The organism is Alteromonas sp. 76-1, assembly GCF_900654235.1.
Classification (GTDB): Bacteria; Pseudomonadota; Gammaproteobacteria; order Enterobacterales; family Alteromonadaceae; genus Alteromonas; species Alteromonas naphthalenivorans.
In genome coordinates, this window is record NZ_LR136958.1 from 1,153,429 (window position 1) to 1,614,801 (window position 461,373).

The 461,373-nt window shown below is 43.6% G+C and carries 398 protein-coding genes, 18 tRNA genes, 1 other RNA gene and 1 riboswitch (2 of these 418 cut by a window edge); of the genes, 267 read left to right on the forward strand and 150 right to left on the reverse strand.

Annotated elements, in window-relative coordinates; genetic code table 11:
- Positions 1 to 6,175: the 5' portion of a BapA/Bap/LapF family large adhesin gene (locus ALT761_RS04765; RefSeq protein WP_129736975.1), read on the reverse strand. Its footprint begins 12,431 nt before the window's first position; the window shows 6,175 of its 18,606 coding nt (coding positions 1-6,175); the start codon lies at positions 6,173 to 6,175; the stop codon falls past the left edge of the window.
- 251 nt (positions 6,176 to 6,426) lie between these two features.
- On the opposite strand from ALT761_RS04765, the gene ALT761_RS04770 reads away from it, so the two are divergent.
- Genes ALT761_RS04770 through ALT761_RS04785 form a run of 4 tightly spaced genes read left to right on the forward strand, consistent with a single transcriptional unit; the run spans position 6,427 to position 12,490 of the window.
- Positions 6,427 to 8,349, forward strand: coding sequence for a TolC family outer membrane protein (locus ALT761_RS04770; RefSeq protein ID WP_232043535.1), 1,923 nt, complete (start codon positions 6,427 to 6,429; stop codon positions 8,347 to 8,349).
- A gap of 23 nt (positions 8,350 to 8,372) precedes the next feature.
- Positions 8,373 to 10,514, forward strand: a complete 2,142-nt coding sequence (locus ALT761_RS04775) for a type I secretion system permease/ATPase (protein ID WP_129736977.1) — start codon at positions 8,373 to 8,375, stop codon at positions 10,512 to 10,514.
- Between the two features lie 11 nt (positions 10,515 to 10,525).
- Positions 10,526 to 11,890 (forward strand): HlyD family type I secretion periplasmic adaptor subunit, encoded by a 1,365-nt coding sequence (locus ALT761_RS04780; RefSeq protein WP_129736980.1) that lies wholly within the window; start codon positions 10,526 to 10,528, stop codon positions 11,888 to 11,890.
- Positions 11,891 to 12,490, forward strand: coding sequence for a response regulator transcription factor (locus ALT761_RS04785; RefSeq protein WP_129736982.1), 600 nt, complete (start codon positions 11,891 to 11,893; stop codon positions 12,488 to 12,490).
- Here ALT761_RS04785 and ALT761_RS04790 read toward each other — a convergent pair.
- The 3 genes from ALT761_RS04790 to ALT761_RS04800 form a co-directional block, all read right to left on the reverse strand.
- Positions 12,465 to 14,402, reverse strand: coding sequence for a bifunctional diguanylate cyclase/phosphodiesterase (locus ALT761_RS04790; RefSeq protein WP_129736984.1), 1,938 nt, complete (start codon positions 14,400 to 14,402; stop codon positions 12,465 to 12,467). The two genes, ALT761_RS04785 and ALT761_RS04790, sit on opposite strands and share 26 nt — an antisense overlap.
- 7 nt (positions 14,403 to 14,409) lie before the next feature.
- A complete protein-coding gene (locus ALT761_RS04795; protein ID WP_232043536.1) occupies positions 14,410 to 15,024 on the reverse strand; it encodes a transglutaminase-like cysteine peptidase in 615 nt (204 codons plus the stop codon).
- Positions 15,025 to 15,236: 212 nt separating this feature from the next.
- Entirely contained in the window at positions 15,237 to 16,466 is a 1,230-nt protein-coding gene (locus tag ALT761_RS04800) for a flagellar assembly protein T N-terminal domain-containing protein (RefSeq protein WP_129736988.1), read from the reverse strand.
- A gap of 253 nt (positions 16,467 to 16,719) precedes the next feature.
- On the opposite strand from ALT761_RS04800, the gene ALT761_RS04805 reads away from it, so the two are divergent.
- On the forward strand, positions 16,720 to 17,172 hold the full coding sequence (locus ALT761_RS04805) for an LPP20 family lipoprotein (RefSeq protein WP_372339276.1): 453 nt from the start codon (positions 16,720 to 16,722) through the stop codon (positions 17,170 to 17,172).
- A gap of 97 nt (positions 17,173 to 17,269) precedes the next feature.
- Here ALT761_RS04805 and flgN read toward each other — a convergent pair whose 3' ends face one another.
- The 3 genes from flgN to flgA form a co-directional block, all read right to left on the reverse strand.
- The gene (gene flgN / locus ALT761_RS04810) at positions 17,270 to 17,698 is read right to left on the reverse strand and encodes a flagellar export chaperone FlgN (protein WP_041452575.1); all 429 of its coding nucleotides are present in this window, start codon (positions 17,696 to 17,698) and stop codon (positions 17,270 to 17,272) included.
- Between the two features lie 10 nt (positions 17,699 to 17,708).
- Positions 17,709 to 18,041 (reverse strand): flagellar biosynthesis anti-sigma factor FlgM, encoded by a 333-nt coding sequence (gene flgM, locus ALT761_RS04815; protein WP_129736992.1) that lies wholly within the window; start codon positions 18,039 to 18,041, stop codon positions 17,709 to 17,711.
- A 103-nt stretch (positions 18,042 to 18,144) separates the two neighbouring features.
- On the reverse strand, positions 18,145 to 18,867 hold the full coding sequence (flgA, locus tag ALT761_RS04820; RefSeq protein WP_129736994.1) for a flagellar basal body P-ring formation chaperone FlgA: 723 nt from the start codon (positions 18,865 to 18,867) through the stop codon (positions 18,145 to 18,147).
- Between the two features lie 208 nt (positions 18,868 to 19,075).
- Between flgA and ALT761_RS04825 the strand changes: the two genes are divergently transcribed.
- From ALT761_RS04825 to flgL, 13 genes are all read left to right on the forward strand, one after another.
- Complete coding sequence (locus ALT761_RS04825) at positions 19,076 to 20,005, forward strand: chemotaxis protein CheV (RefSeq protein ID WP_129736996.1); 930 nt, start codon at positions 19,076 to 19,078, stop codon at positions 20,003 to 20,005.
- Between the two features lie 14 nt (positions 20,006 to 20,019).
- Complete coding sequence (locus tag ALT761_RS04830) at positions 20,020 to 20,850, forward strand: CheR family methyltransferase (RefSeq protein ID WP_129736998.1); 831 nt, start codon at positions 20,020 to 20,022, stop codon at positions 20,848 to 20,850.
- Positions 20,851 to 21,028: 178 nt separating this feature from the next.
- Positions 21,029 to 21,460 carry a flagellar basal body rod protein FlgB gene (gene flgB, locus ALT761_RS04835; protein ID WP_013785150.1) on the forward strand — a complete coding sequence of 144 codons (432 nt, stop codon included), beginning with the start codon at positions 21,029 to 21,031 and terminating at the stop codon, positions 21,458 to 21,460.
- A 2-nt stretch (positions 21,461 to 21,462) separates the two neighbouring features.
- Positions 21,463 to 21,885, forward strand: coding sequence for a flagellar basal body rod protein FlgC (gene flgC / locus ALT761_RS04840; RefSeq protein WP_013785149.1), 423 nt, complete (start codon positions 21,463 to 21,465; stop codon positions 21,883 to 21,885).
- Positions 21,886 to 21,916: 31 nt separating this feature from the next.
- Positions 21,917 to 22,606 carry a flagellar hook assembly protein FlgD gene (gene flgD / locus ALT761_RS04845; RefSeq protein ID WP_013785148.1) on the forward strand — a complete coding sequence of 230 codons (690 nt, stop codon included), beginning with the start codon at positions 21,917 to 21,919 and terminating at the stop codon, positions 22,604 to 22,606.
- Between the two features lie 14 nt (positions 22,607 to 22,620).
- The gene (flgE, locus tag ALT761_RS04850) at positions 22,621 to 23,997 is read left to right on the forward strand and encodes a flagellar hook protein FlgE (RefSeq protein ID WP_129737000.1); all 1,377 of its coding nucleotides are present in this window, start codon (positions 22,621 to 22,623) and stop codon (positions 23,995 to 23,997) included.
- Positions 23,998 to 24,124: 127 nt separating this feature from the next.
- The gene (locus ALT761_RS04855) at positions 24,125 to 24,868 is read left to right on the forward strand and encodes a flagellar basal body rod protein FlgF (protein WP_057793372.1); all 744 of its coding nucleotides are present in this window, start codon (positions 24,125 to 24,127) and stop codon (positions 24,866 to 24,868) included.
- A gap of 48 nt (positions 24,869 to 24,916) precedes the next feature.
- Positions 24,917 to 25,705 carry a flagellar basal-body rod protein FlgG gene (gene flgG / locus ALT761_RS04860; RefSeq protein WP_013785145.1) on the forward strand — a complete coding sequence of 263 codons (789 nt, stop codon included), beginning with the start codon at positions 24,917 to 24,919 and terminating at the stop codon, positions 25,703 to 25,705.
- A gap of 11 nt (positions 25,706 to 25,716) precedes the next feature.
- Entirely contained in the window at positions 25,717 to 26,397 is a 681-nt protein-coding gene (flgH, locus tag ALT761_RS04865) for a flagellar basal body L-ring protein FlgH (protein WP_129737002.1), read from the forward strand.
- A gap of 20 nt (positions 26,398 to 26,417) precedes the next feature.
- Positions 26,418 to 27,530, forward strand: coding sequence for a flagellar basal body P-ring protein FlgI (locus ALT761_RS04870; protein ID WP_129737004.1), 1,113 nt, complete (start codon positions 26,418 to 26,420; stop codon positions 27,528 to 27,530).
- Entirely contained in the window at positions 27,530 to 28,480 is a 951-nt protein-coding gene (flgJ, locus tag ALT761_RS04875) for a flagellar assembly peptidoglycan hydrolase FlgJ (protein ID WP_129737006.1), read from the forward strand. Before ALT761_RS04870 ends, flgJ begins: the two co-directional genes overlap by 1 nt.
- 17 nt (positions 28,481 to 28,497) lie before the next feature.
- Complete coding sequence (gene flgK, locus ALT761_RS04880) at positions 28,498 to 30,627, forward strand: flagellar hook-associated protein FlgK (protein ID WP_129737008.1); 2,130 nt, start codon at positions 28,498 to 28,500, stop codon at positions 30,625 to 30,627.
- A 6-nt stretch (positions 30,628 to 30,633) separates the two neighbouring features.
- Positions 30,634 to 31,857 (forward strand): flagellar hook-associated protein FlgL, encoded by a 1,224-nt coding sequence (gene flgL, locus ALT761_RS04885; RefSeq protein ID WP_126872010.1) that lies wholly within the window; start codon positions 30,634 to 30,636, stop codon positions 31,855 to 31,857.
- Here flgL and ALT761_RS04890 read toward each other — a convergent pair.
- Positions 31,834 to 32,820: a hypothetical protein gene (locus ALT761_RS04890; RefSeq protein WP_129737010.1), complete on the reverse strand. Its 987-nt coding sequence runs from the start codon at positions 32,818 to 32,820 to the stop codon at positions 31,834 to 31,836. The genes flgL and ALT761_RS04890 overlap by 24 nt on opposite strands.
- A 227-nt stretch (positions 32,821 to 33,047) precedes the next feature.
- Here ALT761_RS04890 and ALT761_RS04895 point away from each other — a divergent pair, with 227 nt between their 5' ends.
- The 22 genes from ALT761_RS04895 to ALT761_RS05000 all read left to right on the forward strand — a co-directional run bounded on the left by ALT761_RS04895 (position 33,048) and on the right by ALT761_RS05000 (position 56,455).
- Positions 33,048 to 33,899 carry a flagellin N-terminal helical domain-containing protein gene (locus ALT761_RS04895; RefSeq protein ID WP_129737012.1) on the forward strand — a complete coding sequence of 284 codons (852 nt, stop codon included), beginning with the start codon at positions 33,048 to 33,050 and terminating at the stop codon, positions 33,897 to 33,899.
- Positions 33,900 to 34,559: 660 nt separating this feature from the next.
- A complete protein-coding gene (locus ALT761_RS04900; protein ID WP_013785137.1) occupies positions 34,560 to 35,411 on the forward strand; it encodes a flagellin N-terminal helical domain-containing protein in 852 nt (283 codons plus the stop codon).
- Between the two features lie 722 nt (positions 35,412 to 36,133).
- A complete protein-coding gene (locus ALT761_RS04905; protein ID WP_126872006.1) occupies positions 36,134 to 36,973 on the forward strand; it encodes a flagellin N-terminal helical domain-containing protein in 840 nt (279 codons plus the stop codon).
- Between the two features lie 89 nt (positions 36,974 to 37,062).
- The gene (locus ALT761_RS04910; protein ID WP_129737014.1) at positions 37,063 to 37,551 is read left to right on the forward strand and encodes a flagellar protein FlaG; all 489 of its coding nucleotides are present in this window, start codon (positions 37,063 to 37,065) and stop codon (positions 37,549 to 37,551) included.
- Positions 37,552 to 37,575: 24 nt separating this feature from the next.
- Positions 37,576 to 39,009, forward strand: coding sequence for a flagellar filament capping protein FliD (gene fliD / locus ALT761_RS04915; protein ID WP_013785133.1), 1,434 nt, complete (start codon positions 37,576 to 37,578; stop codon positions 39,007 to 39,009).
- An 18-nt stretch (positions 39,010 to 39,027) separates the two neighbouring features.
- Positions 39,028 to 39,456: a flagellar export chaperone FliS gene (gene fliS / locus ALT761_RS04920; protein ID WP_013785132.1), complete on the forward strand. Its 429-nt coding sequence runs from the start codon at positions 39,028 to 39,030 to the stop codon at positions 39,454 to 39,456.
- Positions 39,453 to 39,767, forward strand: coding sequence for a hypothetical protein (locus tag ALT761_RS04925; RefSeq protein WP_129737016.1), 315 nt, complete (start codon positions 39,453 to 39,455; stop codon positions 39,765 to 39,767). The genes fliS and ALT761_RS04925 overlap by 4 nt, the downstream gene beginning before the upstream one ends.
- Before the next feature lie 2 nt (positions 39,768 to 39,769).
- The gene (locus ALT761_RS04930; RefSeq protein WP_129737018.1) at positions 39,770 to 43,141 is read left to right on the forward strand and encodes a motility associated factor glycosyltransferase family protein; all 3,372 of its coding nucleotides are present in this window, start codon (positions 39,770 to 39,772) and stop codon (positions 43,139 to 43,141) included.
- A 75-nt stretch (positions 43,142 to 43,216) separates the two neighbouring features.
- Positions 43,217 to 44,194: an NAD-dependent 4,6-dehydratase LegB gene (locus ALT761_RS04935; RefSeq protein WP_129737020.1), complete on the forward strand. Its 978-nt coding sequence runs from the start codon at positions 43,217 to 43,219 to the stop codon at positions 44,192 to 44,194.
- 8 nt (positions 44,195 to 44,202) lie between these two features.
- Positions 44,203 to 45,342, forward strand: a complete 1,140-nt coding sequence (locus ALT761_RS04940; protein WP_129737022.1) for a LegC family aminotransferase — start codon at positions 44,203 to 44,205, stop codon at positions 45,340 to 45,342.
- Between the two features lie 3 nt (positions 45,343 to 45,345).
- Complete coding sequence (locus tag ALT761_RS04945; protein ID WP_129737023.1) at positions 45,346 to 46,068, forward strand: WbqC family protein; 723 nt, start codon at positions 45,346 to 45,348, stop codon at positions 46,066 to 46,068.
- Positions 46,058 to 46,708, forward strand: a complete 651-nt coding sequence (locus ALT761_RS04950; RefSeq protein ID WP_129737025.1) for a class I SAM-dependent methyltransferase — start codon at positions 46,058 to 46,060, stop codon at positions 46,706 to 46,708. Before ALT761_RS04945 ends, ALT761_RS04950 begins: the two co-directional genes overlap by 11 nt.
- Complete coding sequence (gene neuC / locus ALT761_RS04955; protein WP_129737027.1) at positions 46,698 to 47,888, forward strand: UDP-N-acetylglucosamine 2-epimerase; 1,191 nt, start codon at positions 46,698 to 46,700, stop codon at positions 47,886 to 47,888. Before ALT761_RS04950 ends, neuC begins: the two co-directional genes overlap by 11 nt.
- A 26-nt stretch (positions 47,889 to 47,914) precedes the next feature.
- Entirely contained in the window at positions 47,915 to 49,246 is a 1,332-nt protein-coding gene (locus tag ALT761_RS04960) for an NAD(P)-binding protein (RefSeq protein ID WP_129737029.1), read from the forward strand.
- The gene (locus ALT761_RS04965; RefSeq protein ID WP_172602851.1) at positions 49,243 to 50,271 is read left to right on the forward strand and encodes a DegT/DnrJ/EryC1/StrS family aminotransferase; all 1,029 of its coding nucleotides are present in this window, start codon (positions 49,243 to 49,245) and stop codon (positions 50,269 to 50,271) included. Before ALT761_RS04960 ends, ALT761_RS04965 begins: the two co-directional genes overlap by 4 nt.
- Positions 50,271 to 50,942 carry a PIG-L deacetylase family protein gene (locus ALT761_RS04970; RefSeq protein ID WP_197724987.1) on the forward strand — a complete coding sequence of 224 codons (672 nt, stop codon included), beginning with the start codon at positions 50,271 to 50,273 and terminating at the stop codon, positions 50,940 to 50,942. Before ALT761_RS04965 ends, ALT761_RS04970 begins: the two co-directional genes overlap by 1 nt.
- The gene (locus tag ALT761_RS04975; RefSeq protein WP_129737035.1) at positions 50,942 to 51,910 is read left to right on the forward strand and encodes a sulfotransferase domain-containing protein; all 969 of its coding nucleotides are present in this window, start codon (positions 50,942 to 50,944) and stop codon (positions 51,908 to 51,910) included. The genes ALT761_RS04970 and ALT761_RS04975 overlap by 1 nt, the downstream gene beginning before the upstream one ends.
- Entirely contained in the window at positions 51,903 to 52,997 is a 1,095-nt protein-coding gene (gene neuB / locus ALT761_RS04980) for an N-acetylneuraminate synthase (RefSeq protein ID WP_129737037.1), read from the forward strand. The genes ALT761_RS04975 and neuB overlap by 8 nt, the downstream gene beginning before the upstream one ends.
- Positions 52,976 to 53,611, forward strand: a complete 636-nt coding sequence (locus ALT761_RS04985; protein ID WP_129737039.1) for an acetyltransferase — start codon at positions 52,976 to 52,978, stop codon at positions 53,609 to 53,611. Before neuB ends, ALT761_RS04985 begins: the two co-directional genes overlap by 22 nt.
- A 15-nt stretch (positions 53,612 to 53,626) precedes the next feature.
- Positions 53,627 to 54,694 (forward strand): nucleotidyltransferase family protein, encoded by a 1,068-nt coding sequence (locus ALT761_RS04990; protein WP_129737041.1) that lies wholly within the window; start codon positions 53,627 to 53,629, stop codon positions 54,692 to 54,694.
- Positions 54,684 to 55,391: an acylneuraminate cytidylyltransferase family protein gene (locus tag ALT761_RS04995; RefSeq protein ID WP_129737043.1), complete on the forward strand. Its 708-nt coding sequence runs from the start codon at positions 54,684 to 54,686 to the stop codon at positions 55,389 to 55,391. The genes ALT761_RS04990 and ALT761_RS04995 overlap by 11 nt, the downstream gene beginning before the upstream one ends.
- 8 nt (positions 55,392 to 55,399) lie before the next feature.
- A complete protein-coding gene (locus ALT761_RS05000; RefSeq protein WP_129737045.1) occupies positions 55,400 to 56,455 on the forward strand; it encodes a hypothetical protein in 1,056 nt (351 codons plus the stop codon).
- A 20-nt stretch (positions 56,456 to 56,475) separates the two neighbouring features.
- Here the strand turns inward: ALT761_RS05000 and ALT761_RS05005 are convergent, their stop codons facing one another.
- From ALT761_RS05005 to pseB, 10 genes are all read right to left on the reverse strand, one after another.
- Positions 56,476 to 57,972 carry a CDP-glycerol glycerophosphotransferase family protein gene (locus ALT761_RS05005; protein ID WP_129737047.1) on the reverse strand — a complete coding sequence of 499 codons (1,497 nt, stop codon included), beginning with the start codon at positions 57,970 to 57,972 and terminating at the stop codon, positions 56,476 to 56,478.
- Between the two features lie 134 nt (positions 57,973 to 58,106).
- A complete protein-coding gene (locus tag ALT761_RS05010) occupies positions 58,107 to 58,844 on the reverse strand; it encodes an SDR family NAD(P)-dependent oxidoreductase (RefSeq protein ID WP_129737049.1) in 738 nt (245 codons plus the stop codon).
- A gap of 4 nt (positions 58,845 to 58,848) precedes the next feature.
- Positions 58,849 to 60,180 (reverse strand): ANL family adenylate-forming protein, encoded by a 1,332-nt coding sequence (locus tag ALT761_RS05015; protein ID WP_129737051.1) that lies wholly within the window; start codon positions 60,178 to 60,180, stop codon positions 58,849 to 58,851.
- A gap of 4 nt (positions 60,181 to 60,184) precedes the next feature.
- On the reverse strand, positions 60,185 to 60,454 hold the full coding sequence (locus tag ALT761_RS05020; RefSeq protein WP_129737053.1) for an acyl carrier protein: 270 nt from the start codon (positions 60,452 to 60,454) through the stop codon (positions 60,185 to 60,187).
- A gap of 23 nt (positions 60,455 to 60,477) precedes the next feature.
- Entirely contained in the window at positions 60,478 to 61,134 is a 657-nt protein-coding gene (gene pseH / locus ALT761_RS05025; protein ID WP_129737055.1) for a UDP-4-amino-4,6-dideoxy-N-acetyl-beta-L-altrosamine N-acetyltransferase, read from the reverse strand.
- A 4-nt stretch (positions 61,135 to 61,138) separates the two neighbouring features.
- Positions 61,139 to 62,188 (reverse strand): pseudaminic acid synthase, encoded by a 1,050-nt coding sequence (pseI, locus tag ALT761_RS05030; protein WP_129737057.1) that lies wholly within the window; start codon positions 62,186 to 62,188, stop codon positions 61,139 to 61,141.
- A gap of 1 nt (position 62,189) precedes the next feature.
- The gene (gene pseG / locus ALT761_RS05035) at positions 62,190 to 63,326 is read right to left on the reverse strand and encodes a UDP-2,4-diacetamido-2,4,6-trideoxy-beta-L-altropyranose hydrolase (RefSeq protein WP_129737059.1); all 1,137 of its coding nucleotides are present in this window, start codon (positions 63,324 to 63,326) and stop codon (positions 62,190 to 62,192) included.
- Positions 63,320 to 64,021 (reverse strand): pseudaminic acid cytidylyltransferase, encoded by a 702-nt coding sequence (pseF, locus tag ALT761_RS05040; RefSeq protein ID WP_129737061.1) that lies wholly within the window; start codon positions 64,019 to 64,021, stop codon positions 63,320 to 63,322. Before pseF ends, pseG begins: the two co-directional genes overlap by 7 nt.
- Before the next feature lie 63 nt (positions 64,022 to 64,084).
- Positions 64,085 to 65,275: a UDP-4-amino-4,6-dideoxy-N-acetyl-beta-L-altrosamine transaminase gene (gene pseC, locus ALT761_RS05045; RefSeq protein WP_129737063.1), complete on the reverse strand. Its 1,191-nt coding sequence runs from the start codon at positions 65,273 to 65,275 to the stop codon at positions 64,085 to 64,087.
- A complete protein-coding gene (pseB, locus tag ALT761_RS05050) occupies positions 65,272 to 66,273 on the reverse strand; it encodes a UDP-N-acetylglucosamine 4,6-dehydratase (inverting) (protein WP_013785112.1) in 1,002 nt (333 codons plus the stop codon). The genes pseC and pseB overlap by 4 nt, the downstream gene beginning before the upstream one ends.
- Before the next feature lie 248 nt (positions 66,274 to 66,521).
- On the opposite strand from pseB, the gene ALT761_RS05055 reads away from it, so the two are divergent.
- The 35 genes from ALT761_RS05055 (at position 66,522) to ALT761_RS05225 (ending at position 103,876) form a co-directional block, all read left to right on the forward strand.
- Positions 66,522 to 67,322 carry a flagellin gene (locus ALT761_RS05055; RefSeq protein WP_013785111.1) on the forward strand — a complete coding sequence of 267 codons (801 nt, stop codon included), beginning with the start codon at positions 66,522 to 66,524 and terminating at the stop codon, positions 67,320 to 67,322.
- Positions 67,323 to 67,477: 155 nt separating this feature from the next.
- Positions 67,478 to 68,929, forward strand: a complete 1,452-nt coding sequence (locus tag ALT761_RS05060; protein ID WP_013785110.1) for a sigma-54 dependent transcriptional regulator — start codon at positions 67,478 to 67,480, stop codon at positions 68,927 to 68,929.
- 132 nt (positions 68,930 to 69,061) lie between these two features.
- On the forward strand, positions 69,062 to 70,225 hold the full coding sequence (locus tag ALT761_RS05065) for a sensor histidine kinase (protein ID WP_129737065.1): 1,164 nt from the start codon (positions 69,062 to 69,064) through the stop codon (positions 70,223 to 70,225).
- Between the two features lie 18 nt (positions 70,226 to 70,243).
- A complete protein-coding gene (locus ALT761_RS05070; RefSeq protein WP_129737067.1) occupies positions 70,244 to 71,584 on the forward strand; it encodes a sigma-54-dependent transcriptional regulator in 1,341 nt (446 codons plus the stop codon).
- A 435-nt stretch (positions 71,585 to 72,019) separates the two neighbouring features.
- Positions 72,020 to 72,349 (forward strand): flagellar hook-basal body complex protein FliE, encoded by a 330-nt coding sequence (gene fliE, locus ALT761_RS05075; RefSeq protein WP_129737069.1) that lies wholly within the window; start codon positions 72,020 to 72,022, stop codon positions 72,347 to 72,349.
- Positions 72,350 to 72,361: 12 nt separating this feature from the next.
- Positions 72,362 to 74,056, forward strand: coding sequence for a flagellar basal-body MS-ring/collar protein FliF (fliF, locus tag ALT761_RS05080; RefSeq protein ID WP_013785106.1), 1,695 nt, complete (start codon positions 72,362 to 72,364; stop codon positions 74,054 to 74,056).
- A 13-nt stretch (positions 74,057 to 74,069) separates the two neighbouring features.
- Positions 74,070 to 75,110 (forward strand): flagellar motor switch protein FliG, encoded by a 1,041-nt coding sequence (gene fliG, locus ALT761_RS05085; RefSeq protein WP_013785105.1) that lies wholly within the window; start codon positions 74,070 to 74,072, stop codon positions 75,108 to 75,110.
- Positions 75,111 to 75,197: 87 nt separating this feature from the next.
- A complete protein-coding gene (fliH, locus tag ALT761_RS05090) occupies positions 75,198 to 75,983 on the forward strand; it encodes a flagellar assembly protein FliH (RefSeq protein WP_129737071.1) in 786 nt (261 codons plus the stop codon).
- Positions 75,976 to 77,310 (forward strand): flagellar protein export ATPase FliI, encoded by a 1,335-nt coding sequence (gene fliI / locus ALT761_RS05095; protein WP_013785103.1) that lies wholly within the window; start codon positions 75,976 to 75,978, stop codon positions 77,308 to 77,310. Before fliH ends, fliI begins: the two co-directional genes overlap by 8 nt.
- 6 nt (positions 77,311 to 77,316) lie before the next feature.
- A complete protein-coding gene (gene fliJ, locus ALT761_RS05100) occupies positions 77,317 to 77,763 on the forward strand; it encodes a flagellar export protein FliJ (RefSeq protein ID WP_013785102.1) in 447 nt (148 codons plus the stop codon).
- 268 nt (positions 77,764 to 78,031) lie between these two features.
- Positions 78,032 to 80,335: a flagellar hook-length control protein FliK gene (locus tag ALT761_RS05105; protein WP_129737073.1), complete on the forward strand. Its 2,304-nt coding sequence runs from the start codon at positions 78,032 to 78,034 to the stop codon at positions 80,333 to 80,335.
- 150 nt (positions 80,336 to 80,485) lie between these two features.
- Positions 80,486 to 81,022 carry a flagellar basal body-associated protein FliL gene (fliL, locus tag ALT761_RS05110; protein ID WP_013785100.1) on the forward strand — a complete coding sequence of 179 codons (537 nt, stop codon included), beginning with the start codon at positions 80,486 to 80,488 and terminating at the stop codon, positions 81,020 to 81,022.
- A gap of 13 nt (positions 81,023 to 81,035) precedes the next feature.
- Positions 81,036 to 82,094 carry a flagellar motor switch protein FliM gene (fliM, locus tag ALT761_RS05115; protein ID WP_013785099.1) on the forward strand — a complete coding sequence of 353 codons (1,059 nt, stop codon included), beginning with the start codon at positions 81,036 to 81,038 and terminating at the stop codon, positions 82,092 to 82,094.
- Positions 82,095 to 82,111: 17 nt separating this feature from the next.
- On the forward strand, positions 82,112 to 82,513 hold the full coding sequence (fliN, locus tag ALT761_RS05120; RefSeq protein WP_013785098.1) for a flagellar motor switch protein FliN: 402 nt from the start codon (positions 82,112 to 82,114) through the stop codon (positions 82,511 to 82,513).
- A gap of 28 nt (positions 82,514 to 82,541) precedes the next feature.
- Positions 82,542 to 82,961, forward strand: a complete 420-nt coding sequence (fliO, locus tag ALT761_RS05125) for a flagellar biosynthetic protein FliO (RefSeq protein ID WP_013785097.1) — start codon at positions 82,542 to 82,544, stop codon at positions 82,959 to 82,961.
- The gene (gene fliP / locus ALT761_RS05130; protein ID WP_013785096.1) at positions 82,954 to 83,712 is read left to right on the forward strand and encodes a flagellar type III secretion system pore protein FliP; all 759 of its coding nucleotides are present in this window, start codon (positions 82,954 to 82,956) and stop codon (positions 83,710 to 83,712) included. Before fliO ends, fliP begins: the two co-directional genes overlap by 8 nt.
- An 8-nt stretch (positions 83,713 to 83,720) precedes the next feature.
- Positions 83,721 to 83,990 carry a flagellar biosynthesis protein FliQ gene (gene fliQ, locus ALT761_RS05135; protein WP_013785095.1) on the forward strand — a complete coding sequence of 90 codons (270 nt, stop codon included), beginning with the start codon at positions 83,721 to 83,723 and terminating at the stop codon, positions 83,988 to 83,990.
- Between the two features lies 1 nt (position 83,991).
- Positions 83,992 to 84,771: a flagellar biosynthetic protein FliR gene (gene fliR / locus ALT761_RS05140; RefSeq protein WP_126871972.1), complete on the forward strand. Its 780-nt coding sequence runs from the start codon at positions 83,992 to 83,994 to the stop codon at positions 84,769 to 84,771.
- An 18-nt stretch (positions 84,772 to 84,789) separates the two neighbouring features.
- Positions 84,790 to 85,920, forward strand: a complete 1,131-nt coding sequence (flhB, locus tag ALT761_RS05145; RefSeq protein WP_013785093.1) for a flagellar biosynthesis protein FlhB — start codon at positions 84,790 to 84,792, stop codon at positions 85,918 to 85,920.
- Between the two features lie 210 nt (positions 85,921 to 86,130).
- On the forward strand, positions 86,131 to 88,230 hold the full coding sequence (gene flhA, locus ALT761_RS05150; protein WP_129737075.1) for a flagellar biosynthesis protein FlhA: 2,100 nt from the start codon (positions 86,131 to 86,133) through the stop codon (positions 88,228 to 88,230).
- Between the two features lie 29 nt (positions 88,231 to 88,259).
- On the forward strand, positions 88,260 to 89,651 hold the full coding sequence (gene flhF / locus ALT761_RS05155; RefSeq protein WP_129737077.1) for a flagellar biosynthesis protein FlhF: 1,392 nt from the start codon (positions 88,260 to 88,262) through the stop codon (positions 89,649 to 89,651).
- Complete coding sequence (locus ALT761_RS05160) at positions 89,648 to 90,514, forward strand: MinD/ParA family protein (protein WP_129737079.1); 867 nt, start codon at positions 89,648 to 89,650, stop codon at positions 90,512 to 90,514. Before flhF ends, ALT761_RS05160 begins: the two co-directional genes overlap by 4 nt.
- Complete coding sequence (locus tag ALT761_RS05165; RefSeq protein ID WP_013785089.1) at positions 90,511 to 91,242, forward strand: RNA polymerase sigma factor FliA; 732 nt, start codon at positions 90,511 to 90,513, stop codon at positions 91,240 to 91,242. Before ALT761_RS05160 ends, ALT761_RS05165 begins: the two co-directional genes overlap by 4 nt.
- Before the next feature lie 36 nt (positions 91,243 to 91,278).
- Positions 91,279 to 91,662 (forward strand): chemotaxis response regulator CheY, encoded by a 384-nt coding sequence (cheY, locus tag ALT761_RS05170; RefSeq protein WP_013785088.1) that lies wholly within the window; start codon positions 91,279 to 91,281, stop codon positions 91,660 to 91,662.
- Between the two features lie 34 nt (positions 91,663 to 91,696).
- Positions 91,697 to 92,461, forward strand: coding sequence for a protein phosphatase CheZ (locus tag ALT761_RS05175; protein WP_013785087.1), 765 nt, complete (start codon positions 91,697 to 91,699; stop codon positions 92,459 to 92,461).
- A gap of 12 nt (positions 92,462 to 92,473) precedes the next feature.
- Entirely contained in the window at positions 92,474 to 94,693 is a 2,220-nt protein-coding gene (locus ALT761_RS05180; protein ID WP_129737081.1) for a chemotaxis protein CheA, read from the forward strand.
- Between the two features lie 30 nt (positions 94,694 to 94,723).
- Positions 94,724 to 95,854, forward strand: a complete 1,131-nt coding sequence (locus ALT761_RS05185) for a protein-glutamate methylesterase/protein-glutamine glutaminase (protein ID WP_129737083.1) — start codon at positions 94,724 to 94,726, stop codon at positions 95,852 to 95,854.
- Between the two features lie 71 nt (positions 95,855 to 95,925).
- Positions 95,926 to 96,690, forward strand: a complete 765-nt coding sequence (locus ALT761_RS05190) for a ParA family protein (protein ID WP_129737085.1) — start codon at positions 95,926 to 95,928, stop codon at positions 96,688 to 96,690.
- A 6-nt stretch (positions 96,691 to 96,696) separates the two neighbouring features.
- Complete coding sequence (locus ALT761_RS05195; RefSeq protein WP_129737087.1) at positions 96,697 to 97,548, forward strand: chemotaxis protein CheW; 852 nt, start codon at positions 96,697 to 96,699, stop codon at positions 97,546 to 97,548.
- The gene (locus ALT761_RS05200; protein WP_013785082.1) at positions 97,523 to 98,014 is read left to right on the forward strand and encodes a chemotaxis protein CheW; all 492 of its coding nucleotides are present in this window, start codon (positions 97,523 to 97,525) and stop codon (positions 98,012 to 98,014) included. Before ALT761_RS05195 ends, ALT761_RS05200 begins: the two co-directional genes overlap by 26 nt.
- Positions 98,015 to 98,103: 89 nt before the next feature.
- Positions 98,104 to 98,544 carry a DUF2802 domain-containing protein gene (locus ALT761_RS05205; RefSeq protein ID WP_129737089.1) on the forward strand — a complete coding sequence of 147 codons (441 nt, stop codon included), beginning with the start codon at positions 98,104 to 98,106 and terminating at the stop codon, positions 98,542 to 98,544.
- A 100-nt stretch (positions 98,545 to 98,644) separates the two neighbouring features.
- A complete protein-coding gene (gene metA, locus ALT761_RS05210) occupies positions 98,645 to 99,583 on the forward strand; it encodes a homoserine O-acetyltransferase MetA (RefSeq protein WP_013785080.1) in 939 nt (312 codons plus the stop codon).
- A gap of 3 nt (positions 99,584 to 99,586) precedes the next feature.
- Positions 99,587 to 100,654 (forward strand): homocysteine S-methyltransferase family protein, encoded by a 1,068-nt coding sequence (locus tag ALT761_RS05215; RefSeq protein WP_129737091.1) that lies wholly within the window; start codon positions 99,587 to 99,589, stop codon positions 100,652 to 100,654.
- Between the two features lie 8 nt (positions 100,655 to 100,662).
- Entirely contained in the window at positions 100,663 to 103,287 is a 2,625-nt protein-coding gene (gene metH / locus ALT761_RS05220) for a methionine synthase (protein ID WP_129737093.1), read from the forward strand.
- The gene (locus tag ALT761_RS05225) at positions 103,280 to 103,876 is read left to right on the forward strand and encodes a DUF938 domain-containing protein (RefSeq protein ID WP_129737095.1); all 597 of its coding nucleotides are present in this window, start codon (positions 103,280 to 103,282) and stop codon (positions 103,874 to 103,876) included. Before metH ends, ALT761_RS05225 begins: the two co-directional genes overlap by 8 nt.
- A gap of 145 nt (positions 103,877 to 104,021) precedes the next feature.
- Here the strand turns inward: ALT761_RS05225 and ALT761_RS05230 are convergent, their stop codons facing one another.
- Positions 104,022 to 104,915 carry a LysR family transcriptional regulator gene (locus ALT761_RS05230; protein WP_129737097.1) on the reverse strand — a complete coding sequence of 298 codons (894 nt, stop codon included), beginning with the start codon at positions 104,913 to 104,915 and terminating at the stop codon, positions 104,022 to 104,024.
- A gap of 101 nt (positions 104,916 to 105,016) precedes the next feature.
- On the reverse strand, positions 105,017 to 105,961 hold the full coding sequence (locus ALT761_RS05235; RefSeq protein WP_129737099.1) for a hydrogen peroxide-inducible genes activator: 945 nt from the start codon (positions 105,959 to 105,961) through the stop codon (positions 105,017 to 105,019).
- Between the two features lie 143 nt (positions 105,962 to 106,104).
- Here ALT761_RS05235 and ALT761_RS05240 point away from each other — a divergent pair, with 143 nt between their 5' ends.
- The 4 genes from ALT761_RS05240 (at position 106,105) to betI (ending at position 111,681) form a co-directional block, all read left to right on the forward strand.
- A complete protein-coding gene (locus ALT761_RS05240; RefSeq protein WP_129737101.1) occupies positions 106,105 to 106,752 on the forward strand; it encodes a carbonic anhydrase in 648 nt (215 codons plus the stop codon).
- Between the two features lie 35 nt (positions 106,753 to 106,787).
- Entirely contained in the window at positions 106,788 to 108,425 is a 1,638-nt protein-coding gene (locus tag ALT761_RS05245) for a SulP family inorganic anion transporter (RefSeq protein ID WP_129737103.1), read from the forward strand.
- Positions 108,426 to 108,610: 185 nt separating this feature from the next.
- On the forward strand, positions 108,611 to 111,025 hold the full coding sequence (locus tag ALT761_RS05250) for a TonB-dependent receptor domain-containing protein (protein WP_129737105.1): 2,415 nt from the start codon (positions 108,611 to 108,613) through the stop codon (positions 111,023 to 111,025).
- 74 nt (positions 111,026 to 111,099) lie between these two features.
- On the forward strand, positions 111,100 to 111,681 hold the full coding sequence (gene betI, locus ALT761_RS05255) for a transcriptional regulator BetI (protein WP_232043538.1): 582 nt from the start codon (positions 111,100 to 111,102) through the stop codon (positions 111,679 to 111,681).
- Between the two features lie 121 nt (positions 111,682 to 111,802).
- Here the strand turns inward: betI and ALT761_RS05260 are convergent, their stop codons facing one another.
- Complete coding sequence (locus ALT761_RS05260) at positions 111,803 to 113,881, reverse strand: M13 family metallopeptidase (RefSeq protein ID WP_129737106.1); 2,079 nt, start codon at positions 113,879 to 113,881, stop codon at positions 111,803 to 111,805.
- Positions 113,878 to 115,152 (reverse strand): GNAT family N-acetyltransferase, encoded by a 1,275-nt coding sequence (locus tag ALT761_RS05265; RefSeq protein ID WP_129737108.1) that lies wholly within the window; start codon positions 115,150 to 115,152, stop codon positions 113,878 to 113,880. The genes ALT761_RS05260 and ALT761_RS05265 overlap by 4 nt, the downstream gene beginning before the upstream one ends.
- Positions 115,153 to 115,256: 104 nt before the next feature.
- Here ALT761_RS05265 and ALT761_RS05270 point away from each other — a divergent pair, with 104 nt between their 5' ends.
- The 9 genes from ALT761_RS05270 (at position 115,257) to ALT761_RS05310 (ending at position 123,162) form a co-directional block, all read left to right on the forward strand.
- A complete protein-coding gene (locus tag ALT761_RS05270) occupies positions 115,257 to 115,706 on the forward strand; it encodes a regulatory protein RecX (RefSeq protein ID WP_129737110.1) in 450 nt (149 codons plus the stop codon).
- 243 nt (positions 115,707 to 115,949) lie between these two features.
- On the forward strand, positions 115,950 to 118,547 hold the full coding sequence (gene alaS, locus ALT761_RS05275) for an alanine--tRNA ligase (RefSeq protein WP_129737112.1): 2,598 nt from the start codon (positions 115,950 to 115,952) through the stop codon (positions 118,545 to 118,547).
- Between the two features lie 133 nt (positions 118,548 to 118,680).
- Entirely contained in the window at positions 118,681 to 118,872 is a 192-nt protein-coding gene (csrA, locus tag ALT761_RS05280; protein WP_013785064.1) for a carbon storage regulator CsrA, read from the forward strand.
- A gap of 282 nt (positions 118,873 to 119,154) precedes the next feature.
- Positions 119,155 to 119,245: transfer RNA gene (locus ALT761_RS05285), tRNA-Ser, on the forward strand.
- A gap of 41 nt (positions 119,246 to 119,286) precedes the next feature.
- Positions 119,287 to 119,363 (forward strand) — tRNA-Arg (locus tag ALT761_RS05290).
- A 54-nt stretch (positions 119,364 to 119,417) separates the two neighbouring features.
- Positions 119,418 to 119,494, forward strand: a tRNA-Arg gene (locus tag ALT761_RS05295).
- Between the two features lie 445 nt (positions 119,495 to 119,939).
- Positions 119,940 to 120,200 carry an OadG family protein gene (locus ALT761_RS05300; RefSeq protein ID WP_041452987.1) on the forward strand — a complete coding sequence of 87 codons (261 nt, stop codon included), beginning with the start codon at positions 119,940 to 119,942 and terminating at the stop codon, positions 120,198 to 120,200.
- Between the two features lie 25 nt (positions 120,201 to 120,225).
- The gene (gene oadA, locus ALT761_RS05305; RefSeq protein WP_129737114.1) at positions 120,226 to 122,028 is read left to right on the forward strand and encodes a sodium-extruding oxaloacetate decarboxylase subunit alpha; all 1,803 of its coding nucleotides are present in this window, start codon (positions 120,226 to 120,228) and stop codon (positions 122,026 to 122,028) included.
- A 3-nt stretch (positions 122,029 to 122,031) separates the two neighbouring features.
- Complete coding sequence (locus ALT761_RS05310) at positions 122,032 to 123,162, forward strand: sodium ion-translocating decarboxylase subunit beta (RefSeq protein ID WP_013785060.1); 1,131 nt, start codon at positions 122,032 to 122,034, stop codon at positions 123,160 to 123,162.
- A gap of 188 nt (positions 123,163 to 123,350) precedes the next feature.
- Here ALT761_RS05310 and ALT761_RS05315 read toward each other — a convergent pair whose 3' ends face one another.
- From ALT761_RS05315 to pspF, 6 genes are read right to left on the reverse strand one after another with little or no spacing between them, the layout of a single operon-like run.
- On the reverse strand, positions 123,351 to 124,157 hold the full coding sequence (locus tag ALT761_RS05315; protein ID WP_129737116.1) for an ATP-binding cassette domain-containing protein: 807 nt from the start codon (positions 124,155 to 124,157) through the stop codon (positions 123,351 to 123,353).
- Positions 124,154 to 125,149 (reverse strand): peptide ABC transporter ATP-binding protein, encoded by a 996-nt coding sequence (locus ALT761_RS05320; protein WP_126871955.1) that lies wholly within the window; start codon positions 125,147 to 125,149, stop codon positions 124,154 to 124,156. Before ALT761_RS05320 ends, ALT761_RS05315 begins: the two co-directional genes overlap by 4 nt.
- Position 125,150: 1 nt before the next feature.
- A complete protein-coding gene (locus ALT761_RS05325) occupies positions 125,151 to 126,044 on the reverse strand; it encodes an ABC transporter permease subunit (RefSeq protein ID WP_013785057.1) in 894 nt (297 codons plus the stop codon).
- The gene (locus tag ALT761_RS05330) at positions 126,031 to 127,062 is read right to left on the reverse strand and encodes an ABC transporter permease (protein WP_013785056.1); all 1,032 of its coding nucleotides are present in this window, start codon (positions 127,060 to 127,062) and stop codon (positions 126,031 to 126,033) included. The genes ALT761_RS05325 and ALT761_RS05330 overlap by 14 nt, the downstream gene beginning before the upstream one ends.
- The gene (locus ALT761_RS05335; RefSeq protein WP_129737118.1) at positions 127,059 to 128,681 is read right to left on the reverse strand and encodes an ABC transporter substrate-binding protein; all 1,623 of its coding nucleotides are present in this window, start codon (positions 128,679 to 128,681) and stop codon (positions 127,059 to 127,061) included. Before ALT761_RS05335 ends, ALT761_RS05330 begins: the two co-directional genes overlap by 4 nt.
- A 4-nt stretch (positions 128,682 to 128,685) precedes the next feature.
- Positions 128,686 to 129,828 (reverse strand): phage shock protein operon transcriptional activator, encoded by a 1,143-nt coding sequence (gene pspF / locus ALT761_RS05340; RefSeq protein ID WP_013785054.1) that lies wholly within the window; start codon positions 129,826 to 129,828, stop codon positions 128,686 to 128,688.
- Between the two features lie 199 nt (positions 129,829 to 130,027).
- Here pspF and pspA point away from each other — a divergent pair, with 199 nt between their 5' ends.
- The 7 genes from pspA to maiA all read left to right on the forward strand — a co-directional run bounded on the left by pspA (position 130,028) and on the right by maiA (position 136,226).
- Positions 130,028 to 130,711, forward strand: coding sequence for a phage shock protein PspA (gene pspA / locus ALT761_RS05345; protein ID WP_129737120.1), 684 nt, complete (start codon positions 130,028 to 130,030; stop codon positions 130,709 to 130,711).
- Between the two features lie 85 nt (positions 130,712 to 130,796).
- Positions 130,797 to 131,036, forward strand: coding sequence for an envelope stress response membrane protein PspB (gene pspB / locus ALT761_RS05350; RefSeq protein ID WP_013785052.1), 240 nt, complete (start codon positions 130,797 to 130,799; stop codon positions 131,034 to 131,036).
- Positions 131,033 to 131,485, forward strand: coding sequence for an envelope stress response membrane protein PspC (gene pspC, locus ALT761_RS05355; protein ID WP_129737122.1), 453 nt, complete (start codon positions 131,033 to 131,035; stop codon positions 131,483 to 131,485). Before pspB ends, pspC begins: the two co-directional genes overlap by 4 nt.
- Before the next feature lie 221 nt (positions 131,486 to 131,706).
- Entirely contained in the window at positions 131,707 to 132,510 is an 804-nt protein-coding gene (phhA, locus tag ALT761_RS05360; RefSeq protein WP_129740567.1) for a phenylalanine 4-monooxygenase, read from the forward strand.
- A gap of 179 nt (positions 132,511 to 132,689) precedes the next feature.
- The gene (gene tyrR, locus ALT761_RS05365; protein ID WP_129737124.1) at positions 132,690 to 134,246 is read left to right on the forward strand and encodes a transcriptional regulator TyrR; all 1,557 of its coding nucleotides are present in this window, start codon (positions 132,690 to 132,692) and stop codon (positions 134,244 to 134,246) included.
- 207 nt (positions 134,247 to 134,453) lie between these two features.
- Positions 134,454 to 135,464, forward strand: coding sequence for a fumarylacetoacetate hydrolase family protein (locus tag ALT761_RS05370; protein WP_129737126.1), 1,011 nt, complete (start codon positions 134,454 to 134,456; stop codon positions 135,462 to 135,464).
- Between the two features lie 105 nt (positions 135,465 to 135,569).
- A complete protein-coding gene (maiA, locus tag ALT761_RS05375; RefSeq protein WP_129737128.1) occupies positions 135,570 to 136,226 on the forward strand; it encodes a maleylacetoacetate isomerase in 657 nt (218 codons plus the stop codon).
- A gap of 55 nt (positions 136,227 to 136,281) precedes the next feature.
- Here maiA and ALT761_RS05380 read toward each other — a convergent pair whose 3' ends face one another.
- Entirely contained in the window at positions 136,282 to 136,749 is a 468-nt protein-coding gene (locus tag ALT761_RS05380; RefSeq protein ID WP_013785046.1) for an Lrp/AsnC family transcriptional regulator, read from the reverse strand.
- Between the two features lie 194 nt (positions 136,750 to 136,943).
- Between ALT761_RS05380 and ALT761_RS05385 the strand changes: the two genes are divergently transcribed.
- Both ALT761_RS05385 and ffs read left to right on the forward strand, forming a co-directional pair.
- Positions 136,944 to 138,002 (forward strand): Glu/Leu/Phe/Val dehydrogenase dimerization domain-containing protein, encoded by a 1,059-nt coding sequence (locus ALT761_RS05385; RefSeq protein ID WP_126871948.1) that lies wholly within the window; start codon positions 136,944 to 136,946, stop codon positions 138,000 to 138,002.
- Positions 138,003 to 138,087: 85 nt separating this feature from the next.
- An RNA gene (gene ffs, locus ALT761_RS05390) (signal recognition particle sRNA small type) lies at positions 138,088 to 138,184 on the forward strand.
- 54 nt (positions 138,185 to 138,238) lie between these two features.
- On the opposite strand, the gene ALT761_RS05395 is transcribed toward ffs, so the two are convergent.
- Positions 138,239 to 138,526, reverse strand: a complete 288-nt coding sequence (locus ALT761_RS05395) for a late competence development ComFB family protein (protein ID WP_129737130.1) — start codon at positions 138,524 to 138,526, stop codon at positions 138,239 to 138,241.
- Between the two features lie 158 nt (positions 138,527 to 138,684).
- On the opposite strand from ALT761_RS05395, the gene ALT761_RS05400 reads away from it, so the two are divergent.
- The 12 genes from ALT761_RS05400 (at position 138,685) to ALT761_RS05455 (ending at position 154,977) form a co-directional block, all read left to right on the forward strand.
- A complete protein-coding gene (locus tag ALT761_RS05400; RefSeq protein ID WP_129737132.1) occupies positions 138,685 to 139,773 on the forward strand; it encodes a tryptophan 2,3-dioxygenase family protein in 1,089 nt (362 codons plus the stop codon).
- A 296-nt stretch (positions 139,774 to 140,069) separates the two neighbouring features.
- Positions 140,070 to 143,015 (forward strand): TonB-dependent receptor, encoded by a 2,946-nt coding sequence (locus ALT761_RS05405; RefSeq protein ID WP_129737134.1) that lies wholly within the window; start codon positions 140,070 to 140,072, stop codon positions 143,013 to 143,015.
- Positions 143,016 to 143,321: 306 nt separating this feature from the next.
- Positions 143,322 to 146,219, forward strand: a complete 2,898-nt coding sequence (locus ALT761_RS05410; protein ID WP_129737136.1) for a TonB-dependent receptor domain-containing protein — start codon at positions 143,322 to 143,324, stop codon at positions 146,217 to 146,219.
- 94 nt (positions 146,220 to 146,313) lie between these two features.
- Positions 146,314 to 147,234, forward strand: a complete 921-nt coding sequence (locus ALT761_RS05415; protein WP_129737138.1) for a hypothetical protein — start codon at positions 146,314 to 146,316, stop codon at positions 147,232 to 147,234.
- Positions 147,231 to 149,024, forward strand: a complete 1,794-nt coding sequence (locus ALT761_RS05420; protein ID WP_129737140.1) for a putative 2OG-Fe(II) oxygenase — start codon at positions 147,231 to 147,233, stop codon at positions 149,022 to 149,024. The genes ALT761_RS05415 and ALT761_RS05420 overlap by 4 nt, the downstream gene beginning before the upstream one ends.
- A gap of 6 nt (positions 149,025 to 149,030) precedes the next feature.
- Positions 149,031 to 149,717 carry a 2OG-Fe(II) oxygenase family protein gene (locus ALT761_RS05425; protein ID WP_129737142.1) on the forward strand — a complete coding sequence of 229 codons (687 nt, stop codon included), beginning with the start codon at positions 149,031 to 149,033 and terminating at the stop codon, positions 149,715 to 149,717.
- Between the two features lie 316 nt (positions 149,718 to 150,033).
- Positions 150,034 to 150,795, forward strand: a complete 762-nt coding sequence (locus ALT761_RS05430; RefSeq protein ID WP_129737144.1) for a DUF3450 domain-containing protein — start codon at positions 150,034 to 150,036, stop codon at positions 150,793 to 150,795.
- Between the two features lie 6 nt (positions 150,796 to 150,801).
- Entirely contained in the window at positions 150,802 to 152,160 is a 1,359-nt protein-coding gene (locus tag ALT761_RS05435; protein WP_057793199.1) for a MotA/TolQ/ExbB proton channel family protein, read from the forward strand.
- 1 nt (position 152,161) lies between these two features.
- Positions 152,162 to 152,686, forward strand: a complete 525-nt coding sequence (locus tag ALT761_RS05440) for a MotA/TolQ/ExbB proton channel family protein (RefSeq protein ID WP_057793197.1) — start codon at positions 152,162 to 152,164, stop codon at positions 152,684 to 152,686.
- Between the two features lie 11 nt (positions 152,687 to 152,697).
- Positions 152,698 to 153,096 (forward strand): ExbD/TolR family protein, encoded by a 399-nt coding sequence (locus tag ALT761_RS05445; protein ID WP_013785032.1) that lies wholly within the window; start codon positions 152,698 to 152,700, stop codon positions 153,094 to 153,096.
- Between the two features lies 1 nt (position 153,097).
- Positions 153,098 to 153,709 (forward strand): energy transducer TonB, encoded by a 612-nt coding sequence (locus tag ALT761_RS05450; RefSeq protein ID WP_013785031.1) that lies wholly within the window; start codon positions 153,098 to 153,100, stop codon positions 153,707 to 153,709.
- A gap of 2 nt (positions 153,710 to 153,711) precedes the next feature.
- Entirely contained in the window at positions 153,712 to 154,977 is a 1,266-nt protein-coding gene (locus tag ALT761_RS05455; protein ID WP_129737146.1) for a tetratricopeptide repeat protein, read from the forward strand.
- An 87-nt stretch (positions 154,978 to 155,064) separates the two neighbouring features.
- On the opposite strand, the gene ALT761_RS05460 is transcribed toward ALT761_RS05455, so the two are convergent.
- The gene (locus tag ALT761_RS05460) at positions 155,065 to 157,443 is read right to left on the reverse strand and encodes a GNAT family N-acetyltransferase (RefSeq protein WP_129737148.1); all 2,379 of its coding nucleotides are present in this window, start codon (positions 157,441 to 157,443) and stop codon (positions 155,065 to 155,067) included.
- Positions 157,444 to 157,511: 68 nt separating this feature from the next.
- Here ALT761_RS05460 and ALT761_RS05465 point away from each other — a divergent pair, with 68 nt between their 5' ends.
- From ALT761_RS05465 to ALT761_RS05510, 10 genes are all read left to right on the forward strand, one after another.
- Positions 157,512 to 157,940 (forward strand): acyl-CoA thioesterase, encoded by a 429-nt coding sequence (locus tag ALT761_RS05465; RefSeq protein ID WP_013785028.1) that lies wholly within the window; start codon positions 157,512 to 157,514, stop codon positions 157,938 to 157,940.
- 113 nt (positions 157,941 to 158,053) lie between these two features.
- A riboswitch (TPP riboswitch) is annotated at positions 158,054 to 158,163 on the forward strand.
- Between the two features lie 54 nt (positions 158,164 to 158,217).
- Entirely contained in the window at positions 158,218 to 160,317 is a 2,100-nt protein-coding gene (locus ALT761_RS05470; RefSeq protein ID WP_129737150.1) for a TonB-dependent receptor, read from the forward strand.
- A gap of 9 nt (positions 160,318 to 160,326) precedes the next feature.
- Positions 160,327 to 160,605, forward strand: a complete 279-nt coding sequence (locus ALT761_RS05475) for a hypothetical protein (RefSeq protein WP_129737152.1) — start codon at positions 160,327 to 160,329, stop codon at positions 160,603 to 160,605.
- Complete coding sequence (gene pnuC, locus ALT761_RS05480) at positions 160,602 to 161,246, forward strand: nicotinamide riboside transporter PnuC (protein ID WP_129737154.1); 645 nt, start codon at positions 160,602 to 160,604, stop codon at positions 161,244 to 161,246. Before ALT761_RS05475 ends, pnuC begins: the two co-directional genes overlap by 4 nt.
- Positions 161,203 to 161,994, forward strand: coding sequence for a phosphotransferase (locus tag ALT761_RS05485; protein ID WP_129737156.1), 792 nt, complete (start codon positions 161,203 to 161,205; stop codon positions 161,992 to 161,994). The genes pnuC and ALT761_RS05485 overlap by 44 nt, the downstream gene beginning before the upstream one ends.
- Positions 161,995 to 162,109: 115 nt before the next feature.
- Positions 162,110 to 162,186 (forward strand) — tRNA-Trp (locus tag ALT761_RS05490).
- Between the two features lie 181 nt (positions 162,187 to 162,367).
- Complete coding sequence (locus ALT761_RS05495) at positions 162,368 to 163,027, forward strand: hypothetical protein (RefSeq protein WP_129737158.1); 660 nt, start codon at positions 162,368 to 162,370, stop codon at positions 163,025 to 163,027.
- Positions 163,028 to 163,050: 23 nt separating this feature from the next.
- Positions 163,051 to 163,500: a ribosomal protein S18-alanine N-acetyltransferase gene (gene rimI, locus ALT761_RS05500; RefSeq protein ID WP_129737160.1), complete on the forward strand. Its 450-nt coding sequence runs from the start codon at positions 163,051 to 163,053 to the stop codon at positions 163,498 to 163,500.
- Positions 163,501 to 163,665: 165 nt separating this feature from the next.
- Positions 163,666 to 163,965 carry a 2OG-Fe(II) oxygenase gene (locus tag ALT761_RS05505; RefSeq protein ID WP_129737162.1) on the forward strand — a complete coding sequence of 100 codons (300 nt, stop codon included), beginning with the start codon at positions 163,666 to 163,668 and terminating at the stop codon, positions 163,963 to 163,965.
- A gap of 173 nt (positions 163,966 to 164,138) precedes the next feature.
- Positions 164,139 to 165,074, forward strand: coding sequence for a DMT family transporter (locus ALT761_RS05510; protein WP_129737164.1), 936 nt, complete (start codon positions 164,139 to 164,141; stop codon positions 165,072 to 165,074).
- A 62-nt stretch (positions 165,075 to 165,136) separates the two neighbouring features.
- On the opposite strand, the gene ALT761_RS05515 is transcribed toward ALT761_RS05510, so the two are convergent.
- Positions 165,137 to 166,024: a LysR family transcriptional regulator gene (locus ALT761_RS05515; protein ID WP_129737166.1), complete on the reverse strand. Its 888-nt coding sequence runs from the start codon at positions 166,022 to 166,024 to the stop codon at positions 165,137 to 165,139.
- Positions 166,025 to 166,660: 636 nt separating this feature from the next.
- Here ALT761_RS05515 and ALT761_RS05520 point away from each other — a divergent pair.
- From ALT761_RS05520 to argS, 4 genes are all read left to right on the forward strand, one after another.
- Complete coding sequence (locus ALT761_RS05520) at positions 166,661 to 167,500, forward strand: type IV toxin-antitoxin system AbiEi family antitoxin (RefSeq protein WP_129737168.1); 840 nt, start codon at positions 166,661 to 166,663, stop codon at positions 167,498 to 167,500.
- 2 nt (positions 167,501 to 167,502) lie between these two features.
- A complete protein-coding gene (locus ALT761_RS05525; RefSeq protein ID WP_232043540.1) occupies positions 167,503 to 168,114 on the forward strand; it encodes a nucleotidyl transferase AbiEii/AbiGii toxin family protein in 612 nt (203 codons plus the stop codon).
- Between the two features lie 280 nt (positions 168,115 to 168,394).
- Positions 168,395 to 169,984, forward strand: a complete 1,590-nt coding sequence (gene prfC / locus ALT761_RS05530) for a peptide chain release factor 3 (RefSeq protein ID WP_129737170.1) — start codon at positions 168,395 to 168,397, stop codon at positions 169,982 to 169,984.
- 14 nt (positions 169,985 to 169,998) lie between these two features.
- Positions 169,999 to 171,729: an arginine--tRNA ligase gene (gene argS / locus ALT761_RS05535; protein ID WP_129737172.1), complete on the forward strand. Its 1,731-nt coding sequence runs from the start codon at positions 169,999 to 170,001 to the stop codon at positions 171,727 to 171,729.
- Between the two features lie 105 nt (positions 171,730 to 171,834).
- Here the strand turns inward: argS and ALT761_RS05540 are convergent, their stop codons facing one another.
- A complete protein-coding gene (locus ALT761_RS05540; RefSeq protein WP_172602852.1) occupies positions 171,835 to 175,023 on the reverse strand; it encodes an EAL domain-containing protein in 3,189 nt (1,062 codons plus the stop codon).
- A gap of 366 nt (positions 175,024 to 175,389) precedes the next feature.
- On the opposite strand from ALT761_RS05540, the gene ALT761_RS05545 reads away from it, so the two are divergent.
- On the forward strand, positions 175,390 to 175,971 hold the full coding sequence (locus tag ALT761_RS05545; RefSeq protein WP_129737176.1) for an NADPH-dependent FMN reductase: 582 nt from the start codon (positions 175,390 to 175,392) through the stop codon (positions 175,969 to 175,971).
- 91 nt (positions 175,972 to 176,062) lie between these two features.
- On the opposite strand, the gene ALT761_RS05550 is transcribed toward ALT761_RS05545, so the two are convergent.
- Complete coding sequence (locus ALT761_RS05550) at positions 176,063 to 176,971, reverse strand: LysR family transcriptional regulator (RefSeq protein WP_129737178.1); 909 nt, start codon at positions 176,969 to 176,971, stop codon at positions 176,063 to 176,065.
- Positions 176,972 to 177,067: 96 nt separating this feature from the next.
- Between ALT761_RS05550 and ALT761_RS05555 the strand changes: the two genes are divergently transcribed.
- The 6 genes from ALT761_RS05555 to lysS all read left to right on the forward strand — a co-directional run bounded on the left by ALT761_RS05555 (position 177,068) and on the right by lysS (position 183,050).
- Complete coding sequence (locus ALT761_RS05555; protein ID WP_129737180.1) at positions 177,068 to 178,276, forward strand: TauD/TfdA family dioxygenase; 1,209 nt, start codon at positions 177,068 to 177,070, stop codon at positions 178,274 to 178,276.
- 3 nt (positions 178,277 to 178,279) lie between these two features.
- Positions 178,280 to 178,900 (forward strand): HD domain-containing protein, encoded by a 621-nt coding sequence (locus ALT761_RS05560; RefSeq protein WP_172602853.1) that lies wholly within the window; start codon positions 178,280 to 178,282, stop codon positions 178,898 to 178,900.
- A gap of 127 nt (positions 178,901 to 179,027) precedes the next feature.
- Positions 179,028 to 179,654: a DUF6515 family protein gene (locus tag ALT761_RS05565; protein WP_129737184.1), complete on the forward strand. Its 627-nt coding sequence runs from the start codon at positions 179,028 to 179,030 to the stop codon at positions 179,652 to 179,654.
- Between the two features lie 94 nt (positions 179,655 to 179,748).
- Positions 179,749 to 180,186, forward strand: coding sequence for a DUF2177 family protein (locus ALT761_RS05570; RefSeq protein WP_129737185.1), 438 nt, complete (start codon positions 179,749 to 179,751; stop codon positions 180,184 to 180,186).
- A 183-nt stretch (positions 180,187 to 180,369) separates the two neighbouring features.
- Positions 180,370 to 181,468 (forward strand): peptide chain release factor 2 gene (gene prfB / locus ALT761_RS05575; RefSeq protein WP_126871927.1). Its coding sequence is split into 2 segments (ribosomal slippage): positions 180,370 to 180,444 and positions 180,446 to 181,468, totalling 1,098 coding nucleotides; the frame shifts between segments, so codons are not numbered across the junction.
- Positions 181,469 to 181,493: 25 nt separating this feature from the next.
- Positions 181,494 to 183,050 carry a lysine--tRNA ligase gene (gene lysS / locus ALT761_RS05580; RefSeq protein WP_129737187.1) on the forward strand — a complete coding sequence of 519 codons (1,557 nt, stop codon included), beginning with the start codon at positions 181,494 to 181,496 and terminating at the stop codon, positions 183,048 to 183,050.
- A gap of 69 nt (positions 183,051 to 183,119) precedes the next feature.
- On the opposite strand, the gene ALT761_RS05585 is transcribed toward lysS, so the two are convergent.
- The 3 genes from ALT761_RS05585 to ALT761_RS05595 are packed head-to-tail and all read right to left on the reverse strand — an operon-like array spanning position 183,120 to position 185,656.
- A complete protein-coding gene (locus ALT761_RS05585; protein WP_129737189.1) occupies positions 183,120 to 184,256 on the reverse strand; it encodes a ketopantoate reductase family protein in 1,137 nt (378 codons plus the stop codon).
- Positions 184,257 to 184,261: 5 nt separating this feature from the next.
- Positions 184,262 to 185,098, reverse strand: a complete 837-nt coding sequence (locus tag ALT761_RS05590) for a pseudouridine synthase (protein WP_129737191.1) — start codon at positions 185,096 to 185,098, stop codon at positions 184,262 to 184,264.
- Complete coding sequence (locus ALT761_RS05595) at positions 185,099 to 185,656, reverse strand: Hpt domain-containing protein (protein ID WP_129737193.1); 558 nt, start codon at positions 185,654 to 185,656, stop codon at positions 185,099 to 185,101. It lies immediately after the preceding gene.
- A gap of 230 nt (positions 185,657 to 185,886) precedes the next feature.
- On the opposite strand from ALT761_RS05595, the gene ALT761_RS05600 reads away from it, so the two are divergent.
- From ALT761_RS05600 to ALT761_RS05650, 11 genes are all read left to right on the forward strand, one after another.
- Positions 185,887 to 188,724: a M16 family metallopeptidase gene (locus ALT761_RS05600; RefSeq protein ID WP_129737195.1), complete on the forward strand. Its 2,838-nt coding sequence runs from the start codon at positions 185,887 to 185,889 to the stop codon at positions 188,722 to 188,724.
- 91 nt (positions 188,725 to 188,815) lie between these two features.
- Positions 188,816 to 190,417 (forward strand): glutamate--cysteine ligase, encoded by a 1,602-nt coding sequence (gene gshA / locus ALT761_RS05605; RefSeq protein ID WP_129737197.1) that lies wholly within the window; start codon positions 188,816 to 188,818, stop codon positions 190,415 to 190,417.
- 83 nt (positions 190,418 to 190,500) lie between these two features.
- Positions 190,501 to 191,139, forward strand: a complete 639-nt coding sequence (locus tag ALT761_RS05610; protein WP_013784996.1) for a transglycosylase SLT domain-containing protein — start codon at positions 190,501 to 190,503, stop codon at positions 191,137 to 191,139.
- Positions 191,140 to 191,403: 264 nt separating this feature from the next.
- The gene (locus ALT761_RS05615; protein ID WP_232043541.1) at positions 191,404 to 192,351 is read left to right on the forward strand and encodes a transposase; all 948 of its coding nucleotides are present in this window, start codon (positions 191,404 to 191,406) and stop codon (positions 192,349 to 192,351) included.
- A gap of 368 nt (positions 192,352 to 192,719) precedes the next feature.
- Positions 192,720 to 193,976: an efflux RND transporter periplasmic adaptor subunit gene (locus ALT761_RS05620; RefSeq protein ID WP_129737199.1), complete on the forward strand. Its 1,257-nt coding sequence runs from the start codon at positions 192,720 to 192,722 to the stop codon at positions 193,974 to 193,976.
- Positions 193,977 to 193,994: 18 nt separating this feature from the next.
- Complete coding sequence (locus ALT761_RS05625; RefSeq protein ID WP_129737201.1) at positions 193,995 to 194,729, forward strand: ABC transporter ATP-binding protein; 735 nt, start codon at positions 193,995 to 193,997, stop codon at positions 194,727 to 194,729.
- Position 194,730: 1 nt separating this feature from the next.
- Positions 194,731 to 196,044 carry an ABC transporter permease gene (locus ALT761_RS05630; protein WP_129737203.1) on the forward strand — a complete coding sequence of 438 codons (1,314 nt, stop codon included), beginning with the start codon at positions 194,731 to 194,733 and terminating at the stop codon, positions 196,042 to 196,044.
- A gap of 10 nt (positions 196,045 to 196,054) precedes the next feature.
- Complete coding sequence (locus tag ALT761_RS05635; protein ID WP_129737205.1) at positions 196,055 to 197,263, forward strand: ABC transporter permease; 1,209 nt, start codon at positions 196,055 to 196,057, stop codon at positions 197,261 to 197,263.
- A 22-nt stretch (positions 197,264 to 197,285) separates the two neighbouring features.
- On the forward strand, positions 197,286 to 198,629 hold the full coding sequence (locus ALT761_RS05640; protein WP_129737207.1) for a sigma-54-dependent transcriptional regulator: 1,344 nt from the start codon (positions 197,286 to 197,288) through the stop codon (positions 198,627 to 198,629).
- Positions 198,626 to 199,999, forward strand: coding sequence for a sensor histidine kinase (locus tag ALT761_RS05645; RefSeq protein ID WP_129737209.1), 1,374 nt, complete (start codon positions 198,626 to 198,628; stop codon positions 199,997 to 199,999). The genes ALT761_RS05640 and ALT761_RS05645 overlap by 4 nt, the downstream gene beginning before the upstream one ends.
- Before the next feature lie 275 nt (positions 200,000 to 200,274).
- Positions 200,275 to 200,400: a DUF3149 domain-containing protein gene (locus tag ALT761_RS05650; protein ID WP_013784987.1), complete on the forward strand. Its 126-nt coding sequence runs from the start codon at positions 200,275 to 200,277 to the stop codon at positions 200,398 to 200,400.
- 83 nt (positions 200,401 to 200,483) lie between these two features.
- Here ALT761_RS05650 and smrB read toward each other — a convergent pair whose 3' ends face one another.
- Positions 200,484 to 201,077, reverse strand: coding sequence for an endonuclease SmrB (smrB, locus tag ALT761_RS05655; protein WP_129737211.1), 594 nt, complete (start codon positions 201,075 to 201,077; stop codon positions 200,484 to 200,486).
- Positions 201,078 to 201,165: 88 nt separating this feature from the next.
- Here smrB and prmB point away from each other — a divergent pair, with 88 nt between their 5' ends.
- The 4 genes from prmB to ALT761_RS05675 all read left to right on the forward strand — a co-directional run bounded on the left by prmB (position 201,166) and on the right by ALT761_RS05675 (position 205,192).
- Complete coding sequence (gene prmB, locus ALT761_RS05660) at positions 201,166 to 202,101, forward strand: 50S ribosomal protein L3 N(5)-glutamine methyltransferase (protein WP_129737213.1); 936 nt, start codon at positions 201,166 to 201,168, stop codon at positions 202,099 to 202,101.
- Between the two features lie 9 nt (positions 202,102 to 202,110).
- Positions 202,111 to 203,229 carry a chorismate synthase gene (aroC, locus tag ALT761_RS05665; protein WP_129737215.1) on the forward strand — a complete coding sequence of 373 codons (1,119 nt, stop codon included), beginning with the start codon at positions 202,111 to 202,113 and terminating at the stop codon, positions 203,227 to 203,229.
- Between the two features lie 114 nt (positions 203,230 to 203,343).
- A complete protein-coding gene (locus ALT761_RS05670) occupies positions 203,344 to 204,519 on the forward strand; it encodes an MFS transporter (RefSeq protein WP_129737217.1) in 1,176 nt (391 codons plus the stop codon).
- 211 nt (positions 204,520 to 204,730) lie between these two features.
- Entirely contained in the window at positions 204,731 to 205,192 is a 462-nt protein-coding gene (locus ALT761_RS05675; protein ID WP_129737219.1) for a hypothetical protein, read from the forward strand.
- Between the two features lie 101 nt (positions 205,193 to 205,293).
- Here ALT761_RS05675 and ALT761_RS05680 read toward each other — a convergent pair whose 3' ends face one another.
- The 4 genes from ALT761_RS05680 to sodB form a co-directional block, all read right to left on the reverse strand.
- Positions 205,294 to 206,808, reverse strand: coding sequence for a SpoVR family protein (locus tag ALT761_RS05680; protein WP_129737221.1), 1,515 nt, complete (start codon positions 206,806 to 206,808; stop codon positions 205,294 to 205,296).
- Positions 206,809 to 206,811: 3 nt separating this feature from the next.
- Entirely contained in the window at positions 206,812 to 208,098 is a 1,287-nt protein-coding gene (locus ALT761_RS05685; RefSeq protein ID WP_129740569.1) for a YeaH/YhbH family protein, read from the reverse strand.
- A 43-nt stretch (positions 208,099 to 208,141) separates the two neighbouring features.
- The gene (locus tag ALT761_RS05690; RefSeq protein ID WP_129737223.1) at positions 208,142 to 210,064 is read right to left on the reverse strand and encodes a PrkA family serine protein kinase; all 1,923 of its coding nucleotides are present in this window, start codon (positions 210,062 to 210,064) and stop codon (positions 208,142 to 208,144) included.
- Positions 210,065 to 210,318: 254 nt separating this feature from the next.
- Entirely contained in the window at positions 210,319 to 210,900 is a 582-nt protein-coding gene (gene sodB, locus ALT761_RS05695; RefSeq protein WP_129737225.1) for a superoxide dismutase [Fe], read from the reverse strand.
- Positions 210,901 to 211,410: 510 nt separating this feature from the next.
- On the opposite strand from sodB, the gene ALT761_RS05700 reads away from it, so the two are divergent.
- From ALT761_RS05700 to ALT761_RS05720, 5 genes are all read left to right on the forward strand, one after another.
- Entirely contained in the window at positions 211,411 to 211,761 is a 351-nt protein-coding gene (locus tag ALT761_RS05700; protein WP_129737227.1) for a Grx4 family monothiol glutaredoxin, read from the forward strand.
- Positions 211,762 to 212,054: 293 nt separating this feature from the next.
- Positions 212,055 to 214,616: a TonB-dependent receptor plug domain-containing protein gene (locus tag ALT761_RS05705; protein ID WP_129737229.1), complete on the forward strand. Its 2,562-nt coding sequence runs from the start codon at positions 212,055 to 212,057 to the stop codon at positions 214,614 to 214,616.
- 146 nt (positions 214,617 to 214,762) lie between these two features.
- The gene (locus tag ALT761_RS05710; RefSeq protein ID WP_129737231.1) at positions 214,763 to 215,323 is read left to right on the forward strand and encodes an RNA polymerase sigma factor; all 561 of its coding nucleotides are present in this window, start codon (positions 214,763 to 214,765) and stop codon (positions 215,321 to 215,323) included.
- 1 nt (position 215,324) lies between these two features.
- Complete coding sequence (locus tag ALT761_RS05715; RefSeq protein WP_129737233.1) at positions 215,325 to 216,392, forward strand: FecR domain-containing protein; 1,068 nt, start codon at positions 215,325 to 215,327, stop codon at positions 216,390 to 216,392.
- Positions 216,393 to 216,789: 397 nt separating this feature from the next.
- On the forward strand, positions 216,790 to 219,648 hold the full coding sequence (locus ALT761_RS05720) for a TonB-dependent receptor (RefSeq protein ID WP_232043581.1): 2,859 nt from the start codon (positions 216,790 to 216,792) through the stop codon (positions 219,646 to 219,648).
- Positions 219,649 to 219,730: 82 nt separating this feature from the next.
- Here the strand turns inward: ALT761_RS05720 and ALT761_RS05725 are convergent, their stop codons facing one another.
- Positions 219,731 to 219,925, reverse strand: coding sequence for a bacterioferritin-associated ferredoxin (locus tag ALT761_RS05725; RefSeq protein ID WP_013784972.1), 195 nt, complete (start codon positions 219,923 to 219,925; stop codon positions 219,731 to 219,733).
- A gap of 251 nt (positions 219,926 to 220,176) precedes the next feature.
- On the opposite strand from ALT761_RS05725, the gene ALT761_RS05730 reads away from it, so the two are divergent.
- Entirely contained in the window at positions 220,177 to 220,782 is a 606-nt protein-coding gene (locus tag ALT761_RS05730) for a peroxiredoxin (RefSeq protein WP_013784971.1), read from the forward strand.
- A gap of 173 nt (positions 220,783 to 220,955) precedes the next feature.
- On the opposite strand, the gene rnt is transcribed toward ALT761_RS05730, so the two are convergent.
- Positions 220,956 to 221,612: a ribonuclease T gene (gene rnt, locus ALT761_RS05735; protein ID WP_129737237.1), complete on the reverse strand. Its 657-nt coding sequence runs from the start codon at positions 221,610 to 221,612 to the stop codon at positions 220,956 to 220,958.
- 319 nt (positions 221,613 to 221,931) lie between these two features.
- On the opposite strand from rnt, the gene ALT761_RS05740 reads away from it, so the two are divergent.
- Positions 221,932 to 222,738, forward strand: a complete 807-nt coding sequence (locus ALT761_RS05740; protein WP_049791830.1) for a flagellar protein MotY — start codon at positions 221,932 to 221,934, stop codon at positions 222,736 to 222,738.
- 71 nt (positions 222,739 to 222,809) lie between these two features.
- Here the strand turns inward: ALT761_RS05740 and glpQ are convergent, their stop codons facing one another.
- A complete protein-coding gene (gene glpQ, locus ALT761_RS05745) occupies positions 222,810 to 223,832 on the reverse strand; it encodes a glycerophosphodiester phosphodiesterase (protein WP_129737239.1) in 1,023 nt (340 codons plus the stop codon).
- A 51-nt stretch (positions 223,833 to 223,883) separates the two neighbouring features.
- Positions 223,884 to 224,270 carry a lactoylglutathione lyase gene (gloA, locus tag ALT761_RS05750; RefSeq protein WP_129737241.1) on the reverse strand — a complete coding sequence of 129 codons (387 nt, stop codon included), beginning with the start codon at positions 224,268 to 224,270 and terminating at the stop codon, positions 223,884 to 223,886.
- Positions 224,271 to 224,822: 552 nt separating this feature from the next.
- Here gloA and cspE point away from each other — a divergent pair.
- The 4 genes from cspE to ALT761_RS05770 all read left to right on the forward strand — a co-directional run bounded on the left by cspE (position 224,823) and on the right by ALT761_RS05770 (position 229,000).
- The gene (cspE, locus tag ALT761_RS05755) at positions 224,823 to 225,035 is read left to right on the forward strand and encodes a transcription antiterminator/RNA stability regulator CspE (RefSeq protein ID WP_013784966.1); all 213 of its coding nucleotides are present in this window, start codon (positions 224,823 to 224,825) and stop codon (positions 225,033 to 225,035) included.
- A 166-nt stretch (positions 225,036 to 225,201) separates the two neighbouring features.
- Entirely contained in the window at positions 225,202 to 225,390 is a 189-nt protein-coding gene (locus ALT761_RS05760; RefSeq protein WP_129737243.1) for a hypothetical protein, read from the forward strand.
- A 185-nt stretch (positions 225,391 to 225,575) separates the two neighbouring features.
- The gene (locus tag ALT761_RS05765) at positions 225,576 to 227,288 is read left to right on the forward strand and encodes a sensor domain-containing diguanylate cyclase (RefSeq protein ID WP_129737245.1); all 1,713 of its coding nucleotides are present in this window, start codon (positions 225,576 to 225,578) and stop codon (positions 227,286 to 227,288) included.
- Positions 227,289 to 227,803: 515 nt separating this feature from the next.
- A complete protein-coding gene (locus ALT761_RS05770; protein ID WP_232043542.1) occupies positions 227,804 to 229,000 on the forward strand; it encodes an alpha/beta hydrolase-fold protein in 1,197 nt (398 codons plus the stop codon).
- A gap of 138 nt (positions 229,001 to 229,138) precedes the next feature.
- Here the strand turns inward: ALT761_RS05770 and ALT761_RS05775 are convergent, their stop codons facing one another.
- Positions 229,139 to 230,506 (reverse strand): M20/M25/M40 family metallo-hydrolase, encoded by a 1,368-nt coding sequence (locus tag ALT761_RS05775; RefSeq protein WP_442858143.1) that lies wholly within the window; start codon positions 230,504 to 230,506, stop codon positions 229,139 to 229,141.
- A gap of 358 nt (positions 230,507 to 230,864) precedes the next feature.
- Here ALT761_RS05775 and ALT761_RS05780 point away from each other — a divergent pair, with 358 nt between their 5' ends.
- The gene (locus tag ALT761_RS05780) at positions 230,865 to 232,943 is read left to right on the forward strand and encodes a S9 family peptidase (protein WP_129737249.1); all 2,079 of its coding nucleotides are present in this window, start codon (positions 230,865 to 230,867) and stop codon (positions 232,941 to 232,943) included.
- 126 nt (positions 232,944 to 233,069) lie between these two features.
- On the opposite strand, the gene ALT761_RS05785 is transcribed toward ALT761_RS05780, so the two are convergent.
- From ALT761_RS05785 to ALT761_RS05830, 10 genes are all read right to left on the reverse strand, one after another.
- Entirely contained in the window at positions 233,070 to 233,963 is an 894-nt protein-coding gene (locus ALT761_RS05785; protein WP_129737251.1) for an alpha/beta fold hydrolase, read from the reverse strand.
- Positions 233,964 to 234,250: 287 nt separating this feature from the next.
- Positions 234,251 to 234,892: an endonuclease III gene (gene nth, locus ALT761_RS05790; RefSeq protein WP_129737253.1), complete on the reverse strand. Its 642-nt coding sequence runs from the start codon at positions 234,890 to 234,892 to the stop codon at positions 234,251 to 234,253.
- A 104-nt stretch (positions 234,893 to 234,996) separates the two neighbouring features.
- Positions 234,997 to 235,689, reverse strand: coding sequence for an electron transport complex subunit E (locus ALT761_RS05795; RefSeq protein WP_129737255.1), 693 nt, complete (start codon positions 235,687 to 235,689; stop codon positions 234,997 to 234,999).
- Positions 235,686 to 236,354, reverse strand: a complete 669-nt coding sequence (gene rsxG, locus ALT761_RS05800; protein ID WP_129737257.1) for an electron transport complex subunit RsxG — start codon at positions 236,352 to 236,354, stop codon at positions 235,686 to 235,688. The genes ALT761_RS05795 and rsxG overlap by 4 nt, the downstream gene beginning before the upstream one ends.
- Entirely contained in the window at positions 236,355 to 237,443 is a 1,089-nt protein-coding gene (gene rsxD / locus ALT761_RS05805; protein WP_129737259.1) for an electron transport complex subunit RsxD, read from the reverse strand.
- Positions 237,440 to 240,040, reverse strand: a complete 2,601-nt coding sequence (gene rsxC, locus ALT761_RS05810) for an electron transport complex subunit RsxC (protein WP_129737261.1) — start codon at positions 240,038 to 240,040, stop codon at positions 237,440 to 237,442. The genes rsxD and rsxC overlap by 4 nt, the downstream gene beginning before the upstream one ends.
- A 3-nt stretch (positions 240,041 to 240,043) precedes the next feature.
- The gene (gene rsxB / locus ALT761_RS05815) at positions 240,044 to 240,613 is read right to left on the reverse strand and encodes an electron transport complex subunit RsxB (RefSeq protein ID WP_129737263.1); all 570 of its coding nucleotides are present in this window, start codon (positions 240,611 to 240,613) and stop codon (positions 240,044 to 240,046) included.
- The gene (rsxA, locus tag ALT761_RS05820; protein ID WP_013784953.1) at positions 240,613 to 241,194 is read right to left on the reverse strand and encodes an electron transport complex subunit RsxA; all 582 of its coding nucleotides are present in this window, start codon (positions 241,192 to 241,194) and stop codon (positions 240,613 to 240,615) included. The genes rsxB and rsxA overlap by 1 nt, the downstream gene beginning before the upstream one ends.
- Positions 241,195 to 241,407: 213 nt before the next feature.
- A tRNA-Asn gene (locus ALT761_RS05825) sits at positions 241,408 to 241,484 on the reverse strand.
- Between the two features lie 28 nt (positions 241,485 to 241,512).
- A tRNA-Asn gene (locus ALT761_RS05830) sits at positions 241,513 to 241,589 on the reverse strand.
- A 1,173-nt stretch (positions 241,590 to 242,762) separates the two neighbouring features.
- Between ALT761_RS05830 and ALT761_RS05835 the strand changes: the two genes are divergently transcribed.
- The 5 genes from ALT761_RS05835 (at position 242,763) to ALT761_RS05855 (ending at position 248,032) form a co-directional block, all read left to right on the forward strand.
- Positions 242,763 to 244,052: an MATE family efflux transporter gene (locus ALT761_RS05835; RefSeq protein WP_129740571.1), complete on the forward strand. Its 1,290-nt coding sequence runs from the start codon at positions 242,763 to 242,765 to the stop codon at positions 244,050 to 244,052.
- A gap of 28 nt (positions 244,053 to 244,080) precedes the next feature.
- Positions 244,081 to 246,096 carry an excinuclease ABC subunit UvrB gene (uvrB, locus tag ALT761_RS05840; protein ID WP_013784951.1) on the forward strand — a complete coding sequence of 672 codons (2,016 nt, stop codon included), beginning with the start codon at positions 244,081 to 244,083 and terminating at the stop codon, positions 246,094 to 246,096.
- Positions 246,097 to 246,265: 169 nt separating this feature from the next.
- A complete protein-coding gene (locus ALT761_RS05845; RefSeq protein WP_129737265.1) occupies positions 246,266 to 247,192 on the forward strand; it encodes a LysR family transcriptional regulator in 927 nt (308 codons plus the stop codon).
- A gap of 97 nt (positions 247,193 to 247,289) precedes the next feature.
- Entirely contained in the window at positions 247,290 to 247,628 is a 339-nt protein-coding gene (locus ALT761_RS05850; protein ID WP_172602855.1) for a hypothetical protein, read from the forward strand.
- The gene (locus ALT761_RS05855; protein WP_129737267.1) at positions 247,625 to 248,032 is read left to right on the forward strand and encodes a hypothetical protein; all 408 of its coding nucleotides are present in this window, start codon (positions 247,625 to 247,627) and stop codon (positions 248,030 to 248,032) included. Before ALT761_RS05850 ends, ALT761_RS05855 begins: the two co-directional genes overlap by 4 nt.
- Before the next feature lie 16 nt (positions 248,033 to 248,048).
- Here ALT761_RS05855 and queC read toward each other — a convergent pair whose 3' ends face one another.
- Positions 248,049 to 248,705: a 7-cyano-7-deazaguanine synthase QueC gene (gene queC, locus ALT761_RS05860; protein WP_013784947.1), complete on the reverse strand. Its 657-nt coding sequence runs from the start codon at positions 248,703 to 248,705 to the stop codon at positions 248,049 to 248,051.
- A gap of 117 nt (positions 248,706 to 248,822) precedes the next feature.
- Between queC and queE the strand changes: the two genes are divergently transcribed.
- Complete coding sequence (queE, locus tag ALT761_RS05865; protein WP_129740573.1) at positions 248,823 to 249,473, forward strand: 7-carboxy-7-deazaguanine synthase QueE; 651 nt, start codon at positions 248,823 to 248,825, stop codon at positions 249,471 to 249,473.
- A 31-nt stretch (positions 249,474 to 249,504) separates the two neighbouring features.
- A complete protein-coding gene (locus tag ALT761_RS05870; protein ID WP_129737269.1) occupies positions 249,505 to 250,365 on the forward strand; it encodes an amino acid ABC transporter substrate-binding protein in 861 nt (286 codons plus the stop codon).
- Positions 250,366 to 250,510: 145 nt separating this feature from the next.
- On the opposite strand, the gene asnB is transcribed toward ALT761_RS05870, so the two are convergent.
- Entirely contained in the window at positions 250,511 to 252,184 is a 1,674-nt protein-coding gene (gene asnB / locus ALT761_RS05875; RefSeq protein WP_129737271.1) for an asparagine synthase B, read from the reverse strand.
- A gap of 391 nt (positions 252,185 to 252,575) precedes the next feature.
- On the opposite strand from asnB, the gene ALT761_RS05880 reads away from it, so the two are divergent.
- On the forward strand, positions 252,576 to 253,358 hold the full coding sequence (locus ALT761_RS05880) for an RMD1 family protein (RefSeq protein ID WP_013784943.1): 783 nt from the start codon (positions 252,576 to 252,578) through the stop codon (positions 253,356 to 253,358).
- 95 nt (positions 253,359 to 253,453) lie between these two features.
- Here ALT761_RS05880 and ALT761_RS05885 read toward each other — a convergent pair whose 3' ends face one another.
- Positions 253,454 to 255,136, reverse strand: coding sequence for a M28 family metallopeptidase (locus ALT761_RS05885; RefSeq protein ID WP_129737273.1), 1,683 nt, complete (start codon positions 255,134 to 255,136; stop codon positions 253,454 to 253,456).
- 69 nt (positions 255,137 to 255,205) lie between these two features.
- Between ALT761_RS05885 and ALT761_RS05890 the strand changes: the two genes are divergently transcribed.
- Positions 255,206 to 256,111, forward strand: coding sequence for a DUF3025 domain-containing protein (locus ALT761_RS05890; RefSeq protein WP_129737275.1), 906 nt, complete (start codon positions 255,206 to 255,208; stop codon positions 256,109 to 256,111).
- A gap of 57 nt (positions 256,112 to 256,168) precedes the next feature.
- Here the strand turns inward: ALT761_RS05890 and ALT761_RS05895 are convergent, their stop codons facing one another.
- The 17 genes from ALT761_RS05895 to ALT761_RS05975 all read right to left on the reverse strand — a co-directional run bounded on the left by ALT761_RS05895 (position 256,169) and on the right by ALT761_RS05975 (position 277,546).
- Positions 256,169 to 256,870 carry a YIP1 family protein gene (locus ALT761_RS05895; RefSeq protein WP_129737277.1) on the reverse strand — a complete coding sequence of 234 codons (702 nt, stop codon included), beginning with the start codon at positions 256,868 to 256,870 and terminating at the stop codon, positions 256,169 to 256,171.
- Between the two features lie 269 nt (positions 256,871 to 257,139).
- On the reverse strand, positions 257,140 to 258,870 hold the full coding sequence (locus tag ALT761_RS05900; protein WP_129737279.1) for an SLC13 family permease: 1,731 nt from the start codon (positions 258,868 to 258,870) through the stop codon (positions 257,140 to 257,142).
- Between the two features lie 19 nt (positions 258,871 to 258,889).
- Positions 258,890 to 260,305, reverse strand: a complete 1,416-nt coding sequence (gene cysN, locus ALT761_RS05905) for a sulfate adenylyltransferase subunit CysN (RefSeq protein WP_129737281.1) — start codon at positions 260,303 to 260,305, stop codon at positions 258,890 to 258,892.
- Between the two features lies 1 nt (position 260,306).
- A complete protein-coding gene (gene cysQ / locus ALT761_RS05910) occupies positions 260,307 to 261,107 on the reverse strand; it encodes a 3'(2'),5'-bisphosphate nucleotidase CysQ (RefSeq protein WP_372339250.1) in 801 nt (266 codons plus the stop codon).
- A complete protein-coding gene (cysC, locus tag ALT761_RS05915) occupies positions 261,107 to 261,703 on the reverse strand; it encodes an adenylyl-sulfate kinase (RefSeq protein WP_057793062.1) in 597 nt (198 codons plus the stop codon). The genes cysQ and cysC overlap by 1 nt, the downstream gene beginning before the upstream one ends.
- Positions 261,703 to 262,617: a sulfate adenylyltransferase subunit CysD gene (gene cysD / locus ALT761_RS05920; RefSeq protein ID WP_013784935.1), complete on the reverse strand. Its 915-nt coding sequence runs from the start codon at positions 262,615 to 262,617 to the stop codon at positions 261,703 to 261,705. The genes cysC and cysD overlap by 1 nt, the downstream gene beginning before the upstream one ends.
- Before the next feature lie 287 nt (positions 262,618 to 262,904).
- The gene (putP, locus tag ALT761_RS05925) at positions 262,905 to 264,413 is read right to left on the reverse strand and encodes a sodium/proline symporter PutP (RefSeq protein WP_129737283.1); all 1,509 of its coding nucleotides are present in this window, start codon (positions 264,411 to 264,413) and stop codon (positions 262,905 to 262,907) included.
- 150 nt (positions 264,414 to 264,563) lie between these two features.
- Positions 264,564 to 266,372: a GGDEF domain-containing protein gene (locus tag ALT761_RS05930; protein WP_172602856.1), complete on the reverse strand. Its 1,809-nt coding sequence runs from the start codon at positions 266,370 to 266,372 to the stop codon at positions 264,564 to 264,566.
- Positions 266,373 to 266,814: 442 nt separating this feature from the next.
- The gene (locus ALT761_RS05935) at positions 266,815 to 267,519 is read right to left on the reverse strand and encodes a DUF3379 family protein (RefSeq protein ID WP_129737287.1); all 705 of its coding nucleotides are present in this window, start codon (positions 267,517 to 267,519) and stop codon (positions 266,815 to 266,817) included.
- A complete protein-coding gene (locus ALT761_RS05940; protein ID WP_129737289.1) occupies positions 267,512 to 268,069 on the reverse strand; it encodes a sigma-70 family RNA polymerase sigma factor in 558 nt (185 codons plus the stop codon). The genes ALT761_RS05935 and ALT761_RS05940 overlap by 8 nt, the downstream gene beginning before the upstream one ends.
- 172 nt (positions 268,070 to 268,241) lie before the next feature.
- Positions 268,242 to 270,092 carry a DUF885 domain-containing protein gene (locus tag ALT761_RS05945; protein WP_129737291.1) on the reverse strand — a complete coding sequence of 617 codons (1,851 nt, stop codon included), beginning with the start codon at positions 270,090 to 270,092 and terminating at the stop codon, positions 268,242 to 268,244.
- A gap of 153 nt (positions 270,093 to 270,245) precedes the next feature.
- Positions 270,246 to 272,027, reverse strand: a complete 1,782-nt coding sequence (locus tag ALT761_RS05950) for a BatD family protein (RefSeq protein ID WP_129737293.1) — start codon at positions 272,025 to 272,027, stop codon at positions 270,246 to 270,248.
- Positions 272,028 to 274,025, reverse strand: a complete 1,998-nt coding sequence (locus ALT761_RS05955; protein WP_129737295.1) for a vWA domain-containing protein — start codon at positions 274,023 to 274,025, stop codon at positions 272,028 to 272,030. It lies immediately after the preceding gene.
- Positions 274,025 to 275,059: a vWA domain-containing protein gene (locus tag ALT761_RS05960; protein ID WP_129737297.1), complete on the reverse strand. Its 1,035-nt coding sequence runs from the start codon at positions 275,057 to 275,059 to the stop codon at positions 274,025 to 274,027. The genes ALT761_RS05955 and ALT761_RS05960 overlap by 1 nt, the downstream gene beginning before the upstream one ends.
- Positions 275,052 to 275,624, reverse strand: coding sequence for a DUF4381 domain-containing protein (locus tag ALT761_RS05965; protein WP_129737299.1), 573 nt, complete (start codon positions 275,622 to 275,624; stop codon positions 275,052 to 275,054). Before ALT761_RS05965 ends, ALT761_RS05960 begins: the two co-directional genes overlap by 8 nt.
- Positions 275,624 to 276,586 (reverse strand): DUF58 domain-containing protein, encoded by a 963-nt coding sequence (locus ALT761_RS05970; protein WP_129737301.1) that lies wholly within the window; start codon positions 276,584 to 276,586, stop codon positions 275,624 to 275,626. Before ALT761_RS05970 ends, ALT761_RS05965 begins: the two co-directional genes overlap by 1 nt.
- A gap of 3 nt (positions 276,587 to 276,589) precedes the next feature.
- The gene (locus ALT761_RS05975; RefSeq protein ID WP_057793039.1) at positions 276,590 to 277,546 is read right to left on the reverse strand and encodes an AAA family ATPase; all 957 of its coding nucleotides are present in this window, start codon (positions 277,544 to 277,546) and stop codon (positions 276,590 to 276,592) included.
- A gap of 305 nt (positions 277,547 to 277,851) precedes the next feature.
- Between ALT761_RS05975 and fadI the strand changes: the two genes are divergently transcribed.
- The 3 genes from fadI to ALT761_RS05990 all read left to right on the forward strand — a co-directional run bounded on the left by fadI (position 277,852) and on the right by ALT761_RS05990 (position 281,715).
- The gene (gene fadI, locus ALT761_RS05980) at positions 277,852 to 279,162 is read left to right on the forward strand and encodes an acetyl-CoA C-acyltransferase FadI (RefSeq protein ID WP_013784923.1); all 1,311 of its coding nucleotides are present in this window, start codon (positions 277,852 to 277,854) and stop codon (positions 279,160 to 279,162) included.
- Positions 279,163 to 279,181: 19 nt separating this feature from the next.
- Complete coding sequence (gene fadJ / locus ALT761_RS05985) at positions 279,182 to 281,320, forward strand: fatty acid oxidation complex subunit alpha FadJ (protein ID WP_129737303.1); 2,139 nt, start codon at positions 279,182 to 279,184, stop codon at positions 281,318 to 281,320.
- A gap of 197 nt (positions 281,321 to 281,517) precedes the next feature.
- Positions 281,518 to 281,715 (forward strand): hypothetical protein, encoded by a 198-nt coding sequence (locus ALT761_RS05990; protein WP_129737305.1) that lies wholly within the window; start codon positions 281,518 to 281,520, stop codon positions 281,713 to 281,715.
- A gap of 179 nt (positions 281,716 to 281,894) precedes the next feature.
- On the opposite strand, the gene ALT761_RS20585 is transcribed toward ALT761_RS05990, so the two are convergent.
- From ALT761_RS20585 to ALT761_RS06000, 3 genes are all read right to left on the reverse strand, one after another.
- Entirely contained in the window at positions 281,895 to 282,059 is a 165-nt protein-coding gene (locus tag ALT761_RS20585) for a hypothetical protein (RefSeq protein ID WP_172602857.1), read from the reverse strand.
- 192 nt (positions 282,060 to 282,251) lie between these two features.
- Positions 282,252 to 286,805 (reverse strand): EAL domain-containing protein, encoded by a 4,554-nt coding sequence (locus ALT761_RS05995; RefSeq protein ID WP_129737307.1) that lies wholly within the window; start codon positions 286,803 to 286,805, stop codon positions 282,252 to 282,254.
- 156 nt (positions 286,806 to 286,961) lie between these two features.
- Positions 286,962 to 289,709 (reverse strand): insulinase family protein, encoded by a 2,748-nt coding sequence (locus ALT761_RS06000; protein ID WP_129737309.1) that lies wholly within the window; start codon positions 289,707 to 289,709, stop codon positions 286,962 to 286,964.
- Between the two features lie 170 nt (positions 289,710 to 289,879).
- Between ALT761_RS06000 and sixA the strand changes: the two genes are divergently transcribed.
- Together sixA and ALT761_RS06010 are read left to right on the forward strand one after the other, a co-directional pair.
- Positions 289,880 to 290,392 (forward strand): phosphohistidine phosphatase SixA, encoded by a 513-nt coding sequence (gene sixA, locus ALT761_RS06005; protein WP_232043543.1) that lies wholly within the window; start codon positions 289,880 to 289,882, stop codon positions 290,390 to 290,392.
- A 164-nt stretch (positions 290,393 to 290,556) separates the two neighbouring features.
- Entirely contained in the window at positions 290,557 to 290,745 is a 189-nt protein-coding gene (locus ALT761_RS06010; protein ID WP_013784916.1) for a hypothetical protein, read from the forward strand.
- Here the strand turns inward: ALT761_RS06010 and ALT761_RS06015 are convergent.
- Together ALT761_RS06015 and ALT761_RS06020 are read right to left on the reverse strand one after the other, a co-directional pair.
- Positions 290,742 to 292,034: an HlyC/CorC family transporter gene (locus tag ALT761_RS06015; protein WP_013784915.1), complete on the reverse strand. Its 1,293-nt coding sequence runs from the start codon at positions 292,032 to 292,034 to the stop codon at positions 290,742 to 290,744. The genes ALT761_RS06010 and ALT761_RS06015 overlap by 4 nt on opposite strands.
- Positions 292,035 to 292,162: 128 nt before the next feature.
- Positions 292,163 to 292,954: a cytochrome C assembly family protein gene (locus ALT761_RS06020; RefSeq protein WP_129737313.1), complete on the reverse strand. Its 792-nt coding sequence runs from the start codon at positions 292,952 to 292,954 to the stop codon at positions 292,163 to 292,165.
- Between the two features lie 322 nt (positions 292,955 to 293,276).
- On the opposite strand from ALT761_RS06020, the gene ffh reads away from it, so the two are divergent.
- The 7 genes from ffh to ALT761_RS06055 all read left to right on the forward strand — a co-directional run bounded on the left by ffh (position 293,277) and on the right by ALT761_RS06055 (position 304,242).
- The gene (ffh, locus tag ALT761_RS06025) at positions 293,277 to 294,707 is read left to right on the forward strand and encodes a signal recognition particle protein (RefSeq protein WP_126871887.1); all 1,431 of its coding nucleotides are present in this window, start codon (positions 293,277 to 293,279) and stop codon (positions 294,705 to 294,707) included.
- 163 nt (positions 294,708 to 294,870) lie between these two features.
- Positions 294,871 to 296,931 carry a YncE family protein gene (locus ALT761_RS06030; RefSeq protein ID WP_129737315.1) on the forward strand — a complete coding sequence of 687 codons (2,061 nt, stop codon included), beginning with the start codon at positions 294,871 to 294,873 and terminating at the stop codon, positions 296,929 to 296,931.
- A 284-nt stretch (positions 296,932 to 297,215) separates the two neighbouring features.
- A complete protein-coding gene (locus tag ALT761_RS06035; protein WP_129737317.1) occupies positions 297,216 to 297,626 on the forward strand; it encodes a hypothetical protein in 411 nt (136 codons plus the stop codon).
- Between the two features lie 334 nt (positions 297,627 to 297,960).
- Entirely contained in the window at positions 297,961 to 301,713 is a 3,753-nt protein-coding gene (locus ALT761_RS06040; RefSeq protein WP_129737319.1) for an ATP-binding protein, read from the forward strand.
- On the forward strand, positions 301,710 to 302,345 hold the full coding sequence (locus tag ALT761_RS06045; protein ID WP_126871883.1) for a condensin complex protein MksE: 636 nt from the start codon (positions 301,710 to 301,712) through the stop codon (positions 302,343 to 302,345). Before ALT761_RS06040 ends, ALT761_RS06045 begins: the two co-directional genes overlap by 4 nt.
- The gene (locus ALT761_RS06050) at positions 302,342 to 303,562 is read left to right on the forward strand and encodes a phosphoenolpyruvate carboxylase (protein WP_129737321.1); all 1,221 of its coding nucleotides are present in this window, start codon (positions 302,342 to 302,344) and stop codon (positions 303,560 to 303,562) included. Before ALT761_RS06045 ends, ALT761_RS06050 begins: the two co-directional genes overlap by 4 nt.
- A 260-nt stretch (positions 303,563 to 303,822) precedes the next feature.
- Positions 303,823 to 304,242 (forward strand): TerB family tellurite resistance protein, encoded by a 420-nt coding sequence (locus ALT761_RS06055; RefSeq protein ID WP_129737323.1) that lies wholly within the window; start codon positions 303,823 to 303,825, stop codon positions 304,240 to 304,242.
- 232 nt (positions 304,243 to 304,474) lie between these two features.
- Here the strand turns inward: ALT761_RS06055 and nhaD are convergent, their stop codons facing one another.
- The 5 genes from nhaD to ALT761_RS06080 all read right to left on the reverse strand — a co-directional run bounded on the left by nhaD (position 304,475) and on the right by ALT761_RS06080 (position 313,801).
- A complete protein-coding gene (nhaD, locus tag ALT761_RS06060; RefSeq protein WP_129737325.1) occupies positions 304,475 to 305,719 on the reverse strand; it encodes a sodium:proton antiporter NhaD in 1,245 nt (414 codons plus the stop codon).
- A 321-nt stretch (positions 305,720 to 306,040) separates the two neighbouring features.
- The gene (locus tag ALT761_RS06065) at positions 306,041 to 309,160 is read right to left on the reverse strand and encodes an efflux RND transporter permease subunit (RefSeq protein ID WP_126871879.1); all 3,120 of its coding nucleotides are present in this window, start codon (positions 309,158 to 309,160) and stop codon (positions 306,041 to 306,043) included.
- On the reverse strand, positions 309,153 to 310,199 hold the full coding sequence (locus tag ALT761_RS06070; RefSeq protein WP_442858144.1) for an efflux RND transporter periplasmic adaptor subunit: 1,047 nt from the start codon (positions 310,197 to 310,199) through the stop codon (positions 309,153 to 309,155). The genes ALT761_RS06065 and ALT761_RS06070 overlap by 8 nt, the downstream gene beginning before the upstream one ends.
- A 131-nt stretch (positions 310,200 to 310,330) precedes the next feature.
- Complete coding sequence (locus tag ALT761_RS06075) at positions 310,331 to 312,091, reverse strand: ABC transporter transmembrane domain-containing protein (RefSeq protein ID WP_129737327.1); 1,761 nt, start codon at positions 312,089 to 312,091, stop codon at positions 310,331 to 310,333.
- Positions 312,092 to 312,523: 432 nt separating this feature from the next.
- On the reverse strand, positions 312,524 to 313,801 hold the full coding sequence (locus ALT761_RS06080; protein ID WP_129737329.1) for an O-acetylhomoserine aminocarboxypropyltransferase/cysteine synthase family protein: 1,278 nt from the start codon (positions 313,799 to 313,801) through the stop codon (positions 312,524 to 312,526).
- Between the two features lie 195 nt (positions 313,802 to 313,996).
- Between ALT761_RS06080 and ALT761_RS06085 the strand changes: the two genes are divergently transcribed.
- The 8 genes from ALT761_RS06085 to ALT761_RS06120 all read left to right on the forward strand — a co-directional run bounded on the left by ALT761_RS06085 (position 313,997) and on the right by ALT761_RS06120 (position 319,711).
- Positions 313,997 to 314,653 carry a DsbA family protein gene (locus tag ALT761_RS06085; protein WP_129740576.1) on the forward strand — a complete coding sequence of 219 codons (657 nt, stop codon included), beginning with the start codon at positions 313,997 to 313,999 and terminating at the stop codon, positions 314,651 to 314,653.
- Positions 314,654 to 314,742: 89 nt separating this feature from the next.
- A complete protein-coding gene (locus tag ALT761_RS06090) occupies positions 314,743 to 316,050 on the forward strand; it encodes a M20/M25/M40 family metallo-hydrolase (protein ID WP_172602931.1) in 1,308 nt (435 codons plus the stop codon).
- A 201-nt stretch (positions 316,051 to 316,251) separates the two neighbouring features.
- Positions 316,252 to 316,503: a 30S ribosomal protein S16 gene (rpsP, locus tag ALT761_RS06095; RefSeq protein ID WP_013784900.1), complete on the forward strand. Its 252-nt coding sequence runs from the start codon at positions 316,252 to 316,254 to the stop codon at positions 316,501 to 316,503.
- Between the two features lie 24 nt (positions 316,504 to 316,527).
- A complete protein-coding gene (rimM, locus tag ALT761_RS06100; RefSeq protein ID WP_013784899.1) occupies positions 316,528 to 317,049 on the forward strand; it encodes a ribosome maturation factor RimM in 522 nt (173 codons plus the stop codon).
- A complete protein-coding gene (trmD, locus tag ALT761_RS06105; protein ID WP_082819710.1) occupies positions 317,050 to 317,811 on the forward strand; it encodes a tRNA (guanosine(37)-N1)-methyltransferase TrmD in 762 nt (253 codons plus the stop codon). It abuts the gene before it with no gap.
- 18 nt (positions 317,812 to 317,829) lie between these two features.
- On the forward strand, positions 317,830 to 318,189 hold the full coding sequence (gene rplS, locus ALT761_RS06110) for a 50S ribosomal protein L19 (protein ID WP_013784897.1): 360 nt from the start codon (positions 317,830 to 317,832) through the stop codon (positions 318,187 to 318,189).
- Positions 318,190 to 318,455: 266 nt separating this feature from the next.
- Positions 318,456 to 318,809 carry a hypothetical protein gene (locus ALT761_RS06115; RefSeq protein ID WP_129737331.1) on the forward strand — a complete coding sequence of 118 codons (354 nt, stop codon included), beginning with the start codon at positions 318,456 to 318,458 and terminating at the stop codon, positions 318,807 to 318,809.
- A 38-nt stretch (positions 318,810 to 318,847) separates the two neighbouring features.
- Entirely contained in the window at positions 318,848 to 319,711 is an 864-nt protein-coding gene (locus ALT761_RS06120; protein WP_232043545.1) for an alpha/beta hydrolase, read from the forward strand.
- A gap of 9 nt (positions 319,712 to 319,720) precedes the next feature.
- Here ALT761_RS06120 and ALT761_RS06125 read toward each other — a convergent pair whose 3' ends face one another.
- On the reverse strand, positions 319,721 to 320,389 hold the full coding sequence (locus ALT761_RS06125; RefSeq protein WP_129737335.1) for an alpha/beta hydrolase: 669 nt from the start codon (positions 320,387 to 320,389) through the stop codon (positions 319,721 to 319,723).
- 117 nt (positions 320,390 to 320,506) lie between these two features.
- Between ALT761_RS06125 and ALT761_RS06130 the strand changes: the two genes are divergently transcribed.
- The 4 genes from ALT761_RS06130 to ALT761_RS06145 all read left to right on the forward strand — a co-directional run bounded on the left by ALT761_RS06130 (position 320,507) and on the right by ALT761_RS06145 (position 326,182).
- Positions 320,507 to 321,136 carry a trimeric intracellular cation channel family protein gene (locus ALT761_RS06130; RefSeq protein WP_126871873.1) on the forward strand — a complete coding sequence of 210 codons (630 nt, stop codon included), beginning with the start codon at positions 320,507 to 320,509 and terminating at the stop codon, positions 321,134 to 321,136.
- 248 nt (positions 321,137 to 321,384) lie between these two features.
- A complete protein-coding gene (locus tag ALT761_RS06135) occupies positions 321,385 to 322,476 on the forward strand; it encodes a 3-deoxy-7-phosphoheptulonate synthase (protein WP_129737336.1) in 1,092 nt (363 codons plus the stop codon).
- 43 nt (positions 322,477 to 322,519) lie between these two features.
- Positions 322,520 to 323,665 carry a bifunctional chorismate mutase/prephenate dehydrogenase gene (gene tyrA, locus ALT761_RS06140; protein WP_129737338.1) on the forward strand — a complete coding sequence of 382 codons (1,146 nt, stop codon included), beginning with the start codon at positions 322,520 to 322,522 and terminating at the stop codon, positions 323,663 to 323,665.
- A 192-nt stretch (positions 323,666 to 323,857) separates the two neighbouring features.
- Complete coding sequence (locus ALT761_RS06145; protein ID WP_129737340.1) at positions 323,858 to 326,182, forward strand: methyl-accepting chemotaxis protein; 2,325 nt, start codon at positions 323,858 to 323,860, stop codon at positions 326,180 to 326,182.
- Positions 326,183 to 326,269: 87 nt separating this feature from the next.
- On the opposite strand, the gene pheA is transcribed toward ALT761_RS06145, so the two are convergent.
- The 3 genes from pheA to yciH form a co-directional block, all read right to left on the reverse strand.
- Positions 326,270 to 327,451: a prephenate dehydratase gene (gene pheA, locus ALT761_RS06150; protein ID WP_126871871.1), complete on the reverse strand. Its 1,182-nt coding sequence runs from the start codon at positions 327,449 to 327,451 to the stop codon at positions 326,270 to 326,272.
- 333 nt (positions 327,452 to 327,784) lie between these two features.
- Positions 327,785 to 328,585: a response regulator gene (locus ALT761_RS06155; protein WP_129737342.1), complete on the reverse strand. Its 801-nt coding sequence runs from the start codon at positions 328,583 to 328,585 to the stop codon at positions 327,785 to 327,787.
- A gap of 42 nt (positions 328,586 to 328,627) precedes the next feature.
- Positions 328,628 to 328,960 (reverse strand): stress response translation initiation inhibitor YciH, encoded by a 333-nt coding sequence (gene yciH / locus ALT761_RS06160; protein WP_126871869.1) that lies wholly within the window; start codon positions 328,958 to 328,960, stop codon positions 328,628 to 328,630.
- 179 nt (positions 328,961 to 329,139) lie between these two features.
- Here yciH and ALT761_RS06165 point away from each other — a divergent pair, with 179 nt between their 5' ends.
- The 8 genes from ALT761_RS06165 (at position 329,140) to ALT761_RS06200 (ending at position 337,968) form a co-directional block, all read left to right on the forward strand.
- A complete protein-coding gene (locus ALT761_RS06165) occupies positions 329,140 to 329,445 on the forward strand; it encodes an STAS domain-containing protein (protein ID WP_126871868.1) in 306 nt (101 codons plus the stop codon).
- A gap of 37 nt (positions 329,446 to 329,482) precedes the next feature.
- A complete protein-coding gene (locus ALT761_RS06170; RefSeq protein ID WP_129737344.1) occupies positions 329,483 to 331,135 on the forward strand; it encodes a fused response regulator/phosphatase in 1,653 nt (550 codons plus the stop codon).
- Between the two features lie 99 nt (positions 331,136 to 331,234).
- Positions 331,235 to 331,675 (forward strand): tellurite resistance TerB family protein, encoded by a 441-nt coding sequence (locus ALT761_RS06175; RefSeq protein ID WP_129737346.1) that lies wholly within the window; start codon positions 331,235 to 331,237, stop codon positions 331,673 to 331,675.
- 196 nt (positions 331,676 to 331,871) lie between these two features.
- On the forward strand, positions 331,872 to 333,956 hold the full coding sequence (locus ALT761_RS06180; protein ID WP_129737348.1) for an EAL domain-containing protein: 2,085 nt from the start codon (positions 331,872 to 331,874) through the stop codon (positions 333,954 to 333,956).
- Positions 333,957 to 334,256: 300 nt separating this feature from the next.
- Positions 334,257 to 334,538 carry an EF-hand domain-containing protein gene (locus ALT761_RS06185; RefSeq protein WP_232043546.1) on the forward strand — a complete coding sequence of 94 codons (282 nt, stop codon included), beginning with the start codon at positions 334,257 to 334,259 and terminating at the stop codon, positions 334,536 to 334,538.
- A gap of 103 nt (positions 334,539 to 334,641) precedes the next feature.
- Entirely contained in the window at positions 334,642 to 336,039 is a 1,398-nt protein-coding gene (locus tag ALT761_RS06190; RefSeq protein WP_126871864.1) for a sensor histidine kinase, read from the forward strand.
- A gap of 1 nt (position 336,040) precedes the next feature.
- The gene (locus ALT761_RS06195) at positions 336,041 to 336,625 is read left to right on the forward strand and encodes a hypothetical protein (RefSeq protein ID WP_126871863.1); all 585 of its coding nucleotides are present in this window, start codon (positions 336,041 to 336,043) and stop codon (positions 336,623 to 336,625) included.
- Positions 336,626 to 336,627: 2 nt separating this feature from the next.
- Positions 336,628 to 337,968 carry a sigma 54-interacting transcriptional regulator gene (locus ALT761_RS06200; RefSeq protein ID WP_057792972.1) on the forward strand — a complete coding sequence of 447 codons (1,341 nt, stop codon included), beginning with the start codon at positions 336,628 to 336,630 and terminating at the stop codon, positions 337,966 to 337,968.
- Between the two features lie 114 nt (positions 337,969 to 338,082).
- Here the strand turns inward: ALT761_RS06200 and ALT761_RS06205 are convergent, their stop codons facing one another.
- Together ALT761_RS06205 and ALT761_RS06210 are read right to left on the reverse strand one after the other, a co-directional pair.
- The gene (locus ALT761_RS06205; protein ID WP_129737350.1) at positions 338,083 to 338,571 is read right to left on the reverse strand and encodes a GAF domain-containing protein; all 489 of its coding nucleotides are present in this window, start codon (positions 338,569 to 338,571) and stop codon (positions 338,083 to 338,085) included.
- Positions 338,572 to 338,745: 174 nt separating this feature from the next.
- On the reverse strand, positions 338,746 to 339,681 hold the full coding sequence (locus tag ALT761_RS06210; protein ID WP_232043547.1) for a DUF72 domain-containing protein: 936 nt from the start codon (positions 339,679 to 339,681) through the stop codon (positions 338,746 to 338,748).
- A gap of 162 nt (positions 339,682 to 339,843) precedes the next feature.
- Here ALT761_RS06210 and aspS point away from each other — a divergent pair, with 162 nt between their 5' ends.
- The 18 genes from aspS to ALT761_RS06300 all read left to right on the forward strand — a co-directional run bounded on the left by aspS (position 339,844) and on the right by ALT761_RS06300 (position 352,943).
- Positions 339,844 to 341,604, forward strand: coding sequence for an aspartate--tRNA ligase (aspS, locus tag ALT761_RS06215; RefSeq protein ID WP_129737352.1), 1,761 nt, complete (start codon positions 339,844 to 339,846; stop codon positions 341,602 to 341,604).
- Between the two features lie 3 nt (positions 341,605 to 341,607).
- Entirely contained in the window at positions 341,608 to 342,048 is a 441-nt protein-coding gene (nudB, locus tag ALT761_RS06220) for a dihydroneopterin triphosphate diphosphatase (RefSeq protein WP_013784877.1), read from the forward strand.
- Entirely contained in the window at positions 342,048 to 342,566 is a 519-nt protein-coding gene (gene ruvC, locus ALT761_RS06225; RefSeq protein WP_129737354.1) for a crossover junction endodeoxyribonuclease RuvC, read from the forward strand. Before nudB ends, ruvC begins: the two co-directional genes overlap by 1 nt.
- A gap of 117 nt (positions 342,567 to 342,683) precedes the next feature.
- Positions 342,684 to 343,304, forward strand: a complete 621-nt coding sequence (gene ruvA, locus ALT761_RS06230) for a Holliday junction branch migration protein RuvA (RefSeq protein WP_129737356.1) — start codon at positions 342,684 to 342,686, stop codon at positions 343,302 to 343,304.
- A gap of 107 nt (positions 343,305 to 343,411) precedes the next feature.
- Entirely contained in the window at positions 343,412 to 344,416 is a 1,005-nt protein-coding gene (ruvB, locus tag ALT761_RS06235) for a Holliday junction branch migration DNA helicase RuvB (RefSeq protein WP_013784874.1), read from the forward strand.
- A 457-nt stretch (positions 344,417 to 344,873) separates the two neighbouring features.
- Positions 344,874 to 345,272: a tol-pal system-associated acyl-CoA thioesterase gene (gene ybgC, locus ALT761_RS06240; protein ID WP_013784873.1), complete on the forward strand. Its 399-nt coding sequence runs from the start codon at positions 344,874 to 344,876 to the stop codon at positions 345,270 to 345,272.
- The gene (gene tolQ, locus ALT761_RS06245; protein WP_013784872.1) at positions 345,262 to 345,954 is read left to right on the forward strand and encodes a protein TolQ; all 693 of its coding nucleotides are present in this window, start codon (positions 345,262 to 345,264) and stop codon (positions 345,952 to 345,954) included. Before ybgC ends, tolQ begins: the two co-directional genes overlap by 11 nt.
- Before the next feature lie 48 nt (positions 345,955 to 346,002).
- Entirely contained in the window at positions 346,003 to 346,428 is a 426-nt protein-coding gene (gene tolR, locus ALT761_RS06250) for a protein TolR (RefSeq protein ID WP_126871860.1), read from the forward strand.
- 8 nt (positions 346,429 to 346,436) lie between these two features.
- Complete coding sequence (gene tolA / locus ALT761_RS06255; RefSeq protein ID WP_129737358.1) at positions 346,437 to 347,216, forward strand: cell envelope integrity protein TolA; 780 nt, start codon at positions 346,437 to 346,439, stop codon at positions 347,214 to 347,216.
- Between the two features lie 4 nt (positions 347,217 to 347,220).
- Positions 347,221 to 348,576, forward strand: coding sequence for a Tol-Pal system beta propeller repeat protein TolB (gene tolB, locus ALT761_RS06260; protein ID WP_013784869.1), 1,356 nt, complete (start codon positions 347,221 to 347,223; stop codon positions 348,574 to 348,576).
- 40 nt (positions 348,577 to 348,616) lie between these two features.
- On the forward strand, positions 348,617 to 349,183 hold the full coding sequence (gene pal, locus ALT761_RS06265) for a peptidoglycan-associated lipoprotein Pal (RefSeq protein ID WP_126871858.1): 567 nt from the start codon (positions 348,617 to 348,619) through the stop codon (positions 349,181 to 349,183).
- Positions 349,183 to 349,971, forward strand: a complete 789-nt coding sequence (gene ybgF, locus ALT761_RS06270; RefSeq protein ID WP_129737360.1) for a tol-pal system protein YbgF — start codon at positions 349,183 to 349,185, stop codon at positions 349,969 to 349,971. Before pal ends, ybgF begins: the two co-directional genes overlap by 1 nt.
- 335 nt (positions 349,972 to 350,306) lie before the next feature.
- A tRNA-Lys gene (locus ALT761_RS06275) sits at positions 350,307 to 350,382 on the forward strand.
- Between the two features lie 24 nt (positions 350,383 to 350,406).
- Positions 350,407 to 350,482: transfer RNA gene (locus ALT761_RS06280), tRNA-Lys, on the forward strand.
- A 95-nt stretch (positions 350,483 to 350,577) separates the two neighbouring features.
- Positions 350,578 to 350,653: transfer RNA gene (locus ALT761_RS06285), tRNA-Lys, on the forward strand.
- 350 nt (positions 350,654 to 351,003) lie between these two features.
- On the forward strand, positions 351,004 to 352,059 hold the full coding sequence (gene nadA, locus ALT761_RS06290; protein WP_129737362.1) for a quinolinate synthase NadA: 1,056 nt from the start codon (positions 351,004 to 351,006) through the stop codon (positions 352,057 to 352,059).
- A 160-nt stretch (positions 352,060 to 352,219) separates the two neighbouring features.
- A tRNA-Ser gene (locus ALT761_RS06295) sits at positions 352,220 to 352,309 on the forward strand.
- A 253-nt stretch (positions 352,310 to 352,562) separates the two neighbouring features.
- The gene (locus ALT761_RS06300) at positions 352,563 to 352,943 is read left to right on the forward strand and encodes a glutathione S-transferase N-terminal domain-containing protein (protein WP_013784864.1); all 381 of its coding nucleotides are present in this window, start codon (positions 352,563 to 352,565) and stop codon (positions 352,941 to 352,943) included.
- A 78-nt stretch (positions 352,944 to 353,021) separates the two neighbouring features.
- Here ALT761_RS06300 and ALT761_RS06305 read toward each other — a convergent pair whose 3' ends face one another.
- Positions 353,022 to 354,725, reverse strand: coding sequence for a protein adenylyltransferase SelO family protein (locus ALT761_RS06305; RefSeq protein WP_129737364.1), 1,704 nt, complete (start codon positions 354,723 to 354,725; stop codon positions 353,022 to 353,024).
- 336 nt (positions 354,726 to 355,061) lie between these two features.
- Between ALT761_RS06305 and ALT761_RS06310 the strand changes: the two genes are divergently transcribed.
- Positions 355,062 to 356,549: a GGDEF domain-containing protein gene (locus tag ALT761_RS06310; protein ID WP_129737366.1), complete on the forward strand. Its 1,488-nt coding sequence runs from the start codon at positions 355,062 to 355,064 to the stop codon at positions 356,547 to 356,549.
- 112 nt (positions 356,550 to 356,661) lie between these two features.
- Positions 356,662 to 357,018 carry a HopJ type III effector protein gene (locus ALT761_RS06315; protein ID WP_129737368.1) on the forward strand — a complete coding sequence of 119 codons (357 nt, stop codon included), beginning with the start codon at positions 356,662 to 356,664 and terminating at the stop codon, positions 357,016 to 357,018.
- Between the two features lie 4 nt (positions 357,019 to 357,022).
- Here the strand turns inward: ALT761_RS06315 and map are convergent, their stop codons facing one another.
- On the reverse strand, positions 357,023 to 357,793 hold the full coding sequence (gene map, locus ALT761_RS06320; RefSeq protein WP_129737370.1) for a type I methionyl aminopeptidase: 771 nt from the start codon (positions 357,791 to 357,793) through the stop codon (positions 357,023 to 357,025).
- Entirely contained in the window at positions 357,786 to 357,992 is a 207-nt protein-coding gene (locus ALT761_RS06325; RefSeq protein ID WP_013784859.1) for a ParD-like family protein, read from the reverse strand. The genes map and ALT761_RS06325 overlap by 8 nt, the downstream gene beginning before the upstream one ends.
- Before the next feature lie 174 nt (positions 357,993 to 358,166).
- Between ALT761_RS06325 and ALT761_RS06330 the strand changes: the two genes are divergently transcribed.
- On the forward strand, positions 358,167 to 359,174 hold the full coding sequence (locus tag ALT761_RS06330; protein ID WP_129737372.1) for a helix-turn-helix transcriptional regulator: 1,008 nt from the start codon (positions 358,167 to 358,169) through the stop codon (positions 359,172 to 359,174).
- A 53-nt stretch (positions 359,175 to 359,227) separates the two neighbouring features.
- On the opposite strand, the gene ALT761_RS06335 is transcribed toward ALT761_RS06330, so the two are convergent.
- From ALT761_RS06335 to ALT761_RS06355, 5 genes are all read right to left on the reverse strand, one after another.
- Positions 359,228 to 360,343: a cell division protein FtsZ gene (locus ALT761_RS06335; protein WP_129737374.1), complete on the reverse strand. Its 1,116-nt coding sequence runs from the start codon at positions 360,341 to 360,343 to the stop codon at positions 359,228 to 359,230.
- Positions 360,344 to 360,470: 127 nt separating this feature from the next.
- Positions 360,471 to 361,148 carry a hypothetical protein gene (locus tag ALT761_RS06340; protein WP_129737376.1) on the reverse strand — a complete coding sequence of 226 codons (678 nt, stop codon included), beginning with the start codon at positions 361,146 to 361,148 and terminating at the stop codon, positions 360,471 to 360,473.
- Between the two features lie 116 nt (positions 361,149 to 361,264).
- Positions 361,265 to 361,981 (reverse strand): HupE/UreJ family protein, encoded by a 717-nt coding sequence (locus ALT761_RS06345; protein ID WP_129737378.1) that lies wholly within the window; start codon positions 361,979 to 361,981, stop codon positions 361,265 to 361,267.
- A 120-nt stretch (positions 361,982 to 362,101) separates the two neighbouring features.
- Positions 362,102 to 362,620: a DUF6644 family protein gene (locus tag ALT761_RS06350; RefSeq protein ID WP_129737380.1), complete on the reverse strand. Its 519-nt coding sequence runs from the start codon at positions 362,618 to 362,620 to the stop codon at positions 362,102 to 362,104.
- Between the two features lie 11 nt (positions 362,621 to 362,631).
- Positions 362,632 to 364,416, reverse strand: a complete 1,785-nt coding sequence (locus ALT761_RS06355) for a DUF6152 family protein (protein ID WP_129737381.1) — start codon at positions 364,414 to 364,416, stop codon at positions 362,632 to 362,634.
- A gap of 340 nt (positions 364,417 to 364,756) precedes the next feature.
- Here ALT761_RS06355 and ALT761_RS06360 point away from each other — a divergent pair, with 340 nt between their 5' ends.
- Positions 364,757 to 365,533 carry a CmcJ/NvfI family oxidoreductase gene (locus ALT761_RS06360; RefSeq protein WP_129737383.1) on the forward strand — a complete coding sequence of 259 codons (777 nt, stop codon included), beginning with the start codon at positions 364,757 to 364,759 and terminating at the stop codon, positions 365,531 to 365,533.
- A 68-nt stretch (positions 365,534 to 365,601) separates the two neighbouring features.
- Here ALT761_RS06360 and ALT761_RS06365 read toward each other — a convergent pair whose 3' ends face one another.
- Positions 365,602 to 368,046, reverse strand: a complete 2,445-nt coding sequence (locus ALT761_RS06365; protein ID WP_232043548.1) for a hybrid sensor histidine kinase/response regulator — start codon at positions 368,044 to 368,046, stop codon at positions 365,602 to 365,604.
- A gap of 502 nt (positions 368,047 to 368,548) precedes the next feature.
- Here ALT761_RS06365 and glpT point away from each other — a divergent pair.
- Complete coding sequence (gene glpT, locus ALT761_RS06370; RefSeq protein ID WP_126873976.1) at positions 368,549 to 369,907, forward strand: glycerol-3-phosphate transporter; 1,359 nt, start codon at positions 368,549 to 368,551, stop codon at positions 369,905 to 369,907.
- Positions 369,908 to 369,977: 70 nt separating this feature from the next.
- Positions 369,978 to 371,033, forward strand: coding sequence for a 2-dehydropantoate 2-reductase (locus ALT761_RS06375; RefSeq protein WP_129737387.1), 1,056 nt, complete (start codon positions 369,978 to 369,980; stop codon positions 371,031 to 371,033).
- Between the two features lie 10 nt (positions 371,034 to 371,043).
- Here the strand turns inward: ALT761_RS06375 and ALT761_RS06380 are convergent, their stop codons facing one another.
- Genes ALT761_RS06380 through ALT761_RS06390 form a run of 3 tightly spaced genes read right to left on the reverse strand, consistent with a single transcriptional unit; the run spans position 371,044 to position 373,711 of the window.
- Entirely contained in the window at positions 371,044 to 371,889 is an 846-nt protein-coding gene (locus ALT761_RS06380; RefSeq protein WP_129737389.1) for a DUF6279 family lipoprotein, read from the reverse strand.
- A gap of 49 nt (positions 371,890 to 371,938) precedes the next feature.
- Positions 371,939 to 373,480: a hypothetical protein gene (locus ALT761_RS06385; protein WP_129737391.1), complete on the reverse strand. Its 1,542-nt coding sequence runs from the start codon at positions 373,478 to 373,480 to the stop codon at positions 371,939 to 371,941.
- A gap of 12 nt (positions 373,481 to 373,492) precedes the next feature.
- On the reverse strand, positions 373,493 to 373,711 hold the full coding sequence (locus tag ALT761_RS06390; RefSeq protein WP_129737393.1) for a hypothetical protein: 219 nt from the start codon (positions 373,709 to 373,711) through the stop codon (positions 373,493 to 373,495).
- 124 nt (positions 373,712 to 373,835) lie between these two features.
- Here ALT761_RS06390 and ALT761_RS06395 point away from each other — a divergent pair, with 124 nt between their 5' ends.
- Positions 373,836 to 374,192 carry a VOC family protein gene (locus tag ALT761_RS06395; RefSeq protein WP_129737395.1) on the forward strand — a complete coding sequence of 119 codons (357 nt, stop codon included), beginning with the start codon at positions 373,836 to 373,838 and terminating at the stop codon, positions 374,190 to 374,192.
- Positions 374,193 to 374,361: 169 nt separating this feature from the next.
- Here ALT761_RS06395 and asd read toward each other — a convergent pair whose 3' ends face one another.
- On the reverse strand, positions 374,362 to 375,486 hold the full coding sequence (gene asd / locus ALT761_RS06400; RefSeq protein WP_129737397.1) for an aspartate-semialdehyde dehydrogenase: 1,125 nt from the start codon (positions 375,484 to 375,486) through the stop codon (positions 374,362 to 374,364).
- A gap of 346 nt (positions 375,487 to 375,832) precedes the next feature.
- On the opposite strand from asd, the gene ALT761_RS06405 reads away from it, so the two are divergent.
- The 3 genes from ALT761_RS06405 (at position 375,833) to ALT761_RS06415 (ending at position 379,915) form a co-directional block, all read left to right on the forward strand.
- Positions 375,833 to 376,639 (forward strand): SDR family NAD(P)-dependent oxidoreductase, encoded by an 807-nt coding sequence (locus ALT761_RS06405; RefSeq protein WP_129737399.1) that lies wholly within the window; start codon positions 375,833 to 375,835, stop codon positions 376,637 to 376,639.
- Between the two features lie 322 nt (positions 376,640 to 376,961).
- The gene (locus ALT761_RS06410) at positions 376,962 to 379,031 is read left to right on the forward strand and encodes a catalase (protein ID WP_129737401.1); all 2,070 of its coding nucleotides are present in this window, start codon (positions 376,962 to 376,964) and stop codon (positions 379,029 to 379,031) included.
- Between the two features lie 323 nt (positions 379,032 to 379,354).
- On the forward strand, positions 379,355 to 379,915 hold the full coding sequence (locus ALT761_RS06415; RefSeq protein ID WP_013784841.1) for a cytochrome b: 561 nt from the start codon (positions 379,355 to 379,357) through the stop codon (positions 379,913 to 379,915).
- Positions 379,916 to 380,003: 88 nt separating this feature from the next.
- Here ALT761_RS06415 and ALT761_RS06420 read toward each other — a convergent pair whose 3' ends face one another.
- Entirely contained in the window at positions 380,004 to 380,918 is a 915-nt protein-coding gene (locus ALT761_RS06420) for a LysR family transcriptional regulator (protein WP_129737403.1), read from the reverse strand.
- 109 nt (positions 380,919 to 381,027) lie between these two features.
- On the opposite strand from ALT761_RS06420, the gene ALT761_RS06425 reads away from it, so the two are divergent.
- From ALT761_RS06425 to ALT761_RS06435, 3 genes are all read left to right on the forward strand, one after another.
- Positions 381,028 to 382,023: a zinc-dependent alcohol dehydrogenase family protein gene (locus tag ALT761_RS06425; protein WP_129737405.1), complete on the forward strand. Its 996-nt coding sequence runs from the start codon at positions 381,028 to 381,030 to the stop codon at positions 382,021 to 382,023.
- 333 nt (positions 382,024 to 382,356) lie between these two features.
- Positions 382,357 to 383,367, forward strand: coding sequence for a zinc-dependent alcohol dehydrogenase family protein (locus tag ALT761_RS06430; RefSeq protein ID WP_129737407.1), 1,011 nt, complete (start codon positions 382,357 to 382,359; stop codon positions 383,365 to 383,367).
- A 97-nt stretch (positions 383,368 to 383,464) separates the two neighbouring features.
- Positions 383,465 to 383,887 (forward strand): CBS domain-containing protein, encoded by a 423-nt coding sequence (locus ALT761_RS06435; RefSeq protein WP_129737409.1) that lies wholly within the window; start codon positions 383,465 to 383,467, stop codon positions 383,885 to 383,887.
- 111 nt (positions 383,888 to 383,998) lie between these two features.
- Here ALT761_RS06435 and ALT761_RS06440 read toward each other — a convergent pair whose 3' ends face one another.
- Together ALT761_RS06440 and ALT761_RS06445 are read right to left on the reverse strand one after the other, a co-directional pair.
- Positions 383,999 to 387,043: an efflux RND transporter permease subunit gene (locus ALT761_RS06440; RefSeq protein WP_129737411.1), complete on the reverse strand. Its 3,045-nt coding sequence runs from the start codon at positions 387,041 to 387,043 to the stop codon at positions 383,999 to 384,001.
- A gap of 3 nt (positions 387,044 to 387,046) precedes the next feature.
- On the reverse strand, positions 387,047 to 388,120 hold the full coding sequence (locus tag ALT761_RS06445; RefSeq protein ID WP_129737413.1) for an efflux RND transporter periplasmic adaptor subunit: 1,074 nt from the start codon (positions 388,118 to 388,120) through the stop codon (positions 387,047 to 387,049).
- Positions 388,121 to 388,276: 156 nt separating this feature from the next.
- Between ALT761_RS06445 and ALT761_RS06450 the strand changes: the two genes are divergently transcribed.
- Entirely contained in the window at positions 388,277 to 388,894 is a 618-nt protein-coding gene (locus tag ALT761_RS06450) for a TetR/AcrR family transcriptional regulator (RefSeq protein WP_129737415.1), read from the forward strand.
- Between the two features lie 133 nt (positions 388,895 to 389,027).
- On the opposite strand, the gene ALT761_RS06455 is transcribed toward ALT761_RS06450, so the two are convergent.
- From ALT761_RS06455 to ALT761_RS06480, 6 genes are all read right to left on the reverse strand, one after another.
- Positions 389,028 to 392,183 carry an efflux RND transporter permease subunit gene (locus ALT761_RS06455; protein ID WP_129737417.1) on the reverse strand — a complete coding sequence of 1,052 codons (3,156 nt, stop codon included), beginning with the start codon at positions 392,181 to 392,183 and terminating at the stop codon, positions 389,028 to 389,030.
- A 10-nt stretch (positions 392,184 to 392,193) separates the two neighbouring features.
- Entirely contained in the window at positions 392,194 to 393,348 is a 1,155-nt protein-coding gene (locus ALT761_RS06460) for an efflux RND transporter periplasmic adaptor subunit (RefSeq protein WP_129737419.1), read from the reverse strand.
- Positions 393,349 to 393,514: 166 nt separating this feature from the next.
- A complete protein-coding gene (locus ALT761_RS06465; RefSeq protein ID WP_129737421.1) occupies positions 393,515 to 394,624 on the reverse strand; it encodes a GGDEF domain-containing protein in 1,110 nt (369 codons plus the stop codon).
- Positions 394,625 to 394,632: 8 nt separating this feature from the next.
- Complete coding sequence (locus ALT761_RS06470; RefSeq protein ID WP_172602858.1) at positions 394,633 to 395,250, reverse strand: PqiC family protein; 618 nt, start codon at positions 395,248 to 395,250, stop codon at positions 394,633 to 394,635.
- A gap of 160 nt (positions 395,251 to 395,410) precedes the next feature.
- Positions 395,411 to 397,045 carry an intermembrane transport protein PqiB gene (gene pqiB, locus ALT761_RS06475; protein WP_129737425.1) on the reverse strand — a complete coding sequence of 545 codons (1,635 nt, stop codon included), beginning with the start codon at positions 397,043 to 397,045 and terminating at the stop codon, positions 395,411 to 395,413.
- Positions 397,042 to 398,037, reverse strand: coding sequence for a paraquat-inducible protein A (locus tag ALT761_RS06480; RefSeq protein WP_232043550.1), 996 nt, complete (start codon positions 398,035 to 398,037; stop codon positions 397,042 to 397,044). Before ALT761_RS06480 ends, pqiB begins: the two co-directional genes overlap by 4 nt.
- 349 nt (positions 398,038 to 398,386) lie before the next feature.
- Between ALT761_RS06480 and ALT761_RS06485 the strand changes: the two genes are divergently transcribed.
- Entirely contained in the window at positions 398,387 to 399,517 is a 1,131-nt protein-coding gene (locus tag ALT761_RS06485) for a hypothetical protein (RefSeq protein ID WP_129737428.1), read from the forward strand.
- Between the two features lie 99 nt (positions 399,518 to 399,616).
- Here ALT761_RS06485 and asnS read toward each other — a convergent pair whose 3' ends face one another.
- Positions 399,617 to 401,014, reverse strand: a complete 1,398-nt coding sequence (gene asnS / locus ALT761_RS06490; RefSeq protein WP_129737430.1) for an asparagine--tRNA ligase — start codon at positions 401,012 to 401,014, stop codon at positions 399,617 to 399,619.
- A 292-nt stretch (positions 401,015 to 401,306) separates the two neighbouring features.
- Between asnS and ALT761_RS06495 the strand changes: the two genes are divergently transcribed.
- Entirely contained in the window at positions 401,307 to 401,702 is a 396-nt protein-coding gene (locus ALT761_RS06495; protein WP_013784825.1) for a hypothetical protein, read from the forward strand.
- On the opposite strand, the gene ALT761_RS06500 is transcribed toward ALT761_RS06495, so the two are convergent.
- Positions 401,695 to 402,663 carry a calcium/sodium antiporter gene (locus ALT761_RS06500; RefSeq protein ID WP_013784824.1) on the reverse strand — a complete coding sequence of 323 codons (969 nt, stop codon included), beginning with the start codon at positions 402,661 to 402,663 and terminating at the stop codon, positions 401,695 to 401,697. The genes ALT761_RS06495 and ALT761_RS06500 overlap by 8 nt on opposite strands.
- Positions 402,664 to 403,003: 340 nt before the next feature.
- On the opposite strand from ALT761_RS06500, the gene ALT761_RS06505 reads away from it, so the two are divergent.
- Positions 403,004 to 404,503, forward strand: a complete 1,500-nt coding sequence (locus ALT761_RS06505) for a RimK family protein (RefSeq protein ID WP_129737432.1) — start codon at positions 403,004 to 403,006, stop codon at positions 404,501 to 404,503.
- Between the two features lie 2 nt (positions 404,504 to 404,505).
- The gene (locus tag ALT761_RS06510) at positions 404,506 to 405,696 is read left to right on the forward strand and encodes a GNAT family N-acetyltransferase/peptidase C39 family protein (protein WP_129737434.1); all 1,191 of its coding nucleotides are present in this window, start codon (positions 404,506 to 404,508) and stop codon (positions 405,694 to 405,696) included.
- 235 nt (positions 405,697 to 405,931) lie between these two features.
- On the opposite strand, the gene ALT761_RS06515 is transcribed toward ALT761_RS06510, so the two are convergent.
- From ALT761_RS06515 to bioA, 3 genes are all read right to left on the reverse strand, one after another.
- A complete protein-coding gene (locus ALT761_RS06515) occupies positions 405,932 to 406,213 on the reverse strand; it encodes a hypothetical protein (protein ID WP_129737436.1) in 282 nt (93 codons plus the stop codon).
- Positions 406,214 to 406,386: 173 nt separating this feature from the next.
- On the reverse strand, positions 406,387 to 406,908 hold the full coding sequence (locus tag ALT761_RS06520; RefSeq protein WP_129737438.1) for a DUF2937 family protein: 522 nt from the start codon (positions 406,906 to 406,908) through the stop codon (positions 406,387 to 406,389).
- A 119-nt stretch (positions 406,909 to 407,027) separates the two neighbouring features.
- The gene (bioA, locus tag ALT761_RS06525) at positions 407,028 to 408,305 is read right to left on the reverse strand and encodes an adenosylmethionine--8-amino-7-oxononanoate transaminase (protein WP_129737440.1); all 1,278 of its coding nucleotides are present in this window, start codon (positions 408,303 to 408,305) and stop codon (positions 407,028 to 407,030) included.
- A gap of 98 nt (positions 408,306 to 408,403) precedes the next feature.
- Here bioA and bioB point away from each other — a divergent pair, with 98 nt between their 5' ends.
- From bioB to bioD, 4 genes are read left to right on the forward strand one after another with little or no spacing between them, the layout of a single operon-like run.
- A complete protein-coding gene (gene bioB / locus ALT761_RS06530) occupies positions 408,404 to 409,522 on the forward strand; it encodes a biotin synthase BioB (RefSeq protein ID WP_013784818.1) in 1,119 nt (372 codons plus the stop codon).
- Complete coding sequence (locus ALT761_RS06535) at positions 409,522 to 410,907, forward strand: aminotransferase class I/II-fold pyridoxal phosphate-dependent enzyme (RefSeq protein ID WP_129737442.1); 1,386 nt, start codon at positions 409,522 to 409,524, stop codon at positions 410,905 to 410,907. The genes bioB and ALT761_RS06535 overlap by 1 nt, the downstream gene beginning before the upstream one ends.
- Positions 410,904 to 411,803 (forward strand): methyltransferase domain-containing protein, encoded by a 900-nt coding sequence (locus ALT761_RS06540; protein ID WP_129737444.1) that lies wholly within the window; start codon positions 410,904 to 410,906, stop codon positions 411,801 to 411,803. Before ALT761_RS06535 ends, ALT761_RS06540 begins: the two co-directional genes overlap by 4 nt.
- Entirely contained in the window at positions 411,800 to 412,471 is a 672-nt protein-coding gene (gene bioD / locus ALT761_RS06545; protein ID WP_129737446.1) for a dethiobiotin synthase, read from the forward strand. Before ALT761_RS06540 ends, bioD begins: the two co-directional genes overlap by 4 nt.
- On the opposite strand, the gene pepE is transcribed toward bioD, so the two are convergent.
- Positions 412,442 to 413,164: a dipeptidase PepE gene (gene pepE / locus ALT761_RS06550; protein ID WP_129737448.1), complete on the reverse strand. Its 723-nt coding sequence runs from the start codon at positions 413,162 to 413,164 to the stop codon at positions 412,442 to 412,444. The genes bioD and pepE overlap by 30 nt on opposite strands.
- Positions 413,165 to 413,258: 94 nt before the next feature.
- Here pepE and ALT761_RS06555 point away from each other — a divergent pair, with 94 nt between their 5' ends.
- From ALT761_RS06555 to ALT761_RS06570, 4 genes are all read left to right on the forward strand, one after another.
- The gene (locus ALT761_RS06555; RefSeq protein WP_129737450.1) at positions 413,259 to 413,726 is read left to right on the forward strand and encodes a low molecular weight protein-tyrosine-phosphatase; all 468 of its coding nucleotides are present in this window, start codon (positions 413,259 to 413,261) and stop codon (positions 413,724 to 413,726) included.
- Positions 413,727 to 413,728: 2 nt separating this feature from the next.
- A complete protein-coding gene (locus ALT761_RS06560) occupies positions 413,729 to 414,697 on the forward strand; it encodes a FecCD family ABC transporter permease (protein WP_129737452.1) in 969 nt (322 codons plus the stop codon).
- Positions 414,694 to 415,467 carry an ATP-binding cassette domain-containing protein gene (locus ALT761_RS06565; protein ID WP_129737454.1) on the forward strand — a complete coding sequence of 258 codons (774 nt, stop codon included), beginning with the start codon at positions 414,694 to 414,696 and terminating at the stop codon, positions 415,465 to 415,467. Before ALT761_RS06560 ends, ALT761_RS06565 begins: the two co-directional genes overlap by 4 nt.
- Before the next feature lie 100 nt (positions 415,468 to 415,567).
- Entirely contained in the window at positions 415,568 to 416,911 is a 1,344-nt protein-coding gene (locus ALT761_RS06570) for a class II 3-deoxy-7-phosphoheptulonate synthase (RefSeq protein WP_013784810.1), read from the forward strand.
- Between the two features lie 99 nt (positions 416,912 to 417,010).
- Here the strand turns inward: ALT761_RS06570 and ALT761_RS06575 are convergent, their stop codons facing one another.
- The 3 genes from ALT761_RS06575 to ALT761_RS06585 all read right to left on the reverse strand — a co-directional run bounded on the left by ALT761_RS06575 (position 417,011) and on the right by ALT761_RS06585 (position 419,412).
- Complete coding sequence (locus ALT761_RS06575) at positions 417,011 to 417,334, reverse strand: hypothetical protein (RefSeq protein ID WP_129737456.1); 324 nt, start codon at positions 417,332 to 417,334, stop codon at positions 417,011 to 417,013.
- Positions 417,335 to 417,336: 2 nt separating this feature from the next.
- Positions 417,337 to 417,552 carry a DUF3820 family protein gene (locus tag ALT761_RS06580; protein ID WP_129737458.1) on the reverse strand — a complete coding sequence of 72 codons (216 nt, stop codon included), beginning with the start codon at positions 417,550 to 417,552 and terminating at the stop codon, positions 417,337 to 417,339.
- Positions 417,553 to 417,618: 66 nt separating this feature from the next.
- Complete coding sequence (locus tag ALT761_RS06585; protein ID WP_129737460.1) at positions 417,619 to 419,412, reverse strand: ABCB family ABC transporter ATP-binding protein/permease; 1,794 nt, start codon at positions 419,410 to 419,412, stop codon at positions 417,619 to 417,621.
- Positions 419,413 to 419,712: 300 nt separating this feature from the next.
- On the opposite strand from ALT761_RS06585, the gene moaA reads away from it, so the two are divergent.
- Together moaA and ALT761_RS06595 are read left to right on the forward strand one after the other, a co-directional pair.
- Entirely contained in the window at positions 419,713 to 420,681 is a 969-nt protein-coding gene (gene moaA, locus ALT761_RS06590) for a GTP 3',8-cyclase MoaA (RefSeq protein WP_129737462.1), read from the forward strand.
- Positions 420,682 to 420,764: 83 nt separating this feature from the next.
- Positions 420,765 to 421,292 carry a GNAT family N-acetyltransferase gene (locus ALT761_RS06595; protein WP_129737464.1) on the forward strand — a complete coding sequence of 176 codons (528 nt, stop codon included), beginning with the start codon at positions 420,765 to 420,767 and terminating at the stop codon, positions 421,290 to 421,292.
- On the opposite strand, the gene ALT761_RS06600 is transcribed toward ALT761_RS06595, so the two are convergent.
- From ALT761_RS06600 to ALT761_RS06615, 4 genes are all read right to left on the reverse strand, one after another.
- Positions 421,280 to 422,905 (reverse strand): response regulator, encoded by a 1,626-nt coding sequence (locus ALT761_RS06600; RefSeq protein ID WP_129737466.1) that lies wholly within the window; start codon positions 422,903 to 422,905, stop codon positions 421,280 to 421,282. The genes ALT761_RS06595 and ALT761_RS06600 overlap by 13 nt on opposite strands.
- A 413-nt stretch (positions 422,906 to 423,318) precedes the next feature.
- Positions 423,319 to 423,394: transfer RNA gene (locus ALT761_RS06605), tRNA-Val, on the reverse strand.
- 25 nt (positions 423,395 to 423,419) lie between these two features.
- A tRNA-Val gene (locus tag ALT761_RS06610) sits at positions 423,420 to 423,495 on the reverse strand.
- A gap of 25 nt (positions 423,496 to 423,520) precedes the next feature.
- Positions 423,521 to 423,596 (reverse strand) — tRNA-Val (locus ALT761_RS06615).
- Between the two features lie 313 nt (positions 423,597 to 423,909).
- On the opposite strand from ALT761_RS06615, the gene gltX reads away from it, so the two are divergent.
- The 10 genes from gltX to ALT761_RS06665 all read left to right on the forward strand — a co-directional run bounded on the left by gltX (position 423,910) and on the right by ALT761_RS06665 (position 429,284).
- The gene (gene gltX, locus ALT761_RS06620; protein WP_129737468.1) at positions 423,910 to 425,319 is read left to right on the forward strand and encodes a glutamate--tRNA ligase; all 1,410 of its coding nucleotides are present in this window, start codon (positions 423,910 to 423,912) and stop codon (positions 425,317 to 425,319) included.
- An 85-nt stretch (positions 425,320 to 425,404) separates the two neighbouring features.
- Positions 425,405 to 425,480: transfer RNA gene (locus ALT761_RS06625), tRNA-Ala, on the forward strand.
- A 148-nt stretch (positions 425,481 to 425,628) separates the two neighbouring features.
- A tRNA-Glu gene (locus ALT761_RS06630) sits at positions 425,629 to 425,704 on the forward strand.
- Positions 425,705 to 425,930: 226 nt separating this feature from the next.
- A tRNA-Glu gene (locus tag ALT761_RS06635) sits at positions 425,931 to 426,006 on the forward strand.
- Positions 426,007 to 426,172: 166 nt separating this feature from the next.
- Positions 426,173 to 426,248 (forward strand) — tRNA-Glu (locus tag ALT761_RS06640).
- Between the two features lie 166 nt (positions 426,249 to 426,414).
- Positions 426,415 to 426,490: transfer RNA gene (locus ALT761_RS06645), tRNA-Glu, on the forward strand.
- Between the two features lie 128 nt (positions 426,491 to 426,618).
- Positions 426,619 to 427,557 (forward strand): M14 family metallopeptidase, encoded by a 939-nt coding sequence (locus ALT761_RS06650; RefSeq protein WP_129737470.1) that lies wholly within the window; start codon positions 426,619 to 426,621, stop codon positions 427,555 to 427,557.
- A gap of 67 nt (positions 427,558 to 427,624) precedes the next feature.
- Positions 427,625 to 427,858, forward strand: coding sequence for a hypothetical protein (locus tag ALT761_RS06655; RefSeq protein WP_129737472.1), 234 nt, complete (start codon positions 427,625 to 427,627; stop codon positions 427,856 to 427,858).
- On the forward strand, positions 427,855 to 428,040 hold the full coding sequence (locus ALT761_RS06660) for a DUF1289 domain-containing protein (protein ID WP_129737474.1): 186 nt from the start codon (positions 427,855 to 427,857) through the stop codon (positions 428,038 to 428,040). The genes ALT761_RS06655 and ALT761_RS06660 overlap by 4 nt, the downstream gene beginning before the upstream one ends.
- A gap of 305 nt (positions 428,041 to 428,345) precedes the next feature.
- Positions 428,346 to 429,284 carry a tRNA-dihydrouridine synthase gene (locus ALT761_RS06665; protein ID WP_129737476.1) on the forward strand — a complete coding sequence of 313 codons (939 nt, stop codon included), beginning with the start codon at positions 428,346 to 428,348 and terminating at the stop codon, positions 429,282 to 429,284.
- A 64-nt stretch (positions 429,285 to 429,348) separates the two neighbouring features.
- Here ALT761_RS06665 and ALT761_RS06670 read toward each other — a convergent pair whose 3' ends face one another.
- The 3 genes from ALT761_RS06670 to ALT761_RS06680 form a co-directional block, all read right to left on the reverse strand.
- Positions 429,349 to 430,329 (reverse strand): transposase, encoded by a 981-nt coding sequence (locus ALT761_RS06670; RefSeq protein ID WP_129737478.1) that lies wholly within the window; start codon positions 430,327 to 430,329, stop codon positions 429,349 to 429,351.
- Positions 430,330 to 430,408: 79 nt separating this feature from the next.
- The gene (locus ALT761_RS06675) at positions 430,409 to 430,594 is read right to left on the reverse strand and encodes a hypothetical protein (protein WP_013784798.1); all 186 of its coding nucleotides are present in this window, start codon (positions 430,592 to 430,594) and stop codon (positions 430,409 to 430,411) included.
- Between the two features lie 68 nt (positions 430,595 to 430,662).
- The gene (locus ALT761_RS06680) at positions 430,663 to 431,319 is read right to left on the reverse strand and encodes an arylesterase (protein WP_013784797.1); all 657 of its coding nucleotides are present in this window, start codon (positions 431,317 to 431,319) and stop codon (positions 430,663 to 430,665) included.
- A 17-nt stretch (positions 431,320 to 431,336) separates the two neighbouring features.
- Here ALT761_RS06680 and ALT761_RS06685 point away from each other — a divergent pair, with 17 nt between their 5' ends.
- Both ALT761_RS06685 and ALT761_RS06690 read left to right on the forward strand, forming a co-directional pair.
- Positions 431,337 to 432,035: an ABC transporter ATP-binding protein gene (locus ALT761_RS06685; RefSeq protein ID WP_129737481.1), complete on the forward strand. Its 699-nt coding sequence runs from the start codon at positions 431,337 to 431,339 to the stop codon at positions 432,033 to 432,035.
- 15 nt (positions 432,036 to 432,050) lie between these two features.
- Positions 432,051 to 434,573: an ABC transporter permease gene (locus tag ALT761_RS06690; protein WP_129737483.1), complete on the forward strand. Its 2,523-nt coding sequence runs from the start codon at positions 432,051 to 432,053 to the stop codon at positions 434,571 to 434,573.
- Between the two features lie 252 nt (positions 434,574 to 434,825).
- Here ALT761_RS06690 and ALT761_RS06695 read toward each other — a convergent pair whose 3' ends face one another.
- Complete coding sequence (locus tag ALT761_RS06695; protein ID WP_129737485.1) at positions 434,826 to 435,722, reverse strand: TIGR01777 family oxidoreductase; 897 nt, start codon at positions 435,720 to 435,722, stop codon at positions 434,826 to 434,828.
- A gap of 58 nt (positions 435,723 to 435,780) precedes the next feature.
- Entirely contained in the window at positions 435,781 to 436,149 is a 369-nt protein-coding gene (folX, locus tag ALT761_RS06700) for a dihydroneopterin triphosphate 2'-epimerase (RefSeq protein WP_013784793.1), read from the reverse strand.
- 74 nt (positions 436,150 to 436,223) lie between these two features.
- Here folX and ALT761_RS06705 point away from each other — a divergent pair, with 74 nt between their 5' ends.
- Positions 436,224 to 437,267: an AI-2E family transporter gene (locus tag ALT761_RS06705; protein ID WP_129737487.1), complete on the forward strand. Its 1,044-nt coding sequence runs from the start codon at positions 436,224 to 436,226 to the stop codon at positions 437,265 to 437,267.
- Here the strand turns inward: ALT761_RS06705 and ALT761_RS06710 are convergent.
- Genes ALT761_RS06710 through ALT761_RS06720 form a run of 3 tightly spaced genes read right to left on the reverse strand, consistent with a single transcriptional unit; the run spans position 437,264 to position 439,537 of the window.
- Complete coding sequence (locus ALT761_RS06710) at positions 437,264 to 438,589, reverse strand: ATP-binding protein (protein ID WP_129737489.1); 1,326 nt, start codon at positions 438,587 to 438,589, stop codon at positions 437,264 to 437,266. The two genes, ALT761_RS06705 and ALT761_RS06710, sit on opposite strands and share 4 nt — an antisense overlap.
- Positions 438,586 to 439,260 carry a response regulator transcription factor gene (locus ALT761_RS06715; protein WP_129737491.1) on the reverse strand — a complete coding sequence of 225 codons (675 nt, stop codon included), beginning with the start codon at positions 439,258 to 439,260 and terminating at the stop codon, positions 438,586 to 438,588. The genes ALT761_RS06710 and ALT761_RS06715 overlap by 4 nt, the downstream gene beginning before the upstream one ends.
- 1 nt (position 439,261) lies before the next feature.
- Entirely contained in the window at positions 439,262 to 439,537 is a 276-nt protein-coding gene (locus tag ALT761_RS06720) for a PepSY domain-containing protein (protein ID WP_013784789.1), read from the reverse strand.
- Positions 439,538 to 440,096: 559 nt separating this feature from the next.
- Between ALT761_RS06720 and ALT761_RS06725 the strand changes: the two genes are divergently transcribed.
- Positions 440,097 to 440,561: a pyridoxamine 5'-phosphate oxidase family protein gene (locus tag ALT761_RS06725; RefSeq protein ID WP_013784788.1), complete on the forward strand. Its 465-nt coding sequence runs from the start codon at positions 440,097 to 440,099 to the stop codon at positions 440,559 to 440,561.
- A 128-nt stretch (positions 440,562 to 440,689) separates the two neighbouring features.
- Positions 440,690 to 440,914 (forward strand): pyridoxamine 5'-phosphate oxidase family protein, encoded by a 225-nt coding sequence (locus ALT761_RS06730; RefSeq protein ID WP_232043551.1) that lies wholly within the window; start codon positions 440,690 to 440,692, stop codon positions 440,912 to 440,914.
- Positions 440,915 to 441,157: 243 nt separating this feature from the next.
- Here the strand turns inward: ALT761_RS06730 and ALT761_RS06735 are convergent, their stop codons facing one another.
- Genes ALT761_RS06735 through ALT761_RS06765 form a run of 7 tightly spaced genes read right to left on the reverse strand, consistent with a single transcriptional unit; the run spans position 441,158 to position 448,164 of the window.
- A complete protein-coding gene (locus ALT761_RS06735) occupies positions 441,158 to 441,457 on the reverse strand; it encodes a YciI family protein (protein WP_129737493.1) in 300 nt (99 codons plus the stop codon).
- Between the two features lie 11 nt (positions 441,458 to 441,468).
- A complete protein-coding gene (gene trpA / locus ALT761_RS06740) occupies positions 441,469 to 442,278 on the reverse strand; it encodes a tryptophan synthase subunit alpha (protein WP_129737495.1) in 810 nt (269 codons plus the stop codon).
- Positions 442,278 to 443,459: a tryptophan synthase subunit beta gene (trpB, locus tag ALT761_RS06745; RefSeq protein WP_129737497.1), complete on the reverse strand. Its 1,182-nt coding sequence runs from the start codon at positions 443,457 to 443,459 to the stop codon at positions 442,278 to 442,280. The genes trpA and trpB overlap by 1 nt, the downstream gene beginning before the upstream one ends.
- Positions 443,460 to 443,474: 15 nt before the next feature.
- Positions 443,475 to 444,872 (reverse strand): bifunctional indole-3-glycerol-phosphate synthase TrpC/phosphoribosylanthranilate isomerase TrpF, encoded by a 1,398-nt coding sequence (trpCF, locus tag ALT761_RS06750; protein WP_129737499.1) that lies wholly within the window; start codon positions 444,870 to 444,872, stop codon positions 443,475 to 443,477.
- A complete protein-coding gene (gene trpD, locus ALT761_RS06755) occupies positions 444,865 to 445,896 on the reverse strand; it encodes an anthranilate phosphoribosyltransferase (protein ID WP_129737501.1) in 1,032 nt (343 codons plus the stop codon). Before trpD ends, trpCF begins: the two co-directional genes overlap by 8 nt.
- A gap of 4 nt (positions 445,897 to 445,900) precedes the next feature.
- On the reverse strand, positions 445,901 to 446,530 hold the full coding sequence (locus ALT761_RS06760; protein ID WP_372339248.1) for an aminodeoxychorismate/anthranilate synthase component II: 630 nt from the start codon (positions 446,528 to 446,530) through the stop codon (positions 445,901 to 445,903).
- Positions 446,527 to 448,164 (reverse strand): anthranilate synthase component 1, encoded by a 1,638-nt coding sequence (locus ALT761_RS06765; RefSeq protein WP_129737503.1) that lies wholly within the window; start codon positions 448,162 to 448,164, stop codon positions 446,527 to 446,529. The genes ALT761_RS06760 and ALT761_RS06765 overlap by 4 nt, the downstream gene beginning before the upstream one ends.
- Positions 448,165 to 448,448: 284 nt before the next feature.
- Here ALT761_RS06765 and ALT761_RS06770 point away from each other — a divergent pair, with 284 nt between their 5' ends.
- The 5 genes from ALT761_RS06770 to rluB all read left to right on the forward strand — a co-directional run bounded on the left by ALT761_RS06770 (position 448,449) and on the right by rluB (position 452,394).
- The gene (locus tag ALT761_RS06770; protein WP_129737505.1) at positions 448,449 to 449,333 is read left to right on the forward strand and encodes a PHP domain-containing protein; all 885 of its coding nucleotides are present in this window, start codon (positions 448,449 to 448,451) and stop codon (positions 449,331 to 449,333) included.
- A gap of 82 nt (positions 449,334 to 449,415) precedes the next feature.
- Positions 449,416 to 450,036, forward strand: coding sequence for an L-threonylcarbamoyladenylate synthase (locus ALT761_RS06775; protein ID WP_062086778.1), 621 nt, complete (start codon positions 449,416 to 449,418; stop codon positions 450,034 to 450,036).
- Between the two features lie 9 nt (positions 450,037 to 450,045).
- Positions 450,046 to 450,858 carry a segregation and condensation protein A gene (locus ALT761_RS06780; protein ID WP_129737507.1) on the forward strand — a complete coding sequence of 271 codons (813 nt, stop codon included), beginning with the start codon at positions 450,046 to 450,048 and terminating at the stop codon, positions 450,856 to 450,858.
- Positions 450,859 to 450,860: 2 nt separating this feature from the next.
- Positions 450,861 to 451,505 carry an SMC-Scp complex subunit ScpB gene (gene scpB / locus ALT761_RS06785; protein WP_129737509.1) on the forward strand — a complete coding sequence of 215 codons (645 nt, stop codon included), beginning with the start codon at positions 450,861 to 450,863 and terminating at the stop codon, positions 451,503 to 451,505.
- Positions 451,498 to 452,394, forward strand: a complete 897-nt coding sequence (gene rluB / locus ALT761_RS06790) for a 23S rRNA pseudouridine(2605) synthase RluB (RefSeq protein ID WP_129737511.1) — start codon at positions 451,498 to 451,500, stop codon at positions 452,392 to 452,394. The genes scpB and rluB overlap by 8 nt, the downstream gene beginning before the upstream one ends.
- Positions 452,395 to 452,507: 113 nt before the next feature.
- Here rluB and ALT761_RS06795 read toward each other — a convergent pair whose 3' ends face one another.
- Complete coding sequence (locus ALT761_RS06795) at positions 452,508 to 453,275, reverse strand: hypothetical protein (RefSeq protein WP_129737513.1); 768 nt, start codon at positions 453,273 to 453,275, stop codon at positions 452,508 to 452,510.
- Between the two features lie 224 nt (positions 453,276 to 453,499).
- Here ALT761_RS06795 and dkgB point away from each other — a divergent pair, with 224 nt between their 5' ends.
- The gene (dkgB, locus tag ALT761_RS06800) at positions 453,500 to 454,303 is read left to right on the forward strand and encodes a 2,5-didehydrogluconate reductase DkgB (protein ID WP_129737515.1); all 804 of its coding nucleotides are present in this window, start codon (positions 453,500 to 453,502) and stop codon (positions 454,301 to 454,303) included.
- Between the two features lie 58 nt (positions 454,304 to 454,361).
- Here the strand turns inward: dkgB and ALT761_RS06805 are convergent, their stop codons facing one another.
- Together ALT761_RS06805 and ALT761_RS06810 are read right to left on the reverse strand one after the other, a co-directional pair.
- Positions 454,362 to 454,925: a sugar O-acetyltransferase gene (locus tag ALT761_RS06805; protein WP_129737517.1), complete on the reverse strand. Its 564-nt coding sequence runs from the start codon at positions 454,923 to 454,925 to the stop codon at positions 454,362 to 454,364.
- A gap of 31 nt (positions 454,926 to 454,956) precedes the next feature.
- On the reverse strand, positions 454,957 to 455,628 hold the full coding sequence (locus tag ALT761_RS06810) for a DUF4097 family beta strand repeat-containing protein (RefSeq protein ID WP_129737519.1): 672 nt from the start codon (positions 455,626 to 455,628) through the stop codon (positions 454,957 to 454,959).
- Positions 455,629 to 456,156: 528 nt separating this feature from the next.
- On the opposite strand from ALT761_RS06810, the gene arsC reads away from it, so the two are divergent.
- Both arsC and ALT761_RS06820 read left to right on the forward strand, forming a co-directional pair.
- Positions 456,157 to 456,573 (forward strand): arsenate reductase (glutaredoxin), encoded by a 417-nt coding sequence (gene arsC, locus ALT761_RS06815; protein WP_129737521.1) that lies wholly within the window; start codon positions 456,157 to 456,159, stop codon positions 456,571 to 456,573.
- Between the two features lie 3 nt (positions 456,574 to 456,576).
- A complete protein-coding gene (locus ALT761_RS06820) occupies positions 456,577 to 457,872 on the forward strand; it encodes a DUF445 domain-containing protein (protein ID WP_129737523.1) in 1,296 nt (431 codons plus the stop codon).
- A gap of 83 nt (positions 457,873 to 457,955) precedes the next feature.
- Here the strand turns inward: ALT761_RS06820 and tmpT are convergent, their stop codons facing one another.
- The 4 genes from tmpT to nadK all read right to left on the reverse strand — a co-directional run.
- On the reverse strand, positions 457,956 to 458,600 hold the full coding sequence (tmpT, locus tag ALT761_RS06825) for a thiopurine S-methyltransferase (protein ID WP_129737525.1): 645 nt from the start codon (positions 458,598 to 458,600) through the stop codon (positions 457,956 to 457,958).
- A gap of 150 nt (positions 458,601 to 458,750) precedes the next feature.
- Complete coding sequence (locus ALT761_RS06830) at positions 458,751 to 459,107, reverse strand: outer membrane protein assembly factor BamE (protein ID WP_057792766.1); 357 nt, start codon at positions 459,105 to 459,107, stop codon at positions 458,751 to 458,753.
- A gap of 119 nt (positions 459,108 to 459,226) precedes the next feature.
- Positions 459,227 to 460,912: a DNA repair protein RecN gene (gene recN / locus ALT761_RS06835; protein WP_129737527.1), complete on the reverse strand. Its 1,686-nt coding sequence runs from the start codon at positions 460,910 to 460,912 to the stop codon at positions 459,227 to 459,229.
- Positions 460,913 to 461,008: 96 nt separating this feature from the next.
- Positions 461,009 to 461,373, reverse strand: the 3' portion of a protein-coding gene (nadK, locus tag ALT761_RS06840) for an NAD(+) kinase (protein WP_013784764.1). Its footprint extends 511 nt past the window's final position; 365 of the gene's 876 nt are visible here — the last part of the coding sequence; the start codon falls outside the window, past its right edge; the stop codon is at positions 461,009 to 461,011.

The window sequence follows — 461,373 nt, forward strand, 5'->3', positions numbered from 1 at the left end:
TTGTGTCATTACCTGAGTTTAACGGATTAACGTTGACAACAGGCACTTGCGTATCAATGTTTCCATTTGCCTCGTTTGCCGTTGCGGTGTTGCCTTGCGCATCGCTTACTGTTGCCGTAACGGTAAAGTCGCCTTCAGCTAAGGCTGCAGGCACATCGGCGCTAAATGTTCCGTCTGCTTGTACTGCGGCTTGGAAACTTTGCGAGTCACCAGTGGCGTCAACTACCGTAATAGTGACAAGAGTGCCAGGGGCTACATCGGTAGTACCTGAGATAGTAGGGGTTACGTCGCTGGTAGAGACTTGCGTGTCAAGCGCTAGCAGCGGCGCTTGGCTGTCTACATCGCCTGTTGTATTGGCATTTGCGGTATTGCCTGCACTGTCAGTTGCACTGGCGGTAACAGTAAAGTCGCCGTCAGCTACTGCGTTTGGCACATCTACACTAAAGCTACCATTTGCATCGACCAAGGCATTGACAGTTTGTGTATTTCCAGCGCTATCAGTCACGACAAGCGTGACTGTGCTTCCTCCTGGAAGGTCAGTGGTGCCTGAAAGCGTAGGGGTGGTGTCACCCGTGCTTCCCGGGTTTTCAAGGGTTAGCGCTGGCGCAGTAGTATCAATGGTGCCGCCATTATCGGTCACCGTTGTGGTATTGCCATCACTGTCAGTTGCGCTGGCGGTAACTGTGTAAGCGCCATCAGCGAGTGGGGTGTTTACATCTGCATTGAAGGTGCCGCCGGCGCCTACTGTCGCGGTAATAGTTTGCGTGTTACCTGCGCTATCCGTTACGGTTAACGTTACCGTACTACCTTCAGGTAAGCTGCTGGAACCAGAAATAGTGGGCGAGCTGTCATTCGTCTCGCCTTGTCCATCTAGCACTAATGTAGGTGAATTGGTGTTAATGTTACCGGTTGCGTTATCTGAAGCTTCATTGCCTGCTTCGTCCTCAGCCGTGGCAGTAACAGTAAAGTCTCCATCAGCCAGCTCTTGTGGTACGTCGACAGAGAAGTTGCCGTTTGCATCGACCAAGGTATTGATAGTTTGCGTGTTACCTGCGCTATCGACTACCGTAAGCGAAACAACACTTCCTTCCGGTAGATCGGTGCTGCCCGATAAAGTCGGTGTGGTATCGTTGCTAGACCCCACTGGGTTTAGAGAAAGGGATGGTGCTGTTGTATCGATAATGCCGCCGTTCTCTGTCACGCTAGCAGTATTGCCATTCTCATCGACAGCGGTTGCTGTGACGGTGTAGTTACTTTCTGCCAATGCGCTAGGTACTTCAGCGCTAAAGGCTCCGTTTTCATCAACAAGGGTTTCAATGGTTTGCTGATTACCTAAGCTATCAGTAACGACCAGTGTAACCGTACTACCTTGTGGTAAATCAGCCGTGCCACTAATTAATGGCGTGGTATCGTTGCCAATGTCTTGTGGATCAAGCGATAGCGTTGGTGCTGCGGTATCAATATTGCCCTGTGTTGACGCAGAGTCTTGATTACCCGCATCGTCAGTGACTGTTGCGGTGATGGTAAAGTTGCCGTCGGCAAGCTCTGCTGGTACATCGACTGAGAAGGTCCCATCGTTTTCGACTACAGCGATAAAGGTTTGCGTATTTCCTGCACTGTCTGTAACTGTGATTGATACGTTGCTACCAGGTGCCTGATCTGTGTTACCAGAAATGGTTGGCGTAGCATCATTAGTGCTGCCTTGAGCATCTAAGTTAACTAGGGGGGACGTAATATCAATATTACCGCCGGTTTCCGTTGTTGTTGCCGAATTGCCATTTGCATCGGTTGCCGTAGCAGTAACGCTATATTCACCTTCCGCTAACGGGTTGGGCACATCAACACTGAAGTTACCCGAACCGTCGACAGTAGCCGTAAATGTTTGTGTATTGCCAAGCGCGTCAGTAACACTCATTGTTACAGTGCTGCCAGTGGGCAAATCGGTAGTACCCGAAATGGTAGGAGTGGTGTCGTTGTCATCCCCTAGTGGGTCAAGCGTTAAGGTTGGCGAATTGGTATCCACACTGCCTGTTTGTGCCGTTGAAGCACTATTTCCCGCTGCATCGGTTGCTGTTGCTTCAACTGTATAGTCGCCGTCAGCGAGCTCAGCAGGAACATCTGCACTAAATTCGCCGTTAGCGTCTACTGTGGCGGGAAAGGTTTGGCTGTTTCCTGCACTGTCAGTAACGGTAAGTGTAACTGTGCTGCCCGCTTCTAAATTCGTTGAACCGCTAATCGAAGGTGTCGTGTCGTTACTTGTACCAAGTTGCTCGAGTGCAATCGTAGGTGCTTGGGTATCGATGTTACCGCCATCTTCAGTAACGATAGTCGTATTGCCTGCATCGTCTGTAGCACTGGCTTCTACGGTATACTCACCCTCAGTAAGCGGTGTTTGCACGTCGACGTTGAAATTGCCGTCATCATTAACGATTGCATCGATGGTTTGTGTGTTGCCCGCACTGTCGGTAACCACAATAGTTACCGTTGAACCAGGCGGTAAATCGGTAGTACCAGAAATCGTTGGCGTGGTGTCGCTGCCGTCAGTTTGTGGGTCTAGAGAAAGCGCTGGTGCGGTAGTGTCTATATTGCCACTGTTGTCGACAGCGTAAGTTGTATTACCCGCTGCATCAGTTGCTTCGACAGAGACCTCATAGTTGCCCTCTGCTAGCGCTTCATCCACATCGGCGCTGAAACTTCCATTTTCATTAACAACGGCGGTGACGGTCTGCGTATTACCCTGACTATCGGTGACGGTAATAACGACTTCGCTGCCAGCTGGTAAATCTGTATTACCCGAGATAGTAGGTGTTGTGTCGTTAGCATCAGATTGCGGATCGATATTCACAACCGGTGGGGTGGTATCAAGTACAGTGGTGGCCGTGGCAGTTGAGCTATTACCACTTTCGTCTGCCACCGTCACTTCAATGTCGTATTCACCCTCTTCAGCGCCTGGAGGAAAGGCTACATTGAAGTTGCCATTCTCATCTGTTGTACTTGTTATTGTCTGGCTGTTGCCGTCGCTATCGGTGATAACAACCACTACCTCTGAGTTAGGTGCGTCTGATGAGCCCCCGATGCCCTCACTACCGTTGGTAGGAGAACCGGTTTCAATAACGACATTCGGGCCTTGGGTGTTGATAACCGCATCGATAGACGTTGAAGAGGTATTGGCCGCTACATCAGATACAGTAGCGGTTACAGTAAAGTCACCGTTTGCGAGTGCTTGCGGAACTTCAGCACTAAAGCTACCGTCTTCTTGCACAATTGCATTAATGGTTTGCGTAGTGCCGTCTGAGTGTACGATATCTAGCGTTACCACCGCACCTGGTTCTGCATCAGTGTCGCCATTTATCACTGGCGTGTCATCATTCGTTGAACCAATGGGTTCAAGGCTGATCACCGGCGCTGTGGTGTCTATTTCACCCGTTACTGTGGTGGTAGAATTATTACCTGCTGGTGTCGTAACAGTAACGTCAACCGTGTACTCACCTTCGCTAAGCTCCGCTGGTATATCTTCGCTGAATGTGCCGTCTGCGCCTACAGTGGTAACTATTGTTTGTTCGTTACCCTCGCTATCTGTAACAACAATGACCACTTCACTGCCAGGAGGCGCATCAGTCTCACCAGACACGTTGGGCGTTGTGTCGTTCGTTGGCGCAGGTTGGTTCACGGTCGTCGAAGGACTCGTAGAATCGTAATCGCCGCTTGCTGTTGCCTGCGCTGTGTTACCCGCACCATCGGTTACCTCGGCAGTCACGCTGTATGTACCCTCAGCCACCGCATTTGGAACTTCAACAGTAAAAGTTCCATCGGCTAGTACGGTGGTAGAGAAGGTTTGAGTAACGCCTGCACTATCTGTAACGCTAAGTGTGATTGTGCTTCCTGGCACCGCATCGGTTAAACCAGAAAGGGTGGGTGTAGTATCGCCATTTATTCCAGGATCGTTCAATGAGACAGTTGGCGCCGTCACGTCGATAGCGCCTTGTGCTTCGACACTAGCCGTATTTCCTGCTTCATCTGTTACGCTGGCGTTAACCGTAAATTCACCTTCAGCTAATTCAGCCGGTACGTCTGCGCTGTAAGTGCCGTCTGCTTGAACAATAGCAGTCACGGTTTGCGTATTGCCCGCGCTATCGGTAATGGTTAACGTAACCGTGCTGCCTGGCGCAGCATCAGTAGTACCTGAAAGCGTAGGCGTGGTGTCATTGTCAGTGCCTTGTGCATCTAACGAAATTACCGGTGCGGTAGTATCAATTTCACCAATATTGGCATCGGTGGCAGTATTGCCTGCCGCATCGGTAACGCTGGCCTCAACGGAATATTCACCTTCCGCTAATGCAACAGGCACATCTACAGAGAAAGTGCCGCCAACTTGCACGGTGGTGGTAAGCGTCTGTACGTTACCTGCACTGTCAGTCACCGTTAGCGTCACGGTCGAACCCGGCGCGGCATCAGTAGTACCTGAAAGCGTAGGCGTGGTGTCGTTGTCAGTGCCTTGTGCATCTAACGTAATATCGGGGGGAGTCGTATCAATTTCACCGGTATTGGCATCGGTGGCAGTATTGCCTGCGGCATCGGTAACGCTGGCCTCAACGGAATATTCACCTTCCGCTAATGCAACAGGCACATCTACAGAGAAAGTGCCGTCAGCTTGCACGGTGGTGGTAAGCGTTTGTACGTTACCCGCACTGTCTGTCACCGTTAGGGTCACGGTCGAGCCCGGCGCGGCATCAGTAGTACCTGAAAGCGTAGGCGTGGTGTCGTTGTCAGTGCCTTGTGCATCTAACGAAATTACCGGTGCGGTAGTATCAATTTCACCAGTATTGGCATCGGTGGCAGTATTGCCTGCGGCATCGGTAACGCTGGCCTCAACGGAATATTCACCTTCCGCTAATGCAACAGGCACATCTACAGAGAAAGTGCCGTCAGCTTGCACGGTGGTGGTAAGCGTTTGTACGTTACCTGCACTGTCAGTCACCGTTAGCGTCACGGTCGAACCCGGCGCAGCATCAGTAGTACCTGAAAGCGTAGGCGTGGTGTCATTGTCAGTGCCTTGTGCATCTAACGAAATTACCGGTGCGGTAGTATCAATTTCACCAATATTGGCATCGGTGGCAGTATTGCCTGCCGCATCGGTAACGCTGGCCTCAACGGAATATTCACCTTCCGCTAATGCAATAGGCACATCTACAGAGAAAGTGCCGTCAGCTTGCACGGTGGTGGTAAGCGTTTGTACGTTACCTGCACTGTCAGTCACCGTTAGCGTCACGGTCGAACCCGGCGCAGCATCAGTAGTACCTGAAAGCGTAGGCGTGGTGTCATTGTCAGTGCCTTGTGCATCTAACGTAATATCGGGGGGAGTCGTATCAATTTCACCAATATTGGCATCGGTGGCAGTATTGCCTGCCGCATCGGTAACGCTGGCCTCAACGGAATATTCACCTTCTGCTAATGCAACAGGTACATCTACAGAGAAAGTGCCGTCAGCTTGCACGGTGGTGGTAAGCGTTTGTACGTTACCCGCACTGTCTGTCACCGTTAGGGTCACGGTAGAGCCCGGCGTTGCGTCAGTGGTACCGGATATCGTCGGGGTAGAATCGTTATTAAGAGGAACAGCGTTGAGTGTAATGGTAATATCTGTGGCTTCGTCACCGCCGTTACTAAACTGTTCTGACGTTATCCCTTCGTTACCGTTGGCACCTTGCTCAAATTCAAAAGCGACAGGGTCTACAGTTTCATTGATCCTGTCTACTCGAACAAAGTTACTTCCTCCTGCACCGCCACCACCATCTAAACCAGCAGCGGTTGCTTCTAACGACTCCAAAATATCGTCATCGCCAGCAAGTACGTCTAAAAAATCTTGGTCGAGATCTTGGCTATCTCCAGTTTGATCAAGCAGGGCGTTAAGACCTTCAAGGCTTTCGTCAAAAGCGGCGAATTCGTCATCGCTGTCGACATCTGTAAAGTCTAATTGAAAGGGAAAGGTAACTGTCTGCCCAGCGGGCAATTCTCTCACAATGCCGTCTATACTGACACGCACTGAATTGCCATCGGGTATTATAAGGCTGTCGCCCTCAGATAAAACAGTATTTTCACTTACAGCGTATTGCTTGCCTGTTTCAGACCGCTCTACCAATACTTCACCGTTAACGTCGACAACAATTACATCGGCCATTTTAAACCCTTTTTATCAATCACTGAATTTCTATACCTTAAGCCTAGCAGTGAAAATAAAATTGGTTACCGGACCGTGGTACAGGTAGTGGTATACCTTCGTCGAATCTCTAGGTACTTCCCCCTAATTTATTAATTTTAAGACAGAATTAGACTTTTGTTGGTTGGCAGAAGTTTCAATTAACTACTAGGCTAAAGTCACGTTGAGATAATTTTTATATCTGACTTTGTTAATGTATGAGTGATGTAGGTATGAAGAAAATACAAATTTTTTGGCTACTTGGGCTAGTAACATTTTCCTTGTCGGCGCAAGAACCTTCGTCCGGAATGGGCAGTGCTTCTTTAGAGCAATATGTAAGTAAATCTATTAATTCAAACCCTGAAATTCAGGCAAGTTGGCGGCAACTTCAAATCGCCATGAAAGATGTCGATATTGCTAAATCCGGTTATCGACCTTCTATTGATGTTCTAGCTTCTAGTGCGTATACCGAGAGAAATTATGGGTTAGATCAAGACTACGCAGGCCACACCGCTGAAATTAGATTAACGCAATTACTTTACGATGGCTTTTTCACCTCTAGCGAAGTGAGTAGGTTCAAACAAGCTCAAGTGGTTCGTTACTATGAATTGATGGGCGAGATAGAACAAAAGTCACTTGAAACCTCATTAGCTTATATGGATGTTCAACTTTATCGCGAGTTACTTTCATTGGCAGAAAAAAATCTAATTACGCATGTGGATGTTTTCAAACAAATCGAAGAAAGTGTAATAGCAGGTGTTGGCCGAAGAGCGGACTTAGAACAAATTAGTGGTCGTCTTTCGCTGTCAGAGTCCAATGTATTAACTGAGCTTTCTAACCTTCATGATGTCACCGCGAGATTTTTAAGGCTTATAGGGGAGAAACCTGCAGAAGCATTAGCCGAGGTGTCACTTTCTGAGGCTATGCCTGCGTCAGTAGCAATGGATTTAGAATCCATATTGTTAGCGGCATACGAAACTAATCCGTCTTTCAATGCAACAATTTATAATATAGACGCACAACGTTTTGCAATTGATAGCGCAAGAAGTCGGTACCAACCTCAAATTAACTTTACAGCAAGTTACGGCGCGCAAACGCGAGACGAAGCGGCGTTAAATAACACTATTTCTGAAGCGAGCGTGGGGGTTAACTTTTCGTACAATATTTATAACGGTGGTGCAGACCGGGCTGCAATTAGACAAGCGCTATCACAGGTAGATTTAGCAAAAGACTTAAGAGATAAAGCCTGTATTGATATGCGCCAAACTATTCAAATTGCGCGGAACGATATTCAAAATATTAGCGAGCAGCTACCTTCGTTAAATGCACACAGGTTGTCTTCCGACAGAGTTAAGTCAGCGTATATGGATCAGTTCACCATTGGCGAACGTTCACTTCTAGATTTGCTCGATTCAGAAAATGAGTATTACGAGTCGAGCAGAGCTTATGTACAAGCCACCTATACATTAGAAAAAGCGAGGGCTCGGCTACTAGCTGCGTCGGGCATTCTGGTTAAAGCGTTGGGTGTGAGTAGAAATGGTGTAGCCAGCGTAAGTGAATTAGCAGAAAAAGAGCTTCGTTACGATCCCAATCACGTGTGCCCAGCTACCCGAACATCGTTAGATGATGAGCGCAATATCTTAAAGCGAGATTCAGATTCAGATGGCATAGTCGATCTATGGGACGATTGCGTTAATTCTGCACCTAATGCCATGGTTGATGATTTTGGATGTGAAGCTAGTGCACCTGAACCTCAAGCTATGAATACCCCAGCAAGCGCTGCCGATTTCACCTTAGATGATGCACAAGTTTTAGCATCTTTTAGTATCAACATATCATTCGCATCAAATTCATCCAAAATTTCGTCTGAATACACCTCGTCACTTGCTCAAGTTATTGATGCACTTGAACAGTATGACAATGCGGGCGTTATTATTCACGGACATGCCTCGTTAGATGGAGATGCGGCATATAACCAACGCCTTTCAGAACGGCGAGCGAGTGAAGTTGCCGCCTTACTGATTGAGTCCGCTGACATAGATAGCCGACGTATTACCTCTGTAGGCTATGGCGAAACACGACCTTTGGTTGATGAAGAATCACTAGCCGCAAATGCAAAAAATCGTCGAATTGAAGCCACGATAATTCAGCTTTAATTCGCAAAGGACGTGGAGGGGTAATGGTTCAGGGAGAAAAAGGCGCGCTGTCTTACTTAGAAAATCAAGGAGGCGTGCTGTTAGATTGCTTGATGATTATTTGTCGAGCACACAATATTTCGGTTTCTAGGGTAAGCTTACTCAGTGGTTTGCCTCTAGATAATGGTGAGTTATCTCCTACGGGCTTTGAGCGCGCCGCCCAACGTGCTGGTTTAGCAAGTCGCACCGCAAAAAGAGACATAGAGCAGATTAATGCTGCTTTGCTTCCCGCCGTGTTAATTATGGAAGGCAGGCAAGCCTGCGTTTTACACGAATTAAACGATGATAGTGCGAAAGTGTCCTACCCAGAATTAGACACCGCAGTGGTATCGGTAGAACGTGAAAAAATCGCCTCCCTGTTTACCGGCTATGTAATTTTCGCTCGCCCTGTTTCCCAACCTGAAATTCAATCTGGCAAGGTGGAAAAGAGCGCAGTCGGTCACTGGCTTTGGTCATCAGTAAAATCTGCGTATGACTTGTATCGTGATGTTCTACTGGCATCAATATTCATTAGCCTGTTATCGATAGCGCTCCCGTTATTTGTAATGAATGTTTATGACCGCGTAGTGCCCAATGCAGCAATGGAAACCTTGTGGGCGTTAGCCATTGGCGTCCTTTTAGTATTAGCGGCAGATTTTCTCTTGCGCGTGCTGCGGCAATATTTTGTTGAGCTCGCTGCTAGTCGCTTAGATGTCACTATGTCTGCGAAAATTATGGAAAAAGTACTTTCAATCGATTTAACTAACAAGCCAGCTAAAAGTGGTGCGTTTATAAATAGTCTACAATCCTTCGAGAGTATACGTCACTTCTTTGGCTCACTGACCTTAGTCGCGTTGGTCGATTTGCCTTTTGGTTTACTGTTTGTGTTTATCATAGCCATGATAGATATCTATCTCATCATTCCTATTTTATTGGGTACAGTCATTCTTTTTCTTTATGCCCTAAAAGCGCAGCGCATTATGCGTTCATTATCTGAAGAGTCTATGGAAATTAGTGCCAAAAAAAGCTCGTTAATTACCGAAAGTGTTACTGCCCTTGAAGACTTAAAAGCATTTGGATATCAAAGCCGAACGCAAAGTGCATGGGAAAAGCAAACCATTTTCTTAGCAAAAGTGAATGCTAAATTACGATTGGTTTCTATGTCGGTTAATAACTCCGCACTATGGATTCAGCAGTCAGTTGGTGTAGTAATAATCCTCACCGGTGTGTACCTGATTATTAAAGGTGAAATTACTCAGGGCGGGCTGATAGCGGCATATTTACTATCGAGTCGGGCTATGGGGCCTGTATCCCAAGCTGCAGCTTTACTCGCTCAGTATCATCAAGCAGAAACTGCGAAAAATGCGCTCGACGATATCATGTCACTGCCATCAGAAGGAGGTGACAATAAGCAGGTTAAAAACGCCAGCCAGTTAAGCGGAAACCTTGATGTTAAGCAGCTTTGTTTTCGCTACCCCGATGAAAATGTCTTAGCACTTAAAGATATTAACTTTTCAATTAAGCAAGGTGAGCACGTTGCCATTCTGGGGAAAAATGGCTGTGGTAAATCTACATTAAATCGTTTACTGATGGGGTTCTATAAAGCCGAATCGGGCCAAGTGTTACTTGATGAAATTGACATGAAGCAATACGAACCTGTCCTTCTAAGGCAAAACATAGGCTATGTGCCCCAAGATGTAAATCTTTTCTCCGGCACGCTAAAGGAGAATATTTCACCTGCCCATAAAGATGTAGATGACGAGAGGCTATGGGAAATCGCTAAGCAATGTGGCCTATCGAAAGTCGTTAATAGCCACGGAAACGGTTTTGAACAGCAAGTTGGGGAAGGAGGGAAGCAATTGTCAGGTGGGCAACGTCAATCTGTTTCACTGGCCCGTGCGCTAATTTATAACCCCGCTATATTTATTATGGACGAACCTACCTCCGCCATGGATTCAGCGAATGAGGCCATGATGAAAGAAACGATTCGAGAAGCGATTAAAGGGAAAACATTTATCCTCAATACCCATCGTACTACGTTGCTGGATTTAGTCGACAGAGTCATTGTTATCGAAAACGGAAAAATAATTGCTGATGGTAAAAAAGAGGACGTTCTACCTCAGTTTAAGCCGGTACCCGCTAAGTGAAGGACGGCACAGTGAAGATTAAAAGTGACGACAAAAATAGTATTTTACATAAGCTAGTTAGAGGTTGGCTAGCGCCCCCCTCGGGGCAAGATTGGGTACTTGAAGCTGAATGGGCTAGAATCATGCAAACGCCGGCAAAAGCCAAACGGCTTTTATACAGCGTAGCAGTAGTCTTACTCATATTGCTAATTTGGGCGTATTTTGCAGAGATAGACGAGGTTGCTAAAGGGGAAGGGAAAGTGATCCCATCGCAACAGCTGCAAATCCTCCAATCATATGATGGAGGTATTGTTCAGGATATATTGGTTAATGAAGGCCAACAGGTACAAAAAGGCGATGTATTGCTTCGTGTCGATCCTACGCGCTACATTTCAAGTTTAGAAGAAAATACAACACAGTTTGCGGCCCTTGCCGCCAAAGCGCAGCGTCTTTCAGCGTTAACGCATAATACTCGCTTAACTTTCTCGCCCGATTTAGTTGAACAAGCCCCTAAAATTGTTGAAAACGAAAGAAAGCTTTTTGAATCAAATCTTGCTGAATTAAATGAAGTAGCAGCAGGCTCTAATAGTCGAATACAGCAACGCAAGCAAGATGTTGAACAAGAAAGAGCTAACCTTTATCAATACAAGAGTGTGCTTTCGTTAACCGAAAAGGAATTAGGCGTTACCAAACCCCTATTAGCTTCTGGTGCGGTGTCTGAAATAGAAATTTTACGGTTAGAGCGACAAATTGTAGAGCTTGAAGGTAATATAGCCATGTCACAAGTGGCTATCGAACGAGGTCTTTCCACCATTGAAGAAGAGATAATTAGTAAAGAAGAAAGTAGGCTAAAACTTATCAATCGGTGGAATCAAGAATTAACCGATGCGGTGGGTGAAATGGCAACCCTTCAGCAGTCGCAAACAACGTTAGAAGATGTAGTCTCGCAAGCTGAACTCAGGTCACCAATTAATGGCACGGTTCAGCGTCTACTGATTAACACCGTTGGTGGGGTAATTACACCAGGAAGTGCAGTTATCGAGCTCATCCCCCAAGACGACCAGCTTATTGTTGAAGCGAAGGTTTCCCCTAAAGATATTGCGTTTATTCGAGGGGGGCAAAAAGCCATCTTAAAATTTAGTGCTTATGACTTCACTATATATGGTGGTATGGATGCTGAAGTAAAGCATATAAGCGCAGATGCTATTACCAATGAAAAAGATGAGACTTACTTCTTAGTCCGTCTGGAAACCAAGAGAACCATTGCTGACGCACCGCTGGATATCATGCCGGGAATGATTGTTCAGGTAGATATCTTGACTGGCAAAAAAACGGTGTTGAATTACATTCTGTCTCCACTTTTCACCGTTACTTCGGCTGCACTCAGGGAGCGATAGATGAAGCATTACATTATAAATACATCTCAAAAGCCCCTTGATGTTGACGCAATAGATTGGGTTGAGTTTTCTGATATTGAAAATATACGTTGCGGGAAAGAAGACAGTATTTGGGTATCGACATTTCATAAAAATTGGCGTGAAAATATTATTGCCGCAAGCGGGAAGTGTCGAAATGTTGTTTTATTGACATATCATTACGATAGGGCGGAAATGCAAACGGCATTACTGTTGGGCGCAAGGGGGTATTGTCACGTTTTAAGCCAACAATCCCTTTTAGAGTCGGTTAGTCGCGTGCTAAAAGAAGGCGGAATTTGGGTACCCAATGAGCTTTATGTGAATACAACGTCAGCCGTTGCGACCACGTTGAGCTTAAAAGTAAAAGTACCTCAAATTGCGACATTGACGACGCGGGAAAAAGATGTGCTAACAGGAATTTTAGAGGGGTTGAGTAACAAAGGGATCGCGAGAAACCTTAAGCTTACAGAAAGAACAATTAAAGAGCATGTAGGCTCGCTATTAAAGAAGCTCAACGCCAAAGACAGAATTGGGTTGTTACTGTCACTTGGCGAGTTTAGTCATTTAAAAGATGCTCTATAACTTCAATATGCGATACCACGCCATCAACACCTAATTCGACAAACAGCTCTTTAGTGTTATTTGTCTTCACACCGTCAGCATAAACGTAAATGCCAAAAGTATGGGCGAGTGAACAGAAGCCTCTAATAAAGGCATGATTGGCAGGGTTGTGATCTATATCCGCCATAAAGGCAGAATCGATTACCACATAATCAAGCCCAAGTTCTTGCACATTCATTAATTGAGAGAAAGATTCGCCAACCCGCTTTAATCCAATGCCGCATCCTTTAGCTTTCAGCGTGGAACAAAATAAATCGAACTCGTCAGGGAAACGAGCCGCCGTAGATTCCCTTACTTCGAAGTTAAGTTGTGAGGCAATATTCTCATTCATTTTCACTTGAAAATACAGCTGCGCTAAAATTTCTTGATCAAGCAGAAACTGCTCAGAGCATAGAAAGGCAAACTTTGCCTTAGTGCCAGTTTTGATTATATAAGAGAATAAATGGCTGATGGTAGCAAGCTCTAAAGCAGGCAATAAGCCCAAATATCTTGCCCAGTGGGTATAGTAGCCACTTTTTCTTAACTCATTATCTATTTCAATACCCGCCCAGCTTTGATAGTGAACTAGCTCTCTATCAGCATCTAATACCGGAAAGTTAAACGTCTCTACTGCCTGATTTGCAATCCCTTCGCTGAGTAGCTTCTTCCAACGGTTTTCTTCAACTAAAGAAATAGACGAATCTAATTTATTTTCTATATAAGGGTCGCTAAGCTTTCTCTCTATCGCCTCATCAAGCAGCGTATCAAGACGCATGAGTGCTGAGGATACATCATCTTCAGGGCGCAGCCTCACCACAGACTGATACAATTTCGGATCGCCCTTTTCAGACAGTTCCGATAAACAGGCACCATGAATTGCCTCAGCAATTGTCACAATGTCATGGGTTTCCGTTAGCAGTATGGCAATCTCATTCTTCTGCATTCGAGCTACTCTACTATCGGTGTAGTGATGATGGTGTTGGGCTAGGCAAACATTCACACTATCGGCAAACTGCAAAAGCCGCATTCTTCTGTTTTCAGGCCCTGAGCGAAGAAATGCTTCTCGGCCTCCAACGACTCTCAGAAGAAATATACAATTCACACCTTCGGTATCTCTAAATGCCAGCTGGCCTTTAAGAATAGAGATAAAGTAATCGCGGTTTGCTAATTCGGATTCAACGTCAAACTGAGTTTTATGTCGCAATAGATCAAGGCGTGTATTTTCCTCTTCCATAATTCGTTGTGAATTGCTTGCTAGAAAGTTCATCGCTTTCACCACGCGTTTTAGTTCTAGGGTTCGTGGTTCATTTACTTGAATAAACTGCATTTGCCCAAAGGACTCAGCCTGCTCAACTACTTGATCGAGAGGGCGCATAATAAGGCGTAAAAACCACGCACCAATAAGGCCAGCCACCGTGCCCACAAGAGACAACCCAAGAATTAATCGCAGTGTGGCTTTCCACATAGAGGCAACAGCAAAGCTGGTATCAGTTTGAACATAAACGACACCGTACTGTCCCCATCCTTCTGAAACTTGAGCCACGCCTGGTTCAACGTTAGGACTAAATAAAGAAGCAAACCAAGCCGGTGTTTGTTCATCTAACTGTGTGGCAAGAGTATGGCTTGAGATGATGTCACCATCGGGTTTCAGGAGTGTTATAGATGCATAGTGCCCAACATCGAACTGGGACATGATAAATAAATCTAACGTATCAGCGTCTTTTTCCAAACCACTCAGTGTAAGTGCCAACATATTAGCGTTATCTAGGTTTTTGGAATAAAGCTGCTCTTCTACATAGCCCTTTGTAGTTGCACCGTGAATGGATACGCTTCCCATGATAGCAACAAGGACAACGGCTATGATGGCAAGCCACAACTCTCTTGTTATTGACATAGACCCCTCAAGATTGTCTTTTTATTCCCTCACGTTTCATGCGCTCAATAACGTTGCGCCACCGAGATAGTCTACTGGTAGAAGTGGAAACCTGCTTTGTTTTGCCCGGCGACCAAATGCCAGCGTCATTAAAGCTAAATACAGGCACGAGGTCGGTTCGTTTCGAACCAAGCATTATTTCAGAAACAAGACTGTCTAAGACCAAGGGATCTGAAGACGGAGTTTCGTAATACCCTAATACCATATGCGCTTGCGTTACGCGGCTTCTACCAATCTTAGCTTTCACATAAATTAAGCGAAGTTTTGTACTATCAATGCCTAAGTGTAGCAGAGCTACATATTTTGCAATGGCGTAATCTTCACAATCTCCACGGGAATGGCCAATAAGCTCGGCAGGGGTGGCCCAGTAGTCTTTTTGTTTGAAAACAATGTCATCGGTGGCATATTGGATATGCTCGTCAAAGAAGCGGTTAACACCCTCTAACTGAGCGGATACTGAAAGATTGTGTAGCTGACTTAGTTTTTCTTCTAACTCTTTGACATTTAAGGCTTTATCATCCCCGAATCGCGCTTTTACTTCCATTTCTAATACGGGGAACTCTATAGACAGATGATCCTTCATTTGCTGTCCTGTCAACATAAGGGCTAAAACTACAAAGCAGTTTGACGCAAATATCGAAAGGGTCATGATTTATTTTTAATTATTTATTATACGAAAGTATAAGCACCCTACAGGCGGCGCTCCTGCATTTATATATAGTTATTCATACTTCAGTATAGGTATAGCATGGAGAATATGTGAAACCAAGTTTGTGTAGAAGAGAATTATCATCGTTATCGTTTGATAACGAAATCACTCTCTTGAATATTCGCAACAATGCCACTGTCTTTGTGAATCAACCTTGCCGTATTGCCATAGGCATTTTCAACAACAAATGCACCAGGGTAAATATGGTACTGCAAATAGGCCTTACCGTGCCGGTCGATAATTTCGCTGGTTTGATACACAAAAAGTTCATCACCGTTCTTGATGCCATTATCACGGCCCAATGATACTGAAATATGTGAACCCGCCACATTAAGCACTCTGCCAGTCATGGGCTGACAAGCAATAGTCTCATTAATATCAGCGGTTAACTGCTGCATCTGCTTTTTAATTGCATTGCCGTATTCTGTCCGCCAAAAGGTCGACGAAAATTCGTCTACATCGGTAAATCTATCAAAAGGCCACTCGGCTTCAGTAACATAATCTTGCTGCAGTAGCAGGCCGCTATTTATACCGTCAAAAACTTTAATGCTTAGCGAAAAGTAACGGGTGGCTTTTTCTTCTTTCCAGAATGCAAAAGAAGAAGGACGTTGTCTTTCAACACTCACGTCACTAATGCTGCCAATTAAAACAAACTGTGCATTTGATTGTTGTGACAACGCACGCACATTTTCTTCAAGCCCATTCACTCCCCATCGTGTGGTGTGTGGAGCAATATAAGCTAAATTTAAATTCTGGGCCTGTGCCGACATTTCGGTAGCCAGCTTTCTTGTTACTGCCTCTGAAAAGTTAGGGATCTTTCCTTCAACCAAATGATTGCGGTTTTCTACCATGAAGTAACTGGTGGCAATATTTTTATCATATTCTACTGCGGTACATTGTTTTGCCGCAGGAAAGATATCTGCCCTGACGCTGACGGTAACATAGTCGCTATGCCATATTTCATCGGTGAGCTCGAGATGATCCACTTCACCTGAACTACTAATGGTAATGTCTTCACGTTCAAGTAACCCATTCGTGAGTTGCTGAACACTGTTTATCGAGGCACCTGCGAATAACAATGCCTGTTTTAAAGCTTCTTCTGTGGCGTCTCTACGCGCTTTTTCTTTATTGCCATTCACAATAACTGCTTGGCCTTTGGCTTCATACCAAGCGGCATGGCTTTGCCCTGTTGACCCTATTGCAAGGCAAAACAGCGCCATAAAAAAGGCGGCATTGGCGTATCTAGCTAAATATCTTCTTTTTACAGAAGACATGCTAACTAAAAGTATTTTAGCGAATGTTTGTATGCCAAGCACAGTCTTGTCCTTTTGTTGTAGTGCAATAAGCGGGAGCGGGCACTACATCAGTTAATTTAGGTCAGTATTCTTTTGTATCAGCTTCGTTGTCAGCTTTATTTTAATTTTTGCTCTAACCCATATAAGCGAAATAGATGCCAATGTTTCAAATTTAAAATTTAGGCGTAAAGATTGCTTATCCAATAATAGAAAAATTGAGAATGAGGTTTCTCTAATGGTGTTTTTTAAAAAATTGATTCGTAGCCGAGCATGGATGACGGCGGCTTTATTGGCTGTATTGACAGGTTTATCTGGGTGCAGTTTATTTGTAGACAAGCATGTGGAGTGGGAGACGGTTGAGCCGGACAGTTACCCTGTACTAAGTGCCGTCGGATATGCTCCTATTATGTCGCAGCGGGGGGAAAGCGAAACGGTCAAAACCTTAATGGCCATTAAAGCGTCAAAACTAGAGGCTTATAGAGAACTTGCAGAACAGGTGTACGGACAACGTATTGAAGGTAATCAATCACTGTCTAGCCTTGTGGTGGATAATGAAACCTTGCGGGCTTCTGTAGAGGGCGTTATTCGAGGAGCTAGGGTAATAAAAAGTTACCCGGTGGGTGAAGATACCTACGCCACCGAACTTGAACTAGATATGCACCGCGTGTACGACATTTATTTGACAACAGCGAAACCACAGAGAATTAAAGACATTAAGTACTATTAAGTATTTCAATGTATGACTAAATAGCACCCACAAAAAAAGCGCGTTTTAAACGCGCTGTTTTTGTTTTTACTTGAGCTTTTGGTGACGAGTGCATTGCTTAAGCGCTAATACCTGAACCTAAGCGGCCCGCATTTGGCTTGCCTTTCTTATCGTAGGTTAACGATTCTTTAGCGCGAACTTCTAACATCAGATTCCGTAAGTGTGTGAGGCGAAGCTGTCCTTGCTCTACGGCTTTCTGATTAATTTGGGTTTTATACTTACAGTCTTCTAACAGACTTTTCGCTTTATCCATCAACCCTTGTTCATCTGCACTAATCGTTTCTTCTGTAGTTTGGCGGTATAACGCCTCGACTTTTTGGTCGGTAGACTGAATAGACTCTAGCAATTCAGACTTATCTGATAACAGGCTCATTAAGGTTTCTGCATCTCGTGAGCTAATCAAATGTAATTCTTTTTCCAGCATCAAGCACAGGCTCTCTAAGTTAGAGACCTGTTGTGATAACGCTGAATAAAGATGACTAGTCATAAAAACCTAATTACTTTTGGCCAAAAATCTCACCCTCAAGCTTAGCGATTTTATTCGCTAACACTTCAGGATTAACTTTATATTCACCACTTGATATCGCCTTTTTAAGACGATCAACTTTTTCCTGATTCACAGGCGCTTCAGATCCTTTCTTCTGAACTTGATTCAACTGCTGTGCAGACTGAGTCAAGGATACTGAATCTTGTCGTGGTGCTTGAGCAACAGATGCATTGTTCGACGTCGCTTGTTGCTGTTGCGACTGCTGCGTCTGATTCTGTTGCGAAATTTTTGTATTATCAACGGGTGTTTTGGGTAACCCATTGTTTACATTGTTAATTGCCATAATATTTCTCCACTACCTTTTCGCCTCTGTATAAGTTATCGGCACGAGCCTTCTTTTCTTTAGGCTTTTATACGACGAAAACGTAGTTTTTTAGCACGCTGAACTACAAGTGTACCACGACTTCTTGAGCGCTGGCGACTTCGGCTATGACGGGCTTTTGGCTACTGGCATTAAGCACCTTTATGGTATCGCCAATAACACCATCTTGTTGTGCTATTCCAGACGTTTTAACCGCCATTCCACCCAATGATGCGCGAATGGTAATTCTATCGCCTTTGCACACAAAGCATAGCATATTTGATTGCACTGCTTGGCCATCAACAATCCGACGTTTCATTCGAGCCCCAATTAATGCATCCACATCAGTAAATGCGCTATAACGAAGACGTTTTATATCTACCGATGCCAGCGTAAGATTAGACGCAGAAAGCACGGTGCCAGGGCTAACCGCGCCAGAAGTAACCACAATTTCTTTCGTTCTCGTTACTTGGGCACTGGTAAATAAGTACCAATCATTATTGGTGCAACTTACACGTACAGAAATATAAGATTGGTTTAGAGATTCATCCGACGCGTGAAATTGAAATCCCGTTGGGCACTGAGGAATATTAATTCTTTCGTCTACTTCAGCAATGCTCACCGCAATATCGGTGTTTTCATCGTGTATACTCAGGGTCGACAGCAAGTATTCTTCTGCGCCCTTATTCACTACATCGTGCATCGTTTCAGCGTAACTATTAGGCGCTAAAGCAACGGCCACTATAACAGTGAAAAGTGGCAGACGAACTCCTGTAAGCCAAGATTTTACATTTTTTAAATTTTTCATAGTCACTTTTCGTGTTCACTTACTGAGTTATTGTCTATGCTTATAAGACAAATTAGGTTGAGACAATAACTTGCGTACGTCCGTGATTAAGTTGTACATGCAGCGAAACCGTCATTTTTCTGTCGTTTGACCTGCATACATTTAGTGATATTGTCTATTCTCTTTAGTGAAGGCAATGATCATGCCCAGTATTAAAAAGAGGTGAGATATGTCGGGAATTTTAGACTCGGTTAACCAACGAACCCAATTAGTTGGTCAAAACCGTCTTGAGTTATTGTTGTTCAGGCTTAACGGTCGTCAACGCTTTGGTATAAACGTGTTTAAAGTACGTGAAGTGCTCCAGTGTCCACCACTGACTTCAATGCCGAAGTTGAACTCGCTAGTTCGCGGAATAGCACATATTCGTGGGCAAACTATTTCTGTCATCGATTTAAGTATGGCAACTGGCGGCAAGCGTATTGAAGATTTATCAAACGCCTTTATCGTTATTGCTGAATACAATCGTTCTGTTCAAGGGTTTTTAGTGGGTGCTGTTGAGCGCATTATTAACACCAACTGGGATGCCATTATGCCGCCTCCCCAAGGGACAGGCCGAGCAAGTTACTTAACCGCTGTTACTGAAGTAGAAAACGAATTAATTGAAATTCTCGACGTAGAAAAAATCCTCAATGAAATTTCACCGCTAAATGCAGAAGTAAGCGCCGATGTTGCGGAAGGGCTAACTACGGAAGGTAAGGAAGATAAAATTATCTTCATTGCTGATGATTCAGCGGTAGCAAGAAACCAGGTTAAAAAAGCGCTAACCTCGCTCGGATTAGAAATTGAGCTGGCAAAAAATGGTTTAGAAGCGTTAAACCGTTTAAAGGAAATCGCTGAAGAATATGGTGATATTACTAAGCGGATAGGGGTATTAGTTTCCGATATAGAAATGCCAGAGATGGACGGATACACCCTTACGGCGGAAATTAAAAATACACCTGAACTTCAAAAGCTCCATGTTGTGCTTCACACTTCTTTAAGTGGCGTATTCAATCAAGCCATGGTTCAAAAAGTGGGAGCGGATGACTTTATTGCGAAATTTCACCCCGATGAACTAGCAACAGCAGTTCAGAAGTGGTTAATGACGGATTGTGAATAACGGAGCGGTAGGGGTTGGATAATAAAAATGTGTCGCCGGCAAGCTATGAAAAGTTTCGGCACTTCCTCGAGAAACAATGTGGAATAGTACTCGGGGAAAACAAGCAATACCTTGTAAGAAGCAGGCTTGCGTCGTTGTTATATAAGCATGACTATGACAATACTGATGCGCTTATTGATGTAGTAGTAAAAGGTTACGATCGTAACCTTTTACAAAGCGTCATTGATGCGATGACCACAAACGAAACGTTGTGGTTTAGAGATACTTATCCATTTGAGTTACTACAACGCGATTTACTTCCTCAACTCGCAACAAAAAATCAAAAGCTTAGAATTTGGAGCGCAGCTTGTTCGTCTGGACAAGAGCCTTATTCTATTGCTATGTCAATATTAGAGTTCCAAAAACAGCGACCAGGCTTGCTTAGGCAAGGGGTTGAAATTGTCGCTACCGACCTTTCTTCTGAAATGCTAAACAAGTGTAGCCAAGGGTTATACGATGAACTTTCGCTTGCTAGAGGGTTATCGCCACAACGTAGGGCTATGTTTTTCCAACCTCATGAAAGTGGGCAGATGCAGGTTAAGCCAGAAGTGCGCAACATGGTTTCATTCAGAAGTTTGAATTTGTTAACTTCCTATGCAGCACTTGGCCGCTTCGACATCGTTTTTTGCCGCAATGTGCTGATTTATTTTTCGGCAGATGTGAAACAAAAGATACTGCAACAAATTGCCGGACAGCTGCAACCTGCCGGTGTCCTTTTCCTTGGCGCGTCTGAATCTATCAGTGCGGCAAGCGATACGTATGCCATGATTAAATGTAATCCTGGCTTGTACTATCAAAAGAAATAAATACCTAACGTACTGAATTTAGTTAAATATTTAAAATTCCCTCTATTTCTTTTCTCATTTTTATACAGTGCCAATCTTCAGGTTGGCATCTGCCTTGCTAGTAAAATCCTATAACAGATAATTCGTCATTATTTACTGATGGCGTATTTCCGGAATTTCGCAGCTAGGAGTTTTCAATATGGCCATAAATCTCGACAAGTTAGTCGGGTTTCATCAGTCGGCGTTAGCAATACGCACCGACAGGATGGAAGTCATCTCTGGAAACCTAGCGAACGCCAATACCCCTGGTTATAAGGCGAAAGACATCGACTTTAATAAAGCGATGGAGTCAGCCATGAGCGCCCAAGATGGGCAGCACAAATTGGGCGGTGGAAGCTTAGTAAGAACACACGATAAACACATAGGTGGCGATGTATCGTCGGTTGCATCAAATTTTGAAATGCAATACCGCATACCCACTCAACCGGATACCGGAGACGGCAATACGGTGGAAGTACAGGCAGAACGTAACCGCTTTTTAGATAACGGTTTACGTTACCAAGCCACACTTGAGTTTATTAACGGTAAAGTTAAAGGTATGAAAAAAGCCCTTAGTTCTGGAGGCCAGTAATCATGAGCTTATTTAATGTGATGTCAATTTCCAGTACCGGTATGGAAGCTGAAAATGTTCGTTTAAACACCACCGCTAGTAACATTGCTAACGCGAATTCGGTAAGCAGTAGTTATGACGAAACGTATCGTGCAAGACACCCAGTGTTTGCCGCTGAGTTGCAGCGAGCTATGGGCGATCAAAGCAAGGGTGTGGGTGTTGAAGTTAAGGGAATTGTAGAAAGCGATGCGCCATTGCAAGTTGAGTATGCCCCGCATAACCCAATGGCTGACGAAGAGGGTTATATCTATAAGCCAAACGTCAACATCGTTGAAGAAATGGCAAATATGATGTCGGCGTCAAAAGCCTATGAAACCAACGTTCAGGTTGCTGATACCACCAAACGGATATTCCGTCGGGTATTGCAACTAGGACAAGGGCAATAAGTTGCCGCATAGGTAATGTGAGGAAAATACTGTGACCACAATTAACAACACCACTGGCCTGAACAACGAACTCTACTGGCAAGAAGAGACGGTTCCGGTTGTCGATGGAACAGAGCAACAGCTTTCGCAAGAAGACTTTTTTGCCATGTTAACCGAGCAATTAGCGAATCAGGATCCTACTAAACCCGTAGATAACGATCAGATGGTAGCGCAAATGACATCATTCACTATGGCTGATGGTATTTCTCAGTTGAATGATAAGTTCGAGTCATTCGCCGCCTCGATGACATCTAACCAAGCATTGCAAGCATCTAGCTTGATTGGTCAGAACGTGTTGGTACAGGGCAACGTAGGGCACATGTCTAGCGACGCTGCAGGCGTATCGGGTGTTGTGGTCAATGAGCAGAGCGTACAAAACATGACTATCACTGTTGAAAATCAATACGGTGAAGTGATTAAGACTATTGATGCTGGCACACAAGCTGCTGGCAACATTCAATTTGAATGGGATGGCAAGGACACCCAAGGCAACGATATGCCAGCGGGTGACTACGTAATCAGTGCTACAGGCGAATTAAACGGTGAAGGCGTTCAATTGAATACTGCCATTAATCGTCATGTAGGAAGTGTTAGTTTGGCCGGCAGTGGTCAGGGCGTAATTTTAAATTTAGATGGCGAAGTCAGCATTAGTCTTGATGACGTTATTCAAATCGGCAGTTAGCAGGAGAAAGAAGCATGTCTTTTAATATTGCACTAAGTGGCGTAGCTGCCGCACAAAAAGATTTAGATGTAACCGCGAATAACATCGCAAACGTAAATACTGTTGGCTTTAAAGAGTCTCGCGCTGAATTCGGCGACGTGTACGCCACATCACTATTGGCTGGAAGTAAAACCAAAGTGGGCGACGGTGTTTTGACACAAGATGTGGCCCAGCAGTTTTCGCAAGGTAGCTTGCAGTTCACCAATACTGCACTTGATTTGGCGATTACTGGGAATGGTTTCTTTGCCACCGTGCCTGATGAAACCTCACGAGACTTCTCGTTTACCCGTGCCGGTCAATTCAAGTTAGATGACGACAACTACGTGGTTAACAGTAACGGCGACTTACTTTTAGGTTTCCCTGTTAATTCAGACTCTACCAGTTCATCGGTTGCATTGAGTACTACAGAGCCAGTGCAAATTCCAGATTCATCAGGTTCTCCAGCACAAACCTCAGAAGTTGATATTCGTATGAACTTACCTGCTGGTGATCAGGGATTAGATCCAGCCGCATTTGATCCACAAGATCCACTTACCTACAATGCGGCAACCTCGGTAACGGTTTATGACTCACTAGGCGACAGCCACGTGATGACTTACTATTTTGTTAAAGATGTGGCGGCAGACAATGAATGGTATGTGGCGACAGCGGTAGACGATCAACTTACTGATTTAGTGAACTCTACCGGTACTGATTCCGACCCCACTACAGCGGTAAACTCGCTAGGTACTAACACGGGTAACGGCGTTACAGCAGCTAAGCTTGTGTTTTCTCAAGGTGGTGACTTTATTGGTATTGAATCACCGGATGGCATTCAAACTACCGATTACAAATTAAAGACTGAAGCGCTTGGTTCTGCATTATCAAACGGTGCGGATGCGACTCAACAAATAGGGATCGATTTTAACTTAGACCCTTCAAATGCTACTACGGTTGAACCTACGCAATACGCATCGGCATTCGAAGTGACGTCATTAGAGCAAGATGGTTTGCCTGTTGGTCGTTTGACGGGTATTGATATTGGCCCAGACGGCTTGGTTCGAGCGACGTTCTCAAACGGTACGTCAGAACCTATCGTGCGTGTGGCCTTAGTGAGATTTGCTAATGAGCAGGGCTTAACGCAGCAAAGCAGCACTGAGTGGAAAGAAAGTATCCTATCTGGTGAAGCATTGGCGGGTGAAGCGACTACGGGGACTTTCGGTGAAATAAACTCATCAGCCCTTGAACAAGCTAACGTTAACCTAACCACTGAGCTTATCGATATGATTATTGCACAGCGGAACTTCCAGGCTAACTCTCGAGCACTCGAAGTGAATAACTCGCTTAACCAGACTATCCTGAACATCCGATAAACATTGATGTTTAACTAGCAAAAACCGCAACTTTAGTTGCGGTTTTTTTGTATCCACTTCTATTTGTGCATGTTGGCACTGGGATTGCAAAACCTGTATATGGTTTAACCAGAGTCAAAAGTCAGTCATGGACAAACTTCTCTACATTGCTGCCAGTGGTGCATCTCAAGACCTTTTAGGTACTGGGCTTCGTGCCAATAACTTGGCTAACGCGCAAACAACTGGGTTTAGAGCTCAGTTAGAACAGGCAAGGTCAATGCCTGCCTACGGCGAAGGTTTGCCGTCTCGCGTTTTTTCAATGACCGAAAGTCCGTCAAACAACTATGAATCAGGTCCTATGATTCAAACGGGTCGTGATTTAGACGTTGCGATACAAGGCGATGGCTGGTTTGCCGTTCAAGATGACAATGGGCAAGAAGCCTATTCTCGTGACGGTAACTTTAAGCTTGGTGACGACGGTATTTTGACAGATGTGCACAATCGCCCCGTTTTAGGCGATAACGGTCCAATTTTCCTCCCTGTACCACTAGATAATTTAGATATCGGTATGGACGGCACGTTGTCAATGAGACAGCTAGGCGCGCCAGAAAATGTGATTGAAGATGTTGGCCGGCTGAAATTGGTTAAGCCGAACTATGCCGATATGGAACGAGGCACTGATGGTTTATTTAGAATGGAAGACGGTACGGTAGCCCCAGCAAGTGCTGGTGTGAAAGTAATGTCTGGCATGTTGGAAGGCTCGAACGTGAATGCCGTTGACGAAATGGTCAACATGATAAGCCTTCAGCGCCACTATGAGCTTCAAGTGAAGATGATGAAGCAAGCTGACGAGCTAGATTCTCGCGGCAACCAGTTACTACGCATTCTATAAAATAGTTAACAATTTCGTTATACGAACTTTAAAGGTTAGGAGGTCGCCATGCACCCAGCATTGTGGATAAGTAAAACAGGTCTTGATGCCGCACAAACAGATGTCGCGGTGGTATCGAACAACCTGGCTAACGCATCAACGGTAGGCTTTAAAAAAGACAGAGCAATTTTTGAAGACTTGCTTTATCAAAACATAAACCAACCTGGTGGCCGCTCATCAGCTGATACCGAACTACCTTCGGGCCTTATGTTAGGTTCTGGTTCAAAGGTAGTATCAACGCAAAAAGCACATACCCAAGGTAACTTGCTGACCACGGATAACGCATTGGACATGTCTATTCAAGGGCGGGGTTATTTTGAAATATTACAGCCAGACGGCACCATTGCTTATTCTAGAAACGGCCAGTTTTCAATGAACGACCAAGGTCAAATAGTGACCTCCGGCGCTGGCTTTCTATTACAACCTGAGGTGGCTATTCCAGAGGACGCGCAGCAAATTACCATTTCACAAGACGGTGAAATTAGCGTGTCAATTCGTGGTCAAGCCGAGCCGCAAGTGCTTGGGCAAATGAACCTATCAGACTTCATTAACCCAACTGGTCTGCAGCCTATTGGACAGAACCTTTACGTTGAAACCGCATCAAGTGGCGCGCCTATTCAAGGTGTGCCAGGCCTTCAAGGTATAGGCACTATTGCACAGGGTACGTTAGAAACCTCTAACGTGAATGTGACCGAAGAGCTGGTTAATTTGATTGAAAGTCAGCGTTTGTACGAGATGAACTCGAAAGTGATTTCATCGGTGGATCAGATGCTTGGACAAGTCATTCAGCAACTTTAGTGAGTAATGTTATGCGAATTCTCGGACTCTTTCTTTCAGTGACAATATTGGCAGGTTGTGCAAGCACTAACCAGCCACCGGTTCAAGCAAACGATCCATCGTTTGCCCCAGTGGTACCTGATTATCCTCGCGAGAAGATTGTAGAAGATGGTTCGCTGTTCCGCTCTTATATGGCCAATAGCTTATATTCAGATATGACGGCTAGACGGGTTGGCGACATTATTACTATCACGTTAAGTGAAAATACCAACGCGAGTAAATCAGCTGGTACATCGACATCAAAAGACACCACGGTAGATTTAGACACGATCACCGGATTAGGTGGGCAAGCATTAAATATTGGCGGCCAATCTGTTCAGCTTGGCGTAAGTTCGTCAAACGACTTTGCAGGTGATGCGGCAACAAACCAAAGTAACAGTTTATCGGGAAATATCTCGGTTACGGTAGTGGAAGTGCTACCCAATGACAATTTAGTTATTCGCGGCGAAAAGTGGCTCACTCTAAACCATGGCGATGAATACATTCGTTTAACGGGCATCATTCGCTTATCTGACATTAGTCCCGAAAATGAAGTGTTATCGACAAAGATAGCTAATGCCAGAATTCAATACAGCGGTACGGGTTCCTTTGCTAGTGCGCAGGAAAAAGGCTGGCTTACGAAGTTTTTCACATCATCATGGTGGCCGCTTTAAGCGGGGCTAGGAGAATTATTATGCGTTTGTTTTCAGTACTACTTATCGCATTAACACTGGTGCTATCTGGCAATGTTAATGCACAACGCATCAAAGACTTGGCAAGTATCCAAGGGGTGAGAAGCAACCAGTTAGTAGGCTATGGCTTAGTGGTCGGTTTACCTGGTACTGGTGAACAAAGTCCTTTCACCGAGCAAAGCTTTCGTACCATGCTAAGTAACTTTGGTATCAGCTTAGATTCCAACACTAAACCCAAGATCAAAAACGTGGCAGCGGTAGCTGTTCACGCAGAATTGCCTGCTTTTACTAAGCCAGGGCAGACCATTGATATTACCGTGTCGTCAGTAGGGGAAGCGAGTAGCTTGCAAGGCGGCACGCTTTTACAAACATTCCTTCGCGGTGTAGATGGCAAAGTGTATGCAGTAGCGCAAGGTAGCTTGGTAGTAAGTGGCTTTGGTGCACAAGGCGGCGATGGTTCACGAATTGTGGTTAATACACCCACTGTAGGCCGTATTCCCAACGGCGCTATGGTAGAGCAAACCGTACCAAGCGGTTTCGCTAATGGCGATTCATTAACTCTGAACTTGCATTACCCTGACTTTTCAACTGCAAAAGCGTTAGCTGATGTGATTAACGAGCGATTAGGTGCACAGCCAGAAAAAGGTTATTCCATCGCTACGCCGATTGATGCCGCGTCAGTGCGTGTATCAGCGCCAAGAGATGTTGGTCAGCGAGTGGGCTTTTTGGCCACACTCGAAAATTTTGAATTCACGCCAGCCGATGCGCCTGCGCGAGTTGTCATCAATAGCCGTACCGGTACGATTGTAATTGGTCGAGACGTGCGTTTACTACCTGCCGCTATTACCCATGGCGGGTTAACAGTGACAATTTCAGAAAATCAACAAGTTACCCAGCCCAATGCGTTTGCAGATGGTGAAACGGTGGTGACAACACAGTCGATTGTTGATGTGGATTTATCAGACAGTCGCATGTTTTCGTTTGAACCCGGAGTCACACTGGATCAGCTAGTGCGAGCCGTTAATGAAGTGGGTGCTGCACCAGGTGATTTAATGGCGATTTTAGAAGCATTAAGGCAGGCCGGTGCGCTACATGGTGAATTGGTGATCATCTAATGGAAGCATTCAGCTCAAAAAATCAGCTCGATATGGCACGCAATGTTCACGATCTTGGCAGTATTAATAAAATGCGCGAGGCCATTGCTTCGGGTGATGAAAGTGTATTGCAAGAAGCGGCAGAGCAGTTCGAAGCCATATTTGTGCAAATGATGCTGAAGTCCATGCGTAAAGCACAAGACGCGCTTGCCGATGAAGATAGCCCGTTTAATTCCCAGCAAGTTAAGTTTTATCGGGACATGCACGACCAACAGCTAGCAACCGATTTAACGGCAGGTGGCGGTATGGGGTTGGCTGACATTATCGTTAAACAAATGGGCCAATCTGAAGACAGTTATTTACCTGCTAGCGTAATTCGCAGTGACGGTAACTTGAATTCGCTGAACCGCGACCGTGTTATCGCTACAGAGCAAGCGCAAGAAACTGTGCTGGCTTCTGAATCTAAAGGTGTGCAATCGGCCACGAAAGACAGCATGTTCGATAGCCCCGAAGACTTTGTTGAAACGTTACGTCCCTATGCTGAACAAGTGGCTGAAAAGTACGGTATGGATGCAAAAGCGATTATTGCACAGGCCGCGGTTGAAACAGGGTGGGGCAAGTTTGTTATTCACAATAGCGACGGTGAAAGTTCGCATAATCTTTTCGGAATTAAAGCGAATTCGCAGTGGGACGGCAAGCAAGCGGTAGTCGATACCCTTGAATTCAATAGCGGCATTCCACAAAAGCAAAAAGCGGCATTTCGCTCCTATGCTTCATTAGAAGAGGCAGTTGATGACTATGGGCGCTTTATTGTCACACAGCCTCGTTATCAGCAAGCGGTGGAACAAGCCTCAGATGCACACAGTTATACGCGAGAACTACAAAGCGCTGGATATGCTACGGATCCTAACTACGCCAGTAAAATTATGGCGGTTTACCACAGCGATAGGCTTAACGGCTTAATGCCGTAAGAAGAGGGGTTTAATATATGAGCGCAGTTGATTTATTTTCCCTAGCCACCAGTGGTGTAAACGCCAGTAGTAAGCTTTTACAAACTACCAGTAATAATATTGCCAATGTAAATACGCCTGGGTACGTACGTGAACGCACCGAGCTGGTTAACAGTGATGTATTCGGTGTTGAAATCGGAAATACAGAGCGAATTATAAATGTATTTGCGCAAAACCAGCTTCGCCGCGATATAACTTCGGTAGGTGAGCTAGAGGCTTTTTCTTCCAAAACGTCAGCGATTGATACCCTTTTAGCCAGTGAGGCGAACTCTCTATCTAAAGGCATTAGTGACTATTTTGCGGCGGTACAAACTGCCTCAGACGACCCTACAAACTTAGCGTCTCGTGAACAGGTATTAGGAAAATCAGAGTCGCTGTATCAACGTATGAAAACCCTGTCAGATTACATGGTGGAAAAGGAAGAAGAGTTTAACCTTGAAGTCACGTCTTTGGTGAACAGAACCAATAGCTTGATTAGCTCTATTGGCGAACTCAACAAAAACATCGTGATTGCCAAAGGAAACAACACTAGCGACGAACCCAGCGCATTAATGAATAAACGAGATGCCGCCGTTGAAGAGCTTGCCTCTATTATGGCTATCGATGTGAAAGACAGTCAAAGTCAAAACGGTGCGATTACCGTGAATTTGACCACTGGCGAATCACTCATATTAGAAAACGGCGCGTTTAATTTATTCGAAATAAGTACCAGTGCAGATTCAACCAGCAAAGAACTTAAGTTAGAAACAGATTTTGGTTCTCAAACGAAAAACGATACTACCATCCGTATTGTTGAAAGTGACTTAGGGGGCAGCCTCGGCGGATTATTTCGTTACAGAAATGAAGTGCTAGGCACGGCTATGCGCGACGTAGGCCAGCTTTCTGTTACCTTTGCCGACGCAGTAAATACCCAAAACAAGTTGGGGATGGATTTAGACGGTCAACTAGGCGGCAATATCTTCGACATTCCTACTTTTAGGGGCTTAGAAACTCAAGATACCAGCGGAGACTATCAGGTCGTTGGGCAGCTTGTTGCTGGCAAGGGCGCTGAACTCACTGATGCCGATTATCAAATTGAAGTGACTGCGGTATCTGCAGGGGTTCCTAGCGAAATAGAAATTACTTTTTTAAATCCTGATGGAACACCGCAAAAAGACGGATCTGGAAATGATATTGTTTATTCAAACTACACCGTCGCTAGTGGCTTCAATGAATTACCAGGTGGTATTGAAGTAGAATTTGGCGGTACCTCCACCTATGCGGTTGGCGATGAATTCTTGATGCAACCGACTAAAACGATTGCATCATCCATTGAGCTAGCCACAAACAGACCTGAAGATCTCGCGTTTGCGGCGCCCGTAAGAGCTCAAGCAGATGCCACGAATTTAGGTAGCGCCAATGTAAGTGGGGTATCGATTACCAACACGGAAGTTGGCGGTGGTACCGAACAATCTGCATTTGATGGTGCAGGTGGAATACATGATTTAGCCAGCTCGCCAAGTGGTACATTTGGCGCGCCAGCTCAAATCGTCTTCACCGCAGAAGATAGCTATCAAGTGTTAGATGGAGAGACACCGCCAAATGTCATTACCAATGTGACGGGCGCAACGAATTTAAGCAACTTATTAGCACAGGCAGAAAGTAGTGGCAGTAGCCCAGCTTGGCCTGCAGCATTTTCATCACTAGATGACTACCCAGGTTACGACATCAGTTTAGATGGTGTACCTAAAGCAGGTGATAGTTTTACTATTAGTTACAACACTGATGGTTTCAACGACAACAGTAATGCACTTGAGATCGCAGCGTTGCAGAACGAGAATCTCGTGCAAGTGAGCAGTGAATCAACCAACCAGCAACGTACTTTTCAAGATGCCTATGCATCTATGGTCGGGCGGATTGGTGAAGACGCAGCCATGGCTGACATTTCGTTAACTTCAGCAGAGGCAATGAAAACCCAATCAGAAAATTGGTTTGAGTCAGTATCTGGAGTAAGTCTAGATGAAGAGGCGGCAAACCTGGTTAAGTTTCAGCAGTCTTATTCTGCCGCAGCACGAATTTTAAGCACAGCGCAAGAGTTGTTCGACACCATTCTAAGTGCGGCGAGGTAACAGATTATGCGTATATCGACGAGTCAAGTTTACGACCAAAGCATTCGCTCCATTATGGAAAACCAAGAAAATTTGGTTAAAACGCAAGAGCAGTTAGCGACGGGTAAGCGGATCATTACGCCGGCAGACGATCCTGTGGGCGCTGCAAAAGTACTGCGCTTGACCGAAGAGCTTGATGGGCTGACGCAATTCCAACGAAATAATGATTTGGTAACAGGCTCTTTAGAACAGCAAGAAGCAGTGCTAACGAATATTACCAATTCAATTAACCGTGCTAGAACATTGGTCGTTCAAGCAGGCTCGGGTATTCTTGACGACCCTGATAAACGCGCTATCGGGGCTGAGTTAGAACAAATTAAGTTGGAAATCTTCGACTTAATGAATACGCAAGACGCCGATGGCAATTATATGTATGCAGGTTATCAATCTGCGAACCAAGCCTTTACCTACAACCCCGCATCATCAGGAAATGCCATTACATTTTCAGGTGATGCAGGTGTAAGTTTTATTCAGTTATCGTCTAGCTCAAAGATACAATCTACCAGCAACGGTTATGAAGTTTTTGAGAACGTACTATCTCGTTTTGATTTCTCAGTAACCGGCAGTACAGTAGCCGATTTACAAAACACGGTGGTAAAAGAACAAGGTACGTTTGATACCTTTTTCAATAAGAATTATGACCCAGTGACCAGTGCTAATAATGACTATCAAGTGGAGTTTTTAGCATCGGGAGAAGCACAGTTAACTAATACAGGCACAGGCGCAGTTGTGGGAACGGTTGGCTATACTTCCGGTAGCCCATTTACTATCAAAGGTATGCAGTTTGAAGCGAGTGCTGCCGTTGGCGATACCATTAATTTTTCTTTGGATGCGCCTGAGAAAAAGAGTATGGCTCAATCGCTTCATGAAATTCAAACCATACTTATGGATAGCACCATTGATGATAGTGCGCTGCAAGAAGCCATTGCCGACTCATTAGTTGGGTTAGATAATGGGTTAGAAAAAATATCTTTAGAACGCGCCTCTATAGGTAGCCGCCTAAATATCGCTGAATCTACTTACGAAAGTAACCTTGATATGGAAATTGCGGCAAAGGCATCCCGTTCATCAATTCAAGATGTTGATTATGCAGAGGCCTCTACGGAGTTTGCCAAACAAGAAACGGCACTCAATGCGGCATTAGCTACTTTCCCACAAGTGTCTAATTTATCCTTGTTTAACTTCATTTAATAGGCCATTCATCCCTGACAATGTGGCAAGATATACTCTGGTTTTGTTATCGATATGATCTGAGTAATAAGAGACATACAGCGTGTCGTCTTGCCATACTAACCCCGGATAACTATTGTCTCCTTTACTCGGTAAGGTCATCAGAAGTTTCAGCGAATAATCGGTTGATGAAAGTAACCAAATTGCCGTTGTCAGACTTTTACCATCCCAGTTTCTACCTGCTACCACATACGTATTTTCGGTAAGTGATAACATAACCGGCCCTCCAACGTACTGTTTCAAATCGTGCCATTTCCAATTGGTATAGGGCGGAGATGAGAAACCTAGTTTGGCGCTGAAACTATCAGCATCTCGGCGTACAATCGCCGTTGCTTTATCAGTATCGTCAAACAATATATGACTTTCATTTGGGTAGCCAAATGTGTGCTTCTCAAAAGAAATAGCGCCTTTCTTTTGAAGGTAAAGTTGTTTGCGTGGGTTGCCTACATACAAATCAATTCTTTGACTTTTGCGGTTATAGGCAAAACCATAAGCCTTATCCTTGTTCCATGTTATGCGCCAAAGCCACCAACCGGAATGCCCAAAAAAGTGAGGTGTTGACCAAGAATCTCCCGTGGTAGAAAAGTAACTCACCATTTTAGTGGTTACCGCACCCGTATTTGCGTCTTTGTGCTTAGCATAGGCAGTGATGATTAACTTTCGACCATCAAAACAAAATTTTGGATCGCGTAAATCCCAAGAGGGTAGTGCCAGTCGCTGGTAAGTTTTTGCCCCCGAATCAACATTCACTTTGCAGACAATTACAACGCCATCTGGGCTTATATGGTTTAAGGCTCGTCGATAGCAGCACAGTAGTGATTTACGACTATTGTCGAAGGGATTTTCGATTAAATCAGTGAATGCGCAGTGCTCACCTTCCGATGAAATTCGCTCAACCGCGTTAATCTTCAAATTTATATTCACGCTAATACCCTTTTAAAATCCGACTGTTATGTAATCGTAAACGGCAATTTTATACCGCACTACGGCAATTTTTGTAAATAATTCTAAAGGGAACTGCTGTTATGTCGATACAAACACTGAGAGAGCCAGTTCATCATTACCCCTCAGGTATTGGTGACTATTAAAATTGTAATAGCCGGATCCCCGGCAGCCAGCTCACGCTGGACTGAGAGTGTAGGAGAGACTTTATGTCTATGTTCGTCAATACCAATGTTTCCTCATTGAATGCTCAGCGTCAATTATTTGATGTAAGCAATTCTTTGGGTACGTCTTTTGAGCGTCTGTCTTCGGGTTTCCGTATAAACAGTGCTGCAGATGACGCCGCAGGTCTACAAATCACCGACCGAATGACTTCACAAGTTCAAGGTCTTAACCAAGCGGTACGTAACGCTAACGATGCGATCTCACTATCGCAAACTGCTGAAGGTGCGTTGTCTGAAACGACGACTTCTCTTCAACGTATTCGTACACTAGCAATTCAATCACAGAATGGTATCAACAGCTCTGCTGACCGTGTAGCACTTCAAAAAGAAGTATCTGCATTAAGAACTGAAATATCGCGTATTTCAACAACGACTCAGTTCGCTGGTGTAAATATATTGTCAGGTGACTTCTCTGCCAAGTTCTTGGTAGGTGCAAACGCTGGTCAAACGATTTCTGTAAACCTCTCTACTACTCCGTTGTCAAACGCTGGTGTAAATGGTTTTAGTGCGACAGGTTTAGGAATTACTGGTGGCACTAATAACGTACTTACCAGCGAAAACGCATCAAGTATGCTAGCTAGTGTAGATACGGCTATTTCAGCGGTAGGTGGCCTTCGTGCTGACCTAGGTGCGCTTCAAAACCGTTTCCAGTCTACTATTCGTAACTTAAGTAACATCTCTGAAAATGTATCTGCTGCACGTTCGCAAATTAAAGATACTGATTTTGCCACAGAGACTGCTAACTTGACCCGTAACCAGATTCTACAGCAGGCGAGCACTACCGTGTTGTCTCAGGCGAATCAGCGTCCACAGGCGGCACTACAGCTTCTAGGTTAATACGCTAGTTGATAATAGTGAGAGAATGGGGCCAGGAGGTAGTGAACCTTTAACCTCAGTTGTTCCACAGTGATTTAAATTCAAAAAGGCCGATTTTTTAATCGGCCTTTTTTTATTTCTGTGATTTAAGCTATTGAACTAAATAGTTTTTTCAAAAAGATCAAAAAAACCTAAAGTAAATGGCTAACCGGTACGATAACTATAACAAAGGGAAGGTAAACATTACTTCCTCTCTTTAAGGCCTATAACGAATAATAAAAGTAATACGTTTGTGGTGTTTTAAGGAGTGTTAATTGACTGCTAGGTTTTAGTTATTGTCAGGAGATCAATGGCTTAAAATCATAAAAATTATTTTCATAAAGTTCTAAAGGAAATGGTGAGGTAAGTCGATAAAGAGTTAAGTTTGCTGATTGGGCTGCTGACTGGCGAGAATGAAGCCAGGAGGTAGTGAGAGGTTTGAGGTCTGGAACAACAAACCCGACAGTCAGCAAAAGAGAAGTTTCCTTCTCTGTGTAACAAGCTTTACCGGGAGTGACCCGCTAAAGCGTCAGAATAAAATCCTGACAATTATGTGAAGCACAAGCTATGCCAAAATATTTAATTAACTCGCGCAAATAATAAAATCAATAGCGCAAAACTTAAACTGTTAGGAGACCTCTCATGAGTCTATTTGTAAATACTAATGTGTCATCGCTTAATGCGCAGCGCCAGTTGTTTTCAACAGGCAATAACTTAGATACTGCATTTGAACGTTTATCATCTGGTTTTAGAATTAACAGCGCCGCTGATGATGCTGCAGGTCTGCAAATTACTGACCGTATGACCTCGCAAGTTCAAGGCCTAAACCAAGCGGTACGTAATGCAAACGATGCGATTTCATTATCGCAAACTGCTGAAGGCGCAATGCAAGAAACAACGACTGCCTTACAACGAATTCGTACCCTTGCTATTCAATCGCAAAATGGTATTAACTCTTCTGCGGATAGATTAGCACTTCAAAAAGAAGTGTCAGCGCTTCGTACTGAAATTTCACGTATTGCTACCACAACCCAGTTCGCTGGCGTAGATGTACTCACTGGCGCATTTTCAGCTCGCTTCTTAGTAGGCGCAAATGCGGGACAAACAATTTCTGTTAACTTGTCGACACAAGCATTGGGCCGCGCAGGCATTAATGGTTTCAGTGCAACAGGCTTAGGAATTGTTGGTGGGAATAATGATGTATTAACAGAAACGAATGCATCAGCGCTACTTGGTTCAGTGGATAATGCGATATCTGCAATAGGTGGTCTTCGCGCAGACTTGGGTGCACTTCAAAACCGCTTCCAGTCAACAATCAGAAACTTAAGTAATATTTCTGAGAACGTATCAGCGGCAAGATCACGAATTAAAGATACAGATTTTGCCACCGAAACGGCAGAGTTGAGCCGTAACCAGATTCTTCAACAAGCAAGTACCACTATTCTTGCCCAGGCAAACCAACGTCCACAAGCGGCATTGTCACTACTGGGGTAAGAAGTAAATAAGGCGTTTTAATTGGGAAGGAGTTGAGAGGCCATCCCCTAATGAAGGAATGGCGGCCATTTAAGGCCGCCCCCTTTGAGAAAGCGCCGACTAACAGGACTGAGAGTGTAGAAGTGTTGGTTGAGAGGCCAGTTTATCCTACTAAAACCCTGCCAGCCGACTGAAACAGTATTTGCTCAATCTCCTAACGTGAGCAGATTGGCCGAGATTTAATGTCTCGGCCTTTTTTTTATTCTAAGCCGAAACACCCTGCCAAACTGAAATCATTAACTTGAGCAAAATTAATGATTCACAAATACAAATGCACCTTCCATGCCAAGTGTATTCATTTAATGTGTCAAACCTACGAATCATTGTTAAACCTAACGATGCCGCATTACCTTCAAAATAAATGTTGTCAGCCAAAATGTGAATCGATTTATCACTAATTGATTAGCATCTGTGTCTATTTAATGGCTAAAAAGACAAAAAAAAACAAAAATAAAAAGATAATTAATTTTTATAAATCAACAGCTTAAATATTCTTTGAATTTATTTGAAAAAAAAAGCAAAAAAAAACTAAAGAAGCTAAAGACTTGGCCGATACCTATTGTTGAGGGGTAATGTAATTTACTTTGCAAGAGGAAGTTAGTCGGGAGTAGTGACCCAGCTAATTTGAACTGGAAGGGTTTGATGATAGCACAGGCATCATTGAATCCCTAGGAGGTAATCTAATGTCTTTATTTGTAAATACTAATGTGTCATCAATTAACGCTCAACGTCAGCTTTTTGACGTAAGTGATAAATTGAACACGTCATTTGAGAGATTGTCATCTGGGTTTCGTATCAACAGTGCGGCAGATGATGCTGCTGGTCTTCAAATTTCTGACCGTCTAACGTCTCAAGTTGAAGGTTTGAACCAAGCTGTTCGTAACGCTAACGATGCTATCTCATTATCACAGACTGCAGAAGGTGCGCTAAGCGAAGTAACGTCTAGTTTACAGCGTATTCGTCAATTAGCAGTTCAATCACAAAATGGAATTAACTCTTCAGCTGACCGCTTAGCACTTCAAAAAGAAGTGTCGGCGCTTAGAACTGAAATTTCACGTATTGCGACCGATACGCAGTTCGGAAGTGTAAATTTATTGGATGGAAATTTTTCTGCATCTTTCTTAGTGGGTGCAAACGCGGGCCAAACTATCTCTGTTAATTTATCAAGCGGTAATTTAGGTTCTATCAATGGATTTAGTGCGACTGGATTGGGCATTACTACTAACAGTGTTGCCACAGCTGATGGTGCGTCTTCGCTTCTATCTGACGTAGACGCTGCAATATCAGGTATTGGGGCGGTTCGAGCTGACCTGGGTGCGCTTCAAAACCGTTTCCAATCAACTATTCGTAACCTAAGCAATATCAGTGAGAACTTGTCATCTGCACGTTCTCAGATTCGTGATACAGATTTTGCATCTGAAACTGCAGATCTGACACGTAATCAGATTATTCAGCAGGCATCTATTTCTGTACTAAGTCAAGCAAACCAGCGCCCTCAAACTGCGCTATCTTTGCTTGGATAAGCTATAATTTAATACCTTAGTTGGAATGTAACGGGTGCTTGCTTACTTGCAAGGGCCCGTTTTGTCGTTTCAAAAGGGGGGTGAAATAAGTGGAAATTGTAAATAATCAAACTGGTCAGGCTTTTGCATTAGCTTCTGAGTCAGCACCTGTGTCTAAAGTAGCACCAAACGAGAGCTCAGCGAAAGCGAGCAACGACAGCGAAAACAATAGTGCTGGCCAACAGCAAGCGAACAGTAGTCAAACCAATTCTGCACTAAAAAATGATGTATCTAGTGTACAAAATTTGCCTCAAGGTTCTAATCCTTCAGCCGATAAAGTGTCTGGAGAAGAGAATCAAGCTTCGCTAGAGAATGCAGTTCAAGAAGTAGAATCATTCTTGCAAACGCAAAATAGGAATTTGGCGTTTTCTATTGATGACGAAACTAAGCGCTCGGTTGTTACGGTAAAAGATTCTGAGTCTGGTGATGTAATAAGACAAATACCCTCTGAAGAAGTATTAGCGCTTGCTGAACGTATTCAAGATTTGCAGCAAGACGTTGGCGACAGTGTAGGGGTATTTATTAACAATCGCGTCTAGCAACCGTGTTTAACGAGGTAAAGTATGACAATTCAATCATTAGGGGTAGGTTCAGGTTTAGCACTTGACGACCTAGTTCAACAGCTTCTTACCGCTGAACGTCAGCCGAAAGAAGATCGGTTGAATGCAAAAGAAGAACAGATTGAAGCGGAAATCTCAGGCTTAGGTCAGATCAAATCCAAATTTTCTGATTTTAAAGATGCGGTTGATGATCTACGAAGCGATAACGACATTAACGGTCGTGAACCGACGATTACTAATCCTTCTGAAGACGATGATGTACTGTCTGCAGAAGCATCTAATTCGGCCCTTCGTGGTTCGTACGATATTGTGGTTGAGCAATTAGCCCAAGGCAGCCGAATTACTACCGACGATGGTGCGTTTACCGCCAGTTCTGATCCCGTTTTAACGTCGGGAACAGGCTCACTTACTTTTGATGTAGGCGGAAGCGACAGCTTCACGATTGATATTACAGCTGGTACCTCATTAACCGCGCTTAGAGAAAAAATTAATAACGCAGATGATAACTTCGGTGTAACTGCCAACATTATCGATACCGGCACAGCTGCCGGCCCTCGTTTAGTATTTAGTTCTAGCGAAACGGGTACAGGCAACGATTTGGTGATTACTAATGATAATGGTAACGCGGAGTTAGATAGGCTTTCCACCACTGGTGGTGCAGGTAGCATCGACCCTGCGAACATCGAATCTGCACAAAATGCGATTGCCTATATAGACGGTATCGCGGTTGAAAGTGAATCGAATGAGTTTGAAAATACGATTCAAAACGTGTCTTTTGAAGTTAACGAAATTTCGCCCAAAGACGCTGTTGGCGATTTCCTTTCTACAAAATTAGAGATTGGTTACGACAAAGAAGGCCTCGATAAAAAAATTCGTGATTTCGTAGAAAACTACAATAGTTTGATTGATGAAATAGGCCTGCTAACAAAATACGGTGAGTCGGAATTAGAAGATGATGGCGCGTTGGCGGGAGATTCGTTATTGCGCGGAATACAATCAGGCTTGGCCAGTATAGTCGGTGACAGTAACAGCGCATCTGCATTGGGTGGATTGTTCCAGTTAGGCATAGAATTTGATGACGATGGTAAACTAGAAATTGGTACCACCGACTATGGATTGGGGTCAGGCGAAGATCGTCTTGCTGATGCTCTTGAAGATAATTTTGATGAAATAGCATCGCTATTTACTGATGACGATGAAGGTGTTGCGGTACGGCTTTATGAATTTGCTAACCAATATACCTCGTACAGCGGGTTGATTAGTTTGCGTGAACGGTCAGCCAAAGACGATAGAGATGATTTGTACGACGAGCGAGAGACCTTGGAACTGAGAATGCTTAGTTATGAAGAAATTCTTCGTGATAAGTATTTAAATTTAGACCAAACTGTTGCTCAGCTAAACCAGACTAGTTCGGCATTACTTGCTTCACTAGGCTAAGAAGTTTTCGGAGATTTTATGGCACTTAAAGGCATTAACGCTTACCGCAAAGGTAACCTAAAACAAGATATAGCGTCTGCGGATCCGCACAAGCTTACACTTATGCTGCTTCAAGGCGCGTTGGATCGTATCGCCTACGCCAAAGGTGCAATGGAAAGAAAAGATCTTATCACCAAAGCAGATTTTATCTCTAAGACAAGTGCTATCCTCATGCATTTACGAGATACGTTAGACCTTGAAATTGGCGGTGAAGTAGCGCAGAACATGTTTAATTTATATGACTACATGATTCAGCGTTTAAATGATGCACATGTAAATAACGACTTGAAGTTACTGGATGAAGTGTCTAGCCTATTAACACCTATTCGAGACGCGTGGGTGCAAATTCCTGAAACTGCAAAGCAAGAGGCCTTTGAAGCTCAGCGTCAAAATCGTCAAGCTATGTGAACCAGGTTATTTTTAATCACGAACTCACCCCTTTATTCTTACAGGTAGTTAATGAAAAATTAGCTGCCTGTTTGGTGCCTTCTGACGTCCCACTCCCTACTGAAAATTTTAGATCTTTGGTTCAATTGCGCGACCGTGTCATACGGCGGGCGCTGAAGCAAATGGACTCAGATGTAGAAAAGGCATTCGCTGCAAAAGAGTTAGAGATAAATAATAAATTGGAGAAACTGGCGCGTGGTTTGCTAGATAGCGCTAAAGACGAAGCCGTTCAATATTCTCGTGGACGGGCAGCATTAAAGAAATATAAATAATCATGCTAAACAAAATTCAGTTTCACATTGATGAAAACGAACAAAGGCAGCAACAAATTGAAATGGAGGCTGCTAAATTAATTCAGCGCCGTCATCATGATGGCATTGAGGCCTTCAAACGTAATATTCCTACTCTCCTGCCTTCTTTAATGTCTAACCGCTCACGTTCGGCAACAGTGTTTTGTAATAAGCTGGGTCATATCAATATAATCGATTATCTCACCGGTAACGTTCTTTATGGATTAAATCCAGAACAGGAAAGCAAAAAGCACATAGATAATGCGCTTTCACGTGCGCCGATTATTGATATTTCAGTCGAAAAAGCAAATTTGCAAAGTGCAGAGTTGTTAGTCGTGCTGGGGCTGGGACTCGGCTATTATTTGCCTGAATTAATAGAACAAAAAAAATACAAATATATCGTCATTTATGAGCCCAATGAGGATTATTTCGCTTCATCTGTATCTGCTATTGATTGGAAGTCTATATTACGAAAAGCCAATGAAGCTGACATTGCTCTATTTCTACAAATTAATAAAGATGCGAGTGAATTATATAGCAACATAGAGGAGCTCAATCAAAATTTTTCTGTTCGCGGAATGGTAATTTATAAACATTTAAATAGCCCTTCATTTGATAGTGTAGAACGTTTTCTCAGATCCAATCTTTGGCAAGATATGGCAAGCTGGGTTCCTGCACATTCTTTAAAGTCATCGCTAGTTAATTATGTCCCGCCATGGACATTGCATGTTGAAAGTGGAAGTTGGAGCGAGCAAAACCTAGATCATTGTAAAAAAGAAAAAAACTTAGCAGCGCTCGCAAAGTACTTCCCAAACTTACATAAAGAGTTTTCAAATTATAGCCCTCAATTTTGGATGCCTGTAGCAAATACAACAGGTGAAACAAATCTTTGTTACGAATCTACCGGTGCTCTTTTCTACGATGATTCACCCAGTCAGGGAGGAAAAGATAGCTTTTCGCTTTTTGAACAACACCCAAATAAAGATGGCTTAATACTTGGCTACAAAGGAATAAAACTTCGCAATTATCTTCATTATAGATTGGTGTCTGAATGCGAATCTATAATGAGTGGCTTAGATGAAGTAAAAGGCGCGTTACCAGAAAAAGTTCGCTCATTAATCTTCTTCGGGTTAGGTGCGGGTTATTCACTGAATGAGTTAATAGAGAGTCATAGTGTAGATAAGCTGTTCATTTGCGAACCAAATAAAGATTTTTTCTATGCGTCACTATTCACCGTAAACTGGGATGAAATTCTTCATTGCTTTGACGACGGTGATAAGCGGTTATATTTGAATGTGGGAGATGATGGTACCAACCTAACTGACGATTTATTGGTGCAATTTCAATCGGTAGGCCCATACGTACTAGCCAACACATATTTTTATCAAGGGTACTATAACGAAAGGTTAGTGGCGGCAATCTCTCAAATGAGAGAGCAGCTTCAAGTAATTATTGCGATGGGAGATTACTTTGATAATGCAAAGTATGGCCTTGCTCACACACGCGTCGCCATTGAGAAAGACACCCCTTTTTTATTAGATAATGCAAGTTCACTACTATCTGCACATGTGAAAGAAGTGCCTATTTTTATAGTCGGTAATGGTCCTTCTTTGGATGATTTAATTGATGTATTAAAAAGTGAAAAAGACAATGTGGTAATAATTTCTTGCGGTACCGCTTTACAGTCGCTTCATCGCAACGGAATTACGCCTGATTTTCATGCTGAAATTGAGATGAACCGAGCGACTCATGACTGGGCCACTCGAATTCAAGATAATGAATATTTGAAGAAAATTCGATTACTAAGCTGCAACGGTATCCATCCCGATACCATGCAACTCTATGGTAATACTCTGCTTGCCTTCAAACAAGGTGAAGCTTCAACGGTGGCATGTGCTGAGCTTCATAATCATAAAAAGTTTGCGCATCTAAGTCACGCTTACCCTACTGTTTCAAACTTCGTTGTAGACTTAATTACTACGTTAGGGTTTCAGCAAATATATTTGTTCGGCATTGATTTAGGATTTAAAGACCCTAACTATCATCACTCAAAAATGTCAGGGTACTATCAAGATAATGGAAAAGAACTGTACGATTATGCAAGTCGCAACAACACGACAATCTTGGTTCCTGGAAATCTACGACCTTGGGTAAATTCGAAATTTGAATTCAAAGTGTCTAAATCTGTCATTGAACAATCTCTCGTTAGTACCAAGTCTAGTGTCTATAATTTAAGTGATGGGGCCAAGATTAATGGAGCCATAGGGCTTAACAGCGATGACGTTTTAGTACTATCAACTGCAGAGTTAAAAAAAGAGTTACTAAATACGATAAGTCACTCAGCATTTGCTCCTGTAAATAAGAAAGAATTTAACCAAGAATTGAGCACGAGGTTTGAAGACGATTCTCTGTCAGAGGAGTTGTTATCTCTTTTGCACTTGCTGAAAAGAGAGTTAAAAACCCGAGAAGATATCGACCAAGTCATTTCACTGCAAAGAGATTTGCTAGTATCGTCTTTATTTAGAAAGAAATCGTTGTTGTTTTTTTTACTTAACGGGACACTTAATTATATTAATAGTGTGTTGAGCAAACTTCTCAATATCGGTGATGATGATTTACTGATGGAAGTTGGAAAAACCATAATAGAAACGTGGATACGTTACGTTGAAGACATCATGTCCGTCATGGAGAATGATGAAATAGGTCTCGATGGTTCTGGTAGTTTTTATGGTTTACGCAGAAACATTTATTTGAAGACGCTATCTGAAAGTCAATCAATCAAAATCAATATCTCACCAAGCTCGAAATTGTACGCTTTGGAAAAATGGTGTGAGATACAAAATATAAAAATAAACGATATTCATAGCCCTGAAGGTAAACGAATTGAGTTTGGTTTTCCCACTGATGAGTTAGACGAAGAAGCAATATACATCGTTGATTCGCTATCCAGTTTGGCTATAGGTATGAGAGGGTGTTACAAAGCTCTGCTTAGCTTAGCGTGCGTTAAACCGGATGTGAGTTTTAGTATTGTTCCCCCCGAGTTTGATCAAGTCCACCATTGCGCCAATGCTTTATATTCTACTATTGAAGATTGTATCGTCATTCCGAAACTTATTGTTTATCAGAATAGTAAGATTGACGGTTTAAATACGGTAACAAAAGCGCTACAGCATTATACTGTATATGAAACGCAAGACTTTCTGTTGCTAACCAGTAAACTACTCAGCGAAGAAGCATTGATTTTAGCGTTCGGAGACAGGCTATCGTATCGTCCGAGGCTTACAGAAGAGTTACTTATCGTTCGTATCAAAACTGAGAAAGAGTTTTTAAGCGTTAGCGCTCTGAAGCGTCAATAAGTAAGATAAGATTATAATAATTAGATAAGTTGTTTTTAGACATGTTATCGCCTGATAAATGGAATGGTTAATGTTATGAAGGTATTGGTTACAGGGGCTGATGGTTTTATTGGGTCACACCTTACAGAACTTTTGTTATCTAAAGGTTGTAAAGTAAGGGCCTTGTGCCAATACAATTCATTTAATTCTCAAGGTTGGCTAGAAGGTAAAGAAAACCAAGATAATCTCGAAATTGTCTTTGGCGATGTAAGAGATCCGCACTTCTGCGACACCATTTGTGACTCTATCGATATCGTATTTCATTTAGCTGCGCTTATTGCGATACCTTACTCTTATAGCGCTCCAAATAGTTATGTTGATACGAATGTAACAGGCACGCTGAATATGTGCCAAGCTGCAAAACGTCATGGTATAAAGCGCTTCATACAAACCTCTACCAGTGAAGTGTACGGAACAGCACAATATGTTCCGATTGATGAAGATCACCCGCTTCAAGCGCAATCACCTTACAGTGCCTCTAAAATAGGGGCTGATGCCATTGCGACTAGTTATTTTAGTGCTTTTGATCTACCGGTAATTATTGCTCGTCCTTTCAATACTTACGGACCTAGGCAATCAGCGCGGGCAGTGATCCCTACCATTATTGGTCAAATTGCTTCTGGGGTTGATAGGATTAAGTTAGGAGATGTCAGTCCTACACGTGATTTCAATTACGTTTTAGACACATGTGAAGGATTTTGGCAACTTAGTCAGTGTGAAGCGGCGGTAGGTGAGGTAGTTAATATAAGTACGAATTACGAAATCTCCGTTGAAGCTACCTTAAATAAAATACGTGACATCATGAGCAGCTCGGTTGTGTTTGAAATTGACCAAGCTCGACTAAGACCTAAAACCTCAGAAGTCTTTAGGTTATGGGGTGATAATACGAAGTTAAAGAACCTGACGGGTTTTGTACCTTCAACATCAATTGATGAGGGATTAGCTCAAACCATATCTTGGTTTTCGAACCCCCATAATCTGTCTCAATATAAAACTGACCGGTATAACAAGTAAAAATTGCTATGCACAATACCCTTATTCATTTCATAAGAGATGTTTTCGACACTAACGATATCATTCCGCTTCATGCTCCTTTTTTCGGTGGCAATGAGAAGAGTAATATTACGGATACAATAGATTCAACTTTCGTTTCAAGTGTTGGTGCATACGTTGATGCTTTCGAAAGTGAGCTCGCTGGTTTTTGCCATGCCCCTTATAGCGTTGCAGTTGTAAATGGCACTGCTGCACTTCAAACTGCACTTTATTTAGCTGGTGTTCGAGCAAATGATATTGTTATTACACAATCCCTCACTTTTGTCGCAACATGCAACGCTATACATTGGTTGGGCGGAGAAGCTGCGTTTGTGGATGTCAGTATGGAAACGCTGGGCATGTGCCCCAATTCGCTTTTAGCATTTTTAAGTAGTCATTGTGATGTTGTAAATGGGCAATGCATATGCAAGAAAACTGAACAAGTTGTGAAAGCAGTAGTGCCAATGCATACCTTCGGGCACCCTGCTGAAATAGATGCATTGGCTAAAATATGTGATACATGGGGTATTGCACTAGTAGAAGATTCGGCAGAAAGTTTAGGTTCTACATTCAAAGGCAAGTCTCTGGGTACATTTGGCCAATATGGTGCCTTGAGCTTCAATGGTAATAAAATTATAACCACAGGAGGCGGCGGTGCCATTTTGTGTAAAAGTGAAACTGCATATAAAAAGATAAAGCATTTCACGACTACCGCCAAAGTCCCACATAGATTTGAATTTTTTCATGATGAAGTTGCATGCAATTTTCGAATGCCAAATTTGAATGCCGCTTTGGGATGCGCCCAACTCACGCAATTAGATAAATTTATAACAAATAAACGTGAATTAGCGTCAGTTTATGAAGAATTTTTTTCTGAACAGCCTTATACCTTTGTGAAGGAGCCTGAAGGCTGTGTATCCAACTATTGGTTAAATGCCATTATCTGCAAAGACGAAAAACAAAGAAACTCATTACTGTCATCGAGCAACGATGCTGGCATCATGCTTCGCCCCGTATGGACTCCGATGCATCTTCTTCCTATGTACGCTAAGTCTATTCGTGCTCCCTTAGATAATACTGAGTGGTTGGCTAAACGATTAGTGAACTTGCCTAGTTCAGTGAGGGGGTAGTTTGTGGAGAGCTTATCGCTTAGCAATACTGTTCTTGCCATGCACCAAAGTCAGTACCTGCCTTGGGCTCCTTATTTTAGGAAGATGGCTTTAGCGGATACTTTCGTCTTGATGGATAGTGTGCAGTACCAAAAAAACGGTGTGCAAAATAGAAATCAAATCAATTCCTCCAACGGCCCGCTATGGCTTACTGTGCCAGTATCTGGAAGCCTAAAAGACACCATTGATCAAAAGCAGCCAGTAAACAATAAGTGGAAAAAAAAGCATATACAAAGTATTCGAAGTAGCTATGGGAAAGCGCCTTTTTTTAAGCGCTACTTTGATGATATTGCACAGTGTATTAACGATACAGAAGGAAGCTTGCACACCATTAACTTTGCGCTAATTAATTATTTTCGTTCTATTTTCTTAATAAAAAATAAACTAGTGCTACTTTCTGAGTTGAATGTGAACAGCAAGAAAAACCAACTGGTAATAGATACTTGTCTGCGAACTCAATGTGCTATCTATTTGTCTGGTGTGGGCGCAAAAGCGTATTTGAATGATGACGATTTCCGAAGAAAAAGCCTCACTCTTCGCTTCTTAAATAATGAATTTGATACCTACCATCAAATACATAAAGAGAAAGCATCAGGTTTATCAATTCTAGACTGGCTAATGCAAGACGACATTGAGTCGATAATAGAGTATCTACATAAACCCGGAGAGTACCATTATGAGTCATAATGTGAATGAATCTGTGTGGGATAAACTTTACCAGCAAAAGCTATCTTTACTTAAATACCCTGACAGTACGTTCGTTACATTACTGAATAGGTACACCAGCGTGGAGGCAAATCCAACCGTACTGGATTATGGCTTTGGTGGTGGGGCAAATATGCGGGTTATGCTAAGGCGTGGTCATCAAGTAACGGGAATAGAGATCTCAGATGCGGTGATAGAAATTAACCAGCAAATATTAAAGGATGAGTCTCTTAAAGCCGAACTGTTAAATGTTAATTCAGACGTATTACCTTTTGAAGATAACAGTTTCTCACTTATCAATGCTTGGCATGTTTTAGGTTACAACACGATGAGTTCTCTAGAAAAGCGAATTCAAGAATTCAAACGCGTATTAAAGCCCGGTGGTAAAATGTTAGGCACAGTACCAGCTTATGGCGACGTTTCTCATCGTAGCGCTGTCCCCATTAGCGAATATGAGTTTGAATCGCAAATCTCCAGTCAAAAAGGGGCTAGAATTCTCTGCTTCCCTTGCGAGAATAGTGTTAAAAATAGCGTAGGTGAGTCGATTGACATTGGGCTAATGCAAAGCCCTTTGCTTGGCGAGTCCTATTCACGTCATTGGGTTTTTCACTATGAAAAATGAGTTCTTGGGTTTACTCGAAGAGAGCCGCCATTGCATTTCTGTGATGGCTGTCACTGGGATTCGTAGTGAGTATGACCTTATGTACCCGCTACTAAACGAAATGCATAACTCTGATAATTTTGATGTGTCTGTGGTTGTTACGGGCGCCCATCTTACACCGCTTCATAATTACTCAGTAAAAGAAATTGAACAAGATGGATTCACTATTTGTTCCCGCATTGAAACCACCATAGAACAAGACGATACAACAAATAGAGTCTTATCATGTGCACTACTGATGAAAGGGCTAGGAGAGGCCGTTGAAGAGCATTCTCCAGATCTACTTTTAGTTTTAGGTGATCGTGAAGAACCTCTGGTTGCTGCTATGGTTGGAAACTATATGAACGTGCCCATTGTTCACCTCGCAGGGGGAGATAGCACTAACCCCGAAGGGGGGAACGTTGATGAGCAATCAAGGCATGCAACAACAAAGTTAAGTCATCTTCATTTAACGATGACCTCTTCTCATAGCGAGAGAATTTTAAAGTTGGGTGAAGAGCCTTGGCGGGTACACACTGTAGGAAGCGGCGGTGTCGATAGGTTGCGTTTAACACCTCACCTGTCTCGTGATGCATTAAGAAAAGCTACAGCACTACATACTGAGTCTCCCTATGCTGTGTTTATCCATCACCCATTAAATGGTGATTTTGCTATTGCCAAATTAGAAATTAGCGCCGGTGTTAAAAAAGCGACCGAAGCTGGACTACAGGTGATTATGGGTGTCCCTAATTCGGACCCTGGCTCTGTTGAAATCGTGAAGTTTATAAATGGACTCGAAGGTGTTCAGGTATACAAAAACCTTTCAAGAGATGCATTCATAAATTTACTCCGACATGCTGACTTATTAATGGGTAATTCATCGCTTGCGTTTCATGAAGCAGATTATCTAGGCCTGCCTGCTATCAATATAGGTGAGCGACAGCGTGGTAGAGAGCATTCAGGTAACGTTATATTTTGTGAAAGTAACGAAGATGCTGTTGGTAAAGCGGTACAAACCGCGTTGTATGATGAAACATTCCGAGACCAATTAAATCCGAATCAAAGCTTATACGGTGATGGATTGATGGCCTCTCGTGTATTGAAGATTTTAATGGAGCTGCCGATAAAGAAACAAGTGTTTGCCAAACAAATTACCTTTTAATTGAGAATTTCTAGTCGAGAATAATAATGTCTACAATTGCAATTGTAGGGGGCGGTATCGGTGGTATCGTTGCTGCATTTACGTTAAAAAAAGCGCACCCTAAACATGATGTCGTCGTTATTGAAGCTAGCCCTAATCTTGGTGGTTTGCTTGGCGTCTCTCATCAAATAGGCGGTTTAAGCTTTGACATTGGAACCCACATTCCCGCTGAAACCATGATTGATGAATTAGATGAATGGTTGTTTGGCGCACTATATGAAGATGATGTTTGGCAAAAAATTACGCGGATTAGCGGGGGAAATTATTACGATGGTCAATTAGACGAAAACCATCATAATATATTAAGTCGTTCTACCTATGATGACCTCGATGACAACGTGAAACTTCCCGAAAAAGAGATTAATTGTGTAGATGATTATCTTTTCAGATTCGGCAAGTACCTTACTAACAATGTTTTCTTACCAAGCTTGGCAAAGTTTATTCCATGCGACGCAGAAAAGCTTGAACCAGAAGTTCAGCGATACTTTGCTTTAGATCGTTTATCCCAACATAGTGGCAGTACTTCCCCAAATACTCGTCTTGAAAATTCGCGAATACATCCTCAAGGAAAAAAAATACCTACCGCGTTCTACACCTCAAATGGTAAAGGCGTAAGTGATTGGATAGCGCATTTAAAAGTACAGTTAGAACAACTAGGGGTTAAATTTCTTCATGGGAAGAAGACCGTTGGGTTTGAGGTAGATAATCATAAAATTGAAAAGTTAAATTTCGACGATAGCTCAACTTTTACCTGTAATCAGGTGATTTGGTCTGCGCCTATTGAAACATTACTTCCTTTAGTCTCACAGCAAAGTAGTGAAAATTTTTCCAAATACTATCAACGTACTAAAATTAAGCTTTTTCATTTTGTGTTTGATATTCCTTATTTAACGTTGTGTCATTACGTAAATTGCTTTGATACCCACGTTGATCCCTATCGTGTCACTTTGTATGAGAATTTCTCGGGAAGGAACGATAAACAAAAATCATACAGATGTACCGTTGAAGTTATTGGCGAGCGTGCACAAAACCCTAATCTTGATGAAGCTGAAATTTTTCGCCAACTTGTAGAGATGGGAATAGTGTCAGCAGATACGAAAGTAATGAGTAGCCATGAAACTCAGGTGCTTAACGGTTTCCCAATCAAACATCTAGGCGCTTTATCTAACGCGCGCGAATTGTGTAGTGAAGTCACAGATATGTTTAAAAACATACATCTGGTGGGTTCGGCTGAGCCGAGTACTTTTTTCTCAAATGATGTCATGATTAGAACATTTACTTCATTACAAGCCAAACTGGAAGAAGGGAAAATAACGTGATCCCGCATAATGTCATCGACTTTTCTCATTCTGACAAGCGTGCGTTGCATGAAGTTGTCGACAGTGAGTTTTATACGATGGGTAAAGCAGTGTCTTTTTTCGAAGAAGCTTGTGCTCAGTATTTTGACAGACCCCATGCGCTAGCCGTATCTTCCGGATCAATGGCCTTGCGTTTAGCATTAATAGCGTCGGGTGTTAAATATGGTGATAACGTAATCGTACCAGCCTATTCCTGCAGCGCTATTTGCAATACCGTATTATCCCTTGGCGCGAACGTACTTCCTTGTGAAATAGAAGCCAATACTTGCAATATTGATGCTTCTCATGCCGCCTCTTTAGCTAATACCCACGACGTCGACGTTGTCATTGCCGTTAACACATTTGGGATCCCTGCCAATATTTCTGAATTAAGAGCCAACGGGTTAATTGTTATAGAAGATTGTTCACATGGCTTTGCGATTAATGATAACAATAGTCCTGCTATTAGAGGTGATATAGCGATTCAGTCATTTTATGCCACTAAGCTGTTTGGTGCTGCAGAGATGGGCGTATTGTTGCTTAATGACGAAGAGGTTTACGAGCAACTAAAGGCGCGCAGGGTAGGGTACTCTGAGGAGCCTGACGGGTTTTGCCTAAATATTAAGCCTGATGAATTTAATGCAGCATTAGCGTTAAGTAAGATAAATGTTGCTAACGAGCTATTAAAAAGCCGAAAGCGGTTAGCTAGTCGTTACCTCTGTAATAATTATCTGGCAACACATTGTGTGGGAAAACTTGGAAATAGGGTGTGGTATCGTTACGTAGTAGCAGTAAATAACGCAGATGAATTGATATTATCACTAGGATCTCAAGTGGAAATGGTGAAACCGGTAACAAATTGGGTTAACGATCTGTCGATATACCCCAACGCACAATCGGCTTTCAATAAAAACGTTTCCATCCCTTTATATCCTTCTTTATCTAGCGCATCGCAAGACGTTGTTATTAATTTAATGCAAAAACAGTTCGATAGAGGCATGTGTTAATGAACAAAAAAGTGGTGGTTTTCGCTCCTCACCCTGATGATGAAAGTTTAGGGTGTGGCGGTACACTCTTAAAGCACAAATCATTAGGGCATGAGGTGCACTGGTGTATTTTTACTGACATGAGTGCCAGCGATGCCTATACACAGGAACAAAAAAAGCAGAGGGTGAATACCGTAGAACAGGTTGCAAAGTTGTATGGATTTGACTCTGTTATTAACTTAGGCTTTCAGCCTGCTGGCCTAGACAATGTTCCGATGGGGCAGTTACTTAATGCGTTAAAAGATACGCTAGAGTCTATTAAGCCAGATACTTTATATTTACCCTATGCGTTTGATGTTCATAGTGATCATAAAGTCGTGTACCAAGCCATTATTTCAGTAACGAAAACATTCAGAGCGCCTTACGTTTCATCAATAATCTGTTATGAAACACTATCTGAAACCGATTACGGACTGAGCCCGTTAAATACGCAGTTTCAACCCAATATGTATGTAGATACGTCTGAGTACATCGAGCAAAAGCACCAAATTTTAAAATGTTATGAATCTGAGATGCAAACTCATCCTTTTCCCCGAAGCTTTAAGGCTGTAGAAGCGCTTGAGGTATTAAGAGGTTCACAAGCGTTTGTCGATGCAGCAGAAGCATTTGTAATCCTACGGCAGCGCTGGTAATGCTAAATATCGACGACGTTGAGTTATTCATCCACGTGGGGTATCCGAAAACAGCTACAACGTGGATGCAAACTCACGTGTATGAAGAGGTACCATCTTTATTACAGATAGGGAATAAATATAAATTGAGTGATTGGGGGCTGCATTTAGTGGCTGCGCATGATTTAGATTTTGATCCCCAATTGGTTGTACAACGTGTTTTAAAAATTGTTGCCCAATCGAAACAGAGAAAAGTGGTTATTTCATGGGAGCACTTACTTGGCGATTCCGCTTTCAATTCCGATGGATTAGTGAGAATTGCAAATCGCTTAAAGCAATGCTTCCCAAACGCGAAAGTTATTTTCTATATTAGAGAGCAGTTATCACTTATTAAGTCGCTTTACGCCCAATATGTTCAAGAAGGTGGAACTTGGAAACTAGAAGATTTTTTGTCGTTAGATTACCCCTATCGTGTTGGGTTTAATTTAGTTTATCTGGATTATTTTAAGGTAGCCTCGTTATATTGTGAGCTGTTTGGTCACAGCAACGTTTATATTCAGACTTATGAGCGGCTAAAGCAGGCTCCAGAAAATGAAATTGAGAGGTTATTTCAATGGATGCAAATAGCATCGGACAGGCCTTTTTCTGCGATATCTACTGAACATAAAAATGTGAGTTTATCTCGCCAAACACTCGGATTTTTACGACTTTTAAATTACATCATTCCAAGCCGATTTAATTCATTAGGTTCTAAGCGGTTCACTCGACAACCACGTTCAAGGTTTTATATTCGAAAATACCTTCAAGAGTATATTGACCCCTATATTATCAGGCGTATTTTTACCTCCTCTACTATACACATAGATAGTGAGACCCAGCGAGGAATACATACGCAATTTGCAAAATCGAATATGTTAATGCAAAGCCATTTTAATTTACCACTTGCACAGCAGGGTTACCTTTTACACGAAGAGAATATTAATGACTAAAACAGGAAAAACGTATGTAATTGCTGAAGCAGGGGTTAATCATAATGGTGATATTGCACTGGCAAAGCAGTTAATTGATGTGGCAGTAGAAGCAAAAGCTGATGCAGTCAAATTTCAAACATTTGATGCGAGTGCCTTGGTAACTAAAGCAACGCCCAAAGCCAAGTACCAAGTTAAAAATACAGGGCTTGATGACGGTCAACACGCCATGTTAGCCAAACTTGAACTTTCCAATGAAGCGCATTTAGAACTATTTAAATACTGTAAACAAAAAGAAATAGCTTTTATGTCAACGGCCTTCGACGTGCAAAGCCTAGCATTTCTTTCGCAGTTTGATATGCCATTTATTAAAATACCTTCAGGTGAGATACGTAACGCACTGCTATTGTGGCACGCCGCAAGAGTGGGAAAACCATTAATAATATCTTCTGGAATGGCGACGCTAGGTGACATTGATTTTGCGCTAGCGTTTATTCAATACAGCCGAAGTAATACGACTCCACCTTCATCTGAACAAGAAATTATGCAATATCGTGCAACAGCATTAAATGCAGGTGAAAAGCTTAACGATGTCACTTTACTGCACTGTACAAGTGAATACCCAACTCCGTTACATCAAGCAAATTTGAATAGTATGGCTCAGCTTGCGGCAACATTTGATATTGACGTGGGGTTTAGTGATCATACTCTTTCTGTTGTCACCCCCTCTGCAGCAGTGGCCTTAGGCGCAGTCTGTATCGAAAAGCACTTTACATTGTCGCGCGAAATGGAAGGGCCTGATCACTTGTGCTCACTAGAGCCCAAAGAGCTCTGCGACATGATTTCAATGATAAGAGATACTGAGATGTCATTGGGGCGCACGGTTAAATTTCCTCAGCCTAACGAATTTGAAACACAAAAAATAGCCAGACAGAGAATAGTTGCTAAGCATGAAATTGGTGAAGGCGCTTTATTCACTGAAGAAAATCTTACCACTGCTAGAAGTCCAATAGGTATTTGTGCCAGTGAGTATTGGCGCTTTATTGGACAGACTGCGTCTCGAAACTATATTGCGATGGAACCGGTATGTCAGTTCAAAAGCCAATAGCTCTTATTGGAGCCGGTGGGCATGCTGGAGTATTGCTTGATATACTTTTACAGCAGAATTTCACCTGTGTTGCTGTCGTAGATAAAACGCCCAACGAAACGCTATGGAATGGATTTCCATTGATCAGTGAAAGGGATTTTTTATCCCGTTTTTCACCCAACGATGTAGATTTAGTTTTGGGCTTGGGTAGCTTGCCGAATAACCACTCTCGAAAATCGCTTTATGCATTTTTCAAAAAGTCTGGATTCAACTTCAAAACTCTCATCCACCCATTTTCCAGTGTTTCGCCCTCGGCGAGCCTTGGTGAAGGGACCCAAGTAATGGCCGGAGCAATAGTTCAAGCAAATGTTGTATGTGCCGATAACGTTATTATTAATACTCGAGCAAGTGTTGATCATGACGTTCATGTGTCTGCACACAGTCATATTGCCCCTAGTGCAACATTATGTGGTCAAGTGAAGGTAGGCGAACATGTGTATGTCGGCGCTTCTTCTACTTTAATTCAAGGTGTAAGCATTGGCCACGATTCGGTCATTGCCGCAGGTGCGGTAGTGGTCAATGATATTCAGCCTTTTTCGTGTGTAAAAGGGTGCCCTGCTAAACCTGATGAGTAACACGGCGGTGATGAGATGAATAAGAAATTTGATTGGAGAGATTTGTTAGTCCAGCCTAGTATATCGCTGGTGGATGCAGTCAAAAAGTTAGACCACGGTGCGAAACGTATCCTCGTTGTGGTAGATGAAAACAATGTCCTACTAGGAACGTTAACCGATGGTGATATTCGTCGAGCATTAATCAAGCAGATAGATCTCAACTCTCCTGTGTCAAATGTAATGAATACAAAACCACGTTTCGCAACAAAAGCGTGGAGCCGGTTAAGGCTGTTGTCTTTCATGGAAAGGACCGACCTACTTCAACTGCCTATTGTTGATGAAGAGCAGCATGTAGTTGGCATCTCCTTTCTTTATGAGCTATTAAAAAAACCTCGTATCGATAACCCTGTCTGCCTTATGGCAGGAGGCTTTGGTACCAGGCTCAAGCCGCTGACCGATACCTGCCCCAAACCTATGTTAAATGTAGGTGATAAACCTATATTAGAAATTATTTTAGAGCGTTTTGTCGAAGCAGGTTTTTGGAAATTTTATATTTCCACTCATTACATGGCTGATACTATTAAGGATTATTTTGGTGATGGCCATGAACGGGATATTCAGATTAGTTATATCGATGAAAAAGAGCCTCTGGGCACAGGCGGCGCCTTATCTTTATTGCCAGAAGAAGAAATCAATTTACCGCTCATATTAATGAACGGTGATCTACTCACTAATTTAGATTTTCTATCGCTATTAGCACACCACGAAACCTCTGAAGCAAGTATGACGATGTGCTTAAGAGGATATGAGCAGCAAGTGCCTTTTGGTGTGGTAAACACTAACAATGGCGCTGTAACTAATATTGTCGAGAAACCTACAAATCAGTATTTAGTTAACGCGGGAATATACGTAATTGAGCCTACTGTTATTAGTGCGCTTGATAAAGGGGTGAGAATAGATGTACCCACTATAGTCACCCAATTAATTGAGACTGATTCACAAGTCACTTATTACGAAATAAGTGAAGACTGGCTAGACATTGGCCGTCTAGGTGACTTTAAAAAGGCGCAACAGTTTGTGATGGAAGCTTTCAGTGAGTTGTAAACCATGTTATCTAGCCGTTATTCCTGCAAGAGCTGGGAGTAAGCGATTACCCGGTAAAAACCATCGCATTATTAACGGAAAACCACTAATTGCATGGACAATAGAGTCTGCCATCGCAGCTGATGTCGACTTAGATATAGTTGTTACTACTGATGATGCAAACGTTAGGAACGTAGTTCAGCAATATAATGAAAATGTAGCTTTAATCGACAGGCCATCAGTATTAGCATCAGATTCTGCCAGTTCAATGGATGTATTGTTTCATGCAATTGCAGAAGCAAGGTTATTTAACAAATCCTATCAAGGTGTGATTTTACTGCAACCTACTTCCCCTTTACGGACAAAAGAAGATATTGAGGGTGCTTTTCGTTTATTTGAAGAAAAAAATGCGACCGCAGTTGTGTCGGTAACTGAATGTGAACACTCTCCACTTTGGTCGAATACGTTAAATGATAATAAGAGCATGAGTGCGTTCATACGAGATGATGTCATTGGTGCTCGAAGCCAAGATTTACCTTCGTATTTTCGCTTAAATGGCGCAATTTATATTGCTAGCATGTCGACTATCGACACTGAAAAAACGTTTTTCAATATCCCAGATAGTTATGCTTATGTCATGGATCGTTCTCATTCGGTTGATATCGACGAAAAACTTGATTTTGAGTTTGCTGAATTTTTATTTAGTAAACGCGTTTAGGATAATTCATGCGCACACTTTTTATCGTCGATACACCGTCACAAGTCTACAACATCATAGATGCTATCGCGGTTTATAGGATAGATAATTACGATGTGATAATAAACGACTGCAATCGTGCCGATACTTATCAACAGCTACAAGCCAGGTTGGTAGAACTTAATCCAACACAGCTTTTCGAAGTGCCCCGCGTTGAAGGTAAAATATCCGATCGCATAGAAGCCTATGGCAAGTTTATTAAAACCTTTATCCAAACAGGCTACAAGAACGTTTTTTTCAGTGCAATACGCCAGCAATGGCAACGCGATATAGTCTGTACTTTACAAGCAGAAAATACGGTTCTCATGGATGATGGCAACGCCACCGTTATATTTTATGAATACCTGTTTACGCATCGAAAGTTTTTCGATTTTCCCTATGATTCTGATGATGATAGGCGACAATTAGCGCTTCAAACTAGGAAGAAGTTAGGCATTGAGACAAAAGAGTTACCCAGCCTGTCACTATTTACTATGTTTAATTTGGCATCGCTTCCGTGGCTTTCTGTTGTTAAAAACCCGCTTTTGCACCTTCAAAGAACCCATAAAAAACTAAATCAAAATCAGGCTTTCATTTTAGGCGTCGGCGCCGTTACTGTCGGTTACATTACACTTGAGAAATACGTAGCATTGATAGCCAGAACTGCAGAAGAATTTCCTGGGAAGTCGATAATCTATGTGCCTCATCGGATCGAAAGTGACTTACTGTTGAGTAAGATTGAAGCATTGGGGATTGCTGTCAAGCGCTTCAATAAGCCAATAGAAAATGAACTGGCAGAGAGGGAAGAGGTGCCTGCGACTATAGTGAGTTATCATACGACCGCTCTCTTTACGTGTGCTCGGATGTTTCCCCATATAGATGTTGTGTGCGTTCAACCATTAATGACCACGTGGGAAGACGCTGCCGACTCACACGTTTGGAATTTTACTGCGTGTAATAACCTTCAAGGGTTGGAGACAGTGTATAAATATATTGATAAAGAACCAAGTATTAGAACTATTAAGCTTGCTGATTCAATCAGGTAACAATGAGCAATAATTGTTCCTCATTCTCGTACATAAGAAGAGATTAAAAAGGCAGATTGTTGAGTTTTAATGTTAAACTTTTTCTTAAGGCTTTTTTGTTCAGGTAATGTAAACGGACCATGCACGCTGAGGCACAGAAGCATACTGTTCACGTCTTCTACCACTTCCCCCGCAATAAAATCACTGTCACTAACCAAGGTGTTACCACGTAATTTCAGATAATCCTGCTTGTCATATTGAAAATAAATAATTGGTTTGTCTGCTAATAAAAAATCATACGCGATTGATGAATAGTCAGTAATTAAGGTTTCTGCATCTGCCAGCCAAGGATATATATTCTTTCCACTGGGGTATAAATAAAGGTGAGGATGCGAAGGCAGGGCTTGCACATTTTCACTATCAGGCAGCGCCATGGCATCGCCAAATTGCCTTGAAATAAAAGGGTGAAATTTTAAAACAAAAGAGCGTTTATTTTTTTCGCACCATTCGTTTATCTTATCTAAATCTAATGGGTAATCGTTATCTCCCCAATCGCGGTAAGTGGGGGCATAAACAATAATACTGCCTGTGGTATTTTGAATATGCGTCAATGTGCTAAGCGGCTCGGCGTTGATCCAGTCTCGTTCTTGAGGTAATTGACCAAAAACGTCATTTCGAGGGTAGCCGTAATCTAAATAGCGTTTGGCCCTAAAAATAGTGGGAAAGATGTGTTCGTTAAACCATGATGAACTAGATATGAAAGCATCATCACAAATGTCGGGGTAATGAATATTTCCGCTCAGCGCTTTATAAGGTAACCCGTGCCATAGCTGTATGACAGGAATAAACCTTCTTAAAAGGGTGAAGGTATTGCCGGTGAACTCATGGTCTACCACCATTTTTTTAGCCCGCACCATGTGCCATAGCCCCTGAAGCGAAAACAAGCGTAATAGATGGTTGTCGGCATCCAGCATGGTTAAATCTTGCTTGATGTCTCTGCCTATCAACCAAGGTTCATCAGGGTGTTGTCTGCGGTGTTGTCGGTATGCTAACAGCATGTTGGTATCGAAAAATTGTTCCGCGTAGTACACATAGCCCCGTTGAGGAACCATGCTTCTCAATACCTTGATGATGAATGAGAATAAGGTAAACCGTAATGATTTAAATTTCTCGCTTATAGGCGTTTTGTACGGTCGAATTGTCGAGCGAAGGTTAGTGCCACCCTTTGGGGATGAGTTTAGAGCTTGAGTTGTGGCGACGCTCTCGCTTTCAACCGAGGTATAAAGCTGATTTGGGCTAAACCCTCTTGCTATGAGCCCTTTGGCGACACTGTGTGTGTAAGGGCCGCTACAAATAATAACCATGGCATCAAGTTTTGATTGAGCGTGCGAGTTTATAATTCCATCGGCGTGCTTTAAATTGTCAGCAAGCCCGCAGACATTGTACCCTTGGGCCGTTAGTGCACTCGCAAGCGCCCTTCCTGCTGGGTTGGCTGGCGCTACGTATACTGGTTGTGAGGTATTAATATTACTCTGCATAGTAATGCGTTCTCGTTAAGCTCTCGCCAATGCGTGTCTAATCCGTATCTAGTGCGTGGCTAGGTTTTATTATTTATAAATAATAAAACGTACTCATGACGTTGACTGCCAAAGTAAAAGTTAACGCCAAATATTCAAGCAGTGCTGCCAGCATCAACAGTTATGGTTGTACCCGTAATTGATTTTGCGCTATCACTTAATAAATATAAGACCGCCCCCGCCGCATCTTCAGGCGTGGCAAGTGTGCCAAGGGGGCTACGTCGTTTCACCGCTTCAAGTTTGTCGCCAGTAAGGCTATCTGTCATGTCTGTTTGCATGTAGCCAGGGGCTACGCAATTCACCGTTATACCGGCTTTGCCGACTTCCCGAGCAAGGGAACGGGTAAATCCTTCAAGCGCCGCTTTACTGGCGGCGTAAACGCTTAAACCATTAAATCCCGTATTGGCAATAATCGAGGAAATATTGATAATTCGACCCGTGCGGTTAAGTAACATGGCACGAGACAAATATTTGGTCAGTAAAATGGGCGCTTGAACATTCACATTCAGCAGAGTGTTTATCTCGCTATTATGCATGGTGGCCAATACACCATCGAAACCTACGGCGGCATTGTTAATAAGCGCGTAAGGTCTACCGTGTATTTTCACTATTGATTTAGTCAGTTCGTGAAGTGATTCAAGGTTCCCTAAATCAAACGGAATATGTGTAACATCATTGCTGCTACACAATGCGTCAAGGGCGGCACTACTTGCCCGTGAAATTGCCACTACTTGGTAGTTATCGACTGCCAGCAGTTGGCATATTGCAAGGCCTAACCCGCGACTCGCGCCGGTCACAATCACTAGTTTCTTATTTGAAGTTGGCTGCTGCATATATTTACTCTGTAGACGCTTGCTGTGATCTGCCTATCTTGCCTGTGGCGTTGATGGCTATGCTATCAGTAACGTTAATTTTTGTAGGTATTTCGAATCGGTCAAGATGCTTTTTACAATGCAGCAATAACGCAATTGCGGGCTTGGTCTCAGTGTCTTTACTAGCACAAAGCACAACATCGGCCACAACGAGTTGCCCCATGATACTGCTTTGCTTCGCATAGACTCGAGCTTGTGACACTAATGGCGATTGTAATAGCACTTGTTCTACATGTTCAGGGTGCACTTTTTGCCCGCCGACGTTAATCGCGCCATTTGCTCTGCCTTTAAAGTAAACACGATTGTCTTCAATCATCACTACATCATTTGTGTTTACATAGCCTTGTGAATCGACCTCTACGATGGTGCTATTAACTTTGGCTAATTCAGTGTTTTTCGCTGCAACAGTTTTAATCCAAAGCACATTTTCGCTATCCACTTTCAAGCTATTACCATTTACGCCCGCGGTTAGCCATTGTTTTGGAAAACCAGGCTGGCTGTCGGTAACCGCAAATCCCACACCGGCTTCGGTAGAAGCATAGACATGCATAATTTTAGCGTTCGGAAATTGGCTTGCTAGTTGGGCTAACAAAGGGGCATCGGTAATTTCTCCTCCAAGGGTTATCTTATCGATAGTGAAGGGAGGCTGACTATTTGAAAAAGCACCGCTTAATAAAAATTGACGCCAAAGGGTGGGAGTGGCGGAAATCGCATTTACTTTTTCACGTTTAATAATATCTAATTTTTCTGCGGTGTCGGTGGCAGTACAGTCTACTAACGTGGCGCCATTGAGCAGGCTTTGAAGTAATACCTGTAGGCCCGCATAGCGAAAAGGTTGATAGCATAATGCCCAGCGGGTGTGTTGATGCTGCTGACCCTGTTTAATAGCGCGGCATAAACTTGCGCTGGTATGCGCAATCCATTTTGGTGTTCCGGTCGTGCCAGATGTTGCCAAGTGCCACACCGTTGCAGCAGATTTTTTTTGTGTGCTGACTGTCGTGTTCGTGCTGCTTTCATGAGTGTGTGCAAGCGCTGTTTCAGGTTGTAGATAAAGATTTTCCACCATGCTTTCATACGCAAGCAAGTGGGCTACAAAGGTGGTTAGGTCTTTAAAAGAAAGTTCCGCGTGGCAAGGCAAATTTCCCTTAGCGCGTAATACTTTGGCTTTGGCAATTAGGGTTTCGTAAGTTGTGTATTGAATCGCTTGAGCGTTATCATTAATACTAATCTCAGCCCTTGTATTGTGAACAAGGGCAATACCTGTAAATTTTGAAACCTGCTCGAGCAGCGACAACACCCTGTTAGCCCTTTAATGCACTTGCATAAAGCGTGGTGAACTCTCCAAAAGTACGAGGGTATACGGCTAGTTGCATCTCGCTGAAAGGGTCTATACCTAAGTCTTCTTCAAGCTGCGCCACTAACATGGCAAACCCCAGAGAATCTAAACCGCTTTGAAGCAGTACGGTTTCATCATTAATGGTGTCGATGAGCGTACAATCTGCAATGACAGCTACATTGGACATAGTATCTAAAATAGTTTGTGCTAACTCAGTTTTGTTTAAATCGCTCATTAGTCTCGTTCATTTTTGATGGTTTAAGATTTAGCAAAATGTATATGCTGTGCGGCTGCGCCAATTTGTTTTGGTAGCATTGAAAGCACTTTTTCCCGTTTTAAAAGCCACTGCTTTTGATGGTATAAAAAGCGCTTTACCGTAACAATAGTGCCGTCTGTTTTTTCTTCTGTTCGATCTTCAAGTGCATCGTATTGAAACAACTTGTGCATTTTGAGCACTGATTGGTTGGACGACAGCACCTCAGCATACAATGTCGCTGCATTTTTACCGATAAATGCGTAATCAAGTGCGGCAATTTCCAATAACAACCCCGACCCCGGCCACACATTGTCCTCACCGATATAACATCCCCATTCCAAGCAGGGTGTTGTCAGTTCAAGACGGTTCTCAATAGCGTCAACTAGGGTGAAATTTAATACGCCAATAGGGCGCTCGTTTTGCAAAAACACAAAGAACTGCTTCTTTGAATCATTTTTAAGTGTTTCAAACCAGCTAAGGTGCTGTTGCCAGCTTATCTCATTGGTCGAATGCATGTTTGCGCGTATATGCGGTAAATTACGCCACCTAAGCACCGTTTCAAGGAGTGTGTCGTTTAAAGGTATAAATTTGCTATTAGGTGACATTTTAGCTTTTGTGCTAGTTGTTTTCGCTTTAGCTGCTGCTGGAATCTGTGTCATGGGATTAAATAAGATCCCAGCTCATAGGGGTGCCTTTTGTTACATCGCGTTTGACAGGCTTTCCTAACAACATGGGCAAGTTTTTCACAGGTAAACCAAGGCCAGGTCTAATTGAGCGCAAGTTTGTTGGCGTTAAAATATCACCCGCCTTCAAATCGTTAGCGATATAAAGCGAACGCCTGTGTACCCGTGAATTAATCTCGGCCTCGGTACAGCCATAATTGACTTCGCCCACTGCAATACGTGCGCGCTGACTTTCTTCTACTAGTTGTTTAAATTCTTTAGGTTCTAAAGAAAATGCTGCGTCCACGCCGCCTGCATTTCTATCTATAACGAAATGTTTTTCAATCACACTCGCACCGAGTGCGGCAGCGGCAATAGCTACTCCTATGCCTGTAGTGTGATCAGATAATCCCACATGGCATCCAAACATGGCTTTTAAATGGGGTAAGGTCAGTAAGTTAGCGTTTACTGGGTCGGCAGGGTATTGGCTAGTGCATTTAAGTAGCACGTAATTTTCACAGCCGTTGTCACGTAACACATCAACCGCTTCTGAAATTTCTGTCAAACTTGCCATACCGGTAGAGACAATAACGGGTTTGCCCGTTTTAGCCACGGCAGCAATAAGCGCGTGGTCGGTATTTTCAAATGAGGCTATTTTATAACAAGGTACTTCTAGGCTTTCTAAAAAAGCGACTGAAGTGAGATCGAATGGCGTGCTAAACGCAACCATGCCTTTTGCTTTAGCGCGTTCAAAAATAGCGTTATGCCACTCCCACGGTGTAAAGGCTTTTTCATACAACTGATATAAAGACGAACCGTGCCACAGGCTACTCTCATCATCAATATAGAACTCGCCAGTAGCAATATCTAATGTCATGGTATCAGCAGTGTAAGTCTGTAACTTTAACGCATGAACACCAGCCTCGGCGGCAGCGTCTACCATGGCCAATGCAACATCAAGGTCTTGGTTATGGTTACCGGATAATTCTGCAATAATAAAAGGGGGCTGAGTGTCACCAATAGTATGATGACCAATTGAAAATGTATCCACGTTAGCCTTCCTCTCTTAATATTTTTCTGTTTAACACTGTATTGCCTTTTATCTTGTTCATCTGCGCGACTATGACGTCAACCACTGCAACAGCGCCGCCATCTTTTGGAACGAGCTTAGAGGCGATTTGAGACATGTGTTGCCGAGCCGTTGCATCATTTAATAACGCAAAGGCAGAATGCGCAATGGCGTCCTGCGTAACTGTTTCGCTTTCACCAAGCCAGTTGCAGGCTCCCAATTCTGACAGATATTGTGTTGTCGCGACTTGGTTGGCGGCAAGTGTTATAACAATGCTAGGCAGAGCCGAAACACAGCGCTCCCAATGCATACTACCACCCGCGCCAATCATTATTGTCGCGTGCTGCATAAGCACTGCCATTTTTGTGGTATCTACGTGCAATGTCATAGTAGGAAACTGCGCCACCTTGGTAACAATTTGGGCATAATCCACATGTTGGCTACCAATTACGACATCAACGTCAAAAAGTGTAGCGTCCAGCTTACTTATCGCTGATAAGGTTTTATCGGTTACATTCTCGGGATCTGTACCCCCAAAGCAAACTAGAATACGTTTTCTTTTTTCTTTCTCGTTGGTTTCAAGTGCGATGTTGGGTATGTGGTTTGGGTTTCCTTTTGCGGTTCTTTTAGGGGAAGCCGCGTAGAACTCTTCTCGTAACAACGCGAAATGTGGCCCCAAAAGCGTGATGCAATCTTTCGGAACAAGACCTTCATATCGTGAAGTGCTATTTGGCAGCAAGTTACCATCTAAAAGCAGATCGCAGTGGTGTTTTCTATTGGCAAGATCATCAATCACCATCACACCCGAAACCTTCTTGTATAAACGTGATTCGTAGCGCGCATCCAAGCTATAGTGGTCGATAATAATCAGGTCAGTTTCAGGCGACATTACCGCTAATGTATTCGCCGCGTGTTGCGCCGGGTCGTTGTCTATGTCATCAATAACATGCACATTGTACCCAGAAGCTTCTATCTTGGATGAAAGCGCAGCCCCGCTGCTACTGATAATAAATTCGCAATACGCATCGTTACGCAGTGCTTGTGCTAAGGTAAGGCAACGCATAACGTGGCCAGCACCAATAGCGATGGAAGCATCAACGCGAAAAGCGACTTTTAGCATTCACCCATCTCTTTAAGTACTTTGTACAACACTTCTGCACGCTTCCAATCTTCGGGTGTATCGATATCTTGAACAAGGTGTGATGGGAGTTTAATCATGCGAGATTGAGGAGAAAATACCCGCTTCGTTTTATCTAGCCATGTGGTGGCATTAGCAACGTATAGCTGCCCAGCATCATGAAAGGTGTCAGGTAAATCTTGTGACCGCTTGCCAATCGTTTCAGGGTTAAATGGCATTACTTCACCATATTCAGATTGCAATAGTGCTCGTTGAATAGGAAAAGAGAATTGATTTACCGTAAAGACAAACTCAGCACTGTCTTGCTGAAGCCGATGTACAGCGTCATCAATTAGCGAGCCACTTAAAAAAGGTGCAGTAGCATACAAGCACGCACAAACATTAACATCCCACCCCAGAGCGACTAACGATTCAAGCGCACTGCGAATTACCGGCGTAGTACCTGTCTTGTCGTCTGCCAGTGATACCTCTCTTAAGAAAGGCACTTCTGCGCCATATTGAATGGCAATATCGGCAATTTCCCTATCGTCAGTGGACACCACGACTTTATCGATAGCAATACTGCTAAGTGCGGCCTCTATTGAATAGGCAATAATAGGCTTACCCCGAAATAACTTAATATTCTTTCGAGGAATGCGCTTACTTCCGCCTCGGGCTGGAATAATGGCTATATTCATGAGTAACGTGCTCTATACCTTTGCTTTCATTACGACTTCATTATTTTGTACTCGCGACGCTTTTTAAGCGACGAGTAAGCGTGCTTCTTTTACTTTATCGGCCACAAGTGAAATTTGTGAAGGCGTAAGATCTGGAAATAGTGGAAGGGTAACTGCTTGTGTGTAGTAGGTTTCGGCATTCGGGCAATAACCCTTTTTGAAGCCCAAAGCTTGATAGTAAGGTTGAAGATAAATTGGAATATAATGAACATGCCCTACAATACCTTGTTCGCGCAAGAACGTTATAACCTGGCGATGCTGATTATCATCAATGCCAATGAACCGAACCACATAGAGGTGATAACTGCTATAGCTGTTTTCATCGACGACTAACGGTGCTATCTCGACTTGGCTATCGGCCAGCAACTCGTGCATTTCAGAAAATAGCTGGTTGTAGCGCTTAGCATGTTGATTACGCTTCTCTACAAACTGGGGCAGTTTTGTAAGTTGGCTTAAACCTAGTGCCGCTTCTACATCGTTCATACGGTAGTTGAAGCCTAACGAGTGCTGCTGATAATACCAAGGACCGTGGGAAGGTTCGGTTAACAAAGCCACATCGGCAGATACACCATGACTTCGTTGCAGCGCCATTTGGTTGTACAGTTCTTCGTTATTGGTAAGCGCCATACCACCTTCCATCGTGGTAATAATTTTGACGGGGTGAAAACTAAAAATACAAATATCTGAAAACTCGCAGCTACCTACGTTTTTGTCGTTGTAACGCGCGCCTACCGCATGTGAGGCATCTTCGATTATTCGAAATTGATACCGTGTTGCAAGTTTCGCAAGTTCAGCCATGTCGCAGGACTGCCCTGCAAAATGAACGGGTATCAAAACTTTAGGTAGCGTGTTGTCGCGTTCTGCCGCTTCAAGTTTTTCAGCAAGAGCCCGCATGCACATATTGCCGGTGGAGAAATCAATATCAACGAAATCCACATCTGCGCCACAGTAAAGGGCGCAGTTTGCTGATGCCACAAAAGAGTTTGGTGATGTCCATACACAATCACCTAAACCCACATTGAGTGCCAAGCAGGCAAGGTGTAATGCGGAAGTGGCGCTGTTGGTTGCTACAGCATGATTGGCATTGCAATAACTGGCCATTGCTTGTTCGAATTTAGGTACAGCGGGGCCCTGTGTAAGCCAATCCGATTTTAGGGCTGACACTACTGCCTCAATATCATCGTCATCTAAATGCTGACGACCATAAGGGATCATGCCTCAGACTCCTCGTTAAACTGAATTATTTCATCAACAGTTAAAAATGAAGGGTTTGTATCTGATATATATTCGAAACCTTCCGCTACTGGCTTACCTTTTTCATCAAGGGCATTGCTAGTAAAATTATTGCTGCGGTGAAAGAATTTAATGGCCGGCGCAATCACGAAATGATCGTCAAATTCGTAAGTGTGAAATGCCATATCGCCGGGGCACATCATTTCGTGTAGCTTTTCACCTGGTCGTATACCAATAATCTTTATAGGTAAGTTAGGTGCCATCGCCTTTGCTAATTCGGTAATGCGAATAGAGGGGATTTTAGGAACAAAAATCTCTCCGCCCAGCATACGCGCAAAGTTTTTCAATACAAAATCTACGCCTTGCTGAAGCGTGATCCAGAATCGCGTCATATCTTGATGCGTAATAGGTATATGGTCGTTACCTTCATCAATTAACTTATTGAAAAAAGGCACCACTGAGCCTCTAGATCCCACAACGTTACCGTAGCGTACCACTGAGAATCGAGGTTTCTTACCGCCAACCATATTATTAGCAGCTACAAATAATTTATCTGAAGCGAGTTTTGTTGCACCGTATAGATTGACAGGGTTAGCCGCTTTGTCAGTGGATAATGCAATGACTTTACTCACACCGTTATCGATGGCGGCGTTAATCACATTTTCAGCGCCATCTATATTGGTGCGTATACACTCGGTTGGGTTGTACTCTGCAGCAGGCACTTGCTTCATAGCAGCGGCATGAATAACATAATCAACACCTTGCATAGCACGGGTTAACCGGTCTTTATCACGAACATCACCAATGAAATATCGCATACAAGAGGCGTTAAATTTCTGCTGCATTTCGTATTGCTTGAGTTCATCACGAGAGTAGATGATTAAGCGCTTAGGTTTGTAACGAGACAACAAGGTTTCTGTATATTTGTGTCCAAAAGACCCAGTACCACCTGTTATCAGTATTGATTTACCGTCGAACATGTCTCGCTCGCTATTTTTATCATTATGAAAATAAATATATCATGTGTCGGCGCGAATGCCATAAACCATTAGTTTTTAACAGTTCCTATTCGCTATATTTCGCTTTTAAATACAAATTTAGCACGCCAATCTATATATGAGTATGCCAATGTATACTTATTAATGATGAAGTGGGGTACTTGAGTTTCGTAAAATGCTGTATAATTACTGAACTAATTACCGCAATTATCACTTAACCGGAGGTTAATATGTTGAAAGTTGATTCTGACATAGGCAGTTCGCTTCTTCAGCAAGTACAAGAAAAGCAAAATACGCTTTTGGAAAAACTTGCGTCCGGCAAAGAAATTAATAGCGCTTCAGACGGCGCAGCGGCCCAACAAATTATTGACCGTTTAACCTCTGAGGTTGAAGGCAATCGTCAGGCTGTTAATAACGTTTATGATGGCATTTCGTTAGCCCAAGTCGCTGAAGGCGGGTTAAGTAACATCAATGATGATGTTAACCGTATACGTGAACTTACCATTCAGTCAGGTAATGGCGTTTTAAGCGACGGCGACCGTCAAGCACTGCAATCTGAAATATCACAGCTTCAAGAGAACATCAGCTTTACCATTGAACAAACCAATTTTGCAGGTAAACCCTTGTTGTCAGACAATGGCGCGCTAAGTTTTCAAGTTGGGGCGAATGGTGGCAATTCAGTTGATGTTAAAACCCAAGATATTGGCAGCCAACTATCAGATGTTCTTTCTATCGATTTAACCTCTGGTAGTAGTGTTGATGATGCGTTAAGTGCTACCGACGAAGCGATTGAAATTTTGGGTGGCGCACGTGGGGATTTGGGCGCTACGCAAAATAGTTTGGCTAGTACTGCTCGAAATTTAACCCAATCCAATGTGAACACCGCAGAAGCACGTAGTCGAATTCAAGATTTAGATTACGCTCAAGCAAGCTCTCAACAAGCGGCAAATGATGTGCAAGGACAAGCGGCTTTAACGGTTCAAGCCCAAGCGAATCAGCAGCAAGGGCAGGTTTTGGCGTTGCTCAGTTAAACATTAAATTTGAGTGAGTTATTCGAAAGAAGCAGGGAATCCTGCTTTTTTTATTGCTACATTTCCGAAAACACCAGTTGCGCTGCGATCTTTTGTCGTTACAATTTACAAATGCGCTAAACTGTAAATAATAACAAAGCGTTCTCGGGGATTTGATGAAGGATATTTTGCTGGTTAGTGATAGCCAGGAACTAATTCATAGCTTAGAAACCATAGTCACCTTTTTGGGAGAGTCGTGTCAGTCACGAGGGCTTTCTGACTGTGAAAGTTACCTGAAAGAAAAGGGCGCAGATGCGGTACTTATTGAGTACGCGTCACCGTCAGTGGTGAATTCACTGGTTGCTCGTTTTCCACACATACCATTCGTTGCCATTTTACATTCAAATGGCGAAGTGGCCGCGTCGTGCAATTTAGTCAGCGTGATCACCTTACCGCTTACTTACCCAGTACTTACGCAATCAATTCACCGATGCCAAGAATACAGCCGCAGAAAGCCGGGTAAGACCCGCGCTGGTGGGTCTAAAACTCGCCTGTTTAGAAGTTTGGTTGGTAAAAGCGACGAAATTCAGATTGTGCGTAGGTTGGTAGAGCAAGTGGCTCCAACAGAGGCAACAGTGCTAATTTTGGGGGAGTCTGGTACAGGTAAGGAAGTGGTGGCACGTAATGTACATTTCTTGTCAGAACGTAAAGATGGCCCCTTTATTCCTGTTAACTGCGGTGCTATTCCCGGCGAGCTTCTTGAAAGTGAATTGTTTGGTCACGAAAAAGGCGCGTTTACTGGAGCTATAAGTGCTCGAAAAGGCCGTTTTGAATTAGCCGAGGGTGGAACATTATTTCTAGATGAAATTGGCGACATGCCGTTGCAGATGCAAGTCAAACTGCTGCGGGTACTGCAAGAGCGTATTTACGAGCGAGTAGGTGGTAGCAAGCCCCAACAATGCAATGTTCGTATTATTGCGGCTACCCATCGTCATCTAGAAACTATGATCAAAGAAGATAAGTTTCGTGAAGATCTCTACTACCGCTTAAATGTGTTCCCTATTGATAGCCCTGCATTACGTCAACGCAAAGACGACATCCCGTTACTGCTGCAAGAACTCAACAGCCGTATTCAAGGGGATGGTGTAGATAGTGTGAGGTTCACTGAACGCGCAATAGAATCGTTAATGGAACATAATTGGGCGGGTAATGTTCGTGAACTCTCAAATTTAGTTGAGCGCCTGAGTATACTTTATCCCGGTCAAATCGTTGATGTGGCCGACCTTCCAGAGAAATACCAGTACGGTGAAATTCAAGCGTACGAACCAGATTACCCCGAAGAGTTGCTAGAGCGAGACGCGTTTAATGCGCTTTTCGCAGAATCAGCTTCGCAAGACCCGTACGATGAACCAGAAGAAGAGTCTGGCTTGCCGGTTTCTTCCTCACTTCCTGAAGAAGGGGTTAATCTAAAAGAGTATCTTTCTGAGCTTGAGATCACCCTCATTCGCCAAGCATTAGAACAACAAGAGTGGGTCGTTGCTCGCGCTGCAGATAAGCTCGGAATGCGTAGAACTACCCTTGTTGAGAAAATGCGTAAGTACGATATTCAGCGTATGGAAGAAGTTTAACGTCAATTACCTGACGTTAAACTTCTGCCTTAAATTATCGTAACTATCTGATAAATATCATCTAAAAAACTGGCATGCCTTCTGCTATATAAAATCATATACACAAACCGTCTTTAAATTGACGAGAGCCATATGATTTTTGATAGCACACACGACAGCAGTACTTCATCTTCTGAACAATTCACTTCATCTTATGATGTGCCTAGTGTCGAGCATGCGCTTGAAGCTGCAACACCGTCGTATGTGAGTGAAGCAGAAGTCAGTTCACTTCGTCGCCAAGCTAGTCGTTTGGAGAACTTGCTTCAGGTCATGCCAGCTGGCGTCATCGTTATTGACGGCAAAGGGGTTGTGCGTCAAGCCAATGACTTAGCTAAGGCATTGCTGGGTGAGCCGTTAGAAGAACAAATATGGCGTAGCATCATTGCTCGCTCATTTAACCCTCGTGCAGACGATGGTCATGAAGTGTCATTGGTAGATGGTCGTCGCGTTAAACTTTCTATAACGCCACTTGAAGACGAGCCAGGGCAGCTGATTGTTATTACCGATTTGACGGAGACACGTCGGCTTCAAGCCAGTGTCAGCCATATGCAGCGTTTATCTTCGTTAGGCAAAATGGTGGCATCCCTTGCGCATCAGATTCGCACGCCTTTATCCGCCGCTATGCTTTATGCCTCTAATTTAACGCGAAAAGATTTACCCCAGCATGCATCTGAGCAATTTGCTCGAAAGATGACAGACAGACTGAAAGAGTTAGAAAGCCAAGTTAATGACATGCTGTTGTTCGCCAAATCTGGTGAACAACAAGTTGTGAATACCTTGTCGCTTGCCAGCTTGCGAGAAGCCATTGAGCCGAATGCGCAAACCATCACTGCGCAGCAAGCACAAAAAATTGCTTTTCATGGCTTCGATTCAACGGATGCACTTATCACTGGGAATCTCACCGCGTTGCAAGGTGCTCTGCTGAACCTTATTCAAAATGCGAGTCAAGTTACGCCTAAGGGCTACACGGTTTCAGTTAATGCAGTAGTGCAAGAAGATAGGGTGCTACTTTGCGTTAATGATAAGGGACCAGGTGTACCCAATACCCTAATCAATAAAATATTCGAGCCGTTCTTTACCACCAAAACTCATGGTACAGGGCTGGGGTTAGCCGTGGTGAAATCGGTAGCTAAAGCACATAACGGTTCGCTTAGCGTGGTAAATCTTAATGAAGGAGGTGCTTGCTTTACGCTTGCATTGCCTTGTAACACTCAGGCTATCGGGCAACACAATAAGCCTCACTCAAATGTCGCTTAATTGCTAGGAGAATTAGAAATGTCTAAAACAACTATTCTTATCGTGGAAGACGATGCTGGGTTACGCGAAGCGTTGTACGACACCTTATTACTAGGCGATTACGATGTTGTAGATGCCGACTGTGCCGAGGCTGCATTAATGGTATTAGCGGGTCGAAAGATAGATCTTGTGGTGAGTGATATTCAAATGGGTGAGATGAGCGGCCTTACTTTGTTGAAAAGCATTAAGGCTAAATACCCACAACTGCCTGTCTTGTTAATGACAGCGTATGCCACCATTGATGATGCCGTGCAGGCCATGCGAGATGGTGCTACTGATTATCTGTCTAAGCCATTCGCCCCTGAAGTGCTACTTAATCTTGTTGGGCGCTATGCACCTGCTCAAAAAGTAGAATCTTGCACGCCTATTGTGGCTGACCCTTCTAGTTTAAAACTACTCGAATTATCAAGAAAAGTGGCGAAGTCAGAAGCGACCGTGATGGTGCTTGGGCCAAGTGGTTCAGGTAAGGAAGTACTTTCTCGCTATATACACGATCAGTCTACTCGCGCCGATGCGCCTTTTGTGGCAATTAACTGCGCCGCTATTCCTGAAAACATGCTTGAGGCTACCTTGTTCGGGTATGAAAAAGGCGCGTTTACCGGCGCTATTCAGGCCTGTCCGGGTAAGTTTGAACAAGCCCAAGGCGGAACACTGCTATTAGATGAAATTACCGAAATGGATTTAGCGCTTCAGGCGAAACTACTTCGTGTTATTCAAGAGCGTGAAGTAGAGCGACTCGGTGGGCGCAAAACGATTAAACTAGATGTACGGGTTATTGCCACCAGTAACCGCGATTTACGTAAAGCGGTAGAACTAGGAAACTTCCGAGAAGATTTGTATTACCGCTTAAATGTTTTTCCTATCACATGGCGGCCACTTGCTGAGCGTCCAGGTGATATTGTACCGCTAGCTGAACATCTGATTAATCGTCACACTAGCGTACAAGGCTTAGGCAATGTTCGTCTCAGTGCCGCGGCACGAAATAAATTGGCGCAATATACTTGGCCAGGTAACGTGCGAGAGCTTGAAAATGTTATTCAGCGGGCTCTTATACTGTGTGATGATGGCAGTATAGAGTCTGGTGACTTAATGATTGATATGGCGGTGCATGACGAGATGGCAGTAAAGCAGGACGAGCCAGAAGATAATAGTCGTTTAGGCTCAGAGCTTCGCCAGCAAGAACATCAAATCATCCTTGATACACTTACCCTGTGTAACGGTAAGCGTAAAGATGTGGCAGAAAAACTTGGTATCAGCCCTCGAACCTTACGTTATAAGTTAGCTAGAATGCGTGAAGATGGGATTGAATTACCCGCTTAACATATCAAACTAGCTTGGTAATTAAGAGGGGCTTTTATTCTTTATTTTAGCCCCTTATTTTTAACGTGTTATCTGCTGTGCTGTACTATTCGTTGGCTTGGCTTAGCTTAGCTTGGCCTTGTATCTGGTTGTGCGTCACGGTAATACACGAAGTGTTTTGCGCTGCTCCTCGCTATTTTACATTACGCATTTACACCACTTTACGGCCATTCACTTTCTTGACGCTATTTCCCCCTCTCTGTCATAAAATTGGCTACTTCTTTACAAATCTGCATAACTCATTGCTTTAAAAGGGGTTTTAGGTAAATTTTAAAGTTGGCTTGCCACTTGCTAGTAGTCTTATAGTTATAACTAGTTGTCTTATAGTTAAGTATTAGTCATCAGAGCGCATTGTCGTTAAACGGCAATTCCCCACCGATATTCGAAGGAGTGGTTATGGACGTTAAAGCCAATAGTTTGTACCAAGAAATGCAAAGCATGATTGGGCAAACTCGTATGCCTGCAAACGATCTTCAACCATCAAACGAGATTAACCCCTCGGCCAACGAGTTCTCTACCATGCTTAAACAAGCGGTAGATGGGGTTAATGGCATGCAATTAGAATCTAAAGATTTACAGCAGCGGTTTGAAATGGGTGATAAGTCATTGAGCCTTGCCGAAGTTATGCTAACCAAAGAGAAAGCAGGCATAGCCTTTGAGGCCACAGTGCAAGTACGTAACAAGGTACTTGAAGCATATAAAACCATTATGAACATGCCGGTGTAGTTGGAGTAAGTCATGGCTGAAGCAACAGGCACAAATTTAACCGTTAACGACCCTTCCATGGGGAGCGATAACGAGCCTGAGAATAAATCAGGATTCATGGATACCCTAGGCAGTGCAGACATGATGCGCCAAATGGCGTTAGTGGTAGTGCTTGTTATTTGTGTCGCAATTGCAGTCTTTATACTAATTTGGGCGCAAGAGCCTGATTTTCGTCCGTTAGCAAAAATGGAAACCCAAGAGCTTATCGAAACCTTGGATTACATGGACGCCAATCAAATAGAATATCGTTTAGAGGGAAATACGGTTTACGTTCGAAGTGACGAATTTCAAACTATACGCTTGGGCATGACACGTCAGGGCTTAACCGGTTCTTCTGATGCTGGTACCGATATCATCATGCAGGACATGGGATTCGGAGTAAGTCAGCGGGTAGAGATGGAACGCTTGAAACATGCCCGTGAACAACAAATAGCCGCCACTATTGAAGATATTTCCAGTATACAAAAAGCACGCGTTCTATTGGCCATGCCAAAAGAAAATGTGTTTGCTCGCCGAGAGAAAAAAGCCTCGGCTACGGTAGTACTTACCGCTAAGCGCGGCAAAGTGATTGCGGGAGAGGAAGTCGACTCAGTTATCGATATTGTGGCGTCAGCCGTACAGAACATGGAGCCTTCAGCGGTAACGGTGACCGATAGCAATGGCCGATTGCTAAATTCGGGTTCACAAGATTCACTCAGCGCTCGTGCACGAAAAGAATATGAAATTGAAAGACAGCGCGAACAAGAATATCTAGAAAAAATTGACGCTATTCTTATTCCTGTTTTAGGTATTGGTAATTACACCGCGCAAGCGGATGTGAGTATGGACTTTACTGCACTTGAGCAAACTCAGCGTAGCTATAATCCCGACTTACCAGCTGTTCGTAGCGAAATGATCAACGAACAAAATAGCGTGGGTGGTGGTGCTATGGGTATTCCTGGCGCGTTAACTAATCAACCTCCGTTAGACTCGAATATTCCTGAAAATCCAGAAGCAGGCGCACAAGCTACTTTGCCAGGAAGCACGTCGAAAGTATCTACTCGTAACTACGAACTAGACACCACCATTAGTCATACCAAAAAGCAAAGTGGCGTAATTCGCAGGTTAAGCGTATCGGTGGCGGTAGACTATCTTCAAGTTGCTGGTGAAGATGGTACTACCTCGGCAGAGCCTCGCAATCAAGAAGCGTTATTAAACATTCGCCGTTTGCTACAAGGTGGTGTTGGGTTTGATGTGACTCGTGGCGACTCGCTAGAAGTAGTCAGTGTTCCGTTCACTCGTATGGATGATGGTGTTATTGAAGATGCGCCAATATGGGAACAGCCCGCATTTTTGCCTATACTCAAGCTAGTCATTGGTGGTTTGGTTATTATCGTGCTTATCATCTTTGTGATAAGACCAATGCTACGTCGCTTGATTAACCCTGATGAGTCGAAAGAAGCTGACGACTTTGATGCAGATGAAGGCCTAGACCTTGGTGACGAAACCATTAGTATGCTGTCTACTGACTTCGATGAAGGTCAGGTGGGCTTCGCGGCAGATGGTTCACTAATGCTGCCAGATTTACATAAAGATGAAGACGTATTAAAAGCGGTTCGTGCACTGGTTGCGAACGAACCTGAATTGTCAGCCCAAGTTGTTAAGGGCTGGCTGATGCAAGATGAGTAAGTGAGAGCGTATTATGGCTGAAGAACTTGCCACTACTGAAGAAGCGTCCTATGACGTCAGTAAGCTAGAAGGGGTTGAAAAAGCCGCTATTTTGCTTCTGAGTTTGTCTGAAGAAGACGCTGCACAAATATTAAAACATCTTGAGCCAAAGCAAGTTCAAAAGCTGGGCTCTGAGATGGCAAAAGTGGATGATATGACGCAGACAAAAATTACGTCTGTGCATAAACACTTTATTGAAGAGATTCAAAACTACAGTACCATCGGCTTCCAGAGCCAAGACTTTGTTAAGCGAGCGCTTACAGCTGCACTAGGTGAAGATAAAGCGGCTAACTTAATTGACCAAATACTGATGGGAAGTGGGGCGAAAGGCCTAGATTCGTTGAAGTGGATGGACTCGAAGCAAGTGGCCAGTATCATTCGAAACGAGCACCCTCAGATTCAAACCATTGTATTGTCGTACTTAGAGCCAGAGCAGAGTGCCGAAATATTGGCGCAGTTCCCAGAAAAAGTGCGCCTAGACTTGTTAATGCGTATTGCTAACCTTGAAGAAGTTCAGCCTGCTGCACTGCAAGAGCTTAACGAAATCATGGAGAAACAGTTCGCCGGTCAAGCGGGTACGCAAGCGGCTAAAATGGGCGGCTTGAAATCTGCAGCGAACATCATGAACTACCTTGATACCGCTATTGAAGGTCAGTTGATGGATGCCATCCGTGAACAAGACGAAGAGATGAGCCAGCAAATTCAAGATCTCATGTTTGTCTTCGACAATTTAGTCGATGTAGACGATAAAGGTATTCAAGCTATCTTGCGCGAAGTGCAACAAGATGCGCTGCTTAAGTCAATTAAAGGCGCCGATGAAGAACTTAAGAACAAGATCATGAAAAATATGTCGAAGCGTGCAGCAGAAATGCTTAACGACGACCTTGAAGCCTTGGGACCTGTACGTATATCTGAAGTTGAAACCGCACAGAAAGAAATTCTCTCTGTTGCCAGAAGACTGTCTGATTCAGGTGAAATTATGCTGGGCGGCGGAGGCGGTGAAGAGTTCTTATAACCCTTCATTAATTATTCGCCATTGTGGTTAAAATAGGCCTTTGCGTTAATTTTCCAAAGGCCTCATAAATGTTACCTGGGTAGATTGATGTCATCAAATAAAGGCTTCAGCGACGACGAATTAAATGATGCAAAACCTTGGGATTTGCCCTTCGTTGAACAGCCCGAAAAGCCACAAGATAAAGACAAAACCAATGCGCTAAATTTCCGTTCAGATTGGAAATACGAGCCACCGGAAGAGGAAGAAGCTGAAATTCTTCCTCCTACTGCACAAGAAATTGAAGCGATTAGACAAGCTGCTCATGATGAAGGCTATGGACAAGGCAAGGCGCAAGGTTTCGAAGAAGGAAAAGCCGAAGGCCTAGAGTTAGGGCTTAGTGAAGGACGTGAGTCTGGTCACGCAGAGGGTCTTGAACAAGGGTTAGAAGAAGGTAAAGGCTTAATTTCTGCGCAAGTTGAAGTTTGGCAGCAACTCATCGAAAAGCTTCATACGCCATTGTCACAAGCCAACGACGAAACCCGCGACCAGCTAGTAAAGCTTGCAGTTACCCTTGCTAAATCGGTGATTAAAACCGAAATCACATCGAATCATCAAGTGATTTTACAAGCGCTTAGCGAAGGAATGAAAGCCCTGCCGGTTAATCAAACTCAGTATCAAATTCATATGCATCCTGATGATATAGCGCTAGTAACCGAACATTATTCTGAAGCTACATTGAAAGAGAAAGAGTGGCAATTCATTGAAGCGCCTACGATGGAGCGCGGTGGCTGCGACATTGCAACTGAACAAAACGCTGTCGATGTTTCAATAGAACGTCGCTGTCGCGATGTCATTGATAAATTTATGGTGAATCAGGGTTTATCAGATGAGTAGCCCTTGGCATGCACATTTTGATAGTTTGCAGAAACAAGTGTCATCGCCGCCTATTGTGGCGGCAGGTAAACTTGTCAGAGGCATAGGCCTTACACTTGAAGCTGTTGGGTGCCAATTACCTGTAGGTAGTCAGTGTCTTGTGCAAACCATTGAAGGCGAAATTGAAGCCGAAGTGGTGGGGTTTGGTGCCGATATTACTTATTTAATGCCCACCGAAGCCGTACGGGGCATAGTGCCAGGAAGTCGGGTAATGCCGCTAAATCGACAAAGTGGTCTTGCTGTGGGTATGGGGCTGTTGGGTCGTGTTGTCGATGGCAACGGTAACCCTTTAGACGGACTTGGCGAAATTAAAACTGAAACCCGCGTACCTACTACGCGCCCTCCTATCAACCCTTTAATTCGCCGCGCTATTACCCAACCTATGGATGTGGGTGTTCGCGCCATTAATGCATTGAATACCGTTGGCGTAGGTCAACGTATGGGGCTCTTTGCGGGCAGTGGCGTGGGGAAAAGTGTTTTACTCGGTATGATGACCCGGGGCTGCGAAGCCGACGTGGTTGTGGTTGGCTTAGTGGGAGAACGGGGCCGAGAAGTAAAAGAATTTATCCACGATATCTTAACCGAAGAAGAGCGTGCCCGTGCGGTAGTGGTAGCAGCGCCTGCTGACACTTCACCGTTAATGCGCTTAAAGGGCTGCGAAACAGCAGTTACCATTGCTGAATACTTTCGCGATCAAGGTTTAAAAGTATTACTGCTTATTGACTCTCTTACTCGTTATGCCATGGCCCAACGTGAAATTGCATTAGCGGTAGGTGAACCACCCGCAACAAAAGGCTATCCACCTTCAGTATTTGCCAGGTTACCCGCATTGGTAGAAAGGGCTGGTAACGGCAGCGAGAAACAAGGGTCTATTACGGCGTTTTATACGGTATTGACCGAAGGTGACGATTTGCAAGATCCAATCGCCGATGCTGCAAGGGCTATTTTAGATGGTCACGTTGTGTTATCGCGCACTCTCGCTGATAGCGGTCATTACCCTGCCATCGATATTGAAGCTTCTATTAGCCGTGTTATGCCTATGGTGGTCAGTGATGAACATCAACAAATGGCACGCAGAGTAAGGCAAGTTTATTCAAACTATAAACAAAACCAAGACCTCATTTCCATTGGTGCTTATGCCAAAGGTTCAGATCCTCGCATCGACCTAGCCATACGAGCGGAGCCTGCAATTAACGCGTTCTTGCAGCAAGGTATGAAGAACGTGTTGCCTTATGATGAATGTTTAGAGGGCATGGCTGCATTAGCGAAAGGCTTAGGACAAGGGTAATCAATTATGTCTAAACAACTAGAGCGTCTGGCTGAGTTTGAACGAGAAAGAGAGCAACGCATTGCGCAAATGTTCCAACAAGCGCAGCAAAATGTGATGCAGCAGAAACAAAAGCTCACCAGCCTCGAGCAATATAGAATTGATTACTTAAAAGGCATTCAGCAAACGGGAAAGGCGGGTGTGACTGCTACCCATTACCAACAGCATTTATCGTTTGTAGGCAAATTAGATAAAGCCTGTGAACAGCAAATGAATGTGATAGCACAAGCGAATATGGCTGCCGATCAACGCAAGCAGCTTTGGCTTAAGCAACAGCAAAAAGTGAAAGCGGTAGAGTTGCTTCTTAATAAACGCCATTTAGCTAAAGTGGCAAAAGAAGCAAGGGCTGAGCAAGCTATGATGGACGAATTTGCCACACAGAAATTTTTTAGAAGCGGAAAAACATTCTTCTAGTCAGTTTGTCCAATTTGCTACTTACCCCAAGTCGTTCAATCCTTTCGATTTTTTAAATACCTCGTCGTTTAATCTCCACAATGGAACACTCTTTGCAAATTCGTTAGTCATTAATGTGTTTATACGCCTAATTTGAATACCGATACGGGAGCTTTTATAAGTTAAGTGTCGGTCTACAGCCCACGGACACTGGGGTTGTAGAGACAAAACGATTCAATCTGGGTTTTCATGGTTCTGACTTTTAAAGTCATAGCAGGACGGTAAAAATATGATGCAACAAGTTGCCGCACAAAAAACAGACATTGCCGCATTGCCTTTTTCAGCTTCATCAACGGCAAAAGCCGTAGAAGCTGGCATGGGTGCAGAAGATTCATCGCAGAATAATAACGCGTTTGAAGCTGCGTATATTCAAGCTAAAGAATCGAGTGCAAAATCTCTCGAGGCCCAAAACAAAGGTCATTCCTCGCGACAGACCAGCACCTCAGTGAGCGACAGTGCAAACCCTGCTATCGATAAGAAATCAGCTGATAGACATGCGTCTGACCCAGAAAGGGGGAACGTTGATTTACCTCCGGTGAAAGATGACGAAGCGCAAGCGCGAAATGGTGATCAAACAGACAAAAAAGCCCAAGAGGGCGACTTAACATCACCTGATGAAGACACGGATGAATTAATCATTGCCGATGCACAGTCACGTCGAATCGACACTGACGCAAAGAAAGATGGCTCACTCCTTATTGATGGTAAAGGCACAGGCAAAGAGGACAGCAAAGGCATTGGCAAAGACGAAAGCCAAAATGGCGGCGACAACAAAAAAGACTTCTTTGGCGGCCATATTGATTTACCGCCCGAAGAGTTAACAAGTATTGGAAACGGGGATAGCGAAAGCCCCACAGATTGGATTGAGTATGTCACATCCATGATGGGCGCGTCTGGCGATGACAAGGTTGCTTCAGATGCAGAGGCTACCGCAATTACTGATGATTTATTAGACGCAGGCGAGATAGAGGATACCGAATTAGCCGCGAAGCAATTAGCAAAAGCTTTGCTAGCGGGTGATGAATTGGCGGGCGAGGATGTATTAAGTGCGTTGGCGTCTAATAACGGTAGTAACGAAAGCGATGCAGCAGTAAACGGTACATTAACCTCGACGAATCTTCCTGAGGATGTTGATACAAGCTCAGCAACAGAAATAACCGCTTATTTAATGAGCTTGCTAGAGAATCAAGCCGGTGAGGAACTTGGTCAAGATGCAGGCGAAGGGCTTAGTAGTGAAACCTTAGAAGCAGTAAAAGCACTCACCGCGGCCTTATTGGCTAAAGCAAATGAAAACGCTGCAACAAGCGATGTCGATGCAGGGCAGTCTGAAAAAGTCGATCCCTTAGCTAACCTGCTTGCGCAGTTTTTAGGTGATGCTAGCGAAAATGGCGAAGAAACTTCTGATGCTCAAACACAGAATTCAGAGCACGCGCTATTAGTCGAACAAGAAGCCGCAGATGAACAAGCCTTGAGTGCCGATGAGGCGTTAGTATTAAGTCTTCTTCAAGAGCAAATTACTGCGCAAACTGACACCAAAGAGACGCTAAATGCAGCGCTAGCCAACGGTGTTTCAAGCCAATCTACTGCATCAACGCAAACGAATAGCAACCCTATCGATACAGTCTCCACAGAAGCTAGCGATATACTTACCGATAGCCAAGGCGAGTCTCTATTGCAGTCAATTGCGATGATGTCACCAGAAAGTGCGCAAAAGGCGGCTGAAGCATTTGCCGAACGCGTAGCGGCATCATTACCTACTGCGACAACCGCAGCCCAACAGCAAGCGGTTAAGTCTAACTTGATAGCTGGCATAAACGAGTTTCAGCAACAAGTCGCTCAAGGGCGTGAGCCAGGAATAGATCTTTCGGCACTTGTAGCCGATGCAGCGTCTGAAGCAGGGTTAACACAAACACAAATGCAAAATGTAGCGGGGCAAACTGATGCGCTCGCAGGCCAATTTATGCAATTGGTAAACGGCACCCAGCAAAGCGCTCATCAAGCATTGCAAAGTGAGCTCGTCAGTATCGATTCTCACATGAATGAAAACAACCAAGTTCGCGCGGAGTCGACCAAAGCTCAGCTTCAATTTGAGGGCGCTGACAAACCGGTCAATATTTTAAAACCTGAAGGTCAGCAACAATTGCATGAGAAAATTCGCTGGATGGTGAATGCGCGAAACAGTATGGCAGAAATTAGGCTCGATCCGCCTGAACTGGGCAGTATGCAGGTACGAGTGAATGTATCGGGTGATGCAGCCAGTGTGAGCTTCATTGTACAGTCGCAGCACGCTAAAGATGCACTAGCCGATGCCATGCCTAGGTTAAAAGATATGCTAGCAGAGCAAGGCATTAATTTAGGTGAATCAGAAGTGCGTAAAGATAACTCATCACAAAATGGTGATGGAAGTGGCCAGCAACTTGCAGGTAACGGTGTACCTAGCCAAGATATCGACGGTGAGTTCGACGAGGGTTCCACGGTGATAGAGCAGTCTGTCACAAGGGAAGCGAAAGGCGGTATAGACTATTACGCTTAGTAGGTTGATAGCGAAGGCAAAGACTTAAGTAGGGTTGATGTACAATTGCGCTATCTGCTATAAGAACTGCAAATTTATGCAGGCTTACGTTGCCATTTGCGTCGTAAGCCTGATAATACGAGTTCCTCGTGGGATATTGACGGATTAGACATGGCTGAAGAAGAGTTACAGATTGAAGAAGGTGGTAAAAAGAAAGGCAAAATGATGCTGATTATTATTATCGCCGTAGTGTTAGTTGGCGGTGGTGCAGCAGCCTATTTTCTTTTATTCGCTGGTGGTGAAGAGCCTGTAGCTGCAGAGCAACTTGCCGAAACCGACGAGCAAGCAGCCACTGAAGCCGCGGCCCCAGGCGGAAGCGCAGAAGTAGGTACCGCCTTGTACGTTGCTATGCCGCGCCCTTTCGTGTTTAACGTTCCGGGTACAGGTCGAGACCGATTAGTACAAATTAAAGTGCAGCTTCTAGTGCGGGGTTCAGACAATGAAGAGTTGGCTAAAACCCACATACCGTTGATTGAAGGCACTTTGCTGCAAGTCTTTAGTACATCAAATGCCGATGATTTGGTGACTGAAGCAGGAAAAATTGAACTGCGTGAACAAGCGGTGACTGAAGTACAAAAAGTGCTTAAAGACATCGCGGGAAGTGATGTGGTTGAGCGTGTGCTCTTCACTGGTTTTGTGATGCAATAACAGGTAGATAACTGTGAGTGATTTATTATCTCAAGATGAAATCGATGCCCTTCTACACGGGGTAGACGATGTAGAAGAAGACGAGGTTGGCGATGCCGACTCCGATGCTTCTACGCTAGAGTACGACTTCTCGTCACAGGATAGGATTGTTCGTGGGCGTATGCCTACGCTGGAAATCGTTAATGAACGCTTTGCCCGTCACATGCGGGTGAGTTTGTTCAACATGATGCGCCGTTCTGCGGAAGTGTCAATTAACGGTATTCAAATGATTAAGTTCGGTGAATACATTCATACCTTGTTTGTACCCACTAGCTTGAACATGGTGCGGTTTCGCCCGCTTAAAGGTACCGGCCTTATTACCATGGAAGCCCGCTTGGTTTTCATTCTGGTAGATAACTTCTTTGGTGGTGATGGCCGCTATCATGCAAAAATTGAAGGGCGGGAATTTACGCCAACAGAGCGGCGTATTATTCAAATGCTGCTTAAGATTATTTTTGAAGATTATAAAGAAGCGTGGGCGCCAGTAATGGACGTGTCTTTTGAGTATTTAGACTCAGAAGTAAACCCCGCGATGGCGAACATTGTGAGCCCCACTGAAGTGGTGGTGATTAGCTCGTTTCATATAGAGCTTGACGGTGGTGGTGGCGATTTCCACGTGTCACTTCCATACTCAATGCTAGAGCCTATCCGCGAATTGCTAGATGCGGGTGTGCAAAGCGATAAAGAAGACACTGATTTACGTTGGAGTAAAGCACTTCGCGATGAAATCATGGACGTAAAAGTGGCACTGACAACCCACATGCTTGATGTGGATGTGTCATTACGCCAAGTAATGGAATTTAAGCCAGGAGAAATTATTCCTGTGGAAATGCCAGAAACCATTACTGTGCTAATTGAAGATTTACCTACGTTCAGAGCTAAGCTAGGTCGCTCACGAGATAACTTAGCCCTGAAGATAGTAGAAAAGATTGCAAGACCGACTTCTGTGAAGTCTGAGCTACAATTATTAACCCGCGGCGGGCGCATTATAGATAATGATGCTGAGCTGCAAGTACTCGAAGAAGACCTGTAAGGTGAGGGGAATATCCCATGAGTGAAGACGGTATGGACGATTGGGCTGCCGCCATGGCGGAGCAAGCCGATTCTGAGGCTGACGATCAGGAAAATGATGATGTTCAGGTTGCAGAACTCGACGAATTAACCGACGACACACCCATAACCCAAGAAGAGAAAAAGAAGCTGGATACCATTTTGGATATTCCAGTCACTATCTCGATGGAAGTTGGGCGTAGTCAAATAAGTATCCGAAATCTGCTACAGTTGAACCAGGGATCTGTGGTGGAGCTGGACCGAGTTGCTGGTGAGCCATTAGATGTATTGGTAAATGGCACGTTGATTGCTCATGGTGAAGTAGTAGTGGTCAACGATAAATTCGGTATTCGGTTAACGGATGTTATTAGTCAAATCGAGAGAATCAAGAAGCTTAGATAAATCTTCTTACATAGCAAGGGGTTGCGCAATGCTGCCCCTTATATTTACGCAAGTAGTGAATGCGCAATCTACCCAATCAATCACTAACCCCACCTCTGTAGTGTCAATTTTTCTATCACTTCTTTTAGTGGTTGGAATTATTTTTGCGCTTGCTTACCTCATGCGTCGGTTTAATGTCGGTAACATGGGTAGTGGGCAAATGAAGGTGGTCGCCAGTATGGTGGCAGGCACTAAAGAAAAAATAATGGTTATTCAGGTGGGCGATGAACAGCACCTGGTGGGCGTGACCAGTCATAATATTTCCCATTTAAGTAAACTTGAAAAGCACTTAGACACGCCAGTGGCAAATGGGCAGCAAGGCAGCGGTGACGCATTTAAACAAAAGCTGGTTGCCGCCATGGCAGGTAAGCTAAACCCTTCAATAAAGGAAGATAAAAACGATGCGTAAGTTTTGGACCGCATTTTTTGTAGTGTTAGCTTCTTGGGTGATTGCTGAGCCTGCACTGGCACAGCAAGGCATTTCAGCCGTGACCGTTGTGACTAATGACGATGGGTCGCAAGATTACACTATGACGTTACAAGCGCTGTTTATCATGACAGCGCTCAGTCTTATTCCTGCATTCATCATGATGATGACCTCGTTCACCCGCATCATAGTGGTGTTATCAATTTTGCGCCAAGCGATTGGTTTGCAGCAATCTCCTTCTAACCAAATTTTGGTTGGGGTGAGTTTGTTTTTGTCTATGTTTATTATGGCACCGGTGTTTGAAGAAATTAATGAACGCGCATTGCAGCCTTATCTGTCGGAACAAATGACAAGTTTGGATGCCATAGAGCAAGCTAAAGGGCCTATGCGCGCTTTTATGCTGTCGCAAACCCGAGTGAAAGATTTAGAAACCTTTGTGCGTATTGCTGGTGATGAGGGGAAATATGCAGATACAGACGAAGTACCACTAACTATTCTTATTCCTGCGTTCGTGACCAGCGAGCTAAAAACCGCATTCCAAATCGGATTTATGTTGTTTATTCCGTTTCTTATTATCGACCTTGTTGTGGCCTCAATATTGATGGCCATGGGTATGATGATGCTGTCGCCCATGATTGTTTCACTGCCATTTAAACTCATGTTATTTGTGTTAGTTGATGGCTGGAATCTAATATTTGGCACACTGGCTACCAGCTTCGGTATGGGTGTGTAGGAGGGCTTATGTCACCAGAAGTCTTTGTTGAAATACTCCGCGAAGCCATGTTTATGGTTATCGTTCTGGTGTCTGCGGTTATTGTTCCAAGTCTTATTGTAGGGTTAGTGGTTGCTGTGTTTCAGGCTGCTACCTCAATTAACGAGCAGACCATGAGTTTCTTGCCGCGCTTACTTGTTACCTTACTAGCGCTTAGCTGGGGTGGTAACTGGTTAGTACAAAAGTTAATGGACTTCACTTTCCACATGGTAGAAATGATACCTCAGGTTGTCGGTTAATATGGTCGTTGAACTGGCTACCATCAATCAGTTTCTTGCTGATTTAATGCTGCCTTTTATGCGCATTAGTGGCCTGTTTGTGGCGATGATTGGCTTAAGTGCACAATCTATTCCTCCGCAAGTTCGTGCTCTGCTAGGCATTATGCTGACCCTTATTATCATGCCGGTAGTGCCGCCTGCACCTGTTGATGATTTAGTGAATCTAGGTACATTTATTCTTGGCATTCAGCAGTTGTTAATTGGTGTCGCTATCGGGTTTGTTTCCATGATGGTGCTAAACACTTTTGTACTGGCTGGGCAAATAATCGCGATGCAAACGGGCTTAGGTTTCGCCTCAATCGTAGACCCCGTCAATGGTATTAACGTGCCAGCCGTAGGCCAATTTTACTTAATTCTAGCTACCTTGCTTTTTTGGACCTTAGACGGGCATCTCGCGATGATCCACATGATTGTGTTGAGCTTCCATGCGTTCCCAATAGGAGAAGCATGGTGGACAGGGGAGCAGTTTAGGGAAATTGCCCACTGGGGCGGTTGGATGTTTATCTCAGCGATTACGTTGTCATTGGCGCCCATTGTGTCCCTTCTCATTGTAAATTTAGCGTTTGGCGTAATGACCAAAGCGGCACCTCAGCTTAATATTTTCAGTATCGGCTTTTCTATTGCCCAGGTGATGGGGTTGCTCATCATTTGGATAACCCTAGATAACTTTACTGCGCATTTTGAAACGCAGTGGCTGCGGGCAGAGCAGTTTATGTGTCAACTTCTTAGGATTTGCCCATGAAAATAAGTCAGGTGATACATGGCTGATTCAGATTCTAGCGAAAAAACAGAAGACCCCACGGGGAAAAAACTCGAAGACACCCGAAAAAAAGGGCAGATAGCCCGATCCCGAGAGCTATCCACAACCTTAGTGTTAGTGGTTAGTGCCTTTATGTTTTTGTTCGTTGGAGGCTGGATTGCCGAGTCGGTATTTAAGCTGACGCAGCGTATGTTTGTTCTGTCTCGAGATGAAACCTACGATACCACCCATATGTTTGGTGCATGGGGTGAAGCAATTTCGACAGTCAGTGTACCTGTATTGCTTTATATGACGGTGGCCATGTTAGCCGGAATATATGGCTCTATTGCGTTAGGCGGCTACAACTTCACCTGGGAAGGTGCCAAATTTAAAGGCTCTAAAATGAGCCCGCTTAGTGGGTTTAAGCGTATGTTTGGCATGAATGGCTTGGTAGAGTTAATTAAATCTATCGCCAAAGTGGTTGTCATCGTTGGGATGGCATTAGGCGCACTGCTGTTTTTTGAAGACGAAGCGCTGCACCTTGATTTAGAGCTGTACCCGGGTAATATTTTTCACGCGTTAGATATGCTGAAATGGGCTTTTATCATGTTGGTTTGCGGCATGATACCTATTGCGCTTATTGATGTGCCTTATCAAATTTATAAGCACAACAAAGAAATTAAGATGACTAAGCAAGAGGTGAAAGACGAGCGTAAAAACTCTGAAGGTGATCCTCTGGTAAAAGGGCGCATCCGTCGCTTGCAGTATCAAGCTGCCACTAAACGAATGATGCAAGAAGTTCCTCAGGCCGATGTGGTGGTAACCAACCCAACTCATTACTCTGTAGCAATAAAATATGATGACAGTGGTAATCGTGCCCCAGTCGTTGTGGCAAAAGGCACCGATGAATTAGCCATGCATATTCGTAAAATAGCCACTGCTAACGATGTACCGCTTATTCCATCGCCCATGCTAGCCCGAGCCGTTTACTACTCTACAGAGATTGACGGTGAAGTGCCTAACGCCTTGTTTATGGCGGTAGCGCAAGTATTAGCCCATGTTTATCAGTTAAAAGCACACAGAGCGGGTAAAGGGAAACGACCCAAACCGCTTAAACGTGATTTACCCATACCACCAGAGCTGCGCCGTTAGAGCGCTGCTTTTGGCCTAAATTAGCGCTAAACTACGGCTAAGATATCGCTAAGGCCAGGGCACAAAGTGAGCCCCTCTTAATTGTAATTCTGTAAATTGCGCCCCTCCTACTTACGTTTAATCGGTTTTGTATAAAGCTGGCACGGTAGTTGTAATACTCATTGAAAGATAGCGTTAAGCGTCAATTTTCCGATAGAGAGACTCCCTGCAATGCAGTTATCCGGTTACCTTCAGCGATTCGATAAAAGTCAGCTGCAGAACATTACCAGTGGCTTAGGCGCTCCCATTGTTCTTCTTGCCATTATGGGCATGGTTATTCTTCCCATGCCGCCATTTCTGCTCGACGTATTGTTCAGTTTTAATATAGCCCTGTCTTTAGTCATTATTTTGGTGGCGGTATTAACGCAAAAGCCAGTTGATTTCGGTATTTTTCCCCTAGTGCTATTGATTGCTACCGTACTGCGGTTAGCATTAAACGTAGCCTCTACGCGCGTGGTACTACTATATGGACATGAAGGTGGGGATGCTGCGGGTAAGGTTATCGAAGCATTTGGTGCGGTGGTTATTGGCGGCAACTATGCGGTGGGTGTGGTGGTCTTTGCTATCTTGCTCATTATCAACTTTAAAGTAGTCACCGCCGGTGCTGGGCGTATTTCAGAAGTAAGTGCCCGCTTTACGCTTGATGCCATGCCAGGTAAGCAAATGGCTATTGATGCCGATTTGAATGCGGGTTATATCGACCAAGATCAGGCGCGTGCTCGCCGAGAAGAAATAACCGCCGAAGCAGACTTTTATGGCTCAATGGACGGTGCGTCAAAATTTGTGAAAGGTGATGCGGTCGCCGGCCTCTTTATCATGCTTATCAATATTGTGGGTGGCCTTTTTATTGGCATGATTCAACATGGGTTAAGTTTTGGAAATGCCATCGAGGTCTACACCATATTAACCATTGGTGACGGTTTGGTGGCACAAATACCATCGCTATTATTGTCTGTGGCTACCGCTATTATTGTTACTCGTGAAAACGAAACCCAAGAAATGGGCAAAGAAATTCGTAGTCAGTTGGGTAACAGCCAAGCCCTTTATATTGCCTCGGGCGTGTTATTCGTCATGGGGATTATTCCTGGTATGCCCCATTTAGCTTTTATTGGCTTTTCAGTGCTTATCGCCGGTTACGCCTACTGGCAGGGTGTTGCTGCTAAACGCGAGGCAGAAAAACCTAAAACCCCAGCGAATATCGTGAAAGATGACACTGCTGCGCCCGAAATAAAAGAGCTTGGGTGGGATGATGTGCAGCACGTAGACACCATCGGCCTAGAAGTCGGATACCGATTAATCCCCTTAGTCGATAAGTCTCAGGGCGGAGAATTGCTCACTCGTATTAAAGGGGTACGTAAGAAGTTATCTCAAGAATTGGGCTTTCTTATTCCACCGGTGCATATTCGCGATAATTTAGATTTAGAGCCTAATTTATACACCATTGCTATGTTGGGCGTAACTATTGGCGATGCGCAAATAAGTCATGATGAAGAGCTTGCGATTAATCCGGGTCAAGTATTTGGCAAGCTGGAAGGCCGTGCAACTAAAGACCCTGCCTTTGGGTTAGATGCGGTATGGATAAAACCGAATAAGCGAGAGCATGCGCAAACCCTTGGTTATACCGTGGTTGATGCCGCTACTGTGGTTGCTACTCATTTAAGTCAATTGCTGACGAATAATGCCTACCAACTACTTGGACATGAAGAAGCGCAGCAGCTACTAGATATGCTAGCCAAGCAGCATCCTAAATTAGTGGAAGGGTTAGTGCCTGATATTCTGCCCTTAAGCACCATTGTTAAAGTGCTGCAAACCTTGCTGTTTGAAGGGGTGCCTATTCGTGACATGCGTACCATTGTACAAACCCTGAGCGAATACGGCCCACGTAGCCAAGATCCAGATGTATTGGTGTCTGCGGTACGTATTGCGCTTAAACGCCTAATCACCCAAGAAATTACCCAAGGTGCGAAAGAGATACCCGTCATAACCTTGGCGCCAGAGTTGGAACAGATGTTGCACCAGTCATTACAAGCAGGTGGCGAAGATGGCGCTGGTATAGAACCAGGACTGGCCGATAAGCTGCAAAAATCATTGCAGCAAGCTAGTCAGCAACAAGAATTGGAAGGTGAGCCTGCAGTACTTCTCACTTCTGGTATGTTGCGCCCCGTACTATCTCGCTTCTTAAAGTATTCGGTCGCGGGTTTACATGTACTTTCCTATCAGGAAGTACCCGACGATAAGCAGATAAAAATAGTCAGTTCGGTCGGTCAATAATCTGACACTGGGTGATTGGAGAGTTTTCAATGAAAATCAGACGTTTCTTTGGCAAAGATATGCGAGAAGCTTTAAGCCAAGTTAAAGCGGAATTGGGCAGCGATGCCGTTATCATGTCAAACCGAAAGCTTGCTGACGGTATCGAATTGGTCGCCGCTTACGATAAAGAACCAGAAGCCAAACTGTCGATTAAAAAGCCAGCGCCTAGCGCACCAGGGCAAGCGAAAGCAGCTGTTCCTAGTCTTAGCGAAATTATTGGTGATGATGGCCCAGATAGCTTAAAAGCGCTGTTGGAAAAGCAACATGGTGGCAGCATTCAAAGCCCAGCTTCAGCGCCTAGTGCTAACGCTCAGCATGCCAATAAAATTGCATCGCACTTAGACTTTTCAGAAGCCTTTATCGACGATGTAGAAGCAAGTCAAGTCGCTTCAGAATTCCCAAGCCATCAGGCATCTAGCCTGAATGAAAGTATTGATAACAGCAGTGCTCCTCAGTCTGACGAATTATCTCAGATTAAAGAAGAGTTGGCGTCACTACGAAATGTGCTTCAATACCAAGTTGCTGATTTGATGGAAGCAAAAAGTCGTCGTCAGCAACCTGTACATCATTATTTAATTCAGCGTTTAACCGACATGGGGTTAAGCCAATCATTGGCAGAGCAACTGATTAGTTATACGCCGTCGCATTACAACGAGCGTGACGCTTGGGTATACCTTTTAAACCTATTGGCTAATCGCATTAATGTGACAGGTAACGATATACTTACGCAAAAGGGCGCAGTCGCGTTGGTGGGTCCTACCGGTACAGGTAAAACCACCACAGTTGCTAAATTAGCTGCTCGTTACGCACAGAAATACGGCGCTGACTCCGTTGCCATGATTACGATTGATACCTATCGTATTGCAGCGTTTGAGCAATTGGCCACATATGGAAAAATTATTGGCTGCACAGTGCGTAAAGCACAAAGTAGTGAAGAATTATCAGATTTATTGTTTCAATTACGCCATAAGAGACTAGTGTTAATTGATACGGCAGGCTTTAGTCAACGAGATAGTCGATTAATTAAACAGATAAATCAATTTGATAACGGACAAATGCAGCCAGTGAAAAAATACCTAGTAGCGCAAGCGAATACCCAATATGCTGCATTACAACGTATTATAGATGCGTACGAAGGGGTGGAACTTAGCGGTTGTATCTTTACAAAGCTTGATGAGTGCTACTCTCTAGGCGAAGTGCTTAGCGCTGCGGTGGAGTACCAGTTACCTGTCAGTTATGTAACAGATGGACAGAAAGTTCCTGAAGACATTAAGATTGCAGAAGCAAAATCTTTAGTATCTGCTGCTGCAAAGCTTTATAAAAAGTACGGTTTGAATCATACTACTAGTAACAATGTGGTTAAAACAGCACGAGCAGTATGATTGATGATCAAGCGAGTAGCTTACGAAAAATGAAGCAATCACGATTAATCAAAGTTATCGCCGTCACCGGAGGTAAAGGTGGCGTTGGTAAAACAAATATTACGCTAAACACAGCTATTGCTATGGCAAAGCAGGGAAAGCGCGTAATGGTATTGGATGCAGACTTAGGTCTGGCCAATGTGGATGTAATGCTAGGATTACGCGTAGAGAAAAACCTCTCCCATGTGTTATCTGGTGAGTGTACCTTGGACGATGTACTCGTTACGGGCCCTCACGGTATAAAAATAGCACCAGCCACATCAGGTTCTCAATCAATGGCAGAGCTATCACCAACGCAGCATGCAGGGCTCATTAGAGCTTTCAGCGAATTGCGCACGCCCATTGATGTGCTTATTGTGGATACCGCAGCGGGTATTTCCGATATGGTGCTAAGCTTCTCCAAAGCCTCCCAAGATATTATGGTGGTAGTGTGTGATGAGCCCACTTCACTTACCGATGCCTATGCGTTAATTAAAATTCTTAACCGAGAACATGGTGTCTTTCGCTTCAAAGTTGTCGCTAACATGGTTCGCGATGTTAGAGAAGGTCAGGAACTTTTCAGTAAATTATCTAAAGTAACAGGGCGATTCTTAGATGTTGCGCTAGAATTGGTAGCAACGGTTCCTTTTGACGAGAACATACGCCGAGCAGTTCGTAAGCAAACGTCAATAGTAGATGCTTATCCAAGCTCACCGGCAGCGGTGGCGATTGGCCAGCTAGCAGCCAAAGCAGCTTCTTGGCCTATTCCTGCGCAACCAGGTGGCCATTTAGAATTTTTTATTGAACAACTAATAGCAGATAAAGCAGTAGGAAGTCAGCGTTGAATAGCAAAGCAGCCGCTTATCAACAGCAAACAGACAAGTCACAATTAGTTGAGCGTCACGCTTCGCTGGTGAAGCGGATAGCACACCACTTAATGGCGAGACTGCCAGCCAGTGTTCTTGTCGATGATTTAATCCAGTCAGGTATGATTGGACTGCTAGAAGCTGCACGAAATTTTGACGGTTCCAAAGGTGCAAGTTTTGAAACCTTTGCAGGTATTCGTATTCGTGGCGCTATGCTTGATGAAATAAGAAAAGGTGATTGGACTCCTCGTTCCGTTCATAAAAACGGAAGGGCAATCACAGAAGCCATCTCTCAAGTTGAAGGTGAAACAGGCCGAGACGCGCGAGATGTAGATATTGCGGCTAAAATGAATGTCAGCATGCAAGATTATCATCAAATGCTGAACGAAGTGAATGCCGGGAAATTGGTGGGGATTGAAGACCTTGGGGTTTCTGAAGATGTCATTTCTACAGAAAAGAACCGAGGCAGCGACGCACCGTTAGAAGATTTGATGCAAGGGGCTTTCCAAAAAGCGCTAGCACATGCTATTACTACATTACCCGAACGGGAAGCGATTGTACTTTCTTTATACTATGATGAAGAACTGAATCTTAGAGAAATAGGCGAAGTTCTTGATGTTAGTGAATCGCGAGTAAGTCAAATTCATAGTCAGGCCATGTTAAAACTCAAATCACGAATGAAATCGTGGCAAGTTGACGAAGAATAGAAATTAATAACAATTAACCCCTCATTGGAGGCTATTTTGGATAAAAGTATGAAAATTCTCGTGGTTGACGATTTTTCTACCATGAGACGTATCATAAAGAACCTGCTAAAAGATTTGGGTTTTGCCAATATCCAGGAAGCGGACGACGGTAACACCGCGCTGCCTATGCTACAACAAGGTGATTTTGACTTTGTTGTAACAGATTGGAATATGCCAGGTATGCAAGGTATCGACTTATTACGCGCCATACGTGCCGACGATAAGTTGAAACACCTACCGGTTCTTATGGTAACAGCAGAAGCGAAGAAAGAACAAATCGTTGCCGCAGCGCAAGCTGGTGTGAATGGTTATGTTGTTAAACCTTTCACTGCCGCTACGTTGAAAGAAAAATTAGATAAAATCTTCGAACGTTTAGGTTGATCCAGACGCTCACCAGAGAAATGAGGTTTACTGGATGTCGACAAATGAAAGTGTCTCCATAACGCTCGAAGAAGCCAAAAAATTGGTAGCGTATCTTGAAGAGGGCGATAACGCATCAGCGAACGCTGTCTTAGAAGCCGTTTCGATGAAAGAGTCCATTGAGCTCTTTGCTGAAGTGGGTAAATTAACGCGTCAACTTCATGACTCGTTGAATAACTTCCAAATCGATGAACGTATTAAAAATTTAACCGTTGATGACATTCCTGATGCGCAAACGCGACTGATGTACGTTATCGAAGAAACGGAAAAAGCTGCCAATACCACCATGGACGCAGTTGAAGAGAGTATGCCAATTGCTGAAGTGCTCTCTACCCGTATCGAAAAAATTATGCCGGAATGGAAGAAACTGATGAATCGTCAACTCGAGTTGGGCGAATTCAAAGTTTTATGTGCAGATTTAGACGAATTGCTAGAAGACGGATCGAAACAATCGGCTAAGCTTACATCATTGCTTACCGAAGTGTTAATGGCACAAGGTTATCAAGATCTTACCGGTCAAGTTATTCGCAGAGTGATTGAACTCGTAAAAGAAGTGGAAGATAGCTTAGTTAATATGCTGACGATGTTCGGTGAACCCGAACAGGCGGAGCAAGACAAGCCATTGGAAGCGAAAGTCGAAAAAGTTAACAAGATCGATAGTGTCGAAGCCGAAGGTCCAATTATTGATGCAGACCAACGCGATGATGTGGTATCTGGCCAAGATGACGTAGATGATCTTTTGTCTAGCTTAGGTTTTTAGGGGAGCGGGCGCATGGCGTTTGATGTTGACGAGGATATATTACAGGACTTTCTAGTTGAAGCTGGGGAGATCCTTGAACAATTACAAGAACAGCTCGTTGATCTGGAAAATAATCCTGAAGATGCAGATTTACTGAATGCAATCTTCCGTGGTTACCATACCGTAAAAGGTGGCGCCGGCTTTTTGTCGCTTACCGAATTAGTTGAAATTTGCCACGGTGCAGAAAACGTTTTCGATGTAATGCGAAACGGACAACGTACTCTTACGCCTGAATTAATGGATACCATTCTTCAGGCCACCGATGTAGTAGTAGATATGTTTGAGCGTGTTAAAGCGCAAGAACCTCTAATACCTGCAGACGCAAAGTTAGTTGATTTGCTGCATAAGTTAAGCACCCCAGAAACCCCAGACGAAAATATCTTTGGTGAAAGTAGTGATGCGGCTGAAGCCCCCGCTGCCGAAGAAGAATTCGCGTTAGAAGAAGCGCCTGTCCCTGAAGCGCCTGCCGCAAGCAGCGATGGCGGCATCGACGAGATTTCTGAAGATGAATTTGAAGCCTTGCTGGATGAACTTCATGGTTCAAATGCCCCAGGTAAATCTGCGCCTAAAGCAGAACCAAAAGCGGCTGCACCTGCGGTTGGTGGTTCAGGTGATGATATTACAGACGATGAATTTGAAGCACTGTTAGACGAATTGCACGGCAAAGGTAAATTTAAAGAAGATGAACCAGCGCCTGTAGCTGCGCCGAAAGCGGCAGCGCCTAGCGGTGAAGAAATTACCGACGATGAATTTGAAGCACTGCTTGACCAATTACATGGTTCAGGACAGGGTCCTACAGCGCAAGGCGCTGAACCAGCAGCAAATACACCGCCTGTAGATAAAAAGGCGACAGAAGCAATTCAGAAGGCCAAGGCAGAGCAATCTGCAGCTAGTACGCCGGCTAAATCAACGCCTGCCGCAAAAGCGCCAGCGCCTAGTCCAGCCGCTAAAAAGGCGCCAGAGCCTGCTAAAGCCCCGGCTAAAAAAGACGACAAAAAATCAACCCCAGCGCCACCTCAAGCAGAAACTACCGTTCGTGTTGATACCAAGCGCCTAGACCAAATTATGAATATGGTTGGCGAGTTAGTATTAGTACGAAATCGTTTGCTGAGTTTAGGAATAAACAATGCTGACGAAAGTATGTCAAAGGCAATTGCTAACCTAGATGTGGTAACGGGTGATTTGCAGGGTGCGGTTATGAAAACCCGCATGCAGCCAATTAAGAAAGTGTTTGGCCGCTTCCCTCGGGTTGTTCGAGACTTAGCACGTAGTTTGAAAAAAGAAATCACCTTGGAATTGGAAGGTGAAGAGACAGATTTAGATAAAAACTTGGTAGAAGCATTGGCCGATCCGTTAGTTCACTTAGTGAGAAACTCAGTGGACCATGGTATTGAAATGCCTGATGACCGTGCTGCTACAGGTAAAGCTCGAATGGGAACCGTTAGATTATCGGCTTCTCAAGAAGGCGACCATATCTTACTCACCATTGAAGATGATGGTAAGGGAATGGATGCTGAAAAACTGAAAGAGATTGCTATAAGCCGAGGTGTTTTAGACGCCGATGCGGCTGCGCGTATGTCTGATGTTGAAGCGTTCAATCTTATTTTTGCACCAGGTTTCTCAACGAAAACTGAGATTAGTGATATCTCGGGCCGTGGTGTAGGCATGGATGTGGTTAAAACAAAAATTAACCAGCTTAACGGTACGATTAATATTGATTCTCACCTTGGGAAAGGCACACGACTCGATATAAAGGTTCCACTCACGCTTGCGATATTACCTACCCTGATGATTGTGGTTGGCAAACAAACGTTCGCGTTACCGTTAGGTGCGGTCAACGAAATTATCAATATGGACATCAAGAAAACCAATACGGTTGATGGCCAATTAACCATGATAGTTCGTTCTAAAGCGATACCACTGTTCTTCCTCGGAGAATGGTTGATCCGCGGACCTAAAAATATAATCAAAGAAAAAGGTCACGTCGTCGTGGTTCAAATAGGCACCCAGCAAGTTGGATTTGTTGTTGATGCACTAATAGGCCAAGAAGAAGTAGTGATAAAACCATTAGATGCCTTATTACAAGGAACGCCAGGTATGGCGGGAGCAACTATCACATCCGACGGTGGAATTGCACTCATCTTAGATGTTCCTAGCTTACTGAAGCGTTATGCTAAAAAGCCTTTAAAGTAATACGGCGTAACAAATAGGAAATTAACATCCATGGTCTTTAAAGTCCTGGTCGTGGACGATTCTACTTTTTATCGTCGTCGAGTTCGCGAGATACTTGACGACGACAGAGAGCTTGAAGTTATTGGTGAAGCTCGTAACGGGCAAGATGCACTAGATAAAATAGATACACTGCTACCTGATGTAGTCACAATGGATGTGGAAATGCCGATAATGGATGGCATTTCAGCGGTAAAAGCCATTATGGAAAAACGGCCCGTGCCTATTTTAATGTTTTCGTCTCTTACGCACCATGGTGCACAAGCGACCCTAGATGCGTTAGAAGCCGGTGCATTAGATTTTCTACCAAAGAAATTCGAAGATATCGCCCAAGACCGTAAAGACGCAGCACGATTGCTGTGTACAAAAGTAAGATTGATTGCACGGCGTGGTGTCGGTATCAAACGCCCTGTATTAAAGCGTATTGAAAGTAGGAAGTTTCCTGATAACGCGCCGAAACCAGCGTTTTTCAAGAGTTCAAATCTACTTAGCGGAAGGAAAGATGCCACGAGGCAGCCCACCGTTTCCTCGATTAAGGCTTCTGGTAAAAGGTATAAGTGTTTAGCAATTGGTGCATCTACGGGTGGACCAGTGGCGTTGCAGAAGATACTGGTAGCACTGCCATCAGATTTTCCTTATCCAATTGTGTTGGTGCAACATATGCCAGGCACTTTTACTAACGCATTTGCACAGCGACTTAATTCACATTGCAATATTGCGGTTAAAGAAGCTGAACATGGTGACATATTGAAGCCAGGTTGCGCTTACTTAGCGCCCGGCGGTAAACAAATGTTGATAGAGAGTTCAGGCTCTCATAAGAAAGTAGTAATTACCGACGCTAACCCGTCTGATAAAATAAACTATAAGCCGAGTGTTGATTTAACCTTCGGTTCGCTGGCCAAAGCTTATGGTGGCGATTTATTGGGTATTATATTAACTGGTATGGGTGCAGATGGGCGAGAAGGCTGCCGGTTGATGAAAGACAACGGTGCCACTATTTGGGCGCAAGATCAGGATTCATGTGTTGTTTATGGCATGCCTCAAGCGGTAGCTGTTGCAAACATCTCGGTTAACAGTATTGATATAGATGACATGAGCAGCTGTATCTTAACCGAAATGACATAGCCTAAGCACAGCGACAGTATTGCCTGTGAGTGAACAACAACCCAAGTAAATATAAGCTGGGAATTAAAACGATGAAGGTGTGGACAGTTGCAAACCAGAAAGGCGGAGTTGGTAAAACAACAACAACAGTAACCTTAGGTGGTTTGTTAGCTCAACGCGGGAAGCGGGTATTGATGGTTGACACCGATCCCCACGCCTCATTGAGTTACTATTTTGGCATAGACGCAGAGTTACTCAGTCAATCTGTCTACGACATTTTTATTAAGTCTTCTGAAATTACTGCCGATATGGTCATGGACTGTTTGTGTCCAACTAAGCTAGACAATTTGTACGTTTTGCCCGCTACCATGGCGTTAGCCACATTAGACAGAACAATGGGTAGCGAGCAAGGAATGGGCTTAGTGCTAAAAAAAGCACTGGCCAAAGTAGAGAATGAATTTGATGTAGTCATTATTGATTGTCCGCCAGTACTTGGTGTACTTATGGTCAACGCATTGGCAGCATGCAATAAAGTGATAGTGCCGACACAAACAGAATATTTGGCGCTGAAAGGCTTAGACAGAATGATACGCACTATGGAAATAATGGGGCGCTCTCTTCAAAAGTCTTTTGACACTGTGATTATTCCTACTATGTTCGACAAACGCACGAACGCGGCACTTGAATCAAGAAAGCGTTTAATGAGTGATTATGGAGAGCGGGTTTGGCAAGGTGTAATTCCCGTAGATACGCATTTTAGAGATGCGAGTTTAGTACAGTTGCCAATTTCCGCAGCATACCCGAAAACCCGAGGGGTAACGGCTTATAGCAAGTTACTTGAGGTTTTGGAGAAGTAAAGTTAGATGAGCAATCAAGGACCTTTTGCACGGGAAGACGTTGTAGAGGCTTATCTCGATAGCCTATTAAAAGAGCCAGATGATCCGGCAGACGTGACTGCGCGAACGGCAAAATTGCTTGAGCAAGCGGTGCAAACGTTAGCCGAAGAAGCCACAATTGATGAAGCACCTACCACTGAACAAGCAGTGGTTGAAGAAGCCATTATTGAAGCAGTGTCATCTAGCACAGGCAAAGATGTCGAAGAAACTACGCAATACGAAAAAAGCGACTACAATGAAATAGATAATGAGACTGCTGAATCAGTCGATGCCTCTTTAGAAGAGGGGCAATCAGTCGTAAAAGGATTGTTGGTCGACAGCCTCGAAAATAATTTTCAGGCATTATTTTTTGAAGTGGCAGGGTTAACATTAGCAGTGCCATTAACCACCCTGGGTGGTATACATCAGATTGAAAAGATAGGCCCTCTATTTGGGAAACCAGATTGGTTTATGGGGGTAATGATACATCGCGAAGAGAAGCTTAGCGTTGTAGATTCTGCAAGGTGGGTCATGCCAGAAAAGTATGATGAGAGTCTCGCAGAGTCATTGAACTACCGATATCTTATTATGTTAGGGGATAGTTCGTGGGGATTGGCCAGTGAGAAACTGGTTAACACGGTCACCTTGGCAAAAGCTGACGTCAAATGGCGTGAGTCTACCGGTAAGCGTCCCTGGTTAGCGGGGATGGTTAAAGAGAAAATGTGCGCGTTAATTGACGTTAACGAATTAATATCTATGCTTAACAAAGGCTTAGGCAGTAACGACCAGACGCCGAGTATTGGGAGCCAGGTTCATGAGCGACGAAAGAACGAACAGTAATACCACCGATAGTAACGATGAAGTCCTTCAATGGGTGACATACCGCTTAGGTGAAGAAACATACGGTATTAACGTAATGCAAGTGCAAGAGGTATTGCGTTACACTGAAATTGCACCTGTACCCGGCGCACCTGACTACGTACTAGGTATCATTAACCTACGTGGTAATGTTGTTACGGTCATAGATACACGTGCACGTTTTGGATTACCACCAACAGAAATAACGGACAATACCCGTATTGTGATCATCGAGTCTGATGAACAAGTCGTGGGTATACTTGTTGATAGCGTGGCTGAAGTGGTTTACCTTCGCTCGTCTGAAATTGACAGTGCGCCTAACGTGGGTACTGAAGAAAGTGCTAAATTTATCCAAGGTGTAAGCAACCGAGACGGTGAGCTTCTCATTCTAGTGGATTTAAACAAGCTGTTAAGTGACGAAGAGTGGGATGAACTAAGTTCAATTTAGTCAACCTACACGTCTAAAGGGCAGGTAACTGAGTTATCTGCCTTTTTTATTTCCGGTTTACATAGGTACGAATTAAGGCTTCTTCGCATATGGATCTGCAGTTTATTGCTCCAACAATCAACGAACTTATATTGCTTGCGCTTGTGATAGCACTTGGTGTTTTTGCGATATGGTTAACGTTCAAAGAGCGAAAAACACATGCGGCATTAAGCGAACTGCAAGACCTAGTAACGCGTAGAACCGATGACATGGATACCCAAATCCGAGATTTTGGTCATCAACAAAATGAAGCACAAACCCGCAGTTTAGTGGTTACTCGCCACTTACAAGCCCTTCAAGCTAAACAAGATGACTTTGAAAATCAGATCCGTGAACTAAAACTTCAAGACCCCTCCCTAAGGCTTTATCAGCGAGCGGCCGAGTTAGTAAAGCAAGGCGCCAGTATCGAGGAAGTGATGGAGGCTTGTGATATTCCTCGTGCCGAAGCAGAAATGTTATTTATGGTACACAAACAATCCCCTTCTCAATAATGCCATTAAACGTCCGTTTAGACGTCTAGACGTAAAGATGTTGACATCTGTGTGGTAATTGCCACAATACAGTCATAGTAACTTATGACTGGAGCCTTCTATGCCAATTCGTATACCAGAACAACTGCCTGCGCAGAATGTGTTGTTGGGCGAAAACATCTTCACCATGGAGAGCAATAGGGCGGCGAATCAGGATATACGTCCTCTTAAAGTGGGTATCTTAAACTTGATGCCTAATAAAATTGAGACTGAAGTACAGCTGTTGAGATTACTTTCCAACACGCCTCTTCAAATTGATGTAGATTTTATTCGCATCGATAGTCAGGCACCCAAAAATACCCCTCAGTCTCACATGGATGCTTTCTATCACGACTTTTCACAAGTGGCAGACAAAAAGTACGACGGGCTTATCGTGACTGGTGCCCCTCTAGCATTGTTGAAATACGAAGACGTAAAGTACTGGGATACCATGACTACCATTTTAGAATGGGCACAGCGTCACGTTAACTCCACGCTATATTTATGCTGGGCTGCACATGCTGCCATGTACCATTTTTATAACTTTACTCGCACGCTGCGCAAAGAAAAATTTTCAGGCGTATTCGAGCACAAAGTAAACGACCCCCATAATGAGTTATTGCGTGGCTTCGACCCGGTATTCTATGCGCCTCATTCTCGTTATGGTCATATCGATACCGCGAATTACAATAGTGTAGATGGACTGCATGTGGTGGCAGAGTCTGAAGAAGTGGGCGCCTATATTGTTGCCTCAGAAGATAAGCGCATGGTGTTTGTTACGGGGCATCCAGAATACGATGCTGATACCCTTGGCGATGAATATTTTAGAGACGTAAAGGCAGGGCAGACACCGTCTATACCAAAAAATTATTTTACGGATAACGATCCGACCAAGCCACCCATCGTCAGATGGCGCTCCCACGGGAGTCTGTTTTTTACGAACTGGTTAAACTACTATGTTTATCAAACAACGCCATATGACTTAAATCAGTTAGCTGAAAAATCACAGCCAAAGAGGTAACGCGTGAGTCAACATCCAGTTTCTAGCGCGCAAGCAACACTGCTAAGCGCTGCACAACAACGTATTCTTGTATTAGATGGTGCGATGGGAACCATGATCCAGCAGCATAAGCTGGAAGAAGAAGATTACCGTGGTACCCAGTTTGCCGATTGGCACTGTGATGTGAAAGGCAACAATGACCTTTTAGCCATCACACAGCCGGATATTATTTATCAAATTCATTGTGATTACTTTGAAGCTGGCGCCGATATCGTTGAGACCAATACGTTTAACGCTACCACAATAGCCATGGCCGATTACGACATGGAAGCGCAGTCCAGAGACATCAATATTGCTGCCGCTAAATTAGCCAGAAAAGCGGCTGATGAGTTCACAGCGAAAACCCCGGATAAACCAAGATTTGTTGCCGGTGTATTAGGGCCAACGAATCGTACTGCGTCTATCTCTCCTGATGTTAACGACCCAGGTAAGCGCAACGTCACTTTCGATGCCTTAGTAGAAGCCTATACAGAGTCTACCGAAGCGCTAATCGAAGGCGGCGTAGATTTGATTATGCTTGAAACCATTTTCGATACGCTAAATGCTAAAGCGGCAGCTTTCGCCGTGGAAACCGTGTTCGAAAAACTAGGTAAGTATTTGCCAGTGATGATTTCAGGCACCATTACCGATGCCTCAGGCAGAACGCTTTCGGGGCAAACCTCTGAAGCCTTTTATTATTCAATGCGCCACATTAGCCCGTTTTCGTTTGGCTTAAATTGCGCTTTAGGGCCTGACTTGTTACGCCAATATGTTGAAGAAGTCTCAACGATTAGCGAGTGCCTTGTATCTGCTCACCCCAACGCGGGTTTGCCCAACGAGTTTGGCGAATATGACTTAGAAGCACCTGAAATGGCCGAGCATATCAAAGAATGGGCAGAGTCTGGGTTAGTGAATATTGTAGGCGGCTGCTGTGGCAGTACCCCTGAACATATTCGCGCTATTGCCGATGCGGTAAGTAGCATAGCACCAAGAACGGTGCCTAAGTTCGAGCCCAAAATGCGTTTGTCTGGCCTTGAGCCGTTTGTACATTAGGAGGCAGCGTGAGCGCACAATTTTCTACATTTATTAATATTGGTGAACGTACTAACGTTACCGGTTCAGCACGCTTCAAACGTCTTATTCTTGAAGGCGATTATGAAACCGCCCTTGATGTTGCCCGCCAGCAAGTTGAAAGTGGCGCGCAAATTATTGATATCAATATGGACGAGGCCATGCTTGATTCCAAGCAGGCCATGGTCACCTTTTTAAACCTGATTGCTTCAGAGCCTGATATCAGTCGGGTTCCTATTATGATTGACTCATCAAAATGGGAAGTGATTGAAGCGGGGCTAAAATGCGTACAAGGCAAGGCGATTGTAAACTCAATCAGCCTTAAAGAAGGCGAAGAGAGCTTTCTGGCCCAAGCCAAGAAAATCAAACGTTATGGTGCTGCCACGGTAGTGATGGCATTTGATGAAACAGGGCAGGCCGACACCCAAGCTCGTAAAGTTGAGATATGCCAACGCAGTTATAAATTGCTGACAGAATCTATCGGCTTTCCACCAGAAGACATTATCTTTGATCCGAATATCTTTGCGGTAGCAACAGGTATAGAAGAGCATGATAACTACGCGGTAGATTTTATCGAAGCCACGGCGAAAATTCGTGAGCTTTGCCCTTATGCGCATATCTCGGGGGGGCTTTCCAACATATCGTTCTCGTTTAGAGGCAATAACCCTGTACGCGAAGCGATGCACTCGGTGTTTTTGTATCACGCCATTCGTGCCGGTATGGATATGGCTATCGTGAATGCGGGGCAGCTTGAAGTTTATGATGAAATACCAAAGGAACTTCGCGAAGCGGTAGAAGATGTGATTTTAAATCGCCGTAGCGATTCTACTGAGCGTTTGCTTGATATTGCCCCTAACTATCAAGGCGACGGTAAAGCAGCGGCAAAAGAAGATTTAAGCTGGCGAGAGCAAGACGTTAATAAGCGTTTGGCCCATGCGCTTGTAAAAGGCATTACCGATTACATCATTGATGATACCGAAGAAGCCCGTTTACAAGCCGAGCGCCCGCTACATGTAATTGAAGGGCCGTTGATGGACGGCATGAACATTGTTGGTGACTTGTTTGGTGAAGGCAAAATGTTTTTGCCTCAAGTTGTAAAATCGGCGCGGGTAATGAAAAAAGCCGTGGCCCATTTACAGCCTTACATTGAAGCCGAAAAATCCGACGGTACCAAGAGCAATGGCAAGATACTGCTTGCCACGGTGAAAGGTGATGTACACGACATTGGTAAAAACATTGTAGGCGTTGTGCTGCAATGCAATAACTTTGAAGTGATAGATCTTGGAGTGATGGTGCCGGCTGCCACTATCTTGCAAGTTGCAAAAGATGAAAACGTAGACATGATTGGCCTCTCTGGTCTCATTACGCCTTCACTTGATGAAATGGTGCATGTGGCAAAAGAAATGGAGCGTCAAGGTTTCGACTTACCGTTGTTAATTGGCGGCGCAACTACTTCCAAAGCACACACAGCTGTGAAGATAGAACAAAACTATCATGCCCCTGTGGTGTATGTACCCAATGCAAGTCGCGCTGTTGGCGTGTGTCAAAAACTGCTTAATCGTGGCTCTCGAGATATTTACGCCGAAGAACTAGCAAAAGAATACGACAAGGTACGCGACCAACATGCTCGTAAAAAGCCGCGCAGCAAGCCTGTGACCTTAGCGCAAGCGCGAGCTAATGCCTTCACGCCAGATTTTACAGAAGTACCAGTAACACCTAAAAAATTAGGCGTAACGCCGGTGGATGTAGATATCTCGACCTTGCGCCCGTATATCGATTGGACGCCCTTCTTCCTAACCTGGTCTTTGGCTGGTAAATACCCACGAATTTTAGAAGATGAAGTGGTTGGGGAAGAAGCAAGATCCTTATTCGCCGATGCTAACGAGATGCTAGATAACATTATTGCTAACAACTCATTAGCCGCTAAAGGGGTTATTGGCTTATTTCCTGCCAACCGCGTAGATGATGATATTGAAGTGTATACCGATGAGTCGCGCTCAGAAGTTCAAGGTGTAGCCCACCATCTTCGTCAACAAACCTTAAAAGATAAATTTGCTAATTATTGTTTGGCTGATTACGTTGCCGAGAAATCATCAGGCATCAATGATTATATTGGTGCGTTTGCCGTGACTGGCGGAATAGGTGAAGATGAACTTGCCGATAGTTTCATTAAGGCAGGTGATGACTACAACGGTATTATGGTGAAAGCCGTGGCTGATAGATTAGCCGAAGCATTTGCCGAATACTTACACGAACAAGTGCGTAAAGTGTATTGGGGTTATGCCGAAAGTGAAGATTTAACCAATGATGACCTCATTCGTGAAAAGTACCAAGGTATTCGCCCTGCACCAGGTTATGCAGCGTGCCCAGAACATACCGAGAAGCAGCTTATCTGGGATTTATTGTCGGCAGAGCAGCATACCGGCATGAAACTAACCGAAAGCTACGCCATGTGGCCAGGTGCGGCGGTGTCGGGGTGGTATTTCTCCCACCCTCAAAGTAAATACTTTGCCGTAGCTAAAATTCAAAAAGACCAAGTGGAAGACTATGCCACGCGCAAAGGTTGGACACTGGAAGAAGCCGAGAAATGGTTGGGGCCTAATTTACATGACTGAGTCGTTCTCAAAGCCGTTTAGCCAAGCGTGCGAAAATAACAAAGTGCCAATCTTAGCTGTGCTTGAACGCACGTTTGCTAATTGTAAGGGCGTACTAGAAATTGGCAGTGGGACAGGGCAGCATGCAGTTTATTTCGCTGAAAACCTACCGCATTTGCAATGGCAGTGTAGTGACCAACCTGACTATCATGAAGGTATTATTGCGTGGTTAGAAGAAGCTTCGTTACCTAATGTTATAAAGCCCGTGGCGTTAACTATAGGTAAAGACAGCTTTCCATCGCTACCCATTCAAGGTATCTACAGTGCTAATACCGCCCACATTATGCAACGTCATGAAGCTGAGTTGTTGATGAAATCGGTAAGTGAATACTTACCTTCAGGTGGTGTTTTCTGTCAATACGGCCCATTTACTATTGGTGGCGAATTTTCCTCTGAAAGTAACAAGGCATTTCATGAATCACTCATCGAACGTGGATATGGTGGCTATCGTGATATCAGCGAGCTGACAGCATGGAGTAATGACTTAGTGCTGCGTGAAATACATAAGATGCCAGCCAATAATTTATTGCTGGAATGGCACAAAGCCTAGCGCTCTATTTACCATAATGGCTAGCCACGGTGGGTCTGATTCACCATGGCTGTTGAAGCCACCGAGCTTAGTGGCACATCAACGGCATATCAATAGAGGAAAATGAGTGGGTAGGGCAATTTAAAATGTAAACACGTCGATGTGTTTATTTAGGCAACACCGTAGCTTTTGCAAGAGTTATAAATTCGTCAACAAACCCTATCGGATCTACCTCTTTTCGGTGTCCTAAATATAAGGTTTTTTGTAGGCCCTTTTCACCTAAGGGCTTATAAGTTAACACCGCACTTTCTTTCGCTTCATCAACCAACCATTTAGGTAGTGCGGTAACACCGCGCCCCGCTGCCACCATTTGCAAAATAATTTCTGTGGTTTCAATGGTTCTGTGTTGTTTCACGCTTGCACCAGCTGGGGTAAGGAAGCCTGAAAAAATATCTAGTCTATTGGTTTCTACCGGATAGGTGATCACCACTTCATTGGCTAATTGCGCAGGGGTGATATAGGCGCATTCAGCCAAAGGGTGCTCATTGTGCATCACCAATACTTGTTCGTAATCTAATACGCCGGTGTAACTTATTGCCTCTACATGTAATGGGTCGGGCGTGAGTAATAAATCGATGTCGTAGCCATGTAAGGCTTGTAAGCCACCGAATGAAAAGGCCCGTCTTACATCAACGTCTACATCGGGGAAGGCCTTTAAAAACGGTGCAACCACTTTTAACAACCATTCGAAACAAGGGTGACATTCCATTCCAATACGCAATATACCTTGCTTACCTTCCGCCATACGGCGAAGCTGTGCTTCGGTATGCTCGAATTGAGGAAGCACTCGCTGAGAAAGCCCAACTAGGCTTTTGCCAGCTTGGGTTAACACTAATGTTCGCCCTTCCTTTTGCCACAGTGGCAAAGAAAAATTTGCTTCTAGCTTTTTCATCGAATGACTAAGCGCTGACTGAGTAACGAACAACGACTTGGCAGCTTCCGTCATGGTGCCGTGTTTATGAATAGCGCTAATTATTTTAAGGTGCTGACGTTCAATCATAATTTATGAATGTTGCTCATGTATTAACGTAAATATACCATTTTTCTTAATCAATCGGGTCATCAACGTGAGGAAACTCGCGATAATATATAGACCAGTGATTAATCGGTAATAACTTCTACCGCTGTTGAAAGTCGGTTGCTTATGATGTCTCTTATCACAGAGGTAATTTCCCTAAAGGTTTTGCGACCAGGGGCAGTATTTCTCCATGCTAGTGAGTGTAGCCTTTCCATGGGCATACCTTCTATTTCACAAACATGAAGTGCCTCTGGGTGATGTAATTCTGAGTGTATATATAGCCCCGGCAAAAATGCCACGCCCATTCCCATGACTACCATTTGCCGCAGTGTATCTAAGCTAGTTCCTTCATAGTCTCGTTGCAGGTTTGCGCCAATTTCATCGCAGATATGTTGCACTTGATGATGAAAGTGGTGTCTATCTTCTAGTGTGAGTACTTTTTCTCCAGCAATTTGCTCAGGGCGAACAAAGGCATTTCCGGCAAGCTTATGATCAGAAGGCACAACAAATTTAAGCGGTTCGTTAAACAGTGGCTCAGTTATGAGCTGCGAATATTCACTCGAAAGTGGTGAGATAATTAAGTCGTATTCACCGTGCAGCAATCCATGTTGTAGTGCCTGTGGTGCAGCTTCTCGCACGTAGAAACGAAGCCCTGGTTTGCGCTGATGCAATTCGGGTAAAATATGGGGCAACAAGTAAGGGCCGAGCGTAGGGGGAATACCAAGGCGGAAGGTAACCACTTCACCTTCAGCCAGATCCCGTGCTATTTCATTGAAACGGTGATTCGCTTGAAGTACTTCTTCGGCCGCTTCGAGTAGCGCTTTGCCTTGAGGGGATAATAAGGTGCCAGTTCTTGAACGTTCAAATAATACTAAATCCAAACTGCTTTCAAGGGCATTAATTTGACTCGTTAAAGTAGGCTGACTAATACCTAGGCTTGTGGCAGCTTGACGAAAGCTTAAGTATTTAGCTACCACAACAAAATAACGAATTTGGTTAATCGATGGAGTTTTACCGTTCAGTAACATGGTTATTACGTCGCCTTAATTTTATAATTCAAAAAGCGTGATAGTTAAGAGCTATCACGAACTAGTATATTAAACTATTAATCTATCAGGTGACACTGGCGTAGACAGTTAAAGACAATAATTATTATTTAATGGAGAAATTTATGGACCACGTTATTTCGGGTGTTGCGAAATTCCAGAAGGAAGTGTACCCAAATAAAAAGGCGACTTTTCAAAAACTGGCGAACGGTCAGAACCCAGAAGTGCTTTTCATTACGTGTTCAGACTCTCGTATCGACCCTAACCTAGTGACGCAAACTGATCCGGGCGAATTATTTATCTGTCGTAACGCGGGCAACATCGTGCCGCCGCATAGCAACCAAACGGGTGGTATGACTGCCTCAATCGAATTTGCTGTTGCCGCACTGGGCGTTACGCACATCGTTGTTTGTGGACACACAGATTGTGGCGCAATGAAAGGCGCATTAAAGCCAGAAGGGCTTTCTTCATTGCCACACGTTAAAGAATGGCTGGGCCATTGTCGCGCTGCGACTGAAGTTGTTAAAGAGCGTAGTGGTTGTTCTGAACTAACCCACGATCACCTAGAAGATGTAACGAAAGAAAACGTGGTACAGCAAATTCAGCATTTACGTACACACCCTGCTGTTGCCGCAAAAATTGCGAACAAACAAGTTACGCTTCATGGTTGGGTTTATAATATAGGTAGTGGCGAAGTGTTGTGCTACAACAGCGAGTCTGGTGAGTTTGAGGTAATGGATCAATCTCACGCAGAAGCGCAGCTTAAACGATAAGCACTTCTGCGCGATAAGAATTTAGGAAACATTCCATGTTTAAGTTAAATGTAAGTAATTTACGTGGTGACATCACCGGTGGTTTAACCGCCGGTATTGTTGCCTTGCCGCTAGCCTTAGCGCTAGGGGTAGCCTCAGGACTTGGTCCAATGGCCGGCCTTTATGGTGCTATTGCGGTGGGTTTCTTCGCCGCGTTGTTTGGTGGTACACCTTCACAAATTTCTGGGCCTACAGGGCCTATGGTTGTTGTATTAGCAGGTTTGTTTGCCAGCCTCTCAGGCGATGCAAGCTTGATTTTCACCGCTGTTATACTCGCCGGTATTTTTCAGATTATTTTCGGCTTCTTAAAAGTTGGGGAATATATCCGCTTGGTTCCATACCCTGTTATATCAGGCTTTATGTCGGGTATAGGTGCCATTATTATTATTCTACAATTAGGTCGTCTATTGGGGCATGAGCCTCCAGGTGGCACTATTGGCGCATTAAGCTATCTACCTACAGCACTTGCAGATATTAATTTTGCAACGCTAGGCTTAGGTATTGGTACATTAGTTATTGCCTACAAATGGCCTGCGTCATTAGGTAAATATGTGCCGGGTGCGCTAGCAGCACTTATCATTGGTACTCTTGCAAGCTTGGCGTTATCTGTACCTATCTTAGGTCAAATTCCTACGGGCTTACCAAGCATCCAAATGCCAGTATTCGAGCAAGGTACAGCATTACTAATTTTAGAAGCTGCGTTTATTCTTGCAGTACTTGGCGCTATAGACAGTTTGTTGACGTCATTGGTAGCAGACAACATGACCCGTACTCGTCATGACAGCAATAGAGAGCTAATCGGTCAGGGTATTGGTAACACCGTAGCGGGTTTTATTGGTGGTATTGCAGGTGCCGGTGCAACCATGCGAACGGTTGTGAATATTCGTAGCGGTGGTAAAGACCGTATTTCGGGTATGGTTCACGCATTGGTATTACTTGCAATCGTGCTGGGTCTTAGCCCGCTCGCGGCGCAAATTCCTCATGCTGTACTTGCTGGTATTTTGGTTAAAGTGGGCTTAGATATTATCGATTGGAGCTACTTAAAGCGTGCTCATAAGGGGCCTCGTTGGGACTTCGGTCTGATGATATTGGTACTTGCACTCACTGTGTTTGTTGACCTTATCACTGCTGTGGGTGTGGGCGTAGTATTCGCAGCCCTTGCTTATGTGCGCCAAGTTGCTCACTTGCAATTAGAAGAGCTTCGCAAAATTCCAGAGTCGCTTAACGATCCAGAAGAAAATGCATTACTTGAGTCGCTTAAAGGAAAGGTCTCTATTTTCAGCTTCGGTGGTCCGTTAAGCTTTGGTGCTGCTGCTGATGTAGGTCACCATGTAAGAGATAACGTGAAAGCGGGCTCGAAGGTGATGATATTAGATTTCACCCGTGTACCTACTGTGGATGTCTCTGCGGCAATGGCGGTAGAAACAGTGACCGTGGATGCTATGGCGGCTGGTAGACAGTTAGTGATCTGCGGTGCTAATGCCGCGGTGAACGAAGTGTTAGAGAGTATCTGTGTTAATCATCCAGGTATCGTTATTTATGACAACCTGCATGATGCATTGCTTTATGCGAAAAAAAAAGTGACGGAAACACCTAACCAGGAAGTTAATTTTAAGGCTGTATCGCAATCTTAACTTACTGATAAACAAAGTCATTTAATATAAGTCCTTCTCGCGAAGGGCTTTTTTTTTGCGCTTTTTTCATTGCCTGTCATTTTATATTAATTGAATGTTCAATTTAACTTAACGTAACTGTCACATCTGCTTTTTAAGGTGGTTGGGTGAAAAACACTCAAACGATTAAAAAGGGAACATTACACATGACGCGTTACCATCTTATTGCACTTAGTGTACTTGCCGGATTATCAGGCATTTCAAATAGCCACGCCGAAGCTATAGCCGAAGATAAATCTAATGAAATAGAGGAAATTACGGTTGTTGGCCGAAGCGTGTCATACGCTAATAACGCCGCTTCTGACGACATGCAAAAGCAACAAGCTAATTTAAGCAGTGTGCTTGCTGTGGTAGATAACTTACCGGGTGTACTAATTAACGAAGGCGATACCTTTGGGGCCGATGATTGGTCTACTTCTATTGTTATTCGTGGCTTTCAAGTTAACTTAAACGAACAGCAAATCGGTATGACAGTAGATGGTATTGCCAATGGCAACTCTAACTATGGTGGCGGTGCTAAAGCAAACCGTTATATTGATACCGAAAACTTACAAACCATTGAGGTATCGCAAGGCACGTCTGATATTGCTTCTCGCTCTCATGAAGCGCTGGGAGGCACCTTAAACTTCACTACTATCAATCCTAGTGAGGAAGAAGGCTTTGTTGCGAGTGTTACGGCGGGTGAGTTCGATGCGTCTAAATACTATGTGCGTTATGACACCGGCGAGATCTTAAAAGATACGTATGCATGGATAAGTCTTTCTACGCAAGAAAGCAGTGATTTCATGGATCAGGTAGCTGAAAATACCCGTGACCATTTAGCGTTGAAAGTTACCTCTATGGTGGAAAACGTTGCGTTAACTGGTTACGTCTCGTATGACGATACCCACGAAGAAAACTACCAGCGTATTTATAGTCTAGAGCAATATGCGCAAAACCCAGACTGGGATCAGCTTACTAGTGAGTGGACGGGAATTCCTTATCAAGATCAATCTTATCGTCGAGGCTGGTCTACGCTACGGGAAAACCTATTGGCTTACTTAAAAGCTGAGTTCACTGTTGGCGCGGTCGATATTTCTACTAGTGCCTATTACCATGAGAACGAAGGGCGTGGTGATTGGGTACCGCCGTATCTTGTAGACGTAAAAGATGACGGCGCTGAGGGTCACTCAGAGTTGGTTAATGGAAATACAGTTTACGGTGGGAGCGCACTGGGCAATATTTATTTTGTCGACCGCGATGGTATGCAGCTTTCTCCAATTGCTGGCTGCGCAAGCTCAATTACTTTTCCTTATGGTGGCGCGGGCGCAGAGTACGATCCAAGCTGTCATGAACAAGGCGCGATTCCAGTTGGTTCATACCGACACACCCACTACAACAAAGAACGCATCGGTTTTAATGCAGATGGTATCTGGTACGCCAAGTTAGGTGAATTCGATAACACGCTTCGCTTTGGTTTGTGGTGGGAAGATTATGAGCGTGATGAATACCGAGACTGGCACAAGATTACCGACTCAGCGATTGGTTACGATTTTAATAATTCGCCTTACTGGGTACAGTATGACCGTAGTTTCCCCGTTGATACCCTAATGTATTATGTAGAAGACGAAATTGACTTCGGGGTAGCGAAAGTACGTTTAGGCGCTAAGCGTTTCAACGTTGATATTGCGAAGAACGATAATTTCGACAGTGCTAACAACTTAGATGTTAATTCTGATTCTGACACGCTATTTTCTGCCGGTTTTGTAGCGCCTATCGCAGTAGATGGGTTGGAGCTCTTCGCTGGTTACGGCGAAAACTTCGCTTCAATTAAAGATGCACAACTTGAGCGCGACGACACGGACTTACGCTTTATTGAACCAGAAACGGCAGAGAACATTGATGTAGGTCTTCGTTATTCAAGTGCTAAATTCAATGCCAATATTACTTACTACACCATAGAGTTTAATAACCGCATTCAATTCACCAGTAATGAAACTGCTAGCGGTATCGACTTCTTAGAAGCCGCTGCAGGTGGATATAGAAATGTGGGTGGTATTGAGTCTAGCGGTTTTGAAATGTCTGCAGACTTTGCGATTACTGATAACCTTACTGTATTTACGTCACTAACGTTAAGCGAGTCGGAATACATTGAAACCATTGGTGGCACGGGTACGCAGTATGACTCACTGGCTAGCGCACAAGCGGCTATTGCCGACACTACTAACGCTGAGTCTTCACTGGTAGCCGTAAAAGGAAATACGGTTATTGGTACGCCAGATACCATGGCAGTTATTAGCCTAGATTGGAGTAAAAACAATTATTTCGCAGGTATATCGACAAAGTATGTCGACTCTCGTTTCATCGATATTTACAATACCGCTGAAGTAGATGACTATTTAGTTAGCGACCTTTATATTGGTGGTTACATTAGCAATATAGGTCAAGGCATGGAAGAACTTGAAGTTCGCTTAACCGTAAATAACGTGCTAGATGAAGATTATGCGTCTACCATTGCCCCTAATGCATTTTGGATAGGTGCGCCACGCGCGGTTGCCATTAATGCGCGTTTAACGTTTTAATTCACTGTAAGACGGGTTGCTGTAACGTACATTTCGAGTGCGTTGCAGCGGCTCATACGGTATGGAGTAGTTACATGCCTAAAGTAGGAATGGAGCCCATTCGAAAGAAGCAGCTAATTGATGCCACCTTGGTGGTCATAGCTGAGTACGGGTTTCACAGCGCCACAATTAGTTTAATTAGTAAACAAGCGGGTCTTTCAAGCGGTATTATTAGTCATTATTTCGGCGGTAAGCAGGGGTTAATTGAAGCCGCTATGCGATACCTACTCGAAAAGCTTAAACTCCAAGGGAGTTTTACCAGTCACTTAGAGCGTATTGACACCATTGTTGAAAGCAACTTCTCGGTTGAGCAGCAAGAGTCGTCGGCAACGAATACATGGTTAAACTTTTGGGCGTTATCGTTACATAATGAGGGCTTACATAGACTTCAACGCATTAACCACAAACGATTAGAAAGTAACCTAACTTATAGTTTTACAAACCTTATCCCTAGAGAGCATGCGAAAGAAGCAGCGTTGTCTACCGCAGCGTTGATTGATGGTTTTTGGTTACGCAATGCCCTTGAAGGTGAAAAGCAAAATACTAAGGAAAATGTAACTAAGGCAAGTAACGCAGTTAAGCGTTATGTACGATTGGTCGTGTCTCAGTATCAATGATATCGGCGTGTAGTTAGTAGGGGGAAAGATTCAAAGCCTTTAATCACATAAACTTCATTTTCCGACACTATCTTCAAAGAAGCCCACACGGACAAAGCGTCCGCATGGGTATCCACTTACATTACCAAATACGAACCCGTTCTTCTGGCACAAGATACAAGTCATCGCCAGGTTGCACGTCAAAGGCTTCATACCAAGCATCGTGGTTGCGTGGGGCTTGTGCACGGTAACGACCCGGAGCATGCGTTCCACCACGTAGCTGGTTTAACATGCTTTCCTCGGTACGCTTTTCTCGCCAGACTTGGGCCCATGCAAGGAAGAAACGCTGATCGCCAGTTAGGCCATCAATTACTGGCGCTTCCTCACCATTTAAGCTTAGTTTGTAAGCATGGTAAGCCATTGATAAACCACCTACATCACCAATATTTTCGCCCAAGCTGTTGCGGCCATTAACGAAGTTACCTTCAATCGGCTCATATTGGTTGTATTGCTCGGCTAACATGTCTGCTTTTTTCTCAAATGCCGCGCGGTCTTCGTCAGTCCACCAGTTGCGCTGAATACCATTAGCATCAGACTTAGAACCCTGATCGTCAAAACCATGGCCCATTTCATGGCCAATAACCGCACCAATTGCGCCATAGTTCACTGCGGCATCAGCGTTAGGATCGAAAAACGGCGGCTGGAGAATAGCGGCAGGGAAAACAATTTCGTTAAACGAACTATTGTAATACGCGTTAACCCGTTGCGGGGTCATGCCCCAACGCTCACGGTCGGTTTTTTCTAGCTCTTTCGCAATGCCTTCAGCTTTGAAAAACTCTCGCAGATTGCGCACGTTTCCTACCAAGTCATCACTGTTAATGGTTAGGCCGTCGAAAGATTGCCATTTGTCTGGGTAGCCAATTTTAGGGCGAAATGCCATAAGTTTTTCTTTCGCGTTAACCTTGGTATCTTCACCCATCCAATCAAGGTTATCGATACGTTCATTCAGGGCAGTACGTAAATTTTCAACCAGCTCTGCCATTTGTGCTTTCGAGCTTTCTGGGAAGTACTCAGTAACGTATATCTTACCAATAGCAAACCCTAAAGATTCAGTGCCAGCCATTTGGCTGACTGCACGTTTCCAACGAGGGCGAGGCTCTTGCTGACCACTTAACGTAGTGCCATAGAAATCAAAGTTAGCTAAATAAATATCTTCCGATAGTAAGCCAGCGTTGTTTTTAATGGTGTGGTAAGTCAGGTAAGCCTTCCAATCATCTAGGCTAGTTTCATTGATAATATCAATGACATCATTAATGGGTTCAGGTTGGGTGATATTAAGTTCAGGGGCTTTAAAGCCGGTTTGTGCTAGAAAAGTGTCCCAATCAAATTGAGGATAAGCATCGGTAAGTTTGCTGCGTTCAATTTGGTTCAATGTAAGGTCGCGGTCGCGGCGTTTTTCACGAGGCCACTGAATGTTTGCTATTTCGGTTTCAAGTTGAAGAATGGTGGCAGCTTCCTCTGCGGCATTTTCAACGCCTGCAAAGTTTAACATCTGTTCAATGTGGGCAAGGTAAGCTTCACGAATTTTTACGAACCTTTCGTGATCGCTAATGTAGTAATCGCGATCGGGTAAGCTAAGACCCCCAACACCAACGCTAAGCTGGTACTCATTGGGATCTAAACGGTTGTACCACATGCCAGTATCAATAGGAGAGCTAGCACCGGTGAGCCAACTTTTTCCAAATACTTCGGTCAAATCTTTAGTTGAAGCAATAGCATCAATAGACGACAACACATCAGAAATAGGTGTAAGGCCTTTTTCGTTAAGGGTTTCTACGTCCATAAAAGACACAAAGAAATCATGAACAAGCTGCTCATCAGCATTCAAGTTTTCTTTTTCCATTAACCCGTCAATAATATTTTTAACCTGCTCTTCACTGCGCTCGGCTAGGGCTGTAAATGCACCAAATCGGGTTTTATCAGCAGGAAGCTCGTAATTGTCGTACCAGGTACCGCCAGCGTACATGAAGAAGTCATCACCAGGTTTAACCGCTTCGTTCCGGGCAGTTAAATCTACGCCAAATGAACCGAGTTCAGCCTGACCCATTTCTTCTTCCATTGCCATCTTGTCAGCTGCTTGTTGTTTATTTTGTTCTGGTTGACCACAGCCTGCTAAGCCCAACGAAGCTGCTATGGCTAGCGCGAGTAGTTTTTGTTTCATATCGTTTTCTCATTATGATTATTCACCGCTAATAAAGGATTAGGGGTGTTTGTCGTTTTTAGGGTAGGTGTTATATCGTTATTAAAAGGTAAAACATCTTGGGCCTGATTGAAATACGCCACAATATGTTCTGATTCTTGTTGTAAAAATGACGCTACAGCATCATGAAAAGGGGCCGAAAACAGTTCATGTTGCGATTGGCAGTAAATAGGTTCAAAACCACGAAGAATTTTATGTTCGCCTTGGGTGCCAGGGTTAAAAAGTGGAAGCTTTTTTTCGATCGCAAAAGCAATACCTTCAAAATAGCAGCACGCAAAATGCAACCCGCTGACTTCCTCAAGTGCACCCCAATATCTGCCATATAAGCCAGTATCATCAAAAAAGAACAAAGCGCTGGCGATAGGAGAGTCATGTTTGTATGCAGTGACAATAAGCATATTGTCGGCCATGGTATCGCGCAACTGTCTAAAAAAATCCTCATTTAAATAGCCAGTATGCCCGCTGCGCTTTAAATACGTTGCTTGATAGCATTGCAAGAAAAAGTCGAGTACCTCATCGGTTATTTCACTGCCGGTTAAATGGCGGTAATGAATGCCTTGTTCAACAAGCTTTCGTTGTGTTTTTTTCATGTCTCTGCGCTTACGCGATGTTAGCGCACTTAGAAAGCTGTCGAAACTGGTGTACTGGTAGTTATGCCATTGAAATTGAACGGCGTAGCGGGTGAGTAAGCCTGAATGATTACCGAGAAGCTCTTGAGTGCGGGCGTTGGTAAATAGCCAATGACAGGAAGAGATGGCTTCTTCGACCATTGACTGCACGGTTTGAGAAATAAGGGCTAAAAGCGTGTCACTAAACGGCGCCTTTTCATGCGTTAGAATTCGCGAACCAGAGACCGGCGTAAAAGGAATAGCGGCAACCCATTTCGGGTAATAAGGAATACCATGCTGGTGATATGCATTTGCCCATGAATGGTCGAATACATATTCGCCGTAACTGTGCGTTTTTAAATAGCCGGGAATAATGGCTATTACCGCGCTTTCAACAGACGAAGGGCACGCATCCTTGTTAATAGTCGCCTGGTCAGTCGTTTGCGCTTGTTCAATGACAAGATGTTGCGGGAACCAGCCTGACGCTTCATCGCAGCACGCACTTTGTTCTAGCGCATTTAAAAAGTCGTAACGTAAAAATGGGCCTTCGCCTTCTGCAAGCGCATCCCATGTAACTTGGGGAATATCCGCCACCGCATTAACTACTTTTACCTTATATTCCATGCTTACGTTTACTTTATTCACTTTCGTTCAACGACGCTAAAGATTACCATTAATAGTAATATAACGAGATTGAAAAGTATTTTAAGAAGGTTTCGATTAATAAAATGTCAGAATTTGACAGAAAATTCATTACCGACGCGATTACCCGCATGCTTGCACGACGAGAGCATAGCTTTTCAGAGATTTGCCGCAAGCTTTCACAAAAAGGCATCGAAAGTGAGGCTTTTATGCCTGTACTGGAAGCCTTTCGGGAGGCGGATATTCAAAGTGACGAGCGGTTCGCTGAAAGTCGCGCACGTGCTTTGTACATGAAGGGCTCTGGCCCTAGAAAAATTAAACTTGATTTGCAGCAATACGGGGTGGATGAACTTGCCGCTGAACGGGCCCTTGATGAAATAGAACCTGACTGGTTTGAAAAAGCGAAATGGGTTAAAGATAAAAAATTTGGCCCCTTCAAAGAAACTGATTTTAAGTTACTGATGAAGCAAAAGCAGTTTCTTCAATACCGTGGTTTTTACAGCGAACATATTGAATATGCTGTCAAGGGTGAATAAAAATCGCATAAAATTCATTTATGCCCTTTATAACGGGTATAAAAGGGCTTATTTATACTGGTACAGCAGGCTATGGGCTTAACAAAAAAGCGCTAACCATGGTATTGTTGCGCACATCCGTGCGAGGGCATGAAATGCATAAACAACTAGGCGGTTATTAAAAAGGTTAATCTAACGATTAATCCGCTAGTGGCATCAATCCCGCACATTCTCATTCAATGTATTAAGGAAGTTAGGTTTTCAATGACATTATCAACTGCTGACTTACGCCAAAAGTTTAAAGATTATTTCCAGAGTCATGGTCACCAGCCTGTGGCTAGCTCGTCTCTCGTTCCAGCAGATGATCCAACGCTTCTTTTTACTAACGCGGGAATGAACCAGTTTAAAGATACGTTTTTAGGAGCGGAAAAACGCAGCTACACGCGTGCGGTTTCTTCTCAGCGCTGTGTTCGTGCTGGTGGTAAGCATAATGATTTAGAAAACGTTGGTTATACCGCCCGTCACCATACTTTCTTTGAAATGCTAGGTAACTTCAGTTTTGGTGATTATTTCAAAAAAGAAGCCATTGAGTTTGCATGGAATTTCTTAACAAAAGAAATCGGCCTTCCAAAAGAAAAGCTTCTGGTTACCGTTTATTCAGAAGACGAAGAAGCCTTTGATATTTGGGAAAACCACATTGGTGTTCCTAAAGAAAAGATAATCCGCATCAGTACATCAGATAACTTCTGGTCTATGGGTGACACAGGGCCATGCGGTCCGTGTTCAGAAATATTTTACGACCATGGCGCGCATATTTGGGGCGGGCCTCCGGGAACACCAGAAGAAGATGGCGATCGTTTTATCGAAATCTGGAACCTGGTATTCATGCAATACAACAAGCAAGCTGATGGCACGATGGAGCCATTGCCTAAGCCATCTATCGATACCGGTATGGGGCTTGAGCGTATTTCAGCTATTTTGCAAAATGTGCACAGCAACTACGAAATCGACCTATTCCAAAACCTGATTCAAGCGGCGGCCACAATTGTAGGCAGCGAAGATTTAGAAAATAAATCTTTACGGGTTATTGCCGATCACATTCGTTCTTGTAGCTTCCTAATTTGTGATGGCGTAATGCCTTCTAATGAAGGCCGAGGTTATGTACTTCGCCGTATCATTCGCCGTGCTGTACGTCATGGTTACCAGTTAGGTGCCAGCGATATTTTCTTCTACAAATTGGCTTCAGCACTAAGCAAAGAAATGGGTGAGGCTTACCCAGAGCTTGTAGACCAATTACCGGTAGTTGAAAAGGTATTACGAGTAGAGGAAGAGCAGTTCAGCAAAACCTTAGCCCGTGGAATGGCAATGCTAAACGATACGCTAGAAACCCTCGAAGGTGACACTATTCCAGGTGATGTGGTGTTTAAGCTTTATGACACTTACGGTTTCCCCACAGACTTAACTAACGATGTTGCCCGCGAACACGACCTTAAAATTGATGTGGAAGGGTTTGAAAGTGCTATGCAGGCACAGCGCGCCCGTGCGCAACAAGCCAGTAACTTTGGTGCCGATTATAACAATACGCTGACTATAGACCATGCGACATCCTTCACCGGTTACAGTGATGTTGAAGGCGAAGCAAATATTGTAGAGCTTATTGCAGATAATGCGTTTTGTGAGCGTTTAGAAGACGGTCAAGAAGGGGTTGTGGTTTTAGATCAAACGCCTTTCTACGCAGAAAGCGGTGGCCAGTCTGGTGATAAAGGGGTACTGCGTGTTGCGAATGGCGAGTTTATCGTTACCGACACTCAAAAAATGGGGAATGCTTTTGCCCACAAAGGGAAAGTGAAGGGCACCATTACCAAAGGTGAGCGTGTAACGTCTGCCATTGATAACTCAAACCGTGATGCTGTGAAGAAGAATCACAGTGCTACACACTTACTTCACGCAGCACTTCGCGAGACGTTAGGTGAGCACGTTACCCAGAAAGGTTCATTAGTAGAAGCGCAGCGTATGCGTTTCGACTTCTCTCACTTTGAAGCAGTAACACCCGCTCAGCTTATTCAGGTTGAGCGCAGAGTTAACGAAGAAATTCGTGCAAACCATGCGTTGAAAACCCAACTGATGGATTTAGATGAAGCCAAAGCATCAGGGGCAATGGCGTTGTTCGGTGAAAAGTACGACGAGAAAGTACGTGTAGTCACTATGGGGCCTTTCTCTGTAGAACTATGTGGTGGAACGCATGTTAATCGTACTGGCGATATTGGTTTATTCAAAATTACCAGCGAAGCGGGCATAGCATCAGGTGTGCGCCGTATAGAAGCCATTACTGGTGAGCAGGCGCTGCATTATGTTCAAGACCAGCAAGCTACGCTGGCAGAGCTGTCTAGTTTGTTAAAAACCGATACGCAAAACTTGGTTGAACGGGTAGTCGCAGTACAAACTCATACTAAAGAACTAGAGAAATCACTCACTTCTGCCACACAAAAACTGGCGAGTCAGCAAGGTGCTGATATGCTTAGTAACGCTATTGAAATAAATGGCGTAAAAGTACTTATTGCTAAGTTAGAAGGTGTTGAAGCGAAATCACTGCGTTCAATGATGGATGATATTAAAAACCGAATTGGCGAAGGCATCGTAGTATTAGGTGTGGCAAGTGAAGATAAGGTCAATCTTATCACTGGGGTGACGAAAAACCTTACCGGTAAAGTGAAAGCAGGCGAGTTGGTTAACTTTATTGCCGCGCAGGTTGGCGGAAAAGGGGGAGGTCGCCCTGATATGGCTCAAGCGGGTGGCGATAAGCCAGAGCATCTAAGCACAGCGTTAGAATCAGTTAACGCTTGGTTAGAAGATAAGCTATAATCAAATCTGAAACTTGCAGTGAGTTTTTGAAGTGACACAGAAACATGGAATCACTGTTGCTACTGTCGGGTCGTGCCGATAAGTGGCGGAGTAATTAAGGAAATGTTCAGTATTAAGGAACAGGAGCAAGCGAATGCTTATTTTGACTCGTCGAGTTGGTGAAACACTTATGGTTGGTGATGATGTAACTGTCACTGTTCTAGGTGTAAAAGGGAATCAGGTCCGAATTGGTGTGAATGCACCAAAAGAAGTTTCTGTGCACCGTGAAGAGATTTACATGAGAATTCAAGCTGAGAAAGGTGGACAACCTGGAACGGCTGAGTAATCACTCTCTGCACAAAAATCGGTCAGCTTATGCTGGCCTTTTTTGTTTATAGGGATTTTTTTAAATTAATTTAAAAAAATTTAGGTATTTTTCGATATTTATTATAAAAGTTCATTTTGCACGAAGGCGTGCATTCCTAAATTAACCCGCTAAAATTTGATTATAACCTAACCAAAATACAGGTTTTTTGTACGAATCGTACAAAATGACAGCGAGTAAACATTTTTATCTAAAAAAGGTTTGACTCCGGCCGGTGAATCCGTAAAATGCGGCACCACTTAAGGAGAGGTGGGTGAGTGGCTGAAACCAGTTCCCTGCTAAGGAACCATACCTAATACTGGTATCGAGGGTTCGAATCCCTCCCTCTCCGCCATTGTTCGTTGATGGTGTGACGGTCAACAAAAGTTTTATTGCGCGTGTGTAGCTCAGCTGGATAGAGTACCTGGCTACGAACCAGGCGGTCGGAGGTTCGAATCCTTCCACACGCGCCACTTCTTTTAAATGCGTCACCTTTGGGGGTAATACCCTAAAGTAAAAAAGTTTACGCGTGTGTAGCTCAGCTGGATAGAGTACCTGGCTACGAACCAGGCGGTCGGAGGTTCGAATCCTTCCACACGCGCCATATAAGAAAACCCACCATCTGGTGGGTTTTTTTATTTCCGCATCTAAAATTTCTATTCTTTTACGAATCTGCACAATTCGCTTCAACTCATTTATACACGTTAGTCGCCAATCCTTGCTTCATCTCATTCATGGCGATTGATAAAGAAGGACGTTCGGTTAATGTATCTTCTTATACTCCTCAAGACAAAAACGACTTCCAATTAGAACTTGTTGCTAGGCACGCTACACATTTCGCTAAACAACTTGATATGGATTTCACGAAAACCACAGGAGTTCATTAAGTATATTTTGTGAAAATATATCCATTCACTTAGCATAAATAGTTATTTTATTGCTTTTTAGTAGCATAAAGTGTGATTGCATATGCATTTCACTTGCTTTTTTGTTGTGTTTTATACCCTCGCATGATACTTATTCACAACGAAATTTTTGAAGAGTTCACCATGGAAACAGAATCAGTTAGCAGTTTGCTGCTTGAAGCCGGCTCACTGATGCTAATAGGAATGGTATTTGTTTTTTCATTCCTGGCATTGTTAATCGTTGGAATTCACCTAATTGCAAAATTTTGTGAAGCATTTCCGGGCGAAGCCGCACCTCAGTATGCTGCACCTCGTAGAAAAGCGGTTCAAGCTGGTGTCGATGGTAATGTTGTTGCTGCTATCACCGCTGCTGTTCATACTCATCGTCAAGCCAATAAAAATTAATTAAACAAATCATTCAGGAGTTACCATGTCTAAGCCACTGGCCTTAACCGAGCTAGTCTTGCGTGATGCCCATCAATCGCTACTTGCTACGCGTATGCGTATAGAAGATATGCTGCCTATTGCCGAAAAACTTGATAAAGCAGGTTTTTGGTCTGTTGAATCTTGGGGCGGGGCGACATTTGATTCCTGTATTCGCTATTTAGGGGAAGATCCTTGGGATCGCATTCGCCAGCTTAAAGCGGCAATGCCAAATACGAAGCAACAGATGTTGTTGCGAGGTCAAAACTTATTAGGCTATCGCCATTACGCTGATGATGTAGTGACACGTTTTGTTGAGCGTGCACATGAGAATGGAGTTGATGTATTTCGTATCTTCGACGCCATGAACGACATGCGTAATCTAAAAACTGCGATTAAAGCGACTGTTGACAGTGGCGCTCATGCCCAGGGTACAATTTCTTACACGGTGAGTCCTGTCCACAATCTTCAACTGTGGCTGGATATGGCCAAGCAACTCGAAGATATGGGCGTTCATTCTATTTGTGTGAAAGACATGGCAGGGCTGCTTAAGCCTTACGACTGTGAAGCACTTATTAAAGGGCTTAAAGAAACCGTCAGTGTGCCTATTGCTATGCAGTGCCATGCCACCACAGGGTTGAGTACGGCCACTTACCAAAAAGCCATCGATGCCGGCATCGACATGCTCGATACGGCAATTTCTTCAATGAGTATGACTTACGGTCATACCGCGACGGAAACCATGGTGTCTATTGTAGAGGGCACAGAACGAGATACGGGCATGTCATTGCCGGATCTTGAAGAAATCGCCAGCTACTTCCGTGGCGTGCGCAAAAAATACAGTAAATTTGAAGGTAGCTTGAAAGGGGTTGATGCCCGTATCTTGCTCGCTCAAGTACCTGGCGGCATGTTAACCAACATGGAAAGCCAGTTAAAAGAGCAAGGCGCTGAAGACAAGTTTGAAGAAGTATTAAAAGAAATTCCTCGCGTACGTGAAGACTTAGGTTTTATTCCTTTGGTTACGCCAACCTCGCAAATTGTAGGTACGCAGTCTGTATTAAACGTACTTACCGGTGAACGTTATAAGAGCATCACCAAAGAAACGGCAGGTGTCCTTAAAGGCGAATATGGCGCTACGGCTGCGCCAGTGAACAAAGAATTACAAGAGCGTGTGCTTGATGGTGGCCAGCCCATTACCTGTCGTCCGGCAGATAATATCGCACCTGAACTAGACAGCCTTGAAACAGAGCTCACTAAGTTAGCATCAGAGAAAAGCATTACATTGTCAGATACTAAGATTGACGATGTACTTACCTATGCCTTGTTCCCGCAAATTGGCCTGAAGTTTTTAGAGAATCGCGGTAACCCTGACGCATTTGAACCTGCACCCGGCACTGAATCTGATGTTGCATCAAGTGCACCAACTGCTGCGGCAGCGCCTGTGTCAGCTACTGGCGCACCGGCAGCTTACGATGTAAAAGTTGAAGGTAAGGTATACCATGTTGAAGTAGCAGCATCAGGTGAATTATCTAGCATAACCCCAAGTCAGCCAACTACAGCCGCACCTCAGCCGGCATCTGCTGGCAGTAGTGAAAGTGCTCAAAGCATTAACGCACCGTTAGCCGGTAATGTGTTTAAAATACTTGTGCGTGCTGGCGATGTAGTGAACGAAGGTGATGTGGTTATTATTTTAGAAGCCATGAAAATGGAAACTGAAATTCGCTCTGCTGTTTCCGGTACCGTTAGTGAAGTACTCGTGGGTGAAGGCGATGCCGTAGCCAGTGCTCAACCACTTATTGCGCTGGGGTAATTCATGGATAAGTTGATGGTGCTGTGGGACAGCACTGCACTGGCACATTTTGAGTCAGGCCAGTTAATCATGATGGCAGTAGGCTTCCTGTTGCTGTTCTTAGCGATTGTGAAAAAATTTGAACCGCTGTTGTTAATCCCTATTGGGTTTGGTGCCTTATTAACCAATATCCCGTTAGCTGGGTTTTCAGAGGCGGGAGGATTGCTCCATTACATTTACGCTATCGGTATAGACACTGGGGTTTTCCCGCTGCTTATCTTTATGGGCGTGGGCGCAATGACGGACTTCAGCGCCTTAATTGCAAACCCTAGAATGTTGTTGCTAGGCGCGGCTGCACAGTTTGGTATTTTTGCGACCTTGTTCGGTGCAATTGCGCTTAATATGATCCCTGGCTTTGAGTTTACGCTCAAAGATGCCAGTGCGATTGCTATCATTGGCGGTGCTGATGGTCCAACGGCTATCTTTTTAGCCTCTCGATTAGCGCCCGATTTATTAGGGGCTATTGCGGTCGCAGCTTATTCATATATGGCGCTGGTACCTATTATTCAGCCCCCCATTATGAAAGCGCTGACTAGTAAGGAAGAACGCACTATAGAAATGGCGCAATTACGTCCTGTATCGCAACGTGAGAAGATTATCTTCCCACTGGCTACACTATTCTTAACTATTCTATTTTTGCCATCAGCAACGCCTCTAGTGGGTATGTTTTGCTTTGGTAACTTATTAAAAGAGTGTGGTGTAGTAGATAGGCTTAGCAAAACAGCGCAAAACGAGCTAATTAACATCGTTACTATTTTCTTAGGGCTAGCGGTGGGTTCTAAGCTATCTGCTGAGAAATTTTTAACCGTTGAAACCTTGGGTATTCTTGGTTTAGGTGCTGTAGCGTTTGCTATTGGTACTGCAACAGGCGTGTTAATGGCTAAGCTTATGAGCCGAATGAGTGGCGGTAAAATTAATCCACTCATTGGTGCTGCTGGTGTATCGGCAGTGCCAATGGCTGCAAGGGTTGTGAATAAAGTTGGACTTGAAGCTAACCCTCATAACTTCTTATTGATGCATGCCATGGGCCCGAATGTGGCAGGTGTACTTGGTTCAGCTGTTGCTGCGGGTATCTTACTGGCGCTAGTAGGTTAATGCGTTAGCCAATTGACTTAAATTGGCGACAGGGCGAGGTTATATAGACTCACTCATATAAACAAAAAATGCGGCCTAGGCCGCATTTTTTGTTTTGGTATAAAGCGCATTTTAAATGGTGTTATATGAAATAGTGTTAGCGTCGCTAAACGAAGCAGCTTCAAATTTCCTTCAAAAATCAACGTTAGCTAACTGATGGTATTGTTCGTAATTAACGACTGATAGGCCAAGATAAGCTTCTTAGTGATGGTGTGTTCTGGCCATCGAAAAATCGTTTCGGTTTTCCCTTCTTCCACAATATTGCCATTTTCCATCACAATAACCCGATCGGCGATATGTCGAACTATTCCCAAGTTATGACTAATGAAGATAAACGCTAACCCCATTTCTTGTTGTAGCTTCAAAATAAGGTTTACCGTTTGCGAGCGTATAGACGGGTCTAGGGCCGCAAATGGTTCATCGGCAATAAGTACTTTCGGCTTCAATATAATGGCGCGGGCGAGGGATACACGCTGTTGTTGGCCGTCAGACAGCATATGACGATAGAAATAATAATGTTCTCGTAGCAAGCCTACTTTTGTCAGCATTTCTTCAATCAGGGATTTACGTTCCGCTTCCGTTAAATTTGTGTTTAACCGAAGGGGTTCGTCGAGTACTTTTCCTACGGGTACAGAAGGATTCATCGACTCACTACTGTGTTGCAATATCATGCGAATATCGTGGGTGCGTTTTTGTTGGTTTTTGTGTTGGTTGTATTTCGCCAAATATTTGTGGCTATTAAGCTCAATAACCCCTTCATCAGCAGGAATAGCGCCCACCAGTAATTTTGCTAACAATGACTTTCCTGCGCGGTTTTCACCAATAATCGCAATGGTTTCGCCACGTTGCACTGTCAGGTCGATAGGCCCCAATTCAAATATCTCAGGCTTTTTTAGCCAACGTTTCTTGTCGTTATGCCTAAACGTTAATCCATCTACCTGCATAATGTCTGTCATAACTTCTCCATATGCAGCGGGAAATGGCAGTTATAGGTGTGGTCGTGAATATGCCTTACTGCAGGTCTAGACACACAAGCACGTTGTGCTCGAGGACAGCGTGGCCCTAGACGGCACCCAATAGGTAAATGTTGCAACGTAGGGATAGAGCCGCCCAGCGTAGGAAGTTGAGATTTCGGCGGCAAATCCTTTCTGAAGCTCGGTGCGCTGTCCAATAATGCTTTGGTATACGGGTGAAGCGGACGTTTCTTAATGTGCTTCATTTTACCCGACTCTACGGTTTGCCCTGCGTAAAGCACAGTCATGGAATGGGACATACTGGCAATAGCCAACAAATCATGACTCACAAACAAAATACTTAATGAGCGAGTTTGGTTTAAACGAGTAAATAACTTAAGAATTTGCGTTTTGGTAGTTGGCTCCATCCCGCGAGTGGGATCATCAGCAATTAATAGTTTCGGCTGAGATACCAACGCCATGGCAATCATAAATTTTTGACCAATGTCACTGGGGATTTGGTGGGGGTAGGCATTCAAATAATGCCTGTGTTGCTTTATGCCCACCTTGTGTACTGTGCTTATGGCAATACGTTTTCTGTGTTGTGCACGCTGCCAAAACCAGTAGCCTTCTACAAATTCGTCGGGAATGCTTTCCTCAAGTTGTTCACCTAAGGTGGCAGAGGGATCTAAACTAGTCTGAGGGTTTTGAAATACAACAGCAATATCTCGGCGCATGACTTCTCTGCGCTGATATTTTGACATGCTTAATAAGTTTTCCCCTTTCCAACTCATGCGATCTGCAGTCATTCTCCACTGCGAGGGCAGGGCGCCACAGATGGCAGATACAATTAAACTTTTCCCCGAGCCAGACTCACCCACCAGAGCGCGAATTTCACCGGTATTAACGGTTAAATTTACCTTGTCGAGAGCCTTAATGGTGGTGTCACCATCTACCATTTCTAAGGTTAAATTTTTAATGTCTAGCATAGGCATATTAGTGGCTCACTCTTTTTCTGAGTGCAGAACGTAGACCGTCCCCCACAATATTTATCGACAACACCAATAAGAAAATCGCAATGCCAGGCAATGCCACATTCCAAGGGGCGAGGTAGGCCACATCAAGACCGTCGCCCAAAATTGCCCCAAGCTCTGCGAGTGGTGACTGCGCGCCTAAATTCAAAAAGCCTAATGCAGACACATCAATTACCGCAATCGATAGTGCCACAGTGCCTTGCACCACAAGCATTTCTGTCATGTTAGGAAGAATAGAGTGCACGAATAGTTGCCATCTATTTGCGCCGTCTAATTTCGACGCCATAATGTATTCTTTTTTCATTTCAGCGCGTACAAAGGTACGCGTACGGTGAACAAACTGTGGAATAAGTGCAAGCGTAATAGCCCACATACTATTGACCAACCCTGTTCCAAGAATAGCCACGATAATAATAGCAATAAGTAAGGTTGGAATGGCCATTAAGGCATCTAGCAAATGATTCACAATACTTGAACGCACGCCCCGTAACATACCCGCGAATGTACCTATGCTCACGCCAATCAGCATGGCTAGCACCACCATAAGAAACCCCGACCCTAACGTAGTGCGGCAGCCGTAAATGATACGAGAGAATACATCTCGGCCGAGGGGATCGGTGCCAAATAAATGAGTTATAGAACCACTGCTTTCCCAGCTAGGGGGAATAAGCAGCGCATCTATATTTTGTTCCGCTGGGTTGTATGGCGAAACCACCGGGGCGAACAGTGAAAAAATGATAAAGAAGCCAAGCAAAATAAGACCAACAATCGCAATGTGACTGCCACGGAAGGCTGCCCAAGTGCGTTGCCAGGGAGACGGATGAAACTCCTCTTCGTATAAACTAAACTGTGGCACGTTCGTACTTTTCTCGGCTAGGATCGATAATGCGGTTAAACAAATCGACCATAATAGTTAACGTAATAACGAGAGTTGATACCGCCAGCATTCCTACTCGAAGCGCAGGGAAGTCTCGTTGATAAATTGCTTGAATTAACCAGCTACCAATCCCTGGCCATGAAAATAAGGTTTCAACTATCATGGCATTGGTGATGAGCGTAGTAATTTGGATTGCCATTAAGGGCAATATAGGCAGCAATGCATTGCGAAGTACATGCCTAAAGAAAATTTGCCATTCAGATACACCTCTAGAGCGCGCGGCCACAATATAAGGGCGGTGAATAACATCAATAACCGAGCGACGGGTAATTCGCACCATTGAAGCGGTTGTTATTGCCCCTATTGCCAACGTAGGCAAAGCAAGGTGCGAAATAGCATCTCGGTAGGCAAGCCCATGATCGATATCCTCGGCCAGCATAATATCTATAAGCACAAAGCCAGTTACAGGTTCAATATCGAACAATAAACTAAGCCGGCCAGACAAAGGCGCAATATCAAGGTGTAAGCTAAAAAACAGGATTAGAATAAGTGCCAACCAGAACACGGGAAATGAATAAGTGGTAATGCTCAATGCATTAATAGTGTGGTCGGTAGTAGAGTAACTTTTTAGCCCTGCGTAATATCCCAAGGGGATACCAATGAAAAGCGCCATCAGCATCGCATAAGTGCTGAGCTCGATAGTCGCGGGCATGGCGATACCAATTTCTTCTCGAAGGGGCAGGCCTGACGCTAGACTGTAACCCCAATCGCCTTGTAGTAAAGACGATAAATAGTAAAAAAACTGTACTACATAGGGTTGGTCTAAGCGAAATTGACGCATAAGCGCCTCACGCTGAATCTCATTCTGCGGCACAATGCCGGTAAGGTTTTCTAGCACATCACCAGGAAATAGATACACCAATGAGAATGACATGGCGGTTAACACCAAAAGGGTTAAGATAAATAACACACCGTATCGCGATAATATTTGAATCACAGTGATTTACCTACTCCGCCAAATCTAACACCGCCAAAGGGGTTAATGGTCATGCCTTCAAGTTCATTTCTATAGGCTTGATAACGATAAGCGTGGGCAATAGGCACCAACGGCAATCGCTCGTAAAGCAGTCTATTTACCTGTTGATAGATTAGTCGCCGCGCTTCAAGGTCTTCTGTCTGCAAGGCTTTATCTAAGAGCTCGTCATAGTCGTTATCACACCACATGGCGCGGTTAGTACCAGAAGGTATGGCACCACAACTCAGTAACGGTCGGTAAAAGTTATCAGGGTCGCCATTATCGGCAGACCAGCCTATTAATACAGAGTCGTGTAGGCCTTCTTGCAAGTGACGTCTAAATGTCGCCCAGTCGTAACTAACGATTGTGGCGATAACGCCCACTTCCCGTAAATATCGTTGGATCAGCTCTGCCATTTTAGCCGCATTAGGATTATAAGCACGCTCAATGGGCATAGCCCATATGGTCATGGTAAACCCAGGCTCAACACCAGCGTTCTCTAGTAGCTTTCTTGCTAGTACAGGGTTGTAAGCCGTATCATCTGCATCGTTTTGAAAGGCCCAACTTGCGGCAGGTAGCAGTGTTTTCGCGCGGGTAGCACTGTCGAAATAAACCGCTTCTAACAACGTGTTTTTATCGATAGCCGCGGCTAATGCACGCCGTACATCGGGATTATCGAAGGGAGGGCGCTGGGTATTGAATGCCCAAAAACCAACATTCAAACCGGGCTTTTCAGCCAGTAATAAGTCGTCACGGGAGCGGATAATTTCCAATTCCGTTTGTGCAGGAAAAGCTGTAGCGTCACACTCACCGGTCATTAACTTAGCCAGCCGCAATGAGCTCTTTGGTGTGATGTCATAAATTAAGCGTTCAGCATTATCTTGCTCGCCCCAATACGTTTGGTGACGTTGGTAACGGATGTAGTGATCTTTGCGGTAGTTTTCGAATTTAAACGGGCCTGTACCAATAGGGTATTGATCAATACGATTAGGCAGACCTTGTTGTAACAATGCTTCACCGTACTCTTGTGACAACATCACCGAAAAGTCCGTGGCTAAATTAGCTAAAAAAGAACTGTCTCTGCGCGTTAATTTTATTTCTACCCTGTACCCGTTTAATCGCTTAACTGAAGCAATATTTTGTGCCAACCCTAAACTTTCAAAGTACGGATAGCGTCCGCCCGATACGTAATGGTATGGGTGTGAGGTAAGTCGCCACCTATCAATACTAAAAATGACATCATCAGCATTAAAGTTTCTGCTAGGCGTGAAATAGCGGGTGGTATGAAATTCAACGTCTTTTCTTAGTTGAAAGGTGTAGGTCAAGCCGTCATCAGAAACTAACCAGCTACTGGCCACGCTAGGTATAATACGGCCTGAATCAGGGTCGAAATCGAGCAACCTGTCATACAACTGATGCGATGACGCATCGGTTGTGGTGCTAGACGTATCTAACTGAGGATTAAACGTCACAGGGTTGCTTTCAGAGCAATACACCAAACCTCTATTATAAAATGCATGTTCATCTTGTTTTGAACAGGCCGCTACCAGTATTACCATAACAACAGTAAAGGCAGCGTAAAAAAGCGGTTTTACAGGCATTCAGTTAGCACTCCATCGATTCAGGTGAAGAGTCTAACAGGTTGTATTTTTTTAGATAACCTCGAAGTTGATGATAAGTGAGACTAAGTTTCTCCGCAGTCTTCTTCTGGTTAAATTGACTGTCGGACAATGCTTGCTTAATCATGTCAATTTCGTATTGCTGCGAGCGGTCTTTTAAATCAATTGGGTATTCAACCGTTTCGGGTTTTAACGACGGTAATACAGCAGGCGATGAGTTTGCCGCAGGTTCACTATTGGTGACTATGCCTTCTACATTAGCTGCAACTGTATTGGAAGGCACTGTTGGTTCTGCTTCAGATGTACTCGAGGTTCTGTCGTTGGTTTTAATACGAGAAGTTGGTCTGAATAAAGACTCAAAAGGGTCGAGAACAATATCGTGAACAGGTAAATGTGGGTTGTTCGTTCTATAAACCGCACGTTCAACCACGTTTTTAAGCTCTCGAATATTTCCAGGCCATTCGTAATCAAGCAAGGTGCGTTTTGCTTTTTCGGTAAAGCCGCTAAAAAGTTCCATCTCCATTTCTCTTGCCATACTAATGGCAAAGTTTTCAGCAAGCATCATGATATCTTCACGTCGCTCTCGTAAAGGGGGGATGGTAATAACATCGAAGGCGAGCCTGTCGAGTAAGTCAGCACGGAACTCTCCAGCGTCAGCTAAGGCCGGTAAATCTTCGTTTGTAGCAGCAACCAAGCGCACATCGGTTTTAACCGTTTTATTACCGCCAACACGTTCAAATTCGCCGTATTCTACTACCCGCAATAATTTTTCTTGGATTAAACCAGACGTGTTTGCCAGCTCATCTAGAAACAGCGTGCCATTATGGGCAATCTCAAAGCGTCCTTCTCGGCGCTTTGCTGCGCCAGTAAATGCGCCAGCTTCGTAGCCGAACAGCTCACTTTCTAATAAGCTTTCGTTAAGCGCGGCACAATTGAGCTTGACGTAATTTTGATCCCAGCGCTTAGACAGAAAGTGTAAACGTGCTGCTATAAGCTCTTTACCGGTCCCGCGCTCACCAATCACCAATACGGGTTTATCCAGTGGTGCTATTTGTGAAATTTGCTCTAGCACTTCTAGAAAACTATTCGCTTGGCCTAGCAAATTATCCTGCTGACGATACCTACTCATTAAATCCCTCAAATATTAGTCATTTCGACCAATTAATAGTGTAGAGTAAAAAAACTTGTTGTTCGAGCATTATTTAAACTAAACGAATATCTTTTAAAATTATCAAGTTAGGGTAATTTAAAAAACTGGCAAGCATATTGAATAGTCTTATTACAAGTTTATCTTGGTACAACCAGTTTTCGACTATGAGGTAATTATTATGGGTATCTTCTCGCGTTTCACTGACATTGTGAATTCGAATATTAATGCGCTTTTAGATAAAGCGGAAGATCCGGAGAAAATGGTCCGGTTGATTATTCAGGAAATGGAAGACACATTAGTAGAGGTGCGCTCAGCATCGGCTAAAACGTTGGCGAACAAAAAGGAAATTGTAAGCCAAATTAATAAATACGAAGCAGACGCTAACGATTGGCAGATGAAAGCGGAACTTGCGCTAAGCAAAGACCGTGATGATTTAGCCCGCGCAGCACTGCAGGAAAGAAAGAAATCAGCCGAAGCTGCTGAGACACTGACTAACGAGTTGACGGTTGTTGAACAGCAAATTAGCAAACTTCAGGATGAAATTGGTCAGCTTCAAGACAAGCTAGCTGATGCGAAGAGTCGTCAAAAAACGATTATCATGCGTCAGAAAACGGCGAGTTCACGCTTAGAAGTGAAACGCACGCTAGATAGCACCAAAGTAGATTCAGCTATGGGGCGCTTTGAACAATACGAGCGTAAGATTGACGACTTAGAATCGCAGGTAGATGCCTACGACCTAGGTAAGAAGACCTTAAATGATGAATTTGCAGAATTAGAAACCGGCGATAAGATAGACGAAGAGCTAGCAGCGCTTAAAGCAAGAGTGAAAGGTGGCACAAGTTCATCTTCAACATCAGAATAATAATTATAGGTAGCCTGCTTAGGCGTTAGATTTATAGTGTTGGTGCACTAGGCAGGCTAATCGGGGTTTTTTGGAGGTATTTACAATGGATGAAGGTATCATTGCAATGTTGGTAATGCCCTTAGTCATATTTATGATTTTTGTGGCACCGATTTGGTTAATTTTGCATTACCGTAGCAAAAAACAAGTCAATCAAGGTTTGAGTGTTGAAGAACAAGCTTCACTGCAATCACTTGCTGAACAAGCTGAAAAAATGAGTGATAGAATACAAACCCTTGAAGCTATCTTAGACAGCGAAGCCCCAGAGTGGAGGAATCGCGCATGAGAAATGGCAAGCAGCTATACCGTGATACAGACAACGCCAGAATAGCGGGTGTATGTTCAGGAATAGCGCACTACTTTGGTTTAGAAACTTGGTTAGTGCGAATTCTAGCCGTGACAGGCTTTTTCTTACTTGCAGGCCCATTCATGTTTGTTGCCTATATCGCGGGCTGGTTCATTTTAGATAAGAAGCCTTTAGGTGATGCTTCAGAAGAGCAAACTCCTGTGCATCAAAGCCGCGGCAAAGGATGGAAAAACACAAATTCTACATCAAGCAATAGTCGTCATAAGGTGGAAGTGAAAACAAAAGTTTGGCAGGCTGGTGAGCCACCTAAACAAGCATTTCACGATATTCGTAATCGCTTTCAAAAATCGGAAGTACGACTACGAAAGATGGAAACCTATGTGACCTCTAGAGAATTTGAACTTAACCGAGAAATCAGTAGATTGTAGTTAAGTAAGATTAAAACACATTCGCTAGAGACGCCCCGATAAATGCAAAACCGCTCTTCTTTAAGAGCGGTTTTTTGTATGTAAAGCATTATGTTATGAGGTTTTGTAAATAAGTTGTTACGCCTTGGCTACGCAGCAAGAATAGGTAAACACTTCCCGTTAGCGTGCATTTCATTAGACTAATTGACAGAAGTCAGTCACGGAATATGTCGAAAGCAGTTATGGCAAAATCTAGCGTTTATCAATCAAAAACCTCAGACAGCAAAGGCGTTATAAACTGGTCGGAAGAAGAGAATCAAACCTGGGCAGAGTTGTACGCCAGGCAGCTTCCGTTATTGAAAACGCGAGCCTGTAATCAATATATGGAAGGCTTGTCGTTACTGGCACTGCCTGATGATCGCATTCCCCAACTCCCCGATATCGATAAAGTGTTATTAGCACAAACCGGTTGGAAAACTGCCGAAGTTCCCGCACTCATCAATTTTGGCGAATTTTTTAGATTCCTAGCCAACAAACAGTTTCCTGTCGCAACCTTTATTCGCTCGAAAGATGAATTTGATTACCTACAAGAGCCCGATATTTTCCATGAGGTTTTCGGGCATTGTCCTTTACTTACGAATCCGGCTTTCGCGCACTTTACCCATACCTACGGAAAGCTTGGCTTAGCGGCTAGCAAAGAGGACAGAATCTACCTCGCACGACTTTATTGGTTTACGGTTGAGTTTGGGTTAGTTCGAAGTAAAGTAAATCCAGAAACGCTGGAAATTTATGGTGGAGGCATATTGTCTTCACCAGGTGAAACGCTATATGCATTAGAGAGCGGCGAGGCAATAAGGAAACCGCTTAAAGCGATAGATGCGCTACGAACTCCATACAGAATTGATATCATGCAGCCTTTGTATTACATACTTCCTGACTTTGATTATCTGTTTGAGTTGGCCGACATGGATATTATGAGCCTAGTGAATAAAGCGAAGGGACTTGGTTTATATCCCGCCTTATTCGACGCTAAAAAACAGGCTTAAGTTAACATTTTGTTACAGTGTAGCGTGATAAGGGGAAACGTTTTCATACCTTGCGCTGCGTGGAACCGCTTTAAAATCCGGCCTTTGAAGCGATGATTTGACATAATTAACTTGTTATCTTTTTGTAAAAGTGTGATATTGTGTACATATAAGTTTACAAGAGATGTGAAGTCACACCCATGCGATTAGAAATCAGTTGTCAGGACAGACTGGGTATTACTCAAGATGTGCTGGATATCCTCGTTACCCACGAAATCGATCTAAGAGGTATTGAGATTGATGAGACAGGTAAAATTTTTCTTAATTTTCCCAATATTGAATTTGCAGACTTCCAGCATCTGATGCCCAAAATTCGTCGTATCGACGGTATTTCTGACGTTAAAACGACGCATTTCATGCCAAGTGAAAGAGAAAAAACCCAGCTTTCTGCCATATTGCGCACGCTTCCTGATCCGGTGTTTTCCATTGATGCTCGTGGACAAATTTTATTATGCAACGAAGCAGTAACCTCAGGGTTAGAGCAGAGCGTCCACGATGTTGAAGGCATAGAAATAGGCGAAGTAGTGAAAGGCTTTAACTTCACCCGCTGGATGGATGGAAAGCTGCCTCGCCCTCAGTCTTCTAAGGTAAAGTTTATCCAACAAGACTATGTGGCTGACATGTTGCCTATTACCGTGCCTGATGGCGACAACAACATCATCATGGCCGGAGCGGTGGTCATTTTGAAATCGGAAATACGGTTAGGACAGCAGTTTAGTGTGTTTCATCAATCGCCCACTGACAGTTTTGATAGATTCATAGTGGAATCTCAGGCAATGAAACGGGTGGTGAGTGAAGCAAAACGGATTGCTGATCTAGATGCACCGGTTCTTATTTTCGGTGAAACAGGCACAGGTAAAGAAATGATTGCCCGCGCTTGTCATCAATCCAGTCGCCGCAGTGAGGGGGCGTTTTTAGCGCTCAATTGTGCATCGCTACCTGATAGTGTGGCGGAAACTGAATTATTTGGTTACGCACAAGGTGCTTTTAATCAACCTAATGCTAAAGAAGGTCTGCTAGAGCAAGCAAGAGGCGGCACACTGCTACTTGATGAGATTGCAGACATGAGTTCTCAGCTACAAGCCAAACTACTAAGGGTGTTAGAAGATGGTGAGTTTAGACGAGTAGGTGATGCGGAACCGGTTACGGTAGATGTTCGGTTTATTTGCACTACCTGTCGCGACTTAGGTCAACTGGTAGAAGAAGGTCGTTTTCGCAAAGAATTGTATTATCGCTTAAATGTGTTGAGCTTAGTGATGCCATCGTTAAAAGAACGCCGCCACGATATTGTTCCACTTGCCGAATCGTTTATTGCCCAGCACAGTACGAAGCTGGGTCGTAGACCGGCTAAATTAAGTAAGTCCTGCGTTGATTTTTTGCAGCAATACCCTTGGCCTGGCAATGTCCGTCAGCTTCAAAATGCACTGTTCAGAGCGTTGTCTTTGCTAGATGGTAAGGAAATAACCAAAGAAGATATTCAGCTTCCTAGTTGTGCCCCTAGTGTGACCTTTATCGATGAAAACTTCGAAGGTACATTAGACGATGAAGTGAAAAAGTTCGAAAAAGACCTACTGAAGCGGCTTTATCCTTTCTACCCAAGTACACGTCAATTGGCGAGAAAGTTAGGATTAAGTCATACCGCGATTGCGAATAAATTACGTGAGTACGGTATTAATAAGGCATCAATAAAAATGTAGGTTTCACTGTTTCGTTAAATTTACGTTGCCTTGCTTAGCTAATAAGGGCGGTACTTCAGTAGGAAGTACCGCCTTTTTTTGTACAACCAAGCTTACAGTGAAAATTATTGTCGTGTGCTCCTGACTTTTCATCTTGTTACGGGTGATGCATAAAGAATAATAAATGTTATATACGCAAAAGCGCTGGTCACAGAAAGGATCTAATTTATGAAACTAGCTACTTATAAGAACGATAGCCGAGATGGCCGTTTAATGTTGGTATCTAAAGATTTAACGCGTACCTGTTCAGTAGAAGATATCGCTCACACTATGCAGCAAGCACTCGACAGCTGGCAGGTTACTGCTCCGCAATTACAGATGCGCTATGAACAGCTCAATAACGGGGTAATAGAAAGTATTGAATTTGATGCTACTCGCTGTGAGTCACCCCTACCGCGCGCTTACCAGTGGGCAGATGGCAGTGCGTATGTAAACCATGTAGAGCTAGTAAGAAAAGCGCGAGGCGCTGAAATACCTGAAAGTTTCTGGAGCGACCCACTCATGTACCAAGGGGGATCTGACGACTTTATCGGCCCACGGGACGACATTATATTGCCCAGCGATGAATGGGGCATTGATTTTGAAGGTGAGGTTGCCGTTGTTACCGATGATGTTCCAATGGCCTGCACTGATGCACAAGCGGCAGAGCGAATTAGACTGGTAATGCTTGTGAATGATGTATCGCTAAGAGGCTTAATTCCAGGTGAGTTGGCGAAAGGGTTTGGGTTCTTTCAGTCAAAACCAGCCTCTAGCTTTTCGCCCGTGGCGGTAACACCCGATGAACTCGGGGATGCGTGGGAACAAGAGAAAGTACATTTACCGCTTCGTTCCACCTACAACGGTGAATTGTTCGGTAAACCACAAGCAGGTGAAGACATGACATTTAGCTTCGCTAAGCTGGTGTCACATGCAGCTAAGAGTCGTAATTTAGGCGCTGGCACCATTATTGGTTCAGGTACCGTATCGAACAAACAAGGTACTGACCACGGCTCAGCCATTGCTGAAGGTGGCCTTGGCTACTCGTGTATTGCTGAAGTGCGCATGATTGAAACTATCAGGGATGGAAAACCTACTACTCCCTTTATGCAATTTGGCGATCGAATTAGGATAGAAATGTTCGATAGTAACGGACAAAGCATTTTCGGTGCCATCGAGCAACAGGTTAAGCCTCTAAGCTAAACTTGATAAACGTAGGTTGAGGAGTGGGCGCATACGCTCGCCCTTAGCAAATTACGCTATTATTATAATAAGCAATACAACACACACGTAAGGCGGCGGGTATTTATGAGTTTAACTTTATACGGTTACTGGCGCTCAACGGCGTCTTACAGAGTAAGAATTGCACTTAATTTAAAAGGTGTAGAGTATCAATATGTGCCTGTGCACTTAGTCAATGAAGGTGGGCAGCAGCACAGTGCGCCCTATAAACAGCTAAACCCCGCTCAGCTAGTACCCACTTTGGTTGACGATGATGAAGATATTATTCTTAATCAGTCTTTAGCCATTATCGAATACTTAGATGAACGTTTTCCCTCATCGTATCAATTGATACCATCGCACAAGACAGAACGAGCAAGGGTAAGGGCGCTGGCTCAGGATATTGCATGTGACACTCAACCTTTAAGTAACTTACGTGTACTCAATCAGCTTAAGAATGAATATAGTGCCGAACAAGAAAGTGTAAACAAATGGGCGGCGCATTGGATAACGTTGAGTTTCGATGCCATTGAAAAGCGTCTACAAACCCAGGCCGGCAAGTACTGCTTTGACTTTGATGTGACCATGGCTGACTTGTGTTTGGTACCGCAGGTTTATAATGCGCATCGCTTTAATGTGGATATGACACAATACCCGCTTATTCAAAAAATAACAGACAATTGCAATGCATTACCTGCTTTTGAAAAAGCACTGCCTGAGAATCAGGTTGATAGCGTGCTTTAATGATGTGAGAAAGAAGGGCAGTCGATGGGCAGCAGGGCGTAGGTTTCAATGAAACCTACTGTCGTTTGATGGGTAGCTCAGTGGTGTTCTTCACTTGTTTTAACGCGAAGGTGGAGCTGACGTGATCAACCAATGGAAGGTGAGTCAGTTTCGTTTTAAGCAAAAATTCGTATTCTTCAATACTTTCTACAATCACTTTAAGCAAATAGTCTTTCTCACCGCTGGTGGTGTGGCACTCAACAATTTCATCAATGCTCTGTACCGCATTTTCAAAATCGGTGAGGGAATCACCATCGTGATTTTTAAGTGTGACATAAATGAATACCGACACACCAAGGTTGAGTTTTTTACTATTTAAAAGAGTGACTTTACCAATAATAATGCCATCGGCTTCCATCCGCTTTACACGTCGCCAACAGGGGGTATGGGACAACCCAACCTTCTGGCTCAACTCGGCCATAGAGACAGTGGCATCTTGTTGAAGTACTCGTAAAATCTCACGATCGAATTTATCTAATTTCATTGAACGCAGCTTCCGTCGTTTTTATGATGTTTATTATATAGAAAAATAAATTCTAGGATAGATATCCTAGAAAAATAGTATTCATACTTTGTGTATTTCACTTTACGAGGGCCGGTCATTAACTTAGCAAGGCGTGTCCTCTGGTTGTTGGGCTACACTTGGGCAAAATCCATCACATTATTAATAGGGAAAGTATGTCGGTTTTCGATCACATAGAGTTTGATAGTCACGAGCATGTCGCTTTTTATCACGATAAAGAAGCAGGCTTAAGTGCCATTATTGCCATACACAACACAAACCTAGGCCCAGCATTGGGTGGTTGCAGAATGTGGCCCTATGTAAGCAGTGCAGAAGCACTAACCGATGTACTCCGTCTTTCTAAAGGAATGACCTACAAAGCCGCGATGGCTAATATTGCATTAGGTGGTGGTAAATCAGTCATTATTGGTGATCCTCGCAAACAAAAAACGCCGGCGATGATGGAAGCCATGGGGAAATTTGTAGATTCATTGAGTGGCAAATATTTTACCGCAGAAGACTCGGGCATTTCAGTTACCGATTTACAAACCATGGCGACTCAGTCTGATTACATTGCCGGAGTAAACGCACAATACCACTACGCTGACGAACAGCCAGACGGTAATCCAGCACCCTCTACAGCTTATGGTGTGTTCGTAGGCTTAAAAGCCAGTGTAGAGCACGGATTGAATCGCAGCTTAGAGGGAGTAAGCGTAGCAATTCAGGGTATGGGGCATGTAGGGTATCGCCTTGCGTCACACCTTCATGCAGCCGGTGCAAAGCTCTATGTTGCTGATATATTCCCCGAAGGTGTTGAAAAGGCCGTAGCAGAACTGGGTGCTACGGCGGTAGCGCCTGAAGAAATTTTAGGGCTGGACGTTGATGTACTAGCACCTTGTGCATTAGGTGCGGCAATTAATGACCAAACATTACCCATGATTAAAGCTAAGGTCATCGCTGGCGCGGCGAACAATCAACTCGCACGTGAAGAAATTGGTGATATGTTAGTCGAACGAGGTATTTTGTACGCGCCTGATTATGTAATTAACGCAGGTGGCATTATCGATATCTTCCATCAGCGTATGGAAAAGAGCACTAACGCAGCGCTACGCAAGCATATTGAAGACATTGGTACGACGCTAAAAGAGATTTATACCCGTGCTGATGCCCAAAAAGCAGCCACAAATCGTGTGGCAAACATCATTGCAGAAGAGAGATTTTCGTTAAAGGGTTGAAAGTTATCGGGCAAGTAGTCATAATGCGCCCCGCGCTTAAGACTGCTGACGCCTGTTAGCATTTTATTCGCTTTCTATGGTGGGCTTTTGGTCCTCCCGCAATGATACTCTGTGAACTCGGTCAGGCCTGGAAGGGAGCAGCCGCAGCAGACGACTCATGTGCCGGGATGTGGCTGGGAGCCCGCCACCCAATTTACTCCTCCCGTATTCTTGACCTTACACATCCTTGTATGGCGTTACTCTGCTTTCTCGTTTACCGACGTTTTATCTGTGTCGTCTAAATATTTCATCGCATTATCGATAGCATACGTAACATTCATCTCCATTTGGTTTCGTTCACTCTGGGGAAGATAAAATGCCATATCGACTTCATAGCGGATGTAGCGTGGAGGCACTTGGTTTAGTGCCAAACAGCATAAGTCAGCTAAATAATCAGGACTTTTAGTATTATCCAGCCCAAGTTCTGTTACACGTTGTAATACAAGATGTTCGTAATAATTATGAATGTCATCATCAAGCTTCATATTTGTGCCCTAATTTAAATTTTAACGCGATGTTATTTTTTATGGGTATGTATATTTTTAATAACGCCCCTAGATAATTTATAGCCTGTATTTTGTCGATGTCGAGTTAGCGATGTTAGAATTTCTTTCTGTACATAACGACGATAAGAATAATCGGCATGAAAAAAGATATAGAACCCTGCTATTACGGTGATTACCTCGCGTTAGATAAAATACTTGGCGCACAAAAGCTTCAAAGTACCAAGTACGGTGAACCTGCTCATGAAGAAATGCTATTTATTGTAGTGCACCAAGTGTATGAGCTATGGTTTAAGCAACTGTTACACGAACTTAATGCGGTTATCGACACATTCAATCAAGCAGCAGTAAAAGATCAGCAACTCACTTCAGTAGTACATAGGCTGCACCGTGTTATTCAAATTCAAAAGCTGATGAACGACCAAATAGGTATTATGGAAACCATGACGCCTCAGCAGTTTCTTTCATTCAGAGATTATTTGGTTCCGGCCTCAGGCTTTCAAAGTATCCAGTTTAAGCAACTTGAAATTTCATTAGGCCTTAAACGGGAATATCGTATCGATTTCGATAAGCAAAGCTTTTATAACCGATTAAGTGATGATGATCGTAGCTTATTGGAAGCGTTAGAAGAAAAGCCAAGCTTGTTCGAATTAGTGGATAAGTGGTTGGCACGTATGCCACTACTTAAAACCGAGGATTTCCACTTCTGGGACTACTACCGAAAAGCAACAGATGAAATGCTTAACGATGACAAAGAAACCATAGTAAAAAATGCGTTTCTGTCTGAAGTAGAACGTAGACAAGAGCTTAAAGACTGGCAATCGACCAGAGAGAACTTTGACGGGCTATTTAATCATGATACGTATGAAGCCCTTCTTAAACAGGGTAAATTTCGCTTATCTCATGAAGCATTATTGGCGGCTTTATTTATAAAGCAGTATTCAGAAGAGCCTGTTTTTAACCTGCCTTTCCAACTTATTACCGCACTAACAGAAATTGATGAACAATTAACGTTGTGGCGCTATCGCCATGCCATGATGGTACAACGAATGCTGGGAACAAAAATAGGAACTGGCGGTTCATCTGGCCACCATTATTTGAAGAAAACGACGGAATCTAACAGGGTGTTTCTAGACTTTTTCAACATGGCTACGTTCCTTTTACCAAAAAGTTCACTTCCAGAACTGCCTGAATCGGTGAAACGACGCTTAGGCTTTTATTTACAATAGACGAAAAATGCGACATTTCTGCATTTGCGACGAATGTAATTCGTCGCAAATGGGGAACTTCGTTAATATCCCCCAAAGCCAAGCCACTCAATAGATTGCGTGTAATTTCCCTACTTCACGCCCATGCCATTCATCGTAAAAATTTTCATTTACGCTTGCTTTACCCCCTTTACATATGTCAATTATACTTTCGGATAATCATAAAAATCCGTATAAATAACAATTGTTTAGATTATCTTTATGGTTTTTTTAAATAAAGTTAAGACTAACGAAAACACACATCCAGGGAGTTATACATGCTTCAATATAAAAGAAGTGCAGCGGCTTTTGCCGTAGCGCTCAGTCTTGGTGTTTCGGCACCAGTATTTGCAAACGACACAAATGGTTTTATTCAAGGTAATACTGCAGAAATTAGCGGTGCAGAAATTAGTGGCGTTACTGTAACTATCACTAATGTTGATACAGGTCTGGTTCGTACAGTTACCACAGATGCTAACGGCGATTTTCGTTTCCCATTGTTACCGCCAGGTATCTACAATGTGGTTGCTGAGAAAGACGGCTTTCGTAACACCATCCAAGAATCTGTAAAAGTTAGTATTAGTGGTAAAACTAACTTAAACATGAAACTTGCCGGTGATGATGTTGAACGAATCGAAGTAACTGGTTCAACAATCGCCATGGTAGACGTAACAAGTTCAAGCACAGGTATTGTGGTAGACACTGTTACCCTTGATAGAGTTCCTGTTCCTCGTAACTTAACATCAGTTGCGCTATTGGCACCGGGTACAACCCAAGGTGACTCAGCGTTTGGTGACCTTCCTTCCATTGGTGGTGCATCAGTTGGTGAGAACGGCTACTACATCAACGGTCTAAATATTACTAACTTCAGAACGGGTGTGGGTTCAAGTGAGCCACCTTTCGACATGTACGAAACCTTTGAAGTTAAAACCGGTGGTTACTCAGCTGAATACGGCCGTGTAACCGGTGGTGTGATAAACGCTAAAACTAAGAGCGGTAGTAACGAATTTAAAGCGGGCGTAAATGTTTACTGGGAGCCTGATGCACTTCGTGAGCAGAAAAGTTCTTACAGAAGAACAACTGACGGCAATTACCGCATTGATAATACCGGCGATGAAAAAGACTCGTGGGATGCAAACGTTTGGGCAAGTGGAGCGCTAATTGAAGACAAGTTATTCTTCTATGCTCTATTTAACCCACGTTCTGTTGAAGAGAATTATGTTGGTGAACAACAGGTATTGAGTGATGGCTTATTTCAGAATGGATATACTGAAACTGATGAAGATGCATTTTGGGTAGCGAAAGTTGATTGGTATGTTACTGAAAACAATATCCTAGAAGTGACAGCGTTTTCTGATGAACGCTCTACAGAAATTGAAACTTATGATTCAACTGATGGCGTAGTCACTACTGACCCAAGAATTGGGTACGAAGACGAAGGTGGTCTGAATTACACGGCGAAATGGACCAGTATCATCAATGATGATTTCTCTATCTCTGCCCAGTACGGTGTGAACAAGCAAGACCGGACCGTGCGCAGTGAGTTAGATGCTAATCCAGTAGCATACTTTACTTACGATAGTACTGGTGCTTTTGTTCCAACAAGCACGTGGGCTGGTTTTACTGTTGAGCAGGGGGACGATAAACGCGAAGTGTTCCGTATTGATGCTGACTGGTATATTGGCGATCACTCTGTACGTTTCGGTTATGATTACGAGAAGCTTACAGCAAGTAGCTCTACTATAAATTCAGGTGGCGCTTACTACCTTTACTACGTAAATGATGACGATCCTGCAAACGAAGAAATCTACCAAGTACGTCATAGAGATTACGAAGTTGGTGGTGATTTCGATTCAGAAAATATTGCTTTTTACGTGCAAGACCAATGGCAAGTAACTGATAACTTGGTTATTAATGCCGGTATTCGTAACGACTCGTTCGAAAACTTCAATGCTAACGGCGAAACTTTCGTAAAACTTGATAACCTATGGGCACTTCGTTTAGGTGCGGTATGGGATGTTCGAGGCGATGGCGAAACGAAAGCATGGGCAAGTTTCGGTCGCTACTACCTTCCAGTTGCAGCCAACACGAACATTCGTTTAGCCGGTGCAGAAACCTATACACAAGAATATTATGAGTTCGACGGTTATGCCGATGAATCTTTGTTTATACCCAATCTCACGGGTGATAAAACTCAACCTGATGATATTTTTGCAAATGGTGAAGCAAAATCTCCTGATGAGTTAGTGGACCAAAACATTGATGCAATGTACTCAGATGAATTTATTGCTGGTTACCAATTCCAGTTGAACGACGAGTGGAGCATGGCAATTCAAGGTACTTACCGCGAATTGGCGACTACTGTTGAAGATGTTGCAATTGACGCCGCGGTTATTGAATGGGCTGCAGCAAACGGTTACGGCGATGTATCTGATATCTGGACTGGTTTCCACCAATACGTATTAACTAACCCTAATGTTGACATGCGTATCGGTACCACTGAATTACCAGGTGCTAACGGCGAATTAGTATTTATGGACCTTTCAGCCGAAGATTTACGCTACCCAGATTCAGTGCGTAAATACGCTGCGGTTGATTTTACCTTCCAACGCGCTTGGGATGGCGTTTGGATGTTGAATGCTGCCTATACGTGGTCGCACAACTGGGGTAATAATGAAGGGTATGTTCGTTCTGATAACGGGCAGGACGATGCTGGTTTAACAACTTTGTTTGACCAACCTGGATTATTAGATGGCGCATATGGCGACCTTCCTAACGATCGTCGTCATCAAGTTAAAGTGTACGGCGCGTATGCGGTTACTGAAGACCTAACGTTAGGTGCTAACTTGCAGTTCTGGACAGGTAAGCCAATTAATGCATTTGGTTACCACCCGACAGATATCTTCGCACAAGCATATGATTCTGAATCTTTTTATGCCGGTGGCGAACTTGCCCCACGTGGTTCACGCGGTCGTACAAGTAGCTACTACTCAATTGATGTTTCAGCGTCTTATAACATCGATATTGGCGATGACCAAACATTGGTCGTTCGTGCAGATGTATTTAACGTGTTAAACAACGATAAAGTGACAGAGGTTTATGAAATCTATGACAGCGAATCGTCATTAGACCCATTAAACCCAGATGTAGATCCTAACTATGGAACGCCTACACAATGGCAAACTCCTCGTTATGTTCGCTTTAGTGTGAACTATACGTTTTAAGACCTAATGCTAGGGAAGTGCGACTTATCGCGCTTCCTTAGCAGTTTATCTTAATGTGGTTGGAAATTGAGCAGTTTTGGAGTCGTTAACGTAATATTAATGTAAATTGTAAGTAAATATTTACAGGAAAAGTAAAAAAACTTAAAAAAAGTTGAACTTTTAATTATTCCTCTCCCGATCTAAGTTGACCGTTTACTCATGTTGTGTTTATTATCTGAGTGAGGCATCGACCTTACTAATAATAATTCGTTATAAACGATTTTAGAAACACACACTAATAAAATTAGTGGTCCAGGGAGACAACACATGTTTACAAACTCTAAGCTGGCTAAGTCAGTGAAGCTCGCTTGCGCGTTCGGCGCAGTGTCAACGATAAGTTATTCTGGCGCTGTTACTGCTCAAGAAGCTGAAGAAGAAGCAGCTGCAATCGAGAAAATTGCAGTAACAGGTTCACGTATTCGTAAAGTTGAATATGCTTCAAACGCTCCTATCGCGACAGTAGGCGCAGAAGAATTTGAATTATCAGCAACGGTTAATACAGAATCCCTTCTTAACACAATGCCTCAGGTTATTCCTGGGCTTGACCGCTCTTCAAACAACCCTGGTGACGGAACAGCAACAGCTGATCTTCGTGGTCTAGGTGCACAGCGTACTTTGGTGTTAATCAACGGTAAGCGAGTTACACCTACAACCTCTTCTGGTGTTGTAGACATTAACTCCATCCCAACCGCAATGATCAAAAACGTTGAGGTACTAACAGGTGGTGCATCAGCAGTATACGGTTCAGACGCCGTTGCAGGTGTAATTAACTTCATCTTGAAAGATGACTTTGAAGGTGTTGAAACTTCAGTCGGTTACGAAGTAACCGAAGAAGGTGACGCAGGCATATGGAATGCTGATTTCACTATCGGTGGAAACTTTGATAACGACAAAGGTAACGTCGTTTTCAATATGTCATACACAAGCCGTGATGATCTTTTCCAAGGTGATAGAGACTTCGCTGTAACCGCTCTTTTTGATGACGGAAATGGTGGTTTAGAGCCAGGCGGCTCATCAGGCGTTCCACAAACTGCTATTTTTTCTGGCGGATTTGCTGACTATTCATCAAGCACTGGTATTATCTTTAATCAAGATGGAAGTATCCGTCCTTTTGTTGATTCAGGTGATACAAACGATTTCTATAACTATGCTCCAGTAAACTATATTCAAGTTCCACAAGAGCGTCATCAAATTTCTGCACTGGGTCATTATGAAATCTCAGACACTATGGAAGTTTATGGTAGCGCTATGTTTACTGATAGCAGCGTACCAACGCAGCTAGCTCCAACTCCAATTTTCCAAACCAGTACATTTACGCTTGACGGCAATCCATTTATTTCTCCTGAAGCTCAGCAAATTATCTCTGATGGTATCGGCTTAGGTGTAGACACTGATGGCGATGGCATTGATGATGAAGGCAGTGCTTTATTACGTCGTCGTTTAGAAGAAGTGGGTAATCGTCGTTCTGAAGACTCGTTTACATCTTATCAATTACAGGCAGGTCTTCGTGGATTCTTCGGAGATTCAAGCTGGGGATATGATGTTTATTACCAGACTGGTACCGTGCGTAATGCAAATGCACAGCTAGGTAACGTGAATCGCTCACGCTTTGACCAAGCTTTATTGTTAGCAACTGATGAAAATGGCGATGTAATCCTAGATGCAGACGGCAATCCATCTTGTGCCGATAGTTCAGCCAATGGTTCAACGTCAGCTTGTGCACCTTTAAATATCTTTGGTGAAGGTAATATCTCTGAAGAGTCTGCAGAATTCTTACGTACAGCTGTATCTTCAACGGCGACCTTTAATCAGAAGCTCTTCGGTGCTTCTGTATCTGGCGACACGGACGGATGGTTCGAACTTCCTGGTGGTCCAGTAGGTATTTCATTTACCTACGAGCATCGTGAAGACGACTTTGAATTCCTTCCTTCACAAGATTTAGCAGCAAGTACAATTGCTGGCTTTAATGGCTCTCCGGCTGTTGAAGGTGGATTTAAAGTTTCAGGTTTAGCTACTGAGATTTATTTACCAATCTTTGTTGGCGAAGAGTTTGCTGAGTTACTTGATATTGAGCTTGCCTACCGTACTGAAGATTATTCTACAGCAGGAAATGTATCTGCATATAAAGTTGCAGGTAGCTGGGCACCAATAGAAGAGTTGCGCTTCCGCGCTGGCTTCAATACTGCCGTACGTGCACCTAATATCTCTGAGTTATTCAGCCCACAGAGCGAAGGTTTCCCTAGTGCAACCGATCCATGTGCTGGTAATGCGCCAGACAGCTTTAAAACTGCCGCTGTTGAAGCGCTATGTATCGCAACAGGCGTACCTGCTGATGTAGTTCATACAGCAGCTATTAACCCTGCCTCTGGTCAGGTTCGTTCTTTAAGCGGTGGTAACCCTAACCTTGTTGAAGAAGAAGCTGAAACACTAACAATCGGTTTTGTTGCAGATGTTTCTGAAGAAGTATCATTCAGTTTAGATTATTTTGATATCGAAATTGAAGATGCTGTTTCATCTTTCGGTGGTGGTACCAACAACATCTTAGACACATGTTATGACTCTGCAAAAGCAGGTTCAGGTCTTGGCGGCGACTTCTGTAATGCGATTAATCGTCGTGCAGATGGTACTATCGACTTCGTTGAAGCCGGTACTCAAAACGTTGCATCAATCACGCTTAAAGGTTATGACTTAATTGCGTCATACGAAACAGAAATGTTCGGTGGCGATGTGTCTATACGTTATTTAGGTACATACACTACAGAAAGCGATTTCTTACCATTTGATGGTTCTCCAGACCTTATCGAGTGTGCTGGTGAGTTTGGTGCTAACTGTGGTGAGCCTGTTCCTGAGTACAAGCATAGAACAACGTTCACTTACTCTGCTGATGACTACACAGTTCAGTTATTATGGCGCTATGTAGGTGAAGTGAACGATGACGATGATGGTCAAGACTTCACTGTAGAAGAAATTAGTGCCTTCAACTACTTTGATCTTTCAGGTACATACTACTTAACGGAAAACTTCCGCGTAACAGGTGGTGTAGATAACTTGTTCAACAAAAAGCCTCCTATCCTTGGCGGCAATGACGAGCAAGCTAACACTTGGCCTGCTACCTATGATGTTTACGGACGTACATACTACGTAAACTTCCGCGCTTCTTTCTAAGAGCCGCTTGATGTAAAAGAGCCCCCTTATTGGGGGCTTTTTTGTTTTATATAAGCAAAGTTGAACTAAGCAGCACTAACGTATGAGTGTATCGATGTCTAAAGAAAAAAATGAGTGGGATACTTACTGGCAGGCCGCCGACGCCGATGGAGAAGTATTTGTTGGAGAAAAAGGTGAAAAAAATAATGTCTTGAAGTCATATTGGACAGATATTTTTTCAGCATTTTCAAAAGATGACTTAATTGTTGATATAGCGAGTGGTGCAGGCTCGATTTACCGAAGTATCGATTATTCAGCATTTGACCATTTATACGCGGTAGATGCTTCTAAGCCAGCGTTAGCGTCGCTCAAACGTGACTTGTCCTCTATTAATATTATTGAACAAGATATCAGTGAGCCTATATTAGGTTTGAGTAAAATCAAACGTATAGTAAGTCAGTTTGGGATAGAGTATGGCGGTGTAGCATCGTTTGAGGCTGCTATTGGTCAGATAGACAATGGCGGAAGTATTCATACAGTTAGCCACATAGAAGACAGTACGATACAAACAAAGCAAAAGCATCAACTCTCTGGTATCGCATTATTACACGATAGTCGTTTTTTTTCAGTTTCAAAGTTATGCGTACGCAGTATATTTGACAACGATAAGGCTGAGATAGATAAGCACACATTGCAGTTTAGAGCTATCGAACCAAATGTAAGAGGCTTTTCGAATCAACACCCTCAAACGCTCACAGCGCATATATTAAACGCTTTTCAACAAATGATGCAGCGGCTTTCTCGATTTGATAAAGAAGAGGTGCTGCTATGGCTAGATGAATCTGAGCAGCAGAGTTTTACTATAAAAAAAAGGGGCGAAGCTATTGTTGGAGCGGCTTTGAATCAAGAGAAAATTGATCGTATTGAAAAGCTTTGCGAGCGCAATAATTTCACCGCTTTTGAGGCAAAAAATGTTTATGGTGATGCTCAAACACAGCCTATAGGGGTAGCGATTAGCGCGAAAAAATCAGTATGAATATTATGCAACAAGTTATTGCTCTAATTAACGCACAGCATTATAGCAAAGCGGAAGTGATACTGAGTCGTTTACTTGACTCGGGCAATGATAAATCGGGTTTATTTCATAGATTGCGAGCAAGTTGTTTCTACGGCCTAAAGGACTATAGCGGCGCAATCAAAGAACTAAGCAAGGCAGTAGAACTCGGAATGACCGATGGAGAGGTTTTTTTAAATCTTGCCAGGGCGAAACTAAACCTGAATCACGTGCAAGCGTCATTTAGTTATTGCTTACAATCTCTCGAGTGTAACGATAAGTATTATTCTCATACAATTTATTTCATTTACAGTAAGTTACTGCAGCGAATCGATACCAAACGTTTATCAGAAATTACGCCACTATTGATAGACCATAACGTAATAAATGATAAACATATAAATGCGTTAGTTAATATTTATATAGCGTTAAATAAGTTTAGGTTAGCGGAAATCGTATTTAAAACTATAACGGATTCCAACACTTCACAAGTCATCCTCACAGAAGCCATTTTACTGCGCAAAAAAGGGAACCCAGATGCCGCTATCGCGCGTTTGACCTCGATAGGCGATTGGAAAACCAATTACGCTGTTTGCCATCAAGTTGGAAATTGTTTATCTGACAAAGGTTGTTTAGAAGATGCATGTAATCACTATTTATTAGCAACTAAACTGAACGACCAATATCATCATAGCCACTATAATTATGCAGATCTGATGTTTCAGTTGGGCTTTAGCGAAGGTATGTTTGAAACTTATTTATCGCTAGCAAGCACTAAAAGGTTCACGGAACAATCACTCTATGATTTCTTGAATTATTTACTGAGAATTAACAAATTTGATGACGTTCTTCATTACCTTGAAACGTTTGGTGATATTTTAATCGTATCGAGTCGATTATATCTTCAGAGTGAAGCATACCGCTTAGCTAATAGATACGAAGAAGCACTAGATTGCGTTAGGGAAATAAACTTAGTCGAACTTACCAATGATGAAAGGTGCCAATTATCCCAGTTTTTGCTCTCAAGGGATGAGTGTACACTGGCAAGCCTTTATATCTCTACTACGCTGAATAACGATAGTGAAAACCAGTGGGCTATCGCCTTGAAGTTGTTGTTAGATGACCTTGGTGAAAATGCGATAGCAGCCTCATCTTCATATGAAGGTTATATTTACCAGTCTTTTATTTCTCCCCCTGATTCATTTGCAACGTTGAAAGATTACTTCATTGCGCTCACCGCTGAGTTAACAAGTATGCACTCATCCCAAGTCAGCCCAATCAACCAAACTGTTCATGGTGGTACACAGACTCAAGCAAATCTATTCCAAAATCCAAATTATTTGATACAACATTTGAAATCAGAATTCGAGCGCGCAATACGAGAAATGCTGCAAGGAGTAAAGGGAAAAAAGTTGCTATATGATGGTTTTATTATAGATGGCAGATTAGACAATACAGGCTCTTGGTCAGTAAATATAAAATCTGAGGGCTATCATAACGATCACATTCACCCGATGGGCCAGCTTAGTACTGTCTGTTATATCCATCTGCCACCATCTATATCGAAGACCAATGGTGGAATTCGCTTTGGGCAGCCACCATTTAGGTATTTATCTGATACAAAAGCATACGAAATAGAGCCGGTGGTTGGAAGAATTTTAGTCTTTCCGTCGTGTTTTTGGCATGGCACAAATCCCTATAAAGGAGAAGGTTCGCGACTCACTGTAGCGGCTGACTTTACGGTGGTAAATGAAATCTCAACTAGAGAGTAAGTTAAAATGGATCAGCTAATAAACCCTAACCTTGATATTGCACCGTTAAAAGAACAATTTTCACTCAATAGACGAATTCGTGTGCCAGGTTTTTTAGATTTACAACGTGCTCAAAACCTTTTTTCTACATTAAACAAAATAGATTACAAAACTGCATTATATATTGACGAAAAAAATGTAACATTTTCAGGAAAAGAGTTAAGCGCGCTTTCTGAAATTAACAAAAAAAATATGAACGAAAAAGTTATTCGAAACGCCGCTGAAGGTGTTGGTTTCGTATACGGACGCCACTTTATAGATGAGCATTCACCTTTGAGTGACTTTTTGAAGTGGCTAAATTCTGAGAGCACACTTCGTTGGGCCAGAGAGGTCAGTGGCGCAAATGATATAGTGTCAGCAAGCGCTCAAGCCACTCGATATGTTTCAGGGAATTTTCTGACAAGACATAATGATGTGGTTGCACAAGAGGGGCGCAGAATAGCTTATGTCATAAACCTTGCACCAAAATGGCACCCTGATTGGGGAGGTTTGCTTCAATTCTTTGAACCAGATGGTACAACGACTGAATCTTGGTCACCTGAATTTAACACTTTGAGCTTATTTGATGTAAAACACATTCATAGTGTGACTTATGTCACGCCATTTGCCAAACAGCCTCGATATGCCCTGACAGGTTGGTTTAAAGCAAAGTAAAAGCACGGTTTATTTTTGCTCATAAACAAAAAAATAACCCTGTATTTGCCAGTTATTTGTACGTTGGAATGAATTCTGCAGGAGAATTCGAACGTATATTAAACAGATGATAAAAAATCTACTTGGTGTAAACAGGGTGTTACTTGACTCAGTGCTGTAATCCGTGTGAGTATAATACGTTCGTAGTACTGGAAGCTAAGGTCCGTACTACATTCCTAAAACATAATTGTGAAAGTTTAATACGCCCCTTGCCCGAACGGTTTTCCTTTATCGGCGAGGATTCAAATAAGAAATTTGGTTGGGAACTATGTCCAAAATGAGCAAGAGAACTCTTATTGCTTCTACTGTTATCGGTGCTTTCGCACTAACAGGTAGTGCAGTCTCTGCAGATACGCTTGAAGACCTTCATAAAGAAGAAGCGAAAATCCACGCAGCTGCAGCGAAATCTCAGGAAAAAATCAACACGTTGTTTGAACAGTCTCAAGAATTACTGGTTGAGTACCGTCAAACAGTAGATGAGACAGAAAACCTCAAAATATACAATGACTACATTGCGAGTCTTGTAGCAGATCAACAACGTGGTATTGATTCTTTGCAACGTCAAATTGACAGCATTGAACAAACTAAGCAGGGCATCGTTCCTCTTATGTTCCGCATGATCGATAGTCTTGAGAAATTCATCAAACTTGATCGTCCTATTCACTTAGACGAGCGTCTAGAGCGTGTTCAGCGTTTACGTGATGTTATGTCTAACTCTAACGTAACTGTTTCAGAACAGTTCCGCCAAGTAATCGAAGCATACTTGGTTGAAGTTGAGTACGGCACTAAGATTGACTCTTACCAAGGTACTATTGATAGCAACGGCACTGAGGTGACGGTTGACTTCTTTAACCTAGGTCGCACTGCACTAGTAGCATTGTCTCTTGACCAAGAAAACGCTTGGGCATGGAACAATGAAAGCCGCGCTTGGGAACAACTTGGCGACGAATATCTGTCATCAGTTGTTGACGCAGTTAAAATGGCTAATAACGTCATTCCTGCGGATCTGATCAAACTACCAATTAGTGCAGCGGAGTAATTGTTAATGAAACCAGTATTCAAATCTCTTTTAACCGCTGCCACTCTTGCGGTTGTAGCAACCGGAGCTCAGGCTCAGGAAGCAAAGAGCCTTAAAGAACTTTTAGACCAAGTTCAGGATAACCGTGTTTCTGAAACACGTATCAACAAACAGCGTGAAGCAGAGTTCCAATCTGCTCGTGCAGACAAGCAAGCGCTTCTTCGTAAAGCAGAATCTGAATTGAAAGCTGAACAGGGTCGTGGTGACCGTCTTCAACAACAATTCTCTGACAACGAAGTAACGCTTAACGAAAAAGCCGCTGAGCTTGACCAGGCAACTGGTACACTTGGTGAGATGTTCGGTGTGGTTCGTCAAGCTTCTTCAGAAGCTTATGGCCGTGTTGCTACATCAATCGTTAGTGCTCAATTCCCTGGCCGTGGTGAGTTCCTAGCTGGAATGGCAGAAGATTCTAAAGGTCTTCCTAACATTCAAGAACTAGAAGACCTATGGTTTGCGCTACAGAAAGAAATGACTGAAGGTGGCGAAACAGTTCGTTTCACTACAGAAGTTGTTAACCTTGACGGCGGTTCTTCACAGCAAGAAGTTGTTCGTATCGGTACTTTCAACCTTGTAGGTGAAGACGGCTACCTAACTTATGATGCTGAAAACGAAATTGTTCAGCCTCTAGGTCGCCAACCAGATAGCCGTTTTGTAGGTTCAGCTGACGATCTAATCGCAGCGACTTCAGGTATGGTTCCTTTTTATGCTGACCCTTCTCAAGGTGCAATCCTTGGTCTGTTGAAGCAAAAAGCAACAATGTCTGAGCGTTATCATGCAGGTGGTGTAGTAGGTTACACAATCACTGTAATGCTAGCGATTGGTCTACTTATCGGTCTTTACAAGCTAATTACACTTACGGTAGTTGCTGGTAAAATGCGTTCACAGCTTAAAAACCCAGGTAACCCTTCAGATGGCAACCCACTAGGTCGCATCTTGAAAGTTTATCAAGAGAACAAAGCTGCTGATGCTGAAAACTTAGAGCTTAAACTTGATGAAGCTATCTTACGTGAACTTCCACGTATCGAAAGCGGCATTAACGTAATCAAGATCTTTGCTGCAATCGCTCCGTTACTAGGTCTACTTGGTACGGTACTTGGTATGATCGCAACGTTCCAAACAATCACATTGTTCGGTACAGGCGACCCTCGTATGATGGCTGGCAGTATCTCTATGGCGCTTGTAACTACGGCTCAAGGTATTATCGCGGCATTGCCACTGATTCTTACTCACAGCATCGTAGCTTCACGTAGCAAATCAATCATCCACATTCTTGATGAGCAAACTGCGGGTATCGTAGCAGCTCATTCAGAGTCGGAGAGAGTGTAGAATGAATTACCTGATTGGATTAATAGAATCGGTCAGGGATTTTATCGCTACCGGCGGTGACGTGCTTTATTTCGTTGCTGCCGCGCTCTTTCTCATGTGGGTTTTAATGATTGAGCGTTATTGGTATTTAACCTCGGTCTTCCCAACGGTGAAGAAAAACATCATCAAAAATTGGGATGCCCGAGCAGATACCACATCTTGGTATGCGCATAGAATCCGTGACGCGTGGATTTCTCAGGCGTCAGATGATCTGAACGCTAGAATGCTGATTATTCGCACCATTATTGCAATGTGTCCGTTAATCGGGCTACTGGGAACAGTAACCGGTATGATCGGTGTTTTCGAGACAATGGCGACACAAGGCACCAGCAATGCACGTTTAATGGCAGCTGGTATCTCCATGGCAACAGTCCCGACTATGGCGGGAATGGTAGCCGCGCTTTCTGGACTGTTTATCAGTTCTCGTCTTGAAGCGAAAGTGAAGCTGGCACGCGAAGGGTTAGTTGATAGCCTGCCACATCATTAGAGAGAGATATTATGGCTCGAAAAGTCAGAATCGAGGAAGAAGACGCACAGATTGACATGACACCCATGTTGGATATCGTGTTTATCATGCTGATCTTCTTTATCGTTACCACTGTTTTCGTTAAAGAAGCAGGGATTGAAGTTAATAAGCCCGACGCGAGCCAGGCGGTTCTTCACAAGAACGCAAACATTTTCATAGCGGTAACAGAAGATGGAAGCGTTTGGTTAGATAAACGTGAAGTAGCGCCGGACAGCGTTAGAGCGAATATTGAACGACTGCTTACCGAGCAGCCAACTGACTACGTAATCATTCAGGCTGATGTTAAAGCCAAGCATGGTTTAGTAGTAGAAATTATGGATCAGGTTAAAGCTGCAGGCGTTAATCGTGTTTCGGTAGCGGCAAGGGGTTAAGATGTTACGTATAATTGTATCTATATTCTTAGGTGCTGGTGTTGCATTTGCCCTGTTCGTACTTATGGCTAAGTTGATTGAAAACTCAGCCAGACCTGCGGACGAAGTACCTGAAGCACCGGTAATCGATATTGTGATGCAGGAACCAGACGATCAGACGCAAACGCGTCAACGTGTTCCGCCTCCGCCTCCACCTCCGCCTCAACAGCCTCCTAAAATGGAGCTTGTTGAGCCAGAAGCAGCTGAACCGGATGCAGATGGCTTTAGCCTAGCAATCCCAGCTATTGATACTGGTGGTGTTGGTGTAAACATTGGTGGTGTTGGCGCTATGCAGCGTGATGGCGATGCTACTCCAATCGTTCGTATCGATCCGAAATATCCGCCTGATGCAGCCCGTGATGGCCGTGAAGGTTGGGTAAGATTGTCTTTCACTATCAATGAAATTGGTGGTGTAGACGACATCGAAGTAATCGAAGCTGAACCTAAGCGTGTATTCGACCGTGAGGCACGACGTGCATTACGTAAGTGGAAATACAAGCCTAAGATTGTTGACGGCAAAGCTGTTAAGCAGACTGGCATGTTCGTACAGCTAGACTTTAAACTGGAGCAATGATCATGATGAAAAATAAATTCAAAATGTCTGCATTTGCTTTAGTGCTTGGTGCCGGTGCAGTATTTTCTGCACCAGCGGCACTAGCACAGTCTTCACCTGTTATGTGCCCTGGTTACGAAAAGGCTAAAACAACCTTAGTAGGCGAGCGTACAGGTAAAAAAGTTCAAAAAGCATTTGAGTTTTACAACGAAGATCAAGTTGATGAAGCGTTAAACATTTTATATGAAATTGACCCTTCTGAAGATTTCGATGCGGCGTATGTAAATCGCTTTATCGGTAACTTATTAGCTGCACAAGAAGGTAAAGGCTCTAAAGCACTTGGTTATTTGAACCAGTCTGTAGAACCGAAAGTATTGAATGATCTCGAGCATTCTCAAACACTTAAGTTATTAGGTGATTTGAACATGCAAGAGAACAAATACACTGATGCGATTAAATGGTATAACGCGTGGATGGACTTTACGTGTAAAGAAGATGCAGACGTTTATACCCGTTTAGCGCAAGCTTATTATGAAGCAGGTCAATTAGATAAGATGATTGAGCCAGCTGACAGAGCAATAGCTTTGTATGATGAGCCAAATAAAAACCCTTATGTGTTAAAGCTAACGTCATATTACGAACGTAAGATGTTTCCTCAAACAGTGGCAGTTGCAGAAGAACTTGTTCGCAATTTCCCTGAGGAGCCGCGTTGGTGGACTCAACTTGGTTTCTTCTACCTTTCAGTAGAAGACTTCGAGAAAGGTTTGTCTACGTTCGAAATGGCTTACATTCAAGGTTACCTTAAGAAAGTAAATGAGATTAAAACGTTATCTCAGTTGTTCCAAACCAACGGCATGCCTTTTAAAGCTGCTCAGATTTTGGAAAAACACGTTAAATCTGGTTTACTTGAAGATGATGCCGATATGTTAGCGAGTATTGCTAACGCATATCACCAGGCTAAAAACTACGACAAAGCAGCTACGCTTTATGCTAAAGCTGCCGCGAAGAGTTCAGATCCTGAGCATTACAGAAAGCAAGGTACCTTATTGTTAGTTGCTGAAGATTACAAAGGCGCGATTAAAGCATTAAACAATGCATTAGAACGCGGCGTTGAAAATCCTGGTAAAGTTCACTTCACCCTAATGGAAGCGAACTTCTACGCAGGCGACTTCAGAGAAGCTTATAAGCACATTCAAGAAGCGAAGAAAGATCGCTCACTACGTCGTAATGCGGCGGCTTGGGAGCCTTACATTAAAGAGAAGGCTAAGAACCGCGGTATTAACATTTAGTAGTTATATCGATAAATAAAAAGGCCTCCGTTTGGAGGCCTTTTTTTTTGCTGAATTTACTTAAAAGAATTAATGCCTCAGGTGACCTCACGTCATTACACAAGACAACATATAGCGTACTTTTTTTCTTAGTGCGTCAGTTAATGCCTTACGACCACTTACGTTTAACAGCTGAATAAGCTGATTAGTGGGGAGTGGGTATGTGCCAAGTAATAAAAGAAGTTGAGGTGTAACTGCTTCAGTTTCATTCGTACACATCTTAGTTATCATCTTCGTAGACTTTTTTGCATTGCTAATATACTTAGTAGATACAGATAGCTCGGCGGCCAGCGCGTTTAACGCAAAACCAACTTGGTTTAGCGGCCTAGTAGCATTCACAAAGTGCTGTAGCTTTACCATTAGTGTTTTCCTTACGATATCCGGTAAGGCACTCAGAGGTATATTTTCGTTTTTTTGGCTATGCGCAAACAAACAAGACAGTATTTCTTGTTGCGGCCGATAGCGTTCAGATACGGCTATTACCACCAACGCACTAGTCTCTCCGCTTGCTTTGTTGGGTTTTTCACCCATAGCTACCAGTTCGAACCCGCATTGCTCCCAAAAGTGATTAAGCTTATAAGAGGTGCCATAGGAGCTAGTTATTGCGTCAATGTCTTGCGAAAGGGCTTGCGATTTAATAAAGCGTAAAAGGCCTGTACCTAGACCTTGGCCTTGAAGATGAGGAGCTACTGCAATGCGGTTTATTCGCCAATAACGATAAGATGCAGTCTCCGGATTTGCCGTGAGTAGCGTAAGCCTTTGCGCACCTAAATGTCCTTTAGGACGGCGGGAACCATCGGCAATTCCTTCTTGTACATCAGCTAAAATCTCGCCACCTTCACAATTTATTACTGCAGCTGCAATTAAATGACTTGCGTGCCATTCGGTGAACAATATGACATCTGGGCTGTCACAAAGCCGCATGAAGTCATCGGGTGTGGTCTGATAGTGGGCAGTGGCCAGCAGTTGCATAACACTCTGTAATTGGTGTTCTGATAATGTAGACACCAAACCCATCCTGTAGTCATTTTTACAGTTGTCTGTTGATGGTTTATGCAGTACTTCTATCGGTCTCTCTATCGGTATTTCTCTCCGTCCTTCTCTCCGTACTTCTTGTGGTACTTGCCGCGGTGCATCACTGACAGTATTCAATGTTTCTGCATCTTCAAATAAGCAAATATTATGTATCAGGTTTTCTAGTTTATCGTGCTTAGGCCAGCGCAGCGGTGTACGCAATGAAAGGTGCACCGCGCCTTCAGCTTCAAAAGCAGGTAGCATGCGTTGCATAAAGCCTTGCCCACTCCCTTCGTATCCCTGCAATGTTGTGGTGATCACATAGTTATCATGAGCGCCAATTAACAACTTAAGAACAGGCAAGGGGAAGGATGCTGCTTCATCAATAATAAGAAAGTCAAAGTCACCATTAATAAGCATGGGGTTATCTGGTGCAAGCCACTGTGCGCTGCCACCTTTCTCAATACTAAAAATCTCTTTGGTGGCCGATTTAGCAGCGTCTGCCTCAGTGTTATTACTATCAGGGGCATTAACCGTGTAGTCCGTAAACTGACCTGCTTGGTCTTTGTCCTCTGAATTAAGTAAACCCATGCCTAGGCGAATATGCTTGAAAAGGGTGCTTGTGTTGTCACGAATGGCGCTCGTGATAACTACTTTCTCGCCTTTATTCAGTCTTGAAGCGACAAACAACCCTACTAGCGCAGACTTTCCTCTGCCTCTAGGCGCTGTGATGACAGCTTTACGAACATATTGCGACCACCTATTTTTCAGGCAATCAAATGCTAGCTGTTGATCCAGTGATTTAAACTGTGGTTTGCGGGTTTCGTCATCACCTAGTGGCTGAGTTGCTTGTGCACTTTTTGAAACTAACGGATTGACCGAGCCTTCGGGTTCAATCGGGTTTACATTGTTTAATGAATCAAACGCATCGCTCCCCACTAAATCGGGGATATGGCAATGGTTACCATCCCATACAGCTACGTCTGCATTGCTTTTTATTATTGCGACAAGCCTTTTTATATAAAGGCTTTGGGTTGCTTTAAACCCACGAGATAGATGCGTATGACTGGCGTATAAATGCCAAGAGGCTAACGCAGGGCAGCATAAAATGAGACAACCACCCCAACGAATAGTGCCTGCAATGGCCATCATATTTCCAGGATTAAACCCATGATGTGAGTGTACCACCCCGATATCGCATTCATTACCTAGCAAATGTTTGCGAAGGAGTGAGGTCTCCCCGCCGATTTCTTTAACGATAAGTGAAGAGGGAATATCGCTCAAAAGAGACGTTAAACGCTGGTTAACCCATTCATAATCGCCAGAAAGCACAAGCAGACGTCGATGCTCGGTATGTCGTGCTTGCGAATAAATAGGGTTAAACAACCATTGAGTTAATTCCGGTGGCGCCATAGATGTGTTTTTTCGGTATAATTAAGACTTTCTGTGCTTATAGTAACTACTTATCTAAAGGAATTCGAATGCGCTTTCTTTCTCGGCGTCTAGTGATGCCAAACGACTTAAATTATGCCAACTCTTTATTTGGCGGCCGCGCACTTGAGTGGATTGATGAAGAGGCTGCTATCTGGGCAATTTGTCAATTAGAAACCAATTGTTTGGTTACCAAGCATATAGGGGAAATTAGTTTTGAGTCGCCTGCACTGCAAGGGGATATTGTTGAGTTTGGTCTTGAAACCAAGGCTGTGGGTAGAACGTCGATTACCGTAAGTTGTTTAGTGCGCAATAAAGCCACTAAAAAGACGATTTGTTTTGCTGACGACATCGTCTTCGTTAAAGTTGACCCAGAATCACGCCAACCTGCAGCGCATGGTAAAACACTTGAAGCGTTAGTGTCTCAAACTAACGAAGAAGTACGAAAGCTTAATCTAGAATTAGAAGAACAAAAATAAAGTCAAAAGACCAAAATACGAAGTCTACTGTTACGCTAAGTTAACCGTTTAATATCTTGACGGTTTTGGCGTAACTGGTAGACTCCTCGCTGTATTCGGTATTCTAACTGAATGCATATACCAAGGGGTGTCCGTACCGCGGACTGAGATTCACATCATCACTGTGAGAACCCTTACACCTGATCCGGATAATGCCGGCGTAGGGATGGTTGACCACATAGTCGTATCACCTGCCGTACACCCGGATCTTTTTTCTTAGAAAAGAATAAGAGATCCCATGCAAAAACCAATATTTTGTTTTTCTTTAATTGCTGCATCGCTTTGTGCTAATGCGCAAACCTCTGAACAAGAAACACAACTTGAAGACGTTGAACGTATAGTCGTTAGCGGAGACTTTCGCGAAACCGTATTAGATCAGCTAAGTGCCAGTGCTACCATTTTGGGCGCTAAGCGCTTAAGCAGTCGCCAGCCTACCCATATTGATAGTGTGCTAAACAGTGTGCCGAACGTGAATTTCGCCGCAGGCGCCTCACGAGGCCGCTTTGTGCAAATACGAGGTATCGGTGAACGTAGTCAATTTGTAGAACCTATTAATCCTTCTGTTAGTTTCATCGTTGACGAATTTGATTTCTCTGGTCTTGCGGCAGCGGGGCTTATTTTTGATACGCAGCAACTAGAAGTGTACCGAGGCCCACAGGCCACTTTATTTGGTTCTGGCGCGTTAGCCGGTGCAGTAAAGCTGTCTAGCACGCCTGTAGGTTCAGAGGGCGCTGACTATGTTGAATTAAGAGCTGGTAACAAAGATAGTTATCGCGTGGAAGTGGCTACAGGTGATGATATTAACCAAGATTGGGGATATCGCGTTGCGCTAATGCACAACCGTAGTGATGGTTTTGTAGAAAATACCGTGGTTGATAGTTATGGCACCGAGCAAAAGCGTGATGATACTAATAATCTCGATGAAACCGCAGCGCGCATCAGTATTGCTGGGAATGTTGACGAAAGAAGTACTTTGGCGCTGACATATCGTTGGTATGACATCGACAATGGGTACGATGCGTTCTCTCTAGACAATAATAATCAGACCTTATCTGATGAGCCTGGCTTTGACACCCATCAAACTCATGCGGTAAGTGCGAGATCTACTACCTCGACTAATGGCGGTGACTTTATTCTTATCGCCACTCATGCATCACACAATATCGGTTATGGATATGACGAAGATTGGACTTATGAAGGTTTTCACCCTTTCGGGTATACCTCATTCGACGCTTATTTTCGTGATGTAGACACACAAACCGCAGAAGTACGCTTTGTATCATCAGACAGTGCCGCGTTATTTGATGGCGCGACCGCTTGGACGCTTGGCGCTTTTTATAAAACCAGCGAAGAAGATTTGTTACGACAGTACACCTATGCATCAGGTGATTTCACCAGTGTGTATGAACCTACCACCAAAGCAGTATATTTACAGACTGAATCTACGCTTACCAATAGTCTAACGCTAGTGGCAGGATTACGTGTAGAAAACTATGGTTTTGACTATTCAGATAACAATGGCCTTGAAAGTAGTCATGATACTACGATGACAGGCGGGAAAGTGGCATTGCAGTACGCCGCAGAGAGCCATTTTTACTACGCCAGTATTTCTCGCGGTTATAAAGGGGCAGGGTACAACCCTGACGAACGAGTATCCGACGAGCAGCGATTCTTTGATGAAGAATACAACTGGAATTATGAGCTTGGTGTTAAAGGACCTTTGCTAATACCAGAACTTACCATGCGAGCCGCCCTTTTCTATATGGATAGGGACGATACGCAAGTGAGTAATTTTGATGTTCAAATTCGAGAAGACGGCACACCTGATTTTATCGACATTATAGACAACGCTGATATAGGCACCAACAAAGGTGCTGAGCTAGAGTTAAGTTGGCTGGTAGATACAAACTGGACCATGAACATGAGTTTAGGCTACCTAGATGCTACCTTTGAAGATTATACGCTGACCGACGGCACTGTGATTGAAGAACAGCGCCAAGCACAAGCACCTAAATACACGGCTAACTTATTTAGTGAGTTATCTATCACTGATGATGTGCTTTGGCGTATTGATATCGACTTTAAAGACAGTTATCGCTTTTCTGATGGGCATGACGTAGAGGCCCCTTCGACTACGTTAGTGAACAGTGAAATTGTATGGTTTTCCAATGTTTGGCAAACCAGCGTGTGGGTTAAAAATGCCTTTGATGAAGAATATTACACCAGAGGTTTTGGTGGATTCAGTAACGATCCTCGTGATGAGTATGCGTTTGCAGAACCTTACTATCAATTAGGTAATGGCCGCCAGTTCGGTGTTACCGTTAAATACGAATTCTAGGAGTACGCTATGCAAGTCATGGTTGAGCTATCGCTATACCCCCTAGTTGGGGAATACATTGAGCCCATTCAGCAATTTATCGATCGTTTAAATAGCTACGGTGATATTAGCGTATTAACGACGTCTACTAGTACGCAAGTATCTGGTGATTACGGTCATGTAATGACTATTCTTGGCAAGGAAATGCAGCGAACTCACGAAGAAGTCGGGCAGGCTATTTTTGTGGCGAAGTTCCTAAACTACGATGCCATGCAGGCCAATAAGCAAGCCAGAAAAGCTGAAGCATGAGTGCATTTTTCACTGAGTTTTTGTCTCAGATAGCAGCTACATCAAAATTGGAATGGCTAGCAGTAGTGCTTGCCATTGCCTATGTGTTGCTTGCGGCTAAACAAAATAGCTGGTGTTGGCTTTGCGCCTTCGCCAGCACGGCTATTTATACCTGGCTGTTTTGGCAGGTGACGTTGCCATTTCAGTCCATACTGAATTTTTTCTATATGATAATGGCGGGCTATGGTTATTATCAGTGGTCAAAAGGGGGAGGCGAGGGTACAGAGAAGCGGGTACGTTCATGGCCGCTGTGGGTACATCTAACGATAGTCCCTGTGCTGTTGTGCTGTGCGTGGGGATTGTCTAAATTAGTGACCGCCCAATTTAATAGTGAGCATCTATTGCTAGATGCGAGTATCCAATTGTTAAGCATAGTTACCACTTTTATGGTGGCACACAAAGTTCTACAAAATTGGATTTACTGGTTTTTTATTAATTTGGCCTCCGCCTTTTTATATTTTCAAGTGGGGATGGCATTATCAGCATGCTTGTTCCTTGGATACGTAGGATTCTCGATTTTTGGGTATCTACAATGGCAAGCGCAGTGGAATAGGCAAGATGAAACCGGAAACTATCATTCCGCTTTTGAAAGAAGCACTTAATTTATCTGATTCGGCCACAGTGGAACGCCACCCTGCAGGCTTGGTGAATCAGGTGTACCATCTGAAAGACGGTACGCGTGGGTTTGCGGTCAAATGGGTCGGAGAAGATGCGTTCAGCGGCATCGACAGATTCCATCAATTTGTATTGCAACAGCAACTTGCAGAGCGAGGCATTGCACCAAAGCCTGTTTGGTTAAGCGATGATGAATTAATTTGGGTAGAGCAATGGGAAGAAAAAGCCGATCCTCATCCCAGTATTCGTTCTCCAGAAGCGCTAGCATCAGTACTTGCCCGTGTGCATAGGCTACCTATCACCGCTAGACCACTCAACTTATTTTCTCGTTGGTTGCACTACATATATGCCGCTGGTTTAAAAGAGGGAGATTCGCTTTACGACCAGGCAATTCAACTTCGTGCAAGCTTAGTGAAAAGTGAAGGCAACACAGACGACTATGTGCTGTGTCATAACGACTTACTTGCTCATCATGTGGTACGTGATTCCACGCCTTTTATTGTTGATTGGGAATACTCCGCCATGGGTAATCGCTATTTCGATGTAGCAGGGTGTGCAAAGATAAACGCAATGAGCGAAGTACAAACACAGGCATTAGCCATCGCCTATGCAAAAGAAGTCGGTAAAGATGAAGGTGAGGTCTTATCGCAAGTTCAGCTACACATGGAAATCGTTAACGTGACTAACGATTTGTGGCAGGCAGCCCTTGAGGCTAATAAGCAAACTGCTGGCTAAAGTACGCTTTTTGTTTGTTTTCACAGCGCTTTGTTTGTTTAATAAGCGGTAGTGCATAAGGTAGTAGAAAAATGCTTTACCTTTTAAACGTCATCCGTATAATGCACAGCGCGCTAGGGGTGTAGTTCGAATTGGTAGAACAGCGGTCTCCAAAACCGATGGTTGGGGGTTCGAGTCCCTCCACCCCTGCCACTTTCCCTTCTTGTTTTTTTAATTCATTTTTATCATCTTTTGCTATTCTCAAGCTTAGTTAAATTCAGCAAGTAAATCATTCTGTATCTGCCATTTTTATTCTGGTTACCACTTCTATTCTCGTTACCTTTTTTGTTCTCGTTAATATACAATGTTAAGCAATTAAACGAGGTTGGATTTTATGTCGCTTTCTACTTTTCAGCGTGCTGTGTTGCAAGAAATGGGGATCCCGGTATGGGTGAGCCAGTCATCACTGCAAGATGAAGACTCGAACTCAGTTCCAGCTGGTGTTGCTAATAATCGCTCTGCCAGTGCTTCTTTTGTAACGGCTAATAACCATTCGCCAGCAATGCCTTCTAATGAAGAAAAGCAAAGCCGGTTGGCACAACTTCGTGCGCAGGTATCATCAGATTCCCCCAAAGCCTCTGGCCAATCTAAACCTGGTGGCCAGAACATCAGTGGTTCGCCGGCATCGGCACCGCAATCGATAGCTAGCAGTGCAAGCCAAGGGCAGTTCAAATCTGAGTCTACTAATTCATCGAGCCAATCATCCAGCTTTTCATCCAATCCTGCTCCAAGTGATACACCCGCTATGGTTGAATTAACCCAGGCGCAGCGTTTACAGGGTAAGCAGTGGCTACAAGATGTAGATGTTGCACTAGCGTATCTTCAACTACCCTTAACCAGCACTCAGGTAAAGATAGGGCAAGCTGTAGCAGTAACTCACGATGGCATCGTTTTACCATCAGCGCCTCACTTGCTTACAGCGGCAATGCAAAAGCAGCTGTGGAAAATGCTTTGTGCTTTATCCAACAATACAAGTTCGCCTGAAGTGCGTTAAATTCCTAAACTCGGTTGTCTATTTTGCATATCCAATTAGTTTCAGATACACGTTGTACGGGCGCATTAGCGCAAGCCTACGGTATTCACGAAGCGTCCCAATTCAAACCTTGGTCTTATGACACGTTTGCTGATTGCACAACGGCTCCCTATTTCGGTGTCCTTGCCATAAAAGACGATCAAGTAGTGGGTTACGCACTAGTACTTGAAGTGGTTGATGAAGCTACTTTAATGGATATTGCGGTAGACAAGCGTTACCGCCAAGAAGGGATAGGGCGGACGTTAGTGGAATATGTAAAACAACACGCTCAGCAAAACAAAATGTCGTCCATGTGGTTAGAAGTTCGAGCCAGTAATGTTGGGGCAATTAATCTTTACGAAAATACTGGCTTTGAACATATTGAAGTAAGAAAAGGCTATTACCAAACGGCTAAGGGCAAAGAAGACGCCAAAATAATGAAGGCTTCTTTCTAAACCGAGCATGCTAAACAAAAAATACTAAACAGAACACGCTAAACTGAATACATAATCGCACAAGTTATACCTTCTCGATCTACCCGTATACTTACGTTCCACACCTGTTCTTTGAGACAATACCATTCAATGTTTACTTTGTTAAAAACTAACTAATGAGGATAAATGCCAAAGGTTATCAATCGGGAGATTGTGCGATTTAAACGGTTTGCAATTAATCTGGTGACCTATCCTGAAGGTCATCGGGTAATGAGACATAACGACCCTGTTAGCGAAGGAAAATACTATAAGTTCAATGTAGTATTAAAGCAGCCAAAAGTAGGTGGGGAGTTCTGCGCCGACAAGGTTATCTTTAACCTGTTTAATCGTGTGTATTTCTTCAGGCCCGATTTATACAGTCATAGTGTCACGCCCATTCAAAAGGGACAGCGTAAGCTTTTGTCGGTAGCTATACTATTGCCTTAGCCCAACCTTTAGTTCCCTTGGTCTTCGTGCGCGATAAGGCGCCTAAATATGTCGTTAAGGTTTATTTTCTGTTCAACGTAATTCCCGTATATTGCGCGCCTCAGTAAGATTTCACTTACTGTGCTTATTTTTTGTGAAACTGCCCATGCTTTTTCATTTTACAGGTATCTACTATGTCTTCTGCGTCGCCAGCTCCGTCCGTTCAAGCCAAGGGCATTAAAATGCTGTTTGTTTCAGTGTTGTGCTTAGGCTTAAGTTGGCCAGCAATGAAACTAGGCTTAGATTCCGTAAGTGCGTATTGGATGGTGGCACTTAGGCTATTATTTGCGTTACCTGTTATCGCCTTATTCGTGTTTATCACCAAAAAACGATTACCTATTTTTTCACGCACCGATCGCGCGGTTATCTTTACGGTAGCGGTGGTACAGTTTATTGGCTCTATGGGGTTAATTACGGTTTGCTTGCAATATATTCCAGCAGGTACGGCGAGTATTCTAATTTACACCACACCATTGTGGATGTTAGTCATTGATACCTTGTGGTATCGACAGCGTCCTACAACAAAACGATTATTACTCACCAGCACATCCACATTAGGTGTGGCTATGATTTTGTTTGCATCTGGCCAGCCTGGAGCTTGGTTACCTTTGTTTGGCATGCTGTTAGCATCAGGGCTATGGGCAGTGTCTATAAGGCGTGTATCATTTCACAAATGGCATGGCAGTGTTATAGATGCGGTGTTTTGGCAGTTCGCGTTGGCCGGTGTGGTAATGCTAGCTGTTGCGTGTGTCATCGAGGGTGTCCCCAATTTTTCTGAATACGGTTGGCGAGGTTGGTTGTCACTATCTTACATTGGGCCAGTTGCTACGGGCTTAGGTTTTGGTCTTATGGTGTCGGCAGGGCCAAAGCTCCCGCCTGAGCGCATCGTACTTATCAGCACGCTTACACCTATTATTGGCTACGTAAGTTCGGTGATTCTTCTCGGTGAAACTTTGCTGCCAATGGTGATTGTTGGCGCCACCGTTATGCTTTGTGCGCTGACCCTCAATGCGTTGCCAAAGTCGGCATTAAAAAAATTGATATCAAAGGTGCCCGGGCAAACTAAATAAATAGGTAAACAGGGCGAACAAATAAGCTGGTGCTCTGTTATACCTGTACTAGAACGAAGTCGCTATAGCGTGAGGCGTGGTTGTATAAAATCTAAGAAAGCCGAGATGCGTGAGGATACTGAACTGTTTCGGTAGTACACCGCTTGTACAGGTTCTCTATTGTTTGGTGTAAGTAAGTGCTCGCCTAATACGCTGACAAGTTTTCCGTTTTTTAAATCATTTGCCACCATAAAGTGCGACAGCAGAGCAATGCCTTGGCCTGCCAAGCATAGTTGCCTGATGGTTTCCCCACTAGATGCCTTTAAGTCGAAGTTGAGTTTAACCTCTTCTGATAAAGGCCATCGGTTCAAGCTTGCGCTACTGGAAAACCCAATGAGTCGATGTTTGCTCAATGAAGACAGCGCAACATCAACGTTCGAGCTAGCGAGGTATTCTGGACTTGCCACTATATGAAGCGCGCTTCGCCCCAAGGTTTTTGCATGTAGGTTAGAATCGCTAAGGTCACCGATTCGAATGGCAATATCGGTTTTGTGTTCAAGCAAATCTATAATATTGTCGTGACTGGTGATATCGAGTTTTATTTCTGGGTACGCTTCGCGAAACTCGCCAATCAACGGGGTTATCTGATGCAGAACGAATGGGCTTGCAGCGTCTACTCTTAATAATCCAGAAGGCTTTTGATTTAGCAAACGTAGCGCTTCTTCGCCTCTTTCCAACAAATTCAAACTATCACGGGCGTACTGTAAATAGACTAGCCCTTCTTCGGTTAGCTCTAATCGGCGGGTGGTACGATTGAGTAGGGTGACATCAAGTACACCTTCTAAACGTCCCACAGCGCGAGACACTTTAGCCACTTGCTGACCTAGCAATTCAGATGCGCGAGAAAAGCTGCCAGTATCTACAACAGCAACAAAGGCTTCGATATCTTCGGTCTTAGCATTAACAGGCATAGATTTTAGTCTATTTAATATTTTAGAAGCTTATGTTTGAAAGTTTAAAGCTTTCAAGGCTAATATACGAGAGGGCGTGTTAAGAGCGCCTGCCAGTCCACGGCTGGATTATAAGCGCCAGAGTATTCGTCAACGCCTCCTCATCGCGGTCATTAATACCAGAGTCTAAACAGTACATTATCAATAACGACAAAAGTATTTTGGTATTATCACTATTTTTTACAACCAAAACAATCTGCATTACGCGGCCTAGTCAAAGCAAACATTCAATAATTTCACGCGCGATGAATTATTACAGGCTGGGCATCACGTCTTGCGATGCGTAAAAAGCTATTGAAGACAATTATTGTGGCTGTTACGCCTGTAGACTATATGGCTCATACTTCGCGTGTCTTGTCTCCGTTGTCGTCAAGCTGAACGCTAAAAATGTAAATAATGCTGGATATCGGTATTGTTAATACTGAAAGTACTTTTGTTTAAAATGATTCTAGTTTAGATTTTATTTAATTCACGGCGCCAGCCGCCGAGAAAGTTGATAATGGTAAACTGGGATTTATTATGTTAGTTTATGCATGTTATTTTTTACGGCGAAATTCGCCGTAAATGAAGCTAATGGTAAACTAAGGGGTTTTACGTTTGGTTAATAGCACTACTCCACATGATGATGTAGCAAAAGGGGCTTATAGACAGTCTCTTAAAGCGCTTCTACCTTATGGCATGCTGGCTACTAAAAAGTGGCTGGCGGAACAAGGCTTAAGTGCCCATGCCATCGATAACGCAGTGAAAACAGAAACTTTGTTATCACTGGCTACTGGTGTATATAGCCAGTATTCCCGCTCTTTGAGCTGGGAAGGGGTGGTCGCCTCAATGCAGCGTATGGATATGCACCACTCAGATAATCTACCTTCAGTCATCGTCGGTGGATTGTCGGCATTGTCTTTGTCGGGATTGTCGCAGTATCTTTCTTTAGGCAGTACGCCGCATATACATCTATATGCACAAGGCAAGTTACCATCATGGCTGGGGCGTTTGTCGTTGCCCTTTGTCTGTGAGGGGCATAGTACTAATACCTTATGGCCAGAATGGCTGACAAAAGATAAAAGTTTTATCAGGCTACATGAATGGGACGCCGAACTTCCCCCTGTATATTTTTCATGTCCTGAAAAAGCGTTATTGGAACTGCTGGTGGATTTGCCCAATGCCGTAAGTTTTGAACATGCTGATGAGATAATGCAGGGGCTAGTAAATTTATCACCCAGAAAACTCGATACACTTTTAAAAGCTTGCAAAAGTGTGAAGGTAAAACGCTTATTTTTTTGGTTGGCTAAACGTCAAAACTATCCATGGTTTAAGAAGCTAGGCGAAACTAGCTACGATTTGGGTTCAGGTAAGCGTGTTGTGGCTAAAAGCGGAAAGCTGGATACAGATTATTTGATCACTGTGCCGTCACATATGGCAATGGAAAGCGAAAGTTAGCTATGGATAGGAACAGTATTTATTACAAGCAAGTGCAGTTATTGATGCAAGTGTTGCCGTTTGTCGCTAAGCAAGAATGCTTTGCGCTTAAAGGCGGTACGGCGATCAATCTCTTTGTCAGGGAGTTTCCGCGCTTATCGGTTGATATTGATGTAGTTTATCTGCCGATGAAAGGCCGTGATGAGGCATTGCAGGAAATATGCGCAGCATTAGATGCCATTAGCGCAGATTTAAAAACTGCGTTTAAAGATGTCGAGCTAACAGAAGCTTATAAGTCAAAGCTTGATGCGCTCAGGCTAATCGTTGGTCGTAATGGCGTGCAGATTAAAGTGGAGTTATCGCCCGTATTGCGTGGCACGGTTTACGAGCCGCAGTTGATGGAAGTATGCGCCGCCGTAGAAGATGAATTTGGTTATGCAGAAGTGCTTGTGGTGGCCTTGGCTGATCTTTATGCTGGCAAAATATGCGCGGCATTAGATAGGCAGCACCCAAGAGACTTATTCGATGTGAAGTGGCTCTTGGAAAATGAAGGCCTGACTGATGAGATACGAAAAGCATTAATTATTTATCTCTCAAGTCAAAATAGACCAATAGCCGAATTGGGAATTACTTAATCTAGACGATGTAAGTGAACTTCCAGCCATTAAATGGAAACAGATTAATCTGGCCAAAATGCCAGATGAAAAACATAAGCTAGCATTAGATAAGCTTAAAGAAGTACTGAGTGTTTGATTTATAGTACTTGGTTATTTTGCTAGAATAGCGCTCAAATTTTTCAATGCTTTGATGGAAGGTTTTGCTGGGTTTAGGCTATGGCAATCTGCTTGATGATCAGGGCGTAGAGTTAACTTTATTTTTTGTACGAATAGTTGTACAAAATAGGAATTTAGATACATGGCAAATGCCGATTTTCTTAACGAAATCAATAAGCGAAGAACATTCGCTATTATCTCGCATCCAGATGCGGGTAAAACCACCATTACTGAAAAAGTACTGTTGTTCGGAAACGCGCTGCAAACTGCAGGTACGGTAAAAGGTAAAAAGTCTGGCCAACATGCTAAATCAGATTGGATGGAGATGGAAAAAGAGCGGGGTATATCTGTAACTACCTCTGTAATGCAGTTTCCTTATAACGACCATCTGGTTAACTTACTTGATACGCCTGGACACGAAGATTTCTCGGAAGATACGTACCGTACGCTTACCGCAGTAGATTCTTGCTTAATGGTTATCGATGCCGCGAAAGGGGTAGAGGATAGAACCCGTAAATTGATGGAAGTCACTCGTTTACGTGACACTCCTATATTGACCTTTATGAACAAGCTCGACCGCGATATTCGCGATCCACTAGAAGTGATGGATGAGGTTGAGAGCGAACTCGATATTCTTTGCGCACCTATTACCTGGCCAATTGGTTGCGGCAAAAGCTTCAAAGGGGTTTATCACCTTTATCGTGATGAAACTATTTTGTATCAAAGTGGCCATGGGCACACCATTCAAGAAGTTCGTATCTTAAAAGGGCTAGATAATCCTGAACTTGAAGATGCCATAGGCAGCGACCTAGCTGAAACCTTACGTGACGAGCTAGAGCTTGTGCGCGGTGCATCAAACGATTTTGATAAAGAACTCTTTTTAGACGGCCAGCTTACGCCAGTATTTTTCGGTACCGCATTGGGTAACTTTGGTGTCGACCATATGCTTGATGGCATGGTTGAATGGGCTCCTGCGCCCCAAGGCCGTGAGACTGACGAAAGCCCGGTTGAATCGACAGATACCAAGTTCAGTGGTTTTGTATTCAAAATACAGGCGAACATGGATCCTAAGCACCGTGACCGTATCGCGTTTTGCCGTATTGTGTCTGGCAAGTACGAGAAGGGCATGAAAATGCGCCACTCACGACTTGGAAAAGACGTGCGTATTTCTGATGCATTAACCTTTTTAGCCGGCGATAGAGCCTTGCTTGAAGAGGCGTATGCGGGAGATATTATTGGCCTGCATAACCACGGTACCATTCGAATTGGCGATACCTTTACTTCAGGCGATAACTATCGCTTCAGTGGTATTCCTAACTTCGCACCAGAATTATTTAAGCGCATTCGATTGCGCGACCCGCTAAAACAGAAGCAATTGCTTAAAGGCCTTATCCAGCTTTCTGAAGAAGGTGCGGTTCAGGTATTTAGGCCGCTTGCCAATAATGACCTAATTGTAGGTGCGGTAGGTGTGCTTCAGTTTGATGTCGTCGTTGCCCGCTTGAAGGCAGAATACAATGTTGATGCGTTGTACGAGCACATTAACGTAAACACAGCCCGATGGGTGTACTGTAAAGACGAGAAAAAGCTGGATGAGTTCCGCCGCAAGGGTGAGCAAAACCTTGCACTAGATGGTGGCGATAATCTTACGTATATCGCGCCTACTAGAGTGAACTTACAACTGTCTCAAGAACGTTACCCAGACATCGAATTTAAAAACACGCGCGAAAATTAAGATAAAGAACAACTATGAATATACATGCATTATTAATTAATCGATTTAGTGAAGCTTTAGAAACAATGGGTGTTGAAAACGCACCTATTCCTGTATCGCGCAGTGCTCGTCCTGAATTTGGTGAATATCAATTCAATGGCGCAATGGCGTTGGCGAAACAGCTTAGACAAAAGCCTCGCGATATTGCAGAAAAGATTGTTGAGATTGTAAAACTTGACGATGTAGCCAGTAAACTAGAAGTGGCTGGCCCAGGCTTTATCAATGTTCATTTGAACAACGAGTGGTTGGCAAATCAGTGTGAGCTAGCGCTACACGACCCACGCATTGGCGTAGCAAAATCGCCAGAGCAAACCGTAGTGGTAGATTACTCTTCTCCAAACCTAGCTAAAGAAATGCACGTAGGGCACCTACGTACCACCATTATTGGTGATGCTGTGGTGAAGGTATTAGAGTTTTTAGGTCATAAAGTCATTCGCCAAAATCACATGGGCGACTGGGGTACGCAGTTTGGTATGTTGCTGGCGCATTTGTCAGACAAGTTAGAACAAGAAGTGGCTGAAACGGCGTTATCCGATTTAGAAGACTTTTACCGTGAAGCAAAAGTGCGTTTTGATGACGAAGAAGGCTTTGCCGATCGCGCCCGTGAATACGTGGTTAAGCTTCAAGGCGGTGATGAAAAATGCCTGAGCTTATGGGAAAAATTTATTGATGTGTCTATTGCACACTCTGAAGACGTTTATAAGAAATTAAACGTAAGCTTAACCCGTGCTGATATTATGGGTGAGTCTGCCTATAATCACGATTTAGCTAATGTAATCAGCGAGCTAAAAGAAAAAGGTATTGCAGTAGAAGACCAAGGCGCTCAAGTAGTATTTATTCCTGAGTTGGCCGACAAAGAAGGCAATCCTGCGGTTTATATTGTACAAAAATCTGGTGGCGGATATTTATATGCCACCACAGACTTGGCCGCCATGCGCTATCGTAGTGGTACGCTAAACGCCGACAGAACGCTTATTCTTACTGATGCTCGCCAAGCGCTGCATTTCAAGCAAACCGAAATAGTAGGCCGTAAAGCAGGATTCATGGAAGAGGCACAAACCTACGAGCATTGCCCATTCGGTATGATGCTAGGCAATGACGGTAAGCCATTTAAAACACGTACCGGCGGTACGGTTAAATTGGTTGAATTATTAGATGAAGCGGTAGAGCGTGCTGGTAAATTGATTGCCGAGCGTGACAACGACTTGTCAGAAGACGAATTAGCGGAAGTTGCCCGTAAAGTAGGTATCGGCGCAGTAAAGTATGCCGATTTAAGTAAAAACCGTACCACTGACTATATGTTTAACTGGGACACCATGTTGAGCTTTGAAGGAAATACCGCCCCGTATTTGCAATACGCTTACACGCGGGTTAAAAGCTTATTCAGAAAAGCAGGTGTTGCTATTGAAACCATGCCAGTAGACATCAATATTGTTGAAAAACAAGAACACGCTTTGTCGGTACTGTTATTGCAGTTTGAAGAAGTGGTGGGCTTGGTATCACGTGATGCCACGCCTCATGTGTTGTGTACTTACTTGTACGAACTAGCTAGCGCCTTTATGAGCTTCTACGAAGCTTGTCCAATGCTAAAAGACGGCATTGAACTGAAAGTACGAGACAGCCGTCTGGCCTTATCAGCACTTGTGGCCAGCACGTTAAGCCAAGGCTTGAACTTGCTTGGTATCGAAACATTGGAAAAAATGTAATTCAGATAGCATAAGCGTTATCGGCCGAATATTTGCCAATGCACATGTTCAGCATGCAATGCCTATGTTGTTACTTAAAAAAGCTGACACTCGTGTCGGCTTTTTTTATGCCTCGTTGTCGAGAAGCTGTGGGGTAGGAGATTTCCACTCGGTTTTAGTGGACCAGTGCGCTATCCAATCAGGCATGTCTGTGGCGGGCATAGGCCGAGCTATACCGTACCCTTGTGCTAGCTCGCAGCCTAAATTTAGCAACGATGTGCCATGGGCAATAGTTTCTACCCCTTCAGCAATAACACTGCGATTAAACGATTTAGCTAGGGCGATAACCCCCACTACAATAGTTCTATCTTCTGGGTCGATTAACATATCACGTACAAAGGTTTGGTCTACCTTGATGACCTTTGCCGGCAATCGCCTCAAGTAAGTGAGAGAGGAATAACCTGTTCCAAAGTCATCAATGGCGAACGTGACCCCTAGCTTTACGCAATCATCCATAATTTCCGCGACTTTTTTAATATCACCTAGCTTACTGGTTTCTAATACTTCTAACTGAAACGCTTCAGGGGGAACATTGGGTACTTTAGACAACAGACGAGCTAAGCGAATAGGAAAGTTTCTTTGCTGAATCTGCAACGCAGAAATATTCACACTAATGGGGATATGAACCCCTAATTTCTTCCAGCGACTAAATTGCTGCAATGATTCTTCGATAACCCATTCACCAATATCTATACTGAGCTGATGATTTTCAATAAACGGTAAAAAGGCTGCAGGGGAGAGTATGCCTTCAACGGGGTGTTTCCAACGAATAAGGGCCTCTGCGCCAATAATTTCTCCGGTGCGCATATTCACTTTCGGTTGATAGTAAAGCACGAACTCTCTGTTGTGTAGGGCTGTGGTTATGCTCTGGAGTATTTCATGACGAGCTTTTATGGCGTCTTCAGACTCTATATCAAATAAGTGATAGCAATTTTTACCTTTCTGTTTTGCTAAATACATCGCTTGGTCGGCGTGGCGGATAAGCTGGTCAGCATCAGTGTTATCTGCAGGGTAAAGCGTTACCCCGATACTGGCAGATACTTTAAGCTGGCTCTCACCAATTTTTACCGGTTCTGATGCAACTCTTAGCATATTCTTAATGATGGCAACAAAATCTTGAGGTTGCTTTAGGTTTGCCAATACCGTCACAAACTCGTCACCCCCAAAGCGTGAAATAGTGTCAGTTTCTCGCAATGTTCCTTTTAAACGATGAGCCAAGATCACAAGAAGTTCGTCGCCCACACTATGACCGAAGTTATCATTTATTTCTTTAAAGCCATCTAAATCGAGTAGTGCTACTGCCACAAACCCTTTATCAGATTTACATTGAGACAGGGCTCTATCTAGCCGCTCGGCAAGCAATGAGCGGTTGGGTAAATTAGTTAATACATCATAATGTGCCATGTGCTCTAGTTTGTATTGCTGCTCTTTGGCTTCAGAAATGTCGCTAAATATTGCGATGTAATTTTTAACATTGCCTTCATCATCATTAACTGCGCTAACGGTTAATAGTTGGGCATAAACTTCATGATTTTTACGTTTGTTCCAAATTTCTCCTGCCCAGTAACCTTTGTTGAGAATAGATGCCCATAGGTGATGGTAAAACTCCGGAGATTGTTTTCCTGACTTAAACATATTGGGCTTTTTGCCTAACACTTCGTTTCGCTCATAGCCTGTTATATCAACGAAGGTTTTGTTCACATCTATAATATTTGCGTTGCTATCTGTAATGAATATGCCTTCTCTTGCGTGAGAAAACACACTTGCTGATAGTTTTAGTTTTTCTTCTAGATGCTTGTTCTTAGTTATGTCCTGAACTAACGAAGTTACGCTTATCACGTTACCAGCTAGGTCAAAAATAGGGGTGCTATACCATTCGCAGATTATGGGGTGACCTAGTTTGGTAACGTTTTTATTTATTTTTCGCTTTGGGGCCTTTTTCTTAAGTAGCTGAGCGAATGCCTCGTTTATCTCTTTTTGACGTTCTAGAGGGATAATGAGATCTGAGGCATGTTTTCCAATCGCTTCTTCTTTTTTATAGCCGAAAATGAATTCTGCCGATTTATTCCAATCGGTACAGATAAGCTGAGGATCCCAAGTAATGCACCCTAAAGGCGTATTTTCAATATGACTTGCTAATATATTTTTGCTTTCTAGCAAAGAAGCCTGACTGTCGAGAAGTTGCTTTTCTGCCTCTAGCCGTGTTTTTGCCATCGAAGTGAAACGTTGCTGTAATTTAACCAACTCAACACTTCCATGCAGTGGCGCGTCGCTCACCTCTTTGCCCTCAGCAAGGGCTTTAGTAGATTGAAGTAAAGTGCGTATTGGCTTTAGTACGTTTCTTCGCACGCCCCATACTGAAACTCCTACAAGTAGCATAACTATCGCGGCCAAAATTCCCGCCGTTTTAATCAATCGCTCATTAATGGCTTCAAGGGTTTGCTTAAGCGGAATGCCCACCGTGATATTGATTTGCTTGCCATCTTCAAATAATGGGCGTTTTACATATACCCGTTGATAGGGGTCATTGCTAACAAAGGCATTGGTATCAATTGCAGTATTGGAACTATCTATTTGAGCGCTGAAGGTGTCCAGTGGAGTCCCTAAGAGGTTATTGTTCGTTGGATATGCGGCAACAATTTTATTCTCGCTATCGGTAATGTAAGCCACGGTATTATCCGGTAAATGGGACTCAGAGAGCGCTTCACTCCACCATTCTAATGAAATAACCGCTACCACCAACGCCACCACAGTGTCGCTTGTGGCGTTCAATACCGGATAGGCAAAGTTCACACTAGTAAGATTAGTTACTCGGTCTATTTGAAACTCACCGATAGAAAAACCTCGTGTAGTCAGCGCTTCTTGAATATAAGGGCGATCGTAGACGTTCACCGATGTTTTTATAGGACGTGCATTACACAGTAGTTCGCCATCTGCCCTCGGTGCACCCAGATTAATATAGTTACTATTTACCTTGAGTACATCGGCAAGAAAAGCACTGCATGCTTGGGGGTTTTGATTTTTAACCGCATCGAAACTGGCAAGGTTTTGAAGAAAAGTACGTGTTTTATCAAGCAGTGCAGATTGGAATTTTGAGGTGGCTTTGGCGGTATTAACCGATTGGCTTATGGCAGCTTCTACAGCGCGCTCTCTTTCAACGTATGAGTCGTAAAAAACACCAACCAACCCTGGTAATGCAACCATAACGATGAGGAGAATTATTCTCGACTGCAGTGACTGAAAAAGGTACGCCATGTATTTTTTATAAATCCATTTAACGAAGATGACTACGAAAAATGTAAGATTTATCGTAGTGTATAACCATAGCAAGCCGTGCATTATCTTTGGTTGTATTTGAAGCGCACTGGCAACTTAGGTAAGTATAGTAATAATACTATAAAAGCGTTAATTATGACTAAGATATTGCTTTATTTAAATTTTATTGCCTAGATTAAGACATGTTTATTCGTAGATTAGGGTTACTAATTTACGCTTACAGTTAAATGGTTGGCTTATAGCTCACATTTTTTTTGTTCAATAGTGTAGTAGGGTGATTCTTTACAATCTATCGATTTTGCATGGCGCTAACATTTGCATGGCACTAACAAAGGAATTTATATTATGACGAAGCTACTCGCTTTTGCTGGCAGCACACGAAACGGCTCTTTTAATCAAGCGATACTCACGGTTGCAGCTGAAGGAGCTCGGGAGTCAGGCGCTAAAGTAACTGTGGTTAATCTAGCCGATTATCCAATGCCTCTGTTTAATGAAGATGAAGAGAAAGTGTCTGGCGTGCCAGAAAATGCAAGGGCCTTTAAGCAGCTGTTAACTGAACATGATGGTTTTTTAATTGCTTCTCCAGAGTACAATTCGAGTTATCCCGCACTTCTTAAAAATGCCATAGATTGGGCCACTCGCATGGAAGAAGGTGATAAACCCATGCAGGCTTTTAAAGGCAAGACTGCAGGGATTATGGCTGCATCGGCTGGTGGTTTGGGCGGAATGAGGGTATTGGTGGTTTTACGCATGTTGCTGGCAAACATAGGCGTTACGGTGTTACCCGCACAACTTGCTGTAGCAAAAGTAAATACTCTGATGGATGATAGCGGCGTAATTACCGACGAGAAAACCATCAAACAACTTAAAAACTTGGGTAAACAAACCGCTGAATTAACAATGAAAATGACCGCACAGGTTCTATAAGGTAGTGCTAGTGCTAGTGCTAGTGCTAGTGCTCAGGCGAGGAGGCGAGTAATCGTCGCCTCTGTTTTTTCTTAATTTAGCCTTTTGCAATTTAATCTTGCTCTACTTCTTTGATAAACCACTTGATTACGTTACCTATGGCAAAATTAGCGTATTGGTCTGAACAAATCTGATATCCCCGAGTTTCAGATTTTAATCGCGGCCCTAATTCAATAAGTTTGCCATCTTCTATAAAAGGGTTTATTAACCCTTCCCATCCCAAACAGAGACCATGCCCGCTAACTGCCGCTTCTACAATAAGGGGGTAATTGTTGTAACGAAATAAAATTGGACTAGGAGAAGGCTTCACATTTAATGCTTGTGCCCAGCGTTGCCAATTTAACCACCTAGAATCATCTACATCTTTATGCAGTAAAGGAAGGTTTCTAAGGTCACTAAGCATTTGGCCGGCCTTTAAACCGTGTTTAACAGCGAAATCCGGTGAGCAAACCGGGAAAACCACCTCGGGAATTAACATCTTTTCAAACTGGTATTTACCAATTTTTGAGGAGAAGTGAAATAATATATCTGCATGTGCAGTGGTGAGGTCGCTTAGGCTATTAGTTGGTTGGATTTCAAAAAGATAATCAGGAAAAGCTTGTTGTAAACGTTGTAGCCTAGGCATTATCCAGTGAAACGCAAAGCCAAAATAAGCACTAATAGATATCTTTGTTTTTGTATCGCGAAAATCTCTGCGAGCATTATCAGTAGCACGCAAAATAGATGATGTAGAGCCTCTTAACTCGTTGTAATACTTGATCCCTTCAATGGTAGGGGTAACGGGTTTCTTACTACGGTCAATTAAAATACCACCTACCACATCTTCCAATGCGCGAATTCTTTGGGACACCAATGGCTGTGTAATACCAAGATCTTCCGCTGCTAATGTCATAGAGCCATGTCTTACCGTCGCTTCAAAACACAATAAGCCGTTAAGGGTAGGTAATTCAGATTCTTTCATTATTACTAATTTGCATGTTAGCTATAAGGCTTTGCTACTGTAATATAAACCACGATTACTTGATACTTCTCTTATTAATTTTTAAGGGAGAATCTCGTGCAGCAAATAGACTATGTTATCAACGAAGCGAATGCTTCCGTGTCAGCGATTGTAAATGGACAACACTATCCTTTACCCGCATTGTGGCTTCGTGAGCGTTGCCAAGATTCTGAAAACCTTGATAAAACCACCAAGCAACGCTTTTTTGACCCTCATCAATTAGATGAAAATGTGTCGCTGGTTAAGGTAGAAAAGAAGCATGATACCCTAGCTAACCTTTCGTTTAGTGACGGGTATTCAGGTGAGTACGATTTGAATGAGTTCGCTGCAGACTTCGACGTTTGGGACGGTGCGCCTAACGACATATCTTGGAAAAGCGATGTGGACAAGTCATTGTTTCATATTGATTTAGCTACATTGAAATCACAAGAGGGGTTAATTAAAGGAATAGAAATATTTTTAACCTACGGAGTTTTGATTGTTGATAACGTGCCTACTGAATCCGACGCGGTATTAGAAGTAGCGAATTTATTTGGCCATGTGAGAGAAACTAACTTTGGTAAGTACTTCGAGGTATTTACCCGCCCTAATTCGAACGATCTAGCTTATCGCTCTGTGCCGTTAGGGCCGCATACTGACAACCCTTACCGTAACCCCATGCCGGGTATTCAACTTCTGCATTGTTTAGAAAACCAGACTACCGAAGGATTGTCGACGTTGGTCGATAGCTTGTCAGTACTAGAACAGTTGAAAAAAGAAGATCCGGAAGGTTTCGCCCTGCTTTGTAAGGTACCTGTTCGTTACCGTTATTACGACAACGATGTGGATTTGATAGAAAGACGTACCATGATTGAGTCTGACCCTAGTGGCAGAATTACGGGTATCGCATACAGCCCCCGCTTGGACTATTTACCGCTGTTACAAGATGAAGACATGATTATATTTCATCGAGCCCGTAAACGTTTGGGGCAGTTGTTATGTTCGCCTGAATACGAATGGCGCTTCAGATTAGAGCCGGGGCAATTACAGATGTTCCACAACACCAGAGTGCTACATGGACGCACCGGGTTTGACCCGAGCGAGGGGCGTCGTCACCTGCAAGGCGCTTACATTGATATTGATGCACCGAAAGGCCGTTACAATGCGCTTAAAAGAAAGCAAGGTGCTATTCGTACCCACGATGCACTAGAAGCCGAACATACGAACAGTGAGTTTGAAATAGCTAATACCAAGGCTACAGCAGAAACAGCAGAAATAAGAGGTTAAGTGATGGAAACTGTTCAATTTCGCCAGATGAAAGACGGAACAAAAGAAGAGTATTTGTTTCTTACCAAACATGAAGATGAATACGCGAAAGGCTTGCCCGATAGAATACTGGAAGCGCTTAAAAATTTAGAGAACACCTTATCGGGTTATCAGGTTTCACGGCTTGGACACTCACTGCAATCAGCAACTCGTGCTGAAGCCGATGGTGCCGATGAGGAAATGATAGTAGCGGCGCTTATCCATGATCTTGGTGATGACTTAGCGCCGCACAATCATTCGCAATACGCGGCTTCAATTTTGCGCCCCTATGTACGTCCTGAAGTAACCTGGATTATTAACCAGCATGGGTTATTTCAAAACGTTTATTACGCCCATTTTTTAGGTGGCGATCCGAATGAGCGCGAGTACCTAAAAGATCACCCTTGGTATCAAGCCTGTGTAGATTTTTGTGAAAAGTGGGATCAGTCGTCATTCGACCCTGATTACCCAACTAAACCACTGTCACACTTTGAACCCTTAGTCAGAAAGATATTCTCTAGAACGGCTTTCGACCCTCAGTATGTAGGTGAACAAACCATGGGGAAAAGTGCAGTAGATATCGCTATGTCGGGGACGAGTGAGTAAATGGTGTCAGCCTTGTAAATGTTAGGTAAAGGCATAGGAGGAACAGTTCTTGTGTTGGTCTAGACCCCCATATAAATAAGTACACGGCATAGACGCCGTACGCTTAATTTGTTGGGAGTAATACATTATGAATTTACTTACGAACTTACGCTTTATACCCATTGTTTGCTCAGTCACCTTGCTAAGCGCGTGTGCGGTGCCGCTGCATGGCGGCGGCGCACGTGGCGGCTTTCACGGTGGAAATGCTGCATTAAGTATAGGTGCTGGCATTGCGGCAGGAGTTGCTGTCGCCGTGCTTGCATCTCCGCGATATGAGCCGGGGCATAGGGTGAAGCATTTACCTAAAGACGCTGCCTTTATCCGCCATCGAGGCATAGACTATCGATATAGAAATGGTGTGTATTATCGCAAAATGGGAGGTGATTTCACGGTAGTGCTTCCACCCCCTGGTGTCATCATTCACACCTTGCCTGACCACCCTGATACTATTTTTGTCGATGGGGAAACTTACTATGTTGTAGAAGGGGTGTACTACAAGCGCATAGATGGTGAGTATATCGTAGTGAAGGCACCTGTTGAGTGGCCGCGATCAGAAACCAGCGAGTATGAAGCAGGCAAGCGATATGAAGTTCTTCCTGAAGATGCGCAGCCAGTAAAAGTACATGGCACTCAATACTTTTTGTACGGTGGTTTATATTTTCTTCCCCAATCATCTGAAGGAAAAGTTAGCTATCTAGCAGTAAGATTGAACTAGCGTTGTAAGGGTGCCAATATTTTCATATTGCTATTTTATTCATAGACATGACACACTGAAAAACTACGCATGTTTATGAATGGAACGCGAGTTCATGCTACAAAAAATTATTATGTTTTCTTCCAGTATTATGCTGTCGATACTGGCTATTTTATTGTGCTTTGGTGTGTTAGATGCATTATGGCTAGGATGGATAGCCCGAGACTGGTATACCACTGAAATGGCGACCTTACTGCGGGAAAACTATATTACCTGGCCTTGGGTGGCGTTTTATTTAATGTATGGTTTTGTCGTCTTTGTATTAGCCGTAGTGGCGAACAGAGATAAACCACTGTACTACTCAGGTATTGATGGAGCGCTACTTGGACTCGCCAGTTACGGTGCCTACAACCTAACCAACTACAGTATTGTTGAAGGCTTTACGCTGTTTATAACCGTGGTGGATTGGGCTTGGGGCACCTTCTTAACCAGCGCAAGCGCAATGGCAGGCTGGGCTGGGTTCCAATTTATGAGAAAAACCAGTAATAGTTAAACGCAGGCAGTTTTTTACTTTACTCATGCCACCATTCTTGGCCTGGCATAGCGCGTTTTTAATGATTAGACAGGCAGTGAAACTAATACCCTGAAAAGCTGCCTTTTATTTCGTTAACCCCTATCAAATTTCGTCCAAATTCGGTACTATCCGCGGTCTTATTTTACAGTTGATAAGCGGACTATGTTTGAAGTAAACCCCGTTACCAATGCGATAAAAGATATCCGCGAGCGCACCGACGCGCTTAGGGGGTATCTTTGACTTTGATGCAAAGTCAGAGCGCTTAGAAGAAGTTAACCGAGAGCTTGAAAGCTCTGAGGTTTGGAACGAGCCGGAACGCGCACAAGCGTTAGGCAAAGAAAAGGTGGCCTTAGAGCTGGTTGTTGAAACGATTCACAACCTTGAACAGGGCACCGAAGACGTTGAAGGTTTGCTTGAACTCGCCGTTGAAGCAGAAGATGAAGAAACTTTCGATGAGGCCAACAAAGAACTAGAAGGCTTGCTTGAGCAGCTTGAAAAGCTTGAGTTTCGCCGTATGTTTTCACAACCTAATGATGCCAACGATTGTTATATTGATATTCAATCTGGCTCTGGCGGTACAGAAGCGCAAGACTGGGCGAATATGCTCCTTCGCATGTATCTTCGTTGGGGTGAAGCCCACGGCTTTAAGACCGAACTTATTGAAGTGTCTGATGGCGATGTAGCGGGTATTAAAAGTGCTACCTTGCGTATTGCAGGTGAGTACGCTTTTGGTTGGTTACGTACCGAAACAGGCGTGCATCGCTTAGTGCGTAAGTCACCTTTTGACTCGGGCAACCGCCGTCATACGTCATTTTCATCAGCGTTTGTTTATCCTGAAGTGGATGATGATATCGATATTGATATAGACCCTTCAGATTTACGTATTGATACTTACCGCGCATCTGGCGCGGGTGGTCAACACGTAAACAGAACAGATTCAGCGGTGCGTATTACCCACGAACCTACAGGTATTGTAGTGCAGTGTCAGAACGATCGCTCGCAGCATAAAAACAAAGATCAGGCGATGAAGCAGCTGAAAGCTAAACTCTACGAGTATGAGCTTCAAAAGCAAAATGCCGAGAAACAAGCGATGGAAGACAGCAAGTCAGATATCGGGTGGGGAAGTCAAATTCGTTCATACGTACTAGACGACTCTCGCATTAAAGATTTGCGTACAGGCGTGGAAACACGCAACACTCAGGCCGTGCTAGATGGTGGTCTGGATAAATTTATCGAAGCCAGCCTTAAATCAGGGCTGTAATCCGAACAACGAAAGTGAATAGGTTATGACTGACCAACAAACCGACGAAAATAAATTAATTGCTGAGCGCCGAGCAAAACTAAGCGCAATTCGTGAGCAGTGCCGTGCAAATGGCTTCCCAAACAGCTTCCGTCGTGAAAACTATGCTGACGAACTTCAAGGCAAGTTCGGTGAATTAGATAAAGAAACCTTGCAAGAGCAGGGTAACAAAGTAAGCATTGCTGGCCGTATTATGGCTAAGCGTGGCCCGTTTATGTTGCTTCAAGACATGACTGGTCGCATTCAAGCTTACGCTGATAAAGACACCCAAAAAGCCCTTAAAGCGCAGTACGGTGCGTTAGATATTGGTGACATTATTGGTGTTGCTGGTGTTTTGCATAAGTCGGGTAAAGGCGACTTGTATGTGAACATGGAAGAGTATGCATTGCTAACAAAAGCGCTGCGCCCTCTACCAGAAAAGTTCCATGGTCTAAGTGACCAAGAAACCAAATATCGTCAGCGTTACGTTGACCTTATTACCAGCGAACAAACGCGCAAAACCTTTATGATCAGAAGTAAGATTGTAAATGGTATTCGTAACTACCTCACCCAGCGCGACTTCCTTGAAGTAGAAACGCCTATGCTGCAGGTGATTCCAGGTGGTGCAACTGCGAAGCCGTTTGTTACTCATCATAATGCGTTAGACATTGATATGTACTTGCGTATTGCCCCTGAGCTTTACTTGAAGCGTTTGGTAGTAGGTGGTTTCGAGCGCGTGTTCGAAATTAACCGTAACTTCCGTAACGAAGGGCTTTCAACACGTCATAACCCAGAGTTCACCATGTTGGAATTTTATCAGGCCTATGCTGATTTCAACGACCTGATGAACCTAACAGAAGACATGTTGCGTACTCTTGCCGAAGATATTTTAGGTTCTAGTGTTATTACTAACACCACCAAAGATACCGACGGAAACGTGGTTTCAGAAGTACAGTATGACTTTGGTAAGCCGTTTGAGCGCTTAAGCATGGGCAACGCCATTTTGAAATACTGGCCAGAAGCTAATGAAGCCGCTATTCGCGACCCAGAAGCGAACCTTGATGCACTTAAAGCCATGGCGAAACAGTTGCATATTAAAGAGCCTGAAGTTGATGGTATTTGGGGTGCTGGTAAATACCTATGTGAAATCTTCGAAGCCACTGCGGAAGAGAAGCTTGAACAGCCAACGTTTATTACCGAATATCCGTGGGAAGTGTCGCCACTTGCTCGTCGTAACGATGAAAACCCATTCATTACCGACAGGTTTGAATTCTTCGTTGGCGGCCGTGAGCTAGCAAACGGTTTCAGCGAGTTAAATGACTCTGAAGATCAAGCTAAGCGTTTCTCTAAGCAAGTTGAAGAGAAAGATGCTGGTGACGATGAAGCGATGCACTACGACGAAGATTACATTCGTGCGTTAGAGTATGGTTTGCCGCCTACAGCCGGTGAAGGTATTGGTATTGACCGTTTGGCCATGCTATTTACTGACAGCCCAACGATTAAAGACGTGATTTTATTCCCGCATATGAAACCTGAAGTGTCGAAAGGCGCTGAAGAAGAGTAAGCTGCGCGAACCACGTTATGCTTTAGTTACTTTATATAAAGCAGCGTTATAAAAAACAGCTTACAGCGCTTATGTTAAACGCGCAGTAATTTGTTTTGTAAGAAGGGTATTGAGGGGAACTTCAATACCCTTTTTTTGTGCCATGTTAACAATGTAGCCATTAATGGCTTCAATTTCGGTTTGCCGTTGGTTCTTCACATCTTGATGCATACTGGAGTAATTGCTGCCGGTAAGGCCAGCAACTTTGATCACCTGTTGTTCAATGTCAATAGCATCAAAACACTGCCCACATGCATTTGCCACTTCAGCAAACTCTTCACAAAGTGTTTTACGTTCTTTCGCAAACAGCTCACCAGCAATATGGCTATTTGTCACATTATTCAGGGCAGTTAATGGGTTTATCACCACATTAATAGCAAGCTTGGCCCACAACGCTTTCATGATGTCAGTTTGATAACTCACTGGTGGAAGTAGCGCATGTAAAGTGTGACACACACTTTTCGCCCACTCAGGCATAGTGAGTTGTTTGTGCGAAACCAAATGGGGGGCAATACCAATTTGGGTGGTGCCCACACCGGTGTAAATAACCTGAGTTGCCGTGCGCTTCATTGCCCCATGGCTGGTGGTAGCAAGCAGCAATGGTTGCTGGGCTGGCAATATAGATTTTGCTATTTCATACCCACCCATACCGTTGTGTAGAAGCACTACAGGGGTACGCTTATCGATAAATGGCAACCATTGAGTAAGCGCGGTTTTCAAGTGGTGCACTTTTAAAGGCAATACCAACATATCGCTAGGCGAAAGATGAGGCTTGTTACTGTTGATTTGCGTAATGGGGTATTCGGTGCCGTCAGTCCATTCTACAAAATAGGGTGTGGGTGTCTCATTGTCATTTCTATCAATCCACTCGACAGAATAGGGTGTGGGTGTCTCAGTTTTAGCGGGCTCAAATTCAGGTTTCTCTATACTCGCTTTCTCAACTTGGAATACTGGGTTTCTTGGGTAAAGCCCGTAAGGTATGCCCTGTTTTTCTGCAGCCCCCGCAAGTAAAGAACCAATAGCGCCACTGCCTGCAATGTGGATTTTGTTTATTTCGAGCTGCTCAGCCTTAAATTTGCTTTGTGCTTGCGGCTTGCTCTCACCTTTACCTTTACCCAATAGGTTTTCTGTTTCTTTCGCATCTTGCTTGGCGTTTTGACCTTTCATAAGCTTTAGGTTTTGCTAACTAGTTGTAGTAAAGAAGGGGCAATCGCAGGCCAATTGAAAGTATCTGGCTCAGGTAATTCGGTAAGCCAACTTTTTACTTCGCTATCAGTAAATAAATCACCAGAGAGTATCGGCGCTTTCACTGAAATAGTGCGAGAGGGAAGGGGAATGCGTAGCCAGCCGGCATGTAAATGTAATCTGTCGGATGGTGCACCGCTATAAAGTGTGTCGCCAAGTATCGCTGCGCCCACACTCTTAAGGGCGACTCGAATTTGATGGGTTTTACCTGTAAGCGGTTTTACGATAAATCCGCGATAGCCAGGTTTGGCTGATTGACTAAAAAACTGGGTGACTGCAGGGTTATCTTTGCTTTTAAGCAACATGAATTGGCCGCCGCGGCGGTTTTTCATATCACCAGCAATCGTTCCTTGTTTCTTTTTTGGTTTATCCGCACTAATGGCTAAGTAGTACTTACTAACCTGACGGGATGCAAAGGCATCACCAATAAGCGCTGCTGTATGGGCATTTTTGGCTAAGCACAGACAGCCAGATGTGCCAGTATCTAGGCGATGACAAAGATGAAGTTGACTATAACCGGTTTGTTCGCGAAGCAGGCTAACAATACCCAATGAATGGGGGGCTATTTTACCACCCATTTTACTAGCCATGTTATTGACACCGAAGGCGTCAGCGCCTTCACTGGCGCTAATATTCTCTCCGGCTTCAGTATTCTGGGTATTTGCAATATTGGCAGTATTAGCATTGTCATGCATGGCGATGCCGGAAGGCTTGTTGACGATAAGCACATCTTCATCGTCAACTAAAATAGGAATTTCGTTCACTTAGGCTTTTTCAAGCAGGGCAATGGCTTCGTCGTAGTCTAGTTCGTCTACAGCGTCTTCAATTCCTTGCTTCGTTTCAGCAGAAAGTGAAAGCACGCTTAGCCATTCATCAAGTGTCGATTGGGAAATGAATTCACTGGCTTTTAATGCAGCCATAAATTGCTCGCGAGCTTGGGTAGCAACTGCGCTATTTGCTTCAGGCGCGGCGGGCTCAGGCGCTGCCGATAGTGCATCAACAGCCGCTATGGTTTCATCAACAAGAGCTGAAAAGCTGGCGTAGTCATCTGGAAGGCATTTGTCGTTTCTCACACTAGCTTCCACCGGTTTGCTTGCATGATGCAAAGCAAATAACCCTAAGTTGCCTGCCACACCTTTTAGCGTGTGAATTAAAGAATATGCGTCGTCGAAATTACCTTCTTTCACTAATTGCTGTAAATCATCGTTTGCAGAGCGATATTCATCCGAAAACTTATTTAATAAGGTTAACAACAGTGTTTTATTACCACTTAGTTGAGACATGCCAAATTCAAAATCTAAGACTGTTGCGGGCTGATCCATATAAGTTCCTTTAACTACGTTTCTGTACTGTGTTCAATGCCAGTGTATTTCAGAATTTTACAAATTAATACAATGATAGCAAGTCAGAGCAAGTAAAGCGTTAAAAAGTCTGGTAGTCTTCGATGAAACGTATGCCCCAGGCCATTGTCTCAACGGTTGTATTATTATAGACGCTAGTGTGATGCGAGTTAAATGTATTACAAAAGCGAGGCCACCTAGAAGGATCCAGCATGTCAGGAAGTTTGGCGTTTCGCCTTATTGTTGCAGTTTTTGCTATTAGCGTACTTAACGGATGCCAACGGGCAAATGTAGATACCCCCGCCGATAGCTCCGCAGTTACTATCCCCTACGAAAAGTACACGCTTAGTAATGGATTAACGGTCATTCTCCACGAAGACCATTCAGATCCACTCGTTCATGTAGATGTGACTTACCACGTAGGCTCTGCACGTGAAGAAGTAGGTAAGTCTGGTTTTGCACACTTTTTTGAGCATATGATGTTTCAAGGCTCAAAGCATGTAGCAGATGAACAGCATTTTAAAGTGATCACCGAAGCCGGCGGTAGTTTGAACGGTTCGACAAATACCGACAGAACAAATTACTACGAAACTGTGCCTGCTAACCAGCTTGAAAAAGTGTTGTGGCTTGAATCAGACCGCATGGGGTATTTGCTTGAAGCGGTAAACCAAACTAAGTTCGAAAATCAACGTGAAACGGTTAAGAATGAGCGTGCTCAGCGAGTAGATAACCAGCCTTATGGGCTAAGACACGAGCTAAACGGCGAGGCTATGTATCCAGAAGGGCACCCCTATTCCTGGATGACAATTGGTTACGTTGAAGACTTAGATCGCGTTAACGTAAACGACCTTAAAGCCTTTTTCAAACGTTGGTATGGGCCAAATAATGCCGTATTAACCATAGGCGGTGATATAGATGCGGCAAAAACCAAAGCATTAATAGCCCAATATTTTGGTGATATTCCTAAAGGACCTGAAGTAAAAGATCCTGAGCCTCAGCCTGTGACCTTATCTGAAACTCGTTATATGACGTTAGAAGATAAGGTTCACTTACCGTTACTGCAAATTACTTTCCCAACCGTTTATGCACGCCACCCTGATGAAGCACCATTAGATGTGCTATCTGATATTCTAGGCGGCGGTAAAACGTCTTTATTTTATAAAAATTTAGTAAAAGAAGGCATGGCTGTCCAAGCTGTAGTGTCACACCCGTGCCGCGAGCTGGCCTGTGAATTTCAACTAATTGCTTTGGCTAATCCAGCCAAAGTGCAGTCACTTGATGAGCTTCATAAGGTAATAGAAGCTACATTAACCGAATTTGAAACCCGCGGTGTTAAGCCTGACGATTTAGCGCGCACCAAAGGCAGTATTGAAGCATCTACTGTTTTTGGCTTACAAAGCGTAGCTGGCAAAGTGACTGCGCTTGCGGCCAATGAAACTTTTTATCAAACGCCAGATTTAGTGTCTGAAGATATCGCGCGATATAACTCTGTGACCGCTGAAGACGTCATGCGTGTCTATAAGAAATATATTAAAGATGCCAATAGTGTGGTGTTAAGTATTGTGCCTAAAGGCCAACCTCAGTTGCAGGCTGCCCAACCTACGTTTGAGCGCCCCGTTCGAACATTGCCTGAAACTAAGCCTGATAATCACGAATATACGTCCTCACCGTCTAGTTTCGATAGAACCGTGCAACCTAAAGCAGGTGAAGCGCCTGTGGTCACAGTGCCAGATTATTGGGAGCGTGAACTCAGCAATGGCGTAAATGTGATGGGGGTGACTATGAGTGAGACACCCACTGTCACATTAACCCTTAGCATGGATGGCGGGATGTTGTTAGACGCTGAGGGTAAAGCGGGTACAGCATATCTCACCGCGTTAATGATGAATGAATCTACTCAAAACTACACGAATGAAGAATTAGCGAACGAACTTGCTAAGTTAGGTAGCTCAATTCGTTTTAGTGCGGCAGGTCGATACTCTCAGGTATATGTGTCTACATTAACTAAAAACGTAATGCCAACCTTGGCACTACTTAAAGAGAAGTTCTTCAACCCTGCTTTTGCACAAAATGATTTCATTCGAATGAAAGAGCGGGTGCTACAAGGTTTGCAGCAGCAAGCGAAAACCCCGTCTAGTTTGGCTCGACGTGCACGAGATTTAGTATTATTTGGTGCAGACAATCGTGTAAGTCTTCCTGACGAAGGTACCATTGAAACCGTTCAGTCCATCACACTTGACGATGTGAAGCAGTTTTATAATCAGTACTATTCACCGAGTAAAGCGAGTGCAGTCGTTGTTGGCAATATGAGTCCTGATGCAGTAGTAAATGCATTAGATTTTGTAGCGCAATGGGAAGGTGAGTCTTACACCTTTGAAGATTATGATGCGTTCCCTACCTACGATAAGAATCAGGTCTTTTTAATAGATAGTCCTAGTGCGGTTCAATCTGTTGTTTATATCGTTAAACGCAGCTTACCTTTCGATGCCACAGGCGATTACTTTAAATCTCGTTTAGTGAACTTCCCGCTAGGCGGCGGCTTTAATAGCCGGATAAATCTGAATTTGCGCGAAGATAAAGGCATTACCTATGGCGCGAATAGTGCGTTTATGGGAGGCAAAACCCTTGGCTGGTTTGAAGTGGGAAGTGATTTAACGGCTGCGAATACTGCCCAAGGTATTACTGAAGTCTTTAACGAAATAAATCAGTATATCGACAAGGGGGCGACGGACGAAGAAATTCAATTTATGCGCAATGCGTTTACGTTGAGCGATGCGTTAGAGTTTGAAACCCCCAATAGTAAGGCGCGCTTTCTTCGTCAATTGCAAAGCTATGGCCTTGAAAAAGGCTACAGAACAGAGCAAATTGAGATAATTAATAGCATTAGCAAAGATGAAATTAACGCACTGGCTAAGCAGTATTTATCGACAGATGCGCTACAAGTTATCGTTGTTGGCGATAAAAATGCGATTCTTGAGCAACTGGAGTCGTTAAATATGCCGATCATCGAATTATCGGTAGATACCAATAGTAGAGAAAAGATAAACTGAGTATCTGATAGCAAGTCATTGGTAATATTGACTTGAATTTAATACGTTGTTCCCCATTTTGTGGGGAACAACTCATCCATGGATATGAACATTGACTGTAAACTCAACGTGTTTCAACGAGCGTTTGGCTGCGCTTAAATCACCTGAATTTTTATCGGCACTCACGCAAATAAAGCGCGGTGTTGAGCGTGAAGCGTTACGAATTAAGCCAAACGGTGCTCTGTCGCAAGAGCCTCATCCCAAAGCGTTAGGTTCAGCGTTAACGCACGACACGATAACCACAGACTTTTCCGAGTCGTTGTTAGAGTTTATTACGCCGCCTGAAAGCAGCGCCGCTAAATCTATTACACAGTTACAAGATGTTCATAAATACACCATTGATAATATTGGCGATGAGCAAATTTGGCCGCTTAGTATGCCGTGTTTTATCGAAGATGAAGCGCATATTCCTATTGCTTATTTTGGTGAGTCAAATATTGGCAAGATGAAGCGAGTATATCGAATTGGGTTAAAAAACCGCTACGGCAGTATGATGCAGGCGATTGCTGGTGTGCATTTTAACTTTTCTTTCTCTGATGATTTCTGGAAGCAATGGGCTGAGCTTAATGGTACTGAGCATAGCCAAGATCAGACATCAGCCGATTATTTCTCATTGATTAGAAACTATCGTCGCTATTGCTGGATAATCCCTTTTTTATATGGCGCTTCACCTGCGTTGTGTGGTTCGTTTTTGAAAGGAAAAGAACACGCATTACCGTTTGAAAAAGTCGGCAAAGGCACGTATTACATGCCGTATGCTACGTCACTAAGAATGAGTGACTTGGGATATACCAGTGCTGAGCAGTCATCGCTTAAAATTTGCTATAACCAGTTAGATAACTATGTTCGGTTGCTTCGTGGTGCTATGGATACGCCGTCAAATCGTTTTAGTAGCTTTGCTGCGGGCGACGGTGGTAACTATCAGCAGCTCAGCCGTAATATTTTACAGATTGAGAACGAGCTGTATTCGCCAATACGGCCCAAGCAACCTACGCAATCGATGGAAAAGCCTACCGATGCACTAGTTAAACGTGGCATCAGCTACATTGAAGTGCGTGCGTTAGATGTAAATCCATTTTCGCCTATTGGTATTAGCCAAACCCAATTCGATTTTCTCGATGTATTCTTGTTGACCTGTTTATTGAAGCCTAGTGCGGAGTTAGACGAAGCGCAGTTGAATGAAGCTAAAGACAACATGAATAGCGTGGTATTAGAAGGGCGAAAACCTAATTTGGCGCTTGTTCGCGATAATGAGGAAACAACATTAACGGCGTGGGCTTCATCATTGTTTGACGAGTTTGGACAAGTGGCAGAGATACTTGACCTGGCAAATGATACAACACGATATAGCGACGCAGTTGCCGCAGAGTCGAAGAAAGTTGCAAACCCTGCGCTAACTCCTTCAGGCGTGCTTTTAGAGGAATTACTTAAGCATGACAAAGATAATGGTGTTTACGGCCTAGAGTTAGCTGCACGTTATCAAGAGGAAATGAAAGGGTTCGCTTATCAGCAAACTACACAAGCTATGTTTAAAGAGGCTGCTGAGACGTCGTTAGCTGCGCAAGCCGATGTGGAAGCTGCAGATACCAAAGACTTCGATAGCTTTATTCGTGATTATTTTAACGAGCCGCTAGCAAATTCAACGAACCGCTAGCAAAAAAAAACGCCTGATAGAAATCAGGCGTTGAAGGTTCCAGGGAAACACACATTTTACTAGAACATAAGTTAAGACAAGCTATGCATCAAAAGTTCAAACCGTTGTGCATTTTTTTATCAAGTTTGGTCGTGCTTTTTCCGCTGTTTATCGCTGGATGCGCTACAACACCACCGAAAGACAGCAGTAATTTGTGCGAAATCTTCTTTGAGAAAGATGATTGGTACGATGCAGCGGCCGATGCGCGTGATAAATGGGGAGTGCCAATTCATGTGCCTATGGCAATGATGTATCAAGAAAGCTCCTTTCGCCACGATGCCTTGCCTCCCCGTGATTACGTATTTTTCGGCTTAGTCCCTTGGGGCAGAGTAAGCTCCGCTTATGGGTATTCGCAAGCTAAGACACCCACATGGGCTGACTACATGCGCGAAACCGACAACAGCGGCGCTGACCGCGACGATTTTGAAGATGCTATCGACTTCATGGGTTGGTTTATCTATAAGTCTCAAAAGGTGAATGGTATTTCGAAGTGGGATGCTTACGCCCAATACTTGAACTACCATGAAGGCTGGGGTGGCTATAAACGTAGAAGTTATGACCGCAAACCTTGGCTGAAGAAAGTTGCATCTAAAGTAAAAGCACGATCATTACGCTACGCAACACAGCTCAAAACCTGCGAAGAAGAGCTAAGCAAAGGCTGGTTCATGAAGCTTTTTAGCTAGGGGTGCTAGGAATGCGGATAGACATGCGGACACCCATTTTCAACATAGACACCCACTTAATAAATTTGGACACTCACAGATTTCGAAATCTTGGATATTAATGGATGTCCAAGTTTTTTGGTTTACTCGGTGAGAAGACACCCATATAAGGCGAAAATCAGTCAATTAACCCCAAGCAGGTAGAAAAACTAAACCAAGGTTCAGTTTTTCTTTCTTGCGTATTAACCCACTATAAAAATCAAATATCCACACCAAAATTTAAGCATGCCGCGTCCTCGTAAGTCATTAATATGTTTAGATGAAACACCTTACTATCATTGCGTTTCTCGTTGTGTTCGAAGAGCATTTCTATGCGGGGAAGACAAGTTTAGTGGCAGAAGCTACGAGCACAGAAGGCAATGGGTTGAGAATCGTCTGCTTAAGCTCGCAAGTGTTTTTGCAATCGACGTTTGCGCTTATGCAGTAATGAGCAACCATACTCATACTGTATTGCGTGTTGATAAGGGACATGCGCTTGCAATGAGCCCTGAGGAAGTACTGAGTCGGTGGCATACGCTTCACAATGGAACTTTGCTTACTCGTCAATTTATGAATAAAGAACAAAGGCCTAGCCTCTCAGAAGCGCAAGTGAAAACGGTACTATCTTGTGTGGAGATGTATAGAAAGCGTTTATACGATATCAGTTGGTTCATGCGGCTTCTTAATGAGTTTATTGCGAGAAAAGCAAACAAAGAGGATGAATGCACAGGGCGCTTTTGGGAAGGGCGGTTTAAGTCTCAGGCTTTACTAGATGAATCAGCGTTATTGGCCTGTATGGCCTATGTTGACTTAAACCCTATTAGAGCTAGTAATGTGAATACACCTGAAAAGGCAATGTATACCAGTGTGAAGCGTCGTATAGCAAAGGCGAAAAAGAATAAACAACCCCAAGAGTTACTTCCATTTATTGGTGATTCAAAAGATAGTAAGGTAAAAGGCTTACCTTTTCGGTTGAATGATTATTTACAGTTAGTGGATCAAACTGGTAGACAGCTAAGAAGTAACACCAAAGGAGCGATCCCGCGAAATTGCGAGCCTATTTTATCCCGTACTGGTTTAACACAAACGGATTGGTCTGCCGTTGTAAGCTCTATTGAGAGTAACTTCTCCAGTAAGATAAGCTTGGCACTGGTAAAACGAAAAACTGGATTGAGCCATCAATTAGCCTGCTGAACTTGAATTCGCTATCCCAACTTATGCAATTCAAATCAATAAGTACTGAGGGGGAGTTAATGCCTGTTTTTTATTTAGTAACCTCACTAATTTTTCTGATATTAAACACCAAATTTAACCAACCCGTCCGCACAGTAAAACCGGACAGAAAAAAGTGTCCGTTCGGACACTTCAATAACCGTTTAATTAATTAAATTTCTATTAATCATATAGTTAACTTTTGGCACGTTATTCGTAGTACTAGTTTACACTCCTAACAGAAACTAGATGAATATGTTGCTTTTTCACTTTATCAGCCTGCCTATTTTTATTTTTATTATTGTAGTGTTGCTCGCTAATTTCGAGTCAGTAAGTCACGAGGATGTCTTATGATTCAGGATACTAGTAGTCAGGATACCGTTGTTGTAACGCAGCCGTCGCGAAAAAAATGGGTGGGTGTCTTAGCTATACTTTTAATAGTGGGTGTCTTCGGATATTTTTTTCTTTTTTCTAGCTCCACCGCCGGTCTATCTAGCAGTCGTGATTCGCTAAAATTCAGCGTAGTAACAAAAGGCGAACTGATTAGGGATATCGTCACCACTGGCAGAATAATCGCTTCAAATGCCCCACAGTTGTATAGCCCTGAGCAGGGCTATGTACTTTTAAAAGTAAAGCCCGGTGACTCGGTAGAAAAAGGGGATATTGTAGCAATAGTCGATTCTCCTGAATTGCAAAATACTATGAAGCAAGAGCAATCAGCGCTAGCAAGCTTGGAAAGTGATCTTGCTAGGCAAGAACTTGATGTACGTAGACAGGCACTGTTATTAAACAAACAAGCTGATATTGCTAACGTAGAATTGGTTGCTGCCCAGCGAGAAGAAAAAAGAGCAAAATTGTCAATTAAAGATCACCTCATAAGCCAGATAGATTTAGAAGAGGCGCTAGATAATTTAGCCAAAGCACAAGTGACTTATAAGCACGCCATTAGTGAAATTGAATTAGCAACAGATACATTAGCCTTTGAGCTTAAGACCACGAAAGAGAAGGTCGCCAGGCAAGCTCTAGTTGTTGATGACCTAACCCGCCAACTTGCCGATTTAACTATTAAAGCCAGCGTTTCTGGTGTCGTGGGAAATGTACTGATTCAGCCAAATGCGCTTGTGGCCAAAAATGAGCCATTAATGAAATTGGTAGATTTAACGGCTTATGAAGCTGAGCTAAATGTTGCTGAAAGCTACGCAAATGAGTTGGGGTTAGGGATGAGTGTTGAATTAAAAGTGGGTGTCCAAAAAGTGATTGGCACACTGGCTTCAATATCTCCAGAAGTTGTCGATAGGCAAGTTATTGCAAGGGTACGCTTCCCTGAAAACAGCGTGCAATCAATTCGTCAAAATCAGCAGGTGTCAGCACGAATATTGTTAGAGAACAAAAGTGATGTACTCAAGGTAGAGCGTGGGAGTTTTCTTCAAGCAGGAGGCGCAACGGCCTATTTAGTTACCGGTGATCTGGCCGAGCGAATAGACATTCAGATTGGCGCAACCAGCATCCGAGAAGTCGAAATTCTCAGCGGCCTGGAAGAGGGTGATCAAATAATAGTTTCAAATTACGAACAGTTTAATCAAGCGTCTACAGTACTACTGCGCTAATAAAAAGGATAAATAGCAATGTTAACCATGAACAACGTAAGCAAAATATATCAAACGAACAGCGTACAAACTCATGCACTAAGAGATTTTTCGCTAACCGTAAATGAAGGAGAGTTTATTGCGGTAACAGGGCCATCTGGCTCTGGGAAAACAACATTTTTAAACATTGCTGGTTTGCTGGAACCGTTCACATCAGGCCAATATACCTTAGATGGGGTTGATATCGGTCGATTGTCAGATAATGAAACTGCCGACTTAAGAAACCAAAAAATTGGCTATATATTTCAGGGTTTTAATCTAATACCTGATTTGAATTTATATGAAAATGTCGAAGTGCCATTACGTTATCGGGGCATTGCCGCAAAAGAGCGTAAAGTAAGAATTGAACAATGTTTAGAGCAAGTTGGTTTAGCCAGCCGAGCTAAACATTTACCACAACAGTTATCTGGCGGGCAACAGCAGCGTGTTGCTATAGCACGTGCTCTGGCGGGTAAACCTCGCTTCTTACTTGCCGATGAGCCTACGGGAAATCTGGACAGCCTTATGGCGCGCCAAGTTATGGAATTACTTGAAGAAATAAACAGAAATGGCGCAACAATTGTAATGGTAACCCATGATGCCGAATTAGCGCGCCGAGCGCCTCGGAATATTCAAGTCGTAGATGGGCAGTTAGCCGACTTTACCTTATATCAGGGTAAGCCGTCTTTAACAGCCAGCCGCGACAATAAAACCGTTGTTGCGTCAGGAGTGTAATATGTTTCTCCACTATATTGATTTAAGTTGGCGAAGCATAAAACGCACGCCCGTCATTAGCTTTTTAATGGTGTTTGCCATTGCCATTGGTATAGGGCTTACTATGACCAGCCTGTCGGTTTATCACATGATGTCGATGGACCCCATTCCCCACAAAAGCAGCGCGATTTATTATCCTCAGCTAAATATTATGGACGATGGCCATGAGTGGCATTCATCTGACAACCTGCCATATCAACTTACGTATCAGGATGCCGTTAATCTGTACAACGCAGACATTTCAGTACCCAAGTCACCAAGTTTTAGAAGTGGCTTCTCTGTACACCTAAATTCGCCCGACGTTAAACCTAGCATGGAGCCTGCGCGATTGGTGAATAGAGAGTTTTTTTCTATCTTCGACCGACCTTTTATTTATGGCGCACCTTGGTCTTTACACTCACAAGACACCCATGAATATGTAGTGGTGATTTCAGAAAAAATCAACAACCGTTTATTTGCAGGTAAAGACTCGGTTGGCCAACATATTTACCTTGATAATAACAGTTACCGAATTGTGGGTGTCTCAGCCAATTGGGAACATCATGTGAAGTATTACGACGTGAACAACGGCGCGTTTAACTCCTCTGAACAGCTCTATATTCCTTTCGCTATTGGCGCGCTGGAAGAAATTACCACGTGGGGGAACTTAAATGGCTGGAAGCATGAAGCGCTTAAGAACTATCAAGATTTAATGCATTCAGAACATGTGTGGATTCAATTTTGGGTACAGCTGAATACGGAAGCAGAGAAGCAACAATTCGCCAATTTTCTTATGACTTACATGGAAGATCAAAGAGAAAAAGGCCGCTTCAATCGAGAAACGTTAGAATACAAGCTTCGAAACGTGACGGAATGGCTGGAGTACAACTCAGTGGTATCTGAAGACAATCGTATTCTGGTGGGGCTGAGTTTTATGTTTCTATTAGTGTGTGTGTCCAACATTTTAGGGTTGCTGCTGGCGAAGTTTTTAAAGCGGGCGCCAGAGGTGGGTGTCCGGAGGGCACTCGGTGCCAGTAAACGTCATATATTTGCCCAGCATATTGTTGAAGTGTCGGTGATTGGGCTAGCCGGTGGCTTGTTAGGAATTGTGATTGCGCAAATTGGGTTATGGGGAATTCGGGTGACCAACAGCTATTATGATGCCCTAGCAACTATGGATGTCTCAATGTTACTCGCTGCGCCAATTATCGCCCTTGTGGCCAGTTTCTTGGCCGGATTATACCCAGCTTGGTTGGTGTGCAGAACACAACCCGCTATCTACTTAAAAAGCCAATAAGGAGCAGGCTATGTTAGACATTAAACCTATCTTCAATGCAATACGCCGTTCCAAAATTGGCGCCGTGCTTCTGTTACTTCAAATAGCGCTTACCATGGCGATTGTTAGCAATGCTGCATTTATGATTAATGATCATGTTTCGTATCTTCGTGAAGATACAGGGTTTCCAGAGAAGGAAATCTTTAGCTTGTCGGTTATGACATTCGGGACAGACCGCTCCCTCAGCCAACAAGCCGAACTCGATGAAACAATGATTCGAAGCCTTCCTGGCGTAATTGACGCCAGTTTAATTCAAGCGATACCCTTATCAGGCGGAGGGTCTTCTTCATCCGTGGCATTAAAACCTTCTCCTGAACAGTCTAAATCCATCAGCGTGCCTTATTATTATATGGACGAACATGGTTTAAATACCTTCGGTATAAAACTGCTTGAAGGGCGAAACTTTCGGCCAGAAGAGGTTATTGTTGGTAATGATTTCACCGGTAACGGCCCCAACACAATTATTGTCTCTCAAGCCCTTGCCGAAGCATTATTTTCCGATGGTGGGGCGCTGGGAGAAACGGTTTATCTTAAAAATAGACCCCTTGAAATTATCGGAATAGTGGGAACAATGAAAAGCCCTTGGCCTAATGGTATGCGAGATAAAACCACTGCTATTGTGCCGTTTATGGATGTCCAAAATTATCAACATATTCTAGTTCGTACGGATAAAACTGAACGAGCTAACATCATGGCGAATATTGAACAGAATATGTTGGACGTTTACGATAAGCGGGTCATTATTAATGTGGATGGGCTAGATAAAACCAAAGAAAACTATGACGCCACCGATGTGCTCATGATGCGTATGTTGATTGTACTTGTTGTTATTCTTCTACTGGTGACTGCACTTGGCATATTCGGGCTTACGCAATTCAACATTAGCAAACGCACAAAACAAATTGGCACCCGCCGAGCGTTAGGGGCAAGAAAGTCTGCTATCGTAAGGTATTTTTTAGTTGAAAATACCTTGGTCTGTATAGCGGGTTTAGTGATAGGGGGAATAGCGGCAGTGGTTTTAGGTGATGTAATGATGAAATCCTACTCTATTTCATCATTAGAACCGGAATTCATTTTGGGTACTGCCGTGTTCATTTTTGTAATGAGCCTACTGGCTGTTATTTTTCCTGCTATGCGAGCCGCTAATATTTCACCCAGTATTGCTACTCGCAGTATATAAGTCGTATTTAAGAAGTGTAGACATGACCAAAGTGTTAATTGTTGATGATAACGCCGCCGTATTAGAGGCGTTATCACTATTGCTAGAAATTCATGGTTACGATGTGGTGACAGCCACCACACCAAAAGCGGCGCTGCAGATAGTCAATTACCAAGCTATCGGGCTAGTGTTGCAAGATATGAATTTTAGTGCAGATACGACCTCTGGCGAGGAAGGGCGCGAGCTCTTCTTCGCACTTCGTGAGCTAAATCCGCTATTACCCATTATTCTCATCACGGCGTGGACAGAGCTAGAACAAGCGGTAGAGTTGGTGAAAGCAGGCGCAGCTGACTACATTCCAAAGCCGTGGGATGATAGTAAGCTTATTACCACCATCAAAAACCTCGTGGCGCTAGGGCAGGCCGCCAGCCAAAATAAAATGTTGAAGCAACAAGCGGTAAATTTTGACAATACCCGCCAGGCAGCCGTAAGTATTGGGTTAGTGTACGAAAGTGCAGCCATGCAGCGGGTAGTAGATATGTCGGTGCAGGTGGCTAAATCTGATGTACCGGTACTTATTACTGGGCCAAATGGAAGTGGAAAGGAAAAGATTGCTGAACTCATTCAATCTCAATCACCCCTTAATCAGTCGGCATTTGTGAAGGTAAATGCGGGCGCCCTTCCTCAAGAGCTTATTGAAGCTGAGCTCTTTGGCGCAGAAATAGGCGCGTTTACCAGCGCTAACAAAACGCGAATTGGCCGTTTTGAAGCCGCCCACCAAGGCACCTTGTTTTTAGATGAAATCGGCAATTTGCCGCTGTCAGGCCAGGTCAAATTATTGCGCGTATTGCAAACCGGTGAATTTGAAAAGCTAGGGTCGGTGAAAACACAAAAAACAGACGTAAGGATAATATCGGCCACCAATTCTGATTTAACTCGCGACATCGCAAACGGCGCATTTCGCGAGGATTTGTTTTATCGTTTAAATGTTATCGAAATTAATGTGCCACCCCTTAATGAGCGAGGAGATGATGTGTTGGCCTTGGCAAAGCACTTTTTACCAGGTCGAGACATTAGCCTCACGGGGAAGCAGGCACTACAAGCCTACGCGTGGCCAGGAAATGTGCGTGAGCTTGAAAATGTGTGCCGACGAGTCAGCATATTGCATCCAGATGGTACGCTGGATGCCGATGACTTCGGTTTATCCTCTATTAGCGGTGAGATGAATACAGAGCAAAGAGGCGGAAAAGAGCCGAGCAAATCAGAGATTGAGGCGGCGCTTACAGAATTTAACGGCACAATATCTAAAGTGGCAAGGTACTTAGGGTTATCCAGACAAGCGCTTTACCGCCGGCTAGATAAATATGGAATTGATTATAAATCGTGAGGTTAATTAAAAATAAGCTTCTGGTCGCGGCGCTTTGTGCCACAGCAATAGGCATGGCGCCTATGTTGTATGTAAGCGACCTGTCGGTTGTTCAAAAAGCTTTGCTTGTCCTAGCGTCTTTATGTTTGTGTGCACTTGCAGTGAAAGTCTGTACGGCGCAAATAAACAAACAATTAGAGGCGCTTAAAATAGGTTTGCTCAATTTTAAAGACGGTGAGTTTTCGTCAACACTGGCTTGTAAAACAAACGACGAGTTTAAAACCTTATTCCAGCTTTATAACGATACCGCAGAAACCCTTCGCCGAGAAAAACAGTGGTTGTATCAACGAGAGCTAATGCTAGATAAAGTGCTGCATAGTTCACCTGACGTTTTACTACTAGTGAACGATCAGATGCATGTGGTGCTAAGTAACCGCCAAGCCTGCGAGTTCTTCCACCCAACAACTAGGAAGGAGGATACTGACTCTGAGGAAAATGGCGCTGGTACGAATAAGTTGGGTGCTAGCAGCTCGGGTACCAGAAGCTTGGAAGGTTACACCCTCGGCACTTTACTTAACAATAAACCAGACACGCTAAAAGATGTTTTGCTAGAAAATCGAGAAGGGCTATTTACTTTGCCTCACGGGGCTAGCGGCATTCAAACATGGCATATGTCCACAGGAACATTCTTATTAAATAACCAAACTCACCGACTGTATATCCTTAAGCAAATGACGCGGGAGCTTAACCGACAAGAAGTGTCGGTGTGGAAAAAGGTAATAAGAGTAATTAGTCACGAGCTCAATAATTCCTTGGGGCCTATTTCAAGCTTATTGCATAGCGGCCAAATTGTAGGCCAACAAAATGGTGATGCCCGTCTGGTGCGTGTGTTCCACACTATTGAAGAACGTATCGCCCATTTAAACCAATTTGTTCAAGGGTATGGAAGATTTGCAAAATTGCCTCCACCAGTTTTAGCAACAATTGATTGGGATAAAATAACGGCGCAACTCAGCAATCAATGTGACTTTAAGTTAACCATGCAAGAGGCTGTTGAAGTAAAAGCCGATGCAGTCCAATTAGAGCAGCTATTAATTAACTTACTTAAAAATGCCCATGAGTCGGGAGGACACCCACAGGATGTGGAGCTCGTCATTAAACAAACGGCTTCTCAAGTTATTATTGAAGTACTCGATAGCGGAAAAGGCATGACGGATAGCGTGATGACGAATGCGCTGGTTCCTTTTTATTCCACTAAAGCTAATGGGAGTGGATTAGGGCTAGCACTATGCCGAGAAATAACCGATGCGCATAATGGCCACTTAGTAATTCAAAACCGAAAAGATAAGGGGTTATGTGTGCGTTTTATTATTGATAAAACGACAAAGTAGCAGGCAAAAAAAGAGGGGAACAGACGGGCGTCTGTTCCCCTTACGACGCTAAGCCAAGACCGTTTTTAACCTACGTCGAACAGGCACGTACAATGTATTGCAAATGAGAATGATTTGCAATGCCATTTTAAGTTATTTTCAATTTATTTATACATTGATCTCGATCAACTTCTCTACATCCCTTCCATTTACCGTATTTCAGACTTGATCCAGATCACAAACCTTCGCTAAGAAATCGCTATCATTACCTTATTAACCATGTGAGGAGAAACACTATGTTACTAAGTATGATTTCAGACCCTGTTGTATGGGGCTCGCTTTTAGGTATTAGTATTATTATTGGAATGGGTGTGTTTTATACATACCTATTTATGCACAACAGTGCAGAACTTGATAAGTAAAAATTGTTTTGCCTGTAAGACGCGGCGTTGACATGAATTAGGTAAATGTTAGGTCAAGAACTCAGTAACGATAACTAGGTTCACTATCGCTTATATTCTGGCGTGGGCACATCTAGCAACACCAGCAATGCCGCTTGTCCGCCGTATTCAAGTGGCGCTTGGTGGAAAGCATTCACGTGAGGATGCTGTATTAAGTAATGGGGGAGTGCATTTTTTAAAACGCCCTGTCCAAACCCGTGCATAATAGAAACACAATCTACCGACTCTTTTCTGGCGGTATAAATTAATGAGGCTATTTCGGTTTTTGCCATTTCTCGGGTCATACCGTGCAAATCCAGCAGAAACTCAGGGGAATAGTCTCCTCGTCTAAGCTGTTTTAGTACATGTGTTGGCACGCCTTCTCGGCAATATCGCATGGGACCTTCTTGCGGAAGTACGGCTTGGTACATATCGGAAAAGCTAAAACTCGCCGCTACCTGCTTACTGCCTTTTAGGTGTTTAACCCCTGCTAATTGCTTTTTCTTTTCCAGGGCAACTTTCTTATTCGGAACAATCTTGTCCTGCTCCATGGGCTTTACACCTTGCACTGCATCAGCAAATGAGAAGGTATCTTCAATCACTTTTGGCTTCTCAGTGCCTTTTTTCATGGCTTTTAGTTCTTTTTTAAATGCTTTCATTATGAACCGATATGCAAATTAACGTGGGCGCAGGCGTTATCTTTGGGTATGATACCAGCTTTCATATTCCTGATGTACCCAAGCTCTTATGACCGACAAGTTTTACTTAGAAGAAGCCATCGAAGATTTACACAGCATACTTGATATGATTCGGTGGGCTACCAGTCGATTTAACGACGCCGCCCTCTATTTTGGTCATGGTACCGATAACGCTTGGGATGAAGCATTAAGCCTTACCATGCAAGCGCTACACTTGCCGCATTTGTTATCTGAGCATGTTGGCGACAGCATGTTGTCGTCAAGACTCACAAAAAGTGAGCGCGAAAAAATTGCTGAGCTTGTTTTAAAACGAGTTCAAACCCGTATGCCTCTGCCTTACATTACCAACGAAGCTTGGTTTTGCGGCATGCCATTTTACGTTGATGAGCGCGTGCTTATCCCTCGCTCTCCGTTTGCAGAACTGATTCAAAATAACTTTGAGCCCTTCGTTAAAGAAGCACCGTCGCATATTTTAGATATGTGTACCGGTGGTGGCTGTATTGCTATTGCGCTTGCGCATGCGTACCCCGACTCACAGGTTGATGCGGTAGATATAAGTGAAGATGCCCTTGAAGTGGCCGATATTAATATTCAAGAGCACCAATTAAGTCACCGTGTTTACCCTATTCATTCTGATTTATTTACTAATTTAACCGGGCAGAAATACGATTTAATTGTATCAAACCCACCTTATGTTGATGCTGAAGACATGGCCGACTTACCTGATGAATATCATCACGAGCCAGAGCTTGCATTAGCAGCCGGAGACGACGGGTTAGAACTTGTGGATATTATGCTGCGTGAAGCACCACAATATTTAACCGATAACGGCTGGTTGTTCATTGAAGTGGGTAACAGCGAAGTGCATATGGACACTCGTTTCCCGGGCCTTGAAGTCATTTGGCTTAGCTTTGAAAATGGCGGGCAGGGGATATTTGCCGTGAACAACTCAACATTAAAAAACTATTTTAACAGCAAGGATTAATTCTCGATTATGTCAGGCAACAGCTTTGGAAAACTCTTCACCGTTACCACATTTGGAGAAAGCCACGGTATCGCCATTGGCGGTGTTGTTGATGGTTGCCCTCCTGGCCTCACGTTAAGTGAAGCTGATTTACAGGGCGATTTAGACAGACGTAAGCCTGGTACATCCCGTTATACCACCGCCCGTCGTGAAGATGATGAAGTGCAAATTTTGTCTGGCGTGTTTGAAGGAAAAACGACGGGTACCAGTATTGGTTTGTTGATTAAAAACAAAGATCAACGTAGCCAAGACTACTCAAATATTGCCGACCGTTTCCGTCCAGGTCATGCAGATTACACCTACGATCAAAAGTATGGTTCACGTGATTATCGTGGTGGGGGCCGCTCGTCTGCCCGTGAAACTGCGGTACGTGTTGCTGCGGGTGGTATTGCCAAAAAGTATTTGAAAGAAGTGCATGGCGTTGAAGTACATGGCTACCTTTCTCAATTAGGGCCTATTAGCGTTGAAAACGTTGACCATGCGGTGACGAATACCAATCCTTTTTTCTGCCCTGATGAAAGCAAACTCGAAGCGCTCGATGAATACATGCGTGAGCTAAAGAAATCTGGCGATAGCATTGGTGCTAAAGTTTCAGTCGTGGTTAAAAATGTTCCAGTGGGTTTGGGCGAGCCAGTATTCGATAGATTAGATGCCGATATTGCGCACGCTATGATGGGCATTAATGCGGTTAAAGGCGTAGAGATTGGCGACGGTTTTGAGGTTATTAACCAAAAAGGCAGTGAGCACCGTGATACGCTTTCACCTGAAGGTTTCCAATCAAACCATGCGGGTGGCGTATTAGGCGGTATTTCAACAGGACAAGATCTTGAAGTGCATATGGCACTTAAACCAACATCTAGCATTTCAGTGCCAGGTAAAACCATCAACAAGCAGGGTGAAGAAATCGAAATCATCACCAAAGGTCGTCACGACCCTTGTGTGGGTATTCGCGCTGTCCCCATTGCTGAAGCGATGATGGCCATTGTATTGATGGATCACTACTTGCGTCACCGTGCACAAAACGCTTCAGTGGTATCGACTACCGTACCTATTGCAGGTCAGGCAGGTCAGGCAGGTAAAGCTGAATAAGCGCTAACTAAGCGATAAGAAAACAGCGCGTCAGTATAATACACCATCCAGCTTATCCCCTTCATACGCCCCAGGTAACGTTACCTGGGGCGCTATCGCATACGGAGTTGTGCAGTGCCATTCGCTAAATTGCCCTTTGCTAACCATAAATCACTCATTGTTCTCGCGTTAACCTATTGGCTATATTTCGGTCAGTTGGGTGTTTTGGTCCCTTATTTGGGAATATTTCTTGATGGTCGTGGTTTTAGCTCTGCTGAAATAGGGGAGCTCTTCGCAGTGATAACCCTCGCGCGTATTTTAGGGCCTGGATTGTGGGCGGGCATTGCTGATAGAAAAGGCAATGCGGTGAGCGTGTTAAGGCTGGGTAGTTTTCTTACCGTGGCAACTTTCTGTTCCGTATTCTTGTTCGAAGGGTTTTGGGGGCTCACCCTTTCTTTCGGCTTAATGATGATGTTTTGGACGGCGGTACTACCTCAATTAGAGGTTATCACCATGAAGTCAGTAGAAGGCACTAAGGCCAGCTACGGGCTTATAAGGTTGTGGGGGAGCATTGGCTTTATATGCTTAACGGTAGGTGTAGGTAAAGCCTTAGATAGCTTTTCTACTGAAACGCCAGTAATAGCGAGTGTGGGCGTGTTATTGCTGTTGTTCGTGACCACGTTATTCATTCAAGCGCCTAAAGCCAGTGCCGAGAAACACACTGCCGTAGGCAGCATTTGGCAGTACGCCAAACAGCGCCCCTTTGTAGTTTTCATCTTTGCTTCTATATGTTTACAAATTAGTTTTGGGGCCTATTACGGCTTTTTCGCGTTATATATGCGCGACCTTGGTTACAGCGGCCAACAAACTGGTTTATTTATCGCCCTAGGCGTACTGGTAGAAGTAGGTATTTTTCTTATTGCTAGCCGTTTAACTGCACGGTTTGGCGTGTGGAATCTGTTGTTCGCCAGCTTGTTATTAACAGCACTGCGTTGGTATGCATTAGCATCTGCTGCCGATAGCATGGCGGTGATATTACTCAGCCAAGTTATCCATGCACTCAGCTTCGGGTTAACCCATGCGGTGTCTGTGCACTTCATTCATCAATTTTTACCACCTGCATTTCACAGCCGAGGCCAAGCCATTTATATTAGCGTGGCATTTGGGTTCGGTGGTGCGTTCGGTAACTATATGGCAGGGCAGCAATGGGACCAAGGAGCCAACGCGTACGAAACCTTTGCCACCGCAGCGGTGTTCTCGGCGATAGGGGCGGCTTCCTTGTTTTTCTGTAAGCGTAAGCAACTTATGTAGAAGGACTCTTGCTTGTTCTGTTTGTTTTATTAAAGCTGATGCCAAAACCTACTTTAGTTACGATAACTAGCTATACTGAATTAAACGTGAAGTGATACTAGAATGAAAAATAAAAGGCGTCATGCTGTAATAGTTAGCAGTATCTCTACTTAATATTGATTTACATGCGTTGACGTTAGCATTCTCATTATATTAATTGAGGAGTGTTTGCATGAATTCACGCTCTGTGGTGTGTAGTAAGAAGTTTCCCCATGCCGCTTACAGCATTGAGATTGTGGGCTCTACACTTATTAGTGAATTAGATGGTCAATGGTCTACCGAAATATCAAATAGCTATATTGCCGATGTTAAGCAAGAAGTCTCATCTAGATTCAACAAGCGCTGGCTGCATATCGTGTTGTTGGATAAGTGGGATTTGACCACATTTGATGCCATGGACAAGTTTACCGAATACGGAATATGGTGTTACGAAAAGGGTGTTAAAGCAACGTTTTATGTATACCAAACTAACCCCGTCAAACGATATCAACTGGCTAAAATGTTACCCGAGCGAGCCAAAGACTACGTCAGCTTTCATGTGCTAAGTATCGATGATGCGTTTCTCTTCGCCTCTGAAAATGGCTTTCTTGAAGAGCCAAGACCAAATCAAACGATCAAAACACTGAATGTCTGACATTCCTCTGTCACTGCGATATTGAGTCAGGCGCTTTCTGTGTGCAATTAAAAGCGTGCATTTAAGGAAGTGCCCTGAATAACTGCAAACGCAAAGGACACTTACTTACTGGTACGGCACTCGGCAAGTAGGGTAGGAAGCCCTGCATTGTTTTCTTGCTCAAGTCTTACATCAAACTTCCACAATCTATGAAGATGACGCATAACCTCACCTTTGGAGTTTCCTAACGGAATCCCATGTTGAGGAACGTAGCGAAGGGTTAAAGACCGATCGCCCCTTACATCAACGTTATATACCTGAATATTAGGCTCCAAATTACTCAAATTATATTGGGCGGATAGCTTTTCTCTAATAGTTCGATAGCCGTTTTCATCATGGATAGCGCTGACGCTTACATAGGAATTGCTCGCGTCGTCCTCTAACGCAAATAATTTAAAATCTCGCATTAGCTTGGGTGATAAAAACTGACTAATAAAGCTTTCATCCTTAAAGTTGTGCATGGCGAAATGCACAGTTTCAAGCCAATCTTTACCAGCGATAGTTGGCAAGTATTCATAGTCTTCTTTGGTGGGAGACTGACACACCCGTTTGATATCCATGAACATCGAGAACCCTAACGCATAAGGGTTAATACCAGAATAGTATGGGCTGTTGTAATCGGGCTGCATCACTACGCTGGAATGACTGTGCAAAAACTCCATCATGAAGCGATCGCTGACTAATCCCTCGTCGTACATTTTATTTAGAATGTGGTAGTGCCAAAAACAGGCCCACCCCTCGTTCATCACTTGGGTTTGTTTTTGTGGGTAAAAATACTGAGATACTTTTCGTACTATACGGACGAGCTCACGCTGCCACGGCTCTAATAAAGGGGCATTTTTTTCAATGAAATACAGTAAGTTTTCTTGTGGCTCGGATGGAAAGCGCAAGGTGTTTGTGTCTTTACTTTTAGGGTTGTTTGGCAAGGTTCGCCACAGCTCATTGACTTGTGACTGTAAATACTGAGCACGCTCTTCTTGACGGGTTTTCTCTTCCTGAAGCGATATTTTTTGTGGTCTTTTATATCGGTCCACACCGTAATTCATTAACGCGTGACAAGAATCAAGAATGTTCTCAACTTCTTCTACACCATGTTTTTGCTCACATTTAGAAATGTACTTCTTGGCAAATACCAAATAGTCGATAATGGAACTGGCATCTGTCCAAGTTTGAAAAAGGTAGTTACCTTTAAAGAAAGAGTTGTGGCCATAGCAGGCATGCGCCATTACCAACGCTTGCATAGTAATGGTATTTTCTTCCATTAAGTACGCTATGCAAGGGTCAGAATTAATCACAATTTCATAGGCCAAGCCCATTTGGCCCCTGCGGTACTGTTGTTCGGTTTGAATAAACTTTTTACCAAACGACCAATGCGTATAGTTTAGTGGCATACCTATGCTGGCGTACGCATCCATCATTTGTTCAGCGGTAATAACTTCAATTTGGTTAGGGTAGGTGTCTAGCTTAAAATCTTTAGCAATGCGGTCTATTTCTGTTTCATACTCGGTGAGTAATGAAAACGTCCAATCTGGGCCGTCATCTAATTTATGTTTTTGACGCGCTGCACTTAAAGACATGGGCTAACCTCCTTGCGCACTAAACTGCTCAGTACGCTTAAATATTTCTCTGAATACAGGGTAAATATCATCCGGCGTTTGAATGTGTTTACATACTATATTCTCGAAAGATTGACTGACCTTTTCGTATTCTCGCCAAAGGGTTTGGTGTTGGCGTTCGGTTATTTCAATATAGGCAAAGTAGCGGGTGGCGGGTAATAGGTTATTAACTAAAAGTGAGCTACATAAAGGCGAATCATCGGCCCAGTTATCGCCATCGGATGCTTGGGCCGCGTAGATATTCCAATTGCCATCGCTAAACCGTTCTCGCACGATTTCATCCATGAGCTTTAGTGCGCTTGAGACTATCGTACCGCCGGTTTCTTGAGAGTAAAAAAACGCCTGTTCGTCGACTTCTTTCGCTTGAGTATGATGCCTGATATACACCACCTCTACATTCTCGTAGGTACGGGTTAAAAACAAATACAGTAGAATATAAAAGCGTTTTGCTACATCTTTGGTCGCTTGATCCATAGAGCCTGAAACATCCATTAAGCAAAACATCACCGCTTTGCTGGTAGGGATAGGGCGCTTGTCGTAGTTTTTAAAACGTAAATCGAAGGTGTCGATAAAAGGGACTTTAGCCACTTTGGCTTTAAGTAGTGCGAGTTCTTTTTCAATTTCTTCAATGGCTAGTGCATTGTTAGTAGGCGCAGTCATCAGTATGGCTAACTGTTCTTCTAACTCTCTGATACGCTTTCGAGTAGAACCGGTTAACGCAATTCGTCTTGCCACCGATCCTTTAAGAGAACGAACAATGTCTAAGTTACTCGGCACACCGTCAGTTTGATACCCAGCACGATAGGTTTCATGTTGAATCACTTTATCAAACTGATTTTTCTTTAAATTAGGCAGCGCCAAGTCGTCGAACAAGATATCTAAATATTCGTCTTTCGAGATGGAGAAAACGAATTCATCTTCTCCGTCGCCGCTATTACCCGCTTCCCCTTCACCAGAACCTTGACCCGCGCCACCTGGCGGGCGGTCAATTTTATCGCCTGCAATGAATTGGTCATTACCGGGGTGGACAATATCTCGCTTGCCCCCTTTTCCGGTATGAAATACAGGTTCAGAAATATCGCGAGTAGGAATGCTTACCTGCTCGCCCGAGTCTAGGTCGGTAACAGAACGTTTGCCGACTGCATCGGTAACAGCACGCTTTATCTGTTGTTTGTAGCGTTTAATAAAGCGCTGTCTGTTTACCGTGCTTTTGCCTTTACTATTAAGTCTTCGGTCGATGAAATGCGCCATAACCACCTGCTTGTCATAGGGTGAACCACGAGTAAATAGCCCATTATGAGGCTTTACGAACTCGTAAATACCACTCACACAATAGTCTGACTTGCTTTTGTGTATAGCCTTTTTCCGTCATTCGATTTACAAAGTCGTCATGCTTTTTCTGCTCGTCGGCCGACCCTTTTGTATTAAACGAAATAACTGGCAGCAAATCTTCCGTGTTGGAAAACATTTTCTTTTCAATCACAGTGCGTAATTTTTCATAACTCGTCCACGATGGGTTTTTACCACCATTGTTGGCCCTTGCACGAAGTACGAAATTCACTATCTCATTGCGGAAGTCTTTAGGGTTGCTAATTCCCGCGGGCTTTTCGGTTTTCTCAAGTTCAGCATTTAGTGACGCGCGGTCAAAAAGTTGACCGGTTTCTGGGTCACGATACTCCTGGTCTTGGATCCAAAAGTCTGCATAGGTGACATAGCGGTCGAAAAGATTCTGACCGTATTCTGAGTAAGATTCCAAATACGCGGTCTGAATTTCTTTACCAATAAATTCAACGTATTTTGGTATCAGATAGCCTTTTAAGAACTCTAAATATTGCTCACTTAAATCTGGTGGAAATTGTTCACGTTCAATCTGCCTTTCAAGCACATAGAACAAATGCACAGGGTTGGCAGCCACTTCTTGATGATCAAAGTTAAACACACGAGATAGTATTTTGAAGGCAAAGCGAGTTGACAATCCTTCCATGCCTTCATCTACGCCGGCATAGTCGCGGTATTCTTGATATGACTTCGCTTTAGGATCGGTGTCTTTCAAGCTTTCCCCATCATAAACCCGCATTTTTGAGAACAAACTCGAGTTTTCAGGTTCTTTTAATCGAGATAGCACAGTGAACTGCGCTAAGCATTCTAAGGTATCTGGTGCGCACGGTGCCCCTTTAAGTTCACTGCTATCTAGCAGTTTACGGTAGATATGAATCTCTTCACTTACTCGCAAACAGTAGGGTACTTTGACAATGTAAACGCGGTCTAAAAAGGCTTCATTATTCTTGTTGTTTCTGAAGGTTTGCCATTCTGACTCATTTGAGTGGGCTAAAATCAGCCCATCGAAAGGTAATGCTGAAAAGCCTTCGGTAGGATTATAGTTACCTTCTTGGGTGGCAGTAAGTAGTGGATGTAGCACTTTAATCGGTGCCTTAAACATTTCCACAAATTCCATCAACCCTTGGTTCGCCTTACACAGTGAGCCCGAATAGCTGTAAGCATCTGGATCGTTCTGTGCGTATTGTTCTAAGCGCCGAATATCTACTTTACCTACCAAAGCTGAAATATCTTGGTTGTTTTCATCGCCAGGTTCAGTTTTCGCAATACCTACCTGATCAAGCACAGAAGGGTAGACACGCACAACTTTGAACTGGGTAATGTCACCATTGTATTCGTGCAAGCGCTTGCGAGCCCATGGCGACATGATGGTTTTTAAGTAGCGTTTTGGAATGCCATATTCTTGCTCAAGTAAATGGCCATCTTCTTTGGCGTCAAACAAGCAAAAAGGGTGGTCATTTACCGGCGAGCCTTTAATGGTGTAAATCGGCACATGTTGCATAAGCTCTTTTAATCGCTCAGCCAACGACGACTTACCGCCCCCTACAGGGCCCAGTAAATAGAGGATTTGTTTCTTTTCTTCTAACCCCTGCGCGGCATGTTTCAGGTAAGAGACTATTTGCTCAATAGCTTCTTCCATACCATAAAATTCATCAAATGCGGGGTAGCGAGAAATCACGCGGTTTGAAAATATGCGACTCAGTGCGGGGTCCGTCGCGGTGTCTATCATTTGAGGCTCGCCAATGGCACTTAGCAATCGTTCAGCAGCATTTGCATAAGCTGCTGTGTCTTCCTTGCAAATCTCAAGGAACTCCTCAATGGTAAACTCTTCCTGCTTTCGTTCTTCGTATCGGTTTTGGTAATGTTCGAAAATACCCATAAATACCTCTTAAAAAACGGTTGCCCGTAATTTCAGCTTAGTCGGTATTTAGAAATAGGAAACAAAAATCATAGTAAACTTTTGTATAGATGAGCAATGATTGGTCTAACGAAAAATGGAATTTTTTCGTTAAAATAGAGTCAGATACACCCATTAGTATTACTTAAAAGTCTGTATATTATTTTCTGTATATTATTAAATAATGGGCATAAAAAAACCCGCCTAGGCGGGTTTTTGAAATTTTCTGAAAACGATTACGCGAAGTTCGCGCTAGCAAATTCCCAGTTAGCAAGTGCCCAGAAGTTTTCTAGGTACTTAGGACGCACGTTACGGTAATCGATGTAGTAAGCATGTTCCCAAAGGTCAACAGTCAATACAGGTGTAAGCTCATCACCAGAAATTGGTGTTTCGGCGTTACTTGTATTCACGATGTCTAAAGAACCGTCAGCTGCTTTAACTAACCAAGTCCAGCTAGAACCAAAGTTGTTCACTGCTTTGTCGTTGAATGCAGCTTGGAAGTCAGCGAATGAGCCCCATTTTGCATTAATTGCTTCAGCTAGCGCACCAGTAGGTTCGCCGCCACCATTCGGGCTTAAGCAGTTCCAGTAGAACGTGTGGTTCCAAACTTGTGCTGCATTGTTGAAAACGCCACCTTCAGAAGACTTGATGATCTCTTCTAGGCTTTTGCTTTCCAAATCAGTACCTTCAACTAAACCGTTTAATTTAGTTACGTAAGTAGCGTGATGCTTGCCGTAGTGATAGTCCAGCGTTTCAGAAGAAATATGCGGTTCAAGTGCATTTTTTTCGTATGGTAATGCTGGTAATTCAAAAGCCATATCGGTCTCCATGTTGGTTTAATGTTTTTTAAACAACGTTAATTTAAGCTCGCAATGCCTGTTCAACGAGCCTGTATAAATACTTTATCTAAGATGCTTATTTTATAATAGCAAAAGCATGCTGTAGATGTAGGGGCAAATTTGTATAACTCAATGACAAATTTATGAAAATTCCAAATTCATGTCTAGTTATAATAATTGCCTTTCAAATCCCTATATCGTGAATGCTAGATTATGCTGCGTAGCAGCTACTTTGCAAACGATAGAAACTAGAGTACTGATAGTAAGTAATATCAGCATTAGATATAAGATCACTTTCATCTTACCAATGCGACTACGCTATATGAGATTAATGCTATCCTCAATTGCCTTGGGCACCACAGGTTATATAAATACCCCTTTCAGATGCGGTGAGTATAAACCCCTGAAAGAAACTATGATAATATTACCCTTGAATTCTACACGCTCATTCCCACTTATAGGGAATAACTTTTCCGCTGAGAGGACCTGATGGATAACACTGAAACTCAATCCACCGTAGACAGAATTAAGCAACAAATTGAAGAAAACCCTATTCTTTTATATATGAAGGGTTCTCCTAAACTGCCAAGTTGTGGTTTTTCTTCACAAGCATCACAAGCACTAATGGGCTGTGGTGAACCGTTTGCGTATGTAGACATTTTGCAAAACCCAGATATTCGCGCTGAACTACCAAAGTATGCGAACTGGCCAACTTTCCCGCAATTATGGGTAGACGGCGAGTTAGTTGGTGGTTGTGACATTATCATGGAAATGTTTCAACAAAACGAATTGCAGCCGTTAATTAAAGAAACGGCAGAGAAAAACAAGACTGAAGAATAAGATTAGAAAGCCGGCAATTAGCCGGCTTTTTTGATTAAAACCCCGCAAAAATACACCACTTTCAATTCCCGTAAATACTAATAGACAGACCAGAAAACAAAATCCTCTATGGTTTGAAAATAAATAATTATTTTGTCCAAAAACGTTTGTTTTATAAGAGTTTACATCTTATAAAACGTGGGTGCTGACAAGTATATGGTCAGCGTTAAAGGTATAAAATAACTATCACTCGCTGCACTTATTACGTTCATGAAAGCGTAGAGGTGACAGGGGGAAAATCCCGGGAAACCACTATGAATACATCTTTGTCTTTATTGACCAAACACGTTCGAGGCGTACTTGCTGCGTCAGCGGCATTTTCTGTTATGGCCATTGCGCCAGTGCACGCCCAAGAGGCGGCCGATGCAGCAGAAGCGAGCGCAGAAGATTATGAACAAATCGCCATTGTAGGTTCACGCGCGGCTCCACGTTCTGTCGCTGAATCTGCGGTACCTATCGATATTATTTCTGATGAAGAGTTTAAAAATCAGGGTGCCACCGATGTTGTCTCTATGATGCAAACGGTTGTTCCGTCGTTTAACGTTAACGACCAACCTATTAATGATGCATCTACCCTAGTTCGTCCTGCTAACCTTCGTGGTATGGCATCAGATCACACCCTTGTGCTAGTAAACGGTAAGCGACGTCACCGTTCTGCGGTAATCACATTTTTAGGTGGTGGCTTGTCTGATGGTGCACAAGGCCCAGATATCTCGGTTATTCCAGCAGCGGCATTAAAGCAAATTGAAGTGTTACGTGACGGCGCTGCGGCGCAGTATGGTTCAGACGCCATTGCCGGTGTTATTAACTTCGTATTAAACGATGCGTCGGAAGGCGGCTCATTTGAAGCACGCTACGGCTCGTATTATGAAGGTGACGGCGACATGATTCAGCTGTCTGGTAATATTGGTATGCCGTTATCTGATAAAGGTTTCATTAACCTTTCTGCAGAATACCGTACTGCCGATGATACTTCTCGAAGTGTTCAGCGTGATGATGCAGCAGGCCTAGTAGCTGCTGGAAATACCTTTGTTGCCGATCCTGCACAAATTTGGGGTTCACCTGAAATTAAGCACGACTATAAACTTTTCGCAAACTTAGGGTTAGAGCTAAGTGATACCGCAGAAGCTTATATGTTCGGTAACTTCGCTGAGCGTGAAGTGGAAGGTGGTTTCTACTATCGTAACCCGCACACTCGTGAGGGAGTTTACGCAGCTGATGATGGCGCTTTGTTGGTAGGTGATTTAACTGATGACCTTTCAGGTAACTGTCCTACCGATATTATGCCTGGCGACAACGTATTAACTAACGAACGCTACATCAATGAAGTGGCTAATAACCCCGATTGCTTTGCGTTCAACGAAATTTTACCAGGTGGATTCACACCGCGTTTCGGTGGAACGGTTACCGATATGTCATTGGTATTCGGAACCCGTGGTGAATTAGCGAACGACATCACTTATGACGTAAGTTTGAACTTAGGTGAAAACGAAGTTGATTTTGTTATCAGCAACACCATCAACCCATCACTTGGTCCCGATACACCATTTGAATTTAGCCCAGGTCGTTATACGCAATCAGAGCAAACTCTTGACGTAGATTTCACTAAGCCATTCGAGATTGGCCTTTATGAGCCGTTATTCGTAGCAAGTGGTTTCCAATACCGTCATGAAAGCTACGAGAGTTTTGCCGGAGATACTGCATCTTATGAAATTGGTCCTCTAGCGTCACAAGGTTTTGGTATTGGTTCAAACGGTTTCCCTGGTTTAGCGGCAAACAGCCAAGGCTTAGTATCGCGTCATAACATCGCGTTCTACGTAGATGCAGAAGCGTACATCACTGAGACCTTTATGTTAGCGGGTGCTATTCGTTACGAAGATTACTCAGACTTTGGTGATACCACTAAAGGTAAAGTGGCGTTCCGCTGGCAAGCGCTTGAAAACATCGCATTCCGTGGTGCTTTCTCAACCGGCTTTAAAGCACCTACATTGGGTCAAAGCAACGTACGTAACGTAACCACAGCATTTGGTACTGATGGCAAGCTTATCGACCGTGCTACGCTTCCTCCTACCGATCCTGTATCACAGCTTAAAGGTGGTGAGCAGCTTACTCCAGAAGAATCTGAAAGTATTACGTTTGGTGTAGTGGCAGACTTTGATAACGGTTTGTTCGTTACTGCTGATTACTACAATATCGAATTGACGGATCGTATCAGTACTGCTTCTGGTATTGCGCTTACTGATGAAGATATTGCAATTTTGCTTGATCAAGGCATCAGTGATGCGTCTAGCTTCACTGAAATTAGTTTCTTCACTAATGACTTCGATACCACAACAGAAGGTCTTGATGTTGTAGCAAACTACAGCATGGAAATGTTCGAAGGTGAAACCAAGTTCTCACTTGCGTACAACTGGACGTCTACTGAGGTAGATAGAGCATCTGAGAATATTTCAGCTGAACGTATCCGCATGTTGGAAGATAACCTTCCAGCAGTACGCTACAGTGCGACAGCTAATCATACGAATGGTGACTGGCGCTTCCTAGCTCGTCTTAACTATTTCGGTAGCATTTATGAAGATCACCTAGATTCAGCATTGCCTATCGATAAGGTAGGGTCTGAAATTACGGTTGATTTGGAAATGGCTTATAACTTCACCGAAGAGCTAACTGTAACCGTGGGTGCGAAAAACGCGTTTGATGAGTACCCAGACGAAAATACGCAGTATGCAGGTATTGCAGGTTCATTGTATCCGACTACGTCTCCCATCGGCATCAATGGCGGTTTCTACTACCTGAGAGGTGTTTACACTTTCTAAAAACGGAAACCAGGTAAAAGGAGGCGTTCGCCTCCTTTTATTTCTCTAAATGCTAAAAATATAAGATTTCATCGTGCAAGCAGACCAATAAATTGGCATGATGGTTAAATAACTGTAAGCAATTTGAAACACCTGCAAAATTTAATATGACCAGAAAGTCGACAGTCACCGAATCCTTCTTAAAATATCGCGCAAAGCTAATGCGTGCGGTAAGTACTATTGTGGGTGCCGACGATATAGAAGACATCGTTCAAGAAGCATTTATAAAAAGCTATGAAGCTGAGATGAATCAAGAGATTCGCTTTGAACGCACATACATGCTGAAAACAGCACGTAATCTAGCATTAAACCATGTTGCCAGAGCTGAAAATAAAAATAACCAGCCTATTGATGACATGGATATTTTACCCCACGAACTGGTGGGTTATAGCTTAGAAAAAAATGTAGAAAGTAAGGAACGCTTCATCCACTTTTGCCGAGCGACAGATACTTTGTCTGCGGATGTTAAGCGGGTTTTTCTACTTAAAAAAGTATATGGCATGCGCCAAAAAGACATCGCAGAACTCATTGGGTTAAGCGAGAGTACGGTAGAAAAGCATGTCGCTAAAGGATTAATGTTGTGCTCGAAATATTTAGCCGAGCTATCTAAAGATGACGCGCCCGTGCGCTCATCTTGTAATGCGACTCAGGACATAAGCCGTAGTTAACATGAACAATATTCGTCAGTTTTCCAGCAAAGAAGATATCCAAGAGCAAGCCTGCTTATGGGTAAGCCGTCTCGATCGCGAACTTAGCGAAGACGAAAAGGCACAGTTAGATGAGTGGCTTGCCGAGAGTCCAAATCATCGCAAGGCGCTGATGGAAGCCGCAAACTTGTGGGACGACATGTCTGTACTTAATGAATTAAGTGGCTTGTTTCCTCATCATCAGAATAAAACCGAAACTAAAGCTCATAAGCGCCACAAGCGAGTAGTTACGCAAGCACGTATGAGCGTGGCCGCAGCGTTTTTAGTTATGGCTATTGCGGTAGCTGTTGTAGTTGACCGTATTTGGCTTGAAGAGCCAGATGTAGTGGCGCATGTGTCTGAAAAAATTGAAACCGGTATTGGTGAGCAAAGAAATCTCGTGCTCGCTGATGGTTCTACTTTATTGCTAAACACAAACTCACGGGTTACCGTCGATTTTTCTGACGATGTGCGAAACATTGTATTGCTAAAAGGCGAAGCGCATTTTGAAGTGGCGCACGATACTACGCGACCTTTTACCGTAACCGCAGGTAATAATACGGTTACCGCAGTGGGTACAGCGTTTAACATGCAATATGTTGACGATAACGCTTTCGAATTAGTGGTAACCGATGGAAAGGTATTAGTTAAAGACAGATTTAGTGCATTCAGTAGTAATCAGTCATTGTTTTCTAAAGCGCCCGTTGAAGGTGAAGGCCTGCTTATGTTTGCGGGTGAAAAAGCCACCGTTAAAGGCGATGTTGATGCCCGTGAAAGTTTATCGCAAAACGATATCGACGACGACTTAGCATGGCAGCAAGGTATGATTGTGTTTAAAGGTGAGCGCTTAGAAGCTGTGCTTGCTGAAATTGGTAGATATACACAAGTACATTTTCAGATTTCTGACGAGTCGCTTAAAAGCCGCCGTGTTGCAGGCTACTTTAAAGTGGGCGACATTGATGGCTTGCTAGCGGCGCTTAAAAACAGCTTTAATATTGAATACGAAAAAGTATCCGATACTAGTATTCAGCTTTCGGTTTCTCGAGGATAGTTTAAGGCCGGTGTAGCGCTGGTGTATGGCTTATTCGCAGATAATTCGCAGTTGATGAATAAAGGCAATGAGTCTAGGTTAGTGACTCAAGGTTAGTGGCTCAACGCTAAACACCAATGCAAATGCATTACTTGGCATAAGCTAAACTATTGTGACAATATAATAAAATATATAATAAGTACGATTTCTCATCTTGCATCTTTTGCGTTCGATCAATTTTTCTCGTGTAGTAGTGCGTAGCTATAACAGTGCGCGCAAGGCGAGTATTTGCCTTGTGTTAGCAGCCTGCGCTAGTCACGTAGAGGGCGTATATGCTCAACAGACAACCAAACCGAGTAAACAAGAGAATGCGCTACTGCCTGCATCAGAGGTTGAACCACACGCTGGTCAACGCAGCGTGCAAGAAAATGGGCCAAGCCCAACCAAGCAATCTCATCAAACGGCCTTTCAGTTTTCAATTCCAGCCCAAGATGCCGACGATGCGCTGACAGAACTCGCAAAGCAAGCCAATACCACACTGTTGTTTCCTTTCGACTTAGCACAAACCGTCAAAACCAATTCTTTAGAGGGCAACTTTACCCTTAACGAAGCTTTATCTAAATTGCTTGATGGCACCGAGCTTGCTGTAGTAACCGACAGTGCAGGGCAAGTCAGTATTCGCTCTCGCAGTGATATAGTTGTTCAAAGTACAAAAGGCGAGGGTGAAGAGAAAGCCCAAGAAGAAGACACGAGTACTGCGCTTGAGCGCATTGCTGTAGTGGGTACCAGAAGTTCTCCGCGTAGTGTGGTCGAATCACCCGTACCGTTAGATATTATTGGGTCAGAATCCTTGCGTTCTCAGGGAAACAGCGATGCGTTGTCGATGCTAAGCACCATGGTGCCTTCCTTAAACGTAAACGACCAGCCTATTAATGATGCTACCAGTTTAGTGCGACCTGCTAATTTACGAGGTATGGCGTCAGATCACACATTATTGCTTGTCAACGGTAAACGCAGACATCGCTCGGCGGTGATTACTTTTCTTGGCGGAGGCTTATCTGATGGTGCTCAGGGGCCTGATATTTCGGTGATCCCTGCTTATGCATTAAAGCAAATCGAAGTATTGCGAGATGGTGCTGCTGCACAATATGGTTCAGATGCCATTGCTGGGGTGATTAACTTCGTACTTAATGATAGTGATTCAGGTGGCAGTGTCGCACTGAAAACGGGTACCTATTCTGAAGGTGATGGTGAGTTATTTCAGTTGCAGGCTAATAAAGGGTTTCGTTTGGGTGAGAACGGCTTCTTCAATGCCACGGTAGAATATCGACAGCAACAAGGCACATCACGCTCTGTCCAACGTGATGATGCACAAGGGCTAATCGATGCAGGCAATACGTTTATTAACAACCCTGCGCAAGTATGGGGTGCATTAGACGTTAACGAAGACATGAAAATGTCGGTAAATGCGGGGTGGGAAATTGCGCCTAACTACGAAGGTTACGCGTTAGCAACTTACGCGCATCGTGAAATTAGTGGCGGTTTTTACTTTCGCAATCCACAAACTCGGGAAGGTGTTTTTTCTGAAACGAACGAAGAAACGGGTGTAAGTCGCTTGTTGGTTGGTGATTTAGACGGTATAGGGCAGGGAATTAGTTGCCCCACAATTTTCCTTGATGACACTAATGTATTGGAAAACCCCGATTATTTAAGTATTGCCGATAACACCACAGCTCTTGGTGCGAACTGCTTTGCCTTTAACGAATGGTTTCCTGGCGGGTTTACCCCACAATTCGGTGGCACAATTACTGATGCCTCAGTATTTGCCGGCGTAAAGACAGAATTAGACAACGGTTGGGCAGTGGATTTAAGTGCCAGTGTAGGGTATTCAGACATTGCTTATCGCCTTTCGGGTACAGTTAACCCTTCGCTAGGGCCTGACTCTCCGCTTTCCTTTACTCCTGGGTCTGTGAGCCAAGTAGAACGTACGTTTAATCTTGATTTCGCAAAGCTTATTCAATCCGTATTTGAAGAGCCCATCAGTATTGCGATGGGTGCAGAATGGCGCAGAGAGACTTACTTTCAAAAAGCCGGTGATGATGCTTCTTATGCCGCAGGCTCGCTTGCTTTTGACCCCGCAACGGGGGCATCTCAAGGGTTCGGCATTGGCTCAAACGGATTTCCTGGCTACCAGCCCCAATCCGCAGGGCACTGGAGTAGAAGTAATTGGGCGGTGTACATAGATTTGGAATTTTTCTTAAGTGAGGCATGGCAATTTGGTGTAGCCACTCGTGTTGAACACTTTACTGATTTTGGATCTACCTTTGATGGGAAGTTAAGTACGCGATATAAAATTAACGACTTATTTGCCCTTCGAGGCTCTATCAATACTGGCTTTAAAGCACCTACGGTGGGTCAAAGTAACGTTATTAATGTTACCACGGCTTACAGCGCGAATGGATTAGAAGACCAAGCTACACTGCCGCCCACTGATTTGATATCGCAACAGTTAGGGGCAACATCGCTCACCCCTGAAGAGTCGGTCAATTTTAGTTTAGGAGTAGTGATGCACGTCAGTGATACCTTTTTCGCTACCCTCGACTATTTCAATATCCGTTTGATGGACAGGATCAGTACCACCTCGGCAATACCGCTGAGTGACGCAGACATTCAAATGCTTAGTGCTAACGGGCGAGACGATGCGGCGAAATACAATGCCGCCAAATTCTTCACCAACGACTTTGATACCCAAACCCAAGGTGTTGATTTAGTCGTCAACTATGACTTCACGGTACAAGAATGGAAGCAGACATTGTTGTTAGCTTACAATTGGACAGACACACAAGTAGAGCGGGTGACCTTGTATCCCACCATGGTTGATGGTGAGATAACTTTAATGCCAAACCTGACCCCACAACGAATTAGAATGCTAGAAGACAATTTGCCAGCACACAGAGGCAGTTTGACGTTGGAGCAGTACATTGGTGACTTCAATTTAACGTGGCGGGCAAACTATTATGGAAAATACTACGAAGACCATCTAGATGCCTCGGCGGGCATGGATATTTTTGGAAGCGACACACTAACCGCAGATGCGCAAGTAGCATGGTATTTTTCACCTTCATGGCGAGTAACCTTAGGTGTGCAAAACCTATTTGATACAAAACCTGATAGCAATCCATTTAGTGGGGAAGTAGGGGCTTTGTATCCGCCCACATCGCCAGGGGGAATTAATGGCGCGTTCTATTATTTGGGGTTGGAATACAGTGTAGATTAACGACGCAAAAGTTAATTGAAATAAGAACGTCGAATAAATTTGGGGGAAAAGCTAGGAAAACGTTTGGGGCACAGAAATGGTTTTAGCCTACGTTCTTAAACATAGAATCATCGATAATGGTTTGATCGATAATCTGTTGTGCCATTTGGATGCACTTGCCACACTGGGAACCAAGTTCCATATGTTCACGCAATTCACGCATGTTACCTACGCCATTACCTTGCACTGCGGCGCGTATGCTTTTATCGGTAACGCCGTAACACATACATACAAACATAAAACACTCCAAATAAGTCTGTAAATGATAATAATTGCTATTTCATTCTAATGCAAGTGAGATTTAGTCGTATTCACACTCAATAAATTAATAAAATCGGTGTGCTTTGGTACGATGAGTGAAAAATTAGGAAGAGTACAGTGTGTTACTGCTTGTTATCTAAAATAAAGTACCAATAAACACTGATAGAAAACGCCCAGTAAAAAGACGTTTTACTTATTATTAATTTTTTAAATAAATTGGAGATATATATGAGTGTATTAGTTGGTCGTCCTGCGCCGGATTTTACCGCTGCTGCAGTATTAGGTTCGGGTGAAATCGTAGACTCATTTTCACTATCTGAAACCATTAAGGGTAAAAAAGCGGTACTTTTTTTCTATCCGCTAGATTTTACTTTTGTTTGCCCTTCTGAATTGATTGCTTTTGATAAGCGTTTTGAAGAATTCAAAAAGCGTGGCGTAGAAGTGATTGGCGTGTCTATCGATTCACAGTTCTCTCACAACGCATGGCGAAATACCCCAGTAAACGAAGGGGGCATTGGCCCAGTACAATACACCTTGGTAGCCGATGTAAAACATGAAATTTGTCAGGCTTATGATGTAGAGCACCCTGAAGATGGCGTGGCATTTCGTGGCTCTTTCCTGATTGATGAAGAAGGGCTTGTGCGTCACCAAGTGATTAACGACCTTCCGCTAGGCCGTAACGTAGACGAAATGCTTCGTATGGTTGATGCGCTGGCATTTCATCAAGATCATGGCGAGGTTTGCCCCGCGGGTTGGACACAAGGCAAAGCGGGTATGGATGCATCACCGGAAGGTGTGGCTAAGTACCTTGCAGCAGAAGCTGACAAGTTATAACACTTAACGCTTTGCCGACGCACCTAAAATAGTATGTAAATAGATATACTAGGCGTTTCGCAAATGCGTCTACCTAATACAAAAACAGCGCCATTCGGCGCTGTTTTTTATTTCTATCACATTGTTTTGATTAAATGGCTTTGCCGCTACGCGACCATTTTAAACCTGGTTTATTAGCAAGGCTCATCAGGATTAATAGGTTCATCTGCCAAGGGCCAGCCGCCAAGTGCTTTGTAGCGATTTACCATAAAGCAAAATAGCTCTGTGGTTTTTTGCGCATCATATAAAGCGCTATGGGCTTCTTTTTGATCAAACTCAATACCTGCCGCTCGGCAGGCTTTAACTAATACGGTTTGACCTAAGGTTAAACCTGCAAGGCTGGTGGTATCAAAGGATACAAACGGGTGGAAAGGCGTGCGCTTAATGTTGCAGCGAGCTATGGCGGCGTTCACGAAACTTTGATCGAAGGTGGCGTTATGCGCCACGATTACCGAACGCTGGCAATCCGCATCTTTTTGCGCTTTTCGAATACCTTTGCACAGCGACTTCATTGCTTCACTTTCTTCAATGGCCCCGCGCAGAGCACAGTGCGGATCGATACCGTTAAACTCTAGCGCTGCGGGCTCTAAGTTCGAACCTTCAAAAGGGTCGACATGGTAATGAAAAGTTTGATCAGGATAAATTAGCCCATCTTCTTCCATTTTTACCGTGACGGCAGCGATTTCAAGTAAGGCGTCGGTTCCAGAATTAAAACCAGCGGTTTCAACGTCGATAACAACAGGAAAGTAGCCTCTAAAACGATGAGGAAGGGAATGGTGCAACTCAGACATAGTTTCTCTTAGCAGGTTTTTTGGTTACGTAACACGTCTGTATCAATATAAAAATGCTACGGAAAGTGGAGCGATTATGGCAAGGATAACACGCGGTATCCAGCCTGAATTTCGTTGATGGACGAATTGATAAGCTATGGAAGCTGCAATTGAATGTATAATTGATGGAATAGAAGGCTAAACTTTTCTACACTAAGGACGATATATTCTGTAAGCGCCTTTTCGTTAGGTATGGTTTATCAGTTGAGTGGGTATAGTTGTGAAGCGTAAATTCGGTTTACTTATTCCGTTGTTTTTTACTACGGTCGCAAGCGGTGCTATGCGTCAGTATTCGGCTACGGTAGAAACGTCGAACTGGGAAGTGGTTGATGCATCGCGTTTGCAATGTACCTTGAACCACCCTTTACCTGGGTACGGCGATGCCATGTTTACTAGCGTGGCTTCAAAACGGCTTAATATGGAATTCGAGCTTGATATGCACCTATTGCCTAATCGCTTCGATGTGGCTGCTGTCTATTCTGTACCGCCCAAGTGGATGCCGGGTGTGGCGCCTAAAACCATCGCCGATATGACTTTGCGCACGCAATACAATGGCGACCTTCCGCAAGACGCTGCATGGACTATGTTAAGTGAACTTGAGAAAGGCTTCTGGCCTACCATTTATTATCAAGACTGGTACAACGAATACGATAAAGTGAGCGTTGCATTAAACGCCAGTAATTTCTCGATGGTGTATCGAGATTTCGTTAAGTGTGTGTCTAACTTATTGCCTTACAACTTCGACGATATTGCCTATACAGTATTGTCATATCAGAAAAACAGTACGGAATTGACTAAGTATTCGCAAAAGCGCCTCACCATGATTGGGGAATATTTAAAAGAAGATAGCGACTTAGAGTTAGTCTTGCTTGATGGCTATACCGATAGCTATGGCGGGCGATGGAACAACGAACAATTATCTATACGCCGAGCCAATGAAGTAAAAAGTTATTTAACTACCATTGGTGTGCCGGATGACAGAATTCAACTGACAGGGCATGGCGAGAAACGCCATATCGCCAATAATGATACTCGTGAATCGCGGGCACAAAATAGGCGGGTAGTGGTGCGATTATCTAAATCCTAGATAATAGATAAAATACAAAAAAGCGGCTTAAGAGCCGCTTTTTTGTGAAGTGAATAATATATCTATTCTTACTATTTGCCTTGTGCCTCAAGCCAGGCTTTAACTGGCGGCACATGGTCGGTAAATACGCCGTCTACGTTTACCACGTGTTTCAGGGTAGAAAGAAGTTGCTCTGCAGTCATACCTGGCGGTAGAGCATCTTGACGGAACGTGTAGGGATGAATAATGAAACCTTCTGAGTGGGCATACTCAACCCACGGTGCGGGTATCAGTTTACCTGCTTCCATCGCTTTGGGGTCTAGTAATTGGCCTAACCAAGGGCCTAAACCGTCGGCATATTTAGCCACTTCCTTCATGCCAGCTTCACTTTTTATCCAATCGTAGTCTGTGGTCGATTCGCCCCAACTGTTCTCGCCCATTAGCATGACCACTTTGCCCGCATAGTTTAGCTCTGTTCTAATGCGCTTTATTTCGTTGAAGTCGAAACACTGCAAGTAACTGTTAGCGTTTTTATTAGCAAGGTTAAATCGCGTCAGTGACGCAATGACAATCTGGCTTGCATCTACGCCTTGTTCGGTATGCCACGCTGGAGATTTGACTTCCGTATAAACCCCTACATCGGTATTGAACTCTCGATTAAGCTGAGTAATAAGCTCGTAGTGTTCTTCTAAGGTTGCTACGGTAAAGTTCGCGGTATTCCCGGTATAACGCTTTGTAAAAACTTGTTCGCCCTTGCTGTTCGCTCGTTCGTGAACTTGCAGGGTGCGAAGCTCTGCTAACGTGAAGTCTAAAGCGTAAAAGCGACCATCTTCACGTGCACGCTCTGGAAATACTTGTTCAACGTTGGTTACTGTTTCTAGATGTATGTCATGCAGTACCACAGCAATCCCATCTTTAGTAATAACCGCATCTTGCTCAATAAAATCAGGTTTCATGGCAAAAGCAAGCGTGGCAGCTTCCAGTGTATGCTCAGGCAGATAACCGGACGCCCCCCTATGGGCAATAACATCGAAGTCTTTCGCCAATATTATTGGGCTTGCAAAAATTGAGATAGAAAGCGAGAAAGTAAGTAGTGCGTGACGAATTTTTAGCATGGTAGGGCAATATCCTTATTAATAGGGCCGCTGTATTTTTAAAATAGAGATTTATTGTTTTGTTTGAATAAGTTCAATGGCGTAGCCATCTGGGTCGCGAACAAAAGCGATAACAGTGGAGCCACCTTTTACTGGGCCTGGCTTACGGTATACATCACAGCCATTTTGCTCTAGGTTTTCGCAGAACTGGTAGATATCATCGACTTCGATTGCAATGTGCCCGTAAGCCGTACCTTTTTCGTAAGTGTTGTCACCCCAGTTGTAAGTGAGCTCAAGTACAGTAGTGTTAGATTCTTCGCCATAACCCACGAACGCGAGCGTGTATTCATAAGCTTGGTTTTCAGACTTTCTTAATAGTTTCATGCCCATCAAGTTAGTGTAGAAGTGCAAAGACGCATCAAGATCCTCAACACGAAGCATGGTATGTAGCATTCTCATTCGATTCTCCCCGTCCTTCTAAGGACATCATATATATCAGTTTACTATGGGTATGTGAAAGGAATGAGACACTAAAGCCCAAATACAATAGCTGCAAGCACCTATCGGTAAACCGCTAGCAAAAAAGGACAATTAAAAGTTATACATTCCCTTATTGTCTGTTTTAAGGCGACGGCGTTGTTGTCGTAAATAACACGACTATTCTATCCACATACGTATTTGAAATGTCAGTCGTGATTGCGCCGTCAATCGATGGTGCATGCGGGGGAGGGCAAGAGGGTTAAGGTGTGTGGGCGATTGTCATGGAAGTAATACAGTAATATGTTGCTCGATAATAGAAATAAATAGCAATATCGGTAGACTTACCTTACGGAAAGATGTACATTATGCCCGCTTTAGATAATAAAAAGCTTTTTCTACTACTGCCTTGTACCCTTTTATTCTTCAGTTTTATCGAAGTTTTAATAGATATACATTTGCGTTACTAGTAAGTTAAATCTATTGCTATCCGGTGAATTTCACCAATTACTTCAAATATATAAGGTTACAAACATGTCTGATACAGTAAACGGCACAGTTAAATGGTTCAACGAAGATAAAGGTTTTGGTTTTCTTACTCAAGACGGTGGCGGTAAAGACGTATTCGTACATTTCCGTTCAATCGCTTCTGACGGCTTCAAAACTCTTTCTGAAGGCCAAGCGGTTAGCTTCAGTGTAGAACAAGGTCAAAAAGGCCTTCAAGCTGCAAACGTTGTTGTTCTTTAAGTAGAACTTTAAAATACAACGACAAAAGGCTAAGTTTCTACTTAGCCTTTTTTAATTGTGCAGTACTAATATTTTTATTTATTTTTGGTTTGATAAGAACAGAATTTTGAAAGGAATTTTAAAACGAATAAAAAACTAGCAACATTATTATACAAAGAAAAATTATATGTCTCATACTATTAACGGCGCTTCGCTCCGTACACTTCCCCCTATTTCGACAATCTCAGTAAATAACTTCAATGTAGTTTTTACCGACACAGAATGTCAAAAGTCAGTTCAATTTCACAACAACAAAGATACCAAAGTATTTTTACGTTGGTTGCTGAATACCACGGTTGAGAGTATCTACGCTTAGCCAAATAGCTAAGTGAAGCGAAGTCAAAATTGCCTTAAGATCAACCGCGTTGCTATTGCCTAGTAGAGTATTGCGTAAATAAAATAAACAAACGTTTATTGTTATATACTAAGTATGCAGGTTTCTGCTAGGAGCTGGATAGCCAACGGTCATGTTGCTCTTTAACCTGCAGAGAAGGTCTGACTTTGCTTTCCTATATTCATATTAGCGTATTATATTTTTTCCTTTTGCTGGTGGCAGCCCCTGTATTCGGTAAGCAGGCTGTTGTATTAGTAGATGGGAAAAGTACTGTCGTTGATGCTAATTTGTGGCATCAACTAGATGAAACTGTTGATGCATCAACAGACGAATCATTAAGTGCTCTGAAGAGCATTGAAGAGGTTTTCGAAAATGCCTCTTATGAAGACCTCTCTTATGAAAAGCCCTTTTTCGAAAAAGCACCGGTGATGCCAACCTTAGGTGGAACATCAGGACGTTACTTTACTAACGTTACTTTCGATATTGCACGACAAGGGCAGTATTTTGTCATAGTAAATGCAAACTTTATCGATGTTGGCCTAGCTTCATATACTACGAGCAATCAGCCGGCCCCTAGGTTGCAAGTATTCTCTCAGTCAGATGATGATGCCACGCCGCCTTTGCTTCACTTTCAAGCCATTTCCCTGCATACGGCTACTGACGACGAGCGTGTGGAATTATGGTTAGTGATCGGCGCCAAACAATTTCCTACACCTGTTTCTGTCTCCATCTTAGATGAAGAGCACTTCTATCGATTTCAAAAAGTAAACAACGGTATTTCATTGGCGGGTATTACAGCAATGCTTATTTTGGCATTACTCGCCATGCTTATTTACACAGGAACGAGAAAGCGGGTGGCCATAACCTGTGCAGGCTACTTAGGCTTTCATGGTGTTGGGTGGGCGGCAGCCTCAGGCATGTTAAGTGATATTGCCACGCTTTCGGTTAACTCTAGCTACTGGGGAATGTTACTTTTTCCTTTTGCCATAGCATGCGCAGCCCAATTTGTGTCTGATTTATTTGAATGTAAAACTGAGCACAAAAAACTGTTTAAATTTTTGAATGGATTGGGCGTGGTAAGCTTGGTACTAGGGATATCCATGTGGTTTATGCCATTCACCTTTGCGTATTTGTTATCTCATCTTCTGGCTATGCTGTGGATAGTCACCACCATTGCCGTGGGTGTGGGGATGATTAAACAGCACGATTTCCGTGCCAAGTATTTTTTAGCCGGCAACCTGCTTTATAGTCTGTCGCTTGGTTACTATATTGCCGCCCACAGCCAATATTTTGGAGAATTACCATACCCTGAATCTATCGTCATATTTGCGTTGTCGTTAGACTGTTTATGCATTTTGTTGTGTTTAACTGAATGGTTTAAATTAAAGCAGAAAGAGTTCAATCGAAACCAATACATGTCACGGATTGATTCGATGACGCAACTAGGAAACAGATTCTCCTTGTCTGAGTGTGTTCAGCAATTGGCTGATTATTACGTTGTTGTTTACATCGATTTGGATGGGTTGAAGAGAATTAACGATGAACACGGCCACGATGAGGGCGACAAACTGATTATTAAAACAGCGAGTCTGTTACAACAATCATTTTATGCATTAGGAGATGTCTTCCGTTCTGGAGGCGATGAGTTTGTAGGCGTTCTACAAGCTTCTTCGGCCATGGATACGCAAGATGTTGCTGAAAAAGCATTGGCACTTATGTCTGAGGTGTCTAATGATCTTGGTAAGCAGTGGAGTGATGCGGGCGTTAGCTTTGGTATTGCAACAAGCCTTGAAACTAAGATGCCAGCAGAATGTATATCGTTGGCGGATAAACGTATGTATCAACACAAAGCTAAATCGAAGCATCCGCGCTCTGGCTAGGCGCTCATTGAAAATGCGGTGTGTGGAGCGTTAAATAAGGGCTCGGTGAAAAAGCTTAACCTTTGTAAATAATATGACTTCGCTTATGGTTTCAGTGCCAGCTATTTAAAGCGCCGAGCGTGAGGAGGCAAGCTTTATAGTATTAGGCTTTAAACAGATACGATTACGCATTTCACCATCACAGTGTACCTCATCAAGGTTTCTTTGAAGCTTTACGGTGCTGCTTAGCGTAAAAAAAAGCGGCTATCATCAAGGACAAGGGCAGTAAAAAGATTAATTCAGGTATCATGCTTAACACTCACTGTTTTGTTCACTTAATAGATAGATTAATGATTAATCATTTATTTGCAAGCGGCTCAAGCGTCTAGCCCGCTCAAATGAAAAGTCGCTCGCCTGGGGAGATCAGCTCTCATTTCTGTCTTCTTTTTCCGCATCCTTGTTCACCCCCTTAGATTTTGTGTTAACGTACTTGAATAGCGTAAATTTTGATAACGCACTAAAAGGACTTAACTTTCATGGCGCTGCAACGAATACAGATTTTATGTTTGTTTCTACTATCGGTAAGCCCAATTACCTATGCTCAAGTTACTTCTGTAGAAGGTGAATTAGATAATCCCAGTTACACCCTAATTACCGAAAAGCTAACCTCGGAGGTTTTATCAGAAGAGCGCACTGTGGTTGTTCAGCTACCTAAAAGTTATGCTAAAAACCCTGATAAAAAATACCCTATTATCTATCGCCTTGATGGTGCTACCACACTCGTCATGCTAAACGCAGTGCTAGAGAGTTTACAATCTCAGCGGGCGGCGCCAGACGTTATTGTAGTGGCAATCGAGAACACTGACCGTCTACGTGATTTGTACCCTAACGTAAATCGAGACCCCAATGGCCCTGTCGGTTATGGCGGCGGTGGTGCTAAGTTTTTACAGTTCATCACGTCAGAGCTGATGCCGATGGTGGAAAGTAAGTATCGGGTGCATGATTTTCGCATTATTGCGGGGGCTTCTGCTGCCGGCGCCTTCTCCTTGTACGCAATGCAGCAAGCGCCTGAATTGTTCAATGCCGCCTTAACTTACAGTGCTGCAGTATGGTGGGCTAATGGGGCAACAGCCGAAACTACGGTGGAATTCTTAAAGAATAACAAAAAGCTCGATCATTACCTTTATACAGCTATTGGCAACGAAGGTGCTCCCATGCGCTCTTATTACGATGCGATGATTTCCGATATTCGTAAAAATAAGCCTAAAGGGCTGCGCTGGCAAAACGATGTGTTTAGTGATGTTCCTCATAACCTTGTCACTAATGCCGCAAGCTTTAAAGCTTACTATAGTTTGTTTTACTCAGAATATATGCGCCCGAAAGACTATGATGGTGATTTGAGTTCGATTGAAAAATACTACGAAGCAGTATCACAGCAGCGAGGTGAGAAAATTGAAGCTGCAGAATGGGTTATACGAGATTTAGGTTATCACTTCGTGACACAACAAAATTTCGATGAAGCCTTTAAACTATTTAAGTACGGTATTGAACGCTATCCCAAAACGCCTGATGCATACAATGGTCTCGCCTATGGCTACGAGCAGTCAGGTCAGTTTGAAAACGCCCTGGAGCAGGTGAATAAGGCATTAGCGTTAGCTTCATCGGATTACGATGGTTACGACGTTTACGTAAGTAGACGAGAAAGGTTACTGAAAAAGCTTGATGAAAGCTAAAAGTTCGAGCTTCAGACTCACGCGTTAAACGTTGAGCTTCGCTTGATTAGTAAGACTCATTTTTTTATTCTTTTTAATAGAAAGCGAAAGGAGACAGCGGGCAGGAGTGTTCACAATGACCCACCCGCTGAGGCCTTCTTAAGGCTTTAACTCCGCATCTGAATCTGCAATTAAATAAATACTTGCTGCATAAGCCGCAATATTCTGTGCTAGTTCATTTGGGTCAATCTTATCAAGGGTATCATCTGGCGTATGATGCAAATCGAAGTAATCCCGTCCATTTTGGTTTAATCGAATGGTGGGAACCCCTTTTTTTGCCAATGGAATAATATCAGGGCCACCGCCAGGTACATCTGTCCCTCCTCTAACTATGCCAAGAGGCGATAAAATTTTACCAACTTCATCCATCAACAATGTGGCTTCTGGATTGACGTTTGATACCAATTGCCAAATGGTTTGCGCACCAAAGTCAGACTCGGTTGCCAAAACATGGTTTTTTAAGTTTGCATCATGTTGTTTAGCATAGGCAAATGCCCCAAGTAGACCTACTTCTTCTGCACCAAACATCACCACACGAATAGTGCGCTTGGGGCGAGTTGGTAAGTTAGCAATTAAAGCGGCAGCTGCGGTTGTGATGGCAATGCCTGCTCCATCGTCAACTGCGCCAGTACCTAAATCCCAGCTGTCTAAATGGCCTCCAATAAGCACGATTTCTTCAGGCTTTTCACTTCCCACTAAATCGAGAATAACGTTCCCACTTTTTACGTCGCCTTTCCACTTTGATTCTGAGTGTAATGAAATACTCATAGGCTTGCTTAAATTATGTAAGCGGCGAAGATGGTCAGCGTCTGGGTTTGAGATGGCGATAACGGGAATACTTGCCCATTTATCGTCATCACTACTCATCATTCCAGAGTGCGGAAAGCGATGTGAGTCTGAGCCAACAGAGCGAACAACCAACGCGCTAGCGCCTGCGCGCTGTGCATGTTGCCAACCAATTCTACGACGTTGATTAGCTTGGCCGTAGCCCGCGCCCGTTTGGCTTTTAACCATCTTGTCGCCATCGACAAAAGCAACCTTTCCACTCAGACTTCCATCCTTAACATTTGATAACGCGTGAATATCTCTAAAATATATTACATCGGCATCAATACTTTCTTTTGATGGTGCACCACCACCTAAAGCGGTACCGTATAAATCTTGTTGATAAGGCGAGGTTAGCGATATATGTAAATGACCTCTATCCCAAAATGGCATAGTAAACGGCTCAATACGAACTTCATCGAAGCCTAAACGTTCGCCCAGTTTTACGCCCCAGTCTCTGGCACGGCCTTCCGCTTCAGAACCGCCCAATCGAGGGCCTATTTCTGTTGTCAGCGATGTCACGATTTCCATGCCTAAGTCACTTTCAAGGGCAGTGTCTATAAGGTCGTTAGCAGTTTGTTTTTGTTCGTTTGTAACTACGTTAGAAGCTGCCAGTATCGGATAGCTAAAAAAAACTACCATAGCGCTTAAAGTGAGACGTTTAAGTTGATGCATGTGTTCTCCATTGAGACTGTTAGTGGGCATACACCCAAAAATTGATTTTTATCATTTAAGCACTTTTTTCTATTTGGCTATTATTTTGCTATGGCTTTGGTCATGAAACAATGAGTGCGGTTGCTCGCGTAGATGATGTTACCGTTTGCAGCCATAGTCGCTTTGCAAAAAGAAGAAACCCCTGAGCGCAACCAGAATATGAAATTCAACCTACAAATACTACTTTTTACATCAAATGTAAGGTATTTCTCCCCTCAAATAAGCTATGTTAAATCTTCGGTAATCATTTTACTTAGCGATGTAAAACAATAAGAGCACACGTGCCATGAATAAAAAAAATTTAACTAAGTCGGCTTTAACATTGGTAATAAGTACATTATTTACCACTCATTCAGCGTTTGCTGACGGGTCGGCAAGTAGTACTTTGTCGCTAAATGACGTATTTAATCTAGAGTACGCTGCTAACCCAGTAGTCACGCCAGATGGTAAACATGTTGTTTACGAGCGCCGCAGCATGGATATCATGTCGGATTCAATGAGGCGCAATCTTTGGTCAATAGCCTTAGATGGTAGTGCTCATTTACCTATCCTTTCTGACAGTAAAAATCACTTTAGCCCTGTGTTTTCACCTGATGGCGCTAAAATGGCATACCTTTCAAGTAAAGAAGGGAAGGTGCAAGTTTATTTAAAAGATTTAGCATCAAGCAGCACAACACGTGTAACCGATGTTGCAATGCGTCCTAGCAGCATGAGTTTTTCACCAGACGGTAAATATCTAGCTTTTGCTATGTTCACACCCACTAAAGCCAAACCGTTATTTAATTTAGATTTTAAGCCTAAAGGGGCAAAGTGGGCTGAAAATCCTCAGTATATTGACCAAACCAATTTCCAACGAGACGGCATGGGAATGAAACGCCCCGGCAACATGCAAGTGTATGTTGTGCCAACCATTGGCGGTACACCAAGACAAATTACATCTGGTGATCACGATCACGCAGGTACTATTGCATGGTCTGAAAATGGTCAACAGATCATTATCTCTGCAAACACCAGCGACGAAGCTGATTTCGATATGCTTAATAGCGATCTCTTTAGCATTGATATAAACACATCAGAAGTAACTAGATTAACCGATATGAGTGGCCCTGAACGAAGCCCTCATTTAAGCCCTAACGGTAAGAAAATTGCCTTTGTTGGTAATGAAGATAATGGCAAGTCAAATCAGCTAAGCCAGCTATACGTAATGAATCCAGATGGCACGAACATTACAAACCTAACAAGCAAGTTAGACCGTTCAGTCGGTGCCATTAAATGGGCAGATAACGGTAAGGGTTTATATTTTAGTTATGACGATATGGGCAAGAAAAATGTGGCCTATGTCAGTTTGTCAGGTGAAATATCTACAAAAACGAGTAGCTTAGGTGGCACTAGCTTAGGTAGGCCGTACACATCGGGCGATTATGATGTTACTGCTAAAGGCAGTGTGGTTTATACCGCGTCGCTAGGAAATCGCCCCGCTGACCTTGCGATAGTGACCAGTAAGGGAAAAGTTAAACAACTGACTGACTTAAATGGGGATGTGTTCGATCATAAAACAGTGAATAAGCCAGAATTGATGGCGCTAAAAAGCAGTGTAGATAATAGAGATTTACAGGCTTGGATAGTCGTCCCTCCAAATTTTGATCCTGCAAAAAAATACCCATTAATTTTAGAGATACACGGCGGCCCGCATACCGCGTATGGCCCAAGCTTTTCAACAGAAATACAGTTAATGGCAGCTGCTGGCTATGTGGTTTTATATGGCAACCCACGAGGCTCAACGTCTCAGGGTGAAGAGTTTGCTAATTTAATCGATAAAAATTATCCATCACAAGATTATGACGATCTTATGGATATGGTGGATGCAGCTATTGCCAAAGGTTATGTGGATGAGACGAACTTGTTTGTTACGGGAGGTTCTGGCGGCGGGACGCTGACCTCTTGGATCATCGGAAAGACTGATCGATTTAAAGCCTCAGTAGTGGCGAAACCTGTCATAAACTGGACAAGCATGATTGGCACCTCTGATATCTATGCTTATATGAGCAAGTATTGGTTTTCAGACTTACCTTGGAACGATTACGAGCAATATTGGAGCCGTTCGCCGTTATCATTAGTTGGGAATGTAACAACGCCAACCATGGTACTTACTGGTGAATTAGATGTACGTACGCCAATGTCTGAAAGCGAACAGTACTACGGGGCATTACGTCTACAAGGTGTTGATAGTGCACTGGTGCGTATTCAAGGGGCTTATCATGGTATCGCTGCCAAGCCTTCGAACCTTGCACGTAAAGTTGGCTACATTTTAGCGTGGTTTGATAAGTACAAAGACGACAAAAAGAGTGAAAAGAAAGAAGATTAGAAGTTAGTTTTATTAAAATATAGAAATGAAAACTTAGCCCTATTTACTGCTTGAGTAATAGGGCTTTTTACTTTTTTAACTTACTAAAACGGGTGTTCCAGATAACCCACTTCTAACAAACCCGTTTTATTGCTTATTTAGAAATTCCAAAATATCTTTAGACACACGCTTCACATCTTCAACCATGGGCATGTGACCAAGGTCTTCATAAATATGTGTGTTTGTATTAAGCATCATTTTCCAGTGAATGAAATCGTCTACGGGTAGCAGTTTATCGTTAAGCCCCCATATCAGCATTGACTGAGAGTAATCGAATTGATAATTACGAGAATAAAAATCGCGTAAGTTGAAAAATTGAGTAAACATGTGCGTGTATTGCTTACGCTTATTAATAAATTCCCATGCCAGTGCCCGTAAAATAAACCTTGGCACAAATGGCGGTTTTGCCATGATTAAATCGTAAAAATTAAAAAAGTCCTGCTCATTATTGTGTTCAAAAGGGTTTATATTGTTATCTATCATGTTTTGCGCGAACGGTGATTTAGCGCCCGCTGGGTCAATTAATACCGCTTTATCAATACGTTCAGGCATTTCATCGAATAGTTTAGCAGCCATCATTCCGCCCATAGAATTACCCACTATGCTAAAACGCGTAATGTTCAGTTGCTTTAATAGCGCCAATAACATTCGGCATTGGCTAGGTACAGAATAATCATCAGTGGGGCTGTAAGCCGTTTGGCCATGGCCTTTAAGGTCGGGAATAATTAGATGATATTGAGAAGAGAACCTTTTAGCAAAGCGATTCCACACATACTTATCAGCACTGAATCCATGTAAAAGCACCAGCACCGGCTTATCATTAGAAAAGTGTTTCGTGTTGCTATGATAAAACACGTCTAGCCCATCAATAGAACGACTTTCACAATGCAATCTAGCAAGTTTTGCTTCTACTTGATTAATAAAATCAAAAATTAATCGACTAATTAATATACGTCGCCGCTTAGTCGATAAAATAATCATCAATCCTACAATGACAGCAGTAATCAATAAAAAGATGATAAATAATTCCTAATAATTTATATATTTGCTTACAACGATGTGCAGACTTTTGCTTTTAGATGGGAGTTTAATCGGAATCTAAGGCGTTGACTAGTAACGCTATTCGGACGGAAGGTTTTCGACCCGGCGGGCAGCATTGTGATAGACGTTTTTGGCAGGTAACTTATTGCAATATCTCAGCTAGCTCACTACTCAATCTCAGCTACTCTTAGTTAGCTGTCGCTAGCAGGTTAAGCCCCTTGTTTAAGCTACTCAGCATATTCAGTTTTATCCTTAAACTCACACAAGTCTTCAATAATACAACTGCCACAGCGTGGCTTGCGGGCGATGCAGGTGTAGCGCCCATGCAGAATAAGCCAGTGGTGCACATCGACTTTAAATTCAGCGGGTACCACTTTCAGCAACTTTTCTTCAACTTTCTCAACGGTTTTACCCATAGCCAATTTAGTGCGGTTGCTTACGCGATAAATATGCGTGTCTACAGCGATGGTAGGCCAGCCAAACGCAGTATTAAGAACTACGTTAGCCGTTTTACGGCCAACGCCAGGCAGAGCTTCTAGGGCTTCTCGGCTCTCGGGTACTTCACCATCGTACTTTTCAACCAAGATTTCACTAAGGCGATGCACATTTTTGGCTTTTGAGTTAAACAAGCCGATGGTTTTTATATATTCTTTTAACCCGTCTTCACCAAGAGCAGCAATCGCATGGGCTGTATTGGCAACGGGAAAAAGTTTGTCCGTGGCTTTGTTTACGCCAACATCGGTAGATTGCGCCGATAAAGTGACCGCGACCAAAAGCTCAAAGGGCGTGGAGAAATTAAGCTCAGTGGTAGGGTGGGGGTTATCGTCCCGAAGTCGGGTTAAGATTTCACGTCTTTTTGTGTTATTCATTTTTATTTAGCTCGTTCTTTTTCCACTCGGGCTTGTCCATTCAGGCTTAGCTATTCAGGCGTAACCATATTCTCTGCAACTAGCCGCTAGCCACTTAGATTTCGTTATGCGTCGGCGGTAACACGTGCGCGAGTGGCTTTTTCTTTTACCGTAGTCTCGCGGGCTGCTATTAGAGCATCAATCATATTCTTAAAAGCAATTAAAAGTCCCATGCCTAAAAACGCACCGGGAGGCAATATTGCCAGCAAGAAAGGAGAATCGGTTTCAAATAAGGTGAGTGTCCAATTACTCGCAATGCTTCCAAAGAGTCTGTCGGCACCCACGAACAAGGTTCCATTCCCTAAAATTTCGCGCATACCACCAAGCACTATAAGTACGAAGGTGAATCCTAAACCCATCACTAGGCCATCATACGCTGATGCGCCCGCACTGTTTTTAGAGGCAAAGGCTTCTGCTCTACCGATGATGGCGCAGTTAGTAACAATCAATGGAATGAATATGCCCAGCGCAAGGTATAACTCGTAGGTAAAGGCGTTCATTAAAAGCTGCACTATGGTAACAAAGGCGGCAATAATCATAACAAATACAGGAATACGTATTTCGTTTCGAACAATATTACGTACCAATGAAACGGTAACGTTACTGCCAATCAATACTAGCGTGGTAGCTAAGCCTAACCCTAGTCCATTTATAAAGGTGGCGGTAACCGCTAGCAATGGGCATAGGCCGAGAAGTTGAACTAGCGCAGGGTTGTTTTTCCAAATACCTTGGAGGGTAAGGTCGCGATAATCTGTCATTCGCTTAACACCTCATTGGTTGGTAATACGTCATTTTCAATACCGCACATATTAGGAGCGGAAAATAAAGTTTGCTGGTTATCTTGAACGTAAAGCAGAGCATTTTTAACCGCGCTCACCACCGCTCGCGGCGTTATTGTGGCGCCAGTGAATTGATCGAACTCGCCGCCGTCTTTCTTCACTTGCCATACAGGCAAGGCACTTACCGAGAAGTGTTTTCCGGTGAATGACGTTATCCAGTCGCTGATGGCCAATTCAATTTTATCACCCAGCCCTGGGGTTTCTTTGTGTTCCAACACGCGAACACCAAGCACATTCATTTGCGTATCTACCCCAATGACTAGCGCAATATCGCCGCTGTAACCATCTGGAGCGGTTGCTTCAATGGCTAGAGCTACCGGTTCGCCGTTTATCCGTGCCCGATAAACCGTATGAGGTTCTTGGGTGCCTAAATTGGAGCTTACCACCGCCGTGCAATCAGCATAAAGCTCATTGTCATGTAACTCATGCGGCACCACTTCATTTAATATACTAAGCAATTTTTGCTTTTGTTGCTGTGCAATACGTTCGGCTGTACCGTTATAGGTGAGGGCGATGAGCGCAGTACCAATTATCGCAAACGCGCTTAGCATCAAACCATTTTTTACTAGCGTCTCTTTTACCATTTACTCTACTCGCCTTGCTTTCTTAGTAACCTGATGCCCGTATGTACGGGGGCGGGTATAGTAATCAATCAGCGGCACGACCATATTCATAATAATGACTGCAAAAGCAATGGCGTCTGGGTAACCGCCAAAAACTCGAATAATAACCACCCAAAATCCAATGGCTGCGCCATAAATTATGCGCCCTTTTGGTGTGGTTGACGCAGATACCGGGTCGGTGGCAATAAAGAATGCGCCTACCATCACAGCACCGTTAATAAGATGGAACAGCGGCGATGCATAATGGTCGGCATCAATCATATAAAGCAATAGTGCAAAAACCGCCACTGACGCCAACATGCTGCCTGGAATATGCCAGCTAATCACCCTTAACTTCACAAGCCACAGGCCGCCAAGTAAATAACTTAAGCTTACCCACCCCCAACCTGCACCAGCAGATTGAAATAGCCCCGTGGAAAAAATAGGTCTGAGCAATGACTCTGAGTACGTAATACCCAAGGTTAAGTCAGTTTTCAGGGTGTCGAGCGGTGTGGCCATTGTCACCCCGTCTGCCACAGTCCGCAGCTGTGTGACATCGTAACCTGTGGTAGAAAAGTCGGTAAAAATAAGTGCCGCAGAGTCTAAAAAGCTAGGTGTTAAGCTAGCTAGGTGCTGCGGTGGTAACCATAAACTCATGGCGGCCGGGAATGAAATTAACAGTACTACATAGCCAATCATCGCTGGATTAAAAATGTTAAACCCTAAGCCACCGTATACTTGTTTGGCGACGGCAATGGCGAAAAATACGCCTGTAATCGTCATCCACCAAGGCAGTGTAGGCGGAATGCTAATAGCAATTAGCAGGCCGGTTAGTATGGCAGAGTAGTCGGTTAACGTACGCTCAATAGGGCGTTTACGTAACCAGAGGATAACCCCTTCAAAAACGAGGGCGCTGGCAACTGCTAAAAAGGCTTGAATGAGTGTACCCCATCCAAAAAATACGGTTTGAGCAATAATACCAGGCACCATGGCATAAATGACCAAGCGCATGACCTGGCCAGTATCGCGCTTCACTCTTTGATAGGGAGAACTCGATAAGGTTAATTTCATGATTGTTTGTTCTCACTTTCTGCCGCTGCTTTTTTTGCTTTAGCCTTAGCGACGGCCGCTGCAATACGGCGTTTTTTCTCAAGAGCAGGATCGTTTGCTTCTTCTGATGATACTGACTGTGGAGCGGTTTGCTCGGCCTCCTGAGTAGGCGCAGATAGCTCCGTGCTCACGGATACCTTTACCTGCTCAGGCTCAACATCTTGACTAGCAGTGCCTGCATCGTCAGTTTGCGTTTTCTGAATTTCAGCTAAACGTTTTTTCGCTTTAGCTTTTGCTACCGCCGCAGCTATTCTGGCTTTTTTATCATCCGCGGTGTTCGTGGTTTCGTTGTTTGGCGCTTTTTCGACGTTGTCAGCACTACTGTTTGGCCTTTCAAGAGGCTTTTCGTGCTCTGTATCAATACGGCTAGTTTTGGCTTCAACAGTAGCCTCAGCATCATCTGAGGCTGTTTTAGGCGTTTTTAAATCGCCACTGTTCTGCTGTTTTTGTAATTCTGCTTTTTTAGCTTTTGCTTTAGCTATTGCTGCGGCTACTCGGGCTTTTTTCTCATCTTGCAGTTGCGCTGATGAAGCGGAGTTAGAAGCTTCTTCTTTTGCCTGACTTTGTGGTAAATCGCCTCCAATTACTTCAGCGCTGCTTTCGTCTTGTTGTTGGCGTGCTGCTTTTTTTGCTTTTGCTCGCGCGATGGCGGCGGCAACTTGTGCTTTCTTATCGTCGGCAGCCGTGCTTACATTTTCATTTTGGTTTTCAACTTGGCTTTCAGTCGCTTGTTGATCTGTCTGCGCCGCAGATTGAGATTCAGAAAAAACTTCATCAGCTTCAGGTGCTTCAGGCGCCGATTCTTTAAGCTTCTGGGCTTTTTTAGCTTTAGCGCGTGCTATGGCGGCGGCAACTTGCGCTTTTTTATAATCAGCGGATGAGCTTGCGCTAGTACTTGTGCTAGTTGTGGCTGCAGGTTTTACGTCAGCTACGCTTGTTTCGTCAGAGTTAGCGCTTTGAAGGGCTGCTTTTTTCGCTTTGGCTCTGGCTAATGCAGCTGCGACTTTGTCTTTAGAACTATTTTGTTCTGTAGAAGGAGTAGGCGATGCAGACTTGCTATCGGAATTATTCTTTGCAGCAAGTCGTGCTTCTTTAGCGCGGCGGTGTTTGGCTTCACGCTCTTCTTTTTCCCGTTCTAGACGCTCGTTTCGCGCTTCAAAACGTTGTTTCGCTTTTTCTGCTTTGTTCTTTTCGTCTCGTTGCAATCGTATTTCAGATTTAGCTTGGCGGTAATAATGAACCAAAGGTATTTCACTGGGGCATACATACGCACAAGCGCCACATTCGATACAGTCGAAAAGGTCATAGTCTTCAGCTTTGTCGTATTCTTTTGCTTTGGCGTGCCAAAACATTTGTTGTGGTAGTAAAGAAACAGGACATGCGTCAGCACACGCACTACAACGAATACATGGGCGTTCGGCGTTATCGTCTACCAGTTCTTTTTTGCTGGGTACTAATAAACAGTTAGTGGTTTTTACCACAGGTATGGTGGCATCCGCCAAGGCAAAGCCCATCATAGGGCCGCCCATAATCACTTTAGGCGACGTTTGCTTTTTAGCTTGGTAGCTGGCTTCGTTCAGCAAGTGCTTTACTGGTGTGCCAAGTAAAGCTCGAAAATTAGCAGGCTTAGCTACGGCATCGCCGGTTACCGTGACAATACGTTCAATAAGTGGCTTACCGTGTAAAATAGCATCGGCAATGGCAAAACAGGTCCCCACGTTAAACATCATTACGCCAATGTCTGCCGGAAGACCGTTACGGGGCACTTCGCGGCCCGTGATAACTTGAATTAATTGTTTCTCACCACCAGCAGGGTATTTCGTTTCAATGGGGACTACCCGATACGCGTCCTTGTCTTGGCAGGCTATATTAAGTGCTTGAATGGCTTCAGGCTTGTTATCTTCAATGGCAATAACAATCGCTTTAGGCTCAATTATATGCGTTAAAACATCTAAGCCTTGGCGAATCTGCCACGCGTGTTCACGCATAAGGCGGTCATCTGCGGTGATGTAAGGTTCGCACTCCACGCCATTTAGCACTAAAAACTCAACGGGTTTACTCGTTGCCGTTTTAATATGGGTAGGAAACCCTGCGCCACCCATGCCAGAAATACCGGCTTGGCAAATGGCATCTACAATCGTATTTTTATCTACCGCGGTATAGTCAGCTAACGGTGTAAGCTCGCCCCAGGTATCTTTACCATCGGGTTTAATGCTAACGCACATTTCTGTAAGGCCACTAGGATGGGCTACCACGTGAGGTGCTATAGCAACAATGTGTCCCGAGGTTGGCGCATGAACTGGCACAGCATAAGGTGTTGTAGCATCGGATAGCGCTTGGCCTTTGTAAACATAGTCACCTACGCTTACGCAGCAAATGCCTTCTGAACCCACATGTTGACGTATAGGCAATGTAAGCAGGTCTGGCATTGATGGCTGCACAATAGCGGCTTTATTTGACAGCCGCTTTTTGTCATCAGGGTGCACGCCGCCCGGGAAAGAAAATAGTTTTCCTGAATTTAGGCGTTCAATAATGTTTTCAAAATCTGGGTAGTTCAACGCTTACGACACCATTTTAATTGGAATGTCACCTTTAGGTGATGAGGAAAAATCCCACTTCCATGTTGCTGTGGTTGGTGTAACAGGCACCATATCGATACAGTCTACGGGGCAGGGATCTACACATAAATCGCAGCCCGTACATTCTTCAACAATTACCGTATGCATATGCTTTGCAGCACCTAATATGGCGTCAACGGGGCATGCTTGAATACACTTGGTACACCCAATACATTCGTCTTCTCGAATGAAGGCAACCTTTTTCGTATCTTCTTCGCCGTGAGCCGCATCTAAAGGTTTTGGCTCCACCCCCATTAAATCGGCAAGCTTTTTTATTGTCGACTCACCACCAGGGGGACATTTGTTAATTTCATCACCATTAGCAATGGCTTCTGCATAGGGTTTACAACCAGGGTAGCCACATTGGCCACATTGAGTTTGGGGCAATATTTCATCAATTTGATCGACCAGTGGGTCGCCTTCCACTTTAAACCGAATACTGGCGTAACCTAGAATTAGACCGAAAAGAAGTGCAAGCGCGCCTAAAGCGACGATGGCGTATGTCATGGTCATTACACTTTCACCAAACCGCTGAAGCCCATAAACGCCAATGACATAAGGCCCGCTGTTATCATTGCAATAGATGCTCCCTTAAATGAAACAGGCACATCAGCAGCCGCTAAACGTTCTCGCATGGCCGCAAATAGAACAAGTACTAAGGAAAACCCAACAGCCGCACCAAAGCCATAAATAAGGCTTTCCATAAAGTTATGCTGCTCGGTAAGGTTCAGTAACGCAACACCAAGCACAGCGCAATTGGTGGTAATGAGAGGGAGGAAAATACCTAATAAGCGGTAAAGGGTAGGGCTGGTTTTATGCACTACCATCTCCGTGAACTGAACCACAACAGCAATCACAAGAATAAACGCTAATGTTCGTAAGTAACCAATACCTAAGGGCGCAAGTAGGTAAGTCTCTACCAAGTAGCTTGTGGCCGACGCTAGTGTTAATACAAACGTGGTGGCCATAGACATACCCATGGCGGTTTCGAGTTTGCTCGACACACCCATAAAAGGGCATAAGCCAAGAAACTTCACCAGCACGAAGTTATTAACTAATACGGTACCAATTAATAGTAATAAAAATTCAGTCATGAAAATCGCAATTCCTACGAGGAATTAGTTGAGTCTTGGCTTAATGGCCGTACTCGAAATTGAAACAGGAATAATTTGTCTATTATCGCTTTTTAGGCGCAGATTAACAACTTGATTGAATTAGGGTTATTTAATGAATATATAAGCTGTATTAGGAAGAAAAAAACGTATGAAATAATAAAAGGAGGATAAAGCGGTAATGAGCCAACCAAGTGGCTCCCCCTCCCCGATTCGAACGGGGGACCTGCGGATTAACAGTCCGTCGCTCTAACCAACTGAGCTAAGGGGGAATTGCACTTAAAGTTGTCGATGAAAAGTTGGCTCCCCTTCCCCGATTCGAACGGGGGACCTGCGGATTAACAGTCCGTCGCTCTAACCAACTGAGCTAAAGGGGACCTGCTTTTCAACGGGGCGGAATATTAAAGAGCATCTGGGTTTCTGTCAACAACCTTAATGAATTTTTTATGCTAAGTGGTCAAAAAATAGCTTTTTGCGGGTTTTGTGCTCAAATTTACACCAAAAGCGAGAAAGTGGTGCTTAATTACTGAGCGGGTATTCGTATCGCCGTATTTAACTGCATTATCAAAGGAATGAATTTTCACGAAGAGCGACTGATTTTATGCAGTAGCAAAATACGAAACCTATATAATAAAAAAGAATAAAAAATGTTTTGTGTACTGATATTATGTACAGTGTTTAATAAATATGTAACCTAGAGCTTGGTATCTCAAGGTTAGTCTTCACTTACATAATTAGGAAGGGGTTACCCAGCATAGGGCGTAATTGCTGGCGTAGAGCTACTTATCCACTAATTCTGTGGATAACTATGTTGATAGTTATTAGCTTGAGGATAAATTGGTAAGATCATGCTGGTTATGATCGTCAACTTCGAATGCCTTTTGGTATTAAAATTTAAATAATATCAGTGCTTTATGCGTTAATGCCGGATCTCTTGATAAGATCTTAATAGATCTGTTGGACAAAAAATATCTTGTGTGTTAATTCGTCGACTATCAGTTACTTTTTCAACGATATAACAGTCAGAAATGAAAGGTTTACATAAATTTTACATTTTCGTTTGGTGTAGTTCCTAAGGCAACCTAGAGTTAATCGACCAGACGACTGTCTTAAAAGCGCAATCTAGCCGTAATGAAATTGTCATTACAGTAAATTGGCTTAATTTATAAACTAAGCTCACGAGGCTTCCAACATTAGTTGTCGAAAAAGTGTGTTCAACGACATCTGCGCCAATGTTTGCTTAAAACGTGTAAATTAGCCATTAGTATTAATTTTAAAAGATGCTCAGGTGGCAAAACCGACACCTGACCTAGCCCAAACTTAGCTTGGTCGATTTAACATAGCCAATGTGGCCAGTCTCACATAGACTACTGTCAGCATCTTGTTGTGAGGCAAGTTTAGCTATATACGATAGTCAGTATTTATTAGCGCCAGTTATTTCTACCAATCAACTATTGAGAGGGTTTGTGAAAACAGACGAGTCCCCGAGCCGAGCAGCGAATCTTTTAAACGGTGATATTCCTTCTACCCTAAAACGCATGACAATACCTATGATACTGGGCATGGTCATGATGATGAGCTTCGGGTTAATCGATACCTTCTTTGTCAGTTTACTTGGCACTGAGCCCCTCGCTGCCATTAGCTTTACTTTTCCCGTCACCTTTACCGTTATTAGTTTAAATATTGGGTTAGGCATCGGCACGTCGGCTATTATTGGCAAACTGCAAGGCAGTAGAGAATTAAGTGAGTCGAAGAATTACGCGACCGGCTCGCTTATGCTTTCTACCCTATTAGTGGGTACGCTGGCGTTAATTGGTTACTTTACCATTGAACCTATTTTCACCTTGCTAAACGCCTCGCCAACATTATTACCCTATATAAGGGATTACATGTCCTTGTGGTACGCGTCGAGTATTTTCCTTTCATTGCCTATGGTGGGAAACAGTGTACTAAGGGCCTGTGGCGACACGCGTACCCCAAGTATTGTTATGGCAACCGTAGGGGGATTAAATGCATTGCTCGACCCCTTGTTTATTTTCGGTGCAGGTCCGGTTCCCGCGATGGGCATTAAAGGGGCTGCACTTGCTACGTTATTAGCGTGGATGGTGGGCGCAGTGTGGATACTTTATTTATTGGCGGTTAAACGAAACCTAATTCTTCCTCGACTTCTATCATTGCTAGAACTAAAGGCAATAAGCGGGGATATATTAAAAATAGGCTTGCCAGCCGCTGGGGCCAATATGCTTACGCCGATAGCTGGTGGCGTAATGACCGCAGTGGTGGCCAGTTATGGTGCCGAAGCGGTAGCGGCTTGGGGAGTAGGAAGCCGAATGGAGTCCATTGCCAGTATTGTGGTACTTGCTCTTTCTATGACTTTACCGCCATTTATTAGCCAAAACGTGGGTGCAAATAGATTTGATAGAGTACATAGCGCTTATAGGGTGTCGTTAAAATTTGTGCTTTTTTGGCAGTTGTTCGTATTTGTTGTTATGTGGGTGTGTTCCGGCTGGATTGCTGTTGCCTTCACCAGTGAACCCGAGGTTAGCCGACTCATTCAACTGTTTTTAATGATAGTGCCTTTAGGGTATGGCATGCAGGGTATTATTATTTTGACGAATTCTTCGTTAAATGCGATGCACCACCCTTTGAGTGCATTGGCGTTGAGTGTAATCAGATTGTTTGTATTTTTTGTGCCAATAAGTATCGCGGGAAGTTACTTTTTCGGTTTAACCGGATTGTATTGGGGAACGGTAGTGGCAAACATTGCCATGGCGACCGTGTCTTTTGTTGTATTTAAAAATACGCTCTCGGTATTTAAACAGGAACAACATGCTACCTAGGTGGCAAGGTAAATAAGGTATTTAATAAATGAGTAAAGGTTTTGAACTTCATTCAAGCTACAAGCCAGCGGGCGATCAACCCGCTGCCATAGAAACCTTGGTGGATGGGTTAGAAAGTGGCTTAGCAGCGCAAACCCTATTAGGTGTTACCGGTTCTGGTAAAACTTTTACCATGGCGAATGTTATTAGCGAAGTTCAAAGACCAACGCTCATTCTGGCGCACAACAAAACCTTAGCGGCACAGCTATACGGGGAAATGAAAGATTTTTTCCCTAACAATGCGGTTGAATATTTTGTTTCTTATTACGATTACTACCAGCCAGAAGCATACGTACCAAGTACTGATACGTTTATTGAGAAAGATGCATCGATAAACGATCATATCGAGCAAATGCGCTTGTCTGCTACAAAGGCATTGATGGAACGCCGAGATGTTGTGATTGTAGCCAGTGTTTCGGCTATTTATGGTTTGGGTGACCCCGAGTCGTACATGAAAATGCTTTTGCATTTGCGACAGGGCGATACTATGGATCAGCGAGATATTTTGCGCAGACTTGCCGAGCTTCAATACAAACGCAACGATTTAGCCTTCGAACGAGGGACATTCCGTGTGCGCGGCGATGTGATTGATATCTTCCCTGCAGACTCAGAAAAACAAGCGGTGCGTGTTGAGTTATTTGACGATGAAATTGATAAAATTAGCTTGTTCGATCCGCTGACAGGCGCAGTCGACAAGTCGGTTGTACGGGCAACGGTGTTTCCGAAAACCCATTATGTAACTCCAAGAGAAAAAATTCTTGATGCCATCGAGCACATAAAAGGGGAGTTGAAGTCTAGAAAGGCGCAGCTGCTAGAAATTAACAAACTAATAGAAGAACAGCGAATTTCTCAGCGTACTCAATTTGATATTGAGATGATGATGGAGCTTGGGTATTGCTCGGGCATAGAAAACTACTCACGTTATCTCTCTGGCCGAGCGCCTGGCGAGCCGCCGCCAACGTTGTTAGATTACTTTCCTGCTGATGGCCTCATGTTCATTGATGAATCTCATGTAACGGTTTCTCAAATTGGTGCCATGTACAAAGGCGATCGCTCTAGAAAAGAAACCTTGGTGGAATACGGGTTCCGTTTACCTTCAGCGCTTGACAACCGCCCACTTAAATTTGAAGAATTTGAGCAAATTTGCCCACAAACGGTCTATGTGTCGGCTACACCCGGTGAGTACGAACTTAAGAAAACCCATGGCGATATTGTAGAGCAAGTGGTGCGCCCCACAGGGTTACTAGATCCCATCATTGAAGTTCGCCCAGTAGCGACCCAAGTGGATGATGTATTATCGGAAATTCACAAACGAGTGGCGCTTGATGAAAGGGTACTTATTACTACGCTCACTAAGCGAATGGCCGAAGATTTAAGTGAATACTTAAATGAGCATGGCGTTAAAGTACGGTATTTGCATTCAGATATCGACACAGTAGAACGTATTGAGATTATTCGCGACTTGCGTATTGGTAAGTTCGATGTGCTGGTAGGTATTAACCTGCTTCGTGAAGGTCTGGATATGCCTGAAGTTTCTTTGGTAGCAATTCTTGATGCCGATAAAGAAGGCTTTTTACGCGCAGAGCGCTCGCTAATTCAAACGATTGGTAGAGCGGCACGTCACATCAACGGTCGAGCCATTTTATATGGCGATAAAATTACCAAGTCGATGAAAAAAGCCATGGACGAAACGGAACGTCGCCGTGAAAAACAGATTGAACATAACAAGGCCAATAATATAACGCCGATGCGCTTGAATAAGCCAATTACCGATATTATGGATTTGGGCGAAGGTGCTCATCCTGCGTCCGGTAAAGTAAGGCTTCGCAAAGTAGAAGAGAAGAAGAAACAGAAGAAGGCGGCAAGTGCGACTGAGTTAATGGATCAAATAGCCGAACTTGAAAAGCAGATGTTTGAATATGCCAGAGAGCTTGAGTTTGAAAAAGCTGCGTCGTTAAGAGACGACGTAGAGGCACTTAGAAAGCAGGTCGTTGCGTTGTCGTAATGAACTCGTTGCTGATTCTGTTGGGAATATAATCACGTTAATTTTGTTTAATCGCATATAACAGTTTGTTTATCGCAGAGATTCGCCTGAAATTGTCGTTGTAATCGAGGCGCCAGTTGCATATAGTTGATACTTAAGTATCTATAACTATACCTATAATGGTGCCTTTATGCTAAATCGTCTTCAAGAGTCGGATATCAAATTGTTACGTGTGTTTTATGCGGTAGCAAGTTGTAATGGTTTCACTGCTGCAGAACCTGTGTTGCGCATGCAACGTCCAAATATCAGTGCTGCAATTAAGAAGCTTGAAGAACGTTTAGATTTGGTATTATGCCACCGCGGTCGTGGTGGCTTTCAGATGACAAAAGAAGGCGAAGTGGTTTTCCAAGAAACCAAGCGTATTTTTAACGCCTTCGATAATTTTGTATTTAATTTGAAATCATTGCACGACGACTACTCAGGTCACATTACGCTAGTGCTTATGGCTGGTTTGCCGCTTTCTATGCATTTAGCGGTGAGTAAAGCCGTTAAAAGCACAATGAAGAAATTTGATGATATCCACGTGAATATCCAGACACGTTTATACAATGAAGTAGAGCATGTTGCCTTATCCGGTGAATGCCATTTGGTAGTATCAACCTACGATATGGTAAAACCCGAATCTGTGACTTTTCATCCTATCGGGATCACCACAGATGGACGTTTATATTGTTCACCTACACACCCGTTAGCCAAATATCGTGATACTGCTTTGCCTGAAAATATTAAAATTGAAGACTATCCGGCGATTGGTATCTCTGGTTTATCTTCAGCAAACTACATCGATAATGAGTCTCGTCTTGCTATTCAAACCTTTTCAGACTCCTTCGACGCTGCAATGTCTGCCATCATGACGGGTGAGTATATTGGTTTATTACCTGACTACATGGCAAAAGAGCAGGGCGCAGCGCTAGGGCTGGTGCCTATCGCCAATGGCAGCTTGTATAACTTTAGCCACGATCTATTTGTAATGAATGGCAAGAACACACGATTGAACCCAGTGTTGAGACACTGCATTAAAGAACTCACTTACTTCATAGCTGAAAGTCAAAAGTAGGTTAGGTACGCAAATTAAGTATGAAAACGCCTTGTGAAAACAGGGCGTTTTTCGTTTCAATCAAAAGGAATGGTTTATCTTCTTCTTAGTTAAATTAATGTCGTTCTTTTTCGGAACGTATTTGTGCTTTTCACTGCATCATCATTTTAATGTACCAGTAGTGTTGGCCGCTGCTTTTACGGGTTTAGTAGGCAGTTTTTGGCATTGGCCTAAAAAATACGGCAATCACCCTCAAGCGGCTATTTACGCTGGCGCCTTCGCCGGTATGTGTTCAAGTGCAATTATCACTGGGTGGGAAGCGCTGTTATTTATTTCTGTGGTAGGGGCTGGCGTCTATACCCTAACGCGCAATATTTTCGAAGGTTTTGGTGGTCGACTAGGGGCCGTTGCATTTACCGCAGTCAGTAGCCTTATTCTTCTGAGGGCGTTGTTTTGACGGAATTATTAGTTGTTATAGCTACCCTTGCCGGTGCGTTCACCACGTACAGACTAGCGAAGCTGCCAAGGTTTAATGTAATTCGAGCGTCCAGTTTACTCACTATTGTATTTTACTTTTCAGTGCTACTTATTCACAACGTACTAATAAGTGAAACTCATTCATCCGATACGGCTGAATTTTGGACCACAGTGTTTTTCGGAGGGAGTTTTGTAGGTATGAGCGCACCACATCGCTTTTCGTATTACTTGCTAACTATTTCGTCGTTATGTTTTGCCGTTATATTTATGGTGTTGCTGCCGTTGCTAGATGGAATTGGTGGCGCGCTAGGGTGTAGTGCTTTTATTTCAGTGGCGATAAGCCACTCACTTCGCGTAACGGTGAATAAGCTAAAAGGCGCCTGAGTAGGCGCCAAATCGATTATTCGTAGCTAAGGGGGTCAGTGCAGTGATTCTCTCTGAAGGCCTCTAAGCGCTCTTCACAGGCCCCGCATTTACCGCAAGCTTTCTCTCTTCCGTTATAACACGTCCACGTTTCGCCGTAGTCTAAGCCCATTTTCAACCCGTCGGTTAAAATCGCCGTTTTACTGTCTTTAATATAAGGCGTTACAATTTCTACCGGGGTGTAGTTGGCAATGCGACAAACATCACTCATCTTTTCCACAAACTCAGGGCGGCAGTCTGGGTAAATAGCATGATCGCCAGAATGCGCGCCATAATACACTTCGTTTGCTTCTAAACTTACGGCATAGCCCACGGCTAACGACAGCAAAATCATATTACGATTAGGCACGACCGTTTGCTTCATGCTGGGTTCTTCGTAATGCCCTTCTGGTACATCGATATCAGAGGTTAGTGATGAGCCACCTATCAAGCTATTAATAGCACTGATATCCACAATTTTGTGAGGCACGTTTAACGATTTACACACTGCTGCCGCATAATCTAATTCTTTTTTATGGCGCTGACCATAATCAAAAGAAAGGGCGTGAACGGTCTTACCATCACGTAAGGCTTTGTGTAAAACAGTGAATGAGTCCATTCCACCTGAATAGATAACAACAACGTTTTCTGACATAGTTTTAAAGTTTTGAGAAATTATGCCCGAATTTTATGTGATCCTTGGTAAAATCGAAACATACAATCGTTAAAGGGTGACATTTTGTCGAAATTAATCACGCTGAACATCAATGAAATGTTCGAAACCATCCAAGGGGAAGGGGCACATACTGGTATCCCGTCTATCTTTGTTCGCTTACAAGGATGCCCTGTAGGTTGCCCATGGTGCGATACCAAACATACTTGGACGCTGGACAATGCCTTGGTAACCACGGCACAACAAGTTATTGATAAGACCAACGAGTCTGAGCACTTTTTTGGAATTGATGAAAACAAGCTATTGTCACTGTTTTCTGAACAAGGTTATGTGGCAAAGCATGTGGTTATCACCGGCGGTGAGCCTTGTATGTATGACTTGCGCCCGCTTACTAACCTGTTGCATGAAAATGGCTACTCAACACAAATAGAAACAAGTGGCACTTATGAAGTGTTGTGTGATGATAGAACTTATGTGACGGTGTCACCTAAAATTAATATGAAAGGGGGCATGCCGGTTTTGCTGAGTGCCCTTGAGCGTGCGAATGAAATAAAACACCCTATTGCCATGCAAAAACATATTGATGAGTTAGATGCGCTGCTAGCAGATGTATCTTCGTTAGCAGGTAAGCAGGTTTGTTTACAGCCGATAAGTCAGCAACCTCGGGCAACCCAACTTGCAGTGCAAACCTGCATAGCCCGAAATTGGCGGCTATCCTTACAAACACATAAATATATTGGCATAGAATAAATTACATAAGCGTGAGCAAAGGAGTTCGATAATGGCGTTGAAGTATATAAAAACGGTACTGCTTTTGTGTGCGTTGCTTATATCAACACAAAGTGCCGCGGCGTTGTGGACTATTAATTACCCCAAACCGCTAGATGACTCTGATGCTCGCGCCGAATACCCCATTGCCTTGCTTAAACTAGCCCTTGATAAAACCGGTGTAAATTACGAGCTATTGCCTTCAGATCGCATTCTTCTGTCTTCAAAGGCACTGCGTCAACTGCGTGAAAATCGTGAAGTGAACGTGGTGTGGAGTATGACAGATAGTCAACGTGAAAAAGACCTTCTCCCTATTAGGATCCCGATTGCAAAAGGGCTCATTGGGCTGCGGGTATTTGTAATCAATGTAGATAGGGAAGCGGAATTTGCTCGGGTTTCATCAAAAAATGAATTAATGAACTTCACGCCATTGCAGGGTGAAGAATGGCCAGACACTAAAATACTACAAGCCAACGGCTTTAATGTTGCTACGGTTCCCAATTTCAAAGACGCTTATTCATTGTTACTTCAAAACAAAGGGGATTTCTTTCCTCGCTCGGTCATAGAGGTAACGGCTGAACTTGAAGGACGATCGGCATCGCTCAAGTTAGAACCTGATATGGCAGTTTATTATCCTACTGCCATGTATTATTTTGTTAATAAGAGTAACCCAACGTTAGCACGGTTAATTGAAACAGGATTGAATCGTGCAATTGAAGACGGCTCTTTTGAAGCGTTATTTAAATCTTCGAATGAAGCTATTTTAGAGCAACTGGGCATCAAGAATAGACGAATCTATACGTTAGATAATCCCTTATTGCCGCCTGAAACGCCGTTAGCCGATGAACGACTTTGGTACGTACTTGATAAGTAGAGTTTGTAATACGACCTAAACGCTATCTTGAGCCCATATAGAATTGATAAAGATAGAACTAATAAAAATAGAACTGATAGAAATAGAACCGAAAAAAAACGCGGCAAGAGCCGCGTTTTTTATTTAAAAGTTTTGGTGACTAGAACTAGTCAGAGGCACCTGAATGCACGTCTTTCATTGAACGACCTGAGGGATCGGCATTGTTTTTAAAGCTTTCATCCCATTCAAGCGCTTCAACCGTACTACAGGCAATAGATTTGCCACTAGGTACACATCGAGCCGCGCTCTCTTGCGGGAAGTAACCTTCGAAGATAGTACGGTAATAGTAACCTTCTTTGGTATCTGGTGTGTTCACTGGGAAGCGGAACTCAGCAGAAGCAAATTGTTGGTCAGATACTTCGCTCTCTACGAAATCACGGATAGAATCAATCCAAGAATAGCCTACGCCATCACCGAACTGTTCTTTTTGACGCCATAGCACTTCAGCAGGCAAGGTATCGCCGTTGTCGAACGCTTTACGTAAAATCCATTTTTCCATTTTGCCATCAAGACACATTTTATCTTGTGGGTTTAAGCGCATGGCCACGTCGATAAAGTTTTTATCTAGGAATGGTACACGAGCTTCTACACCCCATGCTGATGTGGCCTTGTTTGCACGAGCACAATCGAACAAGTGAAGACGATCTAGTTTACGTACCGTTTCTTCGTGGAATTCTTTCGCATTTGGTGCTTTGTGGAAGTACAAGTACCCACCAAAAATTTCATCGGCGCCTTCACCAGACAATACCATTTTAATGCCCATGGCTTTAATCTTACGGGTCATTAAATACATTGGCGTTGCCGCACGAATGGTAGTGGTGTCATAAGTTTCTAGGTGGAAAATCACGTCACGAATGGCATCAAGGCCTTCTTGAATGGTGAAGTGAATTTCGTGGTGTACCGTACCAATCATATCAGCCACTTTCTTCGCAGCTTTCAAGTCGGGTGCACCTTCAAGGCCTACCGCGAAGCTATGTAGGCGAGGCCACCATGCTTCTGTTTTATCTTCGTCTTCAACACGTTTAGCAACATACTTTGCCGCAATCGCAGAGACTAATGATGAGTCAAGACCACCCGATAACAATACCGCATAAGGTACGTCAGACATCATGTGAGATTTCACTGATTTCTCAAACGCTACACGTAAATCGTCAAGGTTAGTGGTGTTGTCTTTTACTGCATCGTATTCCATCCAATCACGTTTGTAGTACTTGGTGATCTGACCGTCTTTACTCCATAAATAATGCCCAGGAGGAAATTCGCTGATGGTTTTACAAATAGGCGCCAAAGCTTTCATTTCTGAAGCAACGTAGAAGTTGCCATGCTCATCGTAACCTGTGTATAGAGGAATAATACCCATGTGGTCACGAGCAATTAGATAAGCATCTTGTTCATCGTCATAAAGCACAAACGAGAACATGCCTTCTAATTCATCAACAAAACTCACACCTTTTTGTTGAAAAAGTGGAAGAATAACTTCGCAATCTGAGCGAGTTTTAAATGGATAAGGTTCTGCTAAATCGTCAGCAAGTTGCTTGTGATTATAAATTTCGCCATTGACGGCTAAAACTTGTTTGCCATTTTGGCTGATAAGCGGCTGAGCGCCGGTGTCCACATCAACAATAGCCAATCTTTCGTGACAAAGAATGGTATTGTCATTATTCCAGATTCCCGACCAGTCAGGGCCACGGTGGCGCAATAATTTTGTTAATTCGAGGGCTTGGGTTCTGAGTTCAGACACATCGGTTTTGATATCAAGGATACCGAAAATACCACACATAAAACGGATTCTCTCTGTTCACTTGTTGAAAAATAATTGAGGTTTTTTCTGTCGGGTACTCGCGAACGAGTTGGCGAAGGTATTGTTGTTTTTTTTAATCGCGCTTTCGCATGCCTTGAATGTGCCAGTCTGACAGGAAATTGCAAGTACAATATGATGAGAAAATGGAAATTATTATTCCAAAACACGATGTTCTTTAGTGAAAGCATCGCTGCTGTTAGTGTCATTAACTAAGATGTCGCACAAATACTAGGCAGTATACAAGTTTCACCTCCTGTGTTTATATCAAAATTTATTTTGTAACTCGTTGATTTTATAGTTTTTATATTTGTATCTCTTTGCGTTCTTTGGGCGCATAATCTGCCGGTTTTTTCAACACCTGGTAAAGGGTATGCAATTTTCAAACGACCGAGTTTCGGTATATGTTATTCCTGATGTAGATAGCCTTCAAATGGACGCGAGTGTTCAGGGTTCACGCTATCGTGATGCCATGCACATTGAAGTGACAGGCGGTGAAGCTTGGCTTTTTGAGTATGGCGTGGTGGTTTTTTGGGGTGTCGTAGAAGAGGAGCGTGTAGCCTTGCTAAATAGGTTGCAGGTTAGTCCTAAGTTGTTGTCTGGTATTCATCAAGAGCATCTGCAATTTGCATTTACTAGTGATGTACTTAGGTTGCAACGGGACTTAATTACGCTCTCGATTGACGATCCATTACTTCGGCTATCAATCAGCCACGGATTAGCGCAGTCAATAAAACTCAATGAATACGAGCATAAAGCGCAAGATACTATTACACGCTATGCGTATTTACCAAAAGCGTTGGCCGAAACGGGCAAGATAACGTTACGTCGACCCGCATTGGCGAAAATCCGCGGGCATTTGTTTAGCACAAAGAGCGACATCTTTTTGCATTATGGGTTGCTTGATACACCAGAGTTCTTTTGGGAATACCCAGAATATGAGCATGCTTATAATGCCACGGCGCGATACTTAGATATCCGCCCCAGGGTAGATGTGCTTTCGAACAAGCTGAATGTTATTCATGAGTTGTTCGAGATGTTAGCTGAAGAGCTAAATCATAAACATTCATCGTTTTTGGAATGGATAATTATAATCTTGATTGCGTTTGAAATAGCGACGTTTGGCGCTGAAGAACTCAAAGGGTTGTTCATGTAAGACGCACTATTTAAAACGTGTTGTATTAGCAATAAAAAAGCCCTGTATCTACAGGGCTTTTTTTATTAAACGCTAGTGTTACCTGAGATTAAAACTCAATTTTTACGTTGAAACTCACTGGTTTCTTTCCAGGCTGGCCACTGCTCGGCGTTTGCAACGTTAAAACCTACATCAAACAATAGCTGTGTGTCTTGCACAATGCCGCTTAAATCCCAATCGTCACGGTATTGGTCACATACTTGGTGATAACAGCCCGTTACAATCACATTCATGCGTTTACGGTATTTAGCCGTTGTTTCGTCAGCCGGCTCATTACCGCCTTCTGCATACAGGGCAGGCACGCCTTTTTTCGCAAAGCTGAAGTGATCGGAACGATAATAGTAGCCAGCTTCAGGGCGATCTTCTTGAGTAAGCGTTCTACCTTGCTTATCAGCAGCGGTTTTAAGGTAATCTTCTAAATCTGACTTACCCATGCCTACCACGGCGACGTTCTTGGTTTTACCTAACACGTTCATGGCATCCATATTGATATTGGCCACCGTATCTTCCAGTGGAATGACGGCGTTATCTGCGTAGTATTTACTGCCTAGTAAACCTTGTTCCTCAGCCGTGACTACTAAAAATGATACAGAACGCTTCGGCGCAATATCTAAGTTGGCGTAGGCTTTTGCCATCGCTAAAATAGCAGCACTGCCTGTAGCGTTATCATGTGCACCATTGTAAATATTATCGCCTTCTTTAGTTGCATCTTTTCCTAGATGATCCCAGTGCGCGGTGTAAATAACATGCTCGTTGGGTAGTTCTGACCCAGGTAGTGTGGCAATAACATTGTGGCTTTTAGATTTTTTAAATGTATTTTGCACGGTTACCGAAGCATTGATATCCATCGCTTTATGATAAGGCCCAAGCTTGGCTTGATTCTTTTCGTCTTGAAAATTAAAACCTGCGTCAGCAAATACTTTTTCTGCGGCACTTAAGGTTAGCCAACCTTCAATGGCAACACGGCTAGCGCCTTTGTCCTTAGATACTAGCCCATACTGAGGGCCACTCCAGCTATTCGCCACTACTGACCAGCCGTAAGAGGCCGGAGCCGTTTCGTGAACAATGAGTGCGCCGGCAGCACCTTGGCGGCTAGCTTCTTCGTATTTGTAACTCCAGCGACCATAGTAGGTCATCGTTGTGCCTTGAAACTTCCCACTTTCAGGGTTTTCGAAACCTGGGTCATTCACCAATATCACGACGGTTTTGCCAGTAACATCTAAGCCTTCATAATCGTTCCAGTCGTATTCGGGAGCGTTAACGCCGTAGCCAACAAATACCAGTTCTGAGTTTTCAAGTGAAACGGTTTCTTGCTCACGCTTAGATGAAGCAACCATGTCATCTTTATACGCAAAGCTATTATCACCAATTGTCATGGTCATTTCAGGGTTAGCGGTAATTTCCATTAACGCCACTTCTTGAAGGTAGCTGTCGCCATTACCCGGTGACAATCCCGCCTTTTCAAACTCACGAGTGAGATAATCCAGTGTTTTTGTTTCACCAATGGTGGTGGGCAAACGACCTTCAAATTCATCAGATGACAGTATTTTTAATGGTTCTCGAATATCTGCATCTGAAATGCTGGCGTAAACTGCGTCGAAGTTAGTCGCGATATGCTTTTTTTGAGTTTGGGTTTGAGTTTCAGGCTGCGTCGTGTCGTTTTCAGGCGCGTTATTGGGGCTGCAAGCACTTACCGCTGATACGGCAGTTACCAGCAAGGGCAAAAACATTTTTTTCATTGTTAGTCTCTGTTTGCTCTACAATACCGACCAGTATAGAGAAAACCTTAAGCCGAACCAATATTAAGTATGCCAATACCTGTTACTCCTTGGTGTAAACACCATATTCAAGATAATGCGTCTTTACCAGTACATACGCTGTTGAAAGAATTCATGTTGTTAGACGACACTGATTTTCCTAGTGCTGCAAGACTTAACCTTTTGCGTGAAGCGTTCCAACCGCAATGGCAGGGGCCTGCGTTTATAGCGCAAGGAGAGCTTGATAAGAGAACGGCTAACAGCTGTGACAAAAGTACAGAAAATGACAGCCGTTACTATGAAGAAATTATCGCGTGCGACAACTGCGTACCTACGCGGGAAAATAGCTGGCATGATTTGTTCAATGCCCTTATCTGGATCCAATTTCCCGCTACAAAAGCGTTACTGAATGCGCTACACATGCAAGATATTGCGCACCATGGCACACATCCAAGAACCGAGCGACGAAACCGCATTACGCATTTTGACGAATGCGGCGTAGTACTGGCGCTTGAGGAAGGCGACGCGAGTAAATCAAACATGTTGCTGAATACGTTAGCCCAACATCAATGGCAGGATAGCTTTGTTATCCATAGACATGAGTGGGGAACCCACATGACCCCCTTTATTTTTGGGCATGCAAACCTTGAGATGATGCTCTCGCCTTTTATCGGGCTTACGGGGAAGTGGTTGGCAGTGAGTGTGCCTAAAGGGTTTAGCGAGATGAATAAATGGGAACAGCGCCAAGAGGTAGACAAATCATTGGTAAAACGTATCACTGAGCTTGATGCGTTTAACAAATCTCCGCTACTAAAACCTATTCCTTTGCTTGGCATACCAGGGTGGTACGAAAACCAAGATGAAGCTTTTTATAACAATAGCGAGTACTTTAGGCCTATTGGGGCGGGAGCGAAACCGTCTATTCAGCTACCGCTTTTCGACATAACGACGGTTTGAACTCACTTCTTACACCAAGCTTAGGTGTAAGAAGTGCGTCGAGAGTGGTATAGCATATTAGATAAGCGCGAACACACCCCAAATACCGTAAATCACGACGTATGGCGCAGAAGCAATAATTGCCGCCTTTTTCGTAGAGAATGAGGTCCATTGGGTAATGCCTACCATAGTGAGGTAGATAGTCCAAAACAACTCAACACGAATAGCTTGGGCAAACGCAAACCATGGTGATGTCATTTCGACACCGAGTAGGTAAGAGAGTGACAGTGGGGCAAGTATTGACGGTGATATTTGATGGTCGCCCGCAAACATAATAAGTGCTGCAGCGATAAGGCCTGTTACTACGTAAGGCATAGATACCCACCAAGTAAAACCATACCAATCTGTAAAGCCAAAAACATGACTGTCATCACTGCGTGTCGTTAAATTCAAATAAACAGCAAAAATAGCGTTAACCACTGTAAGTGCAAAGAATGCACCTATTAACTGGGAAAGCATGAGGGTGTTTCTAGTGAAAAAGGCGCGCATTTGGTCTTCTTCTGCCGGACTCATGGCATCTTGGGCTGCAATATTAATATTCGCAAACCATTCAATATCAACGAAGTTTACGTACAAATATTGAGACGCCAACGTGATCATCATAACAATAATAAAAGGAAACCAACTCCAGTTGTTTTTTTCACCAACAGCTTTAAATACGCCATTAGGCCGAAAGAATATATCGTTACACGCTTGAAAGGGGTTTGATACTGAATGCATCCGTTGCTCCGAGATAAGATATTATATTAGTTTTGTTTAGGTTACTGATATACCAAGGCTAAGTACAGGAGTGGGTTAAAGAACTGTACCTCTTTTTAGTAAAAACTTGTGTCGAGAGCCTTATGTCGGGAGCCTAGTTTAGAAACTCAACCGAGAAACTTAACTGTACTTACAGCAATGCCACAAACGTAAAAAGGCCAGTATTACATACTGGCCTTTTGATAACGTCATCTATTGGATAGCTACTACTTAGTAATAGAGGTTTATCGTTACTGACTTAAATACGTTAAGTTCAATAAGCACAGCACGATAGCGCTATACAGTAACGAGATAGGTAGCCCTATTCGTATAAAGTGGCTAAATTTATAATTAGCCGCATTAAACACCAATAAGTTCGTTTGATATCCAAACGGCGAAATAAAGCTAGCACTTGCCGCAAAGGCAACCGCTAAGGCGAATGGCATAAGCGGTGCGCCTATTATTTCAACCAGCCCATATGCGAAGGGGAACATGAGCGCCGCTGCTGCGTTGTTGGTCACAAATTCGGTTAATAGTAGGGTAGTAAAATACACTACAATTAACGCAATAAACCAATTGGTGTCGGCCAAGTAGGGAATCAATTGCGCAGTAGAAATGGCAATAACGCCCGACGACTCTAATGAGGTGGCTAAGCTTAATGCTCCAACAATCACGATAATAAGGTTCAGCGGTAAATTACGCTTCATCTCACCGTTGTTCGTTACCTTAGAGCCAATCAATACGGCCGCCAAAAACAACAGCCCGATTGCGAGTGAAATAACATCTGCCGCGGCTAATGTCACAACGGTAAGGAAACCGCCAAGGGTTATCCATTCCTGTCGGTTAGTAAGCGGGCGAGAGATTTTTTGCTCAGACAATATAAAGAAGTTCTTACTTAAATTTTGTCGCGTATTGAAATCGGGGCCAGCGGCAAGCAATAGAAAATCACCTGCTTTAAGTTTTATTTCACCGAGCTTGCCTGATAGCTGCTCGCCATCACGGCGAATAGCCACTACGGCCGAATCGAACAATGCCCTAAAACCGAGGTTTTTTATGGTTTGTCCAATAATTTGAGCGCGGTTGGCCACTACCACTTCCGTTAAGCTTTCACGCAAAATACCATCGGTTTCGGCAAAGGTGGTTAACCCTTTTATATGGCTTAAGTTATCAAGCTTTTGCACATTGCCGGTAAAGATAAGTTTATCGTTTTCAGCAATCACTAAGTCGGGGCCAACGGGAGAAATAAGGTTTCCGTCACGAACCACTTCAACCAAAAATAATTCAGGTAAGTTACGAAGGTGGTTTTGTTCTACGGTTTTACCAATGAGTTCTGAACCCGAATTTACTTTCGCTTCTACCATGTACTCTTGGTAGTTGTCATTCTTGTTCGCAATATTAGGTAGTAATGGTGTAAGCACAAACATCAGTACGCCGCAGCTTAAACCGGCTACCAGCCCATATAGCGTGAAGTCAAAAAAGTTAAAACCAGGATGACCATGCTCTTGCAAGAAACTATCAACAATTAGGTTGGTAGAGGTACCAATTAAGGTGACTGTTCCACCGAGTATGGCGGCATAGGAAAGCGGAATAAGTAAGCGCGAAGCAGGGTGATATTGATTCTGCTTAATAGGGCCTATAAGGCTGGCCACAATAGCCGTATTGTTTAATAGCGCTGATGAAATGAAGGTGAGTGAAAACAATTTCCAATATGATTTAGAAAAGCTCGTACTCACTAGCTTTCTACCAATACGCTTTATTAACGCAGTTTTATCAATTGCACTGCTGACTAGCAGTAGCAAGACAAGGGTTATTAACCCTTTGTTGGTTAAGTTCAGCAAAATGTCGTCAAGCGACAACTGCTGAGATACCAATAGTAATAACACGGCGCCTGAAAAAACAGTAGACGGGCGCTGATTTGAAAAAATCAGCGCAAAAATCGTGCTGGCGAAAATCGCCAGCACGATAAACTGGTTAATATCCATATATTTTCCAGTCCTGCTTTTACAGCTTGCTAATGTCCACAGCGCTCCAATGAGGGAAGTGCTTACGTACTAGTGCATTAAACTCTAATTCAAACTCTGAGAAGTCTGGAGAAGCGTGTTGTGCATCTTTAGCAAGTTCATCAATGATCATACCTGCACCAACAGTACTGTTGGTCATGCGATCAATAACGATGAAAGAACCAGTAGGGCGATTACGCTTGTACGGGTCGCACGCTACGGTTTGGGTAAATTTCACATCTACCACACCAATTTCATTTAAGTTAAGGTGCATCGCGTCTTTTTCTTCAAGGGTGTTCACATCAATTTGGTTATCGATATGAGACACAACACCTGTTGTTGACTTGGTCGCAAACTTAAACAAGAACTGCTTGTTTGGCATAAGTGGCTCTTCGTCCATCCATACCAAATGTGTTTTAAATTGAGTAGAAAGTAGCGGCAAGTTACCTGACTTAACAATCATGTCGCCACGTGAAATATCAATTTCATCTTCCAGTGTAAGGGTAACCGCTTGAGGTACATAAGCACGCTCTTGGTCGCCTTCAAAAGTCACAATCGATTTTACTTTCGACGTTTTTCCAGAAGGAAGAGCAGTTACTTCGTCGCCTGGTTCAATTTGACCTGATACCACCGTACCGGCAAACCCACGAAAATCTAGGTTAGGGCGGTTCACGTACTGAACAGGGAAACGGAAATCATCATGATTATCGTCTTCACCAATTTTCGTATTCTCTAGCATCTGCATAAGCGGAATACCATCGAACCATGGTGTGTGTTCGCTCACGTTTACTACGTTGTCACCTTCAAGTGCAGAAAGCGGTACGAACTGAATATCTGGAATGTCCAACTGCTCTGCAAACTTTAGGTAATCTTGCTGAATTTGGTTGTACACTTCTTCAGAGTAATCCATCAAGTCCATTTTGTTGATAGCAACAATAACGTGCTTAATACCTAACAAAGATACTAGGAATGAGTGACGTTTAGTCTGAACTTTAACACCACCACGGGCGTCGACAAGTATGATGGCAAGATCGCACGTAGATGCGCCAGTTACCATGTTACGCGTGTACTGCTCATGCCCTGGAGTATCAGCAATAATAAACTTACGCTTGTCGGTAGAGAAGTAGCGGTAGGCTACGTCAATCGTAATACCTTGCTCACGCTCTGACTGAAGGCCATCAACCAATAAGGCTAAATCGACTTTCTCACCGGTAGTACCTGACTTTTTGCTGTCTTTAGTAATGGCAGCAAGTTGGTCTTCATAAATCATTTTTGAGTCATGAAGTAGGCGACCGATGAGGGTACTTTTACCGTCATCTACACTTCCGCATGTAAGGAAACGTAGCATGTCTTTTTGTTCGTGCTGCTCAAGGTAAGACAGTATGTCTTGCTTTAATAAATTGTTTTCGTTGTTCATGTTATGCGCTCACAAGGAAAAAGGGGTTTAACACAGACTCTTTTTGGTTGTAAGTAAGAGCGTCGGCGTTGTCATTTAACGGATCGTTCGGGTCTAGCACAGTTACATTGGCACCTGCGGCTAGGGCTACAGCATGGGCTGCGCCTGTGTCCCACTCAGATGTTGGGCCTAAGCGAGGATAAAGATGAGCTTCACCTTCAGCCACTAGGCATAACTTTAATGAACTACCCATGGCCACTAATTCAGTTTCACCCTCTAATTGAGACAGTAAATTTTGAATTTCGGGGCTTTGGTGAGAGCGACTTCCTACAATCTTCCATACTTCAGCACCATCGTGTTTGCGTGCAGAAATAGCAGTAAATTCGCCATCTATTTCAGTCCATGCGCCTTCACCAACAATGCCTACATAACTTTTGTTAAGTGCTGGTGCGTACACCACACCCATGGTAGGTTTGCCGTCTTCAATCAACGCAATGTTGACCGTGAATTCACCATTCTTTTTAATGAATTCTTTCGTGCCGTCAAGCGGATCAACAAGCCAGTAAGACTGCCATTGTTTGCGCTCATCCCATGAAATATCTGCCGATTCTTCGGATAAAATAGGAAGGTCGGATTCTTTTCCAAGGGCATCAACAATTACGTTGTGCGCCGCCAAGTCAGCTTCGGTTAGCGGGCTAGTATCTTGTTTTTCGTAAATGGCGAAATCTTTATCGTAAATCGCCATTATCTTATCGCCTGCTTCTTTAGCAATGCGAAGAATGGTTTGTGCCAGTGTATTAGTCATTGTATTAGCCTGGGCCATTACACAAGTCCTTTTTCTTGCAGTAACGCATATAAGCGTTCAGCAGTTTGCTCTGCAGGTTCATCTTGATACGTTAAATGTATCTCAGGCTTTTCCGGTGCTTCATAAGCAGAGTCGATTCCAGTGAAATCTTTAATCTCACCGCTACGCGCTTTTTTATAAAGCCCTTTCGGGTCGCGCTTTTCACACACTTCGATAGGTGTGTCGATAAACACTTCAACGAATTCACCGTCTTCTAAAAGGCCACGGCAATAGTCGCGATCTGCTTTAAAAGGAGAGATGAACGCTGTTAATACCAGCGTGCCAGAATCGACAAATAGTTTTGCTACTTCACTGATTCTGCGAATGTTTTCTACACGGTCTTTATCGCTAAAGCCCAAGTCGCCACATAAGCCATGACGCACATTGTCACCATCTAATAGGTAAGTGTGCTTAGCTTGCTCGTGAAGCTTCTTCTCAAGCAAGTTGGCCAGAGTTGACTTACCAGAACCACTTAGGCCGGTAAGCCAGAACACGCGAGGCGATTGATTCAGCTTTGCAGCGCGGGTGGTTTTATTCACCTCATGCTTGTGCCAAACAACGTTGTCGGTGGCCATTAGAAATACCCTTCCATTTTCTTCTTCTCCATAGAGCCAGAGCTATCGTGATCGATCACGCGGCCTTGGCGCTCAGAGGTTTTAGTCAGTAGCATTTCTTGAATAACTTCTGGCAAGGTAGCCGCAGTAGATTCAACAGCACCCGTTAGTGGGTAGCAACCTAGCGTACGGAAGCGTACTGAACGCATTTCAGGCGTTTCGCCTTCGTTCATTGGCATACGTTCGTCATCAACCATAATCAATACACCATCACGCTCTACAACAGGGCGAGGCTTCGATAAGTAAAGCTGAGGAATGTCGATGTTTTCTAGATAAATGTACTGCCAGATATCAAGCTCAGTCCAGTTAGACATAGGGAATACACGAATGCTTTCACCTGGGTTAACTTGAGAGTTGTAGATGTTCCAAAGCTCAGGACGTTGGTTTTTAGGATCCCAACGGTGGTTGCTATCACGGAATGAGTAAACACGCTCTTTCGCACGAGATTTCTCTTCGTCACGACGTGCACCACCAAAGGCAGCATCAAATTTATATTTGTTTAATGCTTGCTTAAGTGCAGCAGTTTTCATGATATCAGTGTGCTTTGCTGAACCATGTGAGAACGGGCCTACGCCTTGTTCAACACCTTCTTCATTAATGTGTACTAGCAAGTCGAAACCATGTTTCTTGGCTTGCTGGTCACGAAACTCAATCATTTCCTGGAATTTCCACGTAGTGTCTACGTGAAGCAATGGAAATGGAATTTTACCAGGGGCAAAAGCTTTGCGCGCTAAATGCAACAACACCGAAGAGTCTTTTCCAACAGAATAAAGCATTACCGGATTATCAAACTCCGCAGCAACTTCACGGAAAATTTGAATACTCTCGGCTTCGAGTTGTTTCAGATGCGTAACAGACGGGATACTTGCAGTCATTTTCGAGTCCGATTTATGTTATATAAGATTAAGTTATATACGAGTTATTTTTATGCATAGAACAATAACACATTTATTTACTAATGTAGTATGCGATTTAGCTATTTAAAATAGCTGCCTTATTCCAAGAAATAAAACTGTCATACAATTTTGGCATAAGCGACGTAATTTACGGCAACAGTCGCATCTTCTACATACTCATATTGTTAGTAAATAGCACATTGATTAAGACATTAAACTTACAAAAAAGCCCCGTAAAAACGGGGCTTTAAATAACTATCTATCGATTATCTATGCGATTCAAGTTTCTTTTGAAAGGCATCGAAGGTTTCAAGCACACCCGCACGAGGCGAGCCTGATTTGCTTAAGATTAGAATGGTCAGACTAGATAGAATGAACCCAGGAACAATTTCGTACATCCAGCTACCTAACGATTCTCCGTTAATAGTCACGGGTAGGTAAATCCAGAGTAATACGGTAACCGCACCCACAATCATGCCGCCGAGGGCAGCACGGCGGGTCATTTCGCGTTTAAATAAGCTGAATAATACCAGTGGTCCAAAAGCGGCTCCGAAGCCAGCCCACGCATTACTCACTAAATCTAGAATACTGCTGTCTCTGTCGTAAGCTAAGAAGATTGCAACAAGGGCGACCGCCACCACGCTAACGCGACCGGCAATGACCAATTCCTTATCTGACGCATCACGTCGAACAAAAGTCTGGTAAAAATCGCTAGTTAATGAACTTGATGTCACTAATAGCTGAGATGAAATAGTACTCATGATGGCAGCGAGAATAGCTGCTAGTAAGAAGCCACCAATTAGTGGGTGGAAGAGGATTTGAGATAAGTAAATAAAGACAGTTTCAGGGTCAATATTATTCCCATTGCCCGTCACATAGGCTAGGCCAAACAAGCCTGTCATTAGCGCGCCAATGATAGAAACTATCATCCAACTCATACCAATTCTTCGTGCCGTTGGAATATCTTCTACAGAGCGAATCGCCATAAAACGCACAATAATATGTGGCTGTCCGAAATAACCAACACCCCAAGACATCAAAGATATGATACCGATTACCGAGATAGCCTCATTGGTAGATGCATCCATAAAAGCATTGAATAGGGCAGGGTTAATAGTATCAAGTGCATCAATAGAAGCGCCTATACCACCTAATTCAGTGATGACCACGGCAGGCACGAGTATGAGCGATATAAACATAATACAGCCTTGCACGAAGTCAGTCATACTGACTGCCATAAAACCACCTACCAGTGTGTAAGCAACTACTACGCCTGCGGTAACATACAAACCGGTTTCGTAGGAAAGACCGAATGAGGTCTCAAATAGCTTTCCACCCGCGACTACGCCTGATGAGGTATAAAGGGTAAAGAAGATAACAATAACAACCGAGGCAATAACACGAAGTAATCGAGAGTTGTCAGCAAAGCGGTTTTCAAAATAATCAGGAAGAGTAATAGAGTTATTTGCAACCTCGGTATAAACCCTTAGACGAGGTGCAACCAAGATGTAATTAGCTAATGCGCCTAGTACAAGACCAACGGCAATCCACGCCGCGGAAAGGCCTGAAACATACATTGCTCCGGGAAGACCCATGAGCATCCACCCGCTCATATCTGATGCACCAGCTGATAATGCAGTGACGGCTGGACCGAGTTGCCGGCCACCTAACATGTAACCTTCTACATTAGTATCTGTTTGGCGGTAAGCGAAAAGACCGATACCCAGCATGACAGCAAAATAGAGTCCCAATGAAATGATCGTACCCGTAGCCATATAAATTCCCTATGTTTTTTCATGCAATGCTACCATCAATAGCAAAGACTCTCTACGTAAGTCATTAACCTTGCATATGTTGGATACGTGCAAACCCCAATAAAGTTTTCTAAATGTAGAAACCTATCAAGGCCGAAATGGACGTTGATTTTATATGTTTTCATTCAAATAAGCGGGGAACGACATGGTTTCTATCTTACCTCTGCCGGTACTTTTAGCGCGATAGAGTAAATTGTCGCATGCCTTAATAATCTTATTAATATTACGCTCGCCTTTTACCTGAATGACGCCGGCAGAAAAGCTAGCACTGAAAGTGGACTCAGTTGCTGACCAACTCCTATTGCTCTCTAACGATTTTTTTATGTCTTCAAGCAAGGCATTCGCGTTTTCTTCTGTTGTATCGTGCAAATATAACAAAAACTCTTCACCGCCATAGCGGCAGAACTTATCTGTCTTTCTAATACGCTGGCGAACAACTTGCCCAAATTTTGTTAGTACTTCATCCCCAACCACATGACCATATCTGTCATTGACTTGTTTAAAGTGGTCTAAGTCGATAAGTACTAAACAGGATGCAATGTTGTTGGACATTGGTTTTGCGATTTCTTTAAACATAGCGCGTCGAAAAAGGGCGCCTGTCAAATCATCAATTTCACTGGCTTTAGCCCGTGAGCGCTGTTCACGCCAAAACCAGAAAAGTAAAAACGTCGACATCAGGGCAACTAACGCAAAAGTGAAAGCTTGGAATCGCTCCGCTTTTAACTTTAAGGTTTGTTTGTCTTTTAATCGTGCCATTTCTTGCAACTTGTTAATGGTGATGTCTCGTTGCAACGGTGAATCGATACTTAACTCATCCAGGTGTATATATGACCTATTGGGCTGGCTTTTCAGAAAATCGTACTGATGCTGGTGGTAAAGCGCTTTCTTAAAATTACCTCTTAACGTAAATAAATCTCTAAGAAGGGTATGTTTGCTTAGTAACATAAACCTGCTGTAAGAAGAACGCTTAGCTTGTGAGTCAAAATCCGACGTTAACAAATTCACGGCCTCTTCGAATTTAGTGTCGCTGCCTTTAAGGGCCAAATAAGTTGCTTTAAAAGCAGATAATACGGGCACTAAATTGATGTTACTGGGAAGTGTAATGCCCTCAAAGTGAGATAAATTTTCAGTTAGCGCGGCTATTTTCTCACGATCGCCCTGTTTATCTCTGTGAAGGTAAACACTAACTTTTAACCACAAGCTGAATAGCGTTTGTTGAACACTTCGATTTTCGCTAGAAACTTGCTCAGCCTCCTCCACCAATGTTAAAGCATCATCGAACCTTTGTAAGTGGTTAAGGCTATTGATTATTCCAACATATACGTAGGACGTCGCAATGTTATGTTCGTGGCTATCTTCTATGACGAACCTCTGGTGAGCGACAGCGCGACTATAAACATCCATATTAGTATAAGCATCGGCGAGCCATGAATGCGCCGTTCTTTTATTAAGTGCAGTTTCTAGGTTGTACTCTTTATCAAAATGTTTCAAGAAAGGCAGTGCATATTCAATTTCCACGACTGCTTTCATTTGATTTATTTCGGAATATTCCATTGCAAGCCAGATGCTTGCAATGGCGACCGCATGATGATTTGTGGTTTTTAGGGCTTCTTGTTTGAGCGAATAGAGTAGGGGAATACTATATTCTAAACGTTCACTCGTTTCTAAATGCGCATTCGCAGTTTTATACATAATGAAGACGGCTTTTAAAGCAAAATACCGGCTTACGTTAATATTTTTGAGATACTCCCAATCAGTTGGCGAGGCTTCCTCAACCAAATTCAAGGGAAGTTTTGAATCTGGAGTAGATAGGGAACTGTCTAAGTGATAAAGAACGGTTTTGATTACCTTACCAATCTCTGATGAATCCTGTTGAATTCCGCTCTTTTCAACCAGAGTAATGATCTCATCGTTACTCATCCCTGAGGGGCTATTCCACATGTACATAACAGTGTTAACAAGATTGCCTAATTGGCGAAACTTTTCTTCTTCGATTTGAAAGTTATTAGCAACCGCATTAACTGAAGTAAGAGAGAGCAGGACTGCGAAAAAAAAGAGGCGTGTCTTCTGAAAAAAGAAGTAGAAAAGGGGGGAAGCCGCACGACTAAAGCGTATATTCATAGGGTAATACTCGTTTTCTTATCTCAACTAGACGGGCGCTAGGGCAGAAAAAACGAGACCAAATGTTATTATTGTTAGACTATAGTATAAAGTAAACTGTGCAGTGTTTAAATATACTGGGCCAGATAACTATATTTCATCTTATACTTAAGTATAAAAAAAATCGGCCGCTAGGGCCGATTAAAAAGGTGGGTATAATGGACACCGTTGAACTATTTAACGTGAATAATTGAAGCTTAAGCTAAGCAGAAAAGTGAATTCTGTCGGTAACGGCTTTTTTCATTTCTGTTAAGTCAGCGTCTTTATTACCAACAACCATAATATTGGCGTGATGCATTTTTATGCTTTCGCCATGATATTGCTTGTCTTCAAACTCAGCTGGTACTCTCACATCACCGCGCTCGGGCACGATAAACACAGACATTTTCCCTTGCGGGGTATCAACAATAAGATGCAAACTTCTTACCGTACTTAAGTGGCAGTAGTTAACCACTTCAACATCACCAATCATGTCTGTAAAACTGCCACCAAAGCTGGCTAGTTTTGCATTAACTTGCTCTAAATCTACTGGCAATAACGTATGCGCTCGCTCAGTCTCTGCGTATTGCATGTGGGCAAGTGCTTGCCCGCCAATACTAACCGGCTGGTGATACCACATGGTAAAACCTATCCCAACGGTAAAAGCAACACTAGCGGCCATAGCAACATACCAGCGACTTCGCTTCTGGTAGCTTGCAAATTCATTCGCCGATTGCTGCCAAATAAGTTTGTGCTTTAAATCTTCAGGCACGTCTACTTTTACAGCTTGCTTTAACTGCTTATCGAATTGCTTTTGTTCGTTCCAGAATTTACGTTTGCTTTCATCAGCTTTCGCTGCGGCGATAACATCACTGTCAGTGGTTTCTGGATCGGCGTAAATTCGACGCCTAAATTCTAATTCATCCATTTGCCTGACCTCTCTGTTCATTTTGCCTTTCTAATGCCTCTCTCAATTGGTTTCTTGCTCGAAATAATCGTGTCATCACGGTATTCTTATTTAAATTCAGTTGCTGTGATATTTCATCACCACTAAAACCAAATATAAGCTGCAAGACCAGGGGCTCACGATATTCGTCGCTTAGTCCGCCTAATAAACGATGTAGCTCTCTGTCTTGTACATCGCCTTCTGCATCTTGGGTTTCATCATGCACCGACACATCATCGATATCGACAGTATCAAATTGCTTACGTTCGAAACGACGCGCATTTTCACGGCGCAATATGGTAATTAACCATGATTTGGCCGCTTTTTCATCGTTGAGTGAGTCGAGTGAGCGCCATGCTCTTAAAAAGGTTTCTTGCACAATATCTTCCGCAACCGAGCGGTCTTTAACCAGCCAGTATGCATAGCGGAATATATCTGCGTGAAACGCATTGACGAGCGCTTCGTATCGTTTGTGTTTTGCTTTCATGTTGGATAAGACCCGACTGCTTCCAGATCTATTTCGTGCAAACATAAAAAATCCGACATTTTTTAATTTTATTAATTATGACACAAAAAAGCAGCCAGAAGGTTTATCCTTAAGGCTGCTTTAAGTTTCATTGCTAGAGGTTATTAAATTGCGTAGAAAGCAGATTTAATAACAAACGCGTCTAATGTTAGAACCCGTTTAATTTTGAAATACACAACTAGCCGACTTTCTTACTGGCTATCCAGGTATTAATATTTTCTTCTAAAATTGATAGCGGAACAGGCCCATGTTTAAGTACTTCATCATGAAAACCGGCCCAATCGAAATTATCACCAAGCTCAGTCATCGCTTTTTCTCTGAGTTCCATAATTTTGAGCTTACCAATCATGTAGGCTGTTGCTTGACCCGGCATGGCAATATAGCGCTCAATCGCTTTTTGAGCATCGTATTCTGGGTTAGGCGTATTTTCAACTAAGTAGGTTACCGCTTCTTCGCGACTCCACTTTTTAGCATGAATACCCGTATCAACTACCAGTCGGCATGCACGCCATAATTCCATTGCAAGGCGGCCAAAGTCAGAGTAAGGGTCTTGGTAGAAGCCCATATCTTTAGCAAGCTCTTCGGAATAAAGCCCCCAACCTTCAGTGTAAGCCGTAAAGCTTAAGAATTTTTGGAACTGAGGTACGCCTTCAAGTTCTTGTGCAATTGCGCGTTGCATATGGTGACCTGGAATACCTTCATGGTACGCCAATGCTTCAAGTTGATAGGTTGGCATTGCGCTCATGTCGTAAAGGTTTGCGTAATAGGTACCGGGGCGGCTACCATCTTGCGCAGGGCTTTGGTAAAAGGCCTTTCCTGCTGATTGCTCACGGAACGCCTCAACACGTTTAACCACCATAGGCGCTTTAGGAAGAATGCCAAAGTAATCTGGTAGTGCTTCGCGCATATCGTCAATGGCTTTCGTTGCGTCATCTAAGTATTGTTGACGTCCGGCTTCAGTGGCAGGAAGATAAAATTGTTCATCTTCACGCATAAATACGAAGAACTCTTGCAACGTGCCTTCAAATTCTACCTTTTTCATAATATCGCGCATAGCGGCATGGATACGCTCAACATTCTCAAGGCCTATCTGATGCACTTCATCGGCGGTTAAATCAGTGGTAGTAAACCAGTTTAAGCGGTTCTGATACCATTTGTCGCCATCAGGCAAGCGCCATACACCATCACCTTCAGGAGTAATGTTTTTTTGATGTTCTAATTCTTGAATAAAGTCTTTGTAAGCCGGCATAACAGAAGTGACTAGCGCGGCTTTTGCTTCACCCAACAAGGATGTTTTCTCTACATCATCAAGCTCAAGGTTATCAACCTTGGCATTAAAGTCTTCCCAAATAGTGGAAGGCGTATCGCTGGTATCAAAAGGGGCGCCAGTAACCACGTTTTGAGATGCAGTAACCATCTGATCATAAGCCCAAGCAGGGGGGAATACGCCGGCTTGCTCACGTAGCTTCATCTGACTAATGACCTGTTTGAAATACTCACTCACATTGTCTAAACGGCTAATATAAGCTTGGGCATCTTCTTTGCTTTTTACGCTGTGTATATTAATAAGGAAACTAGGGACTTGGGTATGCGCGGCACGAAATTGGTGTACGACATAGCTGTGATGACGAAACTCGTCGTTAGCTAAGTCTCTTTCAATACCTAATTTGTACAAACGAAGACTTAATTTTTCTTGCTCGTTCAGCTTAGTTGTATCGAAACTTTCAATAGTTTCAAGGCGGTTTTTAGCCTTAGCAATGTTTTTTTCTTTTTGCTCTTCAGAAACATCATTCCACTTATCGTAGTCCCACTTAATGCCTAAGTAGCTTTGAAACATAGGCGAGCTTTTAAGGTCTTCTTCGAAAGTGCGTTCAAAAAATGCATTGACTCGTGCGGAATCAGTTTGGCTTTCAGTTTCTACTGCTGGCGGCGGTTGCGTGGTTTGGCTTGTTTCAGATGCGGGTGAACATGCCATTAGCCCAAGCATTGCAACAGCAACGGGGGATAGCGATAACAGTGGTGCTTTCATGAATTCTCCTGGTTAGGTGGTTGCGGTAGTATTTCTACCGTCTAATTTTTAGCGCTGTCTTAAAATTTGTACCCCTTGGCACGGGTTAATGTCTATTTTTCAAGTCACTCGTGCCAAGTAGTCCAAGTAAAGCGCTTTTCCTTTGCGCAGTATCTAGGTAGAGGGGTACAAATTAGTTAAGGTATTTTTACCAGACTTCTTGTTTTTTAACCAAGTATCTCTGGCGTTTTTAATCGCACTTTGCATTGATTCTGATTTCCAATCGCCTTTCGACTGACTAAATCGCGTTTGCTGCAATGCATTTAAATGAGGCTGAATCTCACTAGTTGCACCGTGGTCGGAAGGATTTATAAACCCTCTTTGGTTGGGATATAAACACTTCAACCAGGTTTGCAATGCTGGTGCAATTGCCGATGTATGACTTGCTTTTACTGACGCCATTAACGCTTTAAATGCTGCTGCTTCATCACCCGAGTTCGCTACTGAAAAAGTATTAGCGGAAGTGGCCGAATAATCTGGCTTTTGCTTTCTTTGTATTAGATAAGTCGCTATCCAGGCAATAACGGTGATCACCCAAAGACCTGCAAATAGCCAAGTTAAGTAATGGGTAGTTTGCGCTTCGCCATTATTGGCTACTGAATTTTGTGATTCACCATTTAGCCCGCCATCACTTTCAGTTTGGCCAGCTTGATTAGCAGGCATTGAAGTCGCGTTACTAGTCGGTTGATTATCGAAACCTGATTGATTAGGCATAGAAGGTGACGTTGCCCCAGCATCTGGTTGAACGTTGGCTGGCTGAACGGTGACTGTGCGGGCAGGGATAGTCGCATACTCTGTCTGCTCGGTTAAGGTATTAAACCAAGGAATAGTGACTTCCGGTAATACAAAGCTGCCTGCTTGAGTTGGAATTACCGCCAGTGAGCTTTTACGTTGTGCAATCAGCGTACTGTCTTTTTCTACCGTGGTAGTAGAGGATTGATCTGGATATAACTTGAAGTGGGGCGGATAAAACTCTGGTATTTCAGGTAACTGTTCTTCCACTACACCTAGTGCTGTAAGTGTTACCACGCGAGTGATCGGCTCGCCGACTACAAAGGCATCACCTTGGGGCCATTCTTCATCAACTCGTGCCATTTCAGATGGTAGCCAAGGGTAATCTATACCCGCGGGGATCGGTTTAATATTGACCGTAATATCGGGCCCAACACGATTAACTTGCTGAGTTCGGTTGAACAATCCAAAGCGCTGATTCGTATTAGCAGCAGCCACTTCAGCAGTAAAAACTGGCCCTCTAATGGTAAATTCACCTGATGCTTGGGGCACAATGGCAAACTGGCGTTCGATAATTTGGTAACGTCTACCATTTACAATGTCGGTATACTGTTTGTCATCACCTAACTGCTTTATTTCGGCGTTTTGCATGGTAGGTGATTGCAAACTCCCGCGCTCAATATTCGTCGCCAAATGCAGTTTTATGGTGTAGAAAAGCTGTTGGTTTAAATAGGCTTCTTTTAAATCAATATCGGTAGTCACAAAGTAATCGCGCGCGACATTATCAGACTGTTGAACAGGTATAACACTCACCGACATAGGCGCAGATTGTTTGCCTTCTATGCTAATAGCCGGAATGGTAAAGGTACCTTCTTTGCGCGGAAACAAGGTGGTAGTCCAGGTAGTGGTTTTCTTGGTGTCGAAGTTCACAATAGATGTTTGACTGCTTACCGACGTTCTACCAACAACGAAGTCTTTTAGTAATATTGAGCTATCAAACGACTCACGGTCTGCGCCGCCATTTGCCACAACGGTTAACCGAATAGCCTCATCAAGCATAACCGGATTTTTATCGATGGTGGCTTCAACCGAAGTCACATCTGCCAGCACAACCATGCTGCGTAAAAGTAAGAAAAGGGTTGTAGTGAATAAAATTGCTTTCATCTACCAATCACTCCGATTTGAAGGCATGCGTTGTCTTTGGCGCTTCTGCGCTTCTAATTGCATTTTTCGTTTTAATAAGAACGCGGGGTCATCTGGTACTCTGCGCATTAAATTTTCAAGACGTTGCTGTTGTTCTTTTTCAGCATCTGTCATCTCGCCAGCTTGAGCCATGGCTGCATCGGTTTCTTGCTGGGTTTCATCTGTACCTTCTTCATTTCCAGTATTTTGTGGGGTACCTGAGTCTTCTTTGTCGTTTTCTTCACCGTTGGCACCATCTTGCGCGTCAGACTCATTTTGGTTCTGACTATCATCTTGTTCACCCCCTTCATTTTGTGAAGATTGGGGGTCATTTTGGCTATCACTTTCATCGCTCGCATTTTGATTATCAGACGCGTTCTGCTCGCCATTTTCTTCAGATGAGTCTTCATTGTTTGAACCATCATTACTTTGGCTATCTTGGCTATTATCGTCGCTACCTTCTTGATTTTCACCTTCGCCAGAATCTTGTTGGTTGTCACCCTCATTTGATTGCTGACTTTCTTGATTTTGCTGTTCTTGTTCTTCTTGTTGCTGCTTCAACTGTTCCAATAACGCTTTATTTTCTGCAGCATCTTGATAATTAGCATCTAGTGATAGCACTTCATCATATTTGGCGATGGCCTCATCTAGCTTGCCTAAACGAGCCAATGCATTGCCTTGGTTGTATAAACCTTCAATACCGCCTTGTTGTTGATAAGCGGCAAGTGCCTGTTCGTAATCGCCGGCTTTGTAATGTGCCGCGCCTTGCCACGCAGGGTCTTCAAAAGTAGAGGCGGCTTCATCAAATGCGTTATCAGCGTAGTTTGCTAACCCTTCTTGATTGGCATTTAAAAAAGGTTTTTCCCACCACGACACAGAAGGGGAAGCCGAATTCTCTGACGGTGGTTCTTGGGCCACAGATTGCGCAATCACTGGTTCACTGCTCATTGGCATGTAGATAGCTGCTATAACAGCAAAGACTAATCCGCGCCGAAACCCAAATGCGATCAAGGGAAGTAAACCCAATAATAGATAGGGGCCAAACTCGCGCCATTGGTCGCCTTCAGTATCACTCGCATCTTCCTCAGATTCGCCGTCTCTATCAAGTAACGACAAAGAAGCGAGTGAAGTAATATCATCATCATTAGTGGTGATTTCACTAAATTTACCGCCGCTAGCTCGTACAACGGCATTGACTGCACTGCTATTAAGTTTAGGGATCACAATAGCGCCACTTACATCTTTAAGTAACTCACCTGTTATCTGCCTTATAGGGGCACCGTCATCTGTTCCGACGGCCAGCGCATTTAAGGTGAAAGGTAATTCGGCCACGTACTCTTGTAGTTCTTGTTGCTGGCGTAAGTCAACGCCATCGGTTATCCAGTAGATCATACCTTTACTGTAACCCGCGTTCGTTAATAACTCAGCTGCGGTTTCAATGCCTAACAAAGGGTCGCTACCAGGAACGGGCATGATTTCGGGTGATAGACTTGGAAGCAGGGTAGTGATATTGGCTGCATCTTGAGTGAGTGGGCTCACTACAAACGCGTCTCCCGCATAAGCCACTAAGCCCATTTCACCCTCGCCAATCTGGTTTACAAGGTCGATGGCTTTATATTTGGCGCGGGTAGCTCTATCTGGAGTAATGTCAGTAGCACGCATCGACAGAGACATATCCATTACAATGACATGGCCCATTTTAAGTTGATAAACCGGTTGGGGGAGGCGTTCCCATGTTGGCCCTGCTAAGGCAAAAACCGCTAGCAACCATCCTAATGCAAGAAGCCAGAACGGGGGCTTCTGCCCTTTCGTAAATTTCCCTACCACCATATGCTGATATAAATGTGAGGGAATAACCGATTGCCAGCCCGACTTTTTCGACGTATTTCGCTTAAGGGCTATATAGAGAATAAGCGCGGGAATAAGTGCTATAAACCACTCGGGTCGCAAAAAATGGACATTGTTAATAAAGTCTTCCATTACACACTTTCCTTTTTATCGCTTGATGAAAGAGGTGTGCGTGACAATGATTTAATCAATGTACTTCCAATCATTGTTGATGCCCATAAGGCAGACAAAGCTAAGGCAACCGCCAATGGAAAGTAGAAAAGGGCTGTAAGCGGCCGCATTTTGCGTGCTTCACCTTGAATAGGTTCTAATGCATCTAACTTTGCGTAAATGGCTTCTAACTCATTTACATCTCTAGCGCGGAAGTATTGCCCGCCTGTAGAGGTTGCAAGGTCACTTAGCATGTCTTCATCTAACTCCTGCGAGGGGTTCACCTGTCGACTACCAAAGAAACTTTGAATAAGCATTTTATCTGCGCCTACGCCAATGGTGTAAACCTTCACTTTTTTATTTACTGCCAACTCTTTTGCTTGCTCAGGGGTAATAAAACCAGCGGTATTTTGTCCATCGGTAAGCAAAATAAGTACATTGTTTGACTCTTCTTTTTCATCAAATCGTTTTACAGCCAAACCAATAGCATCGCCAATAGCGGTTTGCTCTCCCACCAAACCAATCACAGATTCGCTAAGTAAAGTCGAAACCGTATCTCTGTCATAAGTGAGTGGCGCTTGAAGGTAGGCAGTATCGGCAAACAATATTAAGCCTAAACGGTCACCCACGCGGCGCTGGATAAAATCGTTAAGCACAGACTTTGTCATGGTCAGTCGATTCACTTGCCTGCCATTTAACTCCATGTCATCAATTTTCATACTGCCGGATAAATCTACCGCCAACATCATTTCTCGGCCTTCGCTTGGAATGCTAATGGGTTCACCCAACCATTGAGGGCGTGCTGCTGCAATCACCACGCAGAGCCAAATTAGCGATGCAATAACCACCGGGATTTTGCTGCTTTTAAGCGGTGAGGGAGTGTCTTGTATACCCGGTCTCAACGCAGGCACTTGTAACGCAGCCATAACGTGCTGGGGTTTCGCGGGCACTAAATATCGAACCAGTATAGGAAGGGGAAGTAGGAACAAAGCCCACCACCATGCAAACTCAAGCATGGGTTGCCTCCCGAACTTTTTGCTGTTCGAACGATGATGGCTGTTGTGGATCCTGCTTTCCCTCATTATTCGAAGGCGAGGTGACGTTAAAGTGCTTCACCCACGCATTGGCTGCTTGACTACATTCGTTAAAATGCTTGTTATCACATTTGGGCGCGTACTGCTGCGAATGCAGCGTAGATAGTGATTCGCTCATAGTATTTTTGCGTCTTTCTGGCAGCGTATTCAATAGAAAATTATGCCAACTGTTTCCATAAAGCCCTGCTACTTCTGGTGGTTTGAAATAGGTCACGGCGGTACGTTTTAGTACACTATTGATTTGCATAGGCCAGTTTTCATCTGAAGATGAGATACTTCCAAGCAGTTTTAGTGCATCGCGACGAGGCTTGTTAAATTTGTGCTTTTTGACAAGATAAACAATGAGGCTTATAGCACCCGCTAAAAATAACGCAATTAAGCACCACCAGCCCCAGTCCAGAGGCCAGATGTCTACATTGTTAGGAACGTGTATATCTTTAAGCTGTGCAAGAGGATCGGTTTGCGGCATACCTTGGGCTGATTGCATCAAAAACGCTCCTGTTGCATGCCTTGAATTTGAGTATCAAGAGGCAGTCCCGCAGAAATATGGTAACGAGAAATATTTGCTTGTTTAAGTGATTTTTCCATTGCACTGTTTTGTTGTTCACGCCAACGTTGATAGGTATCTTCTTCTTTTCTGTCACCTAATAACCATCGCTGTTGGTTAATGCCATCGGAAACGCTTACCCGTTGAACGGCTCGAGTTTGAGGTAGTGTATGCTCAATAGGATCGTCGACAATAATTGCTCTCACTTCACAATGGCGTGAAAGTTGACTTAAATGCTGCTGCGCTGCGCTGCCTAAATGCTGAAAATCAGAAAGTAGATACACTAGGCTGCCGGGGCGAGCCAAGCGACGAAGCCGAGCACACGCGTCGGCAAAGGCTTGGACATCGGCCTCTCTACTCGCTACCTGCTCATGGCTGGAAGCATGTAAATCCATCAATTCGTGACAAATGTGCAAAACAGCCCGTTTTCTAGCAAGGGGCTTCACTTCTTTATGCTGGCTTTGGTTAAATAGCAAGGCACCTACTTTATCGCCATGGGCTGCCGCAGACCAACTTATCAACGAACAGATGTGGGCTACCTGCATAGATTTGGTCAGTAATCGTGTTCCAAACATCATTGATGGCGAGAAGTCGCAAAACAAAAATACAGGGCGTTCTCGCTCTTCACGATATATTTTGGTGTGGGTTTTACCGGTACGGGCGGTAACTCGCCAGTCGATTGCTCGAATGTCGTCACCTGGTTGGTAATGTCTAGCCTCATCAAACTCCATGCCTCGACCTTTATGTTTGGTCAAGTAGCTACCGGCAAGGCGAGCTTGAGGTGAGCGCTTGGGCGCTAGACTAAATAATTTTGCCAACTGCTGATACCGCAATAGTTCAGCAGTAGACAAATTAACCCCATTGGTTTGCAGTAACGCTAACTGCGAATGAACATCACTCATCGTTTATGGAACAGCTACGGTAGCAACAATTTGGTTCAATACATCGTTCATGGTAATGCCTTGCGCTTCTGCGTGATAAGACAAAATAATGCGATGGCGAAGTACATTATGTACTACCGCTTGAATATCATCAGGGCCAACGAAATCTCTGCCACTTAACCACGCATGTGCGCGTGCGCATCTGTCTAAACTAATGGTGGCACGAGGGCTAGTGCCCATAGCAATCCATTCGGCAAGGTTGGCGTCAAATTTGGCTGGCTGTCTGGTCGCCATCACCAATTGCACTAAATACTGCTCAAGTTCGGGCGCCATATGTAGTGCTAGCGCCTCTTTACGTGACGAGAAGATATCTTGCTGGGTTAATTTAGGCGGCGTTACTGGCGGTACTGATAATGCTTCACCACGGGTCAAACGCAAAATCTCTAATTCTGTTTCGGCATCTGGATAATCAATATCGACGTGCATCAAAAAGCGATCGAGCTGAGCTTCTGGCAATGGGTAAGTCCCTTCTTGTTCTAAAGGGTTCTGTGTCGCCATTACCAAGAATAAAGGGGGAAGCGGGTAGGTCTTGCTGCCTACCGTTATTTGGCGCTCAGCCATAGCTTCTAGCAGCGCCGACTGTACTTTAGCTGGAGCACGGTTTATTTCATCAGCCAATACTAAGTTGTGAAATAGTGGGCCTTTTTGAAAAACAAATTCACCGGTTTCAGGGCGATAAATATCAGTGCCGGTTAAATCAGCAGGCAGTAAATCAGGGGTAAACTGAACGCGATGAAAGTCACCGTCGATACCATTAGCAAGCGCGTTAATTGCTCTGGTTTTTGCTAGACCTGGAGGCCCTTCTACTAAAAGGTGCCCATCAGCTAAAAGCGCAATAAGGAGGCTTTTGGTAAGTGCACTTTGACCAATGATTTGCTGGTCTAAATACTTCTGCAATTGCTGAAATTGTTCCGCTGCCATAATGCAATTATTCCGTTGAAATTCTAGTTATCAGGAAAAGTAAACCAATTAACTCGCCCAAATGTATGTTACGAGTAGATAAATTGGCATAAAACAGACTATGTTTTTCTTATATGGTTCCCTTGTCGTCTAGTTCAAGTCGTTAAAAACATCTAATTTTCAGATAGGCGACGATTATTCGACACAAATAGGCTGAAAACTGTTCGTGAACGTTGATAATTTGCTATTTTGTTCATTGTTTGTAAAAATTGGGTTTATTACAGGTCAGACCACTTATTTCCTGTGGTCCTTAATTTAGGTGCATTATGTCAACAAGACAATCTGTTACTACCCGCGAGGGTGATCGTATCGCCATTGTGGCGGGGTTACGTACTCCGTTTGCAAAAATGGCGACATACTTCCACGGTGTTCCCGCTGTCGATTTAGGTAAAATGGTCGTCAACGAACTGCTCGTTCGCCATGGCATTCAAAAAGAATGGGTTGATCAGGTTGTCTATGGTCAGGTTGTTCAAATGCCTGAAGCGCCGAATATTGCCCGTGAAATCGTATTGGGTACTGGCATGAATGTGCATACTGATGCTTACAGCGTCTCTCGTGCATGTGCAACCAGCTTCCAGTCTACCGTTAATATTGCCGAAAGTATGATGGCTGGCCACGTTCAGGTAGGTATTGCTGGTGGTGCTGACTCTACGTCTGTATCGCCAATTGGTGTATCTAAAAACCTAGCGCGCGCATTGGTCGATCTTCAGAAAACCAAAACTTTGGGTCAGAAGTTTAATATCTTTAAGCGTTTAGGTCTTAAAGATTTAGCGCCTGTGCCGCCAGCGGTTGCAGAATACTCAACAGGTTTGTCTATGGGACAAACTGCTGAGCAAATGGCGAAATCCCACCATATCTCACGTGAAGAACAAGACGCACTTGCCCATCGTTCACACAGTTTTGCCGCGCAAAGCTGGGAAGAGGGTAAATTAGACAGTGAAGTAATGACCGCTTACGCAGAACCGTACAAAGGCGCATTATCTCGCGATAACAACGTACGTTTCGATTCTAAGCTTGAAGGCTATGCCAAGCTTCGCCCTGTTTTTGATAAAAAATACGGTACAGTAACGGCAGCGAACGCTACTCCGCTAACTGATGGTGCTTCAGCCGTTATTATGATGACGGAAAGCCGTGCTAAAGAATTAGGTTATAAGCCATTAGGTTATCTTAAGAGTTATGCCTTCTCAGCCATTGATGTATGGGAAGACATGCTGATGGGACCATCTTACGCCACGCCAATTGCGCTAGATCGTGCAGGCATGACATTAAACGATATTACGCTTATCGAAATGCATGAAGCTTTTGCCGCGCAGACACTTTCGAACGTGAAAATGTTCGCCAGCGATAAATTTGCCCAAGAAAAACTTGGTCGTGCAAAAGCTACCGGTGAAATCGACATGGACAAATTTAACGTTATGGGAAGCTCTATTGCTTACGGTCACCCGTTTGCGGCGACAGGTACGCGAATGATTACCCAAATGCTAAACGAACTTAATCGCCGTGGTGGTGGTACTGGTCTACTAACCGCTTGTGCAGCGGGTGGTTTAGGTGCAGCTATGATTGTGGAGACAGAATAATATGAGTCAGGACACAACAATGACAAATGACGTTCAAGCAACATCTGGTGCATTTACGTTAACCAAGCAAGACAATGGCGTAGCCATACTCACCATGGATGTACCTGGTGAGTCTATGAATACGCTAAAAGCCGCTTTTGGCGATGAAATATCTGCCATGCTGGATGACATTGATGCTGATACCAGTATTAAAGGTGTAGTGCTGGTAAGTGGTAAAGCAAATTCGTTTGTAGCCGGTGCCGATATAAGTATGTTAGCAGCGTGTAATACTTCAGAAGATGCCACCACCATCGCGGCTGGCGGCCAAGCTATTTTTGACCGTATTGAACGCATGAAAGCAACTTTTGTTGCAGCCATAAATGGCCCAGCATTGGGCGGTGGTCTAGAGCTTGCCCTAGCATGTCACTATAGAATTTGTACCGATTCACCGAGCACGCAGGTCGGTTTGCCTGAAGTTCAACTTGGTCTATTGCCAGGTAGTGGTGGAACGCAGCGATTACCTCGTTTAATTGGTATACAGCAAGCCATGAAAATGATGCTTACTGGTGCGCCAGCGCGTGCCAAGCAAGCTAAAAAATACGGCATTGTTGATGATGTAGTACCGCAAAGCGTGTTACTAAAAGTGGCAGAGCAGTTCGCCTTAAAGCGTAAGCCTGAGCGTGAAGCGCCGCAAAAAAGCGTAATGGACAAAATGCTTGAAAATACCGGCCCAGGCCGCGGCATGATGTTCAAAAAAGCCCGCGAAGCGACGTTTGCTAAAACCAAAGGAAACTATCCAGCGCCAGGTTACATCATTGATGTCATCGAAACTGGCATGCGTGATGGCGTTGAAGCTGGCCTTAAAGCCGAAGCCGAAGCATTCGGAAAGTTGGTGATGACACCAGAATCTTTTCAATTGCGTCAGATTTTCTTCGCGACTACCGATATGAAGAAAGAAAACGGTATTGAAGGCGTAGCGCCAGAGAAAATGAAAAAAGTTGGTGTACTAGGCGGCGGATTAATGGGCGGCGGTATTGCGTTTGTAACCTCTACTAAAGCTGGCGTGCCTGTTCGTATTAAAGATGTTCGTCCTGAAGGCATTGCTAATGCGATGAAATACAGCTACGACATTTTAAATAAGAAAGTGAAGAAGCGCTTCATGCGCAGTAGCGAAATGCAAAAGCAACTGTCGCTTATCACTGGCACCTTAGATTATAGCGGCTACCAAGATACCGACATTGTAGTTGAAGCAGTATTCGAAGATTTAGATCTTAAGCAAAAAATGGTCGCGGATATCGAAGAAAATTGCAAAGAGAACACCATCTTTGCCTCTAACACTTCTTCTATTCCAATTACCCAAATTGCTGCCAAAGCAGCTCGGCCTCAAAACGTGATTGGTCTTCATTACTTTTCACCTGTAGATAAAATGCCATTAGCCGAAGTTATCGCTCATGACACTACGTCGGATCAGGTTATTTCATCTACCGTCGAATTTGCGAAAAAGCAGGGTAAAACACCCGTCGTTGTTAAAGACGGCGCAGGCTTTTACGTTAACCGTATTTTAGCCCCTTATATGAATGAAGCGGCAAGCTTAATTCTGGCAGAGGAGCCAATTGAGCACATCGACAAGTCTTTGGTTAAGTTTGGCTTCCCAGTTGGACCTGTGAAGTTGCTTGATGAGGTAGGCATTGATGTTGGTACTAAGATCATTCCTTTCCTTGTAGAGGCCTTTGGAGAGCGTTTTACGGCACCTTCAGCTTTCGATAAAGTACTTGCTGATGGTCGTAAAGGTAAAAAGAACCAAAAAGGTTTTTACAGCTATGAAGGTAAGAAGCCAGGTAAAGAAGTAGATGAAAGTATTTACTCACTCTTAGGTTTAACTCCGTCAACGAAATTAAGTGAAAAAGAAGTGGCTGAACGCTGCGTTCTTATGATGCTTAATGAAGCCGCTCGTTGTTTAGATGAGAGTGTTATTCGCAATGCCCGTGATGGAGACATTGGTGCTATTTTTGGTATCGGATTTCCACCTTTCCTAGGCGGTCCTTTCCGTTATATGGACACATTGGGAATTAAGCATGTTGTTGAGCGTTTGAATCATTACGCTAGCACAGTGGGTGATAAATTCGCACCTGCAGATGTATTGGTGAAAATGGCCGAAGAGAACAGCACCTTTTACTAATATGTAAGCTACAGATAAAAAGCCGGGAGCCAGAAAAAAAGTTCCCGGCTTTTTTGTGCGCAATAAGTAATTTTGCTGGTTTGCTAGTCAATTTTCAGTACAATCCTGCAGTTTCAAAAAATACCAGTCAAAATTTTGGCGTTATAGTTAAAAGAGTTTTTTATTTCCCTAAAAAGTGGGCTAAGTAGGAGAGCATCTTGTTTGTTTTAATATCGATAAGCCTGTTAAGCAGTGTTTTCTTTTATGTAGAGGCTGTTAAGTGGGGAATGAATGCCAAATATTGGGCAGTGCTTGCTTTAGTGATAGGGCCTTTTGTATTCCCTATGTTTGGTATTGCCAGACATATACATTGGCGCAGGGCGGTAGGATTTAATAATTTGATGGTAGAAGCTTAAGCAACTACAGATTGGCTAGAGAACGACTACAGAAAGACAATAGAACGACTATAGAAGCCCTGTTGTGGTTAAAGGGGGTAACCCTCTCTGTTATTGAGCTTATACATTTAGTGCACAGCTAAGCTGCAGACATAAAAAAAGAGAGTCTATACTCTCTTTTTTGGAATTCTGGAAGGCTATTATAAACCTACACCGTAGCCATTACCACTTTTAGGGCGATAGTTTTGAGGTTGTGTAACAGACTCTTTTTGCTGCTCAGGGGCTTGTTTAGCGCCTTCTTGGTTATCAGCAACAACAGGAGTGGCGGTAGATAGTACTAATGCAACAGCATACTCTTTTAACATTTTAATATTCCTCTGATTTTTTTATTTTAAGAACGAACAAACAAAACCGATAGAAAGGATGTTTATCGGTTACAGAGGATATTGCGAGAGATGTGCCAACTTTTTAAGTTGTTGATTTTGTTGGTTTAATTTTGGTTTTGATCTGTTTTTTGACACTTGGTTTAGCCAAAAGTAGTAAGTGCCAAAAAATAGTCAGATATTTGAATGGCCAAGCAGGTTATGAAGTTTTTGATTTTCAGAAAGTAATTTTTCAAAACGCTCTGCATTGAGCGGACGGCTGTACAAAAAGCCCTGTAGCATCTCGCAATCATAGCGACGCAAGATATTAAGCTGCTCTTCTTCTTCAACTCCCTCAGCCACTACCTTTAAGCCTAGGTTATGGGCAATGTTGATTATTGCTGCTGCCATATGACGGTCTACGCTACTTTTAGCGATATCGTCAATAAACGCTTTGTCTATTTTAAGGGTATTGAGCGGGAATCGCTTTAAATAGGCCAAGGATGAGTATCCAGTACCAAAATCATCAAGGGCAAGGTGTATGCCGCGCTCTCTCAATCGACTCATCATCCGAAGACCATTTTCAGGGTCTTCCATTAGCGTCCCTTCGGTAATTTCACACTCTAAGTGCAGTGGAGATAGGCCTACTTCGCTTAAAATTCGGTTAATTCTGTCGTCTAAATCTGGAAGTTCGAATTGCTTAACTGAGATATTCACGGCTACTCGGCCGGTGAATAGGCCTTGAGAGACCCAGCGTTTTGTATCTATGCAGGCTTTACGTAACACCTGCTCACCAATTTCGATGATCTGGCCTGTTTGCTCAGCAAGGGGAATAAATTGCCCGGGACTCACTATGCCTTTCTGCGGGTGTTCAAAACGCACCAACGCTTCCATGCTAACAAGTTTACCAGAGGCAATATCAACCTTCGGTTGGTAGTAAACCGTAAATAAGTCGTCTTTAATTCCTTGGCGAATTAAGTTTTCGATTTGCAACTGACGAACCGCATTTTGGTTCATTTCACCGCTGAAGAATTGATAGCTATTACCACCATTATTTTTTGCAAAGTACATGGCGGTATCTGCATTTTTTAGCATTTCTTGTGGCGTATTACCGTCGTCAGGGAAGAAGGCTATTCCTAAGCTTGCGCCCAATACAAACTCTTGCTTATTGATAATGAAAGGGCGAGCAAGGGTATCGAGTAGATTTTGCGCATAATGGGTGACAGTATGAATATCTGCGCTATCTTCCATTAAGACACTGAACTCATCGCCACCAAGGCGATAGCAAGTGGCATTTTTGCCCGTAATTCGTTGTAAGCGTTTAGCAATTTGTTTAATTAAAATGTCGCCAGTTTGGTGGCCAAGCGAGTCATTTATTTTCTTAAAGTTGTCCATATCCAAACACAGCAGGGTGTGAGGGGCGCCTTTACGGACCAAGTTTTGATGACTCGCTTGATAGAATGAGCGGTTAGGCAGCTCGGTCAATGGGTCTATATTAGCCAGTTTCAGTAATTCTTTTTCAGTGCTCTTACGTGAGGTGATATCACTAAATACACCTACGAAATGACTAATTTTTCCATCGTCGTCGTGCACCGCATCAATGTTTAATTCCATTTCATAGCGTTCACCATTAACGCGAACAGATTCTACTTCACCTGACCAATTTCCTTTGGTTTTCAGGGTCTTTTTAATCTCTTCGGTGAATGCATCGGGATACAAATGGAAATGAAGATAGCTAGCTAAGGCTTGTTCTCTAGTTTCACCTGTATAGCTACAGTAAGCGTTATTTACTGAAATAAACTTGAACTGTGTGGTAGTAATAAACACACCCTCAGAGATATTTTCAATTGAACGCTTAAACAGGTTTAGCTGTTCTTCAGCTTCTTTTAGATGGTTAATGTTCTTCAGTGTTCCGGTCATACGAACTGGCTGCTGATTATGATCCCGTTCAACAACTTTTCCGCGATCGAGTAACCATATCCACTGGTTTTTGAAGGTTTTAGCGCGATAAGCAAGCTCGTAGAAGTCACTTTTACCTTCTAAATGGCTGCGTAATGCATCTCTAACACGACCAATGTCGTTAGGATGGATATTAGCATCATAGGCGCCAGTGGTTCTTATATCGTCTTGTGGGAAGTCTAATGTACCCCATGTGTTGGCTCGATAAACTTGACCACGGTACACATCCCAATCCCATAGTTCGTCGCCAGAACTCCATAAGGTAAGTTTAAGGCGTTCCTCAGATTCACGTATGGAAAGTTGGTTAGATTTACGCAACTGATACTGTCGAATGATAAAGGCTAGAAGAATAGTCAGTATGAGTGCATAAAAAACTAATGCGACTGAATGTAACCAGGGGGGTCTAGATATTTTCAGCTCAAGAGTTCGACTATCTGACCAGCTTTTGCCTGATTCTCTGGCTTGAACTTCGAATAGATAATTACCGAATGAGATATTATTAAATTGGGCTTTTCTGTTTTTATTGTTGTAAACCCAAATATTATCTAAACCTTTAAGACGATAACGATATGAAACTTCATCGGGGTAAACTGGGTTAATAAGCCCAAATGAAACGCTAAATCTCGACTCAAAGTAATCTAAAACCTTTGACTGATCATAAGTTATATTTTCTACTTTAGAGACATCACTTTCTATTAGGCTATTGTCAGCATTACGTAGTTCTTGACCACTAAACTTTGGTTGGCCAAATACACTGAAGTCAAAAAGCTCGGGGACTAGCGTTTTTACTTGATGATTAAAGTTGGAGGATGATTTAGCAATTTTATTAAAGCCTTTATTACCACCAAAATAAATATCCCCTTCAAATGTCGCCAAAATCGCACTTTCACCAAGAGAGTTAAACTCTAATTGAGCATTTGATATCGTTGTGACTTCTTTGAGAGAGGGAAGCTCTATCTGATGCACACCAGCACTGTCTGCGTACCATATAGAATCCATTATGCCCACAGAAGAGAATATATATCCGTTCCCACCGTCTCTGCTCTGCTTTTGAATGACTTCAAAGGTATTTTTATTTAACTTTACGACGCCGTCTGAACGAGTAGTTAGCCAAAGAGCATCCGATGTCTCATAAACGCTGTATACCAGTGAGTTTATACCGCTTTGTTTATCGAGTTCTTGTACTACTTGATCGTTCTTAGCGCTGTATATTAAGACTCCGTCTTTATGGCGAAGCCAAACTCGATTATTAGAATCGGTGAAGATTGGTAGGTGAAAGGTCGAGTTAGACTCTAGTTTTCGTTTTGTAACAAGTGAATCATATGGCTGACTACTGGTTTTTTTTAAATCAATTGAATACAGTCCATCTTCGTCTAACCATACCCAAAGAGAGTTTGCATCTTGATGTATATAGTCTATAAATTGCCCTTCAAAAAAATGATTAACCAGATAAAGGTTATCGTTTTCTCTTCTGTAAGCTAGAAGACCATCTGATGAGGCAACCCAGTAAGTGTTACTTTGATCTACGGCCAAGTCCCAGAAGGTTGTACTTTCCCGGGGTTTAGGATGTTTCGTTAAGTAAGAAAGCTCCCCTGTTACTTCATGTAAAGCGCCTACACCGCGATTTTGAGATGCAAATAAAATTTCACCTTCAGAATTTTGAGCTAAACCCCAAATCGTTGCTTCAATCGGCTCTTCAGTATTGTTTTCTTTAAAACTGGGATGAAATTTAACCTCAGAGTAATTTTTGTGGAATCGAAAAGCGCCTTGAAGTGTACCAAGCCATACCCCTCCAGTAGCGTCTTTCTGAAGATTAAAAATAAGGTTCTGATTCAATCCAGTTACATTTTCTGTGGATGCATCAATATGGGTAAGGCTAGAAGTGGTAATTCTTGCCGGTTCGTCTATATTCTCATAGACAATGAATAGCCCTGCATCTGTTCCAACCCAAACTGAATCGGAAACTCGCTCGATACTGAGCACATTCACATCATGCTCTATTGACAACAAATCTTTATCTATGGAGCGTATTAAATTGCCCCTGTTTTCTAAAATGAAAACGCCTTTATCAGTAGCTAACCAATAATTACCCTCGATGACAATAACGTCACGTAAAGCTCCGAAAGAAACATCTATTCCCCATGGATTTACTTTATCCAAGCTGTATATTTGAGAGTCCGATTTATCAAAAATTTTAGCACCAGCTTCGTTTGAGCCAATCCATATTTTAGAACTCTCATCAAATACAATTTTTATATTACTTGGCGCGTCAAAAGCTTTCGTAACGACTCTAACTTCTTCCTTGTCTCTAGATAGTGAGTAAAGGAATTTTGAATCAGTAAAAAGTATATCGCCGTTGTTTGACTCGCTGATGGTGGTAATTAAATCAAGTTTAATAGAAGAGTTAGTACTAGAGAATATTTTGAAATCATCTGTTTCAGGTTGGTATTTAGCCAATCCAGAGTGGGTAGCTATCCAAAGTGTCCCAATTGAATCAACTAATAATTTTTGAATAAAGCCGCTGGGAAGTGCGTTGGGGTCGATATCAGAAGGGTGGTACTGCTTGATATCATAGCCCGAATAGCGATTCAAGCCATTCATTGTCGCAAGCCATATGTATCCCTTGTCGTCTTCGGCAATGTCGAGGACAACAGTACTAGATAACCCATCTCGATTATCTAACTCAGTAAATTGTAAATCAGCAACTTCTATGGCTGCCGCATCGGAGAAAATTACTCCGAGCAGTTGAAGCCATATAGCTATAACTGAGTAAGCTAGGGTTGAGCGCACCTACACACCTTTGGCATTACGCCTTATCATTATAATTTATAGTTAGGCTGGCCGCATCCCTAACAGCCAGAACAATAAATATGCCGAAATAACGCGGGCTCTACAAGCGATTTTTAGTTATAGGTGGGTGATGGTTCAATTGTTAACCATTATTTGCTAGTAATAAGGAATTTGGGATTTAAACTCAGAAATTCCATTTATGGTTCTTTGCTTTGGCGTTTCTAGTTTTTCATGTTTACCTTCAGCAAACAGAATCAACTCTCCGCAACGCTCTCGTTTGGCAAGTTGATGCGCGTAGCTTTGTATATCTTCGAAACTTAATGCGCTAATGCATTCAGCAAGTTGGGTATTTCTATTAAAGCTTAAATCTTGCGTGCCTAAGCTTATCCATAGTCTTTGCGACTTCATCGACAAGTTAAGGTCGCGCTCTTCTAGTTGCTTCAATAAGTTCTGTTTGATGGTAGACCAATAAAAACGATAGAACTCGATTTCTTCTAACTGTTGAAATAAAAATACCGTCATCGCATCTAGAAGCGTTTTGGCACTGTTATTGGGGCTTTGTACATAAAATGCCATCCCCGGGTGTTGATTGTGGGGAACATAACCGGTTCCAACAATATAGCCCAACTGCTGTTCTGTTCTAAGCGCATTGAAAAATGGTGCAGCCAACATTTGCTCTAACACCATACAAAGTGCAGTGTCGTGCAGGCCTGCAGTAGGTGCTTGTAAATACAGTACAACAGCAGCATCGTCGTGCTCACAACTGACTTGATGATAAAAAGCTTCACCAACGGGAAGTTTTGACACCGCGCGAGACAAAGGCGCACCGCTGGTATTAACACATTTACTATCAATACTTTTCGCGAAGCTTTGTGCTTGCTCGCTGGCCCAATTGCCATGCACAAAGGTTTCTATGAAATAATCGTCAAATGCAGTGTCACGCACGTTGATCATGTCTTCATAGGAAGTGTTGGCTACTGCTTCCAGTAATTCCACAGGAGCTTGAGTGTTACGCTGTATCAACACGCTCAACCTGGAGAACAAGCGGTTAGTCGGTTTGTTCAACAATGAGTTCTGTAAATTCTGAAGCTGCATTTGTTTGTAATGCTGAAAGTTAAACTCTGATGGTTTAAACGATAAGACTGCTTCCAATAACTGCTCAGCTAATAACATCTGCTGATTGGTAAAGCCTCGTGTATGCAGCGTAAAGCCAGCTTGGTGACCATAAATTCGATAATGTAACCCTGCAATTTCGGCGCGGTAATACTTGGCTTGCAGGTAGTCATTTAATGCACTTAACCAAATTCGTTTAGCAGCAACTGCGGTTAATGAATCAGAGAAATGCACCATATCAAACGATAAATAAATGTCGCCTTTAGGACTAAAAAACTGCTGGTCCTGTGCAAACCAAAAGCGCACGCCATCTTTTTCAACCAATTTCGTAGGATTATCAAACCCCGCTTCTGGCAATACTAACGCGTAGCTTTCCCCTAAGTAGGGGTTTGGGGGAGGAAGCGATAATGCTTCTATCGTTATTGGTGATGCAAAGGCGTTTAATTGTTCTTCAGCAATAGGTTGAACACGGTATCTTGCGTTGTAATATGCGCAGCTTCTGTCGGTTTCTACATCCGGGGAGATTACTTTTAACCGAATATTACATGGCGTAAAGAACGACAAAGCCTCTTTCATGACAGCGCCGTCATAACTACCGATACTCGTACGAAGCTTTCTAAGTTGTTCTGGCGTGAATAAAAATTGATGCTGTGCAAATTCGCTAACCATCGTTAGCGGCTTGACGTTTTCTTCGTATTCTAGTGCTAACGCGGTAAGTTGCGCTTTTTCTTCGAATCGCCATGAATCGTTAATCGACTGCTTAACCAATTCTAAGTAACTGAATAGCGCCATCACAACATGTTGTTGATTTGCTAATCCAAGCTCTGTTAACTGAAAGCTTATATTGAAATCTTTGAATTTGTCGCCTTCAATACCCGAGCCTGCGATAAGGTTTACCGCCCAGTTTTGGCTCTTTAAATAAGCAAGTAAACTGCCTTCGCCCTCATCACCAAGTAGATGACTAATATAATTTAGCGGTTTGGTATCGATATCGTTGTGAATACCAGGCAATGCAAAAGTGACTATCATTCGCCGTGCAGTTTGTAGCGGCTTAATGTTAATTTGAATACCAAGCTGAGATGAGGAGTAAAGTGCAGGCCAAGCGTCGCTAGCTAACGCGCCAGCTTCAAAACTCGAAAAACTCTGTGTTATCAAGGCTTCTAACTGAACAATAGGAACCGGGCTTGAAATACACAAACACATATTGCGACCACAATAATACTGTTTATGTAGGGCTCTTAATGCCTCGCGAAGGCTACTCACTTCATGCTTTGAAAATATATCAGCATTGCCAACCGAAAATTTTGAGAAGGGGTGGGCAGGATTACAGGTTTCTTTGTGAATCTGATAAAGCCGGCGTAAGTCGTCTTTAATCTTAAACTGAAACTCTGCATCAATAGACTTTATTTCATTAGTGAGCGCGGTTTCATTTAAAATAGGTCGGCGCAGCATATCGGCAAAGGCCGGAAGGGTTTGCGCTATAGCTGAGCCGTCACACTGATAGTGGTAGTTTGCATATTCAGTGCCGGTCCACGCGTTTATATTACCGCCATGCTGCTCAATGAACCCATTAATACTATTTGGGTTTGGAAAATGTCGACTCCCCATAAAGAGCATATGTTCTAGTAAGTGGGCTAACCCCTGGCAATCATTTGGATCGTAAAAATGGCCCGCACGAACCGCCATAGAAACATAGGAAGTACTGGATTGTGGCTCATGGCATAACATAACCCTAAGACCGTTAGGCAAGGTAAGATGGTATGCGTTATCAAATTTTTGAACGTTAGTCACATGATCTCATTGTAAAAACTCAAGACAAAATTGTCAGGAAAACCACGAACTGCTCACAATCCCTGAAATGAAATAATACAGTTTAATAACCACTATTTAGGTTTTGTGCTATGCGTAATTAAAGCACTCTGTTATCGTAACTGCACATAAAACATAGTATGCGTAATGTTATGTCAGGTCAAAGTAGCAACGACGACATTTTTTTATTTATCATGCGTCACGGAGAGGCAGAAGCGCCGCGTTTGGATGACAAAAGTCGGCAGCTCACTCAAGTTGGTAGACAGCAATCGTCGGCCGCCACGCAGTGGTTGTGTGCGAATTATTGTCCTGATAACGCCGTGGATTTGGCGTTAATCAGCCCTTATCGCAGAACGCGTCAAACCCTTGATATGGTGTCGCTCGATATCGTCGCTGATAAAGTCGAAGTCAATGAAGATATTATTCCCGACGGTTCAGCAGAATTGGTTAGTGATTATTTGTCTGCACGCATTCACAGTGCTGTGAATACAAAACAACCTCTCAAGCGAATATTGGTGGTTAGCCATATGCCGTTAGTCAGCTATTTGGTTGATGCACTGTGCCAGTCTTACACAACCAGTTTATTCGCTACCGCCTCTATTGCCGTCATCCGATACTCACTTAGAACACAAAAAGGTACCTTGGTAACGCATTATCAAGGCTGAAGGTTTAATTGACGAGAATAGGCCAAGATATGTGTTTATCTGGCTTGAAAATCGATGGTTACATTAGACTAAAGATTTATTTGTGAATTTTGCTTCAGAAGTTTTGTTTTTGACCGATAATAAATATTGAGAGTGTCAAAGTTTATTCGAAAGCAGGGTGGGGAATGACCAGCAAATCTATTCCTGAACTCCTCAAGCGTTCATTGCAGTCGCACATGGCGGAAGCAGATTTGCGCGAAGATGAGGAGATGCAGGACATTATTACAAAATTGTCTACGTTGTCTGACAAGGTTGCGGCTGCAAAAGCGCAAGTGCTTGCCAAACGTGCTCAAAAAGCAGTAGATAAAATCTAGTCTGAAGCGCCAGACTGGGGTGCATTGAAGTACTCCGGCATAATACGAACCGTTTTGATCATGTTTTCTGTAATATCCACAATCTCTAACGGGTAACCTGCCAAGCGTACACTCACTTTGTTCTCAGGAATTTCTTCTAAATACTCTAGCAATAACCCATTCAACGTTTTCGGGCCTTCGGTAGGCAAGTTCCAATCCATTTCTTTGTTTAGATCGCGAATGTTAGCACTGCCATCTACCAATACTGATCCGTCTTGCTGAACGTGCGCTTCTTTGCTGTGATCAGGCACCATGCTGGTCGTGAAATCACCGATAATTTCTTCAAGAATATCTTCTAGCGTCACCAAGCCCATAATATCGCCATACTCATCAACAACGAGTGCGATGCGTTCTTTTTCTGCTTGAAACTTATACATAAGGGTATGCAGCGGGGTAGACTCTGGTGTGTAGTAAATTTCTCTTACCGCTCGCAGAAGACTCGATTTAGTGAACTGATCCTTTGACAATAAGCGCAGGGCATCACGTACATGTACAAACCCAACTGCATCATCAATGCTATCGCGATAAAGTAGCACGCGGGTATGTTGAGCGTGGGTAAGGTGCTTCTGAATACGTTTCCATTCGTCATTAATGTCTATGGCAACAATTTCAGCTCGTGGCACCATGATGTCTTCAGCTGTGACACTTTCTAAATCAAGAATGCTCACCAACATATCTTGGTGTTTTTTAGGGATAAGGCTTCCCGCTTCGTATACCACAGTGCGTAATTCTTCGCGGCTTAAAGAGTCGTCATTACCATCTGAGGGGCTAATTTTAAGCAGTGCTAAAATGCCATTGGTGATGCCATTGATAAACGCCACGAACGGATAAAGTATCGTTAGCAAGGGTAAAAGTATGACTGAACTCGGGAAGGCCACTTTCTCGGGGTAAAGCGCAGCTAATGTTTTCGGGGTGACTTCCGCAAAAATAAGTAGAATTAAAGTTAAGCCAAAGGTGGCTGCAAATAAGCCCCAGTAATCGCCAAACAAGCGTATACAAATTATTGTCGCTAACGATGACGCGGCAATATTGACTAGGTTATTCCCTATTAAGATAAGACCGATAAGTCTATCAGGGCGATCGAGGAGTTTTTGAACCCGTTGGGCAGATTTATTGCCTTCATTTTGCAAGTGCTTAAGGCGATATCGGTTTATCGACATCATGCCTGTTTCAGAGCTAGAGAAATACGCAGAAAGTAATATGAGTACGCCGAGCGCGATAAACAGCGTACTCGTAGATATGTCGTCCAACTATTGGGTTCCTATCATTTATTGATGTTCAAATACTATAATTTGAAGTTAGGTCTACATGTGCAATATACGCAGCATACGCTAGGTGTGCACGTAAATTTGATTAATTCATTTGGATAAATGGCGATTTATAGCAATATTTCTCGTACCAATTTACTACCGAAGTACGCAAGTGACAGTAAAATAACCCCAAGTACTGTCATAAATATCACTTGTTTGCCGCGCCATCCTCGAAGTTTCTGACCGACCAATAGTATTAAGTACACCACTAACGCGGCACTTGATAGTACCGTTTTATGTGCATACGTTTTATTAAACATATCGTCTAAGAAAACAAATCCACTTAGCAGCGATACAGACAACAAGCACGTACCCGCCAGCAAAAGCTTAAACAATATGCCTTCGACTAACATCAAAGGTGGCAAAGATGAATGTAGAAGCGTTGCACCTTTTTGCTTCAATCGATAGGTAATGTATGACATTTGCAAGGCATAAAGAAAAGCAATAACCAATGTGCAATAAGCAAACAAAGACAAGCTGATATGCACCACTAGCCCCGGTTGCAGCTCGATATGCATGATGTAAGACACGGGGATAAATAGCGAGGCCAGCACCGATAAGCTAGCAAACCCAAATACTACCGGAAGCAAAATAAGGTTGGGAATAGCGCGCGCAAATATCAGCATGGCGGTGGTGATTATCCACGCCACGAGTGAAAGCACATTGGTAATACTCATGTCTTGGCCAGGCGCTACCATAATAACGTTAAGCAAAAACGCAATATGCGCAACAACACCTAAGCTAGCTATGCCTAGGCCTAAGCGTTTGTTTGGGCCTTCTTGATGTACAAACTTGCCAAGTAAAACAATGGCGGCCATAGCGTAAAGCGCAGCGGCGGCAATGGCGAAAGCGGTGTTCATGATGTTTCCTGTAAAAAATGGTGTTTATCACCAATACTGGCGGTATTGATACTGGAAGTTGGGCTTAAATTCAACCATCTCCTTGTTTTTCTTTATGCAAGTACCATGTATTGGAGCAATAGAGTTCGTTTAATTCCCTCGCATGCAAGCCTGCGAGATGAGACAATAACGACCTGAATTAGTTTAATGGTGGCTCATAGCAGGCTTGTATGCATGAGCAGTAGACAGAGGAAAGAAATTTCCTTCACTAGACGGTACGTTAAGTTGCCCTTTTACGTTACAATAGGCGCATTACGTCTGAAATAAATAGAAGTTTCATACTATGTTTGAAAATTTATCAGAACGCTTAGGCCAGACATTACGAAATGTCAGTGGTAAGGGGCGTCTTACAGAAGACAACATTAAAGAAACGCTTCGCGAAGTGCGCATGGCGTTACTTGAAGCGGATGTTGCATTACCAGTTATTAAATCCTTCGTTGCACAAGTTAAAGAACGTGCGGTAGGGACTGAAGTTACCAAGAGCCTGAAGCCTGGACAAATCTTTATCAAGATTGTTCAGTCTGAACTTGAAGCTGTGATGGGGGAAGCTAACGAAAAGCTAAACCTTGCCACTCAGCCACCTGCGGTTATTTTGATGGCAGGCCTTCAAGGGGCGGGTAAAACCACCTCAGTGGCTAAGCTTGCTAAATACCTTACCGAACGTGAAAAGAAAAAGGTAATGGTAGTAAGTGCCGATGTTTATCGCCCCGCAGCGATCAAACAATTGGAAACCCTTGCTAGCGAAGTGAATGTAGCTTTTCACCCGTCAACTATTTTACAAACGCCGATTCACATTGTTGAAGGCGCCATCGATGAAGCGAAGAAAAACTTCTTTGATGTACTGCTAGTTGATACCGCGGGTCGTTTACATGTCGATAATGACATGATGAACGAGATCAAAGATTTACATGCTGCTGTGAAGCCAATTGAAACCTTGTTCGTGGTTGATGCCATGACAGGCCAAGATGCGGCTAATACAGCAAAAGCGTTCAACGATGCACTACCATTAACCGGCGTAATCTTAACGAAAGCCGATGGTGATGCGCGCGGCGGTGCTGCCCTTTCTGTTCGTCATATTACAGGTAAACCTATTAAGTTTATCGGTATGGGCGAGAAAGTTGATGCGCTAGAGCCATTCCATCCAGAGCGTATTGCTTCACGTATTTTAGGCATGGGTGACGTACTCAGCTTAATTGAAGAAGTAGAACGTAAAGTTGATCGCAACAAAGCGGAACAACTGGCTAAGAAAGTCCAAAAAGGCAAAGGTTTCGATCTGCAAGATTTTAAAGATCAGCTTGAGCAAATGAAGAACATGGGCGGCATGATGGGAATGATGGACAAACTGCCTGGTATGGGCGGTATGTCTGAAAAAATCAAAGAACAGGCCAACGACAAGCAGTTCAACCAGATGGAAGCCATCATTAATTCGATGACACCGGCTGAACGTTCTCGCCCTGATATCATTAAAGGGTCGCGCAAGCGTCGTATTGCTGCAGGTTCTGGTACTCAGATTCAGGATGTGAACCGTTTACTTAAACAGTTTACTCAAATGCAGAAGATGATGAAGAAAATGTCTGGCGGCGGCATGAAGAAAATGATGCGTCAGATGAAAGGTATGATGCCTCCAGGTGGGCCGGGCGGTCCAGGTGGATTTGGTGGCGGCGGAGGCCCTGGTGGTTTCGGCGGCGGTGGCGGTATGTTTCCCCCAAGATAGCTGTTAAAAATTGATTATTTTGAAAGCCTCATTTGACTAAATGAGGCTTTTTTTATTTTTTTGCATCTAATTCTATGTGCAAGTCGTTTGGTTTAAGTGACAGGGCGTTAGCAGTTTCACGCGTCTACTTAATCTGAGAGCACGTATAATGGAGTTACACTGCATGAAAATGGTAAATACAACATCAAACACACTTAAATTAACGGCTATTTCTGTAGCGGTGGCCATGCTGTTATCTGGTTGTAATGGCGACGACGGAAAAGATGGTATAGACGGCGTTGCTGGTATGGATGGCGCAGACGGAAGTAACGGCGCACCAGGCTTGCCTCAAGGCCAATTTCTTATTGCCAATAATGGTGAGAGCAATAGTGGCACCGTAAGTCTTGTTGACCAAAACGCGAACACGCTTGAAACGCTAACCACAGGCGCAAATGAAGGTGTCGTTTTCACCCAAACAGGCAGCGTAGTGCAAGCAGGAGACAGCGATACGCCCTTGTTACGTACTTTATGTTCCTTATCAAGCAGCACATCAGGCATGTATTCAGCAGATGCTGACACAGAAATTAGTGGTGCCAACACAGGACTAACTAACCCGAAAGGAATTGCAGTAGCTAATGACGCGGGCATTATCTTTGCTGCCGACTTTACTGGTATGCGCATCAGTATTTTTGGTAGCCAAGCTGCTGGCGATGTGGCTCCGGTAGCTGAAATTGTAACCGCAGCCCAACCTTGGGATGTGGCATTTGATGAAGATTCAGACCGCTTATTTGTGGCACTAACCGATGGTACCATTGCGGTATACGATGATGTGATAGCCTCTGAGTTTGCCCCAACAGTGACGCGTACTATAGTGCCTTCAGATAGCGATGGAAACCAAATCTCTGTTAACGCTCACGGTATTGTTTACGAGCCTATGTCAGACAGATTAGTGGTATCGGATGTTGGCGATGCTGCCGTAGCTGACGATGGGCAACTATTTGTGCTTACCAGTGCAGCCTCTGCTGATGGTGCTACCGTACCTACCAGAACTATTGGCGGTGCATCAACGGTATTAGGTAATCCTGTTGATATTGCGCTTACCGGTTCTACCTTGCGCGTGGCTGAAAAGTCGAATGACGCTATTCTTGTCTTCACCAACATATTTAGTGGTGAGAGTGGCGACATAGCTCCTGACCTTGTTACCTCTACCAGTAAGCCTGAATCAATAGCTGAATTAACAGATGTAGAAATGCAAGTGGACGCGTCTGACAATGGTCTATCTACCATGCCCATCAAGGGGCTTAGTGTAACCAGTAATCCTGGAGAAGCTGGCGATACCACCGGCGGTGTTACGCAGTATAGCGCCACATTAAGCAGTGAGTTAGCTAGCTTCGATAGCACTATTAGTATTGAGAGCGCAACTTACACCGACGTGGGTGACGGGTATATTACCTTTGATGATACGGCAACCAGTACAGGTGGCATATTGGTAGTAAACCGTCTTAAATCTACCCGTAATGACGGTATGTATAATACGTCTTACGACCATGAGATTAGCGGTGATAGCACGGGACTTATTGCGCCTAAAGGTATTGATGTTTCATCAAACGATAATCTTATATTTGTTGCCGATATAGATGCCACCGCACCAGGTGTTCGCATTTTCTCAACGTGTGCCGCAGGTAATGTTGCTCCGTTACTTACGCTAACGGCATCTAACGGCGCTAGCCCTTGGGATGTTGACTATGATGCAGAAACAGATCAAGCGTTCTTAGCGCTGACTAACGGTACTGTCGCGGTATTTGAAGATGTGGTGCGTAAACTTAATAGTGGAATGGGCTCTATTGACGGTGAAGACCGATTAATTACGCCCGCAATGTCGGGAACGGCTGTTGCCGCGCCTACGAATATTCATGGTATCGATTACGATGCACAAAGCGACTCATTGGTCATCTCTGATGTGGGTAGTGCAGCAGATGCCACCGATGGAAAGCTTTATGTTATTCCAGGTGCTAAAAACGCAAGTGGCCTAACGGATATGTCGGTATCTATCTCTGGTCCGCTAAGCATGTTAGGCAACCCAGTCGATTTGATGTTAAGTAACGGTCATGTGTATGTGGCTGAAAAATCGAATAGTGCTGTATTGCGTTTCGATAATATTCTAAATCAGGCATCCGGTGATATGACGCCTAGCTACAGTGTTCCATTTACTGCACCTGAATCGGTATCTATTTTACTAAATTAATAGCGCTACGCAGTCAATAATAATGCGAAGGTAGGGAAAACGGCAACTGAGTGATTCCTGCTTTGAAGCATTAAAGGTGCTAAGTTGAAATACTAAATTGATGCACTAAGTTGAAGTGCTAATCTGAAACGAAAAGGGGCTAGTTAATAGCTCCTTTTTTGTGCCTTCACATTGTGAAAAAACGAGTCCGCTACGGGTAAGTTGAGTGAAAGCTCAAGCATTTAGCTAACTATCTTCTATATTTAAATAAAGCTTCTGATAAAACGAGCGAGTGCTTAGTTAAGATGAAGAATAAACATTATGTTATTAGACGAGACAATAATATTGTGGTCATCCACGTAAAAGGTGCGTGGGACGCAATCATTACTGAAAGTTTCAGTAATGATTTTAAAAATATAGGCAGAATGATAAGTCACGCGCCATGGGCACATTTAGTTTATTTTGATGAATGGGCGTTATCAACTCCTGATGCAGAGCCTGTAATCAACGAAATGCTGGTGTGGGCGGAAGCAAACAATATGACCCATACCGCGAGAGTCTATAAAGACAACGCATTAAAAACCTATCAACTTGACCGTATGATCGATCTGCAAAAACAAAAAGGGTCAACACGCCACTTTGAAACTGCATCAGATGGTTTTGACTGGTTGGCTGAACACGGGTTCAACGCTGAAACCGCAAGGGTATCAGAGTAAATAGATAACCCGATTAACTCACTTTTCTCCCTATAAATATGCTCACATCTTGTCCTGCTTTTGCCTAGCCTAGTTCTTTGGAACAAAGCGCATGTGAATATTGAGCAGCCTTTGAATAAAAAAGCAGCATTCATTTGCTCTGGCATGCCACAAACCCTTTTCCCATCTGTGCAAATCATTCAATTCATAATACACTGACCGGCTAATTAACCATTTAACAAGCGTGTCTAAAGACAGTAATGGTTTGTTAAACATGGAATGATAAAGACGGTTGATTAACGTGGTAGTAGCTTATTCAGGCTACATGCAAAGACTCAAAAATATAGGATACTGAATGGCAGGCTTAAAACGTATTGTTCTCATCGATACCCATTTACCGGGTGTAGTAGAATTGAAGCTTGATGGGCATACCAACATTTGTGGTACAAATGCATCGGGTAAAACTACCTTGCAGCGGCTCATTCCGGTTTTTTACGGCGAATATCCTAGCCGCGTAGTTCCTGCCACTCGCGATAGTTTTGAGCGCTGGTACTTACCTCGTTTATCTAGTTTTATTATTTATGAATATGCGCGCGCCGATGGTGATTTGTGCCAAGCGGTCTTAAGCTCCAACGGTACGGGTGTTAACTATCGTTTAGTGGGCAAACCGTTCGATATTGATGATTACTTAATTAAGCAAAAAAGTGGCAAGCACGTTAGCGTAAGTAGCGCCGAACTTGCCCGCGCCATGAAACGCAATAACGTGATGGTAACCAGCTTACTTAACACCAAAGATTTCCGTGCAATTGTGCAAAACGATCATGGTGTATTAAACCAAAGCGGTAACGGCCGAGAGCTGTTAGGTTACGCTAAAATATTTAGCCTGTGCGAGCCAAGCAAGCACATGCGTCATATCGAAAAACTTGCAAAAGCGGTGCATTCGAAAGAAGGCAAGATGGAAACCATCAAAGCCATGATTGCCGCTATTTTGGAAGAAGACGGGGTAACACCGCCTACTTCAGGTTTAAGCCGTCACCGTGTTGATGACTGGATTAAAGAGTGCCAGTTAATCAAACAGTTCGACAATATTCGCCCTGAGTTCAGCAAGCTTGAACAAGCCGATATGGCGTTAAGCAGCACTGAGCAACTATTAGCTAACTTAAAGCACAGCTTTGAGTTGGATAAAGTGCATCTATCTACCCGTGTTGATACCACTAAAAACGAATTAGATGAGAATACATTTCAGCGTAAACAAACGGATAGTCAGTGGCACGATACCCGCGACCACCTTAACCAAGTTATTTCCTCTGCCCGTGCAGATGTTGAAAAATACACCAGTGAACTTGATACCGTTGAGCGTGAATTCGATAAATGGCAAGACCAGAATATCGATAAACTAAAAGAAGATGTAGCCAATCTAGCGCAGTGGCAAAACGCCCGTGAACTTGCCGACAGCCGCTATTTATTGCTTACCGAAAAGCACCAAGATATTGAATCAGCCTACAACAAACGATTGGCTGAGCTAGGCGATAAGTTGTCGCTTTCGTTAGAGTCGCTTTCAGCGGCCCGACAAGAGGCGGCAGAAACAAAGGCTGAGCAAACGCAACAAGAGCATGAAGCTATACAGCGCATCCGTGATGATTACGCAGGTCAACTCAGCACCTTACAAGCAAATTTTCAAACCGCGTCTGGTGAGCTTAAAGTCGCTGAAGCTGAACTAAAAGCGTCGTTGTCTAACGCGGGTTATAACGAATTTGAACAGTCGCAATTAGATTTGCTTGATGCCGCTACAAAAGAAGCGTCGGTTAACGAAGATGCAGCTCGAGCTGCCTACCGACAAACTCAGCAAGCCCACAGTAAAGTGGTGCAGTTTAGGCAAGATGCCTCAAACGCACTTGATAAAGCGCGTGTTGCCTTTCAAAAAGAAGAAAGTGCAGTTTCAAAAATCAATGGCTTGCTGTATCCGGGGGAGGGCTCATTGTTAGAGTTCTTGCGAGCTAATGTTGATGATTGGGAATTATCATTAGGTAAGGTGCTTCGCCCTGAGTTGTTAGACCGAAACGACTTGAGCCCTAGTGTGGTTAAAGACGCAAGCGCTGCTAAATCGGACGAAAAGTCAGACACTGATGAAGCAAGTACGTCGTTGATGGGCGTTAGTCTAGCCCTATCAGAGCTTGAGACGCCGGAATACGCGCAAACTGAACAAGCCTTGAAGCAACAGCTCCAATTGGCAGAAACTCGTCAAGCGGCATCACTTGCTGCGCAAAATGAATGCGAAACGCGTTTAGCTAAAGCCAATGAAGATGTGCGTAATGCTGAATTGTCGATGACGCAAAAAGACAATGCAGTGAAAAGTGCCGAAGCTAGCCGTAAGCGTGCGCAACAAGACCGTGATAGCTTATTAAGCGAATACCAGCAGGCACTTTCAGCGCGCAAGCAAAAGGCGAAAACGAAGCTTGATGCTAATCTGCAAGCCCAAAAGCAAGCGAAAGCCCAATATGAGCTTAGCCGCGATGAAATAAAAGATCAGCAGCGAGAGTCGGAAACAGAACATAGCTTCCACTGGCAACAACTTATCGCCGACAGTACAGGCCGTATTGCACAAATTGATAAAGACATGCAGCAGGCAAAAGCGAATGCTGCCCGCGACCGTGAAGACATGCAGAAGTGGCTTGAAAATGAGCTGAATAATCGCGGTGTAGATATAGACGAAATAGGTCAGCTTAAAAAGCAAATCAATAAACTGAAAGAAGATATAAACCGCACCGAAGCCCACCGCCATAAGGTGGCTGATTATGAACGTTGGTATGCCACCATTTTCACTAAACAAAAAGTGGTGTGGCAGGACGAGCTCGCGAAAGCACGGAAATCTTTAGGGGAATCTGAACGCGGTTTAGCTCAAAAACAAAGCGAGTACAAAGCGACGCGGGAACAATTACAAGAACAGCAAGCTTTACTTGAAGCTAGGCTGAAGACAGCAACGGATCAACTAGAACAAGTTCGAACGTTAAGTAAGTCACTCAGTAAGCTTACCCTGCAAGCCGCGAAAGAGTTTACTGAAATTAAGCATGACGATGTCAGTGTGAACCAGCGTATTTCTGAAGTTCAAGGGCACTTGCAAGAACGAGATACCCTTTATAGTGATATTCGCGCCTATGTAGAAAGGTTTGATCAGTTAATAGCAGCGCAAGCTGGAACTGGACTATCTGATACATGGGAACGTGCACGAGAAGAATGCGCCACCATTAACGCCCATGGAGTAAAGAGCTTCGACCATCGCCGTATGGTATCGCACTTATCTCAGCTGCTTAACGTGATAGTGCCTCAGAAACTGCAAGGCTTACGTGAGCAAGGTAGAATATTCGGGGCTGACTTGTCTCAGTACTACTTTGTACTTGCCGACATAGATAAGCGCATTGTGTCGCAAAGCCGCCGAATTACCCAAGAAGTCGACGGTGAGTTGTTCCTAGATGGCGTGTCTGATTCAGCTGTGAAAATTCGATCTCGCATAAGTGAGCTAGAATTCTGGCCAGAGCTAGAGCAGTTTAGAAAGCTTTACGAGCATTGGATGGAAGAGGGCGCCAATACCTTACCTGAAGAAGAATACGGGCTAAGTATGCGCCGTGTGCTAGATATTTTAGGCCGCGCGGCACTGACTGGCGGCATCAGCAAGTTGCTTGATATCGAACTTCATTTACGTGAAGGCAAAAGCGACTTGGTTATCCGAACCGATCGTCAGCTTAATGAATCGTCTAGTCATGGTATGGCTTACCTTATTTTGTGTAAGTTCTTACTGGCCTTTACTCGTTTATTGCGAGGCGACGCAGAAGCAACCGTACACTGGCCAATTGATGAACTAGGTACGCTGCATCAAAGCAACGTTAAGAAAATATTTGATGCCTGTCAGAATAATAACATTAGCGTAGTCGGGGCGTTTCCAAACCCTGAATCGGAAGTACTTACTTTGTTTGAAAATCGCTACTTAATTGACAAAGTAACCCGCCAGTTGCAGGTGGTTCAGCCTAGAACCAGTGGCATTGCCGCTCGCCTACAAGCAAAAAAAGCACAAGATAAAGGGAACGCCGCTAGCCAGGAGACATTATCATGATGACTGAACAAGGCCGCGTGTTAAGCGCACTATTGCAAGGGACGTTTATTTGTCAGGTTACTGACGAAGAAGCATGGCGTTTTTTAAAAAACCGTGAAAAAGCCCAGCAACTAGAGCCACATTTAGCCATGTTAAATCGCACACTTTCAAGCACAGCTGAAGGCGATGTGTTTTTTGCCAGTTACCTCACCATTGGTGAGGCAGAGCGCAAAATGTTAACGCAACAGTTTCAAGATACTGCGTCTAATTTAGTGCCGCTGGTGGAATGGTTATTGTTAGTACAACAAGCCAATGAATCTGATATGCCGGTTACCATGGGCAATGCTATTCGCTTGAACGAACTGCAAACCACTATTGAAGATACCCCTGCGTATGCCGAGCAACTAGAGAAAATTTCTCGTTACCGCATGTTTGGTTCTACCAGCGTGAATCTAGATGGTCAGTTAAAGCAGGTATTTAAGCGCCTAACTGAAATGGGCTACTTAACCAAGCCAAACCCAGAAAAGCAGATTTACCTTGCCACCGGTAAAGTAGAGCACCTTTATGAAATGCTGCGTTTTATTGATGAAACCGAAGCGCTAAGTTTATCTGAGCAAGCTGATGCTGCTATAACCCAGGGTAGTTTGTTATGAGCCAAGCGCTTATTCAAACAGGCACTCGCTTACTGAATGCATTGGGTAAGCACAGCGACCTTATCATGCAGGCTTATATTAGCGGCACGGTTGATGAGCAAAATCACAGCCCTAAAGTATTAGAGCAACTGGTGCAGCTTGGCGTGCTTTGGCGCCCAGAGTCACAAAGTGAGTTGCGGCTTAAAAGCGCGGTGCGTACGTTATTAGAAGGTAGCTTACAAGACGAAAGAAACCGCACGATTAATGCTAATATCGGTGCCTCGCTAGCGAGCTTAAAAACCTTAGCCGAGCATTACAAAGAAGCCCTGCATTATAATAAATACAACGAATCTGCTGCTCACATGAGCGATTTAACCGAGCATGTGTATCAACTGTCTGAGTCATTATCGAACAGCGTACGTGTGTTGTTCGGACGTATAACTAATGAGTTTGGTTATGTGTCGTCGGTAGATGCGAAAATTCGTGAAAACGAACTGGCGCAAGGGCAAGTTACTGACTTGCTGTCACAGCTGGAATGTTTCCGCTTTGACGAATTAAGTGAAATCGCTGGCTCAAACCGAGAGCTTCGCCATTTGCTGGTGGTGTCTTTGCAACAGCGCTTTTCAAAAGCTGCGCAAGAACTCTCAGTGGTACAAGCGCGCTTGATCGATTTACTCGGGCGATTCAGAGAATTCCAAGGTCGTACACGCTTGCTAAAGGGCTACTTGCTGCACATGGAGCAACACCCTGACTTTGCGCCGGGTAACTACACTAACTTGACGCAAGTGCCAATTCTGTTTAATCAATCGAACAGCGTGATTAGTGCTGCGGCGCCAGATGTGAATAACGTTGAGCACGAGAATGATTATCAAGAAATTGTGTCCTCGCTTACGCATATTCATCAGCGTAAAGGAAAACATGACGAAGCCGACGAGCCACAAGATATTGATGTAACCGCACAATCTACGGTATCTCTTGAAAAGGATGAATTACAGTTGGCCATAGAAGACTTTTTCTGTGAAGTCATTGATTCGGGCCAACCGAAAACCGCGTTAACCTACTACGAAGAAAAAGCATTAGGATTTGATCGAGAGGTCTGGATGTATCAAGTGATTGGCGGCTATCAAGCGCTTGCCGATCAAGAAAAGCAATTTTTTGCCCTCGATCCCCATGGTGAAAATGACAAAACGTTTACGGGCAACTTCTACATTAATGATATCACCCTAGGGCTGCGTTAGCGGCTCTATTCTTTTCAATTATATTCACACTTAGTTTGGGCTTCTTATACGCATATTTACTTGGATCCCACGGTAAAAAGACTATAATGAAACAGTTATTTTACATTTATTTCACACATTGAACTTAATTGTTCATGGTGTCGTAATATAGCTGTCAACGAGCAGGAGCAACATTAAAACTCTCGTTAGAAACATAAACTGCCTAGCAGGATGCGGGCAAGTAGTGGTGCCAATGCGTATGGCACGAAGAGGATGAAACTATGCAACTTTCACAGCAACAAACCTTTAATCAAGCACTTATCAAATTATCTGTTTTGCTATACCAAGTAGACGGTATGGTGACGCTATCCGAACAAGATTATCTCAATTCAATGGTTGAAGAATTAGACTGGCAAAGTCCAATTTGCCGAGAAGCTTTCTTGAACGATACGATTTATCAGACCAGACAAGCTATTGATACTGGCGATGAACTTGAGTTCATGAGAGCGCTAAAAGATGACCTGGCTTTTGACGCGGAAAAAACCCTAGAGGTTGCCATGGCAATTACTGGCGTAGATGGAGAGCGAAGTGAAGCAGAAACAGAGCTGTTATCAGTACTTACTCACAAACTGTTAGCAAAGGCATTGATAGCAGGCAGCAGTACGCTGCCCAATCAGGTTAGTAGCCAAGCTCCGCACTAACTGCCTAGAGCACGTATGCATCATATGCATCTAGCGCTCGGTATACGTCTAGCGCTTAGCTAGATGTAAAGCACACAAGTTACTTTTTTGTATCAAAGCTTGATAACAAGCCTTGTAACTAGGATTGGCAACTAAGCTTGGTAGCAAGGGCAGGTAGCAAAGACTGGGTCACTGAATAGTGGTTTCAGTATATTTTCTCGCTAGTGCATTGTCTTGCTAGAACATTGTTTTACTAGAACAATGCATTAGCTAACAGCAATACCATGGTGTAGCCAACACTATAGGCAAGTAGTAATAGGCCAGAGTAACGAAGGAAGGAAGCAAACGTTAGCCCTTCCACTTTACTCATGGCCACAATGCCTGCTGCAGATCCTATCACCAATAAAGAGCCACCCACACCTACCGCATAAGTGAACGATAACCACTCGGGCGTCGTCATTGCTATTTCAGCTTTTAACAATGCTGCGGTTAAAGGTACGTTATCTATCATGGAAGACATTATTCCCATCAGATAATTAGCCACACTTACAGGCAATGAATCGTATAAATACATGAAGCCGTTAAGTGCATGAATATGTTCCAACATACCTACAAGCAATAGTACGCCTAAGAAAAACAGCAGGGTGTCGAATTCTATGTAACGAATGTAGTCAAGTATGGGGTCGTTGTCGTTATGTTTTCCGTAGAGCGTTGCCACCATGAACATAACTGCCATACCAGTTAAAAAGCTAAGTACGGGTGGAATGGAAAACATGACGTTGGCGGCCAGTGTAAATATTATGGTAGCAAGAAATATGGCGGCAATGATGTAATCTACGGTTGCAATATCATTTCGCTGTTTTTTAATTCTTACTTCCCCGGTAATGCCAATACTCAATAATGCAGCTAGCAACATCACGGTAATAAAGGAAGGACCTATCAGCATGAGAAGCTCGGTAATAGATACTTTGTGTTGTAGGAAAATCATCAACGTTGTGACATCGCCGGTAATTAATGACACCCCACCAGAATTGACGGCAAACACCACCAACACAGAAAAGCGGATGGTTTGTTTCAATGGCAAGCCCAGAGATAGTACGAGCGCAATTGAGACCAAAGTTGCCGTAATGTTATCGGCTAATGAGGAGAAGCAAAAACTGAAAATAGCAGTAAAGAACAATAATGCTTTCAGGCTAATTTTCTTTGGCATCACAATATTCATCACATTTTCAATTAACCCTTTTCGGTTTAAATACGCCACGAATGTCATCGCTGCCACCAAAAATAACCACAGTGTGGAAATCTCAGTAAGGTTAGTCATCAATGCGTCGTTGATGTCCGCGGTCTGAGAAATAGAGGAGGAAAATATAAATAGAAGCAACCAAGAGATAGTGCCAAGTAACAAGGTGGTTTTGGCTTTGTCTACATGAATAAGGTCTTCGAAGATAACGCACAGTAGCGCAAGAATGGCGATGACAATAAGTGCCACGTCTAACATGGTGTCAGTTCCTAACAGCAATTTTTATTCGCGCGGATTGTAAAAGCTAGGGAATGAAATAAACAGTGAAATGGGCATGAATGAACCATTTTATGCGATATTTTGACTATCAGTGTGATAACTTTTCGCTATCACTGATGGCAGAGTGAAAAAACGCTTCACCAATTACTTAATCGGCGACAATGATAATCATGATGAAGCTTAAATAGTGCAGCCTTTATTAGCCGCTGAGTTATAAAAAAGCCCCGTTAAAAACGAGGCTTTTAAAAGGTACATTAGGTACAAATGAGTAAGCGAGTATTCACGCCGTCGGTATTGGCCTTAACTTACACTGGCTTCTTCGCGCAGTTCAGCGTCTCGCATTTCCCCTTCTAACCGCTGGCTTTCATCGGCGCGAGGTTTAGTAAATCGCGCTAGGGCAAGATAAAGTACTGGCGTTAGGTATAAGGTGAAGACAACTGCAATACCTAGCCCACCAAATACAACCCAGCCAATAGCATTTCGCGCTTCAGCGCCAGCGCCGGTTGAAAGTATCAGTGGCAGACCACCTAGTATAGTGGACACCAATGTCATCATAATAGGGCGAAGGCGAACCCGACCCGCTTCTATAATGGCATCGTAAACACTGTAGCCTTTGTCGCGTAACTGATCGGCAAACTCAATAAGTAATATGGCGTTTTTCGCTAGAAGACCAATCAACATCACTAAGCCAATTTGCGAGTATATGTTAATGCTTGTACTGGTTAGGTACAGGGCATAAATTGCCGCAGCAATACCGAAGGGGACCGTTAACATAACCACGACGGCTGAATTCACACTTTCAAACTGCGCTGCCAATACTAGCAGTACAATAATAAATGCGAGTACATAAGTTAGGGCAACTTGCTTAGACGTTTCTTCATAGGTTTGCGCTTCACCTAAGAATACCAACCCCATGCCATCGGGAAGTGTTTCATTGCCAAGTTCGCGGATGCTGTCTACCACATCACTTAACGCTAAGTCTTCTGGCAAATCCATTTCGATATTGATGGCACGGCGCTGCGCTTGGCGTTCAAGCTCTGCCGCCACGCCTTCTTCAGTAATAAATGCGACACTGGATAATGGCACTAAGTTACCAGTACTGCTTTTCACATACAGATTAGTCAGATCTGATGGGTTAATAGAATTTCTATTATTAGTTTGCAGCATGATAGGAATGGCTTGGTCACCTACGTTTAAATCAGCAATATCATCACCATTTACTGCGGCGCGAAGGGCACTGGCAATATCTGGCAGTGGCACTCCTAATTCCTCTGCACGTCGCCTATCTATATTAACTCGCATTTGAGGCTGCGTAGGGTCATAGCTGATTTGCGGTCTACCCACTTCAGGTAACGCATTTTCTATTTCGTTAGCAAACGCCAATGCCGCTTTATGAATGTTTTCATAAGTATCACCCGTGAGTGCCAGTTCCAAACCACCGCCTTGGCCACGTAAATTAAGGCTGTTCCCGCCAAAAGCATTGCCCGGCGCACCTGGAATGGCTTGCAAACCAGGGCGAATTTCACCCACGATGTCTTGTAACGATTTGTCGCGGTCATCCCAATGCTTAAGCGGAACAGTAATAAATACAATGTTAGGATCCCACTGGCCTACCACCGTATAAATTGAGTCGATGGTGCCGTTTTCCACGTAAGGGAATAGCATTTCCTCCATCTTCTCGGCCTGTCGGTCCATAAAGTTCAGACCTGCGCCATCAGGGCCGCGAGCAAATATCCGAATGGTGCCTCTATCTTCACTTGGCATTAATTCATTATCGATATTTTTAGCCAGCAGGTATGCACCACCGCCAGCTAATAAGCTTAGTATGCCAACCGCCCATGCGTACTTTAACGCAAACACCAATGACCTTTGATATAGCCGTAAACAGGCGTGACCGAAGCGGCCAAACGTAGCATCGAAAAAACCCGACTTCGTAGATTGCTTTTTTGAAAGCCGAGCGGTAAGCGCGGGTACTAACGATAAAGCAACAAACGATGAGATGATAACTGCTCCTGCTAGCACGCCTCCGAATTCTCTGAATAAGCGCCCTGCGGTAGAAGGCAAAAATGCGATAGGTATAAATACCGAAGCTAGTACTGCCGTAGTAGCAATAACCGCAAAGAATACTTCGCGGGTACCAATAACCGCGGCTGCACGAGGACCAAGCCCCATAGCCCTTCTGCGCTGAATGTTTTCAGATACCACAATGGCATCATCAACAATCATGCCTGTGGCAAGCACCAACGCCAATAAGGTTAGAATATTAACCGAAAAGCCCATGGCCCAAATGATACCTAACGCACCTGCAAGTGAGACCGGAATACTCAGCGCTGGCACAATAGTGGCGCGCCAAGAGCCAATAAACACTAATAAAGTAAGAATAACCAAGGCTACGGTAAGACTTAACGACACCACGACTTCTTTCACCGAATCTCGAATAAATTCAGCGTCGTCAGATGTCACTACAATCTTCATGTCCGTAAAGCGTTTATCTAAGTCTTTCACCATAGAAAGCACTTCATCTGAAATTTCAATGGTGTTTGAGCTAGCTTGTCGGATAACGCCTAAGCCAATAACAGGGCGGCCATCAAGTCGAACCATACTGCTGGAATCGGCTGGGCCAAAATACACACTGGCTACATCGCTAATTCGTATATCACCTGAAATGACAATGTTACCTACGTCTTCAGCACTGACTGATGTCGCGTCTGCACGCACAATTAAGGCTTGGTCGGAAGATTGAATACTGCCTGCTGGCACATCAAAAGGGGCGAGTTCTAATGCGCTGGCAATTTCGGCCATCGATAGCCCAAAGCTGGTTAAACGAAGGGGATCTACAGATACCCTAAGCACACGTTCTCTGTCGCCACTCATGCTGACATCGGCTACCCCAGGAATGCTCAAAAAAAGCGGAGCGACATCGGTATCAACACGCTCAGTCAGGGTTTCCATGTCTAGGGTGTCGCTTGAAATAGCTAGGCTTACTACTGCTTGGGCATCACTGTCTGCGCGAATAATGGCAAGCTCTTCAACATCATCCGGTAATTGTCGCTGAACACGGCTCACCGACTCTCGGGTTTCGTTGGCGGCATCTTCTAAGTTAACGCCAGCGCGAAACTCTACTCTTATCCGTGCTGAGTTTTCTTCGCTTTGTGCGGAAATGTTTTTCACGCCGCTGACCCGAGCTACCGCGCCTTCTAATCGACTGGTAACTTCGGCATCGACAGTTTCCGGTGATGCACCAGGGTAGGTGGCAGTCACCGTAATTCTTGGCGTATCTACGTCGGGGAGTTCTCGTACTTCTAGTGCATTTAATGCCGATAAACCAGCAATCGCAATCAGTAAATTAAGAACAACTATGAGTACCGGCCGTCGAATTGATAAAGAGGGGAGGTCGTTGGTTGCAGGCGTATTACTCATTGGCGGGGCCCCCAACCAATTCAGTCGTAATCGCTTGTCCATTTCGAAGGCGTTGCACACCCTCAGCAATTAATTTGTCTCCTTCGCTAATGGCGCCAGACACTAATATTGCACCGCGTAAACGTTGATGAACGTCTACATCAACACGTTTCGCTTTTCCTGACTCTGCCAGCCAAATGTAAGCGCCGGTAGCACCCCATAATAACGCGGCTTCAGGGATCGCTGCATAGCGGTCGCCCTGAATACTTAAATTTACCCGAAAGCTCATACCAGGGCGGAATTTATCTGCAGAGTTATCTAACAGTGCGCGGGCACGCAAAGTACGATCTGCTTCGTTAATACGCGAGTCAATTTGTGCAATTTCGGCTTTTATAGACACTTCGCGATCGCTCCACGGCTCTAGCGTCACGTCCGGCGCATTCATTAGCACAGGTAAAGCGGCTTCTGGGGCTTTGAAGTTAATGTAAAGCTTACTTCTATGGTCCAGAGTAGTGATTAACGTTTGTTCGTTTATTCGATCGCCCACTTCAATGTCAGTAATGCCTACAACGCCATCAAAAGGTGCTTTTATAAACCGGTCATCTAAGTCGACAATAGCTTCTTCTAAAGCAACTTCGGCTAGGTCACGCTGAGTGCGAGCAAGGTCAAGTTCACTAATAGGCACCGCGCCTTGCGCATGACTAGTGATAAGCCTATCAAGTGTACGCTGTGCATCTTTCAATGTTAACTCTGCACGCTTAACGGCATTCTTCTGACGACGGTTATCTAGCTTTATTAAAACTTTGCCAGCTTCAACGAGTTGGCCCGGAACAAAATTGACCTCGATAACTTCATCGGCAACAGCAGGGTAAAGTGCAATGGAGCGAAGCGCCTCGGCACTGCCCACAGCTTCCACTTTTCGGGTTTCATACATGAAAGAGACTGGCTCAGTTACGACTAACTTAGCCTGTTTGTCACCCATAAATTGACTGTAAGCCGGCACACTGGTTAGTGCTAATACCACACAGCACGCCGATACCCTCGCGTATCGGGAGATCATATTTGTCATTTTATTTTCCGAAATCTTTTAGTTTTTTATTTTTTTAATGATGATAATTAGTGGCTGTTATCGCGTTCTTTTTTTGCCACTTTACCCAAGCAAAATTCTAGTGTTATAGCACCATAGGCGGCTTAGCTAAGCAATTGCAGTTCAGCGTATTCCCTATACAGGGTATCGCTTTTCATTAATTCTGCGTGGGTGCCCATACTTACAATGCTGCCTTTATCCATCACAACGATACGATCTGCATGCTGAACGGTGGCCAGGCGATGCGCGATAACAATACTGGTCTTGCCTTCCATTAAACGATTCATTGCCTGTTGAACCATACGTTCACTCATGGCATCTAGCGCACTTGTTGCTTCATCTAAGAGAAGAATAGGGCGATTTGCTAATATTGCACGGGCTATAGCGATACGTTGTTTCTGACCACCAGAAAGTTTGATGCCACGCTCACCCAACTGAGTGTGATATCGGTTTTCTAGATTATCGATAAACTCATGAGCAAAGGCTCTTTTGGCTGCATTAATCACTTCGTCGTCACTTGCATTCGGGCTGCCATAGCGAATATTTTCCATTACGCTACTGGCGAATACCACAGGCTCTTGGGTAACAATGGCGATATGTTGGCGCAAGCATCTTAGCGGCATGCCCACAATGGGCGTGTCGTCAAACGTGATTTCACCGGTAGTGGGGTCATAAAAACGCATAAGTAATTGGAATAGTGATGATTTTCCAGCGCCACTCGCCCCCACTAGAGCAAGGTTCTCACCGGCTTTGATATTCAAGTTTAGGTTGTTAAATAATGGCTTAGTGCCTGGGTAGCCAAAACTCATGTCTTTGAACGCAATAGCGGGCGCTACCTGAGGCACTTGAGATGAAGCCGAGTGTTCAGACAGCGAGGTCACTTCTGATGTTGCATTCAGCAGCTGATAAAGGCGTTCACTGGCGCCAACGCCGCGTTGCACTTCTCCAATCACTTCACTTACAGTCGCAATACTGCCGCCTGCCATCACCGCGTAAAATAGAAAGGCAGACAATTCCCCAACGGTCATTTTGCCTTCTAATACTTGGCGTGCGCCTACCCAAGCAATAAATATTATCGCTGTCATGCTTAAGCACATAATGCAGCCGATTAATAAAGAGCGGTAATGGATACGATGCTTGGCCGCATCCATGGCAGACTCTACGCGAGATGAAAAGTGGGCTCGTTCTTTGTCTTCTGCGGTATACGCTTGAACCGTCATAATTTCATGCAGGCTTTCATCTATGTGAGAGCCTAAATCCGCCACTTTGTCTTGGCTTATTTTAGCGAACTTGCGCACTTGCGGTGCCAACACTTTAATGGGGACAAGTACGGCAGGTACCGCGATAATGACGCAAAAAGTAAGTAGTGGGCTGGATATCCCCATTAGCACCAACGCGCCAACAAAGGTGACTACCGAGCGAAGCGTCATCGAGAGGCTCATGCCCACCACGGTTTGAATTACTGTGGTATCGCTAGTGAAGCGTGAAATAACCTCACCGGTTCTAAGCTCTGCAAAAAATGAAGGGGGAAGTGAGAGCAAATGAGAATAAACCTGGTTTCTAATGTCGGCGCTAACTCTCTCGCCTAACCACGTCATCAAGTAAAAACGGGCATAAGTCGCGATACAGGCAATCAGTGTAATCACTAGCACAATAACCGTGGCCTGATTTAAGGTTTCAGAGGCGCTTTCAACGAAGCCACTATCGATAGCGTATTTAATGCCTTGCCCTAGCATTAACCATGCTATAGCAGCAGTAAACAAAGCGGTAATGGCCCCAGCAACACGTTTTTTGTATTGGCTTAAGTGTGAACCTATCCACTGCAGTACTTGTTTTGTAGACACTTCATTTAACGGTGTTGCCAAAATAACCTCTTTTAAATTTTTAACAGGGTAAAGCGACGGTACGGTAAACCGTATTTAATTTGCGCTATCGATGCGTTCGAACAGCAGTTAAGAACGGTTAAGTGTTCAGACTATACGCTGAATAAGGAAAAGTTGATTTACTCATGCGACTACAGCTGCAGTAAATCAGGTGGGTGGAGCTGACTTGCCCTTACTTGTGCCTGACTCACACAGGCTTAATTAAAAATTTGTTAGAGAAGCCGGAACCGAACAAAGAAATGAAAGAGCATATCAGTAAAAAGAGAAATGAAATGAGCGCCGGGAAAGAAAACGGCTAGGTTAAATGTGAGAAGCTAGAGGCTGGGGTTCCTTTTACAATCTAGAACCCCAACCCTCTTAAATATAGCTAAGCACTTTGATGTGTAAAGTGTAGCAACTAGCAACAACCAATGTTTAGCTTTGGCTGGCAACAAGCGCTTGCTCAATGTCAGCCACAATATCGTCAATATGTTCGATACCCACCGAAATACGCACCATATCTTCACTAACACCAGCCGAAGCCAATTCTTCAGCATTTAATTGTCGGTGTGTTGTGCTAGCAGGATGACAGGCTAAAGACTTTGCATCACCAATATTAACCAAGCGTAAAATTAGCTGTAGGGCATCGATAAACTTAGCGCCTGCTGGCAACCCACCTTGAATACCAAAGCTAATTATACCGGCTGCTTTACCGCCACAAATGCGTTGGCAGGTTTCAAAGTGCTCACTATCAGGCAGGGCTGCATAGTTAACCCAATTCACTGAAGGGTGCTTTTCAAGAAACGCAGCTACTTTTTCTGCGTTTTCGCAATGGCGCTCCATGCGCAACGATAAGGTTTCCAAACCTTGCATAATATTGAACGCACTTTGTGCTGAAAGCGCTGCGCCCGTGTTACGCAGAGGCACTACGCGACAACGGCCAATATACGCAGCTGGGCCAAGGGCTTCGGTATAGGTAACACCATGGTAGCTTGGATCGGGAGTGGTTAGCATACTGAATCGTTCTGGCTGGGCAGCCCAGTCAAAGTTACCTGAATCAACAATAATACCGCCCACAGTCGTACCGTGACCGCCAATATATTTGGTTAACGAGTGTATGGCGATATCAGCCCCATGGTCGAATACCTTACAAAGAATAGGCGTGGCTACCGTGTTATCAACAATTAAAGGCACGCCAGCGGCATGTGCAATGTCGGCCCAACGTTTAATATCAACTATGTTTCCTGCAGGGTTGCCAATAGATTCACAAAATACCGCTTTAGTATTTTCATCAATAGCGGCAGCAAGAACGTCGAAGTCATTTGCTTGTACGAAGGTCGTATTAATACCTTGGCGAGGAAAAGTATGCGCAAACAGGTTGTAGGTGCCGCCGTATAACTGCCCAACACTCACAATATTGCTGCCCACTTCGGCAATAGCTTCAATGGCGTAGCGAATAGCGGCCATTCCAGAAGCCACAGCTAGGGCGCCCACACCACCTTCTAATTCAGTTAAACGCTGCTCTAATACTGCGTTGGTTGGGTTCATTATCCGGCTGTAGATGTAACCTGGTACTTTAAGGTCGAACAAGTCAGCGCCATGTTGCGTATTATCAAACGTAAATGATGTGGTTTGATAAATAGGAGTAGTTGCTGCTTTAGTCGTTTCTTCGCTAGTATAGCCTGCGTGTAATGCAATGGTTTCTGGTTTCATTGAACATACCTTAAAAGTTAATTTATATTTTGTGCGTTTAGGTGTTTAGATGGTTAGACGTCTATAAAGCGTTTGGCTACGTTAATCCAAAAACCTTCACTTGTGAAGTATTAAAAAATTATTTGTTAATTAAATGTAGGAGGTCTTTTGGGAAAGTCAGAGCAAAAGTCAGTGCAGACACTAGGGCAGCAAGATATGAAGCAGCCCGCGCAACAACCTGAGCAACAATCAATACAGCAACGTAATAAATCGATTCTCTATTACGTGCACGACCCCATGTGCAGTTGGTGTTGGGCATTTGTGCCTGTATGGGAAACCATAAAACAAAACCTGCCAGACCATATAGAGGTGCAGTATTTATTAGGTGGGTTAGCGCCCGACTCTAACGAGCCCATGCCAAATGCCATGCAAGTTGCCATCAGCGGGTATTGGAAAACCATAATGCAGCGAGTGCCGGGTACCACATTCAACTTTGAGTTTTGGGAGAAGTGCGAACCACGACGTTCAACGTATCCGTCATGCCGGGCGGTGATTGCTGCACGAAAGCAAGATGCCAGCAAAGAAGAAGCGATGATCACTGCTATTCAAGAAGGGTACTATCTTCGCGCCATGAATCCGTCAAATGACAGTATGTTGATTGAGTTGGCCAGTGATTTGGGATTAAACCCTGAGCTATTTGAAAAAGACTTAAACAGCCCAGAAACTCAGCGAGCATTAATGGAAGAAATAAAGATGGGGCAAGCTATAGGCGCGCAGGGGTTCCCCAGCCTAATAGTAAAAAATGCATCGGGTTACCGATTTATTGCATTGGATTATAACGATGCCAATGTGACCCTGGCGCAGTTGGGTTAAAGTCATTACTACAACGCTCGTTTCAGTCTCGTTAGTTCTGCCTGTTTCTATTTAAGCCCGTAAAGACAATAAATAAGAGAAAATTTATGATGAAAAGAATTAAATTCAACACGTTGCTCGCTTGCATGGTATTCGCGTTTAGCCAAACCAGTATGGCTAATACTGCTGTCGAGCAGAAAATTACAAAGCACATCAATGATAGCCTTACCCAATCTCAAGCGCTGTTAGAAAAAACCGTAAACATTAACAGTGGCACCATGAATTTCGACGGTGTTAAAAAGGTGGGGGCTATCTATCAAGCTGAGTTCGATGCAATGGGGTTTGATACCCAGTGGGTTGATGGAAGTGAATTTAATCGCGCCGGTCATTTAGTGGCGAGCTATGGCAACACTGGGCCAAAGATATTGATGATAGGGCATTTAGATACGGTATTTGCCAAAGACGACGCTTTTCAAAACTATAGCGTTGTAGATGACAGCCATATTGCAGGCCCCGGCATCACCGATATGAAAGGTGGAGATGTCATCATCATATCGGCGCTACAAGCACTTAAAGACTTAGATTTACTCGATAATGTGAGTATTAAGGTAGTGATGACGGGTGATGAAGAAAGTAGTGGCCGCCCCCTTTCGTTATCTAAGAAAGCCTTGGTTGATGCGGCAATATGGGCAGATATCGCGCTGGGGTTTGAAGATGCCGATGGCGATATTAAAACGGCCGTGGTTGCTCGTCGTGGCTCTATAGGCTGGCAGCTAGATGTAGTAGGTAAGCCTGCGCACTCTTCACAAATATTCACCGACAATGTGGGCTATGGCGCTATTTTTGAAACCGCCCGTATTTTAAATGGTTTCCGAGAGCAACTAGCCGGCGTAGGCAATATTACCTTCAATCCTGGCCTTATTGCGGGTGGTACAGAAGTTGAAGTACAGCCAGAAAATTCCATTGTACAAGGCTTTGGCAAAACCAATGTGGTGGCAAAAGAAGTGACCGTAAAAGGGGGCATTCGTACCTTAACGCCTGATGAGCTAGCAAAAGCTAAAAAGGTGATGCAAGCAATTGTAGCAGACAATCTTCTACACACATCAGCAACTTTAACGTTTGCCGATGGTTATCCGCCAATGGCGCCTACTGATAAAAACTATGCATTATTAAAGATGTATAGCGATGTGAGTGAATCTTTAGGTTATGGCCCTGTTGCGCCAGTAAATCCGCGAAACGCCGGTGCCGCTGATATTTCATTCGCTGCAGATCATGTTGACATGGCAATTGATGGTTTAGGTTTAATGGGGGACGGCGGGCACACCAAAGATGAAGTGGCCGATATGTCTACCTTTGCGCAAAACATGCATAAAGCCGCTATTTTACTTTATCGTTTAGGTGAGAAGGGCGCCCAATAACCTCACCAAATATCCGCTTCATAGGCGCTAATACCACATTAGTCATAAATAGGGATGCATAATCCCTATTTAACCCGCATTTATACTTGCATTCACACCCCATATCCGTATAATTCGGCGGCCTTCTCTTAGGCGCTTAATTTATAGGCGTCGAAAGAAGGCTTAAGTTAACGGTAACGCTACAACGAGTTTGAGGCATTTATGGTTACTATTCGTTTACAGCGTGGTGGCGCGAAAAAGCGTCCATTTTATCAACTAGTGGTGGCTGATAGCCGTCGTGCAAGAAACGGTCGTTTTATTGAAAACGTTGGTTTCTTCAACCCAACTGCACAAGGTCAAGCAGAGCGTTTACGCGTTGACCTAGAACGTGTTGATTACTGGGTTGGTGTTGGCGCGAGCTTATCTGAGCGCGTAACTAGCTTGGTAAAAGAAGCTAAAAAATCTGCAGCGTAAGTTGCAATTAACTGGTGAGTATAGATGAGTTTAGCGTCTGACATTGTGGTTGTTGGCAAAATCGGTGCACCTTACGGTGTAAAAGGTTGGGTCAAAATCAACAGCTATACACAAACACCAGAAGGTATTTTTGAGTACTTGCCTTGGTTCCTTGGCGAAGAAAACGAATACCAAATTGACCAATGGCGAACGCATGGTAAAGGCCTGGTAGCAAAGATTGTTGGTGTGGATAACCGAGATGATGCAGAACGCATCAAAAACTTGGATATAAACATTAGCGCTTCGCAACTTCCCGATTTAGGGGACGATGGCATTTATTGGCGCGAGCTCACTGGCATGAAAGTGGTAACTACGCAAGGTTACGACTTAGGTGTGGTGAAAGAAGTATTTAATACAGGTGCCAATGACGTGGTTCACGTTAAAGCAAATGTAGGCGATGCTTTTGGTCAAAAAGAAAGATTAATACCTTTTGTGTTCGACGACGTTGTACAAGAGGTTGATCGGGAAGCGAAGGTCATTAAAGTTGACTGGGATCCGGGGTTTTAAGTGACACCGGAAAAATGGTTCGGGGTAGTTAGCCTGTTTCCAGATATGTTTGCGCCATTCACCCAGCAGGGTGTAATCGGCAGGGCAGTTAAGTCTGGTAAATTATCGGTTGATACCTTTAACCCCCGCGACTTTACTCACGACCGCCATCGCACAGTTGACGATCGCCCCTATGGTGGCGGACCCGGCATGCTGATGATGGTTAAACCGCTTACCGATGCTATACAAGCTGCCAAGAAAGTTGGTGGCGAAAACAGTAGCGTGATCTACTTATCACCTCAAGGGAAACCCCTTGACCAAGCAGGCGTTCAACGTCTTGCTGGCATTGACCGTACGATTTTAATCTGTGGTCGATATGAAGGAATTGATGAGCGCGTAATCGAAAGCCATGTAGATGAAGAAGTCTCCATCGGTGATTACGTTCTGAGTGGCGGTGAACTGCCGGCAATGGTCTTAATGGACGCAGTTGCCAGATTAGTTCCCGGCGTGTTGGGGCATAAAGCTTCAGCAGTTGAAGATTCCTTTACCGATGGTCTTCTGGATTGTCCGCATTATACGCGGCCAGAAGTACTAGATGGTCAATCGGTACCTGACGTGTTGTTAAGTGGTGATCATGAAAAAATTAGGCAGTGGCGATTAATGCAGTCTTTGGGTAGAACCTTACTGCGTCGCCCTGATTTGTTAAATCACCTAGCTCTGACTGAGGAGCAGCAGCGGTTATTGGAAATATTCCAAACGCAGTTGCAGCGAGATGACAGTTAACTAGGACGAGAGGATATGATGAGCAAAGTCAGTCAAGATATCATCAAGAAAATTGAGCAAGCACAGCTTAAATCTGATGTTCCAGGGTTCGGCCCGGGTGACACAGTAGTTGTTAAAGTTCGCGTTACCGAAGGTGACAAAGAGCGTCTTCAGGCTTATGAAGGTGTTGTTATCGCTAAGCGTAACCGTGGTCTGCACTCGTCTTTTACCGTACGTAAGATTTCTAGCGGCGAAGGCGTTGAGCGTGTGTTCCAAACACACAGCCCGGCTATCTCTTCAATTGAAGTTAAACGCCGCGGTGCGGTTCGTCGTGCTAAGCTTTACTATCTTCGTGAACGTTCAGGTAAATCTGCACGTATCAAAGAAAAGCTTAACTAAGATTACTAATCCTTGCGTTATTGTTAACTTCGAAAGAGCCCGCTTATTAGCGGGCTTTTTTGTGCCTGCAAAAAATGTTTTGGGAAGGGATGTGGTGTTAGGCTCTCTGACTCGCCGTAAACCCATCCATGGGGGCTCTGCCAGCGTGTCCTGCGCTGGAAGGTCAGCGAGCCCAACACCACATCCCTTCGGTCGCACTTTGTAGCCACGATAGGTGAGTTGAAGGATGGTGCCAATGACTCGCCGTAAACCCATCCGTGGGCGCTATGTCAGCGCATCCTGCGCTGGAAGGTCATCGGCACCTACACCGCATCCCTTCAGTCGCACTTTATAGCATGAGTTGGTTAGGTGAAGGGAAAGGGCTTTGTGTGCCTCTGAAACCCGGCGTAAACCCATCCATGGGGCCTTCGCTACAGCATCCATGTTGTGGAAGGCTTCTGATGGCGGCGACTCCCTCTCCTATAAATGCTGACCCGTACCATGGAGTAGTGCGGCATAAACCCATCCGTGGGCGCTATGTCAGCGCATCAATGCGCTGGAAGGTCACTGCCAACTACGTAGCATTCCGGAATGTATTCCTTGGTGTTGGCACAATTGCTCAATGCAAGTTTGCGAGATAAGATGTTGAAAATAGATAGTTAAAACAATGAGTGGTCCCATGCGATTGCGTTTTTTCTGGGTAATAACGGTGTTTGTCTTTAGTGCTATGGCTAGTACCGTGGCAAATGCTGATGTTGAATTCAAAATACCTAGAAGTACTGTTGTGGAGCTTCAAGACACTACATCTAGCCGAACTTACCCCATTTTTATCAAGTTGCCGAAAAGCTATCGAGCTAATACCAAAGCATCTTATCCTGTCATTTATTTGTTGGATGGTTCTTATGCATTTCAGGTTGTGTCCGGGGCAACACGTTTTCCTATGAACAGCGGCGTAATGGAGCAGGCTATCATAGTGGCCATATCCTATTCGAAAGGGTCTAAGGGCGCCTCTAGTCGCGTTCGCGACTATACCCCTTACCTCGCTGAAGATTGGAAGCTTGAAACTGGCAAAGCGGCGCAACATGCTGACTTTATTAATGACACGGTATTTACCTACATAGAGAGTAACTATCGCGTGAAGGGAATGCCTAGAACGCTAGTGGGAAATTCTTTAGGTGGGTTGTTTAGTGCCTATGTGCTTTTTACTCGTCCAAATATGTTTAGTAGTTACATTATTGGTAGCCCATCGGTATGGTTTCGCGACAATGCCATTTTGTCTGAACCGGTTGTTAAACCAAAAGCGCCAATTAAGGTCTTCATTGCCGTGGGCGAATTAGAACGGCCCGAATATGGTGAAAGGCAAGATATGGTGGAAGGAGCACAAAAACTGGCTCAAAAAATAACGCAGCAGAATGATAATCAGGTAAATCTGAAGTTCACACTTATTGGTGAGGCCACTCACGCTACTGCGTTTCCTACCACCGCTATTCAGGGGGTAGATTGGCTTTACGCAAACAAACCACATGGGAAGGTGCAGCAGTAAGCATGAGTGCTATTCTGCGTTTTGGGGGCCTGATTCACTAATCCAACGTTTTAGCGGTATTACCCATTCATCCATAGGACGATAGAAGGCACCATGTTCTTTTCCTGTAGTGATGGCTATCTCTTTAAACTCTTTAAGCTTGCGGCTTCGTGCTTCTAAAAGGTTGCATGAGCCAACGTCGTCAGAAGTTTCATAAATAGATAGCACACGGCCGTATAGCTGAATATCGCGCTTACGATTAATTAATCCTGCACAGCCCGCTAAAATGACAACATTAACCCGAGAGTTTTTTAATTCGTTTGACGCGAGTATTGTAATCACGCCGCCCCGAGAAAACCCGGTAAGGGTAATGCTCTGTGGGGGAACACCTGCGGTGATAAGTTGTTTAACTTCTCCAGCAAGACGTTTAGCGTAGTCGATAGGACTCACACCTTCTGGTCTGTGGTGTGCTACTAAAACGTAGCTTTCGTCATCAAGTGCTTTTAGAACGCTAGGAAAATCATAAACACCCCACCTAGGGTGTATGGGCGTTCGCTCTTCCCCTTCTACAATAAAGCCATGTGAATAGAACACGTAGCGTTTGGCTGGGTCTATACTATTTGGAAACGCATATTCGCTAGACGCTGCCTGAGCGTTAACAGTAGTAACAACAAAGAATAAAATGAGTATAAATTTCATCTATAAAATAGGTTTGCATGTTTAAGACAATAATATTGACACGAAATTCGTAAATTAACGATCTGTACTCGACTATTTTCAGAATAAACCTATAACCAATGTGCGAGTGAGACAGGGATGACGGCAGATTACTTTCTTTTTTTAGGGCTATTTGGGGTGGCGTTCTTTGCGGTATCAGGCGCACTTATGGGGCATGAGAAAAGTATTAATGGTTTTGGCGTGGTTGTAGTGGCCTCGGTCACTGCACTAGGCGGTGGAACCATCAGAGACTTGTTGCTTACCCAACCTATTTTTTGGGTAGAAACGCCTTCTTATTTATATTCTGCCTATGGCGCAGTAATACTCACAGTAATATCCATTCGCTATCTACCGCCATTATCCAACTATTACTTTATTTTGATGGATGCCGCAGGGCTTGCCATTTTTAACATCATGGGCATGGAAAAAGCGCTGATAGAAGGTACAGGTATGATAGTGGCGCTAACTATGGGCATGACCACAGGGATATTTGGAGGTTTACTCAGGGATGTGATTTGCCGAGAGGTTCCATTAGTAATGCGTGGTGACCTTTATGCTACAGCATGTCTTTCTGGAGGTTTGGCGTATGCTGCCTTGTTTACGTTAGATGCGCCCTATGCATGGTGTATTTTGGGTTCACTGATAACAACCGTATTTATTCGTCTAGGTTCGCTACACTGGGGCTGGAAACCAAATATATTTAAGAAGGGCTACACGCCGAAAAGCTAAATTCACCATTGATTGAAAAGTAAACTAATCAAGCATGAACTTAACCGATCGTCATGTAAAAAACATATTTGTTGGACTTAAAGCAAAGTATTATACGTAAAAGCTTGCGTGCTTATTCGTTTGTTGTTAAAAAGTCAATGACGTTAAAGAAAATTAGAAAATGCCTGTTGTACATATAAGTTTACACGCGAAAATATACTCTTTTGACGTTTTATTTTTTCCCGTTTTTTAGTAGTTAAGAGAGCCCCATGATCAAGGACACTGTAAATAATATCCACGTAAGTGCAGAAGATGTGCTTATTACCCCAGAAGCATTAAGTGCTGAGTTGCCTGCCTCAGAAAAAGCACTTGCTGCCATTTCAGAATCTCGCAAAATTGTTTCTGATATCATTCACCGTCGCGACCATCGTATGTTGGTGGTATGTGGACCATGTTCTATTCACGATGTTGAAGCAGCTAAAGAGTACGCGCTGAAGTTAAAAGAGCTGCATGAATCGTGCAAAGATACCTTATTCATTGTGATGCGTGTTTACTTTGAAAAGCCTCGCACCACCACGGGTTGGAAAGGGTTAATTAACGACCCTCATATTAACGACACATTCGATATTGAAGCTGGACTACGTAAAGCCCGTGAACTGTTAATTTGGTTGGCAGAGCTTGAATTACCGGTAGCTACTGAAGCACTAGATCCAATTAGCCCTCAGTACTTGGCCGAATTATTCAGCTGGTCTGCAATTGGTGCTCGTACCTCAGAATCACAAACTCACCGTGAAATGGCCAGTGGTCTATCAATGCCAGTAGGCTTTAAAAATGGTACTGATGGCAGCTTAGATATTGCCCTAAATGCGCTTAAATCAGCAGCGTCAGGTCACCGTTTCATGGGTATTAATAAGCAAGGCCAAGTGAGTGTTATTGCCACCAGTGGTAATCCAGATGGCCATATTATTCTACGTGGTGGTAAACAACCAAACTACGATTCAGTGTGTGTGTCCGAGTGTGAAGTTGAAATGCAAGAAGCAGGGCTAACAGCTGGCTTAGTGGTGGACTGTAGTCATGCGAACTCTTCAAAAGATTACCGTCGTCAGCCTCTGGTTGCACAAAACGTAGTAAATCAAATACTCGAAGGTAACCAGTCTATTATTGGCGTGATGTTAGAAAGCCACTTAAAAGCGGGTAACCAAAAATCCGATGGGAAAAAGCTAAGCGAAATGGAATACGGTGTGTCTATCACCGACGGCTGTATTGACTGGGAAACTACAGAATCGCTTATTGCTCAAACCAGAGATAAATTAATAACTGTGCTACCCTTACGCCAAAATAAGCGCACCGATGTTGCCTAATAGGTGAGGTAGTCAGTGCCATTTGATTTGAGGGACACACTGAATGGCCGATTTTTCGCAGCAATTAAATACGCTGCGTGAAGGAATTGACGAGCTGGATACCCAGCTCGTTGAACTTCTCGCAAAACGCAACGCACTTACTACACAAGTGGGTCAGGTAAAAGCCGAAGCTGGCATGCCTGTTTATGTACCTTCCAGAGAAAAAGAACTCATAGCTTCACGACGAGCGCAAGCTGAAGCGTTAGGCGTTTCCCCTGATCTTACTGAAGACTTATTGCGCCGTATCATGCGCGAGTCTTATCATACGCAAAATAATCGATACCTTGGGGTAAATGCTGACGTTGGTACCATTGTGGTTATTGGTGGGGCGGGGGCACTGGGTAAAATATTCGTAAGCTTGTTTGAGCGAAGCGGTTATTCAGTCTCTGTCGTCGAAAGAGAAGACTGGGAGAATGGTCATGCTGAAAACGTGCTTTCAGCCGCTGCATTAGTGGTAGTGGCTGTGCCTATTAACCTCACTGAACAGGTGATAGGTCAGCTCTCGATGTTGCCCGAAAGCTGTATTTTAGCTGATATCACGAGTATCAAGGTTAAGCCCATTGAGGCCATGATGGCAGTGCATAAGGGGCCCGTGGTTGGCTTACACCCCATGTTTGGACCCGATGCACCAGGTATGATTAAACAGGTCGTGGTGGTGTGTGAGGGGCGCGAAAAAAGCGCTTATGGCTGGCTTATCGATCAAATGAAAATCTGGGGTGCAACTATTCACAACAGCACCGCCGAAGAGCATGATAAATCTATGGCTTATATTCAGGTAATGCGCCACTTCAATACCTTTGTGTATGGTGAGCATTTACGTGGAGAAGATCCTGATCTTGAATCCCTCACTATGTTTAGCTCACCTATTTATCGGTTAGAGTTAGCTATGGTTGGGCGGTTATTCGCGCAAGCCCCCGAATTGTACGCGGATATTATTTTTAATAATCCTGATAACTTCGCCTTGCTTCGACGGTTCTACGATCGTTTTGGTCTAGCCTTAAACTTGTTGGAAAAGGGAGATAAAAAAGCGTTTATCAAACAGTTTCTAACCATTGGGAATTGGTTTGGCAGCTATGCAAAAACATGCCTAGTTGATAGTAAACAGCTGTTATTGAAAGCCGACGATGGCAAACTGCTAAGAAAGCCTTAATTCGCAAAAATGTTTTATGAGTATTTGATTAAAAGGCTGGGACATTTGTAAAAGCGATATTTTAATTTAGGCGTGAACGTTACTGGTAAGCAAAAATCTAGACTATAGTTGAGAGGATGAATTGATATTTGTCTTCTATGTTTAGTCTTTAAATTTAAAGCGACACCTCCAAAAGCGTTAACGGATTAAATAATGTCTCTAAAACTTCGCCTTCTTTTATCGACGACTATGCTTACGATAGGGGTCATAATAATACTCGCGTTTGCTACTTACTGGACAGCAAATACCCTTTCAAAAAGCGCGTTAGAACAAGCCGCAGAAGATAAGTTGGTGCTGCAAAATGTGCAGACTAAAGAGGCGTTTATAGATTACGTCGATTTCGTCAGCAAACAAATAAGCAATTTTTCTACATCATCGATTATCACTCAATCCACACCAAGATTTAAACAAGCTTTCAATCAGTATAATTCAGAATTAGATGTTTATAGCAACGCTCAAAGTCAGGAATTAAGTGAATACTACTCTGTTGCTTTTGCAGATTTGTATGAGCAACGTAATAACCAGCCTCTGCTTAATGTGGAGAAACTGTATCAAGGTTTACCTTTAGTAGCGAAAAAGCTGCAGTATGACTTTATTGCTGGCTCGCCTCACGAAATAGGTTCAAAAGACACTTTAGTTAGCCTAGATAACGGTACGACATATGCTGATATTCATGATGAGTTTCATGAAGAAATTCGCCGATTTCTTCAAACATTCAACTATTACGACATTTTTATTGTCGATCCAGATTCTGGCAATGTAGTGTACAGCGTGTTCAAAGAGCTTGATTTTGCCACTAGCCTCAAGGAAGGACCTTATGCTGATACCGGAATTGGAGAAGCTTTTAGATTAGCTATGCAAAGTGCGACACCTGATGAAGTGGTTATCAGCGAGCTAACGAGTTACTTGCCTTCTTATGATGCAATGGCCGGTTTTTTTGGTTCCCAAATTGTAGATACTAACGGCAATCTATTGGGCATACTCATTTTTCAAATTCCGTTAGATGTTGTCAGCAATATTCTTACCCACGACACCGATTGGAAGGCGAGAGGATTTGGCGATTCTGGGGAAACATATCTAGTTTCACCCGAATCCCTGTTAGTGACAGAAAGCCGGTTTTTTGTTGAAGATCCGGAGGGTTACAGTGATGCTATCAAACAACGCTATCCCTCTGTTGCGAGTAATGCTCTCAAAGCAGGCACCAGTGTTGGTATTCAAAAAGTTGAGTCTCCCTCAGTGACAAAGGCATTTGAAGCAAAAACGGGCTTTACCACTGTCGAGGATTATCGTGGTGTCGACGTGTATTCCTATTACAGCCCCATCGAATTAGGAACGTATACGTACGCACTTCTGGCAGAAGTTGATGTGGAAGAAGCGCTCTTACCGCTAACCACGTTGCAACGCACTCTATTACTTACGGTGTTGGCCATTGCATGTATATTAATTGTCGTTTCAATAGCCGTAGCACTTCGACTTGCTAATGCATTGGTATCTCCCCTTACAAGATTAAAATCTGCATGTGATGATTTAGCAAATGGTTCGGGTGACCTAACTACTAGGCTAGAAGTATCGCCAATTGCTGAAATTAACGATGTTATCTCACCTTTCAATGCGTTCATTGACCAGATACATGCATTAGTGAAACAGTTTAAGTCTGATGCGACATTACTTTCGCAAACTACCGTGGAATTCACAGAAACGATTGATGAAAGCCTAACTGCTGTGCATTCCCAAAGACAACAAAGTAGCAGTGTTGCGTCCTCAGTAGAGGAGCTTTCCGTATCGGTTTCAGACGTAGCTAGAACAACAGAAGATACGCGGGATCAGGGTGAGATGGCGATGAGTGGGCTTAAAGAAAATATAGAGCGTTCTGATTTAGCGTCTAACAATGTTCAGCTAATGGTCGATTTGCTTTCCCGTTCTAGTGAAGTTATCAACGCGCTTAATGCTGAAGTTGGTAGTATCAATGACTTATTGGGCGATATTACTTCAATCGCTGATCAAACTAACCTACTTGCGCTAAATGCTGCGATAGAAGCGGCGAGGGCTGGTGAAGCTGGACGGGGCTTTTCCGTAGTAGCTGACGAGGTGAGAGCGCTTGCTAATCGCTCACAATCAAGTACTGATAAAATCGGCGCCATTGTTAACAGTATGATTAGATCATCTGAACTTTCCGTGCTTGAAATGGAAAAAGCTAAAACAACAGCGGACGGTGGAATACATTTGTTTGATTTACTTGCCACTGCAATGAAGGAGCTTATGGCGGTCATTGAACAGGTGCAAGGTATGGCAGACACGGTAGCCGCAGCAACAAAAGAACAGGCGACCGTAACCGAGAGTGTGAATCATAATATTCTCGAAATCTCTACTATGTCTGAGAAGATAGAACACGAAGTCGATTTCATTTCAAAAAGAACGCAATCCTTGTCTGAAGTTGCCCAGGCAATGCAGTCACAAGTTGATAGATACAAAGTCTAGCGAGTAACAGGAACGAGTAGAGAGGCACGCACCATTAAACATGAAAGTCATAAGGTGCGTGGTGTTAAGTTGAATACGAGTGCTGTGTTATTCCGCCAATGCACTTGCCGCAGCGACTTTGGTAGGGCTAATTTCTTCGCTAGGGTAACAACCAAGTATCTTCAAATAACGGGTTATACTGCGTAGCGATTCAATTGCTTTTTGCACTGGCCCATCTTCTACATTGCCTTTCACATCAATATAAAACATTTCTTCCCAGGGGTTACCTGGAATAGGACGAGACTCTAGTTTCGTCATATTAATGTTGTTTTCACTTAGCACTAAAAGCGCTTCAACTAATGCGCCAGGCTTTTGAACCGTTGACATAACCAGTGTGGTTTTGGCCGGAACTTGAAGTGGCACGACTACCGCTTTACGAGCAACAACAATGAAACGACTGTGGTTTTCTTTTTGGTTGGCCAAGTTACTTTTTATTGCAGTAAGACCATAAAGGTTTCCACCAGCCTCACTGCCAATAGCCGCAATGTCATCTCGTTGTAACTCACTTACTGTCAACATGGCCGATGACGTACTGTCCATAGTTTTCACTTCAATATTGCCAAGCTCAGCTAAGAAGTGACTGCACTGCGTGAATACTTGTGGATGCGCGTACACGGTTTTTATTTTATCTACGGTAGTGTCTGCGCCAACAAGCAAGGTGTGACGAATAGGGTGAGTAAGTTCGCCTATAATGCTCAAGTGAGTATGTTGAAGTTGGTCATAAACTTCATTAATACTGCCTGAAGTTGTATTTTCAATAGGTAGAACCGCATAGTCGGCTTCTGCATTCTCTACTTTCTGAATAATTTCACTAAAGCTCTGACAACCTATCTCCAGTAATTCTCCAGGACGTCTAGAAAAGTATTTCTGGGTAGCAAGGTACGAGTAAGAGCCTTTGTCGCCCAAGAAAGCCACGCGATTAAGAGGAAGAGTACTACCTGGATTGGCACGTTCAGCAAGCATTGCTTGCTGATTTAATACTGAGTCTTCAATGATGACGTGAAATATTTGGGTAACGTAGTGAGGGTCAAGGCCAGCGTCCTTACCTTCTTTAATAAGGCGAACAAGGAGTTGCTCTTCACGCTTCTGATCCCGAACTGGAATATGGTGCTTAATTTTAGTTTCAGCGACTTCATTGGTAAGCACACGGCGCTCTGCCAATAAGGTTAAAAGTTCGCTATCTAAAGATGTTATGCGCTCTCTTACAGCATCTAAGGCGTTGTCAGACATAGTTTTCCACTTATCGTATTAGCTAAAAAAAAACCTCCCTTGAGGGAGGTTTTTATGCATGTAGCTGCGCCTCCCTATTTAAAGAGCATAAACGCAAAAAAGATAGCTACTGCATGTATATTATTCTGTTTCATACGCCTGACTTTATGCGTACAGCGTTTCAGTGTCAACCTGTTTTTACATTGGTTTTAATTTTTATAGTGGGGAAAGCTTGATAGATTTTAGTAGAAGGGGTAGGGCGAATAGCGAATTTGCCTTAAAGCAACAAACAGGCACCATGGTGCCTGTTTGTTGCTTTAATTACCTGTAGGCGTCTTTTTGGAATTCGAAATGTTAGTTACCTAATAAGGCCGCTAGCATTTGTCGAACCTCCGTAGGTTCGAAGGGCTTATCACATAGCGCATTCACACCGGTCTGTTGAATATTGGCCATATGGGCGCTATCGGCCGCTTCAGACGTTACCATGATGATAGGAATATGCGTAGTTTCGGGGTTGAAACGGATAAACTCAGATAGCTCTCGGCCATCCATTTCTGGCATATTGTAGTCGGTAACGACTAAATCAAAGGCTTCATCTTTTATAAAGGTAAGTGCCATTGCGCCGTTCTCGGCTTCTTTTATACGCTGCAATCCCATGCCTTCAAGTACACGACGAATGTGATTACGCGCTAATTTACTGTCGTCAACCAGCAGCACCCTAACATCGTGAATATCAAATAGCTCGAGTTCAAGTTCGTCGTGATTGATTAAATCAAGGCTAGCATTGAGCGCGCGAGACAAATGAAGGGGCTCGAAAGGTTTAGGAAGAATGGCTGAAACGCCCGCTTGTTTGAACTCTTCCAACTTGCTTATTCTGTTCTCACTTGAAACCAACATGAACGGAATAGATTTAAATTCGTCATTTTCTTTGATGAACTTGATCAAATCTAATGCTGTGCCATCTTCGAAATACATCGCGCTAACAATCAGGTCTGCACCATGCGCTTTAACCGCCGAGATAGCTTCAGAAAGGGTACTAACAGGATCAATTTCCCTAACCTTTTCCTTCAACAATAGGGTAGTAATAATCTTCCTCTGTGTATCAGAGGGTTCAACTAATATGATATGTAAATCAGAAATTGACAGCTTTTCCATTCCGTTCTCTTTTTGGTATTTTAAGGAAAGTAGGAGGGTGAATTAACCCCCAGCAATTTTAGCGCTAAAGCCCTTATCTTGCAGCAAAGCTTTTAGCTTCTCACGGTCATCCGTTTGAACTTCAATTTGTCCATCTTTAACCGCGCCACCACAGCCGCACTTCTTTTTTAATTCAGTGCCTAGCTTTTTTAGCGCATCGGGGGCTAAATCGAGCCCTTTTATTATAGACACGCCTTTTCCTTTGCGGCCTTTTGTTTCTCTATGTATGCGAACAATACCATCGTCGGAAGTGGAACGCTTTGCTTCTTTAGGCGAAGGTTTAACTTTACCTTTATCGGTACTGTACACCAGCAGTGCATCTTGCCAATCTTGCATTTTATCCTCTGATTACTTTTCCTGTGCGTTAAAAGCGCCATATTTAGGCTTATCTACAATTGTAGCATGGCAGGCTGAAATATCTGCGCTAGAATAAATTCAGTAAAGCCTAATTATATGCTGTGTTTTTCTCTGGAGAACAAAGTAAACAGTGTAGTCCACGTAGAAGGAGTCGTTAAATGAATGTCTCAATGGATAAAGTTAATCAACAACAGACTTTAATAATAGAAATGGGCGAAAAGTTTGATTTTAGTAAAGTGGAAGCCTTTCGCTCAGCCTATCAAGATTTAGACTCTGACGTGAAACACATCACCGTAGACTTGGCTAAAACAGAATATATGGATAGTTCAGCCTTAGGTATGTTGCTAAATATGCAAAAAGTATTATCACAACGAACGCTTACATTCAGTATTGAAAATAGCCGGCCACCCGTGGAGCGAATACTAAAAATATCGCGTTTTGACAAAAAATTTATTATTCGTTGAGACGCAGGAGTAGGCAAGCCATAGGCGAAAAAATCAAATGAAAATTCTTATCGTTGATGATGAGCCAATTAATCGCGCTATGTTAGTTAGTATGCTAAGTGAGGCGGGGTTCACTGATTGTGTTGAGGCTTCGTGCGGCAACGATGCGTTAGCGATAGTTGAACAAGCGATACCCGATTTAGTGCTACTTGATGTGGTGATGCCGGGGATGAGTGGTTTTGAGGTTGCCCCCAAAATTAGAAATTTAGCCGATGGCCGATACTTACCTATTTTATTCATCACCGCATTGGATGACAAAGAAAGCCTAATGAAGTGTTTAGAGGTAGGGGGCAATGATTTTGCAACAAAACCTTTCGACAAGCATATATTAACCGCCAAAATTCGCGCCCATGAAAAAATTCGTAACCTAAGCGCGCATATCGAACAGCAAAATGAAGAGCTTAGATTTTATCAGCAACGGGTAGCAAGAGAACATGCCATTGTTGAGCATATTTTCAGTCATGCCATTGTTAATAAAAGCCACATTCTTAAATATTTTGATCACGCATTAACGCCAGCTGAAACATTTAATGGGGATGTATTTGTGTGTGAGGCTAGCCCAAGTGGCGGCCTGTACTTTTTAGTGGGAGATTTTACTGGGCACGGGCTTGCTTCAGCCATAGGTGCATTGCCGGTAACGCGCGCATTTCAAGAGATGTCTTTAAAAGGGTTATCGGTAAATGAAATGGCGACAGAGTTTAATAAAATACTTCTGCGATTTTTACCCAGCGATATGTTTATGGCGGCGGTTATCGGCGAGGTTGGCTCTGATGGTTCTCGTATTACCCTTTGGCAAGGTGGCATGCCGCAGATGCTGGTGGTGTCAGACAAACGGAAATTTATTAAAACTATCTCTTCTCCCCATATGGCGCTAGGTATTCTTGAGCAGCACGAGTTTGACAGTGAATGCGAAATTTTTGAGATGTTGGCGAATGACAAGTTAATTATCTATTCCGATGGGTTAACAGAAGCGGTTGATGCACAAGGAAATATGCTAACCGAAGAGGGGATAAAGCAATGGTGTGCTGAGGTCAAGGATATTACCGCCGAAGGAATTTTCGATCACGCTAAAGCATTTTCGGCTACGCCTACTTTTGACGACGATGTGTCTATCGTTGTTTTTAAAAGTCAGGCTTTAGAAGGGATTAAGCCTTATAAAGCTACCGATGATATCCCATTGAATATCACCATCACCTTAAGTGCTAAACATTTAAAGCAGCCTGACATTCAAACTCGCATGCTCCATCAAACCTCTCAGTGTAGTGGAATTGAACATGTTCGCTCAGTGCTTTTTACCGTGGTTTCCGAAATGTTTAGCAACGCCTTAGAGCACGGGATTTTGAACATGGATTCACGTTTAAAGCACTCACCAGAAGGCTTTCAACTATATTATGAGCAGCGAGAAAGGCTGCTTAGTGCCCTAGATAAAGGGACGATTATTATTAATATTGAGTCGGATCCTGCAAAAGAAATTGTCTTCCTTTCTATAGAGGATAGTGGAAATGGTTTTGAGTGGGAGCAAAAAGCCAGCCCCGAAAGTAATGACTCATTCGGAAGAGGACTAGGCCTCATTAGAGCGCTAAGTAGTAAAGTGTGGTTTGAAAAAGGCGGGAGAAAAATAAACTGTTTGCTCAATACAGCCGTTGAATAACTACCACTAAACTAAAAATGCCAACGATTTGCCGTATATCCCCACTTCGAAACGGTGGATGTGTTATGCAATAGCTTCGTTGTTTATTTGGAGCGTCTAATGCTTAAATCTTTGTTACAGCTTTTCGAAACGAAAGAGTCAGAAGAGCAACAGAAACATACAGTCGAACTTGCCACTGCTGCTTTGTTAAGTGAAATAATAAGGGCAGATAATAATGTTACAGACAGCGAGCTCAATGCTTACAAGACGCATTTATATAAGCAGTTTGAGCTTTCTGACGAAGCGCTAAAATTACTTATGGAAGAAGGGCGTTCATCAGCAGAAGAAGCCGTCGATTTAGTCCAATTTACCAAAATAATTAATCAAACTTGTGATCCAGACCAAAAGCGGGACATTCTTGAAGGCTTATGGGCTATTGCTTATGCGGATAACCAACTTGCTCCTATTGAAGAGCATACAATCCGGCGTATATCAGATTTGTTGCATGTGCCGCATTCCCATTTTATTAAAGCTAAATTGCGTGTTTCGCCAGAAAATTAAAGCAATACTTAACACACTCACATGCTATTAATTTTGAAAAAAGTGCTTGTTACACAGGTAATTAGTAAATAATAATGCTATAAATAAATCATGAATTTCCATGGTCTCATACACACTTGAGATTGTGATGACTACGTAAGATTTATTTGAAACATGATTGCAATCTATTACGCGGGTGGTGTTAGAGGAAGTGGGTGTGTTTAAGTCTATAAAAGCCCCAATTAGTATAGTCGTTACCTTGTCTATGTCTGTTATGGCTGCCGCGGTGTTGTGGTTTGCAGTATTAGAACATAAAGCGCTTTATCTCAAGTTGGCACATTCTCATACTGTTTCTCTTGCAAATGGTGTGGTGAAAAACGTAGCGCCAGCTATGTTATTAAATACACAAAAAGCCTCATCTATTTCGAATGTTTTGATCCTATTGAAGGAGCATGAACATGTTATTTCAGCAAGAATCTATGACAGTAACTTTACCCTTTTATTAGAAGAAGAAGGCCCATCTGCTGATAGGTTAAATGAGCCCTTTTTCAATACGCTCGACCCATTTGTTCTAAGCGAAGGCGTATCCTCGGAAAATGACGTTATTATAGCGCGAAGGGCTATAGGTTCTTCGCAAAAGCCAGACGGCTTCTTGATACTCTTCGTGGATGCTAAGGCACCTCTCACCGGTAGTGTTAAAAGTTTATTGCTGAATGTCGTTCCTCTTATCTTCGTGCTTTGGGTAATAAGCATTATTGGCACATTGTTTTTTATTAGTCGTGTATTTCGCCCTTTAAGTGAGTTGAGTTTTTTCACCAAACAAGTCACCGATACAAAGGATTATGCGTTACGGCAAAACCTTACTTCGAGAGATGAAATTGGGGAGTTAGGAGAAAACATCAACCTCCTGTTAGAAATGATAGAGGTTGAACTACTCATTAATCATGAACAAAATCAAACGTTGGTCGACCAACAGGAAACCATGATTCGCTTGGCGAACTATGACAGCCTAACCGGGTTACCTAATAGGCAATTTGTGCTTGATAATTTGCGTTTAGAGTTGGCTCGAGCTCGAAGAAATGATGATGATCTAGCGCTTCTGTTTTTCGATTTAGATGGGTTTAAAGGAATAAACGATTCACTCGGTCATGAGACCGGTGACCTAATATTGATAGAAGTGGCAGATAGGGTGAGCGCACTGTTGCGGGAAGGGGATTTAGTCGCCCGTTTAGGGGGAGACGAATTTTTAGTACTACCCGACAGGGAAACGCGAGATACCACTCTTGAAAATATGGCCATTCGATTAATTGATGCCTTTACCAGTCCTTTTGAATTACGAGGATTGTCATTGTCTGTCGGCGTTAGTGTGGGCGTAGCACGAGCCATAGACGCCGACTACGATTTAAGCGAATTAATGAGCAATGCAGACCTTGCCATGTACCGCTCTAAAGCTAAAGGGCGTGGCAGCTTTACCATATTTACACCTGATATGGTGGAATCACATAAGCGTAAATTCCATTTAGCTAATGCCATAGAGCAAGGGCTAAAGAATGATGAGTTTATGGTGTACTACCAAGTTAAAGTCGATCAAAAAGGGAAGGTTATCGGCTTAGAGGGGCTTCTTAGATGGCAACACCCCGAATATGGCTTGGTCAGCCCGAATGAATTTATACCCATCGCGGAACAAGGCGGCAAGATATCTGCCATTACGCGCTGGGTCATTGAAAAAGTCTGTATTGATCTGCCCAAATTAAGAGAATGGCTACCCCATCGTTTTCGCGTGTCAGTGAATCTATCAGGGCACGATCTTCGTGATAGCAACCTGTTTGATAATATCTATGAGATTTTTACGCGCTACGATGTAAACCCTGAATATGTAGAATTCGAGGTAACCGAGTCTGCTTACTTAGAGAACTTTGCGTCTTCAAATAAATTCTTTAAGCGCATGAGCAACATGGGATGCGCCATTGCCCTTGACGACTTTGGTACGGGTTATTCTTCACTAAGTTATTTGACCCAAATTAGTATCGATACCCTAAAAATTGATAAGCAATTTGTACATGAGTTAGAAACATCAGACAGAAGCCGTTTGGTAACGGGCGCTATTATCGATTTGGCCAAACGTCTTTCACTGTCTGTATGTGCGGAAGGTATTGAGAATGAAACACAGTGGCATTATTTGATTGATCACGGTTGTGACTACATTCAAGGATTTATGTTTAGCAAACCTATTCCTATGGATGAGCTTGTTCAATCACCTAAACAATTTTACATCGGTAATACAGACAATAGTGAAGCCTAGGTAGGCATTCAATGCCAATGCATTTCTTTTTTTAAGGGAGTTAAATAGGCTATTCTAACAGGCTGTTTTTGCAACCTATTTGACGCTTTATTGGGTTGTTGGATACATTTACAGGAGTTTGTGTAACTGTGTCTGTTTCTAGATACATCGAACAGGAGACTAGTCAGTTTATTTTCTGTAAGTGTATGATATATAGTTTAATTGTATTTTTGGCTCAATTTTAGCTTATCTAATCAGAGTTAACAGCGTTATCGAAGTTAGTTTAAGGGAATTATAAACAAGCAGTAATGCGGAGGATTCATGATGAAACGACTAGAGAAGGTTTTTCTGATTTTAATGACTATCACGGCGATACAGACTATTTCGGTAGTTGAAGCGCATGCGTCACCTGCGAAAACGTTAATGCAGCAGCTAGATACTAATAAAGACGGTTTGATATCACTAAAAGAAGCGGTTCGTCACACCGAACTATTGCGTAATTTCGGGTTAATTGACGACAATGAAGATGGCAAATTAACCGAAGACGAATTAGCAAAAAGTAAACTGACACCGGGAAATGCAAAATCTGCCGTTAGTAAATAGCGGCAGTCAGCGAGCAAAATAAATAAAAGCCTAGCAGATGCGCCTGCCGGTACTTGTTTGAAGGAATACCACTCTGATTGAGAAATTTTCATTTGGTGAACGACTGGTTCAGCTAGGCTCATTACGTCAACTAACGCTAGGTAGCTTCGTGCTGGCGTTAATCCCATTAATTGCGCTGTTGTGGCAAAGTCAAAGTGACTTAGCTAAAGTGGGGCAAATGACCACGCTGGAAACCCGTTATGTGGTTGATGTTGTGGGCGATATGCAGCGCCTAGATGGTGCTGTTGTTGATTTAGAGCGAAGTATTCGCCAATACGCCGTTATTCGCACCGAAAAAGTTGCCACCTTATCCGATAATGCACTCGATCAATTTGCCGTGGCCGCTGATAATCTATGCCAAGCCTTATCTGTTCAGAGAACCTGCGAGAGGTTGTCAGAACAATTAGGCGACCTTTCTGATTACCGCATAATTGAAGATCAACTCCTACTTAATGCGTATCTTGCTAACGTCTCACGAAGTGTTTCACAACTTCGAGGCGACGTGGAACTTGCTATTTCCGAACGGGTCAAAGTGCAGCAAGATGACTTAAACGCGATGCAAGCAAAGCAGGCGTGGTCTACGGCGATGTTGGTAAGTGTTTCTTTGCTGCTTATCCTATTAGGAAGCCAACTGATTGTTAATCCAGTCAATAAACTAAAGCAAATAATACGCATAGTGGCTCATCAACAAGGTGATCTTCCCCCTTTGTCTCGCCAAGCTCCGCGAGAATTAATAGATGTGGAGAAAGATCTGCATTGGCTGTACGATCGCCTTGGTCAATTGGAACATATACGCACAGCATTGCTGCGGCATGCTGCTCACGAGTTGAAAACACCATTAGCCAGCATTAAAGAAGGATGTAGTTTATTATCGGAAAATGTTGTGGGCGATTTAAATGACCCTCAACGTGAAATATTGTCGCTTCTTAGCGCAAGTACGCAAAGATTGAACACACTAATCGAAAAATTACTCGATTATAATTTGTTATTACAGCAAGCTCAGCCCGACATTGTTAAAACTGATGCGAAGAAGTTGGTTGATGCATGTTTGGGTGATTACGCACTGGCGTTACAAGAACGTGAAGTGACGGTATCGGTAGAAAGCAGTCATATTTGGACTGACGAAGAGTTATTCCGACGAATACTCGACAATTTGGTGTCTAACGCAGTAGCTCATGGTGCTGTAGGGCGACCCATCAATGTACATATATATTTAGATAATAACTTTGCTATATTGGACGTTGCAAATCGGGGCAAGCGGATTGCCAAAGAGTCGGTTGCAACACTGTTTGAACCTTTCACCCGTGGCGCAGAGCCGAGAAATGACAACGTTATAGGCACAGGATTAGGTTTATCGATTGTTGCGGATTGTGCGCGACTGATGCATGGCGACGTGCAAGTTGTCGATGTTGATTATGCTGATGTGTGCTTTAGGGTGACGATTCCTCAACAGGAAAAATAAAATGAGAATAAGTTGTATGATACTGGCCCTGACGATGATGTCGGGTTGCAGTGTGTTGTCTAAGCAGCCAATCGAACAGAAAATTGAAGTTTCTCCACCCCAGATCGTTGAAGTGGCTGTAGATGACGATATTTGCCTGTTCACTTCAGAACCTGAAAATTTTGATTACAATTGCGACATGGCTTACTGGTTGGAAGTTTGGCTTGAAGCTGATGCTACGCCTTGGATTGAACGCAAAGCGCAATTGACAGCGCTTGGTCAATCGAAAAAAGACAAAATTCACGCTTACCTTTTATCCTTATCCAGCGATACCCCGTATCAAGACAGGCTACGAGCCCAACTTTCTATAGATGATTTAATGCCTGAATTTACCGACGCTGCCGCGTTGGTTATTGACGTTGTGGTAAGTAACCCAAACAAACAATTAATGGAACTTGAGTCTGCGTTGAGTGTATTAAGCAAAGAAAACACCCTTCGAGGTCAAGAATTACAAAAGCTGTATGCTGAGCTTAAAGCTCAGCAGAAAAAACTAGAAGAACTACTCCAAATTGAAGCAACACTTATGGATAAAAACAGGAACAACTAACAATGAATGAAAGTAGCAAGAACAAACCCCATTTATTGTTGGTTGATGATGATAAAAGTTTACTTCGCCTTTTAACCATTCGTTTAGAAGGTGAAGGTTATCAAGTTACTGCGGTTGAAGATGGTAATGCGGCGTTAAGAAAGCTTCAAAATGATGCTTTTGACGTGGTACTCAGTGATTTGCGCATGCCTGGCCTTGACGGGTTAAGTTTATTTGAAGAAATCATGGGTATTCGAAAAGATATTCCCGTTATTTTAATGACCGCCCACGGTACTATTTCGGACGCGGTTGCGGCTACTCAGCGTGGCGTATTTGGTTTTCTTCCAAAGCCTGTTGACCATGATGAACTTCGTACCTTGTTACAAAAAGCATTAAGTCAGTCACAAGCGGCTCAGCCCGGTGAATGGGCGAAAAGTATTGTTACCCGCTCTCAAGATATGCTTAATGTACTTGATCAAGCGTACCGGATTGCACAACGAGAAGTCAGTGTACTCATTAGCGGAGCAAGTGGTACAGGTAAAGAATTACTTGCCAATGCCATGCATCAGGCAAGCGACCGACGCGACAAGCCGTTTGTTGCCATTAACTGTGGCGCACTGCCAGAAAACTTACTTGAATCAGAGTTATTCGGACACGCTAAAGGTGCTTTTACTGGTGCGGTAGCTGCTCACCCAGGTTTATTTCGAGAAGCCGATGGCGGTACTTTATTTTTAGATGAAATTGGTGATATGCCAATGACACTACAAGTAAAACTATTGCGTGCATTACAAGAGCGTCAAATTAGGCCTGTAGGCAGCAGTAAGCATGTAGATATCGATGTTCGTATTATCTCGGCAACGCACAAAGACTTGCTCAAAGAAATGGAAGAGGGCACTTTCAGAGAAGACTTATATTACCGTTTAAATGTGGTGAACTTAAAGCTTCCATCGTTGAAAGCGCGTAGCGAAGATATTCCATTACTCGCTCGTTCATTGTTACAGCAAAGTGCTCAGCGTCATGGTGTTAACGTGAGCCAGTTTTCAGACGATGCAATGCAGTTGCTAGTGAAATCATCTTGGCCAGGAAACGTGCGTCAACTAGTAAACGTGGTAGAGCAATGTGTTGCGTTAACACAAACGCCAGTAGTGCCTCTGCATCTTGTAGAGCAAGCGTTATCAGCCACCAAGCAAAGTTGGCCAACGCTGACAGAAGCCCGCGATGCCTTCGAACAACAGTACTTGAACAAGCTTTTGAAAATGACGGATGGAAACGTGACCCGTGCAGCTGAGCTAGCCGGTCGTAATCGAACCGATATGCATAAGTTAATGAAGAAGCATGACTTAGATGCAGGAGACTTTCGCTAGTACGATCTGTACTAGACGTACCTTTGAAGCGTAAAGCGTAAAAGCTGCCACCTAATGTGGCAGCTTTTTCATTTAGATTAGTGGGCTTTTATAGCCTTGTTAGCGATGGTTAATCTACCATTGATTCTCATTAATGATGGTTTCCGCTTTCTTGGCCATCTCTTTCAACATAAGAATTTCTTCAGCAGAAAACTCTCTCGGTTCATCATGAATAACACATAAGGTGCCAAGCTCGTACCCATCGTTTGAACGAAGAATAGCGCCTGCATAAGCGCGAATGTAAGGCTCACCTTTAACCAAGGGGCCGCCTGCAAAACGGCTGTCTTTTGTTGCGTCGGTCACAATCAAATATTCTTCTTCCGCTATCGCGTAAGTGCAAAATGAAATATTGCGCGGTGTTTCTGACACATCTAAACACTGGCGAGACTTAAACCATTGTCTGTCTTCAGCAATTAAGCTCACCAAGCAAATTTTGCATTTAAAATATTCTTGGGTTGCTTTGGTAACGGCATCTAGCTGTGCGTCGGGTTTGGTGTCTAGAATGTTTAAATTTTCTAGGGCTTTTAATCGCAAGGTTTCGCGATTAAGCGTTGGTGATTCCATTAATTATTTCACTTAAATAAAAGTTACTATTGAGACTGTCTCAATAGCTTTCATTTTATAGGAAGGTAAGGATAAGCACTAGTTAATATTTTTAATGTATGGTGTACGGCTATGCTATTTTAAAGAGGTAAAACAGCAGCATTTTTAGCGAAATTGATGCGCAGCAAATGCACGCTAAAACAAGGCGTTTTGACTCGGCTGTTGTTTAATGGCAAGGTTAGGAATTGCCGTATCACCATGCTTTTGGTTGTACAAATCAATAAACTGCTGCGCTAACCACGGGGCGTCTTTGTTATCGGGTCGATGACAAAAGAAATACGGGCTTTTTCCTTCTAGCCGCCATTGATGAATTTTATTTACCCAAGGCGTTAAGCACGCAATATTATCTTCGTCTGTATCATTTCCTACAAAACGAACGACGGGGTTATTCGCGGTGGCAATCACATTCACCGGCACTCTAGGTTTTTTATGTCGTACCTCACTTAATAGCGCACTGTTGCTCGCCCTTGTATCTAGCCTTGAAACAGGGCCGGTAAACAAGGCGCGAGTATCCATAATAATACGGTTAGCGTTGTGCTCAATTAACAGTTGATTCAATTGCTTTTCTTCATCGCCCTTACCAAAAAAAGCCAAATGCCTGACTTCAACCGCAACGGTAATGTGGCGTGGTAAATGGTGTAAAAACGCAGCCAGTCTTTCTAGTTTTTCAGGGCCAAAGCTTGCAGGAAGTTGCAGCAGCATCACGCCGAGTTTGTGCTTGAGTGGCGCAAGCATTTGTAATTGCTCATTTACTTCATCTTCACAGTGCAATAATTGATGAACGTGGGTAATTTGTTGGTTAAATTTGAAGGTAAACGAAAAATCGCTTCCTACCGATTGCTCCCAGCGTGCTACCGCATCAGAATGGGGGAGAGAATAAAAGGTCGTATTTCCCTCAACCGTATTACACTCATTAGCGTAATGAACCAGTTGATTGTCACTTTTCGGGTAATTAGCAAACCAAGTTTTAGGCCAATGACTATGCTGCCACTGCGGCAAGCCAATAAATACCTTGGGTAGCGCCGAAGAAGTTGATAATTTAGTTACTGCAGGATTGTTTGTATTTGTCATTGGGCTTTACTGCGCATTTGTTTATACTATGCGACCTTAATTTAACACATAGTGCATGATGGCAAGGGGCGCGATCGCCTCATTGTAGAGTAATGGCAAGCAGGTTCAAGGGTTTGCCTACCATCGTGTAACGCAAGATAAGAATATCAGGGGTCAACGACCATGCGCACAGATTACTGTGGGAACATCGATTCATCATACATTGGGCAAGAAATCACCCTATGTGGTTGGGTAAACAAACGCCGTGATTTAGGTGGCGTTATCTTCATCGACTTACGAGACCGCGAAGGTATCGTTCAAGTGGTATTCGACCCTGATTTACCAGAGGTATTAAGCATAGCGAATAAACTTCGCGGTGAATTCTGCGTGAAACTTACTGGTAAAGTTCGTGCTCGCCCAGAAGGTCAAATTAATAAAGATATGCGTACCGGTGAAATCGAGATTTTGGGCACTGGCCTAGAAATCATCAATCGTTCTGATGCGCTACCACTTGATTGGAACCAAGAGAACTCTGAAGAGCAGCGTTTACGCTACCGCTACCTTGATTTACGTCGCCCTGTTATGAGCCAGCGCTTGCAGTTTCGCGCTAAGGTAACTGGGGCAGTACGTCGTTTCTTAGAAGGCGAAGGCTTTCTAGATATTGAAACCCCTATTTTGACCAAAGCGACACCTGAAGGTGCTCGTGATTATTTAGTACCTAGCCGTACGCATAAAGGCGAGTTCTTTGCACTGCCGCAATCGCCACAATTGTTTAAGCAATTGCTGATGATGTCTGGCATGGACAGATACTATCAAATCGTAAAATGCTTCCGTGACGAAGATTTACGTGCCGATCGCCAACCAGAATTTACTCAAATCGATATCGAAACTACGTTTCTAGATGCCGATGGCGTAATGGCGATTACTGAAAGCATGATCCGCGATTTATTCAGCACTATGCTGAACGTAGATTTAGGTGACTTCCCACGCATGACCTACGCCGAAGCAATGAAGCGTTTTGGTAGCGATAAGCCTGATTTACGTAATCCACTAGAGCTTACCGATATTGCTGACTTACTTGAAACTGTTGAGTTTAAAGTATTCAGTGGCCCAGCTAACGATCCTAAAGGTCGTGTTGCTGCTATTCGCGTACCTGGCGGTGCGAGCATGTCTCGTAAGCAAATTGACGAGTACACTAAATTTGTTGGCATATATGGCGCGAAGGGCTTAGCCTGGATGAAAGTGAACGAAATGGCACCTGGCCAAGAAGGTTTACAATCACCTATTCTTAAGTTCTTAAGCGAAGATATTACCGACGGTATTTTGCAGCGCACTGGCGCTCAAGCTGGCGACATTTTGTTATTTGGTGCCGACACTAACACGGTAGTTACCGAAGCTATGGGCGCACTTCGCCTTAAGCTAGGTGAAGACTTTGAACTCTTAGAAGGTGAGTGGAAGCCGTTGTGGGTTGTCGACTTCCCTATGTTTGAAGAATTCGATGGACAGCTTCATGCTATACACCATCCGTTTACTGCACCTCGCGGCTTAACCGCAGAAGAGCTTAAAGCCAACCCGGTTGGCGCATTGTCTGATGCCTACGATATGGTATTAAATGGTTGCGAGCTTGGTGGTGGTTCAGTACGTATTCACAACGAAGAAATGCAATCTGCCGTGTTTGAGATTTTGGGCATTGAAGAAGAAGAAGCGAAGAATAAATTTGGCTTCTTACTTGATGCGTTACGCTTTGGTGCGCCGCCTCACGCAGGTCTAGCGTTCGGTTTAGATCGCCTTGTTATGCTTATGACAGGTGCTAGTTCTATTCGAGATGTAATGGCATTCCCTAAAACCACGACAGCGGCTTGTCCATTAACATCTGCGCCAAGTCCAGCGAATCCACAGCAGTTGGAAGAGTTGGCGATTGCAACGGTAAAAAAGCCGTCGTAAACGATGGCTTATAAAAAGCCCGAGTCGGTCCTTGTGGTGCTGTACGATCAGCACCATAAGGTACTTTTGCTACAGCGCAATGACGACCCTGAATTTTGGCAGTCGGTTACCGGCGCGATGGAAGATGGTGAACTACCAATTGAAACCGCGTACCGAGAAGTGGCGGAAGAAACAGGGATTGACGCCAAACAACTGTCTATAGAAATGTTTAACCACAATAGACAAAACCAATACGAAATTCGCAGCCGCTGGTTGCATCGATATCCCCCCGGAACACGGTTTAACACCGAACACGTTTTTTCTCTTCAAGTAGACAGTACCTTACCGTTGGTGCTTACTGAACATTTGCAGTATGAGTGGGTAGATAAAGCACAAGCATTAGCGCGACTTTGGTCGCCTTCAAACAAAGAGGCGGTATCAATGTTTGTACCAAACGTACCTTAATGGTTATACTGGGTATAGATCCAGGTTCTAGGGTTACAGGCTACGGTGTTATTGAACGTAAGCAGGGTAAACTTGTGTATGTGGCGAGCGGTTGTATTCGCGTAGGGACGGCAGATTTGCCGTCGAGACTAGCCAATATTTATACCGGTATTAGCGATATTATTCGCCAGTACAACCCTGTGCAATTTGCTATCGAGCAAGTGTTTATGGCAAAAAATCCCGACTCTGCTTTAAAGTTAGGGCAAGCCCGCGGTGCCGCTATTGTGGCAGCTACTCAAGGTGATTTGCCAGTAGCAGAATATTCGGCTAGGCAAATTAAACAGGCTGTCGTAGGTAAGGGTAGTGCAGATAAAACCCAAGTGCAGCACATGGTGAAGCATTTATTGAGTTTAAGCGGTACACCGCAAGCTGATGCTGCTGACGCTCTAGCTGTGGCGCTATGTCATGCCCATACCGAGCAAAGCCTTATTAATATGGCAGGGCAAGCACGTAAAACCGTGCGAGGCCGTTTACGCTAATTGCTTTGCTCGCCTATAAAAAGCGTGCGTTTTTGTAATCACTTTTTTGTAAACAATAGAACCTTCCTATTCGTTTTATTTCCCTACATTGGGAAAATACCAGGTAAGAGAGCAGTCATGATTGGACGTATTCGCGGTATATTGGCCGAAAAGCAGCCCCCAGAAATATTAGTAGATGCAAATGGGGTAGGTTATGAAATTCATATGCCAATGACCAGCTTCTATCAATTGCCAGCCGTGGGTGAAGAAGTCGTTGTGTATACCCATTTCGTGGTGAGAGAAGACGCGCAATTACTGTTCGGCTTTGCTGATAAAATGGAGCGAGGATTATTCCGAGAGCTAATTAAAGCAAATGGTGTGGGCCCTAAATTAGGCTTAACCATATTATCGGGTATGTCCGCAGGCCAATTTTTGTCAGCGGTTCAAAATGCAGATGTTTCGGCACTAGTAAGTTTACCGGGTATTGGTAAGAAAACCGCTGAAAGGTTAGTGGTTGAGTTAAAAGATAGGTTAGCGAAGTTTGGCAAAGTGCAAAGTATTGCTATTCCACCGCCAAGTGGTGATTTACTTAATACCAATACGTTAGTAGAAGTAAACGATACGAGAGAAGATGCCCAGAGCGCGCTAGTGGCACTAGGCTATAAGCCTGCGCAGGCCAGTAAACTTATCGATAGCGTGTATAAAGAGGGCATGGAAAGCGAGTCGCTTATACGTGAAGCCTTAAAAGCCGCTATTTGAACCTAGTTACGCAAGGCCAGAATAAACTAAGGCTAAAAATGAGCCAAAGCTCAATATGCCAAGAATGATAGAGCAACGTTGCCGATTTACACTAAAGCAGAGCCATAATGATAGAAGCTGACAGACTGATTACGCCTGATGCGAGTACCGAAGATGAAGTTATCGACCGTGCTATTCGCCCTAAAATGCTTGATGATTACACAGGCCAGCCTCACGTATGTGAGCAAATGGAAATCTTCATTCAGGCAGCTAGAAAGCGTGACGATGCTCTCGATCACTTATTAATATTTGGTCCGCCTGGGCTAGGTAAAACTACGCTAGCAAATATTGTGGCGAACGAGATGGATGTCAGTATTAAAACCACCTCAGGGCCGGTACTTGAAAAAGCTGGTGACCTAGCTGCATTGCTGACTAACCTTGAACGCAACGATGTGCTTTTTATTGATGAAATTCATCGATTAAGCCCTGTAGTGGAAGAAATTCTGTATCCGGCGATGGAAGACTATCAATTAGACATCATGATAGGCGAGGGACCTGCTGCTCGTTCTATTAAGCTAGATTTACCGCCCTTCACACTCGTTGGTGCTACAACCCGGGCAGGTTCGCTTACCTCGCCATTGCGTGACCGGTTTGGGATAGTTCAACGATTAGAGTTTTATTCGGTTAAAGATCTTACCACCATTGTGGCTCGTAGTGCGAGTTACTTAAATTTGGATATGAGTTCAGAAGGCGCTCAAGAAATTGCACGTCGCTCTAGAGGTACACCGCGTATTGCAAACAGGCTATTGCGACGAGTCCGAGATTACGCTGAAATTAAATCTGATGGTACGGTAGGTGTTGAAACCGCTGCAAAGGCATTGGATATGCTAGATGTAGACAAAGAAGGTTTCGATTACATGGATCGGAAATTGCTTTGTGCCATTATAGAGAAATTTGATGGCGGCCCAGTAGGGCTAGACAACTTAGCAGCGGCAATTGGTGAAGAGAAAGAAACCATTGAAGATGTAATAGAGCCCTTTCTTATTCAGCAAGGCTTCCTGCAGCGTACTCCACGTGGACGCATAGTGTCACAGCGGGCGTATCTTCATTTTGGCTTCACGCCTTCAGCTTAACTGCCCACTGTATGCATGGTTGTGTGAGCAGACCTTACGTTTGCTCATGCTCAATGTACTTATATCTGCTACGTACATCACTTTTCTTCAGGCAAAAAAAAGCCCGCTCAATGAACGGGCCAAAACAACAAGTGTTAAAGGAAATAAATCCAGGGAACTCATGTCTAACAGGAGAAAAACTCTTGCATAACCGTGTGATACACCATTACGCTCTGTAGGACTGATGCTGCGTATTATAGGCTTAGTTAGTATTCTTGCAATTGAGTAAAATTGTTTTTTAGCCTTAGAAAAACTAATGTGTTGCGAAGGTGTTAATAGTTTATCATTTTATCTTTAAAGACAGCTAAACGCTCTACGTAGCTGAGATTGAGAGTGAAGAGCAGGTTGGGAAGATTTAATGATATGCAGCCAATTACCTTGATTATCGATGAATTTTATTGACGGTGAAAGAATATTTATGCATTTACACCAAGTAAGAGTGTATTACGAAGATACCGATGCAGGTGGCATTGTTTATTATGCCAACTACCTCAAGTTTATGGAAAGGGCAAGAACCGAGTGGCTTAGAGCCCTTGGCTTCGAACAAGATAGATTAATGGAACAATCGGTCGCTTTTGTCGTCAAACGCGTTGAAATGCATAACTATGCGCCTGCTCGATTCAATGATCTGTTGAGTATTGAAACGCAGGTTGTAGAATTGAAAGGTGCGAGTATGACGTTTCAACAAACCATTAAAAATAAACAAGATGTAACTTTGGTATCTGCCGATATTCAAGTTGCTTGTGTCAGTCTAGATACTATGAAGCCTAGACGACTACCACGTACATTGTTAGGGGAAATAACGCGTGTCATCTGATCTTACTTTTATCGGCCTATTTTTGCAGGCCAGCTTTATTGTTCAACTTGTTATGTTGCTTTTATTAGGCGTATCAGTTGCCTCTTGGACATTTATCTTTCAGCGTAGTAAGGCGCTTTCAAGTGCACGAGAAGAGATGCGTCAGTTTGAAGATAAGTTTTGGTCAGGTGCTGATTTAAATCGACTTTATCAAGAGCTATCTGCTCGCCCTAACTTATCAGGTATCGGCACTATCTTTTGTGCCGGCTTCAAAGAATTTGTCCGCTTACGCAAATCAAATACCGGCACCAATGCTATTGTAGACGGTACTTATCGCTCAATGCGGGTAACAATGTCTCGCCAAGTAGAAGAACTAGAAAGCCGACTCCCGTTTCTAGCAACAGCTGGTTCAATTAGCCCGTATATCGGCCTATTTGGTACGGTTTGGGGGATCATGAACGCCTTTATCGCGCTAGGGGAAGTACAACAAGCTACGCTAGCCATGGTTGCACCAGGTATCGCTGAAGCGCTTATTGCAACAGCTATTGGCTTATTTGCGGCCATTCCTGCGGTTATTGCGTATAACCGTTTTAGTCACCAAGTTGAAAAATTGGAAAACAGCTACGGTAACTTTATGGAAGAGTTTTCTGCCATTCTTCACCGTCAGGCAGTATCTGGTCAAGCTCAGCAGCCGCAAGCGTAAATGCGAACATTGATGCGAGCTTAATTCACTGGTGAGAGAGGAATTATTATGTATGTAAGAAAGCGCCGTAGGCCGGTTTCTGAAATTAACGTAGTGCCCTACATCGATGTAATGTTGGTGCTACTGATTATCTTTATGGTAACGGCTCCGCTAATTTCGCAAGGGGTTAAAGTTGATTTACCTAAAGCGAGTGCGAATCCTATTGAGCAAGAAGATAATCCACCTATTATTGCGTCAGTAGACGTTAAAGGTCGCTATTTTCTTAATGTGGGAGACGACCAAGAGTCGCCCCTGGAACAAGAAGACTTAGCAGCGTTAGTGCAAGCTCAGCTACAAAAAGATCCTAATACGCCAGTGGTAGTAAAAGGAGATGGACAAGTTGCTTATAATGAAGTCATTCAACTTATGGTGTTATTGCAAGGCGCGGGCGTGCCTTCTGTAGGTTTAATGACAGACCCCGTTGAGCCAGAGTAGGTTTATTGATGACTGCAAGTTCTGTTGGCATTTATAAATCTATCGCACTCCACCTTGTGGTGGCTGCAGTGTTGCTAATTAGCGTCAGCTTTTCACCTTCTCCTTTGCCGACAATGGCCACTAATGCGCCGGTTATTGAAGCTACCTTTATTGATGCTCAAGCCATTGCCGATACCAAACGGGAACAAGCGCAGGCACAAGCTCAAGCGAGAGAGTTAGAAGCGCAACGAAAGAAGAAGGAAGCGCAGGCTGCTGCAGCTAAGCGTAAACGAGCGGTAGAGGCTAAGCAGGCTAGAGAGAAGAAGCAAGCTGAAGAAGCAGAATTCAAACGTCAAAAAGAGCTAGAGCAGTTGGCAGCGCAAAAGGAACAACAGCGCAAAGAACGTGAAGCGAAAGCGAAAGCCGATGCAGAGCGCAAGAAAAAAGAAGCCGCTGAAAATGCTGAGATGGAGAGAATTATGCAAGAGCAACTTGCGCAGGAGCAAGCGGCTCAGCAGCAACGAAGACGTGCACAAGTTCTAACTGAAGTAGAGCGTTATACCGCATTAATTCAGCAAACGATAAAACGGAACTTGTACAACGATGACAGCTTCAAAGGTAAGGTATGTAGATTGAATATCAAATTGGCTACCACAGGTTATGTGACTAGCATACGTATCTTAGGCGGGCATGATGCCTTATGCAGAGCGGCAGAAAGTGCCGTACGCCGCGCAGAAGAACTGCCGGTCTCAGATGCGGCCGACGTCTATGAGCAACTAAAAGATATTAACTTAAAAGTGGAACTGTAGTGCAATGAAGAAAACAGGTTTATGGATAGCCGCCATCGCGATGGTATTTAGTGCCAAGGTGTTCGCGACATTAGAAATTGTGATCACCGAAGGCATAAACAGCGCTCGACCTATTGGTGTAGTGCCGTTTAAGTGGAAAGGTACAGGCACATTGCCTAGCGATATTTCTGAAGTCATCATGGCAGACCTGATGCGCAGTGGTAAATTTAGCCCCGTTGCAACAAGTAAAATGCCACAAATGCCTGAAACCGCTGATGAAGTTAATTACTCAGCGTGGGCGTCTCTTGGTGTTGATACCGTTTTGGTCGGTAGTATTGAACCTGAAGGTACCGATAAATATTTAGTTTCTTACCAACTGGTCGATGTACTAAAAGGGCAGTTAGACGGTGGCCAGTCTCAGGTATTAAAAAACGGTGAGTTAGTCGTAAGTAACGAACATGTAATAGCAGCGCGCCAATCTATTATTAGCCCTAGAGACTTTAGGCAATACGCACATCGCATTAGTGACGTCGTGTATGAAAAGTTAACAGGTGTTCGCGGTGCATTCTTAACCCGTATTGCTTATGTCATTGTACGTGATAGAGATGCGTACGAAAAACCATACCAATTAGTGATTTCAGATTATGATGGCGAGAACGAAACACGCTTGTTGTCTTCGCCTGAGCCTTTAATGTCTCCGGTTTGGTCACCAGACGGTGAAAAGCTAGCGTACGTAAGTTTTGAAAACCGTAGACCTCAAATCTTCATACAAGACATCTATACTAGCAAACGTACAACGGTAACCGATTTTCCTGGTATTAATGGGAGTCCCTCGTTTTCACCAGATGGCAAGCAACTTGCAATGGTTTTATCGAAAGATGGGAACCCAGAGATCTATGTTATGGATCTTGCTACGAAAAATTTGACTAGAGTAACGCGCAACCGTGCTATCGATACAGAGCCTTCATGGCTACCTGATGGTAGTGGTTTAATTTTTAGCTCTGAACGGGGTGGTAAACCCCAGATATATAGCGTAAATTTAAATTCTAGAAAGGTAAGACGCGTTACTTTTGTAGGCGAACAGAACTTGGGTGCTACATTAACGCCCGACGGTAAGCAAATGGTAGTGGTTAATCAAACCAATGGAAACTACCATATTGCTAAGCAGGCATTAGACGGTGGCTCTCCACAGGTACTAACAAGAACCTTTTTGGATGAGTCTCCTAGTGTAGCGCCTAACGGTAGTATGATTATTTATAGTACCCTTCATGAAGGGACACAAGTACTTTCACTTGTTTCTCTTGATGGGCGCTTTAAAGCCAGATTACCTGCAGCCGATGGGCAAGTGAAATCGCCAAGTTGGTCACCATTTTTGTTCTAACAATTGAAATATCAAACAATAACATTTAAGGATTAGTAGGATGCAAATGAATAAATTAATGAAGAGCTTCATTATCGCCTTGCCAGTGGTGACCATGATGGCTTGTTCGTCTGGCCCTAGCGAAGAAGAGCTAGCCGCTGAACGTAACCGTCTTGCACAAGAACAAGCACAAGCAGAGCAAGATGCTCGTCAAGCTGAAGCACAGCGCGTAGAAGCAGAAGCTGCTCAGCGTATGAAGCGTTCAGAAGAAATGGTTCAGCAAGAAATGGAAGCGCTGAAAAACGAACAAACCGTTTACTTCGATTTTGACCGCGCTAGTATCAAGCCAGAATTCCAACGTTTACTTGATAAACACGCGGCGTTCTTGGTGAAAAACCCTAGCACGAAAGTGACTATTGAAGGTCACACTGATAGTCGTGGTACGCCTGAGTACAACATTGCACTGGGTGAGCGTCGTGCTCAGTCTGTTGAAACTTACCTAATGAACGCTGGTGTAAGCAGCAGTCAAATTACGGTTGTTTCATACGGAGAAGAAAAATCTGCGGTAATGGGTTCAACTGAATATGCATTCGCGCAAAATCGTCGCGGAGTGGTTGTTTACCGATAATGGCTTTTACAGCAATTAATACTATTAAAGCAGGCGTCACCTTGTGTGCCGCCTTTGCTATTTCAAGTTCAGCTTTCGCACAGGCGCCAGTGGTAGATGCCAATGGCGGCAGCAACCTAGAACAGCGTATTGCGGTTTTAGAACGTATTGTTAAAAGCCGAACTGAAATGCAGCACCGTTTACAAACCCAATTGGACAACATGCAAAGCGAAGTTGACCAATTGCGAGGGTCTGTTGAAGTTAACACCAACGAGCTGGAAAAGGTGCTTGAACGTCAGCGTGAATTGTACCTTGAGATAGATAAGCGTGTTGAGGCACTTAAACAAGGCGGTTTGGAAAACGTAGGTGGTGCTGGCGCTTCGCTAAGCAATTCTGCAGGGGTTACCCCTTCTACAGGCTCATCATCCCCACAAGAGGGTGAGGACGAAGCATACGACAGTGCTGTTAATCTTATTCTGAAATCTCGTGAATACGATAAAGCCATTCCTGCTTTTCAGTCATTCATACAACGATTTCCGAATAGCGAATATGCGCCAAATGCGCACTACTGGCTTGGACAGCTGTTGTTTAACAAACAGCAATGGAATGACGCTATTGAGCAGTTTAATATTGTATCGAACCGTTTTTCTGATTCAGTGAAACGTCCGGATGCATTATTAAAGTTAGGCGTCATTGCCGAACGCACTGGCGACAGTAGTGGAGCGCGAAACTTCTTTCAGCAAGTGATTAGCGAATACCCTAATTCTTCTGCAAAGCGGTTAGCGGAATCTAGATTAAATAATCTATAATAAAAAAACCTCTCTTAACGAGAGGTTTTTTTTCACCCCTTTGAAATTTTATACCTCTGTTGTACTGAACCAGACACAATATTTATAAGTATATTTTTAAGGAAATTCCAAAAACTACGCATTTTTTTAGACTTAATTCGGTAACATTTTGTCGGTCTAAAAAAGTTTTATAATGGTTTTGTGGTAGGAATTATGCGCGATTTGTGTTGATTTTGAGCGGTTGAAAGCTTTTTACTACAAAAATCAAAATAAAAACGCCTTTTGGGTTGCGTCAGATAAAAATCTGAGTATTATATGCCGCCGTTGCCAAGACACAGGCAACATCAGGAAAGATTGGGTCGTTAGCTCAGCTGGTAGAGCAGTTGACTTTTAATCAATTGGTCGCTGGTTCGAATCCAGCACGACCCACCAATTCTTCTCCTGGCTCCAAATGACGGGTCGTTAGCTCAGCTGGTAGAGCAGTTGACTTTTAATCAATTGGTCGCTGGTTCGAATCCAGCACGACCCACCATCATTTGAAAGCGAAGTACAATCAAGCTAATACCAACAGCTTGTATGCTCATTGTTTCATTTGTAAATGTGTGAGTAGTAAATGTGTTATTTGATGGGTCGTTAGCTCAGCTGGTAGAGCAGTTGACTTTTAATCAATTGGTCGCTGGTTCGAATCCAGCACGACCCACCATCATTTCATAAAGTGCTTTCTACCAAGCTTACTACATAAAAAATATCACTCCCAAAGCGATATATTCAAAAATTCCCTTCTACCTATTAGTGTGCTGCGCCAAAGTTGCTCCAGAACACAATATTCAAGTAAAAGAAACGTAGCGCTGTTAGGCTATCTGCTGCTAACAATTCTGCAAAAATGGGGTTACCGGCTCGTGTTAATCCTCAACTAGCACTTATTCCATGTGTAATTCAATTTTTTAGAATGGTGTGGTTGAAAATCGGTCAATCATCCTTAACTAAGTAGTATGTATTTTTTATGACAGTTGGGTATAATCCACGCCCTTGTCACAACCGAGATGTAGGTCAATGTCAGTAGCCTTTCGAGTGGAACAGGTAGAGTATCCTTTTCCCGCTAAACCGCAGCCATTATCAGATGCCCGTAGGGCATCGCTTAAAGCTGAGATTAAATCTTTGCTTAAACAGCGAAATGCTGTGCTGGTTGCGCATTACTATACCGATCCTGAAATTCAGGCATTAGCTGAAGAAACTGGTGGTTGTGTTGCTGATTCGTTAGAAATGGCACGCTTTGGTCGTGATGCAGCAGAACAAACGTTAATCGTAGCGGGCGTTCGCTTCATGGGTGAAACAGCAAAAATACTCAGTCCAGAAAAAACGGTGTTAATGCCAACTCTGGAAGCTACCTGTTCGCTGGATATTGGTTGTCCCATCGAAGAATTCAGTGCGTTTTGTGATGCACACCCCGATCACACGGTCGTGGTTTATGCGAATACTTCGGCTGCCGTAAAAGCCCGAGCAGATTGGGTAGTGACCTCAAGTATTGCATTAGAGATAGTTGAGCACTTAGATAGCCAAGGTAAAAAAATCATCTGGGGGCCTGATCGCCACTTAGGCTCGTACATTGCCAAACAAACTGGCGCAGAAATGTTGATGTGGCAGGGCGAATGTATTGTTCATGATGAGTTCTCAGCGCAGAAGCTGGCTGACATGAAAGCACTGTATCCTAACGCGGCAGTATTGGTTCACCCTGAATCACCTGCCAGTGTGGTAGACATGGCTGACGCAGTAGGCTCCACTAGCCAACTGATTAAAGCGTCGCAAACCATGGACAACGACACCTTCATTGTGGCCACCGATAAAGGCATTTTTTATAAAATGCAGCAACTCACGCCAAACAAAACGTTTATTGAAGCACCGACTGGTGGAAACGGCGCAACGTGTAAGAGCTGCGCTCATTGCCCGTGGATGGCCATGAACGGCCTTGAGGCGATAAAAGCCTCGTTAGGCGCTACATATGAAGGCCATGAGATCTTCGTTGACGACAGCCTGCGTGAGGGCGCTTTAATCCCACTTGACCGTATGCTCAATTTCTCAGAAGAATTAAAAGCAAAAGGCGGCCTATAACGCTTTTTAAGGCAAAGACGAGCAATTATTCAGCAGTTAGCGTGTTTTTTCGCGCAACGTCTTGATTAAGACACTCGCTTTACCTACTATACGCGCGCTCTAGGCAAATGCTTTGGCAGTATTTCGTTATTTGCGTTCACCGCAAATAGCACAAAAATTTGGAGAGGTGGCTGAGTGGCTGAAGGCGCACGCCTGGAAAGTGTGTTTAGGGTTAAACCTAACGAGGGTTCGAATCCCTCTCTCTCCGCCAAATAGAAAAAGCCCCGTTTCTTTGCGAAGAACGGGGCTTTTTTGTGTTTAATGCAAAATGTGTAAAAGCATAAACCATGCATGCATAAAAATTTTAAAACTCAGCTTATTGAAGTACCAAAATTCAAAGCCTCTTCAATGAGCAGGTGACACAACCACTACATGAATAAATTTCATGATCTTAATTATCAAAGCGCGGCACCAAGTAGTACAATCGCGTTTTTTATTTCATCATTCGTTAGTAGAGCCGTAAAATGAAATTCTTTATAACCCTTATTCGCAACTTACTTGGGGCTATCATTGCATTTGTCGATGTAATAACCCGGGGCACTAAACTAAAACGTTCGCCAGAACAACAAGTGCAAGTGGCAGAGGAAAGCCAAAATTTGGCTTTATACCAGTTCTTTGGTTGCCCTTTTTGCATTAAAACTCGCCGAGCAATGTACAAATATAATCTGCCTATTCAAAAGCGAAATGTATCAGAAGGTTCGCCTTACAGAGAAGAGCTGTTACAAGGCGGCGGAAAAATTCAAACGCCATGTCTTCGAATTGAAAATAACGATGGCGTTGAGTGGCTATACGACTCTAAAGCGATTATCGGCTATTTAGAAACACGCTTTGTTGAAGCAAAGTAACTGATTATTATAGTTGAAGTTATTGTTAAAGTTCCTATCTTCACTGTAACGGCTAGCCCTGCTAAAAGGGCTAACCCTCTACGAAGAACAGCTGTAGTGTGAAATACCTCCAGCATTAAAATATTCTCGCGGGCGCAAACGATAATAACCGCTTTGTGTTTGCTCTGATTGTTCTTCGTAGGGTTTAGTCAGCACGTCTTGCAGTGCGTGAATACGATCAAAATTGCCAACTTGTGCGTCTTTATACGCCGGTACAACTAACCATTCACGCCATGTAAACTTAGGGTTAGTAAGCTTCATCTTTTTTGAAATATCATTAATATCACCCGACTTTTCAAGTTGAGTTCGCCAACTTTTTAGCCACTCATTCCATTCAAAACTCATGCTTTCTTTAAGCTCAGCATAAAAACTTGTTTTTAGTGCTTCAACATCCTTAGGAAGGTTAGATAGCTCTCTAAAAAAGTGGTTATAGTCCACACCAGTGCGCATCATTAAGTGTAATAGTTGAAGCAGCAGCTCATTATCGTAAGCGTTAAGCCCGAGTTTTGCGGCCCACATGTTGTTCATCTTTTCTTGCATGACCGTGGCAAAGTTGCTGTTCACATCACGTAATGCTTCTAGTTCAGTTGGTGCATTGATGAGCAAGGGCTCCACAGCGCGACAGAACATATCAAAGTTTTTTTCTGCCGCAACAGGCTGGTTTAAAAACGAGAAGTGACGACCTCCACCAGTCCATGGTTGGTAAGCTGGGTCGAATAACTCACAAAACCCAAAGGGTCCGTAATCAAGTGTATATCCTCCAGCCGCGCAGTTGTCGCTATTGAAGTTTCCTTGGCAATAACCTACTCGAATCCAATGCGCCACAAGGGATGTGAGTCGGTCTTGAAACGCAGTAGCTAGGGCAACAAGCTGAGCTTCAAAGGATTGGGCTGTATCGATATCATTTTTATATTCACGTTCAATCAAATGTGCTGCTAGAAGCTGAAGCTCTTTTAAAGCCGTAGGGTGTTGGTTGCTTCTTGCTCGTCTTCCAAAAAGTTCTAGCTGGCCCACGCGAATAAATGAAGGGGCAACGCGGGTTGAGATGGCCACAAGATTTGGCACCATCACTTCTGGGTCTTGAGAGTTTGAGCCCTCTAAATACCAAGGTCTGTCGACAGTTTCAGACTGAGACATAAATAAACTGAGAGAACGCGACGTAGGAACACCCAATGCGTGCATATGCTCTTGTACTAAAAACTCTCGAACACTCGAGCGCAATACTGCTCTGCCGTCAGCGCCTCGGCAGTATGGTGTTCTTCCTGCGCCCTTTAACTGCATTTCAAAGCGCTTTCCATTAGTAACGATTTCCAGTACTGAAAGGGCTCGGCCATCTCCATATCCATTGCCCGTTGAAAATGGGCATTGCTGAATATATTCGGTGCCATAAATTGACAAGGCATAGCCGGTAGCCCAGCCATAGGGTCGTAACTCGGCGGGTATGGAAGTCATGTCACCAGAAAACAAGCGCATAAATTCAGGCGTGTGGGCAAGACTGTTATCAAAGCCTAATTCTTCAAAGAACGTTTGGCTATGAGCAACGTAGATAGGGTTTTCAATAGGGGTGGGTGTTACCGGTACATAATGGCCAGAGAATACCTGCCTTGGGTTATGCTCATTACCATCTTCTTTAGCGTGCGGATCCACAACCAGACTATTTAAAAATGAATAATCAACGTATTTTGCAAGGTCGCTAACAGTTTGAATTGGCTGTTCAGTTTTATTTTCTTGAATGTCTAACATTGGCGCCTCTTTAACACGTTTGATTTAGAGGGCATTGTACTACATATCCATCTCGTTACTTTACACTGTGGTGAGTATTTGAAGTTGCAGCTCATAGCGGTAAATTTAGATAGCCGATTCATGTCACAATCTAATACCAACGCAGTGAAAACATTTTTATCGGTAAGTTTACCAATGTTTAAACAATTGTTTTTGAAAGATGTCGCAGGTGGTATTTTTATTGATATAGGGTTATGTTAGTTACCATAGCAAGCACATCTTGTTGGCCGGTGTATCCACAATGTCGGCAGATGGGGTAAGGTCTCTTCGTTTAGTATTCTTAAGGCGCTCCCATTGGTGGAAATCCCCGATATCAGTGATGAAAGTTCACGCATTAATGTTTCACTTGGTAATACTTTTATCAGGTTCTTACCCTTTACCATGTGGCAGGCCGGTTCAAAACCTCGGGCAGTGCTGCTGCTGTGGCTGGCGTTATGCGTAATTATCGTACCCTCTGGCACCTTAACTCGGCTTTGTGAATGGACGGGTATCGCGGTCGACCTTGGCACGACCTCTATTTACATTACCATTTATATTCCTATGCTGTTTTGTGTTCCCTTAGTGGTGTGGTTTGGCTTTTGGTGGGCTGCCATACCTGCTTACTTTTCTACATTTTTTGTAGCGCTCATTGGCGGTATGCCGATAGAGTGGATTATTGTCTTTGCTTTTTCTAACCCAATTGGTTTGGCGATGTACGCCATGTTTTACAGTGCAACTCCGATAAGCAAAGATTTGCATGGATTAGAATCTCTGGTGGGCTTTTTAATGATAGCTCTGGTAGCCTCACTGGCGGGGTCAATCGGCGCCTTTATGTGGGCGTTAACCAATAATGTTGGGCTGAATGTCGCTTACCCCGTATGGTTAGGCTGGTGGTTTGGCGGCTGGCTACAAAGCACCCTGATAGTCGGCCCGGTCCTGTACTTTTTGGGCCCCACTGTACAACGGCTGTTAGCCGACGTTAAAAACAGCAGTCTTAACCTGAACAATGCCAAAGGCTCCATGATCGCGATGATTAGCGGTTTTATTATCGTAATACTGTGTTTTGTTGGTGCAGGGCGCTATATAAGCCTGCAGCAAATAGCCTCTATCGACTGGGGCAACGGCCAAACCATGAATTTAATGCAAGCTCAAAACACTGTAGATAGTTTGTCGTATCCACTTTTTATCTTACTCGCGGTAATGCTGGCCCTATCTTTTTTAGGTTACCGGGCTATGATTTTTTGGTATGACACGATTAAGGGCGTGAATCAAAAACTGTCAGAGAAGAACGAACAACTGATCAACTTAGTGAGCTTAGATCCGTTAACTGGTTTGTATAATAGGCGCAAAGTGTTCGAGCAACTGGAATATGAATACAGCCGTTCGTTGCGGTCAGAAGGCACACTTAGCATTATAATGGTCGATGCCGATAGATTTAAGCGAGTCAATGACACCTATGGTCACTTAGTCGGAGATACGGTTCTCAAAACGATTGCCGACACCATTAAAGTTACCTTGCGGGATTATGATACTCCAGGGCGTTTTGGCGGCGAGGAGTTTATTGCTATTTTGCCCGGCACTTCAGGTGAACAAGCCCTGACCATTGCTGAGCGGGTTAGAGCAGCTGTGAGCAAGCTAGAAATTGGCTTAGAAAACTCATCACAGGTATTTAACGTTACGGTTAGTTTAGGCGTAGCTAACCTAGTACCAACCGACAGCAAAGCAGAATCTATCATCGACAGAGCCGATAAAGCCTTGCTAAAAGCCAAACAGATGGGCCGTAATCAAGTGGTACTTGGTGGTTAACTGTTGCACAACCTATTCGTTCAATAAGACCCAGATGCATGTAAACCTGCTTGCAACCCTACACATACGATTTTACACTTCCGTTTTTTAAGACCCGTAACGGAAATTTTATATGAATTACGACAATGTCGATGCTTTAAAAAAGCACTTAATTGAATCTCCTGAAAGCGTTGAGTTTGGAGATGTAACAGCCCTTATCGATAATGCATTCACATTCACGCCAACGGCCTTTACCAATGGTGAAGTAACTAATGAAGCTAACCAAAACAATGGTTCTTGCAAATTACTCGCGTTAGGCCAGCATCTTCAACTTAACCAAGCACAGACATTAGCACTGTTTGGTGGCTTCTATCGTGATGACGTTTTAAAAAATCCTGATGGTGATGACCACGCAAATATTCGCAATTTTATGCAGACAGGGCATGAAGGCGTGAGTTTTGAGGCTTTTCCGCTATCCGTTAAAAGCTAGATTCTTATCTAGGCTCAGAATCTCTTAATGTTAGTACTTCTGCGCCTGTCGCCGTTACCAATACCGTGTGTTCCCACTGAGCAGATAGTTTCTTATCTCGTGTAACCACGGTCCAACCGTCTTTTTTAAGCTTTGTTTTATACGTGCCTTGGTTAATCATGGGCTCTATTGTGAAGGTCATGCCTGCTTCCAATTTAAGCCCAGTTCCCGCGCTACCCACGTGGACTATTTCTGGCTCTTCATGCATTTCTTTGCCAATGCCATGGCCACAATAATCGCGAACAACACTGTACCCATGTTTCTGCGCATGCTGTTGAATAGCGGCACCAATGTCACCAATTGTCGAGCCGTGTTTAACGGTCTCTATGCCTTTGTACATCGCTTCATAAGTCACATCAATTAACTTTTTCGCAATAGGTGAAACTGTACCAATTGCGTACATTTTGCTGCTATCTGCAATATAGCCATTTTTTTCTAGGGTGATGTCTATGTTGACGATATCACCATTCTTAAGCTTTTTAGCTGCAGAAGGAACACCATGGCAAACCACGTCATTCACAGAACTATTGAGTACAAATTGATACCCATATTGCCCTTTACTTGCGGGTCTTGCTTTAAGGCAATCAACAATAAACCGTTCTACAAAGCTATCAATTTCAAGGGTGGTAATGCCAGGAGCCATAAAGCTATCTAGCTCGTTGAAAACCTTTGCCAGTAATTTGCCTGATTCACGCATTAGTGCAATTTCACTGGCTGATTTTATAAGGCTATTCACTAACCAACCTTACTGAAGATACGTTTTGAGAGCGCATCTCTAAATCAATGATTTGTTCATAAGATAATTTGGGATTTTGCTCTGCTAGCCGGCCGACTTTCATCCAAAATTCTGCTTGCGAATTAATAGAACGTTCCATCACTGCGCTGGTTTTACGCACCTCTTCATGCAATGCATCAGATATCTTAACAATTCCCATAATAAACCCAATTTAGAAATATATGTTTTGCTACATAATGTACTAAAACATGTATCTTGTCTAATACTTGATTCGTGAACTTAATAGCAGCAGACGTTAGCAAAACTCATGCGACACTTTTTGTCGCATGTGTTATTTATGCTAATAGGCAATTCCAATAACAGGTCGATACTTGTGAACGCATTCCAGCGAAAGTTAGACATTCTACAATTTATACCCCGCGCACCTCGTAAAGTGTCGAGTCGGCAGATTTTAGATAACTTGCAAAACAGTGGTCACGCCAATATTGATATGCGTACTGTGCAGCGAGATTTAAAAAGCCTTGAGCAAATAGGCTTGTTTGGCCTTGAAGTGGATAAACGCTCAAAACCCTTTGGCTGGAATATTAATGCCTGTTTCAAGAAATTAAACTTAAGCTTGATGGATGGCAATACCGCCCTTGCGTTCAATGTACTCGAGCAATCTAGTGAAACCCTTCCGAATACTACATTGAAAGAACTACAGCCTTACTTCAATAAGGCCGAGCAAATATTAGCTCATGATAACGACTCGCTTCTGCAGCATTGGTCAAAGTCGGTGAGTAATGTGCAAGTGTCACAACCTTTGGTGCCACCTGATATCGACCCGGTTACGTTAGAGCGTTTAAAAAACGCTTTGTATTACAAAAAACAGGTGAATGCAGATATAAAAAGGCTTTTCAAGCGCGCAAAAAAAGCAGTATGGAAGCATTATGATAAAGTGAACCCAATGGGGTTAATACAGCAAAATGGTCGTCTAATATTTATATGTACTTTTGGATCTTTGCATACCAGACGATATTCCTTACCGATAAATTTTATTCGAAATGTTGAGGTGACAAAGAGTGATTGCCAGCAAAGCAATGACTATCACAAAAGCTTCCGAGCTGAGTTGGCGTCAACGCAAGAAAAAGCGGAATTGAAACTGCTTATCAACGACAATTCTTTCTTCCTATTACACGGCTATAAGCTGGCTGAAGATCAAAACATCTGCAGCTCAACGATTGCCGGAAAGTCACTATTGACGGCAACGGTTACCGACGACAGTAAGCTTCGCGCGTTTTTAAGAGGGCTAGGAAGTAATATTGAAGTTCTTGAGCCCTTAGCGCTTAGACGTTACTTTACAGACTTGTCGGAAAGCCTCTACCAGACTTACTGCAATTAATATAACAACGCGCATTTTAGCGCTGATTATTCGGGCTGGTGAAGCGTTATTCTCTAGCCTTTTCCTTTTAGCCTCACGAAAGTCGGGGTATCTAGATACTCGCTTTTACCATTATAGGGTTGAGATAGCCTTGGTCGCTTCATCTCTACTATCTTTTCAGAAGTAGGTTCGCTGTGCGCATCAGGTGGAATGCCTGTCGCAATAACCAACACCTCAGCAAAGTGGGGAAGTTCTTCCGAGATAGTTACGCCACTAATAATCAATGCTCGAGAGCTGTCTATCAAGGTTTGTAGTTCAGCCAGCATACTTTCGTACATTGCAAGGCTGGGCTCTTGTTGACAAGATAGCTGAACTATTACACCTTGCGTGCCTTTAATATGGTTGGTTTGTACTAAAGGGTTCTTTAAGGCATGCGTTAGTGCATCACAAAGTGTTTCATCACTGTGCGCCACGCCAACGCCTAAGGCGGTATCACCTTCAAGTGATAGAATATGGCTGAAATCGTTGATATCAACATTGATGTAACCCGTGCTGGTTAGCATAGTAATGATGGATTCAACAATTCGCTGCATCTGCGTGTCACAATGCCGAAAGGCGCTAATAATGCCCACGGTTGCATCAAGCGCGGTGATAAGTGCGTCGTTTGAAAGCACCAGGGTCGCGTTGGCTTTGCGCTTAATTTCTTCAAGGGCGTAATAGGCTATTTCTTTGCGTTTATCCCCTTCAGATTTAAAGGGCAGGGTAACAAAGCAAAGGGCATCTATTCCCATTTCTGATGCTAAATCTAACAACACTGAAGTGGCACCGCTGCCGGTTCCTCCTCCAAGCCCTGCTATCACTATAATGAGGGTGTCGTCGGCGATCAGGGCTTTTAATAACTCAATACTATGTTCAGCAGCATGTTTAGCCACGTCAGGGTTGGCACCTGCGCCGAAACCTTTTGTGGTGTGCTCGCCAATCAACACAACTTCATGCTTTGTTGAATGTTCTTGTGATTGTTTATGTGAAAGGTTTTGACACTGGTTTAGCGCAGAAATATCGGTATTAATCGAGCTAAACCTAATGGTGCTGTGCGCTGAAGTGGAAGACATATTGCCAATTGCGTTACCACCACACCCACCTACACCAATAACGTGAATATTTATTTTTGTTGCGTCTTTTTCCAACATAACCACCACCGAAACTTGACCAAAGAAGAGTACTTAGGATGATGTATTAATGCGGTAAAAACTGACGCACCCAGCGTTTACCTCAGTAAAAGAGCACAGTTATTTTAGTAAAAAAAGAACCTAAATCTCAAAAAGGCACTTTAGTTATCACTTTGCCATCTATCGCACGAAACATCTCTTTGTGTTCTTTCCAATAGCCGCTTATTGTTACCCTTACAGTAATGGGGCCCTCTTCAATATTCATAAAGTAAAAGCCATGATAACCTGCAAAAGGAGTTGTGAATGCGCCACTTTGCTTGATACCTTCACCCCGGGAATACGCCATTTCAAATCCGTCAGGGTACTGCATCGCGTCTTGGCTTGAGGGATGGCCATGAAAATCGTAATACACACCTTCACCCTTAGGGTTTAGCACTTTCCAGCTATAAACGAATGTACTGTCAGCAGGCATAATGAATTTATGTTCTATTTCGCCGTAGTCTTCAATATCGATATCAAAAGTTTCTGATTTAAACGGCGTATCTTCAAGATGAATAAGCCCTTGTACCGACTCGTTTATGCGCTCGGCGGTGGGATCGTAATCACCTATATTAAATGACAGCGTTAAATCTTGTGTATTGAATCGAGCAGCGCTTTCCTGTTGTGTATGTTCACTTACCGATTGCTCGGCTTTACCCATCTCGACAAGCCCAAGTGTGCTACCTAAACCTGTAGGATCGATGCCATATTCTGAAGGCAAAATAGCCACCACTAAAATAGCGCCAGCGGCAAGGGTGGTGAGTATTATTTTATTTAACAATGTCATTTTTTATTTTCCTTCACCGCGTCTTTTATCGCGGTGTTTTCGCTATTTCTAATAGTTTTAGTTTCATGTCTTTTAGATAACTATACCTTGGGGTTTCATGCTGTATTTGCGATGTTTTAGCCCAATAAATAACCGGTGATGTGAAAGCCGAACAACATGAGCCCAGCACCAAATAGCCCCATATTTACAGCGTTTGAAATAGCAGGGTAGTGGGGTTGCTTACGTAACCAAGACAAGCTACTAAGCAAAATTACAAGGGCTAACAATTGGCCGATTTCGACACCCAAGTTAAATGCCAACATGTTAGGAATGAGCCCATTCGTAGCCAAAGCCAAATCTTGTAGTTTACTTGAAAGCCCGAATCCATGAGCTAATCCAAAGCCAAACACGGCCATTTTAGGGTTTAAAAAACGAAACTTACTTAAGTTTTCCAGTGCCTTATAACAAATAGATATGCCAATAATAGCGTCAATAAGATAGGGGTTTACATGAAGACCAGACAACACACCAAGTAGTAATGTTATAGAGTGGCCTAACGCAAAAAGGCTCACAAATATAGCGATGTCGCGAAATTTGGATAAGAAGAAAATGACACCCACAAGATAAAGCAGGTGGTCGTATCCGGTTACCATGTGTTTGGCACCCAAATACATAAAAGGCCAGATGTGAACGCCGGAGGCATTGGAGAGAAAGCCTTGATCTTGTTGTGCTACACCATGGGCTAATGCCGACGGCGTTGCTAACAGAAAAACTAATATGCCGGCTAAAAGAAAAGCGGATAAAAAGGCTAATAGAAAGCGAGTTAATGTGTTTTTGACCACAGCGTTATTCATTTAAACACTCAAAGCTATAGCCTCAAACCCGCGAATCTGCGGGTCCGAGTGGTTCAAAGTGAAAGTTTGCAGCACAGGAGCCGGTGGGATTAGAGATCGTGCACACCCAGGTATAGTCAATTACGGGGTTTCCACATAAGGAATAAAGCGCCCTAAAATAATAACGCTAGTCCACAAGAATAGTGATATCCAAGCTACCACCTGCGCATTTTTATCTAGTTGCGCCGGGGTATTCAACGCACGCGCAGATATCGGCATAGTGGCCATTTGCGGTTTGACTCGTATTACAAAATACAGTGTGTTGAGCCCCGCCAGTATTATGCATCCCATTTTGGCCCAAAACGCAATATTCACAAGGTACCTATCGGCATCGCCCACAACAAAGAGCAAGCCTGAAATCACATTGATGGCGAAACCAATTAACGCCCAACGTAAGAATACGTCAACCTGCTTGATGGGCACAGCCTTAGCAAAGCCTACCATTCTTAAATCAACCACAAGCAGCGAGCCAAAAAGCAGACTCAGCCCTAGAAAATGTGCCATTTCTAATGTTGGAAATACGACGGCATTGTCCATAACAAAACTGTTGATAGGGCTAGCATTAAGGGTATCGATAACCCACGAAAGTAACGAATTCATAGGTAACCTCCTTAAGACATGTAGCCAATTAATCGGCCAGCAATAATTGCGGCCACCCAACTGACCATGGCAATGGCAGCAAGTTTTTTATGCTTAGCCGACACGCTGTCAGTTTGTTTAATACAAATAATGACTAACCGCCATGTCAGCACAAGGCCTGCAACAACCAAAAGAATTTTAATCCGAAATGCCCAATTAAAATAAAGCTCTGATGCATTTCCACAAAATAGCGCCACACCGGAAACGAAATTAATGCCAAACCCAATTAAGGCAATATTCCAATAACTTGCCATTGCAGTAACCGGAATAACTGAAGCGAAGCCAAGCACCCGAAGGGTTAGCATTAATGCTATGCCCACCATAGTAGCCATCCCTATTGCATGTAACGACAGCACGATAGGGTAGCCCCATTCGGTAGTTGATATGGTTTGACCTACTTTTGAGTCTTCAAGTTTGTACAGCGAGCTCATAACAGATTGACTGTTTGCATTGCTGTTTTTTAAATTGTCATTTCCTGTATTTTTGTTGTCGAGTGTTGTGGCGCTAATATCAAGATTACCTGAGCCTCGTTCGGCAGTGAGGTCGTCACAGTCATAAGGTTGATAGCTGTCTTTTGTGAGAGTTACTTCATCAGACCCCGTCATTGGTGTTTTAAGGTAAAGCGGATCGGTCAGGGTATATTCACGTTTTAACACCGTGCCGTCTTCGTTTAATGAAAAGCGCTCAACAACAACCAACGCAGTGCTATTTTTGGCCGGTGACGGTGGCCCGCCATTGCCTCTTGGGCCTGCTGGAGGACCTTTTTCACCATCAGGTGCGCCTTCAGGGCGTGGAGGACGATTGCTGCCTTGAGGGCTCCCCATACTAGTCCCAGTGTCAGCATCGTCAGGCTTTCCACCAGGACTGCCGCCTGGCTTTCCCCCAGGGCTTCCGCCCATGGGCGCCATTATCCAACCCTCATCGAACCCAGTGGTGGTAACGACTAAGGTATTTCCTTCCCATACTCCGGTTGAAAATCCTGCACGATTGGGCTCATAGTCTTCGGGCATCTTAGTACCATCTAAATAAATGGTACGTGTCAGACTCATAAATCCGTAAGTCAGGTTTATCTGAGTGCTAGACTGTTCAATTTTATTAACCATAAGATCGAACCACCAATCCATGATGATATTAGTCGGTTCACATTGGTATCTAGGGTTTTCATCTTGAGTAGCCCCTTCTACCGCCAAAGCACCTGCATCAGTTAACTGTGCAAAAGCGCCGCCACCGCCAGGTCTGCTACCTTCTTTGCGCACCATTGCCCAATTTCCTGCTAGATTTGGTCTTCCATCAGCGCGAATAGTTTCGCGTTCAACGGTAACGTCCCTGTCAACAGCTGATGCGGTACTTGCGCCGTTAACAAGGCTCCCGTTATCATCAAACACACTATTTCGGTTAGCGGTTACGCCATTTTCGAAAGTAATTTGCTGCATATAACATGTAGTGGGGTCGTTTCTATCTGGAGAGCCTAAAATGGTAATAGCACTGCCTGCTTTGAATTGCTCTGTGTTCCATCCTCTACGTTTGAGTAACGAGCCTGACTGTAGCTCACAACGCATATTTGTTACGCTGCCATCTTCGTTCGTAACATCGAAATACACATAGGCATGCGGGTTTACTAACCGTACTCGAGTAATCTCGCCAGACAACTCAATCGTTTTATTCGTTTCAAATTGACCGCTACTTCCATGATGGGCGAAGGCCACATTCGGTAAAATAAGCGCTACAAGTACACATAGGCATCGTAGATTCCACATTGGTGTTGATTCCTTCCCACTTAAAAAAAGTAAATAATGCGAGCCGTTCCTCGCCTACTGAGTATCAATGAAAAAAGCAGTGATGCTAGTAATGTAAAGATCATAAAGTAAACTCGCAACGCTCGCCATTGACGAAATGTAAAGACTGGTTAAATACTTTCAAAAGCTCGGCCTTAAAGCGGTTGCTGTCATCACAAATGATTTATCAGCCATTGTGATTGACTATTATCTTCATTTTCAAAATTCTGTTTATACCTGTATCCCATTTATCTCTTGTCCTTAAAAAACTATATTCCCTCGCATCGGGGAAACCTATACCATTTTTTAAGGAGTGCTTTATATGGCTATAGCCACAGTAAACTATCATGTGAAAAGTAACGAAGTTCAGGCATTTCATTTCGATGTTAATGGCGTTGTTGGGAATTTGATTTCACCTGAATTAATTTCAGTCAAAGTGCCGGTTACTGATATACGAAAAAAAAACTATTCAGTGAATTTCAATAAAGATGGGATCACTTTTATAAACGCACCAACAAAGGTACATGGGTTCGATGAGTCTGAAGCGTGGACGAGTGACTATGAAAGTGAGCTTACTGCCATTCTGCAGCAACAGATAAAAGCAAAAGAAGTGATTGTTTTCGACCACACAGTACGAATTGACGACCCAAATGCAACACGAAGACCTGCCCGCAACGTTCACAATGACTATAGTGAAGCTGGAGTAGAAAAGCGTTTGGTAGATATTGTGGGAGCTCAAAGAGCGCATGAGTTTCAGCAAGGGCACTTTGGGTTTGTTAATGTATGGCGCCCAGTGGAATACACGATACCTTCATCCCCTTTAGGGTTTATCTGCCCACGCTCGATGCAAGAAGATGACTGGATGAACATCGAATTAGAATACCCCGATCGCAAAGGTCAAATATTAGGGGTAGCGGAAAATAAAACCCACGAATGGTTCTATCAATCTGATATGACACCCGAAGAAGCGATTATATTTAATATTTATGATAACCGTGGAAGGCCACATTTGGCGCATAGTGCACTCGATATGGAAGGCGATACTGCTGTGACGAAACCACGAAAGAGTATTGAAACGAGAACCCTTGTTCGGTATTAGTCTTTTAACATGGTACAGAGCGCACTTCAGAAATTGTGGGTGGTATATAAATAGAGGTGAATACCTTTTTAAGGGTTGAGGTATTTATTCAACACTTCAAGCAGCTTTTCTTTTCGAATAGGCTTGCTGACATGGTCGTTCATGCCTGCATTTAAACAGGCGTCAATATCTTGCTGCATAGCATTTGCTGTTAACGCAATAATAGGTAATGTACCGTTCATTTGATGGCGTATAACCCGAGTGGCCTCGTACCCATCCATTTCTGGCATTTGAATATCCATTAAAATAACATCAAACGATTGTTGAGATAACGTGTAAATAGCGTCGTTTCCGTTAGCAGCACGAATTATTTGTAGATTTGTAGCGTTTAGCATTGCCATTATAACTTCAACGTTTATGTCATTGTCTTCGGCCAATAGCACGCGTGTTTTTTGGAACTGGGTAATGAGTTGTTCGGCTTCTTGGTTCTGAATGTATTCTTCACCTATTGAATGACAAAATTCCAAAGTAAAGTAAAAGCGTGAACCTTGTCCAATGGCGCTAACAACGTGAAGTTTAGAGCTCATTTGCTCTAATAATTTATTGCAAATATTTAAGCCTAGGCCTGAGCCTCCATACTTTCGTGCCGTTGAGCTTTCAGCTTGAATGAAGGGTTGAAACAAGTTTTCTTGTTGAGACTCACTAATACCGATGCCGTTGTCCTGAACCCATACGTCGAACAAGCAGTGGGTGTTGTCTTTCTGTTTAACCTTAATACCTATTTCTATATCCCCAGCACTTGAAAATTTAATGGCGTTGCTAATCAAGTTAGCAAGTACTTGTTTAAGCCTAAGTTCGTCAAAAATCATCTCTTTAGGAAGCTCTTTATCGATATTTAGCTTAATCGTTAATCCCTTGTTGCTTGCTTGCGCGTGGAATATATCAAGTAGCTTTCTTATGCTTTGACGTAAGTTATACGGTCCGTAATCTAGCGCTAGCTTACCCGCTTCAATTTTAGAGAAGTCCAGTAAGTCATTAATAAGTTGCAGAAGCATTTCAGATGAATTGACAATTTGGCTGGTGAGCTTTTTAGTTTGTTTATTTTCTAGTTTGTCAGTCAGTACTTGCCCAAAACCAATGATAGCGTTCAAAGGGGTTCTAATTTCGTGGCTTATGTTAGAAATGAACTCTGTTTTAAGCCTGCTGTGAAGTTCGGCTTTTTCCTTCGCTGATATATAAAGTGCATTGGTCTTGCGTGCTTTTTTAAGCAAAATTAAAATAATAACCAAGGTGACAAGGGTTAATGCAATAAAAATCACGAGCCAGCGGGTGAAGAGCTTTTGCGTTTGCTGAGCAGCTTCCCTAGCGTCAAGCAGTTCAGAAATAGCGCGGTTTTCTTTTTCTAATAGTGTGGTTTTTTCTTTTTGCTGCTCTATTTCGTAAACTAAATTTGCGCTCTCTAATAGCTCTAAATCTTCGTACTTTTTAGCTTCAAGGTATTCGTTATGGTAAACCTCGTATTCCTTGTACGCCGTTTCAAAATCACCTTCTTTGGCGCTAATTTGTGAGGCGAGCTTTTCAAGTTCTGCCCGCCATGTGGTCTTTTCACCCACGCGGTAGTCGTCATAGGTGCTGCGAGACTGATCAAGGGCCACTCTCGCTTCGCTTAAACGTCCGCGTTCCATCAACGCCCTCGCTTTTAATCTATAAATTTCGCTATCGTAAAAAGAGGTGGTAAGTGGGTGAGAAGTGACTGTTTCAGCCAGCTTCAACGCTTCTTCAATATTGTCAGTTCGAAAATAAGTAGACGCCATTCCATATAAGGCGATGTATTCTGCGTAATTAATGTCTATCTTTCTGTCAGATTCAATGGTTTGCTTAAAGTAGGTAATCGCTTTATCGAAGTTGCCCATATTTCTAAATAAAATGCCTATGGCGTACAGGTTGTCACTAACAAGCGGCCATTCATTGAGGGCTTTTGACTCTGCTAACGACTTCTCATAATACTCAAAGGCAATATCAAAAGACTTTACCGAGTGATAATAATCAGCAGCTATATAGTGATACAGGGCCGTGGCATAAGTGAGGTTATTTTCATGAACCAGTTCGTTAAGGGTATTTAATAAGTTAGCGCTTGATGCGAAAACTTGCCCTTCATTGTATGAAAGGATGAGATACGCAATTGCTATAGCCTTAACAGAAGAACTGGCAGCAGGAGATTGTATGACTTCACCGAACAACTGATATGACCGGTCATAATTAGCATTGATGCCTACCATTCTGGCCAGCCCCAATTTAATGATTAAACCATCTTCCGTTTCAGTGACTAAAGATTCTAGAATAGTCATCACATCATCAGGGGCGGTGTGATGTAATTTGAGCTTAAGTTGAATGTAGCTAACGGCTATTTTAGTTTTTTCAAACGAGGTGAAGTCAGGGGTGAGTAATCGTGTTTCCAGCGTCGATATCACTTCGCCAATGGGCATGGGGCTTTCAGTTTTAACCCGTGAATTCAACGACTCAAGTTCAGTCAATACATTGGCATACGCCACATGGCTAAATATACTAAGGCCAACTATTGTTAGAACTCTAAGAGAAAATTGGGTAATGGATAGCACAGTATTTTCTTACGTCTTGTTAGGTGACTGCTAGGCTTGAACTAACATCAACGAACTAAATTCAGTCTTTGCAAATTAGCAGACTTAACATGTTATGTCTTGAATTTAGGATAATTATCCACCGCGCCATTTGAAATTTAGCCTTTAGTCTAATGCTTTAAGTTTAATTGATATTTGCTCAAGCATTTCTACGTGTTCTTTTTAAAAGCCGTTTTAGGTAACCCTTAGCCTAGTAAGACTATAAGTCATCTTCGTAACAAAAGCATGATAGCCCACAAGTCGCCACGTAGCATGACCACCGAACCTGCAATATCGGGCTTCCGATGAATAATTAACATATATGCTTGTCTTCTTAACTTTCTAAAAGCAGAATACGACCACAAAAAATAGTTCATCGCCAGATAGTTGGAAGCTTTATATGATTGGTTTTTTCAAGCCTGCAGCACATAAAACTCGGTTACAAGAACAAGAAATAGATCCAGTTTATAAAAAGCTTAGATGGCAGATATTCCTCAGTATCTTTGTCGGCTATGCGGGTTACTACCTTGTTAGAAAGAACTTTTCACTGGCCATGCCTTATTTAATTGAAGAGCAAGGCTTCACAAAAGGTGAGTTAGGTTTTGCGCTGTCTGCAGTCTCTATTGCCTACGGGTTAAGTAAATTTTTAATGGGCAATGTTTCTGATAGAAGCAACCCCAGATACTTTTTAATGACAGGGTTATTACTGTCTTCCTTGGTCATGTTTATTTTTGGTTTTGTGCCATGGGCAACCCAGAGCATAGCAATTATTTTTCTGCTGCTTTTTATTAACGGCTGGGTGCAAGGTATGGGGTGGCCCGCCTGTGGCCGTACTATCGTACATTGGTACTCGGGGAATGAACGAGGACAAGTTGTTTCGGTTTGGAATATTGCTCATAACGTTGGCGGCGGACTCATTGGCCCTTTATTTATCTTGGGAATGGCGTGGTTTAATGATTGGCGTAGCGCTTTTTATGTACCCGCAGCCTTCGCTGCATTAATCGCCGGTTTTGTATTTTTAACCTTACGAGATACACCGCAAAGTTGTGGTTTGCCACCTATTGAAGAACATCGCAACGACTATCCCCTCGATTATGAAGAAAAGCATGAGCAAGAACTCAGTGCTAAAGAAATATTTGTTACCTACGTATTGAACAACAAACTCCTGTGGTTTATCGCTATTGCCAATGCGTTTGTGTATCTCATTCGATATGGCGTTTTAGATTGGGCGCCGCTGTACTTGTCAGAAGTAAAAGACTTCTCATTCGAGCATAGTTCTTGGGCGTACTTGTTGTATGAGTGGGCGGGCATTCCAGGTACGCTGTTATGCGGTTACATTAGCGACAAATGGTTTAAAGGCCGTCGTTCACCCGCTGCTATTTTGTACATGGTACTCGTATTAGTCGCCGTTCTTGTATATTGGTTTAACCCTGCTGGAAACCCATCCATAGATATGGCTGCGCTAATGGCTATCGGCTTTTTAATCTATGGACCTGTTATGTTGATAGGTTTATACGCGCTAGAATTGGTGCCAAAGAAAGCCGCTGGCACGGCAGCCGGGTTAACAGGACTGTTTGGGTATCTTGGTGGTGCCGTTATCGCCAATATTGCCTTAGGTTTTACCGTCGATTACTTCGGTTGGAATGGCGGATTCGTACTACTCACAGGTGGGTGTATTTGTGCCATTGTGTTAATCGGGTTTACGGTTAAACATGAAATTGCGCATTTGAAAAGTAAAGAAGCGTCTGCAGCTAACTAAATGATGACGTTTATTTAACGCGAAATCTTGCCGTATTTAGACGTATTTAAATCTGGCAGTGGGTAATAGCATGAGCAAAATAAAGACAGCAAACAAAGCGAATATCGTCATATTAGGCGCTGGGAGCATCGGATGTTATTTAGGAGGCTGTTTGCTGTCTGTTGGCGCGAATGTCACCTTAATTGGCCGTGCAAGGCTAAAAGAACAAATCGGGAAGAGCGGCTTAACGTTAACCGATTGGCGGGGTAGGAATACAAAGCTTAAACCGGACGCCGTTAATTTTACTGAAAGTGCCGAGGTAATGGAGAATGCTGATTACATTTTAGTGTGCGTAAAAAGCGGTGATACTCAAGAGGCTGCGTTGCTTATTGCGCAATATGGCAATAGCCTTCTACAGAAAGCTAATCCGGTTGTTATCAGCTTTCAAAACGGCGTAAGAAACGCACACGTGCTATCAGAATGCTTACCGAATTATACCGTCATGAAAGGCATGGTTCCCTTTAACGTGCTGGGGCAGGGCGACGGGCATTTTCACTGCGGTACAGAAGGCAATTTGTGTATTGAAGATAAAGCCGGGAAAGCGGAAGACTTAGTCGGCCTGTTTGACATGGCCGACTTGCCTGTTCAGGTGTATAAGGATTTATCTAGTGTGCAGTGGGGTAAGCTGCTCATGAATTTAAATAACGCCGTTAATGCACTTTCAGGCAAACCACTACTTGAGCAATTGCACGACAACGAATACCGAAAAGTAATGGCGGTTGTGCTAAAAGAAGCGTTAGTCGCAATGAAAACGGCTGGTATTGAACCGGCTAAAACAGGCAAGGTCGTTCCTAAACTTATGCCTTATATTATGTCATTGCCTAATTTTCTGTTTAAAAAGGTAGCTGCTGCAACGTTAAAAATTGACCCTCAGGCACGCTCATCTATGTATGAGGACTTAGCGCTGAATAGAAAAACAGAGGTTGATTATCTAAATGGCGAAATTGTTGCTTTAGGTGAAGCGCATCAAGTGAATACCCCCGCTAATACCGCAATAGTCAAACTCATTAAAGCAGCTGAAAGCGCAAGAGAAGGGTCACCAAGATTGAGTGCAGCCACCCTACAACAAGCGATAGTTGCTAGCTAGTCTATCGCTTTTAATCGTCTTGAAGGTCGTTAATATCGTCAATAATCTTGTTGAGCTTTTTCAACAGGTGTGACTTCTGCTTAGCGGTCATTGTCTTCACCAACTCATCGGCCAACGATAAATATGCTTCTCTGTTAGCCTTTCTGCGTGCTAGGTACTCTTCGGTGCGGTATTCATCGGGGTGAGTCAGTAGGTGGGTTAGCTTTTGTTGAAAGGCTTCTGTATTTTGTCTGCTTGCAAACAGTCGGCGCGCTTCATTCTGCATGGTTATGCGGTATTCAAGCCAGTTTCCACGGGTACGGGCGAAGTGAGGAGCGGCATTCGCTATCATCGTTTTTTGTTCGTCAGTTAAGTCACCTACACTGTCTTCAAAACCTTCTTCGAAATTCTCAATTAACTTTTCAAGCCTTTCGCTGTCAGACATTGAATTGTATTCATCAATCTCTTCTTGCTCTTCGTCATTTTCTTTTTGGATGGCAGCAAACAAATAAATAACTTGGTCGTCACTTAAGCGGGAAGCGAGTTCTGCTAACTCAGGCGCTAGTTTTGAACGTAAGGTCATTACGTGTTCATTAGCCTGATTTAGATGATTAGCTATAACTGCTTTGTTTAACTTATCTTGTTTTATATCTTCGGTTATCTGCTCTAGTTGGGCCAAATATAAAGCCAATTGTTCTTCTCTGTGCCAATCAATCCACCCTTCAAGCTTAATATCGAAAATAGCTTCTTGTGAATCATTAAGCTCTACATAATCGTCCATGTACCAATAAATAAGCCAATCGAGGTTATTGTATGCAAGCTTAGAAGAGCACCCTGTCAGTACTAAGAAGCCAAGAACAAGCCATAACTTTTTCATCTTTAAATCCGTTGTCGATGTAGCTATTAGCTACTGATATATAAATTAGTTACTGAGCACTAATAGTTCTTAGTAATTTAGCCGCCTTTTGGATTTCAAAATCAATAAATCGCTGCTGAATTTCTATGGCAGCGCTACACATAATATCTGGTGACTCGAGAAAATCTTTAGGTGCTGCTACCACCTCAAAATGTGCCTTACTGCTATCCTTCATGCCTTTAACTAAATTCGTGATGATGTCATCACTTTCCTCGTCAGAATACAAAGAGGGGCTTACCTGCTGATGAGCAATAAGCTTTGCTATAACCTCAAGCTCAAGTGCCTTTACTTCGCTCGATAGCTGAGCTTCATTCCCAGCATGGTGTTCTAGTGGCACCTCTTCGGGATACACAAATGCGGCGCAGGCAAGGGGATATTGCCCTTGAAGTTCTTGCATTTGTTTTATCATTAAATGCCAATAATCAACGATGTCAGCATCACTACCATGGGCGATATAATGCGTAATCCTCGCTTCAAACACCGCTCGAGCTCGGGTTGCAATAGCATTAATAGAAGCGCCTTCCCGTAAACCCTCTTCATTTATAGCGACAATTCGATAGTAGGTATCTGGATCTTTGTCTTTCATGGCAACCAAGTAGGCATGAGTCAATAAACCAGATTCTACTGCTTGCGTGTTTATTTCGCTTTCGTCTTCATAGCCACTGAACCCGTAGGCGCTACTGTCCACTACTTTACTGATAATACCTGCTCGTAAAAGTTCTTTGTGAGAAGGAGCCCAAAGTTCAGTATTCGGCGTATTTCGTATTTTTTTCGTAAACCAATTTGGAACATCGGCATCTTTATACGCTTGGTCAAACGCGGAACTTAACTCTGTGTTGTCATGCATAGACTTGCCGCCTAATGCGGGAGCGTGAAACTGCAACACGCCGTCTTCACCCAATAGCCTTTCTTTTCCCGCTAAATACACAATAGTGCATGCCGAAGAGCACGAGGTTTTCACAAATGTATTAAGTCCATATTCTTTGACTACAGCAGCTAGACGAGTCGCGCCGATAAGTCTTCCGCCAATACTGTGTAAGTGTATTGTTGTTATGTTTTCATTCTGTTTCAGTACATCTAGCAGCAGTAGTTCGGAGCCAATTTCTATACCGCCATAAAGTTCTAGCTCGGTGCCATTATTTAAAACTCTAAACTTGGTAGGGGGATAGGTGGATTCAGCGCCAATTAAAGAGATACTTTCAGTAATGATGGGTACCCCTGACCGATAGAAATCTACAGTGAAATTTATCATTCCTACTACTGTCATTATTATCGCCATTGTTGCCCAACCAGCAGAGCCACCGCGATGAGGGTGACGGATGGCAGAGCGAATTATGCCAACCGATTGCCAGATAACCACGGGTGTTAACACCACGTACAAAAGCATCATGTATATACCAAGCTCAGCTCGCGATGATGCACTTTCTATTTTAAGTTCAACAAATGAGCTTAGCGCAAGTGCACCAAGTGTTATTAAAATGCCAACCACCCAATAACTGATAGGTAACGATACTTGGCCTTTCCAAAAACGAATTAGCCAGTTTGCATGCAATGCTTCGTCATCCTATCTATCTTCTGCCAATACTGGGTCGTGATTGGCAGTATTTTGAGGATGAGAACTATCTTGATGCTGAGACGTTTCGGTTTTACTTGTTAAGGGGTGTCTTAGGGCTATTTCCTTTAGCACGGCAGACACTCTATCGGGATATTGCTCTTTGTCGATGTTGGCTAACACATCTTCAAGTTCGGCAAGGCTGTAGTTTGAATAATCCGGAGCTTGCATTAAATACTTCCATGTGGCTTTTATATTATTGAAGATGACATTCATTGACGTGCTAATAATACGGAATATTAGCCGCTAACACTACAGTATTCACCATATCTACCTGAATAGATGAGGAAAAACCATGGCAACACACGAAAAGCTTAACTACGTTGAGTTCGGTACATTCGACATCAGTAGTACTAAGTGTTTTTTTGAAACTGTATTTGGTTGGGCGTTTACCGATTACGGGCCCGAATACACGGCATTTTCTAATCAAGGATTAGACGGGGGTTTTTTTAAAGCTGAGCGCGCTAGCACCACAGCAAATGGCGGCGCGTTATTAGTTTTTTATAGCGCTGATATTAGACAAACCTTAAGCAAGGTAGAAGACGCTGGTGGCAATGTGAACAAGCCTATCTTTGAATTTCCAGGCGGTTGTCGATTTCACTTTATAGAACCTGGGGGCAATGAATTCGCGGTTTGGTCTGAAAAGGAATAGAAGCCCGCTCATGTTTAGGCTGGCCCAGAGAAGCTCTGTATAAAGGAGCCCTTTATAAAAATGCTCTGTATAAAAAAGCCCAGCTTAGAAAAAGCTGGGCTTTGTCACTTATTTTTAGCGGTGTTTACGCTACCATTTATTAAGCATTAGCGGCTTAATCAAGGGGTATTTACGCCTTATCGAGAACTATACGCAGCATTCTGCGAAGCGGCTCGGCAGCACCCCATAGCAGTTGATCGCCCACGGTGAAGGCTGAAATATATTCAGGCCCCATGGTCAATTTACGAATTCGACCTACAGGAATAGACAACGTACCTGTCACTTTCGCTGGCGTTAATTCTTGCATGGTGGCATCACGGTCATTTGGTACCACTTTCACCCAATCGTTATGCTGGGCAAGAATTTGCTCAATCTCTTCAACTGGCAAGTCTTGTTTTAATTTGATGGTGATAGCCTGACTATGACAACGCATAGCGCCTACACGCACACAAATGCCGTCAATAGGAATAGGCTGCTCAGTTAAACCCATAATCTTGTTGGCTTCAGCTTGCGCTTTCCATTCTTCACGGCTTTGCCCAGATGGCAACTGCGAATCAATGTAAGGAATTAAGCTTCCTGCTAGCGGCACGCCAAATTGTTCAGAAGGGTAATCATCGCTTCTGATAAACTCAGCGACTTGCTTATCGATGTCTAAAATAGCAGACGCTGGATTGTCTAATTTTGCTTTTACATTAGTGTGAATGGCACCCATTTGGCTAATAAGTTCGCGCATATGCTTAGCGCCAGAACCAGAAGCAGCCTGGTATGTCATGGGTGAAGCCCACTCAACCAAGTCCTTTTCGAATAAGCCACCTAGTGCCAACAACATTAACGATACCGTGCAGTTTCCACCTACGAAAGTGCGAATGCCGCTTTCAACGCCAGCGTCAATTTCTTTGCGGTTTACAGGATCTAAAACAATGACTGCATCGTCTTTCATGCGCAGCGCTGACGCTGCGTCTATCCAGTATCCATTCCAGCCGGTGTCGCGCAGTGAAGAATACACTTCTTTGGTGTAATCACCGCCTTGGCAGGTAATGATAATATCTTGCTTCGCAAGCGCTTGAATATCGAATGCGTCTTCTAGTACGCCAGCGTTAGCACCTGCAAAATCTGGCGCCGGAAGGCCTTTTTGCGACGTAGTAAAAAATGTGGGTTCAATGTGCGCGAAATCTTGCTCTTCTTGCATGCGCTGCATTAACACTGAGCCAACCATACCGCGCCAGCCCACTAAACCTACTTTTTGTTGTGACATTAACTTGAGAACCCTATAAAACTAAACTGTGTATTTATGTTGAACCAGCGGTGATATCACCCTGGCAACCCTATACCTGTCGCATATTCATTATTATGCCTGCAGTCTATAAACAATTTAAAACGCTGGCTAGCGGGTTTTTAGAAATATTACGTTATAGATATAAGTGAATCACATTTGGCGGGGGCATTATCAATCTTTTGTTGAAACTAATTCTTAAAATGCATAATTATCATTCATGTTCGAGGAAGGTAGTCTTGATTCAACAGTTTTTAAACCCTAGCAGCCTAAATGAGTACCGAGTCAAACGCGCTCTACTTTACGAAATTAAAAAGGAAATAAACGGATGAAAACCATATTAGTAACAGGCGCGACCGACGGCATTGGTCTTGAAACCGTAAAATTGTTAGCTCACGAAGGGCATAATTTGATCATTCACGGAAGAAGTGCTGATAAGTTAAAGCGTGTAGAGCAAATGTTAGGTGCCGATTACCCTGCAATAAAGGTGACAGGGTTCGTGGCAGATTTAAGCGACTTTCAAGCAGTTGATAATTTTGCAACTGATGTGGCAGGCGCTTTTTCAGCCATTGACGTTATCATTAATAATGCCGGGGTGTTTCATTCTCCCGCAATTGAGACAAGCGCAGGCTTAGACGTACGCTTTATGGTGAATACGATTGCGCCGTTCATCATTACCAAACGTTTGTTACCACTTATGCCAAGTGATGGGCGAGTAGTAAACGTATCATCTGCAGCTCAAGCCCCTGTTAATTTTGACCTGCTAAGTCAAGGCCCTTCTATGAGTGACGGCATGGCATACGCACAAAGCAAGCTTGCTATAACCATGTGGACACGCTTTTTTGCCGAAAAATACGCAGCAACAGGGCCATTGTTCGTGTCTGTTAATCCTAAATCTTTGTTAGGCAGTAAAATGGTGAAAGAAGCTTATGGTGTAGCCGGAGGTGATTTAGCAATAGGTGCGAAGATATTTGTGGAAGCAGCTCTTAGTGATAGGTTTGCAAACGTAAAAGGTGAATATTTTGACAACGACAACAATCAGTTTGCGCCTGCACATCCATTTGGTGAAAACTCAGCAAATAGAGAGCAATTGGTTAATGCAATTGAATCTATTGTTGCCTGTCACCTAAGTTAATTATTTCCAAACATTAGCATCTTCATGTAGAACACATCAGAGCCTCTGGTGTGTTTTGCCTATTCGGCACTATTTCATTTTTTCAATCTTGCCTTTGTACTATTTTTAATCCTTATCATTGCTTGCCTTGCGAGTCTGTAAAATGTTCCTTCTTCTTGTAATTCTTCTAATGCCAATAAATCGGTTTCAACTTAAGTTATTAATTTTATTTAATAATTTAACATGGAATTCTCCTTGCTTCGTTCAGTTCTGAAACATGAATGTATCACCCGAGACCGTTATTACAACGTAATCAATTAGGTTATCTCTATAAGGAACTGAAATGGCTGAATCGTTTAAATACCAAGGACAAAAAGGGAAAGGCGGCGAGTTACATCAAACCGCGGGTAATGGACACCCAGCTATGACAACAGCGCAAGGTTGCCCCATTCACGACGATCAAAATTCTCTTAAAGCTGGCCAACGAGGGCCTACTGTTTTAGAAGATCACGTACTTAGAGAAAAGATTTTTCACTTCGACCACGAGCGTATTCCTGAACGTGTGGTACATGCTAGAGGCTTTGGCGCTCACGGCTATTTTGAAACTTACGAATCATTATCAGATATTACATCAGCAGATATTTTCCAGCGTAAAGGCGAAAAAACGCCTGTATTCACACGCTTTTCTACTGTTGCGGGCAATAAAGGTTCACCCGATTTAGCGCGAGATGTGCGCGGCTTTGCCGTGAAGTTTTATACTCAGCAGGGTAACTGGGATTTGGTAGGAAACAATATCCCTGTATTTTTTATTCAAGATGCTATTAAGTTCCCAGATCTTATTCATTCTGCAAAACAAGAGCCTGACCGCGGCTTTCCTCAAGCGCAAACTGCCCATGACAACTTTTGGGACTTTACCAGTCTATCGCCAGAATCTACACACATGTTGATGTGGGCTATGTCAGATCGCGCAATACCTCGATCTTTCCGATTTATGGAAGGTTTCGGTGTGCATACCTTCAAGTTTATAAATGCAGAAGGTGAGATGAAATACGTTAAATTCCATTGGAAGCCAAAGCAAGGTTTACAGTCGGTCGTATGGAATGAAGCACTTAAAATTAATGGCGCAGATCCTGATTTTCACCGCCGAGATATGTGGAATGCCTTACAAGCAGGTGACTTCCCAGAGTGGGAATTAGGCGTTCAGGTGTTCGACCAAGATTTTGCAGACAATTTTGAATTCGATGTTTTGGATGCGACTAAACTGATCCCTGAAGAACAGGTGCCAGTGAAAATAGTAGGCAAAATGGTACTTAATAAAGTGGTTGATAACTTTTTTGCAGAGACGGAACAAGTGGCGTTTTGTACCCAAAACATAGTGCCAGGTATCGACTTTACCAATGATCCTTTGTTGCAAGGCAGAAACTTTTCCTACTTAGATACGCAGTTAAAGAGGCTAGGTAGCACGAACTTTACGCAGCTTCCTATTAATGCACCCAAATGCCCAATGCGCCATTTTCAACAAGACGGCCATATGGCAATGCAAAACCCGAAAGGGCGCGCTAATTACGAACCAAATTCGTGGGATGCTGATGAAAATAACCCTCGTGCGTGCCCAGAGACGGGTTATCAATCACATGCAGAGCCTATGGAAGGCAGTAAAACACGCTACCGCTCAGAAACCTTTGCAGACCATTACAGCCAAGCACGTCAGTTTTATATTAGTCAAACTGAAACAGAGCAAAAACATATGCGTGATGCATTTGCGTTCGAACTGTCAAAAGTTGAACGGTTAGCTATTCGCGAGCGGGTAGTGTCTCATTTGCTAAATGTAGATAAAGCATTAGCCGAAAGCGTTGCACAAGAGTTGGGTTTTTTAGAAATGCCTGAACCCGCTGAAGCAGCGATGCCTACAAGAGAAGATTTACCGGTATCCGACGCTCTTAGTATCTTAAAAAATGCTCCTAGCACTTTTAAAGGCCGTAAATTAGGCATTCTTGTGTCTGATGGAATTGATGCCGATATGCTTTCAAATGTTATCGACTCCCTAATGGCTGAAGGGGCTATGTTTGAGTTAGTGGCGCCTAAAGTAGGTGGTGTAACATGCAGCGAAGGAAAACATATTGCGGCGCATCAAAAGGTAGATGGTGGACCATCTGTGCTTTATGACGCGGTACTATTATTACTTTCAGAAAATGGCGCAACATCTTTATCGATGAAACCTGAAGCAAAAGATTTTGTTTCAGATGCGCATGCTCACCAGAAGTTTGTAGGTTACACGGCGAACGCCATGCCATTGATTAAAGCTGCAGGTTTGGGTGATGCAATGGACGATGGTTGGTTGGATATCGAATCTATCAAGCCAGATGCGTTTATCAAACAGCTTCGTGACATACGTTTTTGGGCTAGGGGTTAAGGGCGTTTTTTGGCCATTTCCCCTTTAGCATATTTACTGTAATCGAAAGGGAATTAGCCCTAGTCTTCAAGCTGAGGGGGGCGCTTTATAGGCGTTTCCCCCTATACCCAAGCAAATTTTCCCGTGCTAAGTTGAATTTTTAATTTAGAATAGCTAAAAGGCTCGTGAGCTTTACTTTGCAAGTTGCGCAAAACGTAATTGCATTTGCGGTAAAAAGTAGCAAGGCTCTATGAAAGGTATAAGAGCGCAATTTCACATGTCTTTTATAGAGAAGCACATTAATAACTATCGCGTTAATAACCATCGCGTTGCCCGAGGAAAATATGCAGTACGATACACATCAAAAGTTTTCACCTACCACACTATTTTTACACTGGACTGTTGGCTTAATCATAATTGGCATGCTGGCTTCAGGTGTCTATATGGTAGAGCAAAATGCCTATTGGGTATTTTCGTGGCATAAATCTTTTGGCTTTATTGTGCTGTTCCTAGCATTAGCTAGGGTGGCATGGCGAATGAAAAATGGTTGGCCTACAGCGGCAGGGGATTACTCTGCGTTAGTACACGGCGTAGCTAAAGTGATTCATTGGGTACTTATTCTTAGCACGCTGCTAATGCCAATATCAGGGCTTATGACTTCGGTACTGGGTGGCCACGGTTTATCTGTGTTTGGATTAGAGGTATTCGCACAAAATTTCAGTGTAGAAGACCCTGAAAAAACGTTGCCAATAAACTACGAGCTTTCAAAACTCGGCGGCACTGTACATCATTATTTAGGCTATGTATTGATTGGTGCTGTTGTACTTCACGTTGCCGGTGCGTTAAAACACCACATTATGGACAAAGACGGCACGTTACGACGTATGTTAGGCAAAAGCATTTAGTTAGTAAAATTTAAGACTGACGGCTTCGAATAGACAAAAAACCACAGTTTACTTGCTGTGGTTTTTTTATGACTTTTCTTTTTTTTTGTTAAAGACCCGCTTCTCTTAACGCTTTATCCCAGTAGGGTTCACCACTATACCGCTCTTTTAAAAAGTCGATAAAGGCGCGCACTTTGGGCGCTAATAAACGGTTGCTTGGATATACAGCCCACAGTGCACACTCAGCGGTTAGGGGGTAATCTTTTAAGACTTGAACCAATTGACCACTTTCAAGATATGGGTAGCTACACCAGGTGGCCGTGAGGGTTAAGCCGTTGCCACCAATAGCAGCGTCCCGTACTGCTTCACCATTATCCATACGAATTCGCGTTTTAGGTTTTATCGATACTACGCCCTGCGGTGTGTCGAATTCCCATGTTTCCAAACCCATAAGATTTACAGCAGCATGTTGAGGTATGTCTTGTGGAGTTTTCGGCGCACCATATTTCTTAATATAGTCTGGTGACGCTACAATAATTCGCTTGTCATCAGCCAGTTTCCTAGCGTGCAGATTAGAGTCTTTTAGCACCGCGTCACGAATTGCTACATCAAACCCGCCTTCTATCAGATCTAAAATACTGTCGCTGAATCGAAAGTCGACATTTAGCTGAGGGTAAGAGGCTAAGAATTCTTCCATAGCGGGTACTAAGTGTAGGCGACCAAAAGAGGCTGGAGCGGTTACTCGCAATGTGCCCTGTGGCGTTTGTGAGCCAACCCCAACGGCGGCTTGAGCGATCTCAATACTTGATAGCACCTCTTCCGCATGAGGTAAGAATAGTTTTCCTTCATCGGTTAACGACACTTTTCGCGTGGTTCGGTGAATAAGCCGCACACCCAAATTTTCTTCCAATTTATTAATGTGAGCGCTAGCCACGGCCGGTGAAACATTCAGTTCACGCCCAGCAACACTGATGTTATTGGTATTGGCGATACGTACAAAAAGCTTAAGGTGATCGATGTTCATAATGGATTATCAATAAAATCTATAAACTGTATGTGTTTATAACCCAATTATCATATGCCTGGCTAGTGTCTATTATTAGTCTCGAACTTAACGCAACGAGGCTACTCACATGAAAGCAATGGTTATTAACGAATTTGGCGGACCTGAAGTATTTACTGCGGCTGAAATAGATGCCCCACGACTTAAAGCGGGCCACGTCATTGTGCGTATTGCAGCAACTAGCGTAAACACTGTAGACACCATGATCCGTGAAATAGGTCAAGACCTACCATTTTCCCCTAAACTTCCAGGCGGTGTTTTAGGGATGGATTTCGCCGGAACAATCGAATCTGTAGGCGAAGGCGTAGAAGACTTTAATGTAGGTGATGAAGTTTACGGTTGCGCGGGTGGATTAGCTGACTTGCAAGGTACATTAACTGAGCTCATTCTAGCGGATGTGCGTTTGATAGCGCCAAAACCTAAATCTCTATCTATGCGTGCAGCGGCAGCGCTACCTTTAGTGGGGATCACCGCTTATGAAGGATTAACCCGCGCACAAACTACAAAAGATCAAACGGTGTTGGTCCATGGCGGCGCTGGCGGTGTAGGTCACCTTGCTATCCAAATGGCCCGTCACTTTGGTGCGACCGTCTTTGCTACGGGGGGCTCAGATGAGCAAGCCGCCCTTATTGAGAAGCTGGGTGCTACTTATATTGATTATCGCTCAGAAAAAGTGGCTGATTATGTTGCTAAGCACACTGATGGCGCAGGTTTCGATGTGATTTATGATTCTGTGGGTGGCGGCAATTTACAGAGCTCTTTTGAAGCAGCAAAACTATGTGGTCAAGTGGCGACTACTGTTTCATTGATTGAAACTGATTTGAGCCCTGTGCACTTCAGAGGTTTGAGCTTACATGTGGTATTCATGCTGATCCCTATGATCCACGACTACAAGCGTGAAAGTCATGGCGCTATATTACGCGCTATAACCGACATTGTTGATGCAGGTGCATTAACCCCAATCTTGGATAGCGAGGTGTTTACCCTTGATCAAGTAAGTGATGCACATGCGCGCTTAGCAAGCGGCAAAGCCATGGGCAAAATCGTTATCGATGTAGCCTCTTAAATTTTCGAGTACAAGCTGTTGAATACGTTCTTGAACAAGCTCTTGAAATAACGACTTGTGCTAACTTTTAGATTTGTACTGTTTACTTTCCCTAAGCGCACCCTTTGCGCACTTTTACCCTTGGTGATAGCCGTTATGCTCGCCAAGGGGCTTTTATTTTTTCTCTCGCCTTTAATTAATCGTCAATATCCTTATCTCTGTATTAAACCATAGAGCATATTTACTTATGTTCGCATGTTGCGTTGCGAGTTTTTTAGCGCTATTGGTATTTTGTACTCGCAATTGTAAACATCCCCTAAACTATCTTCACTTGCTAATCAGGAAGGAAATTTTATGAAAGTAATGCGTTTGAAAGACAACAGTGAAGGATTAGCATCACTTTACTGCGCAGACGAAGCAGAGCCAACCGTCGTCGGCAACGATGAAATTAAAGTAAGGATCCATGCTAGCTCTCTAAATTATCATGATTACAGTGTAGCGACGGGTGCTATTCCCACAGAGGGCGATCGTATTCCTATGTCTGACGGCGCTGGCGTAGTGGTAGAAGTTGGGGAAGGCGTTACACAATTTGCCCCAGGAGACCATGTGGTTTCTACCTTTTTCCCTGACTGGTTAAGTGGCGCACCTACGGTAGGTGATTTTAGTCGCACACCTGGCGACGGTATTGACGGTTATGCCAGAGAAGTCGTGGTAAAACCGCAGCAGTGGTTTACTAAAGCACCGAGCGGGTGGTCTCATGAAGAAGCGGCTACTATCACGACAGCAGGATTAACAGCTTGGCGAGCATTAGTCGTAGAAGGCGGCTTAAAAGCAGGTGACACGGTTCTGTTGTTAGGCACCGGCGGTGTTTCTATCTATGCGCTTCAAATAGCCAAAGCAATGGGAGCGAAAGTGGCTATTACCTCAAGCTCTGATGACAAGTTAGAGAAAGCAAAAGCCCTAGGTGCAGATTTTACGGTTAACTATAAAACAGATGAAAAGTGGGGCAAAACCGTTGCCAAATGGACTGGCGGAACAGGGGTTGATCATGTGGTAGAGGTGGGCGGTCCAGCCACACTAGGACAATCTATTCATGCATGTAGAGTAGGGGGAAGTATTGTACTTATTGGGGTGTTAACCGGTATTAAAGGTGATATCCCAACAGCTACTCTTATGCGCAAACAAATTAGGTTAACTGGGATTATTGTGGGTAGCAATAAAGAGCAATGGGACTTTGTAAGTGCCTTGGAATGTATGAACTTCAAACCTGTGGTTGATACAACATTTGCCCTAGAAAGGCTATCGGATGCGTTTGCTTTTGAGGCGTCGGGTAAACACTTTGGTAAAATTTGTGTGAGTCTTTAAATCAAAAAGTGGGGGCAGCAACATTGCACGCTGCGCCCTTATTGAGCACTATAGGAATGGTTAGGCCTAACGTAAAAATAAGAGTAAAAGGAATACCATGAGTTTGTCCCATATCATGTCTACTCGTGTAGTCAGTGTACACATGGATGATAGTTTAGAGTTGATACAGACTTTGTTCGCCGAAACCGGGTTTCATCATTTGGTGGTAGTGCATCAGAATCAACTTCAAGGCATCATTTCAGACCGTGACGTGTTAAAAGCGACTAGCCCTTTTGCCAATACGGTTAATGAACGCTTTCGCGATAGAGCAACACTGGAAAAAAAAGCGCATCAGATTATGACGCGAAACGTGTTTACTCTTTCTCCAAACGATTCAATTGTTAGCGCCATTTCCTTGTTCAATGAAAATAAGATTTCCTGTATCCCCATCATTGATGAGAAACGATGCCCAATTGGGATAGTATCTTGGCGAGATGTTATGCGCTTTATGGAAGCGAGGGTAAATGCTAAGAAAGGTTAGACCGCTAATTGAGTAAGTAGCAGAAAAGATAAATTAGCGATGTTTACATGAATAAAAAAGGTGCGTTTATACGCACCTTTTTTGTTTGTCGGTTAGCTTACCATATGTAAACTAACTGGTTTTTCGATAACTCACTCTAAATAAGATGCTATACAGCACAGGTACGGCAATAAGCGTGAGTATGGTGGCAAAGGTTAATCCGCCCATAATCGTAACTGCCATGTCTGCAAAGAAGGCATCGAATAACAGGGGTGCCATACCTAAAATAGTCGTTAATGCGGCCAGTGTTACAGGGCGTAAACGGCTTAACGTCGCTTCCACTATAGCCTTTTTAATTTCTATCCCTTCTTCAATTTGTAGGTCTATTTCTTCGATAAGCACAATGGCATTTTTAATTAACATACCAAATAAACTCAAGAACCCAAGAAGTGACATAAATCCGAACGGCATGTTTGTAGACAGAAGCCCTGTCACTACACCGACAATAGCCATGGGCACTACTAGCCAAATGATAAGAGGCTGACGGGCGTGGCCAAATAGCAATACAGAGATTATGAACATCACTAAGAAGCCCACAGGTAAGCCTGCACCTAGTGCAGCTTGCGCCTCACTTGAGCTTTCAAATTCGCCGCCCCATTCAAGAGCATAACCGGCAGGAATGTCCATCGCTTCAATTTGAGGGCGAATACGGGCAAATGCTTTCGCGGCAGTTTCATTGTCGCCTGGCTCAGCCTCTACGGTGATGGTTCGCAATCTATCTCTACGATGAATACGTAGCTCTTCTGTCACTATATCTAAACCGCTCGATACCTGGGTAAAAGGCACGTACTGACGTTGCTGAGAAGACCATACTTGGCTCTCTCGGACTGATTGAATGGCGGTGTCATCGGGATGCCCCATTTTTGCCACAATACTGTAAGCATAATCACCGTCTTGCACACTGCCTAAACGCAACCCGCTACTAGCATACTGCACCGTTTGACTGAAGTCTGAGTGAGACACGCCCGCAATACCGGCATTGTAATTATCGTACTGGGTATTAATAGCCACGCCTTTTTCACGCCAATTGTGGCGAATATCTTTAATATTGCCATCAGCGAACATCAAGCCTTTCGCTTCTTCGGCGAGGGTACGTAACACTTCTGCATCAGGGCCTGAGAAGCGTGCTTCAAGCTTAGCGCCAGAACCTGGACCAAACTGCATACGCTCTTGGTAGAAGTTAGCATCAAGGTCAATATTATCGAGCAAGCCGGAAAGCTTTTCTTGAACGGCAGGAATATTCTCTAACTCATTAACCCGTACCATGAAAAATCCATAGTTTTCATTGGCACTTTTGGGCGCGTATGTAAGCGTGAAACGATCTGCTCCTTGACCAATAATGGTGGTGACAGCCGTTACATTTTCTTGCGCTAAAATACGTTGCTCAGCTTCTTTAATGATTTTTTCGGTAGCGCGAATATCACGATCTTGTGGGCCCCAATAATGCACAAAGAAAAGCGGTGCATTTGAGGGCGGGAAAAAGCCTTGTTTTACCATACCGAAACTGCCGTAGGCCACCACGGTAATGACCACCAGTACGGCAATGGTCACCCATCGTAATTTTAGTGCCCCGGTGAGGGTTTTGGTGAACCAGCGCTGCAACACAGTAGGTTCATCGCCATCGGTTTGCTTCACGCCTTTACGAAACACTAATTCGCCAAGCACTGGCACTAAGGTAACGGCTAGTACCCAGCTCATCATTAAAGAAACTAATACAACAGCAAATAAGGAATATAAAAATTCACCGGTAGCATCATCAGATAACCCAATTCCCGAGAAGGCCGCGATACCTATTACTGTTGCACCTAATAAAGGCCATTGTGTTCGCTTCACAATAAAGCTTGCCGCATCTTTGGCCGACGCGCCGGTAGCCATTCGCAGCATCATGCCTTCGGCCACTACAATCGCGTTATCTACTAACATTCCCATGGCGATAACCATAGCGCCAAGGGATATGCGTTGAAGCTGAATATCCATAAGCCACATGATAAGAATAGTGCCAAGTACGGTAACTAACAGTACTGCGCCTACCACTACGCCAGAGCGCCAACCCATGAATAGGCACAACGTCAGAGTAACGACGACTACCGACATCACAAGGTTTGAAATAAAGCCATCGACCGACTCATCAACCACCGAGGCTTGGTCGTAAATGGGGGTAAGGGTAATCCCCACAGGAAGGGTATTCAGTAGGTGATCCACTTTAGCATTTACTCGGTTGCCAACATCAACAATGTTCACGTTAGACAGCGCTGAAACCGATACGGTCAAGGCTTCTTCGCCGTTATAACGAATAAGTTGTGACTGGATATCTGCAGGCTCTAATTTAAGCGTGGCGACATCGGAAACGCGAATAGAGCGATTGGTACCTGGAATAACTAATGAAAGGTTAGATATTTCTTTAATTTTATCTGGTGCCCGCTCTACGATTAATCGTACATTCTTTTCATCTACCAACACTCTTCCGCCATTAAAAGGGCGCAAGTTATCTTCAAACAGCGAGGTTAAATCAGGAAAGGAAATACCTAATCCGGCAAGCTGATAAGGGTTCACGTAGGCAACTATCTGTTCGGTTTGCACACCACTTACCGTGACTTTTGCTACCCCATCTGTGGTTAATAAGTCTCTGCGAATTAAGCGCGCAAATTCCCGTAATTCACTGGTGGTAAAGTCGGGGGCGCTCAAAGCGTAGTAAAGGCCGTAAACGTCACCAAAGTCATCAAAAACTACAGGGTCTTGTGCACCTGTCGGCAAGGATGTAGCGGCGTCTCGTAAACGCTTCCTAAGTTCATCCCAAATTTGTGGAAGTTCAGTACTGTCATAGTTGCTTTTAACTTCGACAGTAATTTCAGATAAGGCTGGCGAAGAGATTGATGTGAGTTCTTTTAGTTGCGGCATTTGCTGGATAGCAATTTCTAATGGTTCGGTAATTTCCCGTTCCACTTTCTCTGCGCCAGCGCCAGAGTAGCTGGTGTAAACCTTCACCTGTTTAATCGTGAATTCTGGGTCTTCTAAACGACCAATATTGGTCATTGCAATAATACCGCCCAACAGCAGTATCACCACCATTAGCCATACATTTACGGGTTTATCAATTGAATAACGAGCGATATCCATAACTTACTTTTCTCCCTCGTAAGGAAGAACCTTCATGTCTGCTCGCATTTTAGTTGCGCCTGCTGCAACTACCTTTTCACCCAGCGCTAATGAACCACTTAGTACTGCGAAATCCTCGTGAATGTGTTCAACAGTAACGCTAACTTTGTTCACTAATTTACTGCTTTCGTTATATACCCAAACCCCAAAACCTGAGGCTTTGTCACCCACTAACGACTGTACTGGGACAACAACACCGTCAGGAAATGGTGAACCCTGTAAGCTCACTTTCACAACAGCGCGAGCGCCTGGCGTAAGAGGTAAATCTGCACGTGGCTCCATAGCAAAGACGACTTCGTAAGTTTGCGATACAGGGTCGGGCTGAGTGTTGTGCTCTACATAATTAACTGGATACCACTGTGTTTCTTCTGTCGTTAACGATGCACTAGCTTGCTCTATTCCACGATTAAGGTTCGCGGTGAGTAGCCTTTCAGGCACGTTAATATTGAAGTAAATTTTAGAGACATCTTGTAACCGAGCAATAGGCGTTCCGGCGGCTACAAAGCTATTATTTTCAACAAGACGCTGAGAAACCTTGGCATCGAAAGGTGCATATAATTGGGTATAACTTAAATCCTGCTTTGCCGTTTTTAGTTCTATTTCAGCTAATTCGTAGGTGGTTTTTGCAGTATCAAGGGTACTTTGCGCTACCAGTTTTTGCGCATACATCTTTTCAATACGGTCTAATTCGCGTTTAGACTGTTCCAAACGGGTGCGTTGTTCGTCGACACGGCGTTCGAAAGGTTGTCTGTCAATCGTGGCTAACAGCTTGCCTTCTTCAATATCGTTACCTGTCGTTAAGTCGGTTTGAACTAATCTACCTGATACTTCAAAGCTAAGATCAACCGTTTTTACCGCAGAAACGACTGCCGGAAAGGTAAATTCATCAAATGCAGGAACAGTACTCACCTCAGCAAGTTTTACATAGCGAGGGGCTACCGTTTTCTCTTGTACATCGTCCTCTGATGAACAACCAGCAAGGATGAGAACAGATAAAGCAGTAAGTGCAACAAGCTGACGAATTCGCGAAATGGGCATAGGAATTTTTCGATCCGTATTTGTGGTGAATAGAGTATAGACGACTATACTCACCTATAATTAAAGTAAACTGTGCGGTGCATTTTAAAGATCATCCATTGAAAAGTAAACTGCGCAGTGTAAAATGAATGCATAATATGTTTAGACAGTAAAATTATGACTAGTACTACACGTACCCGAAGTGATGTTAAGCGTGATGCTATTATTCAAGCAGCGAAGCAAGCATTTCAGGAATTTGGCGTTAACGGAACCAGCATGGACAAGCTGGCCGAGCTAGCGAACGTGTCTAAAAGAACAGTGTATAACCATTTCTCAGCAAAGGAAGAGCTGGTGATGCACCTTATTAAAGAACAGTGGCAATCTGCCCTTGTTGATATAGGTGCGCCTTATGATCCAGAGATCTTGCTGGCCGACCAACTCACCGAGCTGATTATGGCCGACATAAATTTTATGAGCGCTGATGAACACCTAGAATTGGCTCGTGTTGCTATTGGGCACTTTTTTTATGAGCCCACCCGATTAAAAGATGAAGTTGCCCAACTTCAAGCCCAAGAAAAAGCAATGCATAAGTGGTTAAAAGCCGCAAGAAAAGACAATCGTATGGATTTCGATGACATTGAGCAGGTGGTTGAAGAGATGGATAGCCTGGTGAAAGGGCAGTGCTTTTGGCCACAACTGTTTAAGTTAGAAGACCCGCTTACTGAAACGCGTAAGCTGCAAATTGCAAAAGGCGTGACTGAAATGATGCTTTGTCGTTATGGTACGAACACTTAATTCAATAGCAAATGCTATAAGTATAATGAGCTAATCATTATACTTATAAGTCTTACAGTATTTCCTTTCTGCGTCTTAACATTCCCACCGCTTTACGCCAGTGGGAATGTTGCTAGACGTTAAAAAAACTTACCTAGTTGCCACACTCAATTTCAACCTCTACCTCAGAATCATTTGCACGAGATCTACGAAAGATTTTGTGTTTTATCCACGAAAACGGTACGGCTAAGTCGAGCAAGATTAAGTACAAGCAAGGCACTAGAATTAAAGTAACCAGTGTGGCGTAAAGTACAGCAAAACCAAGAGCGGCAGCCATGGGTACGACGAACGCCGCTTGTAGGCTACTTTCAAACATAATCGGCAGTACACCGGCAAAGGTAGTAATCGAAGTCAGTGTGATAGCTCTGAAGCGCGCACTGCCAGCTTCTGTCACCGCTTCTCTAACACTGTAGCCTTGTGCGCGGCGTTGATTAACAAAGTCTGTCATTACTAGGGAATCATTTATCACCACTCCAGCGGCGGCTATCAGACCAAAAGTAGACATCATGCTTAAATCTAGGCCGAGCCAGAAGTGACCCCATATTGCCCCAGTAAAGCTAAATGGAATAACCGACATTATGATAAGCGGTTGCCCGTAGCTTTTAAGCGGTACGGCCAGAAGAATATAGACCATAATCATCGCGGCTAAGAAAAATAACAATTGCTCACTTTGCTGCGATTGCTGTTCTTCAATATCCCCGCCAAGCTCGGTCATCACTGATGGAAATTCTTCTTGTAACTGAGGAAGTAGTTTTTCCTTAATCTGCTCTACCACTTCGTTCGGCTCTACCGCCTCTTCATCGATATTGCCCCACACATACACGCTACGATATCCACCTTCACGGCGAATATAACTGATGCCTGGTTTTTCTTCTAACAAGACTACATCGCCAAGTAATACATCACGACCTTCAGGCGTTTTGATAACGGTATATTTCAAATCAGCAAAACGCTCACGGGTAAGTTCGGGATAGCGCACCATCACCTTCACTTCTTCGCCATTACGAATAACGCGTTGTGCTTCGCCGCCATAGAAGCTAGCACCAACCTGAGAAGCTATGTCAGAAAGGGTTAAGCCTAAGTCATAGGCCACAGGCAACATAACTAATTGCACTTCTTTGCTGGCAGGATCTATGGTTGAACTAACATCGAATAGTCCATTTTGTTGTTGCAGCATTTCAATAAACTTCAAACCTGCAGCGTTCAATGTGTTGATATCAGGGCCAAATAAAAGATAGCCAAATTCACCATCATCACCATTTCCGCCATTCACATCGTCTATTACGGTGAACGACTTCATACCGGGAATGTCAGGTATGGCTTCTCGCCAGCGCCTTGCTAACTCGAAGGTATCAATAGGGCGTTTGTCTTCGTGCACCAACGGAGTCAGAATTTGGCCTTGGGTACGCTCATTATTAAAGGCCAGTCTGTCGCGGATCATACCGGTGCCAAACTCTTCAATAACTTGTTCTTCAACGTCTAAAATAGTTTGCTCTATCGTTTTTAACGCTGTGATGGTGGCAGCATCCGACACGTTTTCATTCATTTCAATGCGAACGCTAGGAAAGTCATGAGGCACTTTCGGATTAGGCACCATTCGTACATAGTTTGCGTTGATTAGCCCGATACTAATCATCAATATCCCAAAGAACAGGAAAAATACTGCCCAACGCCACTTCAACGCGCGCTCAACGGTGCGTTTATAAGGACCGTTTACAAAGCCGTAGAATCGAGTATTAAATTTATCCCGCCAGCTTCCTTTTTTTATCGGTGTAAAGTGTGTATGTGCAATATGTGCTGGTAGTATTAGCTTTGATTCAACTAAGCTGAACGCTAAGCAAAAGATAACCACAATTGCGATATTATAGAAGAAGGCGCCTTCAGGGCCGCTACTTAGAGTAAATGGAGCGAATACGGCAATGGTGGTCAAAACACCGAATGTGGCTGGCGTAGCAACGCGCTTTGCGCCGCGAACTACGTTATCAATACCGCCGCCTTTGCTTTCTATTTCAGTATAAGCACTTTCCCCTATGACGATGGCATCGTCTACCACAATACCCAGCACCATTATGAATGCAAATAGCGATAGAATATTAATGCTGATGCCAAATACCGGCATCAGCATAACAGCACCTAAAAAGCATACCGGTAAGCCTACCATAACCCACAAGGCCAGCTTGAAACGTAGAAATAGGGTCAGCATCAAGGCGACAAGAATGGAGCCTTGAAACAGGTTTTTAAGCATCATGTCTAAGCGAGCATTCAAGTAGTAGGTCATATCTACCAATATTTCTAAGCTCACTCCGTTGGGAAGGGTTTTATTTCTTTGCTCGATATAGGCTTTCACCGTGTTAGCCACGGGGATGGTATTTTGTGATTTAGTCGCACTTACCGACATGTAAATGGCGTTTTTACCATTGTATTTAAAGTAGCGTTCGCCTTCGGTAAAGCCATCTTTAATTGTGGCAATGTCACCTAAAGTCACTTTTGCCCCTGCAGAGCCAATCTTAACGGGAATTTGAGCAAACTCAGTGCCGCTGTAATACTGGTTTTCTACACGGACAGAAATAATACCTGCGTTGGTACGCAATTGCCCGGCAGAAATATTGGTGGAATAGTTGCTTATTGCACGGCTAACATCGGCAATGCTTAGGCCATATTTACGCAGCATTTCCGGCTTTATCTCAATAGCAATTTCATCGCTTGGTGTCGATATGTCTACTAAGGAAACATTGTTAAGTTGAAGCAGTTCATCTTCAATTTCTTTGGCGATGATCTTAAGCTCTGGAAGAGGTAAATCGCCCACCAATGGCATTTCAATCACGTCTTGTTGAAACTCAATTTGCGATATATTTACCGGCTCCATTCCCGCAGGGAAGGTAGCAATACCGTCAACTCTCAGTTTAACTTTATCGAGTACATCGGTGAGTTCTTCATCAGTATCGATTTCAAGTGTAACGGTTCCAGAATCACGAAAAGCGCGGGCTACCGTTCTTTTAATCTCGGTAACGTCTTTTAACGCCTCTTCTACCTTAATAAGAATACTTTCTTCTATTTCTTGTGGAGATGCACCAGGATATTGTGCCGACACCGTAATGTAGTTTATTTCGATGTTGGGAAACATTTGGCGCTGAATCGTAAAGTAACTGGCCAAGCCCATCAAAATGATAAATATCATTAATAGGTTCGCGGCTACGGCGTTATTGGCAAACCACGCGATAATGCCCGTTTCTGAATTAGTTTTATTCATGGTGGCGCTCCTATTTCGCGGTGTCGCTGTTCGCCACAAAACCAGCGCTGTTATCGATGACTTTTACTTCCATGCCATTTTGAGGGTATTCAGGTAAAGACATCACCACTTTGTTCGGGTTAAAAGTGCCTTGAATAAGAAAGTCGCTGCCATCTTCACGAATAACCTGAATTTTTTGCGAGACCAACTTACTTTCTTCATCTATTGTCCAAAGCGTGCGGTTGGTGACTAATTCTTGTGGAATACGGTATACATCTTCTAGCTTCTTACCTTCAAAACTTATCGTGGTATAGGTACCGAATTTCACGATAGGTTTAGTTGCATTCAGGGCGTAAGGGTCTTCAATTCTGGCTACAAAATGGGTCATCCTGGTGGCACTGTCGATAACGCCCGTGTCACGATGAATTGTCGCGGTAACTTGCGTTTTGCTTACATCGTCAAGGGTAAGTATCGCTTTTGTTCCTAGGGTGTTTTCATCTAAGAATACCCGGTCGAACCCCGCGATAGGAAAGGTGATTTCTGCCTGCTCAATATTATTGATAACCGCCGCGGTAGTGCCTTGGGTAACATAATCGCCGGTACTGATCTCTCTTGAAATAATAAGGGCATCATAAGGGGCAGCCACTTCGCAGTTATCTAAGTCGCGCTTGGCAATTTTGAGTTGAGCTTCTGCCGATTTAACCGATGCTTGTGCGCTCATAACTTGCGGCTTTCTAAGATATAAGTCGGTGACCCTCGCATCAGGCATAGATTTGGCCTCTCGTGCCGCTACATCCGCTTGAGCTTGCTCTTGTATTAATTGGGCTTGTGCGCTGGAAAGGTTAGCTTGCGCGAGTAATAGCGCTGCCTCGTAGGCATCTTTTTCAACCGAGAATAATACTTCACCTCGTCGAACCAGTCCGCCACTTACAAATTTAGGGTTCCAAGACTCGACTTCACCCGAGACCTGAGCAGCAAGGTTTGTACTTTCTAGTGGCTGCACTTCTCCATATGAAGATAATGTAATGACAGAGCTTTCAACATCAATTTGCTCGATAGTGACGGTGGGACGCGTGTCTACCGCTTCTGTTATGGCTGAATCTGAGGCAGAGGCCTCAATGCCTTTCATTATAAAATAACTTACTACCAAGATGGCAACGGGAAGTATGAATTTCATCCATTTCATAATCGGGTCTTTTTTAAAAAATTAGCTGAGAGTAGTTTAACGCCAAACTGTGTCTAAGTTATTCATCAATTGTAACTAAACGTGAGTCAATAAATAGAAAGGCTTTGTGTGGGCAATACTTGCACGTAAAAAGAGTGTTTAGGAGGGAGTGACAATAATGATAAGGCTAGCGGCTACTTTCGCGTTTAAGCTCTGAAGCGCTACATACTCTATTTCTGCCGTCATTTTTTGCTTGGTAAAGTGCTTGGTCGGCCAGGTTTAACGCACTCGTAAGTGTCATTGATGACGTAACCTCGCATACCCCAAAACTTGACGTGACTCGATGAGACTTTCCATCAACCAGCAGAGCTTTAGCACTCAGGTTTTCTCTTATTTGTTCGATAACCGTTTTCGCTTCTTGCTCATTAGTTTCGGGGAAAATAAACAAAAACTCTTCGCCTCCCCATCGAGAGAGGCTGTCTTGTACGCGCACGCGACTGCTGAAAACGTTGGCAACCTGTTTTAGAACTTCATCACCCGCATCATGTCCAAAGGTATCATTAATAGATTTAAATCTATCAATATCAGCAAGAGCAATGGAAAACGGCTTTTTATTTCGTTGCATTCGGCTAAGTTCTTGCTCGAGCTGCTGCTGCCCGCCTCTACGGTTCAAAATGGTGGTAAGAGGGTCGTATCTGGCTTGACGCTCGAACTGTTCGCTTAAGTACATTGCGGTACTGTAGCTGCGCTGCCGGCTATATTCGTAAAAGGCAGATAAAAAAGAGATGGTAATAAATGAATAAATAAGACGTGTTTTAAACTCGTAAGAATATTCAGTGGCAAGAAGCGCATTATCAGGGGCAAATAGTACAATAATAATGAGGGTGACAAACCCGGTTAGTGCAAAGAGCCCACGACGAAAACCGGTAAAAAACATAGTCACAGGTGGTACTGTAAAGATCCAGAGCGGTCCAGTACCCGCATTTCCACCAGTAATGACAAGTATTAGCATCAAAGACATCAGACAGGCAATGATAACCATGGCTGAAATGAAACTGCCTCGTTTGGCTCCTATCGTAGATTGTATTTTGTGAGAAATAGCAAATAAAACACAGGCTGATAACAAAATACATGCAAGTTGAGTATCTTGTGCGAATAACGCCCTTACCCCTAAGAAAAAAGTGAGCCCCATACCTACAGCAGAAAACATATTGACTACTCTGATCCGACGATTTATGTCATCAGGTAGTGAATTATGTGTACCGCGGTCTATGAATTTTCTTATAGGGTTAAGCATAAGTGTTACTATTTCACCTTCTTGGCTTCACTCGCTATGTCGGCTGCTAATCTATTTATTGCTTCTCGCATAACTTCAATACTAGCGGGGAAACCATCGACTGCAAGCGGTAGTGTGTACTCAAAATCCGTTGCTGATTGCGATTCGTCGATATGTTTTACAATGTATTGACCGCTTAGAATAATATCGCCTTGCCATGTCGCAATAAAGTCATCTATCTGTAAGGTTAAATAGTCATTAACCTCTTTTGCGTTCATATTGTGGGTAACTAACATTACACCTTGGGTACGCAATGATGCTTTTAATGATTGAGTGATACCTTCATCAAGTGGCTCGGCCCAAAGGTGACCAGTCGAGATATGTAAACTGGTAGAGCTGGTTTGATAAACAAGGCCACGTTGCTTCAAATAATCGGGCAGGATAATCTTATTTATTAATAAACGGTGAGGGTTAGGCGCCTGCTGGGTTGCAGAGGGAGAAGTGGTTGAATGAAGCAAGTAATATTGCAACGCACTACCAGATGATGCACAGCCTATTAGCGAAGTGCTAACGAGCAAAGCAAGTATTAACTTTGCTCTATTCACAATGCTAACGAGCGCGTACCTATCATTAATAAAATTGTTCATTGTTATCCTATAGTACTTAGATACTACTTTGCTATTTACGAGCTTAACCATTAACTTGCTCTGAAGCTTTCACAAGTGAGTGTTTGCTTGTTTAAAAACCACAATACTTAATCGTGTTTTAGTGCTTCGTTGGCGAAGTTTTTATTCCGATTTTATTTCGCTAATTTTTCGCTTTTGGTTCAATGTCAGCGCTATTGCTATCAGTAAAAATCAAGCTGTTCGGTGACTGATTCAGCTTTAATAACAAAGGCTGAAGATTACGCATGGTATCTTGCATCGTATCTACCGTTTCTTTAATTTCAGACTGGCTCAAACCACCCTCACTGTAATTCTTCAATAGGCTGTCTAGACTTATCAATACTTGATTTAAGTTTGTGTTGAGCAGCTCTGTATCAACATTTTCAATAAGCAAATCAAAGTCATCACTCGCCGTTTCAACAGATTGTGCAGCCAGTTTCATATCTTCTACGGCTAATAACACGTTCGATACCATGTCATCCAAAGGCAGTTGATTTATCTTGTCTAAAATCGCATCTGCTTTTTGCGTAATTTGCGTAAACTCGTTAGATACAGTTGGGATCACTTCATAACCGTTCAGCACCGCTATTTCATCACTGTCATCAGGTTTTGAGACGTGCTGTAAGTCTACAAAAAGGCCGCCGGTGAGTACATTACCCATTCGAAGGGTGGCCCTTAAGTCTTTACGAAGCCAGTTACGCATGGTTTGTTTGATGGCATTCAAGCCTTCTTCAGTGTCCGGTTGTCTGACTTTTCCAGGGTAGACATTAATAATGACGGGGATGGGATAATCCCGTTCAAGTATATTGCCTTCCACAGCAGGAAACGAGTTAATAGCTGTTACATTACCTATCTCAATTCCTCGGTATTCAACAGGGGCGCCTACGGTAAGCCCACGCACACTTTCATCAACTAAAAGTACATACTCGGCGGCAAGCTTATATCGTGCATTTGAGGCAGTAGCGATATCACCGTAAATAGTAAAAGAGGCATTTTCAACGACACGCTCACCAATTTGAACGCCTTCAGGAACACCAAAAGTAATGCCGTTGGCTAACAGAGTTTCCAAGCTGCCGGTTTCCATTTTTACGCCGCTAGATTCAAGCTTAAGCTTCACGCCGCTCACATCCCAAAAACGCGTATTTTCGGTAACAAGCTTATGGTAGGGGGCTTCAATAAACGCATCGTAGTACACCACACGTTCTTCAATATTAAAGACCGCATCTTCAAACTCACCCACTTTGAAGCCTTTATAAATGATGGGATCACCAGGTTTATAAGCAAACTCATCATCGCTTTGCAGAATCACGTGTAATCCAGGCGTGCCAGCAGGGGTTACCGGAGGCCGTTCAAGGGCGATAAAATTAAGCAGTTCTTTACCGCTGTCATTCGCAGCCATGGCGATATAACTACCAGAGAGTAAGGTGTTTAGACCGGACACTTCTGAAAAACTAATTCGCGGGGCCACCACCCAAAATTCACTTTTATCAGTAAGTAAGTGAGAGGCATTAGCATCGATGCGCGCAGTTACCAATACACCATCTAAGTTAGGCTTAAGCGTAATCTTTTTCACTTGTCCTACATCCAAATCCCGCACTTTTATTGGGGTTTTGTTAACTTCAATGCCAGTGGCAGATTGCAACTCTATAGTGATCAGAGGCCCCTGATTTTTCCATTGCTGATAAACCATCCAGCCACCAACCACTACTACTAATATGGGAATGATCCATATACGAGAGATTGATTTTGTGGACGTAACTTTTGCCTCTTCTGTCATGGTAGTTGTTTCCAGTGCTGCCAAATTAACCGTGAATCAAATGTCATCGCGGCTATCATCGTAGTAAAGACCACCGCGCAAAACGCTAGCGCTGCGGGGCCAGGAAAAATAGAAAGTGTATTACCCATTTGAATCAATGCAACCAATACCGCAACAACGAAAACATCAATCATAGACCAGCGTCCAATTGCTTCGGTGATGCGATAATAGCGAATGCGTAATTGTGTAGAGCCTGTTCGGCCCAGTTGAACACTTAGATTCAACCAACACAGAATGATAATTTTAGCGACGGGTACGACGACGCTGGCCACTAAAATAATAATGGCGATGGGGTAGGAGCCCCCCTCCCACAGGGTGATCACGCCGCCTATAATGGTATTTGGGGTTTCTTGACCAAAAAATTCAGTTCGCATGATAGGTAATACGTTAGCGGGAATATATAAAATGGTTGATGTAAGTAGCAGCGCCCAAGTGCGTTGTATACTGCCACTGGCCTGCTTTTCTTCTAAAGGTTTTGGCGGAGGTAACTCGCCTTCATGCAGCCATAATGCAAACCCTGTACTGTCAAAATTCGACATAGAAAGAGCCATAAATGCGGTAAAACCAATAAAAGCGTAAAAAGACATACCAATAGCCACATCGGCGAGTTCGGTGACTTTTATCAAACTAACTAATGTTCCAACTAAGAATATCTCGGCCATACTCCACGGTAGCAAGGCTCTTACCCAATAAAACATTCGCTTAATAAACGGGGTTCTCGCATTGTTTAAATGTGCTAACCCAAGGGTAATAAAACCTAAAAGCACCATGCCGGGTAAAATTAACGTGGCTAAGCCGGTAATAATGGCCAACGATAAATAGTCATTTTCCATTAACACAGAAAGACCACCGGGAAGATCGATACTATGCTTCTGACCACTTGATTTAAAAGTCAAAAAGTTAAAAGGTAGGGATAGGGCCAAAAACACAAACGCACTTATTGAAAACGCCAAAAGCCGCTCGCTTGCATTTCTCTTGAATGTAAGCAAGGTATGATGGCATCGAGGGCATATTGCCCGTTCTCGATGGTTCAATTCTGGCAATACAACGCGATGATGGCATTGTTCGCAAACGAGGGTTAACCTATTACCTTCAGTCATAGGGGTAAGAAAACGACTACCTTATTTTAAATGGAAACATCGAACTGTAGATCCAAGCCTTTGAGCCGGAATGTAAACCCAAACTATAAAAACGACGGTTAAACCGTTGAATTGTAATTGTTAACAGAATAGCGTATTCCACGGTTAGCGGGAAGCTTCGCTGATAAGTACAACTAAAAATAATCACTACATAAGACATTACATGAGCATAATAATTCAAATCCAGCGCCGCTTTGGGGTATTTAAGCGCGTAATCGAGCGTGGCTTACTAAAACGAGCTTCAAGGGGAACAACGTTTTGGAAAAGCCTGAATTTGGCGCAGCGTTGTTATGCTGCTGCAACCTTGGTGTATTTTAGTGTACTGTTTTTCGATATTCAGGGTGCTTTCTTTAACATCGTAATTGGCGTATTGGTGACGATTGCCATTCTTCATGAATTCTGGCCAAGGTTCATGGTGGTATGGAATAGCTTACCAGGTAAAGCTTTAATCCTTTTCATTTATGCTGTAATCGCCAATTTTGCGTTGGCTTCGGCAAGTGGTTTAGTGAATAACGTTTCGGGTGTCAGCGCCGCATCACTGCCTTACAGTCATAATTTTGCCATTATCCTCATGCTACCTAGCTGGTTTTTCATCACCACGCTTTTAGCGCTGGTACTTGTTCAATTAGTCATGCCGCTGTACTTAATCGCATTGCTACTGCTGAAGCCTTTTGGCGTTCATGGCTTATGGCATGCGCCAGACTACCGGTTTGTGTTTACCACCGCTTTAGTCCGATACGTGTGGACGATATTAATATTGGTAAAGGTGATAGAAGTGTCGATGGAGTCGGGGGTGGTGAGCTTTTTCTCAGACACGCCCTCTGAAGTCGTGTCGACTAGCTCAGAAGTTGAAGATAAAGGTGTGAATGATACCCAAATCGGCAACGCAAAAAAAACGGTTAGGTTGGCTGATGCGGCTAATAATTTAAAGGGGCTTATTGAGGCGGAATTTGAAGCTGAGCGTAGATCTGCTGCAGTTCTCAAAGCCGATTCAAAAGCATTACCAGAAACTACCTCGCCAGACTCAACTGAAGATGAAAAAGTGGTTAGCTTTGACCTTGCTGCTCAAAGTGCTAAGTTTCGACTTATGCAGATGCAATTACTTGCTGAGTTTATCTTCCATTATGAAGCTGATGAATTCTCTCGCTGCGCTAACCCCGAAGGTACGCGAGTTGTGGAATTGAACGACTATGAAATTTTAACTATCAGTCCTTTGGAAACTGAAGACATTGGCTATACCTATACGGTAATACCGTGTCGCTCAGCTGCGATTGGCAATGGAATAACGCCTTAATAGCATAGTGTGAAGTGATGAGCGGTAAGAAACGCTGACTGCAGAAAACAAAAAGCCAGCACAAGGTGCTGGCTTTATATAAACAAGATTTGCCGCAATTTAGAAGCTTGCGTTACCTGGTGTACGTGGGAATGGAATAACATCACGCACGTTTTGCATACCAGTCACATAAGCAACTAAGCGCTCGAAACCTAGTCCGAAACCAGAATGAGGTACGGTGCCGTAACGACGAAGGTCACGATACCAAGCATAGTCTTCTTTCGACAATTCCATTTCTTCTAAACGGGCATCGAAAACATCAAGGCGTTCTTCACGCTGCGAGCCACCAATAATTTCACCAATACCTGGTGCAAGTACGTCCATAGCTGCAACGGTTTTACCGTCGTCGTTAATACGCATATAGAATGCTTTAATATCCTTAGGATAGTTTTGCATAATGATAGGCGCGCCAACATGTTCTTCGGCTAAATAGCGCTCATGCTCAGAAGACAAATCAATTCCCCATTCAACAGGGAATTCGAACGTCTTTTTGCAGTTTTGTAGAATGTCTATAGCGTCTGTGTAATCCATACGAACAAAGTCAGAATTCACTAGTTTTTCTAAGCGTTCAACGGCATCTTTCTTAATGCGCTGAGCAAAGAAGTTCATGTCATCTGGCAGCTCTTCAAGTACGGCTTTACATACGTATTTCAGCATATCTTCCGCTAACTGAGCAATATCGCTCAAATCAGCAAAAGCGACTTCCGGCTCAATCATCCAGAACTCGGCCAAGTGGCGAGATGTGTTCGAGTTTTCTGCGCGGAAAGTAGGTCCAAAGGTATAAACCTTAGACATAGCTGTACAGTAAGTTTCAACGTTCAACTGACCCGAAACGGTAAGGTAAGTTTCTTTACCGAAGAAATCTTCTGAGTAATCAACGTTACCTTTGTCGTCTAGTGGTAAGTTCATCATATCTAATGTAGATACGCGGAACATTTCACCAGCGCCTTCTGTGTCACTTGCGGTTAAAATTGGGGTTGATACCCAAAAGTGGCCGCGTTCGTGGAAGAAGCGATGAATAGCCTGTGACAAGCAGTTACGCACACGGGTTACCGCACCAATGACATTAGTACGAGGGCGTAAGTGAGCGTATTCTCTCAAATACTCGATACTGTGACGCTTAGCTGACATTGGGTAGGTATCTGGGTTTTCTACCCAACCTAATACCTCAACCTCAGTTGCTTCAATTTCTACCGATTGGCCTTGGCCTTGAGATGCTTTTACCACACCCGTTACCGATAGTGAGCAACTTGCTGTTAAACGCTGTACGTCAGCGTAATTTGACAGAGAACTCAGTGCCACCACTTGAATAGGGTCAAAGCAACTACCATCGTGTAGTGCTATAAAAGATAACCCAGCCTTAGAGTCGCGGCGTGTTCTTACCCAACCTTTAACGGTTACCGATTCGCCAACTGCGTACTTACCTTTAAGTACGTCGACAACGGGCGCATGCGTCATGTTAATTTCTCCGTCTCACTGATTTATGCTGTTTTGTGTCATTATCCACAAGGAACAACAATGTGCATTTGCACTAATAATGGTTTTTACGTCAATCTTTTGGATTTTCTGCCGATAATTCAGCATGTTTTAGAATTTTCATCCTGAAAAAGCGAGATAGCACTTAGTCATTTTAAAAACGCGAGAATGGCGTTTACAAGAGGACTAAAAATAAATACCGCTAATAACGCATAATCCAATAGCACGCTAGTATACTCAACCTAAAGCGGGATGCCAGAGAACAGAGTGACAAATGGGAAATAAATATAATCCGTACGGTGTTGAAGAGCGACGTTCAAGACCTAGAACCGAAACGAATTTCTTTCGTGTGATGCTGGCCCTGAATGTACTAGGGTGGTTAGCATTGGTCGTAACCCTGGTTCTATTTCACTTTGCGCGCCCCGATTTTATCAGTGGCGTTCAAGAATATTGGGGCATTGAAGGCGATACAGGCTGGTCGGCTGAATATGTAAAAGCCATGCAAATCATGCTGCAAGTGTGTTTGTTGGTGAGTTTGGTCAGTATTGTAATGCGCGCCCGTCGAAGCAGGCGACAGGGCGATCAGTTCGGTTTTAATTTATTCGTATTGGCCAGCATAGCTGTTATTAGCCTTATTACGCTGGCCACTACCATGGGGGCTGCTACATAAAGGCGATGCTAATGAGCCAATAAGTGTAAATGGCGTAAGCTGCCACAAAAGCGCCCCCTTCTACTCGATTTAAGCGCCCTTGGCGTTTAAAGCCGATGCAAAATACAAATAGTGCCACAGTGGCTGCTAGCATCACCACTACATCGCGATACAAGAAATCTGCACTGACTGACATAGGCTGAATAGTACCCGCAATACCCACAACAGCTAATGTGTTAAACATATTCGAGCCAATAACATTACCTATGGCTAAGTCATGCTCACCTTTTTTCACCGCTATTAAAGAGGAGGCGAGTTCAGGTAACGATGTACCAATAGCAATGACCGTTAAACCAATGATGGTATCGCTAACACCAAAGTACGTAGCAACTTCAACGGCTCCCCACACTAACATGCGAGAGCTAGCCACTAGCAGTAATAGGCCGGTAAGAAGCCATACAATGTGGGTTTTGATTGTGCCTTCAGATGCATTGATTTCCTCGCTGTATTCATCGGCGAGTTTATCTTTACTGCCTTGCATGCCGTGCCAAATACTCCAAGAGATCAGCAGTACAAATAAGCCAAGTAAAGAGAATGCATCATCCTTTGATACCGTTTGGTCTAGCACCTGCCAAGAGGCAAAAAAAGTAATGCCCAGTAGTACGGGAATCTCCTTTTTAATAATGTTCGATTTAACCGCAATAGGGCTGATAAGCGCGGTTAATCCCAAAATAAGCAGTATGTTGGCAATGTTTGACCCGTAGGCGTTACCCAATGCAATACCCGAGTTCCCTTGAATAGCGGCGAAGATTGAGACAATGATTTCAGGGGCTGACGTTCCAAAACCAATGATGAGCATACCAATAAGAAGCGGAGACACCCCAAAGTGATTGGCAACAGATGCCGCGCCGCCTACAAATTTTCCTGCACTCCATAGCAAAACCGGCAGCCCAATAAGAATGGCTAAACTGGCTAATAACATACAATCTCCTATTTGTTTCTCTAAAATATGTTCGCAGTATTTTTTATAAAAAAGCTAAGTGAAAACGATCGCTTTCTTCGGCTTTCGCCTCATTTCGGCTGAGTGTGAATCACAGACTAGCGCCTTCTAACGTGCAACAGCTCTTCGCCATCAATAACCCTACTGGATAGATTAGTTTTCGTTGTCTTAACGATGAAAAAAAGCCGTGCTCAATTCACTTTTCAATTTTCACTTTCGGCGTAAACTCAGCGCCAATCTTACTCGAGCGGTAGTGAGTATTTCTTCAAATATCGCACTACTCGAATTGTAACTTACTTAATATTATTTAGAAGCGAATTACATGCACAATACGTTGATTGTGGCTGACGATGTTACGCCATTTAGCGAAACAGCGTTAACGGTACTTACCTTTCAAGATTACTTGGCGGAGTTTCCGAAGCTTAATGAACCAAAAATACGGGTGATAAACCTGTGTGATACTACCCGCTATTTAAGCCAAGGGTATTACTGTTCATTGTTAGCGCAGGCGCGTAACCATTTAGTATTACCCGGTGTAAATACCATAAACGATTTACGACTAGCAGAAGCACGCAGTGTGGATAGGCTGCCTTTCGCATTGTCGATGCCCGTGGATGAAATTGACATTCCTACTGCACCTTTATTAGTACTTTTTGGTGAAGTTAAAGATCAGCGTTTTAAGCGTGTTGCGCGTCAAGCGTTTGAAAAATATCCGTGTCCGATTTTGCTTCTCACTCTATCGGTGTCTGATTCCGGTGCGGACAAAAAGGCCAGTAAAAAGATTAGTGGCAAACACAACGTAGTTGGCTTTGCTGATATTGCGGCTAAGCCTTTTACGGCACTAGACAGTAAACAGCAGCAGCTGTGTATTGCCCAGTTAGAAAGCTACACTACGAAACAATGGCGTGCTTCTAAAGCAAGTAAGCGCACTCGTTGGGACATGGCCATTTTAGTTAACCCTGATGAGTCGACGCCACCTAGCGATGAAAAGGCCATTCGGCATTTTGTAAAAGCGGCTGAGAAGGTGGGCTTTAGAGCTAATGTGGTTTCACGTTTGTCGCCTGAAGATTTGGGGCACTATGATGCGTTATTTATTCGTGAAACCACGGCAATAGACCATCACACCTACCGTTTAGCCAGAGCGGCTGAGCGTGAAGGAGTGATAGTGATGGATGATACCCAGTCTATATTGCGCTGTTGCAACAAAGTGTTTTTACAAGATGCGTTTACTTATCAAAAAGTACCGGCACCGAAAGCCACTTTTGTGTCGAATTCAGATGATGAAACCTGCGATAAGCTTATTGAAGAATTCGGCTTACCTTTGGTATTGAAGTTACCTGAAAGCTCATTTTCGAGAGGGGTGCACAAAGCAGAAAACCGTGACGTGTTAAAAGCTCGATTAGTCGAAATGTTAGCTGAATCGGCCTTAGTACTGGTTCAAGAATATATTTTTACCGAGTTTGATTGGCGTATTGGTATGTTGGGCGGTAAGCCGATTTATGCGTGTCAGTATTTTATGGCGCGAAATCACTGGCAAATTTATCACCATCAAGGCGAGCGTTTTTCATCCGGTGGCTTTACCACTATGCCAACCTTTGAAGTACCGAAGCCGGTATTGCAGGCAGCAATTAAAGCAGCAAAGGTTGTGGGTGATGGTTTATACGGTGTAGACATCAAGCATTCGGGCAATCAGGTATACGTGATTGAAGTAAACGACAACCCGAGCATAGATGCTGGAGTGGAAGATAAGTATTTAGGCAAAGCCTTGTATGAGTTAATTATGCAAGAATTTGCTGACAGACTAGAGCGGCGAGGGCGATAAGCATGAACAATGCACTTGCGCCTGAACATAAAGGTGGGGATGAAGCTGAAAAGAATGCCGCTAACAATGTTCAATTGAGAAAAGCCACGTTAGATGATGTGAAACAAATACAACACATTGAAAACACATGCTTTAAAAGCGATAAGCTGAATGTTCGTCGTTTTCGTTTTTACGTTACGGCCAAACATGCTGAGTTTTACATTGCCGAGCATCACACCGCGCAAGGGGTTTCGCTTGCGGGTTATGGATTACTGTTGCTACGCAGAGGAACACAACTTACTCGGTTGTATTCCATTGCGGTGTTGCCCGAAGCCCGTGGTTTTGGAATTGCTGAAAAGTTGATTGCGAGACTAGGGGAGCAGGCGTTAGCCAGGGGAAAGCGCTTTATGCGCCTGGAAGTGTCTGCAGACAATAAAGGCGCTATTTCACTTTACCAACGGCTAGGCTTTAAACAGTTCGGTATGTACGTTGATTATTACGACGATCATTCAAATGCCTTGCGTATGCAGAAGGTATTGGTGTCATCGAAAGCCATGTCTCACGCTATATACCCTTGGTATCAGCAAACGACTGAATTTACCTGTGGACCATCAGCATTAATGATGGCTATGTGTTCGTTGCAAAATAATTATGAAATGAACCAGCAAAAAGAATTGGCGATTTGGCGTACGGCGACCACAATATTTATGACGTCAGGCCATGGTGGTTGCCACCCTATTGGATTGGCGCTAGCGGCACAATTGGAAGGGTTTACTGCAGAAGTTTTGATTAATCAGCCTTTGCCATTGTTTGTAGATGGCGTAAGAAGTGAACACAAAAAGCATATTGTTGGGCAAGTAGAAGCTGACTTTTTGCTTCAAGCGCAAAAAAGTAATATAGCTATCGCTACGGAAGAGTGGCGGGTTGATGTTATAGAACAGGCCCTCGATGCTGGTAAAGCAGTGGTGTGCTTAATAAGCACCTATGCTTTTGATAAGAAAAAAGCACCACATTGGGTGGCTATTACCAGTTACGATGAACAATGCTTTTACTTACACGATCCGGATGCTGACGAAAGCGATGGTGAAAACGAAAGTCAGCGTGTTGAATTTCAACACATTCCCGTAGCGCGAGACGACTTTGTTCGTTTAGCCAGTTACGGTACACGCAAAGTGCGTACACTAGTGCTACTGTCTACAAAAGCTGCTGCGTAAATAATCGATATATTAAACCGATATTTTTAACAGCTATGTTGAACCAATATATTAAGTGCTAATTTCTAAAGCCTCATGCAGCTATAGAGGTATGCCGAATTGCCAAGATTGCCTCAACGATAAAAGGCGCGGTTGTTTTATAACGCAAAGAAACAAAAACTAAGGTAGAGCCTAAAGGCCTTTGTTTTAGCACCTTTGTTTGAGAAGCTTGAGTTAGAAAATAGCAGCGCCGATATTAGTGCTTAACCTGCGCAACCGTTACTTCTTCATTAAGCGCGTTCAAGCGGCTAACTAAACCTGATAATTCTTTAACTGAACCAGAGTAGGAAAGTTGTTTGCTGGTATGTTGACCTTTCACCGCAGATTTGAAAATGGCTGTGCTTTCAAAGCAGGCTGTTTTCTTATCAAGTGCGTTCCATTCAGTTTGTAATTCGTTAGGGATACAATGACGTTTTGCACTAATTTTGTCTTTTATTTGCAACACTTTCCCAATAAGTAATTGTGCGTCAGTAGGCATAATTATTCTTCCTTACTATTTAACTAACTATAATACTTGCGTTTTTTTGTGTTTTTCGTGGGTTATTCACGGGTATACAAGAAAACTCGTATTAAGGTTGTTGCATGGAAAGTGCCAAATTTGCATAGAAATTATTCAAAGCGCTTTTTGCGGCTACAGAGCGGCTCAGCGAGTTAGCGATAGCTGGCGTGCTGAGGCTTGTGCTTCAAGTGCCTGACTTGGCAGTAGCAAAGGTAAGGGCTCCACAATAATAAATTAATCAGTAAAGCGGTAATAAAGCTGAAAATAATGGAAGATGGCGTAAGTGGCACTGACGGGCTGAAATTGCCCAACACTTTTTGCAGCGTAGACGCGTTTGAGGGAGTGGCCATATACCAAGCTTTTTCATAATAATGGCCGTGCTCTAGGGTCTTGATCCCTTGTTCTATATGGCTGAGCTTGGTGAAAAGTGCTGATTTACGTTCAGCATCTGCCCTTACCACAGCTTCGCTGTTTTGCTTTAGCGCACTTAACATTGCACCTACTGATGAATAGCCATGTCGCTCCGCCAATGCAGACATGGCAGAGACCTCTTCACGGGTGGCATCGTAATAGCCGCTCAAATACTGGCGATAGTGATCGGCTAAAATTGGCACTTGTAGGGCTGCAACAAACAGTGTTGCAAAAACGACTTTATCAAAAATGCGTATGAACATATAAGTGACTGACCTGACGTTATTTTTCAGCGATTAAAAGCATATAAATTTTGTTAAACCAGTCATGGCACCCCTGAACTTTTACCCCTATATTTCACCTTAGTTTTTAACCTTTTAAGTCACCTTACTGTCTGGCTTAAATAGGTGTAAATAGCATGGGTGAGTTTGCTGAGCTGGTCTGAACTAATAATGTATGGAGGCATAATGTATACCAGCTTACCGAAAGGCCTTATCCATACGCCTTGCTTTACAAAATGACGCTGAATATCGGCCACGTTCACCGGGTGAACAGCTTCAACCACACCTATCGCACCTAGTACTCTTACATCGGCTACAGAAGGTAAATTGGCACATTTTGACAGTTCAGTGTGTAATTGTTTCTCAATAGCCGGGATTTGTTGCTGCCAGTGATTTTCGTTTATCAATGACAAGCTAGCATTAGCTACGGCGCAGGCAAGTGGGTTACCCATATAAGTGGGGCCGTGCATGAATACGCCAGGTGAGCCTTGGCAAACACCTAATGCAACATCTTCAGTACATAAGGTGGCTGCTAGGGTCATGTAACCGCCAGTAATAGCTTTTCCTAAACACATAATGTCTGGCGAAATGCCGGCATGTTCACAGGCGAATAGCTTGCCTGTTCGTCCAAATCCAGTCGCAATTTCATCGCAAATCAATAGCACGTCGTAATTATCACAAAGTTGCCTACAGCGTTTTAAATATTCAGGGTGATAAATACGCATACCGCCCGCACCTTGAACAATGGGCTCAAGAATAAGCGCCGCCATTTCGTGATGATGTTTTTCGAACAGTTCAGCTAAAGGTAAAATATCGTCTTCACTGAACGTCTGACCGAAACGGGTTTGTGGAGCCGGGGCAAAAAGCTGTTTGCTTAAAACACTCTCAAATAAACTGTGCATGCCGTTTACCGGATCGCATACCGACATGGCTGCAAACGTATCGCCATGATAACCATTGCGTGGCGCTACAATACGCGATTTTTCTGGACGACCTTGGCAGGCCCAATATTGGATAGCCATTTTGATAGCTACTTCTACCGAGACTGAGCCAGAATCGGCTAAAAAGACCCGTTCAAGTCCATCAGGTACCATTTCCAGAAGCGTGCGACATAGGTCGACCGCTGGCTGGTGGGTAATGCCGCCAAACATTACATGGGAAAAAGCATCTATTTGGCTGTGCGCCGATTGGTTTAGTACAGGGTGGTTGTAACCGTGAATAGCCGCCCACCAACTCGACATGCCATCAACTAAGACGTCGCCCGTTGAAAGCGTAAGTTCTGCCCCTTTAGCGCCAACCACTTCATAGCAAGGCAAAGGGTTGGTTGCTGACGTATAAGGGTGCCAAATGTGTTTTTTATCAAAATCTATATTGTTCAAAATTCAACCGTTAGTAAAGCTTTTGAAATGGTCAGAGTTGACAACTCGTGTTTGCAGCATAGACTAAGCCAGCATTCTTAATTAGTAAAGGACAGTCAATGACTCTGGCTTCAGCGCCTGACGCGCAAAATAATACAATTCGTCACGATTGGTCACAAGCCGAAGTAGAGGCGCTATATGCCTTGCCATTTAACGACTTGCTGTTTCAAGCGCAGGTAGTTCACAGACAACACTTCAATCCAAACGAAGTACAAGTAAGCACCTTGTTGTCGATTAAAACCGGTGCATGCCCGGAAGATTGTAAATATTGTCCGCAAAGCGCGCGTTACGATACCGGCTTAGAAAAAGAGCGCTTGCTTGAAATTGAAAAAGTGATTGAACGAGCAAAAGAAGCCAAGCAAGTAGGCTCTACCCGTTTTTGTATGGGGGCTGCGTGGCGAAACCCTCGTGACAGAGATATGCCTTATATTGTGAAAATGGTGGAAGAGGTTAAACAACTTGGCCTTGAAACCTGCATGACACTTGGCATGTTAACCCGCGACCAAGCGGTAGCGCTTAAACAGGCTGGTCTAGATTATTACAACCACAACCTTGATACCTCGCCTGAATACTACGGCGATATCATTACCACTCGTACCTATCAAGACAGGCTAAATACCCTTGAAAACGTGCGCGCGGCAGGCATGAATGTGTGTTCTGGCGGCATTGTGGGTATGGGCGAAACCGCGGGTGACAGAGCCAGCTTATTGATTCAATTGGCGAACTTACCGGAACAACCGCAAAGTGTGCCAATTAATATGTTGGTTAAAGTAAAAGGTACGCCACTAGCCAGTTTAGAGGATTTAGATTATTTCGAGTTTATCCGCACCATCGCGGTAGCCCGTATTATGATGCCTAAATCTCATGTGCGTTTGTCGGCAGGCCGCGAAGCCATGAATGAACAGATGCAAGCACTATGCTTCATGGCCGGTGCAAACTCTATTTTCTATGGTTGCAAGTTACTGACTACGTCTAACCCCGACACGCACGAAGACGTTATCTTGTTTAAGAAGTTAGGTATAAACACCGAACGTACTCGCGATTTTTCTGATGAAGCACATCAGCAAGTATTAGAAGAAGAAATTGCACAGCAACAGGAGCAAGGCTCGGATGCTAGCGATTTATTTTACGATGCTAGTGCGCCGCGTAAACAAAAACAGCAGCCCGCGGAGGCATAATGGCCTTCGATTGGCTTGAAGCCCGCTTAGCCGAGCGGGCTCAGCAAGGTTACCTGCGCAAGCGGGTATGCCAGCAGTACGAAAAAGACAACATCATCTGCATTGACGGTGAGCACTATTTAAATTTTGCCAGCAATGATTACCTTGGCATGCGTCAACACGAAGGTGTGTTGCAAAGTTGGGTAGAAGGCTTAGCACAATTTGGCGGTGGTAGCGGCGCGTCGCCCTTGGTAACGGGCCATACCCAAGCGCATTTAGCCCTTGAAGCGTACATCGCTGACGGTTTAAATCGAGACGCTGCGTTATTGTTCAATTCGGGTTTTGCAGCTAACCAAGCATTATGTATGGCGCTGTTTAATGGTACTAATCATCAAGGCGCTAATAATCAAAGTGCTAGTAATCAAAACCCAAGTGCCGCGGCCGGCAGTAAACATTCCGGTGAAATTTTTGCCGATCGGCTTATGCATGCGTCTTTCCTTGAAGGCGCTATGGCAACAAAGGCCAAGTTGCGTCGCTTTAGGCATAACGATTTAGCTCACCTATCCAATTTATTAGCTAATTTACAGAACAAGGCCGATACAACCAATAACAGTGACAAGCTAGTCGTCACTGAAGGTGTATTCAGTATGGACGGCGACAGTGCCCCCCTGCAGGATATGGCGGCTATAGCAAAGCAAAACAAAGCATGGCTAATGGTAGACGATGCACATGGTATGGGTGTATTAGGTGAAAACGGGCTGGGCAGCATTGAAGCGCAGGCGTTATCTCAAACCGACGTACCTATAGTGATGGGGACGTTTGGCAAAGCCGTGGGAACCGCAGGTGCGTTTATAGCAGGAAGCCAAGCGCTCATTGATTACCTAGTTAATTTTGCCAAGCATTATGTCTACTCCACTGCCATGCCGCCGGCCCAAGCAGTAGCAACATTGTATTCGTTAACCCATATTGCCGCTGATTCAAGTCGAACCGACGCGTTGAATCACAATATCGCGTATTTTCGTGAACGGTTTAGTGCCCAAATTGGCCATGATCAACATGGTGATTTAAAAAACGCAGACGAAATTGGACACACACTCCAATCTCCATTGGACAAAGCTCCGTTAAATAAAGACAAGCCAGGCAGAGCCACCTCAAATGTTCACCATGATTTAGTCTTGGCTAATTCACATAGCGCAATACAACCTATTATTGTAGGCAGTCCTGAGCGCGCTCTAGCATTAAGTGATGGCCTAAAAAGTCGAGGCATATGGATCCCTGCTATTCGCTACCCTACCGTACCAAAAGGGGAAGACCGATTGCGCATTACACTAAGCGCTACCCATACCCAGCAAGATATAGACGTACTTGTTGACGCTATTGCCCTTGCGATGGAGTCGATATCATGAGCCCGCAATCTTTAGCTAAACAAGCGCCACAGCCGCTTAAACAAGATTTATCTGAGCCGCTTTGCCAACAGGGCGCGGTTGCAGTGCATGCTGCTAGTCACTCCGATGGTTTATTAGACCCACAATCAGAAAGCGGTATAAGCGAAGCGGTTGTCGCGAAGCAATTTTCAAAAGCTGCAAATAAGTACGATCACGAAGCGCATATTCAGCGCGAAATTGCGCAGACAGGGTTAAATAACTTACCTATTTCTTTAAAAGGCGACTTACTTGATATTGGCTGTGCAACGGGAACCCATAGTGACGAACTTCAGCAACGTGGCGCTACCGTCACAGGGGTAGATATTGCGCTAGGCATGGTAGACAAAGCACAAGCCCGCTTCCCTGATGTTAATTTTAAGCAGGGGTCGGCACAGTCTCTACCATGTCAAAATAGTTGCTTTAGTACGGTATTTTCCTCTATGGCATTGCAGTGGTGTAACAGCCCGCAAGCAGTGGCTAGCGAACTTTATCGAGTACTTAAGCCTTCGGGCATGGCAGAGATTGCCATTATGGTAAGTGGTTCTTTTTCTGAGCTTCATAAAGCGAGAAGTGTTGCCCAACTGCCTGCTGCGGTAACACGTTTACCCGAAGCTAGACTGTGGCTTAATTCGTTTCTTGGGGCTGGGCTGCGGGTTAGTCGCCTTATCAATAAAGATTATGTTGATGAGCACCAAGATGTACTTTCTTTACTTCGTTCAATTAAAAACGTAGGAGCGGGGGCTACGGGAGCTAAACAGCTATCGCTGTCACGTAGTGATATCAATAAGTTATCGCTAGCTTATAAAAATATTAGCGCTGTCGATGGCGTGTTACCCCTTACTTACAAAGTGTGTCATTTCAGAATAGAGAAACCATGAAGCAGTATTTCATTACCGGAACCGATACCGAAGTAGGTAAGACCTACGTTACCTGTCACCTACTAAAAGCCGCTGAAAGCGCGAAAAAAACGAGCTTAGGTTACAAACCTATTTCGGCAGGCTGTGAAAAAGTGGGAAGCGACTGGGTAAACGAAGATGCATCAGAAATTCAGCAAGCAAGTAGCATTAAACTTCCTATTAGTACTATCAATCCTATTACGTTTGTTCCGCCCATTGCGCCGCACATAGCCGCAAAAGAGGCGGGCGTGATATTAACCAGTGAAGCTGTGGTTGAAGGGCTAGTTCGTCTGCAGCAAGAGACCCCAGATCTTCTGTTGATGGAAGGGGCGGGAGGTTGGCGCTTACCGCTAACCGATACGCTGTTTCTTTCAGATGTGGTTAGCGACCTAAGAATGGATGTGATTTTAGTGGTGGGTATGAAGCTGGGCTGCCTAAATCATGCATTGCTTACCGCGCAAGCAATTCAAAATGACGGGCTTAATATTGTAGGTTGGGTAGCTAACGATATCACCGGATGTATGTCTAGATACGATGACAATTTGGCTACGCTTAAAAACGTCATGCCAGCACCGCTACTGCTGGAAGTGCCATTTTCAAGCGCGCCAAGTACAGAAGCGCTACAAACTGCTATTCAAAAGCTCTGTTAAATTTTCATTTGGCGCTATCGGGCGTTTTTCGTTACCTAAAAATATAAACCCACCTTTCTCACCCACCAGTGTTAATTGCTGCTGGGACAAAGAAAGGGCGGTACCTTCACGAATGGCTACCACGGGTGTGGTAGGGTTTAGCACCGTAAATTCAGCCAATCGCTGATCACGTGTTTCACCGTTGTGCCCCGGCGGATGATAATCGCTGTAGTGCGGATTCAACTGAAAAGGGACTACATTGAGCGCATTAAAGCTTTCTGGCTCAACAATTGGCATATCATTGGTTGTTCGAATGCTTTGCCCACAAATATTAGAGCCCGCACTCCAGCCAATATATGGCGTGCCTTCAGCAATTGCGTGCTGAAGTGGTTCCAATAAGTTTTGTTGGTATATAGTATGCATCAAATGGAAAGTATTTCCGCCGCCTACTACAATGGCTTGATTATTTGCCTTTGCATTATTGATAGCCCTTACAGGGTGATCAAAGGTATGAATCCCTGTCACATTACATTCTGGCAGGGCTGTTGCGACAGCTGAAACATAGTTGTCGTAGCTCTGTGTCACTGCTGCGTAGGGAATAAATAGTAGGTCGCGAATGCCACCTAAGTGTGCAAGAATAAGGCTTCTCGCATGTTCAAGGTACGCTTCGTCGCCCTGACGAGAACTACTTAACATTAATACATGTGCGGTCATTACTGCTCCACAATTTTTTTAAACGGCGTTATTTACATGAAAGTTAACATAAAGTTTAGCTTAGTGCCGTTATTGGTTTTAAAGGAATTTTTATATGGGTCAGAACACATCGGTGTTATTCGTGTGCTTGGGTAACATTTGCCGTTCACCTACGGCCGAAGCTGTGTTTCTTGCTAAGGCCGCTCGAGCTGGCTTGAAACTAGACATAGACTCAGCAGGAACCCATGGGTATCACATAGGTAAACAACCCGATAAACGCTCGCAAGCAGTTGGCGTAGAGCGTGGTTATAGCTTTAAAGGCTTAAAGTGTAGACGGGTAGATGACAAAGACTTCGAAAAGTACGACTACATTCTGGCAATGGATAATAGTAACTTAGACAATTTGCGTGAAATGTCGCCGCCGGAACACCATGAAAAAATTCACTTGTTCTTAGACTTCGCTGACAGTGAAGATAAAGAAGTTCCCGACCCTTATTATGGCGGAAAGCGGGGCTTTGAATTAGTGTTAGATTTAATTGAAGAGGCCTCTGACGGGCTAATTGCACATATTCAACAGAGCTAGATATGCACACTGTGTTAAAGGGAAGGGCTGCCACCTTCCTACTTTGTAGTGTTACCTTCTTGCTAACCGTTGGTGTGTTAGCCACGGTATGGCTAACCGATTCACCCACTGCATTAAAACAACACATCACACTTCAGCTTCAAATTCCGCTTATCATTACCGCTATCTTAGTAGGTAGTGTATTAGCAGTCAGTGGTGCCACCCTACAAATAGTATTGCGCAATCCGTTGGCAGACCCGGGTATTATTGGTATCACTAGCGGCGCCAGCCTAGTGGCTGCATCCCTGTTGTTACTTACTCCTTTGTGGGCAGAGCCTTATCTTCATTACATACTGCCTTTAGGCTGCTTCATTGGTGCGCTAATAACAACGTTTGTTATTTATCGTCTTGCTAGAAAACTTCTGGGTTCTGCGGTTGCAGTTATTTTATCGGGTATTGCTATCTCTACCTTGAGTGGGGCAGTTATTGCTTGGTTATACATGTTTAGTGATGCCCAATCATTACGTAATTTAACGTTTTGGCTGATGGGAAGTGTCTATCAAACCACGTGGCCTATTTTATGGGTAAGCGGCCCACTTATTGTTGGTAGTTTATGGTATCAAATACGCCAATCTGCAAAATTCAATCGCCTATATGCTGGAGATTTAGCCGCGTTAAGTGGCGGTGTGAATGTGCAACGACTTACCGAACGTAGCCTTATCGCAACCGCCGTGGGGGTAGGGGCGGCGGTGTCTATTGCGGGTGCTATTGCCTTTGTTGGGCTGTTAGTGCCGCATATTCTTCGGCTTATTCTTGGCCATGACAATAGAATATTGTTACCAGCAAGCGCGTTATGTGGCGCCAGTTTATTACTTGTTGTGGTGCTCATGTCTGAGCTTACGCGTGCGATAACCCTGCCTGTGTCTATGATTACTGCTACCCTCGGCGGGCCCTTGCTCATCTGGGCATTGTTAAAAGGGCAGCTTCGATGAGCCCGGTTATTTCATTGCGCAATATTATCGTGAACCAGCGTTTAACGAATATCACCCTTGATATCAATAAAGGTGACTGCGTCCATATTTTAGGGCCGAATGGTGCAGGTAAATCTACCCTGTTATCGATAATGGCAGGCGTATTACCCGCTGAACATGGCGAGGCTTTACTGCTAAAACAACCCCTAGCTCAATGGCCTTTAAGTGCATTGGCAACATTTAGAACCTTATTAGCACAGCAAAGTGAAGCTGTATTTGCGGTATCAGTAAGAGAATACCTTTCGTTTTTTTCTAGTGAACCCACGTTCGAACTTCCCAGCTTGTTAGAAACTACACTAGAAGTAGGGAGTTTTTATCACACTCCGTTAAATCGTCTTTCTGGTGGAGAACGACAGCGGGTTGAAATTTGCCGTGCACTACTGCAAGTTTGGCCTGCCATTAAGCGTGGGGAAGCACTTTTATTATTAGACGAACCTTTGCAAGGGGTAGATATTCGCCATCAATACGCATTGATGGCGCTGTTTCAAGCCTTATGCAATAAAGGGAATACCTTAGTGCTAAGCAGTCATGACATTTCATTGAGTGCAAACTATAGTTATAAAATACTGCTCATGAAGTTGGGTACTAGCGTAAGTTTCGGTTTACCCGAGTCGGTATTGTCGGTCAAAAACCTAGAACATACCTTTGATTGTCATTTTGCAGTGAATAAGCGCGACGACTTTCTAGATATTCAAGTTTGCGCACCTATTGTATTAGACCAAATGTGGTAAAATGGCGCGCAAATAAATTGTATCGCGCATACAGATAAGCGCTCATACAACGAGATAAACGTTTGCCTAAACGTAAAAACATTTAAATCAGGAGAACCCCTTGAGTAATTGGCAAGTAGACAGTTGGAGGCAAAAACCTATCCTTCAACAACCAGAGTACGATGATGCGGCACAACTAAAACAAGTAGAGCACACGCTAAGTACATATCCACCGCTGGTTTTTGCCGCTGAAGCCCGTGATCTTCGCCGTCAACTTGGTGAGGTTAGTTTAGGTAAAGGCTTTCTGCTTCAAGGCGGTGACTGCGCCGAATCGTTTGACGAATTTAATGCGCCAAAAATTCGCGATACATTTAAAGTATTGCTTCAAATGGCCATTGTTTTAACCTTTGCAGGTCGATGTCCAGTCACCAAAGTGGCTCGCATGGCGGGTCAATATGCTAAGCCTCGTTCATCAAACTTCGAAACCCGTGATGGTGTTACATTGCCAAGCTACCGCGGCGATATCATTAATAGTTTCGAGTTTAACGAAGCGGCCCGCCGCCCTGACCCTAATCGTTTGATTGAGGCATACCACCGCAGTGCATCGACGCTTAATTTACTTCGCGCTTTTTCTCAAGGTGGCTTAGCCGACCTTCACGAAGTAAATCGTTGGAACATGGCATTCGTTGAAAACAACCCGCTTAAAGAGCGCTACCACGATATGGCTGTGCGTATTCAAGATACGTTGTCGTTCATGGACGTGATTGGCATTAATTCCCAATCTAGCCCTACATTGCACGAAACGTCATTGTTTACGTCGCATGAAGCATTATTGCTTAACTATGAACAAGCGTTAACACGAATTGATACGCTAACGGGTAAGCCTTACGATTGCTCTGCGCACATGATTTGGATTGGTGAGCGTACTCGTCAGCTAGACCATGCCCATATTGAGTTCTTCCGCGGTATTCATAACCCTATTGGTGTAAAAGTTGGGCCTAGCATGCAAGAAGACGAACTTATTCGTTTAATTGATGCCCTTAACCCGAATAACGATCCAGGTAGATTGACCCTTATTACCCGTATGGGGGCCGATAACCTGGCTGATAATTTACCTCGCTTATTGCGCCGCGTTAAAGCAGAAGGTAGACACGTAGTATGGAGTTCAGACCCCATGCACGGAAATACGTTCTCTGCATCAAGCGGTTACAAAACTCGTAATTTTGATGCCATTTTGCGTGAGATTAAACAGTTCTTCCAAGCACACAGCGATGAAGGCACCCATGCTGGTGGTATTCATCTTGAGATGACTGGCCAACACGTGACCGAGTGTACTGGCGGTGCATATGAAATTAGTGATGAAGACTTAGCGCAAGCGTATAAAACCCAGTGCGATCCGCGTCTAAACGCCGACCAAGTACTTGAAATGGCCTTCTTAGTAGCAGACCATTTGCGCAACGCATAGTCGTTGAATGAAACCTTTATCGCTTTAGTGGTAAGGCTTCATACTGAAAAGGGTAAATCGTACATCGATTTACCCTTTTTTAATGTTTCTTATGTGGTTCTAGTCTGCCAGAATTTCTGCTCGCTCAGCTTCGGTCAATATTCCCGTAAATATAGTTTCCCGCCTAAGGCTTGCTGTGCGTTCATCTTCGGCGAGTAGCAGCGCTGTAAATACCTCAGGTTTATGAATAGTTTCTAAAATCCCTTGCCACAACATATAGCTACCGTAACGCATCATGCCGCTTTTATAACGAGCCTCTAACGTTGCTTGAACATCATCAATGATTGAAGGTTGTGCAATGACTTTTTTAGCAATGCCTGTGTGCAGGCGCAATATACGCTTATCGATAGCTTCACGTTTTTGCTTTCGGGGGCGAGCGAACATGGCTAGTCTTCATGCAGCAGGGGTTCTACTACTGACTCGAGCCCGTTAAGTTTAATTTCGTACATGAGCGCGAGTTGCTGCCCTAGCTTTCCTTCAGGAAAACCTTGTTTGTTAAACCATACCAAATAGGTTTCTGGCAGGTGAAACAACCGACGCCCCGCATATTTACCAAATGGCATGGTTTGGTTGATTGCATCTTTTATTGCTTCTGGATCCATGTTACTCAATGCTTCTTTATGTTGTTGCTTTATAAGGTATACAGGCGATTATACTTTCTATACCGATTAACTATCATTGGTAGAGTCTCGTTGCTGAGTAGCCCACAGCTGATTATAAATACCTTGTTGCGCTAAAAGCGATTCATGGGTGCCATGTTCGACAATCATGCCCTTGCTTAACACTAAGATAGTATCGGCATCCACAATAGTAGAAAGCCTATGCGCAATAACCAAGCTAGTGTGGCCTTTCGCGGCGTCTCGAAGTGCACCTAATATGGCTTGCTCTGATTGACTGTCTAACGACGATGTTGCCTCATCGAATATCATAATAGGCGCACCTTTTAATAACGCCCGAGCGATGGCCACTCGCTGTTTTTCACCGCCTGAGAGTTTCAGCCCACGTTCGCCTACTGTTGTGTCTAGTCCGTCTGGCAAGCTTTCAACAAACTGGGTTAAATGCGCCAGCTTAATAGCATGAGTAACTTCTTCATCGCTAGCATCAGGGTTGCCGTAACGGATGTTTTCAACCAAGGATGTATTAAACAACACCGTATCTTGCGGAACAATCCCGATATGGCTTCGTAAACTGTGTTGGGTAAGCTCGCGAATATCCTGCCCGTTTATGGAAATACCCCCCTCGGTGGGGTCGTAAAAACGGAACAGCAACTTCATAATGGTGGATTTACCAGCACCGCTTTCACCAACCACAGCAATCTTAGCGCCTGATGGCACCTCAAAGCTAATTCCTTTTAAAATAGGCCGTGCTTGCTGATAGTGAAATTGAACGTCAGTAAAACGTATGCTCGCCTTTTTTGCTGAAAGGTGGGCAGCGTTAGGTTTATCTTCTATTGCTGGTTTTTGGGCGAGTAAAGAAAATAAGTTTTGAATGTTCGCTAATGAGCCTCGAATTTCTCGATACACAAAGCCCAAGAAATTAAGGGGCATAAATATTTGCATAGTGAAGGCATTAATTAGCACAAAGTCACCAATGGTCATCTCGCCTTCCATTACGCCATAAGCTGCATTCGCCATCATGGCTGTCATTGCTAGGGCAATAATGCTGGCCTGGCCGCCATTTAAGGCAAAAAGTGATAACCGATTTTTACGCCTTGCTTTTTCCCAGCCAGCTAAATCTGTATCGTATCGGTTTGCTTCGAAACGCTCATTATTAAAATACTTTACGGTTTCAAAGTTTAGTAGGCTATCTACCGCGCGTGAATTGGTGGTGGAGTCGGCTTCATTCATTTGCTGCACAAATCGCGTGCGCCAATCGGTAGCTTTCATCGAAAATAGTACATAGCTGATGACACTAACCACAATGATCATCGCAAACGACCAGCCAAACTGAATCAATAGCAATATCACAACTAAGCCAATCTCTAAAAGGGTAGGCACGATGTTAAACACCATAAACCGCATTAAGAAACTTACGCCATTTGTGCCACGTTCAATATCTCTAGATAAGCCGCCCGTTCTTCGGTTTAAATGGAAACCTAAATCTAGATTGTGCAGATGATTAAATACCTTTAAACCTAGCCTGCGCATAGCACGTTCGGTGACACGCCCGAACAAGGTATCTCTTACTTCGCCAAGTAAAACATTGGTGAGCCTAAGTGCGCCGTACGCAATAATTAAGCTGATAGGTACGGCAATGGCTAATGCTTCCACATCACCGTTTAAACTATCTACTGTGTATTTGAGTACATAGGGTAGACCAATGCTAGCAAGTTTAGCGGCGACTAAGCACAGTAGCGCTAATGCTACCCTGCCTTTGAACTCAAGAAGATAAGGCCACAACTGTTTTAGTACCTGCCATTTGATAGGCTCATTCTCGTTCAACGGAAATCGATTTTTTCGCATGGTGTAATATTGTTCTCACTGCATATTTGTGACGGTGTAAAGCGATGACGCTAGCGGGAGGCGGAAGGGAAAACCTCTATATAAAGGTGAATTGTGATAGATTAACGAACTCTAAACTAAGTCGTCTACGGTGAACCATTATATTTATTTAAGAGAAATAAGTTAACGGTACGATAAAACGTTCTAATTTATGCGTTATCAAACATTTCATTCTTATTTGCAGCCGCGTAAACTGGCGAAAAGACATCATAGTCTATTTAATCACATTATTTATTTTACGTACCCCAAAAGGGAGAAAATTTGTTAGAAGATAGCTTTGGGCGACAATTCCATTATTTGCGTTTATCGGTAACGGAGGCGTGTAATTTTCGCTGTCAGTACTGTTTGCCTGACGGTTACCAAGGCCCTTCTAGTGAGCATTTTCTTTCCTTAGGCGAGATTAACACGCTATTGAGCGCCTTTTCAGGGTTGGGTACATCCAAAGTCCGTCTTACTGGCGGCGAGCCAACACTTCGCCGCGATTTTCTCGATATTTTAAGTGCAACGGCAAATACACCCGGTATAAAGCGAGTGGCTATGACCACCCATGGCGGCCGTATGGCTGACCATGCTGCCGCGTGGAAGCAGGCGGGTTTACACCAAGTGAATGTCAGCATAGATAGCTTAGATCCCAGGCAGTTTGCGGCAATCACCGGGCAAGACAAATTAAAGCAAGTGTTAGCCGGGCTGGACGCTGCGGTTGAGGCTGGTCTTGATGTAAAAGTAAATTCGGTACTACTGAATGATTTTTCTGATGCACGATTGAATCGCTTCCTTGGTTGGCTGAAAACGATGCCTGTCACATTGCGGTTTATTGAATTGATGGAAACAGGTGACACGACTAATTTTTTCAAAGCACAGCATCAAGGCGGCACACCGCTTAAACAAACCCTTATCGATGCCGGTTGGCAACCCATGGTTAGGCGCAAAGACGCTGGGCCAGCACAGGAATTCTTTCATCCTGACTATGCTGGTAAAATTGGTCTCATCATGCCGTACAGCAAAGATTTTTGTAAAAGTTGTAATCGACTTCGCGTTGCCGCCAATGGTAAATTACATTTGTGCTTATTTAGTGAGCAAGGTATTGATATGCGTCATCTATTAGCCGATGGAGATGTTGTAGGACTACAACAGTTCTTAGTTGAATGTTTAGGTGAGAAGCATGCCACACATTTTCTACATGAAGGTAATACAGGTGCAACGAAGCATTTAGCTATGTTAGGTGGCTAAACACCCCGCTTAGTTGTATCGATAAAATACGAAAGCACTAATATAAAGTTGCTCGTAATAATAACGATTAGAAAGGGAAATCTATGTTTATTGAAGATAGCGCGCGCCTGTCTTTCCATTATATCACCGACGCTGATGTAGAGTTCTTGTGGGAGCTTGATCAGGATGAAGATGTAATGCGATTTATCAGTGATGGTCAAAAAACATCTCGTGAAGATATTACCAACACGTTCGTACCACGCTTTCAAGCATATTCAAATCCAGCCCTTGGCTGGGGATTATGGCGAGTGCAAGAAAAAGAAAGTGAAGAGGATATTGGCTGGGTTTTGGTTCGGCCATTTGGCTTTTTCACTAAAAATCCTGAGATTGATAATATTGAACTTGGCTGGCGTTTTAAACAAGCCAGTTGGGGGAAGGGGTATGCCACAGAAGCAGCAATGCAAGTGAAAGATGCCCTGTATCAAATCGGTATCGACAAATTTTGTGCTATGGCAAAACCTGAAAATCTAAATTCCATCAAAGTGATGGAAAAATTAGGCATGACTTTTAGCCACGAAATTGAATATAAGGATAATCTTTATCAAGAAAAGGTTGTGGTTTACACCACCTGATCTAATAGCCCTTTAACCGTTTCGTAGCGCTGACTTTGTTCTTCAGATAGAGAAGCACTTTCCAGCGTAAAGCGGCACTTCTTCATTACAGAGTTCATATTGCCTTCCGCTTTACCTTCACGAGAGCGTCGCATTGCCGACGCTTGCAAAAGATTTAACGCAATGGCAGGGTTTCGAGGCATAACCCTGAATGCTTGCTCGAAAGTTTGGTAAGATTTTGCCAGTTCGCCACGCTTATACTGCACTACCGCCACATCATTGAGGTTTTTAGGGCTTATTGATATTGCTGTTTTCTCTTCGACTTCTTGGTTGATATAACGGCTAAGTAAACTGTTTGGTGCATCTAACTCTTTTTGCCGTAGCGTCGCTTTATCGAGTAATTTGAGAGCGTTCCCTCTTAATCCTAAATCGTGAAACGCTTTTGCGGAATCTAGTAACGTTTCGACAGACTGCTCTTCAAGGTTATCAATATCTAAGGCATCGAGCAGATCTTTTGCTTTATCGTTTTCGTCTTTTAGATAGTGAATTCGTGCGCTAATAACTTGCAGCTGATGGTCAAGATTCACCTTTGGGTAGGCGCTTTTTAATTGGCGCAGATATTCATTGGACTGTTTGATAATTTTGTTTGTTTGCGAGGTTTCTGCCGTCATCGCAAAATCGATACCTGCCCTAGCGACAGATAAGTACATTTCAGGGGTGTCGTGCACTGAATTCTTACCGAAACGAACCACTTTCTTAGCGCTATTAAATTGCCCTTCATAGTCGTGGGTTAGCCTAGCAAGTTGCACTGCAGTAATATGACGCATGACATTTCGAGGTGAAATATCGCTGGCCACATTCACACATTCCAGCGCTTCATCATAAGCTTCTAACTTAATTTGCAGCTCTGCTAATAAATCATATGCACTCAGCATACTTTCAGGTTGTAGCGCTAGCTGAATAAGGTCTCGTTCTGCATCATCAAACTCATCTAAGTGAATGTAACATTGAACGAGGCCAAGCTTTGCCCATGTAAAATTTTGAATATTGATGATTGATTGGTAAAAGAGCTTCGCGTTTTCAAACTGTCTATTCAATAGCAACAAGTCACCCTTCGTTTTTAGGGCTAACGGGAAGTGTTCAGCGTTCTTAGGCTCAACTAAAATAAACTCTAATTCTTTAAGTGCCTGCTCAGGATTCTGCTCATCCATGTAACGATAGACATCGTGAAACATTTTTTTACGGGTGACGACTTTACTAAGTCGTTTATCTAGTTCGTTAACGGAAAATGGTTTTGCTAAGAATTCGTCAGGTTGCATCTCGATTATTGCATGGACAACATCAATGGCAGTATCGGCACTAGTAAAAATAAAACCGGTAGTAAGAGGAATAATCTTTTCGGTTTTCAGCTGCTCGAATAAATTATAGCCGCCTTGTTCTTGCCTTAAGTCATAAGCACAAACAATGACATCGTACTGCCGAGTGCGCAGTGAGGTAAGGGCGTACGCAGCACGGTCTACATAATCGATATGTTGGAAACCAAGTTGCTCCAAAGCATATTTCATATGGCTTTTTGCCAAAGCCTGATCTTCCGCTATTAATAAACGGGTTTGTCTTGCCAACTGTAGGTTCATTACAACCTCGTATATGCGTCAATGCTTACTCGTGTAAACAACCTAGTAGGAGTTTAGTAGAAGAATTAACTTATCACCATTGTTAAATAGTGTCCCAAAGATTGCGGTGCACGGCATGAAAAACAGCTAGAGGGCAGGGGAAATGAGTTTTCTTTTGAAAGAGTGGTGGACGTCTACTATGGTTCGTAACGAAGTTATCGTAACGAAGTTATTGAACCAGTGATTTTTGATTATATGAAGAGAAAGAGAGATGGCGGACGTCTGCTATGGTTCGTAACGAAGTTATTGAACCAGTGATTTTTGATTATATGAAGAGAAAGAGAGATGGTGGACGTCTGCTATGGTTCGTAACGAAGTTATCGTAACGAAGTTATTGAACCAGTGATTTTTGATTGTATAAAGATAAAGAGAGATGGTGGACGCTACTGGGCTTGAACCAGTGACCCTCGCCTTGTAAGGGCGATGCTCTCCCAACTGAGCTAAGCGTCCGATATATCAGATTTGAAGCAAAAAGTGGTGGACGCTACTGGGCTTGAACCAGTGACCCTCGCCTTGTAAGGGCGATGCTCTCCCAACTGAGCTAAGCGTCCGAATACTTTTTCTAATAAACAAAATTGGTGGACGCTACTGGGCTTGAACCAGTGACCCTCGCCTTGTAAGGGCGATGCTCTCCCAACTGAGCTAAGCGTCCATCTTGTTTATTATCTTGCCTAAGCAAGTGGGGCGGTATTATAGAGTCGGTTCTCATACTGTCAATAATAAAATGAAAGAAAAATGACTGTATGCCTGAAAAGTGAACATTTTGGCCTTTTTTTATCTGAATTGGTGAAATTGTAAGCTTTATGCGACGCCATGCTATCAAAAAAGACTTTATTAGAGCATAAATATAAGTTTCTATTGGTAGCTATATACCAAGCAAATGCATCTCGCTGCTTTTGTCGTGAAGCGGAGACTGGTAGAATGCGCGCAATTTCACAATCTAATAAAGATAGAGAGTTTTTATCATGTCGGTTGTAACACGATTTGCACCAAGCCCTACTGGCTACCTTCACGTTGGTGGCGCACGCACCGCTTTATATTCTTGGCTACTTGCTAAAAACAATGGCGGCGAATTTGTACTTCGTATTGAAGATACAGATATTGAACGTTCTACAGAAGAAGCAAAGCAAGCAATTTTAGATGGCATGCAATGGCTTGGTTTAACTTGGGACACCGGTCCTATCTATCAAACCGATCGTTTCGACCGCTATAAAGACCTTATCCAACAATTGTTAGACGAAGGTAAAGCGTATAAGTGCTTTATGAGTGCAGAAGAATTGGATGCTATTCGTGAAGCACAAAAAGAACGTGGCGAAAAACCTCGTTACCCTGGTACATGGCGTGACCGCACAGATCACCCAGAAGGCGAACCTTTTGTTATTCGTTTTAAAACGCCATTAGAGGGCACGGTTGTTATTACCGACCACGTACGCGGTAAAATCGAAATTAACAATAGTGAATTGGATGACTTAATCATTCAGCGCACCGACGGGACGCCAACTTACAATTTCTGTGTGGTAGTAGACGATTGGGATATGGGCATCACACACGTTGTGCGTGGTGAAGACCATATCAATAACACGCCTCGTCAAATTAATATTCTGCAAGCATTAGGTGCGCCTGTGCCTGAATATGCTCACGTATCTATGATTTTAGGTGATGACGGTAAAAAGTTATCGAAACGTCATGGTGCAGTAAGTGTTATGCAATACCGTGATGATGGCTTCTTACCTCAAGCGGTACTGAATTATTTAGTTAGGCTAGGGTGGTCACATGGTGATCAAGAGATATTCACTCTTGATGAAATGATTGAGTTATTCAGTTTAGACGCAATTGGTCAGTCGGCTTCTGCATTTAATACTGAAAAATTGATTTGGTTGAACCAGCACTACATTAAAAGTTTACCGGCCAGTGAAGTTGCTACACACTTAAAATGGCACTTCGATGGGTTAGAAGTTGATTTAACTGCGGGGCCTGCACTCGAGTCTGTTATTGCCATTCAAGCTGACAGAGTAAAAACGTTAAAAGAACTTGCTGAGATCTCTACTTACTTTTATCAAGATTATGAAGAATTTGATGCTAACGCTGCCAAAAAGCATTTACGCCCAGTAGCACGAGGGCCGCTAGAGCTAGTAAAAGAGAAGTTGATGGCTATTGAAGCGTGGGAGCCAGAAAATATTCAGGCTGCTATTAATGCAACAGCTGAAGAATTAGAAGTGGGTATGGGTAAAGTAGGGATGCCATTGCGTGTTGCTACCACCGGAAGTGGCAATTCTCCGTCTTTAGATGTAACCCTTAATTTGCTGTCAAAAGAGAAAGTTGGCGAGAGAATCGACAAAGCGCTTACTTTTATAGCAAACAGAGAGAATTCATAAAAAAACCGTTGACATAAATGGGGGGGATGCCTAGAATGCGCCCCGCTGTCACGGAACAGTCACACAATAGTGACTATGACACAACGGGGCCATAGCTCAGCTGGGAGAGCGCCTGCATGGCATGCAGGAGGTCGGCGGTTCGATCCCGCCTGGCTCCACCAAATCTAACTGCAAGTTATATTGCGGTTTAGGCTGAAGGTTTTACCTTCGGGCATAAATTGTTTTGTAAGGATGAGGTCGTTCGGTTCGCGGAGCTTACCTATCCTTACAAAAAATCTCAAAAGCGTAGCTTTTGAAAGAAGATTTTTTGTCCCCATCGTCTAGAGGCCTAGGACACCGCCCTTTCACGGCGGTAACAGGGGTTCGAATCCCCTTGGGGACGCCATTTTCCGGTGTCACAGTCCGTAACTGTGAAATAGGCCGGTAGTAATTAGAAAGTTACTATCAGCGACAAAAATTTGTTTTTGTAAGGTAATAAGGTCGTTCGGTTCGCGGAGCTCACCTCTCCTTACAGAAATTGATTGATTGTAAGCATAAGGTCGCTCAGTTCGCAGAGCTCACCTCGCCTTACAAAAAATCTCAAAAGCTTAGCTTTTGAAAGAAGATTTTTTGTCCCCATCGTCTAGAGGCCTAGGACACCGCCCTTTCACGGCGGTAACAGGGGTTCGAATCCCCTTGGGGACGCCATTTTCCGGTGTCACAGTCCGTAACTGTGAAATAGGCCGGTAGTAATTAGAAAGTTACTATCAGCGACAAAAATTTGTTTTTGTAAGGTAATAAGGTCGTTCGGTTCGCGGAGCTCACCTCTCCTTACAGAAATTTAGTGAAGTTTTACTTCACTAGCAAAATTTCTGTCCCCATCGTCTAGAGGCCTAGGACACCGCCCTTTCACGGCGGTAACAGGGGTTCGAATCCCCTTGGGGACGCCATTTTCCGGTGTCACAGTCCGTAACTGTGAAATAGGCCGGTAGTAATTGAAAAGTTACTATCAGCGACAAAAATTTGTTTTTGTAAGGTAATAAGGTCGTTCGGTTCGCGGAGCTCACCTCTCCTTACAGAAATTTAGTGAAGCTTTACTTCACTAGCAAAATTTCTGTCCCCATCGTCTAGAGGCCTAGGACACCGCCCTTTCACGGCGGTAACAGGGGTTCGAATCCCCTTGGGGACGCCATATCGTTAAGCCAACCTTCGGGTTGGCTTTTTCGTTTCTACAGCTTAATTCCTGCCATTCTTATCGATATTCCACATACAAACCAATACCATCTTGATAATATAACCGTGTTAACAAAGAGGTTATTTATGCAAAATTATCCTATCGGCACGCCAGGAAAACCTTGGGGTGAAGAAGAGAAAGAAGAATGGAAACAGCGCCAAACTATCAAGCGTTCGTATAATGATGAAGTGCTTAAGCAATTAGGCAGTATTCCTGAAGGGTTTGAATTAAAGCAGTATGGCGCGTTGCCTTACGATGAGTCTCGATACCCTTTGTATGCCATAGTCCCTAAAGATATGCCTGAAAATATCCCTAAAGATATGCCTACAAATATTGATGCAGCTAAGCCTGCGGTGCTAGTTACTGGAGGGGTACATGGGTATGAAACCAGTGGTGTGCAGGGCGCACTTCAGTTTATCAATACTAAATTAAGTGATTACGCAGAAGATTTCACCATCATTGTTGTACCGTGCGTTAGCCCTTGGGGTTATGAGACGATTAACCGTTGGGATCAGTATGCGTTAGATCCTAATCGTTCATTTTATCCTAACTCTCCCGCGCCGGAATCAGCGCAGCTAATGGCATTTATAGAATCGTTGAACTTACCATTTACATTGCATATCGATTTACATGAAACCACTGATACAGACAACAGTGAGTTTAGGCCTGCATTAGCAGCAAGAGATGCAACGACTCATGATAATTGGAATATTCCTGATGGCTTTTATTTGGTGGCTAATACCCCGAATCCACAAAAACAATTTCAGGAAGCTATTATTGATGCCGTTAAGCAAATAACTCATATCGCGCCTGCGGATGAAAGTGGCAAAATTATAGGTGCTGACTTACTGTCTGAAGGTGTGATTTGTTACGACAAAAAAGCATTGTATCTTTGCGGCGGTATGACAGATGCAGCTTATGTAACCACAACAGAAGTTTATCCTGATAGCGCTAATGCAACGGCTGAAAATTGTAACGCTGCCCAAGTGGCTGTAATAACTGCTGCGTTGGAATATGTAAAATAGACGTTTAGATGTTTGAATGTTTAGACGTCTAGATGTATAGTTGAGCCTTCTCGATGAGGAGGCTTACGTGTTTACATTTTCTGCATTAATTTATGATGGTTATAAACAACAACTGGTGACGGGGGATTATGAAGATAAAGCCCAGTTCGATGCATTCTTAAATGCGAAGTTTGGTGTGCATGTTTGTATGTGGACCGCCAAAGAACCTACGCAAAAAGTAATTGATGTTATGCTGCAAGCAACTCTTGTAGCTAAAGAAAATGCCAGTAATAAACTAAACCTTAAGGCCAAATATTCGTGAGTATTACTTCACCCTGTATTGCCAACTGTAAACTAGACGAAGACGATGTATGCACCGGTTGTAAACGTACAATCAAAGAAATTACCAACTGGTCGAATTACAGTACGCAGCAAAAACAAAACATCCTCACCCGCCTAAAAAACCAAAAGTTGAACCAAAAGTTGGACACACACTCAAGTTAAGGTTAGACACACACTTAAATCTTGGACAGTCACTCAAATTTCCTCACTCAAACTTCCCTCAAGCAACGGAACCAAAAGTTGGACACACACTCAAGTTAAGGTTAGACACACACTTAAATCTTGGACAGTCACTCAAATTTCCTCACTCAAACTTCCCTCAAGCAACGCATCAATGTGTATAAAATCGGACAGTCAAAAAACGTACACAAATTCTTACCGACACTTAAATAGCATGGTCATATAACCCGCACTTTGCTACACTCTCGCGCCCATTTTAATCACTCAGTTTTAGCGAAATTTTAGTTATGAAAATCATGCTGGCGCCTATGGAAGGTGTTGTCGACCATTTAATGCGAGATATGCTTACTCATGTGGGTGGGTTCGATCAGTGTGTCACTGAATTCGTTAGAGTAGTGGATCAAAAACTTCCCAATAAAACCTTCTACAAACTATGTCCCGAACTACATAATGGCGGTAAAACCCCTAACGGCGTGCCTGTGCGCGTGCAATTATTAGGGCAGCATCCACAATGGCTGGCAGAAAATGCTTATACAGCGGTTGATTTGGGGTCGCCAGGTGTAGATTTAAATTTTGGCTGCCCAGCAAAAACCGTTAATAAAAGTAAAGGCGGTGCGGTCCTGCTAAAAGAAACCCAAGCATTATACGACATCGTAAAAGCGGTTCGCGATGCGGTGCCTGCCTCACAACCTGTATCAGCGAAAATTCGGTTGGGATTTGAAGATAAATCTCTTGCTGTCGAAAATGCTATCGCTATCACTGAAGCGGGCGCGTCTGAGCTAGTTGTGCACGCCAGAACAAAGACGGAAGGCTATAAGCCGCCAGCGTACTGGGAATGGATTGCTAAAATAAAGCAAAATACCGATATTCCATTAGTGGCCAATGGCGAAATATGGAATGAAGAAGACGGCAAGCGCTGCCAGGAGCAATCAGCCTGCACCAACTTAATGGTAGGTAGGGGCGCACTTGCCATGCCAAACCTAGCAAGGTGTATTCGTGATGGCGAACCGCCTATGGCATGGGAAGATGTGGCAGCGTTGCTTATCCGCTATTCGGGCTACGAAATCTACGGTGATAAAGGGAAATACTACCCAAACCGAATAAAGCAGTGGTGTGGCTATTTAAAAAGGCAGTACCCTGAAGCTGAATTATTGTTTAACGACATCAGGCGTTTATCAAAGTCACAAGAAATTGTAGATGTGTTAGCTAGGCAAGCTTCACACTAGGCTCGTCAAGTAAATTAGCATCGCTCTTTTGTTGATGTAACTTGATGAATTCAAAACTAAAAGCCTATTGAAGATACCTTCTGGCATTAGCGATGTTTGGTTTTCTGCCATATTCGCAAGCTGATGCAAACACGCAGATTCGCTCAGCAGAGCCAATAGGGCCTGTAAATTTCCTTTCTAGTTTAGTTGAAAGGGTAATCCAAGAACTACCAGAGAGTTTAAGTCTGTCCAAGATAGGCTTAATTTTTTGAGGAATAGCACCTTTCTTGTCTGGGCGCATAACGCGTCCGGTTTCATCTACAAGCACTAAGTAGTCGCTCAATTTAAAAGGCAGGCTGCTTTCATTAACCGAAACTTGGTCATTAAATGGCATAAGCCGAGCAGGTACTTTGTTTACTTTCAATGCGTTAATTCTGTATTGAATACTGGTAAAGTTTGATTGTTCTGGTGTTTTAGCTATACCGGCTCGGATGGGGTTTAAATCGGTATAGGCCATGGTTACCGCTAGCGCATTCTCCGATAATATTGCTTGGCTCTTAAATCGGCGCTCCCAAAAATAACCTGTACATTCATCTTCTTTGTTAGCTTTTCGCGCAATAAATTCATTAAGCAGGCGCATAAACCAACTTACGCTATATAGCCGATGCCGATAAATTTCGCTCAATTCTTCAACTTTTTGAAGTTCTACTTCAGAGAGTGAACCTCGACTTTCTTCATCGAGATACCGTTGGACTAATGAGGGGCAGCGATAAAAACACTTCCACCGAAGTAACACTTCATCCATGCTCCAGTGTTCAGCTCTCGCTTTCGCAATATGCATCACAACATGAATATGATTGTGCATTACTGCATAGGCACACAAGTCAATCGCAAAGGTTTTCGTGAGCCTATGTAGCCTATCTACAATCCACTGTCTACGATGGTTGTAGTTTTTGCCAGTACTAGCATCTACGCCACAAAGGAAGGATTGTCGCACACAACGTGATGTGCAGTGATAGTAAGGCGTAACTTCTAAATTGACTTGCTTGTATCGAGGTAGCGGCATTTCCATATCTCCGAATGGTTCGGAAATAATTATGCTGGAAATGCGGTAATAAACTACTGTGCTTAGGGCGGGTTTTCAATTAAACGTAAGTGTCGATACGAGAACCCACTCTACTGTCAGAGGCAGGAGCCGCTTGTTGCGTCTGTTGGGGCGCACTTACTTCAGTTTGCTGACTAGCACGTTGTTGAACCTGTCGTTGAGGTTCTTGTTGTGGCGACTGAAGTACATTCGATACTGGCGTTGACGTTGATGATGAAACGTCCATAACAATCTCCAAATTAAGTTGTTACTTGTTTTCGCATTTACATTCTAAGTTTAAGAGCATAGCACACGTTATTGATTATTCATGATCAAAGGTGTCAGTTTTTCGAACATAAATTCGACAATCATAGGCTGAGCTTTTGCGTTAGGGTGAATACCATCACGTTGCATCAAGTCTTTTTGAAGTGCTATGTCCTCAAGAAAAAAAGGAATTTTTGTAACTTCATGTTGCTCTGACACGGTATCAAAAGTGTCGCTAAACATTTGTGTATAGCGTTTACCGTAATTAGTGGGTATCTGCATGTCTTGCACAAAAACGGTTGTATTGTCTGATTTTGCTATGCTAACAATTGCGCTCAAGTTGTTCCTAATCTTACTGATACTGTGCCCTTGCAGGCCATCATTACCACCAAGTTCCACTAAAATATGGCTTGGCGTATGTTGTTCAATTAACCTCGGAAGCCTAGCTAAACCGCCATCAGTGGTCTCACCGCTTACCGCAGCATTTACAATATCGATCGATATATTCTCGTCACGCCAGCGTTTTTGTAACAAACTCACCCAACCTTCTTGTTGATCTAACCCATAAGCAGCAGATAGGCTGTCACCTAGAATCAGTAATTTAGCTGAATTATTGGGGACGATGGTATCGGTCTGATCTGATAATGCAGATAACGGTATTAATAAAAGCAGTGTGAACAAAACGGCGCTGCGAAAACGATAAATCACGAATTGATGACCCCTATATGATAAAAACATCCAAAGTAACTAAGTCTGTAAATACGAGCGAAGGTAAGCTTGAGATCCTTCATCCTATCTCTTTTGAAGTCAAGTCCGGTGAGTCAGTTGCCATTATCGGTGCGTCAGGCTCAGGAAAATCTACTCTGTTGGGGTTGTTGGCCGGCTTAGATGAAGTCTCCGAAGGAGAGATTTTTCTAGACGGCGAACCATTGCATACTATGGATGAAGAGGCCCGTGCGGTGCTTCGTGGCCAAAAAGTAGGGTTTATTTTTCAAAGCTTTATGTTAGTGCAAAGTTTAACGGCCATTGAAAATGTGATGCTTCCGGCTGAAATTGCGGGTTTAGAGAATCCTAAGCAGATGGCGAGTAAAATTCTTGAACAAGTAGGCATTGGGCATCGCGCGAGTCATTACCCAAATCAACTTTCAGGTGGTGAACAACAGCGAGTTGCTATTGCTCGGGCTTTTATTACGTCACCTAAAATTTTATTTGCCGATGAGCCTACTGGAAACTTGGATGCAACAAACAGCCACAAAGTCGAAGAGCTTCTTTTCGCGCTCAACAGAGAGATAGGCACAACATTAGTACTTGTTACCCACGATAACGAGCTTGCCGATAAGTGTGACAGGCAGTTAACCATGCAGGCGGGTGTTTTGACAGAGTCGACCCCAGTATCGCCTCAACAGCGTACAGAGGCTGTATAGATGGAGGCCCTATAAATGAGCATGACATCGACCTTGGCATGGCGATTGTTTCGGCATGAGGCGAAGCGCGGAGAGCTTACCATTATCTTGTTGGCAATTGTATTGTCGGTAGGCGCGGTATTGTCGCTGTCGTTATTTAGTGAGCGATTGCAAGGTGCGCTAAAAGAGCGTTCAGCGGCTTTTATCGCAGCCGATGCACAGTTACGCTCTGATACACCCATTGATGATAATTGGTTGCAGCAGGCTCGAGATGGGGGGCTTAACACGGCAAAGCAGGTGACTACTCGTTCGATGGTCTTTCATCGTGACGAAATGTCATTGGTGGACCTTAGGGCTGTAAATGAAAATTATCCACTGAAAGGCACGGTTAATATTGCTGATGTGCCTTTTGGACAAAAAGAAGCGGCAACAGATTTGCCCAAGCCAGGCGAAGTGTGGTTGCAGTCTCTGTTATTTCAAACTCTGAAGCTTAGTTTGGGAGACAGTATTGAAATAGGCGATGCTGAATTCACGGTAACCAAAGTGTTGGTTGATATTCCTGATGCAGGGTTCAGTGTATTTAACACCGATCCAATCGCTCTAATTAGACTGTCCGATTTGGATGCAACGGCTATAACCGGGCCTGGCAGTCGGGCACGTTACGTGGGCTATTTTGAAGGCGAAAGGAGTGCTATTAGTAAGTTTTACGACTGGCTCAGCCCTAACTTGCAAGACGACTTACATAATTGGCGTACCGTTGAAGATGACGAATCGGCCATTGGACGTTCGGTAGCCAGTGCTGAGCGGTATTTTTTATTGGCGAGTTTACTTGCCATAGTGCTTGCAGCGGTTTCCATTGCGGTGGCAGCCCAGCGTTACAGTCAACGTCATTTCGACCCTGTCGCTATCATGAAAACACTCGGTGCGACAAAGCAAGTTATTCGCCGTATCTATCTTCTTCAAATTCTATTTATTACTGGGCTCGGCATTATTATTGGATTAATAATGGGCTTCATTGGCCAGCAAGTTGTGGTGTGGTTAGTTGCTGAACAAGTTGATGTGGCGTTATCAATTTGGCACTGGCGGCCAGTGCTAATCGCTGTTTTCACAGGGGCAACCTGCTCGTTATTATTCTCGCTTTATCCATTGATGCAGTTGTTTTCAATTCCTCCACTGCGTGTGCTAAGGCGTGATTTAAGCACTAATTTACGTTCTCGGACCATTCAGTATGTGGCCTCAGGCGGTGCGATATTTCTCTTGATGTGGATTTACAGCCAAGACTTGATGATCAGCCTTATTTTATTTGGGTCTGGCGCGGTTTTAGTTGCTGGTTTACTTGGGGCTACTTTCTTGCTCATTGCCGCAGGCCGTAAATTCGGCTCGGGTAAAATGGGCCCGTGGCAGCTTGCTTGGGCGCGGATCAAACGTCGTTCAATGGAAAATAGTGTTCAGCTGATAAGTTTTTCAGTCACTATCATGTTGTTACTAGTGGTACTGGTTATGCGCAACGACATGGTATCGCAGTGGCGCTCTCAGTTGCCAGAAGGTACACCCAATTACTTTTTGATTAATATCACTGGCGAGCAAAAAACAGAATTGGACACACACTTTAAATCGAATGGTATCACCATAGAAGAGTTCTACCCGGTAATACGAGGTCGCTTCGTTGCGGTGAATGACGATAGTGTAAATACCGAAGTATCTAAAGAAGACGATTCGAATACTGAGGGTAGGCAAGGACTAGGGCGAGAAGCGAATTTAACTTGGAGTAATTCGTTACAAAAAGAGAACGAAATTACTGGTGGTACATGGCATGGCGACAACCCTGATGCATTAGAAGAGGGGGTATTCGCGGTTTCAGTAGAAACGGATGTAGGTGAACGACTCGGCATTGAATTAGGCGATATGCTCACATTCAATGTGGGCAGTGAAATCGTTAAAACCAAAGTAACAAGTTTTAGGAAAGTGAATTGGCAAACCATGCAGCCCAACTTTTTCTTTGTTATTCAACCTGAAGCTATGGCGGCGTTTAATCCAACCTACATCACCAGCTTTTATTTGCCTGAAGCGCAGAAATCACAACTAACTACGTTGTTAAAGCCATTTGCGTCTATCACTATGTTTGACGTAGATGCGCGAATTAATCAGCTAAGAGATATTGTCAATCAAGTGTCGGTGGCCATTGAGTTTATCTTAGTGCTGGTGCTTGTAGCAGGCAGTTTAGTGTTAATAGCCCAGGTTCAAGCCAGCATGGATGAAAGACGACAAGAGCTAGCTATTTTAAGAACGCTTGGGGCGAAAGGCACTTTAATTCGCAAGAGCGTGGTATTTGAGTTTCTGATCATAGGTGTGGTTGCAGGTTTCATGGCAGCACTCGCTAATGAGCTCAGTTTGTATATGCTGCAAACCAACGTGTTTCAAATGACTGCAAGTCTTCACTTTGAGTATTGGGTAATTGCACCGATTGTTGGCGCAATTGTGGTCGGCGCTTTGGGGGCAATTGGCTGCTGGCGATTACTTACCTTAAATACTTCGGCACTGCTTAGGAAGATGGTTTAAAGGACGTATAGCTAACGAGAGTGAGGAATGACCGTTTTAAAGCGTAAGGGAGTGAAAGCGAGGTGAAAAGGGACAGTCGCTCTAAAATAAATCGGAAAATAAATCGGACAGTCACTCAAGTGAGTATCCGAAATTGGAACAAATAGTCGTGTGAGTCACTCGATTAAATGTTGGACACACACTTAAGTTTGAGTGTGTGTCCAATTTCGTTTCGTCGAATGGTTCAAGCTCGAGTGTGTGTCCGATTAAGCCTCAGTGCCTATAAATTGCTTCCAGCGCCCCTTGCAAAGTGGGGTAAGCAAACATGTAGCCTGAGGTAACGAGCTTTTCAGGTAGCACTTTTTGCCCTTTTAAAATCATGTCAGACGATTCACCCATCGCTATTTTTAGTACAAAGCCGGGTACGGTAAACAGGCAAGGTCTTGAAAGTGTTGCCGCTAATGTGTGGGAGAAGTCCTTATTAGTTGACGGTGATGGAGCCGTAAGGTTGAACGGCCCATGGCAACTATCATGTTCAAGTAGGTAAGCAATGGCTGACACCATGTCGTCAATGTGGATCCACGATAAATACTGTTCGCCATTCCCTATTTTACCACCTAACCCTAGTTTGAAGGGCAGTGCCATTTTCTCTAGTGCTCCGCCATTTTCAGTTAAGACTACACCGGTTCTTAGTGTACAAACCCGCGTTTCGTCGCGAGTGACAGAGGTAGCGATAGCCTCCCATTTGGCACAAAGGTCGTGTGTGAACTCTTCATGAGGGGGCGTTTGCTCGGTAACATCAACACTACCTTTACTGCCATAAAAACCGATGGCCGAGCCTGAAATAAATACAGGTGGTGGGGTGCCAGCACTATTGATTTTCGCGACAATTTTAGAAGTAATATCCCATCGGCTATCGCAAATTATTTGCTTTTGCGTGTCTGTCCAACGTTTGTCGGCAATGGGTTCGCCAGCTAAGTTGATAATGGCATCGAAAATTCCAATATCATCAACGTCACTCACATCGGAAACAAACGCTACATTGTCACCCAGCTGGCGCTTAGCTTTTTGGGGGGCTCTTGTTATGACAGTAAACTGATGTTCGCTTTTAAATTTTTCAATAAACGCGCTACCAATGAGGCCAGTGCCGCCTGACATTAAAATTTTCATACAATATGCCTATAGGATTGACTATAAAAGTGCTTATAAAGTGTTATACAACAAACGCTCAACCGGTTTTATTACACGAAAGCGTTAGAGACACCGAATCGGAAAATCGCAGTGCATGCGGCTTATCCACTTCTACTTCGGCGTAACGAACTGATGAATGTTCAGCAGCTAAACTTAGTACGTCGGCGGTGAGCTTTTCGAGCAATGAAAATCGGTTGTCCTCAACCAGCTTGATGATAGCCTTGGTAATCACCTTATAATTCAACGCGTCTTCCATATTATCGCTGTCTGTTGCCCTTTGGGCATCGTAATCAATCTTCACATTAACGATAACGTCTTGTTTATTGGTGATTTCATCTTCGTTAATACCAATATAAGTTCTCAATCTCAGGTTTTTAATTTTAATTGTGGCTAAGTTGAAGGTCATTGTATTCTCGTATTTGTAGTTATGTATAAGTCACTGTAAAGTGTCTGAGTTTTTTATTAGGAATGAAGCATAAAATGTCCATGGAACTGCGCTCCCCCATAGCAAAAGTACTTATAGTCCTCGCATGTTTGGTTGTTGTGATGGCGGGAATAAAGTCCGCTAGTACGATTATGGTACCTTTTTTCTTATCAATATTTATCGCTATTGCGTGTAGCCCAATAATTCATTGGACCGGACGTTTTGGTGTGCCTAAATGGCTTTCTATCACCTTAGTAATACTAATAATTTTAGTCTTTGGATTTCTTCTTGCTGGCCTAGTAGGACAGTCTATGACGGAATTTAGAGCAAATCTTCCACAATATAGGGAACAGCTCGATACCGAATTTTCGTGGATTATAGAAAAGCTCGCACAATACAATATTAACGTTAACCAAGAACTGATTGCTACCCACTTAGATCCTGCCACCGCGATGTCAGTAGCGACCAATTTTATCAGTGGTATGGGCGGCGTATTGTCGAACTTATTCCTTATATTGCTAACGGTCATTTTTATGTTGTTTGAGGCAGACAGCATTCCAAAACGCCTGCATATTGCATTGTCAGACCCGGATATGAAATTGAAACACATCGACCGTTTCATTCGTTCTGTAAATAGCTATTTGGCTATTAAAACTGTGGTGAGTTTAGGCACTGGGTTAATTATCGGTACATGGCTTTATGTAATGGGAATAGACCATTTCCTGTTATGGGCGGTATTGGCATTCATGTTGAACTTCATCCCTAATATAGGTTCGATAATTGCCGCACTTCCAGCGGTACTTATTGCTTTTGTTCAATATGGTTTAGCTTCAGCAGGTATGGCGGCGTTAGGTTTTGTTTTAGTCAATACAATTATGGGAAATATGGTGGAACCAAGACTGATGGGTAAAGGAATGGGGCTATCTACCTTAGTGGTGTTTCTATCCTTAATTTTCTGGGGGTGGTTATTGGGTACGGTAGGAATGCTACTTTCGGTGCCACTGACTATGGTGGTAAAAATAGCACTAGAGTCTCGAGAGGAAAGCCAATGGCTTGCGGTGTTATTGTCTAGCGCGGGCGATAAAAAAGGGAAAGCTTAAACCGGAAACTTCACAATAAAGCGAGCGCCGCCAATAGGCGCGCGTTCGATAAGTAGTTTACCTTGGTAGATGGCAATAAGGTCGCTTACCAAGGCCATGCCTATGCCTTGCCCATCGGCGTAAGTATCTAATCGGGTTCCACGCTCTAACAGGGCTTGTTTCTTATCTGAAGGGACGCCGGGGCCATCATCATCAATGGTCAACACAGCCCAATTTCCTTCGTTTTTCAGTGCAACTAATACCTTTGAATCAGAAGCCTTACAGGCGTTATCTAACAGATTACCTACCATTTCCATAATATCGGTTTCGTCGGCTTTTATGGCGACATTGTTAATGGCTTCAATTGTTATCGATAATTGCTTATGCTGATATACCTTATCCATAGCGTTAGCCACTTTTTGCGTGATAGGTAACAGAGGAATAGCCGCTTGCCACCCCGTTTTACCAGCACTAGCACGTTTTAATTGGCGTTGAATAATCTGGTCAATTTGATTTAAAGATTCAACAGCTTGCTTGGGAAGTTTTTCAACCCCTAAAGCTACAGCCAGTGGTGTTTTTAAACTATGAGCAAGGTCACCTAAGCTGTTTTTATAACGAGCACGCTGCTGAGATTCAGATTCAATCAGTTCGTTGATTGACTGTTTTAATGGGCTAAATTCAACGGGGTAGTGCGCATCAAGCTGTTGTTTCTGCCCCGTAGAGGTAAGTGAAATTTCACTAATTAGCTTTCTTACTGGCATTAGCACAAGGCTGATACCCACAATTATTAACACAAGCAAACCGCCGGACAAGACAAGCAACCAACGCCACACCACCGATATAAAAGTTTCGCGCTCTTCATTAAATAGGTGTTTATTATTAAAAATATAAAAACGAACTGGCTCGAAGTTGCTTTCTGAGGCAAATTCAGCCGTAAAAGCGTAGGCGAAATAATCGGTATCATTGTCGAAATTGGCTATATACGATTCAACAAAGAGCTCGTTACCCACGTTCACGTTTAAATTCGGGGCAGGCAATGTGTAATCTAATGCTGAAGCCGACTGCCACACTACGTGACCGCGAAAAACAATCACACCCAAGTAGCCAGAGCCAGGCAAGTTGAGTTGCTCCTCGTATAAAATCTCGGGCATAAAGGGAATGTCGCCATCTAGCTCGAAAGCCGAGAGTAACCCTAGGTTCATGAGTCTAAGTTCACTCATTTTGGCTTGGGTTAAGCTTGTGGTATAGGCGTCATCTAAAATAACCACAGTGAGCGGTGCAAATAGGGCAAGTACGCCCATCGCTAATAAAATGCTCCTTATTCTCAGCGACAGTTGTTTCATAGATTGCGGTTGATCCTATACCCACGTCCGCGTAGTGTTTCGATGGGTTTAAAGCTATTTTCTGGATCTAGCTTTTTACGCAATCGGCCAACAAAAACTTCAATGACGTTACTATCAAGATCAAAATCTTGATCGTAAATATGCTCTGTTAACTCTGTTTTCGAGACTACTTTTTGCGGGTTCAGCATTAAGTATTCCATGACTTTGTATTCGTACGCAGTCAACTCGAGGGGGGCGTCATTTACAGTGATTTCTTCAGCGACCGTGTCCAGCGAGATAGGACCGAACTGTATAACAGGATTTGCTTGGCCAGAGGCGCGGCGAATCAGTGCCTTAACCCTTGCCAGCAATTCTTCATTGTGAAAAGGCTTGGTAAGGTAATCATCCGCTCCTGCATCCAAACCTTCAACTTTTTCCTGCCAGCGATCACGAGCGGTTAAAATAAGTACGGGGCAGCGTATGTCTTCTTGCCTTGCTTTCCGGATAACTTCAAAGCCATCCATTTTAGGTAAGCCGATATCGATAATAGCTAAGTCGTACGCATATTCATTGAGTTGGTAAAGCGCATGCTCGCCGTTGTCGGCCAAATCCACACTGTAGCCATGTTGCTGTAATAGGCTATCAAGCTGGGTTAGGAGGCGGCTGTCGTCTTCAGCAATGAGTACCCGCATGTTAATCCTTTGAATTTTTCTTAGAGGTTTTTACTTTTCCAGAGCGCTTGTCTACATCAACAGAAACAACTCGCCCCGACTCCTTTAAAACTTTAACGCGGTATTTTTGGTTAGTTTGGCTTACACGAAGCACACGTCCAGATTCTGCCTGACGGGCACGTTCTACAGCTTGGCTTTTGCTTAATTCACCACTTTTTTCCTGCTGCGCGAAGGCACTACCACCACTGCACATAAACAGTGTTAGCACTAAAGCCACAGCGCGAAGTGTATTCACCATATATCCTCACCAAAAAAACAGGCAAAGCCCGATAGGAACCTAGTATAGAGACCGGAGCTGAACCATTACTGAATATCTGTGTAAGTCTACCTTGCCAAATAGAAGGTGTACATAAAGCGATAACAAGAATGATGTTAAGGACTAATGAGGTTATGAATGTGGGACAGTCACTTAAGTTTACAAGTAATTCAATGACGTACTAGATTGGACACACACTCCAATTTCAACTTTACGGGTGTCAAAAATACACTCGTGCTTGAGTGACTGTCCGATAGGGAAGGACCCGATATCAAGGGCTAAGAATGAAGCGGCTAAAATTAAAGTGATTATCTAACTTTTCTTCTGAATTTAAGTGTGTGTCCAATCTTAGTCGGTGTGAAAAACTTACTGCAAGAGTGAATAGGTTATAGGTTTTAGTAGCAAGTGTTTTACTCCTTTACAGAATGTGATGCCTATGTAGCCCTTACATAGTTTGGTCTGTAGCGGTTAGAGGTTTTTCTGGCACGTAGTGTGAATTGTAGTTAGGTAAGTTTATTTAAATGTATGCAACGGAGGCAATATGTCGCACGATATTAAAACGGCAATGTGGGAAGCTATGTCTAGCAGTCCAAATGTAATGGTAAGCCTTACTAGTAAAAATACGCACGCTGAACCAATGCGTGCTCAGCTCGATAAGCATGCTAATAGCGAATTTTGGTTTTATACCACTAAAGATAATCGCATCGCTGAAGGTGGCGAAGCCATGGTACAGTTTTCATCAAAAGGGCATGATGTGTTCGCATGTATTCGCGGAACATTGGTTCAGGAAACTCGCCAAGATATTATCGATAAATATTGGTCTAACGGCGTAGAAGCGTGGTACGAGAAGGGTAAGGACGATCCGAATTTACTCATGCTGCGATTTAATTTGGCGGATGCCGAGATTTGGGAGGCTGACCCATCCCTTAAAGGAATGTTTAAATTGATGACCGGCAAAACTATTTCACCTGATGAAATGGGCGAACACGACAAAGTGACTTTGTAACTAGAATGTTCAAATGAGTGTGTGTCCAATTTAGATTTGACTCTATCATTCAGTTAGCCGAAGACATCATTGGAGTGTCTGTCCTAAATTGAAAATACTTTCGAGTGTCTGAATTTGCCAGAACATGAGTGTGTGTCCAATTTAGGTTTCTTATCGATAAATATTGGTCTAACGGCGTAGAAGCATGGTACGAGAAGGGTAAGGACGATCCGAATTTACTCATGCTGCGATTTAATTTGGCGGATGCCGAGATTTGGGAGGCTGACCCATCCCTTAAAGGAATGTTTAAATTGATGACCGGCAAAACTATTTCACCTGATGAAATGGGCGAACACGACAAAGTGACTTTGTAACTAGAATGTTCAAATGAGTGTGTGTCCAATTTAGATTCAATTTAGATTCACACAAAAAAGCCTGAAAGGAATGCGTTTGCATTTCTCTCAGGCTTTTTTATGAGCGGTAATCGAAACTGAGTGCTCAACTGACGCTGGCTATTCATGAGGCCGAGTCAGTTAACATCACGATTGCTACTGTACCTTTATTAGTTACAACAAAACGTAAAGTAGAAACAGGTCAATAACCGCTGAGAGTGACCGTTAAGGAAGCACTTTTTTGTAAGGTTTAACAATCACACTTTCGTAAACGCCCGCTTCAATATACGGGTCTGAATCTGCCCAAACTTGCGCCGCTTCTAGCGATTCAAATTCTGCAACAACCAATGAACCTGTAAACCCAGCTGGGCCCGGATCCGGACTGTCGATAGCAGGGAAGGGGCCAGCTATAACTAACCTACCTTCATCTTTTAACGTATTTAAACGTGCTAAATGCGCAGGGCGGGCCGCTAAACGATTTTCCAAACTGTTGGCCACATCGGTAGCACAAATCATATAAAGCATATTATGACTCCTTAACCCTTAGCAGTGGCGGCTTTCATAGACTGAACAAACTTACCCAATGCACTTAACATAGCGTCGTTGTTGTCTAAGTTTGCTGCAATCAAGTTCACTGTAGCTGAACCTGAAATAGCGCCCGCTGCACCAGCATCAATGGCCGACTTTACTTGTGCTGGCGTAGAAATACCAAATCCAAGTAGTGGCGGTGCACATTTATGTGCCGTTAGACGTGCAATCAACTCAGCGGCAGGAATTTCTACAGCAGTTTCAGCGCCAGTTACCCCAGCTCGACCTAATAAGTAGGTATAGCCTTTCGAGTACTCACCAATTTTTTCCATGGTTTCATCGGTCGCATTCGGCGGAGCAATCAAAATTTGTGAAATACCATTGGCATCAGCCGCTTTTTGGAACGGTGCGGCTTCACGAATAGGCACATCAGCAACCAAAATAGAATCTACACCTGCATCACTGGCCTTTTTGTAGAAGCCATCGATAGACTGCGCCATCACAAGGTTGCTGTACAGCAACAAGCCAATAGGAACTTGTGGGTACTTACTACGCACGCGAGTGAGTAATTCAAAACATTTAGCTACTGTAACGTTACTTTTGTGTGCACGAATACTAGCGGCTTGAATAGTAGGGCCATCGGCTATTGGATCAGAATAAGGAATACCAAGCTCTAGCGCATCAGCACCACTTTCAACCAATTGGCAAATAATCGCTTCAGATTGTGCTAAATCAGGGTCGCCTATCATCACGAAAGGAACAAAAGCGCCTTCATTTTTTGCGTCTAGGCGCGCAAACATTTCTGCATATCTTTCCATTACAGTTTGTCCCCTAAAATTTTGGTTACGTGAGCCAAATCTTTATCACCACGGCCAGATAAATTCACCACAATAATGGTTTCTTCTTCTGCTTCGTCGGCCATATTTAATGCGTGTGCTAGGGCGTGTGAAGACTCAAGCGCGGGAATAATACCTTCTTTGCGTGCAAGCAATTGGAACGCGTTCAGCGCTTCTTCATCGGTAGCGGCAACGTACTCAGCACGGCCAGTTTCGGCTAAATAAGCATGTTGAGGGCCAACTGCTGGGTAATCTAATCCGGCAGAAACTGAATAGCTCTCTTCAATTTGTCCTTCTTGGTCCTGCATGATGAAAGTGTACGCACCGTGCAATATACCTTTAGTACCCGTCACAATAGTAGCGCCGTGTTCTTTGGTATGAATCCCTTTACCTGCAGGTTCAACACCTACCAGGCGTACGGAGGGTTCGTCGATGAAATCAGCAAACATGCCAATAGCATTAGAACCACCACCTACACAGGCCACAACGGCATCTGGTAAACGGCCTTCTTTTTCTAGAATTTGTGCACGTGTTTCTTCGCCAATCATACGGTGGTATTCACGTACAATAGTGGGGAATGGGTGAGGGCCCGCTGCCGTACCTAACAGGTAATGTGCGGTATCGTAATTAGCTGACCAATCACGCATGGCTTCGTTTACCGCATCTTTAAGTGTGCCAGAGCCAGAATTTACTGGAATAACTTCCGCACCCATTAGCTTCATACGGAAAACGTTAGGCGCTTGACGCTCAACATCTTTTGCACCCATGTAAATACGGGCTTTTAAGCCTAATAATGCGCATGCTAACGCTGTAGCAACACCGTGTTGACCAGCGCCCGTTTCGGCAATAACTTCGGTTTTACCCATACGCTTAGTCAATAACGCCTGACCGAGTACTTGGTTTGTTTTGTGGGCACCGCCGTGAAGTAAGTCTTCACGTTTAAGGTATAATTTTACCTTAGGGTTGCTCACCAAGTTGCGGGTTAGCGTCATTGCTGTTGGGCGGCCTGCGTAATCTTTTAATAACCCCAAAAACTCTTCGTTGAAGCTAGGATCATCTTTCGCATCTAGAAACGCTTTTTCTAGTTGGTCCAGTGCAGGAATAAGTAGCTCTGGCACATACATGCCACCGAACTCTCCAAATTTTGTATCTAATTGATTCATGCGTTGTCCTAAGTGTTAATAGCGGCGACAAATTGAAAATAGCTCGGCTAATTTTTCAGCCGACTTTTCGCCTGGGGCACTTTCTACCCCTGAATTTATGTCGATGGTTGCACAACCCACGTCAATGCCTTGAGCAATGTTGGTTGCGTTAATTCCACCGGCTAGAATGATTTTTTGCTTGTTGGCTATATTGTCTAACAATCCCCAATCGAAGCTTTCCCCTGTACCGCCTTTGGCATTACCTACTTGGCAATCTAGCAGTACATAATCGATATTCTCGTCTTCTAATAGCTGAGGTAACTGTTCAGGCAAAGCACCTTTCACACCTTCGGCTTGCCATATTTCACAACCTGCTGGCAGGGCGTCTTTCAGCGTTGCTCGATACGCTGCATCTTCGCTGCCGTGCAATTGAACGGCGGCTAACGAGAGCGATGTAGCTAATTTGGCAACATAATCGATGTCGTGATTCACAAACACGCCCACATAATCGCCTTCAACGGTTTCTACAATATCTTTTGCGACTGATTCGGCTACAAAACGAGGCGATTTTTCAGCGAAAATTAGCCCGCCCATGCTCGCGCCACTTTCAAAAGCAAGTTGTGCCTGTTCAACACTGGTTAACCCGCATACTTTTACCGAGCCGTAAATTACGCTTCGAACGGCGCGTTTCAAATTAGCTTGCGACATAAGAGCACTGCCTACCAAGAAGCCTTGGCAAAGCGGGCTTAAGCGCAATACGTCTTCATGGGTATAAATACCTGACTCTGAAATCACCACAAAGTCATGTGCGGCACTTTCCAGCATAGGCACCAAATGTTCTGTTGTGGCTAAATCGGTTGATAAGTCGCGCAGGTTACGGTTGTTAATACCGATAATGTTTGCTTCAAGAGCGATGGCGCGACGCATCTCTTCTTCGTTGCTTACCTCAGTAAGAATATCTAACGACAAGCTATTGGCTACGGTAGCAAGTTCACGATACTGCGTATCGTCTAACACACTTAGCATGAGCAATACGGCATCGGCATTATAATGGCGAGCCAAATAAACCTGATAAGTATCAATAAAGAAATCTTTGTTTAATACAGGTTGTGCTACACGTTCTGTAACGTAGGCCAAATATTCAAATTTACCTTGGAAATACTTCTCGTCAGTAAGTACTGAAATGCCCGCGGCATAGGGTGTGTATGCGGCTAGAATTTCGTCTAGGTCGAAATGTTCGCGAATAAGCCCTTTTGAGGGGGAAGCCTTTTTGCACTCAAAAATAAAGCCAGCATTCGGTTCATTCAGTGCATCAAACAAGCTTTTGTTTGAAGGTACTAAATCTGCTTTAAAGCTTTCAAGCGACAAGGTCGATTTTCTGGCATCAACTTCAACGCGTTTATCGGCAACAATTTTTTCTAGCACATTAGGCATCAGTGCTGACCTCCTGACTGATTTTGGCAACCTGGTTTAATACTGCCAAAGGTTTTGCATCTTTCATTGCTTGCATGGCTATCTCGGTGCCATCTTTAAATGAATCAGCGGTACCGGTAACTTTAAGTAGTGCGCCACAGTTCATTGCAATGGCAGCGCGATGGGCTTCTTGGCCTTCACCGGCTAATGCAGCTTCAATGTATTTCTTGTTTTCTTCTGGCTCACCGCCCTCAATGGCCGATAATGGGTATGAGGAAAGGCCAAAGTCTTCAGCGGTGACGGTTAACTTACGAATGTCACCATGCTCAAGATCGTAAATAATAGATTCACCATGCAGAGCAAGTTCATCTAAGCCATCGCCGTGAACAATCATGGCGCGATGTTGGCCAAGAAGCATAAGGGTTTTTGCGTAAGGTTCAAGCAGTTCGGGGGAGTAAACGCCGAACACACCATGTGTTGGGCCCGCTGGATTGGCAAGTGGCCCTAGTATGTTAAACAAGGTTCTGGTCTTCAGCGCAGCACGGACGGGGGCTGCGAAACGCATGCCAGCGTGATATACCGGCGCAAAAAGAAATGTGAAATTTGCTTCATCTAAGCATTTTCTCGACAATTCCGGCGTAATTTCTAAGTTTAAACCAAATTGTTTAAACAGATCAGCAGAGCCTGATTTACTCGATACGCTTCTGTTGCCATGTTTGGCCACTTTCACACCACATGCTGCTGCCACCACCCCTGCGGCGCTCGAAATATTAATGGTGTTATGTCCATCGCCACCTGTGCCAACAATGTCGGCAAATGGGTAAGTGGGTGCCGGAAACGGCTTGGCGTTGGCAACCATAGCACTAGCTGCTCCGGCAATTTCACCCGGAGATTCATGCTTAATTTTTAGTGCTGTAAGCACCGCGGCAATAACGGCTTCGCTTTGCTCACCGTGCATAATACTGTTGAACAACGTGTAAGCTTCGGTTTGAGACAGCGCCGATTGTTTGATGAGTTTTTCAAGTAATGGAGTAGCGTCAAACATGGCTTTATCCTTGTTGCGTTAAATAGTCGATGCTTTGCTTCAGCAGCACACTACCTTGGGCCGTTAATATCGACTCAGGGTGAAATTGAAAGCCGAGCATTTTATCAGTTTTGTTAAACACGGCCATGACGGTTTCAGTTCCATCATCGTTAACACAAGACGCACAGGGTTCAAGGGCGTCAGGTAGTGTTTGTGCGGCTAACGAATGATAGCGAGCTACATGTAATGGCTGTGGTAGGTCTGTAAACATGTCTTTTTCTGAATGGGCGATAGCAGAACTTTTACCATGCATAACTTGCGTGGCGCGGCCGACAATACCGCCATAATATTCAACAATGGCCTGATGGCCTAAACATATACCCAGTACCGGGAAAGTACCTGCTACTTTTTCAAGTAAAGCTGGCATACAGCCCGCTTCGCTTGGTGCGCCAGGGCCTGGCGACAGCATTAGCAAAACTGGGCTCTTGGTGGCTTGTTCTTGCATTTTTTCAAATAACATATCTGCGCACACTGTGTTGCGATATACGTTTATTTCTAAATCAAGCGCACGTAATTCATCTACCAAGTTATAGGTAAAAGAGTCGACATTATCGAGTAAGAATAGGGTGGTTTTGTTGCTCATTGTCATACTCATGCTTGAGTCTCCGCTTCCGCTTTGAGTGCTGCGGTAACCGCGCTAATAACCGCTTGCGCTTTTGCACGGGTTTCATCGGCCTCAGCTTGTGGAACAGAGTCGTAAACCACTCCGGCGCCTGCTTGAATGAAAGCACGGCCGTTTTTCACAAATGCCGAGCGAATAACAATACAGGTATCCATGTCACCTTGTCCGTTTATATAGCCTACTGCGCCGCCATAGCTACCACGACGTTTTTGTTCTACTTCACGAATCAGCGTAGCGGCACTCACTTTCGGCGCACCCACTAAGGTGCCCATGTTCATGCACGCTTGATAAGCATGTAGTGCATCTAAATCGTCACGAAGTTGGCCAACAACACGGGAAACAAGGTGCATAACATGAGAGTAGCGGTCTACTTTCAATAAGTCTTTTACAAAGCGGCTTCCCGGGCGGCTTACTTTTGCCACATCGTTTCGCGCTAAGTCGACTAGCATAATGTGTTCAGACTTCTCTTTGTTATCTTCACGCAAGTTAAGTTCAATGCGACTGTCTAAGTCGTGATTAATTGTGCCGTCAGGGCGTTTGCCGCGAGGGCGAGTACCAGCAATGGGGTAAATTTCAACTTGGTTGCTTTCACTTTCATATTTAAGTGCAGACTCTGGTGAAGCACCAAATATAGTAAAGGCTTCATCTTGCATAAAGAACATATAAGGGCTGGGATTTTGTTCTTTTAAATGCGCATAAGCTAGAAGCGGAGAAGGGCAAGGCAGTGAGAATGTACGTGATGGAACCACTTGGAAAATATCCCCAGCAAGAATGTGCTGTTTTAACTCAAGCACATTGTCACAGAATTCTTCGTCACTTTTATCTACGCTTACCGAAATGTCTCCACCGATAACAGCGTCATCAATACCTGCGCCATCAATACCAGTGCCAGAAGTTAAAGTGGGTGTCTCAGGCATAGACTGCAATTGCTGATGCAACGATTCTAAGCGCTGGGAAATTCCAAAGTATTGCTGGGCTACATCTTCGCCACTAAACACGCTACCAATCAAGTGGGTTTCGCGAGTTTGGTGATCTACCGTAATAAGCGTTTCAGCCAAGTAAAAAACGAAATCTGGACAATCATTATCGCCATCTTCTACATGAGGAAGCGATTCAAATCCCGCGAGCATGTCATAGGCAAATACACCGCCTAAAAAAAGCGCGTGGGGATGTTGACGAATAGGCGTGATTTTTTTCACGATAATACGCAAGGTATCCATTACGCTGGCAGACTTTAAACGGCTATCTTCGTCTAACTGCGCATCAGCAGGTTCACATAATAAGGTGACCGATGTGTCGGTACTGTCAACGCATGTTACCCCATCAGGGCACTGAGATTTAAATATTGGCAACACGGAAGCGCCGTTTTCCGTAAGGGCTTTTACGTCAACACGGTTTCCAGTGCACTCTAGGCGTAAAGCTGCTTGTACCATTAATAAACTTTGTAAATCGTCTTTCGAATCGATTTCTGCCGACTCTAATAACAACGCATTAGGACGTTCGGCACAAATGTGTGCGAAGGCTGCAAGAGGGTCGTCGATGTAATGCCCAACCTGCTCAATTGTTTCGACTTTGCCTGGGGTTGTGCCCAGTTCCGCTAAACTCATTTTTGCCACTCTCCGACTGCAAAAAGATAAAAAAAAGGCCCGTAAATACGGGCCTTTTGTGTTTTATTCACGCACAAATGCGCACACCACCCGTTAATCGAGGGAGTGCCACCACCAAGAAGCAATAGTTGTTGCAGTTGTGATTGTCATTAATTGCATGAATAAACTCGTGTTTGGTTCAATCTTGTACGAACATCGATAGTTATCGAAGGCGTAAATCTGTATACTTGTGCGTATAGAAGAAAACAAATTCACCTTTGTGTCAACCAATTATTGAAAAGCCTTTGAAAATAGATCTCCACAGCCATACAAAATTCTCCGATGGGCACCTCACTGCAGAGGAGCTTATACTGCGTGCGCACACCATGCAGGTTGACGTACTAGCCATTACCGACCACGACACAGTGGCGGGATTAGAAACGGCGCATAACACGCAGGCGAAACAAAAACGGCCGTTAAAAATTATTGACGGTGTCGAAATTTCCACCAATTGGCATGGTTTCGATATTCACGTTGTGGGGTTAAATGTTGATAGAACCAACCCAACATTTCTAGCGCAACTTGAAGGTCAGGCTCAAACTCGAAAAGTAAGAGCAGAAAAAATAGCGGAAAAGTTGGGCAAGTGCGGGTTTGAAGGGGTTCTTCCTCGGGCCATCGCATTAGCCGGTGAAGGGCAGGTAACCCGCGCACATTTCGCTCGCGTGCTGGTGAATAACTATGGCGTTGGCACCATGAACGCAGCCTTTAAAAAGTATTTAGGCAAAGGCAAGCGTGCAGCGGTGAAAGCAGAGTGGCCCAGTGTTGAAACTGCCATCGAGTGGATCCACGGTGCAGGCGGTCAAGCTGTGCTAGCACACCCCGTTCATTACGACATGACCGCAAAATGGCTACGTAGATTAGTTGATTTATTTGCCGAAGCCGGCGGCGATGCAATTGAAACTGCGTTTCCTGGTATTAGTAAAGACAAGCAAGCGCTTGTGAATGAACTCGCCGCTAGCCATAATTTATTAGCCTCGGCAGGCTCAGATTTTCACTTTCCATCACGATGGACAGAGCTAGGTAAAAATTTGGGTATTAGCAGTAACTTAACGCCTATTTGGCACGATTGGCCAGTGGTTGAGGGGGTTGCAGACGCGGTGAACCAATCTGCACCTAGTATTAACGATTAGCGGCTAGTAGTTCGCAGCGTGTTATTCGCTGCCTTCTTTCGTTAAAAAACAGCCAAGCAATAGGCATGAACAGGACATTATCATGAGTCAGTTTTTCTATATTCATCCTGAAAACCCACAGCAACGTTTGTTAAACCAAGCATGTGAGCTTATACGTGAAGGGGCGGTAGTGGTTTATCCTACCGATTCTGGCTATGCCATTGGTTGTCAGATGGAAGATAAAAAAGCCTTAGAGCAACTATGCCGCATTCGAGAAATTGGTAAAGATCATAACTTCACACTCATGTGCCGAGATATGTCTGAATTATCTATTTACGCGAAAGTGGATAATACGGCATTTAGACAAATTAAAAATAATACGCCAGGCTCGTACACGTTTGTACTAAAAGCCACCCGTGAAGTGCCTAAGCGTCTGCAAAATCCAAAGCGAAAAACCATAGGTATTCGTGTACCCGATAACGCCATTGCGTTAGCGCTACTTGAAACCTTAGGCGAGCCGCTAATGTCTACTTCACTTATTTTGCCAGGCAATACCATGGCAGAATCAGACCCTGACGTTATTCGCGATAATTTAGAAAAGCAGGTGGGGGTGATTATTCACGGCGGGTATTTGGGTGAGCAACCTACCACCGTAATTGATTTATCTGAAGATACCCCTGTCATCATGCGCCGTGGTACCGGCGACCCTGCTCCGTTTGAATAGTATATTCAGATGAGCAGTGAGCAATCGCCCATTCAGCAGCCGCTTCCGCTCGCATTTATTCATGGTGAGGCGTTGATAGAAAAGCCTGAAGACTTATTTATTCCGCCTGATGCGCTAGAAGTTATTTTAGAAACGTTTGAAGGGCCGCTCGACCTTCTGCTGTACCTTATACGAAAACAAAAATTCGATATTATTACCTTGCCGGTGGCGACAATCACTAAGCAATATATGGAATATGTCGATGCCATGATGTCGTTAAAGCTAGAACTGGCCGCAGAATACCTGTTGATGGCCGCTATTTTAGCCGAGATAAAGTCACGGTTATTGCTACCTAAACGTAGCAGCGATAGCGATGAGGAAGAAGATCCACGCGCTGAACTTATTAGGCGACTGAAAGAATATGAACTCGTTAAACAAGCCGCTGAAGATTTGGATGTTCAACCTCGTTTAGAACGAGACATATTTGATACCAATGTGTTAGCAGCCGACAGTGTTGCGCCAGTGCGAATTGAGCCTGAGGTGAGCCTGGCGGAAATTGTACTCGCGTTTAGTGGAGCAATGAAACGGGCGGCGGCATTTGAACATCATACAATTGCCCGTGAAGCCCTAAGTACACGTGAGCGTATGGCGATGATACTCAGTTTGATAAATGCCAGTGAATTTACACCACTTGAGGGGTTATTCACGGTGGAAGAGGGTCGCGCTGGTGTGGTGGTATGCTTCTTAGCTATTCTAGAATTGGTAAAAGAACAACTGATTTTTTGTATTCAGGCAGGTCCTTACGCCCGAATTCATGTAAAATTAGGCAGTAGCGTTGAGTAAAAATGAAAAAAATAAAAACAGCTCAATTAAAACAACTGGTTGAAGCCGCCATATTCGTTGCCGATGCTCCAGTGTCTATTCAGCAGTTGAGAGACACGGTGCTAAGTGACTTCACGGTAGCAGAGAGAACCTTAAAAACAGTCATTAATGAGCTAACCTTAGATTATCAACCTAGGGGTATACAATTAGTGAAGGTAGCCAGTGGTTACCGATTTCAATCTGTGGATGCGTTGAGTCCATGGTTGAGCAAACTATGGCAGGAGACTGCCCCAAAGTATTCCCGCGCTATGATGGAAACTTTGGCACTTATTGCCTATCGTCAACCTATTACTCGTGGAGAAATTGAGCAAGTAAGAGGCGTAGCGGTAAGCAGTAGTATAATGAAGACACTCACAGAACGAGAATGGGTAAAAGTAGTGGGGCATAAAGAAGTGCCAGGCAGGCCAGCTTTGTATGCTACCACCAGTACTTTTTTAGATTACTTTTCGCTTTCATCGTTATCGGAGCTTCCCAATTCCGATGCCTTTGATGAAATGGCTAAAAGTATTGATTCCACCTCGTCGCTTAAGGTGTTAAATGAGGCACCGTCTGAGGTAACAGACCGTGCGACCGAAAACAAGCAAATAAAGAGTGATACAAATGACTGAAAAGTTGCAAAAAGTACTAGCTAACCAAGGGCTAGGCTCGCGACGAGAAATGGAACGTTGGATAGAGCAAGGCCGCGTTTCTGTTGATGGTACATTGGCAACATTGGGCGACCGTGTTGACGAAACAGGCCAAATTCGTGTTGATGGGCATTTGTTGTCTCGTCAAACTGAACAGCCTGTATGCCGCGTTTTAATGTATAACAAGCCTGAAGGCGAGTTATGCAGCCGCCACGATCCTGAAGGGCGTGATACGGTGTTTGACCGTTTACCTGCTATTCGCATGGGCCGCTGGATTGCGGTAGGGCGTTTAGATATGAACACAAGCGGCCTATTGTTGTTTACCAACGATGGTGAGCTTGCAAACCGTTTGATGCATCCTAAGTGTGAAGTAGAGCGCGAATATGCTGTTCGTGTCTTTGGCGATGTAACGCATCAAACGCTAAATACCTTGAAAAAAGGTGTTCAACTTGAAGATGGCGAAGCTAAGTTTTTAAGTATCTCGGGTAAAGTCGCTCCTCCAGGCTCAGAAGAAGAAAGCATGAACCGTTGGTTCAACGTTACGCTTAAAGAAGGGCGTAACCGAGAAGTACGTCGTTTGTGGGAATCACAGGGTGTTCAAGTTAGCCGTTTGATACGGGTTAAATACGGGCCTATGGATTTACAGAAACGTTTACCTCAGGGAGCTTGGGTAGAGCTGGGTTTAGAAGATGTAAACTCACTACGGGACATTGTGCAACTACCTGAAGAAACACAAACCATGGTAGATGTACGCCAAGGCAAATTAGATCATGCACGTTTAAGCCGTATGCGTCGCTCTGTGAAAAAACACAAGGTACGTAAAGAGAATGGTGGTGTTAAAAAGCGGGTAGCAAGAACGCCTAAGCGTTAACAACAGTGTGAAATAGCAGATTCGAAAAAACGGGCATTGCCCGTTTTTTTTTTGCAGAATTATTTTGTATACACCTGTCTTAGCAATCGAACTTGCGCTCAACAGACATTACTTTAATGCAATGAGTCGCAATTAGTCCCGGCAGCAATACCATACTCTCGCGCTTTAGCATCTATTGATTCGCGGTTTTCAACAACATAGTGATTGAGTTTAGCGAGTACTTCTGGCTTAGACTGAGTAGAGATACGATACTTAACGCCGTCAGCAGGAACGTTCTTTGCGACCGACACTAAATCTTCGGGCAATCCCAACGATACCATTTCACTTTTAATCGTCGCAATATTCAAATCAATAGCATCCACTAATCCTTTCAATAACATGCGAGTAAGAATACGAACCGAACGCTCATTGGCGATAGTCAGCGTGCCTTCAGCCCGCCTTTCACGCCATTTGCTGGATGGGGTAAAGCCGTATAACAATCCAAGTTTAGTAATCTCATCCATTGTCATATCACTATTTTCTGTAAGCACAACCGAGGTATCGCATACGGTTATTAGCGCTTCACCGTAAATTAGGCCTGGGGTACCACTTTGGGTCCATCTAGGGTTATCAGGTAAGCGAAAATCAATGGCATTGTCTTCAAACCAGTGATTGAACCGTTGCAAGGGGAGGGGAATGAATTCAAACGAGATATTATGGCTGTTGCCAAAGTCGGTCATGATATCGCTTAACAATCCGCGATGTTGTGGGGTTGTAAAGTCCATCACGGGGTAATAATTCATAGCTTCAACACCAACTCGTAGGTGCTTAATTTCAGAAGATATAGCTAAGTTGCTGATAGGGAAGAATAAAAGTATCAGCAGAATAAAGCGGTTAAACATGAGGACTACAAGGTATATATTTAATGGTAAGCAGGATACGATTTAATTGCGTTATTTTCCACTTTTTAGTCATTTTCGATGCAGATGGGCGAACTTTTGTGAAGTTGTTAACGGTCTAAAAATGTAGATTAACTTTTCTCAGTAAATTCGATCTCCTCAAGGTTTGAGTGCGTAGGAACAACACATCAATGATTTGATAAACGTGCACAAAAAAGGAGACTGATATGAAAGATATGCCTCAGTTAGGAATGGGAACATTTCGTTTGGAAGGTGATACTGCACTTAATGCTGTAACCGATGCACTTGATGTAGGTTTCAGGCATGTAGATACCGCACAAATATACAAAAATGAGGAGCTCGTTGGCGATGCGATTAAAACCAGCGGCATTACACGCTCCGACTTATTCATTACCACCAAGGTATGGTACGAGTCTTTAAGTGAAGATAAGTTTATTCCTAGTGTTCACGAGAGTTTGTCGAAGCTAAAAGTTGAGTATGTTGATTTACTGCTTATTCACTGGCCTTACCCAGGTGATGACATTTCTTTAGAAGATTACTTGATGCGCTTGAAACAAGCTAAAGAGGTTGGTCTTACGCGCCATATCGGGGTGTCTAACTTCACAATAGATCAAATTGAACAGGCTGAGAAAATTCTAGGTAAGGGAGAGATTTACACCAACCAAATAGAGCTGCACCCGTTTATGCAGAACCGTCAAGTTGTACAAGCCTGCGAAGAGCGCGGTATCGGCGTAACGGCTTATATGCCATTTGCCGTCGGTGATGTAATGAAGGATGACACATTAAACGCTATAGCCGATGCGCATGACTCGAGTCCTGCTCAGGTGGTATTGGCATGGTTAGATAAAAAAGGGATTAACACCATTCCTTCTTCAACCAGCAAAGAGCACTTGGCGCAAAACTTTTCTTACACCGATATCTCACTTACAGATGATGATATTACCCGCATCGATGAACTAGATAACGGTGAGCGTATTGTTAATCCAGACTTTGCGCCTAAGTGGGATTAAAGGTTCGAGGGATTGACGCTAAGCTGGATTAATCGATATCTAGGTTAAGTAGGTATCGTTAACTTTCACCGTCAATATGCTTAATGATTTTGGCAGGATTACCGCCAATAACAACGTTGTCACCAAAGCTTTTGGTGACAACGGCCCCTGAAGCAACCACCACATTATTGCCTAAGGTAACACCTGGATTTATTACCGCCATACCGCCAATCCAACAATTGTGACCGAGAGTAATTGGCTTCGCGAACTCGATACCGGTTTGTCTAGATGTTGGATCGATAGGGTGTGTGGCAGTGTAAATACCTACTTGCGGTGCAATCATACAATTGTCACCGATAGTGACTTTAGCGGCATCCAATATGACGCAATTAAAATTAGCGTAAAAGTTTTCACCCACATGGATGTTTTCGCCATAATCACACTTGAAAGACGACTCTATGTATAGGCGTTTGCCCGTAGTGCCAAAAAGCGCCTTAAATTGACGAGTGCGGGCTTTGTGTTCTGTTTGACACGTAGCATTAAGCTCGTCCAATTTTATTCTGCAGGCCTTGCGTAATCCGGTTAACTCACGATCGCTAGGGTAGTAGAGTTCACCGGATAACATTTTCTGTTTTTCGTTCATGCCAATCTACATTTGGAATAATACCAAGACCTTACTTGCTAGATGAATAACTGACAATCACTTTTTCTTGTAGAGCGAGGTTAGCAATATCCATATTTACAGGGCGTTCAAGAATTATTGAGCCGCCGATAGAAACATCAGCGTCGATGGTGAGCTTAGGTTTTGTGCTATTTCTTTCCAGCCAGCCTTCATCACGCATCTTATAAATAATGTCGCCCTTAACTAAGGTATCGCCTTTAAGGGTGATGTCTCCATTCATACTTTCAATATTGTTCTCAACTACGCTGTCTACAATTTGAATATCACCATTAACCGTTTCTACGCTGCCTTGAATTGTACTTTGCTTTTCAATGTTTATATCACCGTTAACGGTTTCAATACTGTTAGTTACATGCAGATTCGATCCCGCATCAAGGTCGCCATTCACGATGTTGATTTCGTCAATGCGTACATGAGAACCTATTTCTACACCGCCGTTCACAACGCTAATATCTTCGGCCTGTGCATGATCTTCAATCGATACATTGCCATTGACCGAAGAAAGGTCGCCTACCGAGCGATGTTCTGCTACATCTACACTCCCAAACACGCTACTTATATCCTCTCCCTCTTGGGCACTGGCATTACCAACATGAATTACGCAGCCCGAAAGCAATGTTGTTGCTGCAAAAAATAGAGTGCTGGCAATAAGTGTTTTTTTCATCGTGAAGCCTTTTCAGTGTTGTTTAACGTTCTAAATTACTCATTAATGTATGTTTTTCTATCATAGAGCATGCCAAGATAAAAAAAATTTAATTATCAATGTGTTAATGGTTTATGTGTCATCTCTCAATCATAGTTTTTTATGACTTCACTAGATAATAGCGAAATACACCAATTGTTCGGCATTCAACTTATTTCTATTTGAATAGCTGAGCGCTCTAAAAGGTTGTTAATAAGGGTATCTTTGGTAACTAATCAAAAACCATAAGAATTGGACACACACTCGAATATGTCGGACACACACTTAAATCAAGCAGGTAGGACACACTCAAATAACAATAAATATGAATATGTAGGACACACACTTAAATGAGCAGTAAACAAACGCGACAGCCACTCAGTTGAGTTGACACACACTCAAATCAAGCAGGTTGGACACCCTCAAATGATAATAAATATGAAATATCATATGTGTTAAGCTGTTAATATCTAAATTCAGTAATTCACTTTTCCTACAAGGCCATAAATTATGATAGTTATTCACCATAACCCCGCCTGCGGCACATCTCGTAACGTGCTTAAAATTATTGAAGATGCTGGGTACTCGCCAATTGTTGTAGATTATTTAAACGAAGGTTGGACCCGTTCTCAGTTACTTGGTTTATTTGCAGCTGCGAACTTAACCCCTAGGCAGGCACTTAGGACAACAAAGTCACCTGCAGAAGAGTTAGGGTTACTGGATGAGTCTGTATCAGACGATATTTTGCTTGATGCTATGTTGGTACATCCAGTTTTGGTAAATAGGCCTATAGTTTGCACAGAAAAAGGCGTAGGGCTTTGTCGGCCTAGTGAAAAAGTACTCGACTTGCTACCTTCATGGCCATCAGGCCCTTATTTTAAAGAAGATGGTGAGCAAATATTAGATGAACTTGGTAAAAGGATGTAATTTATGCACGACAAACATTTGCAGTTAAAGCGAGCGAAGCAAAATGCATTAATTTGCTTGTTGATAGCCGCGGGTGTTTTCGTGAGTGCCATTGTCACGCAGGTGTATGTTCCGAGCTTGGCTAGTGCTAAATGGTTGGGGCTGATAAAAATGGCTAGTGAAGCTGCATTAGTCGGAGGCCTCGCCGACTGGTTTGCGGTAACAGCGCTATTCAAGCCCATACCTGCCCGGTATCCCATTCCTCATACCAATATTGTCGCGAGCAATAAAAAAGTGATAGCGCAAAATCTATCACTATTTGTTAAAGAGAAATTCTTTCATGCTAGTGCCATTGAAAATTTAATTGCGTCTAGTCAACCTGCAAAAGGGGCGGGGCGATGGTTGGAAGACCCTCAGCATGCGAAAAAATTAAGCCGATTTTTATGTGATGCACTCGCCGGTATTCTTCGCTTAGTGGATGACAAACCGGTTAAAGCCTTTATCGGCAAAACAGCTGAAAAAGGAATTAATCAACTCGACTTACAACAGCTGATAGCCACTGTGTTAAGCAGTATTACCCGAGAGCGTCATCATCAGCTTGTACTAGATAAGCTGCTAGGAAACGTTGCTAAATTAATGGGTGAGCCTGAGACGCAGGAATATATTGCCGCCACACTCATAGATTGGCTTAAAACAGAGCACAACCGTTTAGAAAAATTACTTCCCTCAACCTGGTTGAGTGAGCGGGGAGCACTTATTGCAGTAAAAGCGGTTTCTCGTGTACTTGATGACGTGTACGCCGATGATAATCACCCTTTAAGGCATGCGTTTGACGAGCAGGTAAGTGACTTTTTACACGAAGTGCAAACCAGTGACTCGATGGCGCAGCGTATTAATAATTATAAAGCGCAACTGGTTCATGATCCCGCCCTTAAAGCGTTTTTAAATAAAAGCTGGGTAGCGTTACATAGCCGGATGCTTGAATCTTTGAGTACTGAAAGCGGTAAAGCAGAAACGAAAGTGACACATTGGCTAAATGAATTAGGCCGTTCTTTAACCACCGATGAGCGCTTATCGAACGCATTCGACCGGCATATTGGTGAAGCTGGGAAGTACATGGCACCCGAGTTGGCAGACTTTTTAACCAAGCATATTGAAGACACTATCAATAGTTGGGATGAAAACGAGATGGCTGAGCAAATTGAGCTAAATATTGGGCGCGATCTTCAAAAGGTACGAATTAACGGCACCTTGGTAGGAGGCTTAATTGGCGCATTGTTATTTGGTCTAGAGCAAGTTATCGCACTTACGTCGCAATAGAGAATGTTGGGTTATGCGATGTTTTAGGTAATGACTAAAGAGGGAGCACGTTCTAAAGCCCGTGCTACCGCGCTTTAAACTTACTATTTTGCTTCAGGCTTTAGATTGAAGACTAGTGAGTCTGCCGCTACTTTACCTTTAAGGCCGCCTTCCAGCAGTTCACGTTCAAGCAGAGTAATAGAATAACTAGCGTTGTATAGACGAGCTACTTCTGTTTCGTCAACGCAAAACGGAGGGCCAGGAATGACGCTTTGGTCATAATCGAAGCTTATTAAAAGGATGGGGGCGCATTCGGTGATATCACAAATATGCGCTGCATATTTCTCGCGAAGCTCGGTAGGCAATGCAACCAATGCGGCTCTATCGTAAATGCCGGTTATGCCACCCAGTGTTTCGTTGGTTAAGTCAAAAATATCACCAACAAAAATACTTAGTGGTCCATTTTTAAATAGCTTAAGACTACCTAGGGTCGTGATCTCTGGCTCAATTTCCAATTCGGCAAATAGCTGCGTGATCGCAATTTCACTTAATTCGGCACCTACGACTTCGCAGCCGTTAGCAAGCAACCAATGAATATCCTTAGTTTTACCGCACAAGGGTACGAATACTCGCGGCGAGGTAGTAGCTAACAAGGTATCAGCATACTTAACTAAAAGTGCATTACCCTCAGGTTCATGGAAGCCAATTTCATTTTTATGCCACTTGCTGTGCCAAAAATCATGTTCCATCAATATATTCCTAAACGTGTGAGGGCTACAGATAAATCGAGGGGATAACTTGTCTAAAGCAACTTGTGTAAACCTCTAACAAGCAAGGAGCAATCTGTTAATAAACAAACGCTCCATTGCTATGTATGTGTTAGCACTTACTATTGCTATTTAACTGTCTAGCGGCGTATTGAAATCTTCAGACAGCTCAAAGTCACCTTCTACTGACGTTACTTTGCCGTCTTCAAATGTGATAACCATTTGCTTTTGGAAATCTTCACCGCGTTTTTTCATACCGCGCTTCATATCGTAAACGTAGTACCAGGTATCATCATCGAAAGAATCTTGTACTACTGGGTTACCAAGTACATAGATAACCTGTTCTTTAGTCATGCCGATGCGTAGTTTAGAAACGTCTCGTTGATCGAGAAAGTTACCTTGAGGCACATCAATACGATAAATCCAGTTAGAACAAGCGCTTGATGTAAGGGTTAAACCTAAAATTATTAATAAATGTTGCAACTTCATGCGTAAATCAGTCCAGTATTGCTTTTTCTTCGTTACCCAACAGCATAAAGGCGGGTGGGGTGCGTTAATGTAAGCACGAAGGCATGCTACATCGACATGTATGACCAATCAACTGCATTTTAGTTCGATTGCGCGCTTTTCAATAACTCTTTTGCGTTAGCAAGCGCCGACTTGGTTACTTTGTCGCCAGCTAACAAGCGCGCTAATTCGTCCACTCTATCTTGTTTCGTTAATGCCAACATTTGTGTTTCAGTACTTTCACCATCGGTAAGCTTAGTAACAAAGAGTTGGTTATGCGCTTGCGCAGCCACCTGAGGTAAATGGGTAACGCACATGACTTGTACCTGTTTGCCTAAACGGCGAAGCAACCCACCCACAATCGACGCGGTGGGCCCGCTAATTCCCGTATCTACTTCATCAAAAATCATAGTAGGCGTCGCATGGTTATCGCTGGCAATAACTTGAATGGCTAAGCCAATTCTTGAAAGTTCACCACCAGATACGACTTTATCTAGTTTGTCAGCTGCTTGGCCGGGGTTAGTAGAAACTTTAATTTCTACTGAGTCTTGGCCTAAAGCTGATGGCTTTTTAAACTCATCGTAATTAACTTCAATGGCTACCTTAGCGTGAGGCATGTTCATTTGATGAATCTGTGTTTCAATTTCACTAGCCAAATATTTTGCCGCATTTACCCTGTATTCAGATAACGCTTTCGTTTCCGTTAGATATTGCGCTTTAAGCACATCGACTTCATCTTCTAGTGTGGTTAACAAAGACTCTTGATCGCCTAGCGAAGCAAACTCAGTCGCTAGGGTTTGATGATGCGCAAATAATTCTTCGGGCATAACGCTGTGCTTGCGTGCTAATTCCATCGCTTTAGCGTACCGAGCTTCTACCTGCTGTAAACGAAGAGGGTCTATTTCTAGGTCATCGCAATAGTGGCGCAATTCCCCAGCCGCTTCTTCAACCTGAATGGCCGCTTCATTTAACAACACAAGAATAGGGCTTAAACTGGCATCGTGAGATTCTAGTTCGCCCAAACGGTCTATGCTATTTTGTAATATAGACAGTGCGTTGCCTTCGTCACTTTCGTACAAGTGATAAAAACTAGTTTGTGCTTGCTCTAGCAAACTTTGCCCATTGCTTAATCGCTTATGTTCAGTTTCGAGCTCTGAAAACTCACCGTCTTCTAAGGCAAATTCGTCTAGCTCTCTAACTTGATAAGTAAGCAATTGCAATCTGTCTTCACGCTGCTGAGCTTGTGCTTGTAGCTCGCTAAGCATTTTTTGCTTTTCACGCCATAAGGCAAAGTGTTGTTTTACATTTGAAAGGCTGTCTTTGTGGTTGCCCACAGTATCAACAAGCTGGCGTTGATAATCTTCTTTCAAAAGTTGAAGGTGAGTATTCTGACCATGTATAGCAAGCAAGTGTTGGCCTAAACCTTTCAATTGCTGAAGTGACGCGGGAATACCGTTAATAAAAGCTTTTGAGCGGCCTTCTTTCGATATAACTCTGCGGATAAAACAGCTGTTTTCATCCTCGTCAGAGGTGAGTTCATGCTCATCGAGATAGCGCTTTGCATTCGCATTTGTGGCCAATGCAAAATGAGCAATAATTTCTGCTTTAGACGCGTTGCTTCTTACGGCGTTGGCATCAGCTCGCTCGCCTAAGCACAAGCTTAAAGCATCAATGGCAATAGACTTACCGGCACCGGTTTCCCCAGTGATGGCAGTAAGCCCTTTTTCAAGATTAACTGACAGTTGCTTAACCACTGCAAAGTTACTAATAGAAAGATGCGCTAACATAACTATACTCGATGTTTATACAGTATGTGTAAATATATACAGTATTTTGCGCATGTAAAGAGGCGGGCTAAAATTAATTTATTTCTTCCGCTTTACTTAATAAAGCTTGCTACCCCAGCCTAACTTTTTACGAAGCACATTAAAGTAGCTGTAACCCTTTGGATGCACTAAATAAAGTTTATCTTCACTTTTGTTAATGCGTATTTCATCGCCTGGAAGTACAGGGAGTACAATGTGGCTGTCGCAGCTTATTTGCAATGAGTCGCTGTTAACCTTCGATACTTTCATCGACACTTGGCTATCGGCGTCTACCACAATCGGTCTGCTGCTTAGTGTGTGGGGAAACATAGGAACAAGTGTAAGCGCATCAAGCTTAGGCATGATGATAGGGCCACCTGCCGATAATGAGTAGGCGGTAGAACCGGTAGGCGTCGCAACAATTAGTCCGTCAGAGCGTTGGC

Excerpts from the sequence above, each read along its gene's own strand:
- ALT761_RS04770 (WP_232043535.1), top strand. The coding sequence starts at position 6,427 with ATGAAGAAAATACAAATTTTTTGGCTACTTGGGCTAGTAACATTTTCC.
- ALT761_RS04775 (WP_129736977.1), top strand. The coding sequence starts at position 8,373 with ATGGTTCAGGGAGAAAAAGGCGCGCTGTCTTACTTAGAAAATCAAGGA.
- ALT761_RS04785 (WP_129736982.1), top strand. The coding sequence starts at position 11,891 with ATGAAGCATTACATTATAAATACATCTCAAAAGCCCCTTGATGTTGAC.
- ALT761_RS04790 (WP_129736984.1), bottom strand. The coding sequence starts at position 14,402 with ATGTCAATAACAAGAGAGTTGTGGCTTGCCATCATAGCCGTTGTCCTT.
- ALT761_RS04795 (WP_232043536.1), bottom strand. The coding sequence starts at position 15,024 with ATGAAGGATCATCTGTCTATAGAGTTCCCCGTATTAGAAATGGAAGTA.
- ALT761_RS04805 (WP_372339276.1), top strand. The coding sequence starts at position 16,720 with ATGACGGCGGCTTTATTGGCTGTATTGACAGGTTTATCTGGGTGCAGT.
- flgN (WP_041452575.1), bottom strand. The coding sequence starts at position 17,698 with ATGACTAGTCATCTTTATTCAGCGTTATCACAACAGGTCTCTAACTTA.
- flgM (WP_129736992.1), bottom strand. The coding sequence starts at position 18,041 with ATGGCAATTAACAATGTAAACAATGGGTTACCCAAAACACCCGTTGAT.
- flgA (WP_129736994.1), bottom strand. The coding sequence starts at position 18,867 with ATGAAAAATTTAAAAAATGTAAAATCTTGGCTTACAGGAGTTCGTCTG.
- ALT761_RS04825 (WP_129736996.1), top strand. The coding sequence starts at position 19,076 with ATGTCGGGAATTTTAGACTCGGTTAACCAACGAACCCAATTAGTTGGT.
- flgB (WP_013785150.1), top strand. The coding sequence starts at position 21,029 with ATGGCCATAAATCTCGACAAGTTAGTCGGGTTTCATCAGTCGGCGTTA.
- flgC (WP_013785149.1), top strand. The coding sequence starts at position 21,463 with ATGAGCTTATTTAATGTGATGTCAATTTCCAGTACCGGTATGGAAGCT.
- flgE (WP_129737000.1), top strand. The coding sequence starts at position 22,621 with ATGTCTTTTAATATTGCACTAAGTGGCGTAGCTGCCGCACAAAAAGAT.
- ALT761_RS04855 (WP_057793372.1), top strand. The coding sequence starts at position 24,125 with ATGGACAAACTTCTCTACATTGCTGCCAGTGGTGCATCTCAAGACCTT.
- flgG (WP_013785145.1), top strand. The coding sequence starts at position 24,917 with ATGCACCCAGCATTGTGGATAAGTAAAACAGGTCTTGATGCCGCACAA.
- flgH (WP_129737002.1), top strand. The coding sequence starts at position 25,717 with ATGCGAATTCTCGGACTCTTTCTTTCAGTGACAATATTGGCAGGTTGT.
- ALT761_RS04870 (WP_129737004.1), top strand. The coding sequence starts at position 26,418 with ATGCGTTTGTTTTCAGTACTACTTATCGCATTAACACTGGTGCTATCT.
- flgJ (WP_129737006.1), top strand. The coding sequence starts at position 27,530 with ATGGAAGCATTCAGCTCAAAAAATCAGCTCGATATGGCACGCAATGTT.
- flgK (WP_129737008.1), top strand. The coding sequence starts at position 28,498 with ATGAGCGCAGTTGATTTATTTTCCCTAGCCACCAGTGGTGTAAACGCC.
- flgL (WP_126872010.1), top strand. The coding sequence starts at position 30,634 with ATGCGTATATCGACGAGTCAAGTTTACGACCAAAGCATTCGCTCCATT.
- ALT761_RS04895 (WP_129737012.1), top strand. The coding sequence starts at position 33,048 with ATGTCTATGTTCGTCAATACCAATGTTTCCTCATTGAATGCTCAGCGT.
- ALT761_RS04900 (WP_013785137.1), top strand. The coding sequence starts at position 34,560 with ATGAGTCTATTTGTAAATACTAATGTGTCATCGCTTAATGCGCAGCGC.
- ALT761_RS04905 (WP_126872006.1), top strand. The coding sequence starts at position 36,134 with ATGTCTTTATTTGTAAATACTAATGTGTCATCAATTAACGCTCAACGT.
- fliD (WP_013785133.1), top strand. The coding sequence starts at position 37,576 with ATGACAATTCAATCATTAGGGGTAGGTTCAGGTTTAGCACTTGACGAC.
- fliS (WP_013785132.1), top strand. The coding sequence starts at position 39,028 with ATGGCACTTAAAGGCATTAACGCTTACCGCAAAGGTAACCTAAAACAA.
- ALT761_RS04930 (WP_129737018.1), top strand. The coding sequence starts at position 39,770 with ATGCTAAACAAAATTCAGTTTCACATTGATGAAAACGAACAAAGGCAG.
- ALT761_RS04935 (WP_129737020.1), top strand. The coding sequence starts at position 43,217 with ATGAAGGTATTGGTTACAGGGGCTGATGGTTTTATTGGGTCACACCTT.
- ALT761_RS04940 (WP_129737022.1), top strand. The coding sequence starts at position 44,203 with ATGCACAATACCCTTATTCATTTCATAAGAGATGTTTTCGACACTAAC.
- ALT761_RS04950 (WP_129737025.1), top strand. The coding sequence starts at position 46,058 with ATGAGTCATAATGTGAATGAATCTGTGTGGGATAAACTTTACCAGCAA.
- neuC (WP_129737027.1), top strand. The coding sequence starts at position 46,698 with ATGAAAAATGAGTTCTTGGGTTTACTCGAAGAGAGCCGCCATTGCATT.
- ALT761_RS04960 (WP_129737029.1), top strand. The coding sequence starts at position 47,915 with ATGTCTACAATTGCAATTGTAGGGGGCGGTATCGGTGGTATCGTTGCT.
- ALT761_RS04970 (WP_197724987.1), top strand. The coding sequence starts at position 50,271 with ATGAACAAAAAAGTGGTGGTTTTCGCTCCTCACCCTGATGATGAAAGT.
- ALT761_RS04975 (WP_129737035.1), top strand. The coding sequence starts at position 50,942 with ATGCTAAATATCGACGACGTTGAGTTATTCATCCACGTGGGGTATCCG.
- neuB (WP_129737037.1), top strand. The coding sequence starts at position 51,903 with ATGACTAAAACAGGAAAAACGTATGTAATTGCTGAAGCAGGGGTTAAT.
- ALT761_RS04985 (WP_129737039.1), top strand. The coding sequence starts at position 52,976 with ATGTCAGTTCAAAAGCCAATAGCTCTTATTGGAGCCGGTGGGCATGCT.
- ALT761_RS04990 (WP_129737041.1), top strand. The coding sequence starts at position 53,627 with ATGAATAAGAAATTTGATTGGAGAGATTTGTTAGTCCAGCCTAGTATA.
- ALT761_RS05000 (WP_129737045.1), top strand. The coding sequence starts at position 55,400 with ATGCGCACACTTTTTATCGTCGATACACCGTCACAAGTCTACAACATC.
- ALT761_RS05005 (WP_129737047.1), bottom strand. The coding sequence starts at position 57,972 with ATGCAGAGTAATATTAATACCTCACAACCAGTATACGTAGCGCCAGCC.
- ALT761_RS05010 (WP_129737049.1), bottom strand. The coding sequence starts at position 58,844 with ATGCAGCAGCCAACTTCAAATAAGAAACTAGTGATTGTGACCGGCGCG.
- ALT761_RS05020 (WP_129737053.1), bottom strand. The coding sequence starts at position 60,454 with ATGAGCGATTTAAACAAAACTGAGTTAGCACAAACTATTTTAGATACT.
- pseH (WP_129737055.1), bottom strand. The coding sequence starts at position 61,134 with ATGACACAGATTCCAGCAGCAGCTAAAGCGAAAACAACTAGCACAAAA.
- pseG (WP_129737059.1), bottom strand. The coding sequence starts at position 63,326 with ATGCTAAAAGTCGCTTTTCGCGTTGATGCTTCCATCGCTATTGGTGCT.
- pseF (WP_129737061.1), bottom strand. The coding sequence starts at position 64,021 with ATGAATATAGCCATTATTCCAGCCCGAGGCGGAAGTAAGCGCATTCCT.
- pseC (WP_129737063.1), bottom strand. The coding sequence starts at position 65,275 with ATGATCCCTTATGGTCGTCAGCATTTAGATGACGATGATATTGAGGCA.
- pseB (WP_013785112.1), bottom strand. The coding sequence starts at position 66,273 with ATGTTCGACGGTAAATCAATACTGATAACAGGTGGTACTGGGTCTTTT.
- ALT761_RS05055 (WP_013785111.1), top strand. The coding sequence starts at position 66,522 with ATGTTGAAAGTTGATTCTGACATAGGCAGTTCGCTTCTTCAGCAAGTA.
- ALT761_RS05060 (WP_013785110.1), top strand. The coding sequence starts at position 67,478 with ATGAAGGATATTTTGCTGGTTAGTGATAGCCAGGAACTAATTCATAGC.
- ALT761_RS05065 (WP_129737065.1), top strand. The coding sequence starts at position 69,062 with ATGATTTTTGATAGCACACACGACAGCAGTACTTCATCTTCTGAACAA.
- ALT761_RS05070 (WP_129737067.1), top strand. The coding sequence starts at position 70,244 with ATGTCTAAAACAACTATTCTTATCGTGGAAGACGATGCTGGGTTACGC.
- fliE (WP_129737069.1), top strand. The coding sequence starts at position 72,020 with ATGGACGTTAAAGCCAATAGTTTGTACCAAGAAATGCAAAGCATGATT.
- fliF (WP_013785106.1), top strand. The coding sequence starts at position 72,362 with ATGGCTGAAGCAACAGGCACAAATTTAACCGTTAACGACCCTTCCATG.
- fliG (WP_013785105.1), top strand. The coding sequence starts at position 74,070 with ATGGCTGAAGAACTTGCCACTACTGAAGAAGCGTCCTATGACGTCAGT.
- fliH (WP_129737071.1), top strand. The coding sequence starts at position 75,198 with ATGTCATCAAATAAAGGCTTCAGCGACGACGAATTAAATGATGCAAAA.
- fliI (WP_013785103.1), top strand. The coding sequence starts at position 75,976 with ATGAGTAGCCCTTGGCATGCACATTTTGATAGTTTGCAGAAACAAGTG.
- fliJ (WP_013785102.1), top strand. The coding sequence starts at position 77,317 with ATGTCTAAACAACTAGAGCGTCTGGCTGAGTTTGAACGAGAAAGAGAG.
- ALT761_RS05105 (WP_129737073.1), top strand. The coding sequence starts at position 78,032 with ATGATGCAACAAGTTGCCGCACAAAAAACAGACATTGCCGCATTGCCT.
- fliL (WP_013785100.1), top strand. The coding sequence starts at position 80,486 with ATGGCTGAAGAAGAGTTACAGATTGAAGAAGGTGGTAAAAAGAAAGGC.
- fliN (WP_013785098.1), top strand. The coding sequence starts at position 82,112 with ATGAGTGAAGACGGTATGGACGATTGGGCTGCCGCCATGGCGGAGCAA.
- fliO (WP_013785097.1), top strand. The coding sequence starts at position 82,542 with ATGCTGCCCCTTATATTTACGCAAGTAGTGAATGCGCAATCTACCCAA.
- fliP (WP_013785096.1), top strand. The coding sequence starts at position 82,954 with ATGCGTAAGTTTTGGACCGCATTTTTTGTAGTGTTAGCTTCTTGGGTG.
- fliQ (WP_013785095.1), top strand. The coding sequence starts at position 83,721 with ATGTCACCAGAAGTCTTTGTTGAAATACTCCGCGAAGCCATGTTTATG.
- fliR (WP_126871972.1), top strand. The coding sequence starts at position 83,992 with ATGGTCGTTGAACTGGCTACCATCAATCAGTTTCTTGCTGATTTAATG.
- flhB (WP_013785093.1), top strand. The coding sequence starts at position 84,790 with ATGGCTGATTCAGATTCTAGCGAAAAAACAGAAGACCCCACGGGGAAA.
- flhA (WP_129737075.1), top strand. The coding sequence starts at position 86,131 with ATGCAGTTATCCGGTTACCTTCAGCGATTCGATAAAAGTCAGCTGCAG.
- flhF (WP_129737077.1), top strand. The coding sequence starts at position 88,260 with ATGAAAATCAGACGTTTCTTTGGCAAAGATATGCGAGAAGCTTTAAGC.
- ALT761_RS05160 (WP_129737079.1), top strand. The coding sequence starts at position 89,648 with ATGATTGATGATCAAGCGAGTAGCTTACGAAAAATGAAGCAATCACGA.
- ALT761_RS05175 (WP_013785087.1), top strand. The coding sequence starts at position 91,697 with ATGTCGACAAATGAAAGTGTCTCCATAACGCTCGAAGAAGCCAAAAAA.
- ALT761_RS05180 (WP_129737081.1), top strand. The coding sequence starts at position 92,474 with ATGGCGTTTGATGTTGACGAGGATATATTACAGGACTTTCTAGTTGAA.
- ALT761_RS05185 (WP_129737083.1), top strand. The coding sequence starts at position 94,724 with ATGGTCTTTAAAGTCCTGGTCGTGGACGATTCTACTTTTTATCGTCGT.
- ALT761_RS05190 (WP_129737085.1), top strand. The coding sequence starts at position 95,926 with ATGAAGGTGTGGACAGTTGCAAACCAGAAAGGCGGAGTTGGTAAAACA.
- ALT761_RS05195 (WP_129737087.1), top strand. The coding sequence starts at position 96,697 with ATGAGCAATCAAGGACCTTTTGCACGGGAAGACGTTGTAGAGGCTTAT.
- ALT761_RS05200 (WP_013785082.1), top strand. The coding sequence starts at position 97,523 with ATGAGCGACGAAAGAACGAACAGTAATACCACCGATAGTAACGATGAA.
- ALT761_RS05205 (WP_129737089.1), top strand. The coding sequence starts at position 98,104 with ATGGATCTGCAGTTTATTGCTCCAACAATCAACGAACTTATATTGCTT.
- metA (WP_013785080.1), top strand. The coding sequence starts at position 98,645 with ATGCCAATTCGTATACCAGAACAACTGCCTGCGCAGAATGTGTTGTTG.
- ALT761_RS05225 (WP_129737095.1), top strand. The coding sequence starts at position 103,280 with ATGACTGAGTCGTTCTCAAAGCCGTTTAGCCAAGCGTGCGAAAATAAC.
- ALT761_RS05230 (WP_129737097.1), bottom strand. The coding sequence starts at position 104,915 with ATGATTGAACGTCAGCACCTTAAAATAATTAGCGCTATTCATAAACAC.
- ALT761_RS05235 (WP_129737099.1), bottom strand. The coding sequence starts at position 105,961 with ATGTTACTGAACGGTAAAACTCCATCGATTAACCAAATTCGTTATTTT.
- ALT761_RS05240 (WP_129737101.1), top strand. The coding sequence starts at position 106,105 with ATGGACCACGTTATTTCGGGTGTTGCGAAATTCCAGAAGGAAGTGTAC.
- ALT761_RS05245 (WP_129737103.1), top strand. The coding sequence starts at position 106,788 with ATGTTTAAGTTAAATGTAAGTAATTTACGTGGTGACATCACCGGTGGT.
- ALT761_RS05250 (WP_129737105.1), top strand. The coding sequence starts at position 108,611 with ATGACGCGTTACCATCTTATTGCACTTAGTGTACTTGCCGGATTATCA.
- betI (WP_232043538.1), top strand. The coding sequence starts at position 111,100 with ATGCCTAAAGTAGGAATGGAGCCCATTCGAAAGAAGCAGCTAATTGAT.
- ALT761_RS05260 (WP_129737106.1), bottom strand. The coding sequence starts at position 113,881 with ATGAAACAAAAACTACTCGCGCTAGCCATAGCAGCTTCGTTGGGCTTA.
- ALT761_RS05265 (WP_129737108.1), bottom strand. The coding sequence starts at position 115,152 with ATGGAATATAAGGTAAAAGTAGTTAATGCGGTGGCGGATATTCCCCAA.
- ALT761_RS05270 (WP_129737110.1), top strand. The coding sequence starts at position 115,257 with ATGTCAGAATTTGACAGAAAATTCATTACCGACGCGATTACCCGCATG.
- alaS (WP_129737112.1), top strand. The coding sequence starts at position 115,950 with ATGACATTATCAACTGCTGACTTACGCCAAAAGTTTAAAGATTATTTC.
- csrA (WP_013785064.1), top strand. The coding sequence starts at position 118,681 with ATGCTTATTTTGACTCGTCGAGTTGGTGAAACACTTATGGTTGGTGAT.
- ALT761_RS05300 (WP_041452987.1), top strand. The coding sequence starts at position 119,940 with ATGGAAACAGAATCAGTTAGCAGTTTGCTGCTTGAAGCCGGCTCACTG.
- oadA (WP_129737114.1), top strand. The coding sequence starts at position 120,226 with ATGTCTAAGCCACTGGCCTTAACCGAGCTAGTCTTGCGTGATGCCCAT.
- ALT761_RS05310 (WP_013785060.1), top strand. The coding sequence starts at position 122,032 with ATGGATAAGTTGATGGTGCTGTGGGACAGCACTGCACTGGCACATTTT.
- ALT761_RS05315 (WP_129737116.1), bottom strand. The coding sequence starts at position 124,157 with ATGACAGACATTATGCAGGTAGATGGATTAACGTTTAGGCATAACGAC.
- ALT761_RS05320 (WP_126871955.1), bottom strand. The coding sequence starts at position 125,149 with ATGCCTATGCTAGACATTAAAAATTTAACCTTAGAAATGGTAGATGGT.
- ALT761_RS05335 (WP_129737118.1), bottom strand. The coding sequence starts at position 128,681 with ATGCCTGTAAAACCGCTTTTTTACGCTGCCTTTACTGTTGTTATGGTA.
- pspF (WP_013785054.1), bottom strand. The coding sequence starts at position 129,828 with ATGAGTAGGTATCGTCAGCAGGATAATTTGCTAGGCCAAGCGAATAGT.
- pspA (WP_129737120.1), top strand. The coding sequence starts at position 130,028 with ATGGGTATCTTCTCGCGTTTCACTGACATTGTGAATTCGAATATTAAT.
- pspB (WP_013785052.1), top strand. The coding sequence starts at position 130,797 with ATGGATGAAGGTATCATTGCAATGTTGGTAATGCCCTTAGTCATATTT.
- pspC (WP_129737122.1), top strand. The coding sequence starts at position 131,033 with ATGAGAAATGGCAAGCAGCTATACCGTGATACAGACAACGCCAGAATA.
- phhA (WP_129740567.1), top strand. The coding sequence starts at position 131,707 with ATGGCAAAATCTAGCGTTTATCAATCAAAAACCTCAGACAGCAAAGGC.
- tyrR (WP_129737124.1), top strand. The coding sequence starts at position 132,690 with ATGCGATTAGAAATCAGTTGTCAGGACAGACTGGGTATTACTCAAGAT.
- ALT761_RS05370 (WP_129737126.1), top strand. The coding sequence starts at position 134,454 with ATGAAACTAGCTACTTATAAGAACGATAGCCGAGATGGCCGTTTAATG.
- maiA (WP_129737128.1), top strand. The coding sequence starts at position 135,570 with ATGAGTTTAACTTTATACGGTTACTGGCGCTCAACGGCGTCTTACAGA.
- ALT761_RS05380 (WP_013785046.1), bottom strand. The coding sequence starts at position 136,749 with ATGAAATTAGATAAATTCGATCGTGAGATTTTACGAGTACTTCAACAA.
- ALT761_RS05385 (WP_126871948.1), top strand. The coding sequence starts at position 136,944 with ATGTCGGTTTTCGATCACATAGAGTTTGATAGTCACGAGCATGTCGCT.
- ALT761_RS05395 (WP_129737130.1), bottom strand. The coding sequence starts at position 138,526 with ATGAAGCTTGATGATGACATTCATAATTATTACGAACATCTTGTATTA.
- ALT761_RS05400 (WP_129737132.1), top strand. The coding sequence starts at position 138,685 with ATGAAAAAAGATATAGAACCCTGCTATTACGGTGATTACCTCGCGTTA.
- ALT761_RS05405 (WP_129737134.1), top strand. The coding sequence starts at position 140,070 with ATGCTTCAATATAAAAGAAGTGCAGCGGCTTTTGCCGTAGCGCTCAGT.
- ALT761_RS05410 (WP_129737136.1), top strand. The coding sequence starts at position 143,322 with ATGTTTACAAACTCTAAGCTGGCTAAGTCAGTGAAGCTCGCTTGCGCG.
- ALT761_RS05415 (WP_129737138.1), top strand. The coding sequence starts at position 146,314 with ATGTCTAAAGAAAAAAATGAGTGGGATACTTACTGGCAGGCCGCCGAC.
- ALT761_RS05420 (WP_129737140.1), top strand. The coding sequence starts at position 147,231 with ATGAATATTATGCAACAAGTTATTGCTCTAATTAACGCACAGCATTAT.
- ALT761_RS05425 (WP_129737142.1), top strand. The coding sequence starts at position 149,031 with ATGGATCAGCTAATAAACCCTAACCTTGATATTGCACCGTTAAAAGAA.
- ALT761_RS05430 (WP_129737144.1), top strand. The coding sequence starts at position 150,034 with ATGAGCAAGAGAACTCTTATTGCTTCTACTGTTATCGGTGCTTTCGCA.
- ALT761_RS05435 (WP_057793199.1), top strand. The coding sequence starts at position 150,802 with ATGAAACCAGTATTCAAATCTCTTTTAACCGCTGCCACTCTTGCGGTT.
- ALT761_RS05440 (WP_057793197.1), top strand. The coding sequence starts at position 152,162 with ATGAATTACCTGATTGGATTAATAGAATCGGTCAGGGATTTTATCGCT.
- ALT761_RS05445 (WP_013785032.1), top strand. The coding sequence starts at position 152,698 with ATGGCTCGAAAAGTCAGAATCGAGGAAGAAGACGCACAGATTGACATG.
- ALT761_RS05450 (WP_013785031.1), top strand. The coding sequence starts at position 153,098 with ATGTTACGTATAATTGTATCTATATTCTTAGGTGCTGGTGTTGCATTT.
- ALT761_RS05455 (WP_129737146.1), top strand. The coding sequence starts at position 153,712 with ATGATGAAAAATAAATTCAAAATGTCTGCATTTGCTTTAGTGCTTGGT.
- ALT761_RS05460 (WP_129737148.1), bottom strand. The coding sequence starts at position 157,443 with ATGGCGCCACCGGAATTAACTCAATGGTTGTTTAACCCTATTTATTCG.
- ALT761_RS05465 (WP_013785028.1), top strand. The coding sequence starts at position 157,512 with ATGCGCTTTCTTTCTCGGCGTCTAGTGATGCCAAACGACTTAAATTAT.
- ALT761_RS05470 (WP_129737150.1), top strand. The coding sequence starts at position 158,218 with ATGCAAAAACCAATATTTTGTTTTTCTTTAATTGCTGCATCGCTTTGT.
- ALT761_RS05475 (WP_129737152.1), top strand. The coding sequence starts at position 160,327 with ATGCAAGTCATGGTTGAGCTATCGCTATACCCCCTAGTTGGGGAATAC.
- pnuC (WP_129737154.1), top strand. The coding sequence starts at position 160,602 with ATGAGTGCATTTTTCACTGAGTTTTTGTCTCAGATAGCAGCTACATCA.
- ALT761_RS05485 (WP_129737156.1), top strand. The coding sequence starts at position 161,203 with ATGAAACCGGAAACTATCATTCCGCTTTTGAAAGAAGCACTTAATTTA.
- ALT761_RS05495 (WP_129737158.1), top strand. The coding sequence starts at position 162,368 with ATGTCGCTTTCTACTTTTCAGCGTGCTGTGTTGCAAGAAATGGGGATC.
- ALT761_RS05505 (WP_129737162.1), top strand. The coding sequence starts at position 163,666 with ATGCCAAAGGTTATCAATCGGGAGATTGTGCGATTTAAACGGTTTGCA.
- ALT761_RS05510 (WP_129737164.1), top strand. The coding sequence starts at position 164,139 with ATGTCTTCTGCGTCGCCAGCTCCGTCCGTTCAAGCCAAGGGCATTAAA.
- ALT761_RS05515 (WP_129737166.1), bottom strand. The coding sequence starts at position 166,024 with ATGCCTGTTAATGCTAAGACCGAAGATATCGAAGCCTTTGTTGCTGTT.
- ALT761_RS05525 (WP_232043540.1), top strand. The coding sequence starts at position 167,503 with ATGGATAGGAACAGTATTTATTACAAGCAAGTGCAGTTATTGATGCAA.
- prfC (WP_129737170.1), top strand. The coding sequence starts at position 168,395 with ATGGCAAATGCCGATTTTCTTAACGAAATCAATAAGCGAAGAACATTC.
- argS (WP_129737172.1), top strand. The coding sequence starts at position 169,999 with ATGAATATACATGCATTATTAATTAATCGATTTAGTGAAGCTTTAGAA.
- ALT761_RS05540 (WP_172602852.1), bottom strand. The coding sequence starts at position 175,023 with ATGGCGTACCTTTTTCAGTCACTGCAGTCGAGAATAATTCTCCTCATC.
- ALT761_RS05545 (WP_129737176.1), top strand. The coding sequence starts at position 175,390 with ATGACGAAGCTACTCGCTTTTGCTGGCAGCACACGAAACGGCTCTTTT.
- ALT761_RS05550 (WP_129737178.1), bottom strand. The coding sequence starts at position 176,971 with ATGAAAGAATCTGAATTACCTACCCTTAACGGCTTATTGTGTTTTGAA.
- ALT761_RS05560 (WP_172602853.1), top strand. The coding sequence starts at position 178,280 with ATGGAAACTGTTCAATTTCGCCAGATGAAAGACGGAACAAAAGAAGAG.
- ALT761_RS05565 (WP_129737184.1), top strand. The coding sequence starts at position 179,028 with ATGAATTTACTTACGAACTTACGCTTTATACCCATTGTTTGCTCAGTC.
- ALT761_RS05570 (WP_129737185.1), top strand. The coding sequence starts at position 179,749 with ATGCTACAAAAAATTATTATGTTTTCTTCCAGTATTATGCTGTCGATA.
- lysS (WP_129737187.1), top strand. The coding sequence starts at position 181,494 with ATGACTGACCAACAAACCGACGAAAATAAATTAATTGCTGAGCGCCGA.
- ALT761_RS05585 (WP_129737189.1), bottom strand. The coding sequence starts at position 184,256 with ATGAAAGGTCAAAACGCCAAGCAAGATGCGAAAGAAACAGAAAACCTA.
- ALT761_RS05595 (WP_129737193.1), bottom strand. The coding sequence starts at position 185,656 with ATGGATCAGCCCGCAACAGTCTTAGATTTTGAATTTGGCATGTCTCAA.
- ALT761_RS05600 (WP_129737195.1), top strand. The coding sequence starts at position 185,887 with ATGTCAGGAAGTTTGGCGTTTCGCCTTATTGTTGCAGTTTTTGCTATT.
- ALT761_RS05610 (WP_013784996.1), top strand. The coding sequence starts at position 190,501 with ATGCATCAAAAGTTCAAACCGTTGTGCATTTTTTTATCAAGTTTGGTC.
- ALT761_RS05615 (WP_232043541.1), top strand. The coding sequence starts at position 191,404 with ATGCCGCGTCCTCGTAAGTCATTAATATGTTTAGATGAAACACCTTAC.
- ALT761_RS05620 (WP_129737199.1), top strand. The coding sequence starts at position 192,720 with ATGATTCAGGATACTAGTAGTCAGGATACCGTTGTTGTAACGCAGCCG.
- ALT761_RS05625 (WP_129737201.1), top strand. The coding sequence starts at position 193,995 with ATGTTAACCATGAACAACGTAAGCAAAATATATCAAACGAACAGCGTA.
- ALT761_RS05630 (WP_129737203.1), top strand. The coding sequence starts at position 194,731 with ATGTTTCTCCACTATATTGATTTAAGTTGGCGAAGCATAAAACGCACG.
- ALT761_RS05635 (WP_129737205.1), top strand. The coding sequence starts at position 196,055 with ATGTTAGACATTAAACCTATCTTCAATGCAATACGCCGTTCCAAAATT.
- ALT761_RS05640 (WP_129737207.1), top strand. The coding sequence starts at position 197,286 with ATGACCAAAGTGTTAATTGTTGATGATAACGCCGCCGTATTAGAGGCG.
- ALT761_RS05650 (WP_013784987.1), top strand. The coding sequence starts at position 200,275 with ATGTTACTAAGTATGATTTCAGACCCTGTTGTATGGGGCTCGCTTTTA.
- smrB (WP_129737211.1), bottom strand. The coding sequence starts at position 201,077 with ATGAAAGCATTTAAAAAAGAACTAAAAGCCATGAAAAAAGGCACTGAG.
- prmB (WP_129737213.1), top strand. The coding sequence starts at position 201,166 with ATGACCGACAAGTTTTACTTAGAAGAAGCCATCGAAGATTTACACAGC.
- aroC (WP_129737215.1), top strand. The coding sequence starts at position 202,111 with ATGTCAGGCAACAGCTTTGGAAAACTCTTCACCGTTACCACATTTGGA.
- ALT761_RS05675 (WP_129737219.1), top strand. The coding sequence starts at position 204,731 with ATGAATTCACGCTCTGTGGTGTGTAGTAAGAAGTTTCCCCATGCCGCT.
- ALT761_RS05680 (WP_129737221.1), bottom strand. The coding sequence starts at position 206,808 with ATGTCTTTAAGTGCAGCGCGTCAAAAACATAAATTAGATGACGGCCCA.
- ALT761_RS05685 (WP_129740569.1), bottom strand. The coding sequence starts at position 208,098 with ATGGCGCATTTCATCGACCGAAGACTTAATAGTAAAGGCAAAAGCACG.
- ALT761_RS05690 (WP_129737223.1), bottom strand. The coding sequence starts at position 210,064 with ATGGGTATTTTCGAACATTACCAAAACCGATACGAAGAACGAAAGCAG.
- sodB (WP_129737225.1), bottom strand. The coding sequence starts at position 210,900 with ATGGCTTTTGAATTACCAGCATTACCATACGAAAAAAATGCACTTGAA.
- ALT761_RS05700 (WP_129737227.1), top strand. The coding sequence starts at position 211,411 with ATGGATAACACTGAAACTCAATCCACCGTAGACAGAATTAAGCAACAA.
- ALT761_RS05705 (WP_129737229.1), top strand. The coding sequence starts at position 212,055 with ATGAATACATCTTTGTCTTTATTGACCAAACACGTTCGAGGCGTACTT.
- ALT761_RS05710 (WP_129737231.1), top strand. The coding sequence starts at position 214,763 with ATGACCAGAAAGTCGACAGTCACCGAATCCTTCTTAAAATATCGCGCA.
- ALT761_RS05715 (WP_129737233.1), top strand. The coding sequence starts at position 215,325 with ATGAACAATATTCGTCAGTTTTCCAGCAAAGAAGATATCCAAGAGCAA.
- ALT761_RS05725 (WP_013784972.1), bottom strand. The coding sequence starts at position 219,925 with ATGTTTGTATGTATGTGTTACGGCGTTACCGATAAAAGCATACGCGCC.
- ALT761_RS05730 (WP_013784971.1), top strand. The coding sequence starts at position 220,177 with ATGAGTGTATTAGTTGGTCGTCCTGCGCCGGATTTTACCGCTGCTGCA.
- rnt (WP_129737237.1), bottom strand. The coding sequence starts at position 221,612 with ATGTCTGAGTTGCACCATTCCCTTCCTCATCGTTTTAGAGGCTACTTT.
- ALT761_RS05740 (WP_049791830.1), top strand. The coding sequence starts at position 221,932 with ATGCGTCAGTATTCGGCTACGGTAGAAACGTCGAACTGGGAAGTGGTT.
- glpQ (WP_129737239.1), bottom strand. The coding sequence starts at position 223,832 with ATGCTAAAAATTCGTCACGCACTACTTACTTTCTCGCTTTCTATCTCA.
- gloA (WP_129737241.1), bottom strand. The coding sequence starts at position 224,270 with ATGAGAATGCTACATACCATGCTTCGTGTTGAGGATCTTGATGCGTCT.
- cspE (WP_013784966.1), top strand. The coding sequence starts at position 224,823 with ATGTCTGATACAGTAAACGGCACAGTTAAATGGTTCAACGAAGATAAA.
- ALT761_RS05760 (WP_129737243.1), top strand. The coding sequence starts at position 225,202 with ATGTCTCATACTATTAACGGCGCTTCGCTCCGTACACTTCCCCCTATT.
- ALT761_RS05770 (WP_232043542.1), top strand. The coding sequence starts at position 227,804 with ATGGCGCTGCAACGAATACAGATTTTATGTTTGTTTCTACTATCGGTA.
- ALT761_RS05775 (WP_442858143.1), bottom strand. The coding sequence starts at position 230,506 with ATGGTAGTTTTTTTTAGCTATCCGATACTGGCAGCTTCTAACGTAGTT.
- ALT761_RS05780 (WP_129737249.1), top strand. The coding sequence starts at position 230,865 with ATGAATAAAAAAAATTTAACTAAGTCGGCTTTAACATTGGTAATAAGT.
- ALT761_RS05785 (WP_129737251.1), bottom strand. The coding sequence starts at position 233,963 with ATGATTATTTTATCGACTAAGCGGCGACGTATATTAATTAGTCGATTA.
- nth (WP_129737253.1), bottom strand. The coding sequence starts at position 234,892 with ATGAATAACACAAAAAGACGTGAAATCTTAACCCGACTTCGGGACGAT.
- ALT761_RS05795 (WP_129737255.1), bottom strand. The coding sequence starts at position 235,689 with ATGACAGATTATCGCGACCTTACCCTCCAAGGTATTTGGAAAAACAAC.
- rsxG (WP_129737257.1), bottom strand. The coding sequence starts at position 236,354 with ATGGTAAAAGAGACGCTAGTAAAAAATGGTTTGATGCTAAGCGCGTTT.
- rsxD (WP_129737259.1), bottom strand. The coding sequence starts at position 237,443 with ATGAAATTAACCTTATCGAGTTCTCCCTATCAAAGAGTGAAGCGCGAT.
- rsxB (WP_129737263.1), bottom strand. The coding sequence starts at position 240,613 with ATGACCATGACATACGCCATCGTCGCTTTAGGCGCGCTTGCACTTCTT.
- rsxA (WP_013784953.1), bottom strand. The coding sequence starts at position 241,194 with ATGACTGAATTTTTATTACTATTAATTGGTACCGTATTAGTTAATAAC.
- ALT761_RS05835 (WP_129740571.1), top strand. The coding sequence starts at position 242,763 with ATGATACTGGGCATGGTCATGATGATGAGCTTCGGGTTAATCGATACC.
- uvrB (WP_013784951.1), top strand. The coding sequence starts at position 244,081 with ATGAGTAAAGGTTTTGAACTTCATTCAAGCTACAAGCCAGCGGGCGAT.
- ALT761_RS05845 (WP_129737265.1), top strand. The coding sequence starts at position 246,266 with ATGCTAAATCGTCTTCAAGAGTCGGATATCAAATTGTTACGTGTGTTT.
- ALT761_RS05850 (WP_172602855.1), top strand. The coding sequence starts at position 247,290 with ATGTCGTTCTTTTTCGGAACGTATTTGTGCTTTTCACTGCATCATCAT.
- queC (WP_013784947.1), bottom strand. The coding sequence starts at position 248,705 with ATGTCAGAAAACGTTGTTGTTATCTATTCAGGTGGAATGGACTCATTC.
- queE (WP_129740573.1), top strand. The coding sequence starts at position 248,823 with ATGTTCGAAACCATCCAAGGGGAAGGGGCACATACTGGTATCCCGTCT.
- ALT761_RS05870 (WP_129737269.1), top strand. The coding sequence starts at position 249,505 with ATGGCGTTGAAGTATATAAAAACGGTACTGCTTTTGTGTGCGTTGCTT.
- asnB (WP_129737271.1), bottom strand. The coding sequence starts at position 252,184 with ATGTGTGGTATTTTCGGTATCCTTGATATCAAAACCGATGTGTCTGAA.
- ALT761_RS05880 (WP_013784943.1), top strand. The coding sequence starts at position 252,576 with ATGCAATTTTCAAACGACCGAGTTTCGGTATATGTTATTCCTGATGTA.
- ALT761_RS05885 (WP_129737273.1), bottom strand. The coding sequence starts at position 255,136 with ATGAAAAAAATGTTTTTGCCCTTGCTGGTAACTGCCGTATCAGCGGTA.
- ALT761_RS05890 (WP_129737275.1), top strand. The coding sequence starts at position 255,206 with ATGCCAATACCTGTTACTCCTTGGTGTAAACACCATATTCAAGATAAT.
- ALT761_RS05895 (WP_129737277.1), bottom strand. The coding sequence starts at position 256,870 with ATGCATTCAGTATCAAACCCCTTTCAAGCGTGTAACGATATATTCTTT.
- ALT761_RS05900 (WP_129737279.1), bottom strand. The coding sequence starts at position 258,870 with ATGGATATTAACCAGTTTATCGTGCTGGCGATTTTCGCCAGCACGATT.
- cysN (WP_129737281.1), bottom strand. The coding sequence starts at position 260,305 with ATGAACAACGAAAACAATTTATTAAAGCAAGACATACTGTCTTACCTT.
- cysQ (WP_372339250.1), bottom strand. The coding sequence starts at position 261,107 with ATGGCCCAGGCTAATACAATGACTAATACACTGGCACAAACCATTCTT.
- cysC (WP_057793062.1), bottom strand. The coding sequence starts at position 261,703 with ATGGCCACCGACAACGTTGTTTGGCACAAGCATGAGGTGAATAAAACC.
- cysD (WP_013784935.1), bottom strand. The coding sequence starts at position 262,617 with ATGACTGCAAGTATCCCGTCTGTTACGCATCTGAAACAACTCGAAGCC.
- putP (WP_129737283.1), bottom strand. The coding sequence starts at position 264,413 with ATGGCTACGGGTACGATCATTTCATTGGGACTCTATTTTGCTGTCATG.
- ALT761_RS05930 (WP_172602856.1), bottom strand. The coding sequence starts at position 266,372 with ATGAGTAACGATGAGATCATTACTCTGGTTGAAAAGAGCGGAATTCAA.
- ALT761_RS05935 (WP_129737287.1), bottom strand. The coding sequence starts at position 267,519 with ATGGATGAATTAGAATTTAGGCGTCGAATTTACGCCGATCCAGAAACC.
- ALT761_RS05940 (WP_129737289.1), bottom strand. The coding sequence starts at position 268,069 with ATGTTTGCACGAAATAGATCTGGAAGCAGTCGGGTCTTATCCAACATG.
- ALT761_RS05945 (WP_129737291.1), bottom strand. The coding sequence starts at position 270,092 with ATGAAAGCACCACTGTTATCGCTATCCCCCGTTGCTGTTGCAATGCTT.
- ALT761_RS05950 (WP_129737293.1), bottom strand. The coding sequence starts at position 272,027 with ATGAAAGCAATTTTATTCACTACAACCCTTTTCTTACTTTTACGCAGC.
- ALT761_RS05955 (WP_129737295.1), bottom strand. The coding sequence starts at position 274,025 with ATGGAAGACTTTATTAACAATGTCCATTTTTTGCGACCCGAGTGGTTT.
- ALT761_RS05960 (WP_129737297.1), bottom strand. The coding sequence starts at position 275,059 with ATGCTTGAGTTTGCATGGTGGTGGGCTTTGTTCCTACTTCCCCTTCCT.
- ALT761_RS05965 (WP_129737299.1), bottom strand. The coding sequence starts at position 275,624 with ATGCAATCAGCCCAAGGTATGCCGCAAACCGATCCTCTTGCACAGCTT.
- ALT761_RS05970 (WP_129737301.1), bottom strand. The coding sequence starts at position 276,586 with ATGAGTGATGTTCATTCGCAGTTAGCGTTACTGCAAACCAATGGGGTT.
- ALT761_RS05975 (WP_057793039.1), bottom strand. The coding sequence starts at position 277,546 with ATGGCAGCGGAACAATTTCAGCAATTGCAGAAGTATTTAGACCAGCAA.
- fadI (WP_013784923.1), top strand. The coding sequence starts at position 277,852 with ATGTCAACAAGACAATCTGTTACTACCCGCGAGGGTGATCGTATCGCC.
- fadJ (WP_129737303.1), top strand. The coding sequence starts at position 279,182 with ATGACAAATGACGTTCAAGCAACATCTGGTGCATTTACGTTAACCAAG.
- ALT761_RS20585 (WP_172602857.1), bottom strand. The coding sequence starts at position 282,059 with ATGTTAAAAGAGTATGCTGTTGCATTAGTACTATCTACCGCCACTCCT.
- sixA (WP_232043543.1), top strand. The coding sequence starts at position 289,880 with ATGTCAGGTCAAAGTAGCAACGACGACATTTTTTTATTTATCATGCGT.
- ALT761_RS06010 (WP_013784916.1), top strand. The coding sequence starts at position 290,557 with ATGACCAGCAAATCTATTCCTGAACTCCTCAAGCGTTCATTGCAGTCG.
- ALT761_RS06020 (WP_129737313.1), bottom strand. The coding sequence starts at position 292,954 with ATGAACACCGCTTTCGCCATTGCCGCCGCTGCGCTTTACGCTATGGCC.
- ffh (WP_126871887.1), top strand. The coding sequence starts at position 293,277 with ATGTTTGAAAATTTATCAGAACGCTTAGGCCAGACATTACGAAATGTC.
- ALT761_RS06030 (WP_129737315.1), top strand. The coding sequence starts at position 294,871 with ATGAAAATGGTAAATACAACATCAAACACACTTAAATTAACGGCTATT.
- ALT761_RS06035 (WP_129737317.1), top strand. The coding sequence starts at position 297,216 with ATGAAGAATAAACATTATGTTATTAGACGAGACAATAATATTGTGGTC.
- ALT761_RS06040 (WP_129737319.1), top strand. The coding sequence starts at position 297,961 with ATGGCAGGCTTAAAACGTATTGTTCTCATCGATACCCATTTACCGGGT.
- ALT761_RS06045 (WP_126871883.1), top strand. The coding sequence starts at position 301,710 with ATGATGACTGAACAAGGCCGCGTGTTAAGCGCACTATTGCAAGGGACG.
- ALT761_RS06050 (WP_129737321.1), top strand. The coding sequence starts at position 302,342 with ATGAGCCAAGCGCTTATTCAAACAGGCACTCGCTTACTGAATGCATTG.
- ALT761_RS06055 (WP_129737323.1), top strand. The coding sequence starts at position 303,823 with ATGCAACTTTCACAGCAACAAACCTTTAATCAAGCACTTATCAAATTA.
- nhaD (WP_129737325.1), bottom strand. The coding sequence starts at position 305,719 with ATGTTAGACGTGGCACTTATTGTCATCGCCATTCTTGCGCTACTGTGC.
- ALT761_RS06065 (WP_126871879.1), bottom strand. The coding sequence starts at position 309,160 with ATGAGTAATACGCCTGCAACCAACGACCTCCCCTCTTTATCAATTCGA.
- ALT761_RS06070 (WP_442858144.1), bottom strand. The coding sequence starts at position 310,199 with ATGATCTCCCGATACGCGAGGGTATCGGCGTGCTGTGTGGTATTAGCA.
- ALT761_RS06080 (WP_129737329.1), bottom strand. The coding sequence starts at position 313,801 with ATGAAACCAGAAACCATTGCATTACACGCAGGCTATACTAGCGAAGAA.
- ALT761_RS06085 (WP_129740576.1), top strand. The coding sequence starts at position 313,997 with ATGAAGCAGCCCGCGCAACAACCTGAGCAACAATCAATACAGCAACGT.
- ALT761_RS06090 (WP_172602931.1), top strand. The coding sequence starts at position 314,743 with ATGAAAAGAATTAAATTCAACACGTTGCTCGCTTGCATGGTATTCGCG.
- rpsP (WP_013784900.1), top strand. The coding sequence starts at position 316,252 with ATGGTTACTATTCGTTTACAGCGTGGTGGCGCGAAAAAGCGTCCATTT.
- rimM (WP_013784899.1), top strand. The coding sequence starts at position 316,528 with ATGAGTTTAGCGTCTGACATTGTGGTTGTTGGCAAAATCGGTGCACCT.
- rplS (WP_013784897.1), top strand. The coding sequence starts at position 317,830 with ATGAGCAAAGTCAGTCAAGATATCATCAAGAAAATTGAGCAAGCACAG.
- ALT761_RS06115 (WP_129737331.1), top strand. The coding sequence starts at position 318,456 with ATGTCAGCGCATCCTGCGCTGGAAGGTCATCGGCACCTACACCGCATC.
- ALT761_RS06120 (WP_232043545.1), top strand. The coding sequence starts at position 318,848 with ATGCGATTGCGTTTTTTCTGGGTAATAACGGTGTTTGTCTTTAGTGCT.
- ALT761_RS06125 (WP_129737335.1), bottom strand. The coding sequence starts at position 320,389 with ATGAAATTTATACTCATTTTATTCTTTGTTGTTACTACTGTTAACGCT.
- ALT761_RS06130 (WP_126871873.1), top strand. The coding sequence starts at position 320,507 with ATGACGGCAGATTACTTTCTTTTTTTAGGGCTATTTGGGGTGGCGTTC.
- ALT761_RS06135 (WP_129737336.1), top strand. The coding sequence starts at position 321,385 with ATGATCAAGGACACTGTAAATAATATCCACGTAAGTGCAGAAGATGTG.
- tyrA (WP_129737338.1), top strand. The coding sequence starts at position 322,520 with ATGGCCGATTTTTCGCAGCAATTAAATACGCTGCGTGAAGGAATTGAC.
- ALT761_RS06145 (WP_129737340.1), top strand. The coding sequence starts at position 323,858 with ATGTCTCTAAAACTTCGCCTTCTTTTATCGACGACTATGCTTACGATA.
- pheA (WP_126871871.1), bottom strand. The coding sequence starts at position 327,451 with ATGTCTGACAACGCCTTAGATGCTGTAAGAGAGCGCATAACATCTTTA.
- ALT761_RS06155 (WP_129737342.1), bottom strand. The coding sequence starts at position 328,585 with ATGGAAAAGCTGTCAATTTCTGATTTACATATCATATTAGTTGAACCC.
- yciH (WP_126871869.1), bottom strand. The coding sequence starts at position 328,960 with ATGCAAGATTGGCAAGATGCACTGCTGGTGTACAGTACCGATAAAGGT.
- ALT761_RS06165 (WP_126871868.1), top strand. The coding sequence starts at position 329,140 with ATGAATGTCTCAATGGATAAAGTTAATCAACAACAGACTTTAATAATA.
- ALT761_RS06170 (WP_129737344.1), top strand. The coding sequence starts at position 329,483 with ATGAAAATTCTTATCGTTGATGATGAGCCAATTAATCGCGCTATGTTA.
- ALT761_RS06175 (WP_129737346.1), top strand. The coding sequence starts at position 331,235 with ATGCTTAAATCTTTGTTACAGCTTTTCGAAACGAAAGAGTCAGAAGAG.
- ALT761_RS06185 (WP_232043546.1), top strand. The coding sequence starts at position 334,257 with ATGATGAAACGACTAGAGAAGGTTTTTCTGATTTTAATGACTATCACG.
- ALT761_RS06195 (WP_126871863.1), top strand. The coding sequence starts at position 336,041 with ATGAGAATAAGTTGTATGATACTGGCCCTGACGATGATGTCGGGTTGC.
- ALT761_RS06200 (WP_057792972.1), top strand. The coding sequence starts at position 336,628 with ATGAATGAAAGTAGCAAGAACAAACCCCATTTATTGTTGGTTGATGAT.
- ALT761_RS06205 (WP_129737350.1), bottom strand. The coding sequence starts at position 338,571 with ATGGAATCACCAACGCTTAATCGCGAAACCTTGCGATTAAAAGCCCTA.
- ALT761_RS06210 (WP_232043547.1), bottom strand. The coding sequence starts at position 339,681 with ATGACAAATACAAACAATCCTGCAGTAACTAAATTATCAACTTCTTCG.
- aspS (WP_129737352.1), top strand. The coding sequence starts at position 339,844 with ATGCGCACAGATTACTGTGGGAACATCGATTCATCATACATTGGGCAA.
- nudB (WP_013784877.1), top strand. The coding sequence starts at position 341,608 with ATGGCTTATAAAAAGCCCGAGTCGGTCCTTGTGGTGCTGTACGATCAG.
- ruvC (WP_129737354.1), top strand. The coding sequence starts at position 342,048 with ATGGTTATACTGGGTATAGATCCAGGTTCTAGGGTTACAGGCTACGGT.
- ruvA (WP_129737356.1), top strand. The coding sequence starts at position 342,684 with ATGATTGGACGTATTCGCGGTATATTGGCCGAAAAGCAGCCCCCAGAA.
- ruvB (WP_013784874.1), top strand. The coding sequence starts at position 343,412 with ATGATAGAAGCTGACAGACTGATTACGCCTGATGCGAGTACCGAAGAT.
- ybgC (WP_013784873.1), top strand. The coding sequence starts at position 344,874 with ATGCATTTACACCAAGTAAGAGTGTATTACGAAGATACCGATGCAGGT.
- tolR (WP_126871860.1), top strand. The coding sequence starts at position 346,003 with ATGTATGTAAGAAAGCGCCGTAGGCCGGTTTCTGAAATTAACGTAGTG.
- tolA (WP_129737358.1), top strand. The coding sequence starts at position 346,437 with ATGACTGCAAGTTCTGTTGGCATTTATAAATCTATCGCACTCCACCTT.
- tolB (WP_013784869.1), top strand. The coding sequence starts at position 347,221 with ATGAAGAAAACAGGTTTATGGATAGCCGCCATCGCGATGGTATTTAGT.
- pal (WP_126871858.1), top strand. The coding sequence starts at position 348,617 with ATGCAAATGAATAAATTAATGAAGAGCTTCATTATCGCCTTGCCAGTG.
- ybgF (WP_129737360.1), top strand. The coding sequence starts at position 349,183 with ATGGCTTTTACAGCAATTAATACTATTAAAGCAGGCGTCACCTTGTGT.
- nadA (WP_129737362.1), top strand. The coding sequence starts at position 351,004 with ATGTCAGTAGCCTTTCGAGTGGAACAGGTAGAGTATCCTTTTCCCGCT.
- ALT761_RS06300 (WP_013784864.1), top strand. The coding sequence starts at position 352,563 with ATGAAATTCTTTATAACCCTTATTCGCAACTTACTTGGGGCTATCATT.
- ALT761_RS06305 (WP_129737364.1), bottom strand. The coding sequence starts at position 354,725 with ATGTTAGACATTCAAGAAAATAAAACTGAACAGCCAATTCAAACTGTT.
- ALT761_RS06315 (WP_129737368.1), top strand. The coding sequence starts at position 356,662 with ATGAATTACGACAATGTCGATGCTTTAAAAAAGCACTTAATTGAATCT.
- ALT761_RS06325 (WP_013784859.1), bottom strand. The coding sequence starts at position 357,992 with ATGGGAATTGTTAAGATATCTGATGCATTGCATGAAGAGGTGCGTAAA.
- ALT761_RS06335 (WP_129737374.1), bottom strand. The coding sequence starts at position 360,343 with ATGTTGGAAAAAGACGCAACAAAAATAAATATTCACGTTATTGGTGTA.
- ALT761_RS06340 (WP_129737376.1), bottom strand. The coding sequence starts at position 361,148 with ATGACATTGTTAAATAAAATAATACTCACCACCCTTGCCGCTGGCGCT.
- ALT761_RS06345 (WP_129737378.1), bottom strand. The coding sequence starts at position 361,981 with ATGAATAACGCTGTGGTCAAAAACACATTAACTCGCTTTCTATTAGCC.
- ALT761_RS06350 (WP_129737380.1), bottom strand. The coding sequence starts at position 362,620 with ATGAATTCGTTACTTTCGTGGGTTATCGATACCCTTAATGCTAGCCCT.
- ALT761_RS06355 (WP_129737381.1), bottom strand. The coding sequence starts at position 364,416 with ATGTGGAATCTACGATGCCTATGTGTACTTGTAGCGCTTATTTTACCG.
- ALT761_RS06360 (WP_129737383.1), top strand. The coding sequence starts at position 364,757 with ATGGCTATAGCCACAGTAAACTATCATGTGAAAAGTAACGAAGTTCAG.
- glpT (WP_126873976.1), top strand. The coding sequence starts at position 368,549 with ATGATTGGTTTTTTCAAGCCTGCAGCACATAAAACTCGGTTACAAGAA.
- ALT761_RS06375 (WP_129737387.1), top strand. The coding sequence starts at position 369,978 with ATGAGCAAAATAAAGACAGCAAACAAAGCGAATATCGTCATATTAGGC.
- ALT761_RS06380 (WP_129737389.1), bottom strand. The coding sequence starts at position 371,889 with ATGAAAAAGTTATGGCTTGTTCTTGGCTTCTTAGTACTGACAGGGTGC.
- ALT761_RS06390 (WP_129737393.1), bottom strand. The coding sequence starts at position 373,711 with ATGCAAGCTCCGGATTATTCAAACTACAGCCTTGCCGAACTTGAAGAT.
- ALT761_RS06395 (WP_129737395.1), top strand. The coding sequence starts at position 373,836 with ATGGCAACACACGAAAAGCTTAACTACGTTGAGTTCGGTACATTCGAC.
- asd (WP_129737397.1), bottom strand. The coding sequence starts at position 375,486 with ATGTCACAACAAAAAGTAGGTTTAGTGGGCTGGCGCGGTATGGTTGGC.
- ALT761_RS06405 (WP_129737399.1), top strand. The coding sequence starts at position 375,833 with ATGAAAACCATATTAGTAACAGGCGCGACCGACGGCATTGGTCTTGAA.
- ALT761_RS06410 (WP_129737401.1), top strand. The coding sequence starts at position 376,962 with ATGGCTGAATCGTTTAAATACCAAGGACAAAAAGGGAAAGGCGGCGAG.
- ALT761_RS06415 (WP_013784841.1), top strand. The coding sequence starts at position 379,355 with ATGCAGTACGATACACATCAAAAGTTTTCACCTACCACACTATTTTTA.
- ALT761_RS06420 (WP_129737403.1), bottom strand. The coding sequence starts at position 380,918 with ATGAACATCGATCACCTTAAGCTTTTTGTACGTATCGCCAATACCAAT.
- ALT761_RS06425 (WP_129737405.1), top strand. The coding sequence starts at position 381,028 with ATGAAAGCAATGGTTATTAACGAATTTGGCGGACCTGAAGTATTTACT.
- ALT761_RS06430 (WP_129737407.1), top strand. The coding sequence starts at position 382,357 with ATGAAAGTAATGCGTTTGAAAGACAACAGTGAAGGATTAGCATCACTT.
- ALT761_RS06435 (WP_129737409.1), top strand. The coding sequence starts at position 383,465 with ATGAGTTTGTCCCATATCATGTCTACTCGTGTAGTCAGTGTACACATG.
- ALT761_RS06440 (WP_129737411.1), bottom strand. The coding sequence starts at position 387,043 with ATGGATATCGCTCGTTATTCAATTGATAAACCCGTAAATGTATGGCTA.
- ALT761_RS06445 (WP_129737413.1), bottom strand. The coding sequence starts at position 388,120 with ATGCCCATTTCGCGAATTCGTCAGCTTGTTGCACTTACTGCTTTATCT.
- ALT761_RS06450 (WP_129737415.1), top strand. The coding sequence starts at position 388,277 with ATGACTAGTACTACACGTACCCGAAGTGATGTTAAGCGTGATGCTATT.
- ALT761_RS06455 (WP_129737417.1), bottom strand. The coding sequence starts at position 392,183 with ATGAATAAAACTAATTCAGAAACGGGCATTATCGCGTGGTTTGCCAAT.
- ALT761_RS06460 (WP_129737419.1), bottom strand. The coding sequence starts at position 393,348 with ATGAAATGGATGAAATTCATACTTCCCGTTGCCATCTTGGTAGTAAGT.
- ALT761_RS06465 (WP_129737421.1), bottom strand. The coding sequence starts at position 394,624 with ATGCTTAACCCTATAAGAAAATTCATAGACCGCGGTACACATAATTCA.
- ALT761_RS06470 (WP_172602858.1), bottom strand. The coding sequence starts at position 395,250 with ATGAACAATTTTATTAATGATAGGTACGCGCTCGTTAGCATTGTGAAT.
- pqiB (WP_129737425.1), bottom strand. The coding sequence starts at position 397,045 with ATGACAGAAGAGGCAAAAGTTACGTCCACAAAATCAATCTCTCGTATA.
- ALT761_RS06485 (WP_129737428.1), top strand. The coding sequence starts at position 398,387 with ATGAGCATAATAATTCAAATCCAGCGCCGCTTTGGGGTATTTAAGCGC.
- asnS (WP_129737430.1), bottom strand. The coding sequence starts at position 401,014 with ATGACGCATGCGCCCGTTGTCGACGTACTTAAAGGTAAGTACGCAGTT.
- ALT761_RS06495 (WP_013784825.1), top strand. The coding sequence starts at position 401,307 with ATGGGAAATAAATATAATCCGTACGGTGTTGAAGAGCGACGTTCAAGA.
- ALT761_RS06500 (WP_013784824.1), bottom strand. The coding sequence starts at position 402,663 with ATGTTATTAGCCAGTTTAGCCATTCTTATTGGGCTGCCGGTTTTGCTA.
- ALT761_RS06505 (WP_129737432.1), top strand. The coding sequence starts at position 403,004 with ATGCACAATACGTTGATTGTGGCTGACGATGTTACGCCATTTAGCGAA.
- ALT761_RS06510 (WP_129737434.1), top strand. The coding sequence starts at position 404,506 with ATGAACAATGCACTTGCGCCTGAACATAAAGGTGGGGATGAAGCTGAA.
- ALT761_RS06515 (WP_129737436.1), bottom strand. The coding sequence starts at position 406,213 with ATGCCTACTGACGCACAATTACTTATTGGGAAAGTGTTGCAAATAAAA.
- ALT761_RS06520 (WP_129737438.1), bottom strand. The coding sequence starts at position 406,908 with ATGTTCATACGCATTTTTGATAAAGTCGTTTTTGCAACACTGTTTGTT.
- bioB (WP_013784818.1), top strand. The coding sequence starts at position 408,404 with ATGACTCTGGCTTCAGCGCCTGACGCGCAAAATAATACAATTCGTCAC.
- ALT761_RS06535 (WP_129737442.1), top strand. The coding sequence starts at position 409,522 with ATGGCCTTCGATTGGCTTGAAGCCCGCTTAGCCGAGCGGGCTCAGCAA.
- ALT761_RS06540 (WP_129737444.1), top strand. The coding sequence starts at position 410,904 with ATGAGCCCGCAATCTTTAGCTAAACAAGCGCCACAGCCGCTTAAACAA.
- bioD (WP_129737446.1), top strand. The coding sequence starts at position 411,800 with ATGAAGCAGTATTTCATTACCGGAACCGATACCGAAGTAGGTAAGACC.
- pepE (WP_129737448.1), bottom strand. The coding sequence starts at position 413,164 with ATGACCGCACATGTATTAATGTTAAGTAGTTCTCGTCAGGGCGACGAA.
- ALT761_RS06555 (WP_129737450.1), top strand. The coding sequence starts at position 413,259 with ATGGGTCAGAACACATCGGTGTTATTCGTGTGCTTGGGTAACATTTGC.
- ALT761_RS06560 (WP_129737452.1), top strand. The coding sequence starts at position 413,729 with ATGCACACTGTGTTAAAGGGAAGGGCTGCCACCTTCCTACTTTGTAGT.
- ALT761_RS06565 (WP_129737454.1), top strand. The coding sequence starts at position 414,694 with ATGAGCCCGGTTATTTCATTGCGCAATATTATCGTGAACCAGCGTTTA.
- ALT761_RS06575 (WP_129737456.1), bottom strand. The coding sequence starts at position 417,334 with ATGTTCGCTCGCCCCCGAAAGCAAAAACGTGAAGCTATCGATAAGCGT.
- ALT761_RS06580 (WP_129737458.1), bottom strand. The coding sequence starts at position 417,552 with ATGGATCCAGAAGCAATAAAAGATGCAATCAACCAAACCATGCCATTT.
- ALT761_RS06585 (WP_129737460.1), bottom strand. The coding sequence starts at position 419,412 with ATGCGAAAAAATCGATTTCCGTTGAACGAGAATGAGCCTATCAAATGG.
- ALT761_RS06595 (WP_129737464.1), top strand. The coding sequence starts at position 420,765 with ATGTTTATTGAAGATAGCGCGCGCCTGTCTTTCCATTATATCACCGAC.
- ALT761_RS06600 (WP_129737466.1), bottom strand. The coding sequence starts at position 422,905 with ATGAACCTACAGTTGGCAAGACAAACCCGTTTATTAATAGCGGAAGAT.
- gltX (WP_129737468.1), top strand. The coding sequence starts at position 423,910 with ATGTCGGTTGTAACACGATTTGCACCAAGCCCTACTGGCTACCTTCAC.
- ALT761_RS06650 (WP_129737470.1), top strand. The coding sequence starts at position 426,619 with ATGCAAAATTATCCTATCGGCACGCCAGGAAAACCTTGGGGTGAAGAA.
- ALT761_RS06665 (WP_129737476.1), top strand. The coding sequence starts at position 428,346 with ATGAAAATCATGCTGGCGCCTATGGAAGGTGTTGTCGACCATTTAATG.
- ALT761_RS06670 (WP_129737478.1), bottom strand. The coding sequence starts at position 430,329 with ATGCCGCTACCTCGATACAAGCAAGTCAATTTAGAAGTTACGCCTTAC.
- ALT761_RS06675 (WP_013784798.1), bottom strand. The coding sequence starts at position 430,594 with ATGGACGTTTCATCATCAACGTCAACGCCAGTATCGAATGTACTTCAG.
- ALT761_RS06685 (WP_129737481.1), top strand. The coding sequence starts at position 431,337 with ATGATAAAAACATCCAAAGTAACTAAGTCTGTAAATACGAGCGAAGGT.
- ALT761_RS06690 (WP_129737483.1), top strand. The coding sequence starts at position 432,051 with ATGAGCATGACATCGACCTTGGCATGGCGATTGTTTCGGCATGAGGCG.
- ALT761_RS06695 (WP_129737485.1), bottom strand. The coding sequence starts at position 435,722 with ATGAAAATTTTAATGTCAGGCGGCACTGGCCTCATTGGTAGCGCGTTT.
- folX (WP_013784793.1), bottom strand. The coding sequence starts at position 436,149 with ATGACCTTCAACTTAGCCACAATTAAAATTAAAAACCTGAGATTGAGA.
- ALT761_RS06705 (WP_129737487.1), top strand. The coding sequence starts at position 436,224 with ATGTCCATGGAACTGCGCTCCCCCATAGCAAAAGTACTTATAGTCCTC.
- ALT761_RS06710 (WP_129737489.1), bottom strand. The coding sequence starts at position 438,589 with ATGAAACAACTGTCGCTGAGAATAAGGAGCATTTTATTAGCGATGGGC.
- ALT761_RS06715 (WP_129737491.1), bottom strand. The coding sequence starts at position 439,260 with ATGCGGGTACTCATTGCTGAAGACGACAGCCGCCTCCTAACCCAGCTT.
- ALT761_RS06720 (WP_013784789.1), bottom strand. The coding sequence starts at position 439,537 with ATGGTGAATACACTTCGCGCTGTGGCTTTAGTGCTAACACTGTTTATG.
- ALT761_RS06725 (WP_013784788.1), top strand. The coding sequence starts at position 440,097 with ATGTCGCACGATATTAAAACGGCAATGTGGGAAGCTATGTCTAGCAGT.
- ALT761_RS06735 (WP_129737493.1), bottom strand. The coding sequence starts at position 441,457 with ATGCTTTATATGATTTGTGCTACCGATGTGGCCAACAGTTTGGAAAAT.
- trpA (WP_129737495.1), bottom strand. The coding sequence starts at position 442,278 with ATGGAAAGATATGCAGAAATGTTTGCGCGCCTAGACGCAAAAAATGAA.
- trpB (WP_129737497.1), bottom strand. The coding sequence starts at position 443,459 with ATGAATCAATTAGATACAAAATTTGGAGAGTTCGGTGGCATGTATGTG.
- trpCF (WP_129737499.1), bottom strand. The coding sequence starts at position 444,872 with ATGCCTAATGTGCTAGAAAAAATTGTTGCCGATAAACGCGTTGAAGTT.
- trpD (WP_129737501.1), bottom strand. The coding sequence starts at position 445,896 with ATGTTTGACGCTACTCCATTACTTGAAAAACTCATCAAACAATCGGCG.
- ALT761_RS06760 (WP_372339248.1), bottom strand. The coding sequence starts at position 446,530 with ATGAGTATGACAATGAGCAACAAAACCACCCTATTCTTACTCGATAAT.
- ALT761_RS06765 (WP_129737503.1), bottom strand. The coding sequence starts at position 448,164 with ATGAGTTTAGCGGAACTGGGCACAACCCCAGGCAAAGTCGAAACAATT.
- ALT761_RS06775 (WP_062086778.1), top strand. The coding sequence starts at position 449,416 with ATGAGTCAGTTTTTCTATATTCATCCTGAAAACCCACAGCAACGTTTG.
- ALT761_RS06780 (WP_129737507.1), top strand. The coding sequence starts at position 450,046 with ATGAGCAGTGAGCAATCGCCCATTCAGCAGCCGCTTCCGCTCGCATTT.
- scpB (WP_129737509.1), top strand. The coding sequence starts at position 450,861 with ATGAAAAAAATAAAAACAGCTCAATTAAAACAACTGGTTGAAGCCGCC.
- rluB (WP_129737511.1), top strand. The coding sequence starts at position 451,498 with ATGACTGAAAAGTTGCAAAAAGTACTAGCTAACCAAGGGCTAGGCTCG.
- ALT761_RS06795 (WP_129737513.1), bottom strand. The coding sequence starts at position 453,275 with ATGTTTAACCGCTTTATTCTGCTGATACTTTTATTCTTCCCTATCAGC.
- dkgB (WP_129737515.1), top strand. The coding sequence starts at position 453,500 with ATGAAAGATATGCCTCAGTTAGGAATGGGAACATTTCGTTTGGAAGGT.
- ALT761_RS06805 (WP_129737517.1), bottom strand. The coding sequence starts at position 454,925 with ATGAACGAAAAACAGAAAATGTTATCCGGTGAACTCTACTACCCTAGC.
- ALT761_RS06810 (WP_129737519.1), bottom strand. The coding sequence starts at position 455,628 with ATGAAAAAAACACTTATTGCCAGCACTCTATTTTTTGCAGCAACAACA.
- arsC (WP_129737521.1), top strand. The coding sequence starts at position 456,157 with ATGATAGTTATTCACCATAACCCCGCCTGCGGCACATCTCGTAACGTG.
- ALT761_RS06820 (WP_129737523.1), top strand. The coding sequence starts at position 456,577 with ATGCACGACAAACATTTGCAGTTAAAGCGAGCGAAGCAAAATGCATTA.
- tmpT (WP_129737525.1), bottom strand. The coding sequence starts at position 458,600 with ATGGAACATGATTTTTGGCACAGCAAGTGGCATAAAAATGAAATTGGC.
- ALT761_RS06830 (WP_057792766.1), bottom strand. The coding sequence starts at position 459,107 with ATGAAGTTGCAACATTTATTAATAATTTTAGGTTTAACCCTTACATCA.
- recN (WP_129737527.1), bottom strand. The coding sequence starts at position 460,912 with ATGTTAGCGCATCTTTCTATTAGTAACTTTGCAGTGGTTAAGCAACTG.